At 73.7% G+C, this 453,371-nt stretch carries 424 protein-coding genes, 2 tRNA genes, 3 rRNA genes and 4 pseudogenes (2 of these 433 only partly in view); 221 read left to right on the top strand and 212 right to left on the bottom strand.

Translation table 11 applies throughout. The annotated features are described in order from the left end of the window. The 4 genes from ACWIX6_RS13545 to ACWIX6_RS13530 form a co-directional block, all read left to right on the top strand. Positions 1-100, top strand: partial view of a YybH family protein gene (locus tag ACWIX6_RS13545; protein ID WP_448612952.1) — the 3' portion only. 287 nt of this gene lie to the left of the window's left edge; 100 of the gene's 387 nt are visible here — the last part of the coding sequence; the start codon falls outside the window, past its left edge; it ends in the stop codon at positions 98-100. A 43-nt stretch (positions 101-143) separates the two neighbouring features. Next, entirely contained in the window at positions 144-674 is a 531-nt protein-coding gene (locus tag ACWIX6_RS13540; RefSeq protein WP_448612951.1) for a pyridoxamine 5'-phosphate oxidase family protein, read from the top strand. A gap of 91 nt (positions 675-765) precedes the next feature. Then, positions 766-1,809, top strand: coding sequence for a TIGR03885 family FMN-dependent LLM class oxidoreductase (locus ACWIX6_RS13535; protein ID WP_448612950.1), 1,044 nt, complete (start codon positions 766-768; stop codon positions 1,807-1,809). After that, the gene (locus ACWIX6_RS13530; protein ID WP_448612949.1) at positions 1,806-3,485 is read left to right on the top strand and encodes an alpha-amylase family protein; all 1,680 of its coding nucleotides are present in this window, start codon (positions 1,806-1,808) and stop codon (positions 3,483-3,485) included. The genes ACWIX6_RS13535 and ACWIX6_RS13530 overlap by 4 nt, the downstream gene beginning before the upstream one ends. Positions 3,486-3,560: 75 nt before the next feature. Here ACWIX6_RS13530 and ACWIX6_RS13525 read toward each other — a convergent pair whose 3' ends face one another. Beyond that, positions 3,561-3,929 (bottom strand): nuclear transport factor 2 family protein, encoded by a 369-nt coding sequence (locus ACWIX6_RS13525; protein ID WP_448612948.1) that lies wholly within the window; start codon positions 3,927-3,929, stop codon positions 3,561-3,563. Between the two features lie 145 nt (positions 3,930-4,074). Between ACWIX6_RS13525 and ACWIX6_RS13520 the strand changes: the two genes are divergently transcribed. Continuing rightward, on the top strand, positions 4,075-4,935 hold the full coding sequence (locus tag ACWIX6_RS13520; RefSeq protein ID WP_448612947.1) for a helix-turn-helix domain-containing protein: 861 nt from the start codon (positions 4,075-4,077) through the stop codon (positions 4,933-4,935). A 111-nt stretch (positions 4,936-5,046) separates the two neighbouring features. Continuing rightward, entirely contained in the window at positions 5,047-5,811 is a 765-nt protein-coding gene (locus tag ACWIX6_RS13515; protein ID WP_448612946.1) for a hypothetical protein, read from the top strand. A gap of 119 nt (positions 5,812-5,930) precedes the next feature. Here the strand turns inward: ACWIX6_RS13515 and ACWIX6_RS13510 are convergent, their stop codons facing one another. Beyond that, on the bottom strand, positions 5,931-6,227 hold the full coding sequence (locus ACWIX6_RS13510) for a hypothetical protein (RefSeq protein WP_448612945.1): 297 nt from the start codon (positions 6,225-6,227) through the stop codon (positions 5,931-5,933). Positions 6,228-6,286: 59 nt separating this feature from the next. On the opposite strand from ACWIX6_RS13510, the gene ACWIX6_RS13505 reads away from it, so the two are divergent. Genes ACWIX6_RS13505 through ACWIX6_RS13495 form a run of 3 tightly spaced genes read left to right on the top strand, consistent with a single transcriptional unit; the run spans position 6,287 to position 8,478 of the window. Further along, positions 6,287-6,946, top strand: coding sequence for a TetR/AcrR family transcriptional regulator (locus tag ACWIX6_RS13505; protein ID WP_448612944.1), 660 nt, complete (start codon positions 6,287-6,289; stop codon positions 6,944-6,946). After that, a complete protein-coding gene (locus tag ACWIX6_RS13500) occupies positions 6,910-7,110 on the top strand; it encodes a hypothetical protein (protein WP_448612943.1) in 201 nt (66 codons plus the stop codon). The genes ACWIX6_RS13505 and ACWIX6_RS13500 overlap by 37 nt, the downstream gene beginning before the upstream one ends. Before the next feature lie 9 nt (positions 7,111-7,119). Further along, positions 7,120-8,478, top strand: a complete 1,359-nt coding sequence (locus tag ACWIX6_RS13495; RefSeq protein ID WP_448612942.1) for a hypothetical protein — start codon at positions 7,120-7,122, stop codon at positions 8,476-8,478. Positions 8,479-8,583: 105 nt separating this feature from the next. Here ACWIX6_RS13495 and ACWIX6_RS13490 read toward each other — a convergent pair whose 3' ends face one another. The 4 genes from ACWIX6_RS13490 to ACWIX6_RS13475 all read right to left on the bottom strand — a co-directional run bounded on the left by ACWIX6_RS13490 (position 8,584) and on the right by ACWIX6_RS13475 (position 13,552). Further along, positions 8,584-9,357 (bottom strand): sulfite exporter TauE/SafE family protein, encoded by a 774-nt coding sequence (locus ACWIX6_RS13490; RefSeq protein ID WP_448612941.1) that lies wholly within the window; start codon positions 9,355-9,357, stop codon positions 8,584-8,586. Next, positions 9,354-10,145 carry a sulfite exporter TauE/SafE family protein gene (locus tag ACWIX6_RS13485; RefSeq protein WP_448612940.1) on the bottom strand — a complete coding sequence of 264 codons (792 nt, stop codon included), beginning with the start codon at positions 10,143-10,145 and terminating at the stop codon, positions 9,354-9,356. The genes ACWIX6_RS13490 and ACWIX6_RS13485 overlap by 4 nt, the downstream gene beginning before the upstream one ends. Positions 10,146-10,243: 98 nt before the next feature. Further along, entirely contained in the window at positions 10,244-10,897 is a 654-nt protein-coding gene (locus ACWIX6_RS13480) for a YdeI/OmpD-associated family protein (RefSeq protein WP_448612939.1), read from the bottom strand. 51 nt (positions 10,898-10,948) lie between these two features. Then, a complete protein-coding gene (locus ACWIX6_RS13475) occupies positions 10,949-13,552 on the bottom strand; it encodes a DEAD/DEAH box helicase (protein ID WP_448612938.1) in 2,604 nt (867 codons plus the stop codon). Positions 13,553-13,734: 182 nt separating this feature from the next. Between ACWIX6_RS13475 and ACWIX6_RS13470 the strand changes: the two genes are divergently transcribed. Further along, complete coding sequence (locus ACWIX6_RS13470; RefSeq protein WP_448612937.1) at positions 13,735-14,592, top strand: SDR family oxidoreductase; 858 nt, start codon at positions 13,735-13,737, stop codon at positions 14,590-14,592. 100 nt (positions 14,593-14,692) lie between these two features. On the opposite strand, the gene ACWIX6_RS13465 is transcribed toward ACWIX6_RS13470, so the two are convergent. The 3 genes from ACWIX6_RS13465 to ACWIX6_RS13455 form a co-directional block, all read right to left on the bottom strand. Next, a complete protein-coding gene (locus ACWIX6_RS13465; protein WP_448612936.1) occupies positions 14,693-19,486 on the bottom strand; it encodes a peroxidase family protein in 4,794 nt (1,597 codons plus the stop codon). Positions 19,487-19,623: 137 nt separating this feature from the next. Continuing rightward, on the bottom strand, positions 19,624-20,532 hold the full coding sequence (gene mmuM / locus ACWIX6_RS13460) for a homocysteine S-methyltransferase (RefSeq protein ID WP_448612935.1): 909 nt from the start codon (positions 20,530-20,532) through the stop codon (positions 19,624-19,626). Positions 20,533-20,566: 34 nt separating this feature from the next. Beyond that, complete coding sequence (locus ACWIX6_RS13455; RefSeq protein ID WP_448612934.1) at positions 20,567-21,268, bottom strand: hypothetical protein; 702 nt, start codon at positions 21,266-21,268, stop codon at positions 20,567-20,569. A 218-nt stretch (positions 21,269-21,486) separates the two neighbouring features. Here ACWIX6_RS13455 and yidD point away from each other — a divergent pair, with 218 nt between their 5' ends. Next, complete coding sequence (gene yidD / locus ACWIX6_RS13450; protein WP_448612933.1) at positions 21,487-22,005, top strand: membrane protein insertion efficiency factor YidD; 519 nt, start codon at positions 21,487-21,489, stop codon at positions 22,003-22,005. On the opposite strand, the gene ACWIX6_RS13445 is transcribed toward yidD, so the two are convergent. Next, positions 21,986-22,591 carry a hypothetical protein gene (locus ACWIX6_RS13445; RefSeq protein WP_448612932.1) on the bottom strand — a complete coding sequence of 202 codons (606 nt, stop codon included), beginning with the start codon at positions 22,589-22,591 and terminating at the stop codon, positions 21,986-21,988. The two genes, yidD and ACWIX6_RS13445, sit on opposite strands and share 20 nt — an antisense overlap. Before the next feature lie 54 nt (positions 22,592-22,645). Continuing rightward, complete coding sequence (locus tag ACWIX6_RS13440) at positions 22,646-23,266, bottom strand: hypothetical protein (RefSeq protein WP_448612931.1); 621 nt, start codon at positions 23,264-23,266, stop codon at positions 22,646-22,648. Between the two features lie 76 nt (positions 23,267-23,342). Here ACWIX6_RS13440 and arfB point away from each other — a divergent pair, with 76 nt between their 5' ends. Next, complete coding sequence (gene arfB, locus ACWIX6_RS13435; protein WP_448612930.1) at positions 23,343-23,780, top strand: alternative ribosome rescue aminoacyl-tRNA hydrolase ArfB; 438 nt, start codon at positions 23,343-23,345, stop codon at positions 23,778-23,780. A gap of 90 nt (positions 23,781-23,870) precedes the next feature. On the opposite strand, the gene ACWIX6_RS13430 is transcribed toward arfB, so the two are convergent. Both ACWIX6_RS13430 and ACWIX6_RS13425 read right to left on the bottom strand, forming a co-directional pair. Beyond that, the gene (locus ACWIX6_RS13430) at positions 23,871-25,004 is read right to left on the bottom strand and encodes an MFS transporter (protein WP_448612929.1); all 1,134 of its coding nucleotides are present in this window, start codon (positions 25,002-25,004) and stop codon (positions 23,871-23,873) included. A 23-nt stretch (positions 25,005-25,027) separates the two neighbouring features. Beyond that, positions 25,028-25,522: a GNAT family N-acetyltransferase gene (locus ACWIX6_RS13425; protein WP_448612928.1), complete on the bottom strand. Its 495-nt coding sequence runs from the start codon at positions 25,520-25,522 to the stop codon at positions 25,028-25,030. A 69-nt stretch (positions 25,523-25,591) separates the two neighbouring features. Here ACWIX6_RS13425 and ACWIX6_RS13420 point away from each other — a divergent pair, with 69 nt between their 5' ends. The 3 genes from ACWIX6_RS13420 (at position 25,592) to ACWIX6_RS13410 (ending at position 28,069) form a co-directional block, all read left to right on the top strand. Further along, complete coding sequence (locus ACWIX6_RS13420) at positions 25,592-26,197, top strand: TetR family transcriptional regulator (RefSeq protein ID WP_448612927.1); 606 nt, start codon at positions 25,592-25,594, stop codon at positions 26,195-26,197. Between the two features lie 9 nt (positions 26,198-26,206). Further along, positions 26,207-26,584, top strand: coding sequence for a VOC family protein (locus ACWIX6_RS13415; protein ID WP_448612926.1), 378 nt, complete (start codon positions 26,207-26,209; stop codon positions 26,582-26,584). A gap of 252 nt (positions 26,585-26,836) precedes the next feature. Beyond that, positions 26,837-28,069 carry an IS110 family transposase gene (locus ACWIX6_RS13410; protein WP_448612925.1) on the top strand — a complete coding sequence of 411 codons (1,233 nt, stop codon included), beginning with the start codon at positions 26,837-26,839 and terminating at the stop codon, positions 28,067-28,069. A gap of 10 nt (positions 28,070-28,079) precedes the next feature. Here the strand turns inward: ACWIX6_RS13410 and ACWIX6_RS13405 are convergent, their stop codons facing one another. Next, on the bottom strand, positions 28,080-28,229 hold the full coding sequence (locus tag ACWIX6_RS13405; RefSeq protein ID WP_448612924.1) for a hypothetical protein: 150 nt from the start codon (positions 28,227-28,229) through the stop codon (positions 28,080-28,082). A gap of 182 nt (positions 28,230-28,411) precedes the next feature. On the opposite strand from ACWIX6_RS13405, the gene ACWIX6_RS13400 reads away from it, so the two are divergent. Continuing rightward, positions 28,412-28,750, top strand: coding sequence for an MmcQ/YjbR family DNA-binding protein (locus ACWIX6_RS13400; protein ID WP_448612923.1), 339 nt, complete (start codon positions 28,412-28,414; stop codon positions 28,748-28,750). Positions 28,751-28,790: 40 nt separating this feature from the next. On the opposite strand, the gene ACWIX6_RS13395 is transcribed toward ACWIX6_RS13400, so the two are convergent. The 5 genes from ACWIX6_RS13395 to ACWIX6_RS13375 all read right to left on the bottom strand — a co-directional run bounded on the left by ACWIX6_RS13395 (position 28,791) and on the right by ACWIX6_RS13375 (position 33,897). After that, positions 28,791-29,768: a methyltransferase gene (locus tag ACWIX6_RS13395; RefSeq protein ID WP_448612922.1), complete on the bottom strand. Its 978-nt coding sequence runs from the start codon at positions 29,766-29,768 to the stop codon at positions 28,791-28,793. Positions 29,769-29,824: 56 nt separating this feature from the next. After that, positions 29,825-30,628: a hypothetical protein gene (locus tag ACWIX6_RS13390; protein WP_448612921.1), complete on the bottom strand. Its 804-nt coding sequence runs from the start codon at positions 30,626-30,628 to the stop codon at positions 29,825-29,827. Positions 30,629-30,725: 97 nt separating this feature from the next. Beyond that, positions 30,726-31,583 carry an alpha/beta fold hydrolase gene (locus ACWIX6_RS13385; protein WP_448612920.1) on the bottom strand — a complete coding sequence of 286 codons (858 nt, stop codon included), beginning with the start codon at positions 31,581-31,583 and terminating at the stop codon, positions 30,726-30,728. 53 nt (positions 31,584-31,636) lie between these two features. Then, entirely contained in the window at positions 31,637-32,794 is a 1,158-nt protein-coding gene (locus ACWIX6_RS13380; protein WP_448612919.1) for a uroporphyrinogen-III synthase, read from the bottom strand. Between the two features lie 56 nt (positions 32,795-32,850). Beyond that, positions 32,851-33,897, bottom strand: coding sequence for an MBL fold metallo-hydrolase (locus ACWIX6_RS13375; RefSeq protein ID WP_448612918.1), 1,047 nt, complete (start codon positions 33,895-33,897; stop codon positions 32,851-32,853). A 60-nt stretch (positions 33,898-33,957) separates the two neighbouring features. Between ACWIX6_RS13375 and ACWIX6_RS13370 the strand changes: the two genes are divergently transcribed. The 5 genes from ACWIX6_RS13370 (at position 33,958) to ACWIX6_RS13350 (ending at position 37,074) form a co-directional block, all read left to right on the top strand. Next, complete coding sequence (locus ACWIX6_RS13370; RefSeq protein WP_448612917.1) at positions 33,958-34,452, top strand: PH domain-containing protein; 495 nt, start codon at positions 33,958-33,960, stop codon at positions 34,450-34,452. Positions 34,453-34,723: 271 nt separating this feature from the next. Then, positions 34,724-35,383, top strand: a complete 660-nt coding sequence (gene infC / locus ACWIX6_RS13365; protein ID WP_448616999.1) for a translation initiation factor IF-3 — start codon at positions 34,724-34,726, stop codon at positions 35,381-35,383. A 127-nt stretch (positions 35,384-35,510) separates the two neighbouring features. Next, positions 35,511-35,705 (top strand): 50S ribosomal protein L35, encoded by a 195-nt coding sequence (gene rpmI / locus ACWIX6_RS13360; RefSeq protein ID WP_448612916.1) that lies wholly within the window; start codon positions 35,511-35,513, stop codon positions 35,703-35,705. 35 nt (positions 35,706-35,740) lie between these two features. Then, entirely contained in the window at positions 35,741-36,130 is a 390-nt protein-coding gene (gene rplT, locus ACWIX6_RS13355) for a 50S ribosomal protein L20 (RefSeq protein ID WP_448612915.1), read from the top strand. 137 nt (positions 36,131-36,267) lie between these two features. Beyond that, a complete protein-coding gene (locus tag ACWIX6_RS13350) occupies positions 36,268-37,074 on the top strand; it encodes a TrmH family RNA methyltransferase (RefSeq protein WP_448612914.1) in 807 nt (268 codons plus the stop codon). A gap of 23 nt (positions 37,075-37,097) precedes the next feature. Here the strand turns inward: ACWIX6_RS13350 and ACWIX6_RS13345 are convergent, their stop codons facing one another. The 4 genes from ACWIX6_RS13345 to ACWIX6_RS13330 form a co-directional block, all read right to left on the bottom strand. Next, on the bottom strand, positions 37,098-37,526 hold the full coding sequence (locus ACWIX6_RS13345) for an ester cyclase (RefSeq protein ID WP_448612913.1): 429 nt from the start codon (positions 37,524-37,526) through the stop codon (positions 37,098-37,100). Positions 37,527-37,623: 97 nt separating this feature from the next. Further along, positions 37,624-38,184, bottom strand: a complete 561-nt coding sequence (locus tag ACWIX6_RS13340) for a dihydrofolate reductase family protein (protein WP_448612912.1) — start codon at positions 38,182-38,184, stop codon at positions 37,624-37,626. Beyond that, positions 38,172-38,582 (bottom strand): MmcQ/YjbR family DNA-binding protein, encoded by a 411-nt coding sequence (locus ACWIX6_RS13335; protein ID WP_448612911.1) that lies wholly within the window; start codon positions 38,580-38,582, stop codon positions 38,172-38,174. Before ACWIX6_RS13335 ends, ACWIX6_RS13340 begins: the two co-directional genes overlap by 13 nt. Before the next feature lie 56 nt (positions 38,583-38,638). Continuing rightward, a complete protein-coding gene (locus ACWIX6_RS13330; RefSeq protein ID WP_448612910.1) occupies positions 38,639-39,481 on the bottom strand; it encodes an EamA family transporter in 843 nt (280 codons plus the stop codon). A gap of 151 nt (positions 39,482-39,632) precedes the next feature. Here ACWIX6_RS13330 and pheS point away from each other — a divergent pair, with 151 nt between their 5' ends. The 3 genes from pheS to ACWIX6_RS13315 are packed head-to-tail and all read left to right on the top strand — an operon-like array spanning position 39,633 to position 44,009. Further along, complete coding sequence (pheS, locus tag ACWIX6_RS13325) at positions 39,633-40,700, top strand: phenylalanine--tRNA ligase subunit alpha (protein ID WP_448612909.1); 1,068 nt, start codon at positions 39,633-39,635, stop codon at positions 40,698-40,700. Next, complete coding sequence (gene pheT / locus ACWIX6_RS13320) at positions 40,697-43,201, top strand: phenylalanine--tRNA ligase subunit beta (RefSeq protein WP_448612908.1); 2,505 nt, start codon at positions 40,697-40,699, stop codon at positions 43,199-43,201. Before pheS ends, pheT begins: the two co-directional genes overlap by 4 nt. After that, on the top strand, positions 43,194-44,009 hold the full coding sequence (locus ACWIX6_RS13315) for an SDR family NAD(P)-dependent oxidoreductase (protein ID WP_448612907.1): 816 nt from the start codon (positions 43,194-43,196) through the stop codon (positions 44,007-44,009). The genes pheT and ACWIX6_RS13315 overlap by 8 nt, the downstream gene beginning before the upstream one ends. Positions 44,010-44,072: 63 nt before the next feature. Here the strand turns inward: ACWIX6_RS13315 and ACWIX6_RS13310 are convergent, their stop codons facing one another. Continuing rightward, entirely contained in the window at positions 44,073-44,954 is an 882-nt protein-coding gene (locus tag ACWIX6_RS13310; protein ID WP_448612906.1) for a diacylglycerol/lipid kinase family protein, read from the bottom strand. A gap of 151 nt (positions 44,955-45,105) precedes the next feature. Here ACWIX6_RS13310 and argC point away from each other — a divergent pair, with 151 nt between their 5' ends. From argC to ACWIX6_RS13235, 15 genes are all read left to right on the top strand, one after another. After that, positions 45,106-46,146 (top strand): N-acetyl-gamma-glutamyl-phosphate reductase, encoded by a 1,041-nt coding sequence (gene argC / locus ACWIX6_RS13305; protein WP_448612905.1) that lies wholly within the window; start codon positions 45,106-45,108, stop codon positions 46,144-46,146. Then, positions 46,143-47,294 (top strand): bifunctional glutamate N-acetyltransferase/amino-acid acetyltransferase ArgJ, encoded by a 1,152-nt coding sequence (gene argJ, locus ACWIX6_RS13300; protein WP_448612904.1) that lies wholly within the window; start codon positions 46,143-46,145, stop codon positions 47,292-47,294. The genes argC and argJ overlap by 4 nt, the downstream gene beginning before the upstream one ends. Continuing rightward, entirely contained in the window at positions 47,291-48,292 is a 1,002-nt protein-coding gene (gene argB / locus ACWIX6_RS13295) for an acetylglutamate kinase (RefSeq protein WP_448612903.1), read from the top strand. The genes argJ and argB overlap by 4 nt, the downstream gene beginning before the upstream one ends. Further along, positions 48,289-49,476: an acetylornithine transaminase gene (locus tag ACWIX6_RS13290; protein ID WP_448612902.1), complete on the top strand. Its 1,188-nt coding sequence runs from the start codon at positions 48,289-48,291 to the stop codon at positions 49,474-49,476. Before argB ends, ACWIX6_RS13290 begins: the two co-directional genes overlap by 4 nt. Further along, positions 49,473-50,420 carry an ornithine carbamoyltransferase gene (gene argF, locus ACWIX6_RS13285; protein WP_448612901.1) on the top strand — a complete coding sequence of 316 codons (948 nt, stop codon included), beginning with the start codon at positions 49,473-49,475 and terminating at the stop codon, positions 50,418-50,420. The genes ACWIX6_RS13290 and argF overlap by 4 nt, the downstream gene beginning before the upstream one ends. 10 nt (positions 50,421-50,430) lie before the next feature. Further along, entirely contained in the window at positions 50,431-50,958 is a 528-nt protein-coding gene (locus ACWIX6_RS13280; protein ID WP_448612900.1) for an arginine repressor, read from the top strand. Next, positions 50,955-52,166: an argininosuccinate synthase gene (locus ACWIX6_RS13275; RefSeq protein WP_448612899.1), complete on the top strand. Its 1,212-nt coding sequence runs from the start codon at positions 50,955-50,957 to the stop codon at positions 52,164-52,166. Before ACWIX6_RS13280 ends, ACWIX6_RS13275 begins: the two co-directional genes overlap by 4 nt. Continuing rightward, on the top strand, positions 52,163-53,605 hold the full coding sequence (gene argH, locus ACWIX6_RS13270) for an argininosuccinate lyase (protein WP_448612898.1): 1,443 nt from the start codon (positions 52,163-52,165) through the stop codon (positions 53,603-53,605). The genes ACWIX6_RS13275 and argH overlap by 4 nt, the downstream gene beginning before the upstream one ends. A gap of 2 nt (positions 53,606-53,607) precedes the next feature. Then, the gene (locus tag ACWIX6_RS13265) at positions 53,608-54,279 is read left to right on the top strand and encodes a DNA-3-methyladenine glycosylase (protein ID WP_448612897.1); all 672 of its coding nucleotides are present in this window, start codon (positions 53,608-53,610) and stop codon (positions 54,277-54,279) included. Continuing rightward, entirely contained in the window at positions 54,276-55,613 is a 1,338-nt protein-coding gene (gene tyrS, locus ACWIX6_RS13260) for a tyrosine--tRNA ligase (RefSeq protein WP_448612896.1), read from the top strand. Before ACWIX6_RS13265 ends, tyrS begins: the two co-directional genes overlap by 4 nt. 368 nt (positions 55,614-55,981) lie before the next feature. Next, positions 55,982-57,505: ribosomal RNA gene (locus ACWIX6_RS13255) — 16S ribosomal RNA — on the top strand. Between the two features lie 422 nt (positions 57,506-57,927). Then, positions 57,928-61,057 (top strand): 23S ribosomal RNA (locus tag ACWIX6_RS13250). A 142-nt stretch (positions 61,058-61,199) separates the two neighbouring features. After that, positions 61,200-61,316 (top strand): 5S ribosomal RNA (gene rrf / locus ACWIX6_RS13245). The 16S, 23S and 5S rRNA genes sit together here, the layout of an rRNA operon. 1,344 nt (positions 61,317-62,660) lie before the next feature. Beyond that, positions 62,661-63,506 carry a tetratricopeptide repeat protein gene (locus tag ACWIX6_RS13240; RefSeq protein WP_448612895.1) on the top strand — a complete coding sequence of 282 codons (846 nt, stop codon included), beginning with the start codon at positions 62,661-62,663 and terminating at the stop codon, positions 63,504-63,506. An 84-nt stretch (positions 63,507-63,590) separates the two neighbouring features. Beyond that, a complete protein-coding gene (locus tag ACWIX6_RS13235) occupies positions 63,591-63,947 on the top strand; it encodes a single-stranded DNA-binding protein (RefSeq protein ID WP_448612894.1) in 357 nt (118 codons plus the stop codon). Positions 63,948-63,964: 17 nt separating this feature from the next. Here ACWIX6_RS13235 and ACWIX6_RS13230 read toward each other — a convergent pair whose 3' ends face one another. Then, complete coding sequence (locus ACWIX6_RS13230; RefSeq protein WP_448612893.1) at positions 63,965-65,275, bottom strand: DUF1015 domain-containing protein; 1,311 nt, start codon at positions 65,273-65,275, stop codon at positions 63,965-63,967. Between the two features lie 126 nt (positions 65,276-65,401). Here ACWIX6_RS13230 and ACWIX6_RS13225 point away from each other — a divergent pair, with 126 nt between their 5' ends. Further along, positions 65,402-66,502 carry an HAD-IIA family hydrolase gene (locus ACWIX6_RS13225; RefSeq protein WP_448612892.1) on the top strand — a complete coding sequence of 367 codons (1,101 nt, stop codon included), beginning with the start codon at positions 65,402-65,404 and terminating at the stop codon, positions 66,500-66,502. 77 nt (positions 66,503-66,579) lie between these two features. Here ACWIX6_RS13225 and ACWIX6_RS13220 read toward each other — a convergent pair whose 3' ends face one another. Then, positions 66,580-66,918, bottom strand: coding sequence for a sterol-binding protein (locus ACWIX6_RS13220; protein ID WP_448612891.1), 339 nt, complete (start codon positions 66,916-66,918; stop codon positions 66,580-66,582). Between the two features lie 268 nt (positions 66,919-67,186). Between ACWIX6_RS13220 and ACWIX6_RS13215 the strand changes: the two genes are divergently transcribed. The 4 genes from ACWIX6_RS13215 (at position 67,187) to recN (ending at position 71,228) form a co-directional block, all read left to right on the top strand. Continuing rightward, the gene (locus ACWIX6_RS13215; RefSeq protein WP_448612890.1) at positions 67,187-67,369 is read left to right on the top strand and encodes a hypothetical protein; all 183 of its coding nucleotides are present in this window, start codon (positions 67,187-67,189) and stop codon (positions 67,367-67,369) included. After that, on the top strand, positions 67,369-68,166 hold the full coding sequence (locus ACWIX6_RS13210) for a TlyA family RNA methyltransferase (RefSeq protein WP_448612889.1): 798 nt from the start codon (positions 67,369-67,371) through the stop codon (positions 68,164-68,166). The genes ACWIX6_RS13215 and ACWIX6_RS13210 overlap by 1 nt, the downstream gene beginning before the upstream one ends. Before the next feature lie 70 nt (positions 68,167-68,236). Next, complete coding sequence (locus tag ACWIX6_RS13205) at positions 68,237-69,328, top strand: NAD kinase (protein WP_448612888.1); 1,092 nt, start codon at positions 68,237-68,239, stop codon at positions 69,326-69,328. After that, positions 69,306-71,228, top strand: coding sequence for a DNA repair protein RecN (gene recN / locus ACWIX6_RS13200; protein ID WP_448612887.1), 1,923 nt, complete (start codon positions 69,306-69,308; stop codon positions 71,226-71,228). Before ACWIX6_RS13205 ends, recN begins: the two co-directional genes overlap by 23 nt. Before the next feature lie 169 nt (positions 71,229-71,397). On the opposite strand, the gene ACWIX6_RS13195 is transcribed toward recN, so the two are convergent. Beyond that, positions 71,398-72,438, bottom strand: coding sequence for a TetR/AcrR family transcriptional regulator (locus ACWIX6_RS13195; protein ID WP_448612886.1), 1,041 nt, complete (start codon positions 72,436-72,438; stop codon positions 71,398-71,400). Between the two features lie 257 nt (positions 72,439-72,695). Between ACWIX6_RS13195 and steA the strand changes: the two genes are divergently transcribed. From steA to ACWIX6_RS13155, 8 genes are read left to right on the top strand one after another with little or no spacing between them, the layout of a single operon-like run. Next, complete coding sequence (gene steA / locus ACWIX6_RS13190) at positions 72,696-73,829, top strand: putative cytokinetic ring protein SteA (RefSeq protein ID WP_448612885.1); 1,134 nt, start codon at positions 72,696-72,698, stop codon at positions 73,827-73,829. Then, positions 73,826-74,767, top strand: coding sequence for a copper transporter (locus ACWIX6_RS13185; RefSeq protein WP_448612884.1), 942 nt, complete (start codon positions 73,826-73,828; stop codon positions 74,765-74,767). Before steA ends, ACWIX6_RS13185 begins: the two co-directional genes overlap by 4 nt. Next, positions 74,764-75,597 carry a hypothetical protein gene (locus ACWIX6_RS13180; RefSeq protein ID WP_448612883.1) on the top strand — a complete coding sequence of 278 codons (834 nt, stop codon included), beginning with the start codon at positions 74,764-74,766 and terminating at the stop codon, positions 75,595-75,597. Before ACWIX6_RS13185 ends, ACWIX6_RS13180 begins: the two co-directional genes overlap by 4 nt. Further along, positions 75,594-77,288: a murein biosynthesis integral membrane protein MurJ gene (gene murJ, locus ACWIX6_RS13175; protein WP_448612882.1), complete on the top strand. Its 1,695-nt coding sequence runs from the start codon at positions 75,594-75,596 to the stop codon at positions 77,286-77,288. Before ACWIX6_RS13180 ends, murJ begins: the two co-directional genes overlap by 4 nt. After that, positions 77,281-78,459: a glycosyltransferase family 4 protein gene (locus ACWIX6_RS13170; protein ID WP_448612881.1), complete on the top strand. Its 1,179-nt coding sequence runs from the start codon at positions 77,281-77,283 to the stop codon at positions 78,457-78,459. Before murJ ends, ACWIX6_RS13170 begins: the two co-directional genes overlap by 8 nt. Further along, positions 78,456-80,879 (top strand): hypothetical protein, encoded by a 2,424-nt coding sequence (locus tag ACWIX6_RS13165; protein ID WP_448612880.1) that lies wholly within the window; start codon positions 78,456-78,458, stop codon positions 80,877-80,879. Before ACWIX6_RS13170 ends, ACWIX6_RS13165 begins: the two co-directional genes overlap by 4 nt. Continuing rightward, positions 80,863-82,587 (top strand): CTP synthase, encoded by a 1,725-nt coding sequence (locus ACWIX6_RS13160; RefSeq protein ID WP_448612879.1) that lies wholly within the window; start codon positions 80,863-80,865, stop codon positions 82,585-82,587. The genes ACWIX6_RS13165 and ACWIX6_RS13160 overlap by 17 nt, the downstream gene beginning before the upstream one ends. After that, a complete protein-coding gene (locus ACWIX6_RS13155; RefSeq protein WP_448612878.1) occupies positions 82,587-83,177 on the top strand; it encodes an NUDIX domain-containing protein in 591 nt (196 codons plus the stop codon). Before ACWIX6_RS13160 ends, ACWIX6_RS13155 begins: the two co-directional genes overlap by 1 nt. 4 nt (positions 83,178-83,181) lie before the next feature. On the opposite strand, the gene ACWIX6_RS13150 is transcribed toward ACWIX6_RS13155, so the two are convergent. Continuing rightward, positions 83,182-83,808 (bottom strand): TIGR03086 family metal-binding protein, encoded by a 627-nt coding sequence (locus ACWIX6_RS13150; protein WP_448612877.1) that lies wholly within the window; start codon positions 83,806-83,808, stop codon positions 83,182-83,184. A gap of 104 nt (positions 83,809-83,912) precedes the next feature. On the opposite strand from ACWIX6_RS13150, the gene ACWIX6_RS13145 reads away from it, so the two are divergent. Beyond that, a complete protein-coding gene (locus ACWIX6_RS13145) occupies positions 83,913-84,332 on the top strand; it encodes a GlcG/HbpS family heme-binding protein (protein WP_448612876.1) in 420 nt (139 codons plus the stop codon). On the opposite strand, the gene ACWIX6_RS13140 is transcribed toward ACWIX6_RS13145, so the two are convergent. The 3 genes from ACWIX6_RS13140 to ACWIX6_RS13130 form a co-directional block, all read right to left on the bottom strand. Next, positions 84,319-85,008, bottom strand: coding sequence for a hypothetical protein (locus ACWIX6_RS13140; protein ID WP_448612875.1), 690 nt, complete (start codon positions 85,006-85,008; stop codon positions 84,319-84,321). The genes ACWIX6_RS13145 and ACWIX6_RS13140 overlap by 14 nt on opposite strands. A gap of 111 nt (positions 85,009-85,119) precedes the next feature. Then, entirely contained in the window at positions 85,120-86,700 is a 1,581-nt protein-coding gene (locus ACWIX6_RS13135; protein WP_448612874.1) for an ABC transporter permease, read from the bottom strand. Then, on the bottom strand, positions 86,697-87,605 hold the full coding sequence (locus tag ACWIX6_RS13130; protein WP_448612873.1) for an ABC transporter ATP-binding protein: 909 nt from the start codon (positions 87,603-87,605) through the stop codon (positions 86,697-86,699). Before ACWIX6_RS13130 ends, ACWIX6_RS13135 begins: the two co-directional genes overlap by 4 nt. A 104-nt stretch (positions 87,606-87,709) precedes the next feature. Here ACWIX6_RS13130 and ACWIX6_RS13125 point away from each other — a divergent pair, with 104 nt between their 5' ends. The 3 genes from ACWIX6_RS13125 (at position 87,710) to xerD (ending at position 90,391) form a co-directional block, all read left to right on the top strand. Continuing rightward, positions 87,710-88,195, top strand: coding sequence for a GbsR/MarR family transcriptional regulator (locus ACWIX6_RS13125; RefSeq protein ID WP_448612872.1), 486 nt, complete (start codon positions 87,710-87,712; stop codon positions 88,193-88,195). 139 nt (positions 88,196-88,334) lie between these two features. Next, complete coding sequence (gene ald / locus ACWIX6_RS13120; RefSeq protein WP_448612871.1) at positions 88,335-89,450, top strand: alanine dehydrogenase; 1,116 nt, start codon at positions 88,335-88,337, stop codon at positions 89,448-89,450. A gap of 29 nt (positions 89,451-89,479) precedes the next feature. After that, positions 89,480-90,391 carry a site-specific tyrosine recombinase XerD gene (gene xerD, locus ACWIX6_RS13115; RefSeq protein ID WP_448612870.1) on the top strand — a complete coding sequence of 304 codons (912 nt, stop codon included), beginning with the start codon at positions 89,480-89,482 and terminating at the stop codon, positions 90,389-90,391. A 7-nt stretch (positions 90,392-90,398) separates the two neighbouring features. On the opposite strand, the gene ACWIX6_RS13110 is transcribed toward xerD, so the two are convergent. Continuing rightward, positions 90,399-90,950 (bottom strand): AAA family ATPase, encoded by a 552-nt coding sequence (locus tag ACWIX6_RS13110; RefSeq protein ID WP_448612869.1) that lies wholly within the window; start codon positions 90,948-90,950, stop codon positions 90,399-90,401. A gap of 198 nt (positions 90,951-91,148) precedes the next feature. Here ACWIX6_RS13110 and ACWIX6_RS13105 point away from each other — a divergent pair, with 198 nt between their 5' ends. Continuing rightward, entirely contained in the window at positions 91,149-92,066 is a 918-nt protein-coding gene (locus ACWIX6_RS13105) for a ParA family protein (protein ID WP_448612868.1), read from the top strand. Continuing rightward, positions 92,063-92,590, top strand: coding sequence for a hypothetical protein (locus tag ACWIX6_RS13100; RefSeq protein ID WP_448612867.1), 528 nt, complete (start codon positions 92,063-92,065; stop codon positions 92,588-92,590). Before ACWIX6_RS13105 ends, ACWIX6_RS13100 begins: the two co-directional genes overlap by 4 nt. Before the next feature lie 33 nt (positions 92,591-92,623). Here the strand turns inward: ACWIX6_RS13100 and ACWIX6_RS13095 are convergent, their stop codons facing one another. Further along, complete coding sequence (locus tag ACWIX6_RS13095) at positions 92,624-93,136, bottom strand: DUF4396 domain-containing protein (protein WP_448612866.1); 513 nt, start codon at positions 93,134-93,136, stop codon at positions 92,624-92,626. A gap of 120 nt (positions 93,137-93,256) precedes the next feature. On the opposite strand from ACWIX6_RS13095, the gene ACWIX6_RS13090 reads away from it, so the two are divergent. Genes ACWIX6_RS13090 through ACWIX6_RS13080 form a run of 3 tightly spaced genes read left to right on the top strand, consistent with a single transcriptional unit; the run spans position 93,257 to position 95,799 of the window. Further along, the gene (locus tag ACWIX6_RS13090) at positions 93,257-94,141 is read left to right on the top strand and encodes a segregation and condensation protein A (protein WP_448612865.1); all 885 of its coding nucleotides are present in this window, start codon (positions 93,257-93,259) and stop codon (positions 94,139-94,141) included. After that, a complete protein-coding gene (gene scpB, locus ACWIX6_RS13085; protein ID WP_448612864.1) occupies positions 94,138-95,193 on the top strand; it encodes an SMC-Scp complex subunit ScpB in 1,056 nt (351 codons plus the stop codon). Before ACWIX6_RS13090 ends, scpB begins: the two co-directional genes overlap by 4 nt. A 54-nt stretch (positions 95,194-95,247) precedes the next feature. Beyond that, the gene (locus tag ACWIX6_RS13080; protein WP_448612863.1) at positions 95,248-95,799 is read left to right on the top strand and encodes a hypothetical protein; all 552 of its coding nucleotides are present in this window, start codon (positions 95,248-95,250) and stop codon (positions 95,797-95,799) included. A gap of 107 nt (positions 95,800-95,906) precedes the next feature. Here ACWIX6_RS13080 and ACWIX6_RS13075 read toward each other — a convergent pair whose 3' ends face one another. After that, positions 95,907-97,106, bottom strand: coding sequence for a DUF222 domain-containing protein (locus tag ACWIX6_RS13075; RefSeq protein WP_448612862.1), 1,200 nt, complete (start codon positions 97,104-97,106; stop codon positions 95,907-95,909). Positions 97,107-97,266: 160 nt separating this feature from the next. Here ACWIX6_RS13075 and ACWIX6_RS13070 point away from each other — a divergent pair, with 160 nt between their 5' ends. Then, the gene (locus ACWIX6_RS13070; protein ID WP_448612861.1) at positions 97,267-98,109 is read left to right on the top strand and encodes a pseudouridine synthase; all 843 of its coding nucleotides are present in this window, start codon (positions 97,267-97,269) and stop codon (positions 98,107-98,109) included. Positions 98,110-98,115: 6 nt separating this feature from the next. Here ACWIX6_RS13070 and ACWIX6_RS13065 read toward each other — a convergent pair whose 3' ends face one another. Then, positions 98,116-99,315: an ROK family protein gene (locus ACWIX6_RS13065; protein WP_448612860.1), complete on the bottom strand. Its 1,200-nt coding sequence runs from the start codon at positions 99,313-99,315 to the stop codon at positions 98,116-98,118. A gap of 74 nt (positions 99,316-99,389) precedes the next feature. Between ACWIX6_RS13065 and xylA the strand changes: the two genes are divergently transcribed. The 6 genes from xylA to ACWIX6_RS13035 all read left to right on the top strand — a co-directional run bounded on the left by xylA (position 99,390) and on the right by ACWIX6_RS13035 (position 104,707). Further along, positions 99,390-100,580 carry a xylose isomerase gene (gene xylA, locus ACWIX6_RS13060; RefSeq protein ID WP_448612859.1) on the top strand — a complete coding sequence of 397 codons (1,191 nt, stop codon included), beginning with the start codon at positions 99,390-99,392 and terminating at the stop codon, positions 100,578-100,580. A 1-nt stretch (position 100,581) separates the two neighbouring features. Then, the gene (xylB, locus tag ACWIX6_RS13055; protein ID WP_448612858.1) at positions 100,582-101,994 is read left to right on the top strand and encodes a xylulokinase; all 1,413 of its coding nucleotides are present in this window, start codon (positions 100,582-100,584) and stop codon (positions 101,992-101,994) included. 89 nt (positions 101,995-102,083) lie between these two features. Continuing rightward, entirely contained in the window at positions 102,084-102,446 is a 363-nt protein-coding gene (gene aroH, locus ACWIX6_RS13050; protein ID WP_448612857.1) for a chorismate mutase, read from the top strand. Beyond that, complete coding sequence (gene cmk, locus ACWIX6_RS13045; protein ID WP_448612856.1) at positions 102,443-103,207, top strand: (d)CMP kinase; 765 nt, start codon at positions 102,443-102,445, stop codon at positions 103,205-103,207. The genes aroH and cmk overlap by 4 nt, the downstream gene beginning before the upstream one ends. Continuing rightward, positions 103,204-104,547: a ribosome biogenesis GTPase Der gene (der, locus tag ACWIX6_RS13040; protein ID WP_448612855.1), complete on the top strand. Its 1,344-nt coding sequence runs from the start codon at positions 103,204-103,206 to the stop codon at positions 104,545-104,547. The genes cmk and der overlap by 4 nt, the downstream gene beginning before the upstream one ends. A gap of 86 nt (positions 104,548-104,633) precedes the next feature. Continuing rightward, a tRNA-Pro gene (locus ACWIX6_RS13035) sits at positions 104,634-104,707 on the top strand. A gap of 103 nt (positions 104,708-104,810) precedes the next feature. On the opposite strand, the gene ACWIX6_RS13030 is transcribed toward ACWIX6_RS13035, so the two are convergent. Both ACWIX6_RS13030 and ACWIX6_RS13025 read right to left on the bottom strand, forming a co-directional pair. After that, complete coding sequence (locus ACWIX6_RS13030) at positions 104,811-105,659, bottom strand: tyrosine-type recombinase/integrase (RefSeq protein ID WP_448612854.1); 849 nt, start codon at positions 105,657-105,659, stop codon at positions 104,811-104,813. Further along, the gene (locus ACWIX6_RS13025) at positions 105,656-106,774 is read right to left on the bottom strand and encodes a hypothetical protein (protein ID WP_448612853.1); all 1,119 of its coding nucleotides are present in this window, start codon (positions 106,772-106,774) and stop codon (positions 105,656-105,658) included. The genes ACWIX6_RS13030 and ACWIX6_RS13025 overlap by 4 nt, the downstream gene beginning before the upstream one ends. 594 nt (positions 106,775-107,368) lie before the next feature. On the opposite strand from ACWIX6_RS13025, the gene ACWIX6_RS13020 reads away from it, so the two are divergent. Both ACWIX6_RS13020 and ACWIX6_RS13015 read left to right on the top strand, forming a co-directional pair. Further along, a complete protein-coding gene (locus ACWIX6_RS13020; protein WP_448612852.1) occupies positions 107,369-107,905 on the top strand; it encodes a hypothetical protein in 537 nt (178 codons plus the stop codon). Positions 107,906-108,392: 487 nt separating this feature from the next. Further along, positions 108,393-109,496, top strand: a complete 1,104-nt coding sequence (locus ACWIX6_RS13015) for a diacylglycerol/lipid kinase family protein (protein ID WP_448612851.1) — start codon at positions 108,393-108,395, stop codon at positions 109,494-109,496. 735 nt (positions 109,497-110,231) lie between these two features. On the opposite strand, the gene ygiD is transcribed toward ACWIX6_RS13015, so the two are convergent. The 9 genes from ygiD to ACWIX6_RS12970 form a co-directional block, all read right to left on the bottom strand. Further along, complete coding sequence (gene ygiD / locus ACWIX6_RS13010) at positions 110,232-111,110, bottom strand: 4,5-DOPA-extradiol-dioxygenase (protein ID WP_448612850.1); 879 nt, start codon at positions 111,108-111,110, stop codon at positions 110,232-110,234. A 696-nt stretch (positions 111,111-111,806) separates the two neighbouring features. Continuing rightward, the gene (locus ACWIX6_RS13005; protein ID WP_448612849.1) at positions 111,807-112,721 is read right to left on the bottom strand and encodes a tyrosine-type recombinase/integrase; all 915 of its coding nucleotides are present in this window, start codon (positions 112,719-112,721) and stop codon (positions 111,807-111,809) included. A 1,305-nt stretch (positions 112,722-114,026) separates the two neighbouring features. Then, positions 114,027-115,319: an NAD(P)/FAD-dependent oxidoreductase gene (locus ACWIX6_RS13000; protein ID WP_448612848.1), complete on the bottom strand. Its 1,293-nt coding sequence runs from the start codon at positions 115,317-115,319 to the stop codon at positions 114,027-114,029. Between the two features lie 90 nt (positions 115,320-115,409). Continuing rightward, positions 115,410-116,252, bottom strand: a complete 843-nt coding sequence (locus ACWIX6_RS12995; protein ID WP_448612847.1) for an ABC transporter substrate-binding protein — start codon at positions 116,250-116,252, stop codon at positions 115,410-115,412. 93 nt (positions 116,253-116,345) lie between these two features. After that, positions 116,346-117,008 (bottom strand): amino acid ABC transporter permease, encoded by a 663-nt coding sequence (locus ACWIX6_RS12990; RefSeq protein WP_448612846.1) that lies wholly within the window; start codon positions 117,006-117,008, stop codon positions 116,346-116,348. Continuing rightward, positions 117,005-117,643, bottom strand: coding sequence for an amino acid ABC transporter permease (locus tag ACWIX6_RS12985; protein WP_448612845.1), 639 nt, complete (start codon positions 117,641-117,643; stop codon positions 117,005-117,007). The genes ACWIX6_RS12990 and ACWIX6_RS12985 overlap by 4 nt, the downstream gene beginning before the upstream one ends. Beyond that, positions 117,643-118,386 carry an amino acid ABC transporter ATP-binding protein gene (locus ACWIX6_RS12980; protein WP_448612844.1) on the bottom strand — a complete coding sequence of 248 codons (744 nt, stop codon included), beginning with the start codon at positions 118,384-118,386 and terminating at the stop codon, positions 117,643-117,645. Before ACWIX6_RS12980 ends, ACWIX6_RS12985 begins: the two co-directional genes overlap by 1 nt. Positions 118,387-118,424: 38 nt before the next feature. Beyond that, positions 118,425-120,428, bottom strand: a complete 2,004-nt coding sequence (locus tag ACWIX6_RS12975; protein ID WP_448612843.1) for an oxidoreductase — start codon at positions 120,426-120,428, stop codon at positions 118,425-118,427. A 9-nt stretch (positions 120,429-120,437) separates the two neighbouring features. Then, entirely contained in the window at positions 120,438-121,376 is a 939-nt protein-coding gene (locus ACWIX6_RS12970; RefSeq protein ID WP_448612842.1) for an ornithine cyclodeaminase family protein, read from the bottom strand. A gap of 62 nt (positions 121,377-121,438) precedes the next feature. On the opposite strand from ACWIX6_RS12970, the gene ACWIX6_RS12965 reads away from it, so the two are divergent. Continuing rightward, positions 121,439-122,176: a GntR family transcriptional regulator gene (locus ACWIX6_RS12965; protein ID WP_448612841.1), complete on the top strand. Its 738-nt coding sequence runs from the start codon at positions 121,439-121,441 to the stop codon at positions 122,174-122,176. A 95-nt stretch (positions 122,177-122,271) separates the two neighbouring features. On the opposite strand, the gene ACWIX6_RS12960 is transcribed toward ACWIX6_RS12965, so the two are convergent. The 3 genes from ACWIX6_RS12960 to ACWIX6_RS12950 form a co-directional block, all read right to left on the bottom strand. After that, a complete protein-coding gene (locus ACWIX6_RS12960) occupies positions 122,272-123,054 on the bottom strand; it encodes an SDR family NAD(P)-dependent oxidoreductase (RefSeq protein WP_448612840.1) in 783 nt (260 codons plus the stop codon). A gap of 369 nt (positions 123,055-123,423) precedes the next feature. After that, the gene (locus ACWIX6_RS12955) at positions 123,424-124,530 is read right to left on the bottom strand and encodes an alcohol dehydrogenase catalytic domain-containing protein (protein WP_448612839.1); all 1,107 of its coding nucleotides are present in this window, start codon (positions 124,528-124,530) and stop codon (positions 123,424-123,426) included. A 208-nt stretch (positions 124,531-124,738) separates the two neighbouring features. Then, positions 124,739-124,948 carry a hypothetical protein gene (locus ACWIX6_RS12950; protein ID WP_448612838.1) on the bottom strand — a complete coding sequence of 70 codons (210 nt, stop codon included), beginning with the start codon at positions 124,946-124,948 and terminating at the stop codon, positions 124,739-124,741. A 153-nt stretch (positions 124,949-125,101) separates the two neighbouring features. Here ACWIX6_RS12950 and ACWIX6_RS12945 point away from each other — a divergent pair, with 153 nt between their 5' ends. The 7 genes from ACWIX6_RS12945 (at position 125,102) to ACWIX6_RS12915 (ending at position 130,029) form a co-directional block, all read left to right on the top strand. Continuing rightward, on the top strand, positions 125,102-125,857 hold the full coding sequence (locus tag ACWIX6_RS12945) for a GtrA family protein (RefSeq protein ID WP_448612837.1): 756 nt from the start codon (positions 125,102-125,104) through the stop codon (positions 125,855-125,857). 19 nt (positions 125,858-125,876) lie between these two features. Further along, positions 125,877-126,251, top strand: a complete 375-nt coding sequence (locus tag ACWIX6_RS12940; RefSeq protein ID WP_448612836.1) for a DoxX family protein — start codon at positions 125,877-125,879, stop codon at positions 126,249-126,251. Between the two features lie 116 nt (positions 126,252-126,367). Further along, complete coding sequence (locus ACWIX6_RS12935; RefSeq protein WP_448612835.1) at positions 126,368-127,318, top strand: NADP-dependent oxidoreductase; 951 nt, start codon at positions 126,368-126,370, stop codon at positions 127,316-127,318. Between the two features lie 441 nt (positions 127,319-127,759). Continuing rightward, a complete protein-coding gene (locus tag ACWIX6_RS12930; protein ID WP_448612834.1) occupies positions 127,760-128,155 on the top strand; it encodes a nuclear transport factor 2 family protein in 396 nt (131 codons plus the stop codon). Positions 128,156-128,331: 176 nt separating this feature from the next. Continuing rightward, positions 128,332-129,210: a DODA-type extradiol aromatic ring-opening family dioxygenase gene (locus ACWIX6_RS12925; protein WP_448612833.1), complete on the top strand. Its 879-nt coding sequence runs from the start codon at positions 128,332-128,334 to the stop codon at positions 129,208-129,210. 40 nt (positions 129,211-129,250) lie between these two features. Further along, complete coding sequence (locus tag ACWIX6_RS12920) at positions 129,251-129,550, top strand: DUF2218 domain-containing protein (protein WP_448612832.1); 300 nt, start codon at positions 129,251-129,253, stop codon at positions 129,548-129,550. 98 nt (positions 129,551-129,648) lie between these two features. After that, on the top strand, positions 129,649-130,029 hold the full coding sequence (locus tag ACWIX6_RS12915; protein WP_448612831.1) for a VOC family protein: 381 nt from the start codon (positions 129,649-129,651) through the stop codon (positions 130,027-130,029). A 68-nt stretch (positions 130,030-130,097) separates the two neighbouring features. Here ACWIX6_RS12915 and ACWIX6_RS12910 read toward each other — a convergent pair whose 3' ends face one another. Then, the gene (locus ACWIX6_RS12910; RefSeq protein ID WP_448612830.1) at positions 130,098-131,936 is read right to left on the bottom strand and encodes a glycoside hydrolase family 15 protein; all 1,839 of its coding nucleotides are present in this window, start codon (positions 131,934-131,936) and stop codon (positions 130,098-130,100) included. Between the two features lie 208 nt (positions 131,937-132,144). Here ACWIX6_RS12910 and ACWIX6_RS12905 point away from each other — a divergent pair, with 208 nt between their 5' ends. From ACWIX6_RS12905 to ACWIX6_RS12875, 7 genes are all read left to right on the top strand, one after another. Next, complete coding sequence (locus ACWIX6_RS12905) at positions 132,145-133,047, top strand: dioxygenase family protein (RefSeq protein ID WP_448612829.1); 903 nt, start codon at positions 132,145-132,147, stop codon at positions 133,045-133,047. 96 nt (positions 133,048-133,143) lie between these two features. Continuing rightward, positions 133,144-133,992, top strand: coding sequence for an SDR family oxidoreductase (locus tag ACWIX6_RS12900; RefSeq protein WP_448612828.1), 849 nt, complete (start codon positions 133,144-133,146; stop codon positions 133,990-133,992). A 371-nt stretch (positions 133,993-134,363) separates the two neighbouring features. Beyond that, the gene (locus ACWIX6_RS12895; protein ID WP_448612827.1) at positions 134,364-135,545 is read left to right on the top strand and encodes a sensor histidine kinase; all 1,182 of its coding nucleotides are present in this window, start codon (positions 134,364-134,366) and stop codon (positions 135,543-135,545) included. Beyond that, positions 135,542-136,225 (top strand): response regulator, encoded by a 684-nt coding sequence (locus ACWIX6_RS12890; protein WP_448612826.1) that lies wholly within the window; start codon positions 135,542-135,544, stop codon positions 136,223-136,225. Before ACWIX6_RS12895 ends, ACWIX6_RS12890 begins: the two co-directional genes overlap by 4 nt. A 127-nt stretch (positions 136,226-136,352) precedes the next feature. Next, on the top strand, positions 136,353-137,294 hold the full coding sequence (locus ACWIX6_RS12885) for an ABC transporter ATP-binding protein (protein ID WP_448612825.1): 942 nt from the start codon (positions 136,353-136,355) through the stop codon (positions 137,292-137,294). Then, complete coding sequence (locus tag ACWIX6_RS12880) at positions 137,291-138,217, top strand: hypothetical protein (RefSeq protein ID WP_448612824.1); 927 nt, start codon at positions 137,291-137,293, stop codon at positions 138,215-138,217. The genes ACWIX6_RS12885 and ACWIX6_RS12880 overlap by 4 nt, the downstream gene beginning before the upstream one ends. Before the next feature lie 225 nt (positions 138,218-138,442). Continuing rightward, positions 138,443-138,877 (top strand): DUF6069 family protein, encoded by a 435-nt coding sequence (locus ACWIX6_RS12875; protein ID WP_448612823.1) that lies wholly within the window; start codon positions 138,443-138,445, stop codon positions 138,875-138,877. 123 nt (positions 138,878-139,000) lie between these two features. Here the strand turns inward: ACWIX6_RS12875 and ACWIX6_RS12870 are convergent, their stop codons facing one another. Beyond that, the gene (locus tag ACWIX6_RS12870; protein WP_448612822.1) at positions 139,001-139,513 is read right to left on the bottom strand and encodes a Dabb family protein; all 513 of its coding nucleotides are present in this window, start codon (positions 139,511-139,513) and stop codon (positions 139,001-139,003) included. Positions 139,514-139,662: 149 nt separating this feature from the next. Beyond that, the gene (locus ACWIX6_RS12865; RefSeq protein ID WP_448612821.1) at positions 139,663-140,172 is read right to left on the bottom strand and encodes a MarR family winged helix-turn-helix transcriptional regulator; all 510 of its coding nucleotides are present in this window, start codon (positions 140,170-140,172) and stop codon (positions 139,663-139,665) included. Between the two features lie 120 nt (positions 140,173-140,292). Between ACWIX6_RS12865 and ACWIX6_RS12860 the strand changes: the two genes are divergently transcribed. Beyond that, positions 140,293-140,667 carry a DoxX family protein gene (locus ACWIX6_RS12860; RefSeq protein ID WP_448612820.1) on the top strand — a complete coding sequence of 125 codons (375 nt, stop codon included), beginning with the start codon at positions 140,293-140,295 and terminating at the stop codon, positions 140,665-140,667. Between the two features lie 113 nt (positions 140,668-140,780). Further along, positions 140,781-141,731: an NADP-dependent oxidoreductase gene (locus ACWIX6_RS12855; RefSeq protein ID WP_448612819.1), complete on the top strand. Its 951-nt coding sequence runs from the start codon at positions 140,781-140,783 to the stop codon at positions 141,729-141,731. Between the two features lie 686 nt (positions 141,732-142,417). Here ACWIX6_RS12855 and ACWIX6_RS12850 read toward each other — a convergent pair. The 5 genes from ACWIX6_RS12850 to leuC are packed head-to-tail and all read right to left on the bottom strand — an operon-like array spanning position 142,418 to position 150,162. After that, the gene (locus ACWIX6_RS12850; protein WP_448612818.1) at positions 142,418-143,794 is read right to left on the bottom strand and encodes an acyl-CoA dehydrogenase family protein; all 1,377 of its coding nucleotides are present in this window, start codon (positions 143,792-143,794) and stop codon (positions 142,418-142,420) included. Positions 143,795-143,812: 18 nt separating this feature from the next. Then, a complete protein-coding gene (locus tag ACWIX6_RS12845; protein WP_448612817.1) occupies positions 143,813-147,343 on the bottom strand; it encodes an indolepyruvate ferredoxin oxidoreductase family protein in 3,531 nt (1,176 codons plus the stop codon). Between the two features lie 34 nt (positions 147,344-147,377). After that, positions 147,378-148,160: an RraA family protein gene (locus ACWIX6_RS12840; protein WP_448612816.1), complete on the bottom strand. Its 783-nt coding sequence runs from the start codon at positions 148,158-148,160 to the stop codon at positions 147,378-147,380. Then, positions 148,153-148,752 (bottom strand): 3-isopropylmalate dehydratase small subunit, encoded by a 600-nt coding sequence (leuD, locus tag ACWIX6_RS12835; RefSeq protein WP_448612815.1) that lies wholly within the window; start codon positions 148,750-148,752, stop codon positions 148,153-148,155. Before leuD ends, ACWIX6_RS12840 begins: the two co-directional genes overlap by 8 nt. Positions 148,753-148,755: 3 nt before the next feature. After that, positions 148,756-150,162, bottom strand: a complete 1,407-nt coding sequence (gene leuC, locus ACWIX6_RS12830; protein ID WP_448612814.1) for a 3-isopropylmalate dehydratase large subunit — start codon at positions 150,160-150,162, stop codon at positions 148,756-148,758. A gap of 395 nt (positions 150,163-150,557) precedes the next feature. Between leuC and ACWIX6_RS12825 the strand changes: the two genes are divergently transcribed. From ACWIX6_RS12825 to ACWIX6_RS12815, 3 genes are all read left to right on the top strand, one after another. Beyond that, positions 150,558-151,949, top strand: coding sequence for an SLC13 family permease (locus ACWIX6_RS12825; RefSeq protein ID WP_448612813.1), 1,392 nt, complete (start codon positions 150,558-150,560; stop codon positions 151,947-151,949). Between the two features lie 115 nt (positions 151,950-152,064). Next, on the top strand, positions 152,065-152,694 hold the full coding sequence (locus ACWIX6_RS12820) for an IclR family transcriptional regulator (protein ID WP_448612812.1): 630 nt from the start codon (positions 152,065-152,067) through the stop codon (positions 152,692-152,694). Positions 152,695-152,914: 220 nt separating this feature from the next. Further along, positions 152,915-153,889: a dioxygenase family protein gene (locus ACWIX6_RS12815; protein WP_448612811.1), complete on the top strand. Its 975-nt coding sequence runs from the start codon at positions 152,915-152,917 to the stop codon at positions 153,887-153,889. Positions 153,890-154,462: 573 nt separating this feature from the next. Here the strand turns inward: ACWIX6_RS12815 and ACWIX6_RS12810 are convergent. Continuing rightward, on the bottom strand, positions 154,463-155,353 hold the full coding sequence (locus ACWIX6_RS12810) for a PaaX family transcriptional regulator (protein WP_448612810.1): 891 nt from the start codon (positions 155,351-155,353) through the stop codon (positions 154,463-154,465). Between the two features lie 543 nt (positions 155,354-155,896). Between ACWIX6_RS12810 and ACWIX6_RS12805 the strand changes: the two genes are divergently transcribed. The 4 genes from ACWIX6_RS12805 to ACWIX6_RS12790 are packed head-to-tail and all read left to right on the top strand — an operon-like array spanning position 155,897 to position 159,688. Beyond that, positions 155,897-156,805 carry an SDR family NAD(P)-dependent oxidoreductase gene (locus tag ACWIX6_RS12805; RefSeq protein WP_448612809.1) on the top strand — a complete coding sequence of 303 codons (909 nt, stop codon included), beginning with the start codon at positions 155,897-155,899 and terminating at the stop codon, positions 156,803-156,805. Between the two features lie 23 nt (positions 156,806-156,828). Further along, positions 156,829-157,692: an amidohydrolase family protein gene (locus ACWIX6_RS12800; RefSeq protein WP_448616998.1), complete on the top strand. Its 864-nt coding sequence runs from the start codon at positions 156,829-156,831 to the stop codon at positions 157,690-157,692. Beyond that, entirely contained in the window at positions 157,689-159,233 is a 1,545-nt protein-coding gene (locus tag ACWIX6_RS12795; RefSeq protein ID WP_448612808.1) for an acyl-CoA synthetase, read from the top strand. The genes ACWIX6_RS12800 and ACWIX6_RS12795 overlap by 4 nt, the downstream gene beginning before the upstream one ends. Next, positions 159,230-159,688: a MaoC family dehydratase gene (locus ACWIX6_RS12790; protein WP_448612807.1), complete on the top strand. Its 459-nt coding sequence runs from the start codon at positions 159,230-159,232 to the stop codon at positions 159,686-159,688. Before ACWIX6_RS12795 ends, ACWIX6_RS12790 begins: the two co-directional genes overlap by 4 nt. Positions 159,689-159,774: 86 nt before the next feature. Here the strand turns inward: ACWIX6_RS12790 and ACWIX6_RS12785 are convergent, their stop codons facing one another. Beyond that, on the bottom strand, positions 159,775-160,101 hold the full coding sequence (locus ACWIX6_RS12785) for a hypothetical protein (protein WP_448612806.1): 327 nt from the start codon (positions 160,099-160,101) through the stop codon (positions 159,775-159,777). A 314-nt stretch (positions 160,102-160,415) separates the two neighbouring features. Between ACWIX6_RS12785 and ACWIX6_RS12780 the strand changes: the two genes are divergently transcribed. The 4 genes and pseudogenes from ACWIX6_RS12780 to ACWIX6_RS12765 all read left to right on the top strand — a co-directional run bounded on the left by ACWIX6_RS12780 (position 160,416) and on the right by ACWIX6_RS12765 (position 163,558). Further along, entirely contained in the window at positions 160,416-161,489 is a 1,074-nt protein-coding gene (locus ACWIX6_RS12780) for a Rieske 2Fe-2S domain-containing protein (protein ID WP_448612805.1), read from the top strand. Between the two features lie 11 nt (positions 161,490-161,500). After that, positions 161,501-161,782, top strand: coding sequence for a hypothetical protein (locus ACWIX6_RS12775; protein ID WP_448612804.1), 282 nt, complete (start codon positions 161,501-161,503; stop codon positions 161,780-161,782). Between the two features lie 133 nt (positions 161,783-161,915). Continuing rightward, positions 161,916-162,818, top strand: a pseudogene (locus ACWIX6_RS12770) (PDR/VanB family oxidoreductase); the annotation flags it as partial. A 38-nt stretch (positions 162,819-162,856) separates the two neighbouring features. Further along, positions 162,857-163,558 carry an IclR family transcriptional regulator gene (locus ACWIX6_RS12765; RefSeq protein WP_448612803.1) on the top strand — a complete coding sequence of 234 codons (702 nt, stop codon included), beginning with the start codon at positions 162,857-162,859 and terminating at the stop codon, positions 163,556-163,558. 8 nt (positions 163,559-163,566) lie between these two features. Here ACWIX6_RS12765 and ACWIX6_RS12760 read toward each other — a convergent pair whose 3' ends face one another. After that, positions 163,567-164,331 (bottom strand): IclR family transcriptional regulator, encoded by a 765-nt coding sequence (locus ACWIX6_RS12760; protein WP_448612802.1) that lies wholly within the window; start codon positions 164,329-164,331, stop codon positions 163,567-163,569. A 161-nt stretch (positions 164,332-164,492) separates the two neighbouring features. On the opposite strand from ACWIX6_RS12760, the pseudogene ACWIX6_RS12755 reads away from it, so the two are divergent. From ACWIX6_RS12755 to ACWIX6_RS12745, 3 genes and pseudogenes are all read left to right on the top strand, one after another. Further along, a pseudogene (locus tag ACWIX6_RS12755) lies at positions 164,493-165,413 on the top strand (PDR/VanB family oxidoreductase); the annotation flags it as partial. A gap of 31 nt (positions 165,414-165,444) precedes the next feature. Then, the gene (locus ACWIX6_RS12750; protein WP_448612801.1) at positions 165,445-166,659 is read left to right on the top strand and encodes a cytochrome P450; all 1,215 of its coding nucleotides are present in this window, start codon (positions 165,445-165,447) and stop codon (positions 166,657-166,659) included. 413 nt (positions 166,660-167,072) lie between these two features. Then, positions 167,073-167,504 (top strand): DUF6069 family protein, encoded by a 432-nt coding sequence (locus ACWIX6_RS12745; protein WP_448612800.1) that lies wholly within the window; start codon positions 167,073-167,075, stop codon positions 167,502-167,504. 367 nt (positions 167,505-167,871) lie between these two features. Here the strand turns inward: ACWIX6_RS12745 and ACWIX6_RS12740 are convergent, their stop codons facing one another. The 11 genes from ACWIX6_RS12740 to ACWIX6_RS12690 form a co-directional block, all read right to left on the bottom strand. After that, positions 167,872-168,120, bottom strand: coding sequence for a hypothetical protein (locus ACWIX6_RS12740; protein WP_448612799.1), 249 nt, complete (start codon positions 168,118-168,120; stop codon positions 167,872-167,874). A 209-nt stretch (positions 168,121-168,329) separates the two neighbouring features. Beyond that, positions 168,330-169,277 (bottom strand): alpha/beta hydrolase, encoded by a 948-nt coding sequence (locus ACWIX6_RS12735; RefSeq protein WP_448612798.1) that lies wholly within the window; start codon positions 169,275-169,277, stop codon positions 168,330-168,332. Beyond that, complete coding sequence (locus ACWIX6_RS12730) at positions 169,274-169,444, bottom strand: FAD-dependent monooxygenase (RefSeq protein WP_448612797.1); 171 nt, start codon at positions 169,442-169,444, stop codon at positions 169,274-169,276. The genes ACWIX6_RS12735 and ACWIX6_RS12730 overlap by 4 nt, the downstream gene beginning before the upstream one ends. Before the next feature lie 37 nt (positions 169,445-169,481). After that, a complete protein-coding gene (locus ACWIX6_RS12725) occupies positions 169,482-169,874 on the bottom strand; it encodes a VOC family protein (RefSeq protein ID WP_448616997.1) in 393 nt (130 codons plus the stop codon). A 2-nt stretch (positions 169,875-169,876) separates the two neighbouring features. Next, on the bottom strand, positions 169,877-171,055 hold the full coding sequence (locus ACWIX6_RS12720) for an alpha/beta hydrolase family protein (protein WP_448612796.1): 1,179 nt from the start codon (positions 171,053-171,055) through the stop codon (positions 169,877-169,879). Positions 171,056-171,078: 23 nt separating this feature from the next. Further along, entirely contained in the window at positions 171,079-171,423 is a 345-nt protein-coding gene (locus tag ACWIX6_RS12715) for an SDR family NAD(P)-dependent oxidoreductase (RefSeq protein WP_448612795.1), read from the bottom strand. Further along, complete coding sequence (locus ACWIX6_RS12710; RefSeq protein ID WP_448612794.1) at positions 171,420-172,178, bottom strand: SDR family NAD(P)-dependent oxidoreductase; 759 nt, start codon at positions 172,176-172,178, stop codon at positions 171,420-171,422. Before ACWIX6_RS12710 ends, ACWIX6_RS12715 begins: the two co-directional genes overlap by 4 nt. After that, positions 172,175-173,143 carry a fumarylacetoacetate hydrolase family protein gene (locus ACWIX6_RS12705; RefSeq protein ID WP_448612793.1) on the bottom strand — a complete coding sequence of 323 codons (969 nt, stop codon included), beginning with the start codon at positions 173,141-173,143 and terminating at the stop codon, positions 172,175-172,177. The genes ACWIX6_RS12710 and ACWIX6_RS12705 overlap by 4 nt, the downstream gene beginning before the upstream one ends. After that, entirely contained in the window at positions 173,143-174,081 is a 939-nt protein-coding gene (locus ACWIX6_RS12700; RefSeq protein ID WP_448612792.1) for a VOC family protein, read from the bottom strand. The genes ACWIX6_RS12705 and ACWIX6_RS12700 overlap by 1 nt, the downstream gene beginning before the upstream one ends. A 79-nt stretch (positions 174,082-174,160) precedes the next feature. Next, positions 174,161-175,294, bottom strand: a complete 1,134-nt coding sequence (locus ACWIX6_RS12695; protein WP_448612791.1) for an FAD-dependent oxidoreductase — start codon at positions 175,292-175,294, stop codon at positions 174,161-174,163. Between the two features lie 21 nt (positions 175,295-175,315). Beyond that, the gene (locus ACWIX6_RS12690) at positions 175,316-176,311 is read right to left on the bottom strand and encodes a cyclase family protein (RefSeq protein ID WP_448612790.1); all 996 of its coding nucleotides are present in this window, start codon (positions 176,309-176,311) and stop codon (positions 175,316-175,318) included. Positions 176,312-176,395: 84 nt separating this feature from the next. On the opposite strand from ACWIX6_RS12690, the gene ACWIX6_RS12685 reads away from it, so the two are divergent. The 5 genes from ACWIX6_RS12685 (at position 176,396) to ACWIX6_RS12665 (ending at position 181,826) form a co-directional block, all read left to right on the top strand. After that, positions 176,396-177,358 carry a LysR family transcriptional regulator gene (locus tag ACWIX6_RS12685; protein ID WP_448612789.1) on the top strand — a complete coding sequence of 321 codons (963 nt, stop codon included), beginning with the start codon at positions 176,396-176,398 and terminating at the stop codon, positions 177,356-177,358. Positions 177,359-177,436: 78 nt separating this feature from the next. After that, the gene (locus ACWIX6_RS12680) at positions 177,437-178,699 is read left to right on the top strand and encodes an MFS transporter (RefSeq protein WP_448612788.1); all 1,263 of its coding nucleotides are present in this window, start codon (positions 177,437-177,439) and stop codon (positions 178,697-178,699) included. Between the two features lie 204 nt (positions 178,700-178,903). Further along, positions 178,904-179,818, top strand: coding sequence for a LysR substrate-binding domain-containing protein (locus tag ACWIX6_RS12675; RefSeq protein ID WP_448612787.1), 915 nt, complete (start codon positions 178,904-178,906; stop codon positions 179,816-179,818). A gap of 60 nt (positions 179,819-179,878) precedes the next feature. Beyond that, positions 179,879-180,877, top strand: a complete 999-nt coding sequence (locus ACWIX6_RS12670) for a cyclase family protein (protein WP_448612786.1) — start codon at positions 179,879-179,881, stop codon at positions 180,875-180,877. Position 180,878: 1 nt separating this feature from the next. Then, a complete protein-coding gene (locus ACWIX6_RS12665; protein ID WP_448612785.1) occupies positions 180,879-181,826 on the top strand; it encodes a fumarylacetoacetate hydrolase family protein in 948 nt (315 codons plus the stop codon). 386 nt (positions 181,827-182,212) lie between these two features. Here ACWIX6_RS12665 and ACWIX6_RS12660 read toward each other — a convergent pair whose 3' ends face one another. From ACWIX6_RS12660 to ACWIX6_RS12640, 5 genes are all read right to left on the bottom strand, one after another. Then, a complete protein-coding gene (locus tag ACWIX6_RS12660) occupies positions 182,213-182,977 on the bottom strand; it encodes an enoyl-CoA hydratase/isomerase family protein (protein ID WP_448612784.1) in 765 nt (254 codons plus the stop codon). Continuing rightward, positions 182,974-183,492, bottom strand: a complete 519-nt coding sequence (locus tag ACWIX6_RS12655) for a nuclear transport factor 2 family protein (protein ID WP_448612783.1) — start codon at positions 183,490-183,492, stop codon at positions 182,974-182,976. The genes ACWIX6_RS12660 and ACWIX6_RS12655 overlap by 4 nt, the downstream gene beginning before the upstream one ends. 11 nt (positions 183,493-183,503) lie before the next feature. Next, positions 183,504-183,926 carry a 3-hydroxyacyl-CoA dehydrogenase family protein gene (locus ACWIX6_RS12650; RefSeq protein ID WP_448612782.1) on the bottom strand — a complete coding sequence of 141 codons (423 nt, stop codon included), beginning with the start codon at positions 183,924-183,926 and terminating at the stop codon, positions 183,504-183,506. A 130-nt stretch (positions 183,927-184,056) separates the two neighbouring features. Further along, positions 184,057-184,350, bottom strand: coding sequence for a putative quinol monooxygenase (locus ACWIX6_RS12645; RefSeq protein WP_448612781.1), 294 nt, complete (start codon positions 184,348-184,350; stop codon positions 184,057-184,059). A gap of 3 nt (positions 184,351-184,353) precedes the next feature. Next, entirely contained in the window at positions 184,354-185,559 is a 1,206-nt protein-coding gene (locus ACWIX6_RS12640; protein WP_448612780.1) for an FAD-dependent oxidoreductase, read from the bottom strand. 109 nt (positions 185,560-185,668) lie between these two features. On the opposite strand from ACWIX6_RS12640, the gene ACWIX6_RS12635 reads away from it, so the two are divergent. Further along, positions 185,669-186,316 (top strand): TetR/AcrR family transcriptional regulator, encoded by a 648-nt coding sequence (locus tag ACWIX6_RS12635; RefSeq protein WP_448612779.1) that lies wholly within the window; start codon positions 185,669-185,671, stop codon positions 186,314-186,316. 120 nt (positions 186,317-186,436) lie between these two features. Here the strand turns inward: ACWIX6_RS12635 and ACWIX6_RS12630 are convergent, their stop codons facing one another. Together ACWIX6_RS12630 and ACWIX6_RS12625 are read right to left on the bottom strand one after the other, a co-directional pair. Next, positions 186,437-186,712, bottom strand: a complete 276-nt coding sequence (locus tag ACWIX6_RS12630; protein WP_448612778.1) for a hypothetical protein — start codon at positions 186,710-186,712, stop codon at positions 186,437-186,439. A 214-nt stretch (positions 186,713-186,926) separates the two neighbouring features. Continuing rightward, the gene (locus tag ACWIX6_RS12625; RefSeq protein WP_448612777.1) at positions 186,927-187,241 is read right to left on the bottom strand and encodes a tyrosine-type recombinase/integrase; all 315 of its coding nucleotides are present in this window, start codon (positions 187,239-187,241) and stop codon (positions 186,927-186,929) included. A gap of 24 nt (positions 187,242-187,265) precedes the next feature. Between ACWIX6_RS12625 and ACWIX6_RS12620 the strand changes: the two genes are divergently transcribed. Both ACWIX6_RS12620 and ACWIX6_RS12615 read left to right on the top strand, forming a co-directional pair. Next, positions 187,266-187,670, top strand: a complete 405-nt coding sequence (locus ACWIX6_RS12620; protein WP_448616996.1) for a VOC family protein — start codon at positions 187,266-187,268, stop codon at positions 187,668-187,670. Next, a complete protein-coding gene (locus ACWIX6_RS12615; protein WP_448612776.1) occupies positions 187,667-187,948 on the top strand; it encodes a winged helix-turn-helix transcriptional regulator in 282 nt (93 codons plus the stop codon). Before ACWIX6_RS12620 ends, ACWIX6_RS12615 begins: the two co-directional genes overlap by 4 nt. Before the next feature lie 147 nt (positions 187,949-188,095). Here ACWIX6_RS12615 and ACWIX6_RS12610 read toward each other — a convergent pair whose 3' ends face one another. Both ACWIX6_RS12610 and ACWIX6_RS12605 read right to left on the bottom strand, forming a co-directional pair. Continuing rightward, a complete protein-coding gene (locus ACWIX6_RS12610; RefSeq protein WP_448612775.1) occupies positions 188,096-188,824 on the bottom strand; it encodes an alpha/beta fold hydrolase in 729 nt (242 codons plus the stop codon). Positions 188,825-189,349: 525 nt separating this feature from the next. Further along, positions 189,350-190,021: a hypothetical protein gene (locus ACWIX6_RS12605; protein WP_448612774.1), complete on the bottom strand. Its 672-nt coding sequence runs from the start codon at positions 190,019-190,021 to the stop codon at positions 189,350-189,352. Between the two features lie 219 nt (positions 190,022-190,240). Between ACWIX6_RS12605 and ACWIX6_RS12600 the strand changes: the two genes are divergently transcribed. The 5 genes from ACWIX6_RS12600 to fahA all read left to right on the top strand — a co-directional run bounded on the left by ACWIX6_RS12600 (position 190,241) and on the right by fahA (position 196,957). Further along, on the top strand, positions 190,241-191,191 hold the full coding sequence (locus ACWIX6_RS12600) for a LysR substrate-binding domain-containing protein (RefSeq protein ID WP_448612773.1): 951 nt from the start codon (positions 190,241-190,243) through the stop codon (positions 191,189-191,191). 101 nt (positions 191,192-191,292) lie between these two features. Next, entirely contained in the window at positions 191,293-192,645 is a 1,353-nt protein-coding gene (locus ACWIX6_RS12595; RefSeq protein ID WP_448612772.1) for an MFS transporter, read from the top strand. A gap of 1 nt (position 192,646) precedes the next feature. Beyond that, positions 192,647-194,530 (top strand): FAD-dependent monooxygenase, encoded by a 1,884-nt coding sequence (locus tag ACWIX6_RS12590; RefSeq protein WP_448612771.1) that lies wholly within the window; start codon positions 192,647-192,649, stop codon positions 194,528-194,530. A gap of 16 nt (positions 194,531-194,546) precedes the next feature. Beyond that, positions 194,547-195,773, top strand: coding sequence for a cupin domain-containing protein (locus tag ACWIX6_RS12585; protein ID WP_448612770.1), 1,227 nt, complete (start codon positions 194,547-194,549; stop codon positions 195,771-195,773). After that, positions 195,773-196,957 (top strand): fumarylacetoacetase, encoded by a 1,185-nt coding sequence (gene fahA, locus ACWIX6_RS12580; RefSeq protein WP_448612769.1) that lies wholly within the window; start codon positions 195,773-195,775, stop codon positions 196,955-196,957. The genes ACWIX6_RS12585 and fahA overlap by 1 nt, the downstream gene beginning before the upstream one ends. An 87-nt stretch (positions 196,958-197,044) precedes the next feature. On the opposite strand, the gene ACWIX6_RS12575 is transcribed toward fahA, so the two are convergent. The 8 genes from ACWIX6_RS12575 to ACWIX6_RS12540 form a co-directional block, all read right to left on the bottom strand. Further along, the gene (locus tag ACWIX6_RS12575; protein ID WP_448616995.1) at positions 197,045-197,602 is read right to left on the bottom strand and encodes a nitroreductase family protein; all 558 of its coding nucleotides are present in this window, start codon (positions 197,600-197,602) and stop codon (positions 197,045-197,047) included. A 107-nt stretch (positions 197,603-197,709) separates the two neighbouring features. Continuing rightward, a complete protein-coding gene (locus ACWIX6_RS12570) occupies positions 197,710-198,183 on the bottom strand; it encodes an SRPBCC family protein (protein ID WP_448612768.1) in 474 nt (157 codons plus the stop codon). Positions 198,184-198,369: 186 nt separating this feature from the next. Next, complete coding sequence (locus ACWIX6_RS12565) at positions 198,370-198,975, bottom strand: dihydrofolate reductase family protein (RefSeq protein WP_448612767.1); 606 nt, start codon at positions 198,973-198,975, stop codon at positions 198,370-198,372. A gap of 325 nt (positions 198,976-199,300) precedes the next feature. After that, on the bottom strand, positions 199,301-201,256 hold the full coding sequence (locus ACWIX6_RS12560) for a peroxidase family protein (protein WP_448612766.1): 1,956 nt from the start codon (positions 201,254-201,256) through the stop codon (positions 199,301-199,303). Positions 201,257-201,425: 169 nt separating this feature from the next. After that, on the bottom strand, positions 201,426-202,247 hold the full coding sequence (locus ACWIX6_RS12555; protein WP_448612765.1) for an ABC transporter permease: 822 nt from the start codon (positions 202,245-202,247) through the stop codon (positions 201,426-201,428). Next, complete coding sequence (locus tag ACWIX6_RS12550) at positions 202,244-203,176, bottom strand: ABC transporter ATP-binding protein (protein WP_448612764.1); 933 nt, start codon at positions 203,174-203,176, stop codon at positions 202,244-202,246. Before ACWIX6_RS12550 ends, ACWIX6_RS12555 begins: the two co-directional genes overlap by 4 nt. Positions 203,177-203,415: 239 nt before the next feature. Next, positions 203,416-203,871, bottom strand: coding sequence for a MaoC/PaaZ C-terminal domain-containing protein (locus ACWIX6_RS12545; protein WP_448612763.1), 456 nt, complete (start codon positions 203,869-203,871; stop codon positions 203,416-203,418). After that, a complete protein-coding gene (locus ACWIX6_RS12540) occupies positions 203,868-204,848 on the bottom strand; it encodes an NADPH:quinone oxidoreductase family protein (RefSeq protein ID WP_448612762.1) in 981 nt (326 codons plus the stop codon). The genes ACWIX6_RS12545 and ACWIX6_RS12540 overlap by 4 nt, the downstream gene beginning before the upstream one ends. A gap of 271 nt (positions 204,849-205,119) precedes the next feature. Here ACWIX6_RS12540 and nthB point away from each other — a divergent pair, with 271 nt between their 5' ends. The 3 genes from nthB to ACWIX6_RS12525 are packed head-to-tail and all read left to right on the top strand — an operon-like array spanning position 205,120 to position 206,909. Then, positions 205,120-205,806, top strand: coding sequence for a nitrile hydratase subunit beta (nthB, locus tag ACWIX6_RS12535; RefSeq protein ID WP_448612761.1), 687 nt, complete (start codon positions 205,120-205,122; stop codon positions 205,804-205,806). A gap of 48 nt (positions 205,807-205,854) precedes the next feature. Beyond that, positions 205,855-206,484, top strand: coding sequence for a nitrile hydratase subunit alpha (gene nthA / locus ACWIX6_RS12530; protein WP_448612760.1), 630 nt, complete (start codon positions 205,855-205,857; stop codon positions 206,482-206,484). An 11-nt stretch (positions 206,485-206,495) separates the two neighbouring features. Next, on the top strand, positions 206,496-206,909 hold the full coding sequence (locus tag ACWIX6_RS12525) for a nitrile hydratase accessory protein (protein ID WP_448612759.1): 414 nt from the start codon (positions 206,496-206,498) through the stop codon (positions 206,907-206,909). A 57-nt stretch (positions 206,910-206,966) separates the two neighbouring features. On the opposite strand, the gene ACWIX6_RS12520 is transcribed toward ACWIX6_RS12525, so the two are convergent. The 3 genes from ACWIX6_RS12520 to ACWIX6_RS12510 form a co-directional block, all read right to left on the bottom strand. Continuing rightward, positions 206,967-207,323 (bottom strand): hypothetical protein, encoded by a 357-nt coding sequence (locus ACWIX6_RS12520; protein WP_448612758.1) that lies wholly within the window; start codon positions 207,321-207,323, stop codon positions 206,967-206,969. A gap of 96 nt (positions 207,324-207,419) precedes the next feature. Further along, positions 207,420-207,809 carry a VOC family protein gene (locus ACWIX6_RS12515; protein ID WP_448612757.1) on the bottom strand — a complete coding sequence of 130 codons (390 nt, stop codon included), beginning with the start codon at positions 207,807-207,809 and terminating at the stop codon, positions 207,420-207,422. After that, the gene (locus tag ACWIX6_RS12510) at positions 207,806-208,102 is read right to left on the bottom strand and encodes an ArsR/SmtB family transcription factor (protein ID WP_448612756.1); all 297 of its coding nucleotides are present in this window, start codon (positions 208,100-208,102) and stop codon (positions 207,806-207,808) included. The genes ACWIX6_RS12515 and ACWIX6_RS12510 overlap by 4 nt, the downstream gene beginning before the upstream one ends. Positions 208,103-208,192: 90 nt before the next feature. Between ACWIX6_RS12510 and ACWIX6_RS12505 the strand changes: the two genes are divergently transcribed. Next, positions 208,193-209,635, top strand: a complete 1,443-nt coding sequence (locus ACWIX6_RS12505; RefSeq protein ID WP_448612755.1) for an FAD-binding oxidoreductase — start codon at positions 208,193-208,195, stop codon at positions 209,633-209,635. Positions 209,636-209,759: 124 nt separating this feature from the next. Then, positions 209,760-211,538 carry an AMP-binding protein gene (locus ACWIX6_RS12500; RefSeq protein ID WP_448612754.1) on the top strand — a complete coding sequence of 593 codons (1,779 nt, stop codon included), beginning with the start codon at positions 209,760-209,762 and terminating at the stop codon, positions 211,536-211,538. A 38-nt stretch (positions 211,539-211,576) separates the two neighbouring features. Here ACWIX6_RS12500 and ACWIX6_RS12495 read toward each other — a convergent pair whose 3' ends face one another. Beyond that, positions 211,577-213,148: a thiamine pyrophosphate-binding protein gene (locus ACWIX6_RS12495; protein ID WP_448612753.1), complete on the bottom strand. Its 1,572-nt coding sequence runs from the start codon at positions 213,146-213,148 to the stop codon at positions 211,577-211,579. A 164-nt stretch (positions 213,149-213,312) separates the two neighbouring features. On the opposite strand from ACWIX6_RS12495, the gene ACWIX6_RS12490 reads away from it, so the two are divergent. The 4 genes from ACWIX6_RS12490 (at position 213,313) to ppsA (ending at position 218,538) form a co-directional block, all read left to right on the top strand. Continuing rightward, entirely contained in the window at positions 213,313-213,831 is a 519-nt protein-coding gene (locus ACWIX6_RS12490) for a pyridoxamine 5'-phosphate oxidase family protein (protein ID WP_448612752.1), read from the top strand. A 43-nt stretch (positions 213,832-213,874) separates the two neighbouring features. Further along, positions 213,875-215,050, top strand: a complete 1,176-nt coding sequence (locus ACWIX6_RS12485; RefSeq protein WP_448612751.1) for an FAD binding domain-containing protein — start codon at positions 213,875-213,877, stop codon at positions 215,048-215,050. 180 nt (positions 215,051-215,230) lie between these two features. Then, positions 215,231-216,130 (top strand): pyruvate, water dikinase regulatory protein, encoded by a 900-nt coding sequence (locus ACWIX6_RS12480; protein WP_448612750.1) that lies wholly within the window; start codon positions 215,231-215,233, stop codon positions 216,128-216,130. After that, entirely contained in the window at positions 216,127-218,538 is a 2,412-nt protein-coding gene (ppsA, locus tag ACWIX6_RS12475; protein ID WP_448612749.1) for a phosphoenolpyruvate synthase, read from the top strand. The genes ACWIX6_RS12480 and ppsA overlap by 4 nt, the downstream gene beginning before the upstream one ends. Before the next feature lie 2 nt (positions 218,539-218,540). Here the strand turns inward: ppsA and ACWIX6_RS12470 are convergent, their stop codons facing one another. Then, positions 218,541-218,972, bottom strand: a complete 432-nt coding sequence (locus ACWIX6_RS12470) for a hypothetical protein (RefSeq protein WP_448612748.1) — start codon at positions 218,970-218,972, stop codon at positions 218,541-218,543. A 222-nt stretch (positions 218,973-219,194) separates the two neighbouring features. Between ACWIX6_RS12470 and ACWIX6_RS12465 the strand changes: the two genes are divergently transcribed. From ACWIX6_RS12465 to ACWIX6_RS12455, 3 genes are all read left to right on the top strand, one after another. Next, the gene (locus ACWIX6_RS12465; protein ID WP_448612747.1) at positions 219,195-219,917 is read left to right on the top strand and encodes a hypothetical protein; all 723 of its coding nucleotides are present in this window, start codon (positions 219,195-219,197) and stop codon (positions 219,915-219,917) included. 110 nt (positions 219,918-220,027) lie between these two features. After that, positions 220,028-220,216, top strand: a complete 189-nt coding sequence (locus ACWIX6_RS12460; protein WP_448612746.1) for a hypothetical protein — start codon at positions 220,028-220,030, stop codon at positions 220,214-220,216. 172 nt (positions 220,217-220,388) lie between these two features. Continuing rightward, positions 220,389-222,050, top strand: coding sequence for a long-chain-fatty-acid--CoA ligase (locus ACWIX6_RS12455; protein ID WP_448612745.1), 1,662 nt, complete (start codon positions 220,389-220,391; stop codon positions 222,048-222,050). Positions 222,051-222,057: 7 nt separating this feature from the next. On the opposite strand, the gene ACWIX6_RS12450 is transcribed toward ACWIX6_RS12455, so the two are convergent. The 3 genes from ACWIX6_RS12450 to ACWIX6_RS12440 all read right to left on the bottom strand — a co-directional run bounded on the left by ACWIX6_RS12450 (position 222,058) and on the right by ACWIX6_RS12440 (position 224,122). Continuing rightward, positions 222,058-222,234 carry a hypothetical protein gene (locus ACWIX6_RS12450; protein ID WP_448612744.1) on the bottom strand — a complete coding sequence of 59 codons (177 nt, stop codon included), beginning with the start codon at positions 222,232-222,234 and terminating at the stop codon, positions 222,058-222,060. A gap of 65 nt (positions 222,235-222,299) precedes the next feature. Then, positions 222,300-223,145: an ABC transporter permease gene (locus ACWIX6_RS12445; protein ID WP_448612743.1), complete on the bottom strand. Its 846-nt coding sequence runs from the start codon at positions 223,143-223,145 to the stop codon at positions 222,300-222,302. Further along, positions 223,142-224,122 (bottom strand): ATP-binding cassette domain-containing protein, encoded by a 981-nt coding sequence (locus tag ACWIX6_RS12440; protein ID WP_448612742.1) that lies wholly within the window; start codon positions 224,120-224,122, stop codon positions 223,142-223,144. Before ACWIX6_RS12440 ends, ACWIX6_RS12445 begins: the two co-directional genes overlap by 4 nt. Before the next feature lie 191 nt (positions 224,123-224,313). Between ACWIX6_RS12440 and ACWIX6_RS12435 the strand changes: the two genes are divergently transcribed. Then, positions 224,314-225,636: an ATP-dependent 6-phosphofructokinase gene (locus ACWIX6_RS12435; RefSeq protein ID WP_448612741.1), complete on the top strand. Its 1,323-nt coding sequence runs from the start codon at positions 224,314-224,316 to the stop codon at positions 225,634-225,636. 27 nt (positions 225,637-225,663) lie between these two features. Here ACWIX6_RS12435 and ACWIX6_RS12430 read toward each other — a convergent pair whose 3' ends face one another. After that, a complete protein-coding gene (locus ACWIX6_RS12430) occupies positions 225,664-226,197 on the bottom strand; it encodes a DUF1360 domain-containing protein (protein ID WP_448612740.1) in 534 nt (177 codons plus the stop codon). Positions 226,198-226,341: 144 nt separating this feature from the next. On the opposite strand from ACWIX6_RS12430, the gene ACWIX6_RS12425 reads away from it, so the two are divergent. After that, positions 226,342-226,872: a hypothetical protein gene (locus ACWIX6_RS12425; RefSeq protein ID WP_448612739.1), complete on the top strand. Its 531-nt coding sequence runs from the start codon at positions 226,342-226,344 to the stop codon at positions 226,870-226,872. A gap of 35 nt (positions 226,873-226,907) precedes the next feature. Here ACWIX6_RS12425 and ACWIX6_RS12420 read toward each other — a convergent pair whose 3' ends face one another. Next, positions 226,908-227,804, bottom strand: a complete 897-nt coding sequence (locus ACWIX6_RS12420) for an alpha/beta hydrolase fold domain-containing protein (RefSeq protein ID WP_448612738.1) — start codon at positions 227,802-227,804, stop codon at positions 226,908-226,910. A gap of 437 nt (positions 227,805-228,241) precedes the next feature. Between ACWIX6_RS12420 and ACWIX6_RS12415 the strand changes: the two genes are divergently transcribed. The 10 genes from ACWIX6_RS12415 to gcvP all read left to right on the top strand — a co-directional run bounded on the left by ACWIX6_RS12415 (position 228,242) and on the right by gcvP (position 237,585). Continuing rightward, a complete protein-coding gene (locus ACWIX6_RS12415; RefSeq protein WP_448612737.1) occupies positions 228,242-228,820 on the top strand; it encodes a CDP-alcohol phosphatidyltransferase family protein in 579 nt (192 codons plus the stop codon). Next, the gene (locus ACWIX6_RS12410; protein ID WP_448612736.1) at positions 228,817-229,746 is read left to right on the top strand and encodes a DUF881 domain-containing protein; all 930 of its coding nucleotides are present in this window, start codon (positions 228,817-228,819) and stop codon (positions 229,744-229,746) included. The genes ACWIX6_RS12415 and ACWIX6_RS12410 overlap by 4 nt, the downstream gene beginning before the upstream one ends. A gap of 3 nt (positions 229,747-229,749) precedes the next feature. Then, positions 229,750-230,082 (top strand): small basic family protein, encoded by a 333-nt coding sequence (locus tag ACWIX6_RS12405; RefSeq protein ID WP_448612735.1) that lies wholly within the window; start codon positions 229,750-229,752, stop codon positions 230,080-230,082. After that, positions 230,079-230,924 (top strand): DUF881 domain-containing protein, encoded by an 846-nt coding sequence (locus tag ACWIX6_RS12400; protein WP_448612734.1) that lies wholly within the window; start codon positions 230,079-230,081, stop codon positions 230,922-230,924. The genes ACWIX6_RS12405 and ACWIX6_RS12400 overlap by 4 nt, the downstream gene beginning before the upstream one ends. Positions 230,925-231,020: 96 nt before the next feature. Beyond that, entirely contained in the window at positions 231,021-231,425 is a 405-nt protein-coding gene (gene gcvH, locus ACWIX6_RS12395; protein WP_448612733.1) for a glycine cleavage system protein GcvH, read from the top strand. Positions 231,426-231,685: 260 nt separating this feature from the next. After that, on the top strand, positions 231,686-232,207 hold the full coding sequence (odhI, locus tag ACWIX6_RS12390) for an oxoglutarate dehydrogenase inhibitor Odhl (protein ID WP_448612732.1): 522 nt from the start codon (positions 231,686-231,688) through the stop codon (positions 232,205-232,207). 61 nt (positions 232,208-232,268) lie between these two features. Further along, positions 232,269-233,027 (top strand): transcriptional regulator FtsR, encoded by a 759-nt coding sequence (gene ftsR / locus ACWIX6_RS12385; RefSeq protein WP_448612731.1) that lies wholly within the window; start codon positions 232,269-232,271, stop codon positions 233,025-233,027. A gap of 132 nt (positions 233,028-233,159) precedes the next feature. Further along, positions 233,160-233,651, top strand: a complete 492-nt coding sequence (locus tag ACWIX6_RS12380; RefSeq protein WP_448612730.1) for a bifunctional nuclease family protein — start codon at positions 233,160-233,162, stop codon at positions 233,649-233,651. A 223-nt stretch (positions 233,652-233,874) separates the two neighbouring features. Next, on the top strand, positions 233,875-234,444 hold the full coding sequence (locus ACWIX6_RS12375) for a MerR family transcriptional regulator (RefSeq protein ID WP_448612729.1): 570 nt from the start codon (positions 233,875-233,877) through the stop codon (positions 234,442-234,444). A 117-nt stretch (positions 234,445-234,561) separates the two neighbouring features. Next, entirely contained in the window at positions 234,562-237,585 is a 3,024-nt protein-coding gene (gene gcvP / locus ACWIX6_RS12370) for an aminomethyl-transferring glycine dehydrogenase (RefSeq protein ID WP_448612728.1), read from the top strand. A 64-nt stretch (positions 237,586-237,649) separates the two neighbouring features. Here gcvP and ACWIX6_RS12365 read toward each other — a convergent pair whose 3' ends face one another. The 3 genes from ACWIX6_RS12365 to coaA form a co-directional block, all read right to left on the bottom strand. After that, complete coding sequence (locus ACWIX6_RS12365) at positions 237,650-238,792, bottom strand: serine hydrolase (protein WP_448612727.1); 1,143 nt, start codon at positions 238,790-238,792, stop codon at positions 237,650-237,652. An 87-nt stretch (positions 238,793-238,879) separates the two neighbouring features. After that, on the bottom strand, positions 238,880-239,071 hold the full coding sequence (locus ACWIX6_RS12360) for a DUF5999 family protein (protein WP_448612726.1): 192 nt from the start codon (positions 239,069-239,071) through the stop codon (positions 238,880-238,882). A gap of 215 nt (positions 239,072-239,286) precedes the next feature. Continuing rightward, positions 239,287-240,249, bottom strand: coding sequence for a type I pantothenate kinase (coaA, locus tag ACWIX6_RS12355; RefSeq protein WP_448612725.1), 963 nt, complete (start codon positions 240,247-240,249; stop codon positions 239,287-239,289). 103 nt (positions 240,250-240,352) lie between these two features. On the opposite strand from coaA, the gene ACWIX6_RS12350 reads away from it, so the two are divergent. After that, the gene (locus ACWIX6_RS12350) at positions 240,353-241,177 is read left to right on the top strand and encodes a GNAT family N-acetyltransferase (protein WP_448612724.1); all 825 of its coding nucleotides are present in this window, start codon (positions 240,353-240,355) and stop codon (positions 241,175-241,177) included. 75 nt (positions 241,178-241,252) lie between these two features. Here the strand turns inward: ACWIX6_RS12350 and ACWIX6_RS12345 are convergent, their stop codons facing one another. Continuing rightward, the gene (locus ACWIX6_RS12345) at positions 241,253-241,789 is read right to left on the bottom strand and encodes a YbhB/YbcL family Raf kinase inhibitor-like protein (protein WP_448612723.1); all 537 of its coding nucleotides are present in this window, start codon (positions 241,787-241,789) and stop codon (positions 241,253-241,255) included. Between the two features lie 265 nt (positions 241,790-242,054). Between ACWIX6_RS12345 and ACWIX6_RS12340 the strand changes: the two genes are divergently transcribed. Beyond that, positions 242,055-242,786 (top strand): HAD family hydrolase, encoded by a 732-nt coding sequence (locus tag ACWIX6_RS12340; RefSeq protein ID WP_448612722.1) that lies wholly within the window; start codon positions 242,055-242,057, stop codon positions 242,784-242,786. Then, on the top strand, positions 242,783-245,152 hold the full coding sequence (locus ACWIX6_RS12335; protein WP_448612721.1) for a glycoside hydrolase family 65 protein: 2,370 nt from the start codon (positions 242,783-242,785) through the stop codon (positions 245,150-245,152). Before ACWIX6_RS12340 ends, ACWIX6_RS12335 begins: the two co-directional genes overlap by 4 nt. Positions 245,153-245,427: 275 nt before the next feature. Here the strand turns inward: ACWIX6_RS12335 and ACWIX6_RS12330 are convergent, their stop codons facing one another. Further along, a complete protein-coding gene (locus tag ACWIX6_RS12330; protein WP_448612720.1) occupies positions 245,428-246,135 on the bottom strand; it encodes a M50 family metallopeptidase in 708 nt (235 codons plus the stop codon). 127 nt (positions 246,136-246,262) lie between these two features. Here ACWIX6_RS12330 and ACWIX6_RS12325 point away from each other — a divergent pair, with 127 nt between their 5' ends. Then, positions 246,263-247,699, top strand: coding sequence for an alkaline phosphatase PhoX (locus ACWIX6_RS12325; RefSeq protein ID WP_448612719.1), 1,437 nt, complete (start codon positions 246,263-246,265; stop codon positions 247,697-247,699). Between the two features lie 4 nt (positions 247,700-247,703). On the opposite strand, the gene ACWIX6_RS12320 is transcribed toward ACWIX6_RS12325, so the two are convergent. Further along, positions 247,704-248,408: a response regulator gene (locus ACWIX6_RS12320; protein ID WP_448612718.1), complete on the bottom strand. Its 705-nt coding sequence runs from the start codon at positions 248,406-248,408 to the stop codon at positions 247,704-247,706. Beyond that, complete coding sequence (locus tag ACWIX6_RS12315) at positions 248,405-249,688, bottom strand: histidine kinase (RefSeq protein ID WP_448612717.1); 1,284 nt, start codon at positions 249,686-249,688, stop codon at positions 248,405-248,407. Before ACWIX6_RS12315 ends, ACWIX6_RS12320 begins: the two co-directional genes overlap by 4 nt. 140 nt (positions 249,689-249,828) lie before the next feature. Between ACWIX6_RS12315 and ACWIX6_RS12310 the strand changes: the two genes are divergently transcribed. From ACWIX6_RS12310 to ACWIX6_RS12295, 4 genes are all read left to right on the top strand, one after another. Continuing rightward, positions 249,829-250,764, top strand: a complete 936-nt coding sequence (locus ACWIX6_RS12310) for an ABC transporter ATP-binding protein (RefSeq protein WP_448612716.1) — start codon at positions 249,829-249,831, stop codon at positions 250,762-250,764. Continuing rightward, on the top strand, positions 250,761-251,561 hold the full coding sequence (locus tag ACWIX6_RS12305; RefSeq protein ID WP_448612715.1) for a hypothetical protein: 801 nt from the start codon (positions 250,761-250,763) through the stop codon (positions 251,559-251,561). Before ACWIX6_RS12310 ends, ACWIX6_RS12305 begins: the two co-directional genes overlap by 4 nt. A gap of 142 nt (positions 251,562-251,703) precedes the next feature. After that, the gene (locus ACWIX6_RS12300) at positions 251,704-252,621 is read left to right on the top strand and encodes a DMT family transporter (protein ID WP_448612714.1); all 918 of its coding nucleotides are present in this window, start codon (positions 251,704-251,706) and stop codon (positions 252,619-252,621) included. Between the two features lie 567 nt (positions 252,622-253,188). Continuing rightward, positions 253,189-253,446, top strand: coding sequence for a hypothetical protein (locus ACWIX6_RS12295; protein WP_448612713.1), 258 nt, complete (start codon positions 253,189-253,191; stop codon positions 253,444-253,446). A gap of 93 nt (positions 253,447-253,539) precedes the next feature. Here ACWIX6_RS12295 and ACWIX6_RS12290 read toward each other — a convergent pair whose 3' ends face one another. After that, positions 253,540-253,848 (bottom strand): hypothetical protein, encoded by a 309-nt coding sequence (locus tag ACWIX6_RS12290; protein ID WP_448612712.1) that lies wholly within the window; start codon positions 253,846-253,848, stop codon positions 253,540-253,542. A gap of 217 nt (positions 253,849-254,065) precedes the next feature. Between ACWIX6_RS12290 and ACWIX6_RS12285 the strand changes: the two genes are divergently transcribed. From ACWIX6_RS12285 to ACWIX6_RS12270, 4 genes are all read left to right on the top strand, one after another. After that, on the top strand, positions 254,066-254,860 hold the full coding sequence (locus tag ACWIX6_RS12285) for a glycerophosphodiester phosphodiesterase (RefSeq protein WP_448612711.1): 795 nt from the start codon (positions 254,066-254,068) through the stop codon (positions 254,858-254,860). 46 nt (positions 254,861-254,906) lie between these two features. Beyond that, positions 254,907-256,280, top strand: a complete 1,374-nt coding sequence (locus ACWIX6_RS12280; protein WP_448612710.1) for an MFS transporter — start codon at positions 254,907-254,909, stop codon at positions 256,278-256,280. Next, positions 256,277-257,062 carry a thymidine kinase gene (locus ACWIX6_RS12275; protein ID WP_448612709.1) on the top strand — a complete coding sequence of 262 codons (786 nt, stop codon included), beginning with the start codon at positions 256,277-256,279 and terminating at the stop codon, positions 257,060-257,062. The genes ACWIX6_RS12280 and ACWIX6_RS12275 overlap by 4 nt, the downstream gene beginning before the upstream one ends. 206 nt (positions 257,063-257,268) lie before the next feature. Then, the gene (locus ACWIX6_RS12270; RefSeq protein WP_222047965.1) at positions 257,269-257,613 is read left to right on the top strand and encodes an RNA polymerase-binding protein RbpA; all 345 of its coding nucleotides are present in this window, start codon (positions 257,269-257,271) and stop codon (positions 257,611-257,613) included. 176 nt (positions 257,614-257,789) lie between these two features. Here the strand turns inward: ACWIX6_RS12270 and ACWIX6_RS12265 are convergent, their stop codons facing one another. The 8 genes from ACWIX6_RS12265 to kdd form a co-directional block, all read right to left on the bottom strand. Then, positions 257,790-258,329 (bottom strand): FxsA family protein, encoded by a 540-nt coding sequence (locus ACWIX6_RS12265; RefSeq protein ID WP_448612708.1) that lies wholly within the window; start codon positions 258,327-258,329, stop codon positions 257,790-257,792. A 56-nt stretch (positions 258,330-258,385) separates the two neighbouring features. Next, positions 258,386-259,174: a polyprenol monophosphomannose synthase gene (locus ACWIX6_RS12260; protein ID WP_448612707.1), complete on the bottom strand. Its 789-nt coding sequence runs from the start codon at positions 259,172-259,174 to the stop codon at positions 258,386-258,388. Then, positions 259,171-260,823, bottom strand: a complete 1,653-nt coding sequence (gene lnt / locus ACWIX6_RS12255) for an apolipoprotein N-acyltransferase (protein WP_448612706.1) — start codon at positions 260,821-260,823, stop codon at positions 259,171-259,173. The genes ACWIX6_RS12260 and lnt overlap by 4 nt, the downstream gene beginning before the upstream one ends. A 385-nt stretch (positions 260,824-261,208) precedes the next feature. Beyond that, entirely contained in the window at positions 261,209-261,640 is a 432-nt protein-coding gene (gene kal, locus ACWIX6_RS12250; RefSeq protein WP_448612705.1) for a 3-aminobutyryl-CoA ammonia lyase, read from the bottom strand. Continuing rightward, positions 261,637-262,416 (bottom strand): lysine 5,6-aminomutase subunit beta, encoded by a 780-nt coding sequence (gene kamE / locus ACWIX6_RS12245; RefSeq protein WP_448612704.1) that lies wholly within the window; start codon positions 262,414-262,416, stop codon positions 261,637-261,639. Before kamE ends, kal begins: the two co-directional genes overlap by 4 nt. Further along, positions 262,409-263,992, bottom strand: a complete 1,584-nt coding sequence (kamD, locus tag ACWIX6_RS12240) for a lysine 5,6-aminomutase subunit alpha (protein WP_448612703.1) — start codon at positions 263,990-263,992, stop codon at positions 262,409-262,411. Before kamD ends, kamE begins: the two co-directional genes overlap by 8 nt. 67 nt (positions 263,993-264,059) lie before the next feature. After that, positions 264,060-265,586 carry an amidohydrolase gene (locus ACWIX6_RS12235; protein WP_448612702.1) on the bottom strand — a complete coding sequence of 509 codons (1,527 nt, stop codon included), beginning with the start codon at positions 265,584-265,586 and terminating at the stop codon, positions 264,060-264,062. Continuing rightward, on the bottom strand, positions 265,583-266,641 hold the full coding sequence (gene kdd / locus ACWIX6_RS12230; RefSeq protein ID WP_448612701.1) for an L-erythro-3,5-diaminohexanoate dehydrogenase: 1,059 nt from the start codon (positions 266,639-266,641) through the stop codon (positions 265,583-265,585). Before kdd ends, ACWIX6_RS12235 begins: the two co-directional genes overlap by 4 nt. Positions 266,642-266,730: 89 nt before the next feature. Here kdd and ACWIX6_RS12225 point away from each other — a divergent pair, with 89 nt between their 5' ends. The 3 genes from ACWIX6_RS12225 to ACWIX6_RS12215 all read left to right on the top strand — a co-directional run bounded on the left by ACWIX6_RS12225 (position 266,731) and on the right by ACWIX6_RS12215 (position 270,242). Beyond that, positions 266,731-268,149, top strand: a complete 1,419-nt coding sequence (locus ACWIX6_RS12225) for a KamA family radical SAM protein (protein WP_448612700.1) — start codon at positions 266,731-266,733, stop codon at positions 268,147-268,149. A gap of 133 nt (positions 268,150-268,282) precedes the next feature. Next, positions 268,283-268,792: a GNAT family N-acetyltransferase gene (locus ACWIX6_RS12220; RefSeq protein ID WP_448612699.1), complete on the top strand. Its 510-nt coding sequence runs from the start codon at positions 268,283-268,285 to the stop codon at positions 268,790-268,792. A 13-nt stretch (positions 268,793-268,805) separates the two neighbouring features. Continuing rightward, a complete protein-coding gene (locus ACWIX6_RS12215; RefSeq protein WP_448612698.1) occupies positions 268,806-270,242 on the top strand; it encodes a lipase maturation factor family protein in 1,437 nt (478 codons plus the stop codon). Here the strand turns inward: ACWIX6_RS12215 and ACWIX6_RS12210 are convergent. Then, entirely contained in the window at positions 270,220-271,089 is an 870-nt protein-coding gene (locus ACWIX6_RS12210) for a lysophospholipid acyltransferase family protein (RefSeq protein ID WP_448612697.1), read from the bottom strand. The two genes, ACWIX6_RS12215 and ACWIX6_RS12210, sit on opposite strands and share 23 nt — an antisense overlap. A gap of 44 nt (positions 271,090-271,133) precedes the next feature. Beyond that, positions 271,134-272,294, bottom strand: a complete 1,161-nt coding sequence (locus ACWIX6_RS12205; protein ID WP_448612696.1) for a glutamate--cysteine ligase 2 — start codon at positions 272,292-272,294, stop codon at positions 271,134-271,136. Between the two features lie 144 nt (positions 272,295-272,438). Here ACWIX6_RS12205 and ACWIX6_RS12200 point away from each other — a divergent pair, with 144 nt between their 5' ends. Continuing rightward, positions 272,439-273,278: a hypothetical protein gene (locus ACWIX6_RS12200; RefSeq protein WP_448612695.1), complete on the top strand. Its 840-nt coding sequence runs from the start codon at positions 272,439-272,441 to the stop codon at positions 273,276-273,278. Positions 273,279-273,286: 8 nt separating this feature from the next. Here the strand turns inward: ACWIX6_RS12200 and ACWIX6_RS12195 are convergent, their stop codons facing one another. The 3 genes from ACWIX6_RS12195 to ACWIX6_RS12185 all read right to left on the bottom strand — a co-directional run bounded on the left by ACWIX6_RS12195 (position 273,287) and on the right by ACWIX6_RS12185 (position 277,130). Continuing rightward, complete coding sequence (locus ACWIX6_RS12195; RefSeq protein ID WP_448612694.1) at positions 273,287-275,446, bottom strand: intein-containing Rv2578c family radical SAM protein; 2,160 nt, start codon at positions 275,444-275,446, stop codon at positions 273,287-273,289. Between the two features lie 72 nt (positions 275,447-275,518). Beyond that, on the bottom strand, positions 275,519-276,007 hold the full coding sequence (locus tag ACWIX6_RS12190) for an Lrp/AsnC family transcriptional regulator (RefSeq protein ID WP_448612693.1): 489 nt from the start codon (positions 276,005-276,007) through the stop codon (positions 275,519-275,521). Beyond that, the gene (locus tag ACWIX6_RS12185) at positions 275,982-277,130 is read right to left on the bottom strand and encodes a M24 family metallopeptidase (RefSeq protein WP_448612692.1); all 1,149 of its coding nucleotides are present in this window, start codon (positions 277,128-277,130) and stop codon (positions 275,982-275,984) included. Before ACWIX6_RS12185 ends, ACWIX6_RS12190 begins: the two co-directional genes overlap by 26 nt. A 166-nt stretch (positions 277,131-277,296) precedes the next feature. On the opposite strand from ACWIX6_RS12185, the gene ACWIX6_RS12180 reads away from it, so the two are divergent. After that, positions 277,297-278,226 carry a 5'-3' exonuclease gene (locus ACWIX6_RS12180; RefSeq protein WP_448616994.1) on the top strand — a complete coding sequence of 310 codons (930 nt, stop codon included), beginning with the start codon at positions 277,297-277,299 and terminating at the stop codon, positions 278,224-278,226. Between the two features lie 6 nt (positions 278,227-278,232). Here ACWIX6_RS12180 and ACWIX6_RS12175 read toward each other — a convergent pair whose 3' ends face one another. From ACWIX6_RS12175 to ACWIX6_RS12145, 7 genes are all read right to left on the bottom strand, one after another. Beyond that, positions 278,233-278,937 carry a DUF4333 domain-containing protein gene (locus tag ACWIX6_RS12175; protein ID WP_448612691.1) on the bottom strand — a complete coding sequence of 235 codons (705 nt, stop codon included), beginning with the start codon at positions 278,935-278,937 and terminating at the stop codon, positions 278,233-278,235. A gap of 112 nt (positions 278,938-279,049) precedes the next feature. Next, entirely contained in the window at positions 279,050-281,890 is a 2,841-nt protein-coding gene (locus ACWIX6_RS12170) for a DEAD/DEAH box helicase (protein ID WP_448612690.1), read from the bottom strand. Positions 281,891-281,957: 67 nt separating this feature from the next. Then, positions 281,958-282,881 carry a twin-arginine translocase subunit TatC gene (gene tatC / locus ACWIX6_RS12165; RefSeq protein WP_448612689.1) on the bottom strand — a complete coding sequence of 308 codons (924 nt, stop codon included), beginning with the start codon at positions 282,879-282,881 and terminating at the stop codon, positions 281,958-281,960. A 20-nt stretch (positions 282,882-282,901) separates the two neighbouring features. Then, a complete protein-coding gene (tatA, locus tag ACWIX6_RS12160; protein WP_448612688.1) occupies positions 282,902-283,234 on the bottom strand; it encodes a Sec-independent protein translocase subunit TatA in 333 nt (110 codons plus the stop codon). Between the two features lie 96 nt (positions 283,235-283,330). Beyond that, positions 283,331-283,537 carry a hypothetical protein gene (locus ACWIX6_RS12155; protein ID WP_448612687.1) on the bottom strand — a complete coding sequence of 69 codons (207 nt, stop codon included), beginning with the start codon at positions 283,535-283,537 and terminating at the stop codon, positions 283,331-283,333. A gap of 29 nt (positions 283,538-283,566) precedes the next feature. After that, positions 283,567-284,532 carry a helix-turn-helix transcriptional regulator gene (locus ACWIX6_RS12150; RefSeq protein ID WP_448612686.1) on the bottom strand — a complete coding sequence of 322 codons (966 nt, stop codon included), beginning with the start codon at positions 284,530-284,532 and terminating at the stop codon, positions 283,567-283,569. Then, positions 284,529-285,506 (bottom strand): helix-turn-helix transcriptional regulator, encoded by a 978-nt coding sequence (locus ACWIX6_RS12145; RefSeq protein ID WP_448612685.1) that lies wholly within the window; start codon positions 285,504-285,506, stop codon positions 284,529-284,531. Before ACWIX6_RS12145 ends, ACWIX6_RS12150 begins: the two co-directional genes overlap by 4 nt. 105 nt (positions 285,507-285,611) lie before the next feature. Between ACWIX6_RS12145 and ACWIX6_RS12140 the strand changes: the two genes are divergently transcribed. Beyond that, positions 285,612-286,742, top strand: coding sequence for a DUF3866 family protein (locus ACWIX6_RS12140; RefSeq protein ID WP_448612684.1), 1,131 nt, complete (start codon positions 285,612-285,614; stop codon positions 286,740-286,742). A gap of 144 nt (positions 286,743-286,886) precedes the next feature. Here ACWIX6_RS12140 and ACWIX6_RS12135 read toward each other — a convergent pair whose 3' ends face one another. The 10 genes from ACWIX6_RS12135 to ACWIX6_RS12090 all read right to left on the bottom strand — a co-directional run bounded on the left by ACWIX6_RS12135 (position 286,887) and on the right by ACWIX6_RS12090 (position 297,705). Next, positions 286,887-287,639, bottom strand: coding sequence for an SDR family oxidoreductase (locus ACWIX6_RS12135; protein WP_448612683.1), 753 nt, complete (start codon positions 287,637-287,639; stop codon positions 286,887-286,889). A 48-nt stretch (positions 287,640-287,687) separates the two neighbouring features. Continuing rightward, positions 287,688-288,800: a hypothetical protein gene (locus ACWIX6_RS12130; RefSeq protein WP_448612682.1), complete on the bottom strand. Its 1,113-nt coding sequence runs from the start codon at positions 288,798-288,800 to the stop codon at positions 287,688-287,690. A gap of 143 nt (positions 288,801-288,943) precedes the next feature. Continuing rightward, positions 288,944-290,302, bottom strand: a complete 1,359-nt coding sequence (gene pafA, locus ACWIX6_RS12125; RefSeq protein WP_448612681.1) for a Pup--protein ligase — start codon at positions 290,300-290,302, stop codon at positions 288,944-288,946. A gap of 59 nt (positions 290,303-290,361) precedes the next feature. Next, positions 290,362-291,291, bottom strand: coding sequence for a proteasome subunit alpha (prcA, locus tag ACWIX6_RS12120; protein ID WP_448612680.1), 930 nt, complete (start codon positions 291,289-291,291; stop codon positions 290,362-290,364). 3 nt (positions 291,292-291,294) lie between these two features. Beyond that, positions 291,295-292,149, bottom strand: a complete 855-nt coding sequence (gene prcB / locus ACWIX6_RS12115) for a proteasome subunit beta (protein ID WP_448612679.1) — start codon at positions 292,147-292,149, stop codon at positions 291,295-291,297. Continuing rightward, positions 292,146-292,754: an endonuclease VII domain-containing protein gene (locus ACWIX6_RS12110; protein WP_448612678.1), complete on the bottom strand. Its 609-nt coding sequence runs from the start codon at positions 292,752-292,754 to the stop codon at positions 292,146-292,148. The genes prcB and ACWIX6_RS12110 overlap by 4 nt, the downstream gene beginning before the upstream one ends. 175 nt (positions 292,755-292,929) lie before the next feature. After that, entirely contained in the window at positions 292,930-293,142 is a 213-nt protein-coding gene (locus ACWIX6_RS12105; RefSeq protein ID WP_448612677.1) for a ubiquitin-like protein Pup, read from the bottom strand. Positions 293,143-293,219: 77 nt separating this feature from the next. Further along, positions 293,220-294,725 (bottom strand): depupylase/deamidase Dop, encoded by a 1,506-nt coding sequence (gene dop / locus ACWIX6_RS12100; RefSeq protein ID WP_448612676.1) that lies wholly within the window; start codon positions 294,723-294,725, stop codon positions 293,220-293,222. A 183-nt stretch (positions 294,726-294,908) separates the two neighbouring features. Then, complete coding sequence (gene arc / locus ACWIX6_RS12095; protein WP_448612675.1) at positions 294,909-296,687, bottom strand: proteasome ATPase; 1,779 nt, start codon at positions 296,685-296,687, stop codon at positions 294,909-294,911. Positions 296,688-296,829: 142 nt separating this feature from the next. Then, complete coding sequence (locus ACWIX6_RS12090) at positions 296,830-297,705, bottom strand: tRNA (adenine-N1)-methyltransferase (protein ID WP_448612674.1); 876 nt, start codon at positions 297,703-297,705, stop codon at positions 296,830-296,832. Positions 297,706-297,790: 85 nt separating this feature from the next. Between ACWIX6_RS12090 and ACWIX6_RS12085 the strand changes: the two genes are divergently transcribed. Next, positions 297,791-298,774: a RecB family exonuclease gene (locus ACWIX6_RS12085; protein ID WP_448612673.1), complete on the top strand. Its 984-nt coding sequence runs from the start codon at positions 297,791-297,793 to the stop codon at positions 298,772-298,774. Continuing rightward, positions 298,771-299,736, top strand: a complete 966-nt coding sequence (locus ACWIX6_RS12080) for an aldo/keto reductase (protein ID WP_448612672.1) — start codon at positions 298,771-298,773, stop codon at positions 299,734-299,736. Before ACWIX6_RS12085 ends, ACWIX6_RS12080 begins: the two co-directional genes overlap by 4 nt. A 27-nt stretch (positions 299,737-299,763) precedes the next feature. Here ACWIX6_RS12080 and ACWIX6_RS12075 read toward each other — a convergent pair whose 3' ends face one another. The 8 genes from ACWIX6_RS12075 to ACWIX6_RS12040 form a co-directional block, all read right to left on the bottom strand. After that, a complete protein-coding gene (locus tag ACWIX6_RS12075) occupies positions 299,764-300,474 on the bottom strand; it encodes an HAD family hydrolase (RefSeq protein WP_448612671.1) in 711 nt (236 codons plus the stop codon). A gap of 101 nt (positions 300,475-300,575) precedes the next feature. Further along, positions 300,576-300,899: a DMT family transporter gene (locus tag ACWIX6_RS12070; RefSeq protein WP_448612670.1), complete on the bottom strand. Its 324-nt coding sequence runs from the start codon at positions 300,897-300,899 to the stop codon at positions 300,576-300,578. A 198-nt stretch (positions 300,900-301,097) separates the two neighbouring features. Beyond that, positions 301,098-302,084 (bottom strand): ABC transporter substrate-binding protein, encoded by a 987-nt coding sequence (locus ACWIX6_RS12065; RefSeq protein ID WP_448612669.1) that lies wholly within the window; start codon positions 302,082-302,084, stop codon positions 301,098-301,100. 5 nt (positions 302,085-302,089) lie between these two features. After that, positions 302,090-304,192: an ABC transporter permease gene (locus tag ACWIX6_RS12060; protein ID WP_448612668.1), complete on the bottom strand. Its 2,103-nt coding sequence runs from the start codon at positions 304,190-304,192 to the stop codon at positions 302,090-302,092. 2 nt (positions 304,193-304,194) lie between these two features. Continuing rightward, positions 304,195-305,280: a quaternary amine ABC transporter ATP-binding protein gene (locus ACWIX6_RS12055; protein ID WP_448612667.1), complete on the bottom strand. Its 1,086-nt coding sequence runs from the start codon at positions 305,278-305,280 to the stop codon at positions 304,195-304,197. Positions 305,281-305,972: 692 nt separating this feature from the next. After that, a complete protein-coding gene (locus ACWIX6_RS12050) occupies positions 305,973-306,794 on the bottom strand; it encodes a VOC family protein (protein ID WP_448612666.1) in 822 nt (273 codons plus the stop codon). Then, positions 306,794-306,952 (bottom strand): hypothetical protein, encoded by a 159-nt coding sequence (locus tag ACWIX6_RS12045; RefSeq protein ID WP_448612665.1) that lies wholly within the window; start codon positions 306,950-306,952, stop codon positions 306,794-306,796. Before ACWIX6_RS12045 ends, ACWIX6_RS12050 begins: the two co-directional genes overlap by 1 nt. 101 nt (positions 306,953-307,053) lie before the next feature. Beyond that, entirely contained in the window at positions 307,054-308,175 is a 1,122-nt protein-coding gene (locus tag ACWIX6_RS12040) for an aromatic ring-hydroxylating oxygenase subunit alpha (protein ID WP_448612664.1), read from the bottom strand. A 327-nt stretch (positions 308,176-308,502) separates the two neighbouring features. Between ACWIX6_RS12040 and ACWIX6_RS12035 the strand changes: the two genes are divergently transcribed. The 4 genes from ACWIX6_RS12035 to ACWIX6_RS12020 all read left to right on the top strand — a co-directional run bounded on the left by ACWIX6_RS12035 (position 308,503) and on the right by ACWIX6_RS12020 (position 313,348). After that, positions 308,503-308,901: a bifunctional 3-phenylpropionate/cinnamic acid dioxygenase ferredoxin subunit gene (locus tag ACWIX6_RS12035; protein WP_448612663.1), complete on the top strand. Its 399-nt coding sequence runs from the start codon at positions 308,503-308,505 to the stop codon at positions 308,899-308,901. After that, positions 308,898-310,067 (top strand): NAD(P)/FAD-dependent oxidoreductase, encoded by a 1,170-nt coding sequence (locus ACWIX6_RS12030; protein WP_448612662.1) that lies wholly within the window; start codon positions 308,898-308,900, stop codon positions 310,065-310,067. Before ACWIX6_RS12035 ends, ACWIX6_RS12030 begins: the two co-directional genes overlap by 4 nt. 126 nt (positions 310,068-310,193) lie before the next feature. Beyond that, complete coding sequence (gene betA, locus ACWIX6_RS12025; protein ID WP_448612661.1) at positions 310,194-311,888, top strand: choline dehydrogenase; 1,695 nt, start codon at positions 310,194-310,196, stop codon at positions 311,886-311,888. Positions 311,889-311,974: 86 nt separating this feature from the next. Continuing rightward, positions 311,975-313,348, top strand: a complete 1,374-nt coding sequence (locus ACWIX6_RS12020) for an amidase (RefSeq protein WP_448612660.1) — start codon at positions 311,975-311,977, stop codon at positions 313,346-313,348. An 86-nt stretch (positions 313,349-313,434) separates the two neighbouring features. On the opposite strand, the gene ACWIX6_RS12015 is transcribed toward ACWIX6_RS12020, so the two are convergent. The 3 genes from ACWIX6_RS12015 to ACWIX6_RS12005 form a co-directional block, all read right to left on the bottom strand. Beyond that, positions 313,435-314,898, bottom strand: coding sequence for an aldehyde dehydrogenase family protein (locus ACWIX6_RS12015; protein WP_448612659.1), 1,464 nt, complete (start codon positions 314,896-314,898; stop codon positions 313,435-313,437). 185 nt (positions 314,899-315,083) lie between these two features. Continuing rightward, a complete protein-coding gene (purU, locus tag ACWIX6_RS12010; RefSeq protein WP_448612658.1) occupies positions 315,084-315,932 on the bottom strand; it encodes a formyltetrahydrofolate deformylase in 849 nt (282 codons plus the stop codon). Positions 315,933-315,942: 10 nt separating this feature from the next. Continuing rightward, the gene (locus tag ACWIX6_RS12005; RefSeq protein ID WP_448612657.1) at positions 315,943-317,316 is read right to left on the bottom strand and encodes an L-serine ammonia-lyase; all 1,374 of its coding nucleotides are present in this window, start codon (positions 317,314-317,316) and stop codon (positions 315,943-315,945) included. A 139-nt stretch (positions 317,317-317,455) separates the two neighbouring features. On the opposite strand from ACWIX6_RS12005, the gene ACWIX6_RS12000 reads away from it, so the two are divergent. After that, positions 317,456-318,118: a GntR family transcriptional regulator gene (locus ACWIX6_RS12000; RefSeq protein WP_448612656.1), complete on the top strand. Its 663-nt coding sequence runs from the start codon at positions 317,456-317,458 to the stop codon at positions 318,116-318,118. A 57-nt stretch (positions 318,119-318,175) separates the two neighbouring features. On the opposite strand, the gene folP is transcribed toward ACWIX6_RS12000, so the two are convergent. The 10 genes from folP to metH form a co-directional block, all read right to left on the bottom strand. Further along, the gene (gene folP, locus ACWIX6_RS11995) at positions 318,176-319,051 is read right to left on the bottom strand and encodes a dihydropteroate synthase (RefSeq protein WP_448612655.1); all 876 of its coding nucleotides are present in this window, start codon (positions 319,049-319,051) and stop codon (positions 318,176-318,178) included. Beyond that, positions 319,032-319,898: a bifunctional 5,10-methylenetetrahydrofolate dehydrogenase/5,10-methenyltetrahydrofolate cyclohydrolase gene (locus ACWIX6_RS11990; RefSeq protein WP_448612654.1), complete on the bottom strand. Its 867-nt coding sequence runs from the start codon at positions 319,896-319,898 to the stop codon at positions 319,032-319,034. Before ACWIX6_RS11990 ends, folP begins: the two co-directional genes overlap by 20 nt. Then, positions 319,895-320,515: a cyclodeaminase/cyclohydrolase family protein gene (locus ACWIX6_RS11985; RefSeq protein ID WP_448612653.1), complete on the bottom strand. Its 621-nt coding sequence runs from the start codon at positions 320,513-320,515 to the stop codon at positions 319,895-319,897. Before ACWIX6_RS11985 ends, ACWIX6_RS11990 begins: the two co-directional genes overlap by 4 nt. Before the next feature lie 164 nt (positions 320,516-320,679). Then, the gene (locus ACWIX6_RS11980) at positions 320,680-323,142 is read right to left on the bottom strand and encodes a GcvT family protein (RefSeq protein WP_448612652.1); all 2,463 of its coding nucleotides are present in this window, start codon (positions 323,140-323,142) and stop codon (positions 320,680-320,682) included. A gap of 43 nt (positions 323,143-323,185) precedes the next feature. Then, positions 323,186-323,764 carry a sarcosine oxidase subunit gamma gene (locus tag ACWIX6_RS11975; protein ID WP_448612651.1) on the bottom strand — a complete coding sequence of 193 codons (579 nt, stop codon included), beginning with the start codon at positions 323,762-323,764 and terminating at the stop codon, positions 323,186-323,188. Next, complete coding sequence (locus tag ACWIX6_RS11970) at positions 323,757-326,621, bottom strand: 2Fe-2S iron-sulfur cluster-binding protein (RefSeq protein WP_448612650.1); 2,865 nt, start codon at positions 326,619-326,621, stop codon at positions 323,757-323,759. The genes ACWIX6_RS11975 and ACWIX6_RS11970 overlap by 8 nt, the downstream gene beginning before the upstream one ends. Further along, on the bottom strand, positions 326,618-326,896 hold the full coding sequence (locus ACWIX6_RS11965) for a sarcosine oxidase subunit delta (protein ID WP_448612649.1): 279 nt from the start codon (positions 326,894-326,896) through the stop codon (positions 326,618-326,620). Before ACWIX6_RS11965 ends, ACWIX6_RS11970 begins: the two co-directional genes overlap by 4 nt. Before the next feature lie 15 nt (positions 326,897-326,911). Next, the gene (locus tag ACWIX6_RS11960) at positions 326,912-328,144 is read right to left on the bottom strand and encodes a sarcosine oxidase subunit beta family protein (protein ID WP_448612648.1); all 1,233 of its coding nucleotides are present in this window, start codon (positions 328,142-328,144) and stop codon (positions 326,912-326,914) included. Further along, entirely contained in the window at positions 328,141-329,469 is a 1,329-nt protein-coding gene (glyA, locus tag ACWIX6_RS11955; RefSeq protein ID WP_448612647.1) for a serine hydroxymethyltransferase, read from the bottom strand. Before glyA ends, ACWIX6_RS11960 begins: the two co-directional genes overlap by 4 nt. Before the next feature lie 125 nt (positions 329,470-329,594). After that, the gene (metH, locus tag ACWIX6_RS11950) at positions 329,595-333,395 is read right to left on the bottom strand and encodes a methionine synthase (protein WP_448612646.1); all 3,801 of its coding nucleotides are present in this window, start codon (positions 333,393-333,395) and stop codon (positions 329,595-329,597) included. A 223-nt stretch (positions 333,396-333,618) separates the two neighbouring features. On the opposite strand from metH, the gene ACWIX6_RS11945 reads away from it, so the two are divergent. Next, positions 333,619-334,476 (top strand): PAC2 family protein, encoded by an 858-nt coding sequence (locus ACWIX6_RS11945; RefSeq protein ID WP_448612645.1) that lies wholly within the window; start codon positions 333,619-333,621, stop codon positions 334,474-334,476. 156 nt (positions 334,477-334,632) lie between these two features. On the opposite strand, the gene ACWIX6_RS11940 is transcribed toward ACWIX6_RS11945, so the two are convergent. The 7 genes from ACWIX6_RS11940 to ACWIX6_RS11910 form a co-directional block, all read right to left on the bottom strand. Continuing rightward, the gene (locus ACWIX6_RS11940; RefSeq protein ID WP_448612644.1) at positions 334,633-335,712 is read right to left on the bottom strand and encodes an HD domain-containing protein; all 1,080 of its coding nucleotides are present in this window, start codon (positions 335,710-335,712) and stop codon (positions 334,633-334,635) included. A 4-nt stretch (positions 335,713-335,716) separates the two neighbouring features. Next, positions 335,717-336,985, bottom strand: a complete 1,269-nt coding sequence (mshC, locus tag ACWIX6_RS11935; RefSeq protein ID WP_448612643.1) for a cysteine--1-D-myo-inosityl 2-amino-2-deoxy-alpha-D-glucopyranoside ligase — start codon at positions 336,983-336,985, stop codon at positions 335,717-335,719. An 83-nt stretch (positions 336,986-337,068) separates the two neighbouring features. Then, a complete protein-coding gene (locus ACWIX6_RS11930) occupies positions 337,069-337,452 on the bottom strand; it encodes a VOC family protein (protein ID WP_448612642.1) in 384 nt (127 codons plus the stop codon). A 185-nt stretch (positions 337,453-337,637) separates the two neighbouring features. Next, positions 337,638-338,480, bottom strand: a complete 843-nt coding sequence (locus tag ACWIX6_RS11925; RefSeq protein ID WP_448612641.1) for an SCO1664 family protein — start codon at positions 338,478-338,480, stop codon at positions 337,638-337,640. A gap of 19 nt (positions 338,481-338,499) precedes the next feature. Further along, on the bottom strand, positions 338,500-339,051 hold the full coding sequence (locus tag ACWIX6_RS11920) for a DUF3090 family protein (RefSeq protein WP_448612640.1): 552 nt from the start codon (positions 339,049-339,051) through the stop codon (positions 338,500-338,502). Between the two features lie 73 nt (positions 339,052-339,124). Further along, positions 339,125-339,826: a histidine phosphatase family protein gene (locus tag ACWIX6_RS11915; protein WP_448612639.1), complete on the bottom strand. Its 702-nt coding sequence runs from the start codon at positions 339,824-339,826 to the stop codon at positions 339,125-339,127. A 92-nt stretch (positions 339,827-339,918) separates the two neighbouring features. After that, entirely contained in the window at positions 339,919-340,740 is an 822-nt protein-coding gene (locus ACWIX6_RS11910) for an undecaprenyl-diphosphate phosphatase (protein WP_448612638.1), read from the bottom strand. A 160-nt stretch (positions 340,741-340,900) separates the two neighbouring features. On the opposite strand from ACWIX6_RS11910, the gene ACWIX6_RS11905 reads away from it, so the two are divergent. The 3 genes from ACWIX6_RS11905 to ACWIX6_RS11895 are packed head-to-tail and all read left to right on the top strand — an operon-like array spanning position 340,901 to position 344,207. Further along, a complete protein-coding gene (locus ACWIX6_RS11905; RefSeq protein ID WP_448612637.1) occupies positions 340,901-341,896 on the top strand; it encodes an aldo/keto reductase in 996 nt (331 codons plus the stop codon). Then, on the top strand, positions 341,893-343,881 hold the full coding sequence (locus tag ACWIX6_RS11900) for an AAA family ATPase (RefSeq protein WP_448612636.1): 1,989 nt from the start codon (positions 341,893-341,895) through the stop codon (positions 343,879-343,881). The genes ACWIX6_RS11905 and ACWIX6_RS11900 overlap by 4 nt, the downstream gene beginning before the upstream one ends. A gap of 56 nt (positions 343,882-343,937) precedes the next feature. After that, positions 343,938-344,207 carry a GlsB/YeaQ/YmgE family stress response membrane protein gene (locus tag ACWIX6_RS11895; protein ID WP_448612635.1) on the top strand — a complete coding sequence of 90 codons (270 nt, stop codon included), beginning with the start codon at positions 343,938-343,940 and terminating at the stop codon, positions 344,205-344,207. Between the two features lie 39 nt (positions 344,208-344,246). On the opposite strand, the gene ACWIX6_RS11890 is transcribed toward ACWIX6_RS11895, so the two are convergent. Then, on the bottom strand, positions 344,247-345,044 hold the full coding sequence (locus ACWIX6_RS11890; protein WP_448612634.1) for a DUF2470 domain-containing protein: 798 nt from the start codon (positions 345,042-345,044) through the stop codon (positions 344,247-344,249). Between the two features lie 232 nt (positions 345,045-345,276). Next, the gene (locus tag ACWIX6_RS11885) at positions 345,277-345,534 is read right to left on the bottom strand and encodes a hypothetical protein (protein ID WP_448612633.1); all 258 of its coding nucleotides are present in this window, start codon (positions 345,532-345,534) and stop codon (positions 345,277-345,279) included. 148 nt (positions 345,535-345,682) lie between these two features. Between ACWIX6_RS11885 and ACWIX6_RS11880 the strand changes: the two genes are divergently transcribed. From ACWIX6_RS11880 to ACWIX6_RS11870, 3 genes are all read left to right on the top strand, one after another. Continuing rightward, on the top strand, positions 345,683-345,886 hold the full coding sequence (locus ACWIX6_RS11880) for a DUF5703 family protein (RefSeq protein ID WP_448612632.1): 204 nt from the start codon (positions 345,683-345,685) through the stop codon (positions 345,884-345,886). A gap of 80 nt (positions 345,887-345,966) precedes the next feature. Next, entirely contained in the window at positions 345,967-346,566 is a 600-nt protein-coding gene (locus ACWIX6_RS11875; protein WP_448612631.1) for a TetR/AcrR family transcriptional regulator, read from the top strand. 11 nt (positions 346,567-346,577) lie between these two features. Then, a complete protein-coding gene (locus ACWIX6_RS11870; protein ID WP_448612630.1) occupies positions 346,578-347,834 on the top strand; it encodes a nucleotide disphospho-sugar-binding domain-containing protein in 1,257 nt (418 codons plus the stop codon). A gap of 120 nt (positions 347,835-347,954) precedes the next feature. Here the strand turns inward: ACWIX6_RS11870 and ACWIX6_RS11865 are convergent, their stop codons facing one another. Further along, positions 347,955-348,911 carry an NADPH:quinone oxidoreductase family protein gene (locus ACWIX6_RS11865; RefSeq protein WP_448612629.1) on the bottom strand — a complete coding sequence of 319 codons (957 nt, stop codon included), beginning with the start codon at positions 348,909-348,911 and terminating at the stop codon, positions 347,955-347,957. A gap of 139 nt (positions 348,912-349,050) precedes the next feature. Between ACWIX6_RS11865 and ACWIX6_RS11860 the strand changes: the two genes are divergently transcribed. Beyond that, entirely contained in the window at positions 349,051-350,127 is a 1,077-nt protein-coding gene (locus tag ACWIX6_RS11860; RefSeq protein ID WP_448612628.1) for a PP2C family protein-serine/threonine phosphatase, read from the top strand. Between the two features lie 7 nt (positions 350,128-350,134). Here the strand turns inward: ACWIX6_RS11860 and ACWIX6_RS11855 are convergent, their stop codons facing one another. Beyond that, positions 350,135-350,935 carry an SDR family oxidoreductase gene (locus tag ACWIX6_RS11855; RefSeq protein ID WP_448612627.1) on the bottom strand — a complete coding sequence of 267 codons (801 nt, stop codon included), beginning with the start codon at positions 350,933-350,935 and terminating at the stop codon, positions 350,135-350,137. 4 nt (positions 350,936-350,939) lie between these two features. Then, a complete protein-coding gene (locus ACWIX6_RS11850) occupies positions 350,940-352,268 on the bottom strand; it encodes a M20/M25/M40 family metallo-hydrolase (protein ID WP_448612626.1) in 1,329 nt (442 codons plus the stop codon). 88 nt (positions 352,269-352,356) lie between these two features. Between ACWIX6_RS11850 and ACWIX6_RS11845 the strand changes: the two genes are divergently transcribed. Then, a tRNA-Leu gene (locus ACWIX6_RS11845) sits at positions 352,357-352,441 on the top strand. A 98-nt stretch (positions 352,442-352,539) separates the two neighbouring features. Here ACWIX6_RS11845 and ACWIX6_RS11840 read toward each other — a convergent pair. Continuing rightward, positions 352,540-353,046, bottom strand: a pseudogene (locus ACWIX6_RS11840) (site-specific integrase); the annotation flags it as partial. 332 nt (positions 353,047-353,378) lie between these two features. After that, a pseudogene (locus ACWIX6_RS11835) lies at positions 353,379-353,741 on the bottom strand (tyrosine-type recombinase/integrase); the annotation flags it as partial. A 1,057-nt stretch (positions 353,742-354,798) separates the two neighbouring features. Between ACWIX6_RS11835 and ACWIX6_RS11830 the strand changes: the two are divergent. The 3 genes from ACWIX6_RS11830 (at position 354,799) to ACWIX6_RS11820 (ending at position 357,127) form a co-directional block, all read left to right on the top strand. After that, the gene (locus tag ACWIX6_RS11830) at positions 354,799-355,575 is read left to right on the top strand and encodes a hypothetical protein (RefSeq protein ID WP_448612625.1); all 777 of its coding nucleotides are present in this window, start codon (positions 354,799-354,801) and stop codon (positions 355,573-355,575) included. 881 nt (positions 355,576-356,456) lie between these two features. Next, complete coding sequence (locus ACWIX6_RS11825) at positions 356,457-356,678, top strand: DUF2283 domain-containing protein (RefSeq protein WP_448612624.1); 222 nt, start codon at positions 356,457-356,459, stop codon at positions 356,676-356,678. A 125-nt stretch (positions 356,679-356,803) separates the two neighbouring features. Beyond that, positions 356,804-357,127, top strand: coding sequence for a hypothetical protein (locus ACWIX6_RS11820; protein WP_448612623.1), 324 nt, complete (start codon positions 356,804-356,806; stop codon positions 357,125-357,127). 532 nt (positions 357,128-357,659) lie between these two features. Here the strand turns inward: ACWIX6_RS11820 and ACWIX6_RS11815 are convergent. Further along, positions 357,660-358,160 (bottom strand): hypothetical protein, encoded by a 501-nt coding sequence (locus ACWIX6_RS11815; protein ID WP_448612622.1) that lies wholly within the window; start codon positions 358,158-358,160, stop codon positions 357,660-357,662. Between the two features lie 560 nt (positions 358,161-358,720). Between ACWIX6_RS11815 and ACWIX6_RS11810 the strand changes: the two genes are divergently transcribed. From ACWIX6_RS11810 to ACWIX6_RS11790, 5 genes are all read left to right on the top strand, one after another. Beyond that, positions 358,721-359,029: a hypothetical protein gene (locus ACWIX6_RS11810; protein WP_448612621.1), complete on the top strand. Its 309-nt coding sequence runs from the start codon at positions 358,721-358,723 to the stop codon at positions 359,027-359,029. Next, positions 359,002-359,922, top strand: a complete 921-nt coding sequence (locus ACWIX6_RS11805; protein ID WP_448612620.1) for a hypothetical protein — start codon at positions 359,002-359,004, stop codon at positions 359,920-359,922. Before ACWIX6_RS11810 ends, ACWIX6_RS11805 begins: the two co-directional genes overlap by 28 nt. A gap of 3,457 nt (positions 359,923-363,379) precedes the next feature. After that, a complete protein-coding gene (locus ACWIX6_RS11800; RefSeq protein WP_448612619.1) occupies positions 363,380-364,501 on the top strand; it encodes a cyanobactin maturation protease PatG family protein in 1,122 nt (373 codons plus the stop codon). A gap of 322 nt (positions 364,502-364,823) precedes the next feature. After that, positions 364,824-366,623, top strand: a complete 1,800-nt coding sequence (locus tag ACWIX6_RS11795; protein ID WP_448612618.1) for an IPT/TIG domain-containing protein — start codon at positions 364,824-364,826, stop codon at positions 366,621-366,623. 2,667 nt (positions 366,624-369,290) lie between these two features. Next, a complete protein-coding gene (locus ACWIX6_RS11790; protein WP_448612617.1) occupies positions 369,291-369,695 on the top strand; it encodes a hypothetical protein in 405 nt (134 codons plus the stop codon). A 338-nt stretch (positions 369,696-370,033) separates the two neighbouring features. On the opposite strand, the gene ACWIX6_RS11785 is transcribed toward ACWIX6_RS11790, so the two are convergent. Beyond that, entirely contained in the window at positions 370,034-370,696 is a 663-nt protein-coding gene (locus ACWIX6_RS11785) for an IS110 family transposase (protein ID WP_448612616.1), read from the bottom strand. Positions 370,697-371,072: 376 nt separating this feature from the next. Here ACWIX6_RS11785 and ACWIX6_RS11780 point away from each other — a divergent pair, with 376 nt between their 5' ends. The 3 genes from ACWIX6_RS11780 to ACWIX6_RS11770 all read left to right on the top strand — a co-directional run bounded on the left by ACWIX6_RS11780 (position 371,073) and on the right by ACWIX6_RS11770 (position 373,532). Next, positions 371,073-372,116, top strand: a complete 1,044-nt coding sequence (locus tag ACWIX6_RS11780) for an IS110 family transposase (RefSeq protein ID WP_448612615.1) — start codon at positions 371,073-371,075, stop codon at positions 372,114-372,116. A 238-nt stretch (positions 372,117-372,354) separates the two neighbouring features. Further along, entirely contained in the window at positions 372,355-373,080 is a 726-nt protein-coding gene (locus ACWIX6_RS11775; RefSeq protein ID WP_448612614.1) for a hypothetical protein, read from the top strand. 224 nt (positions 373,081-373,304) lie between these two features. Then, entirely contained in the window at positions 373,305-373,532 is a 228-nt protein-coding gene (locus tag ACWIX6_RS11770; RefSeq protein WP_448612613.1) for an excisionase family DNA-binding protein, read from the top strand. Positions 373,533-374,120: 588 nt separating this feature from the next. On the opposite strand, the gene ACWIX6_RS11765 is transcribed toward ACWIX6_RS11770, so the two are convergent. The 3 genes from ACWIX6_RS11765 to ACWIX6_RS11755 all read right to left on the bottom strand — a co-directional run bounded on the left by ACWIX6_RS11765 (position 374,121) and on the right by ACWIX6_RS11755 (position 377,201). Continuing rightward, positions 374,121-374,702 carry a DUF6529 family protein gene (locus ACWIX6_RS11765; protein WP_448612612.1) on the bottom strand — a complete coding sequence of 194 codons (582 nt, stop codon included), beginning with the start codon at positions 374,700-374,702 and terminating at the stop codon, positions 374,121-374,123. Between the two features lie 62 nt (positions 374,703-374,764). Then, complete coding sequence (locus ACWIX6_RS11760) at positions 374,765-376,408, bottom strand: sulfatase-like hydrolase/transferase (protein WP_448612611.1); 1,644 nt, start codon at positions 376,406-376,408, stop codon at positions 374,765-374,767. Between the two features lie 40 nt (positions 376,409-376,448). Continuing rightward, a complete protein-coding gene (locus ACWIX6_RS11755) occupies positions 376,449-377,201 on the bottom strand; it encodes a CDP-alcohol phosphatidyltransferase family protein (RefSeq protein ID WP_448612610.1) in 753 nt (250 codons plus the stop codon). Positions 377,202-377,368: 167 nt separating this feature from the next. On the opposite strand from ACWIX6_RS11755, the gene ACWIX6_RS11750 reads away from it, so the two are divergent. Together ACWIX6_RS11750 and ACWIX6_RS11745 are read left to right on the top strand one after the other, a co-directional pair. Further along, a complete protein-coding gene (locus ACWIX6_RS11750) occupies positions 377,369-378,391 on the top strand; it encodes a glycosyltransferase family 4 protein (protein ID WP_448612609.1) in 1,023 nt (340 codons plus the stop codon). Then, the gene (locus ACWIX6_RS11745; RefSeq protein WP_448612608.1) at positions 378,388-379,368 is read left to right on the top strand and encodes a lysylphosphatidylglycerol synthase transmembrane domain-containing protein; all 981 of its coding nucleotides are present in this window, start codon (positions 378,388-378,390) and stop codon (positions 379,366-379,368) included. The genes ACWIX6_RS11750 and ACWIX6_RS11745 overlap by 4 nt, the downstream gene beginning before the upstream one ends. Here the strand turns inward: ACWIX6_RS11745 and ribA are convergent. Continuing rightward, entirely contained in the window at positions 379,337-380,719 is a 1,383-nt protein-coding gene (gene ribA, locus ACWIX6_RS11740; protein WP_448612607.1) for a GTP cyclohydrolase II, read from the bottom strand. The genes ACWIX6_RS11745 and ribA overlap by 32 nt on opposite strands. A 93-nt stretch (positions 380,720-380,812) precedes the next feature. Here ribA and ACWIX6_RS11735 point away from each other — a divergent pair, with 93 nt between their 5' ends. The 3 genes from ACWIX6_RS11735 to ACWIX6_RS11725 all read left to right on the top strand — a co-directional run bounded on the left by ACWIX6_RS11735 (position 380,813) and on the right by ACWIX6_RS11725 (position 383,113). Next, a complete protein-coding gene (locus ACWIX6_RS11735; RefSeq protein ID WP_448612606.1) occupies positions 380,813-381,796 on the top strand; it encodes a zinc-binding dehydrogenase in 984 nt (327 codons plus the stop codon). 4 nt (positions 381,797-381,800) lie between these two features. Next, positions 381,801-382,169, top strand: a complete 369-nt coding sequence (locus ACWIX6_RS11730; RefSeq protein ID WP_448612605.1) for a 6-pyruvoyl trahydropterin synthase family protein — start codon at positions 381,801-381,803, stop codon at positions 382,167-382,169. Positions 382,170-382,333: 164 nt separating this feature from the next. Next, on the top strand, positions 382,334-383,113 hold the full coding sequence (locus tag ACWIX6_RS11725) for an FkbM family methyltransferase (RefSeq protein WP_448612604.1): 780 nt from the start codon (positions 382,334-382,336) through the stop codon (positions 383,111-383,113). Positions 383,114-383,296: 183 nt separating this feature from the next. Here the strand turns inward: ACWIX6_RS11725 and ACWIX6_RS11720 are convergent, their stop codons facing one another. After that, the gene (locus ACWIX6_RS11720) at positions 383,297-384,238 is read right to left on the bottom strand and encodes a sigma-70 family RNA polymerase sigma factor (protein ID WP_448612603.1); all 942 of its coding nucleotides are present in this window, start codon (positions 384,236-384,238) and stop codon (positions 383,297-383,299) included. 164 nt (positions 384,239-384,402) lie between these two features. Between ACWIX6_RS11720 and ACWIX6_RS11715 the strand changes: the two genes are divergently transcribed. Continuing rightward, positions 384,403-384,756, top strand: a complete 354-nt coding sequence (locus ACWIX6_RS11715) for a VOC family protein (protein WP_448612602.1) — start codon at positions 384,403-384,405, stop codon at positions 384,754-384,756. Between the two features lie 1,030 nt (positions 384,757-385,786). On the opposite strand, the gene ACWIX6_RS11710 is transcribed toward ACWIX6_RS11715, so the two are convergent. After that, positions 385,787-386,671, bottom strand: coding sequence for an AfsR/SARP family transcriptional regulator (locus ACWIX6_RS11710; protein ID WP_448612601.1), 885 nt, complete (start codon positions 386,669-386,671; stop codon positions 385,787-385,789). A gap of 167 nt (positions 386,672-386,838) precedes the next feature. On the opposite strand from ACWIX6_RS11710, the gene ACWIX6_RS11705 reads away from it, so the two are divergent. Continuing rightward, entirely contained in the window at positions 386,839-387,327 is a 489-nt protein-coding gene (locus ACWIX6_RS11705) for a hypothetical protein (protein ID WP_448612600.1), read from the top strand. A 438-nt stretch (positions 387,328-387,765) separates the two neighbouring features. Here ACWIX6_RS11705 and ACWIX6_RS11700 read toward each other — a convergent pair whose 3' ends face one another. Beyond that, positions 387,766-388,788 carry a zinc-dependent alcohol dehydrogenase family protein gene (locus ACWIX6_RS11700; protein ID WP_448612599.1) on the bottom strand — a complete coding sequence of 341 codons (1,023 nt, stop codon included), beginning with the start codon at positions 388,786-388,788 and terminating at the stop codon, positions 387,766-387,768. Positions 388,789-388,920: 132 nt separating this feature from the next. Between ACWIX6_RS11700 and ACWIX6_RS11695 the strand changes: the two genes are divergently transcribed. Then, positions 388,921-389,817: a helix-turn-helix transcriptional regulator gene (locus ACWIX6_RS11695; RefSeq protein WP_448612598.1), complete on the top strand. Its 897-nt coding sequence runs from the start codon at positions 388,921-388,923 to the stop codon at positions 389,815-389,817. Between the two features lie 79 nt (positions 389,818-389,896). On the opposite strand, the gene ACWIX6_RS11690 is transcribed toward ACWIX6_RS11695, so the two are convergent. Beyond that, positions 389,897-390,064 (bottom strand): hypothetical protein, encoded by a 168-nt coding sequence (locus tag ACWIX6_RS11690; RefSeq protein WP_448612597.1) that lies wholly within the window; start codon positions 390,062-390,064, stop codon positions 389,897-389,899. A 327-nt stretch (positions 390,065-390,391) separates the two neighbouring features. Here ACWIX6_RS11690 and ACWIX6_RS11685 point away from each other — a divergent pair, with 327 nt between their 5' ends. From ACWIX6_RS11685 to ACWIX6_RS11675, 3 genes are all read left to right on the top strand, one after another. Continuing rightward, positions 390,392-390,802, top strand: a complete 411-nt coding sequence (locus tag ACWIX6_RS11685) for a (R)-mandelonitrile lyase (RefSeq protein WP_448612596.1) — start codon at positions 390,392-390,394, stop codon at positions 390,800-390,802. 173 nt (positions 390,803-390,975) lie between these two features. Then, positions 390,976-392,133, top strand: a complete 1,158-nt coding sequence (locus tag ACWIX6_RS11680; protein ID WP_448612595.1) for an MFS transporter — start codon at positions 390,976-390,978, stop codon at positions 392,131-392,133. A 162-nt stretch (positions 392,134-392,295) separates the two neighbouring features. Beyond that, entirely contained in the window at positions 392,296-393,402 is a 1,107-nt protein-coding gene (locus ACWIX6_RS11675; protein ID WP_448612594.1) for a class I SAM-dependent methyltransferase, read from the top strand. A 158-nt stretch (positions 393,403-393,560) separates the two neighbouring features. On the opposite strand, the gene ACWIX6_RS11670 is transcribed toward ACWIX6_RS11675, so the two are convergent. Further along, a complete protein-coding gene (locus tag ACWIX6_RS11670; protein WP_448612593.1) occupies positions 393,561-394,034 on the bottom strand; it encodes an anthrone oxygenase family protein in 474 nt (157 codons plus the stop codon). A 278-nt stretch (positions 394,035-394,312) separates the two neighbouring features. Between ACWIX6_RS11670 and ACWIX6_RS11665 the strand changes: the two genes are divergently transcribed. The 6 genes from ACWIX6_RS11665 (at position 394,313) to ACWIX6_RS11640 (ending at position 401,306) form a co-directional block, all read left to right on the top strand. Beyond that, positions 394,313-395,680, top strand: a complete 1,368-nt coding sequence (locus ACWIX6_RS11665) for a threonine/serine ThrE exporter family protein (RefSeq protein WP_448612592.1) — start codon at positions 394,313-394,315, stop codon at positions 395,678-395,680. A 718-nt stretch (positions 395,681-396,398) separates the two neighbouring features. Then, a complete protein-coding gene (locus ACWIX6_RS11660; RefSeq protein WP_448612591.1) occupies positions 396,399-397,853 on the top strand; it encodes an amino acid permease in 1,455 nt (484 codons plus the stop codon). A gap of 214 nt (positions 397,854-398,067) precedes the next feature. Next, on the top strand, positions 398,068-399,483 hold the full coding sequence (locus ACWIX6_RS11655) for a pyridoxal phosphate-dependent decarboxylase family protein (RefSeq protein ID WP_448612590.1): 1,416 nt from the start codon (positions 398,068-398,070) through the stop codon (positions 399,481-399,483). A 307-nt stretch (positions 399,484-399,790) separates the two neighbouring features. After that, on the top strand, positions 399,791-400,357 hold the full coding sequence (locus tag ACWIX6_RS11650) for a hemerythrin domain-containing protein (protein ID WP_448612589.1): 567 nt from the start codon (positions 399,791-399,793) through the stop codon (positions 400,355-400,357). Between the two features lie 63 nt (positions 400,358-400,420). Beyond that, the gene (locus ACWIX6_RS11645) at positions 400,421-400,780 is read left to right on the top strand and encodes a carboxymuconolactone decarboxylase family protein (RefSeq protein ID WP_448612588.1); all 360 of its coding nucleotides are present in this window, start codon (positions 400,421-400,423) and stop codon (positions 400,778-400,780) included. Between the two features lie 64 nt (positions 400,781-400,844). Then, entirely contained in the window at positions 400,845-401,306 is a 462-nt protein-coding gene (locus ACWIX6_RS11640; protein WP_448612587.1) for a TspO/MBR family protein, read from the top strand. 45 nt (positions 401,307-401,351) lie between these two features. Here the strand turns inward: ACWIX6_RS11640 and ACWIX6_RS11635 are convergent, their stop codons facing one another. Beyond that, positions 401,352-401,714, bottom strand: a complete 363-nt coding sequence (locus ACWIX6_RS11635; protein ID WP_448612586.1) for a cupin domain-containing protein — start codon at positions 401,712-401,714, stop codon at positions 401,352-401,354. 227 nt (positions 401,715-401,941) lie between these two features. Between ACWIX6_RS11635 and ACWIX6_RS11630 the strand changes: the two genes are divergently transcribed. Then, positions 401,942-402,454: an N-acetyltransferase family protein gene (locus ACWIX6_RS11630; protein ID WP_448612585.1), complete on the top strand. Its 513-nt coding sequence runs from the start codon at positions 401,942-401,944 to the stop codon at positions 402,452-402,454. Here the strand turns inward: ACWIX6_RS11630 and ACWIX6_RS11625 are convergent. Next, a complete protein-coding gene (locus ACWIX6_RS11625) occupies positions 402,451-403,419 on the bottom strand; it encodes a GlxA family transcriptional regulator (protein WP_448612584.1) in 969 nt (322 codons plus the stop codon). The genes ACWIX6_RS11630 and ACWIX6_RS11625 overlap by 4 nt on opposite strands. A gap of 82 nt (positions 403,420-403,501) precedes the next feature. Here ACWIX6_RS11625 and ACWIX6_RS11620 point away from each other — a divergent pair, with 82 nt between their 5' ends. The 3 genes from ACWIX6_RS11620 to ACWIX6_RS11610 all read left to right on the top strand — a co-directional run bounded on the left by ACWIX6_RS11620 (position 403,502) and on the right by ACWIX6_RS11610 (position 406,925). Beyond that, on the top strand, positions 403,502-404,893 hold the full coding sequence (locus ACWIX6_RS11620) for an alpha/beta hydrolase (protein ID WP_448612583.1): 1,392 nt from the start codon (positions 403,502-403,504) through the stop codon (positions 404,891-404,893). Between the two features lie 135 nt (positions 404,894-405,028). Next, a complete protein-coding gene (locus ACWIX6_RS11615; RefSeq protein WP_448612582.1) occupies positions 405,029-406,456 on the top strand; it encodes an APC family permease in 1,428 nt (475 codons plus the stop codon). A 1-nt stretch (position 406,457) separates the two neighbouring features. Beyond that, positions 406,458-406,925, top strand: a complete 468-nt coding sequence (locus tag ACWIX6_RS11610; RefSeq protein WP_448612581.1) for a universal stress protein — start codon at positions 406,458-406,460, stop codon at positions 406,923-406,925. Between the two features lie 162 nt (positions 406,926-407,087). Here ACWIX6_RS11610 and ACWIX6_RS11605 read toward each other — a convergent pair whose 3' ends face one another. Beyond that, positions 407,088-408,320: a response regulator transcription factor gene (locus ACWIX6_RS11605; RefSeq protein ID WP_448612580.1), complete on the bottom strand. Its 1,233-nt coding sequence runs from the start codon at positions 408,318-408,320 to the stop codon at positions 407,088-407,090. A gap of 54 nt (positions 408,321-408,374) precedes the next feature. Next, a complete protein-coding gene (locus ACWIX6_RS11600) occupies positions 408,375-409,199 on the bottom strand; it encodes a class I SAM-dependent methyltransferase (RefSeq protein WP_448612579.1) in 825 nt (274 codons plus the stop codon). A 178-nt stretch (positions 409,200-409,377) separates the two neighbouring features. On the opposite strand from ACWIX6_RS11600, the gene ACWIX6_RS11595 reads away from it, so the two are divergent. Beyond that, a complete protein-coding gene (locus tag ACWIX6_RS11595) occupies positions 409,378-410,826 on the top strand; it encodes a selenium-binding family protein (protein WP_448612578.1) in 1,449 nt (482 codons plus the stop codon). Between the two features lie 49 nt (positions 410,827-410,875). Here the strand turns inward: ACWIX6_RS11595 and ACWIX6_RS11590 are convergent, their stop codons facing one another. From ACWIX6_RS11590 to ACWIX6_RS11575, 4 genes are all read right to left on the bottom strand, one after another. After that, on the bottom strand, positions 410,876-411,709 hold the full coding sequence (locus ACWIX6_RS11590) for an MEDS domain-containing protein (RefSeq protein WP_448612577.1): 834 nt from the start codon (positions 411,707-411,709) through the stop codon (positions 410,876-410,878). An 85-nt stretch (positions 411,710-411,794) separates the two neighbouring features. Then, on the bottom strand, positions 411,795-412,754 hold the full coding sequence (locus ACWIX6_RS11585) for an anti-sigma factor RsbA family regulatory protein (protein WP_448612576.1): 960 nt from the start codon (positions 412,752-412,754) through the stop codon (positions 411,795-411,797). Positions 412,755-412,935: 181 nt separating this feature from the next. Further along, entirely contained in the window at positions 412,936-413,661 is a 726-nt protein-coding gene (locus ACWIX6_RS11580) for a GAF and ANTAR domain-containing protein (protein WP_448612575.1), read from the bottom strand. A 224-nt stretch (positions 413,662-413,885) separates the two neighbouring features. Beyond that, positions 413,886-416,219, bottom strand: a complete 2,334-nt coding sequence (locus tag ACWIX6_RS11575; RefSeq protein ID WP_448612574.1) for a glycoside hydrolase family 65 protein — start codon at positions 416,217-416,219, stop codon at positions 413,886-413,888. Positions 416,220-416,370: 151 nt separating this feature from the next. Here ACWIX6_RS11575 and ACWIX6_RS11570 point away from each other — a divergent pair, with 151 nt between their 5' ends. Then, positions 416,371-417,102 (top strand): enoyl-CoA hydratase/isomerase family protein, encoded by a 732-nt coding sequence (locus ACWIX6_RS11570; protein WP_448612573.1) that lies wholly within the window; start codon positions 416,371-416,373, stop codon positions 417,100-417,102. 66 nt (positions 417,103-417,168) lie between these two features. Beyond that, positions 417,169-417,975, top strand: coding sequence for an alpha/beta fold hydrolase (locus ACWIX6_RS11565; protein WP_448612572.1), 807 nt, complete (start codon positions 417,169-417,171; stop codon positions 417,973-417,975). A 35-nt stretch (positions 417,976-418,010) separates the two neighbouring features. On the opposite strand, the gene ACWIX6_RS11560 is transcribed toward ACWIX6_RS11565, so the two are convergent. After that, positions 418,011-419,027, bottom strand: a complete 1,017-nt coding sequence (locus tag ACWIX6_RS11560; RefSeq protein WP_448612571.1) for an SDR family oxidoreductase — start codon at positions 419,025-419,027, stop codon at positions 418,011-418,013. A gap of 158 nt (positions 419,028-419,185) precedes the next feature. Between ACWIX6_RS11560 and ACWIX6_RS11555 the strand changes: the two genes are divergently transcribed. Next, positions 419,186-419,986 carry a methyltransferase domain-containing protein gene (locus tag ACWIX6_RS11555; protein WP_448612570.1) on the top strand — a complete coding sequence of 267 codons (801 nt, stop codon included), beginning with the start codon at positions 419,186-419,188 and terminating at the stop codon, positions 419,984-419,986. A 39-nt stretch (positions 419,987-420,025) separates the two neighbouring features. On the opposite strand, the gene ACWIX6_RS11550 is transcribed toward ACWIX6_RS11555, so the two are convergent. Continuing rightward, complete coding sequence (locus ACWIX6_RS11550) at positions 420,026-420,430, bottom strand: hypothetical protein (protein WP_448612569.1); 405 nt, start codon at positions 420,428-420,430, stop codon at positions 420,026-420,028. Positions 420,431-420,534: 104 nt separating this feature from the next. Between ACWIX6_RS11550 and ACWIX6_RS11545 the strand changes: the two genes are divergently transcribed. Continuing rightward, positions 420,535-421,491: an EamA family transporter gene (locus tag ACWIX6_RS11545; RefSeq protein ID WP_448612568.1), complete on the top strand. Its 957-nt coding sequence runs from the start codon at positions 420,535-420,537 to the stop codon at positions 421,489-421,491. Between the two features lie 6 nt (positions 421,492-421,497). On the opposite strand, the gene ACWIX6_RS11540 is transcribed toward ACWIX6_RS11545, so the two are convergent. From ACWIX6_RS11540 to ACWIX6_RS11530, 3 genes are all read right to left on the bottom strand, one after another. Next, a complete protein-coding gene (locus tag ACWIX6_RS11540) occupies positions 421,498-422,328 on the bottom strand; it encodes a hypothetical protein (RefSeq protein ID WP_448612567.1) in 831 nt (276 codons plus the stop codon). 166 nt (positions 422,329-422,494) lie between these two features. Beyond that, positions 422,495-422,902: a YkvA family protein gene (locus ACWIX6_RS11535; RefSeq protein WP_448612566.1), complete on the bottom strand. Its 408-nt coding sequence runs from the start codon at positions 422,900-422,902 to the stop codon at positions 422,495-422,497. A gap of 122 nt (positions 422,903-423,024) precedes the next feature. After that, complete coding sequence (locus ACWIX6_RS11530; RefSeq protein ID WP_448612565.1) at positions 423,025-423,195, bottom strand: hypothetical protein; 171 nt, start codon at positions 423,193-423,195, stop codon at positions 423,025-423,027. Positions 423,196-423,413: 218 nt separating this feature from the next. Here ACWIX6_RS11530 and ACWIX6_RS11525 point away from each other — a divergent pair, with 218 nt between their 5' ends. The 4 genes from ACWIX6_RS11525 to ACWIX6_RS11510 are packed head-to-tail and all read left to right on the top strand — an operon-like array spanning position 423,414 to position 427,057. Next, positions 423,414-423,668, top strand: a complete 255-nt coding sequence (locus ACWIX6_RS11525) for a hypothetical protein (RefSeq protein WP_448612564.1) — start codon at positions 423,414-423,416, stop codon at positions 423,666-423,668. Then, positions 423,665-424,495 carry a hypothetical protein gene (locus tag ACWIX6_RS11520; protein ID WP_448612563.1) on the top strand — a complete coding sequence of 277 codons (831 nt, stop codon included), beginning with the start codon at positions 423,665-423,667 and terminating at the stop codon, positions 424,493-424,495. Before ACWIX6_RS11525 ends, ACWIX6_RS11520 begins: the two co-directional genes overlap by 4 nt. Before the next feature lie 13 nt (positions 424,496-424,508). After that, positions 424,509-426,305, top strand: coding sequence for a fumarate reductase/succinate dehydrogenase flavoprotein subunit (locus tag ACWIX6_RS11515; protein ID WP_448612562.1), 1,797 nt, complete (start codon positions 424,509-424,511; stop codon positions 426,303-426,305). Further along, positions 426,302-427,057 carry a succinate dehydrogenase/fumarate reductase iron-sulfur subunit gene (locus ACWIX6_RS11510; protein ID WP_448612561.1) on the top strand — a complete coding sequence of 252 codons (756 nt, stop codon included), beginning with the start codon at positions 426,302-426,304 and terminating at the stop codon, positions 427,055-427,057. The genes ACWIX6_RS11515 and ACWIX6_RS11510 overlap by 4 nt, the downstream gene beginning before the upstream one ends. 117 nt (positions 427,058-427,174) lie before the next feature. Here the strand turns inward: ACWIX6_RS11510 and ACWIX6_RS11505 are convergent, their stop codons facing one another. Then, on the bottom strand, positions 427,175-427,558 hold the full coding sequence (locus tag ACWIX6_RS11505) for a cupin domain-containing protein (RefSeq protein WP_448612560.1): 384 nt from the start codon (positions 427,556-427,558) through the stop codon (positions 427,175-427,177). An 85-nt stretch (positions 427,559-427,643) separates the two neighbouring features. After that, positions 427,644-428,249 carry a TetR/AcrR family transcriptional regulator gene (locus tag ACWIX6_RS11500; protein ID WP_448612559.1) on the bottom strand — a complete coding sequence of 202 codons (606 nt, stop codon included), beginning with the start codon at positions 428,247-428,249 and terminating at the stop codon, positions 427,644-427,646. A 142-nt stretch (positions 428,250-428,391) separates the two neighbouring features. Between ACWIX6_RS11500 and ACWIX6_RS11495 the strand changes: the two genes are divergently transcribed. Continuing rightward, positions 428,392-429,369: an alpha/beta fold hydrolase gene (locus tag ACWIX6_RS11495; protein WP_448612558.1), complete on the top strand. Its 978-nt coding sequence runs from the start codon at positions 428,392-428,394 to the stop codon at positions 429,367-429,369. Between the two features lie 113 nt (positions 429,370-429,482). Further along, positions 429,483-430,223, top strand: a complete 741-nt coding sequence (locus ACWIX6_RS11490) for an alpha/beta fold hydrolase (protein ID WP_448612557.1) — start codon at positions 429,483-429,485, stop codon at positions 430,221-430,223. An 84-nt stretch (positions 430,224-430,307) separates the two neighbouring features. Here the strand turns inward: ACWIX6_RS11490 and ACWIX6_RS11485 are convergent, their stop codons facing one another. The 3 genes from ACWIX6_RS11485 to ACWIX6_RS11475 are packed head-to-tail and all read right to left on the bottom strand — an operon-like array spanning position 430,308 to position 431,320. Beyond that, complete coding sequence (locus tag ACWIX6_RS11485; protein ID WP_448612556.1) at positions 430,308-430,604, bottom strand: DUF6510 family protein; 297 nt, start codon at positions 430,602-430,604, stop codon at positions 430,308-430,310. A 37-nt stretch (positions 430,605-430,641) separates the two neighbouring features. Next, positions 430,642-431,112 carry a DUF5709 domain-containing protein gene (locus ACWIX6_RS11480; RefSeq protein ID WP_448612555.1) on the bottom strand — a complete coding sequence of 157 codons (471 nt, stop codon included), beginning with the start codon at positions 431,110-431,112 and terminating at the stop codon, positions 430,642-430,644. Positions 431,113-431,119: 7 nt separating this feature from the next. Continuing rightward, a complete protein-coding gene (locus tag ACWIX6_RS11475) occupies positions 431,120-431,320 on the bottom strand; it encodes a hypothetical protein (protein ID WP_448612554.1) in 201 nt (66 codons plus the stop codon). A 264-nt stretch (positions 431,321-431,584) separates the two neighbouring features. Here ACWIX6_RS11475 and ACWIX6_RS11470 point away from each other — a divergent pair, with 264 nt between their 5' ends. The 4 genes from ACWIX6_RS11470 to ACWIX6_RS11455 all read left to right on the top strand — a co-directional run bounded on the left by ACWIX6_RS11470 (position 431,585) and on the right by ACWIX6_RS11455 (position 436,996). Then, positions 431,585-434,383 carry a helix-turn-helix transcriptional regulator gene (locus tag ACWIX6_RS11470; RefSeq protein WP_448612553.1) on the top strand — a complete coding sequence of 933 codons (2,799 nt, stop codon included), beginning with the start codon at positions 431,585-431,587 and terminating at the stop codon, positions 434,381-434,383. 67 nt (positions 434,384-434,450) lie between these two features. Next, a complete protein-coding gene (locus tag ACWIX6_RS11465; protein ID WP_448612552.1) occupies positions 434,451-435,053 on the top strand; it encodes a molybdopterin-dependent oxidoreductase in 603 nt (200 codons plus the stop codon). Beyond that, the gene (locus tag ACWIX6_RS11460; protein ID WP_448612551.1) at positions 435,023-435,778 is read left to right on the top strand and encodes an FAD-binding oxidoreductase; all 756 of its coding nucleotides are present in this window, start codon (positions 435,023-435,025) and stop codon (positions 435,776-435,778) included. Before ACWIX6_RS11465 ends, ACWIX6_RS11460 begins: the two co-directional genes overlap by 31 nt. A 102-nt stretch (positions 435,779-435,880) precedes the next feature. Then, positions 435,881-436,996, top strand: coding sequence for a transglycosylase domain-containing protein (locus tag ACWIX6_RS11455; protein ID WP_448612550.1), 1,116 nt, complete (start codon positions 435,881-435,883; stop codon positions 436,994-436,996). 15 nt (positions 436,997-437,011) lie between these two features. Here ACWIX6_RS11455 and ACWIX6_RS11450 read toward each other — a convergent pair whose 3' ends face one another. Continuing rightward, positions 437,012-439,201 (bottom strand): DEAD/DEAH box helicase, encoded by a 2,190-nt coding sequence (locus tag ACWIX6_RS11450; RefSeq protein WP_448612549.1) that lies wholly within the window; start codon positions 439,199-439,201, stop codon positions 437,012-437,014. A 407-nt stretch (positions 439,202-439,608) separates the two neighbouring features. Between ACWIX6_RS11450 and ACWIX6_RS11445 the strand changes: the two genes are divergently transcribed. Then, positions 439,609-440,004, top strand: a complete 396-nt coding sequence (locus tag ACWIX6_RS11445) for a cupin domain-containing protein (RefSeq protein ID WP_448612548.1) — start codon at positions 439,609-439,611, stop codon at positions 440,002-440,004. 107 nt (positions 440,005-440,111) lie between these two features. Then, positions 440,112-443,027: an AAA family ATPase gene (locus ACWIX6_RS11440; protein ID WP_448612547.1), complete on the top strand. Its 2,916-nt coding sequence runs from the start codon at positions 440,112-440,114 to the stop codon at positions 443,025-443,027. A gap of 31 nt (positions 443,028-443,058) precedes the next feature. Here ACWIX6_RS11440 and ACWIX6_RS11435 read toward each other — a convergent pair whose 3' ends face one another. From ACWIX6_RS11435 to ACWIX6_RS11385, 11 genes are all read right to left on the bottom strand, one after another. Then, a complete protein-coding gene (locus ACWIX6_RS11435) occupies positions 443,059-443,601 on the bottom strand; it encodes a phage tail protein (RefSeq protein ID WP_448612546.1) in 543 nt (180 codons plus the stop codon). Then, positions 443,598-445,550 (bottom strand): putative baseplate assembly protein, encoded by a 1,953-nt coding sequence (locus tag ACWIX6_RS11430; protein WP_448612545.1) that lies wholly within the window; start codon positions 445,548-445,550, stop codon positions 443,598-443,600. Before ACWIX6_RS11430 ends, ACWIX6_RS11435 begins: the two co-directional genes overlap by 4 nt. Positions 445,551-445,555: 5 nt before the next feature. Beyond that, positions 445,556-446,008: a GPW/gp25 family protein gene (locus ACWIX6_RS11425; RefSeq protein WP_448612544.1), complete on the bottom strand. Its 453-nt coding sequence runs from the start codon at positions 446,006-446,008 to the stop codon at positions 445,556-445,558. Between the two features lie 2 nt (positions 446,009-446,010). Beyond that, entirely contained in the window at positions 446,011-446,292 is a 282-nt protein-coding gene (locus ACWIX6_RS11420; protein WP_448612543.1) for a PAAR domain-containing protein, read from the bottom strand. Positions 446,293-446,309: 17 nt separating this feature from the next. Next, complete coding sequence (locus ACWIX6_RS11415) at positions 446,310-448,133, bottom strand: VgrG-related protein (RefSeq protein ID WP_448612542.1); 1,824 nt, start codon at positions 448,131-448,133, stop codon at positions 446,310-446,312. Further along, complete coding sequence (locus tag ACWIX6_RS11410) at positions 448,130-448,885, bottom strand: CIS tube protein (protein ID WP_448612541.1); 756 nt, start codon at positions 448,883-448,885, stop codon at positions 448,130-448,132. Before ACWIX6_RS11410 ends, ACWIX6_RS11415 begins: the two co-directional genes overlap by 4 nt. Next, positions 448,885-449,337, bottom strand: coding sequence for a phage tail protein (locus ACWIX6_RS11405; RefSeq protein ID WP_448612540.1), 453 nt, complete (start codon positions 449,335-449,337; stop codon positions 448,885-448,887). Before ACWIX6_RS11405 ends, ACWIX6_RS11410 begins: the two co-directional genes overlap by 1 nt. A 25-nt stretch (positions 449,338-449,362) precedes the next feature. Further along, complete coding sequence (locus tag ACWIX6_RS11400) at positions 449,363-451,600, bottom strand: hypothetical protein (protein WP_448612539.1); 2,238 nt, start codon at positions 451,598-451,600, stop codon at positions 449,363-449,365. Between the two features lie 762 nt (positions 451,601-452,362). After that, the gene (locus ACWIX6_RS11395) at positions 452,363-452,581 is read right to left on the bottom strand and encodes a DUF6760 family protein (protein WP_448612538.1); all 219 of its coding nucleotides are present in this window, start codon (positions 452,579-452,581) and stop codon (positions 452,363-452,365) included. After that, positions 452,521-452,976, bottom strand: a complete 456-nt coding sequence (locus tag ACWIX6_RS11390) for a hypothetical protein (protein WP_448612537.1) — start codon at positions 452,974-452,976, stop codon at positions 452,521-452,523. Before ACWIX6_RS11390 ends, ACWIX6_RS11395 begins: the two co-directional genes overlap by 61 nt. Continuing rightward, positions 452,976-453,371 carry the 3' portion of a phage tail protein gene (locus ACWIX6_RS11385; RefSeq protein ID WP_448612536.1) on the bottom strand. Its footprint extends 51 nt past the window's final position, so 396 of the gene's 447 nt are visible here — the last part of the coding sequence; its start codon lies off the right edge, out of view; it ends in the stop codon at positions 452,976-452,978. Before ACWIX6_RS11385 ends, ACWIX6_RS11390 begins: the two co-directional genes overlap by 1 nt.

Raw genomic sequence — 453,371 nt, 5'->3', positions numbered from 1 at the left:
GGTGCTGCGGTTCGCGGCGGACGGCCGGGTGGAGGACTTCGAGGAGTGGGCGTACTGGCCCGGCAGGCCGTACTCCGCGGACGGCGACACCACACGGTGAGGACCGTCCGATGAGTCCTGGTGCCGTCCGCCGTCCTCACCGCATGGAACCCGTGCCCGAGCAGGACGTCCGCTTCGGTGACCCCGATTCGCCTCCCACGCCCTGGGCGGAGGCCCTCGGGGTGCTCGAGGCCGCCGAGCTCTTCTGGATCTCCACCGTCCGCGGGGACGGCCGGCCGCACGTGACGCCGCTGCCGGCGGTCTGGCACGACGGCCGGCTGCACTTCTGCACCGGCCTCGGCGAGCAGAAGGCGGTCAACCTCGCCGGGAACCCGCACGTCGTCCTCACCACCGGCACCAACCGGTGGAAGGAGGGGCTGGACCTGGTGGTGGAGGGCGACGCGGTGCGGGTCATCGACGACGCCACGCTGCGGACCCTCGCCGACCTCTGGCGCAGCAAGTACGACGGCGACTGGGACTTCGCCGTCGAGGACGGGGCGTTCCACCATGCCGACGGCGGGTCCGCGGCTGTCTTCGCGGTCGCGCCCCGGAAGGTGCTCGCCTTCGCCAAGGGCCGGTTCGCGCAGACCCGGTTCCGCTTCCCGTCCGCGGGCGTCCCCGCGGGGACGTCGTGAGCCGCAACCCGTGACCGCGCTCCCGCGGGAACGCCCAGCGTCGGGCGCGCCTCGCCCTGCGCGTTCCGGTGATCTTCGGTAGGCATGCCGGATGACGGTGATCGGCTTCCACAACTCGCACGAGCAGGTCCACCCCGCCGACCTGCTGACCGCGGTGCAGCACGCCGAGCAGGTGGGGTTCACCGCGGCGATGTGCTCCGACCACCTGGTGCCGTGGAACCCCCGGCAGGCCCACTCCGGCTTCGCCTGGTCGTGGCTGGGCGCCGCGCTGGCCACCACCGGGCTGCCGTTCGGCGCGGTCAACGCCCCCGGCCAGCGCTACCACCCGGTGATCATCGCCCAGGCCATCGCCACCCTGGGAGCGATGTTCCCCGGGCGGTTCTGGGTGGCGCTGGGCAGCGGCGAGGCGATGAACGAGCACGTCACCGGCGACACGTGGCCCCGCAAGGAGGTGCGCGACGCCCGGCTCCGGGAGTGCGTCGACGTCATCCGCGCGCTGCTGGCCGGCGAGGAGGTCAGCCACGACGGGCTGGTCACCGTCGACCGGGCCAAGGTCTACACACTGCCCGAGCAGCAGCCCGCGCTGATCTGCCCGGCCGTCAGCGTGGCCACCGCCCGCAACGGCGCCGACTGGGCCGACGGGCTGGTCACGATCAACCAGCCGCACGACAAGCTCCGCGACATGGTCGCCGCCTACCGGGAGGCCGGTGGCCGGGGCAAGCTCGCCCTGCAGGTCCACGTGTCCTGGGACCCCGACCCCGACCGGGCGCTGGCCCTCGCCCACGACCAGTGGCGCAGCAACGTCTTCCCGCCCCCGCTGTGCTGGGACCTCGACAGCGCCGAGGCCTTCGAGCAGGCCAGCGCGCAGGTCCGTCCCGAGGACATGCACGACGCCGTCCGGATCTCGGCCGACCTCGGCCAGCACGCCGCCTGGCTGGCCGAGTACGCCGAGCTGGGCTTCGAGGAGATCTACCTGCACCACGTCGGCAAGGAGCAGCGCCCGTTCCTGGACGCCTTCGGCGAGCACGTGCTGCCGCAGCTGGGCGTCACCGCGCCGGCCGCGGCGGTGGCGATCGACCCGCCCGGCCCGGCCGAGAACCTGCGCCCGTCCCGGGAGACGGTGCCCTCGCCGTGAGGATCACCGACACCGCCGACCTGTGGTGGAAGAACGCCGTCGTCTACTGCCTGGACGTCGAGACCTTCATGGACTGGGACGGCGACGGCTGCGGCGACTTCGCCGGCCTGGCCCAGCGGCTGGACCACCTGGCCGACCTGGGCGTCACCTGCATCTGGCTGATGCCCTTCTACCCGACGGCCGAGCGCGACGACGGGTACGACATCACCGACTTCTACGGCGTCGACCCCCGGCTGGGCACCCACGGCGACCTGGTCGAGGTGATCCGGACGGCGAAGGACCGCGGCATGCGGGTGATCGCCGACCTGGTGGTCAACCACACCTCGGTCAAGCACCCGTGGTTCCGCTCGGCCCGGGCGTCCAAGGACTCCCCGTTCCGGGACTTCTACGTCTGGCGCTCCGACCCGCCGCCGGACACCTCGGCGCAGGTCGTCTTCCCCGACCAGGAGGACAGCATCTGGCAGCTGGAGGAGAAGACGGGGGAGTGGTACCTCCACAAGTTCTACAAGGAGCAGCCCGACCTCAACGTCGCCAACCCGCTGGTCCGCGACGAGATCGCCAAGGTCATCGGCTTCTGGCTGCAGCTGGGCCTGGACGGCTTCCGGGTGGACGCCGTCCCCTTCCTGCTGGAGACCTCCGGCATCGACGAGGAGCAGGTCGAGGACTTCCAGGACCCGCACCAGTACCTGCGGGCGCTGCGCTCCCTGCTCAACCGGCGGGCCGAGGCCGCCGTCCTGCTCGGTGAGGTCAACCTGCCGCACGAGCAGCAGGCGGAGTTCTTCGGCGGCGTGGACGGCGACGAGCTGACCATGCAGTTCGACTTCATCGCCATGCAGGCGATGTACCTGTCGCTGGCCCGGTGCGACACCGCGCCGCTGGTCGACGCGCTGACCTCCCGGCCGCAGGTCTCCCCGGACAACCAGTGGGGGATGTTCGTCCGCAACCACGACGAGCTGACCCTGGACAAGCTCAGCGAGGACGAGCGGGCCGAGGTGTTCGCCGCGTTCGGGCCCGAGGAGCGGATGCAGGTCTACGGCCGGGGCCTGACCCGGCGGCTGCCGCCGATGCTGGGCGGCGACCCGCGCCGGGTGCGGATGGTCTACAGCCTGATGTTCTCCCTGCCCGGCACGCCGGTGCTGTTCTACGGCGAGGAGATCGGCATGGGGGAGAGCCTGGCGGCCGAGGGCCGGCTCGCCGTCCGGACGCCGATGCAGTGGACCTCCGGACGCAACGGCGGCTTCTCCTCCGCTGCTCCGGGCAAGCTGCCCGGTCCGGTGGTAGAAGGCGGCTTCTCGCCGGAGTTCGTCAACGTCGCCGACCAGCGCCGGGACCCCGACTCGCTGCTGGCCTTCATGCGGCTGCTCATCCGCCGCTACCGGGAGTCCCCGGAGCTCGGCTGGGGGACCTTCGAGGTGCTCGGCCAGCCACATCCCCAGGTGCTGGCGCACCTGTCCAGCTGGGACGACGGCGCCCTGGTGGCGCTGCACAACCTGGGCTCCGAGCCCCGCGTCGTCCCGCTGGTGCTGCCCGAGTGCGGCAGCACGCACCGGCTGGAGGACCTGCTGACCGTGGGCAGCACCCCGCTGGCCGAGGACGGCTCGGTGGAGCTGACCCTGGACGGCTACGGCTACCGGTGGCTGCGGATCGTGGCCGAGGACAGCCGCCGGCTGCTCTGACCCGACGCCCGGCCGGGCGCCGCCCGGCCGGGGCGGGGAACCGGCGCCCAGGAGACGTGGGCGCCGGTTCCCGGGTCAGTGCGCCGGGACGCGGTCCAGGAAGCCCAGCACCGTGCGCAGCCGGTCCCCGCCGTCGGTGACCGCGACGTCGAACCCGGCGATCGGCGCCTCCTGCTCCCCGGCCGGGCCGAGCTCCCACGCGAACCGGCCCTGGTCGTGGTGCGCGTCGACCGGCCCGGCCAGCCGGAACACGAAGCCGGGGAACTGCGCCTGGACCGCGCCGATCGTGGCGGCGATCGCGTCCCGGCCCTCGGCCACGCCCAGCGGGTCCACGTACCGGGCGTCGTCGGTGTAGAGCTCCTCGACCGCGGCACGCCGCGCCGCCGGATCGGTCTCGTTCCACACGGTGATGTAGCGCTGCGCCAGCTCCTGGAAGGTGGTCATCTGCTGCTGCTCCCTGTCTCGGATGGGGACTGCGGGCCCGGCCGGGGTGCGGCCGGCGAGGACGAGCCTGGACGCGGGCGGGTGGGTGCGTCGATTACCTGTCGGGTAGTCGTGCGGGGCGCGCGGCTGTCCTACCGTCCTGGCCGTGACGTCCGCAGCCACGCCGGTCCGTGGCCCCCGACCGGGTCGCCGGGGGGCCTCCGCCGGCGAGCTGCTGCGCGGGTGGCGGCAGCTGCGTCGGCGCAGCCAGCTCGACCTCGCGCTGGAGACCGGGGTGTCCGCCCGCCACCTGAGCTTCGTGGAGACGGGGCGGGCCGCTGCGAGCCCGGGCCTGCTGCTGGCGCTGGCCGAGCAGCTGGACGTGCCCCTGCGCGAGCGGAACGCGCTCATGCTGGCTGCCGGTTACGCCCCTGCCTTCACCGAGGTGGACCTGGACGGGGAAGAGGCCAGACCCGCCCGGGACTCCCTCGCGCAGCTGCTCGCCGGGCACGAGCCGTGTCCTGCCGTGGTGCTGGACCGCTGGGGCGACGTGGCGCTGGCCAACCGGTCGGTGGGCCTGCTGCTGCACGGGGTGGCGCCCGCTCTCGTGCGGGCGCCGCTCAACGTCTACCGGCTGGGCCTGCACCCGGACGGGCTGGCGTCCCGGGTCCGCGACCGGGAGGCCTGGGTCGCGCACCTCGGACACCGGCTGGCCCGGCTGACCCGGCTCACCGGGGACCCGCGGCTGGCCGACCTGCTCGCCGAGGTCCGCGGCTACCCCGGCGTGGCGGCGGCGCTGGACCAGCGGCACGAACCGGCCTCCCGGGAGCTGCTGATGACCGTGCACCTGGACTCGCCGGCCGGCGAACTGCGCTTCCACACCACGGTCACCAGCTTCGGCAGCCCCCGGGACGTCACCCTGTCCGAGCTCGCGGTGGAGTCCTTCTTCCCGGCCGACCAGGCCACCCGGGACGTCCTGCACCGGCAGGCCGTTGACGCAGGGACGGGAGCGACGCACGCAGGGTGACCGCATGCCGGTGGCGGGGCGGTCGGACGCGCCGACATGGCCGAACCACCGGCGGAGGTCCCCGGCGCCGTCGGACCGGCGACCTAGCGTCGTCGGCGAGGTGATCGACAGATGAGCGACGAACGAGACGGCACGACCGGCTTCGTGGACCGGGACGCCCCGTCGACCGGCCCGTCGACCGGACCCGAGCAGGCAGGGGCGACGGCGGTCCCCGACCCCCGGACCGAGGGACGTCCGGCCACCCCGCCGGCCGGCCAGGACGCGGCTGCCCCCAACCCGGCCGACCCGGGTCCGGCCGGGCGGCTGTCCGGCCCGCAGACGTCGGTGCTGCCGGCGCCGCCCGCCCGGGCGGCGGCCCCGGCCGACGGGCCGGTCCAGCAGGGCTCGCCACCTCTGGCGCCGCCGTCGACCGCTGCCGGCCCCGAGGGCGTTCCCGCGGCCACGTCCGGCGAGCCGGGCACCGACGCCGCGCCCGGTGGGCACCCGACGGTGCCGGTGCGGGTCCGTCCCCGGCCGCGGGTGCCCAGCCGGGAGCAGATGATCCGGATGGGCCCCTGGGCGCCGGTCGCCGGCGCGGCCGTCGGCCTGCTGCTCGGGATCGTGGTGGTCGTCCTGCTGGCCCCGGCGGTGTCCGACTTCGCCGAGCGGCTGTCGCTGGTGTTCGTCGTGCTGGGGATGACCCTGCTGGGGGCCGGCGGCACGCTGCTGGCCGACGAGGTACGGCTGCTGCGCCGGGGCACCGCGGCGGCGGAGGCCCGGTCCTCCAGCGCCGGGGTGATCGCCGGGCTGCTCAACGGGCTCACCCCGGCCCGGCTGCTGATCACGGCCAGCGCCTTCGTGCTGCTGCTCAGCGCGTACGTGACCACGCGGGGCTGACCCCGGGCACCGCCGCCCGGCGGCGGCGTACCGCCTCCGGGCGGCGGGGCGCCGGCCGGGTCGGCGGGGTCCGGCCACCCGGCCCCCACGCCGCCGCGGCGCCGTCCACCGATCGCTGGTCAGCGGTACTCGGCGGCTTCGACCATCTCGATGACGCGTGCCGAGGGCGCTCCGATCTTCGCCGGGGACTTGTCCGGCGAGGGCCACACCTCCTCGCGCAGCACCGTGAGGAAGCGTTCGGCCTCCGGAACGGTGGAGAAGTCGATCTCCAGGCTCACCCGGTGCTCGTCGTCCGCGGCCCGGTAGATGCGGTGCCGCCGGGCGCCATGGCGCTCACGGCCGCCTGCGTCCTTGCCGAAGGCCGTGCGCCACAGGTCGTAGTCCTTCACCTCGAGGTCGATCCGCAAGGTCGCCATGAGGTCCCACCCCTTTGGGTACTCGACGGGTGTAGTCAATACCTCGCTACTGTAGCCATATGGGGTCCCCGGTCAAGAGCCGTCGATACGTCTCACCGCGTCGCGAGGCGCAGGCGGCGGAGACCAGACGGGCCGTCCTCGACGCCGCCCGTCGGCTGTTCGAGGACGGCGGCTACGCCGGGACGGCGGTGCCCTCCGTCGCCGCGGCCGCCGGCGTCGCGGTCAAGACGGTGTACCTCGCGTTCGAGACGAAAGCGGGCCTGTTGCGGGCCGTCTGGGAGGCCCGTCTCGGGGGCGAGGAGGAAGCGACCCCCGTCCTCGAGCGCAGGTGGATGCGGGAGCTCACCGACCAGGCCGACCCGGCGGGCAAGCTGCAGCTGCTCGCCGCGCAGTCCCGCCGGGTGAAGACGGCCACCGGTCCGCTGCTCGAGGTCATCCGTACCGCCGCGGCCACCGACGCCGAGATCGCCACGCTCTGGCAGGACATCGAGGCCAAGCTGCTGCGGGTCCAGCGCGCGGTGGTCGACCAGCTCGCCGCTGCAGGCGCGCTGCGGCCGCCCCTCCAGCGGGAGGAGGCGGCGGACGTCCTCTGGACACTCAACCACCCCAGCGTCTGGCACCTCCTCGTGCGGGGACGACGGTGGTCGGACGCCCGCTACGAGCGATGGCTCTACGAGGCCGCGTGCCTGCAACTGCTCGGGACCTCGCCGCCTCGATGACGGCCGCCGGCGGGCTCAGCTGGGTCGGCCGGCTCCAGCCGACCCCGCTCGGCGTGCAGTACCCGTGCCTGAGCTCCGCGGTGCCCGGGTTCCTCGGCCGGCCGGCGATGACGCTCGGGGAGGTGCTGCGTCCGCAGGCGTGTTCAGGTGCCGGCCGCGGGTAGACGACGCCCGTGCGCCTGCCCGGTCCCTCGGACCTCCTCGACCTGCCCTGGACGCTCGCCGACTCCGTCCGCACCCTCGGCGCGGCCCTGCCGCGCGCCGAGAAGCTGCTGCCGCTGGCCGACGACGTCCTCCGTCGCACCCGAGCCCTGCTAGACGGCGCCGGACCCGCGGTGACCCGGGCGGCCGCCGCCGCGCCCGAGGTCGTCGAGACGGCGACCGGGGTGCTGCAGCGTGCCGCCGCCGTCCTGACCCCCGAGCGGGTCGCCACCGTGGGGGCGCTGGTCGACCGGCTCGGTGCCGCACTGGCTCCGGACCGGGTCGAGGCGGTGACCCGCGCGGTGGACACGCTGCGGTCGCGGGCCGACGTCGTCCCGCGGGCCCTCGACGCGCTCGACGGGCTGCTGTCCTCGGGCCGGCTGGAAGCGCTGGGTCACGGGGTCGACCGGCTGCTGTCGGCCGACCTGCTGTCCCGGCTGGACCGGGCGCTGGACCTGGTGACCGACGAGCGCGCGCAGCGGGCGCTGGACCTCCTGGCGGACGAGCGCGCGGAACGGGCCCTCGACCTGGCCGCGGACGACCGGGTCGGGCAGGCCCTCCACCTGGCCGCCGACCCGCGGGTCGGCCGGCTCCTGGACCTGGTCTCGGACGACCGGATCGGGCAGGCGCTCGACGTGGTGACCGACGACCGGGTCGACCGGACCCTGGGGATCCTCACCGGCGACCGGGTGCAACAGGCTCTCGACCTGGCGGCCGACCAGCGGGTCCGCGCGCTGCTCGAGCTGGCGGCCGACGAGCGGACCGGCCGGTTGCTCGGCCGGCTGGACGCCCTGCTCGCCGACGACCGCGTCCCGCGCGTCGTGGACCGCGCCGAGGAGCTGCTCGGCCGCGCGGAGGTGGCAGCGGCCCTGGACGTGCTCGCCCGGCTCGACCGCGAGCTGACCGACGACGCGGCCCGCGCCCTGGCCACGCTGCTCGACCGCCTGCCCGCGCTGCTCAGCGAGGACCGGACCGCCGCCCTGGCCGCCCTCGCCGACCAGATCCCGCGACTGCTCCGCGGGCTGGAGGCCGGGCACCTGCCGAACACCGCCGACCTGGGACGGGTGCCCGCGGACCTGCACGCGATCCTCGAACTGATCGACGACCTGCACCGGGTGGCGTCCGGGGTCCCCGGAGCGGAGCGGGCGCGCGACCGCGGAGAGGACCCGCACCCGCAGGTGGAGGACCCGCAGCCGGAGATGGAGGACCCGCGGCCGGAGATGGAGGACCCGCGGCCGGAGGTCGAGGACCCGCGGCCGGAGGTGGAGGACCCGCGGCCGGAGGTGGAGGACCCGCGGCCGGAGGTGGAGGACCCGCGGCCGGTGGCCTGAGCCGCCGTCCCTGGCTTCTCCGTCCGGTCGGTCGCGGCGGAGGCGTCAGCGGGGACGATCCCGACGTCCTGATCACGACCGGCCGGGGCACGGTCGCCGGCGAGGTCAGCGGAAGGCGTCGATGCCCAGGTGCAGGGCGAGTCCGAGGCCGGCGACGGCGATCGCCCGGCGCAGCGCCGTCTGCGGCACCCGGCGCACCACCGTCGGCCCGATCCGGCCGCCGACGAAGAAGCCCAGCGCGAGCGGCAGCACCGCCACCCAGGCCACGTCGGCGAACACCGCGAACCCCAGCGCGGCCACCGCGTTCGCCACCCCCAGCACCACGTTCTTCAGCGCGTTGCCGCGCGGCATGCCCTCACCGGTGACCAGCAGGAACATGGCGAGCATCAGCACGCCGGCCGCGGCACCGAAGTAGCCGCCGTAGATGGACACCGCGCAGGTGCCCAGCAGCAGCCACCGGGAGTCGCCGTGCGGGTGGACCGCCTGCTCGGCCGCGCCCTCGGCGGCCGGCTCGCAGGGCGGTCGCTGCACCAGGATCGCCGCGGACGCCGCGGCGATCAGGAACGGCACCAGCCGCTCGAAGGCGGCCGACGGGGTGAGCATCAGCAGCACCGCGCCCATCACGCCTCCGACGAGCCCGGCCACGGACAGCCGCACCAGCCGGCGGCGCTGACCGGCCAGTTCCGGCCGCGAGGCGGTGACCGACCCGACGCCGTTGAGCACCAGCGCGACGGTGTTCGTGACGTTCGCGGTCAGCGGCGGCATCCCGGTGGCCAGCAGCGCCGGGTAGCTGATCAACGAGGCGAGGCCGGCGACGCTGCCGATCAGTCCGCCGCCCATCCCGGCCACCACCAGGAGCGCGAAGTCCAGCACGCTCATCGGCTCAGCAGCACCCCGATGGCCACCAGCCCGAGGACCACGATCGCCCCCCGCAGCAGCGGTGCGGGCAGCCGCCGTCCCAGGGTGGAACCCAGGAACCCGCCCACCACGGAGCCCGCGGCCACCAGCCCGGCGGCCCGCCAGTCGATCCGGTCCGTGGCCACCACCACGTAGGTCAGCCCGGCCACGGCGTTCACGCCGAAGGTGAGCACGTTCTTGATGGCGTTGAGCCGCTGCAGCGACTCACGCAGCAGCAGCCCGAAGACGCCGATCTGCAGCACGCCCTGGCTGGCGGCGAAGTAGCCGCCGTAGGTGCCGGTGACGTACGCCCCGGCGAACAGTGCGGCGAGCCGGCCGGGGCCGATGTGCTGCTCGGCCGGTTCGGCCACGCCGTTGCGGGCCCGGCGGCGGGCCAGCGCCCGCTGCAGCAGCGGCTGGGTGGCGACCAGGACGACGGCCAGCGCGACCAGCGCCGGCACGATCGCCTCGAACGCCGCGGCGGGCAGGTGGAGCAGCAGGAACGCCCCGGTCAGCGCGCCGAGCACCGAGGCGGGGAAGAGCCGGACCAGCAGCGCTCGCTGGCCGCGCAGCTCCCGTCGGTACCCGATGGCGCTGGTCAGGCTGCCCGGCACCAGCCCCAGGGAGTTGGTGACCGTCGCGGTGACCGGCGGCAGCCCGACGGCCAGCAGCACCGGGAAGGTGACCAGCGTGCCGGAGCCGACGACGGCGTTGATGGAGCCGGCCGCGAGCCCGGCGGCGGCGACCGCGAGCATCTCCCAGACCGTCATGCGCGCATCGCGGCGAGGGTGCCACAGGCACCGACCGTGACCTGCGCCGTGTCGGAGGAACCCGTCGGGGGCGTCCTGGAGCGCGGGCGGTCACGGCGTCATCGGCCCGGACGGCCGGCCCTCGTCGCGTCGGAGCTCCCCGGCGGTCGATCAGCGACCGGTCCACGTCTCTGCGGATGGATGGTCTCGCCCCGGGCCAGCATCGCCACGTACTGCTCGATGCGGCGGGACCGTGTCTCGGCGCGCACCGCGGTGGTGACCCGGTGCAGCACCGCGAACCGGTTCTGACTGGTCAGGGCGTCGAACATGGCGCGCGCCGCCGGCTCGGCCGCCAGCGCCGCCGCCAGGTCGTCGGGGACCTCGATGGTGGCCGGGCCGGCGTAGGCGGCGTCCCAGCGGCCGTCGCGGCGTGCCCGGTCCACCTCGGCCAGGCCCGCCGGGGCCATGCGTCCCTCGTCGGTCAGGCGGGCCACGATGCCCACGTTGCGCTCGGACCAGAGGCTGCGGGCCCGGCGGGGAGTGAAGCGCTGCAGGAACGTGGCCTCGTCGCGACGGCGGAGCGAACCGTCGATCCAGCCGAAGCACAGTGCCTCGTCGAGCGCCTGGTCGTAGGTCAGGCTGGTCGGCTCCGTGGTGCCCTTCTTGGCCAGGACCAGCCAGACAGCCGCTCCGTCGTCGTCATGGTGGTCCTCCAGCCATGTTCGCCACGCGACGGCGTCCACGACGATGAGCTCCGGCAACTCGGTTCCCATGGCCGGGCAGGCTGCCACACCCGGACGCCGGCCAACGCGCTCCCGCCTCGTTCAGTCCCGTCGGCCGGCGTCCACCATGCGCAGCACGACGGTGCCCTCCTCGTCGGAGGCCTCCAGGTCGACCTCGACGTCGAAGCCCCAGTCGTGGTCGCCGGCCGGGTCGTCCAGGATCTGCCGCACCCGCCAGACGCCGGGCTGCCTGTCGACGATGAGCAGGGCCGGACCGCGGGCGTCGGCGCCGGTGCCCACCTCGTCGTGCTCGGCGAAGTAGGCCTGCACCACCTCGCCCCAGCGGTCGGCGTCCCAGCCCGCGGCGGAGTCCAGCTCACCCAGGTCGTACCAGCGGCGCCGCGCCCACAGCTCCACCCGGCGGAACAGCGCGTTGCGCACCATCGCGGTGAACGCCCGCTCGTTGCCGGTCAGCGGCCGCGGCCGGGCCGGCACGGACACCGGCGCGTCCAGTGGCTGGTCCGGGCTGGTCAGCTGCTCCCACTCGTCGAGCAGGCTGGAGTCGACCTGGCGGACCAGCTCGCCGAGCCACTCGACGATGTCGGTGACCTCCTCGGTCCGCGCGTCCGCCGGCACACCGGACCGCAGCGCCTTGAACGCGTCGGAGAGGTAGCGCAGCACCGCGCCCTCCGACCGGGTCAGCGAGTAGGTGTTGACCAGCTCCCGGAAGGTCATCGCCCGCTCCCACATGTCCCGGACGACGGACTTGGGGGAGAGCTCGGCGTCGGCGACCCACGGGTTGGAGGCGCGGTAGGTGTCGTAGGCGTACCCCAGCAGCTCGGCCAGCGGCTTGGGGTAGGTGATCTCCTCGAGCAGCTCCATCCGCTCGTCGTACTCGATGCCCTCGGCCTTCATCTGCGCCACGGCCTCGCCCTTGGCCTTGTTCAACTGGGCGGCCAGGATCTGCCGCGGGTCGTCCAGGGTCGCCTCGATCACCGACACCACGTCCAGGGCGTAGGTGTCCGAGTCGGGGTCCAGCAGGCCGATCGCGGCCAGCGCGAACGTCGACAGCGGCTGGTTGAGCGCGAAGTCCGGCGGCAGGTCGACGGTCAGCCGGTAGCGCCGTCCGTCCGCCGCCGGCTCGGGGAGCCGCTCGATGACGCCGGCCTGGAGGAGTCCGCGGGCGATGCCGATCGCCTCCCGGATGTGCCGGCGCTGCCGGGCCCGCGGCTCGTGGTTGTCGGTGAGCAGCCGGCGCATCGCGGGGAACGGGTCGCCGGGGCGGGCCAGGACGTTGAGCAGCATGCCGGTGGACACCCGGAAGTGGCTGGACAGCGGCTCGGGGTCGGCGTTGATCAGCCGCTGCTGGGTGGACTCGCTCCACGGCACCATGCCCTCGGGTGCCTTGCGGCGGACCAGCTTGCGGCGCTTCTTCGGGTCGTCGGCGACCTTGGCGAACTGCTTGAGGTTCTCCACCTCGTGCTCGGGGGCCTGCACGACCACGGTGCCGGCGGTGTCGTAGCCGGCCCGCCCGGCGCGGCCGGCGATCTGGTGGAACTCGCGGGCGTTGAGCAGCCGGGTGCGGGTGCCGTCGTACTTGGACAGCGCGGAGAACACCACCGTGCGGATCGGCACGTTGATCCCGACGCCGAGCGTGTCGGTGCCGCAGATGACCTTGAGCAGCCCGGCCTGGGCCAGCTGCTCGACCAGCCGCCGGTACTTGGGCAGCATCCCGGCGTGGTGCACGCCGATGCCGTGCCGGACCAGCCGGGACAGCGTCGTCCCGAAGGCGGAGGAGAACCGGAACCCGCCGATCAGATCGGCGATCGCGGCCTTCTCCTCCTTGGTGCTCACGTTCACGCTCATCAGCGCCTGCGCCCGCTCCAGCGCCGAGGCCTGGGTGAAGTGGACGACGTAGACCGGCGCCTGCCGGGTGTCCAGCAGCTCCTGGATGGTCTCGTGCATCGGCGTCGTCGCGTAGTAGTGGTGCAGCGGCACCGGCCGCTCGGCGTTGGCGACCAGCGCGGTGGGCCGGCCGGTGCGCCGGGTGAGGTCCTCCCGCAGCGCGGTCGTGTCGCCGAGGGTGGCGCTCATCAGCAGGAACTGGGACTTGGGCAGCTCCAGCAACGGCACCTGCCAGGCCCAGCCGCGGTCCGGGTCGCCGTAGAAGTGGAACTCGTCCATGACGACCAGGCCGATGTCGGCGTCCGGGCCCTCGCGCAGCGCGATGTTGGCCAGCACCTCAGCGGTACAGGCGATGATCGGGGCGTCGGCGTTGACGCTCGCGTCGCCGGTGAGCATGCCGACGTTGGCCGCGCCGAACACCCCGCACAGGGCGAAGAACTTCTCGCTGACCAGCGCCTTGATCGGCGCGGTGTAGAAGCTGACCCGGTCCGCGGCCAGCGCGGCGTACTGCGCGCCGGTCGCCACCAGGGACTTCCCCGAGCCGGTGGGCGTCGCGAGGACGACGTTGGCCCCGCTGACCAGCTCGATCAGCGCCTCCTCCTGCGCCGGGTACAGCACCGTCCCGGCGTCCTCCGCCCACCGGGCGAAGCGGGCGAAGACCGCGTCCGGGTCGTCGCCCAGGGCGAAGACGGCGGACAGGTCGTCGGGGTCCTCGATCAGCGGGGGGACGCCGCCGGCGGGCAGCGCGGTGGCGGGGGAGTCGGCCGGGGTCGCGTCGGTGCCGGCGGGGGAGAGCGTCATCGTGGGTGACAGCGTGCCCGATGCCGTGGACGTTCCCGCGCCACCGGTCGGGTTGACCCGCTCCGCGCCGGGTAGCGGGATCCCGACACGGCACCGCCCCGGACGACCCGGGTGCCCGGCCGACGGCGTGAGCAGAGCGCCGGCGGCGTGCCGCGCTCCACTCACCACCGCAGGAGGACCCCATGGCCGAACCCCGTCCCGAGTCGCAGCCCGCCCAGTCCCAGGACGTCCCCGGCACCCTCGGGCAAATGGACCCCAAGCCCGACCACGGTGAGGAGAGCTACCGGGGGTCGGGCCGGCTGGAGGGCAAGAAGGCCGTCATCACCGGCGGCGACAGCGGCATCGGCCGCGCGGTCGCGATCGCCTTCGCCCGCGAGGGTGCCGACGTCCTCATCTCCTACCTCAACGAGCACGAGGACGCCCAGGACACCGCGAAGTACGTCGAGCAGGCCGGCCGGAAGTGCGTGCTGGTGGCCGGGGACCTCTCCGACCGGGCGCACGCCAAGACGATCATCCCGAAGGCCGTCGAGGAGTTCGGCCGGGTCGACGTCCTGGTCAACAACGCTGCGTTCCAGATGACCCACGAGACGCTGGCCGAGGTCTCCGACGAGGAGTGGGACCACACCGTGGCGACCAACCTCACCGCGATGTTCGTGCTCTGCAAGGACGCGATCCCGCACATGCCGCCGGGCGGGTCGATCATCAACTCCTCGTCGGTGAACTCCGACATGCCCAGCCCGCAGCTGGCGCCCTACGCGATGACCAAGGCCGGGATCGCCAACTTCAGCGCGAGCCTGGCGCAGATGTACGCCGACAAGGGCATCCGGGCCAACAGCGTCGCGCCCGGCCCGGTCTGGACGCCGCTGATCCCGGCGACCATGCCGGAGGAGAAGGTGGAGAGCTTCGGCTCGCAGGTGCCGATGAACCGGGCGGGGCAGCCGGCCGAGCTTGCGCCGGTGTACGTGCTGCTGGCCAGCGACGAGGCCAGCTACGTCTCCGGTGCCCGGGTGGCGGTCACCGGCGGCAACCCGATCCTCTGAAGGACCCCCCTGCCCCCCGCCACTCGCAGGCTCGTGGCGGGCCCCTGCAGGGGGGCCGAGCCCCGGGGCGCGGCGACGCGCCCCGGGGCCCTGCGCGGTGCTACCGGGCGGTCACCTGATTGGACCGCCGGGACTCCGGCCCGGCGCCGACCGGGCTGACGGCCTGCACGGTGAACCGGTGGTTCCCGGCGGGCAGCGTCATCGTCAGCCCCCGCGCGCCGGCCGGCTGGACGGCCGAGGTCGTCGTCCCGACCACCACGCCGCGGCCGTCCAGGCGCAGCGCCCGCACCACGTAGCCGCTGATCGGCGACCCGTTGCCGTCAGCCGCGGTCCAGGCGACCCGGGCCGTCGTCGGTCCGCCCGGGGTGCCGGACAGGGCGACGACGGTGGCCGGGGCACCCGGCAGGCGGCGGGTGGTCACCACGGCCGACGCCGCCGAGTACGGCGAGGCACCCGCGACGTTCACCGCCCGGACGCGGAACGTGTAGCTCGTCCCGTCGGCCAGACCCGGGACCACGACGCTCCGCAGGCCCGGGGCGATGCCGCCGACCTGCGTCACCTCGGCGCCGTTCCTCAGCACCTGGACCCGGTACTCGGTGACCGGCGACCCGCCGGTGCTGGCCGGCGCCGACCACCGGACGGTGGCCGACCGGATGCCCGCGGCCACGGCGCCGATGCCCGGTGCCGACGGCGCGACCACGGGGACCGCCGGTGTCACCGGGGCCGAGGGCGCCGACCACTCGCCCCAGCCGACGGCGTTGACCGCCTGCACCCGGAACGTGTAGCTCTCGCCGTTGGTCAGCCCACGGACGACGACGCTGGTCGCACTCGGGTCGAGGGCGAGCATCCCGTCCACCTGGCCGCCGGCGAGGACCTCCACGAGGTAGCCGGTGACCGGCGAGCCGCCGTCCTCGGCAGGCGGGGTGAACGCCACCGTCGCCTGCCCGTTGCCGGCGACCACCGAGGTGATCCCCGGGGCGCCGGGCGCGGTCACCAGGAACGTCGCCGCCGCCACGTCGCCGTCCGCGAAGCGCAGCTGCTCGACGTTGCGGACCGTGTCGACGCCGTCCACGCCCGTGCCGCCCAGGTGGGCCACGGTGAGGACGCCGTCCGCGGCGCTGATGTCGTACTCGAACAGCGACCCGGTGAACACCGCCGTGTCGACCGACGCCCCGCCGTCCGGGACCTCGATGGTCCGCCGGACGGTGATGGTGCCCGGGTCCAGCCGGCCCGCGAACACGTCGGCCCGCAGCTGGGCCAGCCCGTCGACCGGGGCCCGGCCCGGGGCCTCCAGCCGGACGTCGAGCCACGCGTCGCCGTCGATGACGTCGTCGCCGCCGCGGCCCTCGATCAGGTCGCTGCCCTGCCCGCCGAGCAGGATGTTGCCGGCGGTGAAGGACGTCGCCCCGGCCGGGAGCAGCGCCGCCAGCCCGCCGATGCGGGCGATGCCGGCCGCGTCCAGCCCGTTGCCGTCGGCCAGGTCCGCGGCGACCGCGTCGTCCCCGCGCAGGACGTCGTCCAGCCGCCAGCCGGACAGCCCCTCCACCAGGTCGTACCGGTCGCGCAGCCCGTCGACGGCTGGGGGCACCAGGCCGGTGAGGTCCAGGTCGGCGTCGGCCCGCTGCGGGTCGTTCTTGTGGGTCACCCAGTCGAAGCCGAGCATGCCCTCGTTCCGCTCGACGCCGGGCCCGGCGACCATGACGTCGTCGCCGCCCTCGGCGTCGAAGTCGTCGGCGCCGCCGTTGCCGATGAGCACGTCGTGCCCGGGGGTGTTCGGGTCGTCCTGGAAGGGCGCGCCGTTGTCGCCCTGCAGCAGGTCGGCCTGGCCGCCGCCCTCCAGCCAGTCGTCGCCGTCGTCACCGAAGACGGTGTCGCTGGAGTCGCCGGCGAAGACGATGTCGTTCCCCGGCCCGCCGAAGGTCTCGGTGGGGTCCGAACCGCCGACGATGACGTCGTTGCCCAGCCCGCCCTGGTTCAGGTCGAACCCGGGACCGGAGGCCAGAGCGTCGTTGCCGGGCCCGCCCTTGAGGACGTCGTCCCCGAAGGCGTCGGTCAGCACGTCCTGGCCCGAGCCGCCGACGAACTGGTCGTTGCCGGCACCGCCCTCCAGCCGGTCGTCGAGCTCGTTGCCGCGCAGCGTGTCGTCGCCCTCGCCGGCCCGCACCCGGTCGGCCCGGGGGGTGCCGACGAACAGCACGTGCAGCTCCCCGCTGTACCGGATCGTCCCGTCGGTCATCCGGGTCAGCAGGGTCCGCTCGTCGTAGGCCGTGGCCGGGTCGTCGACGACCGGGCCGGTGGCCGGCTGCGCGGACAGGTCGAACGTCAGGTCGGGCCGGGAGAAGACGTCGGCCGGCAGGTTCGCGGCGTCGGTGGTGCGGGAGATCATCTCGGCGAAGGAGTTGCCCTCCAGCTGCACCAGCAGGTTCAGCCCGGCCGTGCGGGCCAGGTAGTAGAACCGGTCGCCGTCCTGCAGGTCCTCCATCTCGGTCTCGAAGACGAAGTTGAAGGTGGAGCCCAGCAGCCCGCCGAATGGTGCCTGCCGCTCGGCGAGGCCACCCAGCCACAGGTCGACGTCGTCCAGGCCGGTGGTGGTCCGCCCGGCGGCGTCGGCGTACGCGCCGGTGCCGTTCAGGAAGTCGACGGCGTCGGCCGGGGTGGCCGGGTCGAGCGGGTCGCCGGCGACCAGCAGCGCGGCGGCCGCCCGCTTGGCGGCCACGGTGGTCGCCGCGGTGACCGTCGGGTGGGTGCCGTAGGCGGCGACGAAGTTGACCAGCGACTCGGGGTGCCGCAGGCCCAGGCCGAAGTCGATCCAGTTCGCGTACGGGGCCAGCGCCGGGTTGCCGTTGGTCTGCGCGGAGAACTGCCGGCGGGCCTCGTTGAGCGGGGGAACGCCGGTCTCCCGGGCCCGGGCGATGTTCAGCGTGGCCAGGTCCAGCGGCAGGCCGAGCAGGTTGCTGCGCAGCGCCTCGGTGACGAACTCGTCGATCTCGTTGCCGACCTGGTCGGTCATGCCGCGGACGATGTCGCCGCTGGCCTGCTCGGGGGTGCGGCCGCCGGCGGCGTAGGCCGGCGGGTTGAGGAAGGCGTCCAGCAGCGGGATGTCCCGGTTCTCCCCGGTCGGGGTCCGCCGGGCGACGGTCTCGTTGAGCATCGAGTGCCCGAACCGGTAGACGGCGTGGGCGAACTCGGCGGAGATGGCCGGGTCGATGCTGGTGTCGTAGCCGGAGAAGACGTTGACCATCGGCTGCACCTTGCGGGCGAACTCCTCGAACGCCAGGTGCTGGTACTCCATCTCGGCGACGAAGCGGGCCGCCTGGAAGAGCCGCTCGCCGTGGCTCCAGTCGTCGGCCTCCGGGGCGGCCGGGTCCCACAGCGCCCGCAGGGCGGGGTCGGCGGCGATCATCGCGTCGATGTCCACCGCGAGGCGGTTGTGCTCGGCGTGGAACACCTGGTGGATCGCGGAGAGCCCGATGTTCTCGTTGATCCGTCCGTCACCGGCGACGAAGTGGGCGTCGAGCATCTCGTCGTCGTAGGTGGCCGGGGACCGGTCGTCGGTGGTGCCGGCGTCGGCGTCGGGGGTCAGCAGCCGGTTCGGGGTGGCCGGGTTGCGGTCGTGGTCGCCGAGCGGCCCGGCGTGGTGCGCGATGTCGTCCAGGAAGGCGTGCCCGGTGCGCAGGGCCCCGGTGGTCGGCACCGGCGCGGCCGGGTCGCCCTCGACCAGGCGCCGGCCGTTCGGCGCGGCCGGGTCGGCCACCACGAGCTGCGGGTGGCCGTTGGGGCCGGGGACGAACCGGCCGTAGGGGTCGGCGGCCAGCAGCGGGACGTCGACGACGTCGGCGTCGGTCAGCGCGATGCCCAGCAGGGTCCGCGACTGCTCCTTGGTGGCCGCCCAGGTGGCCAGCCCGTCACCGGGGCCGGTGAGCATCCGGCCGGTGGGCCCGGGGACGTCGGCACCGGTGGTGGCGTACTCCCGCAGGAACACCTGGTGGGAGGGGTGCGAGGTGTAGGTCTGGCTCTGGTCGACGAACGGCGTGGTCTGGTTGGTGGCGTCGTGCACGTCGTCCGCGGTGCCCAGGACGCCGTCGGGACCGGGGGAGTTGGTGGCGCGGGTGAGCACCATGAAGTTCGAGCGGCCGCCCGGCACGTACAGCGGGTCGTCGGCCTGCAGCGGCACGAACACGGTGCCCCCGCTCTTGGTGGTCAGGTCCAGGCCGTGGTCGAAGAACTGCCCGAAGAGCGTGAACAGCGAGTTGTAGGGGGCGGACAGGCCCACGTCGGGGGCGGTGTTGGGGATCGGCAGGCTGCCCGACACCGGGTCGGCCACAGCGCCCTCCCCGGCGGCCGCCACGGCGGCCGGGTTGTCCGCGGTCTGGTCGACGACGAGGTTGCTGGCGATCCGCGGGCCGGAGTCGTAGACGAAGCCGCTGGTCTGCGCGTAGCTGGACGACCGGGCCGGCGGGAAGCCGACCGGGGCGCCCTGCGCGGTCCGGAACTCGGCGTCCGCCCGCCGCGGGAAGACCCCGTCGGCAGCGCCGAACGCGGCGTTGCCCGGCGTGAGGTTGTTGCACGTGCCGTCCACGGTCCGCAGACCCCACGGCAGCTCGGCGCCCTGCGGCCCCTGGTCCGGGATCTGGTGCGGCCCGGTGCCCAAGAGGGTCCCGCACGGGTCCTCGGGGGTGAGGGTGGTGACGTGCGCCTCGGCGATCTGGATCTGCTCGAGGATGAACCGGAGGTCCGAGCTGTTCAGCGTGAAGCCCTGCCCGTCGGCGGCGGCGGCCGGCGAGGCGAGGGTGGCCGGCAGCACGCCGGCGAGGAGCAGGCCGGCGACGGCTCCGGCGACCGGCCGACGGCCTCCGGACGAGCGGCGTGCGGGACGTGCTGACGATCGGGACATGGCGTCTTCCCCCTCGGCGCCGCGCCTCGGATGGCCGGCTCGCCCTAGGAGGTGTAAGGCCAGTCGTCACGCACTGTCAGGCCCCGAGCGCAGAGTTCACCCGGGAGGGCACGGGTTCCGGGCCCTCGCGCACCCCATCAGGTGACGGACACACGCTCGGTGATCGACCTCACGTCCGCAGGGGTGACCCGGCAGCAGCCGCCGACCAGCCGGGCCCCGGCGGCGAGCCAGCCGCCGACGTCGCCGACGCCCGGCGACCCGGTCCACCGCCGGCCGGCGGCGTCCCAGACCTCACCGCTGTTGGGGTAGGCGGCCACCGGCGAGCCGGTGGCCGCGGCCGCCCGCACCGCGGGGACGACGGAGGCCGGGTCGGTGCAGTTGACCCCCACGGCGACGACGGCGGCCACGTCCGTGGTCATCGCCAGCACGTCGGACAGCGGCTCGCCGCGGCGGGTGCGCGGGACCCCGTCGGGCCCGGTGACCGCGGTCAGCGACAGCCAGGCGGGCACGCCGAGCCGCGCCACCTCGGCCAGCAGCGCCTCCACCTCGGCGGCCGCGGGCAACGTCTCGCAGGCCAGCACGTCGGCGCCGGCCTCGGCCAGCAGCTCCAGGCGGGGCCGGTGGAACTCCCGCAGCTCGGCGACCGACACCGCCGTCACGTAGTCGCCGCGGTACTCCGAGCCGTCGGCCAGGAACGCCCCGTACGGGCCGACGGAACCGGCGACCCAGCCGGTCACCCCGGCGGTGGCCAGCCCGTCGCGGGCCAGCTGCACCGAGCGCCGGAGGAGGGCGCGGGCCTCCGCGGCGCCGATGCCGGCGGCGGCGAAGCCCGGGAGGGTGGCCTGGTAGCTGGCGGTGGTGGCCACCCGGGCGCCGGCGGACGCGAAGGCGGCGTGCGCGGCGACGACCGCCTGCGGGTCGTCGCGCAGCAGCCGGGCCGACCACAGCGCCGACGTCACGTCGTGCCCGCGGGACTCCAGCTCGGTGGACAGCCCGCCGTCCAGGACGACGACGCCGTCGGCCAGCGCAGCGGCGAGGGAGGTCACCAGGAAATGGTCCCCCGGTCGGGCGCCGGCCGGGTCAGGGGGCGAGCCGGCCCCGGCGGTCGGCGGCCACGAACGCCACGGCCAGCGCGACGGGGACCACCCCGGTCACCCCGGTCACCGCCAGGACGTCAGCGGTCCCGGCCGCCACCCGGGCGGGGGAGGCGGCGAGGGCCCAGCCGAGCGCGCCGAGGGGCACGGTGACCAGCCCGGTGCCCAGGGCGGCGCGCACCCGCGCGGCACGCCCGGCGTCGGAGGCGAGCAGCCCGGCCAGGACGGCGGGCACCAGCGGCACGAGGCAGCGGACGACGAGGTCCCCGGGCGGCCGGCCGCTGCCGGCGGATGCCGCCATGGACAGGCCGGCCGCCACCGACACGACGGCCGCCCCGGCCACCAGCCCCCACCACATCCGGACGGCGCCGGGCGAGCGCAGCGTCTCCGCCGGCCCGACCGTGCGGCCGGCCGCCCACACGCAGGCGCCGGCGCACAGCAGCAGGAAGGTCAGCAGCGACTGCGGGACGTCGGAGACCCCGCCGTCGCGGACCGGCAGCGGCCACTGCTGTCCGCCGAGCAACGCCAGGGCGACGGTCAGGCCGGCCCCGACGGCGACCAGCACGGCGGGGCGGCGTCCGGGGGAGTCGGCCGGCGCCGGGTCGTCGGCCGATGCCGGCGGGACCTCGGCGGGGACGGCGTCGTCCGCGGTCACGAGGTGGAGGCGGGCCGGGGCGTCCTGCGTCACCCGCCGAGCGTCACACCCGGTGACCGGGACGGCGACCCCGGCGGCACCGCGTCACCGGACCGGGTGACGCGCCCGGCGGCCGGCCCGCACCGGACCGGCCGGGGTGCACCCGGACGGGTGTCGGTCCCTCGCCGCGGAGGACGCCTCCGGCGCCGGCTCGCGCTGCGCCCCGGGGAGGGCACCCGCATGATCGGCAACGACACGAGGGAAGGACGTACATGGTCTTCGTCTGGGGATGGGGCGGCGGTGGACCGCGGCGGCGCCGCGGCTGGGGCGGCCGCGGGCACGGCGGCGGCTACGGCGGCTACGGGCCCGGATGGGGCCGGGGCTACGGCCCACCGCCCGGCTACGGCCACCGGCGCGACGACTCCTGCCTGCGGGACCTGCTCCTCCTCAACACCGGGTGCTGCCTGGCCAACGCGATCGGCTGCAGCGCCGACCTGCTGCTGGTCGCCCCGAGCACCGCCCGGCAGGTCCGCGCGGCGGGCTCCGGGAGCGGGCGGCTGCGGGACCGGATGGTGGCGGCGGTGCGGGTGTACCAGCGGGAGGTCAGCCCGCGCCGGCGGCCGTGCTGCAGGTTCACGCCGACCTGCTCGGAGTACGCCGTGCAGGCGCTGGAGGGACACGGCGCGCGGCGGGGGAGCCGGCTGACGCTGCGGCGGCTGCTGCGCTGCCGACCCGGTGCCGTCGGCGGCGAGGACCTGGTCCCCGCTCCGCTCAGCGGCGGGCGCGGGTGAGCGCGACCGCGGCCACCAGGGGCAGCACCCCGAAGAAGGCGGCGGTGTAGAGGCTGCCCGTCAGGGCCCTGGCGACGGTGTCCGCCTGCGCCGCCAGCGCCCAGCCCAGGCCGAGCATCGGCAGCGTGACCACGGCGATGCCCAGGGTGGCGCGCAGGTGCACCGCGACGCCGGAGCGCCGGGTGACCAGGCCGACGACCAGGGCAGGGACGAAGGTGAACAGCCAGAGGAACACCGGGATGATGCCGCCGGTCGAGGCCAGCGACGCGAGGTAGAGGCCGTTCCACACCTGAGCGGCCACTGAGGCGGCCGCCAGGACCCACCACGTCAGCGTGGCGGCGCGCGACCCGAGCGACCGGGGCGTCACCAGCAGCGCGGCGACGGCGAGGCAGCCGAGCCCGGTGGTGACGACCAGGGCCAGCAGGGACGGCGGGACGTCGGCGACCTGCCAGCCCGACGGGATCCGCCGCGGCACCGGCCAGGTCAGCGAGCCGAGCAGGGCCGCCAGCACGGTGAGCGCGACGGCGACACCCCCGAGCAGGGCGGGCGGCTGCTCCGCGGTGGAGGGCCGGTCCAGCGTCGTCATGCGGCGCAGCGTGCCACCCGGCGACGGGGCGCGGGGGCAGGCCGCACCCGACGCTCAGGTGCGTCGACCCGGCGGCCGGGTTCCGACGAAGACCAGCACGGCGGCCACCGGCACCGCACCGAGCAGGACGGCGGACCACAGTCCGCCGCCGAGCGCCGCCCCGAAGCCCTCCCCGGCCCGGGCCACCGCCCAGCCGAGGCCGAGCACCGGCACGCTGAGCACCGCGGTGCCCAGCACGGCACGCAGCTGGGTCGCCCGGCCGCGCCGTCGTACGAGCCGCGCGGCGAGCACGGCGGGGGCCGCCGGCAGCAGCCAGTCCAGCACCGGGATGAACGCCCCGTCGGCGTCCCGGGCCAGCGCGGCCAGGGTGAGGTCGTACCAGGCCCCGGCGACGGCCGAGCCGAGCAGCACCGCCCACCACGACAGCACGGTGGGCAACCCGCCCAGGCCGGCCGGCCGGACGAGCGCGGCCGCGGCCGCGGCGCAGACCAGCGCCGTCCCGGTCACCAGGGCGAGCAGGTCCGGTGCGACGCCGGTCGGCTGCCATCCCTCGCCCCGCGGCAGCGGCCAGCCGAGGGCGCCGGCCAGGCAGGCGAGGACCGTGAGCGCGGCGGCGGCGCCGGCGAGCACCGCGGGACCGGGCGGGCGGTGCTCGCCGCGGGCGGCCTCGGACATGGCGCGCAGCGTGCCAGCCGGGCACGCCGGAGCGCGGAACGCCGCGCGCGGGGGACCGTCGGCCAGACTGGACGGCGTGCCCGGGGACGACGCTTTCGGCGACCTGCCGGTCACCGCTGCCCTCGTCGTGCCGGCCGGGGCGCTGTCCTGGCGGTTCTCCCGCTCGTCGGGCCCGGGCGGGCAGGGCGTCAACACCGCGGACTCGCGGGTCGAGCTGTCGGTGTCGCCGCTGGAGGTCCCCGGGCTCAGCGACGCCCAGCGGGACCGGCTGGCGCAGCGGCTGGGCGACCGGCTGGTGGACGGCGTGCTGACCGTCGCGGCCAGCGAGCACCGTGCCCAGCTGCGGAACCGGGAGGCGGCGCGCGCCCGGCTGGCCGCCGTCCTGCGTGCGGCCCTGGCGCCTCCGGCCCCGCCGCGGCGGAAGACCAAGCCCACCCGCGGCTCCCAGGAGCGCCGGATCCAGGCCAAGAAGCAGCGCAGCCAGCTCAAGAAGCAGCGCGGCAGCTGGGACTGAGCCGGGCTCTTGCGGTGGTGTCGCCGCGCTCGCGGCGTTGCAGCGCCGCAGGAGCGGGCGCAGCACCGCAGGAGCGGCGTGCCGGCCGGTTCAGGCCGCCGCGGGACCTCCGGCGGTGACGACCCGCGGCAGCCCGACGGCCACGCCCAGGCACACCAACGCGGCCAGCAGAGCGCAGCCGGCGACGGCCGGGACGACGCCGGTCACCCCGGCCAGCACCCCGACGGCGAGCACCGGCGCCGTCCCCCCGGTGTAGGTGATCGCGAAGAACCGGCCGGTGGTGGCGCTGTCCGCGCGGTCGGTGGTGGCCAGCCGCAGCGCGCCGAGGAAGGCGAGCCCGTGCCCGGCGCCCAGCACGACCAGGGACCCGAGCAGCAGGGCGGCCGTGGGCACCCGGGCCAGGGCGGCGAAGAGCGGCAGCCCGAGCGCCAGGACGAGACAACCCAGCCGGATCGAGGTCAGTGGCGCGAGCCGGGCGGCGCCGAGCTGGGTGAGCGCGGAGACCAGCAGCAGGAACCCGGCCGGCGCCCCGATCACCAGCGGGTGCGCCGCGCCCAGCACCGCGGTGGCGAAGGAGGGGGCGATGGCCAGCACGGTGTACCCGACCGCCCAGCCGAGCAGGCTGACCCCGGCGCCGGCCCAGAACCGCGTCCCGGGCGGCACCCGCTCCCCGGCTCCCCGCCGCACGGCCGGCCCGGCCGGAGGCAGCAGCAGGGCGGCGCCCAGGGTAGCGAGGGCCAGCGCGCCGATCGTCGTCCCGAAGACGGCGTCCAGCGCGGAGCCGTCGCGCCCGGCGAGTGCTCCGGCGACCACCGGACCGCAGCCGGCCCCCGCCGTCAGCAGCGCGGTGCTCGCCAGCGCCGCCCGGCGGTTCCCGGCCCGGGACCCCAGCAGCACGGCGGTCAGGGGCCCGCCGGCGACGCCCACGCCCAGCCCCTGCAGCACCCGGCCGACGGCCAGCACCTCCGCCGACCCCGCCTGCCACAGCAGCGCGCACGCCCCCGCGGTCAGGGCCAGGCAGCCGACCGCCAGCCGGCGTGGCCCCGCCCGGCCGAGCACCCGGGACGAGACCAGCGCGGCCGGCACCAGGGCCAGCACGTAGAGCGCGAACACCAGCGTGGTCACCGACGGGCCGTGGCCGAGCCGCTGCTCGTACCCGGGCCACAGCGGCGTGGTCACCGTGGAGGAGGCCGACAGCGCGACCAGGGCGGCCCCGGCGGCCACCGAACGCCGGCGGCCCGGCACCGTCAGCCGGCCGGGGACGGGGACCGGAGGTCGAGCTCGTACACCTGGCCGACCAGCTCGGCGCCGAAGCTGGTGTGCGGCTCCTCCTCGACCAGCCGGAACCCCTCCGCCAGGTAGATGCCACGGGCCGCCACCAGGACGTCGTTGGTCCACAGCCGGACCCGCGCGTAGCCGGCCGCGCGGGCGAACGCCACGCACTCGCGGGTGAGCCGGCTGCCCAGCCGGTGCCCCCGGGCGTCGGGGTGCACCAGCAGGATCCGCAGCTGCGCCGTCGTGTCGTCGGCGGCCACGCAGAAGACCGACCCCACCCGCCGGCCGTCCAGCTCGGCGATCCAGGCGGCCTCGCGCGCCGGGTCGGAGTCGGCGGCGTGGTCGGCCACGATCCGGGCCACCAGCGCCTCGAAGGTGGTGTCCCAGCCGAACTCGGCGGCGTACACCTCGCCGTGCGCCATCACGATCCAGCCCAGGTCGCCGGGCTGCCCGAGCGGCCGGATCACCACCCGGTCCTGATCCACCATCCCGGGCCCCATCTACTGAAACGACTGTTTCACTGCCAAGCTAGCCCGGTGACCGGCGTCCCGACAAGCCCGGCGGACCCGCCGCCCTCCGCTCGCCGGCAGGAGCTGCTGGAGGCGGCCTACCGCTACGTGCTGCGGCACGGGCTGTCCGACCTGTCCCTGCGGCCGCTGGCGGCGGCCATCGGGTCCAGCCCGCGGGTGCTGCTGCTGCTCTTCGGCAGCAAGGACGGCATGGTCCGCGCCCTGCTCGCCCGCGCCCGGGACGACGAGCTGTCGGTGCTGGCCGACGTCCGGCGCACCCGCGGGGACGGCGGGCTGCCGGCGGCGGCCGGGGTGGTGTGGTCGTGGCTGTCCGCCCCCGAGCACCGCGGCCTGCTCGTGCTGTGGCTGGAGGGCTACACCCGCTCCCTCGTCGACCCGCAGGGACCGTGGGCCGGGTTCGCCGCGCGCACCGTCGCCGACTGGCTCGCCGTTCTCACCGAGGCCGACGACGCGACGGACGCCGACGTCGTCGACCGGACCCTGCTGCTCGGCGTGCTCCGCGGGGCGCTGCTGGACCTGCTGGCCACCGGCGACCTGGAGCGGACGACCGCGGCGGTGCAGCGGCACGTCCGTGCCCTGGCCGGTCGGGCACGGCCGGGCGAGGGGGAGTAGGACGGCGGCATGCGGATCGACCGGCTGGACCACCTGGTGCTCACCGTCGCCGACGTCGAGGCGACGGTCGACTTCTACACCCGGGTGCTGGGCCTGCGCGCGGAGACGTTCGGGGAGGGACGGCGGGCGCTGGTGTTCGGCGGCCAGAAGGTCAACCTGCACCAGGCCGGCCGGGAGTTCGAGCCCCGGGCCGCGCACGCCACCCCGGGCAGCGCCGACTTCTGCCTGGTCACCGACACGCCCCTGGACCAGGTGCAGCGGGAACTGGCCGGGCACGGCGTGCCCGTCGAGGTGGGCCCGGTGCCGAAGGTCGGCGCGCTCGGGCCGATGACCAGCGTCTACGTCCGCGACCCGGACGCCAACCTGGTGGAGATCGCCGTCTACTGACCGCTCTCACTGGTCGACCCTGGTCGTGCGGCTCGGTTGGTGACAGCCTGCCGTCGCATCCCGGTGCCGCCGGTGCATCGCCAGGCTGACGGAGCTCTTCGAGGGCCTGCCTGAGATGTCGCGGGCCCGGCGGCCCGGGGCGTGCCGACTGGCGACAGGGCTGCGCGCCTCGAGCGCCGATCAGTGAGCGACCGGCTGCACGTCCCGGACCGCGGGTGCTGACCCCACTGGTGCAACAGCGGAGGCAGCAACATGAACGGTAAGGACGTCTCAGCGGACCGGGAAGCCCGCTTCGGCGGGGTGGACTGGTCCTGGGAGCGCCATGCGGTCTGCATCGTGGATGCGGCCGGGGCGGTGATCGAGCGGTTCGAGGCGGAGCACCTGGCCGCCGGGCTGCAGGCGATGGTGCGCCGTCTGCACCGGGCTGCGGTGGCGCGGGTGGCGATCGAGCGCGGCGACGGACCAGTGGTCGACGCGCTGCTGGCCGGTGGTCTGGAGGTGGTGGTGGTCTCCAGCCGGCAGGTGCGGGCGCTGCGGCTGCGCTACGGCACCGCGGGCAACAAGGACGACCGGTTCGACGCGTTCGTGCTGGCCGACGTGCTGCGCAGTGACGGGCACCGGCTGGCCTCGCTCACCCCGGACAGTTCGGCGACCATCGGCCTGCGGGCGCTGGTGCGGGCCCGCAAGGACCTGGTCAAGCACCGGATCGCGCTGGGCAACCAGCTGCGGGCCAACCTGCTGGCCGCCTTTCCCGGAGCGGTGGGAATGTTCGCCGAGATCGACTCGCCGATCAGCCTGACCTTCCTCACCCGGTTCCCCTCGGCCGAGCGGGCTGCCTGGCTCTCGGAGAAGCGGCTGGCCGCCTGGCTGGCCGCCGTGGGCTACTGCGGCCGCCAGACGCCCGAGCAACTGATCGCGCATCTGCGCGCCGCCCCGACCGGGTTGACCGGTCCCGCCGGCGCCGCCTGCGCCACCGTCACCGAACAGCTCGTCGCGACGCTGACCGAGCTACGGGTGCGCATCGACGCCCTGGACGAGGCCATCGCCGAGACCCTCGCGCTGCACCACGACGCCGCCGTCTTCACCAGCCTGCCCCGGGCCGGAACCAACCGCGCCGCGCTGCTGCTGGCCGAGATCGGCGACTGCCGCGCCCGCTTCCCCGACGACACCGCGCTGGCCGCCGGCGCCGGAGTCGCGCCCTCCACCCGGGCCAGCGGCAAACGCCACCACGTCGCCTTCCGGCACTCCTGCGACAAGAAGCTGCGCGAAGCACTGATCGACTTCGCCGCCGACAGCCGCCAGGCCAGCCCCTGGGCGGCTGACATTTACCAGCGAGCCCGCGACCGCGGCGCCCGCCATCCGCACGCCGTTCGCATCCTCGCCAGAGCCTGGTGCCGAATCATCTGGCGCTGCTGGACCGACAACACCGCCTACGACCCAGCCCGCCACGGCGGCCTACAACAGCTCCTGGCCGCCCAGGGTTGACACAGGGCTCTCAGGCCCGGCGGCGCAGCCGGCTGCCGACGAGGACGCCCGCCAGCGCCCAGAACGCGCCGACCCCCACGCCGGCCAGCACCACCCAGAACGGGACCCGCATCTCGTCGGTCGCGGCGTGCACCAGCTGCTGCTCCACGGTCTGCTCCATGCCGCCACCCTGGCGGGCCGCGCGGGTGCGGGCAACGGCGCGGACGAGGGCAGACCCGTCGGTGGCCGGGCCTAGGGTCCCCCGCACCTGACCACGACGGGAGGCGCCGCGATGCTGCGAGGTCCCACCACGGTCACCTCCTCGTACGACCCGCACGACCGCGAGGTCCTGGCAGGCCGGCCGTGACCGTGGCGCCGGACGAGGCGGTGGCGGTCCTGCTGGCGCTGCCGGGGGTCACCGAGGCCGACCACCACGGCCGCCGCTCCTTCCGGGTCGGCGGCGGCAAGGTCGTCGCGACCGTCCCGGACGACGGCGTCCTCAACGTGATGGTGGGCGAGGACCTCGCCCGCGCCGTCACCTCCGGCGGGGCCGCGGGCGTCGAGCTGCTCTGGTGGGGGCGGAAGCCGTCCGGCGTCCGGGTGCGGCTGGCCGAGGTCGACCCCGGGCTGCTGGACGAGCTGGTCGAGGACGCCTGGTCGCGGCGGGCGCCCGCGGCGCTCCGGGAGCAACGCCGGCGCTGACCGCACCGCGCCCGGCAGGTGCTCGACGTGGCGCTGCGGGTCACGCCCCGGGACGGGCCTCGAGGACGTGCACCCCGGCGTCGGTCGGGACGTCGGCGGTGAGCCGCAGACCTGCGGCGTCGAAGAGCCCGGCGTACTCCTCCGCGGTGCGCTCGCGTCCGTGCAGCAGCAGGAGCACGTGCAGGTCCATCCGCACCGCCGCCGGGTCGTCGACGGCGCGCTCGGGCAGCACCGCCTCGACGACGGCGAGCACCGAGTCCGGCCGCATGGCGCTCCGGCAGCTGCGCAGCACGCGCAAGGCGCCGTCGTCGTCCCAGTCGTGCAGGACGCGGGAGAGCAGGTAGGCGTCGGCGCCGCCGGGCACGCCGGCGAAGAAGTCCCCGCCCACCGACGGGAGGTCCGAGCGCGCGACGACCTCGGGCCGGTCGAAGAGGACGACGTCGGCCGACGGGGCCCGCTCCCGGACCGCGCGCAACAGCGTCCCGGTGCCGCCGCCGACGTCGACGACGGAGCCCCAACCCGACACGTCGTACGCGGCGACCACCGCGCCGGCCTCGCGGGCCGAGCGGTCGGCCATCGAAGCCTGGAAGGCGGCCAGCCGCTCCGGCGCCGCGGCCACGTGGTCGAAGAACGGCTGCCCGTGCACCAGCTCGAAGGGCGTGCCACCGGAGCGGACGGCGTCGGGCAGACCCGCCACGGCGGCGTGGTACAGCTCGGCGCGGGCGCTCACCGCCCCGCGCAGCGAGCCGGGCACGTCGGCGCGCAGCAGCTGCCCGGTGGCCGTCAGGGCGAACCGGGCGTCGGGGAGCTCGTCGAGCACCTCCTCGGCGGCGAGGCCCCGCAGCACCCGGTGCAGCGGGCCCGGCCGGACACCCAGCTCCGCGGCCAGCTCCGCCGAGCTGCGCGGGCCGCCGGCGAGCGCCTCGGGGACCCCGAGCGTCGCCGCGACGTGCAGCAGGTGCGTCACCAGGTAGCCGTCGGCCAGGCGGGCCAGCCGGGCGGCAGCGGATCCGGACACGGGACGATGCTGGCACCGCGCGAGGGGCCGCGACAACGAGCGCAGCCGGCGGCAGGTCAGGACGGCGGGAGGACGCCCAGATCGGCGAGCGCGGCCCGGACGTCGTCGTCCCGGACGAAGTCCAGCGCCAGCAGCCGGTGGGCGAGCACGCCGCGCCGGGTCAGCCGCAGGTCGGCGGGGCGCAGCCGCGGCAGCGCCGACCCCCCGGGTCGGGGGACGGCGGGCGGCGGGTCGAGCAGGCCGCTGCGCTGCAGGTCGGCGACGTCCTCCCGGGCACCCCACGCCGTCCACTCGCGGGGCTCGTCGGCCAGCGGCGCGAGCGGCAGCGGCGCCCGGTCCCGGCGGCCCACGGCGGCCAGCAGGGCCAGCTGCCGCCAGCTGCACACCTCGGCCAGCCGCAGCGCCCGGGCGGCCAGCGGCGCGTCGATGTCGGGGGAGACGGCCACTTCTGCGAACAGGTAGCCCAGGTGGCGGATCCGGCGCTCCTCGGCCGACCGCCGCGCCGCGGACACCACCCCGTCCAGCACCTCCCGGGCGGCGACCCGCCCGCCGGCCCGCTCGGTGAAGAAGCCGTCGGTGCGGACCCGGCGCTCGCTGCGGGTCAGCAGCACGCTGTGCTCCACGGCGAAGGCGAGCGCGGCGCCGGCGCGGGCCCGCTCGCGCCCCGGGAGCCGGCCGCCGGCCAGGTCGTCGGCCGCGGCACGCAGCGCACCGGCGACCCGGTCGTCCACGGCCACGGCCGCCTGGCCGGGAGCGAAGACGACGCCCGCCGCCGCCCGGGTCATCGACCCGGCGATCGTCGCGCCGGCCTCCACCAGGTCCCGCCCCGGTGCGGCGTCCTCCCGTGCTGCGCTGTCCACGCCGGTGATCATCGCTGCTCCGCCCGGGGGCTGCACCCGGCCGCCGGCGTCCCTCCCCACAGCGGGGCACGGCCGCCGAGGACGACCGTCCAGCGGGTCAGCCGGCGCGGCGGGCGTTCGCGACGACGGCGTCCAGCAGCACCGGCCAGGCACCGCGCGGCAGGTCGTGGCCCAGGCCCGGGACGAGCACCAGGCGCGCCCCGGGGACGGCCGCCGCGGTCGCCCGCCCGCCGGAGGGGGCGCACATCCGGTCGGCGGTGCCGTGCACCACGACGGTGGGCACCTGGATCCGGCGCAGGCTCGCGGTGCGGTCACCGGCGGTCCGGACCGCGCGGAGCTGACGGCGCGCGCCGGCACGGCTGTCGGGGTCCCGCTGGAACGCCAGCGCCGTGGTCCGCCGCAGCTCGTCGACGTCCTGCGGGAAGCCGGTCGACCCGACGGTCGCGAAGGCCCGCACCCGCCGCTCCACCGCCTCCTCCGTCGTCCGGGGCCGCCGGCCCAGGGCGTGCCGGTAGACCCGCAGCGACGTCCGGCCGACCCCGCGGGCGCCGGTCGTGGACATCAGCGACGCCAGCGACCGGACCCGGCCGGGGTGCTCCACGGCCATCGTCTGGGCGACCATCCCGCCCAGCGAGGCACCCACCACGTGGGCGGCCGCGATCCCGTGGGCGTCCAGCAGCCGGACGGCGTCCCCGGCCATGTCCTCCAGCCGGTACCGGCGGCCGGGCAGGTGGGTCGAGCGGCCGGCGTCGCGGTTGTCGAAGCGGACCACCCGGAGACCCTCGGCGGCCAGCCGGCGGCAGAACTCCTCCGGCCAGTGGACGAGCTGAAAGCCCATCCCCATCACCAGCAGCACCGACGGGTCCGCCGGGTCGCCGAAGGCGTCGGAGCACAGCTCGACGTCCCCGGCGGCGCTGAGCTGCTCGGGGTCGTACCGCACGGCGTCCGGGCGCATGCCAGCACGGTCGGTCCCACCGCCGGCAGCGGTCAACCGGGTTTCCGTGGGCGTCAGACCGCCAGGCGGTACCCCCGCTTGACCACGGTCTCCACCACCGGGGCACCGAGGGCGGCCCGCAGCCGGGTCACCGCCATCTCCACCGCGTGCGCGTCGCCGCCGCCGGACAGCTCGGCCAGCAGGTCGGGGCGGGACACCACGCTCCCGGGACGGCGGGCCAGCGCCCGCAGCACCGCCATCGGACCCGGGGCGAGCTCCACCAGCCGCCCGTCGAGCACCGCCGCGTACCCCCGGACCTGCAGCGTGTGCCGACCGACGGGGACGACCGGGTCCCGTTCGGGCAGCCGGGCGACCACCTCACGGGCCAGCGCCCCCAGCCGGGCCCGCTCGGGCTGCACGGTCGCGACGCCGGCGGCCTCCAGCGGCGCGGCGGTCACCGGCCCGACGCACACCGCCAGCACCGTGTCGGCGAAGGCGCCGAGCACGCCGGCGCGCACCCCCTCCTCCTCGGCGACCTGCAGCAGGCTCGCCGCGGCCGGCGCACTGGTGAAGGTGACCGCGTCCACCCCGCGGGCGGCGACGACGGTGACCAGCCGGCGCAGCGGCCCGGTGTCCTCCGGCGGGACCCAGCGGTAGACCGGCACCTGCAGCACCTCGGCGCCGGCCGCCCGCAGCCCGCTGACCAGGTCCGGCAGCGGATCGCCGTGCAGCTGGACGGCGATCCGCCGGCCCGCCATCGGGCCCTCCGCGCCGGAGAGCAGGTGGTCGAGCACCTCCGCGGAGCTCTCCGAGGCCGGCGACCAGGCGTCGACCAGCCCGGCGCCGCGGATGGCACCGCGGGCCTTGGGGCCCCGGGCCAGCACCCGCGCAGAGCGCAGGTGCTCCCGCACCGGCAGGTCCCACGCCTCGGCCGCCTCCAGCCAGCCGCGGAAGCCCACGCCGGTGGTGGCGACCACCAGGTCGACCGGCGCGGCCAGGACCTCGCGGGTCGCCGACACCAGGTCGGCGTCGTCGGCCAGCGGCACGATCCGGATCGCAGGTGCGTGCACCACCCGGGCGCCGCGGCGGTCCAGCAGCGCGCCCAGCTCCTCGCGCCGGCGGGCCGCCGTCACCGCCACCGTGTAGCCGGCCAGCGGCAGCACCTCCGCGGCCGGCGCGGCACCGCCGTCGGCGGCGTCCACGGCGGCGGTCTCCAGCGGGGTCTCGGTCACCCCGCCATGGTGCGCGGTCGGTGTTCCGACGGTGTGACGCGGTGTCCTCCCGGCCCTCAGCGGACCGCGGCGGTCCAGGTCCGCACCGGCTCCGACGACCCGACGACCAGCCTCCGCGCCGCCAGCAGCTGCAGGTGCGCGTCGGTCTCGGTGACCGCGAAGATCCGCATCCGCCGCGCGTAGGACGACCACGGCCGCGACCAGGTCAGGAAGGCCGCCAGCTCCCAGGGGGTGCTGTGCGGGTGCCTCCGGACGGCGGTCAGCAGCTCGGCGAGCCGCTGCTCGTGGTGCTCGGTCAGCTGGTCGACCCGGTCGGCCAGCCCGCGGAACCGCCACTCGTGGGCGGGCAGCACCTCGGCGGGCCCGCGGTCCCGGACGGCGGCCAGGGAGGAGAGGTAGGAGCCCAGCGGATCGGCCTCGCCGTCCCGGCTGGTGGAGATGTTCGGGCTGATCCGCGGCAGCACGTGGTCACCGGAGAAGAACAGCCCGGTCCGCTCCTCGTCGAAGCACAGGTGCCCGGGCGTGTGGCCCGGGGTGTGCACCGCCCGCAGCGACCACCCCGGGAAGTCGGCGAGGTCGCCGTCGGCGAGCAGCCGGTCCGGCGCGGCCATCCGGGTGACCGCCTCCAGACCCTCCGGCCCGCCGACGTCGGCCACCGCCTCCTCCCGGTCGGCGCCCAGCCCGACCAGGTACTCGACCTCCCGGGAGACGGCGGCGGCCCCGTCCCGGCCGTTCCAGCCGCGGACGAGCTCGGCGTCGGCCGGGTGCATCGCGATCCAGGCGCCGGAGGCCTCCCGGACGTGCCGGGCCAGCCCCAGGTGGTCGAAGTGCAGGTGGGTCACGACGACGCCGCGGACGTCGGCCACCGACGCGCCGATGCCGGCCAGCCCGCTGGTCAGCGCCGTCCAGCCCGCGTCGCTCTCCCAGCCGGTGTCGATGAGGCCCACCCCGCCGGGGACGGCGAGGGCGTACACCGAGACGTAGCGCAGCGGGTTGTGCGGGATCGGCACCGGGATCGACCACAGGCCCTCACGCAGCTGCTCCACCGGGGGCAGCTGCTTGCTCTGCCACGCCTCGTGCTGCGCCGTCCCGGTGATGTCCACGCCCGGCACTCTGCCAGCCGCCCGCCGCACCTCCTGGCGCCGGCGGTGCAGGATGGGGGCGTGACCGACCGAGCTGAGCCGCGCCCGGTGACGGCGGTTCCCCGCCGCCTGCGGGTCATCTGTGTCCTGGCCGCCGTCGTCCTGGTCGCGGTGATGAGCGTGGTGGCGCTGCTGCTCAAGGACTCCAGCACCGGCGTCGTCGCCTTCGGGACCGCCGACCAGGTGGCCATGGTCGTCCTGGGCCTGTCGATGGCCGCGGGGGTGCTGTGGCTCGCGCGGCCGCGGGTGGACGCCGACGCCGCGGGCATCCGGGTGCGCAACGTGCTCGGGGACCACCGGCTGCCCTGGTCGGTGGTGCGTGCCGTGCGGTTCGACCGGCACTCGCCGTGGGCGACGCTGCTGCTCAGCAACGGCGACGAGCTCGCCGTGCTGGCCGTGCAGGCCGCCGACAAGGAGCGCGCCGCGGTCGCGGTGGAGGGCCTGCGGGCGCTGCACGCGGCCAGCGCCGCGGCGGACGGCGGCCCCGCCGACCGGACGCCGCTGCTGTACGACTGACGGCCCCGCCGACCCGGGAATGACGGCACCGGTCCCGGCGCTGTAACATGGCAGCGCCTCCCCCCGCTACATCGAGGCGCACCACCCACGGTGACCCCGCCCCGGGTCACCGACCAAGAGGAGCCCGCTCCCACCTGGCGCCGTCTAGGCGTCCAGGTCCCCGGATCGCAGAGACCGGCCCCGGCCGGTCGCTGTGCCGCACCGTCCCTGGTGACGTGTGCGCGCGACCGGCGAGTGGGCCCCGTGAGCTCCGGCTCACGGGGCCTCGTCGCTGTGTGGACCCGGGACGGGCCGCAGACTCCTCACCGCAGGCAGCAGAGGAGAGGCCATCACCGAGCCCCGCATCAACGACCGCATCCGTGTCCCCGAGGTCCGCCTGGTCGGACCGGAGGGCGAGCAGGTCGGCATCGTGCCGATCGGCGAAGCGCTGCGGCTGGCCCAGGACTCCGAGCTCGACCTGGTCGAGGTCGCCCCCATGGCCCGGCCGCCCGTCGTCAAGCTCATGGACTACGGCAAGTTCAAGTACGAAGCCGCCCAGAAGGCCCGCGAGGCCCGGCGGAACCAGGCGCTCACCGTCATCAAGGAGATGCGGCTGCGCCTGAAGATCGACCCGCACGACTACGAGACCAAGAAGGGCCACGTCGAGCGCTTCCTCAAGGGCGGCGACAAGGTCAAGATCACCGTGATGTTCCGCGGTCGCGAGCAGTCCCGCCCCGAGATGGGCTACCGGCTGCTGCAGCGGCTGGCCGGGGACGTCTCCGAGCTGGGGGTGGTGGAGTCCAACCCCAAGCAGGACGGCCGGAACATGGTCATGGTGATCGCCCCGCACCGGAACCAGGCCGCGTCGGACGCCGTCCGCCGCAGCGCGAAGGCCGAGAAGCACGCGGCCGCCGAGCAGGCCCAGGCCCCGGAGCAGGCGCCCCCCGCCTAGATCGAGGACCCTCCTGCCACCCCACCGCTCGCGGTGAGGCGCTGGAGGAGGGCCGAGCCACCACGACGGTCCGGGCCGCAGGCGATGCCCTGCGGCCGGGGCCACCCAGACGAACGAGGACGAGGACATGCCGAAGAACAAGACCCACAAGGGCACGGCCAAGCGGGTCCGTGTCACGGGCAGCGGGAAGCTGGTTCGTGAGCACACGAACAACCAGCACAAGTTCGAGGTCAAGTCCTCGGGCCGGAAGCGCCGGGTCTCCGGCATCGGGGTGCTGTCCCCGGCCGACACCAGCCGGATGAAGAAGCTCCTCGGTCTCTGACCGCCCACCCGTAACCAGCAGACAGGAGCTTCCACGTGGCACGCGTGAAGCGGGCGGTCAACGCCCAGAAGAAGCGTCGTACGACCCTCGAGGCCGCCAGCGGCTACCGCGGGCAGCGTTCGCGGCTGTACCGCAAGGCCAAGGAGCAGATCCTCCACTCCGCGACCTACAACTACCGCGACCGCAAGGTCCGCAAGGGCGACTTCCGCAAGCTGTGGATCACCCGGATCAACGCCGCGGCCCGGCAGAACGACATGACCTACAACCGGTTCATGCAGGGCCTCAAGCTGGCCGGCATCGAGCTGGACCGCCGCGTCCTGGCCGAGCTCGCCGTCAGCGAGCCCGCCGCCTTCGCCGCGCTGGTGGAGTCCGCCCGGGCCGCGCTCGCCGCGAACCCCGAGGCGACCGGCGCCGCTGCCGCCTGAGAAAGGACCCTCCTGCCCCCCGCCCCTCGCAAGCTCGCGGCGGGCCCCTGCAGGAGGGCCGACCCACGACGCCGTCGCAGGGAGCCTGGCTCTCCGCGACGGCGTCGTCGTCTGTCCACGATCGAGAGGAGCGCGCCGTGCCCGACCTGCTGACCGAGCGCTCCGGGCGGGTGGCCGCGGCCCGGAAGCTGACCCGGCGCAGCGGCCGGGACGGCGCCGGCGCGTTCCTCGCCGAGGGGCGGCAGGCGGTCAGCGAGGCCCTGGCCGAGGCCGAGCGGGACCCCGCCGCCGTCCGTGAGGTGTTCGTCACCGAGGCCGCGGCCGCCGCGCACCGCGACCTGCTGGCCGGCACCGTCGTCCCGGTCCGGCTGGTCACGGAGCGGGCCGCCGCGTCGCTGTCGGAGACGGTGACCCCGCAGGGCCTGGTCGCGGTCTGCGCCCTCCGGGACGTCCCGGCCGACGCGCTGACCGCCGACCCGCCGCGGTTGGCGGTGGCGCTGGCCGAGCTCAACGACCCGGGCAACGCCGGCACCGTGCTGCGCACTGCGGACGCCTGCGGTGCCGGTGCGGTGGTCTTCGGCACGGGCTCCGCCGACCCGTACAACGGCAAGGTGGTGCGCAGCAGCGCCGGCAGCCTCTTCCACGTGGACGTCGTCCGCAGTGCGCCGCTGGCCGAGCTGGTGCCGGCGGTGCAGGCCGCCGGCGTCACCGTGCTCGCGGCGGACGGCGGGGGAGAGGTCCCGCTGGACCGGGCCGCCGGCGAGGGGCTGCTGGCCGCGCCGGTGCTGTGGCTGTTCGGCAACGAGGCGCGCGGTCTGGACCCGGGCCTCGCCGCGGCGGCCGACGCCCGGGTCAGCATCCCGATGCGCGGCCGGGCGGAGAGCCTGAACCTGTCCGCCGCCGCCGCGATCTGCCTCTACGCCACCCAGCTCGCCCAGGGCTGAGCGGTCCTGGGAGCCGGCCGGGCTCAGCCGGCCGGGGTAGGGACGGCGCCGAACTGCACGAGCAGCCCGAGGAAGTCGGCGCTCGACCAGCGCTCGACGATCTGTTCCCCCCGGAACCGCATGATCGTGATGCCCGGCAGCTGGTAGGGCCTCCCGGTTGCCGGCACGCCGAGGAAGTCGCCGCGGTGCTCACCGGTCATGGTGAACCGGCAGGAGAAGGGGTCCCCGTCCACGAGGACCTCGTGGAACTCCAGCCGGGGGTTGGGTCGTCCCGGAGCGCCGAGCGCCGACCAGATCGTCGCGTAGAAGCCGGCGATCTGCTCCTTGCCCATCGGTTCGGGCGACGCGCCGTACAGCCGGACCTGGTCGGAGTAGAGGGTGAGGTAGCCGGCGAGGTCCCCGGCGTTCCACCGCTGGCGGGCACGCTCGACGAGATCTGCGGACGCGGGCATGGCCCCTCCTGGACTGCACGGCTGCGGTCCCCGCGGAGCGGATCCTGGGGACGCTCCGGCCCGGAGCCGCCAGAGCCCTTCGGCACCGGCCGCGACCTCACCAGCGGGTGCGGTACCTCAGCAGGACGACGCCGCCGGCGAACCGGCGCTCCTCGGTCAGCTCCAGGTCCAGCCGCAGCCCCGCGGGCAGCCAGGGCGTCCCGCCGCCCACCACGACCGGGACGACGAACACCGAGCACTCGTCGACCAGACCGGCGTGCAGTGCCGCGGCCGCCAGGGTCGCGCCGCCCACCCCGACGTCGCGGTCGGCCCCGTCCACCAGCCGGCGCACCGCCGCGGGGTCGAAGGTGCGTTCCAGCCGGGTCCGCGGGGTGGACACCGACGGCAGGGTCGTGGAGTAGACGACCTTGTCCGCTGCCCGCCAGATCCGCGCGTAGTCGTGCATCAGCGGCGGCTCGTCGGCCAGCCAGTCGTCGTCCTCCCAGACGGCCATCGTCTCGTAGAGCCGCCGCCCGTAGAGGTAGGTGCCGACGTCCTCCTCCTGCTCGTTGACGAACCGGTGCACCTCCTCGTCCGGCTCGGCCCAGCTGAAGTCGCCGTCCGCGTCGGCGATGTAGCCGTCCAGCGAGGCGATCGAGGCGTAGGTCAGCCGCGCCACGACGCCTCGCCTCCCGGAGCCGCGAGCTGGGCGACCAGCCGCTTCGGCGCGGTCATCGCCCATGCCTGCTCGACCAGCGCCGACACCTCGTCCCAGTCCGCGCCGGCCGCGGGAGCCAGGTCGACGCCGACCCAGCCGCGGCTGCCCAGGTAGGCCGGGACGAACCAGCAGCCGCCACGACCGACGAGGGCCTCCTGCTCCCCGGCCGGCGCCTTGACGCACAGCGCCAGCCGTCCGTCGTCCTGGTGGTCGACCAGCAGCCAGGCGAACCGCTTCCCGCGCACCGAGAAGCCGGTGTGGCCGTTGGACTCGTCGATCTCGACGCCTGGCAGCGCGGCGGCGGCGCGGACCCGTTCCCGCACCGTGTCGCGGTCCTCGGCGGTCCAGCTGGCGGTCACGGGCCGATCCTGCCGCTGCGCGACCCCGGCGTCATCCCCGGCCGCCGCGGGCTGCCTCAGTCGGGCAGCGTGATCAGCACGACCGCCGCCACCGCGGTCCCGAGGCCCGTGACCTGGGCGCCGGCCAGCCGCTCGCGCAGCAGCACCTGGGCCAGGACGACGGTGCTGACCGGGTACAGCGAGGCCAGCACCCCGGTGACGGCCAGCTGACCGTCCTGCTGGGTGGCCAGGAGGAACAGCGCGTTCGCCGTCATGTCGCCGATCCCGGACAGCGCCACCAGCGGGAGCGCCGGCCGGCCGACCCGCAGCGAGTGCCCCGCGAGGACGGCGACGGCGACCACGAGGCACACCGACGCCAGCCGTCCGGTGACCAGCGGCGTCACCCCGGAGCCCGCCGACGTGCGGTCGAGGAACACGAAGAAGACGCCGAATGCCGCTCCGGCCGCCAGCGCGGGACCCAGGCCGGCCGGCCGGGCCGCCCGCAGGCCCGCCAGGCCGTCCTCGGCGGACACCAGCACCACGGCGCCCAGCGCCAGGACGATGCCGGCCGCGGCCAGCGCGCCGATGCGCTCCCCGCCGGCCAGCCCGACGAGGACCGGGACCGCGGCCGCCGTCACCGCCGTCACCGGGGCGATCACGCTCATCACCCCGGAGGCCAGGGCGCGGAAGAAGACGACCAGCCCCGCGGACCCGGCCAGGCCGGCGGCCGCACCCCAGGCCAGGTCGGCCGGGCCGACCCGGCCACCGAGCCAGGGCAGCACCGCCAGCAGCACGACCAGGCCGACGGCCTGCGACAGCGCGACCACGCCGAACGCCGAGGCCCGCCGGCTGGACAGCCCGCCGAGGAAGTCCGCCGCGCCGTAGACGACGGCCGACGCCAGCGCCAGGACCACCGCCACGCCGCCCCCTCCTTCCGGTGCGCACCAGCGGCGCGCACCGCAGTCGTTGTAGCACCCGGCGGCGCGCCCCCCGGCCGGGCACGGGGCCGCGCGGGACCGCCCGCGGAACCCGGGCGCGCGGCAGGCCGGCCCCCGGGCAGAATGGCCTCCCGTGTCTGGCGCCAACGACCCCTACGACCCCAAGCAGGTCGCTGCGCTGTCCCCGGAGGCCCTCGACGCCGCCGTGCGCGCCGCGACCGACGCCTTCGCCGCCGCCGCGGACCTCGACGCGCTCGCCGCGGTCCGCCCGGCGCACCTGGGTGACCGCGCCCCGGTGCTGCTGGCCCGCCGCGAGCTCGGTGCGCTGCCCCCGGCCGCCCGCGCCGAGGCCGGCAAGCGCGTCAACGCCGCCCGGGTGGCCGTCACCGAGGCCCACACGGCGCGGCTGGCGGAGTTGGAGGCCGAGCGGGACGCCCGGGTGCTGGCCGAGGAGCGGGTCGACGTGACGCTGCCCTGGGACCGCACACCCCTGGGCGCCCGGCACCCGATCACCACGGTCACCGAGCGCATCGCCGACGTCTTCATCGGGATGGGCTACGAGATCGCCGAGGGGCCCGAGCTCGAGGCCGAGTGGCTGAACTTCGACGCGCTCAACACCGGCCCGGACCACCCGGCCCGGTCGCTGGCCGACACCTTCTTCGTGGCCCCGGAGGACTCCGGCCTGGTGCTGCGCACGCACACCAGCCCGGTGCAGGCCCGCACGATGCTGGAGCGCCGGCCGCCGATCTACGTCGTGGCCCCCGGCCGGGTGTACCGGACCGACGAGCTGGACGCGACGCACACCCCGGTCTTTCACCAGGTCGAGGGCCTGGCCGTGGACCGCGGGCTGACCATGGCGCACCTGCGCGGCACGCTGGACCACCTGGCCCGCGCGCTGTTCGGCGCGGACGCGCGCACGCGCTGGCGGCCGCACTTCTTCCCCTTCACCGAGCCGTCGGCGGAGTTCGACGTCTGGTTCCCCGAGCACCGCGACGGCCCGCAGTGGGTGGAGTGGGGCGGCTGCGGGATGGTGAACCCCCGGGTGCTGACCGCCTGCGGCGTCGACCCGGAGGAGTACACCGGCTTCGCGTTCGGCATGGGCATCGAGCGCGCCCTGCAGTTCCGCTCCGGCGTGGGGGACATGCGGGACATCGTCGAGGGCGACGTCCGGTTCACCGCGGCCTTCGGGGTGCAGGCGTGAGGGTCCCGGTCAGCTGGCTGGCCGAGCTCGTCGACCTCCCCGCGGGGACCACGGTCGAGGACCTGGACGCCGCGTTCGTCCGGCTCGGCCTCACCGTCGAGGACGTGCACCGCCCGCCGACCACCACCGGGCCGCTGGTGGTCGGCCGGGTGCTGGGGATCGAGGAGCTGACCGGCTTCAAGAAGCCGATCCGCTACACCCAGGTGGACGTCGGGGAGAGCGCTCCCCGGGGCATCGTCTGCGGCGCCCGGAACTTCGTCGTCGACGACCTGGTCGCCGTCGCGCTGCCCGGCGCGGTGCTGCCCGGCGACTTCGCCATCGCCGCCCGGAGCACCTACGACCACGTCTCCGACGGGATGATCTGCTCCTCCCGCGAGCTCGGCGTGGGCGAGGACCACAGCGGGATCCTGGTCCTCGGGCACGGGGACGGCGACGCGGCCACCCTGGTGCCCGGTACCCCCGCCGGCCCGCTGGTGGGGCTGGACGACGTCGTGCTGGACCTGGAGGTCACCCCCGACCGCGGCTATGCCATGTCCATGCGCGGCATCGCCCGCGACCTCGCCGGCGCGCTGGGCGTCCCCTGGCGCGACCCGGCGGACCTGACCCTGCCCGCCTGGTCCGGCGACCCCGGCTGGGCGGTCACGGTCGCCGACCCGGCCCGCTGCGACCGGTTCGTCATGGTGGCGATGGAGGGCCTCGACCCGGCCGCACCCAGCCCGTGGGAGCTGCGACGCCGGCTGGCCCAGTGCGGCGTCCGCAGCATCTCGCTGGCCGTCGACGTCACCAACTACGTGATGCTCGAGCTCGGGCAGCCGATGCACGCCTTCGACCGGGACACCGTCGACGGCCCGATCACCGTCCGGCGGGCGGCCGCCGGCGAGCGGCTCACCACCCTGGACGGCGCCGCCCGCCCGCTGACCGACGACGACCTGCTGATCACCGACGGCTCGGGCCCGATCGGCCTGGCCGGCGTGATGGGCGGCGCGAGCACCGAGATCGGCGACGGGACCACCGCGGTGCTGCTGGAGGCCGCCCACTGGGAGCCCACCGGCATCTCCCGCGCCCTCCGCCGACACAAGCTGCCCAGCGAGGCGGCCAAGCGCTTCGAGCGCGGCACCGACCCCGACGTCCCGCTGGTCGCGCTGGCCCGGGCGGCGGCGCTGCTGGCCGAGCACGGCGGGGCCCGGGTGGCCGGCGGTCCGGTCGACGTGGACGCGCGCGGCCCGCGGCCGGTCATCCAGCTCGACGCCGGGTTGCCCGGCCGGATCGCCGGGGTCGACTACCCGCGCGAGCAGGTCCTCGGCGCGCTGGCGACGATCGGCGCCACGGTCGAGGCCGACGGCGACCGGCTGGCGGTCACCCCGCCGTCCTGGCGCGGCGACCTCACGGACCCGGCCGACCTGGTCGAGGAGGTCGTCCGGCTGGCCGGGCTGGACGGCATCCCGTCGGAGCTGCCGACCGCGCCGACCGGCCGGGGCCTCACCGAGCGCCAGCGCCGCCGGCGCAGCATCGGCCGGGCACTCGCCGACGCCGGCTACGTCGAGGCGCCGTCCTACCCGTTCGTGGGCGTGCCGGCGCTGGACGCCCTGGCCCTGCCCGAGGACGACGACCGGCGGGCGCTGACCCTGCTGCGCAACCCGCTGTCGGAGGAGGCCCCGGCGATGCGCACCACCCTGCTGCCCGGCCTGCTCGCCACCCTCGCCCGCAACCTGGCCCGCGGGCAGCGCGACCTGGCGGTGTTCGAGCACGGTGCGGTCTTCCCCGGCGGCGTCCGCGGCCGGGCGCCGGTGCCCGGGGTCGACCGCCGCCCCGACGACGACGTCCTGGCCGCGCTGCTGAGCGCGGTCCCGGAGCAGCCCTGGCACGTGGGCGTGGTGCTGGCCGGCCACCGGGAGCCGCGCGGCTGGTGGGGCCCCGGCCGGCCGGCCAGGTGGGCCGACGCGGTCCAGGCCGCCCGGGTGGTGGCCGCCGCGGCCGGCGTCGAGCTGACCGTCCGGGCGGGGGAGCGGGCGCCCTGGCACCCGGGCCGCTGCGCGGAGCTGGTGGTGACCGCCGGCGGCGCCGAGCAGGTCGTCGGGTACGCCGGCGAGCTGCACCCGCGGGTGTGCGCCGCGCTGGAGCTGCCGGCCCGCACCTGCGCGATGGAGCTGGACGCCGACGCCCTGCCGCCGGCCCCGGTGCCGGTGGGCCCGCACGTGTCCACGTTCCCGCCGGTGCACACGGACCTGGCGGTGAGCGTGCAGACGACGACGCCTGCGATCGCCGTCGAGGCAGCGCTGCGCCGCGGCGCCGGTGACCTGCTCGAACGGATCCAGCTCTTCGACGTGTACACCGGCGAGCAGCTCGGCGAGGGGCAGAAGTCACTGGCCTACGCGCTCACGTTCCGAGCGCCGGACCGCACCCTGAACCGGGGGGAGGTGGCCGAGGCCGTGGCACGCGCGCTGGACCAGGCCGGCGAGCTGGGGGCGGTCCTGAGAGGTGAGGTGGGCAGTCATGGCTGAGCAGCTGTTGACCGGTCAGGTCGCGCTGGTCACCGGCGCGTCGGCGGGGATCGGCCGGCACCTGGCCGAGGGCCTGGCCGCCCAGGGCGCGACCGTCGTCGGCATGGCCCGGACGCCGGACCGCATCCAGGCCGCCATGCGGGAGGTCGAGCAGGCCACCGGCGCCCGCACGGTCTCCGTCGCCGCCGACGTCACCGACCCGGCGGCGGTGGACGGGATGATGGCCACCCTGCGCGAGGGCGGGTTGGGCCGGATCGACCTGCTGGTGAACAACGCCGGGGCGATCGACGCCGCGGAGGTGCCGCTGTGGGCGGCCGACCCCGACCAGTGGTGGCAGGTGGTGGAGAGCCAGGTCCGCGGGCCGTTCCTGCTCGCCCGCGCCGTGGTCCCGGGCATGGTCGCCGCGGGCGGCGGCCGGGTGATCGGCCTGGGCAGCGGCCTGGGCACCCGGGGCAGCGACGTCTACAGCGCCTACTCGGCCGGCAAGTCCGCGCAGATGCGGATCACCGAGGCGATCGACCTCGCCGGTTCCGCGCACGGCGTGCGGGCCTTCGACCTGGCGCCCGGGGTCATCGACACCGCGATGACCCGGGCGATGCCGATGCACGCCGGGCACACCGAGTGGACCCGGCCGGAGGACGTGGTGGCCCTCGCCGTGGCGATCGCCGCCGGGCAGCTGGACCAGTGGTCCGGCCGGTTCCTCCGGGCCGGCGCCGACGACCTGGACACGCTCCGGACGACGACGCCCGGCGGGGACGCCCGCCGGCTGCGGCTGCGGCCCTACGGGGACGACGACCCGATCGGCTGAGGAAGGACCCTCCTGCATCCGCCACTCGCAGGCTCGCGGCGGGGTCTGGCAGGAGGGCCGGGTTCAGAAGACGGTGGCCAGCGCCCGCGGGGCGATGTCCACGGCGACCGGCGTGCCCTGCTCCAGTTCGACCAGCTCGCCGTCGAGCTGGAGCGGCATCGGCGCCAGGGTGGTGAAGGCGTAGTGGGTGGCGCTGGGCTGCGGGCCCAGCCCCCGGGTCGCGGCCCGGACCGCGGTGGCCAGCACCCGCAGCTTGCCGGTGCGCCGCTGGGTGATCACCTCGAACCGGCCGTCGTCGGGACGGCCGCCGTCGCTCAGCGTCGCGTACTTGGCCATCCCGGTGATGTTGGCGAACAGCAGGCTGTCGATGGTGCGCCGCCGCCCGTCCTCCAGCCGGATGGGGAAGGGGCGGAACCGGGAGAAGCCGCGGACCACCGACAGGATCTCCCGCCAAGAGCCCTTGCCGCCCTTCTCCAGGTCGACGGCGATGACGGGGGTCAGCCCGACGCCGATGTAGGAGTGCGCGTACCGGGTCTGCGCCTCCGGTCCGCTGCCCAGCGTCAGCCGCAGCAGGTCGATCCGCCGGACGTCGCCGGCCACGATGGCGTCGGCCAGCGGGCGCTGCCGGGTCGTCCGGCGGTGGTCGTTGGCGTTCCCGGCGGCCCGCACCGCGCACACGGCCCGGTCGGTCCCGGCCTGCATGACGCCGTCGACGACCTCGTTGTAGCCGCCGTCCCCACTGACCGAGACCAGCAGCGGACGCCCGGTGCCGGCCGCCTCGCGGGCCAGCTCGCGGGCGTGCCCGGCGTACTGCGTGGGGCACATCTCCAGCGGGACGCCGGGCAGCCGCCGCGCCAGCTCGGCCCGGAGCTCCTCCGCCGAGTGCGGCGCGTCGCCCGTGCTGTGCGGGTTGAAGATGATCAGGATGCGGTCGAACGGGCTCACGGGGCGGGCTCCTCGGGACGGTCCGGACTCGTCGTGCTCGGTGGAGCGGGAGGCGGGCGGACCGGCACCATTCTCTGCCCTGAGCGGGGCCTGGGTACGCACCGGCACCCCGCTTTGCACGTTGATCCGGCATGGTGCATAGTCATGCAGCGTGAGCAACGGGCAGACGTGGACGGTCGGGGTCACCGGCGCCACCGGGTACGCGGGCGGTGAGGTGTGCCGGCTGCTGGCCGGGCACCCGGCGTTCCGCCTCACCGGGGTGCACGCAGCGTCGAGCGCCGGCCGACGCCTCGGTGAGTCCCAGCCGCATCTGCTGCCGTACGCGGACATGACCGTGCAGCCCAGCGACCCGGCGTCGCTGGCCGGCTACGACGTCGTCGTGCTGGCCCTGCCGCACGGGGAGTCCGCGGCCATCGCCGCGCAGCTGCCCGCCGACACCCTGGTCATCGACTGCGGCGCCGACCACCGGCTCAACGACCCGGCGGCCTGGGCCCGCTGGTACGGCGGCGAGCACCCCGGCACCTGGCCGTACGGCCTGCCGGAGCTCCCCGGCCTGCGCGAGCAGCTGCGCGGCGCCACCCGGATCGCCGTCCCCGGCTGCTACCCGACCTCGGTCACCCTGGCCCTCGCCCCGGCGCTGGCCGCGGGCCTCGTCCTCCCTGACGTCGTCGTGGTCGCCGCCAGCGGCACCTCCGGCGCCGGCCGCTCGGCCAAGCCGCACCTGCTCGGCAGCGAGGTCATGGGCTCGGCCAGCGCCTACGGCGTCGGCGGGGTCCACCGGCACACCCCGGAGATGGTGCAGAACCTGTCCCGGGCCGCGGGCGGCCCGGTCACGGTGAGCTTCACGCCCACCCTGGTGCCGATGAGCCGGGGGATCCTGGCCACCTGCTCCGCGCCGCTGGCCCCGGGCGTGGACGCCGCCGCGGCCCGGGCGGCCTACGAGAAGGCCTACGCCGACGAGCCGTTCGTCCACCTGCTCCCCGAGGGGCAGTGGCCCACCACGGCCGCGGTGCTGGGCGCCAACACCGTGGCGCTGCAGGTCGCCGTCGACCCCGACGCCGGCCGGCTGGTCGTCGTCGCCGCGGTGGACAACCTGACCAAGGGCACCGGCGGGGCCGCGCTGCAGTGCGCCAACCTGGCCCTCGGCCTGCCGGAGACCACCGGCCTGCCCGTGGTGGGAGTCGCACCGTGACCACCACCCATCCCCAGGGGTTCCGGGCGGCCGGGGTCGCGGCCGGGCTCAAGTCCACCGGCGCCCAGGACGTCGCCCTGGTCGTCAACGACGGCCCGGACGACGCCGCGGCCGCGGTCTTCACCACCAACCGCTTCCCGGCCGCCCCGGTGCTGTGGAGCCGCCAGGTGCTGGAGGCCGGCCGGGTCCGAGCCGTGGTGCTCAACTCCGGCGGCGCCAACGCCTGCACCGGCCCCGGCGGGTTCCAGGACACCCACGCCACCGCCGAGCACGTCGCGGCCGCCCTGGGCATCGGCGCGATCGACGTCGCCGTCGCCTCCACCGGGCTGATCGGCACCCGGCTGCCGATGGACCGGCTGCTCGCCGGCGTCACCGCGGCGGTCGGCGGGCTGTCCGCCGACGGCGGGGCGGACGCCGCCCGGGCGATCATGACCACCGACTCGGTGCCCAAGACGACCGTGCAGCAGCGGGCGGGCTGGAGCGTCGGCGGGATGGCCAAGGGCGCGGGCATGCTCGCGCCGTCGCTGGCCACGATGCTCGTCGTCCTCACCACCGACGCCGTCGTCCCCGCCGAGCTGCTCGGCCCCGCGCTCAAGGGCGCCACGTCGCGATCGTTCGAGCGGGTCGACTCCGACGGCTGCCTGTCCACCAACGACACGGTGCTGGTGATGGCCAACGGCGCCAGCGGGGTCACGCCCGGCCCGGAGGAGTTCGCCGAGGCGCTGGACGCCGCCGCCCTGGACCTGGCCATGCAGCTGCTGGCCGACGCCGAGGGGTCGACCAAGGACATCGCGATCACCGTCCGGAACGCCGCCAGCGTGACCGACGCGCTGACCGCCGGCCGGGCCTGTGCGCGGAACAACCTGCTCAAGACGGCGCTGTTCGGCAACGACCCCAACTGGGGCCGGGTGCTCGCCGCGATCGGCACCACCGACGCCGCGTTCGCCCCTGATCAGGTCGACGTGACCATCAACGGGGTCACCGTCTGCCGGGGCGGCGCCATCGGCGACCCGCGGGAGGGCGTCGACCTCACCGGCCGGGCGATCACCATCGACGTCGACCTGCGGGCCGGCGCCGAGGAGGCCACCATCTGGACCAACGACCTGTCCCTGGCCTACGTGCACGAGAACTCGGCGTACTCGACATGAGCACCGCACAGGACCCCACCCCGCCCGACGTGGCCCCGGACCTGGCGTCCCCGCTACGGCGGAAGATCGGCACCACCCGGGTCATGCGCACCGACGACCCCGAGGGCGACCGCGCGAAGGTCGCCGTCCTCACCGGCGCGCTGCCCTGGCTCAAGGAGTTCCACGGCCACGTCGTGGTGGTGAAGTACGGCGGGCACGCCATGGTCGACGAGGAGTGCCGGGTCGCCTTCGCCGAGGACATGGTCTTCCTGCGCACCTGCGGCATCCACCCGGTGGTGGTGCACGGCGGCGGCCCGCAGATCAGCAGCATGCTGGACCGCCTGGGCATCGCCAGCGAGTTCCGCGGCGGGCTGCGGGTCACCACCGAGGAGTCCATCGAGGTCGTCCGGATGGTGCTCACCGGCCAGGTCGGCCCGGAGGTGGTCGGGCTGATCAACCAGCACGGCCCGCTGGCCGTCGGGCTGTCCGGTGAGGACGGCGGGCTGTTCACCGCCGCCCGCACGCACGCGATCGTCGACGGCGAGCCGGTGGACGTCGGCCTGGTCGGGGACGTCGTCGCGGTCGACCCGGCCCCGGTCACCGCGCTCATCGAGGCCGGCCACATCCCGGTGGTGGCCACCGTCGCCCCGGACGCCACCGGGCAGGTGCACAACGTGAACGCCGACACCGCCGCCGCGGCGCTGGCCGTGGCACTGGGGGCGGTGAAGCTCGTCGTCCTCACCGACGTCGAGGGGCTCTACGCCGACTGGCCCGACCGCGACTCGCTGGTCGAGCAGATCGACGCCGCCGAGCTGGCCGAGATCCTGCCCGACCTGGACGCCGGGATGATCCCGAAGATGGCCGCCTGCCTGCGGGCCGTGGAGGGCGGGGTGGCCCGCGCCACCGTCGTCGACGGCCGGCTGCCGCACGCGCTGCTGCTGGAGATGTTCACCACCGAGGGGACCGGGACGATGGTCGTCCCGGCCGCACCGACACAGGAGGAGGGGACGGCGCCATGACGCACACCGAGGAGCTGGCCTCCCGCTGGTCGGCGGTCATGATGGGCAACTACAAGACCCCGCCGGTGGCCCTGGCGCGCGGCGCCGGGGCGACCGTGTGGGACGTCGACGGCCGCGAGTACACCGACCTGCTCGGCGGCATCGCCACCACGATCCTGGGCCACGCCCACCCCAAGGTGGTCGAGGCGATCACCGCCCAGGCGCAGACGCTGGGGCACGTGTCCAACCTGGCCATGCACGAGCCAGGGGTGCGGCTGGCCGAGCGGCTGCTGGAGCTGGCCGGCCGGCCGGGGCGGGTCTTCTTCTGCAACTCCGGCGCCGAGGCCAACGAGGCCGCGTTCAAGATCAGCCGGCTGACCGGCCGGCCCGAGGTGGTCACCGCGGTCGGCTCCTTCCACGGCCGCACCATGGGCGCGCTCGCGCTCACCGGGCAGCCGGGCAAGGCCGACGCGTTCGCGCCGCTGCCCGGCGGCGTCCGCTTCGTGCCCTACGGCGACACCGAGGCGCTGCGCGCCACGGTGGGGGAGCAGACCGCGATGGTGCTGCTCGAGCCGATGCTCGGCGAGGGCGGCGTGCTGCCCGCCCCGGCCGGCTACCTGGCCGCCGCCGAGTCCGCCGCGCACGCGGCCGGCGCGCTGTCCGCCGTCGACGAGGTGCAGACCGGCACCGGCCGCACCGGGCACTGGTTCGCCCACCAGGCCGACGGGCTGCGCCCCGACGTCGTCACCCTGGCCAAGGCCCTCGGCGGCGGGCTGCCGCTGGGCGCCACCCTGGCCTTCGGCGAGGCCGCCGAGCTGATGACCGCCGGCGCGCACGGCTCCACCTTCGGCGGCAACCCGATCGCCGCCGCCGCCGCGCTCGCCGTCCTGGACACCATCCGCGACGAGGGGCTGCTGGAGCGGGCCAAGGAGATCGAGCACCGCTTCACCAGCGGCATCGAGGGACTCGGCCACGCCGGCGTCGAGCAGGTCCGCGGTCGCGGCGCGCTGCTCGGCGTCGTGCTCACCGCGCCGGTCGCCGCCGCGGTGGAGGCGCAGCTGCGCGAGGCCGGGTTCCTGGCCAACGCCGTGGCGCCCAACGTCGTCCGGCTGGCGCCGTCCCTGGTGCTCACCGACGCGCAGATCGACGCCTTCGTGACGGCGCTGCCGGCCGCGCTCGAGGTCGCCCTGGCGGACCAGCCGTGACCCGGCACTTCACCCGGGACGACGACCTCACCCCGGACGAGCAGGCCGAGGTCCTCGCGCTGGCCGCGTCGCTCAAGGCGAGCCGGCACACCGCCGCGGCCCCCACGCCGCTGCGCGCCCCCAACGGCGCGCCGCGCACCGTGGCGGTGCTGTTCGACAAGCCCTCCACCCGCACCCGGGTGTCCTTCTCCGTCGGCGTCACCGAGCTCGGCGGCGCGCCGCTGGTCATCGACGCCGGCACCAGCCAGCTCGGCCGCGGGGAGCCGGTCGAGGACACCACCCGGGTGCTGGACCGGCAGGTCGCCGCCATCGTGTGGCGGACCTTCGGCCAGGACCGGCTCGAGGCGATGGCCGCGGTCAGCCGGGTGCCGGTGGTCAACGCGCTCACCGACGCCTACCACCCGTGCCAGATCCTGGCCGACCTGCAGACCGTCGCCGAGCGGCGCGGCCGGCTGGCCGGGCTGACCTTCAGCTACCTGGGGGACGGCGCCAACAACATGGCGCACTCCTACCTGCTGGGCGGCGCGCTGGCCGGGATGCACGTGCGGATCGGCTCGCCGGAGACCTTCCAGCCCGACCCCGCCGTCCTCAAGCGGGCCGGGGAGATCGCCTCGGACACCGGCGGGTCGGTGCAGTGGACGGTCGACCCCGCCGCGGCCGCCGACGGCGCCGACGTGCTGGTCACCGACACCTGGGTGTCGATGGGGCAGGAGGACGAGCACTCCGCCCGCACCGCGCCGTTCCTGCCCTACGCCGTCGACGAGGCCGCGCTGGCCCGGGCCGCTGGCGACGCCGTCGTGCTGCACTGCCTGCCCGCCTACCGCGGCAAGGAGATCGCCGCCGCGGTCATCGACGGGCCGCAGAGCGCCGTCTGGGACGAGGCGGAGAACCGGCTGCACGCGCAGAAGGCCCTCCTGCTGTGGCTGCTGGAGCGGTCGTCGTGAGGCGACGACGATGACCGCGGCGCTCACCCGGTCGGCCCGGCACGCCCGGATCGCCGAGCTGATCGCCGCCGTCCCGGTCACCTCGCAGACCCAGCTGGGCCGGCTGCTGGCCGAGTCCGGCGTCGAGGTCACCCAGGCGACGCTGTCCCGGGACCTGGAAGAGCTCGGCGCGGTCAAGCTGCGCGGCTCCGACGGGGCGCCGGCCAGCTACGTGCTGCCGCCGGAGAACGCCCCGCTGCGCCCGGCGCAGGGGGCACCGGCCCGGCTCACCCGGATGCTCGGCGACCTGCTCACCGCCGCGGAGGGCAGCGCCAACCTCGCCGTGCTGCGCACCCCGCCGGGGGCGGCGCAGTTCCTCGCCTCGGCCCTGGACAAGGTCGGCCTCCCCGACGTCCTGGGCACCATCGCGGGGGACGACACTCTGCTGGTCGTCTCACGCGACCCGGCCGGGGGCCAGGCCCTCGCCGACCACCTGCTGGCCCTCGCCGCCGGCACACCGCCCGAGAACGACCCACTCCTGAAGGAGAACGCACCGTGACCGATCGTGTCGTCCTGGCCTACTCCGGTGGCCTGGACACGTCCGTGGCCATCGGCTGGATCGCCGAGGAGACCGGCGCCGAGGTGATCGCCGTCGCCGGCGACGTCGGCCAGGGCGGCGAGGACATGGACGTCATCCGCCAGCGCGCCCTGGACTGCGGCGCGGTGGAGTCCGTCGTCGCCGACATGCGCGACGAGTTCGCCGACGAGTTCTGCCTCCCGGCCCTGCAGGCCAACGCCCTCTACATGGACCGCTACCCGCTGGTCTCCGCGCTGTCCCGGCCGCTGATCGTCAAGCACCTGGTCGCCGCGGCGAAGTACCACGGCGCCTCGATGGTCGCCCACGGCTGCACCGGCAAGGGCAACGACCAGGTGCGCTTCGAGGTGGGCATCGGCGCCCTCGGCCCGGACCTGCAGGTGCTGGCCCCGGTCCGGGACTCCGGCATGACCCGGGACAAGGCCATCGGGTTCGCCGAGGAGCGCGGGCTGCCCATCTCCACGACGAAGAAGTCGCCGTACTCCATCGACCAGAACGTCTGGGGCCGCGCGGTGGAGACCGGCTTCCTCGAGGACATCTGGAACGGCCCGATCGAGGACCTCTACGAGTACACCGCCGACCCCGCGGTCGCCCGCGAGGCCGACGAGGTGGTGGTCGGCTTCACCGCCGGGGTGCCGACGACGATCGACGGCCGCCCGGTCACCGTCCTGCAGGCCATCGAGGAGCTGAACACCCGCGCGGGCGCGCAGGGCGTCGGCCGGCTGGACATGGTCGAGGACCGGCTGGTCGGCATCAAGAGCCGCGAGGTCTACGAGGCCCCGGGCGCGATGGCCCTGATCACCGCCCACCAGGAGCTCGAGGCGGTCACCGTCGAGCGCGACCTGGCCCGGTTCAAGCGGACCGTCGGGCAGCGCTGGGCCGAGCTGGTCTACGACGGCCTCTGGTTCTCCCCGCTGAAGCGGGCGCTGGACGCCTTCATCGCCGAGTCCCAGCAGCAGGTCTCCGGGGAGATCCGGATGACCCTGCACGGCGGCCGCGCGGTCGTCACCGGACGGCGCAGCGACGCCTCGCTGTACGACTTCAACCTGGCCACCTACGACACCGGCGACACCTTCGACCAGCGGCTGGCCAAGGGCTTCGTCCAGCTGTGGGGCATGCCGTCCAAGCTGGCGACCGCGCGTGACCAGCGGGTCGGCGGTACGTCGGCGTGACCTCGTCCGCGGGGGAGGGGTCCACCCGGCTCTGGGGCGGCCGCTTCGGCGGCGGCCCCAGCGCCGCGATGGCCGCCCTGTCGAAGTCCACCGACGTCGACTGGCGGCTCGCGCCCTACGACCTGGCCGGCTCCCGGGCGCACGCCCGGGTGCTGCACCGGGCGGGGCTGCTCGACGACGGCGAGCTGTCCGCCATGGTGGGTGCGCTGACCGAGCTGTCCGCGGAGGTCGCGGCCGGTACGTTCACCGCGGTCGAGGCCGACGAGGACGTGCACGAGGCGCTGGAGCGCGGCCTGCTGGGCAAGCTGGGCGCGCTCGGCGGCAAGCTGCGCGCCGGCCGCAGCCGCAACGACCAGGTCGCCACCGACCTGCGGCTGTACCTGCGGCACAACGTGCGGGCACTGGTCGCGGAGCTGGCGCACCTGGAGAACGCGCTCATCGCGCTGGCCATGCGCTACCGCGACGTCCCGGCGCCGGGCATGACCCACCTCCAGCACGCCCAGCCGGTGCTCATCGCCCACCAGCTGCTCGCCCACGCGCACGCCTTCGCCCGTGACGTGGACCGGCTGCGGGACTGGGACCGGCGGGCCGCGGTCAGCCCGCTGGGGGCCGGCGCGCTGGCCGGCTCCTCGCTGCCGCTGGACCCCGACGCCGTCGCCGCCGAGCTGGGCTTCGACCGGGCCGCGGACAACAGCATCGACGCGGTCAGCGACCGCGACTTCGCCGCCGAGTTCTGCTTCGCGGCAGCGCTGCTGGGGGTGCACCTGTCCCGGCTGGGGGAGGAGGTGGTGCTCTGGACGTCGACCGAGTTCGGCTGGGCCCGGCTGGACGACGCCTGGGCCACCGGTTCCTCGATCATGCCGCAGAAGAAGAACCCGGACATCGCCGAGCTCGCCCGCGGCAAGGCCGGCCGGTTCGTCGGCAACCTCACCGGCCTGCTCACCATGCTCAAGGGGCTGCCGCTGGCCTACGACCGGGACCTGCAGGAGGACAAGGAGCCGGTCTTCGACTCCGTCGAGCAGCTCCTGCTGCTGCTCCCCGCGGTCACCGGGATGACCGCCACGCTCACCCTGCGCCCGGAGGTGATCGAGGCCGCCGCCCCGCAGGGCTTTGCGCTGGCCACCGACGTCGCCGAGTGGCTGGTGTCCTCCGGGGTGCCCTTCCGCTCGGCCCACGAGATCAGTGGGGCCATGGTCGCCCACTGCGAGGAGGCCGGGCTGGAGCTCCACGAGCTGGACGACGCCCAGCTGGCCTCGATCGACGAGCGGCTGACCCCGGACGTGCGCTCGGTGCTCACCGTCGCCGGCGCGCTGGCCGCCCGCAGCACCCGCGGGGGGACGGCGCCCGGCCGGGTCGCCGAGCAGCTGACGTCGCTGGCCGAGCTGGCCCGGCAGCACGCGGACTGGGCGTCGTCCTCACCGGTGGCCGCCGTCCTCTGACCGTGGACCCCGCCGCACCCCTCGACCGGCCCGGGCCGGGTCCCCTCCTCACCGAGGCGGACCTGCTCGGGCCGGTGGACGTGGTCGCTCCCGCGCTGCTGGGCTGCTGGGTGGTCACCGACCGCCCGGAGGGCCGGGTGGCGCTGCGGCTGACCGAGGTGGAGGCCTACTCGGGCGCCGGGGAGGACCCCGCCTCGCACGCCCACCGCGGGCCCACCCCCCGGGCGGCGATCATGTTCGGTCCGCCCGGCCGGCTGTACGTGTACTTCAGCTACGGCGTGCACTGGTGCGCCAACGTCGTCGTCGGGCCGGCGGGCCGGGGTTCGGCGGTGCTGATGCGGGCCGGCGAGGTCGTGCTGGGGGAGTCCCTGGCCCGGGCCCGCCGTCCGGCCGCCCGTCCGGCGCGCGACCTGGCCCGCGGCCCGGCCCGGCTCACCCAGGCGCTGGCCATCGGCCCGGACGACCGCGGTGCGGACCTGCTGTCGGCCGACTCCACCGTCCGGCTGCACCGGGGGACGGCGCCGGGCTCCGTCTCCGCCGGACCCCGGGTGGGGATCAGCCAGGCCACCGACCTGCCGTGGCGGTTCTGGGCTCCCGGTGAGCCCTCGGTCAGCGTCTTCCGGGCGGGTGGCAAGCCGCGACGGGGGAGCGCCGGGCAGGATGGACGCCCGTGACCGTCTCCACCAGCCCTGCCTCATCCGCCGGCGCGTCCCCCTCCGCCGGGGTCGTCGACGAGCTGCACCGCCGGGGGCTCATCGCCCAGAGCACCGACGAGGAGGCGCTGCGCGCGCACCTGGCGGAGGGACCGGTCACCTACTACTGCGGCTTCGACCCGACCGCGGCGTCGCTGCACGTCGGGCACCTCGTGCAGTTCATGGTGCTGCGGGCCCTGCAGCGGGCCGGGCACCAGCCGATCGTGCTGGTCGGCGGTGCGACCGGGCTCATCGGTGACCCCCGGCCCTCAGCGGAGCGCCAGCTCAACGACCGGGAGACCGTCGCCGGGTGGGTGCAGCGCATCCGCGACCGGGTGGCGCCCTTCCTGGACCTACCGGCCGAGCGGGAGGGGCTGCGGGCACCGATCTACGTGGACAACCTCGACTGGACGGCGCCGCTGTCGGCCATCGACCTCCTGCGTGACCTCGGCAAGCACTTCCGGGTCAACCGGATGCTGGCCAAGGAGGCCGTGTCCGCCCGGCTGAACTCCGAGGCCGGGATCAGCTACACCGAGTTCAGCTACCAGATCCTGCAGGCCAACGACTACCGCGAGCTGCACGAGCGCTACGGCTGCACGCTGCAGAGCGGCGGGTCCGACCAGTGGGGGAACATCACCGCCGGCAGCGACCTGGTGCGCCGGACGACGGGGGCGTCGGTGCACGCGCTCGGGACCCCGCTGATCACCACGTCCGACGGCGCGAAGATCGGCAAGACCGAGGGCGCCACGGTGTGGCTGGACCCCGAGCTGACGAGCCCCTACGCATTCTTCCAGTACTGGCTCACCATCGACGACGTCGACGCCCGCGCCTGGCTGCCGCTGTTCAGCGAGCGCCCCGCCGAGGAGATCGAGGCGCTGCTCGCCGAGTCGCTGGAGCGGCCCGCCGCCCGGGCCCCGCAGCGGGCGCTGGCCGAGGAGCTCACCCTCCTGGTGCATGGTCCCGACGAGCTGCGCCAGGCCGAGGCGGCCGGGCGGGCGCTGTTCGGCCGGGCGGAGCTCACCGAGCTCGACCCGGCCACCCTGGCGGCCGCCCTCACCGAGGCCGGCGCCGTGGAGGTCGCGGACCCCGACGTCCCGCTGTCCTCGCTGCTGCAGACGGCGGGGCTGGCGTCGTCGCTGAGCGAGGCGCGCCGGACGGTCAAGGAGGGCGGTGCCTACCTGAACAACGCGCGGGTCAGCGACGCCGACGCCCGCCCGGCACCGGAGGACTGGTTGCCGGGCGGCTGGCTGGTGCTCCGCAAGGGCCGCCGCACCGTGGTCGGCGTGCGCCGCCTCGACGGGGGAGGACCCGCCTGACCCGGTCCCCGGGGGCCGCCGATGGGGCCGGGCGCCGTGTGAACGGCGTGTGTCCGGGGCGTTCCGGGCAGGTGGCGCGCGTCACCGCTGACGCGGTTTGACACGGTGCTCCCAGCCACGTAACTTTCTCTCTGCGCCGGGGACGACCGCGAGGCCGGACCCGGGCGCCGAAGCGAGACAACACAAGCCACGGACGAAGCCCGCGAGGGTCGGCTTCCGTGCGCGTCCGCTCCTTGAGAACTCAACAGCGTGCCGAAAGTCAGTGCCAAGTAACAAGTCCCTGTCCGGGCCCTTTTTGGGGGTCTGGTGGGTTCCTTTGGTTGATTGACGAGAGTGCCAACTCTTGGTCTCAGCCGTGATCAAGTTCATCTACGGAGAGTTTGATCCTGGCTCAGGACGAACGCTGGCGGCGTGCTTAACACATGCAAGTCGAGCGAGGCCCGCTCTTCGGGGTGGTGCCCTAGCGGCGAACGGGTGAGTAACACGTGGGCAACCTGCCCTCAGCTCTGGGATAACTCCAAGAAATTGGTGCTAATACCGGATGTGACCGCTGACCGCATGGTCTGGTGGTGGAAAGATTCATCGGCTGAGGATGGGCCCGCGGCCTATCAGCTTGTTGGTGGGGTGATGGCCTACCAAGGCGACGACGGGTAGCCGGCCTGAGAGGGTGACCGGCCACACTGGGACTGAGACACGGCCCAGACTCCTACGGGAGGCAGCAGTGGGGAATATTGCGCAATGGGCGAAAGCCTGACGCAGCGACGCCGCGTGGGGGATGACGGCCTTCGGGTTGTAAACCTCTTTCAGTAGGGACGAAGCGGAAGTGACGGTACCTACAGAAGAAGCACCGGCCAACTACGTGCCAGCAGCCGCGGTAATACGTAGGGTGCAAGCGTTGTCCGGAATTATTGGGCGTAAAGAGCTCGTAGGCGGTCTGTCGCGTCGGCTGTGAAAACCCGAGGCTCAACCTCGGGCCTGCAGTCGATACGGGCAAACTAGAGTGTTGCAGGGGAGACTGGAATTCCTGGTGTAGCGGTGAAATGCGCAGATATCAGGAGGAACACCGGTGGCGAAGGCGGGTCTCTGGGCAACAACTGACGCTGAGGAGCGAAAGCGTGGGGAGCGAACAGGATTAGATACCCTGGTAGTCCACGCCGTAAACGTTGGGCGCTAGGTGTGGGGGCCATTCCACGGTCTCCGTGCCGCAGCTAACGCATTAAGCGCCCCGCCTGGGGAGTACGGCCGCAAGGCTAAAACTCAAAGGAATTGACGGGGGCCCGCACAAGCGGCGGAGCATGTTGCTTAATTCGATGCAACGCGAAGAACCTTACCTAGGCTTGACATGCACGGAAATCTGTCAGAGATGGCAGGTCCTTTTAGGGTCGTGCACAGGTGGTGCATGGTTGTCGTCAGCTCGTGTCGTGAGATGTTGGGTTAAGTCCCGCAACGAGCGCAACCCTCGTTCTATGTTGCCAGCACGTGATGGTGGGGACTCATAGGAGACTGCCGGGGTCAACTCGGAGGAAGGTGGGGATGACGTCAAATCATCATGCCCCTTATGTCTAGGGCTGCAAACATGCTACAATGGCCGGTACAAAGGGCTGCGATACCGTGAGGTGGAGCGAATCCCAAAAAGCCGGTCTCAGTTCGGATTGGGGTCTGCAACTCGACCCCATGAAGTTGGAGTCGCTAGTAATCGCAGATCAGCAACGCTGCGGTGAATACGTTCCCGGGCCTTGTACACACCGCCCGTCACGTCACGAAAGTCGGTAACGCCCGAAGCCGGTGGCCCAACCCCTTGTGGGAGGGAGCCGTCGAAGGCGGGATCGGCGATTGGGACGAAGTCGTAACAAGGTAGCCGTACCGGAAGGTGCGGCTGGATCACCTCCTTTCTAAGGAGCACTGGCCGCCACACTGTGTGTGGTGGTCCAGAGCCACGCCCAGGCCGGGAAGGTCCCCACAGTGGTGGGGGCCTCGGGTGTCTGGGGTGGAGCTCGAGGGTGGAACGCTGACCAGTTCGGCCGCCGGCTCATGTCTGGTGCCTAGTACGGCTGCCCTCTCGGGGGTGGCGGGGAACGGGATCGGGGTGGGGTGGTGGTGGTAGGCACGCTGTTGGGTCCTGAGGGAACGGGCCGGCCCCGAGGTTGGGGTCGGGTTGTTGGCCTCGTGGAGGGTCTCATGCTCGTCGTACCGCCCGGTGTCCTGTTGTGGGGTCCGGGGCTGGCGGTGGGGGTTGTGGGGCGACTTCCCGTTCTTTGAGAACTGCACAGTGGACGCGAGCATCTTGTTAGCAATTTTGTAGGCGTGTTTGTGTGGCCAAGTTTTTAAGGGCGCACGGTGGATGCCTTGGCACCAGGAGCCGATGAAGGACGTAGGAGGCTGCGATAAGCCTCGGGGAGCTGTCAACCGAGCGTTGATCCGAGGATTTCCGAATGGGGGAACCCCGCACCAGTCATGTGGTGTGACCCGCGCTTGAACACATAGGGCGTGTGGAGGGAACGTGGGGAAGTGAAACATCTCAGTACCCACAGGAAGAGAAAACAACCGTGATTCCGTGAGTAGTGGCGAGCGAAAGCGGATGAGGCTAAACCGATCGCATGTCAAGCCGGCAGGCGTTGTGTGGTCGGGGTCGTGGGACGATCCAGATGGTTCTGCCGAACTGTCGGGGAGTCAGAAAAGACGCGTGTTAGTGGAAGGCCTCTGGAAGGGGTCGCCGTAGAGGGTGAGAGCCCCGTACACGAAAACCGTGTCTCTCCCGGGTTGTATCCCAAGTAGCACCGAGCCCGTGAAATTCGGTGTGAATCTGGCGGGACCACCCGCTAAGCCTAAATACTCCCTGGTGACCGATAGCGGACAAGTACCGTGAGGGAAAGGTGAAAAGTACCCCGGGAGGGGAGTGAAATAGTACCTGAAACCGTGTGCCTACAAGCCGTGAGAGCCTTATGCGCACTTTGTGCGTGGGGGTGATTGCGTGCCTTTTGAAGAATGAGCCTGCGAGTTAGTGGTACGTGGCGAGGTTAACCCGTGTGGGGTAGCCGTAGCGAAAGCGAGTCCGAACAGGGCGCCTGAGTCGCGTGCTCTAGACCCGAAGCCGAGTGATCTACCCATGGCCAGGTTGAAGCGCGGGTAAGACCGCGTGGAGGACCGAACCCACCAGGGTTGAAAACCTGGGGGATGAGCTGTGGGTAGGGGTGAAAGGCCAATCAAACTCGGTGATAGCTGGTTCTCCCCGAAATGCATTTAGGTGCAGCGTCACGTGTTTCTTGCCGGAGGTAGAGCACTGGATGGCCGAGGGGCCCCACAAGGTTACTGACGTCAACCAAACTCCGAATGCCGGTAAGTGAGAGCGTGGCAGTGAGACTGCGGGCGATAAGGTTCGTAGTCGAGAGGGAAACAGCCCAGATCATCAGCTAAGGCCCCTAAGCGTGTGCTAAGTGGAAAAGGATGTGGAGTCGCAGAGACAACCAGGAGGTTGGCTTAGAAGCAGCCATCCTTGAAAGAGTGCGTAATAGCTCACTGGTCAAGTGATTCCGCGCCGACAATGTAGCGGGGCTCAAGCACACCGCCGAAGCTATGGCACTCCCACATGTCCTGTCCGGAACCTTTCGGGTTCTGGGCCAGGGGTGGGGGTGGGTAGGGGAGCGTCGTGTGGCGGTGGAAGCGGCGGAGTGATCCAGCCGTGGACGCCACACGAGTGAGAATGCAGGCATGAGTAGCGAAAGGGGAGTGAGAAACTCCCCCGCCGGATGACCAAGGGTTCCTGGGCCAGGCTAATCCGCCCAGGGTGAGTCGGGACCTAAGGCGAGGCCGACAGGCGTAGTCGATGGACAACGGGTTGATATTCCCGTACCCGCGAAAGAACGCCCATGCTGGACCCAGCGATACTAACCATCCGATGCTCCGTGATGTCCTTCGGGATGATCGGGGTTGAGCGTGGGACCTGGACTGGTAGTAGGCAAGCGATGGGGTGACGCAGGAAGGTAGTCCTACCGGTGAGTGGTAGTACCGGTGCAAGGGTGTGGCCCGTGAGGTAGGTAAATCCGCCTTGCATGTGGGTGAGGCCTGACGCATAGCCGATTGAGGCGAATTGGATGATCCTATGCTGCCGAGAAAAGCCTCTAGCGAGTTCTTAGCGGCCCGTACCCCAAACCAACTCAGGTGGTCAGGTAGAGAATACCGAGGCGATCGAGCGAACTGTGGTTAAGGAACTCGGCAAAATGCCCCCGTAACTTCGGGAGAAGGGGGGCCATCTGCTGTGACCGCACGTGCTGCGGGTAGCGGTGGGTGGCCGCAGAGACCAGTGAGAAGCGACTGTTTACTAAAAACACAGGTCCGTGCGAAGTCGAAAGACGATGTATACGGACTGACGCCTGCCCGGTGCTGGAACGTTAAGGGGACGGGTTAGCTGCTTACGCGGCGAAGCTCAGAACTCAAGCGCCAGTAAACGGCGGTGGTAACTATAACCATCCTAAGGTAGCGAAATTCCTTGTCGGGTAAGTTCCGACCTGCACGAATGGCGTAACGACTTCTCAGCTGTCTCAACCACAGGCTCGGCGAAATTGCACTACGAGTAAAGATGCTCGTTACGCGCGGCAGGACGGAAAGACCCCGGGACCTTCACTACAGCTTGATATTGGTGTTCGGTTCGGCTTGTGTAGGATAGGTGGGAGACTGTGAAGCGGGCACGCCAGTGTCGGTGGAGTCGTCGTTGAAATACCACTCTGGTCGAATTGGATGTCTAACTTGGGTCCGTGATCCGGATCAGGGACAGTGTCAGGTGGGTAGTTTAACTGGGGCGGTTGCCTCCTAAAATGTAACGGAGGCGCCCAAAGGTTCCCTCAGCCTGGTTGGCAATCAGGTGTTGAGTGCAAGTGCACAAGGGAGCTTGACTGCGAGACCGACGGGTCGAGCAGGAGCGAAAGCTGGGACTAGTGACCCGGCACCGGCATGTGGAAGCGGTGTCGCTCAACGGATAAAAGGTACCCCGGGGATAACAGGCTGATCTTCCCCAAGAGTCCATATCGACGGGATGGTTTGGCACCTCGATGTCGGCTCGTCGCATCCTGGGGCTGGAGTAGGTCCCAAGGGTTGGGCTGTTCGCCCATTAAAGCGGTACGCGAGCTGGGTTTAGAACGTCGTGAGACAGTTCGGTCCCTATCCGCCGCGCGCGTAAGAGACTTGAGAAGGGCTGTCCCTAGTACGAGAGGACCGGGACGGACGAACCTCTGGTGTGCCAGTTGTTCCGCCAGGAGCACTGCTGGTTGGCTACGTTCGGCAGGGATAACCGCTGAAAGCATCTAAGCGGGAAGCCTGCTTCAAGATGAGGTCTCTCACCCACTTGATGGGGTAAGGCCCCCGCCCAGACCAGCGGGTTGATAGGCCGGAAGTGGAAGCGTAGTGATACGTGGAGCTGACCGGTACTAATAGGCCGAGGGCTTGACCACACACCCAACATGTCCTGCGAAGTGTGTTCACCAAGATTTGTCGCGTCCACTGTGCGGTTCTGAAGGTACGGGACCAGCTGTCCCGACCCGCCCCTCAGGTACTTCGGTGCCCTCGGGGGTGGGGTTGACATCTTCACAGTGTTACGGCGGTCATGGCGAAAGGGAAACGCCCGGTCTCATTCCGAACCCGGAAGCTAAGCCTTTCAGCGCCGATGGTACTGCCCGGGGGACCGGGTGGGAGAGTAGGACGCCGCCGGACATCCTTTCGAAACGGGGGTCGGAGCCATGTGCTCCGGCCCCCGTTTTCGTCGTTTGTCCAGGACGTCGACCGACCGGTGTGCCTCATTCGTGCGCGCCTCGGGGGCCGACACCGCTCAGGTGCTCCCGGTGGGTGCATGCCGATGACCAGTGAGGTACAGAAGACATGACCACTCCGCGACGCGGTACAGGCGGACCCGACCGGGGCCGGGGTTCCAGCGGGGCGCCGCGCGGCGGGCCCGGTGGACCTCGTCAGGGCGGGGCCGGCCGACCGGCCCGGCCGGCGGGGCACCGCGGTTCCAGGCCGACCCCTGAGGGCTGGGGCGGGTCCCATTCGTCACGTGACGACCGGTCGCCCCGAGCCGATGGACCGCGCGGGGGAGGCCAGGACCGCCGCCCGTCCGACGGTCGGGCCCAGGGGGGCCGTCCGCAGGGTGACCGGCCGGCGTGGCAGGACCGCCGCCCGTCCGGCGACCGTCCGCAGCGCCCGCAGGGCGACCGTCCGGCGCGTCCGCAGGGCGACCGTCCGGGCTGGCAGGACCGCCGCCCGTCCGACGATCGGGCCCAAGGGGGACGTCCGCAGGGTGACCGGCCGGCGTGGCAGGACCGCCGCCCGTCCGGTGACCGTCCGCAGCGCCCGCAGGGCGGCGGTCCGGCGCGTCCGCAGGGCGACCGCCCGAGCTGGCAGGACCGTCGCCCGTCCGGTGACCGGCCGCAGCGTCCGCAGGGGGATCGTCCGGCGCGTCCGCAGGGCGACCGCCCGAGCTGGCAGGACCGCCGCCCCACCGGTGACCGTCCGCAGGGCGGGCGCTCCTCGGGTGACCGGCCCGCCTGGCAGGACCGTCGCCCGTCCGGTGACCGGCCGCAGCGCCCGCAGGGGGATCGCCCGGCGCGTCCGCAGGGTGACCGTCCGGGCTGGCAGGACCGCCGCCCGTCCGGTGACCGGCCGCAGCGCCCGCAGGGTGACCGTCCGGCGTGGCAGGACCGCCGTCCCTCGGGCGACCGCCCGCAGCGTCCGCAGGGTGACCGTCCGGCGTGGCAGGACCGCCGCCCCTCCGGCGACCGCCCCCAGCGTCCGCAGGGTGACCGTCCGAGTTGGCAGGACCGCCGCCCCACCGGCGACCGCCCCCAGCGTCCGCAGGGTGACCGTCCGGCGTGGCAGGACCGCCGTCCCGGCGGCGGGCGTCCCACCGACTCCGTCGCGGACCGGCGACCCAGCGGACCGGAGCTGCCGGAGTGGGCAGACGGACGCGAGCTGGACCCCGCGGTCCGCACTGCGCTGCGTGGGCTGGACTCACGGAACGCCGACATCGTCGGCCGGCACCTCGTCGCGGCCGGCGGACTCGTGGACGAGGACCCGGAGCTCGCCCTCCAGCACGCCCGGGCCGCTCGCGACCGGGCCTCCCGCATCGCCGTCGTCCGGGAGGCCGTCGGCGTGGCCGCCTACCACGCCGGCGACTACGCCGAGGCCGGACGGGAACTGCGCGCCTACCGCCGGATGAGCGGGGACGAGAGCTACCGCGCGGTCCTCGCCGACTGCGAGCGCGCCCTCGGACGTCCCGCCAGCGCCCTGCGACTGGTGCAGGAGGCACTGGCCGCGAACCCGGACACCGACGAGACGGTGGAACTGCGCCTGGTGGAGGCCGGTGCCCGGCAGGACCTGGGGGAGCTGCCGGCCGCTCTGCTCGTCCTCGAGGCAGCCCTCGGCGGGCGTCCCACCCCAGGCGGTCTCAGCGGTGCCGACCTCGGGCAGCTCCGGCTGGCCACCGCCTACGCCGACCTCCTCGAGGAGCAGGGCAGGGGCGAGCAGGCCGCCGAGTGGTTCGGGGCCATCGCCGCGGCGGACCCCGACGACCTCACCGGCATCTCGAGCCGCTTCGAGGACGACGAGGACGACGAGGACGCGGACGACCAGGTGGTCGGCGAGCAGGACACCGGGGACGTCGACGCGGCCACCGTCGCGGACACCGGCGACGAGGAGTCGGTCGACCACGAGCCGTCGGACGATCCCGCCGCCCTGGGCGAGGAGGCCGACCCCGACGACATCGAGGCCGAGGTGGCCGAACTGCTCGGCGAGGCGCCCCCCTCCAGGGCCGCGCTCGAGTTCGACCACAGCCGCCTCTTCCAGGAGGCCCCCGGGCCGACGGCGGACGGGTCCGAGCCGGACGAGCACCAGCCACCGACAGTCTGACCGGCCCTCTCCACATCGGCCGGCGCCGTCCACAGATGCCGGACGGCGCTGGCCGGGCCCCCGGGCCCGGGCGACGCTGCTCCCATGAGCCTGGCAGTCATCGACCGGAACGACGTCGTCCTGCGCGGACGGCTGTCGGCGTCCCCCGAGCTCCGGACGCTGCCCAGCGGCGACACCTTCCTGGTGTTCAAGCTGGTCGTGCGTCGGGAGAGCCCGCGCCCGCGCGGGCCCAAGAGCGACGTCATCACCTGCGTCAGCCTGCTGCCCGCCGTGCAGCGGTACGCAGCGGCCTGGGCGGCCGACGACGTGGTCGAGGTCGAGGGAGCGCTGCAGCGCCGCTTCTGGCGCACACCCAGCGGCACCGCTGTCGCCTACGAGGTCAACTGCCGGCGCGGCCGCAAGGTCGGCCGTCCGGGCCAGCGCTCACCGCGGTCGGCGTGACCGCACCAGGTGGCCGGTCAGCCCTCGTGCGGGCGCAGGACGAGACCGGTCCGGGGCTTGGGGACGAACAGCGTGGACTTGCGGGGCATCCGGGCGCCGGCCCGGGCGACCGCCGCCACGTCCGTGGGCGAGGGCGACCGCAGCAGGACGGCGACCCCCGCGCGCTCCCGGGCCAGCCGCAGCGCCTCCTCGACGTCGTGGGCGATGAGCACCGAGTCGGGGTCGTCGCGGCGCCCCCACAGCCGGTCGAACAGGCCGTGATGGGCCAGTACGACGTCCAGCCCCCGCCAGGCCGCCGGCGCCTCCGCGGGGACGGCCTCGCGCACCGCGGCCGAGGGCCCGGACAGCTCCACCAGCCGGGAGCCGTCGGTCACCAGGAAGCTGCCGCGACCGCCGGCCGCCGCCCAGGCGTGGACCAGGCCGCGGGGGTCGCCGCCGGGCACGTCCAGGTTCCGCACGACGAAGCCGGCCCGCGACCGCTCCACCGCGGTGTCGAGCGTGAGGTCCGGGACGACCCGGTGGATCGCCTGCAGCCGGAGCCCTCCCGGTCCCATCGGCGTGAGCAGGGCCAGCACCGCCCCGGCGTCCGGCGAGCCGTCGCGCTGGTGCTCCCGTGCCGCGGCGAAACGGTGGTGCCCGTCGGCGATGACGGCGCGGGTGCCGGCGAAGGCCGCGCCGAGCCCTGCCAGCAGTTCCGGGTCGGTGACCCGCCAGAGCCGGTGCCGGACGCCGTCGGGGTCGGCCACCTCCAGGGTCGGTGCGCCGGTGACCGCCGTCCGGGTCAGCACGGCGATCCCGTCGTCGGGGTCGTGTGCCAGCACGATCGGCTCCAGGTCCGTGCCGGTGGCGGCGAGCAGCGCCCGCCGCCCCTCGACCGCCGGGGCGAACGTGTCCTCGTGCGGCAGCACCGCCGTCGACCCCGGGCGGGGGAGGGCGACCGCGCCCAGCCAGCCGGTCGTCGGCTCCCCGTCGGGCGGTGCCATCTCGTAGCGCCACAGCGCCGGCGCCGGCTCACGCACCAGCACCCCCTCGGCGAGCCACTCCCGCAGGGTCGCCGAGGCCAGCTCCGCCGACCGCCGGCCGCGGGCGGCCCGGTCACCGGGCGGCCCGTCGGCGAGGTCCACGTGCGGCAGGATCAGGCGGACGACGTTGTGCGGATCGGTCCCGGCCAGCCGCTCCCGGCCGGCCGCGCTGACCAGGTCGTAGGCCGGGGAGCTGACCCGGGCGAGCCGCTCCGCGTCGTGCGCGGCATAGGTCAGTGCCCGGAACGGCCGGACGTCCAGCCCGGTCGACCGCGGGAGCGGGGCATCCACCGGCGACTCGGGCACGGTGCCGATGGTAGGTGGGGGGCCGGGAGGCGGTCGTCGGCGGACGGGCGGCGCGCGGGTCCGGCACCCGCCGTGGTGCGATCGCCCGGTGACCTCCTCCTCCGCGACCCGCGCCGGCTCCCCCGGATGACCGCCGATCGTCCGCTGCCCCTCGCCACCGGTACGGCGCGACCGCCGACCGAGGCGTTCGACGTCGCCCTGCTGGACCTCGACGGGGTCGTGTACGTCGGGCCGGCCGCGGTCCCCGGTGTGCCCGAGGCGCTGGCGGCCGCCCGCCGGGACGGCATGCGTCTGGGGTTCGTGACCAACAACGCGTCGCGCACGCCGGAGGAGGTCGCCGGCCACCTGACCGAGCTGGCGGTGCCGGCCGGGCCCGAGGACGTCATCACCAGCTCCCAGGCCGCTGCCTCGGTGGTCGCCGGCCTGCTCGGCATCGGTGCCCGGGTGCTCGCCGTCGGGGGCCCCGGCGTCGCCGCGGCGCTCACCGCGGCCGGGCTGACCGTGGTCGACCGGGCCGAGGACGAGCCGGCCGCCGTCGTCCAGGGGTACGGGCCGTCGGTCGGCTGGGCCCAGCTGGCCGAGGCCGTCGTCGCCGTCCGCCGGGGCGCCCGGCACGTGGCCACCAACACCGACGCGACCATCCCCTCGCCGCGGGGGGTCCTGCCGGGCAACGGCGCCATGGTCGGGGTGGTCAGCACCGTGACCGGGCAGGCGCCGCTGGTGACCGGCAAGCCGGACCCGGCGATGCACGCCGAGTGCGTCCGCCGCACCGGGGCCCGGCGTCCCCTCGTGGTCGGCGACCGGCTGGACACCGACATCGAGGGCGCCCGGCGTGCCGGCGCGGCCAGCCTGCTGGTGCTGTCCGGCGTCGCCGGCCCCGCCGATCTGCTCGCCGCCGGCCCGGACCACCGTCCCGACCTGCTCGCCGCCACCGCCGCCGGCCTGCTGACCGCGCACCCAGCGGTCCTGCCGGACGGCCCGGCATGGCGGTGCGGGTCGTGGGCGGCGCACGCCGACGGGAACGGGACGATCGGCCTCACCCACCCCGGCCCGGCCGGCGGGGTGGACGGCGGCGCAGACGACGGCGGGGACGGGCTGGACGGGCTGCGGGCACTGGCCGTCGCGCACTGGTCGCACACCGGGGACCAGGCGCGGCCGGCGAGGGTCCGGGCCGGGGACGACCCCGCCGGGCAGGTCCTCGCCGGCTGGGGGCTCACCCCACGATGACCGGCGCCGGCGTCCCCGGGCGGCAGCGGCCCGTCCCCGGGGTCGCGCCCGCGGGCCGCCGGTCGGCCGGCGTCGGGTCAGAGCATCGAGCGCAGCCGGAGCATGTCGCGCAGGCCGGCCTCCAGCTTGACCCGCCCGCTGGCCCACGCCGGCGCGAACGACAGCGAGCCCGCCGTCAGGGCGAGCAGGTCGTCGCTGCTCATGGTCAGCCGGATGTCGGCCTTGGGCGCCGCCGGCTCGTCGGGCACGGCGGTCAGGCCGTGCACCGACCCGCTGGCCAGCCGGCCGTGGACCAGCTGTCCCAGGTCGGTCAGCCGGCAGGAGACGGTGCGGTCCAATCCCCGCGCGCCGTCCGACGCGGCCAGCCGGCCGACGAAGCCCTCCAGGGCGGTCATGCACTGCTCGAGCGTCGCCACGTGCGGGTGCCTCCTCCGGCGGACCGGTCGCGGACAGGGCGTCCGCGAGGTCGGACCGGGACGCTACCGCCCGGCCCGGCCGCCCCGTCACGCGGCGACGGCCGGCACGTGCCCGCCGTCGCCCGGTGCCCGGCGTCCGCCCGGAGCGGGGCGGCTCGGGCGGCGCCGGCCCGGCCCCGGCGCGACCGTGCGGTGTCGGCTGCGGCCGGTAGCCTCGGAGGAGCCGCACCCCGGCGCTGTCCAGCCCACGAACCCCGGAGGAGGACCCGTGACCGCACCCCGGCCGACCCCTCCGGTGCCCGGCCCTCCCACGGCCGCGGTGCCGGCCGGAGCAGCCCAGGCGGACCCCTTCGCCGGGCTGACCGACCGACCGGTGGCCGAGCACGTGGCCGTCTTCGAGGCCGAGCACGACCGGCTGCAGCGCGAGCTGTCGACCGTCGACCAGCTCTGATGGCCCGACGCAGCCGGCTCGACGCCGAGCTCGTGCGCCGTGGCCTGGCCCGGTCGCGGGAGGACGCCGTCAGCCTCATCGCCGAGGGCCGGGTGCTGGTGTCCGGCCGGGAGGCCACCAAGCCCGCCACCGGGGTGGAGGCCGGCACGCCGGTGCTCGTCCGCAGCGACCCGGACCAGCCCCGCTGGGTCAGCCGCGGGGCCCACAAGCTGCTCGGCGCCCTGGAGGCCTTCCCGGTCACGGTGGACGGCCGGCGCGCCCTGGACGCGGGCGCCTCCACCGGCGGGTTCACCGAGGTGCTGCTCCGCCGCGGAGCCCGCGAGGTCGTCGCCGTCGACGTCGGCTACGGGGAGCTCGCCTGGTCCCTGCGCACCGACGACCGGGTCGCCGTCCACGAGCGCACCAACGTCCGCGACCTCCGCCCGGAGGCGATCGGCGGGCCGGTGGACCTGGTGGTGGCCGACCTGTCCTTCATCTCCCTGCGCCTGGTGCTGCCCGCGCTCGCCGCCTGCGCCACGCCGGACTCGGACCTGCTGCCGATGGTCAAGCCGCAGTTCGAGGTCGGCCGCGACCGGCTCGGCGCCGGGGGGGTCGTCCGCGACCCGGCGCTGCGCGCGGACGCCGTCCTCACCGTCGCGCGGGCCGCTGCCGGCTCCGGCTGGGGGACCGCCGGCGTGGTGGCCAGCCCGCTGCCCGGGCCGGCGGGCAACGTGGAGTTCTTCCTGTGGCTGCGGCGCGACGCGCCGGGCCCGGAGCCCGCCGACGTCGAGCGGGCGGTCCAGGAGGGTCCGCGGTGACCGCGGACCCGCGGTCGTCCGGCACAGCCGCGTCGGGCACCGGCCCGACGGGCGCCAGCGAGGAGGACACGTGAGCGAGTGCAGCTCGTCGCCGTCGGAGCAGACGACCCGCCGGGTGCTGCTGGCCGTGCACACCGGCCGGGCCGACATCGTCGACCTGGCCCGGGCCGCCGCGGCCCGGCTCGGCAAGGCCAACATCCTGGTGCGGGTGCTGGAGGACGAGGCGGCCGCCCTCGCCATCCCCGACGCCGAGGTGTGCGAGTTCGGTCCCCGGGCGGCGCTGGACGTCGAGATCGTGCTGGTCCTCGGCGGCGACGGGACCTTCCTGCGGGCCGCCGAGCTGGCCCGGCCGACCGACGCCGCGCTGGTCGGGGTCAACCTCGGGCGGGTCGGCTTCCTGGCCGAGACCGAGCCGGAGACGGTCGAGGACATGCTCAGCGCCGTCGAGCACTGCCGCTACGAGGTGGAGGAGCGGCTGACCATCGAGGCCGCGGTCCTCGACGGCGACGGCCGGCGGGTGGGCGGCACCTGGGCCCTCAACGAGGTGTCGGTGGAGAAGGCCGAGCGCTCCCGGGTGCTCGACGTCGTGCTGGCGATCGACGACCACCCGCTGACCAGCTTCGGCTGCGACGGGGTGCTGTGTGCCACCCCCACCGGCTCCACCGCCTACGCGTTCTCCGCCGGTGGCCCGGTGGTCTGGCCCGACGTCGACGCGCTGCTGGTCGTCCCCACCAACGCCCACGCCCTCTTCGCCCGGCCGCTGGTGACCTCGCCGTCCTCGGTGCTGACCGTCGCCGTGCCGCCGGACGGCAACCGGGCGCGGATCTCCGCCGACGGCCGCCGCACGCTCGACGTCCCCGACGGCGGACGGGTGGAGGTCCGCCGGTCCGACCGGCCGGTCCGCATCGCCCGGGTCAACCCCACGTCCTTCGGTGACCGGCTGGTGGCCAAGTTCGGCCTCCCGGTCCGGGGCTTCCGGGACGCCCGCACGCACGGCCCCGGACACGAGGCACCCCCCGGGTGGCGGAACGTGCTGGAACGGCACATCGCCACCGCCGACGGCATCACGTCCTCCTGGGCCATGGCGGGGGACCGCACCGGGCACCCGCAGGACCAGCAGCGCAGGCAGGAGGGGACCGATGGCGACCCGGACGGCGCGTGACCCCTCGGCGGCGCCCCGGCGACCGGGACGGTCCCGTCCGGCGGCCGGCGAGCCCGCCCCGGCGGGCGGCCGGGCCGCGCAGGACGATCCTGGGGACGACGCCGCGCCGGATCCCGGAGCTGCTGCGGACAGCCCGTCGGGTGCCGGGACCCCCGACGCGCCGCGCAACGGTGCCCTCGCCGAGCTGCACATCCGCGGGCTCGGCGCGATCGACGACGTCACGCTGGAGCTCGGCCGCGGCCTGACCGTGGTGACCGGGGAGACCGGTGCCGGCAAGACCATGGTCGTGACCGGGCTGAGCCTGCTGTTCGGCGGGCGGGCCGACCCCGGCCGGGTCCGCGCGGGCGGGCGGGCCGGCGTGGAGGGGCGGCTGGTGCTCCCCCCGGACTCCCCGGTGTGGGCCCGGGCGGCCGACGCAGGGGCGGAGCCCGACGAGGACGGCACGCTCATCCTCGCCCGCACGGTGAGCTCCGAGGGGCGCTCGCGGGCGCACCTGGGCGGGCGCAGCGTCCCGGTCGGCGTGGTCGCCGAGCTCGCCGAGGACCTGCTGGCCGTGCACGGCCAGACCGACCAGCTGCGCCTCACCCGGCCGGCCGAGCAGCGGCGGGCCCTGGACCGCTACGCCGGTGCCGAGCACCTGGCCCTGCTCGAGGAGCACCGTGCCGCGTACGCGCACTGGCGGCAGCTGGCCGACGACCTGGACCGGCGGCGCAGCCAGGCGCGTGAGCTCGCGCAGACCGCCGACGTGCTGCGGCACGGCCTGGAGGAGATCGCCGCGGTGGCGCCGGAACCGGGAGAGGACGAGGCGCTCGACGCCCAGGCGACCCGGCTCGGGGACGCCGACGCGCTGCGGGCGGCCGCCGACGAGGCCCGGCTGGCGCTCGTCGGTGACGTGACCGGCGAGCTGGGTGGTGGGGGCGAGCCGCCGCAGGACGCCACCACCTCCCTGGCCGTCGCCGAGCGGGCACTGGCTGCCTCGAACGACCCGGCCCTGGTGCTGCTGGCCCGCGACCTCGCCGACGCCGTCGCCGTGGTGTCCGACGTGGCCGGCCAGCTGGCCGGCTACGTCGCCGACCTGGACGCCGACCCGGCCCGGCTCGCCGAGGTGCTGGACCGGCGCGCGGCGCTGACCGCGCTGACCCGGAAGTACGCCGATGCCGGTGCCGGGCTGGCCGGCGTGCTGGCCTGGGCGGCGGACGCCGAGGAACGGCTCGCCCGGCTGGACGTGTCCGACGAGGCGCTGGAGGCGCTGACCGCGGCCCGCGACGCCGCCCGCGCCGAGCTGGCCGAGCTCTCCGCCCGGGTCACCGCCGGCCGGACGGCGGCCGCCGAGGGCTTCGCCGCCGCGGTCGGCGCGGAGCTGGCCGGCCTGGCGATGAAGAACGCGCGGGTGTCCTTCCGGATCGACAGCGACCCGGGGCAGCCCGGACCCGAGGGGGTCGACGAGGTCGCGTTGCTGCTGTCACCGCACCCGGGCGCTCCCGCGCGGCCGGTGCACCGGGGCGCCTCAGGGGGCGAGCTGTCCCGGGTGATGCTCGCCATCGAGGTGGTCTTCGCCGGCGCCGACCCGGTGCCGGTGATGGTCTTCGACGAGGTGGACGCCGGGGTCGGTGGTCAGGCGGCGGGGGAGATCGGCCGGCGGCTCGCCCGGCTGGCCGGCGAGCACCAGGTCGTCGTGGTCACCCACCTGGCGCAGGTCGCCGCGTTCGCCGACACGCACCTGGTCGTCGACAAGGCGCCGGACACCGCCCAGGGCGTCACGGCCACCGACATCCGTGCCGTGGACGGGGAGGACCGGGTCCGGGAGCTCGCCCGGATGCTGTCCGGCCTCGCCGACAGCGACACCGGCCAGGCCCACGCCCGCGAGCTCCTCGCCGTCGCCGCCGACCGGCAGGCCTGAGCCGCCGGTCAGGCCCTCCGCAGCGTCCCGCGGAGGCCCCCGCGCAAGGGCGGGGGGAGTGCCCCTCCGCAGGGTCCCCCGGAAGCCCCGCGCAGGGGTCCGAGGACAGTGGCCCTCCGCAGGGTCCCGCGCCGAGCGTGCGAGGCGTGGGGGGCGGAGGGGTCCTTCCTCAGCGGCGCTTGGCGTACCCGGCCAGGCCGAACTGCAGCAGCGCCAGGCCCCGGCGACCCTGGGCGCGCAGGTCGGCCACCAGGTCCTCACCCGAGGCCCCGGCCAGGACCCGGTCGCGGGCCAGCTCCATCAGCGCGGCGTAGAGGCCCAGCACGGCGTGCGCGGCCAGCCAGGGCTCCAGCGCCCCGGCCGGAGCCCGGGTCTCCAGCGCGATCTCCTCGGCCAGCACGTCGGTCAGGCTGCCCAGGATCTCCCGCTCGCGCACCTGCAGCGTGCGGCTGCCCCGGATCACCCGGGCCATCTCCGCGACCCCCTCCGCGGCGGCCGGCGACCCCAGCTGGCTGACCGCGGCGACCACGAAGCTGCCCGCGGCCGCGGCGGCGGACTCCCCGGCCGGCCGGCGCCGGACCGCGGTCACCAGCGCCGCCCCGATCGGCGGGTCGGCCTCGAAGACCAGGCCCTCCTTGACCGGGAAGTGGTTGAACACCGTCTTCTCCACGACCCCGGCGCGGTGCGCGATCTCCAGCACGCTGACCGAGTCGAACCCCCGCTCGGCGAACAGCTCCGTCGCCGCGTCGACGATGGCCTCGCGGGTCTGTTGCCGGCGCACCTCACGCTTGTTGGGGCCGCCGCGCGACCGGCGCCGGCGGGGCGTCCGGGGCTCCTCGACCACGACGGCGTCCGCCACCACCGCGGCCGGCGGGCTGACCTCGGGCGACAGCTCTCCAGCGGGCCCGTCCGCGGCCGGCGGCTCCGCGGCCCCCGGCTCGGCGACCCCCGGCTCGGCGACCCCAGGCTCGGCGGCCCCCGGCTCCGGGGACCCGGCCGGCGGGAGGAGGTCGACCAGCTCGTCGGCGTCCACCGCCGCGGCCGGACCGGTCCGCACCGCGAACTCGACCACCTGGGCGGTCGTGTCCGCGTCGGGCGCGGGACCGGCACCGCCGTCGTCGGTCCGGGCAGGGACGGCGGCGCCACGAGCGTCCGCCGGCACCACGTCGTCCGGGAACCCGGCCGGCACGTCGGCCACCACGTTCCCCACGACAGTCGCTGTACGCCGCTGTGCAGCTGCCCCTCCGGTCACGCCAGTCACGCTAGTGACGGACCGATCTCTCCCCGGGTGAGCGCGCCGGACGCCGCGCCCGGCGTGTCGCGAGGTCAGTGGTGTCGCTCACTGTCCGTGTGTGACCCGTCGCCGGTGCGCGTCGGTGGACTGGGCCCCCCTGGCCCCATGGGAGCATCGCGCCCATGCGCATCGGCACCACGCGGCGCGGCAGAGCGTCCGAGACCGCCCCCGGGGTGACCGGAACCGTTCGTCTCGACCGCCGGACCAAGAACCTCACCAAGCGGCTGCGGCCCGGCGACATCGCGGTGATCGACCACGTCGACGTCGACCGGGTGAGCGCCGACTCGCTGGTGGCCTGCCGGGTCGGCGCGGTGGTCAACGCCGCTCCCAGCATCTCCGGGCGCTATCCCAACCTCGGCCCCGGCATCCTCGTCGAGGCGGGCATCCCGCTGGTCGACGGCGTGGGCAAGGAGGTCTTCGGCCGCCTCAAGGAGGGGGCCTCGGGCCGGGTCGAGGGCAACCAGCTCTTCCTCGGCGACGAGGTGGTCGCCGAGGGCGTGCGGCAGGACGCGGACACCGTGGCCGCCGCGATGGCCGAGGCCCGGACCGGGCTGTCCGCGCAGCTGGAGGCCTTCGCGGCCAACACGATGGAGTACATGAAGCGCGAGCGCGCGCTCCTGCTCGACGGCGTCGGCGTCCCCGACGTGGCCACCACCATCGAGGGCCGGCACGTCCTGGTCGTCGTCCGCGGGTACGACTACAAGGAGGACCTGCAGGCGCTGCGCCCCTACATCCGGGACTACCGGCCGGTGCTGATCGGCGTCGACGGCGGCGCCGACGCACTCAAGGAGGCCGGCTACCAGCCGGACATGATCATCGGCGACATGGACTCGGTCAGCGACTCGGTGCTGCGCTGCGGCGCCGAGGTGGTCGTGCACGCCTACCCCGACGGCCGCGCCCCGGGCCTCAAGCGGGTGCAGGACCTCGGCGTCGACGCCATCACCTTCCCGGCGGCGGCCACCAGCGAGGACATCGCCATGCTGCTGGCCGACGAGAAGGGCGCCTCGCTGATCGTCGCGGTCGGCACGCACGCCACGCTGGTGGAGTTCCTGGACAAGGGCCGCGGCGGGATGGCCTCGACCTTCCTCACCCGGCTGCGGCTGGGCGGCAAGCTGGTCGACGCCAAGGGCGTCAGCCGCCTGTACAAGAGCCGCATCTCCACCGTCACGCTGGTCCTCCTGGTGCTGGCGGCGTTCCTGGCGATCGGCTCCACCCTGGCGGTGTCCACCGCCGGCCGGGTCTACCTGGACCTGCTCATCGACCAATGGGACAGCTTCGTGTTCTGGCTGGAGAACCTCTTCACGTGATCGACTTCCGCTACCACCTGGTCTCGTTGATCGCGGTCTTCCTGGCCGTGGCCCTGGGCATCATCATCGGGACGACGCAGCTCAACGGCCCGGTGCTGTCCAACCTCGAGGCCCAGGTCAGCGCGCTGCAGGAGGACAAGCGGACGCTGGAGGACGAGACCCAGCAGCTGCAGGCCCGCCTGGACGACGTCGGCGCCTTCGAGGAGGCCGTGGCGCCCACCCTGGTGCAGGACTCCCTCAGCGGCCGCAGCGTGCTGCTGGTCGTCGGCAGCGGCGACGTGCCCACCGACGCCGTCGAGGGGCTCACCGCGCTGCTGGGCACCGCCGGCGCCACGGTCACCGGCACCATCCGGCTGACCGCGGCGTACAGCGACCCGGCGAGCGCCGAGACCCTGGAGACCTACCTCACCGGCCCGGGCCTGCCCCCGGGCGTGGTGCTGCCCGACACCGACGACGCCGGGGCCCGGGTCGGCGCCCTGCTCGCCGACGTGCTCATGGTGCCCAGCGGGGGGACGCCGCCGGACTCCGCGGCCACCTCCACGGTGCTGGCCGGGCTCGAGGAGCTCGACCTGCTCAGCCGGGACACCACCTCGGTGACCCCCGCCGACTTCGCCGTCCTGCTCACCACCGGCGGCTTCACCGAGGGTGAGGAGGCCGCCGAGCGCAACGCCACGCTGCTGGAGCTGGTGGCGGCGCTGGACGGCGGCGGCTCCGGCGCGGTCGTCGCGGGTGACGCGGCGTCGGCGATGGAGGGCGGCCTGGTCGCCGCGCTGCGGGCCGACCCGACGGTGAGCACGTCCGTCTCCACCGTCGACTCCGTGGACACCGTGGCCGGCCGGGTCACCACCGTCCTGGCCCTCGCCGCGGAGGGGCGCGGCACGACCGGGCGGTACGGCACCGGTGAGGACACCCTGCCCGTCCCCGCGCCGGCACCGTGACCGCCCGGCGGCTGGCGCTGGCGGCCGGTGGCGCGTTGGCCGCCGGCGCCGGGACGGCCGGGGCCGGGGCCCTCGCCTCCCGTCCGGCCGGTGTCCGGTGGCAGCGCACCAACTACGCCCGGCGTCCGGTGACCCTGCTCGGCGGGCCGGTGCTCGCCGCCTCGGCCACCGGCTCCGCGGTGCTGGGCGCGCCGCCCGGGCAGCGCGCCGCGGCCGCCGTCGTCGGCACGGTCGCCGGGCTGGTGGGCGGGTACGACGACCTGGCCGGCGCCCGCCCGGAGCAGGCCGGGGACAAGGGGCTGGCCGGGCACCTGGCCGCCCTGCGCGCCGGCCGGGTCTCCGCCGGCGCGGTGAAGGTCGCCGGGATCGGGGCGGCGGCTGCGGCTGCCGCCGTCCTCACCCGGCGCGGCAGCGGGGCGTCCGCCTTCGTCGACGGCGTGCTCACCACCGGCCTGGTCGCCGGCACGGCGAACCTGCTCAACCTGCTGGACCTGCGCCCCGGCCGGGCCGGCAAGGCCGCCGTCGCCCTCGCCGCCACCGGCCTCGGCGGGCCCGCCGGCGGCCTGGCCGCCGGGCCGCTGGGGGCGACGCTGGGCGTGCTGCCCGCCGACCTCGGCGAGCGGGTGATGCTGGGGGACTGCGGCGCCAACGCCGTCGGCGCCCTGCTCGGCCTGCGGCTGGCCGCCGTCCCCGGCCGGCCGGCCCGGGCGCTGCTGCTGGGCGTGGTCACCGCGCTCACCCTGGCGAGCGAGAAGGTCAGCTTCACCCGGGTGATCGAGTCCACGCCGGTGCTGCGGGAGCTCGACCGGCTCGGCCGCCGCCCGGCGTGAGCGCGCAGGTGAGCCCGCCGGCCGCGGGCGACCCGCCGCGCAGCGCGGACCGGCGGGTGCTCCGCGGCGTGGCCGCGGCGGCGCTGCTCATCTCGGTGCTCACCCTGCTGGCCCGGATGGCCGGCTTCGGCCGCACGCTGGTGTTCACCAACACCGTCGGGGCCGGCAGCACCGGGGACACCTACGTGGTCGCCAACACGGTGCCCAACATCGTCTTCGAGGTGGTGGCCGGCGGCGCGCTGGCCGGTCTCGTCGTCCCGATGCTGGCCGGGGGCATCGCCACCGGGGACCGGGAGCAGGTCCGCCGCACCGCCTCGGCGCTGCTGGGCTGGACGCTGCTGCTGCTGGCGCCGCTGGCGGTGCTGCTGGCGCTCCTGGCCCGGCCGGTCGCCGCGCTGCTGCTCGGCGCCGACGCCGCCGACCCGGCCCAGGTCGACCTGGCCGCCCGGTTCCTGGTGGTGTTCGCCCCGCAGGTGCTGCTCTACGGGATCGGGATCGTGCTGACCGGGGTGCTGCAGGCGCACCGCCGGTTCGCCGGGCCGGCGATCGCGCCGCTGCTGTCCTCGCTGGTGGTGGCCGGGTCCTACCTGCTGTTCGCCGGCATCGGCGGCAGCGGCTCGGTGCGCACGCTGAGCACCCCGGCCGAGCTCGTCCTCGCGGTCGGGACGACGCTCGGCGTCGCCGCGCTGAGCTTCTCCCTGCTGGTGCCGCTGCGCGGTCTGCGGCTGGGCCTGCGCCCGGCGCTGCGGTTCCCGGTCGGCGCCGCCCCCCGGGTGCGCCGGCTGGCCCTGGCCGGGGTGCTGACCCTGGCCGGTCAGCAGCTGGTCGCCGTGGTGGCGATCCGGCTGGCCAACGACGGTGCCCCGGACGGCACCCAGGTGGTCTACGTCGCCGCGATGACGGTGTTCCTGCTGCCCTGGGCGGCCCTCGCCGTGCCGCTGGCCACCTCGGCCTACCCGGGGCTGAGCGAGCGCGCCGAGCTCGGCGACGAGCCCGGGTACCGGCGGGCGCTGGCCCCGGTGCTGGTGCTCACCGTCGTCGCGTCGGCGGTCGCGGCGGCCGGCCTGGTCGCCGTCTCCGGCCCGCTGGCCCGGGTCTTCTTCGCCGCCGCAGCCGACGGCGGGTCCGCGGCGGCGCTGCAGCCCACCATCGTCGCCTTCGCGCCGGGGCTGCTCGGCTACGGCCTGGTGGCGCTGCTGTCCCGGGCGCTGTACGCCCGCGGCCAGTGGCGCGCCCCCACGGTCTGCGTGGCCGGCGGCTGGCTGGTCGCCGCGGTCGCCGACGTGGTGCTGGCCCGGGCGCTGCCCCCGGCCGACCGGGCGGTGGCGCTGGCCGCCGGGCACAGCATCGGGGTCACCGTGGCCGGGCTCGCGCTGCTGGCCGTGGTCGCCCGGGTCGCCGGGACCGGCGCGCTGGCCGGGCTCGCCCGGACCGGTCTGCCCGCGCTGCTCGCCGCCGGGCTCGGCGCCGGAGCCGGGGTGCTCGTCGGGCGGGCGACCGGTGCGGACCCGGTGCCCGACGACGGCGTCCTCGCCGCGGTCGCGGTGGGCGCCCTCGCGGGCGGGACCGTGCTGGTCGTGGCCGCGGCGGTCATGATGGGAACCGCCCGGCGGCCGCTCACGGCCGCGGTGCGCGGGCTGCGTGCCCCGGCGGCCCCCGGGCGGACGGACAGGGAGGTGGCAGGTGGCTGAGCGCGACGAGCGGGACCCCGGCGACCGGCCGCTGTCCGGGCGGCGGGTCGCCCAGGTGCTGGCCACCAGCACCGGCGGGGTGGGCACCCACCTGCGGTCGGTGCTGCCCGCGGTGCTGCGGGCCGGCGCCGCCGTCCGGGTCTGCGGCCCCCGGGCGACCGAGGAGCTCTTCGGCTTCACCGCCACCGGCGCGGCCTTCCGCCCGGTCGGCATCTCCGCTGGGCTGGCGCCGCTGGCCGACCTGCGCGCGGTCCTGGCGCTGCGCCGGGCGACCACCGGCGCCGACCTGGTGCACGCCCACGGCCTGCGGGCCGGGCTGGTCGCCACGGCGGCGCGGCGGCTCGCGGGGGAGCGGACCCGGCCCCTGGTGCTGACGCTGCACAACGCCCTGCCCGGCGGCGGGGGACTGCGCCGCCGGGTGCTCGCCGCGGCCGAGCGGGCCACCATCCGCGGCGCCGACCTGGTGCTGGCCGCGTCGTCGGACCTGGCCGCCAACGCCCGGCGGCTCGGCGCCCGCGACGTCCGGGTCGCCCCGGTCGCCGCCCCGGCGCTGGCGCCGGCCCGCCGTGGCCGGGCCGAGGTGCGGCGCGAGCTCGGCCTGGACGACGACCTCCGGCCGCTGGTGGTGGCCGTCGGCCGGCTGCACCCGCAGAAGGGCTACGACGTCCTGCTGGACGCCGCGCAGCGGTGGACCGCCGACTCGCGCCTGAGTGCCGCGCCCCCGCGGGTGGTCATCGCCGGGGACGGCCCGCTGCAGCAGCAGCTGGCCGGGCAGATCCGGGACCTGCGGCTGCCGGTCACCCTGCTGGGACGGCGTACCGACGTCGCCGACCTGCTGGGCGCGGCCGACGTGTGCGTGCTGCCCTCGGTGTGGGAGGCCCGGTCGCTGACCGCCCAGGAGGCGCTGCGGGCCGGTGTGCCGCTGGTCGCCACCCGGGTGGGCGGCATCCCTGAGCTCGTGGGCGCCGCGGCCGACCTGGTGCCGGCCGGGGACGCCGCCGCGCTGGCCGACGCGGTCACCGCCGTGCTCACCGACCCCGAGCGGACCGCGCGGCTCTCGGCCGCCGGTCCGCGCCAGGCGGCCACCTGGCCCGACGAGGCCGCCACCGCCCGCTCGCTCGTGGCGGTGTACCGCGAGCTGCTGGGGCCACCGGGCGGACCGGGCCGATGAGCCGGACCGCGCGGGTGGCCGGGGTGCTGCTCGTCCTCGCGGTGCTGCTCGGCCTGGCCGCCCCGGCCGCCGGCGCGGCGGACACCGGCATCGACGCGCGGGCCGACCGGGTGCTGGTCGTCGGCGTCCCCGGGCTCGTCTTCACCGACCTGGACCCCGCGCTCACCCCGCAGCTGTGGGAGCTGGCGGACGGGTCGGCGGTCGGGGCGATGTCGGTGCGGGCCGCGCGGTCGACGACCTGCCTGCTGGACGGCTGGGCGACCCTCGGCGCCGGGAACCGGGCGCGGTACCCGGGGCCGGCCGCGCCGATCCCACCGGTCCCGGTGGAGGGCCCGGACGGAGGCGCCGCGGGCGCGACGGCCGGGAGCACCGGCGCCCCGGCCGGGGAGGCCCCGGTGCCGGTCGTGGACACCTCGCTGTCGTTCTGCGGCCTGGAGGAGCAGACCGCGTCCCTGGGGCTGCACGAGCCGCAGGCGACCCTGGAACGGATCGCCGAGGACCCGGCCACCGCCCGGTTCGGCGCCGAGCCCGGCGCGCTGGGGGACGCGGTCGGCTGCGCGACCGCGGTGGGCCGGGCCGCGGCGCTGGCGGTGGCCGGCCCACGGACGGCGCTCACCGTGCAGGACGCGCTGCCGGACTCGGTGCCGGGGACCGCCGCGCTGCTCAGTGCCTGCCCGCTGACGGTGGTGTCCCTGGACCAGCTCACCGACGCTGGCCGGCCGAGCGGCGACGAGACCGACACCGGCACGCTCCCCGACGCGCGGGCGCAGGCGCTGGCCGGGCTGGACGCGCAGGTCGGCCTGCTGCGCGCGGCGGTGGCCGGCCTGCCCGGGGACACCCTGCTGCTGCTCCAGGGGATCTCCGAGGTCAACGACGGCCGGGCGCAGCTGCACCTGGCCGTCGCCGCCGGACCCGGCACCGCCCCGGGGTGGCTGAGCTCGGCCAGTACCGGCCGCGCGCCGTTCGTGCAGCTGATCGACGTGGCCCCCACCGCGCTGCGGGCCCTGGGGCTGGAGCAGCCGGCCTCGATGAACGGCCAGCCGATGACCGCGGCCGGCCCGCGACCGTCCCTGGCGGAGGCCCTGGCGCAGCTCACCGAGGCCAACGTCCGGGCCACCGCGCACCTGCGCAGCACCGGGACCTTCTTCTGGGCGCTCGTCGCCGTCGACGCCGCGGTGCTCGCCGCCGGGCTGCTGGTGCTGGGCGGCTGGGGCCTCCCCGGCGGGCGGGGCCGGCCGGCGCGGTGGCAGCGGCCGCCCGCCGACCCGCGCTGGCGCCGTCCGCTGCGGGCCGGCTGCCTGGTCGCCGCGGCGCTGCCGGTGGCCACCTACCTGGCCAACCTGCTGCCCTGGGAGGGGGCCGGGACGCCGCGCTGGGCGCTGGCCGGCGCGGTGCTCGCCGGCACTCTGCTGGTCGCCGCGGTCGCCGGCCTCGGCCCCTGGCGGCGGACCCGGACCGGCCCGGCGGTCGCCGTCCTCGCGGTCACGCTGGCCACCCTCGTCGGCGACGTGCTGACCGGCTCCTCCCTCGAGCTGGACGGGCTGCTGGGCTACGACGCCATCGTCGCCGGACGGTTCGTCGGCTACGGCAACCTGACCTTCGGGCTGTTCTCGGTCAGCGTGCTGCTGCTCACCGCGGCGGCCGCCGCCGTCCTGGCCTGGCGCGGCCGCCCCGCCGCCGGCCGGGACGCGCCTCCGGCCGACGGCGGTCCGGCCCGGCTGCGCTGGCTGCTGCCGGTGGCCGGCTGCGGGGCGGCCGCCGTCGTCCTGGTCGGCGCGCCGGCGCTGGGCCGGGACTTCGGCGGCGTGCTCGCCGTGGTGCCCGGCTTCGTCGTCCTGGGCATGCTGCTGGCCCGGATCCGGGTGACCGTGGCCCGGCTGGGGGCCGTGCTGGCCGCCGCGGTGCTCGTCGTCGGCTCGGTGGCGGTGCTGGACTGGCTGCGGCCGGCCGCCGAGCGCAGCCACCTGGGCCGGTTCGTCGCCCAGGTCGTCGAGGGCCAGGCGTGGACGGTGGTGCTGCGCAAGGGGCAGGCCAACCTGGGCATCCTGGTGGGCAGCCCGCTGGCCTGGCTGCTGCCGGTGGCGCTGGTCGCCGCGCTGTGGCTGCTGCGGCCCGGCGGGCTGCTGCGCAGCAGCCCCGGGCGCGGTCCCGCCGGGCTGCCGGCCGGGCCGGCCCGGGTGCTGCGCGCCGGGCTGACCGCCGTCGCCCTCAGCCTGGCCGTCGCGGCCGCGGTGAACGACTCCGGCGTCGCGGTGCCCGCCACGGCGGCCGCGCTGCTGCTGCCGCTGCTGGTGTGGCTGGCCGCGGGGGCGCCACCGGAGGCCGCTGCGGGCGCCGACGTGGCCGAGCGCACCCCGGGTTCCACCCCGGACGGCGGCTCCTCCCGTGTTAGCGTGATCGCCCGTGGGTCGACTGGCTGAAGCTCGTGATCGCGGATCTCTCTCCAACTCCCAGCCGACGAAGTTCGTCTTCGTCACCGGTGGCGTCGTGTCGTCACTGGGCAAGGGCCTGACCGCCAGTTCGCTGGGCGCGCTGCTGTCCAGCCGCGGGCTGCGGGTGACCATGCAGAAGCTGGACCCGTACCTCAACGTGGACCCCGGGACGATGAACCCGTTCCAGCACGGCGAGGTCTTCGTCACCGAGGACGGCGCCGAGACCGACCTGGACATCGGCCACTACGAGCGGTTCCTGGACACCGACCTGACCGGCCGGGCCAACGTGACCACCGGCCAGGTGTACTCCGACGTGATCGCCCAGGAGCGGCGCGGGGAGTTCCTCGGCGACACCGTGCAGGTGATCCCGCACATCACCAACGAGATCAAGGCCCGCATCATGGCGGTCACCACCGACGAGGACGCCGAGCGGGTCGACGTGGTGATCACCGAGATCGGCGGCACGGTCGGCGACATCGAGTCGCTGCCCTTCCTCGAGGCCGCCCGCCAGGTCCGGCACGAGATCGGCCGGGACAACTGCTTCTTCCTGCACATCTCCCTGGTGCCCTACATCGCCCCCTCCGGCGAGCTGAAGACCAAGCCGACCCAGCACTCGGTCGCGGCGCTGCGCAGCATCGGCATCCAGCCCGACGCGCTGGTCTGCCGCTCGGACCGGGACATCAGCGACGGGCTCAAGCGCAAGATCAGCCTGATGTGCGACGTGGACGCCGACGGGGTCATCTCCTGCCCGGACGCCCCGTCGATCTACGACATCCCCAAGGTGCTGCACCGGGAGGGCCTGGACGCCTACGTCGTCCGCCGGCTGGGCCTGCCGTTCCGGGACGTCGACTGGACGGTGTGGGGCGACCTGCTGGACCGGGTGCACGAGCCGAGGCAGACGGTCACCGTCGCCCTGGTGGGCAAGTACATCGACCTGCCCGACGCCTACCTCTCGGTCACCGAGGCGCTGCGGGCCGGCGGGTTCGCGCACCGCTCCCGGGTGTCCATCCGCTGGGTGCCCGCCGACGAGTGCGAGACCCCGGAGGGTGCCAAGGCCGCGCTGGCCGGCGTCGACGGGGTGTGCGTCCCCGGCGGGTTCGGGGTGCGCGGCATCGAGGGCAAGCTGGGCGCCATCCGGCACGCCCGGGTCAACGGCGTCCCGCTGCTGGGCCTGTGCCTGGGTCTGCAGTGCATGGTCATCGAGGCCGCACGCGACCTGGCCGGCCTGGAGGACGCCAACTCCTCGGAGTTCGAGCCCGAGGCGCCGCACAAGGTGATCGCCACGATGGCCGACCAGGTCGACGTCGTCGCCGGGGAGCGGGACATGGGCGGCACCATGCGGCTGGGCAGCTGGCCGGCGACCCTGCAGAAGGGCTCGGTGGTGGCCCGGGCGTACGGGGCCACCGAGATCACCGAGCGGCACCGGCACCGCTACGAGGTCGCCAACGCCTACCGCGACCAGCTGTCCGCCGCGGGCCTGGTGTTCTCCGGCACCTCGCCGGACGGCACCCTGGTCGAGTTCGTCGAGCTGCCCGCCGACGTCCACCCGTTCTTCGTCGGCACTCAGGCCCACCCCGAGCTCAAGAGCCGGCCGACCCGGCCGCACCCGCTGTTCTCCGCGTTCGTGCAGGCCGCGATCGCCTACCAGGACGCCGCCCGGCTGCCGGTGCCCGAGGACGTCGAGGTCGGCATCTGATGAGCGGGCCGCACGAGTACGAGCTGCTGGCCAGCGAGGAGGTGTACTCGGGCCGGGTGATCTCGCTGCGCCGGGACACCGTGGCGATGCCCGGCGGCGGGGACAGCGTCCGCGAGGTGGTGCACCACCCCGGCGCGGTCGGCGTCGTCGCGCTGGACGACCAGGACCGGGTGGTGATGCTGTGCCAGTACCGGCACCCGGTCGGCCAGCGGATGGCGGAGCTGCCCGCCGGCCTGCGCGACGCCGACGGCGAGCCGCCGCTGGCGACCGCCCGCCGCGAGCTGGCCGAGGAGGTGGGGCTGGCCGCCGAGCGGTGGTCGCTGCTGAGCACCTACCACCCCTCGCCGGGCTTCTGCGACGAGCAGATCCACCTCTACCTCGCCGAGGGCCTCACCGACGTGGGGAAGCCGGCCGACTTCGTGGTCGAGCACGAGGAGGCGGACATGACCGTGGAGCGGGTGCCGCTGGCCGACGCCGTCCAGCAGGTGTTCGACGGCCGGATCAGCAACGCCCTCGCCGTCATCGGGGTGCTGGCCGCCGCCCAGGTCCGCGCGGGCGGGCCCCGGCTGCGCCCGGCCGACGCCGGCTGAGCCGTCAGCGCCGCCCCGGCGTCCAGCCGGGGTCCCGGCCGAGCAGCCCCAGCGCGCGGTCCTGCAGCGGCGCGTCCGCCGGCACCTCCACCACCGGGCCGAAGACGGTGACCCCCGGGCCGAACGCCCCGGGGACGCGCATGACGTCGGGGATCTGCTGCAGCGCGGGCCACATCCGCTGCAGCTCGGCGGGGTCGATGGTGTCGTCCTGCCCGGTGGCCCGGGCCAGGTCCCAGCGGTGCAGCACCAGGTCGTCGCTGACCACCCCGTCCACCATCACCGCCCCGGGCATCCGGCCGGCCGGGCTCTCGGTCGGCTGCGCGGCGAGCACCGGGTCCTCGACGATGGCCGCCACCTCCGCCCGGGCCGCCCGGAAGGCGGCCAGCGGGTCCTCGTCGACGCTCGGCGACGGGGCCAGCCGGCGTCCGTAGGGATGGAGCATGACCCCGTGCATGTCCACGATGTGCCGCACCACGTCGCGGGCGTCCCACTCGGCGCAGGGTGACGGCCGCGACCAGTCCCCGGCCGGGACCGCGCGGACGGTGGCCTCGAACGCGTCGGCGCGGCGCCGGTAGCGGGCGGCCACCTCCGCCAGCTGGGCGGGTGACGGCGCTGCCGGGGCGTCGGTCATCGGGAGGCTCCTTGTCCGAGGTGGTCGTGGAGGGAGGACTGTCGCAGGCGGTGCGGCTCATCGGTCGGCTTGCCCATCCCGCGCCGTCCGACGAAGGTGTCCCGGTGCTCACACATGACCAGGCCCTGTCCCTGCTCGCCGCCGCCCGCAGCGAGTCCGAGCAGCTGGGCATCCCGATGTCCTTCGCCGTGATGGACCCCTACGGCCACCTGGTGGCCCTGGTCCGGATGGACGGCGCGCCCTGGATCTCCGCCGAGGTCGCCCAGGGCAAGGCGTGGACGGCGGCCGCCTACGGCATGCCCAGCGCCGGCCAGAAGACCAAGATGGACCCGCTGCCCAACTTCGCCGGCGCGCTCACCGAGATGACCCACGGCAGGTTCACCCCGCAGCCGGGCGCCGTCCCGGTGTTCGACGGGGGCCGGCTGATCGGCGCCGTGGGGGCCAGCGGCGGCACCGGTCAGCAGGACGAGGACGTCTGCGCGGCCGCCGTCGCCGCCTCCGGCTGGTCGGTCACCGCGGGCTGACCTGCCGGCCGACCTCCGGGAGGGCCAGGCCCAGTCGGCGCAGCTCCAGGCCGGCCAGCGCGCGCACCGCGGCCGGGTCGCCGGCCCACCAGCCGGCGCCCGTCCCCGCCGGCAGGGCGGCGAGCTCCGGCAGCGGCGCGGTGGCCAGCGCGCGGGCGGCCAGCAGCTCGAGGTCCGGTCCGCGGGCGCCGGCCGGGGTCGCCCCGGTGTCGGCGGGCCCCGGGCGGCGCGGCGCGCCGGCGCCGGAGGTCAGCCGGTCGGCGGCGGTGGCGTCCCGCCACCAGCGCAGCCGCCACGGGGCCCAGCGCAGCAGCAGCCAGCCCACCGGCAGGACGACGACCAGCAGGGCGAGCACCGTGGCCAGCGTCGCGACGGCGTCCTCGGCGCCCTGCCCGGCGCTCGCCACCGAGCCGCCGGCGTCGCCGAGGGCGGCGAACGGGTCGGCCAGCTCGTCCCCGACCACCGGCACGTCCCCGGCCGCCCCGGCGGCCGAGCCCATCGTCCGGGAGATCGACCCGCCCAGGTCCGCCAGCGCCCGGCCGGGCTCGGCAAGCACGAGCACCGCCCGGTGCACGGCCCGCGCGACCAGCACCCAGGCGACCGTCCAGGCCAGCAGGCCCAGGTCGGCGGCCAGCTGCCGGGTGCGGACGTCGGGGCGGTCGGCGTACAGGCGCATCGGGCTCCCTCCGGGCAGGGCGCGGGCCGCTCCTGCCCGGCCATCGTCGGCCACCGGCGGGTGCCCGGCAGTGTGGCGAGGTGACCTGTCCCGGTGGGGCCCGGGGCGGCCTCAGCCGATGTCGCGGCGCCGCAGCCCAGCCAGCCCGACCGCCACCAGCCCGGCTGCCACCGCGGCCATGACCGCCAGGGGCCCGGCGCTCAGCGCCTCGGCCGGCACCTGGGGGACGTGCTCGAACGGCGAGGACTCGATCACCCAGCCGGGCAGTTGCACCGTGCGGCCGAGCAGCAGCAGGAACGACGCGGCGGCGAGCAGCGCCCAGCCGAGCGTGGCGGCCCGGGGGAGCAGCCCGAACAGCGCCGCTGCGGCGCCCACCAGGGTCCACACGGCCGGCGCGTAGACGACCGTGGCAGCGGTCAGCCTGCCGACCTGGGCGGCGTCGGCGGTGAGGACGGCGTGCACCAGGCCCATGCCGGCCCCGGCCAGGGCCAGCAGCAGCGTGCTCCCGACGACGGCCACGGCCAGGTGGCCGATGGCCCAGTGCGGCCGGGAGACCGAGCTCGCCAACAGGGCCTCGACCCGTCCGGCGGTCTCCTCGCTGCGCATCCGCAGCGTCACCTGGAGCGCGAACCCGGTGACCAGCAGGGCCAGCATCGAGGCAGCGACGGCGAAGAAGGTGTCGGTGATGTCGGTGCCCGACCCGGCGAGGAACTCCGACAGCGCCTCGTTCTGGGAGACGAGGTCCTGGACCGACTGGCCCACCGACCCGTACGCCGCACCGAGCAGCGAGATCCCCACCGCCCAGCCCAGCAGGCCGGCCCGGTGCTGCCGCACCGCGAGGCCGACCGTGCCCGACAGCGCACGGGAGGCTGACGCCCGGCCCGGCCGGGCGGCCACCAGCCCGGCGCCGACGTCCCGGCGCTCGAGCAGGGCGAAGGCGGTGGCAGTGAGCACGACCGCCGCGGCGAGGGGGAGCAGGAGCACTGCCCACCGCTCGCTCCCGAAGGGCCGGACCGCCAGTGCCCACCCCATCGGGGAGGCCCAGGACAGCGTCCCGTCCCCGACGTCGCCGGCCGCCCGGAGCACGAAGAAGGCGGCCAGCGCGGCGCAGCCCGCGCCGGCGGCCCCCCGCGAGTGCTCGGTGAGCTGGGCGGCGACCAGGCCGACCGCCGTCATTACCAGGCCGAAGGCGACGAAGGACACGGCCAGGGCCACCGATCCCCGGACCGGCAGGCCGGTGCCGACCATCCCTGCGCCGATGCCCAGCGCGACCAGGACGTTCGCCAGGGCCACCACGGCCACCGCGGCGGCCGGACCGGCGCGCCGGCCGAGCACGGCCGACCGGATCAGCTCCGTGCGGCCGGCCTCCTCCTCGGCGCGGGTGTGCCGGACCACCAGCAGGACGCTCATCAGGCCGACGGCGATGTAGCCGATGACGGCGACCTCGAACACCACGATGCCGCCGAGCGAGGGGAGACCGGCGCCGGGGCCGCCCATCATCACCGCCACCGGGTTGTCCCCGACCGCTGCCGTGTAGGCCTCGCGCTCGGCTGCCGTCCCGTACACCGACGGGAGGGTGGCCACGCTGCTCATCAGCAGCCCGAGGACGCCGAGCACCCAGACCGGCAGCCGCACCCGGTCCCGCCGCAGGGCCAGCCGGACCAGCGCGCCCGAACCGGTGAGGGCGTTCACCGGACCGGCTCCGGCTCCGGCACGGCCTCGCCGTAGTGCCGCAGGAAGAGCTCCTCCAGCGTGGGCGGGGTGCTGGTCAGGGCGCGGACGCCGGCGCCGGACAGCTGCCGGACCACGTCGTCCAGGGCGGTGCTGTCCACGTCGAACCGGACCCGGCCGTCCTGCCGGACCAGGTCGTGCACGCCCGGCAGCGCCGCCAGCCCGTCGAGGGGCCGGACGGCCTCCACCGACATGGAGGTCCGGGTCAGGTGGCGCAGCTCGGCCAGGGTGCCGCTCTGCACGGTGCGGCCCAGCCGGATGATGCTGACCCGGTCGCACAGCGACTCGACCTCGGCCAGGATGTGGCTGGACAGCAGCACGGTGCGGCCCTCGGCCTTGGCAGCCAGGATGCACGCCTGGAAGACCGCCTCCATGAGCGGGTCCAGCCCCGAGGTGGGCTCGTCGAGCAGCAGCAGCTCGGCGTCGGCGGACAGCGCGGCCACCAGGGCCACCTTCTGCCGGTTGCCCTTGGAGTAGCTGCGGCTCTTCTTCCGCGGGTCGAGGTCGAAGCGGTCGAGCAGCTCGTCCCGGCGGCGGCGGTCCAGGCCGCCCCGCAACCGGCCCAGCAGGTCGATGGCCTCCCCGCCGGTGAGGTTCGGCCACAGCGTGACGTCGCCGGGGACGTAGGCCAGCCGGCGGTGCAGGGCCACCGCGTCCCGCCACGGGTCACCGCCGAGCAGGCTCGCGGAGCCGCCGTCGGCGCGCAGCAGCCCGAGGAGGACGCGGATGGTCGTGGACTTGCCGGACCCGTTCGGCCCGAGGAAGCCGTGCACCTCCCCGGAGCGGACCTCGAGGTCGAGGCCGTCGAGGGCACGGGTGGGACCGAAGGACTTGCGGAGGCCGCTGACCTCGACGGGAAGGACCATGCACCGACGCTACTCAGGTTTCACACTTGTGTGAAGACCGTGTAATAGGCTGCCGCACGTCGGTCGGGGTCGTTCCGGCGACGAGGAGGAGAGGGGGTCCGCCGGTGTCCACACCGCACGCGGACGACGCCGACGCCGCGCTGCTGTCCTACGTCGAGCGCTTCGCCCTGGTCCTCGCCGACTCGGGGCTGCCACGGATGGCGGCACGGGTCTTCGCCTTCGTCCTCGCCGACGACGCCGAGCGCTACACCGCGGGGGAGCTGGCGGCCGGCCTGCGGGTCAGCCCGGCCGCCATCTCGGGGGCCGTCCGGTTCCTGGTCCGCGCGGGGCTGCTCGGCAGGGAGCGCGACCCTGGTGCGCGCAGCGACGTCTACCGGATCTACGACGACGACGTCTGGTCCACCATCTACGCCCAGCAGATCGGTGTCCTCGCCACCTACGAGGCGGCCGCGGCCGACGGCGTGGCGACGCTGGGCCTGGAGCGCCCCGGTGGGCGGCGGATGGCCGAGACGCAGGAGTTCTTCGCGTTCCTGCGGAGCGAGCTGCCGGAGATGCTCGACCGCTGGCAGGCGCACCGCCGCAGTCTGTGACCGCCCGGTCGCGTCCCGGCCCGCTGGAGGCCGCCGGCTGCCTACACTCCGCCCCGAGGTCGGCCCCGACCGGGCCGGCACACGACGCGGGGGGCTCCCGGCACGACCGGGGGCGCCACCGAGACCAGGAGACAGCACGATGCAGGTCGGGGTCCCTCGAGAGGTCAAGAACCGGGAGTACCGGGTGGCGCTCACCCCTGCCGGGGTGAACGAGCTGGTGCGGTCCGGGCACGAGGTGCTGGTGGAGCAGGGAGCCGGTGAGGGGTCGTCGATCCCCGATGCCGACTTCGTCGCCGCCGGCGCGCAGATCGCGGCCACCGCGGACGACGTCTGGGACGCCGCGGACCTGCTGCTGAAGGTCAAGGAGCCCGTCGCCGAGGAGCACGGGCGGCTGCGCGCCGGGCAGACGCTGTTCACCTACCTGCACCTCGCGGCGTCCAAGGAGTGCACCGACGCCCTGGTCGAGTCCGGGACGACGGCGATCGCCTACGAGACGGTGCAGACCGCCAGCGGGGCGCTGCCGCTGCTGGCGCCGATGTCGGAGGTCGCCGGCCGGATGGCGCCCCAGGTGGGGGCGCACTGCCTGGAGCGCGCGCACGGCGGCCGCGGGGTGCTGCTGGGCGGGGTCTCGGGCGTGTACGCCGGCAAGGTCGTGGTGATCGGCGCCGGGGTGTCCGGGATGAACGCCGCGGCGATCGCACTGGGCATGCAGGCCGAGGTGATCGTGCTGGACCGCGACGTGGACAAGCTCCGCGCGGCCGACCGGATCTACCAGGGCCACCTGCAGACCGTGGCGTCCAACGCCTACGAGGTGGAGCGCGCCGTCCTGGACGCCGACCTGGTCATCGGCGCGGTGCTGGTGCCCGGCGCCAAGGCCCCCACCCTGATCAGCAACGACCTGGTCAGCCGGATGAAGCCCGGCTCGGTGCTGGTGGACATCGCCGTCGACCAGGGCGGCTGCTTCGAGGACACCCGGCCGACCACGCACGACGACCCCACCTTCCGGGTACACGAGTCGGTCTTCTACTGCGTGGCCAACATGCCCGGCGCCGTCCCGAACACCTCGACGCACGCCCTGACCAACGTGACGCTGCCCTACGTGATGGCGCTGGCCAACGAGGGGACGGCAGCCGCGGTGCGCAACGACCCGGCGCTCGCGCACGGGGTGAACGTGGTCGCCGGGCAGGTGGTGCTCCCCGAGGTGGCCGAGGCCCACGGCATGGCGGCCGTGCCGCTCGCCGAGGTGCTGTCCTGACCCTGGTCACCGGGGCCGCCGTCGACCGGGTGGTCACCGGGTACCTCGACCACCTGCTGGTGGAGCGCGGGCTGGCGGCCAACACCATCTCCTCCTACCGGCGGGACCTGCGCCGGTACGCCGCGTTCCTGGAGGCCGCGGGGGTCCGGGGGCTGGACGAGGTGGGGGAGAGCGACGTGGCGGGCTTCCTCACCGCACTGCGCCAGGGGGACGCCGACCACCCGCCGCTGTCGGCCACCTCGGCGGCGCGCGCGGTGGTCGCCGTCCGCGGGCTGCACCGCTTCGCCCTGCTGGACGGGCTGGTGACCGACGACGTCGCCGCGGAGGTGCGCCCGCCGACGCCGGCCCGCCGGCTGCCCAAGGCGATACCGGTGGAGCAGGTCGAGGCGCTGATCGCCGCCGCCGGCTCGGTGGAGGGGCCACGGGGGCTGCGCGACCGGGCGCTGCTGGAGCTGCTCTACGGCACCGGGGCGCGCATCTCCGAGGCGGTCGGGCTGGCCGTGGACGACGTCGACGCGCGCAGCGCGGCGGTCCGGCTGGCCGGCAAGGGCGGCAAGGAACGCGTCGTCCCGGTCGGCAGCTACGCCGTCCGGGCGGTGGAGGACTACCTGGTGCGGGCCCGGCCGGCGCTGGCGGCCGCCTCCCGGCGGGGGGTGCGCGGCGCGCTGTTTCTCAACAGCCGCGGGGGCGCGCTGACCCGGCAGAGCGCCTGGACGATCCTGCGCAGCTGCGCGGAGCGGGCCGGGCTGACCGTGGAGATCTCCCCGCACACGCTGCGGCACTCCTTCGCCACCCACCTGCTGGACGGCGGCGCCGACGTGCGCGTCGTCCAGGAGCTGCTCGGCCACGCCTCGGTGACCACGACGCAGGTGTACACGCTGGTCACCGTGGAGCGGCTGCGCGAGGTCTACGCGACCAGCCACCCCCGCGCGCTGCGCTGAGCCCGGCTCAGCCGGGCGGGTAGGCGTCCGGGAGCGACGGCCAGCGGGTCGCTGCCCAGGAGCTCCAGGAGGCGTGGCCGGCGGGCAGCGGTGTCGGCACCGCGCCGGTGAGCTCGTCGTCCGTCGGCGGCTGGAACCGCTCGCGCCAGGAGCGGAGCTCCGCCGGGGTCAGGGCGACCTCCGTCCCGGGCCCCGCGGCGTACCGGTCGCGGACCCGCTGGAGCTGGGTGTCGGGGTCCACCGGCAGGTACGTCGTCGTGCAGTCGGCGCCCACCGCGGCGGCCAGCCAGCGCAGCGCGGCCCGCTCCTGCCGGCTCCACAGCCCGAAGTCCAGGACGACGTCGGTGCCGAGCTCGACGGCGCGCAGGGCGACCCAGATCAGCCGGCCCTCCAGTACGTCCCGCCGGTCGCCGGCCTCGGCGGCCCCGAACAGCGGCAGCATCCACTCGTCCGGGGTGAGCCGCAGCGCACCGCGGGTCCGCTCGAGCTCGCGCGCCCTCGTCGTCTTGCCCGAGCCGGGCAGGCCGACCAGCAGGACGAGCGTGGCGGGGGAGGGCACCCGCCGATCGTCCCAGTGCCCTGCGGTCGGTTCGCGTGGCTCTCGACCGGAGCCCCGTTCCGCCCGGGTGGTCACGGTCGGGTGCCGGCCTGCCGAGAGGGGAGGCGGAGCGACCGCTCGGTCCCGGGCCAGCCCGGTCTGCCGCGGTGCGCCTCCACCCGATCCCAGCCGAGCCGCACCTACCGGAAGGTCCAGACGATGTCGACACGAGCCCAGGCGGCGGCCGCCGTCGCGCTCCCGTCCGACGGGGCGCTCGCCGGCAGCGGCGAGATGGGTGGCCCGATGAGCCGGGTCGACCCCGCCCGGGCGCGGCAGCGCAAGCTGGCCGAGCCCAAGCGGATCACCGAGCACGGCCCGGCGCGGGTCATCGCGATGTGCAACCAGAAGGGCGGCGTCGGCAAGACGACGTCCACCATCAACCTGGGTGCCGCGCTGGTCGAGCAGGGCCGCCGGGTGCTGCTGGTCGACCTGGACCCGCAGGGTGCGCTGTCGGTGGGCCTCGGTGTGCCGGCGCAGCAGCTGGACCGGACCATCTACAACGCGCTGATGGAGCCGAGGACCACGCTCGCCGACGTCCGGCTGCCCACCCGGGTGCCCGGCCTGGACCTGGTGCCCAGCAACATCGACCTGTCCGCCGCCGAGGTGCAGCTGGTCAGCGAGGTCGCCCGCGAGCAGACCCTGATGCGGGTGCTCGGGCCGGTGAGCGCCGAGTACGACTACGTGCTCATCGACTGCCAGCCCTCGCTGGGCCTGCTGACGGTGAACGCGCTGACCGCCGCGCACGGCGTGATCATCCCGCTGGAGTGCGAGTACTTCTCGCTGCGCGGCGTGGCGCTGCTGGTCGACACGATCGACAAGGTCAAGGAGCGGCTCAACCCGGCGCTGGAGATCGACGGGATCCTGGCCACCATGTACGACTCGCGGACGGTGCACTGCCGCGAGGTGTTCAGCCGGGTGGTCGAGGCGTTCGGCGACACGGTGTTCCAGACCGTCATCACCCGCACCGTCCGCTTCCCGGAGACCACGGTGGCCGGCCAGCCGATCACCACCTGGGCGCCCACGTCCTCCGGTGCCGCCGCCTACCGGGACCTCGCGAAGGAGATGCTGGTCCAGTGACCCGCCGTCCCGTCCTGCCGGGCGCCGACGAGCTGTTCCGCCGTACCGACGCCGCGGCGCCGGAGCCCGCGCCGGTGACCGAGCTGGCCACCCTGGCCGCGGCCCAGTCCTCGCCGGCGCTGCGGTCGGGCACGCCCTCGGGACGGCGCTCCCCCGCGGCAGCCGACGCGGAGGAGCTCGCCGGTGCCGAGCCGCCGGCCGGCCAGCCGCTGTCGCTGGTGCCGGCCGTCCCCGCGGACGGCGCCGAGCAGCTCTCCGCGGTGCGCCGTCCTACGCTGCCGGTGACCCCGCCGCGCCGCCGGGGCCAGTCCGAGCACGGCCGGACCCGGCACGACGAGAAGATCACCGTCTACTGCTCCGCCGAGGAGCTGCTCGCCCTGGAGAGCGCCCGGCTGACCCTGCGCGGCCAGTACGGCGTCGTGGCCGACCGCGGGCGGCTGGTCCGCGAGGCGGTCGCCGTCCTGCTGGCCGACCTCGAGCAGCGCGGCGAGGACTCGGTGCTGGTCCGCCGGCTGCGCGGCTGAGCCGGGAGAGGGTCCCCGGCCCAGCCGGCACGGTCAGTGGTGGGCGTGCACGACGGCGTGGCCCTTGCCCCGGCTCATCATCGCGCGGTTGATCGGCAGGGTGACCACGAAGGCCACGGCGAGGGCGACGGCCAGCGCCGTCCAGAAGAGCACCGACGAGATGCCGGCCTCCATGGCCCCCGGGACGGACAGCACGACCGCGTTGTCGACGACCTCCATGACGGCGATCGACACGGTGTCCGCGGCGAGGGCCACCTTCAGTGCGGCCCGGAACGGCAGGCCGGCGCGGAGCACGCCGCGCATGGTCAGCGCGTAGCCGAAGACGAAGGCCAGGGCGACCGCGAGCGCCACCGTCGCCGCGTTGGACAGGCCGAGCGAGGTCCCGATCACCATGCCGAGGACCTCACCGATGGCACAGCCGGTCAGGCAGTGCAGCGTGGCCTGGGCCGCCATCGCCCAGCTGACGCCGCCGCCGGGCAGGTGGCCGCTGGAGTGACCGTGCTCGGTGGCCGGGCCGGCCGGCGTGGAGTGCTGAGAGCCGTTCATGACGCACCTTCCTCGGGAGGAGTGGACGTCGTCAGGTATACCCCCAGGGGGTATCGAGTGCAAGGGGTGCGGGCGCCGGCGTCGACCGGTCCGGTCAGAGGGCGGTCCTAGGCTGTGGTGGTGCGGACGGCGGAGGCGGAGGGGCGGTTCACCGTCCGCCTGACGAACTTCGAGGGTCCGTTCGACCTGCTGCTGCAGCTGATCGGGCGGCACAAGCTCGACGTCACCGAGATCGCGCTGTCCGCGGTCACCGACGAGTTCATCGCCCACCTGCAGGCGATGGGCGACGAGCTGGACCTGGACCAGGCCAGCGAGTTCCTCGTCGTGGCCGCCACCCTGCTGGACATCAAGGCCGCCCGGCTGCTGCCGGCCGCCGAGGTGGAGGACGAGGAGGACCTCGCGGCGCTGGAGGCGCGCGACCTGCTGTTCGCCCGGTTGCTGCAGTACAAGGCCTACAAGCAGGTCGCCGACTTCCTCCGCGGGCGGGAGGCGGTGGCCGCGCGCCGGTTCCCCCGGTCGGTCGCGCCGGAGCCGCGCTTCGCCGAGCTGCTCCCCGAGGTGCTGCTCGGCGTCACCCCGGAGCAGTTCGCGGCGCTGGCCACCCGCGCGCTGACCCCGACGCCGCCGCCGACGGTCAGCGTCGCGCACCTGCACGCCCCGGCGGTGAGCGTGACCGAGCAGCTGCTGCTGGTCCGCGACCGGCTCGCCGCCGCGGGGACGACGACGTTCCGGGCGCTGGCCGGCGACTGCGGGCACACGCTGGAGGTGGTGACCCGCTTCCTGGCGCTGCTGGAGCTGTTCCGCCAGCAGCTGGTGACGTTCGAGCAGCTGACGCCGCTGGGGGAGCTGCACGTGCGCTGGACCGGCGGACAGCCGGTCGACGGCCGGCTGCCGGGCGCCGACGACGTCTGGGCGCAGCTGCCCGCCGGCGAGCCGGTCACCGGCGGCGAGCCGGTCACCGGCGGCGAGCCGGTCACCGGCGGCGAGCCGGGGGACGACGCGTGAGCGGGTCGATCGAGGGTCGCGAGCCGATCTCCTGGGAGGCGCTGGCGGCCGAGCTGGCCGCCGAGCTGACCGGCCGGGAGGGCGCGCCGGACGACCGGCCCGCGGACGACTGGGACGCCGTGGCCGCCGAGCTGGCCGCCGCGCTGCGTGGGCCCGGGGCGGACCCCGCCGCCGTCCCGGAGCCGCGGTCGGGGGCCGAGCCGGAGCCGGAGGTTGCGCGGGGGCCGGGGTCGGAGGCTGGGCCGGGGTCGGAGGCTGGGCCGGGGCCAGAGGCTGGGCCTTGGCCGCTGGCGGCGTCCGATCCCGCGGCGGCGGAGGAGGAGGCGACCGTCGAGGAGGCGCCGCACCCGGACCCGCCGGCTGCCGCTGCTCCCGCGCTACCGCCGTTGAGCCGGGCGCCGGTCACGTCGGTGGAGCTGGAGGTGGTCGACCAGCCGGATCCGGTGGTGGAGGAGCCGGTCCCCGGGACGGGCGCGGACGAGCCGGCCGACGTGGCTGCCGTGGACCCGGCGGAGCTGCGGGCGGGGCTGGAGGCGCTGCTGTTCGTGGTGGACTCCCCGGTCGACGAGGAGACGCTGGCCGCGGCGCTGCGGTGCCCGGTCCTCCAGGTGCGGCAGGAGCTCGCCGGGCTGGCCGACGACTACGAGCGGCGCCGGGCGGGGGTGACGCTGCGCCGGGTGGGGGATGGCTGGCGGGTCTACACCCGCGAGGAGCACGCCGCCGTGGTGGAGCGGTACCTGCTGGAGGGGCAGCGCAGCCGGCTCACCCAGGCGGCGCTGGAGACCCTGGCGGTGATCGCCTACCGGCAGCCGGTCACCCGCGCCCGGGTGTCGGCGATCCGGGGGGTGGCCGTGGACGCCGTGGTCCGGACGCTGGTCAACCGTGGCCTGGTGTACGAGTGCGGCAGTGACCCGGACACCGGCGGCGGGCTGTACGCCACCACGCCGCTGTTCCTCGAGCGGCTGGGCCTGAGCGACCTCGCCGAGCTGCCCCCGCTGGCGCCGCTGGTCCCGGAGACCTCCACCATGCTCGCCGAGCACCCCGACGACTGACCGGCTACACGGACGGATCAGTCGTCATGGAGGAACTCGCGCAAGGGCGCCCGGGTGTCCCTCGACGAGGAAGTGCAGTGGGTCCCCTGCACGAGGGACCCGTTTGACGGTCTTCCCTACTTGCCGCAGTACAGCGTGACCGCCAGCTGGGGTGCGGTCGTGGACATCTCCGCACGGGAGCCGTCTCCACCGCTGGAGCTGGTCGCGTCCTTGGACGGCGGGGCGAGTGGTGAGCCGGCGTTCGGCCAGTACCTGGCCTGCTACACGTTCGAGACCTCGCAGTGGGTGCTCAGCGTCGGTGGCCCCGATGACGACCTCTTCGAGCTCCAGGTGGAGGAAGGCGTCCTGCCCTCCGACTGGCGTGGTCTCATCCGAGATGCTGCTGATCCTCCGACCGGGTACGGGTTCTTCTCGCGGCGACCGGACGAACTCGGCTGGTCGCTTCCTCCGGTGCCCCCGGGTGCGACCGTGACCACACATGCCGCGGTCGCCTGGACGCCTCAGGGCGACGAGTCGGACGTCGCCACGTGGTACGCCGTGCCGACATCCGCTGAGCAGCTCCGCCACGCAAGTCAGACGCCCTTGCAGGCTCGACCGACGTCCTGAGTCCTGACGAGACCGCGGGGGTGCGACCCGGCGCAACGGTCCTTGACGACCGTCGACCGGTACATGTCTGGGCTGCCGCAGCAGCAGGGCAGCTTCCGGCCACTGGGTCAGACGCGTGGGCCGATGAGGATCTCGGTGCCGTCGGGGCGGTAGGTGCGCCATCGGCCGTCGGGTGGTCGTTCGACCCGGAAGCCGTGGTGGACCTTGGTGTGGTGGCGTTCGCAGAGCAGGGCTGAGTTCTCGAGGTTGGTCTCGCCGCCGTGGACCCAGTGCACGAGGTGGTGGACGTCGGCCCACCAGTGCGGGGCGCCGCATCCGGCGAACACGCAGGTCTTGTCCCGGGCGACGACCGCTCGGCGCAGTCCGGGGGTGACCACCCGGTGGGTGCGCCCCAGGTCCAGCGGTACTCCGCCGGGTCCCATCACCACCCGGGAGATGGCCGCGTCACACGCCAGCCAGCGGGCCCGTTCGCCGGAGATCCGCGCGCCGAACCCGGTCTGGGCCGCACCGGCGCCGGTGGCCGGGTCGGCGAAGTCCTCGACGTCGAGGGTGACGACCACGTGCGGCTTCACCGTCCGCAGCGTCGGCAGCTGACCGGAGGCGAGCTGGTTGTCGCACAGCTGCACCAGCGCGTCGGCCAGCTGCTGGGACCGGGTGCGCAAGTCGCCGTCGGGGCGGTTGGCCTGTACGAGCGACTCGAGCGCGGCCTCGAACTTCTCCCCACCCACCGCATCCAGGTCACCGCGGAAGGACCGCGAACCGTCGGCGTGCCGGGCGATGCCCAGCCGGCGTCCTTCGGTGGGGTCCGGTTCGGGCCCGTCGGGGTCTAGTGCGGCGACATACCGGTGGACGGTCTCGACGACCTTCTCGTGCAGGTGCACCGCGGCCAGCTGGGCCAGGTCGGCATCGATCGCGGCCAGGTCCACGCCCTGCTCCGCAGCGGCGGCCAGCTTGTCCGGGGTGGTGATCGCCGCGATCGCGTCGACCTTGGCTGCGGTGATCTCCCCGGCGGCGAACCCGGCCGCGACCGCGGGCAGGTGCTCCAACGCCCGCCCGACCCGGACAACCCGTCCGGCCTCGGTCGCCGACAGCAGCCCATGCCCGATCAGCCAGGACCGGGGGCTCTTCAGTCCGTCGTGTTCCACGGCCTGGGTGACCTCGGCGTGCCGCACCGTGCGGGACAGCTCCGCGGAGGCGGCGTTGACCACATGCACCAGCGCGTCGATCCGGTCGAGCACCAGCCCGTCGGTCAACTCGTGCAGGTCCTCGGCGGCGAAGGCGTCCAGAGCCGACCGCACCTCGCTCATGGACACCTCCCGGACCGCTCGAACGCTTGTTCGAATGTTACCGACGTCAGGCGGCTCGCGCAAGGTGAAAGCGCAGCTCAGAAGCCCAATCTGCCAGATCCGCAGTCGTCCGGAACGCACCCGGCCGGGCTGCGCGCGCCGGGGTGGGAGACTGGCAGGGATGAGCACCGAGAGCCCTGGGGGCCCGCCGCAGGACGACGAGCACGGCGTGTGGTCCGAGGACATGGAACTGGCGCCGGTGCACCCGGGCGACCGTGAGCCGGAGGGTTCCGGTGACCGGCAGGGCGAGCGGCTGCAGAAGGTGCTCGCCCGCGCCGGTGTCGGGTCCCGCCGGGTCTGCGAGGACATGATCGCCGAGGGCCGGATCAGCGTGAACGGCCGGCAGGTCACCGAGCAGGGGCTCCGGGTCGACCCGCAGAACGACCAGATCGCGGTCGACGGCGCGCGGATCGACGTCCGCAACGACCGGGTCACCTACGCGATGAACAAGCCCTACGGCGTGGTCACCACCATGAAGGACGAGCGCGGCCGCCCCTCGGTGGGCGAGATGGTCGGCGACCTCGCCACCGGGCTGGTGCACGTCGGCCGGCTGGACCAGGACACCGAGGGCCTGCTGCTGCTCACCACCGACGGCGAGCTGGCCCACCGGCTGGCCCACCCCTCCTACGAGGTCCGCAAGACCTACCTCGCGCAGGTCTCCGGCTCGGTGCCGCGCGACCTGGGCAAGCGGCTGCGCAAGGGAGTGGAACTGGACGACGGCCCGGTCGCCGTCGACTCGTTCACCCTCAAGGACACCCACGCCGGCCAGTCGGTGGTGGAGGTCGTGCTGCACGAGGGGCGTAAGCACATCGTCCGCCGCCTGCTGGCCGAGGTCGGGCTGCCGGTCTCCCGGCTCACCCGGACGGCGATCGGCCCGATCGAGCTGGCCCGGATGCGCAGCGGCGCCATCCGCCGGCTCACCCGCACCGAGGTCGGCGCACTGCACGAGCTCGTCGGACTGTGAGGGAGCTCAGGGCTGGGTGAGCCAGCGCGCCGGGTCGGCGAGGACGGCGTCCAGGGCGCGCAGCGCCGCGCCGGTCGCCCCGGCACCCGGTGCGGCGGGCGCCACGGCGATGGCCGGCCGTCGCCAGCGGGCCGAGAGCACGCGCCGGGCCAGGTGTCCCTCCACCCTCGGGCACAGCAGGTCCCCGAGCTCGGCGAGGTGGCCACCCAGCACGACCGAGGGGATGTCGAGCACGTTGAGGACCCCGGCGAGGGCCACCCCCAGCGCCCAGCCGGCCGTGTCGAGGGCCCGCAGCGCATCGGGGTCGCCCTCGGCGGCCCGCGCGGCCAGGACGCCGGAGGCCGAGCCGCGGGGCAGGCCAGCGGCGGCCAGCAGGGCGTCCCGGCCCGCGTACTGCTCCAGGCAGCCGGTGGAGCCGCACCGGCAGGGCGGGCCGGCGGGGTCGACGCAGACGTGGCCGACCTCCCCGGCCCAGCCGGAGCTGCCGGTCATCACCTGCCCGGCGAGCACGGCCGCCCCGCCGATGCCGATCTGGCCGGACAGGTAGAGGAAGTCGCGGTACGGCCCGGCCCGGCCGGGAGCGGTCTCCGCGACGGTCCGGGCGGCCAGGTCCGCCTCGTTGCCCAGCAGCGGCACCAGGTCCTCGGGCAGGGCCCGGGCCAGCACGTCGGCCGGGCGCTGGTCGGACCAGCCCAGGTTGGGCGCCCGCAACAGGACGCCGTCCGCGACGTCGACGATGCCGGGCAGGGCCAGCCCCGCACCCACCAGCCGCAGCTGTGGGAGCAGTCGGTCGACCAGCTCGAGCGCCAGCCCGCTCAGGCGCTCCAGGGTGGGCACCGGGTCGCTGCCGACGAAGTCGCCGTCCTCCACCTGCTCGGCGACCACGTGGCCGCGCAGGTCCAGGACCCGCGCGGCGAGCAGCCCGGCATCGACCTGCAACCCGAGGGCGGCGAACCGGCACCCGGGCGCCAGCGGCGTCGCCGGGCGGCCCCGGCGGGCCGTCGGGGCGCGTTCCACCTCGTCGAGCAGCCCGGCGGCGACCAGTTCGTCGGCCAGCCGGGCCGCCGTCGCCCGGGTCATGCCTGTGACGCCGGCGACGTCGGCCCGCGACGGGGGCTCCGCTGCGGCGCACACGGTGCGCAGCACGAGCGCCAGGTTGCCGGCCCGCAGGGACGAAGGCCGGGCTCCGGCGGTCTCTGGCCTCACGGGTTCAGTTTAGGTGTGACGTCAGTTATTGTTCTAGTGCAAAACAAATCGCTGACCCTTCCGGAGGACCCATCGTGACCAGCCTGCAGCCGACCCCCGAGGACAAGTTCACCTTCGGCCTGTGGACGGTCGGCTGGCCGGCCCGCGACCCGTTCGGCGACGCCACCCGCGCCGACGTGGACGTCGTCGAGTCGGTGCACCGGCTGGCCGAGATGGGCGCCTACGGCGTCACGTTCCACGACGACGACGTCGTCCCGTTCGGCAGCGACACCGCGGCCCGGGACGCCCACCTCAAGCGCTTCCGCGCCGCGCTCGACGAGACCGGCCTCGTGGTGCCGATGGTCACCACCAACCTGTTCACCCACCCGGTGTTCAAGGAGGGCGGCCTGACCGCCAACGACCGGGACGTCCGCCGGTTCGCCCTGCGCAAGGTCATGCGGAACATGGACCTGGCCGCCGAGCTCGGCGCGCAGACCTACGTGCTGTGGGGCGGCCGCGAGGGCACCGAGGTCGACACCGCCAAGGACCTGATCGCCGCCCTCGACCGCTACGCCGAGGCGATCGACACCCTCGCCGCCTACTCCGAGGCCCGCGGTCACGGCCTGCGCTTCGCCCTGGAGCCCAAGCCCAACGAGCCCCGCGGCGACATCTTCCTGCCCACCGTCGGGCACGCGATCGCCTTCATCTCCAAGCTCGAGCACGCCCACCTGGTCGGGATCAACCCCGAGGTCGGCCACGAGCAGATGTCCAACCTGAACTTCACGCACGGCATCGCCGAGGCGATCTGGCTGGGCAAGCTCTTCCACATCGACCTCAACGGCCAGCACGGGCCCAAGTTCGACCAGGACCTGGTCTTCGGCCACGGCGACCTGCTGCAGGCCTTCTCGACCGTGGACCTGCTGGAGAACGGCGGCCCCCAGGGCGGCCCGGCCTACGACGGTCCCCGGCACTTCGACTACAAGCCGATGCGCACCGAGGACATGGACGGCGTCTGGCGGTCGGCCGCGGCGAACATGCGCACCTACCTGCTGCTCAAGGAGCGGGCGGCCGCCTTCCGGGCCGACCCCGAGGTGCAGGAGGCGCTGGCCGCCGCGCGGGTCCCCGAGCTGCGCACCCCGACTCTCAGCGAGGGCGAGAGCTTCGAGGACCTGCTGGCCGACCGGTCGGCGTTCGAGGACTTCGACGCCGCGACCGTCGCCCAGCGCGGTGCCGGCGTCGTCCGGATCGACCAGCTGATGATCGAGCACCTGCTCGGCGCCCGCTGACATGACCCTCGTCGCGGGGGTCGACTCGTCGACCCAGTCGTGCAAGGTCGTCGTCCGGGACGCCGACAGCGGCGCGCTGGTCCGGGAGGGCCGCGCGCCGCATCCGGACGGCACCGAGGTCGACCCGGCGGCCTGGGGCGCCGCCCTGCAGCAGGCGATCGGTGCCGCCGGCGGCCTGGACGACGTCGCGGCGGTGGCCGTCGGCGGCCAGCAGCACGGCATGGTCTGCCTGGACGACGACGGTCTTGTCGTGCGCCCGGCGCTGCTGTGGAACGACACCCGCTCGGCGCAGGCCGCCACCGACCTGATCGCCGAGCTCGGCGGCGGCGAGGCCGGCCGGCAGGCGTGGGCGGAGGCGGTCGGCCTGGTGCCGGTCGCGTCGTTCACCGTCACGAAGCTCCGCTGGCTGGCCGAGCACGAGCCGGACAACGCCCGGCGGACGGCGGCGGTCTGCCTGCCGCACGACTGGCTGAACTGGCGGCTGGCCGGCTCGCCCGCGCTGGACGCGCTGGTCACCGACCGCGGCGACGCCAGCGGCACCGGCTACTGGTCCACGCCGCAGGGTGAGTACCGGACCGACCTGCTGGAGCGTGCCCTCGGCTCCACCCCCGTGCTGCCGCGGGTGCTCGGCCCCGCGGAGCAGGCCGGCGTCCTGGCGGACGGCGGGGCGCTGCTCGGGCCCGGCACCGGGGACAACGCCGCGGCCGCGCTGGGCATCAACGCCGAGCCGGGCGACGTCGTCCTGTCGATCGGCACCTCGGGGGTGGTGTCCACCGTCTCGACCACGCCGACCGCCGACCCGTCGGGCACCGTCGCCGGGTTCGCCGACGCGACCGGGAACTTCCTGCCGCTGGTGGTCACGCTGAACGCCGCCCGGGTGCTGGACGCGACGGCGCGGCTGCTCGGCGTCGACCACGCGGAGCTGTCCCGGCTGGCGCTCACCGCGCCCGCCGGGTCGGGCGGGCTCGTCCTCGTGCCGTACCTGGAGGGCGAGCGGACGCCGGACCGCCCGCACGCCACCGGGGCGGTGCACGGCCTGACGCTGTCCACCGCCGACCCGGCGCACCTGGCCCGGGCCGCGGTGGAGGGCCTGCTGTGCGGCCTGGCGGACGGGCTGGAGGCGATCGCGGCGCAGGGCAACCCGGTCCGCCGGGTGCTGCTCGTCGGCGGCGGTGCGCGCTCGGAGGCGGTCCGCCGGCTGGCGCCCGCGGTGCTCGGCGTCCCGGTGCTCGTCCCGCCGCCCGGTGAGTACGTGGCCGACGGCGCGGCCCGGCAGGCCGCCTGGGTGCTGGCCGGTGGGGACACCCCGCCGGTGTGGCCGGCCACCAGCACCGAGACCTACCAGGCCGACCCGACGCCGTCCGTCCGGGAGCGCTACGCCGAGGTCCGCGACCTCACCGCGTCCCGGGTCTGACGAGCGCCCGGAGCCGGGTGGCGGGGGCTCCCTAGACTCGACCGAGGTGCGCGGCGATCCGCGCACCGGCATCGATGTCAGGAGAGTGCATGGCCGTCCGAGCCATCCGGGGTGCGACACAGGTGGCCGCCGACGACCGCGACGAGGTCCTGTCGGCGACCCGTGAGCTGGTGTCGACCGTCCTCGAGCGCAACGAACTGTCCTCCGAGGACCTGATCAGCATCCTGTTCACCGCGACCCCGGACCTGGTGTCGGAGTTCCCGGCGCTGGCCGCCCGGGAGTTGGGGCTCGGTGACGTGCCGCTGATGTGCGCCACCGAGATCGCCGTCCCGCACGCCCTGCCGCGGGTGCTGCGGCTGATGGCGCACGTGGACACCCCGCGGACGCGGGCCGAGGTGCAGCACGTGTACCTGCGGGGCGCGGTCGCCCTGCGCCGGGACATCGCGCAGTGAGCGAGCATCGCAGCGAGCGCCAGCGGGCGAGGAGCGGAACGGACCTCGCTGCGCAGGAGCAGGGCACGGCGAGCGGGCGTCCCTTCCGGGGACAGGTCACGCTGGACGGTCCGTCCGGCACCGGGAAGTCCAGCGTCGCCCGCGCCGTCGCCACCCAGCTGGGCGCGGCGTACCTGGACACCGGCGCGATGTACCGCGCCGCGACCGTCGCCGTCCTGGACGCCGGGGTGGACCTGACCGACGCCGAGGCGGTGACCCGGGCGGTGTCCGAGGCCGACATCGAGGTGGGGACGGCGGCCGACACCGAGGTCGTGCTGGTCGACGGGGTGGACGTGGCCGTGCGCATCCGCGGGGCCGAGGTCACGCGGACCGTGTCGCCGGTGTCCGCCGTCCCGGCCGTGCGCCGGTTGCTGGTGGACCGCCAGCGGTCCCTGGTGGCCGCCGCGGACGCCGTGGTGGTCGAGGGCCGCGACATCGGCACGGTGGTGCTGCCCGACGCGACGCTCAAGGTGTACCTGACCGCGGCACCGGAGGCCCGGGCCGAGCGGCGGGCCGGCCAGCTGGGGGTCACCGACCCGCGACGGGTCGCCGAGATCGCCGCCGACCTGCGCCGCCGGGACGAGTACGACAGCAGCCGGGCGGACAGCCCGCTGCGCCCGGCCGCCGACGCGGTCGTCGTGGACAGCACCGGCCTGGACCGGGACGCCGTCGTGGCGCGCGTCCTGGAGCTGGCCCGCAGCGCGGTGGGGGAGCCGGCATGAGCGAGCAGCAGGGGCCGCTGCCGGTGGTGGCCATCGTCGGCCGGCCCAACGTGGGCAAGTCGACGCTGGTCAACCGTTTCCTGGGCCGCCGCGCCGCGGTGGTGCAGGACGTCCCCGGCGTCACCCGCGACCGGATCGCCTACGAGGCGCTGTGGAACGGCAAGTCGTTCACCGTCGTGGACACCGGCGGCTGGGAGCCCAAGGCGACCGGCATGGCCGCCGCCATCGCCCGGCAGGCCGAGTACGCGATGAAGACGGCCGACGTCATCGTGCTGGTGGTCGACGCGTCGGTCGGTGCGACCGAGACCGACCTGGCCGCCGCGCGGGTGCTCCGCCGCAGCGACCGGCCGGTGATCCTGGTCGCCAACAAGGTGGACGACGAGCGCGGGGAGGCCAACGCGGCCGAGCTGTGGTCGCTGGGGCTGGGGGAGCCGTACACGGTCAGCGCCCTGCACGGCCGGGGCAGCGGCGACCTGCTGGACCTCGTGCTCGACGCGATGCCCGAGGCGCCGCGGGAGGCCGAGCCCGAGGGCGGCCCGCGCCGGGTCGCGCTGGTCGGCCGGCCCAACGTGGGCAAGTCCAGCCTGATCAACCGGCTGTCCAAGGAGGAGCGCTCGGTCGTCGACTCGGTCGCCGGGACGACGGTGGACCCGGTGGACTCCCTGGTCACGCTGGGCGGCGAGCAGTGGCGCTTCGTGGACACCGCCGGGCTGCGGCGGAAGGTGAACACCGCCAGCGGGACCGAGTACTACGCCAGCCTGCGCACCGAGGCGGCGATCGAGGCCGCCGAGGTCGCGGTGGTGCTGCTGGCCGCGGACGAGGTGATCAGCGAGCAGGACCAGCGGGTGATCACCCAGGTGATCGAGGCCGGGCGTGCCCTGGTAATCGCGTTCAACAAGTGGGACGCCATCGACGAGGACCGGCACGCCCAGCTCGAGCGCGAGGTCGACCGGGAGCTCGCCCGGGTGAAGTGGGCCAGCCGGGTCAACATCTCGGCGACCACCGGCCGCGGGGTGAACAAGCTCGCCGAGCACCTGCGGTCGGCGCTGGCGTCCTGGGAGACCCGGGTGCCGACCGCGGAGCTGAACGCCTACGTCCGCGCGCTGGTGCAGGAGACGCCGCCGCCGGCCCGCGGCGGCCGCGCCCCCAAGATCAAGTACGTGACGCAGGCGGACATCCGGCCGCCGCGGTTCGTGGTGTTCTCCACCGGCTTCCTGGAGGCGGGGTACCGGCGGTTCCTGGAGCGCAAGCTGCGCGAGCAGTTCGGCTTCCAGGGCACGCCCATCGACGTGTCGATCAAGGTCCGCGAGGGCCGGGGGAGCGACAAGAAGAAGGGGTGACCGCCCGCCGGGCGGCTCCGGCGCGTGCGGTAACCTGCTCCAGCAGCGATCGAGCGCGTCCGGCCCAGCCGGCAGCACTCGGAGCTCGGGCTGTAGCGCAGCTTGGTAGCGCACTTGACTGGGGGTCAAGGGGTCGCAGGTTCAAATCCTGTCAGCCCGACAGTGAAGCCGCAGGTCAGAGGCGGGTCACCCGACGAGGGTGGCCCGCCTCTCGCGTGAGTACAGCAACGGGTACAGCAGCGCGGCCCGCCGGACAGCAACGGTCACCAGCGGAGCGCCTCGTCGAGCCGATCGGCCGCCTCGCGCTGCTGCGCCGGACCGACATGGCTGTAGATGTCCGCCGTGATGGCGTACGACGAGTGACCCAGGTGCTCCTGGACGACCTTGGTGTGGGTTCCGGCTGCCAGCAGGAAGCTGGCCGCGGAGTGCCGCAGGGTGTGCAGGGTGACTCCGCGGAGGCCGGCTCGCTCCGCGAGCATCTCGAAGCGCCGCAGCACGTTGCGGGGCTCGAGCGGTGTGCCGATCTCGGTGGTGAAGACCAGCCCGTGCTCCTGCCAGGCTCCGGCGGCTGTGCGCTGTTCCTCCAGTTGCCGGGTCCGGTGGGCCCGGAGTGTCTCGATGGCCGAGCGGGGGAGGGGCACGGTCCTGCGGGACTTGTCGGTCTTGGGCTCGTCGAGCTGCAGCCCTCTGGATGTCCGGGCGAGTGTCCAGCGGATCCTCAGCAGCCCGGCGTCGAGGTCGACGTCGGACCAGTGCAGCCCCAGTGCTTCGCCACGGCGGAGTCCGGTAGCCAGCATTACTCGGAACAGGCCTTCCAGCCGGTCGCCCCTGACCGCTTCCAGCAGCGCCTGCGCCTGCTCCGCGGTCAGGTGCGGCGCGTCCTTGCGCTCGACGCCGGGCCGTCTCACTGTTGCCGCGGGGTTGCCGCGGATCAGTCCGTCGCGGGAGGCGATGTCGAGTGCTGACCGGAGGACCGTGTAGGTCGTCGGATCGTCGACCCTGACAGGCCGGCTGTCCGCTTGGTGACGATGAGCGCTTCGACGTCGGAAGGACGTAAGCGTCCGAGGGGGCGCCAAACCCCACCCGGCGGAGGTCGGCGAGGTGCAGATCACGTGACGGGAGCAGCACCTCGGCCCGCTTGCCCGACTGGGGCCTCACCGATCCGCTTGGCGCGCTCTCCGCGGATGGTGCTGTACCGGTCGTAAAGCGTGATCAGGAGCGTGAGCAGCAGACTGAAGAACAGGCTGCTGCCGAGTTCGAACGTGGCGCCGCTGCTGCCCGGCAAGAGGCGCAGCGCGACGATGATGGCGGCGTTCAGCGCAGCCATCGCGACGAACTGCGCGAGCGTAGTCCGCCAGGTCGCGCCGCGACGGGCGAGCAGCTGGCTGCACACGGCGTTGACGACGATCAACGTGAGGGTCGACAGCACGATCTGCGTCGGGGTGGCCCGCAGGTCCGGCAGCACCTGCGCGAAGATGATGACGACGAGCGAGACGAGCAGGATCTTCTCCCCGACCATCAACAGGAACGCCCGGCTCAGCAACGGGAGGGTCCGCGCCGCGCCGACGCTCAGCGCGGGCGGCAGGTGCGTATCGACTCGCGTGGTGAGAGCCCAGTCGCGAGGCGGCGGACGCATCCGCACCCATGCCACGAGACCGGCCGCGACCAGCGCCGCCACGATGATCAGTACCGGGACCAGTTGCGGCTGCGCGGCGAGGATGTCGGTGACGTCGAGCTGGGCGATGTGGATCCACCACTCCTGGGGCAACTTGATCAGTACCCAGATGCCGCCCGCGAGCGCCAGCACCTGACGGTCGGTCAGTCGCCGCGGGTCGCATCGGGTCCTGGCCAGCTCGTACGCCAGGAAGAAGTACTCGAAGGTGTTCGGGAACAGGAGCAGGAGCGGCCGGGCTCCCGTCAGCTCGAACGCCGCCACCCCGACGAGGCGGTAGTACCAGAGGAACCGCGCGGCCCGAAAGGCCAGGCCGGGAGGCCAGTTGCGCAGGGTCGAGGCATACGCGACAGCGAGGTAGTAGACGTCGAGGGCCTTGTCGTAGCCCTGGTAGCCGTCGAAGTCGGCCCCGACCGCCTGGAAGATCGTCTGGTCGACGGCGTCGAGGACCAGCGCTGCCAGCAGCGCAGGGACCGGCCGGCGCGGGATGGCCAGCGGTACGAGGAACCGCGCGGCGACCACGAGGGCGACCACCGCTACTGCCAGCGGGGTCATGGCGTGTCGTTGGCGAGCAGGACGAGCGCCTGGCCCGGTGACGGGAGCGCAAGCCACACATCGGGTGCCGGAGCAGCCGCGGCCTGCCTGCCGGGTCGTGCATCGAGCATGCGGTACCTCTCGCGGCAGGGGGTGGGACAGCCAGGGGCTGCGTGGAACGGGCCGACCCGACCTGCGACATCGTCCCCGGTCGGCTCGCAGCATGACATCTGCGCGGCGTCCGTCGGCACGCCAGTGACCACGATGCCGGAGCGCGTGACCGCCGGAGCTCGACCCGTGCGGCCGCCCGCGGTGCGGGGCATTGGCCTCGACGGCGCCAGGAGGACTCGCCTGGTGGCCGATGGCGGCGGTCCTTGAGTTCAAGGAGTCGTCGCAACACCGGCCAGCAAGTCGTCGGAGAGCAGCCGGAGGAGTTCCTCGGCTGGGGCTTTGAACCCGAGGGTCGTGCGTGGCCGGGCGTCGAGTGGGGCAGGAGGAACCGACCAGCGACGCTTGCGTCGGTCGGTAGGGCAGCCACCGCGAGGGGAGGACGGTCGGAGATGCAGGTTCGTCGGTCGGGGCCCGGAGCGGGCCCGGCAGCCACAGGCCGGTGACGTGAGCGGACTCAGGACGAGGCTGGCCGGTCTGCGCCGCACGCCCGGGGAGGTGCCGCGCGAGGACGTCGCGAGCCGGGTGTCGGCCTACGTCTACGGGAACGTCCTGGTCTTGGCCGCGCTGATCGCCCTGCAGCCCGACGAGCTGGGCGGACCCAAGGGCGTGTTGTACCTGCTCGGGGTAGGAACCTCGACCTACGTCGCCCACACGGTGGGGGAAGCGGTCGGACTGCGGGTCCGTGAGGGCCGGTCGCTGGATTCCGCCGTCGTGCGGCGCGAGTTGTGGGGCGCACTGCCGATCGCGACGGCGGCCGGCGCGCCCGCTGCGTTGTTGGTGCTGGCGTGGGCCGACCTCCTGGCCGGCGAGACGGTGCTCGTCCTCGCGCTGGTCCTGGTCGACCTCCGGTTGGCGCTCCTCGGTTCGGTGGTCGCCCGGGTGTCAGGGGAGCGCAGTTCGTCCCGGGTGTTCCTCGCCGGCTTCGTCCTGGCGATCGTCGGCGCTGCGGCGGCCCTGCTCAAGTGGCAGTTGACCCATTGAGCGGCGGTGGCACCGGCCCCCGCGGCCGGGGGAGAGGACGGGCGGTTCGGCTGGCAGAGTCGACCGTCCGGCACCAGGCAGAGACCAACAGGTCATCCGGTGAGCCTCTGGCGCCGGCCCGTCCGCCATCCGACCGCGGCCGGGGAGCGGCCCCGAGCGCACAGAAGCGGACGCAGCAGCGATGAGACGAGCGAGAACGAGGGTTCGGACGGCGGGGCGACAGGCTCGCGCGGCAGCTCTGGCCGGTCGCCTCGAACCTTCGGCTCCGTGGCTGCTGGTCGCGGCCTTGGTGGCGGCCGGCGGTCGGCGGCGGGGCCGTCGGGCGGCGCTGCGCGGGGTGGCCTCGCTAGTGGCCACGGACGCGCTGCTCCGGCGGTCGGTCGGCACCGGTGCCGGGCAACGGCCACGCCGCATCCCGACGACACCGCTCGGTCCGGCGAACCACGCCGGTTCCCCGTCCCTGCATGCAGCCGCAGCTGCGGCCTTCGTGGTCGCCGTCGGGACGACCGAGCCGGCGCTCGGCCTGCCCATGACGGGTCTGGCGGTGCCCCTCGTGCGGCGCCGTCTGGGCAACGGCGACGTGGGGGAGCTGCTGACGGGTGCCGCTCTGGGCGGCGCGGTCGCCATGACCGGCAGCCGGCTGATTCCTTCGCGCACACCCAGCGCCGTCCGCGCCGTCCCGCCCCGCCCGGTGCCGCAGCCGCCCCGCGCGGACGGCGCCGGTGTCGTCATCCTGGTGAACCCGCGCTCCGGCAGCGGCCGGGGCGGCCGACTGGCCAGGTCCGTGCGCAACGAGCTGCCCGCCGCCGAGATCGTGACGCTGGAACCCGGTGCGGACGTGTCCGGCGAGTTCCGTGCGGCCGCCCGGCGGGCCCAGGTGCTCGGGGTCTGCGGCGGGGACGGCACCGTGGGTACCGCGGCACAGGTCGCCATCGAGGCGGCGCTGCCGCTCCTCGTGCTGCCGGGCGGCACGTTCAACCACTTCGCCGCCGACCTCGGGATCGACCGGCCGGCCGACGCCCTGACGGCACTGCGCCGCGGCACGGCGGTCCGGATCGACGTCGCGCTGGCCGGTGAGCGGCTGTTCCTCAACACCGCCAGCCTGGGCAGTTATCCGGCGTTCGTCGATCTCCGGGAGCGCTGGCAGGGCCGGGTCGGGAAGCCGGCGGCCGCGGCGATCGCACTGGTGCTGGCCGTTCGGCAGCAGCGACCGCTCCGGCTGGTGGTCGACGGGCTTGAGCACGACGTGGCGATGATGTTCATCGGCAACGGCCGTTACCAGCCGCAGGGGTTCGCCCCGAGCTGGCGGCCCCGACTCGACGACGGGCGACTGGACCTTCGCATGGTCACCGTGGCAGGCCGCGCGCCGCTGCTGCGCCTGGCCGTGTCCATCCTCACCGGCCGGCTCGGCCGGAGCCGCCTCTACGTCGAGGACGACCCGGTCGACGTGCACATCACGCGGCCCGACGGCCCCGGACTGCTGGCGAGGGACGGCGAGATCGCCCCCGGGCCGGCCGAGTTCGACGTCAGGAAACTGCCCCGGAGCCTGGTCGTCTACCGCCCGTCGCTGGGGCCGCCCTTCGAGCGCTGAGCGGCCGCGGGCGAGGGCCGGCGAGCCGACCAGGCCACCGACCGGTACGACCGGCGGAACACCCACCCCCGGTTCCGCGGCCTCGGCGGTGCGGAGCCCGTGAGTCCGGCGAGCGGGGTTGACGACTGCACCGACGAGCGAGGAGGAACAGGAGCGGGTTCGTCAACACGGTGATGCCCGGCGCCGCCGAGGCGGTCGCCGACATCCCGGCCGGCGCGGTCCTGGCCGTGGGCGGCTTCGTCTGAGCGGGGTGCCCTTCGCCCTGATAGCGCCCTGCCTGCCCGCGTCCGTGGCCGGCATGTCCGCGGACATCGACGGTCCGTGGCCGCCGGGGCCCTCCACGTCGACAGCGGCGACCTGGAGGAGCTCATCGGCCGGGCACCGACCCCGCTCCGCGACGTCATCGCCGCAGCCGCCGGGCGTGTCCAGGGCTGACGACGCCCGGGTGATACCAGAGCCTGCCGACGGGCACCCACGACGGGCCGCTCACCTCCAGGCGAGGTGAGCAGCCCGTCCGTCCGGCCGGGACAGAACCGCCACGCCGGGCAGGGCCGCGTCAGACGCCAGGAGACAGACCATCGCCCGCCAGCCGGCGACCGGCGAGATGTCAGTGCCTGACGCGTCACCGTCGGTCGACGGTTCGGTGAGCCTGCTTGCCGGGAGCTAGCCGGCCAGCTCCCCTCGTGGCGCTGGCGCCCACACCCAGCCGACTCCAGCAGGCGCTCCGCCGGCGCCCTAGATGTTCGAGCCGTCCGCGGGGACCCCGGGTGGCAACTGCGGTGCTCCACCGGCCTCGACGGCCTGCTCGCAGTCCAGCCCGAGCGTGTAGGTGGTCATCGACAGTGATCCGTAGGCGCAGCCGTCCACCAGGATCCCCGCCTCCTGTTCTCCGGCTGCGCCGGCCAGACCTGCCAGGTAGAGGGCAGGGATGAAGTGGTCGGGCGTCGGCACGGCGTTCCGGTAGTCGCGATGAGCGTCCAGCGTCGCGAACTCGGCGGGCGCGGTGAGCATCCGCTCCTTGGCGTCCTCGTCGAAGCGCTGGGCCCAGTCGAAGCCCTCGTCCTTGAGGTTCCTGTCGGCTCCACCCAGATTGTGGACCACGTTGCCGCTGCCCATGACCAACACCCCACGCTCACGCAACGGCGCGAGCTTCGCCCCGAGGTCGAGGTGGTACTGCAGGGGTTTGTCGGCGTTGATGCTCAACTGGACGACCGGGATGGACGCGTCCGGAAAGGCGTGCACCAGCACCGACCAGGTGCCGTGGTCGATGCCCCAGCTGTCCACGTCCGCGCCCAGCCAGGTCGGCTCGACGATGTCGGCGACCTCCTCGTGCAGCTCCGGCAGGCCGGGAGCGGGGTACTCGACGTCGAACAGGTCCTGGGGGAAACCGTAGAAGTCGTGGATCGTCCGAGGCCGCGCCATCGTGGTGACGGCGGTCGCGTTGATGTACCAGTGCGCGCTGATCACCAGGATGGCCCGGGGCCGCGGCACTGCTCGACCGAACGCCCGCCACGCCGAGGTGTACCGGTTCACCTCCAACGCGTTCATCGGACTGCCATGCCCGAAGAACGCTGCCGGCATCAGCCCTGGTGCTGAGGCGCCGTCCAGGCTCACGATGACTCCTTCGTCGCAGGTGCCGGACCCGGACCGTACGAACTGTGACCTGCTCCGGCAACACGTGCGGCGCCGTCCGCGCGTCCCGCTCACTGCGCTGACGACAGCGGGCGTCTCGGCAGCAGCGGGGACCCGCGGGAGTCCCTCGGAGCCTCGGTGACGGCGGCGATCGACTCCAGGACGAGATCCGGCCGATCCGAGCCGCCGCAGTGCGCGCGTGTGGATTCGTTCCGGGGAGGGGTTGCCGCGTCTCCTGCGGTGGCGGCACGGTCCCGGACGAGGGGAGCGGCGCTCGACCGGTTCGATGCCCTGGCCCCGGCAGCCGCGCGGCGGCGCACCTGGTCGTCGCCCGGTCACCGGAGCGGTCGCCATGATCCGCTCGGTCGCACTCCACTGGGCGGCGGAACTCCGGCCTCCGTGCAGACCGTGCTCGGCGCATGGCCGGCGCCTCGGCATACTGCGAGTCGGTCAGCGCCCGGGTGACAGCCAGACCGACTCCGGCGGCGAGGTCGGCTGGGCCATCGAAGCTCGCTTGCTGGACCCCGAGGTGATCAGCGACTGATGGCGCAGCATCCGCAACCAAGCCGCACCGGCGATGGTCCTGGCGGACGCGGACGGGATCGGCGCCGCACGATGTCTTGCAACCGCAGCGCGGCCATGCGCACGAGCCGAGCCCCTCGGGACAGCGGAAGGTGATCAGAGGCGATCGCCCAGGCTCAGGCGCCGGTGGGCCTCGTGGGCCCGCTCGACGGCGGTGGAGGCGGCGTAGCGGGACAGCATGTCGCCGCTGCGCCAGCCGGCCAGGATCATCCGGTCCTGCACCTGTCCTCCTCCGGCCAGCCACCGGTGGGCGAAGGTGTGCCGGAGACGGTGCGGGTGGACGTCGGTGACGCCGGCCTGTGTTGCGCGGGTGTGCAGCACGTCGCGGGCGCCGTCCGGGGTCGAGGGCCCACGCTGGCCCAGCAGCAGCCTCGTCGACCGGGCGTACGGATGCAGCGCCCGTATGCGGAGGTAGCGGTCCAGGCCGGGGCGGTCTTCGCACCGAACGGGACTACCCGGGGGACGGAAGCCCTTGCCGGTGACGTAGGCGAGTTCCCGGTCGAGGTCCACGTCGTCGAGCGCCAGCACACACGGCTCCGACACCCGCACACCGGTGTCGAGCAGCAGTCGCAGCACCACCTCATCGCGGCGGCCGAGGAAGACGGCCCGGTCGACGGTGCCGGGCCGGCCACGACCGACCGCGCACGCCTTCAGTAGCGCGGCGATCTCGGGATCGGTGAGGATCGGGACGGGCTCGTCGGGTGGGCTGAGGATCTCGATGCCGTCGGTCGGCGCCTTCTCCAGTTCTCCTTCAGTGACCAGCCAGCGGCAGAACCGGCGCCTTCCGCGCAGCCGGGTGCCCACCGTGGAGGGCTCGCACGTCTCGGCCAGCCAGGCGCTGATCGCGTGCCGGGTCACCTCCTCCAGCGTCGCCGGCCGGCCCCGGTCGGCCAGCCAGCGGCCGAAGTACCGCACGGACTGGCTGTACAGCTCGATCGTCCGCGGCGCCTTCGCCGCGGCCCGCAGGTGCCGCCGGAAGGACGCCAGCAGGTCCTGCAACCGGAGCGCCACGGCGGCAGGTCATCGGGCGAGTCAGCGCTGTGCTAGGCCTTCGAGGACCTCAGGGCTGCGCATCTGCGCTGATAGGACACCTGGCGCGGCTCGGCTGGACCCGCATCGGCTCGCCCGGCATCTTCCAGGTGGCTGAGCGATGCGACGTGACGCCTACCGACGTCAGGGACGCGACGGGTCGGGATGTGGCTCGGGTCGGAGGTGCGGCGCACTAGGCGCACATCGACGACACGACCAACTCACGACCAACGAACCCCCATCAGCGCCCGACGTCCACCAGCGTTGGCCAGACGCTTCGATGGGCGCTGAGCTGCGCCCTCGTCCCCTGTCAACTGCTGCCATCACCCTAGAAGTCAACTCGCAGGCTTACAGCGCAACGTCGGTGGCCTTTGCGTACGGCATGAGGCGGGGGAGTAATCAGGGGGCGCTTCCGCATCGCATCCGCGCCTGACACGGGCGGGAGACAGCGGAGGACAGGGGGACCCGGCAGGGCGCAGAGGCCCGGCGACCTGCCGCATGACCTTCCGAGACGCCGTCACGCTCGGCGACGATGGCCTCCGGATGGCTCGGGCCGCCTTCGCTGGCCGGGACTCCGAGACTCGACCACCGTTCTGACCAGCATTGGGGCCCGTGAGGTGCCGTCCGTATCCGTTCGCTGTCGTTCCGTATGCCGATCGACCTGCGCAGACGAACTCAGGCGGACGCGCGCGAACCCGCGGCCGACGGCTGGGGGTCAAGGGTTCGCAGGTTCACATCCTGTCAGCCCGACAGTGAGACCGCAGGTCACAGGCGGGTCGGCCGATCGGGCCGGCCCGCCTCTTGCATGACTACAGCAACGCGGTCGGCGTACAGCAACGGTCACCACCGGAGCGCCTCGTCGAGCCGATCTGCCGCCTCACGCCGTTGTACGGGACCGACGTAGCTGTAGATGTCCGCCGTGGACGAGCGGGTCAACTCCAGAACCGGAGCAGGCCGCCAAGACCGCGCTGCGCGTCCTGGCCCACCGGCACGCCGCTCCGACCGAGGAGATCGACGACCTTGACGACCTCTCGGCCCGCTGGTCGCCGAGATCCACACCCAGCTTCGCGCCTGCAACGGCGTCGGCGCCGACGTCGCCGGCCAGCTGCTGGTCGATGCCCGTCGACCCGCAGTCGGAGCGCTGGTCGCCAGCAGTGCGCCGGGACTGCTCGCTGCAGGTCGGGTCCCAGGGGCTGGCCAGGGCGCTCGAGGGCCCGACGGCGCGAGCACCGAGCTGGTGGCCCGTGCTGCGCCGTCCGGTGGTCGACGTGCTGGCTGGTGCGCGGACTACTGCTGCATGGCCGTGCTGCGACTGACGCCCCGCGGCGAGCGGCGGAAGCGCCTGGGGTCGAGCGCCGCTGCATCGGGTGACTCCGACCCAGCCAGCAGGTCTGAGACCTGCTTGCCGGTCAGTGGGGCCAGGGTGAGCCCCAGCATGGCGTGGCCCGTGGCCAGCAGGACCCGGCCGGGGTCGAGCCACCCGACGTACGGCAGGCCGTCGGGGCTGCACGGTCGCAGCCCGGCCCACATCGAGACGGTCGGGGCATCGGCCCACCCGGGGAGCATCCGACGACCGGCGGAGCGCACCCCCTCCAGTCGACGCCGGTCGATCCGCTCGTCCAGACCGGCGAACTGCATCGTCCCGCCCAGCCGGAGCCGACCGTCCAGCGGTGTGATCGCGACACGTGCCTCCGGCAGCATCAGCGGTCGGTGCAGCGGCTCCCTCCCGTCCGCGGCCAGGTCGACGGTGTGTCCCTTGCCCGCCTCGAGCGGGACGGGCCGCCCCAGCACGTCGGCGAGCCGGCCGGACCAGGCACCGGCGGCCACGACCACCGTGTCGGCGTGGACGGCGCCCACCGTGGTGGTCAGCTCGACACCGGTCGCGGTGGGTGCCAGGTCGAGGACCTCCGCTCCGGTCAACAGGCGTGCGCCGCGGGCCTCGGCCGCCGTGGCGACGCCGCGAACGTACTGGAGCGGGTCGAGGTGGGCCTCGTCCTCGAACAGCACGCCGCCGACCGCCGATTCGGCCAGTGCGGGCTCTGCGTCCCGCACCTGGGCGGCGTCCAGCACCCGCAGGGACAGCCCGCTCGCGCGGTGCACGTCCGCAGCGGCGTGGCCGCGCTCGAGTCCCTCGGGTGTCTCGTAGACGTCAAGCAGGCCGGCCCGCCGGAAACCGGTGTCGATGCCGTCGGCCACCAGCTGCCGGTGCATCTCCAGGCTGCGGAGGCACATGTCCCGCGAGACCTCGAGGACCCGCCGGGCGCGCGCGGGTCGGCCCTCACTGAGCAGCCGGGTGAGGAAGGGGACGAGCTGGGGGAGCGGACGGATGCCCAGGGGGCTGTCGGGCCGCAGCAGCCACTTCATGGCCGAGCCGACGTCGGCCCACGTGGCATAGGGGCCGGCATGGCTCGGACACACCAGGCCGGCGTTGCCCCAGGAGCAGCCGGCGGCCCACTCGGCGTCCCGTTCCAGCACGAGGACGTCGACACCTCCACGGCTGAGCTCGAGCGCGCACGCGGCGCCGATGGCGCCGGCGCCGATCACGGCGACCTGCGTCCGGTGGCGGGGGACTGCAGACATGTGGACCTCTCCTGGGGTGATCGGCCGGAACGGGAACTCGCCCCCGTGCCGCCGCCGCTGCCGGGCGGGGCACGGGGCGAGTCGACGGGGTCAGGAGATCAAGCGGGGTTCACCCACGTCTGCCGCGGACGCCGGCAGCCCGTAGGACTCGAGGATCTCCGCGATCCGGCCGGACTCGTGGAGGTCGGCGAGGACGGCGTTCAGCGCCTCGAGCAGTTCCTCGTTGTCCGGCGAGACGGGGATGCCCGCCTGCGCCGGTTCCTCGGAGGCGGCGACACGCGGGTCCGGCTTCGCGACCTCGACCTTGAGGCCGGTGTCCTTCTGGGTCTGCAGGGCCGAGCCGTAGCTGTCGACGCCGACCTGGACGCGCCCGGATGCCAGGTCCTGGTTCAGGTTCACCGAGGACGGATAGAGGACCAGGTCGTCCCCGAGGACCTCCTGCAGGTCCTGCACCCACAGGTACCCGTCGACCGTGCCGACCTTCCGGCCCTCGAGCTCGGAGATCTCCGAGATCCCGTCCTCCGAGAGGATGCCCATGTCGTCGAGGTAGAGCGGATCGCTGAGGTTGACGACCTCCTCCCGTGCGGCGGTGCGGTACCAGTCGGCGATGGCCAGGTCCATGCGGCCCTGCTGCACCGAGGGGATCAGTGCCGCCGCGTCGCCGGGCTGAGGAGTGACCGTCAGGCACTCCCGCTCGGCGAACTCCTTGACGATGTCGGCGTCGACACCGCTCATCCCGTCCTCCCCCGTGGTCATGGCGTAGGGAGGGAGGTCGACGAGGCCGACCGTCAGGGTCCCCTCCGTCACGGTCTCGAACTCGTGCTCGGGGGTGCAGTCGGCGTTGGCGGCGGTGGTGCCGCCGTCGCCGCCGCAGGCGGCCAGGACCAGGATGGCGCCGACGCTGATCGCGATTCCGATTCGGGAGCGTGACATGACAGTTCTTCCTCTCGTGCGGATCGGGCGGATGGAAGTTCGGTGGGACGTGCGTGAGGGGAGGGGTCGGATGGCTCGCGCCGCCCGTGCGCGCTAGGTCAGATGGCGGCTCATCCTCTTCTCGGTCCAGCTGACCAGCCAACCCGCGGGGATCGCGACCAGGAGGTACAGCAGCCCGGCGAGCAGCAGCACGTCCAGGTAGCGGAACGTGCTCGAGCCGATCGAATAGGCCCTGCTGAGCAGTTCGGGGAGCGCGATGGTGAAGGCCAGGGAGGTCCCCTGGAAGATGAGGATGGAGAAGCCCATCAATGCCGGGATGGCGATGCGCACCCCCTGGGGGATGATGATGAACCGCAACGTGTCGCGGTGGCTCATCGCGAGTGCCCCGGCGGCCTCGATCTCGCCGTGCGGCACGGCCTGCAGGCCGGCGCGGAGGATCTCGCTGGTGTAGGCGCCGGTGGTGAGTGCCAGTGCGAGGACCGCCGCCGTGAAGGAGCTGAGGGTCATCCCGGTCGAGGGCAGGCCGTAGTAGACGATGGCCAGGGTCACCAGAGCCGGGGTCCCCCGCCCGATCTCGACCAGGATGATCGCCGTCGTCCGTACGGCCTTGTGTCCGGCGGACACCAGGAGGGCCAGTGCCAGACCCAGCGGGATCCCCAGGAGCAGGCTGGCCGCGGCCACCTGCACGCTGAGGAGGAGGCCGTCCAGCAGCCGGGGCAGCCACTCCAGCCAGGCCTGCAGGAGACTGTCGTTCATCGGGCCACCCGCCCTCGCATGCGTGCGTCCGCCACCCGGGACAGGTAGGCCAACGGGGTCCCCAGGACGATGTAGACGGCCGCCGCCACCAGGAACGGCTCGAGCCCCGCACCGGAGGAGCGGGACGCCGCAGTCGCCCGGAAGACGATCTCCGTGGCACCGATGGTCGCCGCGACGGACGAGTCCTTGAGCAGGCCGACCGCGTAGGTGGTCACCCCGGGGAGCGACACCCGGAACGCCTGCGGGCCGATGATCCGGACCATCGAGTCGCGCCACGACATGCCGAGTGCGGCAGCCGACTCGAACTGGCCGCGGTGCACCGCCAGCAGGCCACCCCGGTAGATCTCCGCCATGTAGCCGGCAGCGATGAGCCCGAGTCCGAGGACGGCGGCCTCGAGGGAGCTGAGCCGCACGACATCGGTGCCGATGCCGAAGAAGACGATGAACAGCCACACGATCGGTGGGATGCCACGCAGCACGTCGATCACCAGGCGCGACACCCAGCGCAGGGGGGCCAGCGTGGAGCGGCGTCCCAGCGCCAGCGGGATGCCGAGGACCGCGCCGATGAGGAAGGCGAGCGCCGTGATCAACAGCGTCATCGGCACGCCGAGAAGGACGACCTCCAGGAACTGCATCAGCGGTCCGTCACGGCTCGGAGGAAGCGCTGGGTGCGCTCGTTCGCCGGTGCCGTGAGCACCTGGTCCGGCGGGCCGACCTCGATCACCCGTCCGTCTGCCATGACGACCACACGGTCGGAGACATCCTTCGCGAAGTGGATCTCGTGCGTGACGACGATCATGGTCATGCCCTCGGCGGCGAGTTCGCGCATGACCTGGAGGACCTCGAGACCGAGCTCCGGGTCGAGCGCGGACGTCGGCTCGTCGAAGAGCATCACCTTGGGCTCCATGGCCAGAGCCCGCGCGATCGCGATGCGCTGTTGCTGGCCGCCGGAGGAACGGGTGGGGTAGGTGTCGGCCTTCTGAGCCAGTCCGACGCGGTCCAGCAGCTCCCGGGCGCGGGCCTCGGCCTCCTTGCGGTCCCGTCCGAGCGCGCGCTCCTGCGCGATGGACACGTTCCGCAGCACGGTCAGGTGCGGGAACAGGTTGAAGGACTGGAAGACCATCCCGGCGGTCCGCCGCAGCCGGCCGAGTTCCTTGTTCGTGACCCCCGACCCCGGGTGGATGGTGAGGTCTCCGACTGTGATCTCGCCGGAGGTCGGGCGCTCCAGCATGTTGATGCAGCGCAGCAGCGTGCTCTTCCCGGCGCCGCTCGGTCCGATGATGGAGACCACCTCGCCGGGCGCGACGTCCAGGGAGACGTCGTCGACGACCACCAGGTCCCCGAACTTCTTGGTCACGTTGCGCAGGGAGACGCCCACGGAGCCGTCTCCGAGGTGGTGTTCCCTTGAACTGGTGGTCATCGTGCGCCCACCCGGATCCCGAAGAGACCGGCGTCGATCGCCGTCCGCTCGCACCGTGCGCCCTCACGGACGGCATCGGTCGCCCGGCGGGGGCGCAGCGCGTCCCCGATCACGAGCGGGGCGACTCCCCGGGCCGCGAGCTGGTCGGCCAGCGACGTGTCCGACGTGCCGCCGACCCAGGTGACCAGGGTGTCGGCCGGGATGGGCTCGCGCGCCTCACCGAACACGCCGTCCAGCGTGACCACCCCGCCGCTGACCGCCGTCGGGACCGCCCGTTCCACCACATCGACGCCGAGCTCGGCGAGCCGGCGGATCATGGGGAAGAGCGTGGTGATGCCGTTGCCCTCCCCGACGTGCACCCGCCCCGTCACGAGGGTGACGTGCTCGGCGCCACCCTCGGCCGCCCGCTCGGCGAGTAGGGCGCCGTCGAGGTCGCCGACACCGTCGTAGACCACGACACGGCCGCTCCAGTCCGCCGCGTCGAGCGGGTCGGCGAGCCGGACCGACCCGTCCGTGGGGAGACCGGGCAGCCCGGCGGGGCGGGCACCAGTGGCGAGCACCGTCAGGCCGGGGGCGGCGGACGCGATCAGCTCGGCATCAGCCTGGACGCCGAGCCGGACGTCCACTCCCAGTCCCAGGAGCTGCCGCAGCTGCCAGTCCAGGAAGAGGCGGACTTCGTGGCGGCTGGTGGAGCCCGTCCAGGACAGCACCTGCCCGCCGACGGCATCGGCGCGCTCGAGCAGGGAGACGGCGTAGCCCCGTTCGGCGAGGCGGCGGGCGGCCTCCATGCCGGCCGGGCCGGCACCGACCACGACGGCGCTCGCTCCCGCGACGTCGTGGGAGAGCGGGGGCTCCGACTCGTACCCGACGTCCGGGTTGACCAGGCAGGCGAGGGGTTCCTCGTCGAGGAGCCGGTTGACGCACACGTTCGCGCCCACGCATGGCCGCACGTCCTCCGCGCGGCCGGCACGGGACTTCACCAGCAGCTCGGGGTCGGCGATGTGGGCGCGCACCATCCCGACGAGGTCGGTGTCGCCCGCGACGACCATGTCGTTGGCCAGCGCGGCGGTGGTGATCCGGCCGACCGCGCAGACCGGCACGGTCAGCGCCTGCTTGATGGTCCGCGCGACGGAGCGGAACAGTCCGAAGGGTGCGGGGGTCGGCGGCCAGTGCCGGACACGTGCCTCGAGCCGGTTGTTGTTCCCGACCATCACGCTGACGTAGTCGACCCGGCTCTCCAGCGCCGCCGCGACCGCGGCGGCGTCGTCCGGCCGCAGTCCGCCTTCGACCAGGTCGTCGACACCGAGGCGGATGCCGACGGCCAGGTCGGGCCCGGCCGCGTCACGGACGGCGTCGAGGACCTCCATCGGCAGGCGCAGTCGTCGCTCGAAGGAGCCGCCGTACTCGTCGTCCCGGTGGTTGTGCAGGGGGGTGATGAAGGCGGCGAGCAGCAGCCCGTGCGCCATGCTGATCTCCACGCCGTCCAGCCCGCCCCGCCGACAGCGGTCGGCGGCCTCGGCGTACTGCTGGACGATGGTCGCCAGCTGGCTCCTGGTGGCCGGGCGGACGACCTGGCGGCTCACCTCGGAGAAGTCGCGCGAGGGACCCAGGACGTCGGGCCCGACGAGTTCGGCCGGCCCGGGATGCGCCAGTTGGGCCAGGATGCGCCCGCCCTCCTCGTGCACGGCGTCGGCCAGCCGCTGGTAGCCGGGCACGATCGAGTCGTCGACGTTCCACAGGCAGATGTCGTTCCAGACGCGGGACGGTGCAACGGGTGTGGCCCCGGTGACCTGCATGGCGACGCCGGCGCGCGCGCGGGCTCGCTGGTAGGCGAGGTAGCGCTCACCAGGGTGGCCGTGCTCGGCCAGCCCTGGCTGGTGGGCGGGCACGTACACGCGGCCGCGCAGCCGCATCGGGCCCACCTGGATCGGTTCGTCCAGGCGCCACTGTCCTCCGTTCCCGTTCAGCGTCGCGACCGGACCTGCGGGTGGTGCGCTCATCGGAACCTCTCAGGCTCGGTGGGTGAGGAGAACGCGGTCGGCGACGGCCCCGGCCGTGGCCAGGTCCTGCCAGGGCATGCCAGTGCCCTTGAAGAGACGCGGCCGGTCCAGCCGCGGGGTCACGGAGCCGCGAACGACGTCGGCGAGGGGGATCAGGTCCGTGGCGGCCAGGGCGCCCTCGGCGATCGGGATCACCACGTCGCCGGCCTCCCGCAGGGCGCTGCCCAGCGACTCGACCACCACCGACGAGCGACGCACCAGCGCGGTGTCGACCTCCCGTTCCGCCGGATCGTGACTGCCGATCGCCACGGTGAGGGCGTGGTCCTGGACCAGCGTCCCGTCGAAGAGCGGCTCGGGTGCGGCGGTGGCGCAGACGACCACGTCTGCGGCGGCCACCGCGGCCGGGCCCGCGACCGAGGCGTCGAGGCCCATCCCGCGGATGCGCTCGACCAGCCGCTGCGCCGCCGCGGGCGTCCGGCCGACGACGTCGACGTGCTCGAGGTCGAGCACAGCCGCCATTGCCGCTACGTGCCCCCAGGCCTGGACGCCGGTACCGAACACCGCGAGCCGGGAGGACGCGGGTGCGGTCAGGTGACGGGCCGCCACGCCGGAGACGGCAGGGGTGCGCAAGCTGGTGAGAGCGGCGCCGTCCAGCGTGGCCACCGGGGACAGCCCCACGCCGTCGAAGAGGACGTAGACGCCTTGGATCACCGGGCGCTCGGTGCCCTGGTTCGCTGGGCAGACGGTCACCAGCTTGGTGCCGACGAAGCGCTCGCTGGCGGACGGCATCTGCAGCAGCTGTCCCCCCGGCGCCGTCAGCCGGGTGCGCTCGCCGTCCTGCTCGGGGTCGAAGCCCGAGAGCAGGGTCTCCTCGAGCACGTCGATGGCGGCGCGCATCGACAGGCTCCGTTCCACCGCCTCAGCGCCGATCCAGGTCGGTTCGGGCATCCTCGACATGGTGCGCACCGTTGCCTGCATGGGTCGCCTGCCGCTCATGTGGTTGGTAATCGATGACCGATTACCGGCAGAATGTGCCGAGCGCCTGCCCTGCTGTCAAGGCTCTGGAGGGAATTGCAATGGACCAGCTGCAACTCAGGCGGCCCAGCCTGCGGGACCAGGCACTCGCCGTCATCCGCCAGCAGTTGGTGGCCGGGGAGATCCGCCCCGGCGAGATCTACTCGGCGTCTGCCATGGCGGGCCGGCTGGGCACCTCGAACGCGCCGGTGCGGGAGGCCATGCTGACCCTGGTCAACCAGGGGGTCATGGAGGTGGTCCCGAACCGCGGCTTCCGGGTCACGCCGCTCACGGACGCCGATCTCGACGAGGTCTACCAGCTACGGCTGATGTTGGAGGTCCCGGCTCTGGAGGAGCTCGCCCGCCGGGGCGACAGCGCCGTGGTGGAGCCACTGCGCGTGCACGCGGAGGCCTGCACGCGGGCCGCGGAGGACGGCGACCTGACGAAGTTCCTCGAGACCGACCGGGACTTCCACCTGGGGCTGCTGGAGCTGCTCGGCAACCGGCGACTGGTGGGACTCGTGGAGCTGCTGCGCGACCAGACCCGTCTCTACGGATTGCAGAAGCTGAGCGCGGAAGGGCGCCTGGTGTCCGCGTCGCACGAGCACTTCGGTCTGCTTGACGCCCTCCTGGCCGGTGACCCGGAACGCACCGGTCAGCTGATGGCCAGGCACCTGCAGCACGTCCGCGCTGACTGGGCCGGCGTCGACGCCACGCCAGGCGAACCGTGCTAGTCCCGACCGCGGCCTCCGGCGGACCGCTCGGTCGGGACACTGCGCCTGCGTGCGGGCGTGCAGGGCTCGCCGGGCCGGCGAGGGGCAGGGGGCGGTCAGCCCATGGTCGGCTTCAGGTAGAGGTCGGCGATCGTGCCGCCGTCGACGACGACGTCGGCGCCGGTGATGCCCGAGGCCTTGTCGCCGGCCAGGAAGGCGACTGCGGAGGCCACCTCGGCCGTCGTCACCAGTCGGCGTAGGGGGACGCGGGGCCAGCCCGCCTCCATCGCCTCCAGCTGCGCAGCCGTCCGAGCCTGCTCGACCATGGGCGTCCGCGTGTACCCGGGGCTGACGGAGTTGCACCTCACGCCGTGCTGTCCTAGCTCGACAGCGGTCTGGCGGGTGAGGTGCAGGAGCGCGGCCTTCGAGACGTTGTAGGCAACGCAGGAGCCGTCGACGCCATGGCCGGCGGCGGAAGCCATGTTGACGATCGACCCGCTGCCGCGCGTCACCATGGCGCGGGCCACGTGCTGAGTGAGGAGGAACGGGGCGGTCACGTTGACTGCCATCACCCACTCCCAGGTCTCCTGTGGCAGCGTCAGGAGGGAGGCGTCGTCGAAGACGCCGGCGTTGTTGACCAGGACGTCGATGCGTCCCCACGCCTCCAGGGCGGTGCTCGCGATGCGTTCCAGGTCCTCCGGGCGCGCGACGTCGGCGCCCAGCGCCCGGACGCTGCCGGCTGTGGCGTCCGCGGACAGGTCGGTGACGGCTTCCTGCAGGAGGTCCTCACGCCGTCCGACGATGAGGACGTCGTGCCCGTCGTCCATCAGGTGGCGGGCGACAGCGCGGCCGATGCCGAGGCTCCCGCCGGTCACGATCGCGCTGCGCTGCTCCTGCACGTAGGACTCCAGTCATTCGCTGATGGCCGGTTCTGCATGTCGCCGGTCGTCCGGCTCCGTCGCGTCGGCCTTGCAGACCAGCGGGGCCGCGTTGCACCGTAGTGGTGAGGGGCTCGCCCACGGGAGATCCTGTCAGCCCATGCCGAGGCCCCGGGATGCCTGGTCAGCAGGCGACGGCACTGACGAAGGCACGCGAGCGGCGACGAGCGATGGGCCGTGCCGTACCGCCCCGGCGGCAGGTGCAGCCGCCGCCGGAGTCGGCGGGCACAAGACCTCGGAGCTGCCGGTGTGTGTGGGCAGATTCGGGAGCCATCGCCGACCGCAGCGGATGGCTCCGACTCGCGCTCGGGCCTGAGAGTGCATGCACCCTCAGAAGCGGATCACCCCGCAGATGTTCTTTCCAGCCACCATGTCGGCGTACGCCTCGTTGATCTGATCGAGCGAGTACTCGGCGGTGATCAGCTCCTCGACCTGGATCAGGCCGGCCCGGTACATGTCCAGCAGCATCGGGGCCAGTTCGAACGGGCTGGCTCCGCCGTAGCAGGTCCCAGCGATGCTCTTCTGGAACAGCGTCATCTCCCAGGCGTTCAGGTCCACGCTCTTCTGGTGGATCGGGGCGACCCCGACCCACGTCGCCTTGCCACCCACTCGCAGCGCCTCGACAGTCGCGGACTGGACCGAACCCAGGCCGATGCAGTCGAACGAGTAGTCCACCCCGTCGCCGACGATCGCCCGGACCTGCTCGAGCAGGTCACCGTTCGCGACGTTGATGAAGTGAGTGGCTCCGAACTTCATCGCCGCTTCGGCCTTGTCCACGATGTCGGCCGCGATGATCCGGGTCGCCCCGGCCGAACGTAGGCCCTGGACCGCGCTCATCCCCACTCCACCGAGTCCCACGACAAGCGCATCTGCACCGGCCGGGACCTGGGCGGTGCGGTTGACGGCGCCCCACCCCGTCGGCAGCCGGCACCCGACCAGGGGCAGCTTCTCCAGCGGGAGGTCCTGGGGGACGACGATGCACCCGTCCTCAGGCACGACGACGTACTCGGAGAAGGCCCCGAGGAACGCGAACTGCTTGATCGGCTCACCCGTGGAGGTGTGCACTCGCGAGGAACCGTCGTCGCGCGAACCGTCCAGGAGTTTCGCCCCGCGCTCACAGAGCTGCCCCAGACCGCGCACGCAGTTCTTGCAGTGCCCACACGCAGGCATCCACGACAGGACGATCCGGTCGCCCGGCTTCACTCGCGTGACGTTGTCGCCCACAGCCTCCACGACGCCGACGCCCTCGTGGCCGGTCACCATCGGGAACTCGACCGGGTAGTCACCGGTGTTGCAATGCCAGTCGGAGTGGCAGACACCGCAGGCCATGATCCGCACGCCGACCTCGTCAGGGCGGGGATCGTCCCATTCCACCGTTTCGATGGTGAAGGGCTCGTTGTACGCGTGCAGGACTGCCGCCTGGGCCTTCGTGGTCATGGTCTCCTCCTGACATCGGAAGCGCGAGGAACCCTCGTGGAGACCGCCGGAGTTACGGACGGATCCATGACGAAATGCTAGTGCGAGTGGCTGGGTCCGCATGTCGATCATGTGGTGCAGCTGTGCTCGTCGTGGCTGGCCCGGCTCGTCGTCCGCGGCACGCGCTCGGCGCTCACCTACGACCGGCTGCGGCAGAGCGACCTGCAGGTCAGGGCTGTTCGGCAGCGGGAGGAGGGAGCCACCCGGCTGGTCGGGCGACCTGCCGGATCTGCTCGGCCATCTCGTGCAGCTGCTGCACCCGGGTCTTGGTCAGCGGGTCGAGGACCAGTCGACGCACCTCGGCGACGTGAGCGGGGGCGGTGCTGGCGACCTCGTCCCAGCCGGCGTCGGTGAGGACCTGCTCCTCGACCGCCTTCACAGCGCTTCCTCCTCGTGCCGCTTGGATCACAGGACAGAAGTTCAGTTGACGCAGCAACTGACCGTGGTACGGTTAGTTGCATGCTCAAGTAAATAAGCGGCAGGGCAGAACGTGACCGCGCTGTCCCGCCATCCCAATCGAGGTGCACAGACGATGATCGCCCAGCTGCTGGACCGGCTCCGCCGGGATGACGGCCGGGCGCAGTTCGTCCGCTTCGTGGCTGTCGGCGCGATCGCCAACCTCCTGTATGCGGCGCTGTTCGTCCTGCTTGCCGATGTCGGCAGTCAGGCCGGGAACGTTGCCGGCTCGATCGCCTCGTCAGCGCTGGCCAACGAGCTCCACCGCCGGCTCACCTTCCGTGCCGGTGGGCGGGTTTCCTGGCTGCAGGCGCAGTGGGAAGGAGGCGGGCTGGCGCTCGCGGGGACGGCGGCGACCACTGCGGCCTTGGGGTGGTTCGGCGCCCTGGTGCCGGGGAGTGGTGCGGCGGCCCAGCTGGTCGTGGTCGCCGTCGTCACCGGCGCGGTCGGGTTGATCCGCTTCGTCGTCCTGCGCTGGATGTTCGGCGGGGCGGCCGCGCAGGCGCGCCCGTCGTCCCACCACCCTGCCGCGGTCGACATCGGGACGGTGTCAGGGGCCCGAGCCACTGCCTCGTCGCCTTCCCCGCGCTCCGGTGACCTGGTCGCGCTTGCCCAGTCGGTCGACGGTGCGGGCGATCGGGCAGGGGGGTCGCCAGCCGGCATCGCCACCTCGCTCGCCCGCCCGGTCGGCTCCTCGTGCACGGCCGGCCGCCGACGGTCGGCGACTGCTGCACGGCGCTCGCCGTCACGTCCTCCGCGTGAGGGGAACCCAGCCGGTCGACACTTGACGCGGCAAGCAATTACCCCTACAGTCACTTGCAACGTCAAGTAATCGTCAGAGGAGCAAGAACGTGGACGTCGTCCTGTGGATCGTCGCCGGAGTGCTGGCCGTCGCCTTCCTCGGCGCGGGGCTGATGAAGCTCGCGCAGCCGAAGGAGAAGCTGGTCGAGTCCGGCATGGGCTGGGCGGGTGACTTCAGCCCGGGCGTGGTGAAGGCGATCGGTGTCCTCGAGGTACTCGGTGCCCTGGGCCTCATCCTCCCCGCGCTCTTCGGCACCGCTCCGGTACTGGTGCCACTGGCCGCCGCCGGTCTGGCCCTGCTCATGGTCGGCGCCATCGTGGTGCACGCCCGCCGCAAGGAGACGCCGATGATCGTGATCAACGTCGTGCTGCTCGCTCTGGCCGTCTTCGTGGCCTGGGGCCGGTTCGGCCAGTACGCCTTCTAGCCGGTCGGCGACCGCCTGCCTGCCCGGCGGCCGCCGGGCGCCCCCACTGTTCCGGCGGTCCACGCCGGAGTGCACCTCCATCCCAACCACCAGCTCGACCACCAGGAGTCCCCGTCATGCGCGCACTGCACGTTCCCGCCGCCGGTGAGCAGCCTCAGCTCGGCGAGGTGCCCACCCCCCAGCCCGCCGAGGGCACCGTCCTCATCCGGGTGAAGGCCGCCGGTCTCAACCCGATCGACAACGGCATCGCCGCCGGCTTCCTGGCCCAGATGGGCCTGCCGCACGAGTACCCGCTCGTGCTCGGCCGTGACGCCGCCGGCGTCGTGGAGGCCGTCGGGGCCGGTGTCGACCACGTCTCCGTGGGCGATGAGGTCCTCGGCCACGTGCTGCTGGCCCCGCCGATCTCGGCCGGCACGCTGGCCGAGTACGCCGTCCTGCCGGCCGCCACGGTCACGCCCAAGCCCGCCGGGCTGGACTTCACCACCGCCGCGGCCCTGCCCCTGGCCGGTGCCGCCGCCGTCCAGTCCGTCGACGCCATCGACCCGCAGCCGGGTCAGACCGTGCTGGTCAACGGCGCGTCCGGCGGCGTCGGCTCCTTCGCCGTGCAGCTGCTGGCCGCCCGCGGCGTCACCGTCGTGGCCACCGGCACCAGTGCCGACGCCGACCGGCTGACCGCCCTCGGCGCCGCCCGGGTGATCGACCACACCGCCGGCCCGGTGGACGACCAGGTCCGCGCCGCCTACCCCGACGGGGTCGACGCGCTGCTCAGCCTCTACGGGATGGACCCCTCCGGCACCCCGATCGGCGCCGTCCGCTCCGGTGGGAAGGTGGCCGGCGTCGCGGCGGTGCCCGACGAGGCCACCCTGGCCGCCGCCGGTCTGACCGGCAGCTCGGTGATGGCCGCCCCGACCCGCGACGTCGTCGGCCCGCTGGCCGAGCGCGCCGCGGCCGGGGACCTGCAGGTCGCCGTCGCCGACGTGCTGCCCCTCGAGCGGGCCGCCGAGGGCCTGGGCCGGCTGGCCACCGGCGGTGCCGGCGGCAAGCTCGTCGTCACCCTCGAGGGCTGAGCGTCTCCGTCGCCGGGCGGGATCGACGCGCAACGCGCCGACCCCGCCCGGCGACGGGCACTCCGGCCCCGGCGGCCGGCCGCTGGTCGCCCTTCCACCGACGGGCCGCTGCTGGCGCTGTCCGACCGCCACCGCGCGCATCGTCGCGACGTCTCTCGACAGCGCCCTGCTGCACCAGCACGTCGACCGAGGTCTGGACCTCGGCGCCTTCACCCCACTGCCGGTGTCTGCCGCCGACCTCCCCGTCGACCAGGGCAGCATGCCGAGATCGCAGCTCCGCCGTCTGACTCCGCCCGAGTCGACGGCACCGGCGGCCTTCGACGAGCGGGTCGCCGACGCCATGCGGATGCCGCCCAGCTCATGCCCTGCTCCCGACGGTGGGGGCCCGCGTCGGCGAGCGGTGCAGTGACCACCTGTGCCCCACACCCGAGAGGACCTCAGATGAGCACCGACCAGCCGAACCACGCCGACGCCAAGCGCGTCGTCCTCGACTTCTTCGACCTCGCCTTCGTCAGGCGCGAGCCCGCCCAGGCCGCCGAGCGGTACCTGGGTGCGGGGTACACCCAGCACAACCCGACCGCCCCGGACGGTGCGGCCGTCTTCCCCGATCTCATCGGTGGCCTGTTCACGCAGGCTCCGGATGCGTCGTTCCACCTGAAGCGGGCCGTCGCCGAGGACGACCTGGTCGTCCTGCACTACAACCTGAAGTTCTTCCCCGACGACCTGGGGCAGGCCGTCGTCGACATCTTCCGCGTCGAGGACGGGCAGATCGTCGAGCACTGGGACGTGGTGCAACCGGTCCCCGCCGAGTCCGCGAACAGCAACGGGATGTTCTGACCTCGGCCACGTCACCTGTCCGGAGGTGGCGTGACCCAGAGCACACAGAGCACGGAATGCTTGCCCAAGCAACTAAGTTCTACCGGGTGCACTCGAACGACGACCACCCAGGACGGCGACCGGTCCACACACCCGCGACCAGCCGCTCACCCACTGCGAGAGAGCAGGGCCCCACGATGAACCAGCAGCTGCGCGACGTCCTGAACCCGGCGGTCCCCGCCGGCGCGTACGACGACCTCCTTGCACGGGCGCTGCCCCAGGCGCGGGCCCAGCGGGCCTGGAGGCCCGACGACGGCCCGTTGCCGGCGCTGTTCGTCAGCCATGGCGCGCCGCCCACCCTGGACGACCCGCAGTGGCTGGACTCGCTGTTCACCTGGTCGCAGTCCCTGCCCAAGCCCCGGGCGATCGTCGTGGTCTCCGCGCACTGGGAGAACGCGCCGCTGGCGATCTCGGGCGCCGCTGCCGGCACGCCGCTCTACTACGACTTCGGCGGCTTCCACCCGCGCTACTACACGATGAAGTACGAGACCCCCGACGCCACCGCGCTGGCCTCCCGGATCGCCGGGACCCTGGGGGACACGACGCCGCTGCACCACCACGTCGACCGGGGCCTGGACCACGGCGCCTTCATCCCGCTCATGGCCATGTACCCGGCCGCCGACGTGCCGGTCGTCCAGGTGAGCATGCCGGGACTGGACCCCGCCGCCCTGCTGGCGCTGGGGGAGCGGCTCCGCTCGCTGCGCGAGGAGGGCATCCTCGTCATGGGCTCCGGCTTCATGACCCACAGCTTCGCGGTCTTCCGCCGGCCCGAACTCCAGGGCCACACCGAGGCCTTCGACCAGTGGGCCACCGACGCCATCGCGCGCAGCGACGTCGACGCCCTGCTCGACTACCGCACCAAGGGTCCGGGCGCGGAGATCGCCCACCCGACCGCCGACCACTTCGTGCCCCTGCTGCTCACCCTCGGTGCCAGCAGCACGCCCGGGCAGTCGGTGACCACCGCCTTCGACGGCATGTGGATGGGCAACTCGATCCGCTCCGTCCAAGCGGCCTGACCGGAGACCCGGACCCGCCCCGACACGACCAGGAGACACCATGACCACCCTGACCTCCCACGCCGACGTGCGCACCGACGCCCCGGCCCGCTACGCCAAGCAGCTGGTCTCGCACCTGGGCCGCAAGGCCCCGTTCACCGAGGACCCCGCCGGCACCTGGACGATCACCGTCGGGGAGGCCCGCGGCCGCATCGCCGTCGGCGACGACGTGCTCACGCTGCACGTCGAGGCGTCCGACGTCGAGACGCTCGACCGCCTCGAGCACGCCCTGGGCAGCCACCTCGAGCGCTTCGGCGCGCGGGTGGGCCTGACGGTCGCCTGGCGACGCGACGCCGGCTGACCACGACCGTCGCACCAGGGGCTCCCACAGAGCCAGGCGCGTCCACGGGACGCGTCAGGACGCACCGCACCACCCACACCGAGAAGAGGACATCACCCATGAACGTCCAGGCCATCACCTGGCACTCGATCACCGTCGAGCCCGAGCAGCTCGAGGCCCAGCAGAAGTTCATCACCGAGACCCTCGGCCTCACCCTGGCCATGGAGATGTACGGCGTCTTCGTCTACGCGCTCCCGGACGGGGGCATGCTGGAGCTCTACACGCCGCAGACCGCACCGGACTTCGGCTACAACGGCTCCATCGCCTTCGGCTTCCGAGTCGACGACGTCGAGGCGGCCAGCGCCGAGATCGCCGCCGCCGGCGGGGAGCTCCTGGGCGAGATCAACCGCGTCCCGGACCTGGACTACGCCTACCGCCACTTCCGCGGCGTCGACGGCCGCGTCTACGGCCTGAACGAGAGCAAGCCGCAGCCCCGCTGACGCTGTGTCCTGCCGCTCCGCCGACCTGCGGCGGGCGGCAGGGCCGGCGGGCGGCTCGGAGGTCGCTGTCAGCCCAGGGCCCGGTCGAGGTTCACGGCGGCGCTGATGAGCGCCAGGTGGGTGAACGCCTGAGGGAAGTTGCCCTGCTGCTCGCCGGCGCGGCCGATCTGCTCGGCGTAGAGCCCGAGGTGGTTGGCGTAGGTCAGCATCTTCTCGAACGCCATCCGGGCATCATCGAGCCGTCCCGCGCGGGTCAGTGCCTCGACGTACCAGAACGAGCAGATCGAAAAGGTGCCCTCCTCGCCGGTCAGGCCGTCCGGGCTGGCCCCGGGGTCGTACCGGTAGACCAGCGAGTCCGACACCAGCTCCTCGCCGAGGGCATCCAGGGTGGCGAGCCACTTGGGATCGGTGGGCGCGATGAACTTCGCCAGCGGCATCATCAGGACGGCGGCGTCCAGGACGTCGTCGTCCTCGTGCTGCACGAACGCCTGCCGGCGTGCCGACCAGCCCCGCTGCATGATCCGCCGGTAGATGTCGTCACGGGTGCGCTCCCACCTGACCCGATCGGCGGGCAGGCCGCGACGGTTGGCCATGCGGATGGCGCGCTCGACGGCCACCCAGCACATCAGCCGCGAGTAGAGGAAGTTCTTGCGCCCGCCGCGGGTCTCCCAGATGCCCTCGTCGGGCTGGTCCCAGTGGTCGCAGACCCAGTCGACCAGACCGCAGAGGCCCTCCCACGCATCGCTGGAGATGGGCTCCGCCCACTTGTCGTAGAGGTAGACGGAGTCGATCAGCTCCCCGTAGATGTCGAGCTGGAGCTGCTCGGCCGCGCCGTTGCCGATCCGGACCGGGGACGCGCCCTCGTACCCCTCGAGGTGTGACAACTCCTCCTCGGCGAGGTCGGTGCGGCCGTCGATCCCGTACATGATCTGCAGGGGGCCGAGGGGCTGGTCGCCCGGCGGCGGGATGTGCTGCTCGAGGAACCGCATGAAGGCGGCGGCCTCGCTGGTGAAGCCCAGCCGCAGGAGCGCGTAGACGCAGAAGGCGGCGTCGCGGATCCAGACGAAGCGGTAGTCCCAGTTCCGCTCACCGCCGGGCTGCTCAGGCAGGCTGGTCGTGGGCGCGGCGACGATGGCGCCCGTCGGTGCGTAGGTCAGCAGCTTCAGTGTCAACGCCGATCGGTGCACCATCTCGCGCCACCGGCCGCGGTAGCGAGACGCCGACAGCCAGCGACGCCAGTAGGTGACCGTGGCGACGTAGAGCTCGTCCGCTTCGGTGCCGGAGCAACCACGGGGCTCGGCATCGCCGGCGATGCGCTCGAGGACGAACACCGCCGAGTCGCCCTCGTCCAGGGTGAACTCCGCCTCGACGTCCTGCCCGTCCCAGCGGAGGGGAACCGTGGCGGTCAGCGACAACGACAGGTCCGTCGAGCGGAAGAGGACACCGCCGCCGCGCTCGTCGACGGTGTGCGTCTGACGGCCGTAGTCGAAGCGGGGGGAGATCCGCGCCCGGAACGTCATCGATCCGCGGACGCAGAGCACCCGCCGGACCAGCCGGTGCTCAGCGTTCTCCGCGGGCACCCCGACGGGCATGAAGTCCTGCACTTCGCCCACGGCGTCGCCGGTGTAGGAGCGGGTGAGCAGGACGTTGGTGTCCGGGACGTAGAACTGCCGGGTCCGCGCCGGCGGGGCGGCGGCCAGCTCGAAGGAGCCTCCGCGGTCGGCGTCGAGGATCGACCCGAACACGCTCGGGGAGTCGAAGGACGGGCAGCAGTACCAGTCGATGGTGCCGTCGGTGCCGACCAGCGCCACGGTGTGCAGGTCGCCGATCAACCCGTGCTCGGCGACGGGGAGGTACCGCGGCCGGGGACCGGCCTCCGCTCGATCGCCCTCAGCCGGGTCCGTCATGACGAGTGCCCTCCGTGTCGGTCCGGCCGGTGTGCTCCGCGAGCTGACCTGAGGCGACCACCATCCCAGGGTCGCGCCCGACCGGCCCGTCGACGGGCCTCGGCGACGAACCCGGGTGGGCGCGCTCACATCCATGCTGAAATACTTGCATTGGCAAGCAAGTTGGGGCAGAGTGTCAGTTGCTTCGACAACCAACCGGGAGCCCACCATGACCACGCTCGGTCCTGCCTCGACTGCCGCTGCGGATGCCCGCATCCCGGCCGACCACCTCTTCGCCCAGCACCTGCGCCGGGTCGCCGCGCTGGAGCCGCACCGGTCCTGGACGCCGGAGGACGGGGCGCTGCCCAGCCTGTACCTGTCCCACGGTGGTGGGCCGATGCCGTTCTGGCGGCCGGACTGGCTGAACCCGCTCCACGACTGGGCCCGCGCGCTGCCCAAGCCGAAGGCGATCCTGGTGGTGTCGGCGCACTGGGAGTCCGCGCCGTTGTCGGTGAGCGCTGTCCGGCCCACCGAGCTGGTCTACGACTTCGGTGGGTTCGACCCGCTGTACCACACGTTCCGCTACGACACCCCTGACGCCAGTGAGCTGGCGCGGGACGTGGTCGGGCTGATGCCCGACACCGAGCACGTGCACCAGCACGCCTCCCGCGGTCTGGACCACGGCTCCTGGGTGCCGCTGAAGATCATGTACCCGGAGGCCGACGTCCCGGTGCTGCAGCTGTCGCTGCCCACCGAGGACCCCGACCGGCTGCTGGCCATCGGCGAGCGGCTGCGTCCGCTGCGCGAGGAGGGCGTGCTGGTGGTCGGCTCGGGTCACATGACCCACGGCCTGCCGTTCATCACCCGCGGGATGATGGAGGGCACCGAGGTGCCCGGCTGGTCCTCGGACTTTGACGGCTGGGCCGCCGACGCCCTGGCCCGCGGCGACGTCGCCGAGCTGTCCCGCTACCGCTCGAAGGCCCCGGGCCTGCCCTACGCCCACCCCACGGTGGAGCACTTCACCCCGCTGTTCGTCGCCCTGGGGGCGGCCACCGACCCCACCGCACCGGTGGTCACCACCCTGGAGGGCTACAGCTTCGGCCTGTCCAAGCGCTCCTTCCAGGCCGCCTGACCGGTCGTCCCCCGCACCCGCCGGCTCTCAGCCGCTCCGCCACGTCACCGACCTCCTCGACTCCCTCGTCGAGGTGCAACGAAGGGAACCACCCGCATGTCCATCGTCGTCACCGGCGCCACCGGCCACCTCGGCCGCCTGGCCGTGAAGGCCCTTCTGGAGCGCGGCGTGCCCGCCGAGCAGATCGTCGCCACCGGCCGGCGCGTCGAGGCGCTCGCGGACCTGCAGGACCGCGGCGTCACCGTCCGCCGCGCCGACTACACCGACCCCGAGTCCCTCCGGGCCGCGTTCGCCGGCGCGGAGAAGGTGCTGCTGGTCTCCAGCAGCGAGGTCGGCCAGCGGTTGGAGCAGCACCGCAACGTCATAGCCGCGGCCAAGGAAGCCGGCGTGCGTCTGATCGCGTACACCAGCTTCCCCCACGCCGACACCTCGACCCTGCCGCTGGCGGCCGAGCACCTCGCCACCGAGCGCGCTCTGGCCGAGTCGGGGGTGCCGCACGTGATCCTGCGCAACGGCTGGTACATCGAGAACTACACCGGCCAGCTCGCCACCTACCTGGAGCACGGCATCGTCGGCTCGGCGGGCAGCGGCAAGGTCAGCGCCGCGACGCGGGCCGACTTCGCCGAGGCAGCGGCTGCCGTCCTGACCCAGGACGGTCACGAGGGCGCGGTCTACGAGCTCGGCGGCGAGGCGTTCACGATGCCTGAGCTCGCCGCTGCTGTCTCCACGGCCACGGGCAGGGACGTCGCCTACACCGACGTGCCCGTCGAGCAGTACGCGCAGATCCTGGTCGCCGCAGGGCTGCCCGAGCCGGCCGCGGCACTGTTCGCGGACTTCGACCGGGCCGTGGCCGACGGGGAGCACCACGTCGGCAACGACCTGGAGAAGCTCATCGGACGTACACCGACCCCGCTGACAGAGGCCATCGCGGCAGCCGCTCGCTGACGCCGGCGCCGGCCCCTCGCTTCCCTCAGGCCAGGAGTCGTCAGTCGCACGGGCGTCTGGCGCTCGGGGCGTCCTGCTCGGTCGGCACATCGGATCCCACGGAGGCTCCTCCACTTGCTGTCGAGACCGGGAACGCGACGACGGGCGCTCGTGGACGGGGCCGGCGCTCGGGACGTCGGTGCACGGGTGCCGGGGACCATCTACCCGGGAGACGCTGTCGCGGCGGCTCCCGGGTCGGGGCCCCGGCCGGGCACGGACGGTGTCGCCGGCGCCGCATGCCCGTCCCGGTCCCGAGCAGAGGGCACGTCGCGGCCGGCGGGTGCCCTGGAGTCGCCGCCGGTGGGGGACTGCGACCGGCGAGGACACCCAGCATGACCGCGGGAGGAGCCCTGGCAGGAAGACGGCAGTGGCTCGCGCAGCACCCGCGGCTCGCGGACGCGGGCCTCGCGGCGCTGCTCGCCCTGCTCGTCCTCCCGACCCTCGTCGTCCGGAGTCCGGAGTTCCCGGGGGAGCCGGACGGCTGGACCGTCCTCCTGTTGGCCCTCAGCGCGGCCGCCCTCGTCGTTCGGCGGGAACGGCCGCTGCGGGTCTGGGCCATCGGGTTGGCCGCCGGGGTCGCCGGTGTGCTGCAGAGCGACGGCAGCATCGCCCTGGCGGCCGCCACCTGCGTCGCCCTGTACACGATCGGCAGCCGGCTGCCGCTGCGCACCGCGGTCCTCGCCAGCCTGCTCTCCGGAGCTTGCTACACGCTCGCCGCGGTCGTGGCCGAGGGGGACTGGCTCGACGATCGCGGCGTCCCGGGGGTGCAGACCGTCGCGTGGTCGGCCGCTGCCGCGGCGATCGGGGTCGCGGTGCGCAGTTCCCGGGCGGCGCTGGGAGCGGCGGAGGCCCGGGCTCTGCAGGCCGAGCTCACGCGTGAGGAGGAGGCCGAGCGCCGGGTCAGCGACGAGCGGCTGCGCATCGCCCGCGAGCTGCACGACGTCCTGGCCCACCACATCTCCGTGGTCAACGTCCAGGCCGGGGTGGCGCGCCACCTCCTGGACGCCGACCCCCAGCAAGCCCGAGCGGCACTCGACCTCGTGCGCGAGGCCAGCAGGACCGTGCTGTCGGAGATGTCCACGGTCGTGGGACTGCTCCGTACCTCGGACGAGGGCGCCCCGACCGAGCCGACACCGGGCATGGCGCGGGTCGGCGAGCTCGTGGACTCGATCCGCCGGGCCGGGCTGGACGTGACCTGGTCGGTCAGCGGCGAGCTGGACGGGCTCGCCGCGATCGAGGACCTGACCGCGTACCGGGTGGTCCAGGAGGCCTTGACCAACGCCCTGAGGTACGGGACCGGCGCGGCCACGATGGTCCTGGACAGCCGACCGGAGGGTGTGGGCATCGAGGTGCGCAACCCGGTGGGGCGGGACGACGGACACCGGTCCGGCGGCGGGCACGGGCTGATCGGCATGCGGGAACGCGTCGACGCCGTCGGCGGCAGGCTCGTCACCGGGCCGGGACCGGGTGGTTCCTACCGCGTCTCGGCCTTCATCCCGCGGAGCCCGGCATGACGATCCGCGTTCTGCTCGCCGACGACCAGGTGCTCATCCGGTCCGGCTTCGCCGCCCTCATCAACAGCGCCGACGACCTCGAGGTGGTCGGCGAGGCGGGCGACGGCGCCGAGGCCGTGCGCCAGGCCGGCGCGCTGCTGCCGGACGTCGTCCTCATGGACATCCGCATGCCGGGCGTGGACGGGCTGACGGCGGCCCGGCAGATCACCGCCGCCCCCGGCCTCTCCGAGGTCCGGGTCATCGTGCTGACCACGTTCGAGGCCGACGAGTACGTCCTCGAGGCGCTGCGGTCGGGGGCGAGCGGGTTCCTGGGCAAGAGCGTCGAGCCGGAGGACCTGCTCGATGCCATCCGGGTGGTCGCGGCCGGCGAGGCGCTGCTGTCCCCCCGGGCCACCCGCGGCCTCATCGCCCGCTTCCTGGCCGAGCCCAGCCACGACGGGCCGGACGCCGACGACGGCGCACTCGACGTCCTGACCGACCGGGAGCGCGAGATGGTCACGCTGGTCGCGTACGGCCTGACCAACGAGGACATCGCCGCGCGCCTGCACCTGTCGCCGCTGACGGTCAAGACCCACGTCAACCGGGCCATGAGCAAGCTGGGCGTACGCGACCGGGCCCAGCTGGTCGTCCTCGCCTACCAGACCGGCCTCGTCCGGGCGGGCACCGCCGACCCGAGCTGACGGCGCGTCCGGCGCCTACTGCGAGCGCAGTAGGCGCAAGCCGTGGGAGAGCCTGCGTACGGATGACGACTGAACCCCCTCGCCCGCTGGATACTTGCCGTATCAACCAACGTCCGGGGAGCGACCAATGCTCGAACTGCACAACCTCACCAAGCGCTACGGCGACGTCGTCGCTGTGGACGACCTGACCTTCGACGTCCGACCCGGGATCGTGACCGGGTTCCTGGGGCCCAACGGGGCCGGGAAGTCGACCACGATGCGGATGGTCCTGGGGCTGGACCGGCCGACGTCGGGATCGGTGGCCGTCAACGGGCGGGACTACCGGACGTCGAGGGCGCCGCTGCACGAGATCGGCGCACTGCTGGACGGCAAGGCCGTCGACAAGGGGCGCTCGGCCCGCAACCACCTGCTGGCCCTGGGGGCCACGGTGGGCGTCGGGGCGCGCCGGGTGGACGAGCTGCTGGACACCGTCGGCCTGACCGAGGTCGCGCACAAGCCGGCGGGTTCGTTCTCCCTGGGCATGGGTCAGCGGCTGGGCATCGCCTCGGCGCTGCTGGCCGACCCGTCCATCGTGATGCTCGACGAGCCGGTGAACGGCCTGGATCCCGATGGCATCCTGTGGGTGCGCAGCTTCCTGCGGTCCCTGGCCGCCGAGGGGCGCACGGTGTTCCTGTCCTCGCACCTGATGAGCGAGATGGAGCTGACCGCCGACCACCTGATCGTCGTCGGCCGGGGCCGGCTGATCCGGGACGTGTCGATGGCGGAGTTCATCGCCTCGGCGTGGAGCGACAAGGTCCGGGTCGTCTCCCCGGAGGCCACCGCGCTGGCCGGCCTGGTGGCGGCGCCCGGGGTGACCGTGACGTCGTCCTCACCGACCGAGCTGGAGATCGAGGGCGTGCCGGCCGCCGACATCGGTGACCTCGCTGCCCGCCACGGCCTGCCGCTGCACGCCCTGATCCCGCTGCACCCCTCCCTGGAGGAGGCCTTCATGGAGCTGACGAAGGAGTCGGTGCAGTACCACGGCCGCACCGACGGCGCGCTCCTCACCACCGCGGCGGCGGCCCGATGACCGCCACCGTGCCCGACTCCGTCCCGACCACGACGACCCGCGACAAGGCGGCGCTCACCATGACCACCTCCCTCGACACGACCACCACCTCCCCGGCGTCCGCGCCTCACCGGCACCGTGCCGGCGCGTCGGCCGGGTACCGCATCACCCTGGCGCGGGTGATCAGGGCCGAGTGGATCAAGCTGCGCACGCTGCGCTCGACGTGGACCATGCTGGCCGCGGTGCTGGCGACCATCGTCGGGATCGGGGCCATCGCCGCAGGCAGCGCGACCGGCGCCGTCGAGGGGCCTGCCGACGGCGGCGGGCCGGGTGGGGGTGATGCGCTCTCCACCGTGCTCGCCGGCTCAGGGCTCGCCGTCGTCCTCGTCGGCGTCCTCGGTGTCCTGATCGGCGCCCGGGAGTACTCCTCCGGCGTCATCCGGAGCTACCTGGCGGCGGTGCCCGCGCGCCTGCCGGTGCTCTGGGCCAAGGTGGTCGCGCTGCTGCTGGCCGTGGTCCCGGTCGTCCTGGCCGGTGTCTTCGCGGCCTTCGCGGTGGGCACGGCCGTGCTGGAGGCCGGCGGCGTCCCCAGCGTGTCGTGGAGCGATCCCGGGACCCCGCGGGTCGTGCTGGGCACCGCCGGCTACCTCGCCGGCATCGCCCTGATCGGTCTGGTTCTCGGCGTGCTCCTGCGGAGCACTGCGGGCGCCATCAGCGCCCTGCTCGCGGGTGTCCTCGTCCTGCCGACCCTCGCCGGCGCGCTCCTGCCCGACGCCTGGGACGGCGTGCTGAAGTACCTGCCGTCCAATGCCGCCTCGGCCTTCACGTCCGCCGTGCCACCGGAGTCGATGCTCAGCGCGGGGACAGGGGCTGCGGTCTTCGTCGCCTGGATCGTGGTGGGTCTCGCCGGAGCAGCCGTCGCCCTCGCGCGTCGCGACGCCTGATCGGTGCCCGGTCGGGTGCCGCCCGTGGGCAGCGGGCGGCCCCGACGTTCGCCGGCCGGCGCGCCGACGTCCTACGACGCTTGACGGCACAACCATCTATCGGCTAGCCTCACTTGCGTCATCAAGTGAATGCCGCGTCCGCGAGGCACAGGCCGACGTCGCCGTCGCCCTCACCCGCCAGGACCGACCGGCACGCGACCCACCCCCTGGACCTGGAGAACCGCCATGACCACCACCCTGACCAACGGCACCCGCACGGTGTCCTGGAAGAACACCGCCGTCGCTGCGGCCATCGGCGCCGTCGGGGCGCTCGTGATCAACAGCGTGATCGCCCTGCTCGCGAAGGCGGTCTTCGACATCCCCGACGAGTTCCAGCCGCTCACCCTGCCGGTGTACGGCTTCCTGACCGTCGTGGGCGCGATCATCGGCGCCGTCGTCTGGCACCTGATCGTCGCGCGCAGCCGCAACGCCTCGGGCCTGCTCGCCGTGCTCGTCCCCACGGTGGTCGTGCTCTCGCTCATCCCGGACGTCATGCTCCTCGTCAGCGAGTCCCAGCCGGGGACCACGACCGCCGGCGTCCTCGCGCTGATGCTCATGCACGTCGGAACCGCTGTCGCGGCCGTGCCGGCCTACCGCCGGTTCATCCCGCCGCAGTCCTGACCCACTCTTCCGCCCGGGCCCGCCGTCGGCGGCCCGAGCACACCGGCGCCCCGGACCCGCATCGAGCGGGGCCGGGGCGTCCGTCGTCCCGGAGGCGGTGGCGACCGGACCCGCCACCCCCGCTCACCGCGGAGCGGAACGGTCCCCGGTAGACGGGTCCTGGTCGTCGTAGTCGGCCGCGACACGGCCGACGACCATGCCGACCGCGTTCCGCCCCGCCGCCTCGTGCAGCGGGTGGCGGAGGTAGGCGGCCAGAGCGGCGGCGTCGCTGAACTCAGCCTCCATGACGAGGTCCCAGGCCTGCTCCCTGTCGATCGTCGGGTGCACGTGGAGCGAGTGCAGGCCCTCGATGCGGCCGACCAGAGCCGTGAGGCTGTCGCGGATGACGCCCACTTGTCGATCCCGTTCGGCAGGGGTCGTTGCGGACAGCCTCCAGAAGACGACGTGTCGAACGCTCATCTCATGCCTCGTCCCCATCCGTCTCTTGCCGAGGGATCGGACCGCCCATGGAGGTGCCGGCCGGCAGGACGTCGTCATGCTCTCGGACGTGCTGGGCGTCTCGATGCCGGTGGCGATGATCGACCACCGCACCGGTGACACCTCGACCGAGTCGGCGGTGCTCGGTCCGTTCCACATGGTCCGGTCCCCGAGTCGGGAGCTCGGTGACGACATCGACCTCGACGGCAAGGGCACCCCGTGCCTGGTGTCGGGGCAGGTCAGCGGCCCGGACGCTCTGCTCCCGCCGTCCTGGAGGTGGCCGTCGGCGACGCCGGTGACGCGGCCGATCAGTCGGCGTCGGGCGTCGGCAGGGTCGGCGGGCCCCCGGCGGGCTGGGCGACCTCGCTGATCCGGGTGGCGATCTCCTGCAGCTGGCGCACCTGGGTCCTGGTCAGCGGGTCGAAGACCAGCCGACGCACCTCGGCGACGTGACCGGGGGCGGTGGCGACGAGCTTCTCCCAGCCGGCGTCGGTGAGCACGGCAAGGGTGGAGCGGCCGTCCTCGGGATCGGGTCGGCGGGTCACCCACCCGTGTCGGTCCAGCCGGTCGACGGTCCGGGACAGCCGGGTCAGTGAGCCGTTGGCGAGGGCGGCCACCTCCTTCATCCGCCGGGTGTGCTGCGAGGACATGGAGAGCATCGCCATCACCTGGTACTCGAAGTGGCTGAGGCCGGCGTCGCGCTGCAGTTGGGCGTCGATCGCATCGGGCAGCCAGGTGACCATCGCGTGGACGGCCAGCCAGGTCTGCTGCTCCTCCGCGGTCAGCCACCGCGGCTCCTCCACTGGTCCAGTCCCCACGGGTTCCTCCTCGCCTTGGCGGCGTCCCCAGGAAACGCCGGTGAATTGACTTGACGTAGCAAGTATCAGACCACTATCGTCGCTTGCAGTTGCAAGTAAACCAGATGAGGGAGTCCGAACGTGAACGTCGTCTTGTGGATCATCGCCGGGCTGCTGGCCGTGGCCTTCCTGGGCGCGGGGCTGATGAAGCTCAGCCAGGAGCGGAAGAAGATCGTCGACTCCGGCATGGGCTGGGCCGAGGACGTCAGCGATGGCGGGGTCAAGGCGATCGGCGCGCTGGAGGTCCTGGGCGCGCTGGGCCTGATCTTGCCGGCGCTGTTCGACACCGCGACGGTGCTGGTGCCGATCGCCGCGACCGGTCTGGCGCTGCTCATGCTGGGCGCCGCGGTCACCCACGCCCGCCGCAAGGAGCCACAGATGATCGTGGTCAACGTGGTGCTGTTCGCCCTGGCCGTGTTCGTGGCCTGGGGCCGGTTCGGGGAGTGGTCCTTCTGAGCCGCGCCGGGTTCCTGAGTCGTCTCTTCCGCAAGTCGAGCAAGACCAGCACGACCAGCGCGACCAGCACCGCCACCAGCCCCACCACACCCGGATCCCCGAGGAGTTCTGTCATGCGCGCTCTGCACGTCCCCGCCGCCGGTGCCCAGCCCCAGCTCGGCGAGGTCCCCACCCCCCAGCCCACCGAGGGCACGGTCCTGGTCCGGGTGAAGGCCGCCGGCCTGAACCCGATCGACAACGCGATCGCGGCCGGTTTCCTGACCCAGATGGGCCTGCCGCACGAGTACCCGGTCGTGATCGGCCGCGACGCCGCCGGCGTGGTGACCGCCGTGGGCACCGGGGTGGACCATGTCGCCGTCGGTGACGAGGTCCTCGGCCACGTGCTGCTGGCTCCGCCGATCTCGGCCGGCACGCTGGCCGAGTATGCGGTCCTGCCGGCCGCCGCGGTCACCCGCAAGCCGGCCGGGCTGGACTTCACCACCGCCGCGGCCCTGCCGCTGGCCGGTGCCGCCGCGGTCCAGTCGATCGAGGCGATCGACCCGCAGCCGGGTCAGACGGTGCTGGTCAACGGCGCCTCCGGCGGTGTGGGCTCCTTCGCGGTGCAGCTGCTGGCCGCCCGTGGGGTCACCGTGGTCGCGACCGGCAAGCCCGAGGACGCCGACCGGCTCACCGCCCTGGGCGCTGCCCGGGTGATCGACCACACCGCCGGTCCGGTCGCCGACCAGGTCCGCGCCGCCTACCCCGACGGGGTCGACGCGCTGATCAGCCTGTACGGGATGGACCCCTCCGGCACCCCGATCGGCGCCGTCCGTTCCGGCGGGAAGGTCGCCGGTGTCGCGGCGGTGCCGGACGAGGCCACCCTCGCCGCCGCCGGGCTGACCGGCTCGTCCGTGATGGCCATGCCGACCCGCGAGGTGCTGGCTCCGCTGGCCGAGCAGGCCGCGGCCGGGGACCTGACGGTGGCCGTCTCTGACGTGCTGTCCCTCGAGCAGGCCCCCGAGGGCCTGGGCCGGCTTGCCACCGGCGGCGCCGGCGGCAAGCTCGTCGTCACCGTCGAGGACTGACGCCACCGTCGCCGGGCGGGGTCGGCGCGGCCTCGTGGCCGCCGACCTCGCCCGGCGACAGCAGTTGCCCCTCGGCCGGCCGTCCAGGACGGCGCGCGTGCATCCGGGCCCTCGCTGTCCGCGCCGAGGACGCCGGTGTGGCGTCGGCCGCGGTGGACACCGTCCAGCAGATCGGTGGCTCGATCGCGACCGCGGCTGAGTGCGATCGCTGCGTCCGCCGCCGCGGACGCGTTGACCGGGGCCGACCCCTCGGAGCCGGCGGCGCTGGTCGCGGCCTGGGTCCGCAGCTCCACCGGGGAGTCCGCCCGGTCGGCCACCAGTCGGGTGGCGACTGTCGAGAGCACCCGGGCCAGGAGGGCGTCGGTGACGTCGGTCAGGACAGGACTCACGGGAGCGTGCCTCTCGTCGGGGGCTTCTCATCGGGGCGACACGGGACCTCCGCCGTGCCGGGGCACCGGGACGGCGTCGACGGCCGGCCTCCCCGGTCGGCGCGACTGGCGCCATCAGGGAGGTCGGCGTAGGTCCCCTCAGGCTGAGGGGGGCAGGCGCCGACTGCGGTCGGACGCCGTCCCGGCCGGGGGACCGCGCGCGGACGTGCTGGACGGCGACCCGCGGCTCTCGGCCACCATGCGGCGGCGTCGTAGCGGGTGATCCGGGCGGACGGGCTCGAGCGGGGGAGCCGCTCGTCAGTGATCGCTTGCCAGGCGTCGCCAGGTCGAACCGGTGACGGCCCTCCCGATGATCTCCTTCATGATCTCCGTGGTGCCTCCGTAGAGGGTGGCCTGCCGTGAGTCGAGGAGGTCCCGCGCGGCCGGGTTGTCGCGCAGGTAGCCGTAGCCGCCGTACAGCTGCAGGCAGCGGGCCACCACCCGTTGCTGCAGCTCGGTGACCCACCACTTCAGCATGGCGGCGTCGACATCGGTCAGGGTCCCGGCGACGGCCTCACGAAGAGCCTTGTCGACGAAGACCTGAGCCACCTCGATCTCCGTGGCGAGTTCGGCGAGGGTGAACTTGGCGGTCTGCAGTGCCGCCAGCGGCCGACCGAACACCTCGCGCTGGAGGACGTGCTCGCGGGTGTGCGCGAAGGTGTGCTGCATGCCGGCCACTGCCATGATCGCGACGCTGAGCCGCTCCTGGGGCAGGTTGTGCGTCAGGTAGGCGAACCCGCAGTCCTCTTCGCCCAGGAGGTTCGCTCGAGGGACGCGAACCGCGTCGAAGAACAGCTCCGCCGTGTCCTGAGCACCCAGCCCGATCTTGTCCAGCTTCCGCCGCTCGAACCCGGACATGTCCCCCTCGACGACGAACAGGCCGAGCGCGTCGCGTCTCACCGGCGAGCCGACCTTGGCCGCGACGATGATCAGATCGGCGTTCAAGCCGTTGCCGATGAAGATCTTCGATCCGGTCAGCACGTAGTCGTCCCCGTCGCGGACGGCTGTGGTCTGGATGCCCCTCAGATCACTGCCGGCGACGCGTTCGGTCATCGCGATGGCGCTCACCAGCCGACCGCTGCACAGCCCCGGCAACCACCGCTGCTTCTGCTCCGGGGTGCACAGCGTGCCGAGATACGGCGCGACGAGGTCGTTGAGGCCGCCCAGGTTGATCACGAGGGACGGGGCGCCGACCCGGCACAGCTCCTCGACCACCACCGCGTTGTAGCGGAAGTCGCGCAGCCCCCGGCCGCCGTACTGCTCCTCGAGTCCCAGCCCGAGCAGCCCCGCGGCACCGGCGCGCTCGTAGAAGGACCGCTCGACGACGCCGGCGGCCTCCCACTGCGCCAGGTGGGGGACCACCTCCGTCGCCACGAACCGGGCCACGTCGCCACGGAACACGTCGTGCTCGGCCTCGAACACGTCTCGTCTCATCGGATCCTCACTCCTGTTGCTGCCTCTGCGATGTGGCGCCCGGCCCAGCAGTCCTGCGGGATCGGACGATCGAGTCCTCCTCGAGGCGCCGCCTCGCCGCGCACGTCGCACCCGCCGGCGCGGCAGTCCGGCAGGGTCGTGGCACCGCTCGGGGGTCACTGCGGTCTGGGCGGCGTCGACGTCGCCGAGCACCGGGGCCACGGGCGCCGTGCGTGCCCGTCAGGGGAGGCGCGACTGCAGTTCGGCCAGGCGCCGGTGGTACTCCTCGACTCCGGCGAGCTTGACGTGCTCGTAACCGCGTACGAGATCCGGCAGTTCGGCGATCTCCACCGCGAGCGGCAGGGACGTTCCGTCGAGGCGCCGCACGATGCCGTCGATGACGCTGCGGTACTCCTTCACGAGCCCGCGCTCGACCCGGCGCACCTCGGCGTGACCGAACGGGTCCAGACGCGTGCCGCGGACGTGGCGCATGCGGTAGAGCGCCGCGAAGGCAGGCTTGAACCACGGACCGAGCTCGATCTTGTCCTTCATGCCCAGGGCGCGCAGGACCGGCGGGTGCAGCCGGTACGACGCCCGGCTGCCGGGACCGAACTGAGCGGCGAGCCGCTCGTCCATGGCGGAGTCGAGTGCCAGGCGAGCGACCTCGTACTCGTCCTTGTAGGCCATGAGCTTGTACAGGTTCCGGGCGACAGCGTCGGTCAGCTGCGTCGACCCGGGGACGGCCTCGTCCTCTCCCTGCCGCACCTTCTCGACGAAGTCGGCGTAGGCACGGGCGTAGCGGGCGCTCTGGTAGGCCACCAGCTCGGGGATCCGCCGGTCCAGGACGGCCCCGACCTGGCCGTCGGTCCGGACGCGTGACCGCACGCGGTCCACAGCGGCCGGGTCGACGACGCCGGGCACGGTGGCGTGCTCGGCCGGCGCCTCGGGGGCGGAGGCGGTCCCGACGATGACTTGTCGGCCGCGACGGAACGCCGCCAGGTTGTTGTCCACCTTGGTGCCGTTGAGCCGGATCGCCTGCTCGAGGGAGTCAGCGCTGATGGGCAGTGCGCCGGCCTGGTACGCGGCGCCCACCATCACCATGTTCGAGTACTGCTCGTCCCCGAAGCTCTCCTGGGCGACCGCGGCTGCGTCGAGGTAATGAGCGGCGGCGAAGCGGCCGCTGAGTTGCTCCCGGATGCTGCCCTGATCAGGGAACTCGATGCCGGTGTCGACGACCATCTGCCCGGTCGGCACCTCGGCGGTCGAGACGACGGCGACCGTCCGCTCCGGGTGCGCGACCTTGAGGTTCGTCGGGTCCGCGGCGACGAGGCTGTCGCACCCCAGGTAGAGGTCGCACTCGCCGGCGGCGAGCTTGGCGGCACGGTCGGAGGTCTGGACGCTGACCTTGACGTCGGAGACGACGGCGCCACCCTTCTGCGCGACGCCGGTCTGGTCCAGTGCGCGGACGTCGAGCCCGTCGAGGAAGGCCGCCGTGGCGAGCACCTGCCCGACGGTGACGACGCCAGTGCCGCCGACCCCGGTGATGCGCAGGGCGAACTCGTCGGTCCGGACCTTCATCTCGGGCTCGGGCAGCACGGTGTCGTCCGAGGGCAGCGGAGGCCGCTTCGGCCCCACCTTCCCAGGCACCACGGTCATGAACGACGGGCAGTCGCCCTTGAGGCACGAGTAGTCGAGGTTGCATGACGACTGGTGGATCTGGGTCTTGCGTCCGAACTCGGTGTCGACGGGGTGCACCGACATGCAGTTGGACTTCTCGCCGCAGTCGCCGCAGCCCTCGCAGATCCGCTCGTTGATCACCACCCGCTGGACCGGGGTGGGCGTCTGGCCGCGCTTGCGCTTGCGCCGCAGCTCGGCGGCGCACTCCTGGTCGTGCACCACGACCGTGACACCGGGGACGGCGGCGAGCTCGCGCTGGACCTCGAGCAGGTCGTCGCGGTGGCGCACCGAGACGCCCGGCCGGGACAGGACGCCGGCCCTCCGCAGCAGCTTGGTGACCCGCTCAGGCTGCTCCGTGGTGACGACGACGCGGCTGGCGCCCTCGACGACCAGCAACTCGGTGACCCGCTCGACGGTCATGCCCCCGACTGCGTCCTGGCCGCCGGTCATGGCCACGGTGGAGTTGAGCAGCAGCTTGTAGGTCATGTCGGCGCCTGATGCGACGGCCGCACGCACGGCCAGGCTGCCCGAGTGGGCGAATGTGCCGTCGCCGACGTTCTGCACCCAGTGGGGCACGTCGACGAACGGCGACATGCCGATGAAGTGCGCGCCCTCGCCGCCCATCTGGGTCATGCCGACGACCTCGCCGACCTGTTTGTCCGCCATCCCCATGACCATGCCGTGGCAGCCGATGCCGCCGCCGACGACCATGCCGTCGGGCACCTTGGTCGAGGAGTTGTGCGGGCAGCCGGAGCAGAAGTACGGCGTGCGCGGCACGAGGGAGAGCGACAGTCGCGTGCGGGGCCGGTTGACCTCCCACGCGCGGACGGACTCGATGCCGGCCGGCTGCAGGCGGCGGGCGAGCCCCGCGGCGACCAGGTCAGGGTCGAGCTCGTTGGAGGCGCTGAAGAGCCAGGCGCCGGTGTGGTCCCGCTTGCCCACGACGCGCGGGGCGTCCGCGACGCCGTACAGGATCTCCTTGACGGCGGTCTCGAGGTAGGCGCGCTTGTCCTCGACGACCACGATCTCGTCGAGGCCGTCGGCGAACTCGCGGACGATAGTCGGCTCGACCGGGTACACCGCGCCGAGCTTGAGCAGTCGGATGCCGTGACGCTCCAGCTCGTCCGCGCCGAGCCCGAGCTGGTCCAGGGCCTGGCGCAGGTCGAGCCAGGTCTTGCCCGCGGCCACCATGCCGATGCGGGCGCCTGCGCCGGCCCCGCTGATGATGTTGAGACCGCTGCGGCGCAGGTACTCCAACACGATCGGCAGCCGCTTCTCGTGCAGGCTCTGCTCGAGCCCCGCCAGGGCCACGCCCAGCATCCGCGCGTGCGGCTGGTGGGCGTACGCCACCAGCCCGCCGGGCAGGTCGCTCAGGTCCGGCGGCGTCCAGGAGGACGGCACCACTGCCGTGGACGCGCCGTCGGCGACGTTGGTGCCGATCTTCAGGGCGCTCCAGAGGCCACTGGCACGGGAGAGCTCCACCGCGTGCAGCCCGTACAGCAGGATGTCGTGCGAATCGGCGGGGTAGAGGGTCGGCACCTGGAGGTCGGCCAGGCTGTGCTCGGACGAGCACGGGAAGGTCGACGACTTGGCCGACGGGTCGTCGCCGACGAGCGCCACCACGCCGCCGTGCGGAGAGGTGCCGGACATGTTCGCGTGCCGGATCGCATCGGACGCGCGGTCGAGACCCGGCGCCTTGCCGTACCAGATGCCCGTGATGCCCTGGACGTCGGCGTCCCGGAAGGGCACGGTCTGGCCGGCCAGCTGCGTGCCGGCGACCGCAGTGGCCGCCAGCTCCTCGTTGAGGCCGGGCTGGTGGACGACTCCGTTCGGTTCGAGGAGGGTCATCCGCCGCCCGACCTCGAGGTCGTAGCCGGCCAGCGGCGACCCCTCGTAGCCCGAGACGTACAGCGCCGGCTTCTGGCCCCGGACCGCGTCGACCTTCGCGCGGTCGAGCAGCATCCGGACCAGCGCCTGGACACCGGTCAGGTAGATCCGGCCGGAGTCGGCCAGGTACCGGTCCTCCAGGCCGAAGGAGTCGCGTCGGTGCGCCGGGCGCCCGGGGACGCCGACCTGGCTGAGGGTTGCGGTCATCGTTCCTTCTCCTCGGTGCTCACCGGGTGCGTGCTCACAGGACGGCGCTGCCGCGGACGCGGGCGACCAGATCGGACAGGGAGGTGGCCTCGGCCAGCGCCCGGCTCATCTGCGCTTCACCACTCACGAGGCGACGGCATTCGGCGACGACGGCAGGCGCCTCGGCCAGGGGCACGACGCACACGCCGTTGCCGTCGGCGACCACCACGTCGCCGGGGTGCACGCGCGCGCCGGCCAGGTTGACCGGGCCGTTCAGCTCGGCGGTCGCCCACCGGTAGCGGCCGGCCATCGGAGAGGTGCCCCGCGCCCAGACCGGGACCGGCCGGCCGCGCAGCGTCTCCACGTCGCGCACCGCGGCGTCGACGATGACGCCACCGACCCCTGCCACCTCGGCGAAGCCGAGCGAGATGTCGCCCAGGACCGCCGCGTCGACCTGCCCGGCCGCGCTGATGACGGCGACGTCGCCGGGCTCGGCGAGCGCGTAGAGGTCGCGGTCGCCGGCGAGCGCCGGGCTGCCCAGCCGGCGGTGGGTGGCCGGGACGCCGCCGTACGGCTCGTACCGGAGGGTCACCGCCTGGCCGCACACGCGCTGGCCGGCCGCGATCGGCGGGAGCTGCGTGCCGGGGACGACCGACCCGACACCCAGGGCGTCGAGCGCGTCGGCGACCAGACAGGTCACATCCGTCTGATCGCGCAGGAAGTCGAGATCGGCCGGGTCCAGCCGAGGGAAGCCCACCTGCGTGATCAGGGTCTCAGGCACTCCGCCGAAGAGCCGGGGACGCAACTCCTCCAGTCCCGGCACGGCCGACTCAGCCACGGGTGGTCTGTGGGAAGCCGGGGTGACGCCGAGCCTCGAAGTCGTCGACGGCGTCGAGGTAGCGCTCCGTGACGGCGATGTCGTCGAGACCGTTGAGCAACCGGAAGCGGGTGTCGTCGTCGATCTCGAAGGCCACCGAGATCCCCGGCGCCGTGACGCGGCGCTCGACGAGGTCGACGGTGACGAGCGTGCTCGGGTCGTCCTCGGCCATGGTCCACAGCTGCTCGATCACAGCCTGGTCGAGCACCACCGGGAGCAGCCCCCGCTTGGGCGCGTTGCCGCGGAAGATGTCACCGAAGCGGGGCGACAGCACGGCCTTGAAGCCGTAGTCCTGCAGCGCCCAGACCGCGTACTCCCGGGACGAGCCGGTGGCGAAGTCCGCGCCGACCACCAGGATGTCCGCGCCCTGGTAGGCCGGTTGGTTCAGCACGAAGTCCGGTTCCTGGTCGCGCCAGTTGCCGAACAGGGCTCGGGCGTACCCGGTGCGCGACGTGGCGTTCCGCCCGAAGCGGCCGGGAAAGATCTGGTCGGTGTCGACGTCGGAGCGGCGCAGTGGGACGACGCGGCCGGTGTGGACGGTGAAGGCATCCATGGCTCAGTTCTCCAGATCGGCGGGGCTGGCCAGGCGACCGGCGACCGCACTGGCCGCGGCGACCTCGGGCGAGACGACGTGCGTGCGGGCACCAGGACCCTGGCGGCCCTCGAAGTTGCGGTTGCTGGTCGACGCCGACCGCTGGCCCGGCTGGAGCATGTCCTCGTTGAGGGCGCAGCACATCGAGCAGCCGGCACCCGGTTGCAGCTTCACGCCGGCCTCGTTGAAGACCTGCTCGAGCCCCTCGTCGACGGCCTGTGCGCGGACCGTGGCGGAGCCGGGGACGAGCAGCACGTCGACGCCGTCGGCGACCTTGCGGCCGCGGAGGACCGTGGCGGCCGCACGCAGGTCCTCGATCCGGCCGTTGGTGCACGACCCGATGAAGACGGCGTCGATGGGGATGTCGCGCATGGCGGTACCGGGCGTGAGGTCCATGTACTCGTGTGCGCGGGCGGCCGCGCGGCGGCTCTTGTCATCGGTGAAGTCGTCCACCGAGGGCACCCGACCGCCCAGGGGGACGCTCTGGGCGGGGTTGATGCCCCAGGTGACGAACGGGGTGAGCGCGGAGCCGTCGATCACCACGCTCTTGTCGAAGACCGCGTCCGGGTCCGTGCGCATCTCCCGCCAGCGCGCGAGTTCGGAGTCCCACTGGTCCCCTGCGGGTGCGTGGGGACGCCCCTTCAGGTAGGCGTACGTGGTCTCGTCAGGGGCGACCAGGCCGGCCCGGGAGCCGGCCTCGACCGCCATGTTGCACACGGTCATCCGGCCCTCCATCGACATGTCCTCGATGACCTGACCGCGGAACTCCATGACGTGGCCGACCCCACCGCCGGTGCCGACCTCGTTGATCAGCGCCAGGACGACGTCCTTCGGGGTCACCCCGGGCGCCAGCTGCCCGGTGATGGTGACGCTCATGTTCTTCATCGGCTGCATGCTCAGGGTCTGGGTCGCCAGCACGTGCTCCACCTGGCTGGTCCCGATGCCGAAGGCCAGCGTGCCGAAGGCGCCGTGGGTGGTGGTGTGGGAGTCGCAGCAGACGATGGTCATGCCCGGCTGGGCCAGGCCCAGCTCCGGACCGATGACGTGGACGATGCCCTGTCGGGCATGGCCCAGCGGGTACATCGGGATGCCGAACTCCTCGCAGTTGGAGCGCATCACCTCCATCTGGCGGCGGCGGTGCAGCTCGTTGAGAGAGACCCGATCGACCGAGGTCGGCGTCGCGTGGTCCTCGGTCCCCAGCGTGAGGTCGGGTCGTCGAACGCGGCGGCCGGCCTCGCGCAGCCCCTCGAAGGCCGGCGGGGTGTTGACCTCGTGGAGCAGGTGCAGATCGATGTAGAGCAGGTCCGGTTCGCCCTCGGCGCGGCGGACCACGTGCTCGTGCCAGATCTTGTCGGCGAGCGTCTGAGCCATGGAGAGTCCCTGGTGTCGAGGAGTCAGCGGGTGCCAAAATATAGGAAGTTGTTCCCAAGTGTCGGGAACACGGTAAGCCCATCGTGAGCCCGGGCACAAGACGCTGATCGTCCCCGCAGGTCAGTGCTGGGTCCGGCCGCACGTGATCGCGCGACCGGCGTCGACCCGCTCAGCCGGCGACCGAGGCTGTGGCGGCCCCGGTTCCTCGCATGTCTCGCTCGTGGCCGAGATCGGCCTGGGTCCCACCCTTGTGGAGGGTCTCGACGGCCGCTATGGTCCCGATCACATCCCACATTCTGGCGGGCCGCTCCCAAACCTTGGGAAGCCGCAGACGTGACAACACGGACCCGCAGCGCGGTCACGAGCGTCGGCCCCATCCTCGAGGAGGACCTGTCTTGGTTTACCTGATCTCGATCGCGGCGCTGGTGGCGGTCTTCGCCATCGCGACCGTGCGGCCCATCAACATGGGCATCCTCGCGTTCCTCGCGGCCTTCGGCGTCGGGGGCCTGGTGTCGGGCCTCTCGATGGAGGAGATCCAGGACTCCTTCCCCGGCGACTTCTTCTTCGTCGCGTTCGGCATCACGCTGCTTTTCGGCCTGGCCCGCGCCAACGGCTCCCTCGACGTGATCATGCAGAAGTGTCTGAAGCTCGTCCGGGGCAGGCGCTGGGCGATCGTCTGGATGATGTTCCTGCTCGCGGCCGCCCTCATGGCGCTCGGCTCCGTCCTGGCCGTGGCGATGCTCGCTCCCATCGCCATGCCCATCGCGAAGCGCTACGACATCAAACCGCTGCTCATGGGGATGATGCTCAGCCACGGCATGCTGGGAACGGCCTTCTCGCCGATCACCGTCTACTCCGTGGGCATCCAGGAACTGCTCGACGGGGCGGGGATCACCGTCTCACCGGTGGCCCTCTTCTTCGTGCCGTTCCTGCTCAACCTGTTCCTCGCTGCGATCGCCTTCACGTTCCTCGGTGGACGTGACCTGTTCCGCAAGCAGACCGTCGTCGAGGACGACCTGGAGCTCGCGGCGGTCGGTGCCGGCGGCATCACCAGGCCGTCCACGGGCGACGCCGGCACCAGCGGCAGCGCGGCCGCCGGCGGTCACGGGATCGCCGAGGTGGCCGGCCGCCCGCGTGGCACCGGCCCCGCCTCGGTGGCGCCGGAGTCCATGCTGCTGGCGCAGCACACGGTCGTGACCTACGAGCACTGGATCACCTTCGCCGCGATCGCCGGACTGCTGGCGGCCGCCCTGTTCGGCATCGACGTGGGCGTCTCCGCCACCTGCATCGGCGCCGTGCTGCTGCTCGCCTTCCCGCGCCACGTCGAGGCCACCATGAAGGCCGTCTCCTGGCAGGCCGTGCTCCTCGTCTGCGGCGTCGTCACCTACATGAGCGTGCTCAGCGCCAACGGCACCATCGACTGGCTCGGCGAGAAGGTCACCGATCTGCCCTGGCCGGTGCTGACGGCGCTCGTGCTGTTCCTCATCGTCGGCGCGATCTCCGCCGTCGGGTCGTCCTTCGGCATCATCCTGATCGCCCTGCCGTTGGCGATGCCTCTGCTCGAGGCCGGCCACTTCTCGGTCGCGGCCTTCATCATCGCCCTGGCTTTCAGCGCCACCGTCGTCGACGTCAGCCCCTTCTCCACCAACGGCGTCATCGTGCTGGCCTCCGCGCAGGTGGAGGACAAGCAGCGTTTCCAGAAGCAGATGCTGACGTACTGCGGGTACATCGTCGTGGTCGGTCCACTGCTCGCCTGGCTCCTGCTGGTCGTCCCGACCAGCTTCTGACAGGAGCCGCCGACGGTCTCGGACCCCGGCCGCGCGTCGCCCCTCCCGGGCGCGCGGCCGGGGTCTGTCGCCTCGGTCCACCTGCCCGCTGCGGACGGGCGGATAGGTTCGTGTCATGAGCCCTGTCCACAGCACAGGCGTCGGAGTGCTCGACAAGAGCATGGCGATCGTCGACCTGTGCGAGCGCCAGCCGGCCTCCGCCAGCGACATCGCGCATCAGCTCGACCTGACCGTGTCGACGGCGCACCGCCTCGCTGCGGCCCTCACGGCTCACGGCCTGCTGCAGCGGGACGCCTCGGGTCTCTATCGCCTCGGCCCACGGTTCCTCACCTCGCGGGTCGTCGAGATCGCTCAACCGGTGCTCGACCGGCTGACGCGGGACACCCATGAGAGCAGCCAACTGTGGGTGCTCCGCGGAAAGGACCGCCTGTGCGTGGCGAGCGTGATAACAGAGGCCGAACTACGCGTGGTGATGGACCCGGGGGCCCGGCTACCGCTCGCCGACGGCGGCTCCGCCGCGTTGGCGTTGCAAGGCCGCGTGGGGCCGGAGGGTTGGGCGGAGACCCATTCGACCCGGACGCCGGGACTCGGATCGGTCAGTGCGCCCGTCGTCCTGCGGGGGGAACCGGTCGCGGCGGTGAGCGTGATCGCGCCGCTCCTGCGCATGACGAAGTCGCCGGGCGAGAGCTTCGGCAAGCAGGTCCTCGTCGCGGCGACCGACATCATGCAGCGCCTCGAGGAGTGAGCGGCTCTCCGCCGGCGAGCAGATCGATCCATGGTGAGGAGGTCCTCCGCGGGACGCAGGAGGACCTTGCGGCAGGTCGGCCGAGCCGCAGCTGACCTGTAGCCGAGTCGTCGATACCGGGCCCGACCGTCACGTGCGCCGCCCCGGTCGACAGCCGCACCCCCCGCCGCCGTCCGCCGTCTCCTGAGGCAGACACCAGCACCCGAGAGGAACGACGACCGTGAGCGCCGCCGAAGGGGACGAGGTCCTTGCCCGCAGGTCCTGTGCGGGCGACAGCACTGACGCGCACGCCATGGTCGACACCGACATCTCGCCAGAGGCCGTCGACCCCGCCATGACGACGACGTACGAGGGCAGGTCGCTTGCCCGACCCGGGGAGGAGCTGACCGACCAGGGCCTGACTTTCGACGTGGCCACGCTGGTCAGCCGTCGGCAGGTCCTACGGGTGCTGGGCCTGGGGACCGCCGTCCTCGGCCTCGCGGCCTGCGGCAGCGACTCCTCGTCCACCTCGGCGTCGGGGGAGATCCCCGAGGAGACCGAAGGTCCCTACCCGGGCGATGGGTCCAACGGCCCGGACGTTCTCGAGCAGACCGGCGTGGTCCGGAGCGACATCCGGTCGAGCTTCGGGGGAGCCACAGGCACCGCCGAGGGGGTCCCCATGACCCTGGAGATGGAGATCAAGGACCTCGCCAAGGGCGGGGCGCCGTTCGCTGGTGCCGCTGTGTACGTCTGGCACTGCAGTCGCGAGGGCGGGTACTCCCTGTACTCCGAGGGGATCACCGACGAGAACTACCTGCGCGGGGTCCAGATCGCCGACGCCGAGGGCAAGGTCTCCTTCACGAGCATCTACCCCGCCTGCTACAGCGGGCGCTGGCCACACGTCCACTTCGAGGTCTACAGGGACCAGGCCAGCATCGTCGACGACTCGAAGATCATCGCGACGTCGCAGCTGGCCCTGCCGCAGGACGCGTCGGAGGCCGTCTACGCCGAGACGGGCTACGAGCAATCGGTGGAGAACATGAGCGAGGTGTCCCTCGAGGATGACAACGAGTTCAGCGACGACGGCGGCGTCAGCCAGCTCGCGACGGCGACCGGCGACGTCCGTACGGGCTACACGGTCTCTCTCACGGTGGGCGTCGACACCTCGACCGAGCCTTCCGGGGGCAGGTGGGCCGACCTGTGGGGTCGAGGCTGACGCCTGAGCTCCGCGCGCCCGAGGGCCCGGCGAGACGTCCACGCCGTGCACAGCAGGTCGTTCGGGTCCATGACGCGGCGGCTGCGCGGCCGGCGGCGCCTGGTCGGCACGCAGCAGCGTGACGTCGAAGGTCGACGTCCGAAAGGGGTTGGCCAGCCCTGCTCCGGCCGCGCGGCGGAGAGCGCCTCCCCGTCCTGTCACTGCCGGGACTCGCAGCCGATGTCGAGCGGGACCGCCCGCCGCGGGAAGCGGTCCAGCACCCCGAGCCGCCGCAGCAGCCGGGCGGCGTTGTGGGCGACCACCAGGCCGGTGCTGACCTCCCAACTCGGGGGCCTGCTCGTACACCGTGCTGGGCAGCCGCGCGATGCAGGAAGCCGGCCGCGGCGAGGCCGCCGATGCCGCCACCGACGACGGCGATCCGTGGACGTGTCGTGGAGGGTGGCATCTGCGGCTCCGCCCCGGTGGACGGGGACCCGACCGAGGGCGACGCCGGCCGTGGCCAGGTCGGGGGTGGGGAGGGCGGATCGACATGGCGGGCTCAGCAGTCCGCCGGCCGGCGTCCGCGGTGCACCGCTACCCCTCCACGGGCCGGGTGCCGAGTTCGAGGGCCAGGGCGCGGGCGGCCGGGGGGTGCAGCTCGTCGAAGCAACGGCGGTAGGTGGCGGCGCTCTGCTGCGCGGGCCAGCCCTGCGGCAGGTGGGCGGCGGGCAGCCCCGGGTCGATCCGCAGCACCTCCAGCCAGTCGGCGCCGAGGCGGGTGATCCGGGCCAGTGGGTCCTCGGTGCCCGAGGCCGTCCCCCAGGCGGCGAGGAAGGCCTCGTGCTGCTCGCGGATGCGGTCCAGCGGCCAGGCCCGGCGGACGAAGGCCTCGACGCTGGTCCCCGGCAGCGGGGAGGCCGCGAACCACTCGGCCAGGTCGGTGACCTCGGCGAGGTCGGCGTCGGCGAAGACGCGGGCGACGTCGACGATGCCGGGCGCGATCCACACGCCGTCGCGCAGCCCTCCGAAGCCGGCCCAGGTGAGCGTCGCCCGCAGCCGGTGCCGCAGGTCGCGCCGGCTCTCCGGCATGGAGTAGCTCAGCAGCGTCCACTCCCCATCGGGCTGGCTGAAGGGGGCCGGCGACCACACCCGGCTGGCGCCCTGCCGGAGCAGGTCCTCCGCGGACGGGGTCAGGGAGTACCGCGCCGTGCGCCCGGCCTGCTCGCGGGCGAGCAGGCCGTTACGGGTCATCCGGCCCAGGGTGGCCCGGGCCGCGGCCTCGGCCACCCCGAGGTCGCCGAGCAGGCGCAAGAACACCGCCGCGGGGATCGGCGGCAGGCCGCCGTCGAGGACCAGTGCGCCGAAGAAGCTGAACAGCAGCGCCTGAGGGCGGTGGTTGCCGGCCCGCGCCGGCTCGTCCGCGCCGTCGGCGAGGACGTCGTCCTCCTCCGGACCGGCGCCGCCGGCGAGCACGGTCTGGCTCACGCACGCCTCCTCGGGTCGGGCCACGCTGCCACGCCCGGGTGGTCGCGACCTTCTTCTACAGATCCTTGACGGCCGTCAGCCTAGTCTCTAGCTTCACTGGGGACCAGCCCACCTCCGGGTCGGTTCCCCCCTCGCTCGACGAGACCGCCCACACCTGCTCAGGGAAGGCCCGCGTGCCCGAACCGCTGCGCACTGTCTCGGACCTCGTCGTCCGCACCCGCTCCTCCACGTCCGCGCGGCACCGCCTGCCGGGCCCCGCGGAGGAGTTCCGCGTCGAGCTCACCGACCTGGACGGTGGGTTCCAGTCTCAGGGCCCCGGACGCTGGACGGCGGGGCCCGGCGCTGGACTCCCGCCTGCGGGTGACCCATCGCCGGCACCCGGCCGACCTGGCCCTGACCGCAGTGGGCCCCGAGGCCGACCGCCGGCTCGACGCCGCCCCGGCCGTCGCCGGCCCGCCGGGCGCCCACCCGTCGGCTGACCCGAACCGCACGACCTGGCCCCATCCGGGGCCGACCCCCGACAGCAGCAGCAGAGGAGACAACGTGGACCTGTCCGGCAAGGTGGCGATCGTGACCGGCAGCGGCCGGGGTCTGGGCCTGGCCTACGCCCAGGAGCTGGCGCGCTGCGGTGCGGCCGTCGTCGTCAACGACGTGGACGCCGCGGTGGCCGAGGAGGCGGTGGGCTCGATCACCGGCGCCGGCGGTACCGCGGTGGCCGAGGTGGTGCCGGTGGGCAGCAGCGAGGCCGCGCAGGCGCTGGTCGACCGGGCCGTCGCCGAGTTCGGCCGGCTCGACGTGCTGGTGAACAACGCCGGCATCCTGCGTGACACCACGTTGTGGAAGATGACCGACGACCAGTTCGACGCGGTGGTCACCACCCATCTGCGGGGCACGTTCACCTGCACCCGGGCCGCGGCGATCCGGATGCGGGAGCAGGGCGAGGGCGGTCGGGTCATCTGTGTGGGCTCGCCCACCGGGCAGCTCGGGAACTTCGGGCAGACCAACTACGCCGCGGCCAAGGCCGGCATCGTGGGCATGGTGCGCACCTGGGCGCTGGAGTTGGCCCGCGCGGAGATCACCGTCAACGCGATCGTGCCGGTGGCGGCCACCGGGATGACCGAGACGGTGCCGTTCCTGCAGCCCTACATCGAGGCGCTCAAGGCCGGGGAGCCGCTGCCGGCCTTCGCCCGCCAGCAGTTGGGCTTCGGCACCCCGCAGGACGCCGCCGGGCTGGTGGCCTTCCTGGCCTCGGACGCCGCCGCCGGGATCAGTGGCCAGGCGATCGGGATCGGCGGGGACCGGCTGGCGCTGTGGAGCCACCCGGCCGAGGTGGTGGTGGAGTTCGCCGACGGCACCGGCTGGGCACCCGAGGCCATCGCCGCCGTCTGGCCGGAGAAATTCGCCGACGCGCAGCAGACCGTCGGTCAGCAGTTCCCGGAGCCCCCGAAGTGACCACTCCGCGCAGCACCGGCCGGCTGGACCTCGACGCCCTGGTCGCCATCGACGTGCACGTCCACGTGCACGCCGACCAGCACGGGCACCTGGCCCTCGACGACGAGCTGAACGCCGCCGCCGCGGCGTACTTCAAGGGCGACCCCTACGACCCGACGGTCCCCGACATCGCCGCGGACTACCGGGACAAGAAGATGGCCGCGGTCATCTTCACCGTCGACGCCGAAGCCGCCACCGGCCAGATGGCGCTGTCCAACGAGGAGATCGCCGACCTGGCCGCCGAGCACCCTGACGTGCTCATCCCGTTCGGCTCGATCGACCCTGCCCGGGGCAAGGCCGGCATCCGGGCGGCCCGCCGGCTGGTCACCGAGCACGGGGTGCGCGGGTTCAAGTTCCACCCGAGCTTCCAGGACTTCGAGCCCAACGACCGGCGGCACTACCCGCTGTACGAGGAGCTGGAGTCCCTCGGGGTCCCGGCGCTGTTCCACACCGGCCAGACCGGCATCGGCGCGGGCCTGCCCGGCGGGCGCGGGATCAAGCTGCGCTACTCCGACCCGATGCTGCTCGACGACGTCGCCGCCGACTTCCCCGGCCTGACGATCATCATGGCCCACCCCTCGGTGCCCTGGCAGGACGCCGCGATCTCGGTCGCCACGCACAAGGCCAACGTCTACATCGACCTGTCCGGATGGTCCCCGAAGTACTTCCCACCCCAGCTGGTCCGGGCGGCCAACACGCTGCTGAGGACCAAGGTGCTCTTCGGCTCGGACTACCCGCTGCTGCGTCCGGAACGATGGGTCCGCGACTTCGAGCAGCTGGAGATCAAGCCCGAGGTCAGACCACTGATCATGAAGGAGAACGCGATCCGGGCCCTGGGGCTGCGTTGAGGAACGCCGGGCTGGGCTCCTGGCCGGAGCGGCACCTGCGGAGCTCCCCGCACAAGCCGGCACTGTGGTTCGAGGGGACCACGACGACGCACGGCGAGTTCGCCCTCCGGGTCCGGCGGGCCGCCGAGGCGCTGGCCGGACTGGGGGTGCAGCGCGGTGACCGGGTCGCCTGGTACGGCGCCAACCACCCCACCGGGCTGGAGACCCTGTACGCGTGCGGGCAGCTCGGCGCCATCTGGGTGCCGGTCAACGCCCGGCTCACCCCACCCGAGGCGCAGTACGTGCTCGAGCACTCCGGTGCGTCGCTGGTGGTGCACGGCCGGGACCAGGGTGGGACGGCGGACGCCTTGCGCGCCGCGCTGCCCGGCGTCCGGCACTGGGCGGCTGCCGAGCCGCCGCTGTCCGGCGGTGCCGACTCGCTGGACTGGGCGGCGCTGACCGAGCAGGCGGAGCCGGTGCAGCGGGACGAGCAGGTGGGCCTCGACGACGTCTGCCTGATCATGTACACCTCGGGCACCACCGGCCGCCCCAAGGGCGCGGTGCTCACGCACGGGAACATGACCTGGTCGTGCCTCAGCCAGGTGCTCGGCTTCGACTTCACCCCGGACGAGCGGACCCTCGGGCTGGCGCCGCTGTTCCACATCGGCGGGCTGAACGGGACGCTGAACCCGACCCTGCTGCGCGGCGGCTGCGTGGTGCTGGTCCGGGGTTTCGACCCGCCGGCGACTCTCGCGGTGGTCGCCGAGCAGCGGGTGACGTCGTTCTTCGCCGTCCCCACGATGCTCGACGCGCTGAGCCGCCAGCCCGGCTTCCAGACCCTGGACCTCTCGGCGCTGCGCACCGTCGGCGCCGCCGGGGCGCCGCTCCCGCTGCCGTTGCTGCGCACCTGGCTGGACCGCGGCGTCACCGTGCAGCAGGCGTACGGGATGACCGAGTCGGCGCCGGCCGGTACGTCACTGGACAGCGCGGACGCGGTGACCCACGTCGGGTCGGCCGGCAAGCCGCAGTTCTTCACCGACGTGCGGGTCGTCCGGCCTGACGGGACGCAGTGCCCGCCGGGTGAGGTCGGCGAGATCGTCCTGTCCGGGCCGAACATCATGGCCGGGTACTGGAACGCCCCCGAGGCCACCGCGGCCGCGATCGTCGACGGCTGGTACCACTCCGGGGACGCCGGCTCGACCGACGAGGACGGCTACCTGTACATCCGGGACCGGTACAAGGACATGATCATCTCGGGTGGGGAGAACGTCTACCCGGCCGAGGTCGAGTCCGTGATGCTCGAGCTGCCCGAGGTGCAGGAGGTCGCGGTCATCGGGAAGCCGGACGCGCACTGGGGCGAGGTCGGCCTGGCCGTCGTCGTCCCCGCTCCCGGCGCACCCCGCGACGGGGACGCCCTCCGCGCCACGCTCCGCGATCGCCTCGCCGGGTTCAAGGTGCCCAAGGAGGTCCGCTACGTGGACGAGCTGCCCAAGACGGCGACCGGCAAGATCCGCAAGCCCGATCTGCGACGTACGTACGTGCCCAACGAGGAGGACGCATGACCACCACCACGACCATCGCCGAGCTGCCGTCGCTGAAGGGCGAGGAGCTCGGCACCAGCGACTGGATCGAGGTCACCCAGGAGCGGGTGAACACCTTCGCCGACGCCACCGACGACCACCAGTGGATCCATGTCGATGTCGACCGCGCCAAGGCCGAGAGCCCGTTCGGCGGCCCGATCGGCCACGGCTACCTGACCCTGTCGCTGCTCATCCCGATGTGGTCGCAGGTGCTCACGGTCAGCGACGCGACGATGGCGGTGAACTACGGGTTGAACAAGGTGCGGTTCCCGTCCCCGGTGCCGGTGGGCTCGAAGATCCGGCTGACCGCCTCGCTCAAGGACGTCGAGGAGGTCTCTGGCGGCCTGCAGCTGACGGCCACTGCGGTCATCGAGGCAGAAGGCGCCACCAAGCCGGTCTGCATCGCCGAGCCCGTGTTCCGCGTCTACGGCGGCTGAGCGGGCCACCCGGTACGGGCCGCCGCGCGCGTCCCGGGCAGCCACCCGGCCGGTTCCGCGCCGCCCCGCCGACGAGGACGTCCCGGTCACGCCGGGGTGGACTGCTGGACCTGGGGGACCGTCGTGAGGATCTGCATGACCGCGGTCGTCTCGGTGGCTGAGCGCAGGACAAGGGGCACGTCGCCGGCGGAGCGCACGAAGTCGCCGGCGACGAGGGTGCGCAGGTCCTCCATCGGGCCGGCGAGCAGGCGGCCGGTGAGGACGTGGGCGTGGTGGAGCGCGCCGGGTGGCAGGGCTGTCCGGACCACACGGTTGCCGTCGAGCTCGACGATCGCGGTGCTGACCTGACCGGTGCCGTGGATCTGGTTCAGTGTCCGCCGCCGGCCGACGACGTCGTCGGCTCCACTTGGCATCGGCGCCCCGCTGGAGCAGGACGGGGCTGCCCCACTCCGCCACCAGCAGGCTGATGCCGATGCCCAGCGCCCGCGCGACGGCCGACAGCGTCTGCACCGTGGGGTTGCCGTGCCGCCCTCGAGGTCGGCCGACGTCTGCTCGGCCAACCCGGCCTGGCGGGCGAGCGCGCTGAGGTGCTGAAGCGCCCGCTGCGGGACACCGCCCGCGGGGCGCCCGATCGGGTCGGCCTTCCATCCGACGGAAGGTCCGTTCCGCCGGCGTCGTGACCCCGGTCATGGTGAGCGGGACACGGCGAGCCAGCAGGAGGACAGCAATGACGTCGATGGTGCGCAACCAGTGGTACGTGGCCGCTTACGGCCGCGAGGTCGGGCGGGAGCTGTTCAGCCGCACCGTCTGCGGGGAGTCGGTCCTGTTCTGGCGTTCCGAGGCCGGCGCGGTCACCGCGATGAGCGACCGCTGCGTGCACCGCCGGTTCCCGCTCTCGCAGCAGCCCAGCCACCTGGCCGGCGACACCGTCGTCTGCGGCTACCACGGCTTCACCTACGGTGCGGACGGCGGCTGCGTCGCCGTCCCCGGGCAGGCGCGGGTGCCGCGCACGGCCCGGCTGAAGAGCTACCCGGTCGTGGAGCAGGACAGCTTCGTGTGGGTGTGGATCGGCGACCCGGCGCTGGCCGACGCCACCCGCATCCCGCGCGCGCCCTGGCTGGCGATGGAGGGCTGGACGACGGTCAGCGGGATGGAGCCGCTCGCCGCGCGGGCCAGCCTGCTGATCGACAACTTGATGGACCTCTCGCACGAGACCTACCTGCACGGCGGCTACATCGGGACGCCGGAGGTCGCCGACACCCCGATCACCACCGAGGTGGACGACGCGGCCGGGATCGTCTACGTCAGCCGGCACATGGCCGACGCCGAGTGCCCGCCCTTCTACGCCAAGAGCACCGGCATCACCGGCCGGATCACCCGCTGGCAGGACATCGAGTTCACTCCGCCCTGCCTGTACAAGCTGCACAGCCGGATCGCGCCGGTCGGCGTCCTGCCGAACTCCGACGGCACCGACCCCGACGCCTTCCACGTCGAGGTCGTCTACGCCATCACGCCGGAGACCGAGTCCAGCACGCACGACTTCTGGGCGGTCGCCCGCGACTTCGCCCTCGACGACGCCGGGGTGTCGGAGTTCCTGCGGGAGAGCAACCGCACCGTCGTCCTGCAGGACGTCGAGGCGCTCGACGTGCTCGAGCAGGTGCTCACCGGCGAGCCCGACGGCTACCAGGAACTGTCGATCAACATCGACACCGGCGGCCTCGCGGCCCGGCGGATCATCGCCCGGCTGGCGGCCGAGGGCGCCGGGGACGCCGTCCTGCAGCCGGCGGCGGCCGCCCGGTGATCGAGCGCGACATGACGCTGCCGGCCCCGCGCCAGGTGCTGGGCGGGGAGAGGGTGCTGCGGGTCAACTGGCTGCCGGGCTCGGACCGGCTGCGCGGGCTCTGCCACTGCGGCGCCGAGGCCGAGGCGAGCGACCCGGTGGAGATGTGGGAGTGGCTGCTGGCCCACCCCGACCACCCGGCCGGCGGACCGATCGCGCCGCCGGCCGGCGGACCGCTCCCCGCGCCGCCGGCGCACCTGGTCACCGACCCGCAGGTGATCATCCGCCGCGTCCCCGCCCCCGTCCCCGCCTGAGAGAGGACCCCGCTGCCCCCACCGCTCGCAGGCTCGCGGCGGGCCCCTGCAGCGGGGACCGAGAAGGAGAACCGTGCACAGCACCCATGACGAGGTGGACCTGCGGTTGCGGGTGGCCCAGCGGACCGCCGGCGCCGAGGGCGTCGTCGTCCTGGAGCTGCGCGACCCGACCGGGGCCGATCTGCCGGCCTGGACGCCGGGCGCGCACGTCGACCTGCAGCTGCCGGGCGGGCTGGTCCGGCAGTACTCGCTGTGCAGCGACCCGGCCGACCGGACGATGTGGCAGCTCGGCGTCCTGCGCGAGCCCGCCGGCCGGGGCGGGTCGGCCTGGGTGCACGACGAGCTGCTCGAGGGCATGGACGTCGACGTCCGGGGTCCGCGCAACCACTTCGCGCTGGTGCCCAGCCCCCGCTACGTCTTCCTCGCCGGGGGCATCGGGATCACCCCGATCATGCCGATGGCGGCCGCGGCCGAGCGGGCCGGCGCGGAGTGGGAGTTCCACTACGGCGGGCGCAGCCGCACCTCGATGGCGTTCGTCGAGACACTGGAGGCCGCGCACGGGCCGCGGGTCGCCCTGCACCCGCAGGACGAGGTCGGCCTCATCGACCTCGACCGCATCCTCGGCACCCCGCTGCCGGACACGCTGGTCTACTGCTGCGGGCCCGAGCCGCTGCTGCGCGCGGTCGAGCAGCGCTGCGCGGCCTGGCCGGCCGGCGCCCTGCACGTGGAACGATTCGCGCCCAAGGACGTCGGTGAGCCGGTGCTGACCGGGGCGTTCGAGGTCGAGCTGGCCAACAGCGGCCTCACGTTGACCGTCCCGCCGGACCGGTCGATCCTGCAGGTGGTCGAGGAGGCGGGGATCGCCGTGCTCTCCTCGTGTCAGGAGGGGACGTGCGGCACGTGCGAGACCGGGGTGCTGGAGGGGACGGTCGACCACCGGGACTCCCTGCTGACCCCGGAGGAGCAGGGGGCCAACGACACGATGTTCATCTGCGTCTCCCGGGCGGCATGCCCGAAGCTCGTGCTGGAGCTCTGAGCCCGGCCAAGCGGACGGCGGGGTCCAAGCTGCTCGCGGTGCTGGACTCCTTCACCCGCGAGCGCCGGGCACTGACGCTGTCGGAGGTCGCCCGGGCGACCGGCGTCCCGCTGTCGACCGCGCACCGGCTCATCGCCGAGCTCTGCGCCTGGGGCGGCCTGGAGCGCGACGACGACGGCCGCTACCGGGTGGGGCTGCGGCTGTGGGAGCTGGGCGCGCTGGCCCCGCGGGGGCTGGGGCTCCGGGAGGCGGCGCTGCCGTTCATGGAGGACCTCTACGAGGTCACCCACGAGAACGTGCAGCTGGCCGTGCGGGACGGCGTCGATGTCGTGTTCGTCGAGCGTTTCGCGTCGCGCGACGCGGTCACGGTGCTCACCGAGGTCGGCGGCCGGTTCGCACTGCCGCCGACCGGCGTGGGGCTGGTGCTGCTCGCGCACGCCCCGGTCGCGGTGCAGGAGCAGGTGCTCGCCGCTCCGCTGCACCGGTACACCCCGCACACGATCACCGATCCGCTGCAGCTCCGGCGGGTGCTGGCCGAGGTGCGCCGCAGTGGGGTGGCCGTCAGCGACCGCCAGGTCACCGAGGACGCAGTCTCGGTGGCCGCCCCGATCTCGGCCCGCGGGACGGTCGTCGCCGCGCTGTCGATCGTCGTCCGCGGCGACTCCCCGGCCGCCGTCCGGGCGATGGCCCCGGGCGTCCGCGCCGCGGCCCGCGCGATCAGCCGGAGTCTGCCGGGCTGAGCGTCGCCTCAGGCAGACGACGGGGGCCGACTCCTCAGCGCGCGCGAGATGCCCAGCGCCGCGGCGAGCAACAAGGGCACCAGGCCCGGCCCGCGACCGTCGTTCGGGACGATCACCGACAGCGCGGCGACCACGGTGCCGCGCTCGTCGCGGACCGGGACGGCCACCCCGGTCGCGTCGGGGTGCTGGTGTCCGGCCAGCACTGCGGAGTGGGTCCTGCGCACCCCGGCCAGCGCCGTCCGCAGCTCCGCCGGCGTGTGCAGCCCGGCGGGGGTGACCGGGCGCAGCGGTCCGGCCAGCACCCGCTCCTGCACCTCGAAGGGCGCATGCGCCAGCAGCACCAGCCCGGACGACGAGGTGTACAGCGGAAGCCGGCCGGCGATCCGCGTGTAGTTGATGACGGCGTCGCGGGCACTGAGCCGCTCGAGGAAGAGCACGTCGTCGCCGTCGAGCACGCCCAGTTGCGCGTGGTGGCCGACGACCGCGTGCACGTCTTCCAGGAACGGCATCGCGGCGTCCCGCAGCGACACCGTGGGGGAGGCCCGGGCGCCGAGCTCCCACAGCCGGACGCCGACCCGGACCTCCCGCCCCGGACCCCGCTCCAGCAGCCCGGAGGCGACCAGTTCGGCGACCAGCCGGGATGCGGTGGCCACGTGCAGGCCGCTGCGCCGGGCCACCTCGCCGACCGAGAGCACCGGCTCGTCGGCGGTGAAGGCGTCCAGTACCCGCACGGCACGGGCCAGCACCGATTCGCCGGTCGGGGTCCGCGCCATGGGGGCGAGTGTGGCACCGATCTCTCGTCCATTGAGAAAGGCCTACAGGGGGCGGTGACCCGGGTCGCACGCTGGCGGACGACGACGAGGAGGTCGGAGTGCTGGCAGTGGAGCAGTCGGGCAAGGCCCGCCGCGGCGGGGTGGACCGCACGATGGTGACTGTGGCGGAGAAGACGCGCGTCGCCGACGGAGTCGTCACGGTGACCCTGACCGCGCCGGACGGCGGCCGGCTGCCGGACTGGACGCCGGGCGCTCATGTCGACCTGACCCTGGACAACGGTCTGACCCGCCAGTACTCGCTGTGCGGCGACCGCTGGGACGCGTCCTCCTACCGGGTCGGCGTGCTGCTGGAGCCTGCCGGTCGCGGCGGGTCCAGCTACGTGCACGAGCAGCTCGCCCCCGGGCACCTGGTCGGCCTGGGCGGGCCGCGGAACAACTTCCCCCTCGTGCCGGCCGAGTCCTATCTGTTCGTGGCCGGCGGCATCGGCATCACGCCCATCCTGCCCATGGTCGAGCAGGCCGAGATGCTGGGTGCGGACTGGCGGCTGCTCTACGGCGGGCGGCAGCGCAGCTCGATGGCCTTCCTGGACGTGCTGTCGGCCTACGGCGAGCGGGTGCAGGTCCGGCCGCAGGACGAGTTCGGCCTGCTGGACCTCCCCGGCTTCCTGGGCGAGCCGCGGCCGGGCACGCCGGTCTACAGCTGCGGCCCGGCTCCGCTGCTGGCCGCGATGGAGGCCGCCTGCGCCGGCTGGCCGGCGCGGTCGCTGCACACCGAGCGGTTCGTCGCCGAGGAGCGGGGGGCTCCGGTGCGGACCACGTCCTTCGAGGTGGAGCTGCGCCGTTCCGGGCGCACGGTCACGGTGACCCCGGACGTCTCCGTGCTGGAGGCGGTGGCCGCTGCCGGGGTCGATCTGCTGTCCTCCTGCCGGCAGGGGACGTGCGGCACCTGCGAGACCACTGTGCTCGCCGGTCAGCCCGACCACCGCGACTCACTGCTGGACGACGTTGAGCGGGCCGCCGGCGACTGCATGTACCCGTGTGTCTCCCGCTCGTGCAGCGACCGCCTCGTGCTGGACCTCTGACACCTGACCTCTGACCCCGCTGGAGCCCGCCATGACCCTCGCCCCGAGTCCGGGCGTCGCCGACCTGCCGGTCAGCGACGCCGACCCCTTCAGCCACGAGGTCCTCGAGGACCCGTTGCCGTTCCACCAGCAGCTGCGCGAGTCCGGTCCGGTGGTGTACCTGAGCCGCTACGACGTGCACGCCCTCGGTCGGTACGAGGAGGTGCACGCCGCCCTGGTGGACTGGCAGCAGTTCCAGTCCGCCGCCGGGGTGGGGCTGTCCAACTTCCGCACCGAGAAGCCCTGGCGGCCGCCCAGCCTGCTGCTGGAGGCCGACCCGCCGCGGCACGACGCCCCCCGCCGTGTGCTCACCAAGGTGCTCGGCCCGCGGGCGCTGCGCCGGCTCCGCGACCGCTGGGCCGCCGACGCCGAACAGCTCGTCGACCAGGTCCTCGCCGCGGGCACCGAGTTCGACGCCGTCCCGGCTCTGGCCGAGGCGTTCCCGCTGCGGGTCTTCCCCGACGCCGTCGGTCTGGGCCCGGACGGCCGGGAACACCTGCTGCCGTATGGGGACCACGCGTTCAACGCCTTCGGCCCGAGCAACGACCTGGTGGCCAAGGGCGCGCCCCGGGTCGCCGAGCTGTCGGCGTGGGTGGGCGCGCAGTGCGCCCGCGAGGCGCTGAGCGAGGACGGTTTCGGCGCCGCCATCTGGGCCGCCGCCGACCGGGGTGACATCACGCCGCAGCAGGCGCCGCTCGTCGTCCGCTCGCTGCTCACCGCGGGGGTCGACACGACGGTGCACGGGCTGTCCGCCGTCCTGTACGCCTTCGCGACCAACCCGGGCCAGTGGGCGCGGCTGATCGCCGACCCCTCGCTGGTCCGGGTCGCGTTCGACGAGGCCGTCCGGTGGGAGTCCCCGGTGCAGACGTTCTTCCGGACGACGACGGCCGACGTCCGCATCGGTGACGCGGTGGTGCCGGAAGGGCGCAAGGTGCTGATGTTCCTGGCCGCCGCCAACCGTGACCCGCGCCGGTGGGTCGACCCGGACGTCTTCGACCTGAGCCGCGACCCGTCCGGTCACGTCGGCTTCGGCATGGGGCTGCACCAGTGCGTGGGCCAGCACGTCGCCCGGCTGGAGGCCGAGTCCGTCCTCACCGCACTGGCCCGCCGGGTGCGCACGATCGAGCTGGCCGGCCCGACCAAGCGACACCACAACAACACCCTCCGTGCCTGGGAGAGCATCCCGGTCCGGCTCACCGTCACCTGACCCGGCGCGCGGCTGGAGCGAGTGCAGCAACCGGTACACCAGATCGATCTCGTGTCGGACCGGCCGACGTCGGGATCGGTGGCTGTCAACGGGGGGACCACCGGACGTCGAGAGCGCCGCTGCACGAGCTGCTGGAGACCGTCGGCCTGATCGAGGTCGCGCACGAACCGGCCTGCTCGTTCTCCTGGGCATGGGGTCAGCGGCGGGGCATCGCCTCGGCGCGGAGCACGGGTGCGTCGCCCGCCGGCCCGCCGATTTGTCAGGACGCTTGCCAGCACAACCATCTATCGGCTAGTCTCACTTGCGTCATCAAGTGAATGCCGCGTCCGCGAGGCACGGGCCGACCTCGCCGTCGCCCTCACCCGCCGGGACCGACCGGCACGCGACCCACCCCCTGGACCTGGAGAACCGCCATGACCACCACCCTGACCAACGGCACCCGCGTTTCCTGGAAGAACACCGCCGTCGCTGCGGCCATCGGCGCCGTCGGCGCGCTCGTGATCAACAGCGTGATCGCCCTGCTCGCGAAGGCGGTCTTCGACATCCCCGACGAGTTCCAGCCGCTCACCCTGCCGGTGTACGGCTTCCTGACCGTCGTGGGCGCGATCATCGGCGCCGTCGTCTGGCACCTGATCGTCGCGCGCAGCCGCAACGCCTCGGGCCTGCTGCGCGTGCTCGTCCCCACGGTGGTCGTGCTCTCACTCATCCCGGACGTCATGCTCCTCGTCAGCGAGTCCCAGCCGGGGACCACGACCGCCGGGGTCCTCGCGCTGATGCTCATGCACGTCGGAACCGCTGTCGCGGCCGTGCCGGCCTACCGCCGGTTCATCCCGCCGCAGTCCTGACCGCTGCCGGCCAGAGGCGTCCTTCCAGCCCGGCTTAACCCACTGGTGCCCCGGTCCCGCGTCTCGCGGGGCCGGGGCGTCCGTCGTCCCCGCGGCGCCTCCATGCCGACCGGCGGGCCTCTGGGAGGCGCTCCCCGTGCGCGGCCGCCGAGGTGTCGGCGGGGGCGCCGGCCTGATCCCTGACGATCGGCCGGCGCGGCAACGCGTAGCGGCGTCGGTCAGGCGGGGGAGTCGGCCGTCCCGGCGTGCTGCCCTGCGGCTGAGGGCATCCGCCACCCGGTCCTCGACGAGGCCAGTGCCGGGTCGGGAGCGGGCGCCGGCCCAGCATCTGCCGGCCCAGCTTTCGGAGCAGCCGGCCAGCGCAGCCTCAGTCGGCCAGGCCCTGCGACGAGAGCCAAGCCTCGATGACCGAAGCGACCTCGCCGTTGTTGCGTTCCACCATCATCATGTGCCCGTTGCCGTGCACGCCGTGCTCGCCCAGGCGCAGGTGCTCCGCCCCCACACGGAGCTCGCTCGGGATCCAGTACTCCACATACGTCTGTCCGCGGACGGCGGCGCCGGTCTCGGTCGGAACCGACTCCATCCCCGTCCAGAAGTGGCCCCGCCGGGCCAGCACGAGCGGCTCGCCCGCGCGGGCGTTGAGCTCCCTGGGGCTGAAGCCTGTGCTCCCGTGCTTTTCCTCCGCGTCAGATCGATCGTTCCGGGTCGAAGCTGCGGGCACCCCGGTGGTCGCGCCGCGCCCCGCAGCGCCTCCATCGGGGGCCGGCTCGAGGAGCGAGCGTTGCTCCGCGTTCGCGCTCCCACCGTCCAGGGAGTCCTGAACCGTCAGGCGAGGTGCTCCGTCAGGTGAGCCCGCACGAGTTCCGCCAGTTCCCTGATGGCGGGCTCGTCCTGCTTCTTCGAGCTCTGCGGGAATCCGTGGTCGACGCCGGCGGCGCAGTGGTAGGTCACGGGCACGCCGTTGCCCCGGGCCTTCTCCACGAAGCGTTCGTCCTGCCTGCGGATCGAGTCCCGCTCCGCGGTGACCACGAGCAGCGGCGGGAGGGCTGCGAACTCCTCGCTGCCTCCCAGACCCGGGGAGGCGAGGGGCTCCGCGCGCCGGGAGGCATCGGCGAAGTAGAACCCCTGCACGAGGCGCACCAGGCTGGGGCTCACGAACGGGGGGGTGGCCGCGGCCGACGGGAGCGGGGACGTGTACTGCTCCGGCGGGATCGTCTGGTCGACGCTCGGCACGATCAGGACGGCCGCACGCGGTGCCGGATCACCGGCGCGCCGGGCCAGCTCCAGGGCGCCGAGGGCGAGGTTCCCGCCGGCGCTGATGCCGCTGATGGAGACGCGTGTGCTGTCCCAGCCCATGGCGTCCCCGGAGCTCCGGACCCACCGCAGGACGTCGTAGCACTCCTCGTGGGCCCGCGGGTAGCGCCCCTGCGGCCAGGTCGAGTAGTCGACGTTGACCACCGTGGCGCCCACCTCGCCGGCGATGCCGCGGATCAGGTGCTCGTCCTGCCGTGGCGCCCCGACCAGGAACGCACCTCCGTGGAGGTGGATGTGTACTGGCGGGGGCGCGGTTCCGGCGGCCAGCGGCGCCCCGGCTGCCGCGCGGGTGACGAAGCACCGCACCTCCCCGTGCCGCGTCGGGACCAGGACGGCCTCCGGCTCGGCGACGTCCCGGTCGGTCAGCGAGATGGCCGGAGGCTTGACCATGCGGGTCGCCACCGAGGAGAGGAACCGTGCCTTCAGGTGGTCGGCGACCTTCGTCGCAGCGGAACTCACGCTGGTGCGCCTTTCGTCGGAGGGTCGTCCGAATGGTCTTCGTGCGTGCAGTTGTCCACCACGACGTCGTCGATCCCGGCCCCGGCGAGCAGGTGCGAGAGCATCAGCCGGGCCGGTCCGCCGCCGACGATGCCGACGCGGGTCTCGATCACGTCGGGGCCGGGCATGCGCTGCTCCTCGGAGGCGGGGACGTCGGTGAGGCGGTCAGTTGATGACGTGCAGCTGCTCGAGCCAGGTGACCTGCCAGACGTTGCCGTCGGGGTCGGCGAAGCTGCCGGTGTAGGTGTTCCTGTCCTCCCGGGCCGGCACCCCGGGGCGTCCACCCGAGCTCAGCGCTCGGCCCACCAAGTCGTCGACCTGCTCCCGCAGCTGCACCGACAGGCACGGGACGGCGGTGGGCCGCACCGGGTCACCGGGCTCGCCGGTCAAGAGCTCGGAGAAGCGGTCCTGGGTCAGCAGCGTCACGACGAAGTCGTCGTCCACCACGACCGCGGCCGTGTGCTCGTCCGAGGAGTGCTCGTTGATGCGGAAGCCGAGCGCCTCGTAGAAGGCCCGTGCGGTGGCCAGGTCCCGGACGGCGAGCTTGAGGAAGAGCATGCTCACGACCGGCCCCCGATCTCGGCGAAGGTGTCGGCGACCCAGTCGGCGACGAACGTGCTCACGTAGGGCAGGTGGTCCAGACCGATGTGCTCGGTCGCACCCTCCTCGGGGGTGAAGACCCGGAGTTCGCGCTTGGGCGAGTTGACCGCCTGCTCGTAGGAGCGGTGCGCGTACTCCAGCGGGATCTGCCGGTCGTTCTGGCCGTGTGCGATCAGGAACGGGACGGTGATCTTCTCGACGACACCGTCGAGGTGGATGTCGTCGGCGAAGTCGAGGAACTCGTCGAGGTGTTTCTCGTCGCCGTCCTTGCCCCAGACCCACAGGACGTGCTCCCAGTAGTGGGGGACCGGCCGCTCGCCTTCGCGCTCCTTGCGGCGGCGCTGGACCGCGCCCCAGTCGTGGTTGGCGCCCCACGCCACGCAGAGCGCGAACCGCTTCTCGAACGCGGCGGCCCGGGGGGAGTAGTACCCACCCAGCGACCAGCCGACGATGCCGATGCGGGAGGCGTCGACGTCCGGGCGGGTCTCCAGCCAGTCCACGGCCGCGCCGGCCCACGCCTCGGTGTCGATCCGGGCGGTCAGGCCCTGCAGGCGCAGCGCCTCGCCGGTACCGGGCTGGTCGAGCATCAGGCAGGAGATGCCACGCGCGGCGAGCTCGGCCCAGTGGCCCGAGGAGTACATGTGCTCCTTGGCCGAGTCCAGCCCGTTGACCAGGACGATCACCGGTGCGGGCCCCTCCTCGGTGGCCGGGGCGGCGCTGAAGTAGGCCGGCAGGGTGGTGCCCTCGTAGGGGATCTCGACCCGCGTGACCCGCGGGTCCCTCAGGTCGAAGGACTTCTGCGCCAGCTCCAGGACCCGCCGGTACGTCGGTACCCGGTCCGGGTCGGACTTCGACAGCATGCGCTCGGCCTGGCACAGGTAGTTGGTGGCGCGGTGGTACAGCTGGCCCGCGGTGCTGAGGTGACCGGCCTTCTCGGCGGCCTCCGCCTGCTCGACGAGCTGGTCGGTGAGCTTGCGCCACGCGCGCAGGAAGTCCTTCGTCCCGGCGTCCTCGCCCTGCTGCGCCGCCTCCTTGATGGGGCGGCAGGCCCGATCGACCTCGTCGATCAGCCCGCCGCTGTTGAGCGCCGCGACGACGCCGAGGTTCCAGACGTAGTTGCCCGGGAAGTACTCGAACACGGTGGGTTCCTCTCAGGTGGGGTTCAGCAGGCGCCGGGGAGGACGGCGGACCAGCCGCCATCGACCACGAGATCGGCGCCGGTGACGTAGGACGCCTCGTTCGAGGCGAGGAAGAGGGCGCACCGGGCGACCTCCTCGGGCGCACCGATCCGCCCGAGCGGGACGGACCGGGCGATCGAACGCATGGGGGAGCCGGGGGCCAGCAGGTCCCCCTCGGTGGCGGGCGTGTGGGTCGTGCCGGGGCTGACGCACGTGGCCCGGATGCCGTGGGCTGCGCCCTCGGCGGCGAGGAGCAGCGCGGCGGCGCGGCCCTGGCCACCGGCGGTGCCGGTGATCAGGGCGCCCTCGGCCTCGAGCCGGCCGGTCACGGCGCCGCCGCCCGGACCGCGTCGCTGATCGACTTCACGCCGCCGTGCGCGGTCATCCCGCCGTCGACGGGGATCTCGGCGCCGGTGATGAACGACGCCTCGTCGCTCAGGAGGAAGAGCACCAGCGGTGCGACCTCGTCGACGGTGCCGGTGCGGCCCAGCGGCGTCTCCGCCAGGTTGGCGTCGCGGAAGGCGGGTGAGGCCGACGCCGTCATGGGGGTCTCGATGTAGCCGGGGTGCACCGTGTTCACCCGGATGCCGCGCGGGCCGAGCTCCAGGCAGGCGGCCTTGGCCAGCCCGCGCAGCGCCCACTTGCTCGCGGTGTAGGCCACGGGGAAGTGCCCGGTCAACGCCGCCACGGAGCCGACCACGACGACCGACCCCCCGGAGGTCATCAGCGGGCTCACCGCCTGGATGCCGAGCAGCGTGCCGGTCACGTTGACCTCGGAGACCCGCGCCAGGTCGGCCGGGTCGAGGTCGGCGAGGCGGGCCCGCCAGGTGACGCCGGCGTTGGCCACGAGCCCGTCCACCCGGCCGTGCCGGTCGGCCAGGTCGGCCGCCAGGGAGGCCCAGCCGGCCGCATCGGTGACGTCGAGCTGCTGGTAGTCCACCCCCGACAGGTCCTCGGCCGCCTCGGGCCGGACATCGGTCGCCACGACCGTCGCACCCTCGGCCGCCAGCAGCCGCGCCTCGGCGGCGCCCTGGCCCTGCGCCGCTCCGGTGACCACGACGACCTTGCCCTCGAGCCGGCTCACCGGCGACGCTCCCGGATGCGCGGTCGCGCGCGGGCGGGGGCCACCGGCGGCAGGTCCAGGCCGGGGACGACGCGGTTGCGGACGGTGCCGATGCCTTCGACGGTCATCTCGACGACGTCGCCGGGCTGCAGCGGGGGAGGGGCGTCCGCGCCACGGCGCCCCCACAGCTCGGCCAGGCAGCCGCCGTTGCCGCAGGTGCCCGACCCCAGCACGTCACCGGCGCGCACCTCGGTGCCGCGAGAGGCGTAGGAGACGAGCTCCTCGAACGGCCAGCCCATGTTGGAGAGCAGGTCCTGGCCGATCCCGGTGCCGTTGACCGACACTCGCATGTCCAGCGCGAGGAACCCCTCGTCGTCCCGGTAGGGCTCGAGCTCGTCCGCGGTGACCAGCCACGGCCCGAGCGTCGTCGCCGAGTCCTTGCCCTTGGCCGGCCCGAGGCTCACCTTCATCTCGCGGGCCTGCAGGTCCCGCGCCGACCAGTCGTTGAACAGCGTGTAGCCGAAGACGTGCCCGCGGGCCTGCTCGGGCGTCAGCGAGGCGCCGTCCTTCCCGATGACGGCGGCCACCTCCAGCTCGAAGTCGAAGCGCTGCGACCCCGGCGGCACCGCGACGTCGTCGTGCGCGCCGACCACGGCGTAGGGGTTGGTGAAGTAGAAGGTGGGCGCCTGGTACCACTCCGGGACGACGCCGCCCACCCCGTCGATGGCCTTGCGCACGCCCTCGACGTGCTCCTCGAAGGCGACGAAGTCGCGGATCGTCGGCGGCTGCAGCGGCGGCAGCAGGCGCACCGAGTCGAGCGGCACCGCCGGGCCGGCGAGCGCGGCCTCCCCGGCCTCCAGCGCGGCCGGCAGCCCGGCGCGGACGAGGTCGAGGACGGAACGGCCGTCGGGAAGGGCGTGCAGGCCGGCGGCTCCCGCCACACCGGCCTGCACGCGGCCCCCGGACTCCCAGGTCGCGAACCGCATCAGACCGGAGGAGCGACGAACAGGCCCTTGTCGGGGTCGTTGAACGACTTCTGGGCCACGAACTCGTTCATCTGGTTCGCCGTGCCCCACTGGTCGGCCGTCATCGGGTCGGTGATGTCGAGGACGTGCGGGTGCCAGGTGTCCTCGTCGACGGTCTCGAGCTCGGTCGTGTACTCGACGGTGTTCCCGTGCGGGTCGAGGAAGTAGCTGAAGGTGTTGTTGCCGGCCTTGTGCCGGCCGGGGCCCCACACCTTCTCGACGCCGGCGCGCATCAGCCGGCCGGTACCGCGCATGTACTCGTCGATGCCGCGCATCTCGAAGGAGGCGTGGTGCAGGGACGGGTGCGGACCGCGGGCGATCGCCATGCTGTGGTGCCAGGCGTTGATCCGCATGAACCACATCATCTCGCCCATGCGCGGGTGCATCAGGGTGTCCGAGAGCGCGAACGCGAGGTGCTTCTCGTAGAACGCGCGGGTGCTCGCGGGGTCGGCGGAGTTGATGACCACGTGGGAGAGGCGGACGGGGATGTCCTCGCCCTCCTCGATCTTCCGGTGCTGCCGGACGGCGACGTCGGAGCTGATCTCGACAGTGCGGCCCTCGTTGTCGAAGAACCGGAAGCCGTAGCCGCCGCCGGGGGTCTGCAGCGCCCCTGGCTCGGACACCAGCTGCACGCCGTCGGCGGCCACCTGCGCGGCGAGCGTGTCGACGTCGGCGGCGTTCGCGGCACCGAAGGAGATCAGGTCGATCCGTTTGTCGCCCGACTGGCGCAGCCGGACGACGTACTGCTCGGGCGAGCCCTCGGCGGCGAGGAAGGCCAGCCCGGAGTCGCTGTGCTCGGCGGTCAGGCCCCAGGTGTTCGTGTAGAAGTCGAGCTGCTTGCCGAAGTCGGGCACGGCGAGGTCGACGTGCCGCAGGTGGGTGATCAGACGCTGGGTCATGTGGCTCTCTCCGTGGGGGTCTGGCCCCCTCCCGGGTCCCATCCTGAGCTTGCGGAGGACGGGAGGAGGGGGTCCTTCGTCAGGCGGGCTGGCTGGTGAGGGCGGCGATCCGCCCCATGAGCGCGGGGACGTCGCCCTGCTCGTGCGCGAGCTGCCACCGGGCGATCTGCATCGAGGCGTCGACGACCTCCTTCACGCGGTCGTAGCGGCGGGCGGCGAAGGTCGCGAGCAGGTCGTCGTCGAAGGCCTCGGCCGAGGTGAGGACGTCGGCGAGGACCGACGCGTCCTCCAGGCCCAGCGCACCGCCCTGGGCGATGGTGGGCGGGCAGGTGTGCACGGCGTCGCCGATCAGGACGACACGGCCGCGGTGCCACGGTGCGTCGAGGAGGTGCTCCTCGAACCAGGTGTAGTGGATCTTCTCCGGGTCGCTGATCGACTCGCGGATCTCGTCCCAGGGTCCGTGGTAGGACTCCGACAGGCCCCGGACGATCGCGACCTTCTCCTCGGGCGTCAGCGTCGTGCGGTCCTGGGCGTCCTCGACGAGGACGGCGTACAGCGAGTCCTCCCCGGTCGGGGTGTAGCCGGCGATGTAGCAGGGCCCGCCGTAGTAGAACTCGGAGTTCTCCACCTCGGCGGGACGGGGAGCGAAGACCCGCCAGATCCCCATGCCGACCGACTTGGTCTCGAGCGGGACCTGCAGCATGCGCCGCGTCCACGAGCGGACGCCGTCGGCGCCCACCACGAGGTCGTAGCGGCCGGTGGAGCCGTCGGTGAACCGGACGTCGACGCCGGTGCCGTCCTGCTCCAGTTCCTGGACGGTGGTCGAGAAACGGGTCTTGACGCCTGCCTGCTCGGCCCTGCTCATCAGGATGCGCGCGAGATCGGGGCGGTACATGCCCATGCTCGCCGGCAGGTCGGGCCCACCGGACCGGTGGTTCGGCATGCGGGCGACCACGGTGGCGTCCGGTGCGAACGGTGCCCTCAGGACCAGACCCTCCGACGTCCATCCCCGTGCGACGCACTCGTCGAGCAAGCCCAGTTCCCGCAGCACGCGCAGGGCGTTTCCCTGGAGGGTGATGCCGGAGCCCAGGGCGGTCACGTCCGGCTTGATCTCGGCGAGCTCGACGCTGACGCCGGAGTCGGCCAGCAGGATCGCGGTGGCGGCGCCGGAGAGGCCTCCACCGACCACCAGGACGTCGTTGACGGCAGGCATGTCAGGACTCCTTCGTCCGGATCACTTGACGGCGATGGGGTTGACCGGCGCGCCGACGGCGCCGGTCACGGGCAGGGGTGCGGCGGTCAGCCAGAAGTCGTGGCGGCCGTCGGCGGCGCAGTCGGCGGCCAGCGCGTCGAGGTCCCACATCTCTCCGATGAACAGCCCGATGTGCGGGATCGCCACCTGGTGCAGGGGCTGGAAGGCGACGTCGAACTCGTTGGGTCGCACCTCGAAGCCCCAGGTGTCGGTGGCGATGCCGGCGATCTCGCTGTCGTGCAGCCAGTCGGCGGTGGTGAACGACAGGCCGGGAGCGGGACCGCCGGCGTAGTCGCCCCAGCCGCGACCCTCGGCGATGTCGCGGCGGGCACGGGTGAGGCGGCCGGTCCGTACGAGCACCAGGTCACCGCGGCCGACCCGCGAGGTCTCGCCCTGCGCGGCGATGGTGGCCTCGAGGTGCTCGGCGGTGATGGCGAAGCCGTCGGGCAGTTCCCCGTCGGTGCCGATCGCCCGGCCGACGTCCAGCAGCACGCCGCGGCCGGCGATCAGCGCGGCGACGGTCTCGATGCCGGTCAGCCGGTCGCCCTCGCTCGTGACCACGTCGCCGGCGCGACGCCCGTTGTACGCGGTGCCGTGGTCGAAGATGTGGCCGAGGCCGTCCCACTGGGTGGAGGCCTGCAGCGGCATGAAGACCACGTCGTCGGCGCCGCCGAGGCCGTGCGGGAAGTCCTGGCCGCGCTCGGCGTCCAGGCCGGTGTCCAGCATGGTGTGCACCGGGTTGGTGCGGCGGCGCCAGCCCTTCTGCGGGCCGTCGGCGTCGAACCGCTGCGACAGCGAGAAGGACGCACCGCGACGGATCAGCGCCGCGCCCTCCCGGCGCTTCTCCTCGTCGAGGAAGTTCATGCTGCCGAGCACGTCGTCCGCACCCCACCGGCCCGCGTTGGACACGCGCTTCGCGGCTGCGGCGATGGCGCCCGCAGGATCACTGCGGTCGAGGTCCGGTGTGGTCTGCGGCACGCCTACACCGTGGGGCAGCCCACAGGGGTGAGGGAAGACGAGATGCCTGATGACGGGCATCCACGGCGTGGATAGCGTGACCGCGTGAACCTGGCGAGCCTCGATCTGAACCTGCTCGTGGCTCTCGACGCGTTGCTCCAGCAGCGCAGCGTCACCCGCGCCGCCGCCCAGATGGGACTGAGCCAGCCGGCGCTGTCAGCGTCTCTCGCCCGGCTCCGGCGGCACTTCGGCGACGAGCTGCTGAGCCGGGTGGGCAACGACTACCGGCTGACGCCGATGGCAGTGCAGCTGCGTGAGCTCGTCCGCCTCGCGCTGACCGGCGTGGAGAAGGTCTTCTCCGCCCAGCTCGCCTTCGACCCGGCGTCCTCCACCCGTGAGTTCTCGCTGCTGATCAGCGACTACGGCATCGCCGTCCTCGGGGACACCGTCGCGACCCTGATGGCGGAGGAGGCGCCGCACGCCCGGCTGCGCCTGACGATCAACACGCCGGACCACGTCGACCGCGCACACCAGGTGCTGCTGAGCACCGATCTACTGCTCCTCCCGCACGGGTTCGTCTCCGACCTCTCGCACTGCGACCTCTACCGCGACGAGTGGGTCTGCGTCGTGTCCCGACAGAACGGCGAGGTGGGCGACGAAGTGACCGTCGACCACCTGCGGGAGCTGCCGTGGGTCCTCTCCTACAACGGCCCGACGGCGTCCACCCCGGCCGTGCGCCGGATGCGGATGCTGGGGATCGAGCCGCGGGTGGCCGTGGTCACGGAGAACTTCCTGACCGTGCCGGCTCTGATCGCGGGCAGCAGCCGGATCGCCGTCCTGCAGCGGCGCCTGGTGGACCTGCTGCCCCTCGACGTCGGCGTCCGGGCGCTGGCGTGCCCGTTCGACGCCGGCCCGCTGGTGGAGGCCATCTGGTGGCACCCCGCGTTCGACGACGACCCGGAGCACGGCTGGTTCCGCGACCTCGTCGCCCGGGCGGCCGGGCAGGCGGTCGAGGGCGGCGTCCGCAAGGACATAGACGTGGTGGATGAGCAGTCTCAGGAGAAGTGATTTCCGCTCGGCCGGCTCCGTCCTGACACTTCTCGGCCAGTGACGCCGATCACGAGAGTCGGCGCCCGTCCTCCGGAGATGCCCGTGTCGGAAGCCACCCGCACCACCCTCGCCGTCGAGGAGCCCCTCGACGGCGAGGTCGCCGTCAACCCGGCGACCGGTCGCCCCGCCGGGCTCCCGCAGGCCCTGGTCCTGCTGCTCTCGAGCTGCCTGGCCGTCCTCGGCGCCGTCCTCCTGGCGCCTGTGCTGCCCAGCATCCAGCGCGCCTTCGCGGACACGCCCGGGGTCGAGGCGCTCACCCCGATCGTGCTGACCGCGCCGGCGCTCGTCATCGGCCTGACCGCCCTGATCGCCGGGCGCATCGTCGACCGGGTCGGTCGCAAGCGGCTGCTGGTCGGCGCGCTCGTGGTCTACGCGTTCGTCGGCACGGCGCCGCTGTGGCTGCCGTCGCTGCAGCTCATCGTGGCCAGCCGGGTCCTCCTCGGGCTCACCGAGGCCGCGATCATGACCTGCTGCACGACCCTGCTCGCGGACTACTTCCACGGCTCGAAGCGCGAGCGCTACTTCGGCCTCCAGGTCGTCTACACGACCGTTGCGGCCACGATCTTCTTCGGTGTCGGCGGCGCCCTCGGTGCGGCCGACTGGCGGACGCCGTTCTGGCTCTACGTCGTCAGCCTGCCGCTCGCCGTCGCCGCCGCTCTGGTCATCTGGCAGCCGGCTCCGCGGGCCCAGGCTGCTGCCCGCACGCACGAGCTGGTCCCGCTGCCGTGGGAGCTGCTCCGCGCCCCCGTCGCCGTGACGGTGCTCGGGGGTCTGGTCTTCTACGTCCTCATCGTCGAGCTGTCCTTCACGCTCGACAGCATCGGCGTGGAGTCGACCGCCACCATCGGCGCGGCCAGCGCGATCGCCTCGCTGGGCACCGCCGTCGGCGCCTTCCTGTTCGGTCGCCTCGCCAAGCTCGGCCCCGCGGTGACCGTCCCCCTCGCCTTCGGGCTGTCAGGTCTCGGCATCCTGGGCCTCGGACTGGCGTCGTCCGTCCCGCTCGTGATCGTCTCGGCCGTCGTGACCGGGTTCGGCAACGGGCTGCTGCTGCCGTCGATGCTGACCTGGGCGCTGGGCTCGCTCGCCTTCGAGCAGCGCGGCCGCGGTACGGGCGTCTGGACGTCGGCGGTGTTCATCGGCCAGTTCTTCTGCCCGCTGGTCGTCCTCGCACTCACCGGCGCCAGCGGCAGCCTCGGATCGGCCCTGGTCGTGCTGGGGGCCGTCGCCCTCGCTGCGGCGGTCACCGTGCGCGCTCTCCGGCCGGCGCGGTCCTTCGTCCCGGCTGTCGCCGCCCACTGACCGACCGTCGACGGCCCTGGGTTACCGCTGTCCCCGGGGCCGTCGTGCGTCCGCACGATGTAGCACCCACCGTGGCGGTGCGCGGCGGCCTGAGCCGGGTGGGTCGTCGGTCGCGTGCTGCGCTGACTGTTCGTCGTCATCGACCTGGTGAACGGGTTCGCGTGAACATCCGTCGACCGACGGGGAGGAGGGGCTGCCTTGGACATGGCCGGCGTGGACCTCAACCTGCTCGTCTCGCTGCGGGCGCTGCTCCAGGAGCGCAACGTCACGCGGGCGGCGCAGACGGTGGGGCTGAGCCAGCCGGCGATGAGCAACGCGCTCGCCCGCCTGCGCCGGCAGTTCGGCGACGAGCTGCTCGTCCGTGAGGGGCGCGGGCTGGCGCTGACCCCGGTCGCCCGCGAGCTGCAGCACGCCGTGGAGCCTGCACTCGGCATGGTCGAGCGGGTGTTGCGCATCCAGGCGTCGTTCGACCCGTCGACCGCGGCGCAGGTCTTCCGGATCGCGGCGAGCGACTACGGCATGACCCTGATCGCCGACCGGCTCCGGGATCTGGAGCGTCTCGCGCCCCGGGTGGTCGTGGACCTGGTGCAGATCGACTCCGGTTTCGTCCGGGACAGCGAGGCGGTGATGCGCCGGGTCGACCTCCTGCTGGCACCTCGCGCCTTCCTGAGCGGTCATCCGAGCCGGCCGCTGTCCAGCGAGCCGTGGGTCGCGGTCGTCGACGCGGCGCACGAGGGGGACCGACTGGAGGAGGTGGCGCTGCAGGGGCGGTCACTGGTGGGCCTCTTCCACGACCTGGGGTCGGGGGCGCACATCGAACGGCTGCTGACGGTCCGAGGCATCACCGCCACCGGCTCGGTCAACGCCGAGTCGTTCTCCGCCGTGCCGGCCCTGGTCGAGGGGACCGACCGGATCGGCTTCCTGCCCGCGGGTCTCGCCGCGCGGTTGGCGCCGGGTCACCAGGTGCGGGTCATCGACGCGCCCTTCCTCGGCGAGCCGCTCGTCGAGTGCCTGTACTGGCACCGGTCGGCGCAGCGGGATCCCGCGCACCAGTGGCTGCGCCGTCTCGTGCTCGGAGACGACGCGACGTCGGACCAGTCGAGCGCATCAGCACCGTGAATGGCCGGGCATACCGAATGAGCGTTTCCGCCGGCGACCTCCACCCCTGATGCTGGAGCGGTGAACGGTCACGACATCACCGTCGACTTCGGCTCCGATCCCGCGGCGGCCATCGCCGGCTCGGCGAAGCGGTTCAGCAACTGGGGTCGTTGGGGAGCCGACGACGGGATCGGCACGGTCAACTTCATCGACGCAGGCCTCCGCGCCACGGCAGCCTCGTTGATCCGGCGTGGGGACTCCTTCAGCCTGTCGCTGCCCTTCGATGCGAACGGCCCCCAGTTCGGTTGGAAGCGGCGAGTGAACCCGGTGCACACGATGATGTCCACCGGCATGGACACTCCCGAGCAGATGGGGCTGCCGCACGGTCTGTCGGTGGCCGACGACGCGGTCTTCATGCCCCTGCAGTGCAGCACCCAGTGGGACGGGCTCGGCCACGTCTTCGACCACGGGGTGGCCTGGAACGGCCGGATCGGCCGGGAGATCGTGACCAGCGAGGGCGACTCGGCGACCGGCATCGAGCGGATCGCGGCGCCGGTGGTCGGCCGCGGCGTCCTGCTGGACGTCGGGCGGGCGCTGGGGCAGGACGGCGAGCTGCCCGACGGCTGCCCGATCACCAGCGCCGACCTCGACGAGACGATCCGCCGCCAGGGGGACTCCTCCCGGGTCGGCCGCGGTGACATCGTGCTGGTGCGCACCGGTCAGCTCTCGCGGGCCCGCCGCGCGGTCGCCGACGGCACCGGCTGGGGCGCCTACGCCGGCGGCCCGGCGCCCGGCCTGTCGTTCGAGACCGCGGGCTGGCTGCACGCCACCGAGATCGCCGCGGTCGCCACCGACACCTGGGGCGTCGAGGTCCGGCCCAACGAGTGGCCGGACGCCATGCAGCCGCTGCACCAGGTCGCGCTGCCGCACATCGGCCTGCTGCTGGGGGAGATGTGGGACCTCGACGGCCTGGCAGCCGACTGCGCCGAGGACGGCGTGCACGAGTTCTTCCTCGCCGCCCAGCCGCTGCCCTTCACGGGTGCGGTGGGCTCACCGGTGAACCCCGTGGCGGTGAAGTGACGTGCGGCTGACCACGCTGCTCACCCCTCGGGGCCCGCGGGTCGGGGTCCTCGACGGCACCATGGACGACGGCGTGGTCCGGCTGCTCCATCCTGGGCCGACACTGCGCGACGTCATCGAGGGCGGGCAGGAGGCCCTCGCGGACGTCGCCCGGCAGTCCGGCTCAGGCGATGCCGTCCCGGTGTCCGCGGCGTCGTTCGGCCCGCTGCTCGACCCGCCGAGCGTGCGGGACTTCCTCACCTACGAGGCGCACCTGGCCGAACTGGCGGGGTCGGTGCCGGACGCGTGGTACGAGAAGCCGCTCTTCTACTTCTCGAACCCGGCCTCCATCGTGGCGCCGTACGCCGAGGTGCGGATGCCCCCGTCGGCCACCCAGTACGACTACGAGCTCGAGGTCGCCGCCGTGGTGGGCCTGGCCGGCTCGGACCTCACCCCGGAGCAGGCCGCCGACCACATCCTGGGCTACACGATCATGAACGACTGGTCAGCCCGCGACCTGCAGGTCTTCGAGTTCCAGTTCCCCATGGGGCCGTCGAAGTCCAAGGACGGCGCCATCACGCTGGGGCCGTGGCTGGTGACCGCCGACGAGGTGGCCGACCGCGTCGAGGACGGCCGGCTGGCCCTGCGGACCGAGGTCCGGCTCAACGGCGAACGCACCGGCGGCGACGTCACGTCCAACATGGCGTGGTCGTTCGCCGACCTGGTCGCGCATGCCTCCCGCGGCACCGTGGTGCGCCCGGGCGACGTCCTGGGCTCCGGCACCTGCGGTACCGGTTGCCTGGCCGAGATCAAGCGCACGCTGGGCGGTGCCGCTCCGGACTGGCTGCAGCCGGGCGACGTCGTCCGGATCGAGGTCGAGCAGCTGGGCGTCATCGAGAACCGGCTCGTCCCCGGTCCCGATCCGGTGGAGATCCCGCGCGGTCGGCGGCGCATCGGAGCGGAGGCCTGACCGTGGACCCGAGGAACGCGTTGGTCGTGTCCACGGGAGCGGGGAGTGGTACCGGTGACCGCGCTGGCCCGGCGGGCCGCCGCCGAGGGCGCCGCCGCGGTGGTGGTGATCGACCGGGACGGCGAGTCGGCGTGACGTAGACCAGCTCGCGTAGGAGCGGGCGCTCCCGGCGGCGGTGATCACCGCTCCGCCGCACGAGTGCCCGACCAGCACCGCAGGCCGGGCGAAGGCGGTGAGCGCGTCCCGCGTCGCCCGCACGTCGGCGGCCGGGTCGGTGAGCGGCAGCTCGACGGTGACCCTGTCGATCCCGCGCTCGGCCAGGGCGGCGCGGACGTCGTCCCGGCACCAGGCGCCGCGCCACAGGCCGTGCACGGCGCCTGGTGCCGTCATGCCCAGCGGGGGGAGCGCTTCTCGGCGAAGGCGGTGCGGCCCTCGACGTGGTCCGGGTGTCCGCCGGCGTCGCCCTGGTGGCGTGCCTCGATGGCCAGTGCCGCCTCGAAGGACACCTCGCTCACCGCGCGGAACTGGCGCTTGGTCAGTGCGAGGGCGTGCGCGGGGCCGGACGCCAGCAGCTCGGCCAGAGCGGAGGCCCGGCCGGACAGCTCCTCGGCGGGGACGACCTCGTTCAGCAGCCCGAGCTGGTGGGCCTCGGCGGCCGGTATCGACCGTCCGCTGGCGGCCAGCCAGAACGCGCGGGCGTAGCCCAGCTCGCGGACGAGGTACCAGGAGACGGCGGTGTCGGGCACCAGCCCGACCTTCCCGAACGCGCAGGCGAAGGAGGCGTTGTCGGCGGCCAGGCGCAGATCGCAGGCGAGTGCGAGCCCCATCCCGGCTCCGACCGCCAGGCCGTTGACCGCGGCGACGACGGGCTTGGGCATGTCGGCGATCGTCTGCGCGATCGGGTTGTAGGAGCCCGCGACGGTCTCGTCGGCGTGCTCGAGCTCCTCCACCGCGGCGAGGTCCTGGCCGACGCTGAAGGCCCGGCCGCTGCCGGTGAGCACGACGGCACGGACGGCGGCGTCGTCGGCGACCTCGCGGAGTGCGCCGATGAGCTCCCACCGGGTGGCCCGGTCGAGGGCGTTGAGCTTGTCCGCGCGGTTCAACGTGACGGTCGCGACCGCGCCGTCCCGGGTGACGTCCACGGCGCTCATGCGGCACCGCCCGGGCCGTAGGAGTCGGCGTCGGGATGGATGGTGCTGCGCTCGGCTCCGGGCACCGAGTAGCCGCGTTCCGTGTAGGGGAAGCCGTCGAGCTCGGTCGTGACCGGGCGCATCTGGTAGTAGGAGCGGATTTCGCGGATCAGCCCGTCGGCACAGCTGAACCACTCGGCCCCGCGGGTCGCGACGCGTTCCGAGGCGCCCTCGGGCAGCCACCACATGGTCCACTCGATGACCGCCTGCTCGGGCGTGGCGCAGATGCTGTCGACCACCCAGCGGGCCTGCAGCATCGAGGTCACCTTGCGCCAGTAGCGGGCCAGGTGCTCGGCCCCCTCGACCGCCTTCGACCCGGTGTTGGGCGCCAGGAACCAGTGCACGACGTCGGGGTGCAGTGTCTCCAGCATCCGGTCGACGTCGCCGGCGCTGCAGCCCTCGTAGTAGCGGCCGATCAGCGCCGTCCAGGCGGCGGCGGGATCGGCCGCCGTCCGCGGGTCGGCCAGGGCTGCCATGTGGGGTCCTCTCACGAGTCGGTGTGGAAGCCGGCGCCGGTCTTCCGGCCGAGGCGGCCGCCGGCAGCCAGGTCCTGGAGCGTCTGTGCCGGGTGCAGCCGTGGGTCGTCCTCGACGGCGGCCATCGACTCGAGGTCCGCCACCGTGACGTCGAGCCCGATCGGGTCGATCAGTGCCAGCGGCCCCATCGGGTGCCCGGCGCCCTTCCGCAGCAGGACGTCGACCTCGTCCACCGCACGCCGCTCTCGTGCAGGCGCACGGCGTCGTCGAGGGACGGGATGAGCAGCCGGTTCACGACGATGCGGGGTTCCGTCATCCGGGGCGGGCACGTCGTCGGAGAGGCCGATGGCCTGCCGCTCGGCCACCGTCAGGCCGGCGAGCACCGGCAGGACCGCCGGCGGCGGAGCTGCGAGCTCGTCGACCAGTTCGGGCACGGGTCCTCCATGGTCAGGGCGCGGCAGCGGACACCGGCGTCGTGGACCGATTCTGCGGAAGCGGGCCGGCGAGCGGAAATGGCTTCTGCTCATGAGCAGGTATCGGTCGGCGTGATGCGATGCGCTGCGGTCAGCCGGGGTGGGCCACCTCGTGGAACGACATGACCGGCTCGCCGGCCACCAGGCCCGGTGCGACCCGGAGGAACGCCCGGGTGTGCTCGTGCGCCATGTGCTCGTCGAGGGCCCCCTGGTCGGCCCAGATCTCGATGCTCAGGATGCGGTCCGGGTCCTCCAGGTCTGCGGCGAACGAGTAGGCCAGGCAGCCGAGGTCGCCGCGGGTGGCCGCAGCGACCGCCCGGGCCGCCGCCACGAGTTCGTCGCGGCGGCCGGGGGCGGCGGTGGCGTCACCGAGCACGATGAGCACGGCTCAGCCCTCGATCAGCGCGAGCTGCTGGTTGATCTCGCGCGGGTTGGTGTCGCCGGCGACCTTCTGCAGGAACGGCGTGTGGTCCAGGAGGAAGTCCCGGATCGGCCGCAGGGGCGCCGGGGCGTGGTGGAAGACCTTGCCGAGCACGTACGCCATCTGGACCTGCTTGGCGGTGTGCGGCTTGCGCGGCTCCTCGTAGGTCTGCAGGGCCTGTCGGACGGCGTCGAGGTCGGTGAGGTCGACGCCGCGGAGGGCTACGCCGAGGAAGTAGCCGTCCTCGATCGACATCCCCGCGCCGTAGGCGGCATAGGGGGACGTGGGATGGGCGGCGTCGCCGACCAGGGTGGCCCGCCCCTTCGACCACTGCTCGAGCGCAGGCCGGTCCCGCAACACCCAGCGCTGGACGTTCTCCGGCTCGGTGGCGGCGATCAAGCCGGGCAGTGGTGCCGGGAAGTCCGCGCCGAGGGCGGTGGCCGCGCCCTTGAAGTCCGCCGGAGCCGGCGCGTCGGGGTCTGTGGCGGTGAGCACCCACCACTGGTGACCGTCGCGACCCTTGTGCCGGATCGACGTCCAGCTGCCCTGCACGGTCCGGTTGTGGCCGACGATGCAGGTGTTGGGCTCGATGCCGGGCACGTCGGCGAAGGTGAACCCGCCGAATATGTGCAGCCGGTGCTCGCGCTTGGGGGCGTCGCCCCAGAGCGTCCGCCGGACCAGCGAGTCGATGCCGTCGGCGCCGACGAGGACGTCGTGCTCCGCGGTGCTGCCGTCGGCGAAGTGCAGGGTGACCGCCCGGTCGTCCTGCTCGATGCGCTCCACCTGCTGGTCGAAGCGGATCACGCCGGGCGGGATCGCCGCGAGCATCCGCTCGTACAGCTCGGGACGGAGCAGGCCGATGAAACCACCGCCGTACGCCTGCTCCACGTCCTCGTCGAGCTTGACGTCGGCGCGGACCTTGCCGCGGACGTTGCGGAACTGCGAGTGGGTCGGCGCGCCGAGGTCGTGGGTGTCGACGCCGAGGGCGCTCAGTGCCTTCAGCGGCGGCGGCCAGAGGTTGAGGATGTTGCCGGCCGGACGAGCCTCGCGGTAGCGCTCGTAGACGACGACGTCGTGCCCGCCCTTGATCGCGCCGAGAGCGGCCGCCATGCCGGCCGGGCCGGCACCGAGGACGGCGACGCGGCCTCGCGTGGGAGTGGTGGGAGCGGTCATGAGACACCTCGTGAGGGCGAGTCGCCAAACAGTAGCGAGCACTACAGTTAGCGCTGGACTGTAGCGCCCGTCACTGTCCTGTCAAGGGTGTGCGGAGGAGGATGCGCCCGTGGATGCCGATCTCGAAGTGCGCCCGCCCAAGCAGCAGCGCAGCCGGGAGGCATGGAACCGTGTGCTCGACGCCGGCGTCGCGATCCTCGAAGACGGCGGGTACGAGTCGTTCACCATCGCTGCGGTGTGCGACCGGGCGGACGTGGCGCCGCCGTCGATCTACGCGCGCACGACGAGCAAGGAGGCGCTGTTCCTCGCCGTCTACGAGCACGGGGTCGCCCGGCTGCGGGCCGGCCAAGAGGTCTTCGCCGACGACGCGCGGTGGACCGGGCTCGGTCCGGCGGAGCTGGTCCGGGCGGCGGTCGCGGAGATGGTCGGCCTCTCGCTGCGCCACCAGCGGTTCCTCGGGGCCGTCGTCCTGATCTCCGGTGGGCACCCGGAGGTGCGGCGTAGGGGGTCCCGCTACGCCGGGGAGCTCGGCGACGGGTTCACCCGCGTCGTCCTGCGAGCCGGGTCGGCGATCACGCATCCTGACCGCGAGGGCGCTGTCCGGGGCTCCTTCGGGACGGTCTTCGCGGCGGTGATGTTCCGGATGGCCTACGGCGGGGACTTCGCGTCGTCGTCCCCGGTGGACGACGACGCGTTCGTCAGGAGCCTCGGCGACATGGCCGTCCGCTACCTCCTGGGCGCGGTCCCCGAGGAGTGATCGCGGCTACCGCGCGTCGACCAGGATGCCGGCGGAGAAGTCGGTGAGCCCCTGCCGGGCGTCCAACGAGAGCACAGCCGCGACCTACTGGTCCGAGCGGACGACCGCCACGCCCCCGGCCTACGGGTCGGCGCAATGTACGTCGGTGACGCCAGCCGCCGCAGCCCGGGTGTGCAGCTCGTCGCGGGCGCCGTCGGGTGTCATCGGGCCGCGCCTGGCCAGCTGGGCCACCTCGCCCGCGCAGCGGGCTGCCGCCTTGGAGGCGACGAAGGACGACCACACGACCTGACCCACCGGCGCTGGACGTAACCGCTCAGTGGACAGATCCCTGTAGCTGACGACACCCCAGGCTGGCAGCGCGCACGACCGGTGTGGCCGCGCCAGGTCGACCACCATTTCGACCACCGTTGTTTGGCGAACGCGCTGCGCACGCCTGGGGGTCAAGGGGTCGCAGGTTCAGATCCTGTCAGCCCGACAGAGTGATCGCAGGTCAGAGGCGGGTCGCCCGAATGGGTCGGCCCGCCTCTCGCATGACCACAGCAACGCGGCCCGTGGGACAGCAACGGTCACCAGCGGAGCGCTGGTCCGAGCGGGTCCGCCTCCTCACGCGCTACTGCGCCGGACGGACGTGGCTGTAGATGTCCGCCGTGATGGCGTACGACGAGTGACCGAGGTGCTCCTGGACGACCTTGGTGTGCGTGCCGGCTGCCAGCAGGAGGCTGGCCGCGGAGTGCCGGAGGGTGTGCAGGGTGACGCCGCGGAGGCCGGCTCGTTCCGCGAGGACCTCGAAGCGCCGCAGCATGTTGCGGGGCTCGAACGGCGTACCGATCTCGGTGGTGGAGACCAGTCCGTGCTCCTGCCAGGCTCCGGCGGCTGCAGCGCGTCGAGGCGGCGGGCGATGCGGCCTCAGGCCTTGACGCCGCACTTGTATTTTGCAAGTGTGAGCCGCATGAGCCTCTTCATCACCTGCCCCGTCGAGAGCGTCGAGCGCGCGACCGCCTTCTACACAGCCCTCGGCTGGACCCTCAACGCCGAGATGTCCGATCACAACGTGTCGTGCTTCGCGATCGCGCCCGAGCAGTACGTCATGCTCGGCAGCCGCGAGATGTACGCGAGCGTCGGCGGCGTCGAGGAGCTGGTCGGTGGACCCCACACGCCCTCGAAGGTCACGGTCTCGTTCGACCTCGGCAGCCGCGAGGCGGTCGACGAGCTCGCCGAGCGCGCCGGCGCCGCCGGAGGGCGGATCGGTGAGACCGACGACTACCCCTTCATGTACCAGCGCCAGTTCGACGACCCCGACGGCTACCACTACTCGCCGTTCTGGATGAAGCCGGACGCCGATCCGACCGCATGAGCGACCTCGCCGCGGCCCTCGACGTCGTCGGAGCACGGTGGGCCCTGCTCGTCGTGGAGCGGCTGCTCGACGGGCCGCAGCGCTACGGCGATCTGCAGCGCGACCTCGGAGTGCCGACGAACATGCTCGCGACCCGCCTGCGCGAGCTGGAAGCGGCCGGCGTACTGACCCGTCTGCCGCTCCGGCACAACACCCGGGCCTACGCGCTGACCGATCGCGGCCTTGCCCTGCGCGAGGCGATCGTCGCGCTCGGACGCTGGGGCGCCGAGCAGACCTGAACCTCGCGCGCAATCACGGGTCGCCCCGACTGGACGAGCCCGGCTTGCACCGACGTCCGCGCTCAGGCAAGGCGACGACTGTCCCACAGGCCGCCCTGTGTCCCAAAGTCGCTGCGGCAGGGATGCCAGAGCGGGACGGCCGCCCGATCACCTGCCGCCGACCCTGCGTTGGCTCGTTGTCAGCGCTCGCGAGTGGCCCGCGGTCTCGAGGACCTGGGCGAGTCGCTCCGGCATGGACAGCATCGGATTGTGAGACGACGGCAGCCGCTCGACACGATCGCTTCGTGCGGACATGGCTTGCTGGGCTGCGACCGGAACAGCCTGATCCTCCTCGCAGATGACATAGGTGGTCTCGTGGCCGGGAGCGGGCGCAGAGGCGGGGGCCGCCATGACCGCCAACGACGAGGGGACGAAGCGCGGGAAGACCTCGCGCACGAAGCGGTCCTCGTCGACGTCAGCGCAGAGGGCTTGCCGGACGACGGAGGGGCTGTCGCTGACCCGGACCACACCCTCCTGCGGGCTGAGCACCAGCCACTCCGGGATCTGACCCAGCATGTCCGCGATGGACTGGCCGCGCTCAGGGTGGAGGGCGGCCACGTACACGCTGTGCTGGATGGCGGGGTGGTCGGCCAATTCGGTGAGGACGAACCCGTAGGCGGAATGGCCGACGAGGACAACTCCCGGTCCTGATGCGTCGAGGACGCGCCGCACGGTGTCCACGTCGTTCTGCAGCCCACCCGAGGCTGCAGGGTTCCGACCACAACTGGGCAGGTCGACGGCCTCGACACGGTGGCCTCGAGCCATCAGGGCCTTGGCGGTGTCGTCCCAGATCCAGCTGCGGCAGAAGCCACCGTGCACCAACACGAAGGTGGTCATGAGGGGAGTGTCGCCGTGCCTATCCACATGGACCAGAGACCTCCGGTCCTGGCGCCGGGTCGGACGGTGACCACCGCACCGTCGAACACGCCCGCCGAGGCTCAGAGGCGCTGCCTCTGTGTCCCTGAGGCCGCCTTCAGGGAGACCGGGGCCGCCCCCAGGGATCGCGATGCATCCCAGTCCGGGTCGTGTCAGTTCGCGGACGCGCCCGAGGGCGGGGGAGGACTACAGCAACGCGGTGCGCACGACGCTGTACGGGGCCACACGGCTGCGGACGCCGCAGCCGCTGGACCTGCGCAGACGGCGCATCGGTGGACGGCCACGAAGCCGTCGAATGCGACTGGGGTCAAGGGGGCGCAGGTTCGAATCCTGTCAGCCCGACAGTGTGAAGACGCAGGTCAGGGGCGGGTCACCCGACGAGGGTGGCCCCCCTCTCGCCTGAGTACAGCAACGCGGCCGACGGGACAGCGGCGGTCACCGGCGCAGCGCTGGTGACTTCGCCTGGCTTCGTGAGGGACACGGCCTTCAGGCGACAGCCGGCTCGAGGACGGCATCTCGACGTCGGGCCGGCCGACGTATCGCCTCCACGAGCACGCACATCCCGGCTCCGCACGTCAGCAGGCCGGAGATCGCCTCCCACCACGGCTGTGCGTCGAAGGGGCCGACCGCGTAGAAGACGGCGACCAGTGGTGACGCCAGGATCAGCAGCACCGCCGCCGCACGGCCCGCCCAGCCGCGGGACAGCACCGCGAGACACCCGAACAGGACCGGGGGTGCCAGGAACCAGAGCCAGATGGTGATGTCCGGGGCCACCGGGCTGACGACTGCGCCGTCGAGCCCCGAGCGCAGGGCCGCCTGTCCGACGTTGGTCATGACCAGCACGACCGCGAGGCAAGCCCCGGCGGCGGTGAGCCCCGGCTTCCGTCCGGTCAAGGCCCAGGGCAGGGAGAGGACGGCGACTGCGAGGACGAGCAGCGACGCACCCGCCAGCTGTGCGGCCGCCCCCGCGGGCATCCACGGCTCTGCGGGCGGGAGGAAGTCGTAGAGGTGGTCCATCCGGATCTCGCACTCCCGGGTCTCCTGGTCCCCGCCCCACGGGCATGCACCGGCCCAGCGCTGCCAGGACGCGGCGAACAAGAGGCCTCCGGACGCCATCAGCGTCGTCGCCACCCACGACCTCACGAACCTGAGCACCATGGCTCCTCCTCACCGCGCACAGTGTGTTGCATCGGCAGGCCGCACGGCTGCGCCGACATCACCAGGAGCGCCGTCTCGTGGTCGCGGCCACCGGCGACCTCGGAGGACATCGGCGGACGGCGAAGACCGCAGCTCGGGGGCCGCTCCAGAGTCCCCGAGCGGCCCCGATCGCTTCGTGGAGGCCACCGACCGCCGAGTCGCCGCAGTAGCGTCCCGGCTGTGTCCAGGGCCGAGGGCGCACCCGCCTTCACGATGAACCAGCTGGCCGCCTTCATCGCCGTCGCGGAGGCGGGGACGATCAGCGCCGCCGCGGAGCGGCTGCACGTCTCCCCGTCCGCCCTGTCCGCGGCGGTCACCGAGCTCGAGCGCTCGCTCCGGGTCGAGCTGCTCCGCCGGCGCAAGGCGAAGGGGGTCAGCCTCACCCCGACCGGCGAGGTCGTCCTCCCGCGGGCGCGGTTCCTGCTGCACCAGGCCTCCGAGCTGGAGGCCGATGCCAGAGGGGAGGCGCGCGGGGTGAGCGGGCTGGTCCGGATCGGCTGCTACCCGTCGCTCGCCCCGACCGCGCTGCCCGCCCTCATCAGCGAGTTCACGAAGGCGCACCCCGACGCGCGGCTGGAGGTCCACGAGAACACCCAGGACCAGCTGAGCAAGGGCCTGGAGAGCGGGGAGCTGGACCTCGCGATCATGTACGACCTCGACCTCGACCCCACCTGGCGTTCGGCCACTCTGGCCCGCCTGCCACCGCGCGTGGTGCTCCCGGCCGGTCACCGGCTCGCGGACGGCACGGCGCCCCTCGACCTCGCCCAGCTGAGGGACGACCCCATGGTGCTGCTGGACGCACCGCCCAGCTCCGGCCACGCGTTCGCCTGCTGCGCCCAGGCCGGGTTCACGCCGACCGTGGTGTACCGGGCCCGCACGTACGAGACGGCCCGTTCCTTCGTGGGCCGCGGCTTCGGCTGGACCCTCCTGCTGCAGCGGCCCAGCGCCAACGTCACCTACGAGGGCATGCCGGTGGTCGTCAAGGACGTCGCCGCCCCGGTGCTGCGCGCCGTGGCCGTCGACGTGGTGTGGCACCCGGACTCCCTGCCCAGCAAGGCGAGCCGGACGTTCACCGCGCTGGCCGTCCGGATGGCGCAGTCCGGCTCCCTGGGGTTTCCACAGCAAAGCTGAGGAAGCAGCCCCGAAAGCCCTGCTTTTCAGCCGACGTGACGGCACCCACTCTGGACGTGCGGCCGGAGAGCCGCCCCCCACGAGCAGAGCGAGGTCCACCCATGGCCACAGCGGTCACCGACGACCGACGTCCGGCGCAGAGTCAGGTGCGCCGGGCGGTCACCGGCAGCTTCATCGGCACAGCGATCGAGTGGTACGACTTCTTCATCTACGGCACCGCCGCGGCGCTCGTGCTGGGCCCGCAGTTCTTCCCGGGCGGCTCCGACCTCGCCGGCACGCTCGCCGCCTTCGCCACCCTGGCGGTCGGTTTCGTCGCCCGGCCGTTCGGCGGCATCGTCATGGGCCACTTCGGCGACCGGACCGGACGCAAGTCGATGCTCGTGGTCTCCATGCTCCTGATGGGGCTGGCGACGGTCGGCATCGGACTGCTGCCCACCTACGACGCCATCGGCGTCTGGGCCCCGGTCCTGCTCGTCGTCCTGCGCTTCGTCCAGGGCGTCGGGGTCGGCGGGGAGTGGGGTGGCGCCGTCCTCATGGCCACCGAGCACGCCCCCCGCCACCGGCGCGGCCTGTACGGCGCCGCACCACAGATGGGCGTCCCGGCGGGCGTCGTCCTGGCCAACGTGGTCTTCCTGCTGTGCACCCAGCTGACCACCGAGCAGCAGTTCCTCACCTGGGGCTGGCGGGTGCCCTTCCTGCTGAGCATCGTCCTGGTGGCGGTCGCGTTATGGATCCGCCTCGGCGTCCTGGAGACCCCCGCCTTCCGGGCGGTCACCCAGGAGAGCCGGGTCACTCGGCTCCCGGTCCTCGAGGTGCTCACCACCAGCTGGCGGACCGTCCTGCTGGCCGGCGGCACCTTCATCGCCACCAACGGCATCGCCTACGTCTTCATGGTCTTCGTGCTGAGCTACGGCACGACGGAGCTCGGCTTCTCCCGCGGCACGATGCTGGCGCTGCTGATCGCCTCCTGCCCGGTCTGGATGGTCGGCATGGGCCTGTCCGCCCACCTCTCCGACACCCTGGGTCGCCGCCGGGTCTACGTTCCCTCGACCGTGGCGCTGCTGGTCGTGTCCGCGGTGTTCTTCACCCTGCTGGACACCGCGTCGGTCCCGGTCATGCTCGTCGCCATGCTGGCCCTGGCCTTCGTGCTCGGCTGCACCGTCGGTCCGCAGTCGGCCCTGTTCGCCGAGCTCTTCCCCGCCCACGTCCGCTACAGCGGCGCGTCGCTGGGCTACCAGGTCGGCGCGATCCTGGGCGGCGGCATCGCCCCGCTCCTGGCCACCTGGCTCTACGCCGAGTTCGGCACCACGATGGCCATCTCGGCCTACTTCGTCGCGGTGAGCGTGGTCAGCCTCGCCTGCACCTCCGTCCTGCTGCGGCGGCCGCACGAGGCCGAGGACCCGATCCCGGGTGCGCTCGCGCAGCCGGCCGAGCTGACCACGGCGGTGCGCTGACATGACGAGCTCCCCCTACTACCGGCCTCGCACCTACCCGGCCTCGGAGTTCCGCTCGATGACGGCGGCGGACCCGGCGCTGCCCGTCGTCGTGGTCGGCGCCGGCCCGGTCGGCATGGCCGTCGCCCTGGGTCTGGCCCAGCGGGGCGTCGCCGTCACGGTCCTCGAGGCCGCCACCCAGGTCTCCTTCGGCAGCCGGGCGATCTGCATCTCCCGGCACAGCCTCGAGGTCGCCGACCGGCTCGGCTTCGGCGAGCAGCTGTCCGAGCTCGCGCTGCCCTGGCACGGCGGCCGCAGCTTCCACCGCGACGTGGAGGTGCTGCGCTTCCGGATGCCGCACGAGGCGCACGCCGTCCGGGGGCCGATGGTCAACGTCTCGCAGTCCGAGCTCGAGCAGATCATGGTCGACGCGCTCCTCGCCCATCCGCTCGTCACGCTGCACTGGGGCGCGAGCACCACCGGCTGCACGCCCGCCGGCGACGAGGTCGACCTCGCCGTCGACACCCCCGGCGGCCGCCGGACCCTGCGGGCCCGCTGGGTGGTCGCCGCGGACGGCGGTCGCAGCCGGATGCGCGAGCTCACCGGTCAGCGGCTGCAGGGCGCCAGCTACGAGGGGCGCTACGTCATCGCCGACATCCACTGGGAGTCCGACCTGCCGACCGAGCGGCTGGTCTGGTTCGACCCGCCGAGCAACCCCGGCTCCACGGTGATCATGCACCGCCAGCCGCGGGACATCTGGCGGATCGACTACCAGCTCGACCCGGGGGAGGACGCCGAGGTCGAGACCCAGGAGGACCGGATCCGGGCCCGCATCGCCAGCCACCTCGCCTGGCTGCAGAACGAGCGGCCCTGGACGCTGGAGTGGCACGGCTTCTACAAGGCGCACGCCCTGGCGCTGGACAGCTTCGTCCACGACCGCGTGCTGTTCGCCGGCGACGCCGCGCACCTCGTGCCGATCTTCGGCGTCCGCGGGCTGAACTCCGGCATGGAGGACGCCGAGACGCTGGCCTGGATGCTGGCCGCCGTGGTCGGCGGGTCCGCGGACCGCGGCCTGCTGGACACCTGGTCCGCCGAGCGGCACCACGCGTGGGAGCAGAACGTCGCCAAGGCCGGCAAGTCGACCCTGATCATGACGCCCGGGAGCCACGGCCACCGCACCACCCGGGACGCCCTGCTGGCGCTGTCGACGCTGCGGCCGGAGTTCAGCCACCTCATCGACCCCCGGCAGAGCAGCGCCACCCACGCCCGGCTCTCCCCGCTCACGGTGCCGGCCGCCCCTGGCACACCCGGACTGCTGCCCGGCGACCCGGTGGAGGACCGCCGGGTCCGGCTCGCCGACGGCAAGGAGACCTCCCTCAACGAGGTGCGGGGCGCCGGCGTCGCCGTCGTCGGGATCGGCCTGGACGCCGCGGCGGTCGAGGCCGCCGCCCTCTTGCGCGACGACCTGGCCGGCGCCCTGCCGCGCGAGGACGTCGTCCTGGCCCTGGTGGGCGGCGACGCGGTCGAGACGCCGTTCGTCCCCGTCGTGGACACCGGGGACCTGGTGGCCGCGTGGGGCGCGACCCCGGGCGAGGTCTTCGTCGTCCGCCCGGACGGGCTGCTGCTCGCCCGCGGCCCGGTCCAGGACCTCACCCGGTTGCCCGAGCACCTGCGCTCCGGGGCCGGCGCGGCACCCGTCGTCCCCGCGGCCGACCCGGCAGCCGCCGCACTGCCCCCCGAGCAGGCGCGGCGCGAGGCGGCCTGGCTCTCGCTCTCCGCCGCCCTGGACACCGTGGCCCCCGACGACCGCGAGGGCTTCCTGACCCGGCTGGCCCTGCTGCTCGCCGACCGGACCGACACCGACACCCTGCTGGACGCCGTCGCCACCGCGACCGCGGCCCGCTGACCCGAGAGGAACCGTCATGGCCTACTACCGGTCCACCGGCAGCATCCCGCGCAAGCGGCACACCCAGCACCGTCGCCCTGATGGTGGGTTGTACTTCGAGGAGCTGGTCGGGGAGGAGGGCTTCTCCTCGGACTCTTCACTGCTGTATCACTCCGGGGTGCCGTCGGCGATCGTCGATGCGCGGGTGTGGGAGCTGCCGGACCAGACGCTGACGCCGAACGCGCCGCTGGTGCCCCGGCACCTGAAGCTGCACGACCTGTTCCCCGACCAGGAGCACAAGGCCACCGACCCGGTGACCGGGCGGCGGCTGGTGCTGGGCAACGCCGACGTGCGGATCTCCTACGCCGTGTCCTCCCTGACGTCGCCGTACTACCGCAACGCCACCGGGGACGAGTGCGTGTACGTCGAGCGCGGCACCGCCACGGTGGAGACCGTGTTCGGTGTCCTGGAGGTGGGGCAGGGTGACTACGTGGTGCTGCCGCGGACCACCACCCACCGCTGGGTCCCGACCGGGGACGAGCCGCTGCGCACCTACGCGATCGAGGCCAACTCCCACATCGCGCCCCCGAAGCGGTACCTGTCGCGGTACGGGCAGTTCCTGGAGCACGCCCCCTACTGCGAGCGGGACCTGCGCGCCCCGGCCGAGCCGCTGCTGGGCGAGGGCACCGATGTGGAGGTGTACGTCAAGCACCGCGGCACCGGCCCCGGCGGCCTGGCGGGCACGATCCACGTCACGCCGGAGCACCCCTTCGACGTGGTCGGGTGGGACGGGCACCTGTACCCCTACGCCTTCAACATCGCCGACTTCGAGCCGATCACCGGGCGGGTGCACCAGCCCCCGCCGGTGCACCAGGTGTTCGAGGGCACCAACTTCGTGATCTGCAACTTCGTCCCGCGCAAGGTCGACTACCACCCCCTGGCGGTGCCGGTCCCGTACTACCACTCCAACGTCGACTCCGACGAGATCATGTTCTACGTCGACGGGGACTACGAGGCCCGCAAGGGCTCGGGCATCGGCAAGGGCTCCATCTCGGTGCACCCCGGCGGGCACTCCCACGGCCCCCAGCCCGGCGCCGTCGAGCGCTCCCTCGGCGTGGAGTACTTCGACGAGACCGCCGTCATGGTCGACACCTTCCGCCCCCTCGACCTCGGCGAGGCGGCGCTGGCCACCGACGACGGGAAGTACGCCTGGACCTGGTCCGGCCGCGGACCCGGGGGCGCCGCCGGCGCGGGGGCTCGCTGATGGCCACCGTGGCCGTGCCCGACGAATCGCTGTTCGGGGTGCACAACCTGCCCTACGGCGTCTTCTCGGTGGGGGAGTCCGCCCCGCGGGTCGGCACCCGGCTGGGCGACACCGTCCTCGACCTCGCCGTCCTGCTCGGGGACGAGGTGTTCGCCCAGCCGAGCCTGAACGCCTTCATGGCGCAGGGCCATGACCGGTGGGTCGCCGTCCGGGCCGAGATCACCGAACGGGTGGCGGGGGAGGTCCCCGACGAGGCGGTGCACGCGGTGGACGACGTGACGCTGCACCTGCCGGTCGAGGTCGCCGACTACGTGGACTTCTACGCCTCCGAGCACCACGCCGCGAACCTCGGCCGGCTCTTCCGCCCCGAGAGCCCGGACCCGCTGACGCCCAACTGGAAGCACCTGCCGATCGGCTACCACGGCCGGGCCGGCTCGATCGTCGTCTCGGGCACCGACATCGTGCGGCCGTGCGGCCAGCGGAAGGGCAAGGACGACCCCGCGCCGGTGTTCGGGCCGTCGGTGCGGCTGGACATCGAGGCGGAGCTGGGCTTCGTCGTCGGGACGGGGTCGGCGATGGGCGACACCGTCCCGGTGCAGGAGGCCGAGCGGCACATCTTCGGGGTGGTGCTGTTCAACGACTGGTCGGCGCGGGACATCCAGGCCTGGGAGTACGTCCCGCTCGGCCCCAACCTCGGCAAGTCGTTCGCCTCGACGATCTCCCCGTGGGTGGTGCCGCTGCTGGCGCTGGAGCCGGCCCGGGTCGCCACCCCCGTCCAGGACCCCCGGCCGCTGCCCTATCTGGCCATGGACCCGCCGTGGGGGCTGGACGTGGACCTCTCGGTCCGCTGGAACGGGCACGAGGTGAGCCGCCCGCCCTACCGGGAGATGTACTGGTCGCCGGCGCAGATGCTGGCGCACCTGACCGTCAACGGCGCGCCGTCGCGGACCGGGGACCTGTTCGCCTCCGGCACGATCTCCGGCCCGGCCAAGGAGACCCGCGGGGCGTTCATCGAGCTCACCTGGGGCGGAGCCGAGCCGGTGTCGGTGGGCGGGCAGCCGCGCACCTTCCTCGAGGACGGCGACGAGGTCGTGCTCACCGCGTCCGCACCCGGGCCCGACGGCACCCGGCTGGGGTTCGGCGAGGCCCGCGGCCGGATCGTGCCCTCGACCCGGACTCCCTGAGCGCCGGACCGTCCTGGCCGGCTCACTCGCGTTCGACAGGCCGAACGACCAGCGCGACGGGGGTTCCCCGCTGCCGCCGTCGTCAGGTCAGGGGCCAGACGATCTCATCAAGGGTCCGGCGCTCCCGACCGACCGGACCGCCGGTGGCCTCGGTGGTCTGCTGGACTGCCGGGGGTGGTACCCGGCGATGGCCGACATCGTGGACACCTCCCAGTGCCCGGGGACGTCGAACTCGGCGGCCAGACCAGCCCGGTCGAAGGCCCGGAACTGCCGGACGGCCAGCCCGAGCTCCTGCGCCTGCAAGGTCATGTGGGCGACAGCCTGGCCGAGGTCGTACATGGAGAACTCCGAGTACTCCCAGTCGCTGTCCTCGACGTAGCGGTGGGACAGGTTCGCGACCAGCACGCCGGCCGTGGGTGCCCACCTCGTCGAGCTGCCGGCGAGGTGACTCACCAGCCGCTGGTGGACGGAGCTGCCTCGGCGGCCGACGATGAACGCCCAGGGCTGCGAGTTGCCTGCGGACGGGGCCCAGCGTGCCGCCTCCAACAGCAGCGCGACGTCAGACGCCTCGACGTCGTGCAGCGGATCGAATGTCGTCGGGCTCCACCGGGTTGCCAGGAGAGGATGCAACCCGGGCAACGTCACGTCCCCCTGCACCCGCTCACCCTGACACAGGGTGCCCGGCGGTCCCGACCGCCGGAGGACCACGGGATGGCTGTGCAGTTGACGGCAGCAGGACCAGCGCCGAGGTCCTACGCCGTCACGAGCGCCGCGAGGTAGTGCAGCGAGTTCTCGAGGTGGTCGACACCGAAGGGCGGGAAGTGCAGGACCGTGCGGGCCTCGGGGGTTGCGCCCGACCAGTCGTAGGTGAGGCGGACCGCAGTGCCACCGTCCGCTGCCGGTGCGAGGTCGTAGCGCCAGATCCAGCCGCCGAAGCTCAGCCGCCCCTCGGCGTCCCCTGTCCCTGTCGCCCAGGAGACGGCACGAGGCGGATCGATCTCCCGCACCTGATTGGCTGTCTCGTATCGGCCATCCGGGTGACCGGGGTGGTACATGCCCATGCGGAACACCTGCCCGCTCCGCGTGAGTCGCTCGGCGGACACCGGCTCGCACACCCAGCCTGTGCCGTCGATCGACGCGTGGTTGGCGGGGTCGGCGAGCACCGAGAACACGGCGTCCGCCGACGCAGGAACGATGGTCGTGACGGACAGAGTCTCAGCAGCCATGGATCGTCCTTCGGATCGGTGTACGGGCCGGGCCAGCTGTGCGGAACCTGAGGCCGGCGTAGCCAGACTGCAGCGGACGTGGATGGCGGACGACTCGCTGAGTCCGGCGTCGCCGGAACCGACGTGAGCGCCACTGAGCACCCCGGTGGTCGGTCCGCCGTCCCCCAGGAAGTGACCGACCTGGTGTCACGTGTCCCAGTTGGGGCGGTACTCCGGACGGCTCCTCGGCCGGAAGACCTGCACGGTCGCGCCCTTCGCGTCCGCCCTCGCCTCGACGAGGTCCAGCTCGGTGTCGAGTCCGTCCTCAGGGAACAGCCGCGAGCCTTGGCCCAGGATCACCGGAACTGTGAGGAGCGTGAGCTCGTCGACCAGATCGTGCGCGAGCAGCCACTGGACCAGGGTCCCGCTGCCGTGCACCTGCAGTTCGCCACCAGGCACCTCCTTCAGCCCTCGGACGGCTCCCTCGAGGTCCCCGGTGAGGATGTGGGTGTTCGCCCACCTCGCTGCCGTGAGGGTGGTCGTCGCGACGTACTTCGGGGCCGAGTCGAGCGCCACCCCGATGGGGTACCCGCGCATGTCGTCATGTGTTCCCCAGGTGTCGGCGAACATCTCGTAGGTGCGACGGCCGAAGAGGAACGCGTCGGCTCGTTGGTAGGTCTCGGTGATGAGCTCTACGGTCGTCTCGCCGAACCGCCCCATCGCCCAACCCGCCCGGTGAAACCCACCGGCACGTTCCTCGGCCGAGGCGTGCCCGTTCCCCTGCATCACCCCGTCCACGGTGACCTGGGTCATGGTCGTCAGTCTCATGGCCGAGGCCCTGCCGGCCGCGGGGCACAGTCATGGTCGAGGACGCAGGTGGAGGCGCCGGGGTCCAACTCCGCAGGTGCAGCGGTGGAGATGTCGCCGTCCTCGTTCAGTGTCATGCCGACTCGGACCTCCGCCGCCGACGAGACTCATCGGTGGTCGGGGGAGAAGCGGCCCATCGGACCAGCCCGCTCCACCCCGCGCGGATCCGCGCCGTCGCCGCTACGCCGTCGTCGACGCGGGCACTGAGCATCTTGGCGCTGCCAACGTGCCGCTCATCGCGGCGGTCCATCGACCTGTCCGGGCCGTACAGCTAGCTGGGCAGGACGAGCACCGTGTCGGGGACGATCAGGTCCGGGTTGGTGATGACCGAGCTGTTGAGCGCGAAGATCTCCGGCCAGCGGGAGGCGTCGCCGAGTTGCCGTCGGGCGATCCCGGACAGCGTGTCTCCTCTGCGGATGACGTAGATCCGGGGTCGCGGTTGCATCGGGGGTCCGCTCGGCAGGGTGAGCACCTGTCCGGCGAAGATCCGGTCCGGGTGCCGGATGAGGGCGCGGTTGAGCAGGAAGACCTCCGGCCAGCGGGCGCGGTCACCGAGCCGGTCCTTGGCGATGCTCGCCAGGGTGTCGCCGGCCCTGACGACGTAGGTGGTGCTGGAGCTCGGCTCGCCCATCACGCCGGCGAACCGGAAGAGGTCCGCCAGCTCGAACGTGCCCGGGGTGGCGCCGGGCAGGGAGGGGACCCAGTTCGGCACACCGAGGATCGAGTCCTCGCTGCGGCGGACCAGGCCGATCAGCACCTCGGCGACCAGGACGCTGCCCACCGGGCCGAGACGCGCCCCGCCGTGGTGCTTCGCCTCGGCCAGCACGTAGAACCACAGCGGGGTGCGGTCGCGGAACCCGCCGGCGGCGAGGGCGTCGACCTGGGCCTGGCTCCCCGCGGCGGCGTCGATCTCCGCCGGCGTCAGCACCGGGAGGCCCAGGTGACCGGCCACGGCCTGGCCGGTGGGGATCCTCAGCCGGTAGCCCCGCAGGAGGTTCCGGACGGCGAGCCGTGCAGCGTCGGGCGGGGTGGCCACCTGGCCGGTCAGGGTGGTGAGCGCGAACAACGCCCGGCCTCCTGTCGCGGCGAGCCTGGTGTCGATGCGACGGGCCTTGCCGACGTCCGGGCCTCCGAGGATGTTCTCCCACTCGATGATCCAGTTCTCCGGGAGCGTGTCGGTGTCGGTCGGCGCCGCGCCGATCTGTCCGCTGAGCGCGGTGAAGGTGAACAGCAGGTCGAGGCTGGCGGGGATGCCGGCGAGGTTGAAGTTGACGTTGAAGTCGTAGGCCTGCCGGACCATGGAGTGCCCGAACCGGTAGGCGGCGACCGCGAACTCGAGGGGCATGAAGAACGGTTCGGACAGGGCGTTGAACCACCGGTTGCCGTTCGTCACGACGTCGTCGACGACAGCCGGGTCGGCGACCCGCTTCAGGAAGTCGTGGACGACGATGTGCTGGTAGTGCTGGCGCAGCACCCGCCGGGCCTCCTCGAAGGTCCGTCCCTCGTCGACCAGCGCGTTGTGGGCCTTGAGGAAGGCGACGTGCATCTGCGCGACGATCGTGTTCTCGTCGTTCCGGGGATCGCCGATGAGCGCCGCCCGGTCGTGCAGCGGCTCGTCGACCGCTCGCGGTTCACGGGGGAGGTCGTTGTCGTCGGACTTGCCCGGCGGCCGGAGGAACGGCTCCGACGTCTCGTTGAGCTCCGTCACCAGCCCGATCCGCATCTTGTTGCCGTCGGCCGGGTCCCGTGGAGCGGGCAGTCCGTACAGGCTGTCCAGGTCGAGAGTCGCGGACCGGAAGTTGCGCAACGCGTTGCGGATCTCCGCCAGCGGCATCGGGACCAGCGCCGGGTCGAGCAGCGCAGTGATGCCACCGGAGACCGGGGGAGGGAAGTCCTGGACCTCGAGCGTGATGTCGTGGTCGACGAACTGGCCGAAGTAGGTGTAGGCGGCGGGGATGGGGGCGTCGTTGTCGCCCCCCTGCACGTCCGGGTCCTCCATCGTCCGGCCGAGCGCCTTCAGCTTCTGCGGCGTGTCCGGTGCCTGGGGCAGGAGGTTGGCACTGTCGGCCTGCAGCGACGGGAACAGGAAGTCGAAGTCGTGGACGTCGACCGGCGGCGGAGCGAGGGCGAAGGCGAGCGAGACCTGCGAGCTGCGTTCGACGAGGAGCTCACGAGCCTTCTCGACGTCCCCGGTGGTGGGAACTGCTCCATGTGTGAGTCGAGGCATGACTTCCCCGTTCCGAAGCGGGTGTGACCAGCCCGGCGCCGCCGACGGCAAGGCGGGCGCCCGGCCGGTGAGGACCAGCCGGCGAGCGGCTCCCACCAGCGGCCCCCAGGGTGCTGACCAGGCGTCACCACCGCGTCACGGGCGTCGCTCGCCGTGGAGGATGCGCGGGTCAGGCGTCGCGGCGCTGCAGCAGGACGACGCCGACGAGCAGCGGCAGGACCCACCAGGCGGTGAAGGCGAGGTAGCCGCTCCACGGCCCGACCGATCCCGGCGGCCCCTGCACGAAGACGAGCTGCTGCCCGGCGTTGCTGGTGAACCAGCGGCTGACCGCGTCGCCCCACGCGCCGGGGAGCAGCTGCACGAGCCCCGGCACGACCAGCAGTCCTGCCACGGCGGCGACGATGCCGCCGGGGGTGTGGCGCAGCAGAGTGCCGAGGGCGAAGCCGAACATCCCGCTGCCCAGCAGGTAGAGACCGCCGCCGAGGACGGCCCGCAGGACGCCGGGTTCGCTGAGCGACGTGTCCAGCTCGGTGGAGGCGAGGAAGGCCTGGCCGGTGAAGAAGGACAGGAAGGAGGTCGCCGTGCCGACGACGAGCGCGACGACGGCGAACACGACGGCCTTGCCGACCACCAGCCGCCAGCGGCGCGGCACGGCCACCAGGCTGGTGCGGATCCCGCCGGTGGAGTACTCCGCGGAGATCACCATGACCCCGAGGACCGCGAGCGCGAGCTGACCCAGGGAGATCCCACTGAGGGCGGTGCCGGTCGAGTCGAAGGCGGCGCGCTGGGCCTCCGGAGCCTGGTCGAACGTGGTCGCCGTCCCCCAGCAGATCAGCGCGGAGAAGCCCACGGTCGCGACGACGAGCGCGAGCAGGGACCAGGCGGTGGAGCGGACCGAGCGCAGCTTGGTCCACTCCGAGGCGATGACCTGCGCCAGGCCAGGGGACCCGGCCGACGGGGCCGACGGGCGGGTCGGGACGGCGGTGCTCACGGCTGACCTCCGGTCAGGGCGAGGTCGTCGGCCTCGGCGTGGTACTCGACGCTGTCGCGGGTCATCTCCATGAAGGCCGACTCGAGGGACGCCCGCTGCTCCACGAGCTCGTGCAGGGCCAGGCCGTGCCTGGCCGCCAGGTCCCCGACCTCGGCACAGCCGAGCCCGGTGACGTGCAGGGCCCCGTCGGACTCCTCGACGCCGGCTCCCTGCTCGCTCAGCAGCCGGGCCAGCTCCTGCAGGCGCGGCGAGCGCACCCGCACGGTCCCGGTGGAGCCCCGGGCGATGAAGTCCTGGGTCGAGACGTCGGCCAGCAGCCGGCCCTTGCCGACGACCAGCAGGTGGTCGGCGGTGACCGCCATCTCGGTCATCAGGTGGCTGGAGACCAGCACCGTGCGGCCCTCGGTGGCCAGGGCCCGCATGACGGTGCGGATCCAGACGATGCCCTCGGGGTCCAGCCCGTTGACCGGCTCGTCGAACATCAGCACCGGCGGGTCGCCCAGCAGGGCGGCGGCGATGCCCAGCCGCTGGGACATGCCGAGCGAGAAGCCCCCGATCCGCTTGTCGGCGACGGCGGCCAGCCCGACCAGCTCGAGGACCTCGCCGATGCGGCGGCGGTCGATGCCGCCCGCCTGCGCGAGGGCGAGCAGGTGGTTGCGGGCGCTGCGGCCGCCGTGCACGTCGCGGGCGTCGATCAGCGCGCCGACCTCCCGCAGCGGCGCTGGGCTCTGGACGTAGGGCCGGCCGTTCACCAGCGCGACGCCGGACGTCGGGCGGTCCAGGCCCAGGATCATCCGCATCGTCGTCGACTTCCCCGCGCCGTTCGGGCCCAGGAACCCGGTCACCACGCCGGGGCGGACGGTGAACGACAGGTCGTCGACGGCGAGCACGTCGCCGAACCTCTTGGTGAGGCCTCGCGCCTCGATCACAGGGACTCCTTCGACGAGACGGCGGCGGGCGGGGGCACGAGGCTCGTGCCCTCCCACCCTGGCACGTCCGCCACCCCCACCGGGCGACCAGCCGGCGCGGGCGAGTCGGCACCGGGTGGAACGAGCAGGAAGCGCGTCGGGAGCCGCGGGGGGCCGGCTCCCGACGCCTCCACCGCCGCACCAGGACCGCTCGGGGAGGACGGCGTGGACGGGTCCAGCCCGCCACCCCTGAGCGGCGGTCAGCCGCCCGGGCGGAGGCTGACCAGCAGGGGGACCTCGCCGTCCTGGACGACCCGCTCCTCCTGGTCGAGCAGGGTGAAGCGGCGCTGCAGGACGCCCGCGTCACCCCTGCTGGTCAGCCTGGTCCCCAGGATTTCCACCCGGCAGCGGACCGTGTCGCCGATCCGCAGCGGACGCCGGAACCGCCAGTCGTCGATGCCCAGCAGCGCGACCGAGCAGGACTCGAACACCCCGATCCGCGAGGCAAGACCCATCGCGACGGACAGCCCGAGGAGCCCGTGCGCGATCCGTTCGCCGAACCGCCCGTGCCGGGCCAGCTCCGCGTCGGTGTGCACGGGGTTGGTGTCCCAGCTCCAGCCGGCGAAGGTGACGACGTCGGTCTCGGTGATGGTGCGCGCCTGGCTCAGGAACACCTGCCCGGCCTCGAAGTCCTCGAAGGAGTGGCCCGCGCTCACCGGGACGCCGCCGTCCCGCGGACCCGGACGAGCACCCGGCCCGCCGCCCGGCGCCCGTCGATCTCGCGGAGCGCCGCGGCCGTCTCCTCGAGCTCGAACACCGAGCCGATCGGCGGGTCGAGGGCTCCGGACCGCATCAGCGGCACCAGGTCGCGCCACTGCCGGCCGACGTGCCCCGGGTGCTTCCGCCAGAACTCGGCCGAGCCCGCGCCCATGACCGTGGTGTTGGTCAGCAGCAGCCGGTTGACCTTGACCGTGGGGATGTCCCGGCCGGTGAACCCGAGGACCACCACCCGGCCCTCGGGGGCCAGGGAGCGCAGCGAGTCCGTGAAGCGGTCGCCGCCGACCGGGTCGACGACGACGTCGACGCCCCGGCCGCCGGTCAGCCGGCGGGCCTCGTCGCGGAAGCCGTCGACCGGCACGACCTCGTGCGCCCCGGCGGCCCGGGCGACCTCGCCCTTCTCCGGGGTGGACACCACGGCGATGACCTGCCCGCCGTAGGCAGCCGCCAGCTGGCAGGCCGCGGTGCCGACGCCGCCGGCGGCGCCGTGGACCAGCACGGTCTCACCGTCCTCCAGCCGCGCGCGGCGGAGCAGCGCGAAGTGCATGGTGAGGTAGTTCAGCGGCAGCGCCGCACCGGCGTCGAAGGGCACCTCGTCCGGGAGCGGGAAGACCATCTCCGGGTCGACGGCGACGGTCTCGGCCAGACCGCCGGTGACCGGCATAGCCGCCACCCGGTCGCCGGTGGTGAAGCCGCCGGCGTCCTCGCGCACCACCCCGGAGACCTCCCAGCCGGGGGTGAACGGCAGCTCGGGACGCAGCTGGTACTCCCCACGGGTCTGCAGCACGTCGGGGAAGACGACGCCGGCGGACTCCACGTCGACGAGCACCTGACCCGGCTGCGGCACGGGCTCGGGGACGTCGCGGACCTCGACGGCGTCCGGACCGGTCAGGGCGGTGATCAGCGCTGCGCGCACGGATCTCTCCTCGTGGTGTCGCAGGGGCACGACGTCGGTCCCGCGGGCCGGGTCGCCGGTGGCACGGTCAGTCAACTAGCTCCGGTCGCGGTCTGTCCCGTGGCCGCACACGGCGATCCCCATGTGGTCCCGGGCCGGCAGCACCGCACCGGGGCGGCGATGGGGGCCGGGACGGTGGACGGCGCCCGCGCGGTTCCGTCGATGGGCATCGACACGTGCGGCGGGGCGCCGCTACCGTTCTCGCAGCGGTGACCGAGGAAGGTGCGCAGCCATGGTGGACGGCATGCACGACCTGGGCGGGCGGCACGGCATGGGCGCGATCAACCCCGAGCCCGACGAGCCGGTCTTCCACTCCGACTGGGAACGCTCCGTGCTGACGATGTTCCCGGCGATGGCCATGGCGGGGGCGTTCAACCTCGACCAGTTCCGCTACGGCATGGAGCAGATCCCGGCTCCGGAGTACCTGACCTCCCGCTACTACGAGCACTGGCTCCATGCGATGGTCCACTACGGGGTGCAGGCGGGGATCTTCGATCCCGACGAGCTCGAGCAGCGGACCCGGCACTACCTCGAGCACCCGGGCGAGGGTGCCCCGAAGGCCACCAAGCCCGAGATGGTCGAGGCCCTCCGCGGCCTCATCGCGCAGGGCGACGACTACCACCGCGAGACCGACCAGCCGGCGAAGTACGCGGTGGGGGACAGGGTGCGTGTCCGTCCGGAGGCCTCCACCACCCACACCCGGCGCAACGCCTTCGTCCGCGGGCACGTGGGCGACGTGGTGGCCGCGCACGGTGCCTACGTCTACCCGGACACCAATGCGCTGGGCCAGGGGGAGTGTCCCCAGCACCTGTACACGGTGAGGTTCACGGCGGTCGAGCTGTGGGGGAGCGAGGAGCCCGGCGCCGCCAACTCGGTCGTGCACGTCGACCTGTGGGAGCCCTACCTCACCGATCCCTGACCGGACCCCCGCGTCCACTGCACGTCCATCGAGAAGGCAGGTCCGAGCATGTCCGCGGAAGCCACCATCAACCCCGTCGCCGGCCAGGGACAGCGAACCGACGAGGAGATCGCCGCCCGGGTCAAGGCGATGGAGGCCATCCTGGTCGAGAAGGGTCTCATCGGGACCGACGCGATCGACTACATGTCGTCGGTCTACGAGAAGGAGGTCGGCCCGCAGCACGGCGCCCGCATCGTCGCCCGCGCCTGGGTCGACCCGGAGTTCAAGGCACGGCTGCTCGCCGACGCCACGGCCGCGTGCAAGGAGCTGGGCGTCGGCGGCCTGCAGGGCGAGGAGATGATCGTCAAGGAGAACACCGAGACGGTCCACAACATCGTCGTCTGCACCCTCTGCTCCTGCTACCCCTGGCCGGTGCTCGGCCTGCCGCCCAACTGGTACAAGTACCCGGCCTACCGTTCCCGCACGGTGCGCGACCCCCGCGGCGTGATGGCGGAGTTCGGGCTCGAGCTGCCCCAGGACGTCGAGGTCCGCGTCTGGGACTCCAGCGCCGAGCTGCGCTACTTCGTCCTGCCGATGCGGCCGGCCGGCACGGACGACCTCACCGAGGAGCAGCTGGCCCGCCTGGTCACGCGCGACTCGCTCATCGGCGTCACGCAGGCCCTGTCCCCGGAGTCCTGACCGTGGAGGGCATGAACGCGCGGCCCTCGCCGGACACGAGGGAGCAGGTCGACTCGCTCCTGGACGTGCTGCCGTTCGGCGACCGCATCCCCCGGAGGTCGGAGGACCTGGCCTTCGACCAGGCGTGGGAGATCCGGGCCTTCAGCATGACGGTCGCTCTCCACCGGGAGCTCGGTTTCCCGTGGGCGGAGTTCCAGCAGCAGCTCGTCGAGGCGATCCGCTCGTGGGAGGCCGCGCACGACGACCTGGGCCAGTGGAGCTACTACGAGCGGTGGATGGCCGCCCTGGAGGAACTCGCGAGCCGCAAGGGCTGGGTGTCCCAGGCCGAACTGGACGCGCGCAGCCGGGACGTCCTGGCCCAGCCGGCCAACAAGGACCACCAGCACGCCGCGCGGGAGCCCGTCGCGGTGGTGGCCTCGGCGTAGGCGGCTCGACCGCCGACGGTCCCGTTCCGGCGTCGCCGTCCTGGCGCTCCGCCGGGGTCACTGCCCGGCGGCGTCAGCCCCGTCCGGGCCCCGTCCCTCGTCCCCTGCGTCCCCGGGTCGTGGTCGGGGGGCGCCGGGGTCGGTGCGCTCGAGGCGCTGACGGATGGCCGCGACGTTGAGCGCCAGGTCCTCGAGGGCCTCCACGGCGCGCGTCGCGAGCGCGAAGGTGAGGTTCTCGCGCTGCCGCTCGGGGGTGGGCTCGAGGTCGCCCGTCGGGCTCCCGGCGCCCGTGCGTGGACGACGCGTCGCCTCCGCCCACGGGTCGTCCCCGCCGCGCTGCTCGCCGAACATCTGGCGCAGCATCCGCTGGGCCATCTCGAGGAACTCGCCCGGGTCGGGCTGGTTGCTCGCCATCGGTCCACCCTCAGCTCGTGTCGGGCGCGTCCCGGGGCCCGGGATGGCCGGTGCGCCCAGCGTACGACCGGCGAGCCGCCGCCGGGGGGCGGCGGCCTACTTCAGGGTGGCGAGCTGGATGAGGTTGCCGCAGGTGTCGTCCAGGACGGCGGTGACCACGGGCCCCAGGTCGGTCGCGTCCTGGGTGAACTGGACGCCCAGCCCCTTGAGCCGCTCGACCTCGGCGTACACGTCGTCGACGGCGAACGAGGTGAACGGGATCCCGTCGGCGACCAGCGCCTGCTTGAACGGCCCCGCCGCCGGGTGGCCGTCCGGCTCCAGCAGCAGCTCGACGCCGTCCGGGTCGGCGGGGGACACCACGGTGAGCCAGCGGTGCTCGCCGGCGGGCACGTCGGTCTTCGCGGTGAACCCCAGCTTCTCGGTGTAGAAGGCGAGCGCCTTGGCCTGGTCGTCGACGAGCACGCTGGTGATGTTGATCCGGATCACGGGGGGTCTCCCTCTCGGTCGATGGGCCACCGCTCGACGATCGAGCGCAGCGGCCTGGTGTCGATGTGGTGGAACTTGTACCGGCCCTGCCGCCGGGTGCGCACCAGGCCGGCCTGCTCGAGCACCGCGAGGTGCTGGGAGACGGCCTGGCGTGAGGAGGCCAGGCCGTGCTTCATGGTCAGCCGGCCGCAGATCTCGAACAGCGTCTGGCCGTCCCTGTCGGTCAGCTCGTCCAGGATGGTGCGTCGTGTCGCGTCGGCGATCGCCCGGAACAGGTCGGGCTCCGCGTCCACGGGACAGGTATAGGCAAGCTGTCACTTGCCTGTCAAGTAGCGGCAGCCGTCCCGTTGAGCAGGACCCGGCCGGCACCTAGCGTCGTCCCGGTGACGACGACCTCCGCCGCGGCCGAAGCGGTCCGGCACTCGACGGCGACGACCGGGGCTGCCGAGCTGGTCCCGGCCCTGACGGCGGTGCTGCCGGCCGGCCGGGTGGTGACCGACCCCGACGTGCTGGCCTCCTACACCCACGACGAGGCCGAGTGGGCCGACTCCGCGCTCCCCGCCGCCGCGGTCCGGCCGCGCACCGCGGAGGAGGTCCAGGCCGTCGTCCGGGCGTGCATCGAGCACCGCGTCCCCGTCGTCCCGCGCGGCGCCGGGACCGGGCTGTCCGGTGGGGCCAACGCCACGGCCGGCTGCGTCGTCCTGTCGCTGGAGGCGATGGACGCCGTGCTGGAGGTCGACGAGCTGGAGCGGTTCGCCGTCGTGCAGCCCGGGGTGGTCAACGACGACCTGCGCGCCTCCGTCGCCGCGCACGGGCTCTGGTACCCGCCGGACCCGGCCAGCTCGCCCTGGTCGACCATCGGCGGGAACGTGGCGACCAACGCCGGTGGGGTGTGCTGCGTGAAGTACGGCGTCACCCGCGACTACGTGATGGGTCTGCAGGTGGTCACCGGCACCGGCGAGCTGGTCCGGCTGGGCCGCCGCACGGCCAAGGGCGTCGCCGGCTACGACCTCACCGGCCTGATGGTGGGCAGCGAGGGCACGCTGGGGATCGTGACCGAGGTCACCGTCCGGCTGCGCCCGCTGCGGGACCCGGAGCGCACGGTCGCCGGCCACTTCGACTCGGTGGTCGCCGCCGGGGAGGCCGTCACCGCGGTCGCCGCCGCCGGGCTGACCCCGTCGGCCCTGGAGCTGGTGGACCGGCACTGCCTGGCGGCCGTGGACGCCTGGAAGAACATGGGCCTGTCCGCCGACGCCGAGGTCGTGCTGCTGGGCCGGGTGGACACCCCGGGAGCCGCCGGGGACGTCGAGGCCGAGCAGATGCTGGCCGCCTTCCAGGGCGCCGGTGCGAGCTGGGCCGCGGTGAGCACCGACGCCGAGGAGGCCGACGCGCTCTTCGCCGCCCGCCGGCTGGCCTACCCGGCGCTGGAGCGGCTGGGTCCGGTGCTCACCGAGGACGTGTGCGTGCCCAAGGCCGCCGTCCCGGCGATGCTCGCCCGGATCGAGCGGATCGGCGCGGCCCACGACGTCGTCATCGCCAACATCGCCCACGCCGGGGACGGCAACCTGCACCCGCTGCTGCTCACCCCGCCCGGCGACGACGCCGCCCGCGACCGCGCCCAGCTCGCGTTCGCCGAGATCATCACCGCCGCCCTCGAGCTCGGCGGCACGGTGACCGGGGAGCACGGGGTGGGGTTGCTCAAGCGCGACGGCCTGGCCGCCGAGGTCTCGCCGGCCGTGCTGGCCCTGCACCGCGCGGTCAAGGCGGCACTCGACCCGCACGGCATCCTCAACCCGGGCAAGGTCTTCGCAGCCACCCCGGGGTGACCGCGGAGCAGCCTGCCGGCGTGCGGACCGGCTGCCTTGACGAACCGCGGGGATGCGCAGAGCATCCGGGCCGACCGGTGCGGCAGCCCGGACAGCCCCCGCCCGTCCTGGAGGTCACCGACCGATGACCGCCACCTTCGCCTCCCCTCGCATCGAGGCCGAGCAGCGGCCCGACGGCCGGCTGCTGCTGCGGTCGGCGGAGGCGCTGGCGCCACATCCGGTCAGCGTCGTCCACTCCTTCCGCGCCGGCAGCGAGGCCCATCCCGACCGGCTGCTCGTCGCCGAGCGGGTGGGGGACCAGTGGGCACGGCTGACCTGGGGCGAGGCGCGCGCGCAGGCCGACGCGCTCGCGCAGGGCCTGCTCGACCGCGGCCTGGCCGACCGGCCGGTGATGGTGCTGTCCGGCAACAGCCGGCTGCACCTGGTGGTCGCGCTGGCCGCCCTGACCGCCGGGGCGCCGCTGGTGCCGACCAGCGTGGCCTACTCCCTGCAGAGCACCGACCACGGCAAGCTGAAGGCGATGGCCGACCTGGTCCAGCCGGGGCTCGTGGTCGCCGAGGACGCCTCCTTCGCCCCGGCGGTCGCGGCCGTCGCCGCAGGCCGGACGGTGCTCAGCCCGGACCCCGCGCTGACCGGCGCGCTGCACCCCGGCGACCTGGCGGTCCCGCCGACCGGGGAGGTCGACCGGCGCAGCGCGGCGCTGCGCCGGGAGGACGTCGCCAAGGTCCTGTTCACCTCGGGGTCGACCGGCGCGCCGAAGGGCGTGCTCAACACCCACGGCATGCTGTCGGCCAACCAGCAGCAGGTGCGCCAGGCCTGGCCGTTCCTCGTCGAGGAGCCCCCGGTGCTGCTCGACTGGCTCCCGTGGAGCCACACCTTCGGCGGCAACCACGACACCAACCTGGTGCTCACCAACGGCGGCACGCTGTGGATCGACGACGGCCGGCCGGTGCCGGGCCTGGTCGAGCGGACGGTGCGGAACCTGGCGGACGCCCGCCCGACGGTCTACCTCAACGTGCCGGCCGGGTACGCCGCGCTGCTGCCGCACCTGGAACGCGACCCGGCGGCGGCGCGCGCCTTCCTGTCCCGGCTCCGGCTCGGCTTCTTCGCCGCCGCCGCGCTGCCCCAGCAGCTGTGGGACCGGCTGCAGGCGCTGTCGGCCGCGCACGGCGGCGCCATGCAGATGACCACCGCCTGGGGCCTGACCGAGACCGCGCCGGCCGCGACGTCGGCCCACTACCCGATCACCCGCAGCGACGTCCTCGGTGTGCCGCTGCCCGGGGTGGAACTGGCCCTGGTCCCGCACGGGGACAAGACGGAGGTCCGGGTCAAGGGCGCCAACGTCACCCCCGGCTACCTTGGCCGGCCGGACCTCGACGCGGCGGCCTTCGACGACGAGGGGTTCTTCCGCACCGGCGACGCCGTCGCCCTCGCCGACCCCGACGACGTCGCAGCCGGGCTGCTGTTCCGCGGCCGGATCGCCGAGGACTTCAAGCTGTCGACCGGCACCTTCGTCAGCGTCGGGACGCTCCGGCCGGAGCTGCTGTCCGCCGCCCGGGGCCTGCTCACCGACGCCGTCATCTGCGGGGAGAACGGCCCCGAGGTCACCGCGCTGGTCTGGCTGCACCCGGACGCCGCGGCGCGCTGCGACGACGACGGCGTCCCGGACGGCGGTCTGCGCACCGAGCTCGTCGCCGCCCTGGACCGCCTCGCGGCGGCTGGGGGTGGGTCGTCCCAGCGGGTCGAGCGGCTGCTCGTGCTGCGCGAGCCGCCCGCCCTGGACGCCGGGGAGATCACCGACAAGGGCTACGTGAACCAGCGCGCGGTCCGGGAGCGGCGGGCCGCGGAGGTCGCCCTGCTCGGTGCCGACCCCGCCCCGGCACGGGTCGTCGTGCGGGCCTGAGGCGTGCCGGCCCGGTCCCGCCCGGGCGACCGGGCCGGTCAGCCGCGGATCGTCGCGATCACGTGCGGGTACGCGGCCGGGTCGATCCGGGCGTCCACCAGGCACGGCCCGGCACCGGGCCGGGACAGCGCGGCCGCCAACCCGGCGGCGTCGGTCACGACCGTGCCGGGCACGCCCATGCCGGTGGCCACCGCGGCGAAGTCGACGGGCCGGTAGCCGACGGCGCCCGCGCCGCCCTGGCCCTCGCCCTGCTTGAGCTTGATCAGCGTCAGGGTGGCGTCGTCGAAGACCACGACGGTGACGTCCAGCCGGAACCGGGCGAGGGTCTCCAGCTCCGCGAGGACCATCCCGAGTCCGCCGTCGCCGACGAAGCACGCGATCCGCCGCCCGGGCCGGGCGAAAGATGCGCCAATCGCGGCCGGAAGCGAGAACCCCATGGTGGCCAGGCCGTTGGAGATCAGCACCGAGCCGGCCTCCTCGGTCTGCCACAGCGGCATCGCCACCAGCATGTGCGCCCCGGCGTCGACGGTCAGCGGCACGTCCCCGAGCACGTCCCGCGCGGTGCGCACCACGTCGTGCGGCGTCAGCCGGTCCGAGGTCCACTCCAGTCGCTCCAGGTCGCGACGCCGGGTCCCGGCGCCGGTCCCGGGCGCCCACTCCGGACGGCCGGAGGGCAGCAGGTCCGCCAGCAGCCGGCCCGGGTCGCCGGTCACCAGCACCGGCTCGCCGAAGTACGCGGTCCCGACGGGATGGGAGTGCAGGAGGACGACCGGGGCGGCGTACGACCAGGTCCCCGGGAGCGGCTCCACCGGGTCCAGCCCGACGCCGAGGACCAGGTCGGCCCGCTCCAGCAGTGCCCGCTCGATCGCCGCGCCGGTGAACAGGCCGGCGTAGCCGGACCAGGACTCCGGCACCGTGCCCTTGGCCTGGTAGGTGGTGAGCACCGGGACGTCGGAGGACCGCAGCGCCGCCCGGACCGCACCGGCCTGCGGCACCGCGTCGACGCCGAGGACGACGACCGGACGGCGCGCGCCGGCCACCAGCTCGCGGGCCCGGGCCAGGGCGGCGGGGTCGGTCGGGGCCGGACGCGCCGGCACCTCGGGGGCGGGGTCGCCGGGCGTGGTCGGGTCGAAGGCCAGGTGGACGGCGCCGGCCGGTGCGGTGAGCGCCAGCCGGGCGGCCGCCGCGGCGACCCCGGCCGGGTCCCGGGTCCCGAGCGTGCCGCTCCACTTGGTCAGCGGCTCCGCGACGGCGACCTGGTCCAGGCGCTGGTGGGCGGTCCGCGGTGCGGAGGCGCGGGAGACGGTGTCGCTGACCAGGACCAGCGGGGCGCGGTCCAGCGTCGCCGAGGCCAGGCCGTTGGCCGCGCTGGTGAGCCCCGGACCGCGGGTCACCACCGCGACGCCCGGCGTCCCGGTCAGCCGGCCGTAGCCGGCGGCCGCGATGCAGGCGGCGGTCTCGCCGTGCACCAGGACGAAGTCGATGCCCAGGTCGGCGGCCGCGCCGATCATGTCCAGGTTGGGGCCGCCCCCCGGCACTCCGAAGAACTTCTGCACGCCTGCGGCGCAGAGGCCCTCGGCGAGCGAGCGGGCCAGCTCTCGTGCAGTCACGCCCGGTCTCCTCCTGTGGCGGGGCACGGCGCTCCTCCGGGCCGTGCGTCACCGTAGCGGTGACCTCCGTCACGTCCCGTCCTGGACGGCGTGCGGGCGGCTGGCTACAGTCCGCCGGATCCGCCGGCAGCGGCGCCGGCGGGAGCCGTGAGCAGGGAGCGCGCATGACCATCAAGGTGGCCAAGTTCAAGGACGTCGCCGACGGGACCCAGCCCGGTCAGTTCACCGTCGGGGACCACGACGCGGTGCAGACCCTGGACGACCTCGACCCGGTCTACAAGCAGCTCCTCGACGAGCCGGTCACGGCCGTCGTCGCCGTCATCGGGGACACCGGCCGGGCCAACCTGACCCCGGTCTGGTTCGACTACGAGGGCAACACCGTGCTGCTCAACCTGGCCACCCACCGCAAGAAGGTCGACTGGCTGCGCAGGCACCCGCAGGCCACCTTCCTGCTGATGAACCCGCAGAACGCCTACCACTGGCTCAGCATCAAGGCCACGGTCGTCCGGGAGGTCTCCGAGGACGACCCGCAGGAGGGGCCGCGGGTCACCGCGCAGCTCAACCGGATCTTCAAGAAGTACACCGGCGGGGACACCTACGCGCTGCGCGACCCGTCCTTCGAGGAGCGCCGCGTGCTGTTCGAGCTCGAGGTCGACTCCGTCGCCACCTTCGGCCGCCCCTGACCGGGGACGCCGGGCGGGGCGGGTACGGCAGTCCGTGGCGGCGATGCCGTCGGTGGCCGTGGTGGGTGGCTCGCTCGGCGGGCTCACCGCCGCGCTGGTGCTGCGGGACGTCGGCTGCGACGTGACGGTGTACGAGCGCTCCTCGTCCACGTTGGAGGCCCGCGGCGCCGGCATCGTGGTGCTCGAGCAGACGCTGCGCCACCCGGTCGAGCGCCGGGGCGTCCCTCCGGAGCGGATCAGCTCGAGCACCGACTGGATCCGCTTCCTGGAGGCCGACGGGACGGTGCGTCACGAGCAGCGGCACCGGTACCGCTTCTCGGCCTGGCACACCATGTACCGGACCCTGCTCGCCGGCCTCGACCCGGACCGCTACCTGCTGGGCCGGGAGATGACCTCGTTCGCCAGCGACCCCGACGGGGTGTCGGTCCGCTTCGCCGACGGGTCCGAGGTCCGCGCCGACCTGCTGGTCTGCGCGGACGGCATCAACTCGCCGTCCCGCCGGGCGTTGCTGCCCGACGTGGCCCCCCGCTACGCCGGCTACGTCGGCTGGCGGGGTGTCGTCCCGGAGGCGGAGCTGACCCCGGACACGCACGCGGTGCTCCAGGACGCGCTGACCTACCAGCTGCTGCCCAACAGCCACCTGCTCGTCTACCCGATCCCGGGGCTGTCCGGGGAGGTGCAGCCGGGACACCGGCTGATCAACCTGGTCTGGTACCGCAACGTCCCCGCCGACGAGCTGCCGGCCTTCCTCACCGACCGGACAGGACAGCAGCGGACGGTCTCCCTGCCGCCGGGGGCGGTCCGGGACGACCTCGTCGAGGAGCTGCGGGACGTCGCCGCCGCCTCCCTGGCCCCGCCCCTCGCCGAGGTGGTCACGTCCGTACCGGAGCCGTTCGTGCAGGCGGTGATGGACGTCGAGGTCCCGCGGATGGTCGGCGGCCGCGCCTGCCTGATCGGGGACGCCGCCTTCGCCGTCCGCCCGCACGCCGCGGCCGGCACGGCCAAGGCCGCCGAGGACGGCTGGGTGCTGGCCGAGGAGCTGGTGCGGGCCGGCGGCGACGTGCCGGCGGCACTCGCGACGTGGGAGGAGCGGCAGCTGGCCCTGGGCTCCGCGCTGCTGGCCCGTACCCGGGAGATCGGCGACAGCTCCCAGTTCACCGGCAGCTTCCGGCCCGGTGACCCCCGCCTGGTCTTCGGTCTGTACGGCCCCGGTCGCTGAGCCGGGTGAGGCAGGGGCAGCCGGGGGCGTGGGCCGGCGGCCGGCAGGTGATACTCACCACCGAGCCAGCCGGCTGCCCGTCCATGCAACGGCGCGTGACGTCCGAGGTGCTGAGATGACCGTCGACCCGACCCCCGACCCCGATAGCGGGGCCGCGTCCCCGCCCGGCCGGGCGCCCCGTTGAGCCTGCCGCACCCGGACCCCGGCGAGAGGTCCGTCATCCCAGTCTTCTTCCTGTCCGACAGCACCGGGATCAGCGCCGAGACGATGGGCAATGCCCTGCTCATCCAGTTCCCCGACCTGTACTTCGAGCGGACGCTGATCCCGTTCATCTCCACCGTCGAGATGGCCCGCGAGGTCGTGGCGCAGCTCGACGAGGCGATGGACGGCCCGGTGACCCCCCTCGTGTTCTCCACCGCGGCGGTGGACGAGGTACGCGAGGAGCTACTGAAGACCAAGGCCCCGATCATCGACTTCTTCGGCATCCACATGAGCCGGGTCGAGGAGCACCTGGGGGCGCGCGGGCTGCACGAGGCCCGCCGGCTGCACGGGGTCGGTGACGTCCGGCGGTACAACGACCGGATGGCGGCGATCGAGTTCGCCATCGAGCACGACGACGGCCTGAGCCCCCGCGGGCTGGACCGGTCCGACGTGGTGCTGCTGGCGCCCTCCCGGTGTGGCAAGACCCCCACCGCCATGTACCTGGCCCTGCAGCACGGGCTGTTCGTGGCGAACTACCCGCTGGTCGACGAGGACCTGGAGACCACCGACCTGCCCGAGCCCGTGGCGGAGCTCCGGGACCGCTGCTTCGGGCTGACGACGACGGTGTCCCGGCTCAGCCGCGTCCGGCAGGAGCGGCGCCCGAACTCCCGGTACGCCTCGGAGGAGCAGTGCCGCTTCGAGCTGCGCCGCGCCACCGAGATGTACCGGACCCACGACCTGCCCACGGTCGACACCTCGGCGGCCTCCGTCGAGGAGATCGCGGCCGTGGTCATCCAGACACTGGCCCGCAGACGCCGCCGCGGCGACCGTCAGCTCCCCGGCCGCGACCCCCGGCGAGGAAGGACCCCCCGTCCATGAGCACCGACACCCCATCCAGGACCGACGGCGACAACGTGCGCTGGTTCGCCGACCTCGGCCTCGGCGACCTCGAGGTCGTCGGCGGCAAGAACGCCTCGCTCGGCGAGATGATCTCCCACCTCGCGGAGGCCGGGGTGAGCGTGCCCGACGGCTTCGCCACCACGGCGGCCGCCTACCAGCGCTTCCTCGGCGACACCGGGCTGGCGCAGCGGATCGGCGAGCAGCTGCGGACGCTGGACACCGACGACGTCCGGGCGCTCGCCGCTGCCGGGCAGGAGATCCGCCGGTCGGTGGTGGAGCAGCCGTTCCCGCCGGAGCTCGAGGCCGACATCCGCGCGGCCTACGAGCGGCTGGCCGGGGATGACGACGAGGTCTCCTTCGCGGTGCGCTCCAGCGCCACCGCCGAGGACCTGCCCGACGCCTCGTTCGCCGGGCAGCAGGAGACCTTCCTCAACGTGCGCGGGATCGACGCCGTGCTGCAGGCGGTGCGGGAGGTCTACGCCTCGCTCTACAACGACCGGGCCATCGCCTACCGGGTGCACCACGGGTTCGACCACGAGGCGGTGTCGCTGTCGGCCGGTGTGCAGCGGATGGTGCGCTCGGACGTCGGCGCCTCCGGCGTCATGTTCACCATGGACACCGAGTCCGGGTTCGACGACGCCGTCTTCGTGACCTCGGCCTACGGGCTGGGCGAGGGGGTCGTGCAGGGCGCGGTCAACCCCGACGAGTTCTACGTCTACAAGCCCGCGCTGCGGGCCGGGCGCCCCGCGGTCCTCAAGCGCGGGGTGGGGGAGAAGGCCACCAAGATGGTCTACACCTCCGACACCGCCGTCGGCCGGACGACGGAGTTCGTCGACGTGGACCCCGCCGACCGGCGCCGGCTGTCCCTGACCGACGACGAGGTCACCGAGCTCGCCCGCCAGGCCCTGCAGATCGAGCAGCACTACGGCCGCCCGATGGACATCGAGTGGGGCAAGGACGGCGTGGACGGGAAGATCTACGTCCTGCAGGCCCGGCCCGAGACGGTGCAGTCCCGCTCGGGCACCACCACCGAGCGGTACCGGCTGACCGGCAGCGGGACCACGGTCGTGGAGGGCCGGGCGATCGGGCAGAAGATCGGCGCCGGAGCGGTCAAGGTGCTCACCGACATCGACCAGATGGCCGAGTTCCGTGCCGGCGACGTGCTGGTCGCGGACATGACCGATCCCGACTGGGAGCCGATCATGAAGCGCGCGTCGGCGATCGTGACCAACCGCGGCGGCCGGACCTGCCACGCGGCCATCATCGCCCGCGAGCTGGGCATCCCGGCCGTCGTCGGCACCGGGACGGCGACCCGCGCGCTGCGCGACGGGGCCGACGTCACCGTGTCCTGCGCCGAGGGCGACACCGGGCTGGTCTACGAGGGCCTGGTCGGCTTCGAGGTGGAGGAGACCCAGCGGGACGCGATGCCGGAGATCCCCACGAAGATCATGATGAACGTCGGCACCCCGGAGCAGGCATTCGCCTTCTCCCGGCTGCCGCACGCCGGCGTCGGCCTGGCCCGGCTGGAGTTCATCATCAACCGGCAGATCGGCATCCACCCGCGGGCCCTGCTGGAGCTGGACTCGCTGGACGACTCCCTGCGAGCCGAGGTGCAGGAGAAGATCGCCGCCTACCCCTCGCCGCGGGACTTCTTCGTGCAGCGGGTCGCCGAGGGCGTGTCGATGATCGCCGCGGCCTTCGCCCCCGAGCCGGTGATCGTGCGGATGAGCGACTTCAAGTCCAACGAGTACGCCAACCTGCTGGGCGGGGAGGCCTACGAGCCGCACGAGGAGAACCCGATGCTGGGCTACCGCGGCGCGTCCCGGTACCTGTCGGCCGACTTCGCCGAGTGCTTCGCGATGGAGTGCGAGGCGCTGCGGTACGTGCGTGACGAGATGGGCCTGACCAACGTCAAGATCATGATCCCGTTCGTCCGGACCGTCGCCGAGATCGAGGGCGTGGTGGCGCTGCTGGGCGAGCACGGGCTGCGCCGCGGGCAGAACGACCTGCAGGTGGTCATGATGTGCGAGCTGCCCTCCAACGCGCTGCTCGCCGGGGAGTTCCTCGAGCACGTGGACGGCTTCTCGATCGGCTCCAACGACATGACCCAGCTCGTGCTCGGCCTGGACCGGGACTCCAGCCTGGTCGCCGGCAGCTTCGACGAGCGCAACCCCGCGGTGCTCGCCGTCCTGGAGATGGCCATCCGGGCCTGCCGGGAACGCGGCAAGTACGTCGGGATCTGCGGGCAGGGCCCCAGCGACCACCCCGACCTCGCCCAGTGGCTGGTCGACCAGGGCATCGAGTCGATGTCGCTGAACCCGGACACCGTCGTCGACACCTGGCTGCACCTGGCCAAGGGACGGGAGCAGGCGCAGCCGGCCGGCTGAGCTCAGGCGGAGCCGCTCCGGGGGGGCCTGGGGCGGCCCCGCAGCATCCCGGTGACCGACCCGACCCGGGCCTGGGCCTGGCGCAGCCCGGCGATGAGCGGCATCAGGTCGTCGTGAATCCGGCGCAGCGTCTCGGGCACGGTGTCCACCGCCGGGTCGTCGAGCACCCGGCCCACCCGCTCGAGCCCGGGCTTGAGCGCCTGGACCGGCTGCTGCAGCTCGTCGACCACGTGCTCCAGGCGCTCGGTGATCCGCTGGGCGGACTCGATGGTCTCCCGGGCCAGCCGGGTGGCCTCGGTCAGCTCGCGGATGGTCCCGTTGAGGTCGGTCAGCGTGCGGGGCAGCTGGGTGAGCGCCTCGGTCTGCTTCTGCAGCAGGGTCAGCACGTCACCGAGCCCCGGGATGCTCGGCATCCCCAGCCGGAAGGGGTCCACGACGGCAACCGTCCGGGACCGCGGCCCGCCGCGCAAGCCGGTGCCGGGCCGGTGACCGAACGGGAGGGGGCCGGCACGCAGGGGGACGACAGGTCGGGCCGTACGCACATGCTGCCGACGGCGGACGGCGGACTTCGTCGGCTCCTCGGACGGCGGACCCCTGGTGGCCGACCGGCGTGTCTGCGGATCCTCGGTGCCCTCACCCACCCGAGGAGGTCCGGGATGTACCGACCCGCGCTGGTGTCCCCGCTGTTGGGCACCGTGCTGGCGACCGTGCTGCTGACCGGCTGCAGCGCCGAGACGCCCGTCCAGGTCACCGCCGGCTCCGGTGCGCCGGTGGAGTCGCCGGCCGGGCCCTCGTCGGCCGGGACGACGGCGGCCGACCCGAGCGCGGCCCCGACGACCCCGGCGCCGACGGGGCACCCGGACGAGGACGACGGCGGGTCCGCCGGCACGAGCCCGGCCGGGACGAGGACGGCGCCGGTCACCAGGGCGCCGGCGAGCGCGGCGCCGCCCACCACGACGCCGCCCGGCGCGCCGCCGGCGACCGAGGGGCCGGTCGTGGGTGCGCCGGGTACCGGGACGTCGGCCGAGGACCCGTCGACCGACGGGGGCGCGGGGGCGGTCGTGTGGCCGGCGGAGGCCTCGCCGGTGCACGGCGGGCAGGTGTGGGCCGTCTACCTGGCCGTGGGCTCGCCGGACTCGGACTGGGACGGGCACATGCTGGGGGAGGCGGAGGGCTACCTGGTCGGCCACGGGTACACCGGCTCCGGCATCGGGGAGGTCGGGTGTGACCAGGGGGCCGCCGAGCAGCTGGGGTTCGACCCCGCCGACCACCGGCTGGCCGTGTACTTCGACAGCGCCGCGCGGGCGCAGGAGTTCGTGGGCGTCTACGACCGGCAGGACCTGGGGTCGGCGCGGGTGACCACCTACTGCCTGGACTGAGTCTGCTGACCAGGGGCGTCGGTCGGGGCGGACCCCGTCCCAGCGGCGCGGCCTGGCAGCCGGGCCGTACGCCCCTTTCCGGCGGGACCGGCGACTCCTAGCGTCGGCCCATGACTCGGAAGCCACTGCGGTGCCGGTTCGGGTTGCACTCCTACGTCCAGCGACACCCCGACGGCGAGCGGCCCTCGGGTCCGGACGACAAGGTCTGCCGGTCGTGCGGGAAGCGCACGGGCACCCCGTTCGGGAACGTGCCGGGCGCCGTCATCGGCGGCGGTGGGGGCGGCGTCGGCGGCTCCTGACCCGACCCTCCGGAGCCGTCGCGTGGGGTCCTCGACCCGGCGACGTCCGGCCGGCTGGTCCCGCTCCACGACGGACCCGGCCGCGCACCCCTGCCCGACCCCTGGCACCGTGCGCCAGCATGACCCCGGCGGCCCGCGACGCCGGTGCGGCCGGAGCCGGAGGAGGCCGCTGATGAGCACCTACGACGACCGACCGTGGCTGGCGCTGTACGAGCCCGGCCAGCCGACGGAGCTCGAGGTGGAGCACGACACCGCGCTGGAGATGTTCCGGGCCGCGGTCCGGAGCACCCCGGACGGCGACGCCCTCCGCTACTTCGACGGCCGGATCTCGTACCGCGAGCTCGACGAGCTCTCCGACGCGCTCGCCGCCGGCCTGCTCGACTCCGGCTTCGAAGCAGGTGAGCGGCTCGCCCTCTACCTGCAGAACGACCCGCAGTTCGTCACCGCGCTGCTGGGCACCTGGAAGGCCGGTGGCATCGCCGTCCCGGTGAACCCGATGAACCGGCACCGGGAGCTGGAGCTGCTGCTCACCGACTCCGGCGCGACCGTGCTGGTCTGCCTGCAGGGCCTGCACCGCGACGTGGCGGCCGCGGTGCTGCCCGGCACGGACGTCCGGACCGTGGTGACCACGTCGGAACTCGACTTCCAGACCAGGGACGACCCCCGGGTCCTCGCCGGCGCGCAACGCATCCCGTGCCCCGGAACGGCCGACCTGGTCGAGCTGCTCGACCGGTTCCGCGGGCGGACCGTGCCCCCGGTGTCCCTCACCGCCGACGACGTCGCCGTCCTCACCTACACCTCCGGCACGACCGGCCCGCCCAAGGGCGCGATGAACACCCACCGCAACGTCGTCGTCAACGCCCAGACCTACCGGCACTGGTGCCACCTCGACGGGGACGATGTCGTCCTCGGTGTCGCCCCGCTGTTCCACATCACCGGGCTCGTCGCGCACGTCGCGACCGCGCTGCTGCTCGGGGCGCCGCTGGTCCTCTTCCACCGGTTCGAGCCGTCGCTGGCGGTCGACACGATCCGGGAGCAGCGGCCGACGTTCACCGTCGGCGCCATCCCGGTCTTCCTCGCGCTGATGGACTCCCCGGGCGCCGACCGGGACGCGCTGGCGTCGCTGACCAAGATCTGGTCCGGCGGCGCGCCCATCCCGCCGTCGACCGTCCGGGCGTTCTCCGATGCCTTCGGCCAGTACGTGCACAACGTCTACGGGCTGACCGAGACCACGTCGCCGTCGCACGCCGTGCCGTCCGGCGCGCAGGCACCGGTCGACGAGGCCTCGGGAGCGCTCTCGGTCGGGGTGCCGGTGTACGGCACGGTCGTCCGGATCGTCGGGGACGACGGCGCGGACCTGCCGCCCGGCGAGGTCGGCGAGATCGTCACCGCCGGCCCGCAGGTCGTCCCCGGGTACTGGGGGAAGCCGGAGGAGACCGCCCGGGCGCTGCCCGGCGGGAGGCTGCACACCGGCGACGTCGGCTACATGGACGAGCAGGGCTGGTTCTACGTCGTGGACCGCAAGAAGGACCAGATCAACGCCGGGGGCTACAAGGTGTGGCCGCGCGAGGTCGAGGACGTGCTGTACGAGCACCCCGCCGTCCGCGAGGCCGCGGTCGTCGGCGTCCCCGACGGGTACCGCGGCGAGACCGTCAAGGCCTTCGTCAGCCTGCGGCCGGGCGAGTCGGTCACCGCCGCGGAGCTCGTCGCGTTCTGCCGGGACCGGATGGCCGCCTACAAGTACCCGCGGCAGGTCGAGTTCCTCGACGAGGTCCCCAAGACGGTCACCGGCAAGCTGCTGCGCCGCGAGCTGCGCGGCCGCTCCGGGGACTGACCGGCCGTCAGTCGCCGGGTGGGGGCACCGGCTCCTCGATCCGGTCCCAGCTGGAGTGGCCGTAGACGGTCTTGTTGCCCCGGGCGTCGTACACGACGAGGTGGCCCGTGGCCGTGAAGGTGAAGCGGGCGCCGTCGTCGTAGCGGACGACGTCGCCGTCGGTACGGTGCAGGTCGAAGGCCATGCCCGGAGCCTGGCACGACCGCCCGGTGCGCACCCCGTGGAGCCGGGGTCCGCACCGGGCGGGGGTCAGTCCCGGGAGCGGCGGCCGAACGCGGCCACCGCGAGCGGTGCGAACACGGCCGTGAGCAGCAGCGACCAGGCGACCGACACCAGCACCGGGTGCTGCAGCGGCCAGGCGGCGTCCGGCGCGGCCGGCAGGCCGTTGCCCCACAGCTCCCGGCAGGCCTGGGTGAGCGCCGACACCGGGTTCCACTCGGCCACGGCGCGCAGCCACGGCGGCATGCTCTCCGGCGGCGCGAACGTGTTGGCCACGAAGGTCAGCGGGAACATCACCGTGAACATGAAGCCCTGCACCGCCTCCACGGTCCGCATCAGCGAGCCGACCCAGATGCCCAGCCAGATCACCGCGAAGCCGAACAGCAGCAGCAGCGCGAAGGCCAGGACGGCGTCGAGGACGCCGTTGCGGATCCGCCAGCCGATCAGCAGGCCGGTCACCGCCATGACCGCGACGCCGATGCTGGAGTGGATCAGGCTGGAGATGCTCCGCCCGACCAGCACCGACGAGCGCGGGATGGGCAGGGACCGGAACCGGTCGACGATGCCCTTCTGCAGGTCGCTGGTCAGCCCCATCGCCACGATGGCGGAGGAGAAGACCATCGTCTGCACCATGATCCCGGGGAGCAGGAACTCCCGGTAGTTCGAGCCGGCCACCGCGATCGCCCCGCCGAACACGTAGGCGAACAGCAGCACGAACATCACCGACTGCACGGTGACGTCGAGCAGCATCTCGGGCATCCGCCGGATGTGCAGCAGGTTGCGCCACACGATCGTCGCCGACGCGCGCAGCAGCGACGGCGGGGCGATCGGTGGGCGGGCGGCCCGGGCCGTGGGCCCGGACTGGACGGTGGTCACGGCGTGGCTCCCTCGGTGGTCAGGTCGGTCGTCGCCGGGTCGGCCCGGTGCCCGGTCAGGTGCAGGAAGACGTCGTCCAGGCTCGGCCGGGCCAGCCCGAGGTCGTCGAGCTCGATGCCGCTGCGCTCGAAGACGGCGGCGATCCGGGTCATGTCGCCCAGCCCGCCGGCCTGGGCGGTCAGCCGTCGGCTGTTCGGCTCCACGTGCACCTCCGGGGACTGGGAGCGCATCAGCGCCGCGGCCCGGTCGAGGTCGGCGGCCCGGGTCAGGGTCACCACCACGCTGGCCTGCCCGGCCTGGTCCTTGAGCTGCGTCGGCGTGCCGGCCGCGATGACCCGGCCCTTGTCCACCACCACGATCTCGTCGGCCAGCTGGTCGGCCTCCTCCAGGTACTGCGTCGTCAGCACCAGCGTGGTGCCGGCGCCCACCAGCTCCCGGAGCACCTCCCACAGCCCCGACCGGCTCTGCGGGTCCAGCCCGGTGGTGGGCTCGTCGAGGAACAGGATCGGCGGCGCGGCCAGCAGGCTCACCGCAAGGTCCAGTCGGCGGCGCATGCCGCCGGAGTAGGTCTTCGCCATCCGGTCGGCGGCGGCGGTGAGGTCGAACCGGTCGAAGAGCCGCTCGGTCGCCTCGCGGACGTACCTCTTCGGCAGCCCGTACAGGCCGCCGATCAGCCTCAGGTTCTCCCGGCCGGTGAGGATCTCGTCCACCGTCGCGGCCTGGCCGGTGAGCCCCATGCTGCGGCGCACCTCGTTGGGCTGCTCCCGGACGTCGAAGCCGGCGACCCGGCCGGTCCCGCTCGTGGGCACGCTCAGCGTGGTCAGCATCCGCACCAGGGTGGTCTTGCCGGCCCCGTTGGGCCCGAGCAGGCCGAGGACGGTGCCGGCCGGGACGACGAAGCTGACGCCGTCCACGGCGCGGTTGTCCCCGAAGTGCTTGCTGAGGTCGATGGCCTCGACCGCCGGGTCGACGCTCATGCCGTCCTCCCGGCGCCCGGTGTCGGCGCGGTCTCCGCTGGCGTGGTCATGGAGCCAGGGTGCTACCTCCAGTGGACTTCACGACAAGCTCTTTTCGCCGACGGCCCGGCGCGGCGTCCGGGGACGGCCCATCGGAGCGTCGCGCGGGGGGTGTCGCCCGTGCCGGCGGGGGATGTGGCACCGTTCCGGGCATGGTCGGACACGAGGACCTCGCTGTCCGCACGCTCGGTCCCTGCCGGATCGACTCGCCGCTCGCGCCGCGGCTGGCGGAGCGGGAGACGACGCAGCACTCCGTGGTGGAGGAGGACCGGATCCTCTTCGACGACACCATCTCCATGGCCGGGGCCCGCAGCGTGCCGGTGGAGGGCCTGCCCAGCCTCGAGCCGGGCGGCCCCAGGAAGAAGATCTACTTCGACCCGGCCAAGACCCGGGTCGGAATAGTCACCTGTGGCGGCCTCTGTCCCGGCCTGAACGACGTGATCCGCGGTCTGGTGCTCGAGCTCTCCCGGCACTACGGCGTCCGGCGCATCGTCGGGTTCCGGAACGGCTACCGCGGGTTCATCCCGCGCTACGGCGAGGACGTCGTCGACCTCACCCCGGAGGTCGTCATGCACATCGACGACGAGGGCGGCACGATCCTCGGCACCTCCCGGGGCCAGCAGGACCCGGAGGAGATCGTCGACGCCCTCGAGCGCCTCAACATCAACATCCTCTTCGTCATCGGCGGCGACGGGACCATCCGCGGCGCCATGGACATCGTCCGGGTGGTGGGGGAGCGGGGTCTCAAGGTCGCCGTGGTCGGGATCCCGAAGACCATCGACAACGACATCCCCTACATCGACCAGAGCTTCGGCTTCCAGACCGCCATGGCGGAGTCGACGAAGTCCATCCACGCGGCGAGCGTCGAGGCCCGCTCCGCCCCCGGTGGGATCGGCCTGGTCAAGCTGATGGGCCGGCACTCCGGCTTCATCGCCTGCTACGCGACCCTGGCCAAGGACGACGCCGACTACGTCCTGATCCCCGAGGTCCCCTTCGCCCTGGACGGCGAGCGGGGGTTCCTGGAGCACCTGCGCCATCGCGTGCAGGACCGCGGGCACGCCGTGGTGGTGGTGGCCGAGGGCGCCGGGCAGGAGTTCATCGAGGAGGAGGAGCCGGGCCGGGACGCCTCGGGCAACGTCCGCTTCGGCGACATCGGCCGCCTGCTGCGCAAGCGGATCGTCGAGCACTTCGACACGCACGGCATGGAGAACAACGTGCGCTACTTCGACCCCAGCTACGCGATCCGCAGCGTGCCGGCCAACCCGTTCGACAGCGCCTACTGCCTCCGGCTGGCCCACGCCGCCGTGCACGCCGCGATGGCCGGGCGCACGGAGGTCATCGTGGCCCGCCGGCGCCGCCGGTTCGTGCACATCCCCATGCCGCTGGCGGTCAGCCGCCGCAACCACGTCGACCCGCTGGGCGACCTGTGGCTGTCGGTGCTCGAGGCAACCGGGCAGCCCGTCCGCTTCGGGTGACCGCTCCGGCGGCCGATCGGTGGCCGCTCAGGTGGCCCAGGACTGGGCCCTCGCGTAGGCCAGCTGCAGCACGTCCGCGCCGGTGAGCGCGGTGAAGACCGACGCGGCCAGCCGGGTGGGCCGGGGGGCGAGCACCAGGCCGAACACGAACCCGGTGGCGACCCACTGGCCCAGGCAGAACGGGCAGGTGACCAGTTCGCCGACCGCCTTGCGCGGACCCGTGCCGCGCACCTCCTTGGCGAGCTCGGCCTCCCCGCTGGTGCCGGCGAAGGTGGTGAACGGCGCCCGCAGCGGACTGGTGACGGGGTCCTTGGCGACCAGCCGTGCGAGCTTGTGGGTGGCCACCGTGACCAGGGCCAGGTCGCTCCCGGACAGCCGCTCGGGCAGCGGGCGCCCGCTCAGCCGGACCGCGGCGGACAGCGCGGCGACGGCCGCCCCGTAGGCGCCCATCAGCGCGATGAAGGAGCCGAGCGGGCGTTCCTCGCCCTGGGTGTAGGCGTGCTTCTCGCGGTGCACGACCGCGGCCGGGTCCGGGGCGCTGCTGCCCGTGTCGTCCTGCATCACCCGATGTTCGCACCGGTCCGCGGGGTCCGCCGTGCGCGATGTGCTCGTGCACGGCCGGGCACCCCTGCCACCCGCGGCGAGTTGTCCCGTGAGGGCGACCCCGACCACTCCGGCGAGGGGCGCCGAGACCGAGGAGGACGCGTGCGAGGGAACGACCGCAGGACGGCGGCGCTGGGCAGCCTGCTGGTGGGGGTCTCGGTGGCCCTGAGCGGCTGTGGAGCGGCGGAGGAGGAGCCAGGCGCCGGCGGCCCCGGCATCAGCGCGTCGGTGGGCGACATGGAGCTGCGCAACGTCCGGCTGGACAACCCCCCGGACGGCATCTACGAGATCGGGACGGCGGCGCTGCTGGGTGTGGCGATGGTCAACCAGGGCCGCGAGGACGACCAGCTGATCGGGCTCTCCGGCCCCGACTTCACCGGGGTCGTGGTGGACGAGGAGCCGGCCAGCAGCGACCCGGCGGTGACCGTCCCGGCCGGGGAGACGGTGTACACCGACGGGGTGGAGGGACCGGTGCTGGTGCTCGCCGGGGTGGACGAGTCGCTGCGCAGCTCCGAGTCGCTGTCGGTGACCTTCACCTTCGAGCAGGCGGGCGAGGTGACCGTGGACGCCCCGGTCAGCGCGCCGCTGCGGCTCACCCTCGACCGGTACCTGCGGGAGCAGGCCGCCGGCTGACCACCGGCGGGGCGCCGGGCGGTGCCCGCGGGAGGTCAGTCGCAGAGCGCCGCGACGATGGCCCGGCGCGCCCGCCGCCCCTCCGGGACGGGCAGCAGCGGGTAGACGTGCACCAGGTCCGGCTCCTCGTGCAGCTCGACCTCGACGCCGGCCTCCCGGGCCCGCCTCACCAGCAGGTGGGTGTCCGGGCTGGTGATGTCCCGGGTGCCGTTGAACAGCTGGAGCGGCCCCAGGCCGGTCAGGTCCCCCGACAGGGGGCTCACCAGCGGGGAATCGATCGGGAGCTCGGCCCGCCACAGCTCGATGGCGACCCGGGTGCCCGGCCGGGCCAGCCACGGGTCCAGTGGCTCGACCAGGTCGATCCCGGGGTTGCTCAGCGACAGGTCCAGCGCGGGGGAGATGAGCACCGTGCGGCGCAGCGGCGGCACCCCGCGGTCGCGCAGCAGCAGCGCGGCGGACAGCGCGATCTGGCCGCCGGCCGAGTCGCCCATCGCGGTGACGTGCCCGGCGCCGTGCCGCTCCACGAGCCCGGCGAGCAGGTCGGCGACCGCCGGCACGACGGTGCCCGCGGTGCCCAGCGGCGCCAGGGGGTAGATCGGGACGGTGAAGCTCGCGCCGCTGGCCGCGGCGAGCCCGGCGACGACCCGCCAGTGCACCGGGGTGATCTCGCCGAACCAGGCGCCGCCGTGCGCGTACAGCACGTGTCCGGTGGGCCGCCCGCGGCGGGGGCTCACCTCGTAGACCGGCCAGCCGGTGTCGTGCCGGACGTCGACCCGCACGTCGCGGCGGAGCAGCCGGGGTGGGGCGAAGGAGGCGGGGCGGACCAGCAGGCCGTCGATCCGCGCCCGCGTCGCCGCCGGGCTCTCGAACAGCCGCTTGAACCGCAGCAGCCGGAGCAGTGGGGGGAGCAGGCGTCCGGCGGGGCTGGGCATGCGGTCTCCTCGGCGGGTGGGGCCGGCCGAGCCCGGGCGGCACGGCCACGGTAGGCGGGGCCGGCCGAGCACCCGGGAGGGGCCGTCGGCGCGCCGTCTCCATTCGACCGTTATCCCCAACACTGCGCCGCGACAGCGGCCGGTGGGTGCGCAACGACTGACCGCGCGCGCCCTCCGGGCGCGGTCAGCAACCGCCCGAGGGGAGTACCCGGTCGGGCCCGGCCGGGGGAGCGGGCCCCGGGGAGGACGGCGGCGACCCGGGAGCGCGGGGCTGACACGAGGCCGAGGGCAGGGCAGGGCGGCGTCCGACGTCGGCCCCGGGCACTAGCCTGACCTGTGGTGGACGGCGAGGCGGAGGACCGGTGACGGCGACGGACGGTCGGGCGGGGGCGACCGTGCCCGGCAGCGGACCCGGAGGGCGCGGACCGGTGGGACCGGTGTCCCGCGACGACCTCGGGAACCGGGTGCTCACGCTGCCCAACGCCCTGTCGGTGCTGCGGCTGCTGGGCGTGCCGCTCTTCCTCTGGCTGCTGCTGGGCCCCCAGGCCGACGGCTGGGCGGTCGTCGTGCTGATGGTGTCCGGGTTCACCGACTGGGCCGACGGCAAGCTGGCCCGCAGCCTCGGGCAGGCCAGCCGGCTGGGCGCGCTGCTGGACCCGGCCGCTGACCGGCTCTACATCGTCGCCACGCTGATCGCCTTCGTGCTGCGCGATGTCGTCCCGCTGTGGGTGGTCGCCGCCCTGGTGGGCCGCGAGCTGGTGCTGGGGGTCACCCTGCTGCTGCTGCGCCGGGCCGGCTGGCCGCCGCTGCAGGTGCACTACCTGGGCAAGGCGGCCACCTTCCTCCTGCTGTACGCCTTCCCGCTGCTGCTGCTCGCCGACGGCGACGGGCCGCTGGCCGGCCTGGCCCGGCCCTTCGCCTACGCGCTGACCATCTGGGGCGGTGCGCTGTACCTGCTGGGCGGGTGCCTCTACGTGGCCCAGGCGGCGCGCCTGCTCCGGGGCGGCACCGCGTGACCGCCCCGGTGCCGGGGCGGCAGCGGTCCCTGGGTGCCTCGCTGCTGGACCAGGTCCTGGCCGAGACCCTCGACCCGGCCTACGTCCGGGCGGCCGCCGACCGCCGGGCAGCGGGGTCGACCGGGGCCGCGCTGCGCAGCAGGCGGCAGGACCAGCTGCTCGTCGCCCTCACCCTGGTCGTCGCCGGTCTGCTGGCCGCGGTGGCCTACCGCGAGGCGGCGCTGGGCGCCCAGGGCAGGGAGCAGGTCCGGGAGGCCCTCGTGGAGGACATCGAGGTGCAGTCGGCGACCACCGACGACCTGGCCCAGCAGCTCGACGAGCTGGTGCTGCAGGTCGCCGGCACCCGCGAGGCCGCCCTGGAGGCCAGCGCCGTCGGTCAGCGGGCGCTGGAGCGGCTGGCGACCGCCGAGCAGGGCGCGGGCGTCGTGGCGGTGACCGGCCCGGGCCTGCAGGTCACCGTCGGGAACGCGGCCGCGGATGCGGACTCCGACCCGGTCGGCGGGTCGCCGGAGGTCGCGCTGGCCGGGCTCGTGCAGGACAGCGACCTGCAGCTGGTGGTCAACGCGCTTTGGGCGGCCGGTGCGGAGGCGATCAGCGTCAACGAGCAGCGGCTGGGCGCCACCTCGGCGATCCGGCAGGCCGGGGGCGCCATCCTGGTGGACTTCCGGCCGGTGACCAGCCCCTACGTGGTGTCCGCCGTCGGCGACCCGGACGGCCTGACCAACGGCTTCCTCAGCTCGCCCGAGGCGAGCTACGTGGCCGGGCTGGAGAGGGACTACGGTTTGACGTTCGAGTTCGCCCGGGCCGACGAGCTGTCGCTGCCCGCCGGCCGCAGTGCCGAGGTGCGCGCCGCCCGCCTGCTGGTCCCGGACAGCGCGCCGGACGGTGCCGCCGGTGCCGACCAGACACCCACCGACGGAGGCTGACGCGTGATCCCCATCATCGGCCTCGCGATCGGCGTCGTCCTCGGCCTCCTGCTGGACCCGACGGTGCCGCTGTGGCTGCAGCCCTACCTGCCGATCGCCGTGGTGGCCGCGCTGGACGCCGTCTTCGGTGGGGTGCGGGCCCGGTTCGACGGGATCTTCGACGCAAAGGTCTTCGTCGTGTCCTTCGTCTCCAACGTGGTGGTCGCGGCGCTGATCGTCTTCCTCGGCGACCAGCTGGGGGTGGGCGCCCAGCTGTCCACCGCGGTGGTGGTGGTGCTGGGCATCCGCATCTTCGGCAACGCCGCGGCCATCCGACGGCACCTGTTCCGGGCATGAACGCGACCCCGGACCGACCGCGGGGACCGGCGGACGGCGGGCCGGCCGCCGGTCCGCAGCCGGCCGAGCCCGACGCCCCCGAGGTCGTCCAGGACGACCCCGCGGAGGCGGGCGGGACCGGGCCGGGCGGGACCGGGCCGGACGGCCCCCGCCGCCGCCGGCGGGACCCGCTGGCCGCCACCCTGATCGGCGTGCTGACCCTGCTGCTGGGCTTCGCGTTCGCCGTCCAGGTGCGCACCACCGACGAGGGGACGGCGCTGGCCGGGGCCCGCGAGGAGGACCTGGTCCGCATCCTCGACGACCTCACCGGCCGCGAGGACCGGCTGCGCCAGCAGATCGCCGAGCAGCGCGACCTGCTGGACCAGCTGAGCAGCTCGGACAGCCAGTCGGCGGCGGCGCTGGAGGAGGCCCGCGAGCGCGCGGAGGCCCTCGGCATCCTCAACGGCACGCTGCCGGCCCAGGGTCCCGGCATCGAGATGACCATCCGGGACCCGGCCGGGCGGGTGCCCGCCGCCGTCCTGCTGGACGCCGTGCAGGAGCTGCGCGGTGCCGGTGCGGAGACCATGCAGGTCGACGACGTCCGGGTGGCGGTGAGCACCGCGGTGACCGGCGACCCCGGCGACCTGGCGGTGGACGGCCGGTCGGTGCAGCCGCCCTACGTGTTCGAGGTCATCGGCTCGCCGCAGGACATGGCCACGGCGATGGAGATCCCCAACGGCGTGGTCGACAAGGTCCGGCTGCGCGAGGGCGAGGTCGAGATCGTCGAGCGCGAGCAGGTCGTCGTGGACGCGTTGCGGCCGCTGGACACGCCTCAATACGCTGAGCCCGCCGCCGGCGACTGAGGAAGGACCTCGGTGCCCCAGCCCTCGCCCCGCTCGGGCCGGGCCCCTGCACCGAGGCCGTCCCACGTCGTGACCCGCCTCACCTGGAGATGCCGCATGGCCACGCCCGACGACCGCCGCTACACCGAGCAGCACGAGTGGGCGCAGGTCCAGGGCCCTGGGGACGGGGGGACCGTCGTCCGGATGGGCATCACCGACCACGCGCAGGACGCCCTGGGCGACATCGTCTTCGTCCAACTGCCCGAGGTGGGGGAGGAGGTCACCGTCGGGAACCCGATCGGCGAGGTGGAGTCCACCAAGTCGGTCTCGGACGTCTACAGCCCGGTGGCCGGCGTCGTGACCGCCCGCAACGAGGCCCTGGAGGCCACCCCGGAGCTGCTGAACTCCGACCCCTACGGCGAGGGCTGGCTGGTCGAGATCAGCGTCCCCGGCGACGGGGACGACCCCACCGCCGACCTGCTCGACGCGGCCGGATACCAGGCGGTCGCCGACGCGTCCTGACCCACCTCCTCCGTCGGGGGCCAGGGGGACGGTCACTATGATCGCCACGACGGACAGGAGCCGCCCCGCGCAGCGGAGCACCCCGTCCGCCAGCCCGGACCGCCGGTTGACCCTCGGGCCGACCGACTGGTTGCATGACCCCGGCCCGCCGCGACCCGCGGTGGCCGACCCACGACGGGCCGACCGGTCCGCCGTCCGCCGGCCGACCGCGGCCGCAGCACAGGCTCGCGGCGGTGCCGCCTGCACCGGAGGAGACAGACGTGCACTGCACTCGATGTGGACACCAGAACCCCGAGGGCAGTCGCTTCTGCGCGCAGTGCGGTTCGGCGCTGAGCCCCGAGCGCGTCGGTGAGTCCACCAGCGTCATCCCCAAGGTGGGCGGTGGCGAGGACACCGGTGAGGTCGCCGAGGCCGCCGAGTCGGCCGCGGACGCGCACGCCGGCGCCGTCGAGTCGCTGCCCGCGGGCTCGGCCCTGCTGGTGGTCAAGCGCGGCCCCAACGCGGGCAGCCGGTTCCTGCTCGACCAGGACGTGACCACCGCCGGCCGGCACCCCGACAGCGACATCTTCCTCGACGACGTCACCGTCAGCCGCCGGCACGTGGAGTTCCACCGCGAGGGCGGCGGCTTCACCGTGCACGACGTCGGCAGCCTCAACGGCACCTACGTCAACCGGGAGCCGGTCGACGTCGCCTCCCTGGCCGGTGGCGACGAGGTGCAGATCGGCAAGTTCCGCCTGGTGTACCTGACCGGCCCGCGCACCGGCGAGTCCGTCGGGGCATGACGCCCCCGGTCCGACGCGGGGATCGCCCCGCCCGCGGGGCTGATCGGCGGGGGAGCGGTCGGTGAGCCCGGTGCCCCAGCCCAGCGGCAGCGCTGACCGGGACACCACCCACGGCACCGCACCCCGGCTGACCATCGGCGAGGTGCTCGGCGCGCTGCGCGGCGAGTTCCCCGACGTGACGATCAGCAAGATCAGGTACCTGGAGTCCGAGGACCTGGTCCATCCCCAGCGGACGCCGTCGGGCTACCGCAAGTTCAGCGACGCCGACGTCGCCCGGCTGCGGTACGTGCTCAGCGCCCAGCGCGACCAGTACCTGCCGCTGCGGGTCATCAAGGAGCACCTCGACGCGCTGGACCGGGGCGAGCCGCTGCCCGGCACCGCGGCGGCCGACGGGAACCCGGAGGGGCTCACGGTGACGCTGGCCGGGTCGCTGGCCGGCCGGCCGTCGGACGCCCGGCTCTCGCCCGAGGAGTTCGCCCGTGCGGCCGGCCTGGACGACGTCCAGCTCGCCGACTGCGTGCAGTTCGGGCTGGTCGGCCGGGACGAGGGCGGCCGGCACCCGGCCGGCGACCTGCCGGTGGCGCGCGCCGCGGCGGGGCTGGCCCGGCACGGCATCGAACCCCGGCACCTGCGGGTATACCGGACCGCCGCCGAGCGCGAGGCCGACCTGCTCGAGCAGCTGGTGGCCCCGCTGCTGCGGGCCCGGTCGGAGGAGGCCCGGGCCCGGGCGACCGAGCAGCTGCAGGACCTCGCCGGGCTGTCGGTCCAGCTGCACACCGCGCTCCTGGAGGCCCGCCTGCGGGACGTCCTAGGACCCTGACCCTGGCGTAACCTCGTGCAGGGACCGGGGCAGGGGGACGACCAGTCCTCCGCGCGCCGGTCTCGACCAGCCGAGACCGAGCTGCACGGTCTGTTCCACCACAGACGTGCCACTCAGCGGAGGGAGCCAGCCGTGCAGGAGCTCAGAGTCGTCGGTGTCAGGGTCGAGCTGCCCGGCAACCAGCCCATCCTGCTGCTCAAGGAGACGCAGGGGGAGCGCTACCTGCCCATCTGGATCGGCGCGACCGAGGCCGCGGCCATCGCCTTCGAGCAGCAGGGGGTGCGGCCGGCCCGGCCGATGACCCACGACCTGCTGCGCGAGGTGGTGCACGCCCTGGGCGCCAGCCTCCAGGCGGTCAACATCACCGAGATGCGCGACGGCATCTACATCGCCGAGCTCGTCTTCGGCGACGAGCGGACCGTGAGCGCCCGCCCGTCGGACGCCGTCGCCCTCGCCGTCCGCACCGGTGCCCCGATCTTCGGGGCCGAGGCGCTGCTCGACGAGGTGGGGATCGAGATCCCCGACGAGCAGGAGGACGAGGTCGAGAAGTTCCGGGAGTTCCTGGACAACATCAGCCCCGAGGACTTCGGCGCCGGGTCCGGTCAGGGCGGCGGCCCCTCCTGAATAAGGACCCCGCTGCCCCCCACCACTCGCACGCTCGTGGCGGGCCCCTGCAGCGGGGCCACCCTCTAGGGGTGATGCACTGCTGGACACGGCGCGCCTCGGTTGACCGGTCTCCCGGCCCGGCCTACGGTCAGGCGAATCACCGCCGTGGAACTCGAGGGTTCCGCGACCGTGGTGCGTCCCCGGACTCGGGTGGCGCGGTGGGACACGAGGAGGCGCTGACGTGCACGAGCAGGGCGAGGGCGCGCAGGGTCAGCTGTTCTCGGACAAGGCCGTGGGCGCACCCGCCTACGACGAGGTCGACAACGACGCCGTCGGCTACCGGGGCCCCACCGCCTGCTCCGCCGCGGGGATCACCTACCGGCAGCTGGACTACTGGGCCCGCACCGGCCTGGTCGCCCCGTCCGTCCGCACCGCCACCGGCTCGGGCACCCAGCGGCTGTACTCCTTCCGCGACATCCTGGTGCTCAAGGTGGTCAAGCGGCTGCTGGACACCGGCGTCTCGCTGCAGAACATCCGCAAGGCCGTGGACCACCTGCGCCAGCGCGGCGTCCGCGAGCTGGCCAACGTGACCCTGCTCTCCGACGGCGCCACCGTCTACGAGTGCACCTCGGCCGAGGAGGTCGTGGACCTGCTCGCCGGGGGACAGGGCGTCTTCGGCATCGCCGTCTCCGGCGCCCTGCGGGAGCTGTCCGGCGAGCTCGCCGAGCTGCCCGCCGAGCGGCTGGACGGCAGCGGCCAGCAGGTGGACGACGAGCTCACCGCCCGCCGCCGCCGCCGCGCCGCCGGCTGAAAGAGGACCCCCTTTCCCCCCACCGCTCGCAGGCTCGCGGCGGGTCCCTGAAAGGGGGCCGCACAGTGGGGCCGTACCCGGGTCGACGGGTGGCGGGGCGCTGGTAGCGTCGCAGCAATGGTCGACCACTCGCCGGGGACGGACGGGGCGGCGATCCCGCCCCTGACCGGCCCGTTGCCGTCACTGTCCGCGCTCGCCACCGGGGGCTCCTTCGCCACCCGGCACATCGGCCCCCGGCTGGACGACACCGCGGCCATGCTCGCCGCCGTCGGCCACGACTCGCTGGCCTCCCTCGCCGACGCCTGCGTGCCCGAGGGCGTGCGGGACCGCACCGCCCTGGACCTGCCGGCCGCCCGCGACGAGGCCGCGGTGCTCCGCGACCTGCAGGAGCGCGCCGCGGCCAACGACGTCTTCACGTCGATGATCGGCCTGGGGTACTCGGGCACCGTCACCCCCGCGGTCATCCAGCGCAACATCCTGGAGAACCCGGCCTGGTACACCGCCTACACGCCGTACCAGCCCGAGATCAGCCAGGGCCGGCTCGAGGCGCTGATCAACTTCCAGACGGTGGTCGCCGACCTCACCGGCCTGCCGGTGGCCGGCGCCTCGATGCTGGACGAGGCCACCGCCGCCGCCGAGGCGATGACCCTGGTCCGCCGCGCCGGCCGGGCCAAGGCGGATGCGGTCTTCGTCGTCGACGCCGACACGCTGCCGCAGACCCTGGCCGTGCTGCGCACCCGGGCCGAGCCGCTGGGCATCGGGCTGCACGTCGCCGACCTGTCCGCCGGCTGGCCCACCGACCTGCCCGTGGCCGGGGCGTTCGGCGTGCTGCTGTCCTTCCCCGGCGCCAGCGGCGCGGTCCGCGACCACCGGGCGCTGGCCGCCGCCGCCCACGACGCCGGGGCCGCGGTGGTCGTCGCCGCCGACCTGCTGGCGCTGACCCTGCTGGAGGCACCGGGGGAGTGGGGCGCCGACGTCGCCTGCGGCACCACCCAGCGCTTCGGCGTCCCGATGGGCTTCGGCGGCCCGCACGCCGGCTACCTGTCGGTCCGCGAGGGCCTGGCCCGCCAGCTCCCCGGCCGGCTGGTCGGGGTGTCGGTCGACGCCGACGGCGACGTCGCCTACCGGCTGGCGCTGCAGACCCGCGAGCAGCACATCCGCCGGGAGAAGGCGACCAGCAACATCTGCACCGCGCAGGTGCTGCTCGCCGTGATGGCCGGCGCCTACGCCGTCTACCACGGCCCCGAGGGGCTCGCGGCCATCGCCGCCCGGGTGCACCGCAGCGCCGTCACCCTGGCGACCTGGCTGCGCGCCGGCGGGGTGGACGTCGTGCACGGGGACTTCTTCGACACCGTGCTCGCCGCCGTCCCCGGACGGGCGGACGACGTGGTCGCGGCGGCCGCCGCCCGGCGGGTCAACCTGCGCCGGGTGGACGGCGACACCGTCGCGGTCGCCTGCGACGAGACGACGTCGGTGGAGACCCTGCGGCTGGTCGCCGAGGCGTTCGGCGTCCCTGCCGACCCCAGCGCGCTGGACGACGGCGGCGCGGACGCGCTGCCGGCCGCGCTGCGCCGGGCCACGCCCTACCTGACCCACCCGGTCTTCTCCACGCACCGCTCGGAGACCGCGATGCTGCGCTACCTGCGCAGGCTGTCGGACAAGGACCTGGCCCTGGACCGCACGATGATCCCGCTGGGCTCGTGCACCATGAAGCTCAACGCCGCCGTCGAGATGGCCGCCGTCACCTGGCCGGAGTTCTCCGACGTGCACCCCTTCGCCCCCGCCGAGCAGACCCGGGGCTACACCCGGCTGATCGGCGAGCTCTGCGAGGGCCTGGCCGAGATCACCGGCTACGCCGCGGTCAGCGTCCAGCCCAACGCCGGCTCCCAGGGTGAGTTCGCCGGGCTGATGGCGATCCGCGGCTACCACCGCTCCCGCGGGGACTCCCAGCGCGACGTCTGCCTCATCCCGTCGTCGGCGCACGGCACCAACGCCGCCAGCGCCGTCATGGCCGGGATGCGGGTCGTCGTCGTGGCCTGCGACGAGGCCGGCAACGTCGACCTCGCCGACCTGCGCGCCAAGGCCGACCAGCACGCCGACCGGCTGGCCGCGATCATGATCACCTACCCGTCGACGCACGGTGTGTTCGAGACCGAGGTGCGCGAGATCTGCGCCGCGGTGCACGACGCCGGCGGGCAGGTCTACGTGGACGGGGCGAACCTCAACGCGCTGGTCGGGCTGGCCCGGCCGGGGCGGTTCGGCTCCGACGTCAGCCACCTCAACCTGCACAAGACCTTCTGCATCCCGCACGGTGGCGGTGGTCCCGGCGTCGGGCCGATCGGCGTCCGGGAGCACCTGGTGCCGTTCCTCCCCGGCCACCCGCTGGTCGACACCGGCGGGCAGGGCCCGGCCATCTCGGCCGCCCCCTACGGGTCGGCGGGCATCCTGCCGATCTCCTGGGCCTACCTGCGGCTGATGGGCCCCGACGGCCTGCTGGCCGCCACCGAGCACGCCATCCTCGCCGCCAACTACGTCGCCGCCCGGCTGCGCGAGCACTACCCGGTGCTCTACACCGGCGCCGACGGGCTCGTCGCGCACGAGTGCATCCTGGACATCCGGCCGCTGACCAAGGCGACCGGTGTCACCAACGACGACATCGCCAAGCGGCTCATCGACCTGGGGTTCCACGCCCCGACGATGAGTTTCCCGGTGGCCGGCACGCTCATGGTCGAGCCGACCGAGAGCGAGGACAAGGCCGAGCTCGACCGGTTCGTCGAGGCGATGGTGCACATCCGCGGCGAGATCGAGAAGGTCGCCACCGGCGAGTACGACCGCACCGACAACCCGCTGCGCAACGCCCCGCACACGCTGGCCATGGTGGCGGGGGAGTGGTCCCGGCCCTATCCCCGGGAGGCGGCGGTGTACCCGGTGCCCGGCCTGGTCGGCCGCGGCTACCTGGCGCCGGTCCGCCGGATCGACGGCGCCTACGGCGACCGGAACCTGGTGTGCTCCTGCCCGCCGCCGGAGGCGTTCGAGGAGCCGCACGCGGCGCAGCCGCCGGTGGCCACGGTGCCCGACCGCGCGACCGGCGCACCGGACGACCTCGGGACGACGGCCGACGTGGTGGCCGCCCAGGCCTGAGCGGAAGGACCCCTCCGCCCCCCACCACTCGCACGCTCGCGGTGGGCCCCTGTGGAGGGGCCGGTCAGGTGCCGGTGACGACCGCCAGGGCGGCGGCGTCCAGCGCGCCGTGGGCGGCCGCCCAGCCGGCGGAGGAGGGGAAGTCGCCGAGCAGCACGACCACCCGGCCGTCGTCCAGCCAGCCGGCCGAGTGCAGCTGGCGCCGGCCGCCCACACAGCACATCCAGCCCTGCTTGGCCGCCACCGGTCCGCCGGCCCGCACGGCGTCGGACAGCAGCCCGAAGGTCTGGTCGAAGCCGTCGGCGGCCGTGGGGGTGGCCGACCGCAGCCACCCGGTGACCGACGCGAACGCCGCGGGGTCCAGGGCGTCCTCCAACCCGTGCAGGAAGCGGGCGTAGTCCCGGGCGGTGGTCGTCGCCTCGCCCCACTGGGACGGGTCGGCGGGGGCGCCGGTGCCGGTCAGGCCGTAGTCGGCGGACGCCTCACCGAGCAGCGCCGGGCCGTCGAACCGGGTCCACAGCGTGTTCATCGCCGAGTCGTCGGAGGAGGTGAGCGCCCGCTCCACCAGCCGCAGGTCCTCGGGAGCGGGGACGGGCCCGCCGTCGCGGTCCAGCAGCTGGGAGACCAGCAGTGTCTTGGACAGCGACGCCGTCCACCGGGTGTCGCCGGCTCCCGGGCTGGCCAGCAGCTCCCCGCCGTCCGGACCCAGGACGACGGCCTCCACGGTGCCGGACGCCCGGCTGCCGGCCTCGGCCAGCGCCGCCAGGACGGCCGGGGTGTCCACGGCCGGCGGCGCCGCCGGAGTCGGGCCGGGCGCGGACTCCTCGCCCCCGGACCGGCCAGGACGGGCCGCCTCCTCGGGCAGGGAGCCGGACGGTGCCGGCCCCGCCGGAGGCGAGTCCGAGGGCACCGTGGGGGAGGTCCCCCCGCCGTCACCCCCTGCGGTGTCCCGGCCGTCGTCAGGGTCGTCCGCCGGGTCGTCCGCCGGGTCGGTCGGGCCGGTGGAGGGCTCCGGGGCGTCCGCGGACGCCGGCGGTGCGGCCGCTCCCGGCACGGACCCGCTGTGCGCACCGGCCTCGGCGGTGTCGGTCGGGCCGGCGTCGACCGTCGCCCGGACGATCGCCCCGGCGACGATCACCAACGCCACCAGGGCGGCCGCGAGCAGCGGGCGCAGTCCTGCCGCGGAGCGCGGACCGGGCCGGATCACCACCCCAGGATGCACCCTCTGGCTGTGTGCGACCGACCGGTCGGCGTCCGGGGGGTCGGGAGCAGCGGATCTGCCCCGTCCGGGTGATCAGGCGGTGGCCAGCTGCCACCGCCGGGTGAGGACGACGCGGCCGTCGGGGAGCAGCTCGCCGTCGTCGTCGAACAGGACGACGCCGTTGCACAGCAGCGTCCAGCCCTGCTCGGGGTGCCGGCTCACCGGGGTGGCCAGCACCCGGTCGTCGGCGGCGGCGTCGGGGCAGCGGTTCGGGTGGGAGCACATGGGGGTCTCTCCTCGTCAGCCCCGGGGCGGACCCGGAGCACGGACGGGCCGCATCCGTGCGGTCCGGTCCGAGTGTGCGCCGGGTCCGGGAGGGTGGTCCCGGGCGGGAGTGCACCAGGTCGTGACCCAGCTCTCGGCAAGTCCTGCCAAGAGCGCAGGTGCGGGCTGGGCGGCTGTCGACGCCGACCGGACGCCGCCGGCCCAGGATCCGCCCGTCAGAGCTTCCGCAGCAGCACCCGGCGGACCGAGTGGTCGGCCGCCTTCTGCAGCACCAGCCGGGCGCGGGAGCGGGTGGGGGCGATGTTGCGCCGCAGGTTGGGTCCGTTCACGGTCGCCCAGATGTCCCGGGCCACCGCGGTGGCCTCCTCGTCGGTGAGGGCGGCGAAACGGTGGAAGTAGGCGGCGGCGTCCTGGAAGGCGGTGCGGCGCAGCGCCAGGAACCGCTCGACGTACCACTGCTCGATGTCGTGCTCGCCGGCGTCGACGTAGACGGAGAAGTCGAAGAAGTCCGACAGGAAGACCTCCGGCACCCGGGCACCGGCCGCGCCGCCGGCCTGCAGCACGTTGAGGCCCTCGAGCACCAGGACGTCGGGGGAGTCGACCACCTGCCGCTCGCCGGGCAGCACGTCGTAGGCCTGGTGGGAGTACAGCGGGGCGGTGACCTCGGACCGGCCGGACTTGACGTCGGCCAGGAAGCGGATCAGCGCCCGCCGGTCGTAGGTCTCGGGGAAGCCCTTGCGCTGCAGCAGGCCCCGCGACTCCAGCACGGCGTTGGGCAGCAGGAAGCCGTCGGTGGTGACCAGGTCGACCCGCGGGGTGCCCGGCCCGGCGGCCAGCAGCGCCTGCAGCAGCCGGGCGGTGGTGCTCTTGCCGACCGCCACGCTGCCGGCGACGCCGATCACGAACGGCACCTTCTCCGTGCGCGCCCCGAGGAACTCCGTCTGGGCGGCCCACAGCCGGCGGCTGGCGCCGACGTGCAGGTCCAGCAGCCGGGCGAGGGGGAGGTAGACGGTGGCCACCTCGTCGAGGTCGATCCGGTCGCCCAGGGTGGCCAGCCGGCCCACGTCGGCGGCGTCCAGCGGGAGCGTCGAGCCCGCCGCCAGCGCGCGCCACGAAGCCCGGTCGAACGCGGCGAAGGGCGAGACCTGCGCTCGCGTCCCGACGGTCACGGCGCCCATCGTGCCGCCTGTGCCTGCGCCGGCCTCGGCCGCCCCACCCGGCGGGGTGGGCACGGGCCGCGGAGGGGCTCCAGGCCCGCGACCGGCGTCTAGGGTCTGATCCGTGCCGTCCCGCCCCGGGCTGCTCGACCAGATCGAGCGCTACTTCACCCTGGCCCCGCTGCCGGATGCGCGCGTGCACCGGGTCGGGCCCCTGGACGTGCCCATCGGCTCGCCCGAGTGGCCGTACCCGGCGCGGCCGCGGCACGGCCTCGAGGGCGAGGTCACGGTGGACGACGTCCGGGCCGCCGTGGAGCTGCAGGAGGGCGCCGGGCTGCCGGCGTCGGTGGAGTGGCTGGGCGAGCGCTGCCGCGGCCTGGCCGGGGTGGCGCGCAGTGCCGGCCTGGCGGTCGACGAGCTGCCGCTGCTGGTGTCGGTGGACCCGGTCGAGGTGCTGCTGCCCGCCGAGGTCCGCCTCTACCTGGTCGGCGGGGACGACCCCTCGCTGGCCGAGTACCAGCTGCTCACCCAGCTGGCGTTCGCGACCCCGGGTGCCGGCGCCGCCGTCCGCGCCGGAACCGCCCCCGCCCCGGCCGGCGGACCGGCCGCACCGCCGCCGCCGACCGGCGTCCTGCGCGAGCGGGTCACCTCCGGCCGGACGGTGATGATGGTCGCCGTGGACGACGGCGAGCCGGTGGCCGTCGGCTCCCACCAGCCCGTCGACGTCGACGGCCGGGAGGTCAGCGAGATCGTCGGGGTGGCCACCATGCCGCGCTTCCGTGGGCGGGGCCTGGGCGCAGGCCTCACCTCGGCGCTGGTCGAGCACGCCCGGCAGACCGCCGAGCTGGTGTTCCTCTCCGCGGGCGACGACGACGTCGCCCGGGTCTACGAGCGGATCGGCTTCGCCCGGGTCGGCACCTCGTGCCTGGCCGAGCGCCCGTCCCCCTGAGGCCGTCCCCACGACGCCGTCCTCCCGGGCCTGACCGGTCGGCACCGCGGGCCGCGGTGCCGACCGGTCGGCGGGTCAGCGCACCTCGTACGTGCCGACCAGGGTGGCCCGGGCCAGCGTGTGCCCGAACAGGTTGAAGCCCAGGTACGCGGGCGTCGCGTCGGCCGGCACGCCCAGGTCGTCGGTGTCCAGGGCGTGCACCACCACGAAGTACCGGTGCGGCCCGTGGCCGGCCGGGGGCGCGGCGCCGACGAAGCCGGCGAAACCGGCGTCGTTGCGCAGCTGGACCGCCCCCTCGGGCAGACCCCCGTCGGCCGCGCCGCTGGGCAGCTCGGTCACCGAGGCGGGGATGCCGCTGACCGCCCAGTGCCAGAACCCGCTCCCGGTGGGCGCGTCCGGGTCGTAGACGGTCACCGCGAAGCCCCGGGTCTCCTCGGGGAAGCCCGACCAGGACAGCTGGGGGGAGCGGTCCTGGCCGTCCAGCCCCATCTTGCCGCTGACCAGGGGCTGGTCGAGCGGCTCGCCGTCGCGGAGGTCGGTGCTGGTGAGGGTGAAGCCCGGGACCTGCGGCAGGAACTCGTACGGATCGGGTGGGACGGGGCGTCCGGCCATGCCGGGTCCTCCTCGGGGACGTTCGGGCCGGCCTGGGCCGGGGCGGCGGCGCCGCTATGCCCGCCGACCCTAGGCACGCCGGCGGGCAGCCGCCCGGTCGACCTCGTCCGAACCCACTTCCGCCGTTATCCCCAACATTGCACAAGGACTGTCGGCTGGGCACGACCGCTGTACAGCGGCGCGCCCTTCGGGCGCAGGTCACCAACGCGCATCGGCACGCCCGCTCGACAGGTCAGCGGCATCCCGGCGACGTAGCGTCACCGGCGTGCTGGGACTCCCCGACTCCGTCCGCGCGTGTCTGTTCGACCTCGACGGAGTGCTCACCCAGACGGCCAAGGTGCACCAGGCCGCCTGGAAGCGCACCTTCGACGAGTTCCTGCGCGCGCACCACCCGGGGGAGCGGGAGTTCAGCCTCGCCGACTACAACCAGCACGTCGACGGCAAACCCAGGATGGACGGCGTCCGGGACTTCCTGACCAGCCGCGGGATCACCCTGCCCGAGGGGACAGCCGGGGACCCGCCGGACGCGCTGACCGTGCACGGCCTGGCCGCCCGCAAGAACGAGCAGGTGCTGCGCGAGTTGGACGAGCACGGCGTCGAGGTCTACGAGGGCTCCATGCGGTACCTCCGGGCAGCCCGGGACGCGGGCCTCGCCACCGCGGTGGTGACCGCCTCCGCCAACGGGCAGCACGTCATCGAGGTGGCGGGCTTCGCCGACCTGATCGACGTGCGGGTCGACGGCCTGGTGGCGGCCCGGGAGGGGCTGCGCGGCAAGCCGGCCCCGGACACCTTCCTCGCCGGAGCGCGGGCGGTGGGCGTGCCGCCGGCGCAGGCGGCGGTCTTCGAGGACGCCCTGTCCGGGGTGGCAGCCGGCCGGGCGGGGGACTTCGGCTACGTGGTGGGGGTGGACCGGGTCGGCCAGGCCGCCGCGCTGGCCGAGCGCGGCGCCGACGTCGTCGTGCAGGACCTCGACGAGCTGCTGGGGGAGGGGCGGTGACCGAGGGCCGCACGCACTTCCCGGTCGAGCGGTGGGCCCTGACCGAGATCGGCCTCGACATGTCGTCGCTGGCCGTCAACGAGTCGGTGTTCGCGCTGGCCAACGGGCACATCGGGATGCGGGGCACGCTCGAGGAGGGCGAGCCGGTCGTGGTGGCCGGGACCTACCTCAACGGCTTCTTCGAGGAGCGTCCGTTGCCCTACGCCGAGGCGGGCTACGGGTTCCCGGAGCAGGGGCAGACCGTCGTCAACGTGACCGACGGCAAGCTGATCCGGCTGCTGGTCGGGGACACCCCGCTGGACCTGGCCTACGGCGAGATCATCGACCACCGGCGCACCCTCGACCTGCGGGCCGGGGTGCTCCGGCGGACCACGGAGTGGCGCTCGCCCAACGGCCGCACCGTGAAGGTCACCAGCACCCGGCTGGTCTCGCTGACCCGCCGGTCGATCGCGGCCATCGAGTACTCGGTGGAGTGCACCGACAACGGCGGTGACCTGTACATCGCCCTGCAGTCGGACCTGCTGGCCAACCAGCTGGTCGAGGGCTCGGGCTCGGACGACGACCCCCGGGCGTCCGCGGCGCTGGCCAAGCCGCTGCTGTCGGAGATGGCCGTGTGCCGCGGCCGGCACGCGGTGCTGGTGCACCGCACCAAGCGCAGCAGGCTGCGGATGGCGGCCGGGATGGACCACCAGGTCGAGATCCCCGACTCGTCGACCGAGGACGTCGAGGCCTCCGGCGACCTGGCCCGGTACACGCTGGCCGCGCGGTTGCCTGCTGGGAAGAGCCTGCGGCTGGTCAAGTACCTGGCGTACGGGTGGTCCTCCCGCCGCTCGACCGAGGCGCTGCGCGACCAGGTCGAGGGTGGGCTGGCCACCGCGAAGCTGGCCGGCTGGGACCGGCTGGTGCGGGAACAGCGGGAACTGCTGGACGCGCACTGGGCGCAGTCCGACGTGCAGATCGACGGGGACGACGAGCTGCAGCAGGCCGTGCGGGTCGGCATCTTCCACGTGCTGCAGGCCGGTCTGCGCGCCGAACGCCAGCCGATCCCGGCCAAGGGCCTCACCGGGCCGGGCTACGACGGGCACACCTTCTGGGACACCGAGACCTACGTCCTGCCGGTCCTCGTCTACACCGCGCCGGACGCCGCCCGGGACGCGCTGCGCTGGCGGCACTCCACCCTGGACCTGGCCCGGGAGCGCGCCAGGGTGCTCGGGCACCCCGGGGCGGCGTTCCCGTGGCGGACCATCCGCGGGGAGGAGACCTCCGGCTACTGGCCGGCCGGGACCGCTGCCTTCCACATCAACGCCGACATCGCCGATGCGGTCACCCGCTACTACAACGCGACCCTCGACGAGGCGTTCGACCGGGACTACGGCACCGAGCTGCTGGTCGAGACCGCACGGCTGTTTGCCGACCTGGGCCACTTCGACACCGAGCACGGCTTCCGGATCGACGGGGTGACCGGGCCGGACGAGTACACCGCGGTGGTGGACAACAACGTCTACACCAACCTCATGGCGCAGCGGAACCTGAGCGAGGCGGCCGCGGCCGTCGCCCGCCAGCCCGACGTCGCCGGGCGGCTCGGCGTCACCGACCAGGAGGTCGAGACCTGGCTGCGCGCGGCCGCGCTGATGGCGGTGCCGTACGACACCCAGCGGGGCGTGCACATGCAGTCCGACGGCTTCACCCACCACGAGGAGTGGGACTTCGCCGGCACGCCGCCGGAGAACTACCCGCTCCTGCTGCACTACCCCTACTTCGAGATCTACCGGAAGCAGGTCATCAAGCAGGCCGACCTGGTGATGGCGCTGCACCTGCGCGGGGACGCGTTCACCCTCGAGGAGAAGATCGCCGACTTCGCCTACTACGAGGCCCGCACCGTCCGGGACTCCTCGCTGTCGGCGGCCCAGCAGGCGGTCGTCGCCGCGGAGACCGGCCACTTGCAGCTGGCCTACGACTACTGGGCCGAGGCGGCGCTGACCGACCTGCAGAACCTGCACCAGAACTCCGGGCACGGGCTGCACATCGCCTCGCTGGCCGGCGGCTGGACCGCGGCGGTGGCCGGGTTCGGCGGGATGCGCGACCACGGCACCCTGAGCTTCGCCCCGCGGCTGCCCGAGAGACTCACCCGGCTGGCCTTCCGGGTGGTCTACCAGGGCCGGCGCCTCAACGTCACGGTCACCGGGGAGAAGGCCACCTACCAGCTGCTGGACGGCGAGCCGCTCGACATCCACCACCACGGCCGCCAGGTCACCATCGGCGACGTCGACCTGGTGCTGGACATCCCGCCCGCCCCGGCGGTCGACCCGGTGGAGCAGCCGCCGCACGCGCAGCCACGCCGCCGCAGCCGCCCGGACAGCGACTGAGGAAGGACCCCCCTGCCCCCCAACCGCTCGCAAGCTCGCGGTCGGGCCCCTGCAGGGGGGCCACCCCGCAGGCTCGGGCCGAGCCTCGGGACGGGGCCTGACCCTGCCCCCCAACCGCTCGCAAGCTCGCGGTCGGGCCCCTGCAGGGGGGCCACCCCGCTCGAAGTGGGATCTCACTTGTCCGTTATCCCCAACAGACGACGCGAGATCACTGGAAGGCAGCGCCCTTCGGGCGCTGGGGCAGCAGCGGCGAGGTCCCGCAGCAGGGTCCTCGCTCAGCCGAGCAGCCAGCGGGTGCCCTGGACGAGGGCGGCGACGTCCACGAGCAGGAACAGCCCGACCCAGACCAGCCCGGGCAGGCCGGTCAGCCGGGCGAGCTGGTCGGCGTCGGAGTCCGGCGCGCCGCCGGGACGCCGGCGCTTGGACTGCAGCTCCAGCACGGTGCGGGGTGCGGCCAGCAGCAGGAACCAGGTGACGACGTGGGCGAACACCGCCTGCCCCTGGACCGGCAGCCACCAGGTGGCGGCGAGCACGAGGGTGCCGGTGACCAGCACCGACCACAGGCCGTACCAGTTGCGGATCTGCACCAGCAGCAGCGTCAGCAGGCCGAGCAGCGCCCACAGCAGACCGGCGGCGTACCCGGCGCCCAGCAGCGCCGCCGCGCCCAGCCCGAACAGGCCGGGACCGGTGTAGCCCGCCGCGCTGGTCAGCACCATCCCGGGGCCGGTGGGCCGGCCGGCGGACACGGTCAGCCCCGAGGTGTCCGAGTGCAGCCGGATCCCGGCCAGCCGCCGGCCGGTGAGCAGCGCGGCCAGTCCGTGGGCGCCCTCGTGGGCGATCGTCACCGCGTGCCGGGTGCGCCGCCAGGCGACCGGGGACAGCACCAGGACGGCGGCCGCCAGCGCGCACAGGAGCAGCCATCCCGCCGGCAGTGGGGGAGCGGTGGCGCCGACCCGCTCCAGCAACCGGGAAGAGGACTCCACCGTGCGGGCCTCCTCGTTAGACTGGGTCAGGATGACCTGAGTCAACCCCACGGGCACCGACGGGCCCGGGAGGCGCAGACGCCGGGCCCGGTTGCGTGGCCCCGACGAGCGCCAGCGAGGAGTGTTCGTGAGTCAGATCCAGCCGCCGTCGGCACCCCAGCCGACCGCTACCCCCGACGCCGCAGCCGAGGAGGAGTCCGCCGGTCGCCGGCCGTTGTCCCGCCGGGCGTTCATCGGCGCGGCCGCGGCCACCGGCGTGGGCGTCGCCCTGGCCGGCACCATGACCGCGCTCTTCGGCGGCAGCGAGCGGACCGTCGGCTACGGGCCGCTGGTCAAGGACCCCGACGGCGTGCTGTCCCTGCCCAAGGGCTTCAGCTACCGGATCGTGGCCGAGGAGGGCGTCACCCTGATGGACGACGGGGAGGTCTCGCCGTCCGACCCCGACGGCGCGGCGGCCTTCGCCCGGCCCGGTGGGGGCACGGTGCTGATCTGCAACCACGAGGTCGGCGGCGACGAGGCCTACCCCGTCCCGCACCCCGACGGGCTCGTCTACGACCGCAGGGCCAACGGGGGCACCACCACCATCGTGATCGACGCCGAGGGCAACCGGGTCAGCCAGTACGTCAGCCTGGCCGGAACCAGCACCAACTGCGCGGGCGGCCGCACGCCGTGGGACACCTGGCTCAGCTGCGAGGAGACCGAGGAGGTCCTGGGCGAGCCGCACGGCTATGTCTTCGAGGTCGACCCGTTCGACCAGGAGGCCAACCTCGACCCCCAGCCGATCAAGGCGCTGGGCCGCTTCCCGCACGAGGCCGTCGTCGTCGACCCGGAGGAGCAGCGGCTCTACCAGACCGAGGACGCCGGCGGGCCGCACGGCCTCGTCTACCGCTACACGCCGCCGCCGGAGGCCCTCCCGCTGGGGAAGGGCAGCCTGCGCCGTCTCGGCCCGGAGGACGGCGAGCTGGAGGCGATGCGCGCCACCACAGAGGACGGCGAGCACGTGCCCCACCTGGCGGCCGCCACCGAGGTCGGCACCACCTACCGGGTGGAGTGGGTGCCCGTCCCGGACCGGGACGCCGAGGACAAGTCCACCCGCGAGCAGTTCGAGGACGACGAGGTGACCCGCGGGCGCAAGCTCGAGGGCATGTGGTGGGCCGACGACGGCGCCTACGTGGTGTCCTCCTACGCCCGACCGGAGGACGACGGCAGCCCCGAGGAGCACGACGGACAGGTGTGGTTCCTCGACCCGCGGGAGGGCACGATCACCCTGCAGATCCTGTTCGCCGCGACCGAGGACCAGGACACCGACCCCGACGGCCCGGACAACATCACCGTGTCCCCGTTCGGCGGCGTGATCATCGCCGAGAACGGCGACGGCCGGCAGCACCTGCTGGGTGCGTCGCCGGAGGGGGAGACCTTCTTCCTGGCCCGCAGCGAGGACGAGGACCCCGACGTCGAGTTCTGCGGCCCGGTGTTCTCCGCGGACAACCGGACCCTCTTCGCCAACCTGCAGGGACCGGGGTACGTCTTCGCGATCCAGGGGCCGTTCCGCGAGGTGGTGTGAGGCCTCAGGTCAGCTCGGCGTCGTGGGTCAGCAGCGCGATCTGCACCCGGTTGGCCACCTCCAGCTTGGTGAGCAGCCGGGACACGTGGGCCTTGACCGTCGCCACGCTCAGGTACAGCTCGGCGCCGATCTGGGCGTTGGACAGCCCCCGGCCCACCGCCAGGGCGACGTCGCGCTCCCGCTCGCTGAGCTCGTCCAGCCGCCGCCTCGCCCGGCTCCGGCGGCCCTCGTCCGGAGCGCCGGCGGGGTCGAGCCGGGCGACGTGCGCCATCAGCTGACGGGTGACGGCGGGGGAGAGCATCGGCTCGCCCTCGGCGACCCGCCGGACAGCGGCCACGATGTCGGCCGGCGGGGTGTCCTTGAGCAGGAACCCGCTGGCGCCGGCCCGCAGCGCCCGCAGCACCGCCGCGTCGGCGTCGAAGGTGGTGAGCACGATGACCAGTGGTCCGCCCGGGCGGGCGGCCAGCCGTTCGGTGGCGGTGAGGCCGTCGACGCGGGGCATCCGGACGTCCATCAGGACGACGTCGGGGGAGCACCGCTGCACCGCGGCCGGCACCTCGTCGCCGTCCGCGGCCTCGCCGGCGAGAAACAGCCCGTCGGCACCACCGAGCACCATGGCCAGCGCGGCCCGGACCAGCGGGTCGTCGTCGACGACCAGCACGCGCACCGGAGCGGCGGGGGAGTCCTCGGCCGCAGGGGAGCGGGTCACGCCCCGGCCGGCCAGGGCAGCCAGGCCCGCAGCCGGAACCCGCCCGACGGCGTCCAGCCGTGCTCCAGGCTCCCGCCGGCCAGGCTCACCCGCTCGAGGAGGCCCACCAGCCCGGTGCCGCCGCTGGGCAGTGCGGGGTGGTCGCCGCCCACCGGTGGCGGGTTGCCCACCTGGACGGTGAGCCCGTCCCCGGGGCCACCGGAGACCTCGACGCTGGCCACCGTGCCGCCGGCGTGCTTGCGGACGTTGGTCAGCCCCTCCTGGACCACGCGGTAGGCGGTCCGGCCGGTCACCGCCGGCGCGGAGCCGAGGTCGGCCACCCGGTACTCGGCGTTCACCCGCACCCCGGCCGCACGGGACTCCTCGACCAGGGCCGGCAGGTCGCCCAGCGTGGGCTGGGGCCGGGTGCTGGCGGCGCCGTCCGGCTGGTCGCGGAGCACGCCGATCACCTCCCGGAGGTCCTCCAGCGCCTGCCGGGCGCTCGCCCGGACCACCCCGGCAGCGCGCGCCACCTCCTCCGGTGGCGCGTCCGGGCGGAACTCCAGAGCGCCGGCGTGCATGCTCAGCAGCGAGATCCGGTGCGCCAGCACGTCATGCATCTCCCGGGCGATGCGGGTGCGCTCCAGGTGCCGGGCCTGGTCGACGCGCAGCCGCTGCTCGCCCTCCGCCCGCACGACCCGGTCCTGCAGCGACCGGACCAGCTGGCGGCGGGCCCGGACGAACATGCCCCAGGCGACCACCGCGGCGGTCAGGGCCACACCGAGGGTGAAGAACACCGGTGCCGGCATGCCCTCGACCGGCCGGAGGGCGACGTAGGCGGCGAAGCTGGCCACGCTGGCCGTGGCGACCGCCAGCAGCGCCGGCCAGCGCCGGTGCACCGCGACCGTGAACAGCGAGACGAGCACCGCGCCACCGGACATGTCGGAGAACGTGCCCACCAGCACCAGCGCGACGGCCACTCCGACCGGCCAGCGCCGCCGCAGCCAGAGGGCGAGGCAGCCGAGGGTGCCGAACAGGACGTCGGCGGCCACCAGCGGGTCCGGGGGAGGAGTGGGCTCGGACAGCGCCACACCGACCGCGACGGCACCGAACAGCAGGGCCGCCAGGAAGACGGTGACGTCGACCACCCAGTCGCGCACCGACCGGCGGACCCGCCGCCGCGGCGACCCGGCACCGCCGGCCGGGTCGGGACAGTCGGCCTCCAGGTCGGCCAGCAGCTGCGCCGGGACCAGGGAGGGGTGCTCGACGCCGGGGGGGCGGGGACGGATGGCGGCACGCACAGCTGGAGGCTAGGAGAGGGGAGGGGCCGATCGGTACCGACCAAGGTCTACCGCTGACCGTGTCGGGGGAGACCTTCGGCTCGCAGCAGCAGCCCGTCGGCCGATGCGGACGGCCGGCCGGCCCCAGCAGGCTCATCGGCATGATCGCCATCGAGCACCTCACCAAGCGGTACGGCACCCAGCTCGCCGTCTCCGACGTGACCTTCGGCTGCGCGCCGGGCACGGTCACCGGCTTCCTCGGTCCCAACGGTGCCGGGAAGTCCACCACGCTGCGGTCCCTGTGCGGCCTGGCCACCCCGACCAGCGGCACCGCCACGGTCGGCGGCCGCGCCTACCGGGAGCTGCCCAACGCCGGGCGGCAGGTCGGCGTCCTGCTCGACGCCGGGGCGCAGCACGCCGGCCGGACCGGACGCGAGACGCTGCTGCTGTCCGCGATGCTGCTCGGCGTCGACCGGCGCCGGGTGGACGAGGTGCTGGAGCTGGTCGGCCTGGCCGGCCGCCCGGCGGGCAAGCGGGTGGGCCAGTACTCGCTGGGGATGCGCCAGCGACTGGGCCTGGCGACCGCGCTGCTGGGCGACCCCGAGGTGCTGGTCCTGGACGAGCCGGCCAACGGGCTGGACCCGGAGGGCATCTTCTGGATGCGCGGCCTGCTGCGGGGCTTCGCCGACCGAGGGGGCACCGTGCTGCTGTCCTCCCACCTCCTGCACGAGGTGGAGGCGGTCGCCGACCAGCTGGTGGTGATCGTGGGCGGCCGGATCGTGGCCCAGGGGAGCAAGGCGGAGCTCCTCAGCGCCTCCGGCACGGTGGTCCGCGCGCAGGACCCGGCGGCCCTGGACTCCGCGCTGGCCCGGGCCGGGATCCCCAGCGCCCCGGGAGCCGGCGGAGCGCTGGTCGCCGAGGCCGATCCGCAGGCGGTCGGGCGGGCAGCCGCCGCGGCCGGCGTCGTGCTGCTCGAGCTCCGTCCGGCCGACGGCGGCGGCCTCGAGCAGCTCTTCCGGTCCCTGACCGGAGCGTCGGACACCGTCCCGGCCGGGACGGTCCCGGCCGCCCAGCAGGTCCAGGAGGCCCGGGCATGAGCACCGCGACCGTCGTCCCGTCCGCAGTCGGCGCCCGGCCGGGTACCGGTCCAGCGCCCGGAGCGCCCTGGCTGCTGCAGCTGCTCCGGGTGGAGCTGCGCAAGTCCGCGGACACCCGCGCCGGTTACTGGCTGCTGGTCGTCATCGTGCTGGGGACGATGCTCGTCGCCGGACTGCAACTGGTCTTCGACGATGGTGTCGACGGCAGCTTCGGCTACTTCTTCGGCTTCAGCCAGCTCCCTGTGGGCCTGCTGCTGCCGGTGCTGGGGATCCTGCTGGTCACCAGCGAGTGGTCCCAGCGCACCGCGCTGACCACCTTCGCCCTGGTGCCGGACCGCTCCCGGGTGCTGACCGCCAAGGTGCTGGCCGGGGTCGTGCTCGGCCTGCTGGGGGTGGCCGTCGGTGCGGTGGCCTCCGCGTTGGCGACGGCGTTCGTCCCGGCCGTCACCGGGCTGGACGCGGCCTGGGAGCTCAGCGCCGCGCAGCTGGGCCAGGTGCTGCTCGTCCAGGTGCTGACCGTGCTGGTCGGGGTGGCGTTCGGGATGCTCCTGCTCAGCTCGCCGCTGGCCATCGTCCTGTACTTCGTCCTGCCCACGGTGTTCACCATCCTGGTCAACACCGTGGCCGCGCTGGACTGGGTGCGCGACTGGCTGGACCTGTCGACGACGACGCTGCCGATGTACGAGGGCCGGCTCAGCGGTCAGGGCTGGGCCCAGGTGGGCACCTCGGTCGCGCTGTGGCTGCTGCTGCCGCTCGTGCTCGGTTGGCTGCGGATCCGGCGCACCGAGATCACCTGACCGCCGAGGTCCGCGGACGCCCACCGGGGCCCCGATCGGGGCCCCGGTGGGTGCGCCCGGGCCGGGTGTGTTGATATCACTCGGTGAGCAGTTCACGACCGGGGCGCTGCCGTGTCCGGCCGGCCACCGACGGGGTGCGCCGGTGCTGACAGCGGTCGTCCTGGCGTTGCTGTCGGCCTGCATGTTCGCCGTCTCCACCGTGGTCCAGCACCGGGCCGCCACGTCGGCGGGGCAGAAGGTCGGTACGGGGAAGGTCTTCCGGCTGATCGGTGCGCTGATCAGCCACCGCGGCTGGCTGGCGGGTCAGGCGGCTGCTCTCACCGGGTTCCTGCTGCACGCCTCGGCCCTGCGGCACGGTGCGGTGGTGATCGTCCAGCCGTTGCTGTCCAGCGGCCTGGTCATGTCCCTGGCCCTCGGTGCGCTCGTGGACCGCCGGCACCCCGGGCGCCCGCTGCCGGACCGGGGGCAGTGGGTCGCCGCGGCCGCCGTCGTGGTGGCGCTCGTCGTCTTCGTGCTCTCGGCCGCGCCGCGGCACGTGCCCGGCTTCGCCCGCGCCGACGCGCTCACCGCGTGCCTCGCCGGCTTCGTGGTGATCGCCACGGCGGCCACGCTGTGGGCGCGGCGGCCCGGAGCCGCGCACCGGGCACTGGCCCTCGCCGTCACCGCAGGCCTGGGGTTCGGGATCACCGGCCTGCTGGTCAAGGACGTGGTGGCCCGGTCGCCAGGGGAGTGGCTGTTCTCCTGGACGACGTACGTGCTGCTGGCCACCGGGGCCACGTCGATCGTCTTCGCCCAGTGGGCCTACCAGTCCGGGGCGCTGATCGAGTCGCTGCCGGTGATGGCCGTGCTGGAGCCCTTGGTCGCCGTCGGGCTGGCCGGCCCGGTGTACGGCGAGGAGCTGGCGCCCGGGCTGCTCATGCACATCGGTCAGGCCGTCGGCGTCATCGGCCTGACGGTGGGAGTGCTGGTGCTGGCCCGGCGCAGCGCCGTCATCGAGGTCAAGCGCGCCGAGGTCGACCACGTGCCGGTGCACGGCGCCATCCCACCGATCGCCGGGTGAGCCGACCCGGAGGGGCCCTCCGCTCCGCTACTTGACATAATGTCGATTATCGGCGCACGATCCACCGGCCGGAGAAGGGGTGGACGACCGGCCGATCCGCGGACGATCCGCGGTCGGAAGTCACCACGCGGCGTGCTCGGGGTCCGGACGCGTCCAGGTGGTGCAGCGTCCGCCTCGGTCGACCACCGACGGCCATCCACGTCCGGCTGTCGTCGGCATCGTGCCGCCGCCGCAGCGAGCTGACGTGACCAGCATGTCCGGCGTCCGCGCCGCGCACCCGACCGCCGGCCGGCGCCGTTCCCGGGTCGCTGTCGCTGCGCCGGCGCCGTTCCCGGGTCCCTGAGCCGCCGACCCGCCGGCTCGCCGTCCGGCGGTCTCCCCACCTCCCACGACCCGGCCGGTCGACCTCCGCAACCGGGTGGACGACCCCGTCCGTCAGCTCCCGGCCGCCACGACCCCTCTCGCCCGGACCCACCGACACCTCCGTGATTACGTCACTGTGACGCAAGCGGCCTGGTCGGGGTGGCTCGACGGGCGACGACGGCGGACCGTTCGTAGGCTGGGCCCATGAGGATCCGACGTCCGGTGGTTGCCCTGTTCACCGCTCTCGCACTGTTCGGCGGGCCGGCCACGCTGACCGCCTGCGGATCCCCGAGCGGCCTGGACCGCAACGACGGTGACAGCAGCGACGACGCGCAGAACACCTCGGGCGCCGTCGACACCGACCCCTCTCAGGGCAACCTGCCCGACAACAGCGACAACGCGCCGGACGACAACAGCAACAGCGAGCGCGACGAGGGCGAGAGCGACGGCGGCAACCGGTAGTCGCCGGCCGAGCGGTCGGCACCCCTCCCCCACGAGACCACGTCCACCCGCCTGGTTCCGTCACACTGACGGAACCAGGCGGGTGGACGTACGTCAGCCGGCGGACCGGCCGGACAGCCACAGCCGGTCGAGCCGGCCGGTGGACCGCACGAGGTCGGCGAGCGAGCGCTCCAGCTCCGCCTTGGTCGGCTTCTCGTTGAGCAGCGTCTGCACGTCCTCGATGGCGCAGCGCAACTGGTAGAGCCGGTCCTGCAGGCCGTCGAGCTCCGCGCGGGTGACCAGCACGACGTCGTCGGAGAGCCCGGCCTTCGCCGTCGCCGTGCGCTGCTCGTAGGCGCGCTGCCGGCAGGCCTGGCCGCAGTACAGCCGTGGCCGGCCGACCGTCTCCTGGGGCGGCAGCACGCTGCGGCACCATCCGCACCGTCTGTCCTCGGCGTCGGCCCGCCGCGTCCGGGAGGCGGTACGGGGCGGCGCGCCGGTCTCTGCAGCCACGTCCGCGACGGTAGACGGAGACCCCGACAGGTCCGGTCGGACACGCCCAACACGACGGCCCGACCCGGGTCCGGGCACGTCGGGGTCCCCGCGAGGCCGCCCAGCGACCGGCACTAGCGTGACGCGGGTGCCGGGCCCGCGCTACGCCTTCCTCGACAGCCCGACACCGGTGGCGATGGCGCACCGCGGTGGCGCGATCGAGCACGTGGAGAACACCCTCCCCGCCTTCGAGGCGTGCCTGGCGCTGGGCTACCGGTACCTGGAGACCGACGTCCGGGTGACCGCCGACGGCGTCCTGGTCGCCTTCCACGACCCGACGCTGGACCGGGTGACCGACCGGACCGGGAGGGTCGAGCAGCTGCCCTGGCGGGAGGTGCGGAGCGCGCTGATCGGCGGGCGCGAGCCGGTCGTCGGGCTGGAGGAGCTGCTCGGGAGCTGGCCGGAGGTCCGCTTCAACCTCGACATCAAGGCCGCCGGGGTGCTGGCGCCGCTGGTGCGCACGGTCCGCCGGCTGCGGGCGGAGGACCGGATCTGCCTGGGTTCGTTCTCCGACGCCCGGCTGGCCGCCGCCCGCCGGCTCTTCGGCCCGGGGGTCTGCACCTCGCTGGGGCCCCGCGGGGTGGCCGCCCTGCGGCTGTCGTCGTACTCGCCGCGGGCCGCCGGGCTGGTCCGCATCCAGGCCGGCTGCGCCCAGGTGCCGCTGCAGCTCGGAGGGCGACCGCTGGTGGACGAGCGCTTCATCGCCACCGCCCACGCCCGGGGCCTGCAGGTGCACGTGTGGACCGTCGACGACCCGGCCGAGGCCGAGGAGCTGCTGGACCTCGGCGTGGACGGCGTGATGACCGACCGGCCGGCGATGCTGCGCGACGTGCTGAGGGCCCGGGGTCAGTGGACCGGGACGGAACCGGCGGACCAGCCGTGACCGGGGCGTGCTGGACCGGGCACCCCGTGCCTGCCACCCTGCGCCGGTGAGCGACCTCGCGACCCCGGCGCGCGCCTCGGGACCGGTGGACCGGGCACTGCGCCGGGAACGCCGCGGCTGGTACTCCTACGACTGGGCGATGTCGGTCTTCAACACCTCGGTGACGACGGTCTTCCTGGCCCCCTACCTCACCTCGATCGCCGAGGCGGCGGCCGGCGCGGACGGCCGGGTCCACCCGCTGGGGATCAGCGTCCCGCCGGGCAGCTTCTTCGGCTACGTGCTGTCGCTGTCGGTGGTGCTGCAGGTCCTCGTGCTGCCGCTCACCGGGGCGATCGCCGACCGCAGCGGCCGCAAGCGACAGATGCTGGCCGGGTTCGCCTTCCTGGGCTCGCTGTGCACCATGGCGCTGTTCTTCGTCGCCGGCGAGCGCTACCTGCTCGGGGCCGGGCTGTTCGTCCTCGCCAACCTGTGCTTCGGCGCGGCCACCGTCGTCTACTACTCCTGGCTGCCCGACCTGGCCGGGCCGGACGAGCGGGACGCGGTGTCCAGCCGGGGCTGGGCGTTCGGCTACCTCGGCGGCGCGCTGCTGCTGGCCGGCAACCTGGTGCTGTTCACCCGGTACGAGGCGCTGGGGCTCACCGAGGGCGAGGCAGTGCGGATCTGCCTGGCTTCGGCCGGGATGTGGTGGGCGGGGTTCACCGTGGTCAGCGTGGCGCTGCTGCGCAACCGCCGGCCCCGGGAGGCCGACCTGGTCGCCGCCCCGGGCAGCGGCGCCCTGTCCGGCGGTTTCCGCCAGCTCGGCGCCACGCTGCGCGACCTGCGCCGTTACCGGCTCACCCTGTGGTTCCTGGCCGCCTACCTGCTGTTCAACGACGGCGTGCAGACCATCATCGGCGTCTCGGCGCAGTACGGCGCCGAGGAGCTCGGGCTGTCCCAGACCACGCTGGTGTCCACCATCCTGCTCGTCCAGGTCGTCGCGTTCTTCGGCGCGGTGGCCCTGGGCCGGGTGGCCGCGGCCGTCGGCGCCAAGCGGACCGTGCTGGGCGCGCTGGTGGTGTGGACCGGCGTGCTGGTGGCCGCCTACTTCCTCCAGGCCGGGGCGGCCGGGCAGTTCTACGCGCTGGCGGTGGTGATCGGTTTCGTGCTGGGCGGCACCCAGGCGCTGTCCCGCTCGCTGTTCAGCCAGCTGATCCCGCCCGGGCGGGAGGCCGAGTACTTCGGCTTCTACGAGATCAGCGACCGCGGCACCAGCTGGCTGGGCCCGTTCCTGTTCGCGCTGACCTACCAGCTCACCGAGTCCTACCGTTACGCCATCTTCAGCCTGGTCTTCTTCTTCGTCGCCGGTGGCCTGCTGCTGGCCACCCTGGACATGCGGCGGGCGATCGTGGCTGCCGGCAACGTCCCACCGGAGCGCCTGTGACCTCCCTCCCCCTCTCCGCGCCGGACGGCTCGGGTGCCGGGTCGGCTGTGCCGCTGGGCCCCGACGCCGTCCCGGTGGCCGGTGACCGGCGGCGGCACCCGGCGCCGGCGCACCTGGTGTTCTTCCACGGCCCGATGGACTGCGGGAAGTCCACGCTGGCCCTGCAGGTGGACCACAACCAGAGCCGGCAGGGCCGGCACGGGGTGCTGCTGACCCAGGGCGACCGGTCGGGGGCGCCGCAGATCAGCTCCCGGGTGGGCCTGCGCCGCGAGGCCGTCGAGCTGGGCCCGGACACCGACGTCCGGCTGCTGGTCCGGGACCGCTGGGCCGCCGGGCACCGGGTGGACTACCTCATCGTCGACGAGGCGCAGTTCCTCACCGGCGCGCAGGTGGAGCAGCTCGCCGAGCTGGTGGACGAGTCGCACGTCGACGTCTACGCCTTCGGCCTGACCACCGACTTCCGCACCCGGCTGTTCGAGGGCACCGCCCGGCTCTTCGAGCTCGCCGACGACGTCCAGCGGGTCCAGGTCGAGGTGCTGTGCTGGTGCGGCCTGCCCGGGCTGCTCAACGCCCGGGTGGTGGACGGGGCGCTGGTGCGGGAGGGGGCGACCGTCGTCGTCGCCGACACCGGTCCCGCCGATCCCGGCGGCGACCTCCCGGGCGGCGGCCCGGTACCGGACGGCGACCCGGCGGTGCGCTACCAGGTGCTCTGCCGGCGGCACCACGCCCGCGGCCAGCTGGGGCCGACCCCCACCGGACCCGGCCAGCTGGCCCTCCGCTGACCTCACCCGGAGGGGTCCCCCAGGCCCCCCGCAGGGGGTGGCCATCGGCCCCATTACCACTCCATGCGATGATGGGGAACTGAGAACGCGGAACACCGTCGCGTGTTCTGCCGTTACCCCCCATGACTTCCCCCGGCCGTGTGGCATGAGCACGCGGCTGCCCGGGTAGCCGAGACCACCGACGAAGCACGAGAGGACGGTGTGCCATGGGCGAGCGATCCCTGCGGGGCAGCCGACTGGGCAGCGTGAGCTACGAGACCGAGCGCAACACCGCGCCCATCGAGCGGCAGTACGCCGAGTACCGGTGCCCTCAGGGGCACCTGGTCACGGTGCCCTTCGCCGATGACGCCGAGCTCCCCGACACCTGGGAGTGCAAGTACGACGGGTCGGCCGCCAAGCTCGTGGGCGGCACGGAGCCGGCGCCCAAGAAGGTGAAGCCGCCGCGGACCCACTGGGACATGCTGCTCGAGCGCCGGTCGGTCGACGACCTCGAAGAGGTCCTGGCCGAGCGCCTCGAGGTGCTCCGCGGCCGGCGTACCCGCGCCAGTTGAAGGACCCGCCTCCTCCCCACCGCTCGCAAGCTCGCGGCGGGCCCCTGGAGGCGGGCCGTTCAGTACGTCACGACAAGGCCCCTGCGGGATCTTCCGCAGGGGCCTTGTCATGTCTCGGCCCCTCTGCAGGGGCCCACGCCGAGCGTGCGAGGCGTGGGGGGCAGAGGGGTCCTTTCTCACGAACGGGGGCTCGGGTCGACCTCTCCCTCGATCACCCGGGTCGCCGGGGCGGCGCGGAACGGCTCGTCCGGGCCGGTGACCAGCACGGTGCGCACCGCCCGGACCCGCACGGGGCCCCGGAGCCGGTCGGGCAGTCGCCGCAGCAGGACGCGGGCCAGCAGCGCCCGGGGCAGCGCGCGGGTGAACGGCAGCAGGCACAGCAGCCCGAGCAGGTCGCCGAGGAAGCCGGGCAGCACCATCAACAGCCCGCCCACGGCCACCAGGCCGGCGTCACCGAGTGCACGGGCCGGGTCCTGTCGGGTGCGGGCGCGCTCGCGCAGGTCGGCCAGCGCCCGGGTGCCCTGGCGCGCCAGCAGCGCGGCGCCCAGGGCCGAGGTGGCCAGGGTCAGCAGGATCGTCCAGCCCAGCCCCAGCTGGGACGCCACGACCGCGAAGACGGCGAGCTCGGCCAGCGCCCCGAGCCCGAGGGCCGTGCGCAGCCGCCGCGACGACGGGCGCCGCGCCGGGTACCCGGTCGGCGGGAACGCTGTGGCCATGTGTCCTCCTCGACTCGTCGAGCCGGCCGGCCGGCGCTCCTCCTGCCGGAGCGCCCTCAGCTGCCGTTCGGCCCGACCCGTCCCGGCACCAGCCGGGGTACCCGCCCGGGCAGCCAGTCGGCCAGCCGGTCGCGCACGCCCCACCAGGTGACGCGGGCCAGTGCCTCTGTAACGATCGAGCGGCTCATCTTGCTCCGGCCCACGGCGCGCTCGGTGAAGGTGATCGGCACCTCGACCACCCGGGCCCCCGCCCGGACCGCCCGCCAGGCCCAGTCGACCTGGAAGCAGTAGCCCTGGCTGGCGACCTCGTCGAAGGGCAGCCGGGCCAGCAGGTCGGCCCGCGCCACCCGGTAGCCCCCGGTCGCGTCGGCCAGCGGCAGCCGCAGCAGCCGACGGGTGTACAGGTTGCCGAACCGGGACAGCGCCAGGCGGTGCCCCGGCCAGTCCTGCACCCGGCCGCCGGGGACGTAGCGGGAGCCCAGCACCAGGTCGGCGTCGGTCAGGGCCGCCAGCAGGGCCGGCAGCCGCTCCGGGGGGTGCGAGCCGTCGGCGTCCATCTCCACCACCACGCCGTAGCCGTGCTCGGCGGCCCAGCCGAACCCGGCGACGTAGGCCGACCCGAGCCCGGCCTTCCCCGTCCGGTGCAGCACGTGGACCCGCTCGTCCGCCGCGGCGCGGGCGTCCGCCAGGTCCCCGGTGCCGTCGGGCGACGCGTCGTCCACGACCAGCACGTGCGCCGCCGGGACGGCGGCGTGCAGTCGGTCCAGGACCGCGCCCAGGCTCCCGATCTCGTCGTAGGTGGGGATGACCACCAGCACCGGGCCCGGGAGCGCGGGCGTGCTCACCCGCCGGTCCGGGTGCCGGCGCGGCGGCGGGCGAGCGCGGGGAGCACGACGGCGAGCACCGCGCCCAGGCCCAGCGCGCTCAACACCCACTCCGGCGCGGTGCCCAGCCGGGTCGCGAGCGTGCGCTCGCCGCGCTGGGCGACGTCCTCGACGAAGACGTCGGGGGTGAACAGCTCCGAGCGGCGGACCACCGACCCGTCGGGGGCGACGACGGCGCTGATCCCGCTGGTCGCGGCCACCACCACGGTGCGGCCGTGCTCGACCGCGCGGAGCCGGCTCATCGCCAGCTGCTGGGCGCTCTCGTCGGTGTACCCGAAGGTGGCGTTGTTGGTCTGCACGACCAGCATGCCGGCGCCGTCCCGGACGGTGTCGGTGACCAGCGGGTCGTAGGCCACCTCGAAGCAGATGACGTCGCCGATCACGGCGCCGCCCAGCTCGAGGGTGCCGATCTCCTCCCCTGCGGCGAAGTCGCGCCGCACCAGGTCGACCTTCTCGCTGAAGAACCGGAAGAACGACCGGGCGGGCACGTACTCGGCCAGCGGGACCGGGTGCCGCTTCACGTAGGTGTCCCCCGGCCCGGTCATCGGGTCCCAGACGATCCCGGTGTTGGAGATGCGCTCCCCCGGCCCGTCGACGACCGCGCCCACGAGGATCGGCGCGTCGATGGCCGTCGCGGCCCGGCTGATCGCCGCCGCGGCGTCGGCGTTGCGGTAGGGGTCGATGTCGGAGCTGTTCTCCGGCCAGACGACCAGGTCCGGCGCGGCGGCGTCCCCGGCCCGGACGGCGGCGGCCAGCTCGACGGTGCGGGTGACGTGGTTGTCCAGCACCGCCCGCCGCTGCGCGTTGAAGTCCAGCCCGGCCCGCGGCACGTCGCCCTGGATCACCGCGACCGTGCGGGTGGGCCCCCCGGCGGTCAGCGAGCCGCCGGCCAGCGGCAGCCCGGCGGCCAGCCCGACCAGCGGCACAACAGCCGCGCCGGCGAGGGCCAGGGCGGCCGCCCGGACGGCGGGGCGCCGGCTCGGCCCGCCGGCGGCGCGGAGGGCTCGGGCCAGGCCGACGACCGCGGCGGCCAGCAGCGTGCCGGTGAGGGCGGCGGCGAACCCGACCAGCGCCACCCCGCCGTAGGCGGCCAGCGCGGTGAACGGCCCGTCGGCCTGGCTGAAGCCGATCCGGCCCCACGGGAAGCCGCCCAGCGGGAAGCGTCCGCGCACCGCCTCCGCGGCCACCCAGAGCGCCGCCCCCCACAGCGGCCAGCCCGGCAGCCGGGAGGTCAGCGCCAGCGCCCCGCCCAGCAGCGCCAGGCTCAGCGCTTGGCTGACGGCCAGCGCCAGCCACGGGAAGGCGCCGACGTAGATGCCGCTCCAGGACAGCAGCGGGACGAAGAACGCCAGGCCGAGCACCAACCCGAGCCACAGGCCGCTGCGCACCCGCTGGCCCCGGGTGGCCAGGACGAGGGCCGCGGGGCCGAGAACGGCCAGGTAGGCCAGGTCGTGGCCGGGGAAGGCCAGGTACAGCGCGAGGCCACCGGCGGCGGCCAGCGCGGTGCGCCACGGGAGGTACGGCCGGGAGCGGGCGTCCCCGACCGGGGGCCGGAGGTCACCGCGCGGTGCCTCGTGCCCGACCGTCCCGGTCGCGACCACTGCCGGCACGCCCCACCTCCTGCCGCCGGGGACCCCCGGTCCGCCATCTGCCCCGGACCGGTCGGACGGGGCGGGGTCGTCGCGGAGCTCGCGGCGACCCCGCCCAGCATCCCATCCCGCGCGGGCGCACCGGCGGGCCGACGGAGGCGTCCGTCGGCCCACGTCCGGGCGCCGCGCGGCCGAACCCACCCGCGGGGCACCCCGCGCCTTCGGGCCGGGAGGACGGTCGCTGGCTGCGGCCGGCCTCCCGTTGTCTGGTGGCGCGGGGCCCCGCGGGTGGCCGTACCGACCAGGCACCACAGGGAGGACTTCGGGTGGAACGCGGACGACCATAGAGAGCCCGGGTCGGCGCGCCAAGCACCGGAGGCCGTCGATGCAGGACGTGACCGGATCGTTACAGGCCCGGGCCTTGACGGGTCGGGTCGGACGTGGGTGCAGGAACGACCAGCGTCGCGCGGGCCTCCGCGACGCGCAGCGGCGGGTCGAGGACCTGCGCCGCCGACGGGCTCCGCTCCGGGTCCGCCCGGGCGACGACGTCCGCCCAGCAGCGCAGCTCCCGGCTGCGCCGGCCGACCGCGACGACCTCGCAGGAGGCCTCCAGCACGTCCCCTGCCCGGACGGCGGCCAGGAAGCGGACCTCGGAGTACCCGGCCAGCAGCCCCTCGTCCCCGTCGGCGCGGATGGCGACCTCGGTGGCCACGTCCCCGAACAGACCGAGGGTGTAGGCGCCGTCGAGCAGCGCGCCCCCGTAGTGGGCGTGCGCGTGCGGGACGTAGCGGCGGTGGGTGACGGTGAGCCCCAGCCGCGGGTCGGGTCCGCCGGTCACGACAGCACCTCCGCGGGCTCGGCGGCCAGCGCGTGCACCAAGTAGCTGGCCACCTCGCCGGGCGTCGTCCCCCGGCCGAAGACCTTGTCCACGCCCAGCTCCCTGGCCATCGCCGGGTCGAAGCGCGGCCCGCCGACCACCAGCAGCGGACGCCGGTCGCCCATCGCCTCGCGGAAGGCGTCGGCCAGCTCCCGGGTGTTGTGCAGGTGCGCGTCGCGCTGGGTGACCACCTGGGAGACCAGCACCGCGTCGGCCCGGGCGTCCTGCGCGGCGCGCACCAGGTCCGGCACGCTGACCTGGGCGCCGAGGTTGGTCACCTGCATCTCCCGGTGGTACTCCAGCCCCTTCTCCCCCGCGAAGCCCTTGAGGTTGAGGATCGCGTCGATGCCCACGGTGTGCGCGTCGGTGCCGATGCAGGCGCCCAGCACGACGAGGCTGCGGCGCAGCCGGGTCTTGATGGCCGCGTTCACCTCGCTCGGGGACAGCAGCGGGTAGGCGCGCTCCTCCACGTGCACGGCGCCGAGGTCCACCAGGTGCCGGACCTTGCCGTAGACGACGAAGAAGGTGAACGCCGCCTCGTCGCCCGCCGGCCCGCCCCCGCCGCCGATGCCGGTGCTGTGCACCACCATCGCCGGCTCGATGCCCATCTTGGCGGCCAGCTGGAGCGCGGCGCCGTCCGCGCGGGGTCCCGGCGGGACCGGCAGGGTGAAGGAGGTCTGCACCATGCCGTCGCCGGTCGCGTCGCCGTAGGGCCGGACCACCTGGGACTCAGACACGGGCGGGCTCCCCGGCGAGCAGCTCCGAGGCGGGGTCGTAGTGGTCGGGCGCCTTGCGGGCGACGCCGTCCAGTCCCCGGCCGCGGTCCGGTGGCCGCTTGGTGATGCCGAAGGTGCCCTCCCCGATGGCCTGCAGCAGCCCACCGGGGGTCTCCGCGATGCGCTCGAGCAGCTGCACGGCCTCGGTGAGCACGGTGTGCGCGCGGGTGTCGATGAACCCGCCGGGCTGGGGCGCGAAGTCCTCGTGCAGGTTCCCGGCGGCCTCGATCACGTACCGGACGTTGCGCAGCGCCAGGTCCCGGTCGGACAGCCACGGGGTGACGACGGCCTCGGTCATCATCCCGACGAGCAGGATGCCCTGCCCGGTCAGCGCCCCGGCCAGGTTGAAGAACCCGTCGAGCAGGTAGCCGCGGAACACGTCGCCGGTCATGTGCTTGGTCGGTGGCATCCACTTCAGCGGGGCGTCGGGGAACAGCCCGCGGGCCAGCAGAGCGTGCGCAAGTTCCAGCCGGAAGGACTCCGGCCGGTCGGGGTCGATCTCGAAGGCGTGCCCGAGCCCGAGCTGCCAGTCCTCCAGCCCGGCCTCGTGCGCGAGCCGTTCGTTGAGCAGCTGGCTGACCGTGACGGTGTGCGCCTCGTCGACGGCGTCGGCGGTGGTGAGGTAGTTGTCCTCGCCGGTGTTGATGATGATCCCGGCGCGGGCGTGCACCATCCGGCTGAACCGCTGGTCGACGAAGGTGCGCTGGGGGTTGATGTCGCGGAAGAGGATCCCGTACATGGCGTCGTTGAGCATCATGTCCAGCCGCTCCAGCCCGGCCAGGACGGCGATCTCGGGCATGCACAGCCCGGACGCGTAGTTGGTCAGCCGGACGTAGCGGCCGAGCTCCGCGCCGACGTCGTCCAGCGCGGCGCGCATCAGCCGGAAGTTCTCCTGGGTGGCGTACGTGCCGGCGTAACCGGTGCGGGTCGCGCCCTCGGGCACGTAGTCCAGCAGCGACTGCCCGGTGGAGCGGATCACCGCGATGACGTCGGCCCCGGCCCGGGCGGCGGCCTGGGCCTGCGGGATGTCCTCGTGGATGTCGCCGGTGGCCACGATCAGGTAGATCCACGGCCGGCGCGGCGGGTCGCCGAGGGTGGCCACCAGCTCCTCGCGGCGGGCCCGGTTGGCGTCGATCCGGTCGATGCCGGTGGCGACGGCGGCCCGGGCGGCCTCCCGCGCGCGGTCGGCCGCGTACCCGGTGGGCACGGTGAACCGGGCGGTGCCCGCGCCGACCTGGGCGGCCAGGGTGGCCAGGTCCGGGGCGGCGCCGCTGTTCAGCGCGTGCCAGACCGGCAGCGCGACGCCGTGCTCGAGGCCCACCTGCTCGCGGACGGCGTCCACCACGCGGTTCACCCAGGGCACCTCGCCGTCCCCCAGCGCCGGGTCGGTGCCGGTCAGGCCGGCCAGCCGCAGCAGCGACCGCTCGACCGACACCGTGGTGTGCGTCCTCGCCAGGTCGACCACCGGCGCCGCGGCCCGGGCGGCCAGCTCGCGCGCCCGGCCCACCAGTGCCGGGTCCAGGATCAGCCCGCTCACCGCTCGTCCCGGGCTTTCGGTACCAGAAGCTCGGGTGCTCTCGGTACCGAAAGCACGCTTTGTGGAGTCATGGGACCTCTCTGATCGGTCGGCCGGCGACGACCAGCTGCCGGCAGGTGGGTCGGGCGCGGGCGTCGAGGACGGCGGACAGCGGCTGCCCGGTCGCCCACAGCGCCAGCGTGGCCGGGGCGCCGACCGCGAGGGGCCCGTCCGGGTGCTCGGCGCGGGCGGCGTGCCAGCCGCCGTGGGTGGCCGCGTCGAAGGCGTCGAACGGGCGCAGCCCCGACCCGGGCGTGCGGTGGTCGACCGCGGCGTACACCCCGCCCCAGGGGTCCAGCGGCGTCACCGGGGCGTCGCTGCCCAGCGCCACCGGCACCCCGGCGTCCAGCAGGTCGGCGAAGGGGTTGCAGTCGGCCGCCCGGTCGGGGCCCAGCCGCTCGGCGTACATGCCGGCGTCCCCGCCCCAGGCCGCGTCGAAGGCCGGCTGGACGCTGGCCACCATCCCCCACCGCCGCAGCCGGTCGATCGCGGCACCGTCGGCCAGCTCCACGTGCTCCAGCCGGTGCCGGCAGGCGCGGACGGCGTCCGCGCCCAGCTCCTCGACGACGGCACCGACCGCGGTGAGCACCTGGTCGACCGCGGCGTCGCCGATGCAGTGGAACCCGGCCTGCACGCCGGCGGCGGTGCAGGCGCGCAGGTGCTCGACCAGCGAGGCGGTCTCGAAGCGCAGCGCCCCGGCGGTGCCCGGCCGGTCGGTGTAGGGACTGCTGAGCGCGGCGGTGTGCGAGCCGAAGGCGCCGTCGCAGAACAGGTCGCCGCCGGCCCCGGCGAGGCCGAGCTCCCGGACGACGTCCAGCCCGCCGCGCTCGGACAGCTCGCCCCAGTATCCGACGACCGAGGGTCCGGCTTCGCCGGCGGCCAGCTCGAGCAGGGCGGCGAGGTCCTCGGCGGAGGACACCTCCGGGCCGGCCATCTCGTGAAGGCTGCCGATGCCCAGCTCCGCGGCCGCCCGCAGGGTGGCGCGCTGGGCGGCGGTGCGCTGCGCCGGGTCGACCGAGCCGTAGGCGGCCTGGCGGACGGCGTGGTGGGCGTCGAGCCGGAGCCGGCCGTCCGGGGAGAACCCGGGCAACGCGGCGATGCCGGGCACCCGGTCCAGCAGGGCGGTGGAGACGGTGGCCGAGTGGACGTCGACCCGGGCCAGGTAGGCGGGACGGTCCCCCACCACCGCGTCCAGGTCCTCCCGGGTCAGCCCGCGCCCCTCGGGCCAGCCGGTCTCGTCCCAGCCGGTGCCGAGGACGGTCCCGGTCGGGGTGGCGGCCGCGTGCGCGGCGACCCGGTCGACCGCGGCGCGCAGGCTGTCGGCGCCGTGCAGGTCCAGCCCGGTGAGCGCCAGGCCGGTGGCGGTGGCGTGCACGTGGGCGTCCACGAACGCCGGAGTGAGGAGGGCGCCCTCGCCGGCCAGCACCCGGGCGGCGGTCGGCGCCTGGTCTGCCGGGCCGGTCCAGGCGATCCGGCCACCGGTCAGGTGGACGGCACGGCCCGGGGTGTCCCCCACCGTGACGTCGGTGACCAGCAGGTCCCCGTCCCGGCTCACGCGGGGACCCGCCGTCCGCCGGAGGCGTGCACCCGCGGGTCGATCAGCGCCCGGACGCCGGGGGTGCGCCGGTACAGGTCGAGGGCCAGGGCGGCGTGTCCGGGGGTGTATCCGTTGCCGACCAGCATCGTGACGTCCGCGGCCATCCCCTCCGCGCCCAGCGCGGCGGCGGAGAAGGAGGTGGCCATGGAGAAGAAGACCACCGTGCCGCCGTCGGCGGTGGCCAGCACCGCGCCGTGCTCGGCGCCGGGGACGTCGACGCAGACGACGGTGACGTCCACCGGCCGGCCGACGGCCGCGGCCACCGCCAGCGGGTCGGTGGCGTCGGCGACGACGACGTCGTCCGCCAGGCCCGCCCCGCGCAGCGCGGCGGCCTCGCGCTCGTCGCGGACCACACCCACGACCCGGCCGGCGCGCGCGTCCCGGGCAGCGGCCAGGCTCAGGCAGCCGGACTTGCCGGCGGCCCCGAGCACGGCGACGGAGGGTCGGTGACCGGCGCGCCGGACCACCCGCTCGGTGGTGGCCGGTGCCCCGCACACGTCCAGGACGGCGAGGGACACCTCCTCGGGCAGGTCGTCGGGCAGCACCGCGGCGATCGACCGGGCGAACAGGATCGCCGTCCCCGCCGTGGGCACCTGCTCGCTGCGGCCGTCCCACCGGGCCAGGCCGTCGGTGACCCGCAGCGGGGTCAGGGTGAGCGACACCAGGGTGGCCACCCGCTCACCCGGCCGCAGGCCCAGCGGAGAGCCGGCGCCCACCTCGTCGACGACGCCGATCAGCATGCCGCCGGAGCCGGTCACCGGGTTGTGCACCTTGCCGCGCCGCTCGAGGATCCCGAGCACCTCGGCGCGCACCCGGTCCCCGTCGCCGGCGGCGGCCTCGGACAGCTGCCGGAAGGACGCCGCGTCCAGGTTCAGCCGGTGCACCGCGATCCGCACCTCGTCGGGTCCGACGGCCGGGTCGGGGTCCAGCCGGACCGCGGCCTGGGGCAGCACCCCGGCCGGCTCGAGGACCCGGTGAACGCCGAGGCTGCGCTGCAACGCGCTGTACTCCATCGTCGTTTCCTCCGCTCTCGGCTCACCGTTGCCGGAGAACCTATCGTGTTCATGGCCGAAAACCGACAGATCTCCCGTAGGGTCACCCGGTGTCGCGACGGACGTCCGCCGTCGCCGGCCACCACCTGCAGGAGGGTCCGGTGCTGGAACAGCCCTACGAGTACACCGCCCGCGAGCTCGTCGAGCCCGACTGGCAGCGGCTGCCCGGGTTCGCCGGCGTGTCCGAGCAGGAGTGGCGCAGCGCCCAGTGGCAGCGCGCCCACTGCGTGAAGAACGTCCGCCAGCTCCGCGGCGTCTACGGCGACCTGCTCGACGAGTCCTTCTACGCCGACGTCGAGGCCGACCAGGCCGGCCGCGCGACCATGTCGCTGCTGGTGCCGCCGCAGATGCTCAACACCATGGTGCCCGGCGAGGTGCCCGGCACCGCGGCGATGCTCGCCGACCCGGTGCGGCGCTACATGCTGCCCGTCGCCTCCGACCGCCTCCCCGGCGACGCGGGCAGCCACCCCTACGCCGCCCGGGACTCGCTGCACGAGCACGAGATGTGGGCCGTCGAGGGGCTGACCCACCGCTACCCGACCAAGGTGCTGGCCGAGCTGCTGTCCACCTGCCCCCAGTACTGCGGTCACTGCACCCGGATGGACCTGGTGGGGAACTCGACGCCCGCCGTCCCGAAGCTGAGGTTCGAGCTGAAGCCGGTCGACCGGCAGGGCGCGATGCTGCAGTACCTGCGGGACACCCCCGGCGTCCGGGACGTCGTCGTCTCCGGTGGGGACGTGGCCAACCTGCCGTTCAAGAACCTGGCCGCCTTCGTCGAGGGGCTGCTGGAGATCGACTCCGTCCGGGACGTCCGGCTGGCGACCAAGGCGCTGATGGGGCTGCCCCAGCACTGGCTCCAGCCGGAGGTGGTCGACGGGATGGGCGCGCTGGCGGCCACCGCGCGTGCCCGCGGGGTGTCCCTGGCCGTGCACACCCACGTGGACGCCGCCCAGTCGGTGACCCCGCTGGTCGCCGAGGCCGCCCGCGGGCTGCTCGCCGCCGGCGTGCGGGACGTGCGCAACCAGGGCGTGCTGCTCGCCGGGGTGAACGCCACCGCCGGGCAGCTGCTGGACCTCTGCTTCGCGCTCCTCGACGGCGCCGGGATCACGCCCTACTACTTCTACATGTGCGACATGATCCCCAGCGCCGAGCACTGGCGGGTCCCGCTGGCCACCGCCCAGACCCTGCAGCACGACCTGATGGGCTACCTGCCCGGCTTCGCCACCCCGCGGATCGTGTGCGACGTGCCCTACGTCGGCAAGCGGTGGGTGCACCAGGTGGCGGAGTACGACCGCGAGCGCGGCATCAGCTGGTGGACGAAGAACTACCGCACCGGCATCGAGCGCACCGACAGCGGCGCGCTGGACCGGCGCTACGCCTACTACGACCCGATCCACTCGCTGCCGCCGTCCGGCCAGGCCTGGTGGGCCGAGCACCGCGCAACCGCCCCGGCGTTCCAGCCCGCTTGACGGCCCCGTCCGGAGGGTGGCCCCGAGCGTCGGACGGCCCCGTTCGGAGGCTCACCCTGAGCTTTGCGAGGGGTGAGGGGAACGGGGTCCTTCGAGGGTTTCCCCGGGTGCGGACGGCGGTAGCTCCGTCCGGGTGGAGGAGCTGTGCACCGCGCGGCTGCGGCTGCGGGCATGGACGACGGAGCCCGGCGACCTGGCCCGGCTCACGGACCTCTACGGCCGGGACGAGGTCACCCGCTGGCTGGGCGGCCCGCCGACGGTCAGCCCCGGGGAGCTGGTCGAGCGCTGGCGTCGGGTGCACGAGCTGGACCGGCTGCACGGCTGCTGGGCGATCGACCCGCTGGCCGGCGGCTGCCCGGCCGGGACGGTGCTGCTCAAGCCGCTGCCCAACGGCGTCGGCGAGGTCGAGGTCGGCTGGCACCTGCACCCGGACAGCTGGGGCCGCGGCTACGCCACCGAGGCCGCCCGCGCGGTGGTCGACCGCGGGTTCGACGGCGGGCTGCCGGAGGTCTACGCCGTCGTCCGGCCGGGCAACGACCCGTCGCTGGCGGTCTGCCGGCGGCTGGGCATGACGCCGCTGGGCCGGATGCGCCGGTGGTACGACGTCGAGCTGGAGGCCTTCCGGCTGACCGCGCCGGAGTGAGCAGGGGGCGGGGATGGACTGGGCAGCCGATCCTGGGGCCTGGCTGAGCCGGCTCGTGTTCACCCGCGGCCTGGCGCTGGTCTACCTGGTCGCCTTCGTCGCCGCGCTGCGCCAGTTCCGCCCGCTGATCGGCTCCGGTGGGCTCACCCCGGTCCCCCGGCTGCTGGCCCGGACCAGCTTCTGGCAGACCCCGAGCGTGTTCCACCTGCGCTGGTCCGACGGCTTCTTCGCCGCCTGCTGCTGGGTCGGCATCGCGCTGTCCGCCGCGGCGCTCGTCGGCCTGGCCGACCGGCTGCCGCTGCCGGGCTGGATGGCGCTGTGGCTGGTGCTGTGGGCGCTCTACCTGTCGATCGTGAACGTGGGCCAGGTCTGGTACGGCTTCGGCTGGGAGTCGCTGCTGGTCGAGGCCGGCTTCCTGGCGGTGTTCCTCGGCCCGGCGCACGTCGCGCCGCCGGTCCTGGTGCTGTGGCTGCTGCGCTGGCTGCTGTTCCGGCTGGAGTTCGGCGCCGGGCTGATCAAGATGCGCGGCGACCGCTGCTGGCGGCAGCTGACCTGCCTGGTCTACCACCACGAGACCCAGCCGCTGCCCAACCCGGCCAGCTGGTGGTTCCACCGGCTCAGCCCCGGGCTGCACCGGGTGGAGGCGCTGGCCAACCACGCCACCCAGCTGGTGGTGGTCTTCGGACTGCTCGCTCCGCAGCCGGTGGCGAGCATCGCCGCGCTGGTCATGGTGGTCACCCAGGGCTACCTGGTCCTGAGCGGCAACTTCGCCTGGCTGAACCTGCTGACGCTGGTGATCGCGCTGTCGGTGGTCGACGGCAGCTGGTACGCGGCCGTCCTGCCCGTCGACCCGCCGGCGGATCTGTCCTCCCCCACCTGGTTCACCGTGGCGACCGTCGTCCTCGCCGTCGCAGTGGCCGGGCTCAGCGTGCAGCCGGTGGCCAACCTGCTGTCCCGCCGGCAGCGGATGAACGCCAGCCACGACCCGCTGCGGCTGGTCAACAGCTACGGCGCCTTCGGCTCGGTCACCCGGGTCCGGCACGAGGTCGTCCTGCAGGCCACCGACGACCCCTCCCCCGGCCCGGACACGGTCTGGCGGGACTACGAGTTCCGCGGCAAGCCCGGCGACCCGCACCGCCGCCCACCGCAGGTGGCGCCCTACCACCTGCGGCTGGACTGGCTGATGTGGTTCGTCGGCATCGACCCCGGCTACGGGCGCGGCTGGCTGGTCCCGCTGCTGCGCAGGCTGCTCGCCGCCGACCCGGCCACGCTGCGGCTGCTCCGCTCCGCGCCGTTCGGGACGACGCCGCCGGCCGCCGTCCGCGCGGTGGTGTACCGCTACCGCTTCACCACCCGCGCCGAGCGGCGGGCGACCGGCGCCTGGTGGCACCGGGAGTTCGAGTACGAGCTGGCCGGGCCGCTGTCGCTCAGCGGCCGCGGCGTCGGGTGACCAGCGCCGCGACCCGCTTGACCGGGTGCGGCTTGCGCACCGGCACGCGGTGCCCCGCAGCGTTCTGCACGTCGCGCATGGCGGCCTCCTCCGGCGTCGGCGCCGTCCCGCCGAGGTGCGCGGGCAGCCACCAGCGGTCGTCGTCGCCGGCCGGGGTGTCCGGGTAGGTCCGCTGCGCCTCGACGAGCAGCTCCTCCATGGCCGCCCGGGTCCGCCGCAGCAGCGCCTGCACCTTCTCCCCGGGCTCGGGCAGGATCGGCTCGCCGACGAGCACGGTGACCGGCACGTCCCGGCGGAGGACGACGTCGTGGAACTTGGTGAAGATGCGCTGACCGCCCCAGACCGCGGCCGGCAGGATCGGCACGCCGGCGTCCACGGCCATCCGCGCCGCGCCGGCCTTGAGGTCCTTCACGGTGAACGAGGTGCTGATCGTCGCCTCCGGGAAGACCCCGATCACCTGCCCGTCCTTGAGCGCCCGCACCGCCGCCTCGAACGCCGCCGACCCGGCCTTCCGGTCCACCGGGATGTGCTGCATGGCGCGCATGAACGGCCCGGAGACCCGGTGCCGGAACACCGACTCCTTGGCCATGAACCGGACCAGCCGGTGCTGGGGCAGCGCGGCCAGCCCCAGGAAGGTGAAGTCCAGGTAGCTGACGTGGTTGCTGCAGAGGACGGCGCCGCCGCTGGTCGGCACGTGCTCGGACCCGCGCACCTCGAACCGGAAGCGGAACAGCCGGAAGACGACGAGCACGAACCGGATGACCAGGCGGTACGGGCGGTCCCGGGGGTCCGGGCTCGGCCCGAACAGGTCACGGCGGACGACGTCGCGCCAGCTGGCGGTGTACATGACCGGGACCATAACGGGCAGCTCCGCCGCGGGCTCCCCGGTCGTCAGCCGGCGTGGGTGGCGGTGACCCCGGCCCGGACGACGGCGGCCAGGTCGTGCGTCCGCTCGTACACCGCCCGCTGCTGCTGTGCGCCGTTCCCCCGCCGCAGCAGCTGGGCCACGCCGTCGTCGACCGTCGGCTCGTCGCCGTGCGCGGCCAGCGCGGGCCGGACGTGCTCGACCAGGTCGGCGAGGACGGCGGCCGCCGGCGCCGGACGGCCGGTGCGCGGGTGCACCAGGTCCCCGGTCAGCCCGGACCGGGCGGCCCGCCAGCCGGCCACACGGAGCAGCTCGGTGCGCACGCCGGGCGCCGGGACCCCGGCCCGCCACTCCCCCGCAGCGGTCTCCACCAGGCCGCGGACCAGCCCGGCGAGCACGACGGCGTCCTCGGCCTGCAGGGCGACGTCGGCGACCCGCACCTCGACGGTCGGCCAGCTGGCCGACAGCCGGGCGTCGAAGTAGAGCATCGCCTCGTCCAGCACGGTGTCGGTCGCGAGCAGGTCGTCGACCAGCCGCCGGTAGGCCGCGACACTGCCGTGCACCCCGGTGGGACCGGCCGACGGCCAGCGCCCCCACGACTGCGAGCGGTAGCTGGCATAGCCGGTGTCCTGCCCCAGCCAGAACGGCGAGTTGGCGGTCAGCGCGGTCAGCACCGGCAACCACACCCGGATCCGGTCCAGGACGGCGACCCCCTCCTCCTCGTCCTCCACGGACACGTGCACGTGGCACCCGCAGGTGAGCTGCTCGGCGGCCACCGGCCCGAAGACGTCGACCATCCGCTGGTAGCGCTCTCCGTCGGTGGCCCGCGGCTCGACCGGGACGGGTGCGCCGGCCAGCGCGGCCACCCGCGCGCCGACCGACCGCGCGGCGGCGTCCGCCCGCTCCCGCCAGTGCCGGAGCTCAGCCGCCACCTCGGCCAGCGAGGCGCACACGGAGGTGCCCAGCTCGATCTGCTGCTCCTTGAGCTCGGGCACCAGCTTCGGCTCCGGTGCCCCACCGGCCTCCCCCGCCGTCCCGGCGTCCGGCTGCTCGGCACGTTCGTGGTCCCGGACCGTCTCGCCCTCCCCCCGGCGGGACGCGACCTGCAGTGCCGCCGGGCCGAGCGGCACCGGGGTGCCCGACGGGTCGACGACCAGCAGCTCTTCCTCGACCCCGACCGTGCGCATGCCGGACATGGTCGCCGGCGGTGCGCCGGCGCGGATGGTCGGGGTTGCCGCGGCGGTGCCCGGAGGGCACCGCGCCTTTGGCTCGACGAGCGCGCCCAGCCGACAAAGCTGTCCTATTGTTAGGGATAACGGTAGTATGGCGACATGGCGCAGAGGTGGCAGCGACCGTTGCCCGACATGCCGGCCCCACCGCCGGCCCGGGCGTGGCACCGGCTGGGCGCTCCCGAGGGGTACGAGGTGCAGTGGCGCCGGCTGATGGAGGCCGCCCTGGAGCTGGACCTGGGCCCCGACCAGCTCGCCGAGACCGGCCTGGACCCGATCGCCGAGGCCCGCGACTGGAAGCCGGCGACGGTCACGCTGTACAGCAAGGTCGCCCGCTACGGCGGCCTCGCCCTGCCGCTGCCCCACACTCCGGAACCGGACCCGCCCCGGCTGGACCTGCGGCCGCTCACCCAGGTCCGCGGCGGGGACGCCGAGCACCTGCGGGCCGTCTGCTGGTGCGCCATCGCGCTGAGCTGGCCGGCACCGATCGCCTCCTTCCGCGCGCTGCGCCGCGACCAGGTCACCGCCGGCACCCGGCGGCTGGTGGTCACGACCGACGACGGGCGCTGGCCGGTGCCCGGTGCGCTCATCGCGTGGCACGCGTGGGAGTCGCTGCGCAACCAGTTCCCGACGCTGGCCGCGAGCCCGTGGGTGCTGCCCGCCCTCCGCCGCGGCCCCGGCTTCCAGTCCCGGGTCGGGGGGCAGCTCTCCAGCCAGGCGCTGCAGGTGACCTTCACCAAGCACGCGGTCCGGACGGCGCTGCACCTGCAGGCCACCGCGCCCGCGCGCCGGCAGGACGCGGTGGCCGCACTGGCGGAGAAGTACCTGACGCTGTCCTACGACTCCTACCGCCGGCTGGCGCTGGCCGGCGGTGCCGCCCCGGTGGCGGCCCGGGGGGCGGTCCGGGCCGAGCGGGTCACCCGCACCCAGCCGGAGGCCTGACCGGCGGCTCAGCAGAGGGTGAGCTGGTCGGCCTCCCCGCCGACGGCGGCCGGACCGGCCGGGCGCGGGGCCGGCAGGCTCCCCGCCGGGAAGCCCACCGACTCGTCGCCCGGCAGCCCGGTGTCCGGGGGTGCCGCGCCGGTGCCGCGCGCGCTGCCGCCGCTCTGCCGGTCCAGGCCGTGCCGGGCCAGGATCGGGGCGACCCGGCGGGCCAGCCAGCTGCGGTACTCGGCCGGCACGTACGCGCCCCGCCCGTAGAGGGCCTTGTAGCGGCCGACGAGTGCCGGGTGCTCCCGCACCAGCCAGGCGGTGAACCACTCGCGTGCACCGGGCCGCAGGTGCAGCGGCACCACCGTCAGCCCGGTCGCGCCGGCGTCGGCGACGGCGGCGATGGCGGTGTCCAGGTGGGCCAGCGAGTCGGTGAGCCCCGGCAGCACCGGGGCGAGGAAGACCCCGCAGGGCAGGCCGGCGTCGGTGATCGCCCGGACCAGTTCCAGCCGCGCCCGCGGGCTGGGGGCGCCGGGCTCCAGGGCGGTGTGCAGGTCGTCGTCCCAGATCGCCAGCGAGACCCCCAGGCCGATGGGCACGTCCCGCGCGGCCGCGGCCAGCAGCGGCAGGTCGCGGCGGGCCAGCGTGCCCTTGGTGAGGACGGAGAACGGTGTGCCGGACCGGGCGAGGGCGTCGATGACCCCGGGCATTAGCCGGTAGCGGCCCTCTGCGCGCTGGTAGGGGTCGGTGTTGGTGCCCAGCGCGACGTGCTCGCGCTTCCAGGTCGGCCGGGCCAGCTCCCGGCGCAGCACCTCGACCAGGTTGGTCTTGACCACGATCTGCTGGTCGAAGTCCCTGCCGCTGTCCAGCTCCAGCCACTCGTGCGTGCTCCGGGCATAGCAGTTGTGGCTGACGACGCCGTTCGCGATGAAGTCACCGGTCCCGGTGGTGATGTCGAACATCGGCATCTCCCGCCCGAGGTCCTCGATCTCCAGCACGCGGAGGTCTGCTGAGGACTTGATGGCGGTGCCCTGAAGACCGCACTTCCGCCGGATGGCCGGATCGACGAGGTGGATGAACCGCAGGTGCTCGGGCAGCCCACCACGCAGCCGGACCGTCGCGAGGCCGTTCGGTCTCCGCCGGTCCTCGAGCACGGTGTCGAAGCCGAAGGCGGCGAACGCCGCCCGGGTGCGAGCGAGGATCTCCGGATCGGTGTTCGTGATGCGGAGGACGTGCTGACTGCGGCTGCCCTCGGCATCGAAGATGCCGGCCAGGAACCCACGGCTCCACGCTGCTGAGGGGTCGTCAGGCCAGGTGATCAAGCGGGAGATCGATGCGACCGAGCCGGCCGCCGACGTACGGATGGCGGTCATGGCGCGCCGCTCTGCGGTGGCCGGGGCGAAGGCGAACCTGTCGGTACGGATCCCGGCCCGGGCCAGGTAGTCCTGTGCCCTGTCCAGTCCGTCGTCGTCCGCGAGGGCCAGGCGGAAACGATGCAGGTCCCCATGGACGCGACCCGCTCGCTGGTAGCGGTAGACCTTCAGGTGGCCGTCACCCCTGACCATGCCGGTCAGGTACCCCCGTCGGTAGTCGGCGCAGGCCTCGGCGGTCCCGGCCGAGCGGCCGAAGCCGAGCAGCTCGTCGTTGATCGTCAGGTGTGGGCGTTGCCCCGTGCCGCTGCCCGTGCCGGTCACGTGCTTCCAGCCGCGCCGGGTCAGGAACCGGTGGTCACCGCTGGCGATGAGCTCGGTGCTGTCGGCCAGGGTCACCCGGTGAGCCGGCTTCACGGTCGACCAGTGCGCGAGCACCTCGGTCTCGACGTAGAACCGGTAGTCGCCGCGCTTCTCCGTCCCGATGATCCGGTCGCCGACGACGAGATCCGCTATCCGCTTCTGCCGACCGTCGGCCATGAGGATGCTGGTGTCCGCTTCCAGGCAGTACACACAGGCATGTGAGCAACCACGGAAGGTGTTGATCGTGTAGCCGAACGGCATCGCCGAGCCCTTGGGCACGGCGTTGAGCGCGCTCTTGCAGCGCACCTCGTGCAGCGTCAGGCCCGGGAACTCCGGCACCTGCAGGCTGCGAAGCAGCCCGCGGACGTCGGGGAGCCCAGGCAGCGTCGTCGGCTCGTCGAGGTCCAGCCGCTGGGCGTCCCACCGCATGCCCACATCCGAACACATGTTCGAGACCGTGTCCAGCGGCCCCTCGGCAGGGTCCCGACCCGAGTTCGTGGTGGGCGAGGGGGTCCTCCCTCAGACGGGCGGGCGGTCCTCGTAGAAGGTGGACAGCACCACCGTCGTCCGGGTGGTCACGTTGGCGACCCGGCGGATCTCGGCCAGCAGCGCCTCGAGCGCGTCCGGCGACGCCGTCCGGACCTTGAGGACGTAGCTGTCCACCCCGGCCACCGAGTGGCAGGCCTCGATGGCCGTCAGGTGCGCCAGCCGGGCCGGCGCGTCGTCGGCCTGGGAGACGTCGATCGGGGTGATGTTCACGAACGCGGTCAGCGGCAGGCCGACGGCCTTGGCGTCGACCTTCGCCGCGTACCCGGTGATCAGCCCCCGCTGCTCCAGCCGGCGCACCCGCTGGTGCACCGCGGACACCGACAGCCCCACCCGCTCGGCGAGGTCGGTGTAGCTGGCGCGACCGTCCCGCGCCAGGGCGGTGAGCAGCGCCCGGTCCACGTCGGCGGGCGCCCCTCCCCCACCGGCGGCCGGGTCAGCCGCCGAGTTCGACGAGCTCACGGGGACCCTCGTTCAGGACACGGACCCCGTCGTCGGTGCAGACGACGATGTCCTCGATCCGGGCGCCGCACCGGCCGGCCAGGTAGATCCCGGGCTCCACGGAGAACGCCATCCCCGGCTCCAACGGCAGGTCGTTGCCCGCGACGACGTAGGGCGCCTCGTGGGTGTCCAGGCCGATGCCGTGCCCGGTCCGGTGGATGAAGTGCTCGCCCCAGCCGGCGTCGGTGATCAGGTCGCGGGCCACGGCATCCACCTGCTCGCAGGTCACCCCCGGCCGCACCGCCGCCGTCGCGGCCTCCTGGGCCTGCTGGAGCACCTCGTACCACTCGGCGACCTCGGACTCGACGGCTCCGCCGACGACGTAGGTGCGGGTGCAGTCCGACCGGTACCCGGTGGCGGTCTCCCCGCCGATGTCGACGACGACGAGGTCGCCGGCCTGCACCACCCGGTCGGACAGCTCGTGGTGCGGGCTGGCGCCGTTGGGCCCGGAGCCCACGATGGTGAAGTCCACGCCGACGTGGCCCTCGGCCAGGATCGCCGCGGCGATGTCCGCGCCCACCTCGGCCTCGGTCCGGCCCACCCGCAGCCACTCCCCCATCGCCGCGTGCACCCGGTCGATCGCCGCGCCGGCCCGCGCGAGCTCCTCGACCTCGGTCGGCGTCTTCACCATCCGCAGCCGGTCGAGGACCGGCCCGGCCAGCTCGAGCGAGGCACCGGGCACGGCCCGCTGGACGCCGAGGGCGTGCTCGGCCCAGGTGCGGGCGCCCACCGCCACGCGGGCGGGGGCGGCACCGAGCCGGGCGGTGGCCACCGCGGCGAGCCGGGCGAACGGGTCGTCGGTCTCGTCCCAGGCCAGCACCTCCAGGCCCAGCCCGCCCGCCGGCGAGGCGTCGACCATCGGGGCCTCCAGCCGCGGGACGACGAGGAACGGCTCCCCCTCGCGCGGGACGGCCAGCGCCGTCAGCCGCTCCATCGCGTGGGCGGAGTACCCGCAGAGGTAGCGCAGGTCGGAGCCGGGGGTCACCACCAGCAGGTCGACACCGAGCTCCGCGGCGACCGCCCGGGCGGCGTGCACCCGGTCCACGGTGACCAGCGGGGACGAGGGAGTTGCGGGAGCGACCACGTCGGCAGACTATCCACGGCCGTCGGTCGGACGGAGGTCCGTTCCCGACTCGTGATCCGATCACCCCGTTACCGTCTCGGGCGTGATCGAGCTCGCGAGATCACGTGGAGACGCAGCACGTTCGGCACGGGGCCGACGAGCGCAGCGAGGAGGGCACGTGACGACGATGCTGCTGGACGCGGCGAGCCTGTACTTCCGCGCCTTCTACGGGGTGCCCACCAGCGTCACCTCCCCCGACGGCCGCCCGGTCAACGCCGTCCGCGGCTTCCTGGACATGACCGCCCGGCTGGTCGGCGCCCACTCCCCCCACCGGCTGGTCGCCTGCTGGGACGACGACTGGCGGCCGGCCTTCCGGGTGGACGCGCTGCCGTCCTACAAGGCGCACCGGGTCGCGGTCGAGGGCGGCGAGGAGACGCCCGACGAGCTCGGGCCGCAGGTGCCGGTGCTGGTCGACGTGCTGGTCGACGTGCTGGCCGCGGTCGGGATGGCCCGGGTCGGCGCGCCCGGCTACGAGGCCGACGACGTCATCGGCACCCTGGCCACCCGCGCCCGCGGACCGGTCGACGTGGTGACCGGGGACCGGGACCTGTTCCAGCTGGTGGACGACGACCGCGGCGTCCGGGTGCTGTACACCGCGCGCGGGATCACCGACCTGGAGTACGTCGACGAGGCCGCGGTGTCCGCCAAGTACGGCATCCCCGGCCGCTCCTACGCCGACTTCGCGGTGCTGCGCGGGGACCCCAGCGACGGCCTGCCGGGCGTGGCCGGGGTGGGCGCCAAGACCGCCGCGGCGCTGATCAACTCCTTCGGCTCGCTGGCCGGGATCCAGCAGGCCGCGGCGACGACGGTGGTGCCCCGGCCCCCGCTCACCGCGGCCGTGCTCAAGAAGCTGCACGCCGCCGCCGACTACCTGGCCGCCGCACCCCGCGTGGTCGCCGTCGTCACCGACATCGACATGCCAGCGGTGGACGGCGCCCTGCCGACGGCGCCCGCCGACCCCGAGGCCCTGGCCGCGCTGGCCGCCCAGCACGGGCTCGAGAGCTCGGTGCGCCGGCTGGGCGCGGCGCTGGGCTGGCCCGCCGACGTCCTCGGCTGACCGGCCTCAGCCCCTGGACCAGGTGTAGTTGGCGTCCTCGTCGGTGACCGTGATGGTGATCCTGACCGGTTCGCCGTCGGCCGTGAGGCCCGCGCAGTCGTAGCTCCGGCCTGCCTCCACGGTCATGTCGCCGTCGCAGGACAGCTCCAACGCGACGCCCTCCCGCTCCTCGAACTGCTCGGCGACGTCCCGCTGCACGGACTCCGGGTCCAGTGCCGTCGAGCCGCCGAGTCCGGGGAGGAAGGGGACGACGAGCAGGACCGCCGCGAGGACCAGCAGCGCGATCAGGTTCTGCTTCCGCCGGGACCGCCGCGCCGGCGCGGGCGGCTGTCCCCACCCGGGCGGCCCGTACTGCGGCTGCCCGTACTGCGGCTGCCCGTACTGGGGCTGCGGGTACTGCGACTGCCCGTACTGGGGCTGCCCGTAGGGGCCCTGCCCGTACTGGGGCTGTCCGTAGGGGCCCTGCCCGTACTGGGGCTGCCCGTACTCGGGCTGCGGGTACTGCGGCTGCCCGTAGGGACCCTGCCCGTACTGGGGCTGCCCGTACTGGGGCTGCCCGTACTGCGGGGACGCAGCCGGCTGCCCGGCCTGCCGGGGCGGCCCGAACGGCGGTTCGGCCGCGTGCCTGCCCGGCGCCGGGTCCTCCCCCGCCCGCGTGCCGTCGCCTGGCCACCGGTCCCGCTCGTCGTCCCCGTACGGCGGGTGGGTCATCGTCGCTCCCTGGTCCTGCGCTGCTCCGGTCCGGCCGCCGGCTCGCCGCCGCGACCGGAAACCGATTCTGTCCTACCCCGCGGTCCGCGGCCGGGAGCCGCCGTCCACCCGCTCACCCGCTGACCGCGACCGCCACGACGCCCCGACGGAACCGCCCCACCGCCGCCCGGGCCACGCCGGCCACCGGCTCGTCGGCGACCTTGGCCAGCTGGTCGAGCAGGTCGATGAGCTGCCGCGCCCAGCGCACGAAGTCACCGCCGGACAGCTCCGTGCCGGCCTGCTCGGCCCCCGCGAGGACGCGGTCCAGGGTCTGGCCGTCCGCCCAGCGGAACGCCGCCCACACGAAGCCGAGGTCCAGGTCGCGGGTCATCGGCACCTGGTGCTCGACCTCCACGTCGACCAGCCGGACCCGCACCTGCCGCATCTCCGCGATCGCCCGGGCGACCGTCCCCGCCGGCACCGACGGCTGCCCCGGGGAGTCCCGGCGTGCCTCGAAGACCAGCGTGGACACGCACGCGGCCAGCTCGGCCGGGGTCAGGCCCCGGAACGCACCGGACCGCAGGCACTCCGCGGTGAGCAGGTCGGTCTCCGACCAGATCCGCCCGAGCCGCCGGCCGGCGTCGGTGACCAGCGGCTCGGGCTGCGCCGCCGGGTCGGCGGGGACGTCGGCCGGCGCGTCGGCCGCCGGCAGCAGGTAGCCCAGCTCCTCCAGGACGTCGCACGTGCGGTCGAACTGCCGGGTCAGCGACCCGGTGCGCTCGTCCATCCGGCGGCGCAGCGACTCGGCCTCCCGCAGCTCCCGCAGCCAGCGCTCGGCGGACCGGACCCGGTCCTCCCGGTCGGGCAGCTGGTGCACCGGGTGGGCGCGCAGGGCGTGCCGCAGGTCGGCGAGCACCGGGTCGTCGGCGGCCGCCGACCGGCCGCGCGTGCGGCGCGCGCCCAGGTCGTTCTCCACCCGGGCGCTGCGCAGGGTGGAGGCCAGGTCGCGGCGGGCGTGCGGGCTGCGGTGGTTGAAGTTCTTCGGGACCCGCACCCGGGTCAGCGGCGTCACCGGGGACGGGAAGTCCACCGCGGCGAGGCGGCCGGCCCACTTGTCCTCGGTGAGCACCAGCGGCCGGGGTTCGGTGAGCTCGGTGATGCCCGGGTCCAGCACGACGGCCAGTCCCTGGCGGCGACCGCTGGGGACCCGGATGACGTCACCGACCCGCAGCGCCTCCAGCGACTCGCTGGCCTCCAGCCGGCGCCGGGCCTGGCTGTCACGGGACAGCGCCTTCTCCCGCTCGGAGATCTCCGCCCGCAGCCGCGCGTACCCGGCGACGTCGCCGGCGTCGGAGTGCATGTCCGCGGCCAGCCGCTGGGCCTCGGTCTCGTGCCGGATCGCCGACCGGGCCAGCCCGACCACCGACCGGTCGGCCTGGAACTGCGCGAACGAGGCCGCCAGCAGCTCCCGCGCCCGGTCCCGGCCGAAGGCCCCGACCAGGTTGACCGCCATGTTGTAGCTGGGCCGGAACGACGAGCGCAGCGGGTAGGTGCGGGTGCTGGCCAGCCCGGCGACCGCGGCCGGGTCGACACCCGGTGCCCAGACGACGACCGCGTGACCCTCGACGTCGATCCCGCGGCGCCCGGCCCGCCCGGTCAGCTGGGTGTACTCCCCCGGCGTGACGTCGACGTGCGCCTCGCCGTTCCACTTCACCAGCCGCTCGAGGACCACGGTGCGCGCGGGCATGTTGATGCCCAGGGCCAGGGTCTCGGTGGCGAAGACCGCCTTGACCAGCCCCCGGACGAAGCACTCCTCGACGGCCTCCTTGAAGGCGGGGACCAGCCCGGCGTGGTGGGCGGCCAGACCGGCCAGCAGGCCCTCCCGCCACTCCCAGAAGCCCAGGACGTGCAGGTCCTCCTCCGGCAGCGCGCCGGTGCGCCGGTCGATCACCTCGGCGATCGCCGACCGCTCGGCCTCGTCGGTCAGCCGCAGCCCGGCCGCCAGGCACTGGTGCACGGCGGCGTCGCAGCCGTTGCGGCTGAACACGAACGTGATCGCCGGCAGCAGGCCCGCCCGGTCCAGCCGCTCGACGACCTCGGGGCGGGACGGCGGCCGGTAGCGCGGCTTGTGGCTGAACCCGCCGCGCGTCCCGCCGGACGCCGTCCTGGACAGGGAGTCGTGGCGACGCTCCTGCTCGTGCACGTAGCGGACCAGCTCCGGGTCGACGACCGCCCGCCCCCGCTCGCGGGTCGACTGGCCGCGCGGGGACTGCTCCCACTCCCCCGCGTGCGCCGCGGGCCGCAGCGCGAACAGGTCGAACACCCGGGAGCCGACCAGCATGTGCTGCCACAGCGGGATCGGCCGGATCTCGCTGACCACCACCTTGGTGTCCCCGCGGACGGTGACCAGCCAGTCGGCGAACTCCTCGGCGTTGCTGACCGTGGCCGACAGCGACACCAGGGTGACGTGCTCGGGCAGGTGGATGATCACCTCCTCCCAGACCGCACCGCGGAACCGGTCGGCGAGGTAGTGCACCTCGTCCATGACCACGTAGCCGAGGTCGGTCAGCGCCGGGGAGTCGACGTAGAGCATGTTGCGCAGCACCTCGGTGGTCATCACGACCACCGGTGCGTCGCCGTTGATGGCGTTGTCCCCGGTCAGCAGACCGACCGTGGCCGGGCCGTACCGCTCGACCAGGTCGTTGTACTTCTGGTTCGACAGCGCCTTGATCGGCGTGGTGTAGAACGCCTTGCGCCCCTCCCGGAGGGCCTTGTGGACGGCGAACTCCCCCACCACGGTCTTGCCGGCGCCGGTCGGGGCGCACACCAGCACCCCGGCTCCCTGCTCCACCGCCTCGCAGGCCTCCACCTGGAAGGGGTCCAGGGAGAAGCCCAGCTCACCGGTGAAGTCCGACAACGTGGGATGGGCGGTGCGCCGCCGGGCAGCTGCGTACCGCTCGGCCGGGCTCGACATGCCCCCACGGTATGCGCCGGGTCCGACCCCCGCGGATCGACCCGCGACGGTCAGCGGGGCGCGAGGGTCAGCGCGGAGCGCTCGTCGGCTCGTCCAGCGGGCTGGCGTCCTCCAGCGCGGACGGGCCGGCCACGACGGGCGAGGCCTCGTCGTCGTCCAGGCCGGTCAGGCCGAGCGCGGCCTCCCGCTTGGCCCGCCGCCTGTCCACGAACCGGGCGATCTGGATGGCCAGCTCGAACAGCAAGATCATCGGCCCGGCCATCGCCAGCATGGTGAACGGGTCCTGGGTGGGGGTGATGAAGGCGGCGAAGACGATGGTGAGGAAGAAGATCCACCGCCGTCCCTTGCTCAGCACGTCGTAGCTGAGCACGCCGACCAGGTTCAGCGCGACGGCCAGCAGGGGCAGCTCGAAGCTCACCCCGAAGGCGACCAGCAGGGAGAGCACGAAGCCGATGTAGTTCTCCGCGGTCAGCGCGACCGCGGTGCCCGAGCCGGCCAGGCCGAGCAGCAGCTCCAGCCCCGCCGACAGCGAGAAGTAGGCGAGCGTGGCGCCCAGCGCGAACAGCAGCGAGGAGATCGCCACGAAGCCCACCCCGTAGCGCTTCTCGTTCCGCTTGAGGCCTGGGGTGATGAACGCCCACAGCTGGTAGAGCCAGAACGGGGCGGACAGCACCACCCCGGCCAGCAGGCTGACCTTGAGCCGGATGAACACACCACCGAAGACGTCGGTGATCAGCAGCTCGCACCTCTGGTCGCCGTTCCCGTCGAAGCGCAGGTCGGGCGGCAGGCCGCAGTACGGCGCGCGGAGGAAGTCACCGAGCCCGTGCTCGTACCACCAGAACGACACGGCCATGCCGAGCAGCACGAACAGCAGCGCGACGGCCACCCGGTTGCGCAGCTCGCGCAGGTGGCCGACGAGGGTCATCGTCGCCGCGTCGTCCCGCGGGGGACGGCGCGGACGACGGTCGCGCAGGCGCCCAGGCGTGCTCACGAGCCGTCAGGACGGAGAGGTCAGCGGGTGCCGTCGGCCGCGGCCGACCGGGACCGCTCGGCCTGCGCGCGCAGCTCCGCGGCCCGCAGCTCCGCCGCCTCGGCCTCGGCCTCCAGGTCCACCGGCGCCTTCGCGGCCGGGGCCGGGGCCGGGACGATCTCGCCGACGACCGGCGTGGTGGCCGCCGGCTCCTTGCCGCGGACGTCGTCGTCCTTCATGCCCTTCATCTCGCTCTTGAAGATGCGCAGCGAGCGGCCCATCGACCGGGAGGCGTCGGGAAGCTTCTTGTAACCGAAGAGCAGCAGGACGGCCAGGATGATCAGGCCGATCTCCAGCGGGCCGAGGTTCGGCATCGGGTCCTCCGAGTCGTGGGCGTGCTGTGGATGCTACGCGGAGAGCGCCACCGGGTCGCCCCTCCAATGGAGGGGGCCGCCGGTGTCACCTGGGGTTCAGGCCGGGGTGGCCCGCCGGTCCCCGCCCCGTTGGACGGCGGCCCGCTCCGCCGTCCGCTGCACCTCCGCGCGTACCGGCGCGAGCGCGGCGTCGGTCGCCCGGAGCTCCGCGACCAGCCGCTGCAGGGCCCCGAGCACGCCGAACGCGATGGTGCCGAGCACCAGCACGGCCAGGACGACGACGGCGATCCACACCCAGAGCACGGGCCGACCCTAGCCGCCGGGCCGCGAGGTCAGTCCGCGTACCGCGCCAGCGCCGCCCGGGCGTCGGCCGCGACCTGCTCGCCCAGCTCCGCCGGCTCGTCGACCAGCGCGGCGCCGCCGAGGGAGGCCACCAGCCGCCGGGCCCAGGACAGGTCCGCGGTGCGCACCGCCACCGCCAGCCCGCCGGGCGGGTCCTCGACCGGGGCGACGTCCTCCACCGGGTAGTAGTCGGCCACCCAGCGGGCGGTCCGGGCCAGCCGCAGCCGGACCAGCGGGGCCTCGTCCCCGGGCTGGTAGAGGCCGGAGTCGACGTCCCGCTCGTGCGCCTGCGGCGGCGGCGCGGCCGGCTCGTCGAGGACCGCGACGTCGTCCACCCGGTCCAGCCGGAACAGCCGCACCCCCTCGGCGCCCCGGCACCAGGCCTCCAGGTACCAGTGGCCGTCGACCAGCAGCAGCCGCATCGGGTCGACGGTCCGCTCGGTGCGCTCGTCCCGGCTGGGCACGTAGTAGTGCAGGTGCAGAGCCCGGCGCCGCTCGAGGGCGTCCCGGACGACGGCGAGCGCCTGCTCCCGGGCGTCCACGCTGACCGCCACCGGTGCGGCCTGCTCGGCGGCGTGCCCGGCGGCCGCGGACACCTTGGCCAGCGCCCGGCTCACCGCCTCCCCCTCGGCCAGCCCGGGAAGCTCCAGCAGCGTGCGCAGCGCGACGGTCAGCGCCACGGCCTCGTCGGTGGTCAGCCGCAGCGGGCGCACCATCCCGGCGGTGAAGGTGACCCGCACCCGGTCGCCCTCGAAGGACAGGTCGATCAGGTCGCCGGGCCCGTGCCCGGGCAGCCCGCAGACCCACAGCAGGTCCAGGTCGCGGCGCAGCTGGGCCTCGGTCACGCCGAAGTCGGCGGCGGCGTCGGCCAGCCGGACGCCCTCGGGACGGGCCTGCAGGTAGGGCACCAGGGTCAGCAGCCGGGTCATCCGGTCCGCGGTGCTCGGGCTGGTCATGCCCGCTCCCCCAGCGCGGCGAGCCGGGTCAGCCGCTCGACGACCGCCTCGCGCATCCGCTGCGGGGCCTCGACCAGCACGTCCGGGCCGTAGGCGGCCAGCTCGTCGGCCAGCGCCCACGGCTCGGTGGTGCGCAGCTGCAGCCGGTCCTCGCCGTCCTCCGCGGCGCCGAGCGGGGTGCCGGTGCGGCGCAGCCCGTTGGCGGCGCCGGCCCGCACGCGCACGACCACCAGCTGCTCCTCGCGGCGCTCCTGGCCGGCCACCACGGCGGCCAGGTCCAGGTCCGCCGGCGGCTCGAACGCGCCGGCCGGGCCCACCGTCCGCGGCGTGCCGGTCACCCGGGACAGCCGGAAGACCCGCGGGGCCTGCCGGTCCCGGTCGTGGCCCACCAGGTACCAGTGGCCGTGCCAGGCGACGACGCCCCAGGGCTGCACGTGCCGGCGGACCGGGGTGTCCTCGTCGGGACGGCGGTAGTCGAAGACCAGCTCGCGCCGGTCGCGGGCGGCGGCGTAGCAGGGCTCGAAGGCCGGTTCGCCGGCGTCCAGCCGGGGCTGCAGCGGGATGCTGCGGCTCTGGTCGACCTCGACGCCGGCGGCCCGCAGCTTCACCAGTGCGCTCTGCGCCGCGCCGGCCAGCTGCGCGGACTGCCACAGCCGCAGGGCCAGCCCGACGGCCGCTGCCTCCTCGCCGGTGAGGGTGACCTCGGGGAGTTCGTAGTCGCTGCGGGCGATCCGGTAGCCGTCCTCGGTGTCGAAGAAGCTGTTCCGGCCGGTCTCCAGCGGGACGCCGATCTCCCGCAGCTCGGCCTTGTCCCGCTCGAACATCCGCTTGAACGCCTCGTCGGCGCGCTCGGTGCCGTCCTCGGGCTCGTACCCGGGGACGGTGGACCGGATCCGCGCGGCCGAGACGTACTGCCGGGTGCCGAGCAGCGCGATCACCAGGTTCACCAGTCGCTCCGCGCGCTTGGCTGCCACGGACCCAGGCTAGTCAGCCGGGTCACCGGTGGCCCCGCGCAGGGCCCCGCTCCCCAACCCTGCGGCCAGTGGGGAGGAAGGGGGTCCTTCCCTTAGCCTGCCCCGGTGACGTCCCCGGGCACCCCGCCCTCCTCCAGGTCTCCCGAACCCGGCCCGCGGATCCGCTGGCGACGCGGTCGGGTCACCGCGCTGGGCCGGACGTGGCGGGACGCCTGCGAGCTGACCGTCGAGGTCCCCGGGGACGGCACGCTCCGGGCGCTGGCCCACCCCTCCGTCGTCGGCAGCCCGCAGGTGGACGACGACGTGCTGCTCAACACCACGGCCTGGGCGCAGCGGCTGGGCACCGGCGGCTACGCGCTGGTGGTCGCCGTCCCCGACCGGCTGCCGCCGGACCCGACCGGCCCCGGGCACCTGGTCAAGGGCCGCTACACCGCGCTGCAGGTGACCGTGCAGGGCGTGGACGAGCAGGACACCGAACACCACCAGGTGATCGCCGACGCCGAGGACGTCGGCGGCATGCCGGTCGTCGTCGCCGACCTGCACTCCGCCCTCCCCGCCGTGCTCGCCGGGGTGCAGGCCACCGATCCGGCGCTGCGGGTGGCGTACGTGATGACCGACGGCGGCGCGCTGCCCGCCGCCTTCTCCCGCACCCTGGACGCGCTCGCCGGGTCGCTGGCCGGGGTGGTCACCGTCGGCCAGTCCTTCGGCGGGGACCTCGAGGCGGTCACCGTGCACACCGGCCTGCTCGCCGCCCGGCACGTGCTGCGCGCCGACGTCACCGTGGTGACCCAGGGTCCGGGCAACCTGGGCACCGGCACCCCCTGGGGCTTCTCCGGCGTCGCCGCCGGGGAGGCGTGCAACGCCGTCGCGGTGCTCGGCGGCCGGGCGGTCGGGGCGCTGCGGATCTCCGACGCGGACCCGCGGCCGCGGCACACCGGCGTCTCCCACCACTCGCTGACCGCGTTCGGCCGGGTGGCGCTTGCCGGGGTGACGCTGGTCGTCCCCGCGGGTCTCCCGGTGGAGCTGGCCGACCAGGTCGCCGAGGACCTGGCCGGGCAGCCGGACCGCAACCCCGTGGTCACCGTGTCCACCGACGGGCTGGACGACGCGCTGGCCGCCCTGCCGGTCCGGCTGTCGACCATGGGCCGTGGCCTGGCCGAGGACACCGCCTACTTCCTGGCTGCCGCGGCGGCCGGGCGGCACGCCGCGGAGCTGGTCGCCGTCTCCCCCGGCTGACCCGGCCAGGGGTCCTGCCGTTGTCGATCCGCCCGGAGGGCGGCCGGGTGGTGCTGACCGCCGGTCGGCGACTTGCAGTCGCGGGGCGATGTTGGGGATAACGGTTGATTCACGGGCGGGCGGCAGCCCGGCCGAGGGCGGACGTCAGACGCGCCGGCGGCGGAAGCCGCCCTCGGCGTCGATGGTCTGGCCGGTGACCGTGCCGGCGTCCGGGCCGGTGAGCCAGGCGACGACCCGGGCGGCGTCGTCCGGACCGTTCCACCGGCTCCCAGGCATCGCCCCCGCCACGGCCGCGGCGGTGTCCGCGTCGGCCCAGCCGGTGTCGGTCGGGCCGGGGTTGAGGCAGTTCACCGTGATCCCCCGGTCGGCCAGCTCGTCGGCCAGGGTGGGCGTGATCGCCTGGATCGCTCCCTTGCTCAGCGCGTAGGGCAGCTCGCCGGGCATCGGGCCGCGGTGCTGACCGGAGGTGAAGAGCACGACCCGCCCAGGGCCGGCCGCCGGCTCGTACTGGGCGGCGAAGGCCTGGGTGAGCAGGACGCTGCCCCGGGCGTTGACGGCGAAGCAGCGGTCCAGCTCCTCGGCGGTGACCTCGGCGACCCGGCCCTCTGCGCTGCGGGCGTGGTTGGCGACCAGCACGGTCAGCGTTCCGACGGCGGCCCGGGCCGCGGCGACGAGGGCGGCGGGCGCACGTGGGTCCCCCAGGTCGGCGCTCAGGTGCGGCGGGTCGCCCAGCTCGGCGAGGACGGCGGTCAGGTCGTCGCTCCCCCAGGGCTGGTCCGCGTCGTGCGGCGTCCAGGAGTGGACGACGACCCGGTCACCCTGGGCCAGCAGCCGGCGTGCGACGGCGAACCCGATGCCGGCCCGGCGGCTGACCCCGGTGACGAGTGCGGTGCCCACGCGGCGCAGTGTGGCCGGGGCGGCCTCGGTCGGGCGACCGGTTTCCGCTCAGCCGGCCGGTTCCCAGCTCGGCGACTGGTCCTCCCGGCGCCGCCAGTCGGTGGGCTCGCCGAACCCGATCAGCCCGTCGGTGAGCCACCAGGTGGCGTCGGGGTCCCAGCCGGCCAGCAGCGTGCGGACCGGCCGGGTCCCGGGCAGGGCGACCGCAAGCGCCCGACCGGCGGTGGACAGGTAGCCGTCGACGGTGAGGTGGACCGCGTCGTGGTCGGCCGCGACGGCGGCCCAGTCCGGGATGGCCCAGGCGCCGTCCCAGCCGGTGACCCGCCACCAGTCGTGCCGCCGGGACGCGGTGACGTCGAGCGGGTGCCGCTCGACCAGCGCCACCCATGCGTCGGGGCCGGTCACCTCGTACACGCGGGCGCCGGGGGACGGTCGTGCCGGCCAGGTGCGGGCGGACGGCCAGTCGAACCCGTCCTCGACCAGCACGAGGCCCGCCGGGACCGCGAGCGGCGTGCGGGTGCCCGATCCGCCGGCGGGGGCCTCGGGGACCGACCGGCGGGTGACGGTGAGCCCGGAGGAGACGGGCGCCGACCACCAGGACCCCGACCAGGGAGCCCGGGGGTCGGCCGGCCGTTCCCGCGCGGACCGCCGCTCGTCGGCCAGGATCTCCTCGCGCCAGCGGTGCAGCGCGCCGGCCGCGCCGGTGGTCAGCGGGACGCGGAACCGGGGCGGGTCACCCTCCGGCCAGGCGACGGCGTGCTGGTCGTCGCCGGCCAGCGGCGTCGCCCACCAGGCCGCGGCGGGCGCGGAGACCACTGCCTGGGCGACCGGGGCGAGCTCCGCGGCGAGGGCGGGGTCGGTGAGCAGCTGGTCGGCGTCGTCCGCCTCCTGCCAGTACCGCGCCCAGTCGACGGCTTCCACCAGCGCCGGCAGCAGGTCGGCAGGGTCCCCCGCGCGCCCGAGGGCGGCAACGTCGCGGTCGCGTACGAGGGCCCGCAGCGACCGGCGGAGGTCCCGCGGCTGGACGTCGTCCCGCAGCGAGCCGGAGGGCAGGGCCCGCCACCGGGACGGAGGCCAGTGGCCGGCGCCACCGAGCGCCAGGGCCAGGCACAGCCGTCGCCCGCGTGGACCGGCCAGCAGGGCATCGCCGCGCTCGGTCACCGGCGCAGTCTCCCCCGCCAGGTCCCGTCGCGACCCCGGGACCCGCCTCCGGGAGCCGACGCTCCTCGCCCCCCGCCGCACCCATCGGCCCCTCTCCAGGGGCCCGTGCCGAGCTCGCGAGGCGTGGGGGGCAGAGGGGTCCGTCACATGCTGGCGATGAGCTTCTCCACGCGCTCGTCGACGGCCTTGAACGGGTCCTTGCACAGCACGGTGCGCTGGGCCTGGTCGTTGAGCTTGAGGTGCACCCAGTCGACGGTGAAGTCGCGGCGCTTCTCCTGGGCCCGGCGGATGAACTCCCCGCGGAGCTTGGCGCGGGTGGTCTGCGGCGGGACGTTCTTGGCCTCGAACACGCGCGGTTCGTGGGCGACGCGCTCCACCTGGCCGGCGCGCTCGAGCAGGTAGTACAGCCCCCGGTCGCGGCGGATGTCGTGGTAGGCGAGGTCCATCTGGGCGACCCGGGAGCTGGACAGCGGCAGGTCGCGCTTGGCCCGGTACCGCTCGATGAGCTGGTACTTCGTGGCCCAGTCGATCTCGCGCTCGATCAGCGACAGGTCGCCGGAGTCGACGGCCTTGAGGGTGCGGCCCCACAGTTCGAGCATCTGCCGGTGCACCGGCCCGTAGCCCTCGCGGTCGACGAACTCGGCAGCGCGGTCGTGGTACTCGGTCTGGATCTCCAGCGCGGACATCTCCCGGCCGTTGGCCAGCCGGACCTTGCGCCGTCCGGTCATGTCGTGGCTGATCTCCCGGATGGCCCGGATCGGGTTCTCCAGGGTCATGTCCCGCATGACGACACCCTGCTCGATCATCCGCAGCACCAGGTCGGTGATGGTGACCTTGAGCAGCGTCGTCGTCTCGTTCATGTTCGAGTCGCCGACGATGACGTGCAGCCGGCGGTACTTCTCCGCGTCGGCGTGCGGCTCGTCGCGGGTGTTGATGATCGGCCGGGACCGGGTGGTGGCGCTGGAGACGCCCTCCCAGATGTGCTCGGCGCGCTGGCTGACGCAGTAGACGGCGCCGCGGGGGGTCTGCAGCACCTTGCCGGCGCCGACGACCATCTGTCGGCTGACCAGGAACGGGATCAGCACGTCGGCCAGCCGGCTGAACTCGCCGTGCCGGCCGACGAGGTAGTTCTCGTGGCAGCCGTAGCTGTTGCCGGCGGAGTCGGTGTTGTTCTTGAACAGGTAGATGTCGCCGGTGACGCCCTCCTCGTTGAGGCGCTGCTCGGCGTCGACCATCAGGCCCTCGAGGATCCGCTCCCCGGCCTTGTCGTGGACGACGAGCTCGGAGACGTCGTCGCACTCGGCGGTGGCGTACTCGGGGTGGCTGCCGACGTCGAGGTAGAGCCGTGAGCCGTTGCGGAGGAAGACGTTGGAGCTGCGGCCCCAGGACACCACCCGGCGGAACAGGTAGCGGGCCACCTCGTCAGGGGAGAGCCGGCGCTGGCCCTTGAAGGTGCACGTGACGCCGTACTCGGTCTCGATGCCGAAGATCCGTCGTTCCACCTCACCGAGCCTAGGCGTCCGCGGCGCGCTCGGCTCGTGTCCCGAGCGCGCCGCGCCGCTCACTGCTGCTCTGGGGTGTCGTGCCCGGTGCCGCCGTCGGTGCCGCCGCCTTCGCCCTCCTGCGGGCTGGGCGGGACGGCGGTGTGCTCGGTCCCGCCGACGGTGTCGACCGCCTCGGGGTCGCCGAGACCCGGCGGCGTGCCGGGGGCGGGCGCGCTCGGGGCGTGGACGTGGGCAGCCTCGACGGCGGGCTGGGTGACGTCGACGGACTCGGCCGGCTGGTCGCTGAGCAGCGTGCGCAGGGCGGCGCCGACGACCCGGCGGAAGGCCCGCTTGGGACGGCGCCGGTCCAGCACCGCGACCTCGAGCTGCTCGGCGGGCAGCTGGGTGTGGCCGCCGCCGTTGGCCGCGGTCGCCGGGCTGACCGCCGACAGCGCCCGGACGCCGACCCGCAGCGCGTCGGCGAGCCCCATGCCGGGGGTGAAGTGCTCGCGCAGGTTGCCGGTCACCGCGTCGGCCTGCCCGCCCATGACCACGAAGTCGGGCTCGTCGACCACCGACCCGTCGAAGGTGAGCCGGTAGAGCTGGTCGCTGTCCGGGGTCTCCCCCACCTCGGCGACGCACAACTCGACCTCGTAGGGCTTCATCTGCTCGGTGAAGATCGCGCCGAGGGTCTGCGCGTAGGCGTTGGCGATGACCCGGCCGGTGACGTCGCGGCGGTTGTAGGAGTACCCGCGGACGTCGGCCAGCCGGACGCCGGCCACCCGGAGGCTCTCGAACTCCGAGTAGCGGCCGACCGCGGCGAAGCCGATGCGGTCGTACAGCTCGCCGACCTTGTGCAGCGTCGAACTGGGGTTCTCGGCGATGAACAGGACGCCGTCGGAGTAGGTCAGGACGGCGACGCTGCGGCCGCGGGAGATGCCCTTGCGGGCGTACTCCGAGCGGTCGCGCATGACCTGCTCTGCGGAGGCGTAGTAGGGCATGGTCATGGCTCAGGCCCCCTGTCCGAGCTCGGCCTCGGCGCTGGCCCGGTCGGCGACGATCGACTCGGCGACCGCGGCGACCTCGGCGTCGGACAGCCGGACCGCGCCTTCGGCGTCGACGCGGTAGACGATCGGGTAGAGCCGCCGCACCGGGTCGGGTCCACCGGTGGCCGAGTCGTCGTCGGCGGCGTCGTAGAGGGACTCGACGAGGGTCCGGGTGGCCGCGTCGGCGGCCAGGGCCGGGCGCCAGGTCTTCTTCAGCGAGTTCTTGGCGAACAGCGAGCCGGAGCCGACCGAGGCGTAGCCGCGCTCCTCGTAGTTCCCGCCGGTGACGTCGTAGCTGAAGATCCGGCCCGGGCTGACGCCCTCTGCGGCGTCGAGGTCGTAGCCGGCGAACAGCGGCACCACGGCCAGGCCCTGCATGGCGGCGCCGAGGTTGCCCCGGATCATCGCGGCGAGGCGGTTGGCCTTGCCGTCGAGGGACATCGTCATCCCCTCGATCTTCTCGTAGTGCTCCAGCTCCACCTGGTAGAGCCGGACCATCTCGATCGCGATGCCCGCGGCGCCGGCGATGCCGATCACCGACCAGGAGTCGGCGGCATAGACCTTCTCGATGTCCCGGGAGGAGATGAGGTTGCCCATCGTCGCCCGGCGGTCGCCGCCCATGAGGACGCCGTCGGCGTAGGTGACCGCGACGATGGTGGTGGCGTGCGGACCGACCTCACCCATCGGCACCGCCGGCAGCGGACGCCGGCCCGGCAGCAGGTCAGGGGCGGTCCGGCCCAGGAAGTCGGTGAACGACGAGCCCACCCGGTCCAGGTACGCGGGCGGGAACCCGCTCCGGCCCGTCGTCGACTCGCTCACGCATCCGCCTCTCCTGCCGCCTGCTGACGGCTGTCCGTGCTGGTGTGTGCGCCGCCGCGGACGATGCCCGAGCGGCTGTTGCGGCGCCGCGCCGACCCTACCGGCGGTGTGCCGGGACGACCCGAGGTGGCAGGTCGGTGGCCGGTGCTCCGCTCGCTCGCTGCAGCCTGCCCGGCGCGGTGCCGCTCCACGTAGTTCGCGGCGGCGCGGAGGACCGCCGGGTCGTCGCGGAACTGACCGAGCCCGCCGTTGCAGTTGAAGCACAGCAGCTCGCGGACGGCGCCGGTCGCGTGATCGTGGTCGACGTGCGCCGCCGGTGCCGCCCGGCACACCGCGCACAGGCCGCCCTGCGCCGCCAGCATCACGTCGGCTTCTTCTGCCGTGATCCCGTAGCGACGTCTCAAATGGTAGCCGCGACTGCCGCCGCGCTTCTCGAGGTTCTGTCTTCCGCGCTCGTTGTGACAGGGAAGACAATATGCGCCGCGCCCCGTCGCGGCGGCCTTCGACCGCGGGGATCTCGCGATTGACTTGACAAGACCGCAGTCCGGGCACCATTTGCTGCCATCCGGCACCACGACGGCACGGGGACGGCTGCGGTATCGCACGGGTTCCGTCCGACGCGCCGTCCTGCTTCGAGCTGACCGCTCTGCCAAGTGATCGCGACAGTAGAACGCCAATCCGTCGCGCTCTGCGATTGGCCGAGAAGTCAGCGACGGGACGTCGTGCGCCACAATCGCGACAGAACTTGGTGTCCATTCGCGTAACGCAGGATGATCTTGTTCACTCCCCCCCTTTCTGTACATACGACCTCACGAACTCTTCCGCGTTCTCCTCGAGGACCCCGTCGATCTCGTCAAGGATCGAGTCGACGTCCTCGGTCATCTCCTTGTGGCGCTCGGCGACGTCGCTGTCGACCGACGCCTCGATCTCGTCGGTCTCCTCGCGCGTGCGCGTGGCCTTCTGCTGCCCGCCGCCGGTGTCCCTCGTGGCCATCTCACCCTCCGGTGTCTGGTGTGGGTCCTGCTGATCAGCAAGCTACCCGCGGGGGGTGACAGGAACCGGCGTCCGCGTCACGCCCCGGTGATGGTGTCGACCAGCTCGACCGCGGTCGACGTCGAGTCGAACAGCGCCCCGACGTGCTCCCGGGTCCCCCGCAGCGGCTCCATGGTCGGGATGCGGACCAGGTTCTCGCGGCCGATGTCGAAGACCACCGAGTCCCACGACGCGGCGGCCACCTGGGCCGGGAAGCGGCGCAGGCACTCGCCCCGGAAGTAGGCGCGGGTGTCGGTCGGCGGGGTGGTCATCGCCCGGGTGACCTCCTCGTCGGTGAGCAGCCGCTGCATCGCCCCCCGGGCCACCAGCCGGTGGTAGAGGCCCTTCTCCGGGCGCACGTCGGAGTACTGAAGGTCCACCAGCTGCAGCCGGGAGTCCCCCCAGGACAGCCCGTCGCGGTTGCGGTAGCCCTCCAGCAGCCGGAGCTTGGCCGGCCAGTCCAGCCGGTCCGCGCAGCGCATCGGGTCGACGGCCAGGTCGTCGAGGACCTCCGACCAGCGGCGCAGCACGTCCGCGGTCTGCTCGTCGTCGTCCCCGATGTCGGCCACGTACTTCCGCGCCTGGGTGAGGTACTCCTGCTGCACCTCCAGCGCGGTCAGTTTCCGCCCGTCGCGCATCCGCACCCGGTGGGTCAGCGTGGGGTCGTGGCTGATGGCCTGCAGCTCGGCCACCGGCTCCTCGATGGTCAGGTCCGGGCCGAGCGCGCGGGCCTCGATCATGGCCAGCACGAGCGACGTCGTCCCGACCTTGAGGTACGTCGAGAGCTCCGCGAGGTTCGCGTCCCCGATGATCACGTGCAGCCGCCGGTACTTGTCCGGGTCGGCGTGCGGCTCGTCGCGGGTGTTGATGATCGGCCGCTTGAGCGTCGTCTCCAGGCCCACCTCGACCTCGAAGAAGTCCGCGCGCTGGGAGAGCTGGAACCCCTGCCGCCGGCCCTCCGGGCCGATCCCCACCCGGCCTGCGCCGGCGAACACCTGGCGGGTGACGAAGAAGGGGACGAGCCCGCGGATGATGTCGAGGAACGGGGTCCGGCGGTCCATCAGGTAGTTCTCGTGCGCCCCGTACGAGGCGCCCTTGCCGTCGGTGTTGTTCTTGTACAGCTGGATCGGGCTGGTGCCCGGGATCTGCGCGGCCCGGCGGGAGGCCTCGGCCATCACCTTCTCCCCCGCCTTGTCCCACAGCACCACGTCGCGCGGGTTGGTCACCTCCGGCGTCGAGTACTCCGGGTGGGCGTGGTCGACGTAGAGCCGGGCGCCGTTGGTGAGGATGACGTTGGCCATCCCGGCGTCCTCGTCGGCGTCGTTGTGGTCCAGCGCGGTGGCCGGCGAGAGGTCGAACCCGCGTGCGTCGCGCAGCGGCGACTCTTCCTCGAAGTCCCACCGCGGCCGGCGTCGGGTGGGCGCCTCCGGCACCGACCAGGCGTTCACCACCAGGCTCGACAGCGTCGTCGGGTTCGCCCCCGGTTGGCCCGGCACCGAGATCCCGTACTCGAGCTCCGTGCCCATCACCCGTCGCACGCTCATGGTCGCCAGGTTAGGCGGCGACCTCCCTGCCGCGGCGGCCCCGTCTGCGGGCCCGCCGGACGGGGCCGCCAGGACAGCCGGGTCGTGACAGCCGACCGGCCCCTGCCGCGCGGGGCGGCAGGGGCCGGTCGCTGGCCCCGCGGCGAGTCAGCGAGTCGTGGGGAGCAGCGGGGGTCCTTCTCGTTACAGGTACTGGCCGGTGTTGGTCGCGGTGTCGATCGCCCGGCCGCTCTCGTTGCCCTTGCCCGAGATGAGCGTGCGGATGTAGACGATCCGCTCGCCCTTCTTGCCCGAGATCCGCGCCCAGTCGTCGGGGTTGGTGGTGTTCGGGAGGTCCTCGTTCTCCTTGAACTCGTCCACGCACGCCGCGTTCAGGTGCCCGACCCGCAGGCCCCCGACGCCGGTCTCGAGGCGGTCCTTGATCGCCATCTTCTTGGCCCGGTCGACGATGTTCTGCAGCATCGCGCCGGAGTTGAAGTCCTTGAAGTACAGGACCTCCTTGTCACCGTTGGCGTAGGTCACCTCAAGGAAGCGGTTCTCCTCGGTCTCGGTGTACATCCGCTCCACGGTGCTCTGGATCATCCCGGCGATCGTGGCCTCACGGCTGCCGCCGTGCTCGGCCAGGTCGTCGGCGTGGATCGGCAGCGTCGTGGTCAGGTACTTGCTGAAGATGTCCCGCGCGGCCTCGGCGTCCGGACGCTCGATCTTGATCTTCACGTCGAGGCGGCCGGGCCGCAGGATCGCCGGGTCGATCATGTCCTCCCGGTTGGAGGCGCCGATGACGATGACGTTCTCCAGGCCCTCCACGCCGTCGATCTCGCTGAGCAGCTGCGGGACGATCGTGCTCTCCACGTCCGAGGACACCCCGGACCCGCGGGTCCGGAAGATCGAGTCCATCTCGTCGAAGAACACGATGACCGGCGTGCCCTCGCTGGCCTTCTCCCGGGCGCGCTGGAACACCAGCCGGATGTGCCGCTCGGTCTCGCCCACGTACTTGTTGAGCAGCTCGGGGCCCTTGATGTTGAGGAAGAAGGACTTCCCCTGGCTCCGGTCGGAGTCCCCGTTGAGCGCCGCGACCTTCTTGGCCAGCGAGTTGGCCACCGCCTTGGCGATCAGCGTCTTGCCGCAGCCGGGAGGGCCGTACAACAGGATGCCCTTGGGCGGGCGCAGCTCGTACTCACGGAACAGGTCCGCGTGCAGGAACGGCAGCTCGACCGCGTCCCGGATCTGCTCGATCTGCCGGGACAGGCCACCGATGTCGGTGTAGTCGATGTCGGGGACCTCTTCGAGGATCAGCTCCTCGACCTCGCTCTTGGGGATCCGCTCGTAGACGTAGCCCGATCGGGTCTCCAACAGCAGCGAGTCGCCGACCCGGACGGGCTGGTCGGCGAGGGAGTCGGCGAGGTAGACCACCCGCTCCTCGTCGGTGTGCCCGATGACCAGGGCCCGGCGCGGGATGCCCTCGACCGGCTCCAGCAGCTCCTTGAGCATGACCACGTCGCCGGCCCGCTCGAAGCCGCGGGCCTCCACGACGTTCATCGCCTCGTTGAGCATGACCTCCTGGCCGTGCCGGAGGTCGTCGAGCTCCACGGCCGGGGACACCGACACCCGCAGCTTCCGGCCGCCGGTGAAGACGTCGACGGTGCCGTCGTCGAACCTGCCGAGGAAGACGCCGTAGCCCGACGGTGGCTGACCGAGCCGCTCGACCTCCTCCTTCAGCGTGACCAGCTGGTCGCGCGCCTCGCGCAGCGTGCCGGCCAGCTTGTCGTTCCGCTCGGACAGGAAGGCCGCCCGGCCCTCCGCCTCGGCGAGCCGCTCCTCCAGCGCGCGCACCTGGCGCGGACTGTCGGCGACCTTGCGTCGCAGCAGGCCGATCTCCTCCTCGAGGTAGGAGATCTGACTCACCAGTGAGGCGACGTCACGTTCACGCCGCGCACGGAACTCGTCGGGACCCAGGGTCATCGCGCACCTCCACACACACTCCGGGGGGAGCCAGGAGGCCAATCTATACACGCGGGAACCGACCGTGCCGCCGCCGCGCGACCCCGGCGCCGGGAGGGTCGGCCGGTCGTCCGCGGGACACGCGGACGACGCCCGGCCACCGTCAGCCGGCGTTCTTGCGCCGCTGACGGACCGGCGCGACCGTGCCGTCGGCCAGCCGCCGGGCGGTGACCAGGAAGGCGGTGTGCGCCACCATCCGGTGCTCGGGCCGGACCGCCAGCCCCACGGCGTGCCAGGGCCGGAGCAGTGACTCCCAGGCGTGCGGCTCGGTCCACAGCCCCTGCGCGCGCAGCGCCTCGACGTAGGTGGACAGCTGGGTGACCGTGGCCACGTAGCCGACCAGCACCCCGCCGGGCCGCAGCGCCGCGGCCACGGTGGGCAGCACCGCCCACGGCTCCAGCATGTCCAGCACCACCCGGTCCACGACCTCCTCGGCCGGGTGGTCGGCCAGGTCGCCCAGCCGCAGCGACCAGTTGGCCGGCACCTCGCCGAAGAACGCGCCCACGTTGCCGCGGGCGACGTCGGCGAAGTCCTCCCGCCGCTCGTAGCTGGTGACGCTCCCCCCGCTGCCCACGGCGCGCAGCAGCGAGCAGGTCAGCGCGCCCGACCCGGCGCCGGCCTCGAGCACGCGCATGCCCGGTCCCACGTCCCCGAATCCGACGATCTGCGCAGCGTCCTTGGGGTAGATGACCTGCGCACCGCGCGGCATGGACAGCACGAAGTCGGCGAGCAGCGGACGCAGCGCCAGGTAGCCGGTGTTCGCCGTCGAGTGCACCACCGAGCCCTCCGGCGCGCCGATGAGGTGGTCGTGCTCGATGGCGCCCCGGTGGGTGTGGAACTGCTTGCCGGCCTCGAGGACGACGGTGTGCAGCCGCCCTTTTGGGTCGGTGAGCTGCACCCGGTCCCCCACCCGGAAGGCGCCGGGCACCGCCGGCGCGTCGGAGGGGTCGGCGGCCGGGTGCTCCTGCTGTTCGCTCACGTGCGACGAGGGTACGGGCGGCTCGTCCCCGGGTCCCCGGCGCGGACACTCGGAACTGTCGGAGCGGCCACCTAGCCTCGTGCCCATGACGGCGACGCTGGAGACGGACCAGTCCGTGGACACCCCCGCTACCGACCGCACGACCGCCGGGGACACCGTCCCCCGCCGCCCCTCCCTGTCGCCGTCCCGGGCCGCGGACTTCAAGTCCTGCCCCCTGCTGTACCGCTTCCGCACCATCGACCGGCTGCCGGAGCGCAGGTCCCGCGCCGCCGTCCGGGGCACCCTGGTGCACGCCGTGCTGGAGCGGCTCTACGACCTGCCGCAGGCCCAGCGCACCGTCGAGGCCGCCCGGGACCTGATCGGCCCGGCCTGGGCCGAGCTCCGCGAGGAACCCGGCGTCGCCGAGCTGTTCACCGCCCCGGAGACGCCCGAGGGGGCACAGCCCGCCGCCGACGTCCTGCCGCCGGCGGAGGAGGCCGGCACCGGGGGCAGCGACGGGATGGACGCCTGGCTGGCCTCGGCCGGTGCCCTGGTGGAGACCTACTTCCGGCTCGAGGACCCGACCCGCATCCAGCCGCACGGGCGTGAGGAGCTGGTCGAGGTCACCCTCCCCGACGGACTGCTGCTGCGCGGGTACGTCGACCGGCTCGACGTCGCCCCCAGCGGGGCCCTGCGGGTCGTGGACTACAAGACCGGCGCCGTGCCGCGGGAGGCCTTCGAGGCCAAGGCGCTGTTCCAGATGAAGTTCTACGCCCTGGTGCTGTGGCGCACCCGCGGCGTGGTCGCCGCCCAGCTCAAGCTGCTGTACCTGGGGGACGGCGACGCGCTCACCTACGCCCCCGACGAGGCGGAGCTGCTGCGCTTCGAGCGCACGCTGCAGGCGATCTGGACCGCGATCGAACGGGCGGTGGCCACCGGCGACTTCCGGGCCAACAAGAGCAGGTTGTGCGGCTGGTGCGACCACCAGTCGCTGTGCCCGGCCTTCGGCGGCACTCCCCCGCCCTTCCCGGCCGACGCGGCGGCAGCCGCCGGCTGGCGCACGACGCTGCCGCTGGCCGCGGCCGAGTGACGGCCGGGCAGAGCGGGACCGCCGTGCTCGGTCTGGGCCTGGCGGCCGTCGGCCGCCCGGCGTACATCACCACCGGCCGGCAGGCCGACCTGCCTGCCGACCGGTCCATCGCAGCGCTGCAGGCCCGCACGCACGAGCTGCTCGACGCAGCCGCCGGCCTGGGCATCCGGTACGTCGACGCCGCGCGCTCGTACGGCAGGGCCGAGGAGTTCCTCGCGTCCTGGTTGCGCCGGTCCGGCGGACGCCCCTTCGTGGCCAGCAAGTGGGGCTACCGGTACACGGGCGGCTGGCGCACCGATGCCACCGCGCACGAGGTCAAGGACCACAGCCGCGAGGCCCTGGTCGAGCAGTGGGAGGAGTCGAGCCGGCTGCTGGGGCCGTGGCTGCGGCTGTACCAGGTGCACTCGCTGACCCTGGAGAGCCCGTTGTGGCAGGACGCGGGCGTGCTGCGGCAGCTGGCCGGGCTGCGCGACCAGGGGGTCGACGTCGGCTTCTCCACCTCCGGCCCGGAGCAGGCCGGAGCCGTCCGTCGCGGGCTGGAGCTCGCGGTGGACGGACGACCGCTGTTCACCAGTGTGCAGAGCACCTGGAACCTGCTGGAGCGGTCGGCGGGCGGCGCGCTCGCCGAGGCACACGACCGTGGCCTGCGGGTGGTCGTCAAGGAGGCGCTGGCCAACGGGCGGCTGGCCGCGGGCCGGCCTGCGGCCACTCCGCAGCTGGCCCGTGCGGCCCGGGACCGGGGCGTGGGCGTGGACGCGGTGGCCATCGGCGCGGCCATGGCCAAGCCGTGGTGCGACGTCGTGCTCAGTGGTGCGGTGACGGTCGGGCAGCTCGAGTCCAACGCAGCCGCCGTGGACCTGGTCCGGGCGGACGGGGCTCTGGCGCTCGGGGCCACCGAGCTCGTCGATGCCGTGCCGGCGGTCGAGTACTGGGCGGAGCGGAGCCGGCGGGCCTGGGCGTGACGGGCGGCCGCGGCGTCCCCCGGTGGGTCAGGTGGTTGCACCCACGGCACGGAACGCGGCCAGCACATCGGTCAGACCGGTCACCCCGACGCCGGCCAGGGTGTCCCGCAGGGTCAACCCGGGCTGCGGTTCCAGTGGCTGTAACGACGGGACACCGAGCACGGCTGCCCCGGCGGCCAGCCCGGCGGTGACGCCCACCAGGGAGTCCTCGACGACCACGCAGTACGCGGGGTCGACGTCGAGGCCGGCCATCGCCTGCCGGTAGGGGGCGGGGTCGGGCTTGCGGGCCGGCACCTCGTCCCCGCACACCGTCACGTCGAACGGGGAGCCGCCCAGGTCGGCGGTGATCCGGTCGAGCACCAGCGAGGCCACCCGCCGGGGCGTCGTCGTGACCAGCGCGGTGGCCAGGCCGGCCGCCCGCACCTCGGTCAGCAGGTCCCGGGCCCCCGCACGCCAGGGCATCCCGTGGCTCACCATCAGCGTCGCCGTGCGGTCCTCGACCCAGGCGGCGTCCTCCTGCCGCTGCTGCTCGGTGCGCCGCACGCCGAGGTCGGCGTACAGCACGCCCATCGCCACGCGCATCGACGTCCCGACCGTCTGCTGCCTGCCCTCGGCCGAGAACGTCCCGCCCAGCCGGGAGGCGAGCGCCGACATGGCCTCGCCCCAGAGCTCCTCGGTCTCCACCAGCGTGCCGTCCATGTCGAACAGCACCGCCGTCACTGCAGCAGGCAGGTCCACCACACCTTCGTCGCTCGTCCCGGCCGGCTGGACGCCGGTGCACCCCTGGTGGGCCCGGGCCGCGGCGGCGCTCCGTCGGGGAGGCCGCCACCGGTCCCACCTCAGTGTGCCTGGCCGCCCAGGTTCACCAGGACGACGCCCGCCACGATGAGCAGGATCCCGCCCAGCTGCCAGGTGGACACGGGCTGCCCGAGGAACGTCGCGCCGACCGCCACCACGGTGAGCGTCCCGACCCCGGCCCATATCGCGTAGGCCACGCCGACCGGCATGGACCGCACCACGAGCGCGAGCAGGAAGGCGGCGAGCGTGTACCCCGCGACCGCCACGACGCTGGGCACCAGCAGGGTGAAGCCCTGGGTCCTGGGGAGGCTGGACGTGGCCACGACCTCCGCGGCGATCGCCGCGACGAGCAGCACGTAGACCATGGGCTCACCTCCTGGACGGGCCGGCGCGGCCGGCGGCGCACTCCGGCGGCGTGCCCGGCGCGGGGCGCCGCGGCGGCCGGAGGTGGACAGCGACGCGGCCCGCACCCCGACGCCGGAGAACCGGTCGTCGGGGGCGGACCGCGTCAGGTGCAGCCGCCGGGGCGCTCAGGCCACGGCGGTCGAGCGGGAGCCCTCAGGTCACGGCAGCCAGGCCTCGACCTTGTCCGGGTTCTCCTCGACCCACTTCTTCGCGGCGTCCTCGGACGACATCCCGTCCTCGGCGATGTACTTCGCCACGATGTTCTGGTCGTCGTTGGTCCAGGTGAAGTTCTCGACGAGCTGGAACGCCGGCCCGTTCTCCTCGGCGAACGACGCGCTCACGATCTTGTCCAGCTCGTAATCCGGGTAGTCGCAGGCGACCTTCTCCGGGTCGGCGTCGCAGCCCTCGGTGTACTCGGGCAGCGAGACCTTCTGCAGGTCGACCTCGGACAGGAACCACTGCGGCGAGTAGAAGTAGCCCAGCAACGGGGTCCGGTTCTGCTCGGCCTGCCGAAAGGCGGTGATGAGCGCGGCCTCGGAACCGGCGTACACGACCTGGTAGTTCAGGTCGAGGTTCTCCACCAGCGCCGCGTCGTTGGTGACGAAGGACGGGTCGCCGTCCAGCAGCTGGCCCTTGTCGCCGGACTCGGAGGTCTTGAACATCTCGGCGTACTTGTTCAGGTTCTGCCAGTCGGTGATGTCGGGGTACTCCTCGACCATCCACGGCGGCACCCACCAGCCGATCTGGCCGATGTTGCCGGTGAGCCCGGCCTCGACCGCGGTCTTCTGGTCGGTGATGTACTTCTGCTTGAGGTCGTCGTGGCCCCAGTTCTCCACGATCGCGTCGACCTCGCCGGTGCCGAAGCCCTGCCAGGCGACCTCCTCCTTGAGGTTCTTCAACTCGACCGAGCAGCCGAGCTCGGACTCGGCCACCTCGGCGATGACAGCCGCGTTGGCCTCGTAGCCGACCCACGGGTTCACCGCGATGCTCACGTCACCGCAGTCGCCGCTCCCCCCGGACGACGACGCGGACGAGTCCTCCTCGATGGTCGCGCCGCCACAGCCGGCGACCGCGAGGGAGACGGTGGCGGCGACGGCGGCGGCCCGGAGGGCGCCGCGTCGACGCGCGTTGGCAGACAGGTGCACGGAGTTCACCTTTCGGTCGCGGCCGCGAACGTGCGCTCAGGGGCGCTCTCCTCGGCCGGGGACGGGGTCGCAGGGGGGGACTGGACGGGTGCAGCGGTGGAGCGACGCGCTGGGGCGCGCTTGGTACCGACCTGTGGCCCGGTGGTCCGCTGGGCGGCGGCCTGGGCGACGCGGTCGAGCATGATGCCGAGCAGGACGATGGCCATGCCGGCGGCCAGGCCCTTGCCGTAGAGCTGTGCCTGGCTGAAGCCGGCCACCACGTCGTAGCCGAGCGCGCCGGCACCGACCAGGCCGCCGACGACGACCATGGCCAGCACGTAGATCAGGCCCTGGTTGGTGGCCAGTGCGATGGCGTGCCGGCTCATCGGCAGCTGCACCTTGCGGATGAGCTGCCAGCGGGTGGACCCGGCCGCGGTGGCAGCCTCCACGGTGGTCCCCGGCACCGCCCGGATGCCGTCGGCGATGATCTTGGTCGCCACGGGCACCGCGTAGACCACCGCGGCGATGATCGCGGTGAAGCGGCTGGCTGCGAACAGCGCCAGGAACGGCACGAGGTACACGAACGACGGCATGGTCTGCGCGGCGTCCAGCACCGGCCGCACCGAGGCGTCCACCCGGGGGCTGCGGCCCATCGCGACCCCGATGACCACGGCGACGACCATGGTCAGCGCCGTGGCGATCAGCGTCGACGCCAGTGTGGTCATGGCGTCGCTCCACAGGCCCAGGCCGATGATCAGCGCCAGGCAGACCACCACGGCCGCCACGGCCCGCCACCCGCCGAGGACGGCGGCCACGGCGGCGAGCGCGGCGAACACCACCCACCAGGGGCTGTCGGTCAGCAGCGACTGCAGCGGGTTGAGGACGATGCCGGTCACGCCGTCCTTGAGGCCGAGGGTGACCGTGGACAGGTTGGTCTGCACGAAGTCGCTCACACCGGCGGCGGTGCGGACGATCGCCGGGCCCACCGGGGAGCCGCCGGGGAACTCCGCGGCCCACAGGTAGGTCCGGGACAGGTAGACCGCCACCGCGGCGAGCACCAGGCCGACGGCCACGCCGGCGCGGCGCAGCGTGGGGTGGACGGGGGCCCGGTGCCCCTGGGTGACGTCGGTGCGGACGCTCACCGCCGTGGTCACCCGGTCCAGCACGATGGCCAGCACCACGATGGCCAGGCCGGCGTTGAAGGCCACGCCGACGTTGAGCGTCTCCAGCGCCTGCAGCACGGTCTGGCCGAGGCCGGGCGCGTTGATCAGCGCGGCCACGGTGGCCATCGACAGCGCGGCCATCATCGTCTGGTTGATGCCGGTGACGATCATCCGGCGCGCGAGCGGCAGCCGGACGGTCCGGAGGGTCTGCCAGCGGTCCGCGCCGAGCGAGGTCGCCGCCTCCACCACGCCGGCCGGCGCGCTGCGGACGGCGTGCGCGGTGAGCCGGATGACCGGCGGCGCGGCGTAGATCGTGGTGGCGATGGTGGCCGAGGCGGGGCCGATCAGGAAGAACAGCGTCAGCGGCACCAGGTAGACGAACGAGGGCATCGTCTGCATGAAGTCCAGCACCGGGGTGACGAGCCGGTTCACCCGGGGCGACATCCCGGCCCAGATGCCCAGCGGGATGCCGAACAGCAGCGAGATGACCACCGAGGCCAGGGTCAGCGCCAGGGTGTCCATGGCCTCGACCCACAGCCCCTGCAGGCCGATGAAGACCAGACCGGTGGCGGTCAGGACGGCGACCCGCACCGACCCGGCCACCGCCGCGAACAGGGTCAGCAGCGCGACCACGCCCAGCCAGCCGATCACCGGCACCGGGCGGCCGAAGGACGGCAGCACGATCAGCTCGCGGATGAGGGTGACGAAGGCGTCGATCGCCACCCGGATCTCGTTGAAGCCGTAGAGGAACAGCGGGTTGCTGTTGCGGCCGGCGCTCACCGAGTCGGAGAACGCGGTGATGTCCCGGTGCAGCGGGGTCAGGTCCGCCGGCGCGAGGGCCAGGGTGTGCTGTCCGCGCAGCAGGCAGTACAGCCCCACCCAGGCCAGCAGGACCCCGGCGATGACCCAGCCGCGGCCCGGCCGCCGGACCTCGGCGGCCTGCGGCGTCCGTGCGAGGACCGCCATGGTCAGTGCTCCCCGTCCGGACCTGCGACGACGGCGAGGATCTCCGCGTCGTCGACGATGCCGAGCAGCTGGCCGTCGCGGACGACCTTCACCGGACGGTCGGTGGACAGCACGGCGCGGATGGCCTCGCGCACCACGACGTCGGGCCCCAGCTCGGGGCCGTCGAGGCGGTCGTCGGGCCGCGCGTCGCGCATGATCCAGCGGAGCGTGAGCACGTGGGAGCGCGGCACCTCCTTGACGAAGTCGCGCACGTAGTCGTCCACCGGGGCGCCGACGAGCTCGTCGCCCGTGCCGCACTGCACCGGCTTCCCGTCCCGCATGATCAGGATGCGGTCGCCCAGCTTGAGCGCCTCGGACAGGTCGTGGGTGATGAAGACCATCGTCTTCCCGACCTCGCGGTGCAGCCGGATGATTTCCTCCTGCATGTCCCGCCGGATCAGCGGGTCGAGGGCGGAGAACGGCTCGTCGAAGAAGAGGACGTCGGGGTCGCCGGCGAGGGCGCGGGCCAGGCCGACGCGCTGCTGCATGCCGCCGGAGAGCTGGTCGGGGCGGTGGTCCTCGTACCCGGACAGGCCGACCAGCTCGGTGACCTCACCGGCCCGGCGGCGGCGCTCGGCGCGGGAGGCGCCGGCGATCTCCAGCCCGTAGGAGACGTTGTCCACGACGCTGCGGTGCGGCAGCAGCCCGAAGTGCTGGAACACCATGGAGAACTTGCGGCGTCGCAGTTCGCGCAGCCGCTTGTCGTCGGCGGCGAGGATGTCCTCGCCCTCGAAGAGCACCTGACCGGCGGTCGGCTCGACCAGCCGGGTGAGGCACCGGACAAGGGTGGACTTGCCCGAGCCGGACAGGCCCATGACGACGAAGACCTCACCGGGGGCCACGTCGAAGTCGACGTCCCGGACGGCGGCCGTGCAGCCCGTCTGGCGGACCAGTTCCTGGCGCGAGAGCGCACTCAGCTGCGGGTTCTTGGGCACGCTCGCGGCCTTGGGGCCGAAGACCTTCCACAGTTCGCGGACGGAGATCACCGGGTCGGCCGACGCGCCGGCGGCGGCCGTGGCCTCCGGAGCGGCCACCACGCCGGCGCTCACGCCGGGCCCCCGGCGCACCGGGAGCCGTGCTGGAGGGAGCCGGTGCGGCGTCCGGTCGCCCGGCGACCGCTGCCTTCTCGTTGCTGGGCCATGTCGTCCCCTTGGGTGGTGGCGGGCCGGGACGGCCCACGACTGTCGGATGCCCTCACCAGCGCCGTTGCGCTATCCGCACAAGTTGCGCAGAAAGATACGGGCGCCTCCCTGACTCGGGAAGACCCGAGACTGGGAAATCGAGATCTCGTTCGTGTCACTGCAGCGTTGCGCGAACTGCCCGGTCACCCCCGCGCGAGGCCGGCCGGGACGGTCCGCGCCGACCCCCTGCGGGAAGAGCCGACCACCTCTCTGCGCACGGCCCCCGGAGGTCGACACGGCGGAGGGGACGGCGGCGCTGCCGACCATGGTGACAGCCCGGTCGCACTCCGACCCCTCCCTTGTCCGCCCTGGCCGGACGAGGCTCCGGCGCGCTGCCAGTCCTCTGGTATATCAGCGGCGTTCGGACGATATGTCATCCCCTCGGTGGGGGCAAGGGTCTGCTGGCCCGGTGCCTCCTGCCTCCCCGCGTCCGGTCCGAGTGCTCCACCGCGGCCGCGTGAGGTGGCGCGGGGAACCGGCGTCGTCCCCGGGCTGGTCGACGGGTGCCGAGGGCGGGAGCGGCCTCATCGGGGCGGCGCCACCCCGATCCCGCGTCACCCCTACCGAGGAGATCGCCCCGGCGTCGCGGTGCCGCCCGGCTCCGACCCGAACCCCGGGCCGCCCAGGCGGGCTCCGCCCAGGGCGATGCCCTCCGGTCCCCCACCGCGCAGGTCCATGCCCAGGACGCCGGGTCGGTCCGCCGCGTGCACCCGCACCGACCCGCTGGGCCAGTGGAACTCCACGGAGTGCTCCGCTGCCCGCACCTCGCCGCCGAGCACGCCGGCGAACAGGAGCCGGGACGCCGACAGGTCCGTGGACGCGAGGTGGGTCGCGCCCAGGACCGCCGTCCCGGCGGGATCGGTGTCCCACACCGGGGTCCACCACAGCGGCTGCACCGCACCGCGGGTGCTCGGAGCACGCCCCGGATCCCGTTCCCGGGTGGCCACCAGCTCCGCGGGAGCCGGGTAGGCACGGTCGGACTGGGCCAGCTGGACCACCACGCCGTGCGTGCCGTCGGGCGGGATGAAGGCCTCCTGCCACGGGGCGTGCCCGTAGCTCTCCCCCACCACCGTCAGGCCCAGCGACCGCACCCGCGCGACCGCGGCAGGCAGGTCCGGCACGGTGAACGTCACGTGGTGCGGCCCCTCTCCCCGCCTGGCCAGATGGCGGGTGAGGAAGCCGGGACCCGCCGGGTCCAGCAGCTCCAGGCGGGCTCCCTCGTCGGCCGTGCCCACGTGCAGCAGGAAGTAGCGGAACTCCGGCAGGACCTCCCCGCCGATCGGGACCGCCCCCAGCTCGCGGCGCAGCCGGCGCGCCTCCCTGAGCGCGTCGTGGACGGCGAAGGAGGTGTGGTCCAGGTCGACGCCCCGGGAGCCGGCCATCAGAACGGCGCCGGGTGGACCGGGGACGCGGCCGTCCGGCCGCCGTCGACGGCGGAGCACCCGGCCGGCTCGCCGGAGCGGCCGACGGGATGGCGGGCCAGGGCGTCCCGGTGGGCGGACCCGGGGCGGCGGGCGAGCGCGGAGGCGTCGTGGGACATCCCGGTCATCATCCAGCCCGGTGGGACGCGTCGCCCAGGGCCGTCGACCACACGCCGGGGCCCCCCACCGCGCGCGGTGGAGGGCCCTGGGGAGCGGTGGCTCAGTCGGCCAGGCGCTGGGTCAGCCAGTCGTGGAACTCGCCGATGTGGTGCTCGGCGGGCACCAGCACGCCGCCGTTCACGTACGCACGGGAGGACATGGCCGGCTGGGTCCGCTCGCAGGCCTCGAAGTCCTGCTCGTTGACCCGGTGGAACAGCTCGACGGAGCGGGACACGTCCTTGCCGGAGGCCACGACCTCCTTCGAGTACAGCCAGTCGCACTCCACGATCGTGCGGTTCTCCGAGACGGGGAACATCCGGTGGAAGATGACGTGGTCGGGCACCAGGTTGATGAACACCGTGGGCTTGACGGTGATCGCGTAGTACCGGCGGTCCTGGTCCTCGGCGACACCGGGCAGCCTCTCGAAGCCGTCGCTGCCGTCGACGGTGAAGCCGGAGACGTCCTCGCCGAACTCGGCGCCGTGCCCCACGAAGTACTGCGCGGCGTAGCCGTCGGCGAACTCCGGCAGCACCTCGGTGAGCTCCGGGTGGATCGTCGCGCAGTGGTAGCACTCCATGAAGTTCTCGACGATCAGCTTCCAGTTGGACTTCACGTCGTAGACGATCCGCTTGCCGACCTCGAGGGTGTCCAGGTCGTACCGGTCGATCGACTCCAGGTCGCCCAGCCGCTCCACGATGGCGCCCATCACGTCCTCCTCGAAGGACGGCGGCTCCTTGGCCAGGCACAACCAGGCGTAGCCCAGCCACTCGCGCAGGTGGACCGGCACCAGCCCGTACTCGACCCGGTCGATGTCGGGCATCTTGGTCAGGTTCGGGGCGGCGATGAGCTTGCCCTCGAAGTCGTAGGTCCAGGCGTGGTACGGACACTGCAGGGAGCGCTTGGCCTGGCCGGAGTCCTCGGTGCAGATCTTGGCTCCGCGGTGCCGGCAGATGTTGAGGAACGCCCGCAGCCCCCCGTCGCGGCCGCGGACCACGAGCACGCTCTCCCGGCCGATCTGGACCTGCTTGAAGGACCCGGGGGTCGGCAGCTCGGCCGACCGGACGGCGCAGAACCACATCTGCTCGAAGATCTTGGACTGCTCCAGCCCGAACACGGCTGGATCGGTGTAGTACTGGCCGGACAGCGTGGGGATGAGGCTGGCGGGCAGGTCGGTGGTCGTCATACGGACACCTCGCGGGACGGGGCGCTGCGTGCAGACACGCCAGTGGTCGGACGGTGCTGGAGTCGGCCGGCTTCGGGAGGCGGTCGGCGCTTCCGAACGGTGAGTTGCACAATACGACTCGCGTTGCGCTGTGCACAACGACCTGACGCCGAAAAATGTGAGCTTCAGGAAGGGAGTGACCCGGCCGCCGCCGACCCGGACACCGCGCCGCAGGGGCGGACCGCCTGTCGTCCATTGACTCCGCCCTTCCGAGGCCTCACGCTGTTGCGCTAACAGGACGTGGTTGCGCGCTGCGCAACCCTTGGCCCCGTGTGGACGGAGTGCTCCATGATCCCGGTCTGCTCCACCGCCGAGCTCCCGCCCGGCGAGGCGACGACGGTGACGGCCGACGTGGCCATCGCGGTGTTCAACGTCGACGGCGAGTTCTTCGCCATCGACGACACGTGCACCCACCAGGACGCCTCCCTGGCCGACGGGTGGCTCGACGGGTGCGCCATCGAGTGCCCGCTGCACGCCTCCTGCTTCGACCTGCGCACCGGCAAGCCCTCGGGGCCGCCGGCGAAGACCCCGGTGCGCACCCACCGGGTGAGCGTGGAGGACGGGATGGTCTACGTGCACCCGACCGCCTCCGCGGAGGGTGCACCGGTGACCGAGCTCGCGAGGTCACCCGAGGACGCAGCACCGTCGGCCACGACGCTGACGCGCGCCGGCGAGGAGGCGTCGTGACCGGCACCGTGGCCGTCGTCGGCGCCTCGCTGGCCGGCCTGTCCGCCGCACGCGCGCTGCGCGCCCAGGGCTTCGACGGCCGGGTCGTGCTCATCGGCGACGAGGTGCACGCGCCCTACGACCGCCCCCCGCTGTCCAAGGACTTCCTGGCCGGCACGTCCACGCGGGCCGACATCGACCTCGAGTCCCCGGACGACGCCGCGCTGGACCTGGACTGGCGGCTGGGCAGCTCCGCGGTGGCCCTGGACCCGCGCAACCGGGCCGTGCGGCTGGCCGACGGCACCGAGGTGCACGCCGACGGGGTCGTCCTGGCCACCGGGGCCCGTGCCCGCCGGCTGCCCGGCACCGACGGCCTGGCCGGGGTGCACGTCCTGCGCACCCTCGACGATGCGCTCGCCCTGGGCGCCGAGCTGCGTCCCGGCGCCCACCTGGTCGTCATCGGCGCGGGCTTCATCGGCGCGGAGGTGGCCTCCACCGCCCGGACCCTCGGGCTGGAGGTGACCGTCATCGAGGGCCTGCCGGTCCCCCTGTCCGGGCCGCTGGGCGCGCAGATGGGCGCGGTCTGCGCCGAGCTGCACGCCGACCACGGCACCCGGCTGCTGACCGGCGTCGGCGTGGCCCGCCTGGTCGGCACCGGGCGGGTCGAGGCCGTGGAGCTGGCCGACGGCCGGCGCCTGCCCGCCGACGTCGTGCTGGTCGGCATCGGCGCCCAGCCCAACGTCGAGTGGCTGGCGGGCTCGGGCCTGGAGGTGGCCGGAGGCGTGCTCACCGACCCCTCCGGCGCCACCGCCGTCCCCGAGGTCGTGGCGGTCGGCGACTGCGCCGCCGCCTGGTCGCCCGCCACCGGCGGGCACCGGCGGGTCGAGCACTGGACGCACGCGCTCGAGGTGCCGACCGCCGCGGTCGCCACGCTGCTGGGAACGGTGGCTCCCCCGCCGCCGGTGCCCTACTTCTGGTCCGACCAGTACGGCGCCCGGATCCAGTTCGCCGGTTCGCGCCGCGACGGGGACGAGGTGCGGGTCGTCGAGGGCAGCCCGGCCGACCGCAGCTTCCTGGCCGTGTACGAGCGGGCCGGTGAGCCCGTCGCCGTGCTGGGGATGAACCAGCCCCGGCTGTTCACCCGCTGGCGGCGGCAGCTGCGCGCGGCCGCCCCCGCCGCGCCCTGACCCCGGCGTCCCCCGGTCCCGGTGGGGCCGACCTGCACACGATCCAACCGCCCGACTCTCGGGCACCTCGTCCCGACCGGCGCCAGTCCGGACGCGGACGCCCAACCGAACTCGAAGGAGCAGCTCATGGGTGAGCAGTACGACTACGTGGTCGTCGGCGGGGGGTCGGCCGGCAGCGCGGTGGCCAACCGGCTCAGCGCCGACCCGGGGAACCGGGTGCTGGTCCTGGAGGCCGGGCGCATGGACTCCAAGTGGGACGTGTTCGTCCACATGCCCGCCGCGCTGACCATCCCGATCGGCAACCGGTTCTACGACTGGAAGTACGAGACCGAGCCCGAGCCGTGGATGGGCGGCCGGAAGGTCTACCACGCGCGGGGCAAGATCCTCGGTGGCTCCAGCAGCATCAACGGGATGATCTTCCAGCGCGGCAACCCGCTGGACTACGAGCGCTGGGCCGCCGACGAGGGCATGCACTCCTGGGACTTCGCTCACTGCCTGCCCTACTTCAAGCGCCTGGAGAACTGCCTGGCGGCCGACCCCGACGACCCGTACCGCGGTCACGACGGCCCGCTGGTCCTCGAGCGCGGTCCGGGCACCAACCCGCTGTTCCAGGCCTTCCTGGCCGCCGCCGAGCAGGCCGGCTACCCCCGGACCGACGACCTCAACGGCTACCGGCAGGAGGGCTTCGGGCTCTTCGACCGCACGCTGCACCGCGGCCGCCGGCTCAGCGCCGCCCGCGCGTACCTGCACCCCGCGATGTCCCGCAAGAACCTCACCGTGGAGACCCGGGCGTTCGTCACGAAGATCCTCTTCGAGGGCAAGCGGGCCGTCGGGGTGGAGTACCGCCGGGGCCGCGGACAGGTGCGCACGGTGCGCGCCGGGGAGGTCGTGCTCACCGGTGGCGCCATCAACACCCCGCAGCTGCTGCAGCTGTCCGGGGTGGGCAACGGCTCGGAGCTGCGCGCCCTGGGCATCGACGTGGTGGCCGACCTCCCGGGCGTGGGCGAGAACCTGCAGGACCACCTGGAGACCTACATCCAGCACGCCTGCAAGCAGCCGGTCTCCATCGCCCCGGGCATGAAGTGGTGGCGCAAGCCGGGCATCGGCGCGCAGTGGCTGTTCCAGCGCAAGGGTCTGGGCGCCACCAACCACTTCGAGGCCGGTGGCTTCACCCGCAGCAACGACGACGTCGTCTACCCGAACCTGATGTTCCACTTCCTGCCCATCGCCGTCCGCTACGACGGCTCCATGCCGGCCGGCGACCACGGCTACCAGGTGCACATCGGCCCGATGTACTCCGACGCCCGCGGCACGTTGAAGATCAAGTCCACCGACCCGCGGGTGCACCCGGCCATGCGGTTCAACTACCTGTCCACCGAGCAGGACCGCCGCGAGTGGGTCGAGGCCGTGCAGGTGGCGCGGGAGATCTTCGCCCAGCCCGCGTTCGCCGAGTACAGCAGCGGCGAGATCTCCCCCGGACCGGAGATCGAGACCCCGGAGCAAATCCTCGCCTGGGTCGCCAAGGACGCCGAGACGGCGCTGCACCCGTCCTGCACGGCCAAGATGGGCACCGACCCGCTGTCGGTGGTCGACCCGACCACCATGGGCGTGCACGGGCTGGAGGGTCTGCGGGTCGCCGACGCCTCGGCGATGCCCTACGTGACCAACGGCAACATCTACGCCCCGGTCATGATGCTGGCGGAGAAGGCCGCGGACCTGATCCTGGGCGTCCAGCCGCTGCCGGCCGAGTACGTCGACTACTACCGGCACCAGCCGGCCACGGAGCCGGCGACCGAGCCGAGGACCGCCTCGATGCACTGACCGCACCCACACCGCACGGACCTCCGGCCGTCGTCCTCCCCGGGACGGCGGCCGGTGGCCTGTCCGGCACACGACCAGGAGGGGCCATGCTTGTGGAGTGGCACAGCGCGGGCGTGCTGCGGGAGGCGATCGTCCGGCGGCAGGTGTCGCCGGTGGAGGTGGTGGGCCGGTACCTGGCGGCCATCGACGCGGCGGACGACCGGCTCAACGCCTTCCTCGCGGTTGACGCCGAGGGCGCGCTGGCCGCCGCGCGCCGGGCCGAGGACGCCGTGGGCGGCGGGACCGGGCTCGGGCCGCTGCACGGGGTGCCCGTCGGGGTGAAGGACGTGGAGGACACCGCCGGCCTGCAGACCACCTACGGCTCACGCCGGTTCCTGCGACACCGGCCCGACACGGACTCACCGGCGGTCGCGGCGCTGCGGGCGGCCGGGGCGGTCGTGGTGGGCAAGACCAACACGCCGGCGTTCGCCCTGCTCGGCGAGACCCACAACGAGCTGCGCGACGACTGCCGCAACCCCTGGGACGTGCGCCGCACCAGCGGCGGCTCCAGCGGGGGCTCGGCGTCGGCGGTGGCCGCCGGGCTGGTGCCGATCGCCACGGGGACCGACTACGGCGGCTCGATCGCCGCACCGGCCGGCCTGTGCGGCGTCGTGGGCTACAAGCCGACCCACGAGCGGGTCGCCGCGCTGTGCCCGGGTACCGGCGCGGGACTGCTGGACGCCGTCGGCTCGCTCGCCACCACCGTGGGCGACGCCGCGCTGCTGGTCGCGGCGATGGCCCCGCAGTGGTCCTCCCCCGCGCCCGCCGCCGCAACCGGCGCCGCCACCGGCCCGGTCTACGTGGCCTGGGCCGGCGACCTGGGGCGCTACCCGGTCGACCCGGAGGTCCTCGACGTCGCGGCGCGGGCGGTGGCGGTGCTCGAGGACCTCGGCTGCCGGGTGTCCGCGGAGGTGCCCCGGCTGCCCGACCCGTGGGAGGTGTTCGCCCCGCTGTCGGCCACCGACCTGCGCCTGCTGCTCGGCCCGGGCCCGTACAGCAAGGAGGACGGGGTCACCGCCGAGACGGTGTGGGAGCTGGCCGCGGTGCCGGAGCTGACCCGGGACGACCACGTCGCCGCGGTGCGCCGGCTGCGGGACTTCCGGGCGGTCGCGGCCGCCTTCCTGCACCGCTTCCCGGTCGTGGCGACCCCCACCACGGCGGTCGCCGCCTTCCCGGTCCGCCGGCCGCCCACCCGGATCGCCGGGCGGGACGTGCCGGCGGGCTGGCATTCGTTCATGCCCTTCCAGGTGCCCTGGAACCTCACCGGCGGCCCGGTCGTCACCGTGCCGGCCGGCCGCACCGCCGAGGGCCTGCCGGTCGGCCTGCAGCTGGCCGCGGCACCGCACGCCGACGCACTGCTGCTGGCGCTGGCCGCCCGCTACGAGGCCGCCTGCCCCTGGGGCCCGCCACCCGGAGGGTGACGGGCCCCAGGTTCAGCCCCGGCCCCGTCGGCCCCGCTGCAGGGCCCCGCTGCGAGCTTGCGAGCAGCGGGGGGCAGCGGGGTCCTTCATTTGAACCAGCCGGCCGGCTGGGGGGCGGTGTTGTTCCAGATGTGCTTGGCCTCGCGGTACTCGGCCAGGCCCGAGGGCCCGAGCTCCCGCCCGTTGCCCGACCGGCCGAAGCCGCCCCACTCCGCCTGCGGCAGGTAGGGGTGGTAGTCGTTGATCCACACGGTCCCGTGCCGCAGGGCGCGCGCGACCCGCTCGGCCCGCGCCGGGTCGGCGGTCCAGACCGCACCGGCCAGGCCGTACTCGGTGTCGTTGCCCAGCGCGATGGCCTCCTCCTCGGTGCTGAACCGCTCGACGGTGAGCACCGGGCCGAAGGACTCGTGCTGGACGACGTGCATGCCGCTGCGGCAGTCGGCCAGCACGGTGGGCCGGTAGAAGAAGCCCCCGGCGAGCTCGGGGTCCTCGGGCCGTCGGCCGCCGGCCACCAGCCGGGCGCCCTCCTCGAGGCCGGTGGCGACGTACCGCTCCACCGACTCGCGGTGCTGCGCGGAGATCATCGGGCCGCTCTCGGTGCCCTCGTCGAAGCCGTTGCCCAGCCGGATGCGGTCGGCCCGCTCGGCCACCGCGGCCACGAACCGGTCGTGGATCTCGTCCTGCACGATCAGCCGGGCCCCGGCCGAGCAGACCTGGCCGGCGTGCAGGAAGACGGCGGTCAGCGCGTTGTCGACGGCGGTGTCGAAGTCGACGTCGGCGAACACGATGTTGGGGTTCTTGCCGCCGAGCTCGACGGTCACCTTCTTCACCGTGTCCGCGGCGGTGCGCAGGATCCACTGCCCGGTGGCCACACCGCCGGTGAAGGAGACCATGTCCACCCGGGGGTCCTCGACCATGGCCGCGCCGGCCACCCGGTCCCCGAGCACCAGGTTGACCACGCCGTCGGGGGCACCGGCCTCGGCCAGCAGCTCCACCAGCTTGATCGTGGTCAGCGGGGTGACCTCGCTGGGCTTGACCACGATGGTGTTGCCGGCGGCCAGCGCGGGAGCGACCTTCCAGCACACCTGCAGCAGCGGGTAGTTCCACGGCGTGATGAGGGAGCAGACGCCCACCGGCTCGTACACGACGCGGCTGACCACGTCGGTGCGCCCGGCGTCGACCAGCCGGCCGGGGTCCTTGTCGGCGAGGTCGGCGTAGTAGCGGAACACCGACACGACGTCGTCGACGTCCACCCGGCTCTCCACCACCGTCTTGCCGGTGTCGCGGGTCTCCAGCGCGGCGATGTCCTCCTTGTCGCGCAGCAGCAGGTCCGCGACCCGGTCGAGCAGGGCGCCGCGCTCGGCGGCGGGTGTGCGCGGCCAGTCGCCGGCGTCGAACGCGGCACGGGCGGCAGCGACGGCGGCGGCGACGTCCTCGGCCGTGGCCTCGTCCACCTTCGCCACGACGCTCTGGTCGAAGGGGTTGACGACCTCGCGCTGGGCGCCGGAGGACCCGGCGCGCCAGCTGCCGCCGATGAACAGGTTGGCCATGTCACTCCTCGAGTCGTTGGTAGGGCCGGACGTACGCGGACGCGGCCGCTCGGAGCACTGCTGCCGGGACGGCGGCCACCTGCCGCGGTCCGCTCCCGGCGGCGGCGTCGGTCCGGCGTCCGGTCCGCCGCGTGCCGCCGGCCGACGGGGTCACCGGGCGGACGGACTGCCCGGTGGGACGGTGCTCACTTGAAGACGACGGTACTCGACCCGTTGAGCAGCACCCGGCTCTCGCAGTGCCAGCGCACGGCCCGGGACAGCGCCAGGGCCTCGGCGTCCCGGCCGACCGTGGCCAGCGCCCGCGGGTCGTGCGCGTGGTCGATCCGGATCACCTCCTGCTCGATGATCGGGCCCTCGTCCAGGTCCGGGGTCACGTAGTGCGCCGTGGCCCCGACCAGCTTGACGCCGCGGTCGAAGGCCTGGTGGTAGGGCTTGGCGCCCTTGAAGCCCGGCAGGAACGAGTGGTGGATGTTGATCGCCCGCCCGTGCAGCGCCCGGCAGGCCTCGTCGGAGAGCACCTGCATGTAGCGGGCCAGGACGACCAGGTCGGCCTCGGTCTCCTCGACCAGCTCCAGCAGCCGCGCCTCGGCGTCGGCCTTGGTGGCCGGGGTGACGGGCACGTGGTGGAAGGGCAGGCCGGCCGCCTCGGCCATCGGCCGCAGGTCCTCGTGGTTGGACACGACGGCCACCAGCTCGCCGCCCAGGCTGCCCGCGCGCCAGCGGAAGATCAGGTCGTTGAGGCAGTGGCCGAGCTTGGAGACCATGACCAGGATCCGCGGCGGCTGGTCCCCGGCCAGCGAGTAGCTCATCCCGAACTCCTCGGCCACCGGGGCGAAGGCCGCGGTCAGCTGCTCGACGTCGGCCTCCTCCGAGCAGACGAAGGCGGTGCGCAGGAACAGCTGACCGCGGACGGCGTCGTCGAACTGCTGGTGCTCGACGATGTCGCAGGCGTGCTCGAACAGGAACCTGCTGACCGCGTGCACGATGCCGGGCCGCTCGGAGCAGCTCAGCGTGAGGGTGTAGGGGTGTGACACGGGTGCCTCCTCAGCACTCGACGATGTTGAGGGCCAGCCCGCCGCGGGCGGTCTCCTTGTACTTGTCCTTCATGTCCGCGCCGGTCTCCCGCATGGTCTTGATCGCCTTGTCCAGCGACACGTGGTGCGTGCCGTCGCCGCGGACGGCCATCCGGGCGGCGGTGATGGCCTTGACCGAGCCGACCGCGTTGCGCTCGATGCAGGGGATCTGGACCAGGCCGCCGACCGGGTCGCAGGTGAGGCCCAGGTTGTGCTCGATGCCGATCTCCGCGGCGTTCTCCACCTGCTCGGGCGTGCCGCCGAGGACCTCGGCCAGGCCGCCGGCGGCCATCGAGCAGGCGGAGCCCACCTCGCCCTGGCAGCCGACCTCGGCTCCGGAGATCGAGGCGTTCTCCTTGAACAGCAGACCGATCGCGCCGGCGGTCAGCAGCAGCCGGACGACGCCGTCCTCGGAGAACGAGGGGACGAAGTCGCGGTAGTAGTGCAGGACGGCGGGGACGATGCCGGCGGCGCCGTTGGTCGGGGCGGTGACCACCCGGCCGCCGGCGGCGTTCTCCTCGTTGACCGCCAGCGCGTACAGGGTCACCCACTCCATGGCGCGCAGCGGGTCGGTGTCGTCCCGGGTGGCCTCCAGCTGGGTGCGCAGGGCCTCGGCGCGCCGGCGCACCTTGAGGCCGCCGGGCAGCACCCCGGGGGTGTGCGTGCCGCGTTCGACGCACTCCTGCATCACCGCCCACACGTGCAGCAGGCCGGCCCGCACCTCCGCCTCGCTGCGCCAGGACAGCTCGTTGGCCAGCATGACGTCGCTGATCGACAGCCCGGTCGCGCGGGTGTGCGCGAGCAGCTCCCCGCCGGTGCGGAAGGGGTACCGGACCGGGGTCGGGTCCTCCACCAGCGCCGGCCGGCCGGCCTCGTCCTCGTCCAGCACGAAGCCGCCGCCCACCGAGTAGTACTCGCGGCGGGTCAGCTCGGCGCCGTCGGCGTCCAGCGCCCGGAACAGCATGCCGTTGCTGTGGAAGGGCAGCCGCTTGCGCCGGTGCAGGACGACGTCCTCGTCGACGTCGAAGGCGATCGGCTGCTCGCCGGCGAGCAGCAGCTTGCCCTCGGTGCGGACGGCGGCGACCCGGGGCTCGGCGGCGACCGGGTCGACCCGGTCGGGCTGCTCGCCCTCCAGGCCCAGGACGACGGCCTTCACGCTGCCGTGCCCGTGCCCGGTGGCGCCGAGGGAGCCGAAGAGCTCGCAGCGCACCCCGGCGGTCCGGGGCAGCAGGCCCTCCTCGCGGAGCCGGCCGGCGAACGTAGCGGCGGCGCGCATCGGGCCGACCGTGTGCGAGCTCGAGGGCCCGATGCCCACCTTGAAGAGGTCGAAGACGCTGATGGTCATGCCCGGCCTCCCTCCCTGTGCAGCGTTGGACCTGGCCAGCTCTGAGAGCCAGTTGGTATATCAGCCGATGCAGAACGATATGTCGTTCATCCTCGCGAGGCAAGGATTCTGGTGCTCCAGCCCTTACGATGCCTTCGTGATGACCGCAGCACCGGACGTCGAGCTGCCGGGGGCCTCGCTGGCCGACCGGGCGTACGTGGCGATCCGCGACCAGCTGATCATGCTCGAGATCCGCCCCAACGAGCCGATCGACGACGACGCGCTCGCCCGCTCGCTGGGTGTGGGCCGCACGCCGGTGCGCGAGGCGCTCAAGCGGCTGGAGGTCGACCGGCTGGTCGTCTCCTTCCCCCGGCGCGGCACGTTCGCCACCGGGATGGACATCACCGACCTGGCGCACATCTCCGAGATCCGGGTGCAGCTGGAGCCCCTCGCCGCCCGGCGTGCCGCCGAGCGGGCGGTGCGCGAGACGCGCCTCGAGCTGGCCGACATGGCCGCCGAGATCGCCGCCCTGGACGTGGGTGCGCTGGACCGGACCGAGCTGATGCGCCGGGACCTCGCCGTCCACCGGGCGATCTACCGGGCAGCGGCCAACCCGCACCTGGACGACGTCCTGGTGCGCTACGACAACCTCGCGACCCGGATCTTCTGCCTCTTCCTGGACCGGCTGCCCACGGTGGACGCCCACGTCGGGGAGCACGTGGAGCTGCTGCGTGCCATCGCCGACGGCGACGCCGACCGGGCCGAGGAGCTCGCGCGCGAGCACGTGATCGGCTTCGAGCGGGCCATCCGCGCCGTCATCTAGTCCCGGCAGGCCGGCGCCGCCGGCCGCTCCGCCTGCCGGACTCCGAGGTGGTCCGGGTCAGTCCCCGTCGACGGCGCTCAGCACGGCGAGGGCGTCGCGGGTGGCGGCGACGTCGTGCACCCGGAGCACGCGAGCGCCGTGCTGCGCGGCCAGCAGGGCCGCCGCGAGCGAGCCGGCGAGCCGGTCGGGCACGGCCCGGCCGGTCAGCTCGCCCAGCATCGACTTCCGCGAGACGCCGACCATGACCGGGACGCCGAGCGCGCGCAGCCCGCCCAGCCCGCTGAGCAGGGCGAGGTTGTGCGGCAGGGTCTTGCCGAACCCGAAGCCCGGGTCGACCACCAGGTGCTCGTCCGGCACGCCGGCCCGGCGGCAGGCCCGCAACCGCTCGGCCAGGAAGCCGCGGACGTCGGCAACCACGTCGGCGTAGCGGGGGTCGCGCTGCATGCTCACCGGCGACCCCTGCATGTGCATCAGGCACACCGGCACGCCGAGTTCGGCGACCGCCGCTAGGGCGCCGGGCCGCCGCAGCGCCCGGACGTCGTTCACCATGCCCGCGCCGGCCGCCACGGCCGCGCGCATCACCTCCGGCCGCGAGGTGTCCACCGACAGCGGCACCGACACCCGCCGGGCCAGCGCCGCCACGACCGGCACCACCCGGTCGAGCTCCTCCTCCACCGTCGGCTGACGCGCTCCGGGGCGGGTGGACTCCCCGCCCACGTCGATGAGGTCGGCGCCCCCGGCGGCCAGTCGCAGCCCCTGCTCCAGCGCCCGGTCGCCGGCCAGGAACCGGCCGCCGTCGGAGAAGGAGTCCGGCGTGACGTTCAGGATGCCGCTGACCAGCGGGCGCCCCGAGCGCAGCAGCCGGGCCACCGGGTGCACCGGCGCCCGGGACACCCGGCCGGGCGCCGGCAGCTCAGCGGTGCTGGTGACCACGGTCGGCGACCCGGGCCGCGGCCTGCACGGTGTGCTGCAGCAGCAGCGCGGTGGTGACCGGACCGACGCCGCCGGGCACCGGGCTCAGCGCGGCCGCCCGGCCGGTCACCGACGCGGCGTCGACGTCGCCGGCCAGCCCGCCGTCCGCGGTGGGCGTGGTGCCCACGTCGACGACCACCGCTCCCTCGGCCACGTGCTCGGCGGTGATCAGGCCGGGCAGGCCGACCGCGACGACGAGGACGTCGGCCGTGCGGGTGGACTCGGCCAGCTCCTTGGTGTGCCGGTGGCAGATGGTCACCGTGGCGTCGCGCTGCAGCAGCAGGTGCGCCAGCGGCTTGCCCACCACGTTGGACCGGCCGACGACCGCCGCGCGGGTGCCGGTCAGCGGGACGCCGTACACGTCGAGCAGCGTGACGACGGCCTCGGCGGTGGCCGGGGCGAAGGCCGGCAGCCCGGCGGCGAGCCGGCCGAGGCTCAGCGGGTTGGCGCCGTCCACGTCCTTGGCCGGGTCGATCGCGACCGTGAGGTCGTCCAGGTCCGCGTCGGGCGGCAGCGGGGTCTGCAGGATGATCCCGTGCACGCCCGGGTCCGCGCTCAGCCCGGTCAGCGCGGCGCGGATCTCCTCGTGCGGAGCCGTGGGCCCCAGGTCGACGACGGAGCAGGCGATCCCGGTCTTCTCCGCCGCCTTCGCGATGGACCGCACGTACCAGGCGCTGCCCCCGTCGTCGGTCGCCACCACGACGGCGAGGCGGGGCGGGGTCCCGGCGGCGGCCAGTCGGGCCGCCTCGGCGGCCACCCGGGAGCGGATGTCGGTGGCCGGCCGGCGGCCGTCCAGCTCCGCGGTCATCGGGCCAGCTCCGCCCGGACCGCCGCGGTCACCCGGTCGGCGCGCGCGACGACGTCGTCCACCGTGTCGACGGCTCCGGTCAGCTCGGCGCGTACCGCCTCGTCGCGGATGCCGGCCAGATTGATCTCCACGTTGACCCGCGCGGTGGTCGCCGCGGCGCGGGCGGCCTCGGCGGCCGCCGCCACGTCGCTGATCACGTTGCGGTTGCCGATGGGCAGCAGCTGCTCGGCCAGGCCGAGGGTGCGGTCGGCGACCGCGACGACGTCGGCCGGCACGCGGGCCGCCGCGACCAGCGCCGTGGCGATGGCCGCCGAGCGGGCCGCGGCCTCCTCCTCGGTGGCCTTGGGCAGCGCGTAGGCGCGGGCGACCTCCCCGAACACCGCGGCGTCCTCCTCGGCCAGCGCCAGGGCCCGGGCGGCCAGCTCGTCGGCCGCGGCGGTGACCGCGCTGATCGTGTCGGCGTGCTCGGCGTACCTCGGGGCGTCGCTGTAGCGGGCGACCATCGCGACGAGCGCGGCGGCCTGCGCGGCGTGCAGGCCGGCGGTGGCTCCTCCGCCCGGGGCGGGGACGCGGGCGGCGAGCCGGCCGAGGAACGCCGACAGGGTGTCGGTGCGCATGCGGGGTCCTCCAGGGGTGCGGGTCGGGTCGACGGACAGCGGGCGGCCTCGTTCGGCGGCCACGCCTGGAACGGGCGGACAGCGGGCAGGACGGCAGCCCCGCCCCCGCCGCGAGGGTGCGGCGAGGGCAGGGCTGCGTCCTGCAGGCGGGTCCTTGCTGGCCGCTATCCGCGGATGCGGGTCATCTCCGGGTCGACGAGGGGCTCGGCGGTGACGGTGGCGGCGATCCGGCGGTCGAAGTACCCGATCTCCACCGCCGTCCCGACCCCGGCGCCGGCCGGCAGCCAGGCGTAGGCGATCGGCTTGCCGACGGTGTGCCCGAAGGCGGCGCTGGTGACGTAGCCGGCCGGGACGCCGTCGACGTACACCGGCTCGTGGCCGAGCACGACGCTGGTCCCGTCGTCCACGGTCAGGCAGGACAGCCGCCGGGTGACGGTGTCGTCGCTCCTGTCCGCGACGGCGTCGCTGCCGACGAAGTCGCCCTTCTGCTTGCGGACGGCGAAGCCCAGACCCGCCTCGTAGGGGTCGTGCTCGGTGGTCATGTCCGAGCCCCAGGACCGGTAGCCCTTCTCCAGCCGCAGGCTGTTGAACGCGGCGCGCCCGGCGGCGACCACGCCCAGCTCCTCGCCGGCCGCCCAGAGCACGTCCCACAGCTTCTGGCCGAGCTCCGCGCTGGTGTAGATCTCCCAGCCGAGCTCACCGACGTAGGACAGCCGCATCGCGGTGACCGGGACGCCGCCGAGGGTCGCCTTCTTGGCGCGGAAGTACTTCAGCCCCTCGTTGGTGAAGTCGTCGCCGGTGACCTTCTGCACCAGGTCGCGGGCCCGCGGGCCCCACAGGCCGATGCAGCAGGTGCCGCCGGTGACGTCGCGGACCTGCACGCTGCCGTCGGCCGGCGCCTCGCGGCGGAACAGGTCCAGGTCCAGGTTGCCGTTGGCGCCGACCTGGAACAGCTGCTCCCCCAGCCGCGCGACGGTCAGGTCGCTGCGGACCCCGCCGGCGGCGTCCAGCGCGAGGGTGTAGGTGACCGAGCCGACGGACTTGTCCATCTGGCCGGTGGTCAGCCGCTGCAGCAGGTCCAGCGCGCCGGGGCCGCTGACCTCCAGCCGCTTGAGCGGGGTCATGTCGTACATCGCGACCGCGGTGCGGGTCTTCCACGCCTCGGCGGCCGCGATCGGCGACCAGAACTGCGCCGACCACTCGTCCCGCGCCGGGGGCACCCACTCGGCGGGCAGCTGGTCGACCAGGCCGGCGTTGGCCTCGTACCAGTGCGGCCGCTCCCAGCCGGTGGCCTCCAGGAACACCGCGCCCAGTTCCTTCTGCCGGGCGTGGAAGGGGCTGACCCGCAGGTCGCGCGGCGAGGTCTTGGGCTGCAGCGGGTGCAGGATGTCGTAGACCTCGACGAAGTTCTGCTGGGAGGTCTCCCGCACGTAGGCGTCGGTGAGCTGCACCTCCTCGAAGCGGGCCACGTCGCAGCTGTGCAGGTCCACCTCGCTGCGGCCGTCGACGAGCAGCTGGGCAACCGCCCGGGCCACGCCCGCGGAGTGGGTGACCCACACCGCCTCGGCGATCCAGAAGCCGGCGACGTCCGGGGACTCCCCGACCAGCGGCCCGCCGTCGGGGGTGAAGGAGAAGATCCCGTTGAACCCGGAGTCGATCTTGGCGGCGCGCAGCGAGGGCAGCAGCTCCTGGCTCTGCTCCCACTGCTCGGCGAAGTCCTCCTCGGTGAAGGGCAGCATCGAGGGCATCGCGGCGTCGGTGACCTCGCCCTCGGGGAGGTCGGTCAGCTCGACCGGCATCGGCCGGTGCGCGTAGGAGCCGATGCCCAGGCGGTCGCCGCGCTCGCGGTAGTAGAGGTCCCGGTCCTGGTGGCGCAGGATCGGCATGCCGGCCTCGGTGAGCTCGTCGTTGCGGCCGACGAGGTCGGCGACCTGGCCGGTCCACACGAACTGGTGGGCCAGCGGCAGCAGCGGGACCTTCATGCCGACCATCGCGCCGACCGCCGGGCCCCAGAAGCCGGCGCAGGACACCACGACGTCGGCGGGGATGACGCCGCCGTCCGTGCGGACGCCGGTCACCCGGCCGCCGGACTGCTCGATGCCGGTGACCCGGGTGGAGCCCTGGAAGACCGCGCCGCGCGCCTCGGCGCGGCGGGCCAGCGCGACGACGGCGCGGGAGGCCTTGGCCAGCCCGTCGCTGGGCACGTGCAGGCCGCCGACGATCTGGTCGCGGTCGACCAGCGGGTGCAGCCGCACGCACTCCTCCGGGCTCAGCACCTCGCCCTGGATGCCCCAGGAGGTGGCCCAGCCCTGCCGGCGGTGCAGCTCGGCCAGCCGCTCCGGGGTGGTCGCCACCTCCAGGCCGCCGACCTGGTTGAAGCACCACGCGCCGTCGACGTCCAGGTCCAGGAACTTCTCCACCGTGTACCGGGCGAACTCGGTCATGGTCCTGGAGCCGTTGGTCTGGAACACCAGCCCCGGCGCGTGCGAGGTCGACCCGCCGGTCAGCGGCAGCGGGCCCTGGTCGACCACGGTCACGCGGTCCCAACCGCGGGCGGTCAGCTCGTCGGCCAGGTTCGCGCCGACGATGCCCGCTCCGATGATCACCACACGAGGAGTGGTGGACATGACTGCTCTCCCTACTGCCGGACGATCGTGGGGGTGGGGGTGCTCAACCGAGCGGGGCGTACTCGAGGCTCGCGTCGAGCAGCCAGGTGGCGAGGTAGCCGGCGAACGACGAGCGCACCAGGACGGCGAAGTCGTCGCCGTCGCCGAGGGCCAGCAGCACGACGCCGGCCTGGCCGAGGGTGGTCTGGGCGCTGTGCCCCTGCCGGAACACCCGGGGGTGCAGGTCGATCGAGCAGCCCTTGGCCAGCACGTCCCGCGCCCGGGAGCCGCTGACCCGCAGCCAGATCCGCTGGGCCGACACGTCGACCGCGGTGCCGCCGAGCGGTCGCAGCTGCTCGCGCAGCTCCTTCTCGAGCGCCTCGGGTGCGGTGCCGGTGCTGGTGAGCAGCCACTCGTCGGGGCCCAGCCAGACCAGTCGCCCGTCCGCCGTCGGCGTCCAGGTGTTGGGCTCGGTGGGCAGGGGCGTGCCGCGGACGGCGACCCCACCGGGGCCGGCCGGGGCCACCCGGACGTCGGCCATCGCGACGAACGGCTCGGGGGTGATCCGCACCGCGTCGGGCAGCGCGTCGAAGGCGGCGGTCCACGCCTCGAGCGGGTAGGTGCGCAGCAGCTGGTCAGCCATCGCGGCGGGCTCCTTCCGGGTCGACCAGCACCGAGCCGGTCACCTCGGCGGTCACGAGGGTCCCGTTCACCGGGACGGAGACGGTGTCGCCGATCCGTGCCCGGCCGCCCTTGACCAGGGCGAGGGCGAACGGCCGGCCCAGCTCGGCACTGCGGTAGCTGGAGGTGACGTGGCCGAGCATCGGCACCGGGGGCGGCGGGAGCTGGCCGTCGGCCGGGGACTCGACGATCTGCGAGCCCTCCGGCAGCACGGTGTCCCGGTCGACCGGGAGCAGGCCGACGAGCTGCTTGCGCATCGGGTCGGCGTTCGCCGGCCGGGCGAAGGAGCGCTTGCCGACGAAGTCGGGCTTCTTCTTCGACACCGCCCAGGCCATGCCGAGGTCCTGCGGGGTGACCGTGCCGTCGGTGTCCTGCCCGATGATCGGGTAGCCCTTCTCGGCGCGGAGCACGTGCATCGTCTCGGTGCCGTACGGGGTGATCCCGTACGGGCGGCCGGCCTCGACGAGCCGCTCCCAGACCGCGCGGGCGTGCCAGGAGCTGACGTAGACCTCGTAGGCCAGCTCACCGGAGAAGCTGATCCGGGCCAGCCGCACCGGCACGCCGCCGAGGGTGGTGTCCCGCCAGGTCATGAACGGGAACGCCTCGTTGGTCACGTCGACGTCGGGGAACAGCGCGCCGATGACGTCGCGGGAGCGCGGGCCGACGACCGGGAAGGTGGACCACTGCTCGGTGACCGAGGTGAGGTGCACCCGCAGCCCGGGCCACTCGGTCTGCAGCCACTCCTCCATCCAGTCCATGATCTTCGCCGCGCCGCCGGTGGTGGTGAGCACCAGGAAACGGTCCTCGGCCAGCCGGAGCACCGTGCCGTCGTCGATGACCATGCCGTCGACGCCGCACATGACGCCGTAGCGGACCGCGCCGACCTTGAGGCTGCTCATCATGTTGGTGTAGAGCCGGTCGAGCAGCACCGGGGCGTCCGGGCCGGAGACGTCGATCTTGCCCAGCGTGGAGCCGTCGAGGATGCCCACTCCCCCGCGGGTGGCGGCGCACTCGCGCAGGACGGCGGCCTCCATGTCCTCCCCGGGCCGTGGGTAGTAGCGCGGCCGCTTCCACTGGCCGACGTCCTCGAAGACCGCGCCCTCGGCGACGTGCCAGTCGTGCACCGCGGTGGTCCGCTCCGGGTCGAACAGCGCCCCGCGGTCCCGCCCGGCGAGCGCGGCGAAGGCCACCGGCGTGTACGGCGGGCGGAAGGTCGTCGTCCCGGTGACCTGCACCGGCAGGCCCAGCAGCTCGGCGGTGATGCCGGAGGCCAGGACGCCGGAGGTCTTGCCCTGGTCGTGCGCCGTCCCGATGGTGGTGAAGCGCTTGACGTGCTCCATCGAGCGCAGGCCGGCGCCGGCGGCGCGGGCCAGGTCGGCGACGGTGGCGTCGCGCTGCAGGTCCACGAAGGAGGTGGTCCCGGCGGCGGGCGAGGTGTCCGGGACCCGCCACAGCGTCATCGGCGGGGTCGGCCCGGCCGGCGCCTCGGCCGCGGGCAGCGGCACCTCGGCGGCGGTCAGCGACAGCCCGGACAGCGCGGTGTCCGCCGCCCGCCGTCCCTCGCGCAGGCAGCCGGCCAGGTCCAGCACGCCGCCGGCGGCGCCGGCGACGCCGACCCCGGCCAGCTCCTCGGCGGGCAGAAACGCGCCGAGCGCCTCGTCGAAGCGCAGCCGGCCGCGGGCCTGGCTGAACAGGTGGACGGCGGGGTTCCAGCCGCCGCTGACCAGCAGCAGGTCGCAGCCGATCCGCTCGGCCTCGCCCGGGACCCCGTCGGTCAGGGGCGCCACCAGCGCGGCGCTGACCCGGTCGGTGCCCTCGGTGCCGGTGACCACCGCGCCGGTGCGCACCGGGATCCCCCGCTGGGCGCAGGCCGCCGCCCAGTGCGCGGGCGCGGCCGGCCGGGCCTCGACGACCGCGGCGATCCGCACGCCGGCGTCGGCCAGGTCGACCGCCGCGGCGTAGGCGCTGTCGTTGGTGGTGAAGACGACGGCCTCGCGGCCGGCCAGCACGCCGTAGCGGTGCAGGAAGGTGCGCGCACCCCCGGCGAGCATGATCCCGGGCCGGTCGTTGTCGGCGAAGACGACGGGGCGCTCGTGGGCGCCGGTCGCCACCACGACCGAGCGGGCACGGATCCGCCAGACCCGCTGCCGGGACACGTGCCGCGGCGCGGCGGTGCCCAGGTGGTCGGTGCGCCGCTCCAGGGCGAGCACGAACCCGTCGTCGTAGAGCCCGAAGGCCGTCGTCCGCTGCAGGTGCAGGACGTCGGGGTGTGCGGCCAGCTCGGCCACCGCGCCGGCGACCCAGTCCAGCGCCGGGGCGCCGTCGAGGCGGTCGTCGCTGCCCAGCAGGGCGCCGCCGGCCTCGGCCTGCTCGTCGACCAGGGCGACCCGGGCACCGGCGCGGGCGGCGGTCAGCGCGGCGACCAGCCCGGCCGGGCCGGCGCCGACGACCAGCACGTCGACGTGGCCGTGCACGGCGTCGTAGCGGGCGGAGTCCGGCACCTCGGCCAGCCGGCCCTGGCCGGGCAGCCCTTGGGCGACCAGGCCGTCGTAGAGCTCGACGGTGGTGGCCAGCAGCATCGGCTCGGGGAACGGCTCCTCGATCTGCACCAGGCTGCTGGGGTCCTCGGCCCAGGCGGCGGCGACCCCGCGGGGGCGGCCGAGCTTCACGCTGGTGGCGATCGAGTGCCGGCCGTTGGCCAGCAGCGCCGAGGCCAGGGTGTCACCGGGGTGCCCGGTGTAGGACTGCCCGTCGAAGGTGAAGGCGACGGAGGCCGTCCGGTCGACGCGCCCGCCGTCCGGGGTGCGGGAGGAGGTCACGAGGTCACCGGCTTCGGCTCGTCGGGGCGGTAGACCGCCTCGAAGCGGTAGGTGGCGGTGTCGCGCACCGCGTTGAACCAGCGGCGGCAGCCGGCGCTGTGCGACCAGCGCTCGGCGAACCGGCCCTTGGTGTTGTCGCGGAAGAACACGTAGTGCGCCCACTGCTCGTCGTCGAGGGCGGCGGGGTCCTCGGGGTAGGGGACGTGGGCCTGGCCGCCGTAGTGGAACTCGACCTCCTCGCGGGGGCCGCACCACGGGCATTCGATGAGTTGCACGCTGATCTCCCGGGGTCAGTGGGCCACGGCGGCGGCGCCGTGCTCGTCGACGAGGGCACCGGTGACGAAGCGGTCGAGGCTGAACGGCGCCACGTAGGGGTGCGGCTCGTCGTTGGCGATGGTGTCGGCCAGGCACCAGCCGATGCCCGGCGTGGCCTTGAAGCCGCCGGTCCCCCATCCGCAGTTGAGGTAGACGTTGTCGTACGGGGTGCGCCCGATGATCGGCGAGGCGTCGGGGCTGGTGTCGACGATGCCGCCCCAGGTGCGCAGCAGGTGCGCCCGCGCGAAGACGGGGAACAGCTCGACGGCGGCGGCCATCTGGCGCTCGATGACGTGGAACGCGCCGCGCTGGCCGTACCCGTTGTAGGAGTCGACGCCGGCGCCCATCACCAGCTCGCCCTTGTGCGCCTGGGAGACGTAGACGTGCACGGCGTTGGACATCACGACCGTGGGGTGCACCGGCTCCAGCAGCTCGGAGACCAGGGCCTGCAGCGGGTGGCTCTGCACCGGCACCCGGAAGCCGAGCATGTCGGTGAGCGTCGTGGTGTGCCCGGCGGCGCACAGCGCCACCCGGCCCGCGGCGATGGTGCCCAGGTTGGTCTCGACGCCGGTCACCCGGTCGCCGTCGGTGGTGAAGCCGGTGACCTCGCAACCCTGGATCAGGTCGATCCCGGCCTCGTCGGCGCGGCGGGCGAAGCCCCACGCCACGTAGTCGTGCTTGGCGATGCCGGCGCGCGGCTGGTAGGTGGCGCCCAGCACCGGGTAGCGGATGTCGGCGGAGGTGTTGACGATCGGGCAGATCTTGCGGACCTCGTCGGTCTCCAGCCACTCGGCGTCCACGCCGTTGAGCTTGTTGGCCTCCACCCGCCGGACGCTGTCCCGGACGTCCTGCAGGGTGTGCGCCAGGTTGAGCACGCCGCGCTGGCTGAACAGGATGGGGTAGCCGAGGTCCTCCTCGAGCCCCTCCCACAGCTTGAGGGAGTGCTCGTAGATGGCCGCGCTCTCGTCCCACAGGTAGTTGGAGCGGATCAGCGTGGTGTTGCGGGCCATGTTGCCGCCGGCCAGCCAGCCCTTCTCCAGCACCGCGACGTTGGTGATGCCGTGGTTCTTGGCCAGGTAGTGCGCGGTGGCCAGGCCGTGCCCGCCGCCGCCGATCACGATGACGTCGTAGGACTTCTTCGGCTCCGGGTTCCGCCAGAGGAAGTCCGGGTGCTCGGGCAGGTCGGCGCCCGGCGTGCGCGGGGTCATCGGGTGCCCCCGGTCAGGCCGGCGTAGAGCGGGTGGCGGTCGGCCAGGGCGGTGACCCGCTGGCGCAGCCGGGCCAGCCGGTCGTCGGCCACGGTGGGCCGCAGGGCGGTGGCGATGACGTCGGCGACCTCGGTGAAGTCCTCGGCGTCGAAGCCGCGGGCGGCCAGCGCCGGGGTGCCGATGCGCACCCCGGAGCTGACCATCGGGGGCCGCGGGTCGAAGGGCACCGCGTTCCGGTTCACCGTGATGCCGATGGCGTGCAGCCGGTCCTCGGCCTGCTGGCCGTCCAGCGGCGACTCGCGCAGGTCGACCAGGACCAGGTGCACGTCGGTGCCGCCGCTGACCACGCTGACCCCGGCCTCCCGGCAGTCGGACGCCAGCAGCCGGTCGGCGAGGATCCGGGCGCCGGCCAGCGTGCGCTCCTGCCGCTCGCGGAAGGCCGGCTCGGCGGCCAGCTTGAAGGCCACCGCCTTGGCCGCGATCACGTGCTCCAGCGGGCCGCCCTGCTGGCCGGGGAAGACCGAGGAGTTGAACTTCTTGGCCAGGTCCGCGGTGGCCAGGATGACCCCGCCGCGGGGCCCGCCCAGGGTCTTGTGCGTGGTGGAGGTGACCACGTGCGCGTGCGGCACCGGCGAGGGGTGCAGGCCGGCGGCGACCAGGCCGGCGAAGTGCGCCATGTCCACCATCAGGTAGGCGCCGACCTCGTCGGCGATCCGGCGGAACGCGGCGAAGTCCAGCTGGCGGGGGTAGGCCGACCAGCCGGCGACGATCAGCTTGGGACGCCGCTCGCGGGCCAGCCGCTCGACCTCGGCCATGTCGACCCGATGGTCCTGGCGGCCGACGTGGTAGGCGGCGACGTCGTAGAGCTTGCCGGAGAAGTTGAGCTTCATCCCGTGGGTCAGGTGACCGCCGTGGGCCAGGTCCAGGCCCAGGATGGTGTCGCCGGGCTGCAGCAGCGCGGCCATGGCCGCGGCGTTGGCCTGCGCGCCCGAGTGCGGCTGCACGTTGGCGTACTCGGCGCCGAACAGCGCCTTCAGCCGGTCGATCGCCAGCTGCTCGACGACGTCGACGTGCTCGCATCCGCCGTAGTACCGCCGGCCCGGGTACCCCTCGGCGTACTTGTTGGTGAGCACCGAGCCCTGCGCCTGCATGACCGCCAGCGGCGCGAAGTTCTCGCTGGCGATCATCTCCAGCGTGCTCTGCTGCCGGCCCAGCTCGGCGGAGATGGCCGCGGCGACCTCGGGGTCGGTCTCGGCGAGGGTGCGGGTGAGCACCGGGTCGCCGACCACCGGCGCGTCGAGCTCTCGATCGGCGAGCACGGACATGTGGTTTCCCTCCTGCCAGACCACCAGTTCAGGACTGGTATATCAGTTCCCTGAACAGTAGGTGGCGCACCGCGGGCGGTCAAGGGACTCCTGCCGATTGACCGCCCCGGGCGGCGGCGCGTCGGCTACTCCTCCTGGGTGCGGTAGCCGAGGTTCGGCGAGAGCCACCGCTCGGCCTCGGTGAGGGTCCAGCCCTTCCGGCGGGCGTAGTCCTCGACCTGGTCCCGGCCGATCCGGCCGAGCACGAAGTACCGCGACTCCGGGTGCGAGAAGTACAGCCCGCTCACCGAGGCGCCCGGCCACATCGCCATGCTCTCGGTCAGCTCGATGCCGGTGCTGCCGGCCACGTCGAGCAGCTCCCAGATCGTCTGCTTCTCGGTGTGCTCCGGGCAGGCGGGGTAGCCCGGCGCGGGCCGGATGCCGGCGTAGCGCTCGGCGAGCAGTCCGTCCGGGTCCAGCGCCTCGTCGGGGGCGTAGGCCCACAGCTCCTTGCGGACCCGCTCGTGCAGCCGCTCGGCGAAGGCCTCGGCGAGCCGGTCGGCGAGGGACTCGAGCAGGATCGCGCTGTAGTCGTCGTTCTCCTTCTTGAACTGCGCCACCCGCTCCGCCGCGCCGAGGCCCGCGGTGACGGCGAAGGCCCCGACGTGGTCGCGCAGCCCGGTGTCCTTCGGCGCGACGAAGTCGGCCAGCGACATGCGGGCCGAGCCGTCGCGGCCCTCGGTCTGCTGGCGCAGCTGGTGCAGGGTGGCCCGGACCTCGCGGCGGGTCTCGTCGGTGTAGACCTCGATGTCGTCGCCGTCCACCGAGCTCGCCGGGAAGAGCCCGACCACGCCGCTGGCCCGCAGCCACTTCTCGCCGACGATCCGGTCGAGCATCTCCTGGGCGTCCTGGTACAGCCGGCGGGCCGCCTCGCCGGTGGACGGGTTGTTCAGGATGTCGGGGAACCGGCCGCGCATCTCCCAGGCGTTGAAGAACGGCTGCCAGTCGATGTAGCGGCGCAGCTCCTCCAGCGGGTAGTCGGCGTAGGTCCGGACGAACTGGGTCGCCGTCCCGTGCGCGTGGTCGCAGTCCGGTCCGGCGCACACGTCGCGGGTCTGCTGCAGCAGCATCCGCGGCCGCGGCGGGTGGTAGCCGCTCCAGTCGAGCGCGGGGGCCTGGGCGCGGGCGGTGGCCAGCGGCAGCAGCGCGCGGGTGTCGGTGCGGGCGGCGTGCCGCTCGCGCAGCGCCGCGTACTCCGCCTCCACCTCGGCGAGCAGCGCCGGCCGCTGCTCGTCCGACAGCAGGGCGGCGACCACCGGCACCGACCGGGAGGCGTCCTTCACCCAGATCACCGGGCCGTGGTAGCGCTGGTCGACCTTGACCGCGGTGTGCGCCCGCGAGGTGGTCGCACCGCCGACGAGCAGCGGGACCTCGAAGCCCTGCCGCTCCATCTCCGCGGCCAGGTTCACCATCTCGTCCAGGGAGGGGGTGATCAGCCCGGAGAGCCCGATGACGTCGGCGCCCTCGGCCTTGGCGGCGTCCAGGATCTTCTGGGCGGGCACCATCACGCCGAGGTCGACGACGTCGTAGTTGTTGCACTGCAGGACGACGCCGACGATGTTCTTGCCGATGTCGTGCACATCGCCCTTGACCGTGGCCATGACGACCTTGCCGTTGCTCCGCTCCGCGTCCCCGGGCTGCTTCTCCGCCTCGATGAACGGGATGAGGTGCGCGACGGCCTTCTTCATCACCCGGGCGGACTTGACCACCTGCGGGAGGAACATCTTGCCCGCCCCGAAGAGGTCGCCGACGACGTTCATGCCGTCCATCAGCGGGCCCTCGATCACCTCGATCGGCCGCCCGCCGCGCGCGCTGATCTCCTGCCGCAGCTCCTCGGTGTCGTCCTCGACGAAGGCGTCGATGCCCTTGACCAGCGCGTGCGTGATCCGCTCGCCGACCGGCAGCGCCCGCCACTCCTCGGTGGCGACCTCCGCGACGGCGCCGTCCCCGGCGTAGTCGCCGGCGATCTCCAGCAGCCGCTCGGTGCTGTCCGGGCGGCGGGCGAGGACGACGTCCTCGATGCGCTCGCGCAGCTGCGCGGGGACCTCGTCGTAGACCTCCAGCGCACCGGCGTTGACGATGCCCATGTCCATGCCGGCCGCGATCGCGTGGAACAGGAAGACGGCGTGGATCGCCTCGCGGACGCGGTTGTTGCCGCGGAAGGAGAACGAGACGTTGGAGACCCCGCCGGAGACCAGCGCGCCGGGCAGGTTCTGCTTGATCCAGCGGGTGGCCTCGATGAAGTCCAGCCCGTAGCGGGCGTGCTCCTCGATGCCGGTGGCCACGGCGAACACGTTGGGGTCGAAGATGACGTCCTCGGCCGGGAAGCCGACGTCGCGGGTGAGCACGTCGTAGGCGCGCCGGCAGATCTGCCGGCGGCGCTCGAGCGTGTCTGCCTGGCCGTCCTCGTCGAAGGCCATGACGACCACCGCGGCGCCGTACTTGCGGCACAGCCGCGCCTGGCGGACGAACTCCTCCTCACCGGCCTTCAGCGAGATCGAGTTGACGATCGACTTGCCCTGGACGCACTTGAGCCCGGCCTCGATGACCTCCCACTTCGAGGAGTCGATCATCATCGGCACCCGGGAGATGTCCGGCTCCGCGGCGACCAGCTTGGTGAAGCGGTCCATCGCCGCGACGCCGTCGATCATCCCCTCGTCCATGTTGACGTCGATGACCTGCGCGCCGGCCTCGACCTGCTGGCGGGCGACGGCCAGCGCGGCCGGGTAGTCCCCGGCCTTGATCAGGTTGCGGAAGCGCGCCGACCCCGTGATGTTGGTCCGCTCGCCGACGTTGACGAACAGCGAGTCGTCGTCCACGGTGACCGGCTCCAGGCCGGACAGCCGGAGCGCCGGGCGCGCCGGGGGCGGCGTCCGGGGGGTCCGGCCCGCCACGGCGGCGGCGATGGCGGCGATGTGCGCGGGGGTGGTGCCGCAGCAGCCGCCGACCAGGTTGACGAAGCCGGCTCCCGCGAACTCCTCGAGGACGGCGGCGGTCTCCTCCGGCGACTCGTCGTACTCGCCGAAGGCGTTGGGCAGGCCGGCGTTGGGGTAGCAGGAGACGAAGGTGTCCGCGACCCGGGCGATCTCGGCGACGTAGGGCCGCATCTCCCGCGCGCCGAGGGCGCAGTTCAGCCCCACCAGCAGCGGGCGGGCGTGCCGCACGGAGTACCAGAACGCCTCGGTGACCTGACCGGACAGCGTGCGGCCGGAGGCGTCGGTGATGGTGCCGGAGACCATCACCGGCCAGCGGCGGCCGCGCTGCTCGAACAGCGTCTCCAGCGCGAAGACCGCCGCCTTGGCGTTGAGCGTGTCGAACACCGTCTCGATCAGCAGCACGTCGGAGCCGCCGTCGACCAGCCCGTCCGCCTGGGTCAGGTAGGCCGCGACCAGCTCGTCGAAGGTGACGTTGCGGGCGCCGGGGTCGTTCACGTCGGGCGAGATGGACGCCGTCCGGCTGGTCGGCCCGATCGCCCCGACGACGTAGCGCGGCCGGTCCGGGGTCCGCTCGGTCATCGCGTCGCACTCCGCGCGGGCCAGCCGGGCGGCGGCGACGTTGAGCTCGTAGGCGAGGTCGGACATGCCGTAGTCGGCCAGCGAGATCGCGGTGGCGTTGAAGGTGTTGGTCTCGATCAGGTCCGCGCCGGCCTCGAGGTACTCGCGGTGGATCCCGGCGACGACCTCCGGAGCGGTGATGCTGAGCAGGTCGTTGTTGCCCTGCACGTCGGTGGGCCAGTCGGCGAACCGCTCCCCCCGGTACCCCGCCTCGTCCGGCCGGTCCCGCTGGATGGCCGTGCCCATCGCGCCGTCGAGCACCATGATCCGGCTCCGGAGCTGCGCGGTGAGGGCTGCGGTCGCGTCGGGACGCAGCTGCGGGGAATCGGGCACGGGCAGTCCTCGGCGTCGATCGGGCACGGTCACGGAGGCGTCCGGCGCCAGGGCCCTGGCAACTCCGACGGGCGGTCCGGTGCCTCGTCGTCCTCGAACAGCACGGCCATCGTCTCACTTCCGGCCCCCACCGGTCGCGCACGTCGGCACACCGGGCACCCGGGCAGCCCCAGGAGCCCCTGTTCACCGCGGCCGGGGACCCCGCTGGACGTAGGCTCGAAGGGTGAGCGATCCGACCGCAGCAGACGACCTGCCCCAGCTGGACGATCCCGTGGTGGTGGTCGCGTTCGAGGGCTGGAACGACGCCGGGGACGCCGCCACCGGGGCGCTGGAGCACCTCGAGCTGATCTGGGACGCCACGCCGCTGGCCGCGCTGGACCCCGAGGACTACTACGACTTCCAGGTCAACCGGCCCACGGTCTCCCTCGTCGACGGGATCAGCCGCCGGCTGGAGTGGCCGACCACCCGCATCTCGGTCGCCCGCCCGCCGGACGGCGACCGGCACGTGGTGCTGATCCGCGGCATCGAGCCCAACATGCGCTGGCGCAGCTTCTGCGCCGAGCTGATCACGATCTGCCAGGAGCTCGGCGCGCAGACCGTCGTGGCCCTCGGTGCCCTGCTGGCCGACACGCCGCACACCCGGCCGACGCCGGTCACCGGCTCGGCCTACGACGACGAGTCCGCGCGTCGGTGGGGGCTGGAGACCTCCCGGTACGAGGGCCCGACCGGCATCCTCGGCGTCTTCCAGGACGCCTGCGTGCAGGCCGGGCTGCCCGCGGTGAGCTTCTGGGCCGCCGTGCCGCACTACGTGTCCCAGCCGCCGTCCCCGCGGGCGACCATGGCCCTGCTGCAGCGGGTCGAGGAGGTGCTGGAGGTCGCCGTGCCCCTCGGCGCCCTGCCGCAGCAGGCCGAGGACTGGGTCACCACGGTCGACGAGATGGCCCAGGAGGACGAGGAGGTCGTCGAGTACGTCCGCTCCCTGGAGGAGCGGGCGACCGCCACCGACCTGTCCCAGACCAGCGGCGACTCCATCGCCCGCGAGTTCGAGAGGTACCTGCGCCGCCGCGGCGGCACCGGCTGATTCCCGGCCCCGTCGCAGGGCCCCGCTGCGAGCCCGCGAGCAGCGGGGGGCGACGGGGTCCTTCCGCTGCGCCGCCGCGGCGGCACCGGCTGAGGAAGGACCCCCGTGCCCCCACCGCTCGCGAGCTCGCGGCGGGCCCCTGCACGGGGGCCACCCTCAGTGCGGACCGCTCAGCAGCGGGCGCATCCGGGTGGCGGCGGTGTCGTCGAAGAGACGGTCGTGGGTGGCCAGCGCGAAGCGGTCGGTCATCCCCGTCACGTAGTCGACGACCTGGGTGACCGGGTCCGCCGCGGTGTCCCGGTAGCTGGCCGGCAGCAGCTCGGGATGGGCCAGGTGGTGGTCGACCAGCCGGCGGATGACGTCGATGGCGATGTGCTTCTGGCCGGCGGCGGTGTCGGACTCGTAGACCCGGGCGAACATGAACGTCCGCAGCTCGTGCATCGCCTCCAGCGCGTCGGGGCGCATCACCACCGCGCCGGCCGCGTTGTCCGGTGCCAGGCTGCCCTCCACGACGGCCTCGATCATCGCGCCGACCATCTCGGTGCCCGGGTCGCCGAACATCGAGCGGGCGCCGGCGGGCAGGTCACCGGGGCGCAGCACGCCGGCCCGGACGGCGTCCAGCGCGTCGTGGGACAGGTAGCCGATCCGGTCGGCGTAGCGCACGCACTCGCCCTCGCGGGTGGACGGCGGCGGGCTGATCTTCCAGCTGTGCGCCCGGACGCCGTCCCGGACCTCCCAGGTCAGGTTGAGGTCCTCCAGCACCTCGACGATGCGCACGCCCTGGGCGGCGTGGTGCCAGCCGCCCTCGACGTAGGGGTCCAGCGCCTCCTCGCCGATGTGACCGAACGGCGAGTGTCCGACGTCGTGGGCCAGCGCGATGGCCTCGGCCAGGGTCTCGTTGAGGCTGAGCGCCGAGGCCAGCGCCCGGGCCACCTGGGTGACCTGCAGGGTGTGGGTGAGCCGGGTGACGAAGTGGTCGCCGTCCGGGTGCAGAAAGACCTGCGTCTTGTGCTTGAGCCTGCGGAACGCCTTGGCGTGCAGGATCCGGTCCCGGTCGCGCTCGTAGGCGGTGCGCAGCGGGTCCTCCGGCTCGGGCCGGGCCCGGCCGCGGGTCAGCGCCGCGCGGGCGGCCGCCGGGGCCAGCGCCTCCTCGGCGCGCTCGCGGGAGCTCCGGTCGGCCAGCCGGAACGGCGGCGTGCGGCCGCCGTCCCCTGGGTCGCCCTGCTGCCCGCCCACCGGACTAGAGCGCGATGCCGAGCAGGGCGTCCACCAGGTCGCAGACGACCTGGGGCGCCTCGTCCTCGGTGTCGGCGTCCGGGCCGCCCGGGCCGCCGGGGACGGCGGCGGCCAGGCTGGCGGCGGCCCAGGCGTCGACGGCGGCCAGCGCGCCCGGGGTGTCCAGGTCGTCGGCGAGCCGTTCGCGCACCGCGGCGAGCACCGGGGCGGCGGGGGCGCCGGCCGGCAGGGCGACCGCGCGGCGCCAGGTGGCCAGCCGCTGCTCCGCGGCGGTCAGCAGGTCGGGGGTCCACGGGCGGTCGGTGCGGTAGTGCCCGGACAGCAGGGCCAGCCGCACCGCCATCGAGTCGACGCCGTCCCCGCGCAGCCGGGAGACGAAGACCAGGTTGCCCCGGCTCTTGCTCATCTTCTCGCCGTCCAGGCCGATCATCGCCGCGTGCACGTAGGCCTGCGCGAAGGGCTTGGTGCCGGTGAGTCCCTCGGCGTGCACGGCGGAGTACTCGTGGTGCGGGAAGACCAGGTCGGTGCCACCGCCCTGCACGTCGAAGCCCATGCCCACGGTGTCCAGCGCGATCGAGGCGCACTCCACGTGCCAGCCGGGCCGGCCGGCCACGCCGCGGGGCCCGGGCCAGGAGGGCTCGCCCTCGCGGGCGCCGCGCCAGAGCAGCGGGTCCAGCGGGGACCGCTTGCCCGGCCGCTCGGGGTCGCCGCCCCGCTCGGCGGACAGCCGCAGCATGGTGGCCTGGTCGTAGCCGGACTCGCTGCCGAACCCGGGGGCCTGCGCGACGTCGTGGTACAGGTCGCCGGTGCCGTCGTCGAGCTGGTACGCCAGGCCGGCGTCCCAGAGGGTCTCGACGTGCCCGACGATCCGCGGGATGGCCTCGACGGCGCCGACGTAGTCCTCCGGCGGCAGCACCCGCAGCGCCGTCATGTCCTCCCGGAACAGCGCGGTCTCCCGCATGCCGAGCACGATCCAGTCCTCGCCGTCCCGGTCGGCGCGCTCGAACAGCGGGTCGTCGACGTCGGTGACGTTCTGCACGTAGTGGACGGCGTGCCCGGCGTCCCGCCAGATGCGGTTGACCAGGTCGAAGGCCAGGTAGGTGGCCGCGTGCCCGAGGTGCGTGGCGTCGTAGGGGGTGATGCCGCAGACGTACATCCGGGCGATCCGGCCGGGCCGGGTCTCCACGACCTCCTGCCGGGCGGTGTCGAACAACCGCAGGGCGGGGCCGGCTCCCGGGAGGGTGGGGACGAGGGGGGCGGGCCAGCTGAGCACGGGTGGAGCCTAGATCGGCCGGCTGACAGCGGTGTGCGGCAGTGCCCCGGACGAGGCAGTCCCGGCGGAGGCCGCAGACGCGGTCAGGGCCAGGTGGTGGCGTACCGGTCGAACTCCTCGCCGGTCTGCACGCCGACCACGCAGAAGAGCAGGCCGGCCGGGTCCTTCATCTGCCAGAACCCGCCCATGTCGGCGAAGCGCACGGCCCCCAGCGCCTCCAGCCGGGCGACCTCGGCGTGCACGTCGTCGGTCTCCACGTCGACGTGCCAGCGGGGAGCCGTGCCGGCGCCGGTGCGCTGGACCTCCAGGTGGAAGCCGTCGGCGAAGGCGCCCAGCGAGGACCAGTCCTCGTCGGGGTCGGGCTCGACGCGGTGCCCGGTGGCGGCGGCCCAGAAGCGCCGGCCGCGGTCGTGCAGCTCCGGGGGGAGGTCGATCAGCAGGATCGCCAGGCGGCTGCGGTGCGGCACCCGGTCACCGTGGCAGAGATCGACCGCGACGTCACGGATCGAGCAGCGGGACCACGGCGCCGCGTCAGCGGCTCGGCCGATCGAGCGGGGGCCGGAGGCCTCCAGCGAAGGGCGGCCGGCAACGCCCGGCCCCGTCCAGAGGCTCGTCCCGAGCTTGCGAGGGATGAGGAGGACGGGGTCCTTCCTCAGAACGGCGGCCAGGGCAGGGCGGGCCAGTCGCCGCTGGGCTGGGGGTGCAGCTGGGTGCGCAGCAGCTCGGCGACCCGCTGCTCGGTGCGCCGCACCTCGCGCCGGGTGAGGTGCTCGTGCAGCTGCTCCCCGAGGTCGCCTCGCAGGTCCTCGGCGAGCCGCTCCAGCACGGCGAGTGCTTCCACCGGCAGCGGCTTGCCGGCCCAGCGCCACAGCAGGGTGCGCAGCTTCGGGTCGGCGGAGAAGCAGATGCCGTGGTCGACGCCGTACACGTGGCCGTCGACCATCGGGATGATGTGGCCGCCCTTGCGGTCGGCGTTGTTGACCACCGCGTCGAACACCGCCATGCGGCGCAGCGCGGGCAGGTCGCGGCGGACGAACGCGGCCAGGTCGACCGAGGGGTCGGCGTCCATCCACAGCTGGACCATGCCGGTGCCGAAGGGCCCGTCGCGGAGCAGGGTGGGCGGCACGATGCGCCAGCCGGTGGCCTCGGAGACCAGGTAGGCGCTGATCTCCCGGCCGGCCAGGGTGCCGTCGGGGAAGTCCCACAGCGGCCGCTCCCCCGCGACCGGCTTGTAGACGCACTCCCCGGCCAGCGTGTCGGTGCGGATGGCGCCGATCAGGGTGACGTTGCTGGCGTCCATCAGCCGGCCCTCGAGGTCGAGGACGCCGTCGGTCAGCAGGGTCCGCACCTCCGCCGGGGTGGCCGGCGGGCGGCGGTCGCCGTGGTCGAAGACGCCGAGGTCCAGTTCCACGACCTCACCCTCCTCGCCGGCCTCACCGTCGTCGAACCGGTCGTCGAACTCGTCCTCGAGCTCGGCGTCGGGGCGCTCGCTCACCGTCCGCTCCCCCCGCGGTTCAGCGGCGGTACCCGTTCTGCCGGGGGCACACGTGGCCCGCCGGGTCCAGCGGCAGCGAGCAGAGCGGGCAGGCCGGCCGGCCGGCGGCCACGACCCGGCGCGCGCGGGCGACGAACGCGCGGGCGGCGGCGGGGGTGATGACCACCCGCAGCGCGTCCGGGCCCTCCTCGCTGTCGGAGAGGATGACGTCCTCCTCGACCGGCTCCTCCCCGGCGGCGACGGCCTCGACGACCACGGCGTCGGCGTCGCCGTCCCAGGCCAACCCCATGGCGGCGACGCGGAACTCCTCGTCGACCGGCGCGGTGAGCGGCTCGAGGTCGTCGACGTCGGCCTCCGGGGGGACGACGACGGTCGCCCGGCCGGCGATCTCGTCGAGCAGCTCGTCCATCCGCTCGGCGAGCACCTGGACCTGCGACTTCTCCAGCGCCACGCTCACCGTCCGGCCGGCCTCGTCGGAGGCCTGCAGGTAGAAGGTGCGGTCGCCGGGCTGGCCCACCGTCCCGGCGACGAACCGGGTGGGACGGTCGAAGTGGAAGACCTGACGGGGCACGCGATCAGGTTACGCGGCCCGGGCCGTCGTCCCGCGTCCGAAGAGCGGGATCAGGACCGTGGCGCCGGTCGCGTCAGGCCGGGGTGCCGGCGCCGCCGCCGACGACGGCGTCGGAGCTGGCGGCCCGCCGCCCGCGCCGCTTCTTCCTCGGCGGGATGAGCGCGGAGACGTCCCCGCCGGTGTCGTTGACCCGGACGACGAACGGCCGTGTGTCGGTGTAGCTGACCACCGAGAGCGACGCCGGGTCGACGACGATCCGCTGGAACTGGTCCAGGTGCACCCCGAGCGCGTCGGCGAGCACGGCCTTGATCACGTCGCCGTGGCTGCAGGCCAGCCACACGGCGTCCGGCCCGAGCTCGGCGTTCCACTGCCGGACGGCGGCCACGGCCCGCGCCTGGGTCTGCGCCAGGCCCTCCCCCTCGGCGCCGGGGAACACCGCGGCGGAGGGGTGCTGCTGCACGACCTTCCACATCGGGTCCTTGACCAGGTCCTTGATCGGCCGGCCGGTCCAGTCGCCGTAGCGGGCCTCGCCCAGCCGGTCGTCGGTGCGCACCTCGAGCTGGCGCCCCTCGGCGACGGCGCCGGCGGTCTGCTGGCAGCGCTCCAGCGGGCTGCTGACGACCGCGGCCAGCGGGACGGCGGCCAGCCGCTGGGCGACCGCCCGCACCTGCGCGGCACCGGTCTCGTCGAGCTGCACCCCGGGGGTCCAGCCGGCCAGCACCCCGGCGGTGTTGGCCGTCGTCCGGCCGTGCCGCAGCAGAACGACCGTTGTCATCGGGCTTGCCTCCTGGATCGGCCCTCGAGCGGGGGCCCGACGCGAGCGTGCGAGCGGCGGGGGGCTCGGGGGTCCTTCCGCACGCCCGGAGCCTATGTGGGGGCGAGCACCCCGGTGCCGATGAGCACCAGCAGCAGCAGGCCGAGGACCACCCGGTAGACCACGAACGGGGTGAAGCTGCCGTGGTCGAGGTAGCGGAGCAGCCAGGAGATCACGGCCAGGCCGACGCCGAAGGCGATGACGGTGGCCAGGGCGGTCGGGCCCCAGCTGACGCCGCCGGCGCCGACGGACTCCGCGACCTGGAAGAAGCCGGAGCCCAGCACGGCGGGGACCGCCAGCAGGAAGGAGTAGCGGGCGGCGGCGGCCCGGGAGTAGCCCATGAACCGGCCGGCGGTGATCGTGCCACCGGAGCGGGACACCCCGGGGACCAGCGCCATGGCCTGGGCCAGGCCGTAGACCAGGCCGTGCCGGACGGTGAGGTCCTCGATCTCCCGCGTGCCGGTGCCGACCCGGTCGGCCCAGTAGAGGACCAGCGAGAAGGCCACCAGGGCGATGGCGATGATCCGCAGGTCGCGGAAGGTGGTCTCGATGGACTCCTGGAACAGCAGGCCCAGCACCACGATCGGGATGCTGCCGACGATGATCAGCCAGCCCATCCGGGCGTCCGCGGTGCCGCGCAGGCTGCGGTCCCGCAGCGAGCGGGCCCAGGCCACCACGATCCGGCCGATGTCCTTGCGGAAGTACAGCAGGACGGCGGCCTCGGTCCCGATCTGGGTGATCGCGGTGAACGCCGCGCCCGGGTCGTCCCAGCCGAAGGCCTCGCCCACCACACGCAGGTGCGCGCTGGAGGAGATGGGCAGGAACTCCGTCAGGCCCTGCACCAGGCCCATGACGACCGCCTCGATCCAGCCCACGGGTCAGGCGCTCCTGAGGGAACAGGCGGCGGACCGGCGGGCGGCGGGAAGACGGGGCACGGGAGGGCAGCCTAGGACCGCGACCTGTGCGCGCCGGGGAGGTGCCCGGGCCCGCCGCGTTGACCGGGCCCGGCGCTGGGCGGCGGTAGGTTGACCCGTCGTGGAACAGCGGGCGCTCGGACGCAGCGGCCTGGTCGTCTCCCGGCTGGGGCTGGGCACCATGACCTGGGGCCGGGACACCGACGAGGACGAGGCCGCGATGCAGCTCACCGCCTTCGTCGACGCCGGCGGGACGCTGGTCGACACCGCCGACGTGTACGTGGACGGCGAGAGCGAGCGCACCCTGGGCCGGCTGCTGGCCGACGTCGTCCCCCGGTCGGACGTGCTGGTCGCGACCAAGGCCGGAGGGCGGACGGCGGCCGGGCCGATGGGCCGCGGGGCGTCCCGCGGGCACCTGCTGGCGGCGCTGGACGCCTCGCTGGCCCGGCTGGGCACCGACCACGTGGACCTGTGGCAGCTGCACGCCTGGGACGACGCCACCCCGCTGGAGGAGACCCTCGCCGCCTGCGACGCCGCGGTGGCCTCCGGACGCGCCCGCTACGTGGGGGTGAGCAACTTCACCGGCTGGCAGACCGCGCAGGCCGCGACCTGGCAGCGCGCCTGGCCCGGCCGCACCCCGCTGGTGAGCGCCCAGATGGAGTACTCGCTGCTGCAGCGCGGCATCGAGCGCGAGGTCGTGCCGGCCGCCGAGGCGCTGGGCATCGGCGTGCTGCCCTGGTCGCCGCTGGGCCGCGGGCTGCTCACCGGCAAGTACCGGCACGGCACGCCCGAGGACTCCCGCGGCGCCTCCCTCTCCTGGGGCGGGTTCATCGACGAGCTGCGCTCCCCCACCGCCGAGCGGGTGGTCGAGGCGGTCTGCACCGCCGCCGACGGGCTGGGCACCACCCCGGTCGCGGTCGCGCTGGCCTGGGTGCGCGACCGGCCCGGCGTGGTGGCGCCGGTCGTCGGCGCCCGGACGGCGCAGCAGCTGCAGGCAGCCCTCGACGCCGAGGACGTCCGGCTGCCGCTGGCCATCTGCACGGCCCTGGACGACGTGTCCCAGCCCCCGGCCGGCTATCCCGAGCACCGGCCCGACCACCGGGACGGCCGGTCGTGACCTCCTCTCCCCTGCCCGCCGGCGACCCGGTCTTCGCCGCCTTCGTCGGCGCCGGACTGTGGCCGGGGCTGGGCAAGCGGACCGGCGCCGACCTGCCCGCCGCCGGCATCACCGGCCCGGACGACGTCACCGCCGACCGGCTGCTGAAGCTGCCGCGGGTGGGGCGGCAGCGCGCCGAGCGGCTGTTCTCCTCGTTCCTGGCCGCGGCCCCGACCTACGAGGTCGTCGAGCTGCTGGTCGGCGCGGGGCTCAACGCACGGCTGGCCGCGCACGCCGCCGACGCGCTGGGGCCCGACGCCGCGCGCCGGCTGCGCGACGACCCCTGGGCGCTGCTGTCGCTGCCGGCGGTGACCCTGGCCGACGCCGACCGGCTGGCCATCGCGGTGCTGGCCGGCGCCGACCGGCAGGACACCCGCCGGGGCCGGGCGATCGTCGCGCTCACCCTGCGCACCGCCACCCGGGACGGGCACACGGTGCTGCCCGCCGACCTGGTGGTCGCCGCCCTGCGCGCCGAGGGCATCGCCGACCCGGCGGCCGCGGTCATCGCCGCGGTGGAGTCCGGTGAGGTCCTCGAGCACCAGCCTCCGTTCGATCCGGAGTCGGACGAAGAGCAGGAACCAGGACATGGCCCCGGTCCGGGTTCCCTCGCGAGCTCGCGAGCGGAGGGGAGACCGGGGTCCTTCTCGTTGTCGCTGGCCCGGTACGGGATGGCCGAGGAGGCCGTGTCGGAGAACGTGCAGCGGCTGATCGCCACCGGCGAGCGGATCGCCGACCCGGCGTCGGTCCGGTCGGTGGCCAAGGGCCTGGACCCGGCCCAGCAGGCGGCGGTGGCCCAGGTGCTCGGCGCCGGGGTGTCGCTGCTGACCGGCGGGCCCGGCACCGGCAAGAGCCGCACCGTCGCCTCCCTGGTGCAGCTGCTGCAGGCCAAGGGCACCGAGGTGGCGCTGGCCGCGCCGACCGGCCGGGCGGCCAAGCGGCTCGAGGAGCTCACCGACCACCCGGCGGTCACGGTGCACCGGCTGCTCGGCGCCCAGGGCACCACCGGGGGGTTCGCGCGCAACGAGGAGTGGCCGCTGGACGCCGACGTCGTGGTCGTCGACGAGGCGTCGATGCTGGACGTCGAGCTGACCGCCGCGCTGCTGGAGGCCTGCGCCGACGGGACCCACCTGCTGCTCGTCGGCGACCCGGCGCAGCTGCCCTCGATCGGCCCGGGCCACGTGCTGGGCGACCTGATCGACTCCGGGGCGGTGCCGGTCACCGAACTGACCACGCTGCACCGGCAGGCCGCCGGTGGGGCCATCGCCCGGCTGGCCACCGGCGTGCGGGCCGGCGAGCTGCCGAAGGTCGACTCACCCGACCGGGAGGTGGTCATCGTGCCGGCGACCGGCAGCGGCGAGGCCGCACGGCGGGTCGTCCAGCTGGTCACCGACTCGATCCCCCGCGCGCTGGGCATCGACCCCGCCTCGGTACAGGTGGTCACCCCGGTGCACCGCGGGCCGGCCGGGACGATCGAGCTGAACAAGGCGCTCAAGGCGCAGCTCAACCCCGGCGACGGCACCGTCTTCGGGTTCGACGTCGGCGACCGGGTGGTGGCCACGGCCAACCACCTCGACCTGGAGCCGACCGGCTTCGCCAACGGTGAGGTCGGGGTGGTCACCGGCACCGGGGAGGGGTCGCTGGACGTCTCCTTCGCCTCCGGACCGGTCACGGTGCCCCCGGGCGCACTGTCGGACCTCCGGCACGGCTGGGCGATCACCGTGCACCGGGCGCAGGGGTCGGAGTGGCCCGGCGTCGTGGTCGTCCTGCCGCCGGAGGCCGGCGGGATGCTGTCCCGGCCGCTGGTCTACACCGCGCTGACCCGGGCCCGGGAGCACCTGTCGATCGTGCACGCGAGCGGCGCGGCGCTGGCCCGGGCGGTGCGGGAGGTCGACGTCCGACCACGGCGTACACGACTGGCCACCCTGCTGACAGAACACGCCGAGTGACCGATCCGGTTCCGGAGGGTGTTTAGATCGATGATCAAACTGGGCACACTGGTGCCATGGGCATCATCGGATTCCTCGTGTTCGGGTTGATCGTCGGTGCGCTGGCGCGCCTCATCAAGCCCGGTAAGCAGAACCTCAGCATCCTGGCCACCCTGGCGCTCGGCGTGGTCGGCGCCCTCATCGGTGGGGCCGTGGCGACCCTCCTGGGCACCGGCAACTTCGGTGAGTTGAACATCATCGGTGCCATCGTGGCGATCATCGCCGCGGTGCTGCTGATCGGTGTCGCCGAGGGCGTGAGCGGCGGACGTCGCCGTTCCGTCCACTGACCCCAGACGCACCTCGCTGCCCGGGGCGCTGACGCCGAGTCAGCGCTCCGGGCAGTCGCGTCTGCGCGCCGCGCACAGCAGCCGGTGCAGCGCCGGCCCCAGCGCCTCCGGGCTGGTCACCGGTGCACCGAAGGGGACCCGCAGGTCCCGGCTCCCGCGCCGGAGCTCGATGCGCAGCCGGAACCCCAGCCGGTCCAGCCCCAGCGGGTGCACCACGGCGTCCTCGGTCTGCCAGCACGCCGGCACCCAGGACCGCAGCAGGGCGAGCTCCCCCGGGTGCGCCTGCACCAGGTGCTGCAGCGCGGCGGCCTCGATGCCGGCCAGCGGGTCCGGTTCGGCCGCCAGGTAGTCCGAAGGCGCCACCTCGGCCACCGCGCCCCCCTCGCGCAGCACCACCTCGGCGAGGTCGAGACGCAGCAGTGTGTTCCCCCGCCCGACGTCCAGCAGGGCACCGACCGGCGCCACGTCGGCGAAGGCCAGCGTCGCGGCCCGCAGGTCGGCCGGGCGCACCGCGGTCAGCCAGCCCGACAGCCACACCTGGGCCCGGACGGGGTCGCGCAGAGGCACCGGGGCGTGGTCGGTGACGAGCACCAGGGCGGCCAGGTCGCCGTCCGGCGCGCCGGCGACCGCGTCGGCCACCGCACCGTCCCCGGGCACCACCAGCAGCACCTGACCGCAGGCCGTGGTGGCGTGCGCCAGCACGCGGCTGCCGTCCACCCCAGCCGCCCGCACCGCGGCCCCGGGTCGGCCGGCGACGGTGCGGGCCCGCTCCGCCGGGGTGGGGCGCAGCTCGTCGGGCACCGGCCCGTGGACGCCGGGACGGTTCGGTCGGGTCATGCGTGCCTCCAGCGCCGGCCGACGCGTCGTCGGGTTAGGGCAGCCTAACCGAACCAGCTGTCGCCAGGCGAACCCGCCCGCCCGGGGTGCCGGGGCTCGCGTGGCCTGCCCCCGGGACTCCAGCGGTGTCCTGCCCGCTCCTGCGGTCGGGCACCAGCGCGAGAGCGTGCGGAACGACGCAAGAGCGGAGGCATCCGCCACGGCTCGGACCGGCCCGACCCCTGGCCGGCGCTCAGTCGCGGAGGTCGTCCTCGTCCTCGGGCACCGCCGCCTGCTGCTCCAGGACGTCGGCCTCGTCGGCCTCCGGACCGGCGCCCCGCAGGGCACCGGTCCCTGCACCCGGCGCGGCGGTGAGCTGCTGCTCGATGGCGTCGGCCTCGGGCACGTCGTCGGCGGGAGGGGCCACCTCGTCGGCCAGCTCCGGGCCGCCCCCGGTCACGGCCGCGGCCTGCTCCTGGCGGTCGGCGTCGTTGGCTTCCGGGTCGGTCATCGGGGATCTCCTCGCCCGTCGGGAGCCCGGCCCGCCGCCGGCGCTCGTCGTCCCAGCCTGCCCGAGGCGCGCGGCGGCGACACACGCCGGGCGGCCCGGCGACCGGGAGCACATGACCAGCGGACGCCGGACAGGCACAATCGTCGCCGTGTCCTCAGCCGGCGAGTACGAGTACGCACCGCTGCGCATCCCGCCCGGCACCTCCCGGTCGGCCGCCGCGCAGCTGATGAGCATGCAGGCCGACACCGGCGGCTGGGAGCTGGCCCGCCTCCAGCTGCACGCCGACGGCAGCCGCAAGGTGGTCATGCGCCGCCGGATGCGGCTGTCCTACCTGCCCGGCCTGGTCACCTGAGCGACCCTCGCCTCCACTCTGTTTGAGTCGGACTCAAATTTCCGCTTGACCCGGACCCAAACGGGGTCCACGCTCGCGGTGTGACCGACACCACCCGGAGCTACCGGATGCAGGCCCGCGCCGAAGGTGTCGGGCGCACCCGCGAGCGGGTGCTCGCCGCCGCCCGCCGCCGCTTCTTCGAGCAGCCCTACGACGAGGTGCGGCTCGCCGACGTGGCCGGCGAGGCCGGCGTGACCCAGCAGACGCTGCTCAACCACTTCTCCTCCAAGGAGGGCCTGCTACTGGCCCTGGTGGAGGTGCTGGCCCCGGAGATCGAGGCCATGCGCGGACCGGTGACCGACGGCGACGTGACCGGTGCCGTCCGCGGCCTGATGCGCCAGTACGAGTCCCTCGGTGACGCCAACGTCCGGCTCGCCGCCGTCGCCGAGCGCATCCCGGCGCTGGGCCGGGGCCTGGAGCAGGCCCGGGCGCACCACTTCGCCTGGCTCGAGCAGACCTTCGGCGGGCAGCTGCCCGCCGACCCGCGGGACCGGCGCCGCACGCTCGCCGCGCTCTACGCGGCCACCGACGTCGGCACCTGGAAGCTCCTGCGCCGCGACCTCGGCCACTCCCGGGCCGAGACCACCGCCGTCCTGCAGTCCCTGCTCCGGGCCGCCCTCGCGACGGCCCCCACCCCCTGAGGAGGCACGCCGTGCACTGTCTGGTCACCCTGTGGGACGGCGGTGGCACCGTCCCCGCCGAGATGGGCGCCGTCCGCCGGCTCGTCGCCCGCGGGCACACCGTCACCGTCCTCGGCGACCCGACGCTCGCCGCGGAGGCGGCGTCCGCCGGTGCGGCGTTCCGCAGCTGGGTCCGGGCTCCGCACCGGCGGTCGACCGCGCTGGAGGACGACGTCTTCCGGGACTGGGAGTGCCGGACGCCGGTCGCGCTGCTGAACAGGCTGGCCGACCGCATGATCACCGGGCCCGCCGCGCGGTACGCCGCCGACGTCCGGGAGGCCCTCGCCGACCGGCCGGCCGACGTGGTGGTCAGCAGCGGTCCCCTGCTCGGCGCGCTGGTGGGCGCCGAGTCGATGGGGGTGCCGGCCGTCGTCCTGGTGTCCAACGTCTACTCGCGGCCGGCGCCGGGCCTGCCGCCGTTCGGCAGCGGGCTGTCCCCGGCCCGCGGTCCGCTGGGCCGGGCCCGGGACCGGGCGTTCGGGGCACTGGCCGCCGCGCTGTGGAACCGCAACCTGCCGCCGCTCAACGCCGCACGCACCGCGCTGGGGCTGGACCCGCTCGACGACGTCTGGGGGCAGTGGGACCGTGCCGCCCGGGTGCTGGTGCTCACCTCCCCGGCCCTCGACCTGCCCGCCGTCCTGCCGGGCAACGTGCGGTACGTCGGCCCGGTCCTCGACGACCCGGCGTGGACCGAGCCGTACCCGCTGCCCGAGGGCGACGAGCCGCTGGTCGTGGTCGGCCTGTCCAGCACGTACATGCAGCAGGCCGACGCGCTCCGCCGGATCGTCGCGGCCCTGGACACCCTGCCGGTGCGCGGCGTGGTGACGACCGGCCCGGCCCTGGACCCGGCGGAGGTCCCGGGGACGGCGCACGTCGACGTCGTCCGGTCGGCTCCGCACGGACAGCTGTTCCCGGCCGCGTCCGTCGTCGTCACCCACGCCGGGCACGGCACCCTGGTCAAGGCGCTGGCCGCCGGGGTGCCCGCGCTGTGCCTGCCGATGGGCCGGGACCAGGCCGACAACGTGGTCCGGGCAGCGCGGCACGGCGCGGTCATCGGGCTGAAGCCGTCGGCGTCGGTCCAGCAGATCGCGGCCGCGGTGCGCCGGCTGCTGGAGGACCCGTCCTACCGGCGCGCCGCCGAGGAGCTGGGTGCCCGGCTGCGCGCGGACGCGGCCAGCTCAGCCCTGGTGGACGAAGTCGAGTCCGTCCGTCGTCTCACCAGCGCCTGAGACGCACGGCTCTCCTGTCCGCCGGCCGCTCCGTCGAGCCGTCAACGCTGAGTTGGGGATAACGGTCGACTGGGGGCCGCGTGGTGCCGTCCCGGGTCGTCCCGGGACGGCGCTCCGGCGTCAGGGGGTGAGGACGACCTTGCCGACCGTGCCGCGGTCGGCGATGGCGGCCATCGCCCGGGGGGCGTCGGACAGCGGCAGCACCTGGCCGACGAGCGGGGAGATGGCGCCGTCGGCGAACAGCCGGCACAGCTCCTCGTGGACCATGCCGATCCGGGCCGGGTCGTGCGTGCGGTACAGGCCCCAGTGCAGCCCGACGACGCTGTAGTTCTTCACCAGCACGTGGTTGGCCGGAGCGGAGGGGATGCGGCCGCTGGTGAAGCCGACGACGACCAGCCGGCCCTCGAAGGCGATGCACTTGCGGGAGGCGTCGAAGACGTCGCCACCGACCGGGTCGTAGACGACGTCGGCGCCGTGCCCGCCGGTGAGCTCCTTGACGACCGGCACGAAGTCCTCGGTCGTGTAGTCGATGACGTGGTCGGCGCCCAGGTCGGTGCAGACCTGCGTCTTGTGCGCACCGCCCGCGGTGGCGATGACCTTCGCACCGGCGGCCTTGCCCAGCTGGATGGCCGCCGTTCCGACGCCCCCGGCGCCGGCGTGCACCAGCAGCCACTCCCCCGCCTGCAGGGCCGCCCGGCGGTGCAGGCCGACGTAGCCGGTCTGGTAGGTCAGGTACAGCGACGCCGCCTGCTCGTCGGACATGCCGTCGGGGACCGGCCAGGCCGCGGCGGCGTCCATCAGCGCGTACTCGGCGAACGCGCCCGGGCCGCCGGCGGGGGCCCCGAGGACCCGCTGCCCGGTGCCGACGACCTCCCCGCACAGCTCGAAGCCCGGCGTGAAGGGCAGTGGCGGGCGCTCCTGGTACTGCCCCTTGGCCATCAGCACGTCGGGGAAGTTCAGCCCCGCGGCCAGCACCTTCACCAGCACCTGCCCCTCCCCCGGGGTCGGCTGGTCGACCTCGTCGAGGGACATGACCTCGGCCGGGTCACCGAGGCTGTGGACTCGCCATGCGCGCATGCGCCCGACCCTGCCAGAGCCACCGGGACGGCGGTACACGGGCTCCACGGGCATCGGTGGGCCCGTCCGCCCCAAGGGTCACAGCAGGCTGGCGGTCGCGCCGGGTTCGCGGGACGGTGGGCAGGATGCGAGGTGCCCCGTGACCCGGAGGGTGAGCAGGCGGCACCTGCTCCCGATCGGCGTCCTGGCGTTCTGCGCCGCGCTCGACCTGGTCAGCGGCCCGCGGCAGCCGGTCATCGGGCTGCTGGCGATGGCCCCGCTGGTGGCGGCGACCGTGCTGGGACGGCGCGTCACGGCGGCGTACGCGCTGGTCGCCCTGGGAGCGGCCGCCGTGCTGGGCCTCCACGGCGACCAGTACCGGCCCGAGGCGCTGCTCGCCCAGACGCTGCGGCTGTTCGGCATCACGGTGGCCGGCGCGCTGGCGCTGGTCGCCTGCACCCTGCGGTTGCGGCGCGAGGCCGTGCTGGCCCGCCTCAGCGCCGGGGCGGCGACCTCGCGCGCTGCGGTGCAGCTGGCGGCCGACCTGCAGCGCAGCCTGCTCACCCCGCCCCCGGCGGTGCCCGGCCTGGAGATGACCGCGCGGTACGTCCCCGCCGTCCGGCACGCCCGGGTAGGCGGTGACTGGTACGACGCCTTCAGCCTCCCGGACGGCTCCACCGTGCTGGTGATCGGGGACGTCGCCGGGCACGACGTGACCGCGGCGGCGACCATGGCCCAGGCGCACGGCGTGCTGCGGGGCATCGCGCACACCGTGCCGGAGTCCCCCGCGGAGGTGCTCGACCGGCTGGACGGCACGTTGCAGCACCTGGGCGTCGACACCCTGATCACCGTGGTGGTGGCCACCCTCCGCCCCGAGCCCACCGGCGGAGCCCGGCTCCGGTGGTCCGACGCCGGGCACCCGCCCCCGGTGCTGCTGCACGCCGACGGGCGCGTCACGGTGCTGGACCGCCCGGTCAACCGGCTGCTCGGCGTGCCCGGCCCGGCGGTCCGCACGGAGCACGAGGTGGCCCTCGGGCCCGGGGATACCGTCGTCCTCTACACCGACGGCCTGGTGGAGCGGCGCGGCGACTGCCTGGACGAGGGCACCGGCTGGCTGGTGCGGGCGCTGGGGGACCTCGCCGGCAAGCCGCTGGACGACCTGTGCGACGCCCTGCTGGCCGACGTGACCGGCCGGCGGGACGACGACGTCGCCGTCCTGGCCGTCCGGGTCTGCTGAGCCGGGCTCAGCGCATGGACGGCGGCCGCAGCGCCTCCGGGACGACGGCGGTCTCCCCCGTCGCCGTCCGGGCCGCCGGGACGCCCTTGAACCGGTACGGGATCGCGCCGACCCCGGGCTGCACGACGTAGGCCGCGCCCGGCTCGGCGCCCGCCCAGGCCGCGAGCATCGCCTCGGCCACCTCGCCGGCGGTGAGCACCGGGAAGCCGGCGGAGTCGAACTCCTCGCGGAGCGGGTCGATGATCGCGGTGTCGGCGAAGCCGGGGCAGATGGCCGAGATGGTGATGCCCTGGGCCGCCAGCCGCGGGGCCATCGACCGGACGAAGGCCACCGCGCCGCCCTTGGCCACGCTGTACCCGGGGTCGGTGGCCATCGGGGAGAGCCCGGCCAGCGACGCGGTCACCACGAGGGAGCCGCCGCCGGCCCGGCGCAGCGCCGGCAGGGCCGCCTCGGTGCCGTAGACGACGCCGAACAGGTCGACGTCGACGACCCGGAGGAACTCGTCGACGTCCAGGGTGTCGCGCGAGTGCCCGGCGATGCCGGCGTTGAGGAAGGCGGCGTCCAGCCGGCTGTGCTCGGCCTCCACCTGCGCCACGACCGCGGCGTTGGCCGCCCGGTCGGTGACGTCCAGGGCGGCGAAGTGCGCGCCGAGGTCAGCTGCGGTCTGCCGGGCGGGCTCGCTGTCGAGGTCGGCGAGGACGACGGTGACCTCGCGCTCGCGCAGCAGCCCGGCCAGGGCCCGGCCGAAGCCGCCGGCGCCGCCGGTGACGAGGGCGACGCTGCCCGGGGCGGGGGTGCTGTCGGTCATCTCGTCACACCTTCCGCAGGAACCGGTCGAGGACCCGGATGCCGAAGTGCAGGGAGTCCACGGAGATCCGCTCGTCGATGCCGTGGAACAGCGAGGCGAAGTCCAGGTCGGCGGGCAGCTTCAGCGGGGAGAAGCCGAAGCAGCGCATCCCCAGGGTCTCGAAGCTCTTGGCGTCGGTGCCGCCGCTCATGGTGAAGGGCACCGGGCGGGCGCCCTCGTCCTCGGCCTTCAGCGCCTCGACCATGAGGTCGACGGTGGGCCCGTCGAACGTCGTCTCCACCGCCTGGTCGTGGACCAGCCACTCGCGCTGGACGCCCTCGCCGATCAACTCGTCGAGCTGCTTCTCGAAGACCTCCTCCTGCCCGAACAGGAAGCGGCCGTCGACAGTGGCGCTGGCGGTGCCGGGGATGACGTTGGCCTTGTAGCCGGCGTCGAGCATCGTGGGGTTGGCGGTGTTGCGGAGCGCCGCGCCGATCATGCGGCTGATGCTGCCGAGGCGGGCGAGGGCCTCCTCGGGTGAGTCCGGGTCGATGTCGATGCCGTAGGCGTCGCCGACCGCGTCGAGGAACTCGCGCATCGGCGGGGTGAGCACGGTCGGCAGCCGGGTGGAGCCGATCCGGGAGACCGCGTCGGCCAGCCGGGTGACGGCGTTGTCGTCGTGGACGAAGGAGCCGTGCCCGGGTCGGCCCTGGGCGGTGAGCTTCATCCAGGCCAGGCCCTTCTCGGCGGTCTGCACGAGGTAGAGGCGCAGGTCGTCGCGGACGGTGATGCTGAAGCCGCCGACCTCGCTGATCGCCTCGGTGCAGCCCTCGAAGAGGTCGGCATGGTGGTCGACCATGTAGTGGGCGCCCTTGCGGCCGCCGGCCTCCTCGTCGGCCACGAAGGCGAGCACGATGTCGCGGTCGGGCCGGACGCCGGTGCGGGCCCAGTCGCGGACCAGCGCGAGGGTCATCGCGTCCATGTCCTTCATGTCGACCGCGCCGCGGCCCCAGACGTAGCCGTCGCGCTCCTCGCCGCTGAACGGGTGGACGCTCCACTCGGTGGGGTCGGCGGGGACGACGTCGAGGTGGCCGTGCACCAGCAGGGCGGGCCGGTCGCGGTTCGTGCCCTCGATCCGGGCCACCAGGCTGGCCCGGCCGGGCTCGGACTCGTGGATGGTGCTCGCGATGCCGACCTCGTCGAGCTTGCCGGCGACCCACTCGGCCGCGGCCCGCTCCCCGGCGCTGGTGGCGGTGTCACCGGTGTTGGTGGTGTCGATCCGGATGAGGTCGGAGAGCAGCTCGGCGACCTCCTGCTGGGCGCCGGCGAGGGGGGTGGTCGAGGGCTGCGACATGCCGCCGATCCTGCCACCGGGGGCCGTACCGGGCCGCCGGGAGGCTCCGTTATGCTCGTCCACGGCGCTCCTCGCGGGACGCCCACCTGTCCGGGTGGCGGAATGGCAGACGCGCTAGCTTGAGGTGCTAGTGCCCTTTATCGGGCGTGGGGGTTCAAGTCCCCCCTCGGACACCGCATCGCCCCGGGTCTCTGCAGGTCAGAGGCCTGGGGCGCTTTGGTTTCAAGGTCAACAGGGCCTCGTGATACCGGCGTGATACTTCGCGGCTGGATCAGCCGTCGAGCAGCGCGGCGAAGCGGTCCGCCGCCTGGCGACCCATGCCTGGGTGGACGTGCTGGTAGACGGTGAGCGTGATCGTGGCGCTGGCGTGCCCCAGACGCTCCGAGACCACCTTCAGCGGCACGCCATCGGCGAGCAGCAGGGTCGCGTGGGTGTGCCGGAGGTCGTGCAGCCTGATCTTCGGCAGCTGGTCCTCCCCCAGCGCCTTCCGGGCTCGCGCGACCTGGCCGGCGAAGTGGCCGGAGAACCGTTCCGGGTGCCGGTGGGTGCCCTCGAGGTCGCTGAGGACGAGCGCCGGGTCGCGCACGAGCTCCAAGGCGAGCGATCCGCGGGCGGCCCGGTAGGCGCGCAGCGCGGCCACGGTGCCCGCGTCGAGGTCGACGACACGCGACTGGCGGGTCTTCGTCGGGCCTTCGACCAGTTGCTCGCCGGCGCCCTTGTTCTTGACCACCCCGACGCTGCGCCGGACCGCGACCCTGCTGGCATCCAGATCGACGTCGCGCCAGCGGAGGGCAGTGCCTCACCGCGACGCATCCCGGTGGCCGCTAGCAGCCGCCAGGCCATGGCGAGGTCCCGGTCGTAGGCGTCGGCCCAGTGGAGGAACCGGCCAAGCTCCGGCGCGGTCCACGCTTGCATTTCTGGGGGCCGGGCCTCCGACAGGCTCGGTGGCGTGGACCGGTCGGTCGGGTTCCTCGCCAGCCGTCCCTGTTTCACCGCGTCGCCCAGCGCCGCGCGCAGGATCGTGAAGACGTACCTCGTGGTGCGTGCGGACAGGCCGCCCTGGCCGTCCGCCCGGCCGGACACCTCGAGTTGCCGCATCCAGGCGTCCACTGCGGCCCCGGTGAGCCGGGCGACCGGTTGGGCACCGAGGTAGGGGCCGATGTGCAGGCGGATGTTCTTCCGGTAGGACGACAGCGTGGCCGGGATCAACCGCTGGGTCTTGATCCACTCGGCCAGGTAAGCGTCGAGGCGCTGCTTCGACGGGTCGACCCACTCCCCCGGCTCGACCTTGTGAACCTGCGCGCGCAGAGCCGCAGCGGCCTCCTTCCGCGTCGTGAAGCCCCGCTTCAGCACGACACGTTGAGTGCCGTCCTCCCGTAGGGCGGTGTACTTGATCAGAAAGCGCGGTCCGGCCTTGGTCTGGTACTCACTGATGCCGCCCTCCCCCGCCTGTCGCCGCCGTGGTCTCCCCATCCCGGACCTCCTCGGGACGTCTGCCGCCGCGTGTGCCGACGTGGGACGTCGCGCGATAGTAGGTCTGATCCGGACCTACAGGTATGAAGCGGCGCCTTGGGGCGGGGTCGGCAGTCTGTGGACGCATCGGCACCCTGTGAACCAGGCCGCCGCGCGCACGACACCCGGAGCATCGCTGCGGATCTCCGGATCTTCTCTAGTGGTCCTTGGGTGATTCTTCGGTGCAGATTGCGCCGTCGGCCTATCGGGTCCGCGGCGGCATCGAGGTGGCCCAGCGCTGGGCCACCCGCCGCGATGGCTCCCCGCCGCGCTTGGTGGTCGTGCGCCCGCGCCCCCCGTCAGCGTGTGCCCTGGATGCTGAAGGATTCACGGCGGCGGCGACGCCGTCGCCACCCCCGAGGCGGGCATCGCCACGGCCAAGCGCCTGGTTACCGCGAGCAACGCAATCGTCCGCCAGCCCGAAGCCCGCCTGTCGGTCGAGGCGCCCTACCCGCGGGGCGCTCGACGACTGCTGCGACGCGCTCCTGTCGGCTGCGCGGCCAGGCCGGTGAACTGGTGCGTCGCCGACGACCGGCTCGTCGTGGGCGCGAAGGCGCCGGCGGCGCCCTACCACCGCGGTCACCCTTCTCGCCCGAGACCGCGGCGAGGTCGCCGACGCTTCCAGATGCCGACAGAACGCCCCCGTCCCGTATCCGGTTGATCGCTCTGGCGCGGGCATTCACGATGCGCGGGTGAGACGGGATGCCCAGGTGCTGCACGACAAGGCCATCAGCTCGATGACGGTGGCAACGAGGGCGTTCAACGACGTGTCCAACGTAGGCCGGGAGACCCAGGTACTCCTCGGTCTCCCGGCACGCCTTCGAGATGCTCCTCAAGTCGGCGCTCGTCCAGCACCGCGTCAAGGTCTTCGAGAAGAAGTCCGGGCGCTCCATCACCTTCGGCGCGTGCATCAACCAGGCGCAGAACCACTCGGTCATCAAGCTCTCGGCGGACGACGCAGGGACGCTCCGCGCAATCGAGGCTTTTGCGCGACAGCGAGCAGCACTGGTTCAACGAGGTGAGCGAGCAGCTCCTGTACCGCTACGCCCGAGCCAGCATCACGATCTTCGATGAGCTCCTGGACCAAGTGTTCAACGAGCGCCTGGCCAGCTTCCTACCGAACCGGGTCTTGCCCATCTCCACCGACCCGCCGAAGGAGCTCGCACTGCTCCTGGACGACGAGTTCACGCAGATCGCGGCACTGCTCAAGCCGGGCCGCCGGGCGAGCGACCAGGCCCGTGCTCGCATCCGAACGCTGCTGGCGATGGAGGCGCACCAGGAACCCGATGCCCGCGTGTCCGACACCGACGTCCGGCGCGTGGAGAAGGGCATCCGCGCGGGCAAGAAGCGAGCGGACGTCTTCCCCAAGCTGGAGGGACTGGCCGCCGACGTCGAGGGCACCGGCCTCAACGTCTCCGTGCACTTCGACAAGAAGGGTGAAGGCGCGCCGGTCACCTTCGTCCCGGATGACGGCTCGCAGGACGCCGCCGCCATCCGCGAGGTCGACCTCCACGCCCGGTACTCGCGGTCCAAGACCGACCTGGCTCGGGACCTGGGCATCACCCCGAACGCGGCCACCGCCCTGCGCGATCACCTGGCGATCGACAAGGACCCGAAGTGCTTCAAGGAGTTCGAGTACGGCAAGACGAAACACCGGGCCTACTCGGACATGGCGTTCACTAAGATGCGCGAGATCGTCAAGAACGGCAATCCGGAGGCCGTCCGTAAGGCCCACAACCCGAACCGGAATCTGCGTCACAAGCGGTGCTCGATCGAGGGCTGCCAGGCCGGTTGACCCCCGGCGCGTCCCCGGGACCTCCTCTTCAGTCACAGCCCAGACATCCGCCGGCGACCCTCCTGACCCCCAGTCACATTCGATGGGTTCATCCCCGTCCACCGATGTCACGTTTACGCAGGTCAGGCCGCTGCGGCATTCGCTGCCGTTCCGTCCGGTACAGCATCGTTCGAACCGCGTTGCTGTACTTCTCTCCCGCGCTCGGGCGTGTCCCCGACGGCGACGCCATCCGAGGCAGGTGCATCGCGACCCAGGGGGCAGCCGATGCTCGGTGTCCCAGAAGGCGGCCTCAGGGACACATTCCTCGGCGGTCCTTCAGCATGCATGGCGGTCTGTGCAAGCCCTCCTCTGAGGGTCGGCCGACCCGGATCAGAAGTCGTCAAGGGTTACCCCAAGCGCCGCCCAACGGTCTTCGCTCTCTTCCTGGGGGAGCACTCCGCTGCGTACTCGCCGCTACGAGGTTCGCGACCTGGCCAGACGAAGTTGCCGTCCCAAATTTCCCGGACGAGCGACCACGGCGGGTAGTCCTCGACCGCCAACTCCTTCGCTCCATCGGCCCAAACGACGACCAGCCAGCCGGACTGCTGCATGGTGAGCGGTCGCCCTGGGGACCAGAACTCGGACAACGTCGTTGCGACGTGCCCGGCGGTCTCTCCATCGCGACGAAGAATCAGAGATCCGCGGTCGAAGGCGTCCAGTCGCGCGTCAAGCTCTCGCGTCAGCACCCCGACATCGTGTCAGAGCCGCAACGCCGCCGAGCCAACCCACGAGTGTCCGTAAATTGGGCCGCTATGGGGCAGCAGCAGGTCGCCGGTTGAGTCATTGGGTCAGCGCGAGATCATGCGGCCATGACAGATCTGTAGGGTCACCGCGACGAGCCAGTGACGCTGCGGTTGACCTGGGACGGCGAGACCGATGCTGGCTACCTGTATCTGGCGGACATCGCGCCGGGAGCGGCCGTCAACCAGCGGGTCGTCGGGAACCCGGTTCAGGGCATCGGCGACGTCGTCTTGGACTTCGACCCCGAAGGCCGGCTACTCGGGGTCGAGTTCCTAGATTCCCGACTGCTGCCTCAACGTCTCCGGGCCGATCGCACGAGGTGACCGTTAATGGGCCGCTCTGAGACAAAGCTGCGACCAGAAGGCGCGACGCGAAGCTAGCGGCTGGCTCTTCCATGCGCCGTGGGCGACCCCCATGCGAGCGCGCTCCGCGGAGCTAGCCTGCTGGAGTGGACGGACCGGAGGACTCTCCCCACGCGGCCTGGCCGGAGCAGGGCGGCGAGATCGTCCCGAAGGCGCCCGGCGGGGAGCCGTTGACGCACGGCCGTCGGCTGACGCTCCGGGATGCTCGGAGCTGGGCGAAACGGAAAGACGTCCTACTGGGGCGATGGCCGTGCGGTCCGACGGTTGAGTGGGCCGCCGACCATGAGCGGGCGGCCTTCGCTGCCTTGATGCGTGACGGCGAAGGCAAAGACTGCAACGTCGCCGGTGACGTCCTGCTCTACCGCCTCACGGACGGCCGTCCCGTGCTTGTCATCGTGGAGCCCTTCTAGGGCTCATCGGGTGTCCCATCGTGGGCCGCTCAAGGACACGAGCGCCGGTTCGCCAGGAGGGCAACTTCAGCGACAGCCACCGCGCCAAGATCATCGGCGCGGTCACACCGTCAAGGGCTTATGGGAACCAAGGCGCAACTCCGCAAGGATGGTGTAACCCCGCAAGGGGCGAGCCGGTTCGAGTCCGGCATTCGGTGTGACCGCGCTTCTGTATCCGGCGCGGGCGCACCTTCCCCGCGTGAGCCGCCAAGACGCAGGGCGGCCGCCGGCACAGGCTGCGACTCATCGACGCGCAGAGCCGGCGATGGCCGATAGGGACTGCCCAGGGTTCGGTTGACCCGGTCGGGTGAGTGGATCTAGGCAGCGCGGGTTGGCCGGCGCTCAGCACGCTGACCGTGGCCGCGTCCGATGTCGTTCACGGCGGGAACTCACCCGGGGGACGTCAGACGACGACGGCTGACCGCCCGTCGGACCAACACCCCGAGAGCGACCCAGGCCAGCCCGACCAGCGCCTGGTCGGCCAGCTATACGCTCAGCGTGATGCCGACCGCGGGCCAGGCGAGCGTGGCGATCCCGGCGACGGCGCGGCCGCGGCGGCCCCGCGCTGTCCCCCGCGAGCGAGAGCGGCGGCGAGCACGAGCGCGGCCACCGCGGTGACGAGCTGGCCCAGCACGTAGACCGTCCATCCGGCGACGGCAATGTTCTCGGGCCCGCCCTGCAAGCCGCCGCCCACGACGAACTCGACCGCGACCCCCGTCCCGGCGAGAGCGAAGCCGGTGGCCAGGACGGCCCAGGCGATCCTAGTGCGGCGTCTCGTGGTGACACGAGCGGCCGCGACAGCCCCCGACGTCAACAGGAGCAGGGGGACCAGCATGAGCCGGTTCCAGCCGCCGTAGTCGAGCCCAAGCCAGGGGCCCTCCCAGGTCGTCATGACCCCGTAGCGGGCGGGAACCCATGCCAGCCCGCCAAGGCGGAGGAGGAGGGCCGGCGCCAGGGGCGCTCTCGTGACGACCTGGCGGTCGAGCACGCTCATGGCGGACATCTTGTCACTCGGCGCGCCCATCTCGGGGAGTTAGCGACGCGGACAGGTGTCGGTGACAGGCGGCGGCGTTCGTGGGACAGGTGCACCGGAGGACCCTCTGGCAGGTCGTTTCAAGACCCCTGAGGACCCGTGTTTTCCGCTCCATTGGTCGTGAATTGGTCACGCCCGGGCGGCTCCATTCGCCTGGTAGAGGTCCATGTTCGCCCACGCCCCAAGACCACAACGGGTCACGCGGCGAGTTCGACGCCGCGCCGAGCGGCGACCGCCGGCCGGCCGGGACGTACAAGCAGTCGCATACGACCGGGTGGACGCTCAGCAGGAGAGCCGCGTCAATGGGCATGGCCGGCGGATTGCCCCACAGCTGGGCGACCCGCCGGTTCTCGAACCAGATCAACGCAGCCGTGAAGGTGGCAACCAGAAAAGGCCGCGACCGGTGGGGTACGAGGAGGAGCACACGGCGGCGGCAAGCCGCAAGCGGTGCTAGGCGCCTAGGGCCATCGCGGAGGGTCACGCTCCGAAAAGCTGTCGGCACCCAGTGCGACCCTAAGGGAGTGACCTCTGCCGTCCCGCTGACGCAGTCACGGTTGGTGTCGGAGCTTCGGCAGGTAAGTCCCCGGCTGCGCGGAGATCTGCGCCTGCCGGCCCCGCTGCTGACGTTCTGGGACGCCGTCGTGATGACATGCGTCGTCATGACGGACGACAACGACAAGCGGCCCTGGAGCGACAGACTCGGTGACGTCCTAAACCAGATCTTGGGAAACCCTGAGTCGTTCGATCACATCGACCCGGAGTTCCTCGAGGCTTTGAACTACTTCGCGGGAACAAGGACGGTGTGGTCGAGTACTGGACCAAGCATCTGAAGCAGACGACGGCCCAGGATTTCCTGCAACGTCTGTTGGGCGCAGCGGTCTACTTTCGGCTCAAGCGGGCCCTGCAATCGGACCTCCGAGTCCTCGCCTTGGCAATGCGCCGGCTCAACCACGCGCTCTTGCCGTATGCCGTGGCCATCGAGGACGCAGCGAACGTTCTAAGCCCGGATCAGCTGTCGGCCCTGTCCGTCGAGAACTTCGGTCCCGGTCGAGCACTCAACATGTTGGTGTCGCTCGACGACTGGTTGCAGCAGGCGTTCCAGTTCGATCTGACTGAAGAGCTTCTGACTGTCCCCGAGGACGAGGGGCCGCTCACGCTGAAGGTGATCGAGGAGTCCATTGACAACCTTCGCCAGGTCGTCGCTGGCAAGTCCAAGGCAGTCCTTGCCGAGCTGAGCGATGTATGCGTCCGGAAGATGTCTGGCGCGCGGACGGTGCTCGAGGTCTCCGAGGACGGTGCCTCACAGGCTGCGAACTCGCTGATCGAGCTGATCGACCGCCTCATGCGGATGGCCTTTACGAAGGCTGAGGGTCTCGCCTGGGTCAAGGCCAACCTTTCCGACATGCCGTCCCTGACGTACGTCAGGGACGGGACAGAGATGCCGACTAAGCGCGGCGAGGCGATGTGCTTCGTGCACGCGGGCCGCCCGGTTGAGCAGCGCTCGCCATTCACCCTGTTGACCGGCACGGCCATCTCGGTGATTCGGACGGAGTTGCAGCACATCAAGCACGCCGACACAGGCACCCCTGAGGAGGTGCTCGCGACGCGGTCTTTGATGAGCGCTCTGGAGGGATGCTTCACGCTCGCCTTCAGCCTCGGTTGGGCTGGTGTCGAGGCTGCGGAGGTGGTCAAGCTGAAGCTGCGAATCGAGGAGACCTCGTAAGCAGCCGCTTCCCAACCGCGACGCCGGGCGGTCCACAGTTGCTTGAGGAGGCCAAGACCGTTCAGGTGCTTCCGATCGTTACGCTACCGCCCACACTGCCAGGGCGGCTGGTAGGGGTCCGCGCAGGTCCGCGGACGTTCATCTTCGCAGGTCAATTGAGGGTGCGGTCGTCAGCGAACCTCTGCGGATGAGCCTGTACGCCGCGCTCTGGCCACCGTCGTGGCATCACGCGGAGACCGCTTAACCGACGCGCAGCGCGCCGGATCCGTGTCCTCAGCAGGTATGAACGTGAGAGGTCTCCCCCGCCCCCGGAACCGCAATTGCCATGGGCACCTCATCGCCGGCTACCCCCGCCACCGACGGCCGCGCCGTCGGGCTGCGCCGCTGGTCCACGCCGGGTGGGCGGGGCGGTCGGCATGGTTCTCGGCGGCATCTCTCGGTGCACTTCGGGGGCCCTGGCCGCGACGATGTTCGACCGGGCCGGCCGCGGCCCGTTCCAAGCTCATCAGCACACCGAACACCCGGCCTACCCCCCGGTGCCGCGGTCACCGGGGTGTATCCGACCCGTGGTCTGGCCGGCGATGAGGTCACCGTGCTCGTCCGCGGGTTCACCGGTGCCACTGACGTGAGTTTCGGATGGCAACGCGTCAACCCGAACGGACTCCGACGCGTTCGTCTTGGATTGGTGCCTCTGGTGGACGGGTGCCGAGCGTGCCGGTGGTGCAGCACGTGACGCCGCTGCAAGGGGTGCCGGGGGACCGGATCCTCGTCACGGGTACAGGCAACGGCGGCGTCACCGATGTGCGGTTAGGCGGGGCGAGCGGAACGCTCACTTTCGCCACATCGAACGTCGAGTCTTTGGGACCCGCACCGAAGTCGTCGAATACGTAGTCGACGGACATGCCTGGGACGGGCAGTGCCCCGTTGTGCACCACGCAGGCGTCCGCAGTGATCCTGAACGCCGTGTCACCATGTTTGGATTGGCAATTTCGAAAGTGCATCACTCGGCCGCCACTGTCCAGAGGGCTGCAAGCGGTCATGACGGCGAGCTTCCGCTCATTCTCGACGAGGTAAGTACGAACAGTTCGCGCCGCAACAATGTGCTAGTAGCAACGAGAAGGGTCAGAGATGCAGACTCCATAGCAGCAGTAGGGATAATCGGCGGGGCACGGCGTTCCGCAACCTCCACAGTTCCGCGAGTCAAAGTGCGTGTCTACGCATACCCCGCTACCGGTGGCCTGATTCCAGCAGTTTGTTCCATAGACGCACTGGGCACAGAACCCCGGTATTGCTGGCCCGTATCCGCTACTCGTCTCGCAGCGCGCCGCCGACGCCGCCGACAACCCCTTGCTGGTCGCGTTGTTGCATCTGCCCTGCTGCCAAAAGGACTGAAGATTAGGGTCCACCACCTGCTGGACAGTGCCTGCTCCGCCATACTTTCCTCTGACATAAGCAATCGCCTCGGCTTCGCTGGAATGTTTGACCAGCATCGTGTCAGCGCATCCTGTAGAGGTGGTGTATGCGACGACCGAGTCGGTGAGGGGTGCGCAATCAGTAGTGCCGGGGGTGCACCTGCCGGGCGTGCGCGTTGAAACCCAGCCCAACGGGGAGAGGTACACTGGTTCGGGGCACTCCTTGCAGAGGCCACCGCAGTTTATTTGCCCGGACGGACAGGCGCACACTCCGGACTGGCAGGTCATACCACCACGGCACACGGTCGTGCAGTTGCCGCAATGCGCGGGATCGGTCATTCCGTTGTAGCAGGGACTGTTTGGGCCGGGCGGGCATTCTTGCTGCGGCGGTGGGCACTTGCATTCACCGTCGATGCATTGCCGGTCGGCGGGGGCATCGCCTTCCGCAAGTCTTGCAGTTGTTCTCATCTGTTTGCAGGTCGACGCAGACGCCGTTGCACTCGTGCAATGGGCAGACACAGTTCCCGTCGCGGCAGACCCGTCCGCCGGTGCACCGGGTGCCGCATGGCTCGGGTCCGCCGCAGTGCTCGGCGTCGCTAAGTCGGTCGACGCACGCACCGTTGCAGTTGGACATGGGGTCAGGGCACATGCAGGCACCGTCTTGACACCCGGTCATCTTCGGGTCACTGCAGGCTAGCCTGCACTTACCACAATTTTTTGTCGGTCTGAAGGTCGGCACAGTAATTGCCACAGTCGGTGTACGGGGAATCGCAGAGGCACTGTCAGTTTTCGCAGTGGCGGCGCTCCGCGCACGCGGTAAAGCAGTCCCCGCAATGGCGGCGGTCGTCGGCCAGGTTGATGCACTCACCCCCGCAGCAGCGCGGGGAGCCGGGCGGGCATTCGCGCCCGCAGCCACCACAGTGCCGGGAGTCAGACAGTGGTCGAACACAGACTCCGTCGCAGCATATTTCTTTGGGCCCGTCGCAGCACGACACCATCACGTTCTTGGTGGTGCAGTCGCCTTCTTCTACGCAACACACCTGCGTACACATCCTGCGGCAGGTATTGTCGCAGTCATTACAATAAATGTACTCACATGTTCTGCGTTCCGCCGGGGGGGGGGGGGGGGGGGGGGCCACGCGGCAGACGCAGCAGGCGACGGGCCGCCCGTCGGCCGGTTCACGGTGACGACGCGGACGAAGTCGGCTTCGCGCAACACAACGGTTTCGTTCAGTAGCCGGGGAAGCGTGAGCATCTCGGGCGACCTCCGTTCCCGACTGCAGGCCGAATCCGATCAGTCGTAACTGCCGGTCAACGGCGCGGCCTTGAAGCAGAACAGATTGGTGGTACCCACCAGCGCGTGGTACCGCTCGAACATCTGCGTCTGTCGGTCAGGTACGGTGAATCGGACGGCGACCACCCGGTGGCCGCTCCGAATCGAGTCGCCAGGAACTATAACCCACCGGCGATCGGATCGTAGAGCGGTGAGGCAAGCTCACGACAGGGCCCTTATGCCCCCTCCATGTGGCGCGCGGTCGTTCGACCTGTCCAGATGCTGTCCATAGAGCCCGGGCGACCACCACCAGACTACCTCACCAGGGTCGTGCGCATTCCATGCCTGGGTGGCGACAACGCTGGCGGACGCGCTGAAAACGGTGGCCCGGCTCCTCGCCAGCGGCACGGCGCTGGCGCTGCATGAGGCATCATCGGCAGCGCCGGGTCGACGACCTTTCCGATGTGGGACTTACGCATATCGCACTTCGTCGCTACTGTGCGGCGGCATGAACCGTCAGGGGGCCGACGACCGGGAGCACCGCAAGGCAAGGTCGAACGCACGTCACCGAGCTCGGCTGCCCCGCTTCGTGGTCGACCAGCCTGTGGGCCTGGGTGATGTGGTGAAGCGGGTCACGACGGCGGTGGGGGTGAGGCCGTGCGGCGAGTGCGAGCGGCGGGCCGCACGCCTAAATGCGTTCATGCAGTTCACGCCACGCTCCTAAGGGCGCGTGCAAGGACATCATCGTCGTCGCGCGCGGCAGGAGGACCAAATGTCTGACCCGACGGTGGCTGGTTCGACCGGCGCGGCCGCAGAACTGACCCCGCTCCCCTTGATCATGTCCCAACCGACGAGCGGACCGCCCGGTGCCGGGCTTCCGGGAGCTCCGGCTCCCCACGTGCACCCGGCTTCCGCACCCGCAGTCACCGGTAGCCCCGGAGTCGCGTGCGCCACCTGCGGGCAGCCAACTGGAATTCAGGGCACGACTGCTGCACAGGCCCAGGGACTCGGCACGGACTGGCCCGCCGCGAGCGGCCCGCTACTTGCCGTCGGTCGCCTGCGCGCGCACTTTCCCACCCTGGGGTTGCAACGCGAGTATGCCGAGGCCGCCGGAGTGGACCCCGACGCGATCGTCACGAGCCGGGACCTTCGGGACGTCCTCGCCGATTCCGACAACCGGTATCTCGCGCGGCAGGTGTGCTGGACGTTCGCTGTCCAGTCCGTCGACGTCTGCCAGGTGCTGCCACGCCACGACGCCGAGCTCGACGAGTTGATCGACGCGCTCGGCCCGGACAATGAGGGCACCGTGCAGGTCCTCATCGGCGAGGCAGCGTCCCGAAACACTTTCGCTGGCTGCTGGCTTCCCGACCTTCCCGGCGTGGCCACGATCCAAATCCTCTCGTTCGGCCTGAACGAGTTGGTGACCAGCCTCGGAGAGCAGCACGACCAGCGCAGTCAGACCACCTTGGACCATGTCGAGGAAGATCCGACTGGTGACGTCCCCCCTTTGAGCGACACTGCTTCCGGCGCCGGCGCCGGCGCCGCGGCCAGGACCGGGGACGACCCCCGCTGGCAGAGCGTCATCCGGGAGACCTTCCTCCGGCTAACCCAGCGTAGCGGTGCGACCGGCTTCCGCGACGAGGACCGCGCCCGCAACTACGTTGCCCTCAAAGACCCCGCCATCTACTCGCTCATTTGGACCGCCCTTCAGGACGGCAAGAGCCTCGTCGAGGTCAGCGCTCGCCGCCTGACGCGCGCTGGACGCCGCATGGTCGCCGTTCGCCTGGCATTCCGGCACCGGCAAACTCAGGTGATCGAGCGGTACGAGCGTCTTGTGGACACGCAAGACACATTCTGCTTCGCTGTCGGAGCCCTTAACCCCGTCTACGAGTGAGCGGTTCCGCCGGAGGTCTCCCGGGGGAGGAACTCCGCGCCATTGTAGTGCCACGACTCTTGACGATAGCGGCTACTCGAGGGCGGGATGCGGTTCGTCTTGTGCCAACCTCGACGGCCGCCCTCTCCGTCGGCGGGAATGAGCTAGCGCGAGATCTCCTAGCACGTGCGCCTCAACTCCCTCAGTCATATGGCCGCTGCAATCGGCTGCCCCGACTGAAAGGCTCGGCTCCGGAAGAATTTGGCTAACCTAGCAAGCCGCAACAGCCCCGCGTCAGCCGCTCGGCGGACCTCGCTCAGTAGGGAACCGAAGGGAATCGCAAATGTCGTGCGATCCAATCGACGGCCAGGGCCGCAAGTATTTGGCCGAGGGTATTTGGAATGCCGACACCACGCTCCAGGTCCGCGGCGGGCAGGGCATGCACTTCGAGATCACGAACGCCAACGTTGTCGGCACCACGGTGAAAGTCCGCGCAGACACCGGGGAGGAGAAGTCAGCACTGCTTCCGCTGCCCGGCATATCGGTCGACTTCGTGTTCGCCCAATTCGGCACCGAGCCGAAGACGTGGACATTCAGCATCTCCACACAGTCGGACGCGTTTTTCGTTAGCTGGTGCCTGTGGTCCACGTGGGTTCCGACGGTTCCGGTGGTGAACGGTGTGTCCCCGAACAGCGGGCTAGCGGGCACCACCGTCACCATCACGGGCATGGGGCTGGGCGGAGTCAGCACCGTGCGGTTCGGCGGCACGTCGGCCGCAGTCACCTACTACACGGACACTGAGATCGACGTGGTGGTGCCCGCCGGGATGGGCACCGTGGACGTGACCGTGAGCACCCCCGCGGGCACGTCGGCCATCACCTCGTCGGGCCAGTTTTCCTACATTCCGGTTCCCCAGGTGACCGCAGTCGTCCCCACCCAGGGCCTCGCCGGAGACACGCTCGGCGTCATCGGCGGCGGTTTCCTCGGTGCGACCGACGTTAGTGTCGGGCCCCAGAGTGTCAACCCCGACGTCCTCAGCGACACGGAATTGAAGCTGATTGTGCCGCCTGGAGCCGGCACCGTCGACGTGACCGTGGCAAACCCGGCAGGCATTTCGCCGGTCACCGCGACCAGCCACTTTACCTATCTGGAGGTTCCGCAGGTCATGAGCATCAGCCCGGCGGAAGGGCTTCAGGGAGACGTGGTGACCGCGACAGGCACAGGGTTCAACGGCCTCGTCAACGTCAGTTTCGGCCCGATGAGCGTTTCCCCGTTCAACGTCACCGACACGGATTTCCAAGTGAACGCGCCTAGCGGCTTCGGCGGTACCGTGAATGTTACCGTCACAAACCGCGCGGGCACATCCCCGCTCACACCGGCGGGCGAATTCACCTACCTAGTCGCCCCGACTGTCACCGGCGTCAGTCCTAGTCAGGGTGTGGCTGGCAATCCTGTCGCCGTAACCGGATCCGGATTTACCGAGCCGCTCAGCGTGAATTTCGGCTCGGTCAACGCCATGGCACTCTCCGTTACTCCCACTCAAATCCAGGCAAACGCGCCTGACGGTTTCGTAGGTACTGTCGACGTCACGGTGACGACACGCGCGGGCACGTCCCCGATTACTCCCGCGGACGAGTTCACGTACCTTGCCGCGCCCGTCATCACCGGCGTCTACCCGAATCGGGGGACGCCCGGCACTCTCGTTACGATCTACGGCACGGGCTTCTCCGGCCTGGTCAACCTTAGTTTTGGCTGGCAAAGCGTCAACCCAGTCGGTGTCGCCGACACTGAAATCCAGGTGTACGCGCCCAGCGGGTCCGGGACCGTCGACATCACCGCGACCACCGCCGTCGGCACGTCCCCCATCACCCCAGGGGACGAGTTCACCTACCTGAGCCCACCCGTGATCAGCGGCGTATATCCGAACCAGGGCAGCGCCGGAACCCTCGTCACCGTCTATGGCAGCGGCTTCACCCCGCTGGTCAACATCAGTTTCGGCTGGCAAAGCGCCAACCCGGCCGGCGTCGCCGACACTGAAATCCAGGTGTACGCGCCCAGCGGCTTTGGCACCGTCGACATCACCGTCACCACCGCCGTTGGGTCCTCCCCTATCACGGTCGCCGACGAGTTCACCTACGTGTAAACCCATCGGACCTCAGCGGCGATGCGCACCGCCGGCGCCTGTTGACCCCACTGCGGTCGCACGGCGCCTCGCGCCGCTTGACCCGGAAGGCTGCCATGACGCTAAGCCTGCCGCGGCGACTCACCGAGTTCCCGCCCGTGGCAGGGACCTGGGACAGCGGTTTGGCGCCACGTATGCCGTCATCATCTCCACTTCGGAGACGGATGTAAGGTGGTCGTACGACCCAGCTCCGGTACGGTTGACATCCCCGTTAGCACCCCGACAGGCACGGCGGCGCTAACCCTGGCTGACCAATTCACCTACATCCCCATTCCACAGGTGAATGCGGTGATTCGGAGTCAGGGCCTTGCCGGGGACGCGCTGACCATCACGGGCACCGGGTTCACTAGCGCCACGCATCGTGGCGTCGGGACGCAGATGCCCAAGAACACGAGGATTAGCAATACGCAGATCGGGTACGCCGTGTCAGCAGGGGGTGGAACAGTGGACCTTACCACCACTATCCCGGCCCGCACTTCCGCGCCTACTGGGGCTGGCCAGTTCGCCTACCTTAAGGTCCACGGTCATCAGCGGGGTGAGCCCCGTGCAAGGGCTGGCTGGGGATTTCGCGGTCGCGACCGGCACTGGATTCGCTGGCTCGTCGACTTTAGTTTTGGGCCGGTCAGTGAGTCTTTCGTTGCCGTTATCGGCGCGCGAATACAGCTACATGCACCCAACGGAGTCGTCGTCGGCACCGTGGATGTCACGGCCACGAGCCCAGCCGGAACGTCTCCAGTCAGCGACGCAGAAGGGTTCACCTACCTGTCTTCGTCGGTCATTCAGACCGTATACCCAAACCAGGGCATGCCCGGGGCACTTGTCACCGTCTTCGGGCCAGCGTTCACCCCACTGGGGGCCCTCGACTTCGGCTGGTCCAGCGTGACGCCGGTCGCTGTCGCCGCCACCGAGGTCCAGCTGTATGCGCTCAGCGGCTTCGGCATGGTGAACATCACGGTCACCACCTCAGCGGGCAAGTTTCAGGGCACTGCGGCCAACCCATTCACGTACTCTGCCTCCGCTAATCACTTGGGGCGTATAGCCAAACCGGCGGATGCCCGACACACTGGTCACCGTGTACGGGTCAGCGTTCACCACGCTCGTGGACCTCAGGTTCGGTTGGCAGAGCGTGACGCCAGTCGCTGTAGACGACACCGACACCACGGTGTTCGCGCCCACCGGCTTCGGCATCGTCGACCGCACCGTCACCACCGCCTTCGAAGACTCCCCGGTTCCCCCTGCTGATGAGTTTTCTATGGCCAACGTCAGCAAAGCCCCCGCGGGCGGCTTGATTCCGCTCATCGCGACGGAGTGCTCCGGCTCGACTGGGCAACCCGCGTGCATCGGTCTCCCATCAAGTCTCAGGAAACGGCCACGATGTTAGCGCCACCGCGACTACTCACGGACCTGCCTCAGCAAAGGGCTGACCGGGTGACCGTCGTCGCCACAGCGCCCCGTCTGGCCACCGCGTTTGAAGGCTATGGGGCCGACGTCCTCCGCGCAGGCCCCGTGGAGCACCCTTATGAGCCATCGTACCGTAGGGAACGATGCTGGCAAAAATGCGATCCCGAGTGCAACAATTGTCGCAAATCGTGCATTCGTCACTGCTGCAGACCCGAAGGTGACTCCGAGTACTGCACCAGTGAGCCCTTTTCCATGGCTTGCTGCTGGCACCACGATTCGCCTGATTGTTGCGGCAACAAGTGCGTCAACTTTCGGTCTGATGCTTTGCATTGCGGATCGTGCGGCAATGCCTGTCCTCTCGGCTGGCCATGCTGCGACAGGCAGTGTAAGGACGTGGCTAACGACCCTGCGAACTGCGGCGGCTGCGGCACCATTTGTCCCCCCGGAAAGCTCTGCGAGGGAGGCAGCTGCGTCTGCCCTCAAGGGCTCACCGACTGCGGCGGAACTTGCGTTGATCTGTTTACCGATGCTGGCAACTGCGGCTTGTGCGGAACCGTCTGCACAGGCGGCTCGTCCTGCCAGGGCGGGATCTGCGTCTGCCCGCCCGGCTTGCTCTACTGCCGTGGGGACTGTGTTGACCCCCTCGCGGACGATCAAAACTGCGGCTCGTGTGGCACCGCCTGCACCGGCGGCAAGACATGCCAAGGTGGTGTCTGCGTCTGCCCCGCGGACGAGCCGACGGACTGCAACGGCAAGTGCGTCGACCTGCAGACCAACAAGCGTAATTGCGGGAATTGTGGCATCGCCTGCACCGGCGGACGAGTATGCCAACGAGGAATGTGCGTATGCCCACCGGACCGGCCTACAGTTTGCGGCGATATCTGCGTCAATCTCGCCTCCGACTCAATCAACTGCGGCGCCTGCGGCCGGGCCTGCACCGGCGGGAAGACCTGCCAAAACGGGACGTGCCTCTGTCCCCCCATACCGGGCCAGATGGACTGCGCCGGAGAGTGCAGGAACGTCCGCGAGGATCCCGTCAACTGCGGGACGTGCGGCAATGTATGTCCCGCGGATCGTCTCTGCCTCAACGGCTCCTGCCAGTGCCGTCAGCCGCTGATCGACTGCCAAGGCACCTGCCGGGACCGGCTCGGCGACCCCAGCAACTGCGGATCCTGCGGGAACTCCTGCCCGCCCGGCTGGGCCTGCTGCAACGGCGTCTGCAAGGACATGACCAGTGACGCGATGAACTGCGGCGCCTGCAACAACGCCTGCCCCACGGACTGCGCGGGACAGCGCCGCTGCTCAGTCGGCCAATGCACTCAGCCCCAGGAATTCGTGATCTTCGTCGGCACGGTCACCGGCTGCGCCGTCGGCAGTCGGGTGTACGCCGCTCACGATGCCGCCTCCGCGATGACCTGCGCCAGCAAGGACTACCCCGCCGGCGGAGGCTGGCGGCTCAGCACCGTCCCGCCTGGCAACTGGCCGTTCTGCGTGCGCTGCCCCGGCCGCCCGCCGCTCGGCGACTACGTTTTCACCGGTTATCAGCCCGCCTTCTCCGCGCAAGAAGCTCAATCGTGCGTACAGATGCGGAACGGCGGATGCGCGGTGTCCATCGGAACGTTCAACTGCTGACCGATCACGGCTCATCAGGCCGATCTTCGCCGAAGCGCAATAGGGAGGTCCAAGGCCATGGCGTGCGCACCTGTGGACAGCCGAGGCTGCTGTGTCCCGCGTACTGTGGCCCGCCGATCACGCTCTCCAGCGATCATCGCGCCGAGCATCGCCCGCGCCGACGCCGTGTTCAGGCTGGAGAGGCCACCGACCTGAGTTGATGCTGGCGTCCTCGAGCATCAACTCCGGTCGGGTGATCTCCCGAGTGCGGTCGGCCGGTCAGCTGAACCGGCTGCGCGTGCTGGGCGGTGAAGTGCCCCGTCAGCGCCTCCATCAGCTGCGGGATCTTGATCCCGCAGCTAGCCCTTCGCCAGCTGCGCGAGGACCTGCGGATCGCGTTCGCCGGCGATCATCGCGGTCAGCATCGCCCGCGCCGAGACGCTGGTCAGGCTGGCCGGCACCGACGACAGCTTGATGCTGGCGTCCTCCAGCATCAGCTCCAGCCGGATGACCTCCCGGGTCCGGTCGCCCATCAACTGCACCCGATAGCGGGTCAGCATCCGCAGCCGGCGAATGTCCGAAGGCGGCACGAACGACGGGCGGATCAGCCCGTGCTCCAGCAACTGGGCGATCCACTCCGCGTCCCGGACGTCGGTCTTGGGCCGGTGCACCGCCTTGATGTGCGCGGCGTTGCACAACCAGACCTCCAACACCTCCTCCAGGCAGTAGAACGCCGGCTTCCAATACGTCGAGGTCGACTCCATCGCCGCGATCGTCACCCCACGCTCCAGCAGCCAGTCCCGCATCATTTCCAGCGCCCGGGTGGTCGTGGGGAACGTCCGCGTCTCGCTGCGCCGGCCCCGCGGGCCCGGCGTGCGCACGCAGACCGTCAGCGTCGCCTTGCCGATCTCCAGCCCGGCGACCCGCTCATGCATGACCTCCATCAGATCCCTTCCCTGCATCGCCACCGACCAGGTGTCGTCCGGAGGGCCCTCTGCCAGGACACAGACCCACGCGCTCACGGCAGCAATCAGACGCACCCGAGGACCCCGCGCCATACACATCTACGGGCTCACCCGCACCACTGTGAAACGACGTCGCCGGACGACAGGAGCATTCTCATCCGCAAGGGCAGCGATCAAGATCGCAACCGTTACACCTCTTGCACCTCAGGTTTGATGGGTCTCGCCCCGGCATTGACGGGGTCCGCGCCGCCGTCGGGAAGGCTCTACCTTTTGCTGCCCGACTCTCGGGTCGAGGCTCTGTTGAGTGGGTGCCTCCCGGCGGCGGTTCCAGTCCGGGCAGCTGACGCTCGATAGAGGCGTGGGGACGCCAGCGTGGTCCCTTGAGGTGCTCGCGCTCTGCCCGGCCGCGGTCGACGCAGAAGCGGAGGCTCGGGTGTTTGCAGGGATTGACAGCCACAAGGACACGCTCGCGGTCGCGGTGATCGACGCCGCCAGGCGGGTCGTCACCGTCCGGCAGGTGGCCAACGAGCCCGACGGCTTCACCGTCCTGGCCGACCTGGTTGCCGAGCATGCCGTCGTGCGGGTCGGGATCGAGGGGTCGACCAACTTCGGTTGGGCCGCCGCGATGCACCTGCTCGCCGCCGGCGCGGCGGTGGTGGAGGTGCCGCCGCTGATGACCTCCCGGGAACGGCAGTCCCGCCCCGGGCAGGGCAAGACCGATCCGGTCGACGCGGTGGCCATCGCCCGGATCACCGCCCGCGAGACGTTCCTGCCGCCGGTGCGACCGATGGACGGGCTGCCCGCCGAGCTGCGGGTGCTGATGGACTACCGCGAGCAGCTCATCGACGAGCGGACCGCGCTGGCCAACCGGATCCACGCAGACCTGGGCTGGCTGCGCCCGGGCTACCAGCGCCGACTGCCCCGGCTCACCCAGCCGGCGCACCTGCAGGCAGGGCTGGCGCTACTGCAGAACGACCAGAGCATCCGGGCCTCGGTCACCCGCCGCCGGCTGCACCGGATGATAAAGATCAACGCCGAGCTGGCCGGCCTGCGCACCCAGATTGCCGCGCTCGTGCAGCCGTCCGGCACCACGTTGACCGGCATCTACGGCGTCGGCGTGTTCGTCGCCGCCCGGATCCTGGCCGAGGTCGTCGACATCGGCCGCTACCGGACCCGGCACACCTTCGCCGCGGCCAACGGCTCCGCGCCGATCCCGGCCTCCTCCGGGCGCACCGTGCGCCACCGGCTCAACCGCGGTGGCAACCGGCAACTGAACCGGGCGCTGCACACGATCGCCATCACCGAGATCCGCGCCGAGACCGAGGGCCGGGTCTACTACGAGCGCAAACGCGCCGCGGGCAAGACCAGCCGCGAGGCGCTGCGCTGCCTCAAACGCCGGCTCTCCGACGTCGTCTACCGCACGCTGCGCGCCGACCAGGCAGCCAGCAAACCCCTCCCCCTGGCCATCGCCGCCTGAGCGCGGTGGACGTGAGGTCGGCAACGGGACACGACTGACGGCCGGAGCCAGCTGCGTGACAGGACTTCCAGTCCCGATCCTGCTCTTCGCTCAAGCCAGACACCACGCCCACCGCGGGATCAACCTAGGCCCGGCGCCGGGCTGGACATAGAGGCCCACCAGCGGTCTCGCCAACTCGTTGTGACGAGTAGACGAGGGCTGAGTGCGGATGTCATGCGGCGCGCGGGACGATCCCGCCATGCCGAAGCCACAACGCGAGGACCCGGACGTCCTGCACCGCAAGGCACAGACCGCAATGCTGTCCGGCCTCGTCGGCGGCAACGATGATGCCTTCGAGCTCATGCTCTCGGTCCGGCCGTTCGACGTCCGAGGCCTCTTCACGCCGGACGTCGCCCTGCTCGAGGTGGCGGCGGCGGCGCTCGGACTGGCCTGTCCGCCCGGACGTCAGCGGCTGGAGTACGAGGGACTGACGGACCGCTACCTGTCCGACCTGATGCTCGACGGCCGCACCGTGCGCCGCCGCACGCAGTACGCCATCTACGCGGCCGCCTGCATGCGCGCAGGGCTGCATCCCGATCTGCTGATGGAGGCCGGCGGCTGGGAGCCGAGGCTGTGGACGTACGCCGTCTCGGCCGTCGTCCTGTACAGCCGCGCCGCCGCGGACCGCCTGAGGGTGACCGTCCCGCAGATCGCGACACGCCTCGCTGACGAGCTCGGCCTCGAAGTGAACGCACCCGGCAGCCGGCCGACTGATCTGGACTGCGGCGCCACGGCCGCCGCGTGTTCCGGCGGCTCCACCGAGGGAATGGCCGGACGGACGGACACGACAGGAGTCTCGCGCAGGAACTCTGCGGCGCTTGCCCGGGCGGGATCCGCCGGTCGGCAGACATTCCGAGTTGCCCCAGTAGCGACCTTCGACCCCGTTACGCGAGATGCGACAGCTGTCGTCGGAGCTGGAGACTGACCGAAGGCTCCTCCCCCACCCTGGTTGAAGCGCACAGCGCTGACGCCCTTGACCCCTACCGGGGCCGGCCGTCAACGTCGGGCAAGAGCGGAGCGTCGAGGAGGCGCCGACATGGGTGACCAGGCGCCACCGAGACACGACCTGACCCACGTGACCAACGTTCCCGGTGGTGACGCGGCCCAGCCAAACGACGGGCAGCACCACGCTCGGGCGCGAGCGTTGCGGTGAACCTCGACGACCTCAGGGCAAGCCGCTCCGCCGTTGTCACAGTCGCCGAAGCGGCCTCGGTGTTCGGCGTTGACGTACGCACAGTGACTCGCGCTATCGAGAACGGCGAGCTGGCCGCTCTGCGGCTCGGTCGACGAGTACTCATCCCCCGCCTGCCCCTGCTCGCTGCGTTGGGCGTTAACACCGCGGAGACTCTCGAGGCAGGACCGAACGACGGACTCTGACAGTCGGTGACCATGAGGCTCGCCGGGACCGATCAAGGCGTCCATCCGTGCGCCGCTTTCGCGGCGCAGCAGTATCAGGACGACTCGAACGGTCGACGAAGTCCCCCCTCGGTTGGCCCATGATCGCGCACGAGGCAGTCCCCGCCGATGTCCCCCTCAGTTCGGCACCGAGCTCGTGATACTCCGCGTGATACTGCCGCCCGCGAATTTGAGGGCATCTGGATGCGGATTCCGCTCCGAGCACGTCACCGACGAGAGACGAAGGTACAGGTAAGGGCCTTGTGAGGCATACAGATGCTCAGCCATCTACAGGAGTTCAAGTCCCCCCTCGGACACCGAGTTGGACCCCCACGGCTCCGAGCCGTGGGGGTTTCGTCGTCGGAGAGGTCACCGGGGTGGTGACGTCGATGCTCGAGCGGATGCCGCCTTCAGTCCCGTGGCGGACGTTCGAGCGGACGCCGTCAGCGGTGGCCTGGTGGACGAGGGGCGCGTGCGAAGAGGGCCCTGGCCGATGCGGTGTGGGCGGGGGTGCTGTCGGACGACGCGAACGTCTTCAGCAGCACCTGCTCCCTGCCCACGATCCGCCCCTCACCCGCCTGGGCTGGGCCAGCCCTTTGCGCCGATGTACCAGACGGCCGACGTCAGGACGGCGAGGACGAGCAGGGAGAACAGCAGACCACCGGCCACCGGCAGGAACCACCCGGGTGCCCGCCTCGACCGGACGGCGACGATCTTGACCACGACGGCGCCGAGGACCGCGCAGCCGAGGAGGCCGTGCACGAAGGTCCGCGTGCTCACCGGCTCGCCGTCAGGCAGGTGCCCGACCTCGAGGCCCAGCGACCAGAGGCAGTGGTAGGCGACGAACAGGATCAGCACCAGGGTGGTGGCGCCGGTGGCGCGATGCGCCGTACCGAGCCAGGAGGGCGCCCGGATCCCGAGCCTGCCGAAGATCCACAACGCGGTGACCAGCTGGACGACCACGAGCACCGCGACACCGGTCGTGGCCACGGTCTTCATGGCGAGGACCGTCGGGTAGCCGAGGGTGGTCGTGCCCTGCAGGGTCGGGTCGTGCAACCGGCCGAAGACGCCGACGAGGAGGGCGACCACCGCTCCGGACGCGAACGCCGTCAGGGGGATCGCCATGCTCTTCCGTGCGGTGGTGTCCGCCACCGGGCCAGGATGCCCTCGGCACGGTGGGTTGTGAATGCCGCGGGGGCTGGCGGTGGCGGGACTCAGCGCGGCGCGACGGCTGCGGAGGCATCACCCGGCGACGGCCCGAACGCACTCAGGAAACGGTCGCGCAACGCGTCCATGCGCCATACGGGCGCATCGGGGCCCGGCAGCATCCCCTCATCCCAGGCCCAGTCCGACGTCTGTGCCATGACCGCCGGATCCCCGGTGATGATCGTGATCGGTACGTCGTGCGTGGCCTCCGGGCCGGTGACGACCTCGGCAGGCTGGTGGTCGCCGACCAGGACGAGCACGAAGTCGTCGTCCTGGTCGTGGAACGCCGTCACGTAGGAGACGAGCGAGCTGAGCGCGTACTCGATCGACCGTGCGTACGCCTCCCGAACCCGTCCCGTGTCCCCGAGGAGCTCACTGGGTGCCGGCCCGTCAGCGGGCATGCGGTCGAAGACCGAGCCGTCCCCGAGTGCGTCCCAGTCGAGCAGGCGGGGCAGCGGCGTCCACGGCTCGTGCGAGGACACCAGGTCGATCTCCGCCATGACGGGCGCGTGGCCCGGAGCCATCTCCAGGCGTTCGAAGGCCGCCAGGGTGTACTGGTCGGGCATCGCCGCGAAGCTGAACGTCGGGCCCTGGTAGCCGACGTCGTGCCGGTCGTAGTCGGTGTCGAAGCCGTAGAAGGCCCGCCCCTCCGGCCAGGGGTCCCGGTTCGACGGCACGTCGACCACCGTCCGCCACCCCGCTCGCGCGAACGCCGCCGGCAACGTGAACCGGTCGCTGGTGAGCAGCTGGTCGTGGCGCTGCTGGCTGTCGACCCACAGTCCCGAGTGGAACGTCGCGTGGGCCAGCCAGCTGATGCCGGCGAAGGTCGGCGAGGTCAGGAACGCGCTCCGTGAGGAGAACCCCGCGGCCTGCAGCGTCGTCGTCCCGTCGTCGAGGAGCTCCCTGATCTCGGGCGAGAACGGCGATCCCTCCACCGCGACCCGGCCGTAGCTCTCGACGAACGCCACGACGACGTCCTTGCCGCGCAGGTCGGTGAGCAGGTCCTGTCCCGGCACCTCCTCCCAGGGATCGTCGGCCGCCAGCTGGGCGCGGAACTCCGACAGGTCCCCGACGTTGCGCACGGCGGCCCGCGCCTGGTCGGCAGCCAGGTGAGCCGCCCCGCGGGACGCGAACGGGACACCGGGCGCCACCTGGGTGCCGAGGAGCACAGCCACCAGCCAGAGGACGGCGAGCGAGCCGCCCATCCGCGCGGCTGCCGTCCGGCGGTACGCCGCCGTCCGGCAGATCCGCATCACCGACAGGGTCACGACGACGGGCAGTGCGACGACGAGGACAGCGGCACCGACGACTGCGGCATCGGCCCGGCCCTCCCCCAGCGACTCGCGCAGCGTGTCGACTCCAGGCCCGAGCAGCTTCCAGTCGGCCACCGGGTTGAACGGGCGGTGCAGCGCCTGGCGGAAGCCGAGGTCGAGCAGCCGGACGACCGCGAGCAGCCCGAGCAGCACGCCGACGACCGCCGCGACGGTCCTCAGCCGATGTGGCGGCAGCAGGAGGGCGAGGCCGACGAGGACGAGGACCTCGACCGGGATGCGCAGGAAGGTCGTGGGAGTGAGGTGGACGAGCCGCTCCGGCAGCACCAGCACGGCCCAGACGAGCAGGACGGCGAGCGCCGTCACGGACCCCCGCAGCACTCTGCGCCGCAGTCCCGCGGTCGGGTGCCTCGGCGCGTCCTCACCCATGGCCACCTCCGGGGATGCTCGGTCGGGGCCGGCCGGCGTCCGCGACGCGGGAGGCGCGCCACAGCTCCCACACCTCTCGTCCGAACGACTCGACGAGCAGCACCCCGACCAGGACCAGGCACAGGAGGGCGGCGGGGCGCGGGAGGAGGCCGGCCGCGACCGTGGTCAGCACGACGCCCTCGATCACCGCCACCACCTTGCACCAGAACCGCGGCGCCACCTCGCCGCGCAGCCAGGTCACCCACCGGCGGGCGACGGCGAGCACGTAGGGCGCGGTCCCGATGGCGAGGACCCACGGGCCGAGCGAGCGGGCGACGTACACGGCGAGGAGGAGCACCAGGGCCGAGTCGACCTCCATGTCGAACCGCGCCCCGACAGCGGACACCGTGCCGGTGCGCCGGGCGACCCGGCCGTCCACCCCGTCGAGCGCGAGGGCCACGACGGCGAGCGTCGTGAGCGCGCCGACCGGCGCAGGGCCGGCGGAGGAATCGGCGGCGAAGGAATCGGCGACCAGGGCGGCGACACCTCCGACGAGCACGGCCCGCAGCAGGGTCACCAGATCGGCCGGGCCGAGCACCATGGCGCCGGAGCGGACCAGTGCCCGCGCCAGCAGTCCCGCCGCCCCGACGCCGCAGACCAGACCGACGGACCACCCGGTTGCGCGGACGCCGACCGTGCCGGCGAGCACCGCGAGGACCGCAGCCTGGGCGACGAGTCCGGCGAGCACGCCCTGGTGGACCTTCAACCCGCCACCTCCGTGCAGATGGGGCCGCCACGGAGCACGTGGCGCGGGACGATGCGGTTCGACTCACGCCTCAGGGGGTGCCGATCGTGACAGCTGGTGCACGTGCATCCTCGCCGTCGGGACGGGTTTCCGGCGGGATCCCGGTCCCCGTCCCGACCGTCCACGTCGTGGTCCCCGACGGCATCGACGACGCCGCCCGGCCCAGCGGTGGCAACCGGTACGACCGGCGGATCTGCGAGGAGCTCGCCGCGACGGGCTGGGACGTCCCGGAGCTCGTCGTGCCCGGCCCCTGGCCCCGGCCGGATGCAGCCGCCCTGTCCCGGCTGGCTCGGACGCTCGCGTCCCTGCCGGACGACGGGCTCGTCCTGCTCGACGGGTTGGTCGCGTCCGCGGCCGCCGCCGTCCTGCTGCCGGAGTCGGCCCGGCTGCGGCTGGTCGTCCTGGTGCACATGCCCTTCGGCGGCGTCGCCGTCGCAGAGGGGGCCGAACGTGCCGTGCTCACCCATGCGCGCGCCGTGGTGACCACCAGTGCCTGGACCCGGCAACGGTTGCTCGACCGCTACCGGCTCCCGCCTGGGCGGGTGCAGGTCGCCCGTCCCGGGGCAGACCTGGACGAGCAGGCACGCGGCACACCCGGCGGCGGCCGGCTGCTCTGCGTCGCCACCGTGGTCCAGCAGAAGGGACACGACCTCCTGCTCGACGCGCTCGGCCGCAACCGGCAGCCGTCCTGGACCTGCACCTTCGTGGGGGCGCTGGACCGGGACCCGGCGTTCGTCGAGCACCTCCGCCGGCGGGCCGCGGCCGTCGGCATCCTCGACCGGATCCGTCTCGCCGGACCCCGGGTGGGCGAGGAGCTCCGGCGCGAGTACCAGGCCGCCGATCTGCTGGTGCTCGCTACCCGGCTCGAGGCGTACGGCATGGTCGTCACCGAGGCGCTCGCGGTCGGTCTGCCGGTGATCGCGACGGCCGTGGGCGGCGTGCCCGAGGCTCTGGGCTGCTCGCCGGAAGGCCCACCTGGGTTGCTCGTTCCCCCCGAGGACGCGACGTCGCTCGAGGAGGCGCTCCGCGCCTGGTTGGAGGACGCGGATCTCCGGGCCCGCTTGCGCCGGGCGGCCCGCGTCCGGAGGACGACGCTGACCGGCTGGGAAGCGACAGCGCGAGACCTGACCGTGGCGCTGGCACGGGCATGAGCAACGCGACGCGCCGTCGATGGGCATGGGCACGGCCCCTCGGAGGTGCCGCGATCCTCGCCGTCCTCGTCTGGCGCCTGGGCAGCGGCCCGTTCCTGGACGGGCTGCGTCAGGTGAGCGGTCGGTCGCTGCTGGCCGCCATGTCCATCACCGTCCTGACCACCGTCTGCTCGGCCTGGCGCTGGCAGACCGTCGCGCGCGGACTGGGCGTCGGCCTGCCCCTGAGGACGGCGGTCGCCGCCTGCTACCGCTCCCAGTTCCTGAACAGTGCGCTGCCCGGCGGCGTCGTCGGAGACGTGCACCGGGGCGTGCGGCACGGCCTCGACGCTGGCGACCTCGGGCGCGGGCTGCGCGCCGTGGCGTGGGAGCGGGCGGCCGGCCAGTCCGTGTTCGTCGTGCTGGCCCTCATCGCGCTTCTCGTCCTGGAGTCCCCTCTGCACGCGATCATGGGATGGGTCGTGGCAGCTCTGGGCGTCGGCGCGCTCCTCGCAGCCCTCGCGCTGCGGACTCTCCCGGCCGACAGCCCCTCCCGGTGGGCCGTCGTCGTCCGCGCGGGCCGCGCCGACGTCCGCGACGGCCTGCTCGGCCGGCGCGCCTGGCCCGTCGTCCTGCTGACCTCCGTGGTCGTCGCCGCGGGCCACGTCAGCATCTTCCTGATCGCCTCGCGGACCACCGGTTCGACCGCCTCACCGGCACAGCTGTGGCCGCTGGCGAGTCTCGTCCTGGTCGCGATGACCATCCCGCTCAACGTCGGCGGTTGGGGTCCGCGCGAGGGCGTGGCCGCGTGGGCCTTCGCAGCAGCCGGCCTGGGCGCCGCGCAGGGCGTCGCCACGGCGACCGCCTACGGGGTCATGGCACTCGTGGCGACGCTGCCCGGAGCAGCGGTGCTGGCCGCCGATCGGATCCACCGCCGCGGCACGCGCCGATCCGTGCCGGACACCGACGTCAGAGCAGCGGCGGAGCTCCCGTCGCGGTGACCGGAGGAGCCACGCCGGCCACGTCGAAACCCATCAGGACGTCGTCGCCGGCCAGGAACACCGACCGGTTGACCAGCCGGACGCCGTCCGCGACCCGGTCGACCCCGAGCGACCCCACCGCCTCGACGCCCGCACCGATGATGGTGGGCGACAGCGACACGACGACCCGGTCGGCCGCCGCCGCGCACAGCATCGAGGTGATGACCCGGCCGCCTCCCTCGACCAGCAGGGACGCGACCCCGAGGGCGCGCAGCAGGCGCAGCACGTCGCCCATCCGCAGGCCCTCGGGCCCGGGAGGGACGTCCCGGACCGTCGCGCCCGCAGACACCAACTGCCGCCGCCGCGCGGGGTCGGCGTCGGGGCGGCACAGGATCACCGTGGCCGCGTCGTCGGACAGCACCTTGGCGCCGAGCGGCGTGCGCAAGGTCGAGTCCAGGACCACGCGCAGGGGCGACGCTCCCGGGACCATCCGCACGGTGAGCTGCGGATCGTCCTGCAGCAGCGTGCCCGCCCCGACGAGCACCGCGTCGCAGCCGGCGCGCATGGCGTGCGAGACCTGCCGCTCCGCCTCGCCGCTGATCCACTTCGCGTCGCCGCTCCGGGTGGCGATCCGCCCGTCGAGCGTCTGCGCGTACTTCAGGACGACGTAGGGCCTGTCGGTGCGCGGCTGCAGGGAACCGAGCAACCCCGCGACGTCGACCGGCGCGGCGGGGAGCTGGACCGGACGGGACCCTGTCGACCGGAGGTGGCCCATCCGCGCCTGCTTGGTCTCCAGGTACCAGCGATTGTGGCGGTTCGCGGCCGTGCCCAGCGGGTGCAGCGACTCGACCGCGACCCCGTGCCGCCGGAGGCCCGCCGCCTTCGCCGGGTTGTTGGACAGCAACCGGATCGACCTGGCCCCCAGTGCGCTCAGGACGGCGGCCGCGTCGCCGTAGTCACGCAGGTCGGCCGGCAGGCCCAGCCGCAGGTTGGCGTCGACGGTGTCGGCTCCCGCGTCCTGCTCGACATAGGCGCGGAGCTTGTCCACGAGCCCGATCCCGCGGCCCTCATGGCCATCGAGGTACAGCACGACGCCCCTGCCCTCGGCGGCCACGTGCCTCAGTGCCGACCGGAGCTGGACCCCGCAGTCGCACCGGAGCGAGCCGAGCACGTCCCCGGTCAGGCACTCCGAGTGGACCCGGGTCAGCAGGGACTCCCCGTCGCCGATCTCGCCGCACACGAGCGCGAGGTGCACGTGCCCGGACGGGCTCTCGAACGCCCGTGCCCGGAACTCGCCGTACGGCGTCGGGATCGAGGCCGACGCCGCCTCGCGCAGTTCCGGCCGGCTGGTCGTCGGCGCTGGAGCATCCATCCGTCCGCTCCTCACTCCCCGTCAACGGGGTCCACGGACGCTACCGTCGCGCCGGTTGGATGAGCAGGGATCGAATCGTGGGGAGAAGGCGACGTGCGAGCCGTCCGACTGCTGTTCGTCGCGCCGGAACAGGTGGCACCGGAGGCTGTGGAGGTGCCGCCACCGGGTCCGGGGCAGCTGCTCGTGCGGACCCGCTACTCGGGCATCAGCACCGGCACGGAGTTGCTCGCCTACCGGGGACTCCTCGATCCCGACCTCCCGACCGACGAGAGCATCGGGTCCCTCACAGGCACGTTCCGCTTTCCCTTCCCGTACGGCTACAGCTGCGTGGGCGAGGTGGAGCAGCCGGCCGGCGCGGTTGCCCAGGGGGCGCTCGTCTTCGCTTTCCATCCACATCAGGACCGGTTCGTCGTCGGTGTGGACGACGTCGTCGCCCTGCCCCCTGGCACCGACCCCCGCGTGGCCACGCTGCTCCCCTACGTGGAGACCGGTCTCCAGCTGAGCCTCGATGCCGGCCATGCGGCACACGAGGCCGTCGTCGTCCTCGGTATGGGCGTGGTCGGCGTGGTCACCGCCCTCCTGCTCCAGCGTGCCGGGGCCTCGGTGGTGGCGGCCGAACCGTCGGCGGAGCGCCGGGCGCTGGCCGCCTCTGTCGGCATCGAGGCCGTCGAGCCGGAGGATCTGCAGGCGCGCCTGCCTTCGCACGGCGTGCCACTGGTCCTCGAGCTCTCCGGCTCTCCTGCGGCGCTCGCCGGTGCGCTGGACCTGCTGGCCCACGAGGGCACCGCACTCGTGGGCTCCTGGTACGGCCGCCAGCAGGTCGGGCTGCCCCTCGGCGGCGCGTTCCACCGGAGGCGGCTGACGATCCGCAGCAGTCAGGTGTCCACGATCCCCGCTGCCCTGTCGAACCGCTGGGACGTCGGCCGTCGCCGCCGGGCCGCCGTCGACCTGCTCGCGGAACTGCCGCTGGGTGCACTGGCCACGACCGAGTTCGCGTTCACCGAGGCGGCTTCGGCCTACCGGGCGCTGGACAGCCGGGAACCGGGTGTCTTCCACGTCGCGTTGCGCTATCAATGACGCCGTGTACGAGGCCGGCACGGCGCTGCAGGTGCGCGCCGTCCACGTCATGCCGGGGATGCCGCCCCCCGAGGGCGAGCGGCACTCGCACGACTACAGGCTCGAGGTCGTCGTCGGCCGCGACGAACTCGACGAGCGGGGCATGGTGGTGGACCTCGACCTGCTGGACCAGGCGCTGCGGGGTGCCGCCGCGCAGATCGACGGCGTGGACCTGGAGGAGGTGGTCGATGCCGAGGCGGTGACCGTCGAGGTGTTCGCGCGGTGGCTGCACGACGAGGTCTCGGGCGTGCTCGGCAGGCCGCCCGGCGTCACGCTGGCCGTCCGGGTCTGGGAGTCGTCCCTCGCCTTCGGCGGCTACTCGACGACGTGGTGACTCCGGCCGGACGACGGCTGCTCAAGGCCGTCGTCGGGCAGTTGCCCGTGCCGCTCGCGGACGGGCTTCGGAAGATGCTGTCGCCCAGCGCAGCGACCTCGCCGATGGCACGCGCGCGGCGGGCGGTGCTGCGCCGTCTGTACCGGGGCGGGATACCTCGCGCAGTGTGCAGCTTCAGACTCGTCGACAACCCGGATCTCGAGTTCGTCGCGGTCGACTCGCAGGTGCTCGAGCAGCTCTACTGGGCCGGCGAGCAGGGCTGGGAGCCCGAGCTGCTGCCCTGGTGGAGGGCCTGCTGCCGGGATGCGCGGTCGGTCCTCGAGCTCGGCACGAACGTCGGCTACTTCGCGGTGCAGGGCGCTCGGGCCGCTCCGGGCGTCCGGTACGTCGCCGTGGAGCCGCACCCCGTCTCCGCCGGGATCTGCCGCACCCACCTCGCCCTGAACGGGGTGACCTCCGTGGAAGTCGTCGAGGCCGCAGCCGTGGCGGACCCGGCCGTGACGGTCACGAGCCTGCTCGTCCCGGCCGACCAAGCGGCCACGCCCACCGTCGCGTTTCTGTCCTCGGACACCGAGCTCCCCGCGGACATGACGCGAGACGTCGTTGCCGCCCACGACGTGGCAGCCGTCGACATCGGACGCCTGCTCGACGGCGTGGACCTGATCAAGATGGACGTCGAGGGACAGGAGCACGTCCTCCTCGGCGCCATGCGGGACCATCTCCGGGAACGACGACCGACACTGTTCGTCGAGGTCCTGCCCGGGACCGTGCGACTGCGCGCACTGCTGGCCGAACTCTGCGCGGGGCACGGCTACCGGTGCTACGGGTTGAGCCGGCAGGGGCTCGTCGAGCTCACGGGTGATCGGCTGGCCACCGTGCGGTTGATGGAGGAGTTCGGCTGCCAGGACGTCATGCTCTGCACCGGTGAACCGCCGTTGCGCTGAGGTGTGCCGCCTCCGGAGTGGGCACCAGCGAGTGCGCTGCTGAGCACGGACCCGTCGGTGAGCTCCCCACCCAGGACCCGCAGCCCCCGGCGCGATCACCGATTCCATGGGAGTCCCCATCCTGTCGGCGCCGGTGGTGCAGCATGCGGTCTCGTCCGCGCCGAACCGGCGTGGACGGCTCGATCACACCGTCCGCGCATCCGGCCGTGTCGCGGTCTCCCCTGGACGGTCGAGGCGACCCCTCTCGAGGAGCACGACGCCGAGTGCCTCGAGGACGACCGGGTCGGAGACGACGTCGATGGCGGTGATCCGGCCGTCCGGGACGACGAACTCCAGCGCCCCACGCAGCCGGCCGTCCGACATGAACACGGCGCCGGCGGCTCCGTCCAGCAGTGCGGCCCGCGCGGCCTGTGCCTTGCCGAGGAATGCGCGGGCGACCGCCTGATCGCCGCTGAGGGACCGGAGTCCGCCGAGCGCGGGAACGGCCGCGTCCGCGCGGAGCGCGACGTGCGGGTCCAGCACGGCCAGCAGTCCCGCGAAGTCACCTCCACGCGCGGCCGAGAGGAACGCCTGCACCACCTCCTGGCGGCGCCGGGCGTCCGTTGGGTTCGCGGCGTCAGGAGCCGCACCGCCCTGCACCCGGCGTCGGGCACGACTGGCCAGCTGTCGCGCCACTGCCGGGCTGCGGTCGAGGATCGCCGCGACGTCGCCGAAGGGGACGGCGAAGAGGTCGTGCAGTACGAAGGCGAGCCGCTCCGGTGGCGTCAGCGTGTCCAGCACGACGAGGAGCGTGACGCCGACGGAGTCGGCGAGCACGGCCTCGTTTTCCGGCTCGGGCCCTCCTGCGGGTTCCGACAGCTGCAGCTCGAGTGGCTCCTCGCGGCGCGCGCCCCGGCGGCGCAGCACGTCGAGGCAGACACGGCCGACGACCGTGGTCAGCCAGCCGCCGAGGTTGTCCACGCCGGTGGACCCGTTGCGTTGCAGGCGCAGCCACGCTTCCTGGACGGCGTCGTCCGCCTCGTCCGCGGAGCCGAGCAACCGCAGCGCGACCGCCCGTAAGTGGGGGCGGCACGCCTCGAACTGCTCCACCAGCAACAACTCCGCTGATGCCGCATCGTCGCTCACCTGTCACATCCTCCCGTCGCGATCCGTCAGTGCATTGACGGCGCAGACCGAGGCGCTGTGACAGGGAGCAGAGGCGTCTTCGTCGGCCTGCTCGGCATCGCATTTCAAGTGGAGGACCAGCCATGCCTGACAACGATTCCGCTGACTTGGTCAGCGTCCGCTACATGGTCGACGACGTCGCGACCGCGATCGACTTCTACACCGCCCACCTCGACTTCACTCTCCGAACGAGCGCCGCACCGGCGTTCGCCGACGTCGTCCGCGGCAACCTTCGACTCTTGCTCAGCGGGCCGAAGAGCTCGGCGGGTCGCCCCATGCCCGACGGCACCCAGCCAGCGCCCGGGGGATGGAATCGCATCCATCTCGTGGTCTCCGACATCGATGACGAGGTGAACCGGCTGGGCTCCGCCAGCGTGACCTTCCGCAACGCCATCGTCACCGGTCCGGGTGGTCGACAGATCCTGCTGGAGGATCCCTCCGGCAACGTCGTGGAGCTGTTCCAGCCGGCGGGCCGATGAACACAGAACCGGTGCTCACCGGAGCGGCACCACTGGTGGGCGGCGGTCGCTGCGGTCTCGTCCTTGTCCCCTGCGACCACGACAGACGTCCACCGCATGCTCCACGAGTCACTCCTGGGGTTCGTTCGATCATCGATCTGGCGCGAACCGTGTGCGTATGTAGCGTGTCGCCCCTCGGACACAGCATCGCCTCGGTGTTCCTGCAGGTCAGGATCCCGGGGCGCTTCCATGTCTGGGTATTGAAGGTGCTCCTGATACCACTTTGACACTTCGCGGCTCGATCAGCTCTCGAGAAGGGCGGCGAAGCGGTCCGCTGTCTGGCGGCCCATGCCGGGGTGCACGTGCTGGTGGACGGTGAGCGTGATGGTGGCGCTGGCGTGCCCCAGGCGCTCCGAGACCACCTTCCCGGCACGCCGTCGGCGAGCAGCAGGGTGGCGTGGGTGTGCCGGAGGTCGTCCAGCCGGATCACCGGCACCTGCTCCTCCCCCAGTGCCTTGCGGGCCTGGGCCACCTGGGCGGCGAAGCGGCGAGAGAACCGCTCCGGGTGCCGGTGAGTGCCGTCGAGATCGCTGAGGACGACCGCCGAATCGCGCAGGAGCCAAGGCGAGCAGTCCTCGGGCTGCCCGGTAGGCGCGCAGCGCGGCCACCGTGCCGGCGTCGAGGTCGACCACCCGGGACTGGCCCGTCTTGGTCGGGCTCTCGACCAATCGTTCGCCAGCGCCCTTGTTCTTCACCACGCACTGCACAACGCCCTGGCGCTACGCGGCACCGGCGGTGCGATCGTCCATTTCGACCGCGGCAGCCAATCTCGCTCCCACGCCTACGTCCGAGCGGTCCGCGACGCGCAGCTGCGCGGCTCGATGGGACGGGTCGGTGCCTGCGCGGCCTCACGCGGCCTCTACCGAACCGAGTCAACCGAAGTCTGGGGAGTCCCGCCTGTCGGGCTGCCGGGCTGTGGTGAAGGCCAGGAGGCGGGGGCGCCACCCGGTCCCGGTAGCAGTCGCGCACACGATGTTCGCGGGACACCGGGTCAGCTGGTGACGACCGGCCCCGACGCGGGCGTGCAAGGGCCGGCTCCAGGCTGCCGCCGCGTGACGAGGCGACGATCAACGTCTGTACGGCGCCGGTCCCACCCCGGGTCGCCGGCCGTACCACCTTCCAAGCGTGCGCCGCGGTAAGCCGCGGACAAGCGTGAGCCAGGTTCAACCCCTAGGCCCTGACTGAGCGCCACCCGCGCCTGGCCGAAGACCACGAGCGCCTCGGCGCGTCGCCCGCACCTGGTCAACGAAAGTACGAGCTGCTCCCAGAGGCGCTCCTGCAAGGGGTACTCGACGACGAGCGCGGCCAATCGGGGGACATGGCGCTCGTAATCATCACCCCGCAACAAGCCTTCATCTTCCAGTTGCAGTGCTGTCAATCGAACCTCCTGGAGCCAGGCCGTCAGCGCTGCTCCACGCGAGGAGCCTGCGATGTCGATGAACGGCGCACCGCGCCACTCTGCGAGGCCCCGGTGCAAGACGAGTGCAGCCGACCGGACGTCTCCCCCATGCAGCAGCGCTCGGCCCTCCTCCACGTCGGCGACAAGCCGGCACCAATCAAGCTGACGGTCCTCCACTTGGAGCAGGTACCCACCGCCCCCGGTGACCACCACGTCGGTGACCGCGAGCCCGTCAAGATGCGGAGCGAGGACGCGCCGCAGCCGCGCGACGTAGCTGCGCACCGTCGTAGCCGCGCCTGAGGGGGCGTCGACGCCCCAGACGTCCGCGATGATCTCGTCGGCCGACACCGCTTGCCTGGGCTGCGCGGCCAGGCTCGTCAGGACGGCTCGGACCCGCTGCTGCGGTATCACCCCATAGCCACCGCTGCCGCGCACCCGGACCGGCCCAAGAACCGAGACTTCTACGAGCATGTTCATGCCCTTCCGGCGCGGCGGGGCCGGAACGCCCGGCGACCACCTCGCGCCGCTTGGGACGAACCTCTCGACGGATGCCGCCGCCACCGTGCTGCCACATTCCCGCCACCGACGCGCACAGGTCAAGGGGGATCGTCCCCCTCGCACACCACCCCGTCTCGGAGGTCACCATGCGTCGCCACTTGATCCGCTTCCCGTTCCTCTTCGCCTTCATCGCCGTAGCCGCCCTACTGTTCGCCGCCCCCGCGCAGGCGGTAGCCGCGAAGTTCCATAGCGTCAGCTCTTCCGTCACGAGTACAGGTGCACTCAACGTGTCCTTCGATGAGCGCGGACTCGGCAACGGCAACATCGACTACACGTTGACGGCCGACGCCTCTGCGGTCTACGCCTGCATCAACGGCGGCGGCAAGAACCCCAGCGCAGCCAACAAGCAGACCGTGAACGGCGACGTCAGTGCGGCGGGGTCGTTCGAGTCGAAGAACGGTCGGGTCTCTGCAAGCCTGACCGCTGGTCCCATCGGAGCCGGTGGCTTCGCCTGCCCCTCCGGTCAGCGGCTCGTCCTGGCGTCCGTCTCGTACACGAACATCGTTCTCACCGACATGACGAACGGAACGGTGGCCAAGGTGGCAGACACCAGTCGGACCTTCTTCGCGGTCTGATCCGCAACGAGGGCGGCCGGGGCCCGCGGGCCCCGGCCGTCTCGCGTGTGTCGACCATGCCCAGATCCCGTGTCCACGTGATCGGACGGGCGGTAGCGGCCGCGCTGGTAGAGGCTGCAACGTTCGTGGTCGTGGACTGTCGGGGCGATCAGGACCCTTGTGGGACCAGCATCCGCCTGGGCCCCGGGTGACGGCCTGGCCCTGGCCGACGGCGAGGGGTGGCTCGGGGCAAAGTCGGCTTGGATGCGGTGGCCGGACGGCAGCTGGCGAGCCACGGTGCGGTTCTCGACCGGCCCGGAAGTCCCGCAGCTGCCCGACGTTGACGTGCCCCATCGGGCGCGCGTGCCCGTCGGGGACGGGCGTCGGAGTGGTGAGGGCGGGTGGCCCAGGTGTCGTCCGCCCCGGTGACGTGGCGTGCCGGGGCGGACGGCGGTCGGCTCAGAGGGTGAGCAGCACCTTCGTGGCGCGGCGCTCGTCCATGGCCTGGTAGCCCGCGGCGGCCTGGTCCAGGGGCAGGGTGAGGTCGAAGACCTTGCCCGGATCGATCTTGCGGTCCCAGATCAGCCGGATGAGGTCGGGCAGGAACCGACGCACCGGGGCCGGACCGCCGAGGGTGTGGATGCCGGCGAAGAACAGCCCCATCCCCGGGATCTGCACCTCGCCGGGCACGCCGACGTAGCTGAGGTGGCCGCCGCCGCGGGTGGAGCCGATGGCCTGCAGGAACGACTCCTGGGTGCCGACGGCCTCGACCACCGAGTGCGCGCCGAGCCCGCCGGTGAGCTCCTTGAGAGCGGCGACCCCCTCATCGCCGCGGGACTCGATGATGTCGGTGGCGCCGTAGAACCGGGCCAGCTCCTGGCGGTCGGCGTGGCGGCTGAAGGAGATGATCCGCTCAGCGCCGAGCTGCTCGGCGGCCAGGACCGCCATCAGGCCGACGGCGCCGTCACCGACGACGGCCACGGTCTTGCCCGGGCCGGCCTCGGCGGCGACCGCGCCGAACCAGCCGGTGCCCAGCACGTCGGAGGCGGCCAGCAGTGAGGGGATCAGGTCGGGGTCGGGCTGTCCGGGGGTGGCCACCAGGGTGCCGTCGGCGAGGGGGATGCGGGCCCGCTCGGCCTGGGTGCCGATGGTGCCGTCGACGAACTGGGCGTGCACGCACTTGGACTGGAAGCCGGCCTGGCAGATCTCGCAGGTGTTGTCGGAGATGACGAAGGACCCGACGACGAAGTCACCCACCTCGACGGTGCTGACCTCCGATCCGACCTCCTCGACGACGCCGACGTACTCGTGCCCCATCAGCTGGTGGTCGACGGGGGCGACCCCGCGGTAGGGCCACAGGTCCGAGCCGCAGATGCAGCTGGCGGTCAGCCGGATGATCGCGTCCGTGGGGTCGACGATCGTCGGGTCCTCGCGGTCCTCGACCCGGACGTCGCCGGCCTGGTGCATCACTACTCCGCGCATGACGGGCTCCCTCTTCTGTGGATGGGCGGTGGACTCCACGGAACGCCTCCGCACGCGGGCGTGGGAGGGCGAGCTTGTGGGGGGTAGGAGCTCGACCTCCCTGGTACGGCGCATGGCCCTACCGTCGAGGAGGTGGACAACCGATCCGACATCCGCGAGTTCCTCGCCACCCGGCGCGCCCGGATCACTCCCGAGCAGGCCGGCCTGCTGCCCGGCGGTGGCCGGCGCCGGGTGCCCGGGCTGCGCCGGGAGGAGGTCGCCGTCCTCGCCGGGGTGAGCACCGACTGGTACACCCGGCTGGAGAAGGGCCACATCGCCGGCATCTCCGATGACGTACTCGAGGCCGTCGCCCGCGCCCTACGACTCGACGAGGCCGAGCGCACCCACCTGTTCAACCTCGCCCGCGCGGCCGCCCGGCCAGCACGCGCGCCGCAGCGCCGCTCCCGTACGCGCATCGCGCCGCGGGTGCAGTGGATGCTCGACTCGATGACGGGCTCGGCCGCCTTCGTCGCCGACGGCCGCCTGGACATCCTGGCGACCAACGGCCTCGGCTGGGCGCTGCACGCCCCGATGTTCGACACCCCGCGCGGGCAGGCCAACTTCGCGCGGTTCCAGTTCCTCGACCCGCGGGCCCGCGACTTCTACACCGACTGGGCGGGCGCGGCCAACACCACCGTGGCGCTGCTGCGCGGAGAGGCCGGGCGCCGCCCGCACGACGCGCACCTGCGCGAGCTCGTCGGAGAGCTGTCCACGGTGAGCGAGGAGTTCCGCGTCCGCTGGGCCGCGCACGACGTGCGCATCCACCACAACGGCGCCAAGACGTTCCGCCACCCCGTGGTCGGCACGCTCGACCTGACCTATCACACGTTCGACCTGCCCGCCGCGGATGCCGCGGACCTGCGCATGACGGTCTACACCGCCGAGCCCGGCACCCCGTCCGCGGACGCGCTCACGCTGCTGGCGAGCTGGGCGGCGACCCACGTGACCGCCGCGCCCGACCCGGCTTCCTCCCGAGCCGACACCATCTGACCGGGCACCCGGGACGGTCGGGCTGCGGATCGGAGGAGGCCCCGTCGCCTCACCCGCGACGGCGGGCGGCGCCGGCCCGTCAGGCTGTGCAGAGCTCCGCTCGTCGGCCGCGACGTACCGGTGGGGGGTCGCTGACGCGGACCAGGTACCTGCCGCGGGCCCCGTCGATGTGGACGACCGTGCCGACGTTGCCGGTCATCGTCGTGCCGGTCACCGGCACGGTGTCTCCGACGGTGAAGTCCGCCATGTCGTCCCCCCTCGCCCGCCGTCGAACTCCGGCGGGCGGAGAAGCGCCCCGCAACCGCCGCACCCCGACCACATCGGGCGTCTCCGCCCGTTCTGGTGACCCGCCGGCCTGTCCCGCCGGATCGACGGGACGGCGACCGACCGGCGAGGGGGTGGAGCTTCTACCCCCCATGAACCCGCCCTCCCACGCCCGCGCTCGGAAGGGTTCGCTGGAGTCCAGCGCCACTCCGCTCCGCTCATGAGCAGCCCCCTGCCCGCGCCCCACAGCTGTCGCACCGGGGCCGGGCCGCTGTCCCACCGAATCGCACGATGACCGAGGAGACCGACCGTGCAGATCACCCGCAGCTCCATCGACACCGTCCAGGGCCCGGCCGACTGGTTCACCGGCGACGTCTACATCGACGCCGTCGCCGCCGCCCCGGCGCCCTCCCGGGTCACCGCCAACCTGGTGCACTTCATGCCCCGCGCGCGCACCCACTGGCACCGACACCCGCTCAGCCAGACCGTCTTCGTCACCGAGGGCGTCGGCCTGTGCCAGCGCCGCGGCGGCCCGGTCGAGGTCATCCGCCCCGGGGACCGCGTGCTGTTCGAGGCCGACGAGGAGCACTGGCACGGCGCCGCCCCCAACCGGCTGATGGTCCACCTGGCGCTCAACGAGGCCGACGACGAGCACGCCGTCGTGCACTGGCTGACGCCGGTGACCGACGAGGAGTACCGCGCCGCCCCCGCCGTCGACTGACATCCGCCTCAGCCGGACCAGCACCGAACACGGAGTTCCCCATGCGCGTCAACGCCCCCGCCACCGGCCGCGAGTCCGTGGTGCCCGCAGACCACCTGACCCGACCGGTCGGGTCGAACGCGGCACCCGCTGGCCCGGCCCTCGACGGACGGCCAGCGACGCGGCTTCCGTTCGTGGTGTACGTGCTGGCCGTCGGCACGTTCCTGATGCTCACCACCGAGTTCGTCGTCGCCGGGCTGCTGCCCGAGATCGCCGGCGACCTGCGGGTGAGCGTCGGCCAGGCCGGGCTGCTCATCACGGTGTTCGCCGTCGGGATGATCGTCGGCGCGCCGGCGATGGCGCTGCTGACCCGACGGATGCCGCGACGGACGACGCTGCTGCTCGCCCTGGCGGTGTTCGCGGTCGGACACGTCGTCGTCGCGCTCGGCTCCGACTTCACGCTGCTGCTGGCCGCCCGGTTCGTCACCGCGTGGGCGACCGGCGCGTTCTGGTCGGTGGCCTCGGTGGTCGCGACCCGCGCCGCAGGTCCGGGCGCCCGCGCCCGAGCGCTGGGACTGGTCGGCGCCGGCGGCATGCTCGCCAACGTCGTCGGCGTGCCGATCGGCGCGTTCGCCGGCCAGCTGTCGGGTTGGCGCGGGCCGTTCTGGGCGCTGGCCGTCCTGGCCCTGGTCGCCGTGCCGCTGATCGCCCGGCACGTCCCCCGCGAGCACGGCGACCGGTTGTCGGTGTCCCTGCGGTCGGAGCTGAGCGCCCTGCGGTCGGGCCGGCTGTGGCTGGTACTGGCCGCCTGCGCGACCACCACCGGCGGCGTGCTGTCGACCTACAGCTACATCTCCCCGCTGCTGACCGACCGGGCCGGCATCGCCACCGGGCTGGTGCCCGTGGTCCTCGTCGGCTTCGGCGTCGGCTCCCTCATCGGGACCGTGCTCGGCGGCCGCCTCGGCGACGTCCACCCGCATGCGACGACCATCGCGGTCGCCGGGTCGACCACGGCCGTGCTGCTGGCGATCTGCCTGCTGGCCACCCACCCGGTGCCCACGGTGCTGCTGGTGGTCCTGCTCGGGCTGCTCGGGCTCAGCGCGAACCCGGTGCTGTCCTCGCTGGCGGTCCGCTTCGCCGGCGTGGCACCCACGCTGGGCGTGGCGATGTCGGTCGCCGCCTACAACGCCGGCACCGCGGTCGGGTCCGGCCTCGCCGGCCGGGCCCTCGACTCCGGCCTCGGCGCGACCGGCCCCGCCGTCGTGGGGACCGGGATCGCGGTGCTCACCCTGCTCCCCGCGATCGCCATCGCGGTGCTGCAGCGCCGCTCCGTCACCGGAGACTCGTCATGACCACCCTCGCCCCTCCATCTGGTCCTCCCGAACGACGTCCGCGAACGAAGGCATGCCGCCGTCCTGCGTCGCTCGCTACGGTGCGGATGCAGCGGCCCATCGGTCGCGGGGGACCAGACAGCGGGCCGCCGTCGAGGAAGACGACGGAGGGAGCACCCGGCAATGACCGCAACCGTCCCCGCGAGCGCCCAGGCCGACCGGCGCGACGCACTGGTGGAACAGCTCTTCCGGTCGGCGATCGGCGCACTGGAGCTGATGCACGTGTACCTGGGCGATCGGCTCGGCCTCTACGACGCCCTGGCTTCCGTGGACGACGTCTCCGCCGCCGAACTGGCGCACCGCACCGGGATCTCCGAGCGGTACGCCCGTGAGTGGCTGGAGCAGCAGGCGGTCTCCGGGCTCCTCGATGTCGCGCACGACGGCGCGGACCCCGCCCGCCGCCGGTACCGGCTGCCCGACGGTGCGGCCGACGTGCTGTGCGCTCCGGAGAGCCCCTACCTGCTCGCCCCGCTCGGGGCCATGGTCGCCGGCATCGGGCAGGCGCTGCCCCAGGTCGTCGAGGCGTTCCGCACCGGCGGCGGGGTGCCCTACGCCGCGTACGGTGCCGAGATCCGCGAGGGCATCGCCCGGCTGAACCGGCCGATGTTCGCCACCCAGTTGGCCACGGAGTGGATCCCGCTCATGCCGGACATCGAGGCCCGGCTGCGACGCGAGGACCCGCCCGGCCGGGTCGCCGATCTCGGCTGCGGCTCCGGCTGGTCGACGATCGCCCTCGCGCGGGCCTACCCCGCGGCGCGCGTGCACGGGATCGACTCCGACGAGGCGTCGGTACGGGACGCGCGGCGCCACGCGACCGACGCCGGGGTCGCCGACCGGGCCACGTTCGCGCTCCTCGACGCGGCGGAAGCCGGGGCGGCCGAGCGGTACGACCTCGTGACCCTGTTCGAGACCCTGCACGACATGGCCCACCCGGTCGCGGCGCTGCGCGCGGCGCGGTCGCTCCTGGCTCCCGGCGGCGCCGTCCTGGTGGCCGACGAGCGGGTCGCCGAGGCCTTCACCGCGCCGGGCGACGAGCTCGAGCGGTTCAACTACGGGTGGAGCGCGGTGCACTGCCTGGCCGTCGCGCTCGTCGAAGACGACTCCGCCGCTACCGGAACGGTGATCCGGCCGGACACGGTCCGCCGCTATGCCTCGGAGGCCGGGTTCCGCGAGACCACCGTCCTGCCGATCGAGCACGACTTCTGGCGGTTCTACCGTCTGGACGCCTGACGAGGTCGGCCCGAGGCACGGTCCGGGACGGCGCCGCGCCGATCAGGCCGGCACTGCGACGGGCACGCGGTCGGCGACCAGGTGGACCTGCCGAGCCAGCGCCGTCAGCGCGACAGCGCCCGCGAGCGGCCGTCCCTCCTCAACTGGGCAGGGATCCGTCAACTCGACGACTCCCTGTCCATCAGTGCCGACGCCGCCCCGACCGTCGCCAGGACACCGAGCGCCACGCGGAGGTGATGCCACCGTGCCCACCTCCCGAGCAGGCTCGCGGTCTCGGCGTCCGTCAGTGGCCCGTCCGTGAACCGATGGTTCATCGGCTCGTTGACGGTGACGGTGATCGCGACGACGCCTGCTGCCGCCGCCGCCGCCACTGAGGCCGCCCCGGCTCGAGGGCCCTTCGCCGTCTGGACGACGGCCGACGCGACGTTCAGGGCAGCTGCGCCTGCGCCGAGGGGGATCATCACAGCTCGGATCCGCCCGGAGTGTTCCGCGAACCAGGCCCGGAACTGTTCTGGCGGGACACCGCGCCAGAACGGGAGCAGCACGACGTCGATCAGGATCATGCTGCCCGCCAAGAGCCCGGCCAGGACCGCTGAGACGAGAGCGAGGAAGCGCGAGACCACCTCGGGCACTATCCGCTCCCTGTCGCCTCGGCAACAGACGGTTCTCTGCGGTGACGGTGCCCGGCGGCCGGAACCCGTGTGCGCATGTGGCGTGTCACCCTCGGACACCCACGTCTGTCCCGGTGTCCCTCACGGCGTGCTCCCTGGCCCGAGCAGCCTCGTCGCCCGACCACGGCGGCTCGGTGCCGCGGTGCTGCTCACCGGGCCCCGGCCGGCCAGTCCCCCGCGTCCCGCCGATCTACCCTGGCAGGGTGCCCCGCCGGTCCCGATACAGCCGCAGGACCTCCGTGCGCATCCCGGACCGCGCATGGCGCGCCATCGGTGGGAGCTCCCCGCCGACCGAGCCGATCGGGGTCCGTGCTCAGCCCAACCTCATGGACGACCTCGTCGCGCACGCCGCGCTGGGCCTGGCCCTGCGCATCGGGGAGTCGATGCTCGCCATCGGAGCCTCCGCGGCCGACGTGACCGCAACGGTGCTCCGGGTGGCGGCCGCGTACGGACTGACCAGCTGCCAGGTCGACGTCACGTTCACGTCACTGCTGGTCAGCTACACCCGTGAGAACGCGGTCCCCCTCACCGCGATGCGCACCGTACGTCCCCGCGGCATGGACTACACCCGCCTGCAGGGGATGACGGACCTGGCCCGCGCCGTCGAAGCCGGCGGCCTCGACATCGAGGAGGCGCACCGCCGGCTGGACCGAGTGGTGTCGGCACCACACACGTACCGCCGCGCCGTCCACGCGCTGGGCTGGTCCGGCGTGGCCGGGTCCATGGGGATCCTGCTGGGCGGCGGCTGGCTGGTCGCCCTCATCGCCGCGCTGACCACTGCCACGATCGAGCAGTCGATGCGGGTCCTCGATCGCAGGGGACTGCCCCTCTTCTACCAGCAGGTGGTGGGTGCCTCGATCGCGACAGGCGTAGCCGTCCTGCTCGTCGTCTGGGACGTCGACGTCCGCAGTTCGCTGGTCGTCGCCGCGGGCATCGTCGTCCTGCTCGCCGGGCTGTCGCTGGTCGGCGCGGCGGAGGACGCGATCAGCGGGTTCCCGGTGACCGCAGCCGCACGGGCGTTCGAGGTGGTGACGCTGACCGCCGGCATCGTCGTGGGCATCGCCGGCGTGCTGGACCTCGTCCAGCGAGCACAGGTCCCGCTGGACGTCGTCCCCGAGTCGCCCTCGGCCGCCCCGTTCGTCGTGGGGTTGTTGGCGTCGGCCGGGATTGCCGGGTTCTGGGCGCTGGCCTCCGAGGCCCGTCCGCGCGCCACCGGTCTCGCCGCGCTGGCCGGGGCACTGGCCTGGACGACGTTCTGGGCGGCCAGTTGGCTGGGCAGCGGCCCCGCGGTCGCCAGCGGGATCGCAGCTGTCGCCATCGGCTTCTGCGGAGAGCTGCTGACCGAGCGGCTCCGGATCCCGCCGATGCTCGTCGCGGTGTGCGGCATCGTCCCGCTCCTGCCGGGGCTGACGATCTACCAGGGCCTCTTCGCGATCGTCGTCGACGCCGACATCCAGGGCGGGCTCTCGGCCCTCGTCGGAGCCGGTGCGATCGGCCTCGCGCTCGCCGCCGGCGTCACGCTGGGCGAGTACCTCGGCAGACCGGTCAGGGGCGGACGCGACCACTTCGACCGGCGTGCGCGGCGTCGGGCCACGACCGCCGAGTGAGCCACGCCAGGACCCCGGTGGACGCCGGTCCGGATCGCCTCCACACCTGCGACCGTCCTCGGAATGTGAGCCACGTCACTCTTCAGTAGGGTCGGCCTGTCGAGCCCATCGGAACGCCAGCCACCCAGAACCGGAGGCGTGATGGTCAACCGCGTACTGGTGTGCGCTGCCGCGAGTCCCGAGCTCCAGCGACAGGTCACCGGGGATCCGATCGCCCGCAGGGCGGCACACGGCTTCGTCGCGGGGGAACGGCCTCCGCGCCCGGCCCGAGGGCATCGACGTCGATCGCGGGACCGACCGCTCCGCGCCGGCGATCCGCCCGTCGGCCGACCGGGTGCCCGACATGCTGCTCCACGCTGTCCGAGCGGTACGGCTCCGCCCGCCTCCTGACCGAGGCTCGGCGTCGCCCCGAGAGGACCCTGGGCGACCCTGGCTCGTGAGCCCCACCGGACGACCTCTACGCCGTGCCGCGTCGGTTCACCAGCGCGGTGCCCGGCGCCCGTGCGACCGGAACGGGACGCCCGTTCCGCCCTGGCGGCACGGGAGAGCGGTCATGCACCAGCCACTCCCGGCGCTCGCCAGACCCTCATGGGACTCCACGAAGCCGGCCGCGCTGTTCCGGCCGCGCTCGCCGTGGCGCTGCGGACCCTGAGGACCGCCGCCGTTGACGGGCGACCTGCGCGTCATCGTGACACCGCCTGACGATGGGGAGAGAGGCATGAACACTCCGACGAAGCAGTCGATCTTCCGGCGCATGCCGGTCGACCAGATGGACGAGATAGAGAAGGAGAGCGGGACCGGCGCGCTCGCGAAGAGCCTCGGGCTCTGGCAGCTGACCGCGATCGGGGTGGGCGGCATCATCGGCGTCGGCATCTTCTCCCTCGCGGGGCTGGTGGCGCACGGCGACGCGGACAATCCCGGCGTCGGACCGGCCGTGCTCTTCGCCTTCCTCATCGCCGGCCTGGCCTCCGCGGCCGCGGCCGTGTCCTACGCCGAGTTCGCGGGGATGATCCCGAGGGCCGGCTCCGCCTACACCTACGGCTACGTGGCGCTCGGCGAGATCATCGGGTGGTTCATCGGCTGGGACCTGCTGCTGGAGTACATCGCGATCGTCGCCGTCGTCGCGATCGGCATCTCCGGCTACCTCGAGGCATTCCTCGACGGCTTCGGAGTCACCCTGCCGACGTCGGTCACCGCGTCCGCCGAGGAGGGCGGTGTCGTCAACGTCCCGGCGATCCTGATCTGCCTGCTCGTCACCTTCATCCTGAGCCGCGGGACCAAGGCGTTCGGCCGGTTCGAGCTCGTGGCGGTGGCCATCAAGATCGTGTTGATCCTCTTCATCATCGGGCTGGGCATCTTCTACATCGACGCCCAGAACTACGACCCGTTCATGCCGGCCGGCTTCGGTCCGGTGCTCACCGGCGCGGCCACGGTGTTCTTCGCGGTCTTCGGCTACGACGCCATGAGCACCGCCGCCGAGGAGGCCGAGGACGGCAAGGAGCACATGCCCAAGGCGATCATCCTGTCGCTGATCATCGCGATGACGCTCTACGTGGCCGCCACCCTGGTGCTCACCGGGATGCAGAACTACCGGGACATCGACCCGACCGCCGGCTTCGCCTCGGCGTTCCAGGGCGTGGGTCTCCCGGTGATCGCCTCCATCATCTCGGTCTTCGCCGTGCTGTCGATCCTGACCGTGATGCTGACCTTCCTCCTCGGCGTCACCCGGGTGTGGTTCTCCATGAGCCGCGACGGGCTGCTGCCGACGTGGTTCGCCAAGGTGGACCGCGGCGGGACCCCGCAGCGCGTGACCTGGATCGCCGGCATCGCGTCGGCCCTCCTCGCCGGCGTCTTCCCGATCCGCGCCGTGGCGGACCTGACGAACATCGGCATCCTCTCGGCGTTCGTCGTCGTGTGCGCCGCGGTCATCCTGTTCCGCTACACCCGACCCGACACACCCCGCAGCTTCCGCCTGCCCTTCATGCCCTTCGTGCCCGCGTTCGGAGTCCTGGCGTCGTTGTTCCTCATGTTCCAGCTGCACTGGGAGACCTGGCTGCGCTTCGTGATCTGGCTGCTCATCGGGCTCGTCATCTACTTCGCCTACGGCCGGAAGCACTCGCTGCTGAACCCAGACAGCCCGCTCCACGAGCGGCGACCGACCGCGAGCCCCTGACGGACGAGTCGACCGACACGAGCACTGGTGGGTAGCACGAAGAGGACCTGATCAGGCGGTACCCGGTCCGGCGGGCACGCCCACCGCGCGCGTCCGGTCCGGGGCGGGTGCTGCGATCCCGTGGCCTCCGTCCCGGGTGCTCGCGTGCGGAAGGCGCCCGTGCCCGGGGCGCCGATCGTGACAGCATGGCGCTCGCCGACGACGGGAGAGCCGGATGCAGCGTTCGGACTGGCGAGGTGTCCTGCGCGTGGTCGCTCCGGCGGCGCTGGAGTACCTGGAGTCGCTCCCCACCCGGCGGGTCCACCCCTCAGCTGACCATGCGGAGGTCAGGGCAGCTCTGGACCATCCGCTCACGGACGACGGCGTCGACCCTGTGCAGGTCGTGTCCGAGCTCGCGCGTGACCTGACCCCTCACGTCACCGCGCATGCCAGCGGCCGGTTCTTCGGGTTCGTCATCGGAGGGCTGCACCCGGCATCGTGGGGCGCCGAGCTCCTGGTCTCGACCTGGGACCAGAACGCCGGGCTGTTCCCCCCGACGCCGGGCGTCGCCGTCGCGGAGGAGCTGGCGGCACAGTGGCTGGTCGACCTGCTGCACCTTCCGGCGGAGAGCTCGGTCGGCTTCGTCACCGGCGGGCAGATGGCGAACTTCACCTGCCTGGCGGCAGCCCGCGACGAGGTGCTCCGCGAGGCCGGTTGGGACGTCGAGGCCGACGGTCTGACCGGTTCGCCGGAGGTCACGGTCGTGCTGAAGGAAGGCGTGCACTCCACCGTGCCGCGGGCTCTGCGCTTCCTCGGACTCGGCGAGCGGTCGGCTGTGCTGGTGCCCTGCGACGACCAGGACAGAGTGCTTCCCGAGGCGCTCGAGCGCACGCTGGACGCGACGTCGGGGCCCACGATCATCGCGGTGGAGTGCGGGAACGTGAACACCGGCGCGTTCGACGACTTCGACGCCGTCGCCGATCTGGCGGACCGACATCGGGCGGCCGGCAATCCGACGTGGGTCCACGTCGACGGTGCCGTCATGCTGCTCGCGGCCGCGGCGCCCAGCATGTCCCGGCACGTGAGGGGTCTCGACCGGATGGACTCCTGGTCCACGGACGGCCACAAGCTGCTCAACGTGGCGTACGACTGCGGGGTGGCGATCTGCCGGAACCCCGCTGCGCACCGGGCGGCGATGAGCGTGCAGGCCAGCTACCTCGAGCAGGGCACCGGCGCCCGCGACCCGATGGACTGGAACCCCGAGTTCTCCCGCCGCGCCCGCGCTGTCGGCGTCTACGCCACGCTGCGTTCCCTGGGTCGATCGGGGGTCGCCGCGCTCGTCGAGCGCAGCGTCGCCCACGCCCAGCGGTTCGCACAGGCCCTGGAGGCCAGCGGCCGCGCGCAGATCGTCAACGACGTCGTGTCGAACCAGGTGCTCGTTCGCTGGCCGGCTCCGGACGGCGATCACGGGCGGCGAGCCGACGCCGTGATGGCGGGCATCCGTGCCGAGGGACTCGCCTTCTTCAGCGGGACCACCTACCGCGGCGAACGCCTCATGCGCATCTCCGTGTCGGACTGGGCCACGGACACGGACGACGTCGACCGCGTCGTCGAGGCGCTGCTCCGCCACGCCGAGCCGCGGGACACCTGACTCGCCGTCGCGGTCCTCGTCCTCCGGCTGACGTGCCGTCACGGGGCGACGTCGAGCTCGGCGACGAGATCGCCGTCCAGTTCGAAGCGGTGGCGGAGCTCGACGAGGACACCCGGAAGTCGCCCTCCAGGCGGTCCGGTGCCGGCCCAGTGCGTGTCGTCGAGGCGCTCAGCCCGGACGAGCTCGGTGGGAGGGTCGACCGCCAGACTCTCTCCCCGGGACCGGAGGGAATGCGTCGACCCGCGTCCGGGTAGGAGGGGCAGACCCGACAGGGCGAACCGGACGAGGCAGGCCGAAGGGGGCGAAGGTGACCACCAGCACCGGCGACCAGGACGTCGTCGACATCCTCACCACCGATCACCACGAGGTGCTGTCACTGATCGGCCAGATCCCCGGTGCGGACCCGGGTGAGCGACGGGACATGGCCGACACCATCATCGCCGAGCTGATGCGCCACTCGATCGCCGAGGAGATGCACGTCTACCCGGCCATGCGCGACCACCTGCCCGACGGCGCGAGCCGGGTAGAGCACGACCTGGAGGAGCACCAGGAACTCGTGGAGGTCATGAAGGAGCTCGAGGGCCTCGACGCGTCCGAGCCCCGGTTCCTCGAGACCCTCGGCCGCATGGAACGGATCCTGCGCGACCACATCTCCGACGAGGAGAGCGACCAGTTCCCGCTGCTGCGGGCGCACCTGTCCCACGAGCGCCTCGTCGAGATCGGGGCGAAGGTCGAGGCCGCGAAGAAGGCAGCACCGACCCGGCCGCACCCCAGCGCCCCGCACAGCGAGCTGTTCCACAAGACCCTCGGACCTGGCGTCGGGCTCGTCGACCGGCTGCGCGACAAGCTGACCGGCCGGCCGAACCGGACCTGATCCCGAGGAGCACCTGCCGGCCCTGCGCACGCCCGGGGGTCCGGCGGCTGGCACCATCACGTCATGAGCCACGGGCACGCCGTCCAGGAGGAGCTCCGCGAACCGTCCCGCGCGCTGCGTCGCGCGATCCCCGAGGTCTACGACGGATACCGCCAGCTGCACGCCGCCGCCTACGCCGCCGGCGCGCTGGACCAGAAGACCAAGGAGCTGATCGCACTCGCCATCGCGGTCAGCAAGGAGTGCGACGGGTGCATCGCCTCGCACGCCCGTGGCGCCGCCCGGACCGGCGCGACCGAGTCGGAGGTCGCCGAGGCCCTCGGCGTCGCCATCGCGATGAACGGCGGACCGGGCACGGTCTACGGCCCACGCGCGTTCGCGGCCTTCCGGGAGTTCACGGAGGACCCGGGCCCCCGGCCCGGCTGACCCCTGGTGTCGGCGCGGCCGACAGCGGGTGCCACCGACCCGGTCAGGGCGCAGGATCGGGGACATGTCCTCGCGCGCACGCCTGCTGGCCGCCGCCGGTCCCGCGGCCGCCGCCGTGATCGGCGGCCTGGCCACCGACCCGACCAGCCGGTGGTTCCGGTCGCTGGACAAGCCGTCGTGGTACCCCCCGCCGCAGACCTTCGGCATCGTCTGGACCGCCCTCTACGCGGGCACGGCGTGGGCCGCCGGCGAGGTGCTCAGCCGGGCCGACCCCGGCCGGCAGCGGTCGTTCGCCCGCGCCTACGCGGTCAACCTGGTGCTCAACACCGGGTGGACCCCGCTGTTCTTCCGGGCGCACCGACCGTGGCCGGCCGCGGCCGAGTGCGCGGTGCTCACCGTCTCCACGGGTGACCTGGTGCGCCGGGCCGCCGCGGTCAGCGGCCCGGCAGCTGTCGTGCTGACCCCGTACGCGGGGTGGACGGCGTTCGCGACGGCGCTCACCGCGGCGATCGCCCGCCGCAACTGACGCGCCACCCACCGATCCTTGGTCGACGGGGTGTCCTGGCGGCGGTCAGCCCTTGGCGTACGTCGCGGCGGTCTTGCTCTCGAACTCGAGTGCCACGAACGGCTCGTCGCCTAGCACCCAGGCGTCGTGCCCGGGCTCGAGCCGGTACGCCTCACCCGGCCCGAGGTCGGCCTCCGCGCCGTCGTTGGCGGTGACGTGCAGCCTGCCGGACACGACGTACCCCAGGTGCGCCGCTTCGCAGGTGGCGGTGCCGACGACCGGCTTGATGCACTCCGACCACCTCCAGCCCGGTTCGGCGGTGAGGCGGGCGACGCTGGCGCCACCCAGGTGGACGACGCTCACCTTCGTCTTCTCCGGGGACCGCGACTCGTCGGGGCGGTCCATGTCCCGGGTCTCGATGCTGGTCATCGCGTGCTCCTCCGTCCTGCCGGACGCGTGGGGCACCGTCTGCTGACCGGTCCGTCCACGTGCGGAGCGACGGCCGGTCGGCGCCCCTGTTCGGACGACGCATCCGGCTCCGTCCACGGTGCTCCCGTGGTGCCGGCAGTGCAATCCCCTCGCACCTGCCCTGTCACCTGTCACGGACGCGCCGGCGACGTGGTGGTCCCGGCGGGCCACCGCACTACCGTCGAACAGTGGGTTCACCGCCGGTGGTCCGCCCTGCCCGGGCCGAGGACGCCGCGCCGATGGCGCGCGTCAACGTCCGGTGCTGGCAGGAGACCTACCGGGGGCTCATGCCGGACGCCGTCCTCGACGACCCGGGCCTGCCGGCCGCGCGGGAGCGGTTCTGGACCGCCGCGCTGACCGACCAGCGCTTCCGCGAGAACCGGGTGGCCGTCGCCGAGCGGGACGGCGAGCTGGTCGGGATCGCCATGTCCGGCCCGCCGCTGGACGCTGACGCGACCTGGGCGAGGCAGTTGTACGTGCTCTACGTGCACGCGGCCGACCACGGCACGGGTGCCGGGCCGGCACTGCTGGCGGCGGTCGTCGACCCCGGTGAGCCGGCAGCTCTGTGGGTCGCCGACCCCAACCCCCGCGCCCAGGCGTTCTACCGCAGGCACGGCTTCGTGGCCGACGGGACGTCGCAGGTCGAGGACGGGGTGCGGGAGATCCGCATGGTCCGCGGCACCCGCCACGGTCCCACCTAGTGCACTGCGAGCTGGCCGAAGTGCCGCCGGTGGTCCCCCGGGGTGGTGTCCAGCCGGCGACGGAACGCGCGGTTCATCGTCTCCGGCGTCCCGAACCCGCAGATCCGCGCGATGTGGTCGACGGCGGAGCCGGTGGTCTCGAGCAGTCGGCAGGCCGCCTCGATCCGCACCCTCTCCACGTGCTCGCTCGGGGTCATGTCGACCTCGGCCTTGAACACCCGGCTGAACTGCCGTTCGGACAGGTGCACGCGCCGGGCCAGGGCGGGCACCGACAGGTCCGCGGCGAGGTGGTCGGGCAGCCACGCCAGCAGCTCGCGCACCGGTTCGCTCTCCGCCGCCTGCGCTGCGAGCAGCGGGGAGAACTGCGCCTGCCCACCGGACCGCCGCAGGTAGACCACCAGCTGCCGGGCGACCGCCGCCGCAGCCCGGGCGCCGTGGTCGTCCGCGACCAGCGCGAGCGCCAGGTCGATGCCGGCCGTCACGCCGGCGGAGGTCCAGACGTCGCCGTCCCGCACGTAGATCGCGTCCCCGTCGACCGACACCGCCGGGTGCGCGGCCGCCAGCGACCGGCACTCCGCCCAGTGGGTGGTGGCCCGCCGCCCGTCCAGCAACCCGGCGGCCGCCAGGACGAAGGCACCGGAGCAGACGGAGGTGACCCGCCGGGCGCTGCCGGCCAGCCGCCGGACGGAGGCCAGCAGCTCCTCGTCCGCGCACGCCGGCTCCATGTCCCGGCCGCCGGCGACCACCAGCGTGTCGACCGGCTCGACGACGTCGGCCAGCCGGGTGGTGGTGAACTCCAGCCCGGAGCTGGCCAGCACCGGGCCGCCCGCGGTGCTGACCACCTCCGTGCGGTAGGTGGCCCCCGGCAGCAGCCGGGTGGCGCTGGAGAAGACCTCCAGCGGGCCGGTCACGTCCAGGATCTGCGCCGACGGGAAGGTCACCACCGCGACGCCGAGGGCACCCATGCCGTCACCGTAGGGGCGGCATGGCCGAGAACGTCAACCACGCGTCCTGGTGCGGGAGACGCGGCCCGCCCAGGCTCGGACCATGTCCACGACTGCTTCCGCACCCCCGCTGACGGGCTCCTCCGACCCCGGGACCCCCCGGGGAGGCCGCGCCCGCACGTCGTCGCGTCGCCTGGCCCGGGTCGTCGCCGGCTCGGTCGTCGTCGGCCCGCTCGCCGCCCTGGCGCTCGCCGTCGGCGTCGTCGGCGGCGCGCCCGAGCACGTGCTCACCGGGGCCGGGCTGCTGGGCCTGGCGCTCGGGTGGGCCGTCCTGGCCGCCGGGTCGTCGGCGCTGACCGACCGGCCGCAGCGCTGGGCGGCGGTACCGGCGGCCACGCTGGCTGCCGCGGGAACGGCGCTGCTCGTCCTCGCCCCCGGCGACGCGGCCCTGACCGCGGCCGGCTGGGTCTGGCCGCCGCTGCTCCTCGCGCTCGCCGGCTGGACCGCCGCCCGGGCCGTGCGGTCGATGGGCGTCCGGGCCGCCTTCTGGCTGCTCTCCCCCGCGCTGGTGCTGCTCGTGCTCGCCGCCGTGGGCGGCGGTGCGGCGACCCTGCGGACGGCCCTCGCGGCCGACCCGCCGCCCGCGCCCGGGCAGCTGTACGACGTGGGGGACCACCGGCTGCACCTGTCCTGCACCGGCTCCGGCGGCCCGACCGTCGTCCTGCTGGGTGGGATGGGCGAGACCTCCGCCGCCTGGGGACTCGTGCAGCCGGCGGTCGCCGGGACGACGCGGGTGTGCTCCTACGACCGGGCGGGACAGGCCTGGAGTGACAGCGCACGCGGACCCCAGGACGGCGTGCGGGTGGCGGCCGACATGCACGCCCTGCTCCGCCGGGCAGGCGAGCCGGGCCCGTACGTCCTCGCCGGGCACTCCGTGGGCGGCACGTACGCGATGGTCTACGCCGCGGAGCACCCCGACGACGTCGCCGGCCTGGTCCTGCTGGACTCCGCGAGCCCGCACCAGTCCACCGCGCTGCCCGACTACCCCGGCGCCTACGCGCTGATCCGGCGGTCCACGGCCCTGCTCCCCGTCCTGGAGCGCCTCGGTGCCGGCCCGCTGCTGAGCTCCGACCCCCCGGCGGACCTCCCGCCCGCGGCCCGGGAGCAGACGGAGGCCTTCGCCTGGGACACGCGGCAGCTGCGCGCCGAGCGGGACGAGGTGGCGGCCTACCCCGCGGTCTTCGAGCAGGCGCAGGCCCTGACCGGGATCGGCAGCACACCGCTCGTCGTGGTCACGGCGACCCTGGACCAGCAGGACGGTTGGCCGGCCGCCCAGGACGCCCTCGCGGAGCTCTCCCCCACCGGCAGCCACCGGCTCGTGCCGGCGACGCACGCCTCCCTGCTCGTCGACGCCGCGGACTCCGCGGTCAGCGTCGCCGCCATCGACGACGTGGTGCGGGCAGCGAGGACGGGCACCGCGGTGCCCGAAGGCTGACCGGACCGGGACGGGACGTCGGGGTCCTGGTCCGGCGGCCCACCGACGCCGGCGGGACCGGCCCGAATTGACGCAGGTCCCGGATGGCGCTTCCGTGGCCTCGTCATCAGCTCGCCCTCGACGAACGGGGACCTCGTGGCCGGGACCAGCACCAGCACAGTCGACGAGGACAACGGTCTGCGGCGGTCCATCACCGGGAAGCAGCTGTTCTTCTACACCCTGGGCGACGTCCTGGGCTCGGGCATCTACGTCCTCATCGGCCTGGTCGCAGCGGCCGTCGGCGGGGCCTTCTGGATCGCGTTCGCCCTCGGCGTCACCGTCGCCGCCATCACCGGGGCCGCCTACGCCGAGCTGGTCACCAAGTACCCGCAGGCCGCCGGCGCCTCGCTCTACGTCCAGAAGGCCTTCGGCAACAAGGCGCTGACGTTCCTGGTCACCGTGTCGTTCCTGTCGGCCAGCTTCGCCGCGACCGGATCGCTGGCGACCGGGTTCGCCTCCTACTTCGCCACGCTGTGGGAGGGGCCGCCGGCGCTGCTGGTGTCGCTGGTGTTCCTGCTCTTCCTGCTGGTGGTCAACTTCATCGGCATCACCGAGTCCGTGGTGATGAACATGCTGATGACCTTCGTCGAGGTCGCCGGCCTGCTGATCGTGATGGTCATCGGCATCTGGTACATCGCCCAGGGCAACGCCGACTTCGGCGTGCTCGCCGACATCAGCGTCTCCGGCAACCCGGCGCTCGCGGTGCTCGCGGGCATCGCCTTCTCGTTCTTCGCGATGACCGGGTTCGAGAACACGGCCAACGTCGCGGAGGAGACGATCGACCCGCACCGGGCCTTCCCGCGGTCGCTCGTCGGCGGCATGGTCGTCGCCGGGACGGTCTACGTCCTGGTCTCCATGGCCGCGGCCCTCACCGTGCCCGTCGACCAGCTCGCGGAGTCCGACGCGGCCCTGCTCGAGGTCGTGAAGCAGGGCATCCTGCCCTTCTCGACCGACGTCATGACCACGCTCTTCTCGGTCATCGCCCTGGTCGCGATCACCAACACCACGCTGGTCACGGTCGTCACCCAGCCGCGGATCCTCTACGGCATGGCCAAGGAGGACGTCGTCCCCGGCGTCTTCGCCCGGGTCCACGCCACCCGCCGCAGCCCGTGGGTGGGGCTGCTCTTCAGCGGCGTGGTCGTCGCGGCCCTGCTGGTCACCGGCACCGTCCTGCTCGAGGCCGGTGGCGGCCTCGACCTGGTCAACCGGCTGGCGCTGGTGACCGTGGTCCTCCTCCTGGCCATCTACGCACTCGTGATCGTCACCTGCCTGAAGCTGCGCGGACGGGACGAGGACGAGCGCACGTTCCGGGCCAACACCCCCCTGCTGGTCGTCGGGCTGGTCGGCAACCTGGCCATCCTCGGGTTCTCCGTCTACGACGACCCCGCGTCGCTGCTCTGGTGCGCCGCGCTGATCGCCGTCGGTGTGGTGCTGTTCCTGGTCGAGTACGCCGCGGGCTCGCGGAACCGTCCCCCGGGCAGCAGGCGCGGCGATGCCGAGGTCACCTCCGGGACGGGCGCCTGAGATGCACGTCGTCATCGCCACCGACGGGTCGCCGCAGTCGCTGGCCGCGGCCCGCCACCTGAGGTCCTTCGCCGACCCGCAGAAGATCACCGCGATCTCGGTGGTGGCGGTCATCCGGCCGCTGGCCTCGGTCGCCTTCGCCGACGAGATCTCCGAGGCCGCACCGCCCAGCCCGGGCGAGGGGGCGGGGAGCTTCCGCCAGGCGGCACAGAGCGCGGTCGACGCGGTGGCGGCCGTCTTCGACGACTGGGGGCCGAGGATCGACAGGCAGATCCGCAGCGGGTCGCCCGCCGCCGAGATCATCAGGGTGGCCGAGGAGCACGACGCCGGCCTGGTCGTGGTGGCAGCCGGCGGGCGCGGGATCAGCGACGCGATCCTCGTCGGCAGCACCGCCCAGCGGGTGCAGCACTACGCGCCGTGCCCGGTCCTGGTGGTCCGGCCGGCCAGGTCCGCGCGACGGGAGGCGTGACCCGGCGCCGTCCCCGCCCGGCCCCCGGTCGGTGATGCCGAGGTCCACCGACGAGTGGGCGCGCAAGGCCGCCCTCCTACGCGTCGCCCTCCCCGTCGGGTTCCCGCCGGCGATGCGCCGACACCGGCGGCCGGCCACCCCCCGGCGGCCGTCCGCGACGACCTACGAGCTCCTCCCGCGAGGCCGGCCGCGGGCCCCGGAGGACGCCGACGCCCGGAGGCGGTCGTCGCGGCCGTGCAACCCCCGGCCCTGGCGCGCTGCGCCGTCCTGCCGGCCCGCGCTGACCGGGCTCCGCGCGATCTGGCCGTCGGTCCGTCGTGAGGACCAGGGGTGCACCGCGTACGCCGCGGCCTCCGTCCGGTTCCGCACACCGAGCTTGGCCAGGATGCGGCTGACGTGGTGACCGGCGGTCTTCTCGCTGATGACCAGCGTGCGGGCGATCTCCGCGTTCGACATCCCGAGCGCGACGAGTCCGAGCACCTCCTCCTCGCGCGCCGTCAGCCCACCGGCGCTCCCCCGGCCGCGGTGACGGGGTCCACCCAGCTCGCGCAGGACGACCCGGGCGGCGTCCATCGCCCGCGCGGCCCCCAGCTCGCACCAGGCGGCCAGCGCGGTGCGCGCCTCGTCGCGGACCGTCTCCGGCTCCTCCCGGCCTCGGCCGGAGCGGAGCGCTCCGACGGTCACCTCACCCGGCGCGGTCCGGTGGCCCGGAGTCGAGGAGCCGGCGACCTCGCCCCACTCGCCGGCGCGCTCCCAGTCGCCCACGCTGCTGCAGGCCAGGACGAGGTTGCAGCAGGCCTCGGCGAGCGTGTGCACGTTCCGCACCCGGCCGGCCGTCGCGGCCGCCATGGCCTCCTCCAGCAGCCGCAGGCCCTCCTCCCACCGGCCGGCGTCCACCGTGGCCCGCCCCAGCAGGCTGACCGCGAGCACCTCCAGGTCACCGTGGCCCGTGGTCCGTCCGACCTCCAGGGCCCGGGTGGCGTGCGCCATCCGCTCGTGCGCGGACGGCGCCTGGCGGGCGCGCTCGGCCGCCACCCAGCCGTGGCCGGCGCACGTCGGCACCCCGTCCAGTGCGCGCTCCGAGCGGGCCAGCCAGCTCCGCGCGGCCGAGGGGCGTCCGGCGACCATGTGCTGGTGCGACACCCAGACCGCCGCTCGCACCGCGTCGCCGCGGCGGCCGAGGCGCACGTAGTCCTCGAACGCGCGCTCGCGCAGGGCGACGGCCGCCGCGACGTCGCCGAGGTACCACAACGCCATGGCCAGGCCGTCCCGGGCCTCCGCCGAGCCCTCGTCCGCGGGGACAGCCGTGGACGCGGAGCGGGCGGCGGTCCCGTCGGCCCGCTCCGGCGCGGCTCGGCCGGCGGAGAGCTCCTCGGCCCGGAGCGGCCTCGGCATGGCGCCAGGGTCCCACGCCGGCCGCGGTCCCGGGAGCCCGTCAGCCGCCCCGACTCACCTCCGGGTGCCCACGGCGACCAGGTACTCCATCTCGAAGCGGGCCCGGTCCGGGCTGCCGCGGTCCCACTCTTCGCAGAAGCGGTAGAGCGCGTCGTCGAACTCCGCCTCCCGGCCCTCGCGGGCGGCGTTCGCCCGCGTGGTGATGGTCGGTCCGTAGAACGACGTGAAGTGCCGTGCGTAGTCGTGCGGGGCCGCGAAGGCGGTGATCTCCAGGGTCTCCCGCCGCAGGGTGGTGAAGTCGACCCGGTCGCCGAACAGCGCCGCCAGGTGGTCCTCGCTCCCCCACAGCGGCGGGGGCTGCGCGCCGGGCGGAGGAGGCGGCGCGAACGGCTTCATGGTGCGGAACAGCGCGCCGAGCATCCCCTCCGGCGTCCAGGACAGCAGCCCGATCCTGCCGTCCGGCCGGCACACGCGGACCAGCTCGTCCGCGGCCGCCTGGTGGTGCGGCGCGAACATGACCCCGATCGCGGACATGACGAGGTCGAAGGAGGCGTCGTCGAACGGCAGGTGCTCCGCATCGGCCTCTGCCCACTCCAGCTGCAGCCCCTGGGCCTCCGCGCGGCGGCGTCCCTCGGCCAGCAGCTCCGGTGTCAGGTCGCTGGCGGTCACCCGTGCCCCTCGCCGTGCGGCCGGCAGCGAGGCGTTCCCGGTGCCGGCCGCGACGTCGAGCACGCGGGCACCGGCGGCGATGTCGCACGCCTCGGCCAGGCGCTCCCCGATCGGCTCCAGGAAGGTCTCGACCATCCTGGGGTAGTCCCCCGACGCCCACATCGCACGGTGTCGCGCCTTCAGGTCCGCGTCGGCCGCCACTGCGGTCATGGTGTCCCTCCTCGTGGTCGAGCAGATGACTGACGAGGGTGGCGGTCGGCGCGAGCCGGTACATCGGGAGATCTCCCCATGCCGCGCCGCGGGGCCGGGACGGCCCTTCCCCTCGCGGGGTCGCTGCGGGACGCTTGTGCGACCCGGTGTCCCCCGCACTCCCCAGGGGTGGATGACGATGAGCGACAGTGGCCTACCCGCGTCCGCCGGCACGACGGACCCCACCTTCTACCGCAGCCCGTCCGAGGCCATCGCCGCGCCGGCCGAGGAGCTCGCCTACGTGGTGGCCTTCGACCGCTCCGGCCGGCGTCCGGACGCACTGACCGTGGTCGACGTGGACGAGGAGTCCGACACCTACGGCCGGTTCGTGGGATGGACGGACCTCCCGACGACGGGCGACGAGCTGCACCACTTCGGCTGGAACGCCTGCTCCAGCGCCCTGCGGCACGAGGGCCACGACATGGGTCCCGACGGCCTGCAGCGTCGCTACCTCCTGCTGCCCGGCCTGAGGAGCTCGCGGATCCACGTCTACGACACCCAGCCCGACCCCCGCTCACCTCGGCTGCACAAGACGATCGAGCCCGAGGAGCTGGCGACCAGGGCGGGGTACTCGCGGCCGCACACGCTGCACTGCGGCCCGGACGGGATCTTCCTCACCTGCCTGGGCAGCGGCGACGGCGCCTCCCGGGACGGCGACGGCCCGGGTGGGATCGCGCTGCTGGACCACGGCACCTTCGACGTCCTCCGCGCCTGGGAGACCGACCGGGGTGACCAGTACCTCGCCTACGACGCCTGGTGGCACCTCAACCAGAACACGCTCGTGTCCAGCGAGTGGGGCACGCCGTCCATGGTCGAGGACGGGCTGGTGCCCGACCTCCTGCTCGGCGGTCGGTACGGCCACCGGATCCACTTCTGGGACCTCGCCGAGGGCCGGAACCTGCAGACCGTCGACCTCGGCACCGAGCACCAGATGGTCCTGGAGCTGCGGCCCTCGCACGACCCCGAGGCGACCTGGGGCTTCGTCGGCGTCGTGGTCTCCACGGCAGACCTCTCCGCCTCGATCTGGCGGTGGCACCGCGACGGCGGCCAGTGGACGGCGGACCAGGTCATCACCATCCCCGCCGAGCCGGCCGACCCCGCCGACCTGCCTCCGGCGCTGCAGCCCTTCGGCGCGGTGCCGCCCCTGGTCACCGACATCGACCTCTCGGTGGACGACCGGATGCTCTACGTCTCCTGCTGGGGCACCGGTGAGCTCAAGCAGTACGACGTCTCGGACCCGGCGCACCCGCGCGAGGTGGGCTCGGTCCGGCTCGGCGGCATCGTCCGCCGGACGGCGCACCCGGCCGCCCCCGGGGAGGCACTGGCCGGCGGCCCGCAGATGGTCGAGGTCAGCCGGGACGGACGGCGGATCTACGTCACCAACTCCCTCTACGGCGCATGGGACGACCAGTTCTTCCCCGAGGGGGTCGGCTCCTGGATGGCCAAGGTCGACGCCGATCCGGTCTCGGGCGGGATGGCCGTCGACGGGCGGTTCCTCCTCGCCGGGGACGACTGGCAGGGTCTGCGCCCGCACCAGACCCGGCTGCAGGGCGGCGACGCCTCGTCGGACTCCTACTGCTACCGCTGACCCACGCAGGTCGACCACGAGGTGACGCCCGGTCGGCAACGCACCGAGGTCATCCGGGGACCGCCGGTCCGCCGGACAGGTCGAACAACTCGAGGCAGCGGCCGGCGAGCCGGCGCGCCCCGATGATGCGCAGGTCCACCCCGACGTCGGCGAGCATGCGCACTGCGTTCGCCAGCATGCGGGCGCCGGCCACGTCGAGGAAGTCGAGGTCGGCGAGATCCAGGACGACGTCACCGGGCGCATCGCGGGCCACGTCGACGAGGGCGCGCAAGACGTCGTCGGCCAGTCCGGCATCCAGCTCCCCGCGCAGGGACAGCCACGGGCCGCGGCCGGAGAGACAACCCAGCGGCTCCCTCGTCCCGTGGCGCTGATCCGGGTGCAGGACGGCGATCGGCCCGAGGACGTCGTCGTCGAGGGAGGCGTCGAACAGGCACATGGTCGTCAGGGCGACGGTCGCCGCCATGGCGTCCGCCAGCCGCTCGTAGACGTGCAGTCGCCGGCGCTCCTCGAGACCTCGTCGAGCCAGCGGGGTGGCGTCCGTCGCCATCCGCAGGCCGGTGCGACCGTGCTCCAGCGCGGCCTCCACCTCACTCCGGACCGACTCCAGCCTCTCCACGGGGTCCAGCTCGACGACCTCGGCCGAGGACCGCACCTCGAGCTGCCCGCTGGCCAGCATCTCGTCGCGCTGGGGCAGTGCACCGAGTGCATCGAGCACGTCGGACCGGGGCACCCCGACGAGGAGCAGCTGCTCGCCGAGCCGGCGTCCCTCGTCGAGGAAGGGCAGGACCGCGGCGCACAGGTCCGAGAGGCCGGTGAAGGTCCAGAAGAGGTGATCGCCGGACCTGAGGCCGCTCGGCGTTTCCAGCTGCCGGAGAGCTGTCACGACGGCGACGCTACCGCTCGGGGTCCTCGGGGGTCGCCGGTCGAAGGGCCCCGGGACGTCCCGGCCGGCACGGCCCAGCGGTCCGTCAGCGGAGGTACGTCGTCAGTCGCACGGTGACACCCTCCCCGTCATGGGTGATGTCGAGGTGGTCGCACAGCTGGCGTGCGAGCCAGAGGCCCATGCCACCGCTGGACAGGTCGCCACCGTCCGCGGGCCCGTAGCCGGCGAACGGGTCGTTCCACCCCCGCCCACCGTCGCTGACGGTGCCGACCAGCCTGTCGGTCGACGTCCACAGCGCGACGTCGATCGGCGGGTGACCGTGCCGGACCGCGTTGGAGGTCACCTCGTGCAGCGCGAGCAGGAAGTCCTCGGACACTGCGCGGGGAGCATCCGCGGTCGCGAGTTCGGCCGCGACGGCGTGCCGGAGCCCGACGACGTCGGAGACGTCCCGTGCGGCCATCCGCGGTCGGGTGTCCTGGAGCGGCTCGCCCGGCACGGGGAGCGCCCGCAGGTAACGCACCGGGTCACCGAAGAGCGGATTCGATCCGCGACGCTCCGGCGTGACGAGGTTGGGGTGGGTGCGCAGCGTGGACGTGAGCACCTGCTCGGGCAGTCGCCGGGTGTCGAAGACGCACAGGCCCCAGAGCGGCCAGGCGGCGAGCGCGACGTTGATGACCGCCTCGTACCGCTGCCACTCCAGCCAGTCCCGCTCGGTGGGGCCGAAGTCGACCTCGCCGACCACGCGGACACGGCCGATGCCATCCGCCGAGCAGCGTTCCGCCAGCCGGCGGAAGGCCGTGATCGCCGCGGGCGTCCGCGTCCGGTAGACGTCGGACCGCTCGAGCACGTGGAGTCGGGGGTCGTCGTCGAGGGCCTCGGTCAGGACGCCCGCCGTCCGGGGGCCGGCGGCGATGACGGCGGCATCACCGGCGGCGAGGCCGTCCCGGAGGAACGGCGCCGCGGCGCGTGTCAGGTCGTCGACCGAGTCGTAGAGCAGGGCGTCGTGGACGTAGCCACCGACCGACCCGCGCGCGGGCTCGCCCATGCTTCCTCCGCTCAAGGGCTCCCTGGGTCGAGGTCATGAGGCGCATGCCGGGTCTCCTCCACCCGACAGGCGCTGGGATGGTCTGCTCGAGCCTCCGACCACCTCCCGGGAGGTCGTACGTGAGCTGCCCGACGACCCCGGGAGGGCCGGCGGTCGCACGGGCTCCCGTCCCGGCGGTGCCCTACGACGGGCGGAGCTCACCGGTGCGGACGAGGCGTTGGGCGAGGTACCGCACCTTGACGTCGGTGCGGACCGACACCCGGGCGAGGATGCGGAAGGCCCCGGCGGCGGTCACCTTGTGGCGCTCCATGAGGATCCCCTTGGCCTGTTCGACGACCGCGCGCGACGCCATCGCCGCCTCCAGGTCGGCCGCCCGCTTCACCGCTCGTCGGTACAGGACCACGTTGCCGGCGGCGACCGCGGCGTAGAGCGCGACCCGGGTGGCCAGCGACCGGCTGTCCTGGTCGAAGGCGTTCGGGCGCCGGGCGTAGATGTTCAGCGCCCCGGACGCCAGCGGGTCGTCGATGACCAGCGGCACCGACAGGGAGCAGAGGTTGCCGTGCTCAGCGGCGCGGCGTGCATGATCCGGCCAGCGCCGCTCGCTCCAGGTGTCGGGGATCTCGGCGATCTCCCCGGTCTCGGCCGCGTGGAGGCAGGGGCCGGCACGGTGCTCGTACTGGCCCTGATCCAGGTCCTCGGCGAGCTGCCCGCTGGCCACGACGGTGGACGGGTCCTGTCCGACCAGCAGCGTGACCGATGCCTCGCAGTCGCCCGGCATCACCGTCTTGACCAGGTCGGTGACCCGTTGCAGCGGGCCGACCATCGGCTGCCCGGGCAGCGACGACCGGGCCAGGTACTCCAGGACGTCACCGGCGCTGGATCCCTGTGGGGTCTGTTCGTGGGACATCGGCGTCCATCTCCGACCCGCCGGACGAGAGGGTGGACCCGACCCCGGATCCCGCACCGGGGTCCTCCGCACGTCGGGGGTCCGCCCTGCCGCGCCGGGTGCGGCAGGCCGCCCGGCGCGCGTTCCACGCTACTCCGCCGACGCGCACGCCGGGAGCCCGGGCCGCCGGGACCCGAGCCTGGCCTGTCCTCCGACCACGGACGCCGACGGTCCATCGCCACCGCTCACGTGCGCGGTTCACGACCGCACGGCTGCCTCGGCTCGTCGAGCACCGGGGCCGGAGCCCGGAGCGGTGCGGAGACGGGCGCCCCGGCCGTGACGGACGACGGCGTGCCGTCCACGACGACGGTCACCGGCCCCTCCCCGCGCACCAGGGTGACCGTGGTGCCCTCCCGCGTCGTCTCCACGCGGAGCAACCTGCCGCGCCAGGTGAGCGACCAGGCGGTTCGGGTCAGCGACGCCGGCAGCAGCGGGGCGATCTCCAGCTCCTCGCGGTCCTCCCGCAGCCCGCCCAGACCGGCGACCACCGCCAGCCACGCCCCGCCCACCGCAGCCAGGTGCAGGCCCTTGGCGGTGTCCCCCTGCAGGTCGCGCAGGTCCACCAGGGCGCACTCCCGCAGGTAGCGCAGGGCCAGGTCGGGGTGCTCCGCCTGGGCGCACACGACCGCCTGGACGGCGGCCGAGAGCGAGGAGTCCCGCACGGTGCGCGCCTCGTAGTAGTCCAGGTCGCGCGCCACCTCCTCGGGCGTGAAGTCCTCGCGGCACCACCACAGCGCCAGCACCAGGTCGGCCTGCTTGAGCACCTGACGCCGGTAGAACGTGGCGTAGTGGTGGTGCTCCTGGACCGGGTAGGCGTCGCGCTCGGTCTCGAACGGCCACTCCTGGTAGGCCGTGAAGTTGGCGTTCATCGGGTGCACGCGCAGGTCCGCGTCCCAGGGGACGTGGACGGCGTCGGCCGCGGCGCGCCAGGCCGCGGTCTCGTCGTCGTCCACGCCCAGCGCCGCCGCCCCCTCCGGCGACCGCTCGCACGCCTCGGCAGCCCGCCGGAGGTTGCGCCGGGCCATCAGGTTGGTGAAGACGTTGTCGTCGACGACGCCGGTGTACTCGTCGGGGCCGGTCATCCCGAAGAAGTGCACCGCACCCGCCGCGTCCCGGTGGCCGATGGACGTCCACAGCCGGGCCGTCTCCACGAGCACCGGCAGGCCCCCGACGGAGTCGAGGTCCTTCCCGGTGACGTTCGCGTACAGCCAGAAGGCGCGGGCGACGTCGGCGTTGACGTGCATCGCCGCCGTGCTCGCCGGCCAGTACGCGGAGACCTCGGCCCCGTTGATCGTGCGCCACGGGAAGCAGGCCCCCTCCTGCGCCAGCGTCCGGGCCCGGTCCCGGGCCAGGTCGAGCGTGCCCGAGCGCCACTGCAGCAGACGGGCCGCCGCGTCCGGGCGCAGCAGGGTCAGGGCGGGGACGACGAACCCCTCGACGTCCCAGAAGGTGTGGCCGCTGTACCCGACGCCGGTCAGGCCCTTCGCGCCGACGGGGGCACCCGAGATGCAGGCTGCGGAGCAGGACAGCTGGAACACGGCGTAGCGCAGTGCCTGCTGCAGCTCGGCGTCGCCGTCCACCTCGACGTCCGCCGTGGCCCACAGCTCGTCCAGCGCGGCGCGCTGACCGGCGAGCAGCCCCTCCCACCCGAGGTCCCGTGCGGAGCTCACCGCCGCTGACGCCTCCGCCAGGACGGAGTCGGACCCGGCGGCGTGCGACCAGCTGTACCCGACGACCTTCACGATCGTGAGGCTCTGCCCAGGGTGCAGGTCGGCGGCGACCGTGGTGACGACGTGCTGCTCGTCCACGTCGGTGCTCACCCGCCCGCCGTCGACCTCGTGGGCGACGGTGGCCGCGACCGTGATGCCCGACCGGCGCGTCCGTTCCACCAGGGAGCCACCGTCGGCGGTGCCGATCTGGGCGTGCGGCTCGAACGCCCGGTCCAGCTGCTCCGCGACGCGCGGGTCGTCGTTGTCCACGCCCGTCGGCGTCACCTCGCCGGCGGCCAGCTCGGAGCGGACGAGCACGTGCGCGGGCCGGTCCAGCACGCGCACCTCGTAGCGCACCGCGCAGACCGACCGCTCCACGAGGGAGACGAGCCGCCGCGAGGTCACCTCCACCGTCGCACCCGACTGCGCCGTCCAGCGCACCCGGCGGTCCAGCGTGCCGGCGCGCAGGTCCAGCGTGCGCTCGTGGACGGAGGGGCGGACCTCACGGACGTCGAGCACGATGCCGTCGACGAGCAGGCGCAGCGGCGTGCCGTCGGCGACGGTGAGCAGGGCCTGCCCCTCCTCGGGCTGCCCGTAGCCCCCCTCGGGATAGGACAGCGGGTGGACCCCGTAGACCCCGGACAGGTAGGTGCCGCGCATGCCGCAGGGTTCGACCTCGTCCAGCGTGCCGCGGATCCCGACGTAGCCGTTGGAGAGGCTGAAGACCGACTCGGCGACCCCGAGCGTCCCGGCGTCCACGCACGGCTCGCGGACGAGCCAGGGGTCGGTGTCCAGGTCGGGTGCGCTCACCTGCGGTCCTCGCCTCGTCGGGTGGGGGGATCGCGCCCTCGGCGTCCCGGTGATCGTCCTACCGGTCGGCACGCCCGGGCGCGATCCGGGACCGGACGCCGCCGCGGGGCCGCGCCGTCCGGCACGGGACGGAGTGCGTGATGATGGCCCGATGCTGGTCACCGAGGAACGGGACGACGTCGCCGTCCTGCGCATCGAGCACGGCCGGGTCGGCGCCCTGGACGTCGAGCTGCTGGACGCGCTCACCGAGGCCGTGACCGGGTCCGACCGGGCGCTGGTCGTCACCGGCAGCGGCTCGGCGTTCTCCGCCGGGGTGGACCTGCGGCGGGTCGTGGACGGCGGCCGGCCGTACACCGGGGAGCTGCTGGCCGCGCTGTCCCGCACGTTCCGCGCCGTCTTCGACCATCCGCGGCCGACGGTCGCGGCGGTCAACGGGCACGCCATCGCCGGTGGCTGCGTCCTGGCCCTGGCCTGCGACCTCCGGCTGATGTCGGGTGGACGGATCGGGCTGGCCGAGCTGACCGTCGGCGTCCCCTTCCCGGTGGCCGCCCTGGAGGTCGTCCGGCATGCGCTCGGCCCCCGGACCGGCCAGGTGCTGCTGGGCGCGGACAGCGTGGACGGGAATCGCGCGCTGGCCCTGGGGATGGTCGACGAGCTGACCGACCCCGGTGACCTGCTCCCGCGGGCGGTCGCCCGGGCCACCGAGCTGGCCGCGCGGTCGCCGGAGGCCTACCGGCTGGCCAAGGTCGCGCTGCACCGTCCCGCGAACGCGGCGATCGAGGCGACCGCAGGCGACGACGCGGCCGTCCTCGCCGGCTGGACGTCCGAGGACACCCGGTCGCGGATCGAGGCCGCGCTCGCGGCCCTCACCCGGCGCCGGTAGCCCGGCCGGGTCGCCGCCCGGGTGCCTCGACCGGCGCGGGGCCGGCGGTCGGGGTTGGATCGGCTGGTGGACGGGGCGAGCGGACATCCGGGCCTGCACGTGCACCGACAGGGCAGCGGTCCTCCGCTGCTGCTGCTGCCCGGGCTGGGGAGCACCGTCGCGGAGTTCCGCGCCGTCGTACCGCGGCTGGCCGAGCGCTACGAGGTGCTGGTGGTCGACCTGCCCGGGCAGGGAGGGTCCCGCGCGCTGGCGCCGGTGCCCGGTGTCCCGGCGCTCACCGACGCCCTGGAACGCGAGCTCGACCGGCAGCAGGTCGGCGCGACGCACGTCCTGGGCGTCTCGCTCGGCGGCCGTCTCGGCCTCGAGCTGGCCCGCCGGCAGCGGGCCCGGTCGGTGGTCGCCATCGCCCCGACCGGACCGCTGGGCCCGCCGGGACGGGCCTACCAGGCGGCCGCCCTCGCGGCGGCCCGGATCGCCTTCGACACGCTCGCCCCGGCCGCGGACCGGCTGATGCGCCCCGCCGTCGTCCGCACGGCCACGCTGGGTCTGCTGCGCGCGCGGGGCTGGCGCACGCCCCCCGGGGAGGCAGCGGCCCTGGTCCGCGGGTTCGCGGAGGCGGAGGACTTCTGGCGGCTGCTCCGCCACGCCGTCCTGCCCGAGGCCACGGTCGACTACCGGTCGGTCGACTGCCCGGTCCTCGTGGCCCAGGGCACCCACGACGTGCTGGCGCTCAGCCAGGCCGCCTGGGTGGCGCTGCTGGTCCCCGGCGCCCGCTTCCGGGTGCTGCCCCTCGCCGGCCACAGCCCGGTCGCCGACGTCCCGTCGCGCGTCGTCCGGCTGGTCGACGAGGCCGTGGCCGCCGCCGGCGCCTGACCCGCGGGCTCCCGGCACCCGGCCGGTGCCGCCGCCTACCGCGCCAGCGGCTTCAGGACGAGCCCCACCACGGCGAGGGCCTCGGACGCCAGCGGGACGCGGCGGACCACCGGGTGCCGCTGCAGCGCCGTGTACAGGCTGTGCGGCCAGGCGGTCGCGTCGAACCCGCCCCGGGCGGTGTCGTGCCCGTCCAGCGGCGCGAAGAGGTTGTCCGGCGCGTCGGCCGACTTCGGCTCCCCGGTGTCGTGCGCCTCGAACCCGAAGCGGACCAGGAGTGCGTCCACCAGGCCGGGGGCCAGCTTCTCACCGAGGATGAGCGCCTTCGCCGACCCGCCGACGACCAGGTCCCGCACCGGGTGCTCCGCGGCGTACAGGACGGCGTCCACCACGACGTCGGGCTGGTAGATGGGCGGCGGCGCGACCGGCTTGACGCCGATCTTGGTCCGCGCCTGGTCGAACAGGGGCGTGTTGATGGTCGCCGGCATGACGTTGGTGACGCTGACCGGCAGCCCCTCGCGCCGGACCTCCATCCGGAGCGTCTCGACGAACCCGTCGATGCCGTGCTTGGAGGCGCAGTAGGCGGTCTGGAGGGGCACGCCCCGCTTGGCCCCCATGGAGGAGATGTGGATGAGCGCTCCCCCGTGCTGCTTGAGGTGCGGCAGGGCGGCCATGGCCCCGTGCACCTGGCCCAGCAGGTTCACGTCGAGGACCCGGCGGAACTCCTCCGGCGTCGTCTCCTCGAACGGCGCGACCAGCAGCACCGCGGCGGCGTGCACCCAGGTGTCCAGCCGGCCGTACTCGGCCACCGCGCGCGAGGCCACCCGCCGCATGTCGGCGGGGTCGGTGACGTCCGCGACCTCGGCGCACGCCTCCCCTCCCGCCGCCCGGATCTCCTCGACCAGCGACCGGAGGCCGGCCTCGCCCCGGGCGGCGACGACGACCTTCGCCCCCTCCGCGGCGAGCCGGGCCGCGGTCGCGCGGCCGATGCCGCTCGACGCGCCCATCACGACGACGACCTGGTCACGCACTGGCTTCAACTGGAGCTGCGGCATGCCCGTCCCCTACCCGGTCGGCAGCGGGGCAAGGGGGCACCGGACCGATGTGCTGCAGTCCACAGCCGGCGCACCCTGGGCACCGGCTGCGCCCGGCGGAGGGCTGGACGGCTCCCCCGGCCGGCGGGACCATGCCTGCGGACCCAGGGGGGACCGTCATGACGGAGTACGCACTCGAGGTCACCGAGGACGAGGTCCGGCGGTACCGGATGATGGCCGACCGGGCCCGGACCGACGAGGCCGACTCCTGGCGATCCGCCGGCATCGTGCCCGGCGCCACGGTCGCGGACGTCGGGTGCGGTCCCGCCGCGGTCGCCGTGGTGGTCGCCGAGGTCGTCGGCCCGACGGGCCGGGTGATCGGTGTGGAACCCGACCGCTCCGCGCGGGCCGCCGCCCGGCGGCTGGTCGCCGACAGCGGGGCCGGCAACGTCGAGGTGCGAGAGGGCACCGGCACCGACAGCGGGGTGGCGCCGGGATCGGTGGACGTCGCGCTGATGCGGCACGTCCTCGCGCACAACGGCGGCCGGGAGCAGGCGATCGTCGACCACCTCGCCGGCCTGGTCCGGCCGGGCGGGTCCGTGTACCTCGTGGACGCCGACGGGACGGCGCTACGGACCCTGGACACCGACCCCGAGCTCGCCGACCTGCACGAGCGGTACGTCGAGCTGCACCGCCGGAAGGGCAACGACCTGCGTACCGGGCTGAGGCTGCGGCAGCTGCTCGAGCGGGCCGGCCTCGACGTGGAGCGGCACGAGGGCCACTACACGATCGCCGCCATGCCCCCGGGCATGCGCCCACCGTCGTGGGCCGCCCGGGACGCCCTGCTCGAGGCGGGGCTCGCCGTCCAGGACGACGTCCACCGCTGGACGGCGGCCTTCGACCGGATGGACGCCGCACCGGTCCGCCCCACCGTGTTCGCGCCCGTCTTCGTCGGCGTCGGGCGGCGTCGGGTGACCTGAGCGGTGCCGGGGCCGCCGCCTGACCGCTCCGGGGCACGGTCAGCGGCGGGCGAGGACGGCCATCGCCAGCGCGCCGCCCCACACCCCCGCGACGATCGGGGTCTCGAGCGGGTCGAACCCGGCCGGGCCCAGCCGGGCGCGCATCATCCGCTCGCTCGCACAGCCCAGCGTCAGGCCGGTGCCCAGCCACCCCAGCACCCGGCGCGCGGAGTCGTCCGGTCCGCGGACCAGCCGGACGACGGCCCAGGCCTGGGGCCCGAGAAGGTAGGGCGGGGCGCTGTACGCCGTCCCGAACCACAGCCAGTCCCGGACGAGGTGCTCGCGGCTGCCCGTTCTGAACGGGACGTCGAAGTGCCGGCGCCGCCGCAGCGCGACGACGTGTCCGGCCAGCTGGGCGGCCAGTTGCGCGGAGGCGACCGCCAGGAGCGTCGATCGGTGCACCATGCCGCCGCACCGTAGGACGCCCGCACCCACCGCGGCTCCAGGACGGGCCGGTGTCTAGCGTCGAGGGCGCCCACCTCCCCTGACCGCCCCGGGACCGCACCCGCATGAGCACCCCACCACCGGCCACCGTCCCGACCTCCGGTCGCGCCTCCGGGCTGCGCCGCTGGAGCACGCCCGGGACGGGCGGAGCGGTCGGCATGGTGCTCGGCGGCATCCTGTCGGTGCAGTTCGGCGGCGCGCTGGCCGCGACGATGTTCGACCGGGCCGGACCGGCCGGCATGGTCACCGTGCGGTTGTGCGGCGCCGCGCTGGTGCTGGTGCTGCTGGTCCGGCCGCGCTGGCGGGGTCGCTCGCGCGCCGACTGGGCCGTGGTCGCGGCCTTCGGGCTCTCGCTGGCCGCCATGAACGGGTTGTTCTACGAGGCGCTGGCGCGGCTGCCGATCGGCGCGGCGGTCACCGTGGAGTTCCTCGGGCCGCTGGGCCTGGCCGCGGTGCTGTCACGCCGGCTGCAGCACCTGGGCTGGGTGCTGATGGCGGCCGCGGGCGTGCTCCTGCTCGGGCACGGCTCGTTGACGGGGCTGGACCCCGCCGGCGTGGTCTTCGCCCTCGGCGCGGGCGTGTGCTGGGCCGGCTACATCCTGCTGTCCGCCGAGACCGGACGCCGCTCCGCGGGCCTGGACGGGCTCGCCCTCGCCAGCGCGGCCGCCGCGCTCATGGTGCTGCCCCTCGGGGTCGCCTCGGCCGGCCCGGCGCTGCTGGCGCCCGACGTGCTGCTGGCCGGGCTGGCTGTCGCCCTGCTGTCCTCGGTGGTGCCGTACGCCCTCGAGATCACCGCGCTCCGCACCCTGGCCAGCAGGGTGTTCGGTGTGCTGATGAGCCTGGAACCGGCCGCCGCGGCGCTGGCCGGGCTGCTCGTGCTCGGCCAGGTGCTCACCCCGGTGCAGCTGCTGGCGGTGGGGCTGGTGGTCGGAGCCAGCATCGGTGCCGCCCGCTCGCCCGCCGCGGCTCCCCTGCCCACCGACGGGACCGGCCGGGGACGGCGCCGGCGCGGGCCGCGCTGAGCCGGGTCAGGGGGCGATGCGGGCCGGTATGCGCCGGGCTTCCAGGAGCAGGCAGACGTGCTGCAGCCCGGCGATCGTGGCGGCCTGCAGCAGCGGCAACCGCACCAGCATCGCGCCGACCGGACCCAGGAAGGACGCGAGCAGCCACATCGAGGTCCCCAGGCAGAGCAGACGTCGTCCCCAGTCGCCGGCGTCGGGTCCCCGCCGCGCCAGGGGGAGCACGCCCAGGCCGAAGGCCACGCCCAGCACCGCCCAGAGCACCGCGGCCCTGTGGTCTCCCCCCAGCCACTCGGCCGGGAGCACGCCGATGAGGGCCGCCCCGACGGCGACCGACCACCACAGCCGCCCGGCAGGACGGCTGCTCCCCCACCCGGCCGGCTCGTAGCAGTCCAGTGACGTCAGCGGGTGCTCGGCCAGCATCCGCGGACGGTCCCGGTGGACCTCCACCGACGGGTGCTCCCGGACGACCTGCTCCACCAGGTCCGGCGGCACGGCGGCCGACAGCCACAGCGCCTCCACCCGGCTGTGCTCCGCCCGCAGCCCACGGGTCCCCGCGACGACCCGGCCCCAGCAGGCGACCACCGCGAGGACGTGCCGGCTGATCGGCTGGTCCCCGACCCACTGCTCCGAGCCGTAGGCGTAGAAGCCGCACGTGCAGTCCGGGTCCGGGCTGCGGTGCGGCGGCCTGTCCTCCCGCGAGCACTGCGCGGTGTTGGGGCCGTCCTGCCACCGCCGGCTCGAGAACAGCGGGTACAGGCCGCCGTCCGGACCGATCCGGAAGGTGCGCAGCGCCCTGACCTGGCCCACCTGCGGCTCGAAGCCGCCGTAGGCGTCCATCGTGGCTACCGCGCCGGAGCCGGTTCCCGGTGCGGCTCGGGTCGCTCCGGAGCGGCCGGCCGGGGCGCCGGCTCGGGGACGGGGAGGACCTCGATGCGGCGGACTTCCTTGCCGATGTTGCCCATGCGGAGAGCGTAGGCACCCGGGGTCGGGAACGGGGGGTCCCCTACTCCGGGAGCCGGCTCGCGCGGCGCAGCGCGGCCAGACCGTCCGGGGTGCCGGGCCAGTGCCGGTCGATCGCTGCCGGGCCGGCGCGGCGGGCCACCGAGCGCAGCACGAGGGCGACCACGATCGCGTCGTCCGCGTGGCCGAGCACGGGCACGAAGTCGGGCACCAGGTCCAGCGGCGTCGCCAGGTAGCCGAGCAGGAACCACAGCCGGACCCGGACAGCACGCGGCAGGGTGCCGTCGCCGGCCAGCCGGTGCACCAGCCGCACCACGTCGGGCAGCAACCGCAGCAGGTCCCGCAGCCGCAGCTCGTCCGGACGCGTGGCCCACAACACCGCCATCAGCACCACCCAGCACAGCAGCAGGCCCCCCAGCACCCCGACCAGCGTCCACCCCCAGCCCGGCATCGCCCACCCCCCTCCCGCCTGTGACGTCCTCGACCGGGCCGGTCGGCCCGGTCGGCCCGGTCGGCCCCCTTGCAGGGCCCCGCCGCGAGCCTGCGAGTGGCGGGGGGCAAGGGGGTCCTTGATCAGTCCAGGGCCACCGGCGCTCCGCCGAACGCGATCAGGCTGACGACCCAGTACGCGAGGTAGAGCGCCAGCAGGGTGCAACCCTGCCACCGCGCCAGCCGGCCGGTGGACAGGGAGCAGGCGGCGAGGGCGGTGAGGATGACGAGCGTGGGCAGGTGCCAGGTGAGCACGTCCGAGCCCTCGAGGACCTCGACCGCACCTGACCGACCTCCCGGGGCCTTCCCCGGACCACGGTGCCCGAGCCACTCCGCGGCCCCGTGCGGACAGCCGCCGGACCTCGACGGACCGCGCCGAAGTGGCGCGGCCGAGCCCCTTTCCCCCGGCCGCCGTCCGTGGTCGACTTCCGTCCTCGCCGCCTCGCGGCGGCAGCAGCGATCTGGAGGCAGCGATGTCCCTGGAACAGGACGTGGCAGCGGCCCGCACGGCGGTCGACACCCTGGAGCAGGCCTGCGCCACGGTCACCAGACACTTCGGTGACACCGTCGACGCCAGACGGCTCAGGGTCGACGTGGCACGGCTCCGCGACGACCTCAACCTGCTGTGCGGTGCACAGGCACGCGGTCGGGCGCACGAGCCGTTCGCGGCCGTCTACGGCGACGGGGACGACGACGGCATCGGCGGGTCGGGCCGCATGGGGCGGTGACCACCACCGCTCCGCGGGGGGCCGGGGCGGTCGTCCCCGGCGGCGGGAACGGGATGGCCGCGCCGCGCCGGGCGGCGATCGCGGCGAGGACGCTCCGCACCGACCGCTGGTGGCTCCAGCCACTGCTCACGGTGGTCGCACTGGTGGCGTTCATCGTCTACTCGTCGTTCCGCGCGTTCCAGAACGCGCACTACTTCGCCGAGCCCTACATCTCGCCGTTCTACTCGCCGTGCATCACCACGGCGTGCGAGGGCGACACGTTCCCGGAGTTCTTCACCGGGCCGGCCTGGATCTCCCCGGCGATCTACATCCTCGTCGTGCCGCTGGGCTTCCGGCTGACCTGCTACTACTACCGGAAGGCCTACTACCGGTCGTTCTGGCTCTCGCCGCCCGCCTGCGCGGTCGCCGAGCCGCACAGGCGCTACACCGGTGAGACGCGGCTGCCGCTGCTGGGCCAGAACGTGCACCGCTACTTCTTCTACCTGGGCCTGCTGTTCAACCTCGTCCTCACCTACGACGCCGTCCTCGCCTTCCGCGACGAGACCGGCGCATGGGGGCACATGGGGCTGGGCACGCTCGTCCTGCTGGCGAACGCCGCCCTGCTGTGGCTGTACTCGCTGTCCTGTCACTCCTGCCGGCACATCGTCGGCGGCCGGCTCAACTCCTTCTCCCGGCATCCGCTGCGATACCGGTTCTGGACCGCGGTCTCCCGGCTGAACGCCGATCACATGAGGTACGCGTGGGTCTCGCTGTTCAGCGTCGCCTTCGCCGACTTCTACGTCCTGCTGCTCGCCACCGGCACGATCTCCGATCTCCGGTTCTTCTGATGACGGGGGCCTGATGGAACTGGAGCGGCACGAGTACGACGTCGTCGTGGTGGGGGCCGGCGGTGCCGGTCTGCGGGCCGCGATCGAGGCCCACGAGCAGGGCGCGCGGACGGCGGTGGTGTGCAAGTCCCTGCTCGGCAAGGCGCACACGGTGATGGCCGAGGGCGGGATCGCCGCCGCCATGGGCAACACCTGGGCCGACGACAACTGGCGGGTGCACTTCCGCGACACCATGCGCGGCGGGAAGATGCTCAACCACTGGCGGATGGCGCAGCTGCACGCTCAGGAGGCGCCGGACCGGGTCCGCGAGCTCGAGGACTGGGGCGCCCTGTTCGACCGCACACCCGACGGTCTGATCAGCCAACGCGACTTCGGCGGGCACCGGTACGCCCGCCTGGCGCACGTCGGCGACCGCACCGGGCTGGAACTGATCCGCACCCTGCAGCAGCGCACCGTCGCCCTCGGCATCGACGTCTACATGGAGTGCACGGTCACCCGGCTGCTCACCGACGAGGACGGGATCACCGGCGCCTTCGGGTACTGGCGGGAGTCCGGGCGCTTCGTCGCCTGGCAGGCGCCGTCGGTCGTGCTGGCGACCGGCGGGATCGGGAAGTCCTACAAGGTCACCTCGAACTCCTGGGAGTACACCGGCGACGGCCACTCCCTGGCCCTCCAGGCCGGCGCCACCCTGGTGAACATGGAGTTCGTGCAGTTCCACCCCACCGGGATGGTCTGGCCGCCGTCCGTGCGCGGCATCCTGGTCACCGAGAGCGTGCGCGGGGACGGCGGCGTCCTGAAGAACTCCGCGGGCAACCGCTTCATGTTCGACTACATCCCCGACTTCTTCCGCAAGGAGACGGCGGAGACCGAGGACGAGGCCGACCGCTGGTACGAGGACAAGAAGAACAACCGGCGTCCGCCTGAGCTGCTCCCCCGCGACGAGGTCGCCCGCGCGATCAACAGCGAGGTCAAGGCCGGGCGCGGCACCCCGCACGGGGGTGTGTTCCTCGACATCGCCTCCCGGCGCCCCGCGGAGTACATCCGCAAGCGGCTCCCGTCGATGTACCACCAGTTCAAGGAGCTCGCCGAGGTGGACATCACCGCCGAGGCGATGGAGGTCGGGCCGACCTGTCACTACGTGATGGGCGGGGTGGAGGTCGACCCGGACACGGAGGCGGCGCGCGTGCCGGGGCTGTTCGCGGCCGGCGAGGTGGCCGGCGGGATGCACGGGTCCAACCGGCTCGGCGGCAACTCCCTGTCCGACCTGCTGGTGTTCGGACGGCGGGCCGGGCGGGCCGCCGCGGAACACGCGGAGAAGCGCACCGGCGTCGTCGCGCTGGCCGAGGAGGCACTCGCCGACGCGGCACGGGCGGCGCTCCTGCCGTTCGAGCGGGAGGGCGGGGAGAACCCGTACACCGTGCAGCACGACCTGCAGCAGACGATGCACGACCTGGTCGGCATCATCCGCACCGCACCGGAGATGGAGCAGGCGCTGGAGCGGATCGCCGCGCTCAAGGAGCGGGTGGCGAACCTGTCCGTCGAGGGCCACCGCCAGTACAACCCCGGCTGGCACCTGGCGCTGGACCTGCCGCACATGCTGCTGGTCAGCGAGTGCATCGCCCGGGCGGCCCTCGCCCGCGAGGAGAGCCGGGGCGGGCACACCCGCGACGACTTCCCCGCCACGGACTCCGAGTGGGCCCGGACGAACCTGATCTGCGCCCGCGCCGCCGACGGATCGGTCGGGCTCACCCGGCAGCCTCTGCCGCAGATGCCCCCGGAGCTGGCCGAGATCTTCGAGGAACAGGCATGAGCTACGACGCCACGTTCCGGGTCTGGCGCGGCGACGCCGCCGGCGGCGACCTGCAGACCTTCACCGTCGCCGTCAACGAGGGCGAGGTGGTGCTCGACGTCATCCACCGGCTGCAGGCCACCCAGGCCGGCGACCTCGCCGTCCGCTGGAACTGCAAGGCCGGCAAGTGCGGGTCCTGCAGCGCCGAGATCAACGGGCGCCCGCGGCTGATGTGCATGACGCGGATGAGCACGTTCGGGGAGGACGAAGCGGTCACCGTCACCCCGATGCGGACGTTCCCCGTCATCCGCGACCTGGTCACCGACGTGTCCTACAACTACGCGAAGGCCGCGCAGATCCCGGCGTTCGCGCCCCGTCCTCGGGACCCCGACGGCAACCACCGGATGCAGCAGGTCGACGTCGAACGCTCGCAGGAGTTCCGCAAGTGCATCGAGTGCTACCTGTGCCAGGACACCTGCCACGTCATCCGGGACCACGAGGAGAACAAGAGGGTGTTCGCCGGCCCCCGGTTCCTGATCCGGCTGGCCGAGCTGGACATGCACCCGCTGGACGTGACCGACCGCCGCAACGCGGCCCAGGACGAGTTCGGGCTGGGCTACTGCAACATCACCAAGTGCTGCACCGAGGTCTGCCCGGAGGGGATCCACCTCACCGACAACGGCATCATCCCGCTGAAGGAGCGGGTGGTGGACCGCCGCTACGACCCGCTCACCTGGCTGGGGTCGAAGATCGGCCGGCGGCCGCGGGACTGACGGTCAGCGGCGGGCGGAGGCGGCCGTCGCCACCGCGCCGCTGCACACCCGCCTGACGACCGGCGTCCCCAGCGTGTCCGGCCCGCGGAGCAGCCGGACGACGTCCCTTGCCTGCGGTCATCCGGCTGGACCGCTGAGCAGTGCCACCAGCGGCTGCCCGGCCTCGACCAGGTACGTGGACAGCATCCGGCCCGTCCCCGGACCGACGTCACGGGCGTTGTGCGGCGTGCCCGGGGGGATGAGGAACCCCTCTCCGGCACGCAGTGTCCGTGGGGGCCGGCCCTGGACCAGCATCTCGACCGTGCCGTCGACGATGTAGCCCACCTCCTCCCCGGGGTGCGTGTGCCAGCCGGACTGCACGCCGACCGGGATCTCCGTCAGCACCTGGACGATCTCCCGTCCGGGGACGGAGAACCGTCCGCGTTGGACCTCGGTGCGCTGCAGCGCGCCGGCGAACGCGTCCCGGGGCGGGAGGGAGCCGGGGGTCGGGTCGACGGCCATGGGGCGCACCTCTCGGCAGGCGGTGGGGACCGTCCCCATCCTGCGGATCCGGCGCAGGGGTCCGCATCGGGCGAGCGACTGCGCCTCACGGCGGTCCCTCCACCGCCGCGTCGCGGGCCAGGTGCCGAAGGCGGACGAGGGCATGGTGTGCGGCGTCCGGCAGCGACCGCTCCTGGCCCGCGCGCCAGGTCCGGACCCCCACCCGCAGCGCCAGGAGCGCCATCCCGGCCTCGAGCAGCGCGGTCGCGTCCGGCTCGTCCAGGTCGCGCAGCCGCGCGAGACCGAGGGCCAGCACGCCCTCCACCTCGCGTTGCAGGGACAGCGTCCGCTGCATGAGGCTGCGGTGTCCCAGGACGATCTGGTCCCGCAGGGCGAGCAGGTCCTGCTGGGACTCGAGGAAGGTGGCGAACTCGAGCAGGACCACCCGCAGGCGGTCGCGCTCCGGCACCTGCGCACCAGCACCGAGCGCCGCACCCATCGCGGCCTTGAAGGCGTCGCCGTAGGCGAAGACGACCTCCTCCTTGGTGCCGAAGTGCCGGTAGAAGGTCGCCGGGGCCACCCCTGCCACGGCGCAGACGTCCTCGACCGTGACCTGGTCGAACCCCCGGGCACGGAACAGTTCCAGAGCCGTGTGCTCGATCCGGAGCCGCCGCTCCTCGCGCGAGCCGCCGGCCGGGCTCGTCGGACCCACGCCGCACCCCCGAAGTCGACTGCTGTCAGCTCATCGTGCACCGCGAGCACGGTGGCAGTCGTCCGACTCATGCGCCGACGTCCCCGTCCCGAGCAGACTCCGCTGTCGCCCTCGCACCGGCCGAGCGACCGAGGAGGCACCGATGTCCGTGGACCCCGGGACCGCAGACGGGCAACCGTTCCCCGATGGCTTCGACGACCTCCGGCTGTCCCGCGTGCGGGTCGGGGACGTCACCCTGCGGGTCCGCGACGGCGGATCGGGGCCCCCTCTGCTCCTGCTGCACGGCTACCCGGAGACCCACCTGGCGTGGGCGCTCGTCGCGGGCGGGCTCGCCCGCCACTTCCACGTGGTGGCTCCGGACCTGCGCGGCTACGGGGAGAGCTCCAAGCCGGCCGCCGTCCCCGGCCACGAGAGCTACGGCAAGCGCGCGATGGCCGAGGACTGCGTCGGGCTGATGGACCGGCTGGGCTTCCACACCTTCGACGTCGTCGGCCACGACCGCGGCGGCCGGGTGGGCTACCGCATGGCCCTGGACCACCCCGAGGCCGTGCGGCGGCTGACGGTCATGGACGTCGTCCCCACCGGCGAGGTGTGGGCCCGCGCCGACGACCGCTTCGCCCTCGGCTACTGGCACTGGGCCTTCCTCGCCCAGCCGCACCCGGTCCCCGAACGGCTCATCGCACAGGACCCTGACTTCTTCTTCTTCGACGCGGAGTTCGGTGGCGCGATCCGCGGCTTCCCCCCGCGAGCGGTCACCGAGTACCTGCGCTGCGCCCGCGACCCGGCGGCGATCGAGGCGATGTGCGAGGACTACCGGGCCGGGGCGACGTGCGACCGCCGCTGGGACGACGAGGACCGCGCCGCCGGGCGGCGGATCGGCTGCCCCGTGCAGGTCCTGTGGGCCGGCCGGGGGGCCCTGGGGGCCTGGTACGACACCCTGGCCGTCTGGCGGGCGTGGGCGGACGACGTCCGCGGACGGGCGCTGGACTGCGGGCACTTCATGATGGAGGAACGGCCGGACGAGGTGCGCACCGCCATCCACGACTTCCATGCCCACGGGCGCGCGCCCCAGCCGGTCGTGCCGCCCTCCTCGCCGACGCGGGAGCCGATGGTCGGTTGACCGATGCGGCGGGCCACCGGCCCGGAGCAGCCTCGCTGCCTGCGTCAGGTCGTCCCGGATCCGGGCCGCCGGGCGCAGCCGTCCGTCCCGCCGTCCCCGACCAGGAGTCCACCATGACCCGAACGACCGCAGCCGGCGACCGTGCACCGACCGTCGCGCTGATCCACGGCGCCTTCGCCGACAGCTCCGGCTGGAACGACGTCGTCGCCCAGCTGCTGGCCGCAGGCGTACGGGTGCGCGCCGTCTCCAACCCGCTGCGCGGCATCGCCGTCGACGCCGCCTACGTGGCCAGTGCCCTGTCCCAGCTCCCGGGGCCGGTGCTGGCGGTCGGCCACTCCTACGGCGGTGCTGTCATCACCAACGCGGCACTGCCCGCCGGCAACGTGGTCGGACTCGTCTACGTCGCGGGCTTCGCACCCGACGAGGGAGAGGCCCTCCAGGACGTCGAGGCCGACTCCAAGGACAGCGTGCTCAACAGCGCGCTGGTCGAATGGCGCTACCCCACCGGAGCGGACGGATCGGGCACGGAGTTCGCGATCGACCCCGACCAGTTCCACGACGCCTTCGCCGCCGACGTGTCCCAGGAGCAGGCCCGCATCATGGCAGCGACGCAACGGCCGATCTCGTCCCTCGGCTTCAGCGAGCCGACCGGGGTCCCGGCGTGGAGGAGCCTGCCGTCGTGGGCCGTCATCCCGACCGGTGACCGAGCGGCCGGCACCGACGTCCTGCGCACCATGGCCGCACGAGCCGGTGCGACGGTGACGGAGGTGGACGCATCCCACGTGGTCATGGTGACCCAGCCGAAGGCGGTCACCGAGGTGGTCCAGCACGCCCTGCAGGCGGTCTCGGTCTAGGGCCGGCCGGTCCGGTCGCCGTGGCCGCTCCCCCGTCCCGGCGGCCGGACCCAGGCCCGCCTCCTCGACCTCGGCAGCCGTCGCTCAGCTGGGGCGTCGGGACACCGAGGGGACCGCCAGCAGGCGGACGCCACTCATCTCCAGGCGCAGCCCCGACTCGTCGGAGGCGCAGCGGAGCACGACCTGCATGCAGCCGGGGCAGCGCAGCACCAGGGCCGGCGCGTCGGCGTAGAGCAGGTGCTCACCGAGAGCCGACGGCAGCCCGCAGGAGGCGCACGTCGAGACGGCCGTGGTGGCCTCGACGGCGAGGACCTCAGCAAGGAGACCGCCGGCCGCGTTGCCGTCCAGACGTCGGTCGCCGGATGGGGGCAACTCGGTCACGGTCCACTCCTCCCGGGCCGCCGCAGCAGCCGGCCTCTCATCGTCCTGCCCAGCCGGACGACCCCTCGTCGTCCTGCGGGACGAGGTGGACGGCCGCCTCCTCGGCGGACGCCGCACCGGAGTCGATGCCCGCGTCCACGGCGTACAGCTCCGGTTCGACGTCCCCGCACGTCTCGACCGTCCCCACCAGTCTCCCGGCGCGGAGCGCACCGACCTCGTCGTCGACGAGCTCCCCGTCGGTGTCCGAGGCGTCGCCCAGTCCGTCCCACTCGTCGGCCTGCTCGTCGGGCAGCTCACGCGCGAGCCGGCCCGCGAGCCGCTCCCCGGTCGCCTCCTCGACGTCGGTGGTCCCCCAGTCGGTGGCCGCCCACGGACGCTCCGCCGGCGACCACCCGGTGTCGAGCACGTCGCGGATCCCGCCGGGGTCGACCAGGGTGTCCTCGGGCTCGAGGACACCGGTGTCCTCCTCGGGGTCCGTCCCGTCCGAGCCGAACACGAAGGGGTCCATCGCAGACCTACCGCGTGCCCTCGGGGACCTCGCCGGGCGGGGCCGGGAGGCGTTCGAGGGACTGCACGTGCGCGTCCTGCACCCGGAGGATCGCGTCGCCGCCACGGAACAGCACCGTCCAGCCGTCCTCCCGCTCGACCTCGACGTCGGAGTAGGTCTCCTGCACGACCTGCTCGTCGTCGCCGTAGACCATCCGGTACGTCGCCATCCCGGGCTCCCTCGGTCACCAGTCATCGCGTCGGACGCTCGTCCGCCGGCGGCCGCGGACGCCGCCTGCCCGAGCGACGATGGCCGCGCGGACCTCTCCGGCGCATCGGTCATCCGACTGCCGAGCGGGCAGATGTGCCCCAGCTGCTGGTGGCCCACCCTCGGGATGAGAGACACTCTCACCGACACGTGCACCACCGGCCGAGGGTCACCAACACCTGGCCGCCCTGCCGGGGAACGCACGGGAGAGGCTCCGTTGCCCGGTGTGCCGCCTTCCGTCCTCGCCGGCGATGCGGGCCTGATCGGCCGCTCGGCGGAGTCCACCGCGCTCGCCTCCTTCCTCGAGCGCGCGCTCGCCGACGGGGCGGCCCTGCTGGTGACGGGGGAACCGGGCGTCGGCAAGACCGCCCTGCTCGGGGAGGTGGCCGCGCGGGCGGAGGACTCGGCCGCCACGGTCCTCCGCGCGGCCGGCGTGGAGTTCGAGGCCGAGGTCGGCTTCGCCGGCCTCCACCAGCTCCTGCTCCCGCTCGTCGGCGACCTGGCGGCACTCCCCGAGCCGCACCGGGAGGCGCTGTGCGTCGCCCTTGCACTGGGTTCGGGGCCCACGCCCCACCGGCTGCTGGTCTCGGCCGGCGTCCTCGAGCTCCTCACCCGGGCGTCGACGTCCCGACCCGTGCTGCTCGTCGTCGACGACGCGCCCTGGCTGGACCGGCCGACGCTCGGCGTCCTCGGGTTCGTCGCCCGCCGCCTGCACGGGCGACGGATCGGCCTGCTCGTCGCCGCCCGGACGGACCGGGAAGGCGTCCTGCTGCAGGCCGGTCTCCCCCAGCTCGAGGTCCCACCGCTGGACGACGACGCGGCGGCCCGGCTCCTGCGGGCACGGTTCCCCGACCTCGGTGAGCGGGTCCACCGGCGGGTCCTGGCGACCTCGCAGGGCAACCCGCTGGCCCTGCTGGAGCTCCCGGCGGTCATGACCGGGCCGCAGCGCGCGGGGTCGGAACCGCTGCCGGCCGCGCTGCCGCTGAGCAGCCACCTGCAGAAGGTCGTCGCGCAGCAGCTGGTCGACCTGCCCGCCAGGACGCGGAGGCTGCTCCTCCTCGTCGCGCTCGACGGCACGGGCGACCTCCGGACCCTGCGCGCGGCGGCGGCCGGCGACGGCTGGCTCGACGACCTGGGGCCGGCCGAGCGGGCGCGGCTCGTCCGCGTCGACGTGGGCACCGAGCGGGTGACCCTGCGGCACCCCCTGATCGGGTCCGCGGTGGTGGCACTGTCGACCAGCGGTGAGCTCCGGCGGGCACACGGCGCCCTGGCCGACGTGCTGGTCGACCGGCCCGAGGAGTGCGCCTGGCACCTCGCCGAGTCGGTCGTCGGCCCCGACGCCCGGGCCGCCGACCTCCTCGAGGTCGCGGCGCAGCGGGCACGGCGCAAGGGGGACGTCGTCCGGGCCGTCACCGCTCTGCTCCAGGCCGCGGACCTGACTCCGGCCGGTCCGGACCGGGCGCGCCGGCTCGCCGCCGCCGCGTTCGTGGGCGCCGACTCCACGGGGAGCCTGCGCAGCGTCCCCCAGCTGCTGTCGGCGGCGCACAGCGCCGACCCGGCGGCGCCGGGGTCCCTCGAGGTCGCGGTGGCCGCGGCCCACCACCTGGTCAACGGGGAGGGCGACGTCGCGACCGCACACCTCCTGCTGGTGCGGGCAGTCCAGCAGGCGCTCGACTCCGGATCGGGTGCCGCTGCGGTGGAGGACGCGCTGCACAGCCTCCTGCTCGTCTGCCACTTCGGGGGGCGGGACGAGCTCTGGCGGCCCTTCGAGCGGGCCCTCGCGACGCTGGGAGAGGACGCCCCGGCGCTGCTGTCGGTGTCGAGCACGGTCTTCGCCGACCCCGTCCGGTCCACCGCAGCGGCGCTCGACCGGCTGGACGGCCTGGTCGCCGCGGTGGACGCCGCCGTCGACCCCAGCCAGGTCGTCCGCGTCGGCATCGCCGCGTTCTACGCCGGGCGCCTCCCCGGCTGTCGTCGGGCGCTCGGCACGGTGGTCGCGGACGGGAAGGCGGGCGGTGCCGCCGCCTCGGCCGTCAACGCGCTGATGATGCTCTGCCACGATGCCTTCGACGGCGGACGGTGGGACGAGGCCGAGCGCCTGGCGGGCGAGGGGATCGCCTGGGGCGAGGAACTCGGCTACCGCCTCGTCACCCAGCCCGGCGTCTACTGCCGGGGGCTGCTGGCAGCGGCCCGGGGCGAGGACGGCGCGGCGCAGTCCCTGGCGGACGAACTGGTCGCGTGGTCGGCGCCGAGCGGCGTCCGCCTCGTCGGGGACTTCGCCCGCCGGGTCCGCGGACTGGCCGCGCTGGGGCGCGGCGAGTTCGAGGACGCCTACCAGCAGCTGAGCGTGATCAGCACGGCCGGTGGCTTCGCGCCGTACGCGCCGGTCGCGCCCGTCGTCGCCCTGGACCTGGTCGAGGCCGCTGTCCGCACCGGGCGTCGTGCCGAGGCGGCCGCGCACGTGGCGGCCATGCAGGACGTCCCGCTCTTCACCGGCTCTCCGCAGCTCGCCCTGGTCAGGGAGGCGACCGGGGCTCTCGTCGCCTCCGGCGCGGACGCGTCCCGCCGGTTCGAGCGGGCGCTGACCGTGCCCGCGGCGGACCGGCATCCGTTCGCCCACGCGCGCACCCGGCTGGCGTACGGGGAGCACCTGCGGCGCACCCGGGCGACGAGCGCCGCGCGGGCGCAGCTCGCGGCAGCCCTCGAGACGTTCCGCGACCTCGGGGCACGGCCGTGGGCCGCGCGGGCGGAACACGAGCTCCGGGCGACCTCACCGACCCACCGGGCCCAGCACGCCGGGCAGCGCAGGACCGCGCTGACCGCGCAGGAGCACCAGATCGCGATGCTCGCCGCCTCGGGCCTGTCCAACAAGCAGATCGGCAGCCGGCTGTACCTGTCGCCGCGGACGGTCGGTGCCCACCTGTACCGGATCTTCCCGAAGCTGGGGGTCACCGCCCGCGCCGCCCTGCGGGACGCCCTCAACGACGACGCCGGTGCGGCGGAACGGTCAGCTGCGGTCCTTTGACCGATGTCCCCGACCCGCCGCGGCGGCGACAGTTGCACCGCCGGGGGGACGTCCGGGAGGAGCCGCCATGTCCGTCGTGTCGCCAGGGTTCGGTCGCGGCGCCCCGCGCAGCGACGGGCGGCTGCCGCCCGGCCAGTACGACGCCGGCGACCGCTTCCCGGTGCTGTCGGCCGGCCCGACGCCACGGACGCCGCTGGGCGAGTGGGACCTCACCGTCCAGGGTGAGGTGGACGGGGTGCGGCGCTGGACCTGGGAGGAGTTCCGCGCCCTGCCGCGCGAGGCGATCTCGGTCGACGTCCACTGCGTGACCAAGTGGTCGAAGCTCGACACCCGCTGGGAGGGCGTGTCGGTGGACACCCTGCTGGCCGACGTCCGGAGCGAGGCCGGCTACGTCGTGGCCTTCAGCGACGGCGGATACACGACCAACCTGCCGCTCGCCGACGTGACGGGCGGCAGGGCCTGGGTGGTCGACACCTACGACCAGCAGCCGCTGGCTCCCGAGCACGGTGGTCCGGTCCGGCTGCTGGTCCCCCACCTGTACCTCTGGAAGAGCGCCAAGTGGGTCCGCGGGTTCGCCCTGACCCGCCTGGACGAGCCCGGCTTCTGGGAGACCTTCGGCTACCACGATCGCGGGGACCCATGGCTCGAGCAGCGGTACAGCGGCGACTGAGCTGGCTGCGCGCCGCCGTCCTCGACAACCGCCCGGAGACCGCGCGCGTCCATCGGCTGGTGCTCGACGTGCCCGGCTGGCCCGGCCACCTCCCCGGCCAGCACGTCGACCTGCGGCTGACCGCCGAGGACGGCTACACCGCGCAGCGCAGCTACTCGCTGGCCTCTCCTCCGGAGGACCCCCGGCTGCACCTGCTGGTCGAGCGGTTCGACGGTGGCGAGGTGTCGCCGTACCTCACGGACCAGCTGCGCCCTGCCGACCAGTTCGAGCTCCGAGGCCCCATCGGCGGGTACTTCGTCTGGTCCTCCGCCGTGGACCGGGACCGGGATGCGGCCGAGGGGCACCGTCCGGTCCAGCTGGTGGGGGGCGGCGCCGGCGTCTCGCCCTTCCTCGCCATGCTCGACCACCACCGGCGCACGGGCGGCCCCGCGCCCGTCCGGCTGCTCTACTCGGCCCGCACCGCGGACGACGTGCTGGGGCGCGACACCGTGGGGCCGCAGACGACGATCACCCTGACGCGGGAGGTCCCGCCGGACTGGCGGGGCCTGACCGGCCGCATCGACCGGACGATGCTGCAGGCGCAGACGTTCGCGGCCACGTCGCGGCCCCGGGTCTTCGTGTGCGGCCCCACGTCCTTCGTGGAGGACGTCGCCACGACGCTCGTCGACCTCGGTCACGCCCCGTCCGCGATCAGGCTCGAGCGCTTCGGGGACCCTGCGGGGTAGGTCCGGCTCTGGGCGGCGGGCAGCACGCCGAGGACCGGCCCACCGACGACCACCTCGGTACCCTGGGGCTCCGGTCCGTCGGTCCCAGGAGGACAGCACCGCATGCCCTTCCCGTCGCGCCGCCGCCGCTCGCCCGACGGCGTCCCGGCCGAGCAGCAGTGGACCGACCGGGTCCCGACCCGGCCCATGTCGCGGCCGGTCGCCGACGAGGACCGGCACGCGGAGTACGACTACCCCTGGGCGCAGCGTCCGCCGTCCGACCCGTGGGCCGCGCCGCCTCCGCCGTCCCGGCCGTGGCCGCCGGCACCGCCCTACGACCCCGGGCCACCGCCCCCCTCCCCGCGCCGCCGTCCGGACACCCGGCGGCGCCGGGACGACGTCCCGGTCCAGGACGAGCCCCGGCGCCGGCCGCGTCGCCGGCTGCGCCGCCGCGCGGCCCAGGTCCTGGTGGTCGCCTTCCTGCTGCACGCGCTGGTCCTGCTCTCACTGCGCTGGGTCGACCCGCCCACGACGGCGTTCATGCTGGCCAACGAGCAGGGCGCCGTGCAGCAGTCGGTGCCGGTCGAGCACGTGTCGCGCAACTTCCTCGCCGCCGTCATCGCGCACGAGGACCAGCCACTGCCCTACCGCGACGGTGCGTTCACCTGGGACGAGCTGTCCGGCCGCGCCACCGCGCACCTGCGCGGCGAGGAGGACCCGTCCGGGTCGACCATCCCGCAGCAGGTGGCCAAGAACCTGTTCCTCAACCAGGAGATGAGCGCCTGGCGCAAGGGCGTCGAGGCCGGCCTGTCGATGGAGCTGGCGCTGGTGCTCGACGACCGCCGCATGCTCGAGCTGTACGTCAACCACGCCCAGCTCGGCCCGCGGATCTACGGCATCTGCTCGGCCAGCTGGTACTACTTCGACACCCCGCCGTCCACGCTGTCGGTGGACCAGGCCGTGCAGCTGGTCGGGCTGCTGCCCTCCCCCGGACACGTCCAGCGGGCGCCCGGCGGCGGGCTGGACTTCGAAGTGGACGACGGTCTCGGCTGGCTGTCGCGCTCGCACGTCATCAACGCGCAGAACCGGGTCCCGCGGCACATCGAGCAGAAGGGCTTCCAGCCGGTCGAGGACGCCGGCGTCCCCGGGCTCGCCCAGGACCAGCCGGCCGCCGACGACGACTGCTCCCAGGTGCCCGAGGACGTCGCCGAGCTGATCGCCGCGGAGGGCAGCGGGTAGCCGCCCCCCGGACCCTCAGAGGCCGATCGGCGAGCCCGCGGACAGCTGCCGGGAGGCCGACAGCTCGTCGGTCAGCAACGAGACCAGCGCCTCGAGCTGCACGTCGGCGGACGAGGACACCTCCTCGTCGGACCCGTCCAGCGCCCGCGCGGCGAGCCCCGCCTTGCTGTCGATCAGCTCGGCGACCCGGGCGTCGATGGTCCGCGCGGCAATGATGCGCCACGCGGTGACGGGCTCGGTCTGGCCGATGCGGTGGCTGCGGTCGATGGCCTGGGTCTGCTCGGCGTGGGTCCAGGACAGCTCGGCGAGCACGATGTTGGACGCGACCTGCAGGTTCAGGCCCACACCGGCCGCGGTCAGGGAGCAGACCGCGACGGCGACGTCGGGGTCCTCCACGAACGCGTCGATGTTCTTCTGCCGCGACGAGGGCGTCTGGTCACCGCGGATGGAGGCGAACCGGACGCCCTGCCGGGCCAGGGTCTCCTCGGCGGTGTCCATGACGTCCACGTGCTTGGCGAAGAACACGACCTTGCCGGCGCTGCGGGCCAGCTGCGCCGCGTAGTCCGCGGCGAGGCCCGCCTTCGCCTGGCCGATGCGCCGCATCATGCCGAACACGTTCTCGCCGTCCTGCGCCGCGCTCGCGTCCTTCAGCTCCGACCGGGCCACCCGGCGCACCAGGTCCAGGTCGATCGCACCGTCGACGTCCTCGGGCACCGTGTCGGTGGAGCGGCTGGCGAGCGCGGTCTCGTACCGCGACACCAGCCGGCGGGCGAGGTCCCGCTCGGCGGCCCGGATCGACCGGCCGGCGGCGCCGTCGAGCTCGACGGGGAGGTCGGCGATGCGGCGCGCGGGGATGTCGGCGGCGACGTCGACCTTGCGGCGCCGGACGATGCCCAGGTCGATCACGCTCCGGCGGGCGGCGGGGTGGAAACCCGGGTCGGCGGGGGTCAGGCCGGTGTCCTCCAGCGCGTCGATCAGCTCGCCGAGGGGCTTGCTGTCGTCGATCCAGCCGAGGAACTGCCAGATGGCCAGGAAGTCCTCGATGTCGTTGGTCAGCGGCGTGCCGGTGAGGGCCATCAGCAGGGGCCGGGGGGTGCGCGCCCGGATGCGCTCGGCGAGCTCCAGGACGTGCTGCGAGCGTTGCGACGTCTTGTTCTTGATGAAGTGCGCCTCGTCGACCACCATCCCGCGGAAGCCGAAGTCGCCCAGCCAGCCCGCGTGGCGGTCGAGCACCTCGTAGTTGACGACGACGATGTCGGAGAAGCCGTCGACGGTGTCCCCGTCGCCCTGGACGACGGTGGCCGGACGGTGCGGCGTCCAGCGGCCGGCCTCGCGGGCCCAGTTCGTCTTGACCACGTTCGGGACGACCACGAGCAGCGGATGGGCGCCGGCCGCCTCCGCGGCCAGCAGCGCCTGGGCGGTCTTGCCCAGCCCCGGCTCGTCGGCCAGCAGGAAGGTCCGGTGCCCGGCTGCCGCGGCCGCGACGACCCCGGCCTGGTGCGGCATCAGCTCCAGCCCGGTCGGCACGGGCAGCGAGGACGGGACGGGCAGCGAGGACGGCGCGGGCAGGTCCATGCAGGCGGCGTCGCCGCCGCCGGCGCGCTCGAACGAGCTGAGCAGCGGGCCGAGCAGCTCCCAGCCGGCCAGTCGGCGCGGCCGGGGAGCGCGCTGCGGCACGGCCGAGAAGTCGGGGGCCAGGAACGGGTTGGCCAGCTGCCGGGAGATCACCGACTGCGGCACCACCCGGCGCTCGGGGGTGGGAGGAGCGGCCGTCGGCTCCGGCTGCGGGGCCTCCTCCTCCAGCGGCTCGACGCCGCCGGACCGCTGCATGTCCCGGACGAGCGCCCGCGCCGCGTCGGAGACCACGGCGTCCTCGGCCAGCAGCGCCAGCAGGCCGGCGTCGCGGACGGCGGTGGTGGCCAGGATGGTGGCGATGCCGTCCAGGCGCTTGAGCTGCTCGGCCCGGTGGTTGGCGCTGCCCGTCCCGTCTGCCCGGACGCGGGCGCGCTCCTCCCGGAGCAGCAGGGCGACGGCCTGGAACTTCGCGCGGACGGCGGGCGTCACCCGGCCGCGCTGGGCGGCTGCCTCGACCTCACGGACGGTGCGGGCGAGCATGGACACGACGTCGCCGCGGTGGCGGACGCGTCGCTCGTCCCGCGGGGCGGATCGGCGGGCGCCCGTCCGGCGCTGGCCTGGTCGGGCCACGTACTCCTCCTCCTGGATGCCGGGCGCGGTCGCCCCGGCGGCATGCGCACGGGCCCGCGCACGCGACGAGGGGCGTCGCGAGCACCGGGCGTGGTGCTCCGGACCCAGCCGGCCTGCGGAGCTCCGCAGATCAGCGCCGCGGGCCCAGGGCCGCCCACGAGGAGGGTCGGCCCCGCTCAGCTGGGCTGGGGGGACCACGTCACGGGCGAGCCGTCGTCGGAGACGATACCGGTCCCGTGCTCGGTGTCCGCTCAGGTCAACGCCCTCGGGGGCGCGCCATTCCCGCGCGACCCCCGATGAGCCGTTCACCGAGGGCTGAAGGGGACGAGCAGCCTCCTTGCGACTGCTCCGGGGGGCCTCGAGCCTGGTCCGCAGCACCACGAGAGCCGCGATCGTCAGGAGGCCCGATGTCCATCGCGGAGACCAAGGACCTACCCGCTGCTGCAGACGACCTCGCGCCGGACGGCTCCGAGGTCCGTCTCCTCCTGTCTTGTGCCCGCGGCAGTTCGGCGCACTTCACACTGCCCGCCGGACGGGTCTCCCGTGCGGTTCGGCACCGCACCGTCGACGAGCTCTGGTACGTGCTGAGCGGGTCCGGGCGGATGTGGCGTCGACCCAGCTCGGAGCCGGACGGGACGGTGGAGCTCCGGCCCGGGGTCTCGCTGTACATCCCGGCCGGGACCACGTTCCAGTTCCGGGCGGGAGAGGCGGAACCCCTCATGGCTGTTGCCACCACCATGCCGCCCTGGCCCGGCGACGACGAAGCCGAGCTCTGCGAGGGCAGATGGACCCCGACGGCCTGACGGCGGGCAGCGCTCGGGCGCGTGAGAGCTGAAAGAGCCTGACACCGAGTACGGAAGTCAGTAGCGTTTCGACATCCGAGGCGGGGCCCGGCCGGTGCGAGGTTGCCATGGCTAACGGAGCTGTCCTCAGCACGAAGGTGCGCTGCCCGCCGTCGACCGGGTTGGTGCGGGACCGGCTCCTGGGCCGGGTCCCGGGTCGGGACCCGGCGCGGCTCACCGTGGTCATCGCGCAGGCCGGCTGCGGGAAGACCACGCTGCTCGCGCGGCTCGCCTCGCTGGCCACCGGCCCGACCGGGTGGTACCGGGCCGAGCCCGGTGACGCCTCGGAGGCCGCCCTGGCCACCCACCTCGCCTCCGCACTGCCGGGGGTGTCCCGCGGGCACGGCGACCGGCCGGTGCAGACGGCCGACGACCTCCTCCGCCGGCTCGACGAGTGGTCCGGGGCCCCGGCGTTGCTGGTGGTCGACGACGTGCACCACCTCGCCGGGACGCCGGCCGAGCGGGCGCTGGGCCGGGTCGTCGACCTGGCCCCGCCGCAGCTGCGGGTCGCCCTCGGGTCGCGTCGCCGGCCCTCGTTCCAGCTGTCCCGCCTGCAGGTCTCCGGTCAGGTGCACGAGCTCGACGGTGAGGACCTCCGGTTCCGCGCCTGGGAGGTCGAGCGCCTCTTCCGCGACGTGTACGCCGAGCCCCTCCCGCCGGAGACGGTGGCGGTGCTCACCCGCCGGACCGGCGGCTGGGCGGCCGGGCTGCAGCTGTTCCACCTGGCCACCGGCGGGAAGACGACCGCGGAGCGCCGCGCCGCGGTCGACTCCCTCAGCGGCAGGACACGGTTGATCCGCTCCTACCTCGCCGAGAACGTGCTCGCCGAGCTCCGCCCCGGACTCCGCACCTTCCTCACCCGGACCAGCAGCCTGGGCCTGCTCAGCGGTCAGCTGTGTGACGCGCTGCTGGACACGAGCGGCAGCCAGGCCCTGCTCCAGGAGCTCGAGGGCAGGGCGGTGTTCACCTCGTCCCCCGACGGCGGGCTCACCTTCCGCTACCACCAGGTCCTCCAGGACCACCTCGAGGCGGCCCTGCTCGACGAGCTGGGCGGTGACGCGCCCGCGTGGTACCGGCACAGCGCCGGCGTCCTGCACCGGGCCGGTCACGTGCGGGAGGCCGTGCGCGCGTACGCCTGCGCCGAGGACTGGGGGGCGGTGGCGCAGGTGCTCACCCGGGCCGGCGGGCGGCTGGTGGAGGCGAGCGTGCCGGCGTGGGACGAGCTCCTGCCGGCGGCGGTGCGGAACGAGGACCCGTGGCTCACCGTGGTGGACGCCCGGCGCCTGCTCCGCAGCGGCGACCTCGCGGCGGCCGTCGAGGGCTTCCGTCGCGCCGAGACGCTGGCTGCCGACGCCGGCACCGCGGCCTGGTGCCGCTCGGTGAGGGCACTCGCGTCGGCCTGGCTCGCCGACCCGCTGACCGGGCGGACCCCGCCCACCGGTCAGTGGGTCGAGGCGCACTGGAGCCAGCGGCTGCGCGCGGCCACCCTCCGCATCCCACCGGCGCGACTGCCGGCGCCGGCCGGTGCTCCGGGTGACCACCTCGCGGAGGGACTCATCGGCCTGCTGTCCGGGGACCTGCAGGACGGCACCTGCCGGCTCCGCATGGTGGCCGACGCAGCCCCCGCCGACTCGTTCGAGCGGATCGTCGCGCTGACCGGGTGCGCGCTCGCCGAGCTCCTCACCGCCGACGGCGGTGCCGACCGGCTGGAGGAGGCGACCCTGGCGGCGGAGGTGGCGGGCTTCGGGTGGCTCGAACGCCTCGGTCGGAGCGCCCTGCTCGCCGTCCTCTCCTCCGACCCGGACCCGGGCGCCACCGGGTGGGCCGGGGTCGTGGAGCAGTGCCGGGCCGACGGGGACCGGTGGGGTGCCGCCCTCCTGCTCCTGCTGCACGGTGGCCGGGACGTGCTGGGTGGCGGACCCGACGCGGCGGACACCCTTCTCGAGGCCGCGGAGCTGTTCAGGGAGCTGCGCGCTCCGGTGCTGGGCGTGTGGGCGCAGGCGCTGCGCGCCCTGGCGCTGGACCACCGCGGGTCGGCGGAGGCGCCCGGGGCGGCGAGGGCGGTCGAGACGGCGGCCCGGACCCTCGGCGTGGGCGGCGCCCGGGGCCTGGCGCGCGCGGTCCTCGACCGGGCGGCGGGCTCGTCGGCGACACCGCTGGGACCGGTCGCCCCTGGTCCCTCGACGGACCGGACCGACGTGCGGCTCGGCCTGCTGGGCGGCTTCCGGCTCGAGGTGGCCGGCCGGCCGGTGCCGTGGCTGAACGTGCGGCCACGGGTGCTCACCCTGCTCCGGATGCTGTGCCTGTCCCTCGACGTCGACGTGCACCGGGAGGGCCTCATCGACGCGTTGTGGCCCGACGTCCCGGTGGAGGTGGGCACCCACCGGCTGCAGGTGGCCCTCTCGAGTCTGCGGCGGGCGCTGGACGAGGCGGGACTGCCCGGTGCGGCGCTGCTGGCCCGTCGCGGCGAGGCCTACCGGCTGTCCCTCCCGCCCGGCGCGGTGGTCGACGTCCGGGAGCTGGCGGAACGGTTGGCGGAGGCCGGTCGCGAACGGTCACGGGGGCGGTTCGAGTCCGCGGCACTCGCCGCGCGCCGCGGGCTCGACCTCTACCGCGGCGACCTGCTGCCCGGGGACGGGCCGGCCGAGTGGGTGGTCGGCGAACGCGACCGGCTGCGCGTGCAGGTGGCCGGCGCGGCCCGGGAGCTGGCCGAGGACTGCCTCGTCCTGGGCGACCTGCGGGCGGGCATCGAGGCGGCCCGGCGCTCGCTGGAGCTGGACGCGTTCCAGGACGCGGCCTGGCACCTGCTCGCCGACCTGCACCAACGGGCCGGTGACCGCGCGGCCGCGGCACACGCGCGGCGACAGCACAGCAGCACGCTGGCCGGGCTCGCCGGGCTGGTCCCCCCGGCCCGACCCGGCCGACCGGGCCGACCGGGCGGGACACCGCGGCCGTCGACGCCCGTCCTGGACGGCGTCCGCTGACCGGGTGCCCGTGCCGGCGGGGACGCGGCTCTCAGCTCTGCGCCACCACCTCCACCCGGGACGTGACATGGGCTGGCACCGCCTCGGCGACGACCGCCTCGAGCCGTCGGACGTCGACAGCGGAGGGATCGGGGACGCGCAGCAGCACGTGCAGGGTCGGGACCGGACCACCGGGCAAGGGGGCGCCGGCCACGGCCGACCAGTCGGCGCCTCCGGACTCGGTCAGCTCGGGCTGCACGCCGAACCAGGCGACGACCGCGGCCCGGACGCCGTCCGCGGTGCCCCGGCTGCGGTGCAGGTCCGCGGCCCGGCCCACCAGCCGGCGGCGGAGCCGGTCCTCGGCCCCCTCGGGGAGCGCCAGTCCCACCCATCCGGCGAGCCAGTCCAGCACGTCGGGCGGGGCGGTCGCCGGGTCCAGGTAGGCCGGCAGGCAGTCCAGGGTCGCCACGACCGGGGCGAGGACCTCGTCCAGGGCCGCGCACAGCTGCTGTGCCACCGCGTCGTCCTGCAACAGGCCGGGCAGCGTCTCGACGAGCGGGAACGGCGTGGTCAGGCCGGGCACGACCCCCCTCACGACCGCACCCGCACCTGGTGGTCGTAGGAGAGCACCAGCTCGTCGGGCGCGAGGTCCAGCCGCTCGACGAGCTGGTCCCGGCGGCCGGACTCCGGGTCGGCGGGGAACAGCTGCACGCTGACCTCCTGACCCAGGTCGACGCCCGGGAGCCCGGCGAGGACGCCGACCAGTTCGCGGGTGTGCAGCGCCCGGCCCAGCGGCCACCCGGTGCCGTCCGGGCCGCCGCGGACGGGGTCCAGGTGCGCGTACAGGGCGCGGAGGACCGCCGTCCTCAGGTGGCTGCCCGAGGTGCCGTCGCGGGCGGCGAGGCTGACCACCGCCGTCACGCCGCGGTAGCCGGCCCACTGGACCAGCAGCCGGGTGCCGACCAGCCGGCGCCGGTCGAGGTGCTCGGTGATGGTCTGCAGGACGGGGCTGTCGTCCGGGCGCAGGGCCGTCAGCGACACCCGGCCCAGCTCGTCGCTGCCGACGTGCGGGACGACGACGACCCGGACACCGTGGGCGTCCGCCGGCGCGCTCCCGGCCAGGCACTGCACGCGTGCGGCCTCGGGCGCGACGTCCCGGGCCAGGTACTCGAAGTCCTCCGCGGTGACGGCCCGGTCCCGTGTCCGCAGCAGGAGCGGCCCGCGCACCTTCGCGTCGTCGACCGTCTCGCCGGGCACCCCCCCGGCGGCGCCGCGCCGGTTCTCCACGCGGGTGACGTACGGGACGCTGGTCTTCAGGACCCGGACCTGCCCCGGCCCGACGTTGCCCCGTCGCCCGCCTCCGGCGCGGTAGACCGACAGCCGCAGCCGGGCGCCCTTGGGCGGCACCGCTCCGTACTGCCGCACCGTCCCGTCCGGTTGCCGCACGGCCGGCCCGAACTCGACCGCTCCTCCGCTGTGGTCCACCCGGAAGTGGCGGTCTTCCTCATCGGAGTCGGCGAAGTGCGCCACCGCGGTCCACACCTGGGGCCCGGTGGGGCCCGAGACGCGCAGCAGCCCGCCTGTGTCGCCGGCGATCACCGGCCGGCGCTGCAACGGGAAGCGCTGGCCCGGGGAGCCGTCGGACTCCCCCAGGTCCTCGTCCCGGACGACCGCGGCGTGCAGCATCGCGGCGGTGCCGCCGATGGTGAGGGCCGACAGCTGCCGGATCTGCGGCGACTCGGTGTAGGTGTGCCGGCCGGGCGGCGGCTCCACGAGCCGGCACCGCAGCCACCCGGCGCGCTGCCGGGCGATCACCGAGGCCTGGTGGCCGCGCGGCACGTGCAGCAGGACGTCGCCGGGCCGGTTGAGGCCGCCGGTCTCGTCCCGGTCCAGCTCGCAGGCCACCCACCCGCCGGGGGTCCAGGCCTCCCAGACCAGCGGCGGGTGCCGGGGGTCGATCCCGACCCCGTGCACGGAACAGTCCAGGCGCAGCACCACGGCGCAGGAGGGCACCGCGTTGCTCAGGCCCACGAGCAGCGCGTCCCCGGGCACCGGCTGGGCGGAGAAGCAGGCGAACCCGCCGCCGTACTCCAGTGCGGTGGTGTGGTCGGCCGGCTCCTGGCCGACCAGGGCGGACCCGGCCCGGGACAGCGAGCACGGGACGATCTCCAGGTCCTCGGTGGTGGAGAGGACGACGGCGTCCTCCAGGTCGGTGCGGGGGGTGGCGACCTCCGTCTCGGCCCGCACCAGCACCGTCTGGGGCTGGGCGGCCGACAGCCAGAAGGTGACCTCCCCGCGGGCCGCGGACGGGGCGCGGAGCTCCAGGCCGAGCAGTTCCAGGAATTTGACGTAGTGCCGGTCGGGGACCCGGTTGAGCCGGTAGACCAGCTGGTCGACCATCTGCGCGCAGGCCTCGATGAGCGTGATGCCCGGGTCGGAGACGTTGTGGTCGCTCCACTCGGGGCAGCGCCGGTGCACCAGCCGCCGGGCGTCGTCCACCAGGTCCTGGAAGCTGCGGTCGTCGAGGTGCGGCGCGGGTAGCACGGGGGTCACCTCTCCAGGGCGACGACGGCCGCGCCGTCGCCGGCAGCCGGCGACACCGGCTGGGGGTGGTCGGGGATCACGTAGAACGGGAAGACCAGGTTGCGCGGGTCGTTGACGCCCCGGACGGTGTAGCGCAGGTCCACGTAGACCGTGCCGACGTCGGCCCGGTCGAAGGCGACCCGCACGTCGGTGACCTCGATGCGCGGCTCCCACCGCTCCAGCGCCGACCGGACCTCGTAGGCGATCTGCCCGGCGGTCGTGGCGTTGGCCGGGCCGAACACCAGGTCGTGGATGCGGCAGCCGAACTCCGGGCGCATGGGCCGTTCGCCGGGCGCGGTACCGAGCACCAGCCGGATCGCCTCGTCGATCTCCCGCTCGGCGGTGACCAGCGCCATGCTGCCAGTGGGGTCGGTGCGGATGGGGAAGGCCCAGCCGGCGCCGATGAACTGCGCGGCCACGGTCAGCCTCCGATCAGCACGGTGAGGGCTCCGAACACGACCGGGGCACCGCAGCCGGCGAGGTCGCCGACCCGGGCGGCGGGCAGCCCGCCGATCAGCACGGTGGGGCAGCCGGGCGGCAGCAGCGCCGTCGGCGGGTGGACGGCCGGCGGCGGGAAGGAGCACACGTGCGGCGTGCCGACGGTGGCCGCGGGCTGCCCCGCGATGAGGACGGTCGGCACCCCCGGTGGGCCGATGACCCCCGGGTGGCCGGTCGGGTCGCCGACCCTGGCTGCAGGTGGCACGGAGCGCCTCCTCGGTCCTAGTTGATCCGGACGAGGGCGGCGCTGACCGAGCACAGCGCCCCGCCCTTGACCTCGGTCTGTGCGCTCCCGGCGAGCTTGGCCAGGGTGCCGCTGAGCGACAGTTCGCCGCCGGCGGTCACCTTCACGGCGCCGCCTCCGCCGTCCATCGTGATGCCGGTCTTCGCAGAGATCTTGATGTCACCGCCCCGGAGGTCGAGGGTCGAGGCCTTGGCATCGACGACGACGCCCCGGCTCCCCTCGACCAGCACCGTGCCGTCGCTGTGCACCGTGACCGCGGTGCCGGTGGCGTCCAGGACGAGCCGCAGGGCGTCGTCGGCGGAGGTGATGCTGATCCCCTCGGTCCGGCCGTCCTGGTCCAGCAGGTCCAGCCGGTGTCCCCGCCGGGAGACCAGGGACCGCCGGTTCACCGCCCCGGAGCCGCTGTCGATGAGCGCCACCCCGCCGGCCCTGGGGGTGTCGACCCCGTTGAACAGGCCGCCGAGCACGTAGGGCCGGCGGACGTCGCCCTGCTCGAAGGCGACCATCACCTCGTCGCCGACCTCGGGGACGACCATCGCGCCGCGGTCCTTGCCGGCGCCGGGCTGCACCGTCCGGGCCCAGTCGCTGACGTAGTCGTCGGACAGCCACGGGAAGGTCAGCTGCACCCGGCCCTGCTGCTGGGGGTCGTTGACGTCGCTGACCTGACCGACGACGACCCCGGAGGCGGCTGCTCCGGCGGCGCTGCCCGACGTGAGGGCGTGCAGGCTCCGCTCCTGCCGGCCGGTGACCGACAGCGCGGTCGTGTACCCGGTCAGCGCGTCGTACCGGTGCCGGGAGGAGGTGATCGTGTACTTCCCGTCGAAGGGCGCCCCGAGGGCGTCCACCGCGATCGCGGTCCCGGCACGCAGGTCCGGGTTGCCGCGGGCCAGCGCCTCCAGTCCGGCGAACGCGCTGGCGACCTGCTCGGCCAGGGCGGCTGCCGCCGCGTCGACCTCCGCCTGCGCGCGGTAGGGCACGTCGGTGGCGACGTAGACGGGGTCGCCGAACACGCCCGCCAGTCCGGCGGGTGTCACACCGGACAGCTCGGCGCTGGCCGTGCGGGCCGGGGCGTCGGCCACCAGGGCACGCTTCTGGGCGACGTCCCAGCCCCGCACCTGCACCTCGCTGACCTGGTCGGCCGCCGTCACGGTGGCGTGCAGCCGCAGCAGGTCGGTGCCCAGGGTGAGCACGAGCGGGTCGGTGGCCGGGCGGCTGCCGCGGTCGGGGGCGTCGGAGGCCGGCCGGGGCCGGCGGAAGGAGAAGGAGCCCTTGCGGACGGCGACCTCGTAGCCGATCTCCCGGGCCAGCCCGGACAGGAACCGCCAGTCGCTGACCCCGCCCTGGGTGACGTGGTCGAAGACCGTCGACGTCGCCTCCACCTCGCCGATCCTCAGACGGGCGCGCTCGGCGACCTTCCGGGCGATGTCCGAGGCCGTCATCTGGGTGTAGGTGGCGGTCCGCCGGCCCCGGAACAGCCGGTGGGCGTGGTCGAAGCCGCGGACGACGGTGAAGGTGCCGGTGCTGTCGAACTCGACCTCGACCGCGGTGACCTCGCCGGTGATCAACGGCGACGCCGGGCTCGCCGCGCCGGTGGCGACCTCGATCGTCACGGTGGCGCCGATCTCCAGGTGGCTCTTGGCGAGCACCGTGCGGTCGGGGTCGCGGAAGCGCAGCTCGAACAGGTCGGGCAGGTGCAGCGAGTCGTCGACGTAGGCGGAGGTCAGCAGCTGCTCGACGTCGGCGGGCAGCGCATCGGCGCCGACCAGGACGCGGAAGCCGTTGGTGATCTGCACGGCGCTCACGCCCTCCCGTTCGGGAGGTCCTCGGGGGCGGGCAGCAGCAGCTCGGTCTCCGGCGCGAGCCTCAGCGGGTCGTCGATGCCGTTGTACTCGGCCAGCGGCCGCCACATCTCCGGGTCGCCGTACTCGCGGTAGGCCAGCGAGGCCAGACTGTCGCCGGCGACGACCGTGTGGTGCCGTCGCGCGGACAGCGACCCCGACGTCGGGTTCTGGCCCTTGAGCTCGCCGGCCAGCTCCTCCAGGGTCACGCCGCAGGTGGCCCGCAGCGGGGTGCCGTCGGACGCGAAGAGCGAGTACTTGGCGCTGACCGAGGTGACGAACGCCGGGAAGCCGACGACCTGCCCCCACTGGAACACCACCAGCGGCGGGCAGGCCCGCTTCTGCCCGCGGGTCTCCACGGTCGGGATGCAGCACGACAGCAGCGTCTCCACCTGGCCCACCACGCCGCCGCGGTCCTTCTTGCCGGCCGCGTCGAAGAACATCTCCACCGTCAGCTTGGACGGGTCGGCGCCGCGGAACTCCGCCGGCCCGGCCGTGCCGGCGCTGCGGGCCGGCTTGCGCTCCCACTTCGCCGACTTGGCCAGCGAGAGCTCCTTGGGGTTGAACTGGAACGCGATCGTCGCCAGCTCGGCACCCAGCGCGTCCTTGCCGCTGGCCCCCGGCTTGGCCTCGTGCAGGACGAGCTTGGCGTGGTCGAGCTGCGGGCCCGGCGCGGGCCCGGACATCCCCGGGTGGAGCGCGACGACGGTCCCCATCACGACCCCTGCGGGCGGAAGCCGTGGTGGGCGATCTCGAGGGTCTCGGTGGCCACCTTCGGGGAGTCCACGGTGAGGCTGGGCCCGGTCCACCGCACCGGGATGACGTCGGTGAGCGACCAGGACGCGACGGGCTGGTCCTGGGCGTTGCGGGCGGTGATGGTCGCGCTGCACCGGGTGTAGCCGCCCACCATCGAGGCGAACCAGTCCGTGACCTTGCTGGTGTCCTTGCCCAGCGGCCGGGTGAGCTTGATGTTGGAGTACTTGATCCGGGTCGGCAGCTGCCAGACGAAGTCGTTGTTGCCGCCCTCCTCCCGCTGCTCGATGACCAGTTCGGCCCCCAGCCCCTCGCAGCTGATGAAGGTGCCCAGGCTCTTGGCCTCGATCTTCACGTCGAAGCAGACGCTGACGGCGGGATCGCTGTCAGCGGAGGCGTCGCTGGCGGTGGTCACGGGCCCCTCCTCGGTTCTCGGGTGGTCAGTGGCGGAGGTCGGCGGCGAGGCCGGCCCGCTCGCGGTCCAGGCGCAGCTCGGCGCGCAGCCGGGCCGAGAGCGGGTCGAACAGGCGCCGAGCGAGGTCGTCGAGGTCCGGGGTCCCCGCCGTGGCCGCCGGTGCAGGACCGGCCGGTGCGGCAGCGGCCGGTACGGGAGTCGGTGGGGGTCCGGCGGTGCCCGCCGGGTCCGGCCCGACCGGGGTGCCGGCCGGAGCCGGCCCGTCCGCTGCCGGCTGCGTCCCCAGCGGCTCGCCGGCGGGGTCCTCGTCGCGCTGGACCCGGGGCGGGACGAAGACGACCGACCCGTCGACGTCCCGGCGGGCCAGACCCAGGGCGAGGGCGGTGCTGCCGGGGTCGGGGGCGCGCTGGGCGACCGGGCCTGCGGGGAACGGGCGCGCGAGCTCCCCTGGGCCACCCCCGAACCGCGTGCCGCTGCCTTGGACCGCCGGTGCCGCGTCCGGTCCTGACGTGTCCCATCCGGGCACGGTCGGCGCCGCTCCTGGACCGGTCGGCGGCAGCGAGCGGGGCGCCGTCCCCGTCCACCCGGCGTGTGGCACGGCCCCGGGCCAGGGCAGCGACCCCGGCCCGGGAGGCGGCTGATCGGCCTCGGCGGTGGCCGCCGTCCCGGACGGGCGGGTGGACCGCTGGACCGTCCCGGCCGGCGCCGCCGCCCCGGACCCCGTCCGGTCCCTCTGCAGTGGGACGAGCCGGACCTGCGGGTCGGGGCCGACGGTGCCGTCTGTACCGCCGGTGCGTCCCGGCGCCGGCCGGGACGCCGTGCCGGCCGCCAGTGCGGCACCCGGCACGGTGCCGTCCGGCGACCGCTGGACCACGGGCGCGGCGGACCAGGCGGGCGCCGGCGCGCCGGACCCCAGGCCAGATCCCAGGCCGGGCCGCTCGCCGAGCAGCGGCGCGATCGCCTCGGGCAGCGGAGCGGCCTCCGGTTCGTCTTGCTGCGCGGCCGGGGCGGGCGGGGGGTCCTCCTCGTGCCCGGCCGGGGCGGGCGCGGGCTGCGGCGCTGTCGCAGCTGCCGGGACGAGGGTGTCTGTGCCGGACGCGGCCGGCTCGGGCGCCGGGGCGGTCGGTCCCTCGGGGTCGGCGGCGCGCTGCACGACCGGGGCGGCCGGTCCGGTCGCCACCGCCGAGTCGTGTCCGCTGGTCACCGGGTGGCCGCCCGGCACGGAGTGCGGAGCTGCCTGGGCCGCGGACTGCGGTGTGACCCGACCCGACGGGACCAAGGGCGCCGGGGGCAGGGGCGCCGGGGTCAGGGGCGCCGGGGTCGTCGGGGCACCCGCGGGCTCGTCCGTCCGCGGCTGCGCGACCGTCGGCAGATCGGGCACGCTCCGCTGGACGGCCGGCAGCACCCCAGGCCCGCCGTCCGGTGTGCCCGTCCGGCCGGGGAGGTGGAGCTCCTCCGGCGTCCCGGGCAGGGCCGGTGGACCCGGCTCCGGCAGCAGCGGGCGTCCAGCGGTCAGCGGGGCGACCACGACCGGAGCCTCCCGCTCCCCGGCCGATGCGGCCGCGGCTGCCGAGGCCGGGCCGAGCTCGTCGGGCCCGGTGGTCGGAGTCGACCCGGGGTCCAACGGGGACGGCGTCGGCGCGGCACCGTCCCCCGTCGTCGACGCGGTGGAGCGGTCGACGGCCGGCACGGGTGCCGGCCCGTCTCCCCGGGGACCCGCCGGCGGGGTGGGGGCGGCCGGAGGCGCGACGAGTGGCGCCGACCGCTGCAGCGGCAGCTCCGACCGCGGCCCGGCGGGCTGCGCGGGCGTCCGCTCTCCGTCGTCCGACTGCCCGCGGAACGGTCGGGTGCCCGGGGTGGCCTCGGGCAGGCCCGCGCCGAGCCGCTGGACGTCGACCGGACCGGTCAGCGGTTCGCCGATCCGGGACCGGCGCGGCCGGGACGGCCCGACCGGCGCCGAGGGCGCCGACGGGGGCGCCAGGGTGCCGTCGGCGCGGACCGCGGTCCCCGGGTCGACGGGGACCACCTGTCGCTGCACGTCCGGGCCGGAGCCGGCGGGCGCCGACGTTGCGGACGTCGGTGTCCAGTGCCGGCCCTGGCCCGCGGTCGCGGCCACCGGCAGGTCCACCCCCGTCCGCGGCCCGCCGTCCCGGCCCGCCGGAGCCGACGGCGCCTGGTGGGCGACCGGCTGCGGTCCGGTCGCCGCGCCCCCGTCCGCTGCCGGCCCGGAGTGCCCCGCGTCCGAACCCACCAGCGGGGACACCGGCTGACCTGCTTTCACCGGGTCCGGCCGGCCTGGGGCACCGCCCAGGGCGCTGGCCTCGTCGACCGGACGCTGGACCGGCTGGTCACTTCCATCGCGACCACTCGGCTCCGGCACCCGGGGACCGGTCGTGTCGGCGGTCCCCGGGAGCCGCTGGACGGCGACGGACGCCGCGGGCCGGCGGGGCAGGTCGACGTCCACCGGGCGGGCGGTGGTCAGGCCGGCCGTCGGGACCCCGGCGCTGACGACCGGCACCCGCCAGGTGTCCCCGGGGTCCGGCTCAGGAGCCGGTGTGCCGGGCATGGGCAGCACCGCCTCGTCGGTGGTGGCCGGGGCGTCGGCCTGGGTCGGGGCCTCGGGCTGGGCCGGGCGCGGCACCGCGGCCTCGGGGTCGGCCAGCCGCGAGACGTGCGGCGACGGCGCCCGACGGGCCGGTCCCGGCCGGAGCACCAGGTCCGACGGGGCGGCGTACGCACCGGACGGCCGCGGTGCGACCGGCTCGACCAGCCCGTGCACCCGGCCGCTGGGCCCGTCCGGGTCGACGACGTGCCCGAGTGGGGTGCCCGACCGCGGGTCGGCCCAGGTGGTCAGCGCATCGGTGAGGCGTTGCAGGGGGGCGGTGACGGGCATCGGCGGGATCGACCGCAGCGGGGGCAGGCTGCGCCAGCCCGGGGCCCGCGGTGGCGGCTCCGGGAGGTCCGGAACGGCCGGGACAGGCACCGCCTGGGTGGCCGTCCGTCGCCACGGCCACCGGAACACCGCTCACCTCCCGTTCTGCATGCGCGTGTTGATCCGGGCGATCTCGTCGGCCCACCGCCGGCGTTCGGGGTGCTCGAGGTCGAGCAGGTCGTCGAGGGACCAGTGGAAGTGGTAGGCGACGTACGCGATCTCCTCGTGCATCCGGTCGGTCGCGTACGTCGCTATTCCCCCAGGCGGCCCCCGGCGACGTCGACGGCGAACTCCGACCCGCAGGAGGGACACGTGACGGCGGCCCGGGTGTGGCCCTCGGTGTTGACCCGGCGGTAGAGGTCCTGCAGGAAGGCCAGGTCGGAGGCGAAGAGGTTCTCGATGACGCCGGAGTGGACGTCGTCGAGGGTGCCCAGGCGCGTGACCACCCGGCCGAGCAGGACGACGCTCAGGTACGCCGGGTTCTCGCGCACGCGGTCGTCCCGCAGCGGCACCAGCTCGTCGCGGGCCGTGGCGAGCCGCATGACGCCGTCCCGGTGCACCGTCCCACCGCCGTCGACGTACCCGCGAGGGAGCAGGAAAGGGAACTCCGTGCGCATCCGCTCCCGCGGCTGCTCCCCGTGATCCGGTCCCGGCTCGGACCCGACCCGGTCGTCCAGCGCGACGCCGCCGTTCAGCGTCCGGCGCATCAGCCGACCTCGAGCCGCTCGTAGGTCACGGTGAGCTTCTCGGTGAGCACGCTGGTGTCCCCGGCCTTGAGCGAGCCGATCTCGAGCGACTTGGCCCAGGCACCGGTGAGGTTGTACCGCTTGATCTCCGCGCCCTCGTAGTCGAAGACGATGATCGAGCCGCTCTTGCGCGAGTTGGCCATCTTCCCGAACTGGGAGTCCTTGATCCAGTCGTCGAAGCCCTTGTCGTCGGTGAGGCCGCGGGTCAGCGTGCACTCGCCGGCCTTCCACCGGCCCGGCAGCTTCTTGATCACGTACTTGCCGTCCGGGCCGTTCTGCTTGAGCTCGATGACGTCCTGCTCCATCTTCAGGCCGCTCACCTCGGTGATGGCCGCGATGGCGATGCCTTGCACCTC

The organism is Modestobacter sp. URMC 112, assembly GCF_053502575.1.
This window is presented reverse-complemented; position numbering and strand designations above follow the sequence as displayed.

Coding starts and splice junctions, on each gene's coding strand:
- ACWIX6_RS12955 (WP_448612839.1), bottom strand. CDS start 124,530: ATGACCACGAAGGCCCAGGCGGCAGTCCTGCACGCGTACAACGAGCCC.
- ACWIX6_RS11595 (WP_448612578.1), top strand. CDS start 409,378: ATGAGCGACAGTGGCCTACCCGCGTCCGCCGGCACGACGGACCCCACC.
- ACWIX6_RS13225 (WP_448612892.1), top strand. CDS start 65,402: ATGACCGCCGATCGTCCGCTGCCCCTCGCCACCGGTACGGCGCGACCG.
- recN (WP_448612887.1), top strand. CDS start 69,306: ATGGCGACCCGGACGGCGCGTGACCCCTCGGCGGCGCCCCGGCGACCG.
- ACWIX6_RS12105 (WP_448612677.1), bottom strand. CDS start 293,142: ATGGCCACGAGGGACACCGGCGGCGGGCAGCAGAAGGCCACGCGCACG.
- ACWIX6_RS11890 (WP_448612634.1), bottom strand. CDS start 345,044: ATGACCCGACCGAACCGTCCCGGCGTCCACGGGCCGGTGCCCGACGAG.
- ACWIX6_RS11655 (WP_448612590.1), top strand. CDS start 398,068: ATGCAGCGTTCGGACTGGCGAGGTGTCCTGCGCGTGGTCGCTCCGGCG.
- ACWIX6_RS12620 (WP_448616996.1), top strand. CDS start 187,266: ATGAGCCTCTTCATCACCTGCCCCGTCGAGAGCGTCGAGCGCGCGACC.
- ACWIX6_RS12085 (WP_448612673.1), top strand. CDS start 297,791: ATGACGGCGACGCTGGAGACGGACCAGTCCGTGGACACCCCCGCTACC.
- ACWIX6_RS11745 (WP_448612608.1), top strand. CDS start 378,388: ATGAGCAACGCGACGCGCCGTCGATGGGCATGGGCACGGCCCCTCGGA.
- ACWIX6_RS13000 (WP_448612848.1), bottom strand. CDS start 115,319: ATGTCTGCAGTCCCCCGCCACCGGACGCAGGTCGCCGTGATCGGCGCC.
- ACWIX6_RS12465 (WP_448612747.1), top strand. CDS start 219,195: ATGTACCGACCCGCGCTGGTGTCCCCGCTGTTGGGCACCGTGCTGGCG.
- ACWIX6_RS12875 (WP_448612823.1), top strand. CDS start 138,443: ATGACCACCACCCTGACCAACGGCACCCGCACGGTGTCCTGGAAGAAC.
- ACWIX6_RS12360 (WP_448612726.1), bottom strand. CDS start 239,071: ATGTGCTCCCACCCGAACCGCTGCCCCGACGCCGCCGCCGACGACCGG.
- ACWIX6_RS11515 (WP_448612562.1), top strand. CDS start 424,509: ATGGAACTGGAGCGGCACGAGTACGACGTCGTCGTGGTGGGGGCCGGC.
- ACWIX6_RS12015 (WP_448612659.1), bottom strand. CDS start 314,898: ATGGCCAACCTGTTCATCGGCGGCAGCTGGCGCGCCGGGTCCTCCGGC.
- ACWIX6_RS13070 (WP_448612861.1), top strand. CDS start 97,267: ATGAGCACCGAGAGCCCTGGGGGCCCGCCGCAGGACGACGAGCACGGC.
- ACWIX6_RS12295 (WP_448612713.1), top strand. CDS start 253,189: ATGAGGATCCGACGTCCGGTGGTTGCCCTGTTCACCGCTCTCGCACTG.
- ACWIX6_RS12570 (WP_448612768.1), bottom strand. CDS start 198,183: ATGGCTGCTGAGACTCTGTCCGTCACGACCATCGTTCCTGCGTCGGCG.
- ACWIX6_RS13405 (WP_448612924.1), bottom strand. CDS start 28,229: ATGGAGCAGACCGTGGAGCAGCAGCTGGTGCACGCCGCGACCGACGAG.
- ACWIX6_RS12975 (WP_448612843.1), bottom strand. CDS start 120,428: ATGAGCGCACCACCCGCAGGTCCGGTCGCGACGCTGAACGGGAACGGA.
- ACWIX6_RS11490 (WP_448612557.1), top strand. CDS start 429,483: ATGACCCGAACGACCGCAGCCGGCGACCGTGCACCGACCGTCGCGCTG.
- ACWIX6_RS12845 (WP_448612817.1), bottom strand. CDS start 147,343: ATGACCGCAACCCTCAGCCAGGTCGGCGTCCCCGGGCGCCCGGCGCAC.
- ACWIX6_RS13415 (WP_448612926.1), top strand. CDS start 26,207: ATGCGGATCGACCGGCTGGACCACCTGGTGCTCACCGTCGCCGACGTC.
- ald (WP_448612871.1), top strand. CDS start 88,335: ATGCAGGTCGGGGTCCCTCGAGAGGTCAAGAACCGGGAGTACCGGGTG.
- ACWIX6_RS12915 (WP_448612831.1), top strand. CDS start 129,649: ATGAACGTCCAGGCCATCACCTGGCACTCGATCACCGTCGAGCCCGAG.
- ACWIX6_RS11710 (WP_448612601.1), bottom strand. CDS start 386,671: ATGAACATGCTCGTAGAAGTCTCGGTTCTTGGGCCGGTCCGGGTGCGC.
- ACWIX6_RS12985 (WP_448612845.1), bottom strand. CDS start 117,643: ATGCAGTTCCTGGAGGTCGTCCTTCTCGGCGTGCCGATGACGCTGTTG.
- ACWIX6_RS11700 (WP_448612599.1), bottom strand. CDS start 388,788: ATGCGCGGAGTAGTGATGCACCAGGCCGGCGACGTCCGGGTCGAGGAC.
- ACWIX6_RS12730 (WP_448612797.1), bottom strand. CDS start 169,444: ATGCCCGGCCCCGACGTGATCGAGACCCGCGTCGGCATCGTCGGCGGC.
- ACWIX6_RS11480 (WP_448612555.1), bottom strand. CDS start 431,112: ATGGACCCCTTCGTGTTCGGCTCGGACGGGACGGACCCCGAGGAGGAC.
- ACWIX6_RS12435 (WP_448612741.1), top strand. CDS start 224,314: ATGGTCGGACACGAGGACCTCGCTGTCCGCACGCTCGGTCCCTGCCGG.
- glyA (WP_448612647.1), bottom strand. CDS start 329,469: ATGTCCGTGCTCGCCGATCGAGAGCTCGACGCGCCGGTGGTCGGCGAC.
- ACWIX6_RS13535 (WP_448612950.1), top strand. CDS start 766: ATGACGGTGATCGGCTTCCACAACTCGCACGAGCAGGTCCACCCCGCC.
- ACWIX6_RS11980 (WP_448612652.1), bottom strand. CDS start 323,142: ATGTCCACCACTCCTCGTGTGGTGATCATCGGAGCGGGCATCGTCGGC.
- ACWIX6_RS11885 (WP_448612633.1), bottom strand. CDS start 345,534: ATGACCGACCCGGAAGCCAACGACGCCGACCGCCAGGAGCAGGCCGCG.
- ACWIX6_RS11475 (WP_448612554.1), bottom strand. CDS start 431,320: ATGGCGACGTACCGGATGGTCTACGGCGACGACGAGCAGGTCGTGCAG.
- ACWIX6_RS13165 (WP_448612880.1), top strand. CDS start 78,456: ATGAGCCGGACCGCGCGGGTGGCCGGGGTGCTGCTCGTCCTCGCGGTG.
- ACWIX6_RS12930 (WP_448612834.1), top strand. CDS start 127,760: ATGAGCACCGACCAGCCGAACCACGCCGACGCCAAGCGCGTCGTCCTC.
- ACWIX6_RS13540 (WP_448612951.1), top strand. CDS start 144: ATGGAACCCGTGCCCGAGCAGGACGTCCGCTTCGGTGACCCCGATTCG.
- ACWIX6_RS12460 (WP_448612746.1), top strand. CDS start 220,028: ATGACTCGGAAGCCACTGCGGTGCCGGTTCGGGTTGCACTCCTACGTC.
- ACWIX6_RS12605 (WP_448612774.1), bottom strand. CDS start 190,021: ATGGTGCTCAGGTTCGTGAGGTCGTGGGTGGCGACGACGCTGATGGCG.
- ACWIX6_RS13130 (WP_448612873.1), bottom strand. CDS start 87,605: ATGGTCCTTCCCGTCGAGGTCAGCGGCCTCCGCAAGTCCTTCGGTCCC.
- ACWIX6_RS11635 (WP_448612586.1), bottom strand. CDS start 401,714: ATGACCAGCATCGAGACCCGGGACATGGACCGCCCCGACGAGTCGCGG.
- ACWIX6_RS13140 (WP_448612875.1), bottom strand. CDS start 85,008: ATGCGCCTGTACGCCGACCGCCCCGACGTCCGCACCCGGCAGCTGGCC.
- ACWIX6_RS12945 (WP_448612837.1), top strand. CDS start 125,102: ATGATCGCCCAGCTGCTGGACCGGCTCCGCCGGGATGACGGCCGGGCG.
- ACWIX6_RS11545 (WP_448612568.1), top strand. CDS start 420,535: ATGAGCACCCCACCACCGGCCACCGTCCCGACCTCCGGTCGCGCCTCC.
- ACWIX6_RS13470 (WP_448612937.1), top strand. CDS start 13,735: ATGGCCGAACCCCGTCCCGAGTCGCAGCCCGCCCAGTCCCAGGACGTC.
- ACWIX6_RS11645 (WP_448612588.1), top strand. CDS start 400,421: ATGAGCCACGGGCACGCCGTCCAGGAGGAGCTCCGCGAACCGTCCCGC.
- ACWIX6_RS12760 (WP_448612802.1), bottom strand. CDS start 164,331: ATGGCGCGGACCCCGACCGGCGAATCGGTGCTGGCCCGTGCCGTGCGG.
- ACWIX6_RS11525 (WP_448612564.1), top strand. CDS start 423,414: ATGTCCCTGGAACAGGACGTGGCAGCGGCCCGCACGGCGGTCGACACC.
- ACWIX6_RS11505 (WP_448612560.1), bottom strand. CDS start 427,558: ATGGCCGTCGACCCGACCCCCGGCTCCCTCCCGCCCCGGGACGCGTTC.
- ACWIX6_RS12640 (WP_448612780.1), bottom strand. CDS start 185,559: ATGACCGCTCCCACCACTCCCACGCGAGGCCGCGTCGCCGTCCTCGGT.
- ACWIX6_RS12920 (WP_448612832.1), top strand. CDS start 129,251: ATGACCACCCTGACCTCCCACGCCGACGTGCGCACCGACGCCCCGGCC.
- ACWIX6_RS12995 (WP_448612847.1), bottom strand. CDS start 116,252: ATGTCACGCTCCCGAATCGGAATCGCGATCAGCGTCGGCGCCATCCTG.
- ACWIX6_RS12305 (WP_448612715.1), top strand. CDS start 250,761: ATGAGCACCGCGACCGTCGTCCCGTCCGCAGTCGGCGCCCGGCCGGGT.
- ACWIX6_RS11960 (WP_448612648.1), bottom strand. CDS start 328,144: ATGACCCCGCGCACGCCGGGCGCCGACCTGCCCGAGCACCCGGACTTC.
- ACWIX6_RS11775 (WP_448612614.1), top strand. CDS start 372,355: ATGCCGAAGCCACAACGCGAGGACCCGGACGTCCTGCACCGCAAGGCA.
- ACWIX6_RS12310 (WP_448612716.1), top strand. CDS start 249,829: ATGATCGCCATCGAGCACCTCACCAAGCGGTACGGCACCCAGCTCGCC.
- ACWIX6_RS11795 (WP_448612618.1), top strand. CDS start 364,824: ATGTCGTGCGATCCAATCGACGGCCAGGGCCGCAAGTATTTGGCCGAG.
- ACWIX6_RS12630 (WP_448612778.1), bottom strand. CDS start 186,712: ATGGTGGTCGACCTGGCGCGGCCACACCGGTCGTGCGCGCTGCCAGCC.
- ACWIX6_RS12195 (WP_448612694.1), bottom strand. CDS start 275,446: ATGTGTTCGGATGTGGGCATGCGGTGGGACGCCCAGCGGCTGGACCTC.
- gcvH (WP_448612733.1), top strand. CDS start 231,021: ATGGCCACGCCCGACGACCGCCGCTACACCGAGCAGCACGAGTGGGCG.
- ACWIX6_RS11465 (WP_448612552.1), top strand. CDS start 434,451: ATGTCCGTCGTGTCGCCAGGGTTCGGTCGCGGCGCCCCGCGCAGCGAC.
- ACWIX6_RS12455 (WP_448612745.1), top strand. CDS start 220,389: ATGAGCACCTACGACGACCGACCGTGGCTGGCGCTGTACGAGCCCGGC.
- ACWIX6_RS12855 (WP_448612819.1), top strand. CDS start 140,781: ATGCGCGCTCTGCACGTCCCCGCCGCCGGTGCCCAGCCCCAGCTCGGC.
- ACWIX6_RS12870 (WP_448612822.1), bottom strand. CDS start 139,513: ATGTGGAACGGACCGAGCACCGCCGACTCGGTCGAGGTGTCACCGGTG.
- ACWIX6_RS11800 (WP_448612619.1), top strand. CDS start 363,380: ATGTCTGACCCGACGGTGGCTGGTTCGACCGGCGCGGCCGCAGAACTG.
- ACWIX6_RS12500 (WP_448612754.1), top strand. CDS start 209,760: ATGACCGCCACCTTCGCCTCCCCTCGCATCGAGGCCGAGCAGCGGCCC.
- ACWIX6_RS13440 (WP_448612931.1), bottom strand. CDS start 23,266: ATGTCCGAGGCCGCCCGCGGCGAGCACCGCCCGCCCGGTCCCGCGGTG.
- ACWIX6_RS12020 (WP_448612660.1), top strand. CDS start 311,975: ATGCTTGTGGAGTGGCACAGCGCGGGCGTGCTGCGGGAGGCGATCGTC.
- ACWIX6_RS13150 (WP_448612877.1), bottom strand. CDS start 83,808: ATGACCGACGCCCCGGCAGCGCCGTCACCCGCCCAGCTGGCGGAGGTG.
- ACWIX6_RS13155 (WP_448612878.1), top strand. CDS start 82,587: ATGAGCGGGCCGCACGAGTACGAGCTGCTGGCCAGCGAGGAGGTGTAC.
- ACWIX6_RS13490 (WP_448612941.1), bottom strand. CDS start 9,357: ATGAGCGTGCTGGACTTCGCGCTCCTGGTGGTGGCCGGGATGGGCGGC.
- ACWIX6_RS12700 (WP_448612792.1), bottom strand. CDS start 174,081: ATGACCCAGCGTCTGATCACCCACCTGCGGCACGTCGACCTCGCCGTG.
- ACWIX6_RS11620 (WP_448612583.1), top strand. CDS start 403,502: ATGTCCACGACTGCTTCCGCACCCCCGCTGACGGGCTCCTCCGACCCC.
- ACWIX6_RS12910 (WP_448612830.1), bottom strand. CDS start 131,936: ATGACGGACCCGGCTGAGGGCGATCGAGCGGAGGCCGGTCCCCGGCCG.
- ACWIX6_RS12905 (WP_448612829.1), top strand. CDS start 132,145: ATGACCACGCTCGGTCCTGCCTCGACTGCCGCTGCGGATGCCCGCATC.
- ACWIX6_RS13075 (WP_448612862.1), bottom strand. CDS start 97,106: ATGAGCGAGGTGCGGTCGGCTCTGGACGCCTTCGCCGCCGAGGACCTG.
- ACWIX6_RS12450 (WP_448612744.1), bottom strand. CDS start 222,234: ATGGCCTTCGACCTGCACCGTACCGACGGCGACGTCGTCCGCTACGAC.
- ACWIX6_RS11660 (WP_448612591.1), top strand. CDS start 396,399: ATGAACACTCCGACGAAGCAGTCGATCTTCCGGCGCATGCCGGTCGAC.
- ACWIX6_RS12205 (WP_448612696.1), bottom strand. CDS start 272,294: ATGCGCACGGTCGGGGTCGAGGAAGAGCTGCTGGTCGTCGACCCGTCG.
- ACWIX6_RS13235 (WP_448612894.1), top strand. CDS start 63,591: ATGAGCCTGGCAGTCATCGACCGGAACGACGTCGTCCTGCGCGGACGG.
- ACWIX6_RS13485 (WP_448612940.1), bottom strand. CDS start 10,145: ATGACGGTCTGGGAGATGCTCGCGGTCGCCGCCGCCGGGCTCGCGGCC.
- ACWIX6_RS12820 (WP_448612812.1), top strand. CDS start 152,065: ATGAGCCCTGTCCACAGCACAGGCGTCGGAGTGCTCGACAAGAGCATG.
- ACWIX6_RS12430 (WP_448612740.1), bottom strand. CDS start 226,197: ATGCAGGACGACACGGGCAGCAGCGCCCCGGACCCGGCCGCGGTCGTG.
- kdd (WP_448612701.1), bottom strand. CDS start 266,641: ATGGAGTACAGCGCGTTGCAGCGCAGCCTCGGCGTTCACCGGGTCCTC.
- ACWIX6_RS12180 (WP_448616994.1), top strand. CDS start 277,297: ATGCTGCTGGACGCGGCGAGCCTGTACTTCCGCGCCTTCTACGGGGTG.
- ACWIX6_RS11570 (WP_448612573.1), top strand. CDS start 416,371: ATGCTGGTCACCGAGGAACGGGACGACGTCGCCGTCCTGCGCATCGAG.
- ACWIX6_RS11690 (WP_448612597.1), bottom strand. CDS start 390,064: ATGGCGGACTTCACCGTCGGAGACACCGTGCCGGTGACCGGCACGACG.
- ACWIX6_RS11440 (WP_448612547.1), top strand. CDS start 440,112: ATGGCTAACGGAGCTGTCCTCAGCACGAAGGTGCGCTGCCCGCCGTCG.
- ACWIX6_RS12490 (WP_448612752.1), top strand. CDS start 213,313: ATGACCATCAAGGTGGCCAAGTTCAAGGACGTCGCCGACGGGACCCAG.
- ACWIX6_RS11555 (WP_448612570.1), top strand. CDS start 419,186: ATGACGGAGTACGCACTCGAGGTCACCGAGGACGAGGTCCGGCGGTAC.
- ACWIX6_RS13345 (WP_448612913.1), bottom strand. CDS start 37,526: ATGCCCGCGTCCGCAGATCTCGTCGAGCGTGCCCGCCAGCGGTGGAAC.
- ACWIX6_RS12705 (WP_448612793.1), bottom strand. CDS start 173,143: ATGCGGTTCGCGACCTGGGAGTCCGGGGGCCGCGTGCAGGCCGGTGTG.
- ACWIX6_RS12045 (WP_448612665.1), bottom strand. CDS start 306,952: ATGTCCCACGACGCCTCCGCGCTCGCCCGCCGCCCCGGGTCCGCCCAC.
- prcA (WP_448612680.1), bottom strand. CDS start 291,291: ATGACCATGCCCTACTACGCCTCCGCAGAGCAGGTCATGCGCGACCGC.
- ACWIX6_RS13510 (WP_448612945.1), bottom strand. CDS start 6,227: ATGGCGACCTTGCGGATCGACCTCGAGGTGAAGGACTACGACCTGTGG.
- fahA (WP_448612769.1), top strand. CDS start 195,773: ATGGCCACCGTGGCCGTGCCCGACGAATCGCTGTTCGGGGTGCACAAC.
- ACWIX6_RS11540 (WP_448612567.1), bottom strand. CDS start 422,328: ATGGACGCCTACGGCGGCTTCGAGCCGCAGGTGGGCCAGGTCAGGGCG.
- ACWIX6_RS12880 (WP_448612824.1), top strand. CDS start 137,291: ATGACCGCCACCGTGCCCGACTCCGTCCCGACCACGACGACCCGCGAC.
- argB (WP_448612903.1), top strand. CDS start 47,291: ATGAGCACCGCACAGGACCCCACCCCGCCCGACGTGGCCCCGGACCTG.
- ACWIX6_RS12035 (WP_448612663.1), top strand. CDS start 308,503: ATGATCCCGGTCTGCTCCACCGCCGAGCTCCCGCCCGGCGAGGCGACG.
- ACWIX6_RS12660 (WP_448612784.1), bottom strand. CDS start 182,977: ATGAGCGCCGTGGACGTCACCCGGGACGGCGCGGTCGCGACCGTCACG.
- ACWIX6_RS12215 (WP_448612698.1), top strand. CDS start 268,806: ATGGACTGGGCAGCCGATCCTGGGGCCTGGCTGAGCCGGCTCGTGTTC.
- ACWIX6_RS12345 (WP_448612723.1), bottom strand. CDS start 241,789: ATGGCCGGACGCCCCGTCCCACCCGATCCGTACGAGTTCCTGCCGCAG.
- ACWIX6_RS12900 (WP_448612828.1), top strand. CDS start 133,144: ATGTCCATCGTCGTCACCGGCGCCACCGGCCACCTCGGCCGCCTGGCC.
- ACWIX6_RS12895 (WP_448612827.1), top strand. CDS start 134,364: ATGACCGCGGGAGGAGCCCTGGCAGGAAGACGGCAGTGGCTCGCGCAG.
- ACWIX6_RS12925 (WP_448612833.1), top strand. CDS start 128,332: ATGAACCAGCAGCTGCGCGACGTCCTGAACCCGGCGGTCCCCGCCGGC.
- leuC (WP_448612814.1), bottom strand. CDS start 150,162: ATGGCTCAGACGCTCGCCGACAAGATCTGGCACGAGCACGTGGTCCGC.
- gcvP (WP_448612728.1), top strand. CDS start 234,562: ATGGTCGACCACTCGCCGGGGACGGACGGGGCGGCGATCCCGCCCCTG.
- ACWIX6_RS12970 (WP_448612842.1), bottom strand. CDS start 121,376: ATGCCCGAACCGACCTGGATCGGCGCTGAGGCGGTGGAACGGAGCCTG.
- ACWIX6_RS12780 (WP_448612805.1), top strand. CDS start 160,416: ATGACGTCGATGGTGCGCAACCAGTGGTACGTGGCCGCTTACGGCCGC.
- ACWIX6_RS11560 (WP_448612571.1), bottom strand. CDS start 419,027: ATGCCGCAGCTCCAGTTGAAGCCAGTGCGTGACCAGGTCGTCGTCGTG.
- ACWIX6_RS12565 (WP_448612767.1), bottom strand. CDS start 198,975: ATGACCCAGGTCACCGTGGACGGGGTGATGCAGGGGAACGGGCACGCC.
- ppsA (WP_448612749.1), top strand. CDS start 216,127: ATGAGCACCGACACCCCATCCAGGACCGACGGCGACAACGTGCGCTGG.
- ACWIX6_RS12210 (WP_448612697.1), bottom strand. CDS start 271,089: ATGTACACCGCCAGCTGGCGCGACGTCGTCCGCCGTGACCTGTTCGGG.
- ACWIX6_RS12175 (WP_448612691.1), bottom strand. CDS start 278,937: ATGACCCACCCGCCGTACGGGGACGACGAGCGGGACCGGTGGCCAGGC.
- ACWIX6_RS12560 (WP_448612766.1), bottom strand. CDS start 201,256: ATGCCTCGACTCACACATGGAGCAGTTCCCACCACCGGGGACGTCGAG.
- aroH (WP_448612857.1), top strand. CDS start 102,084: ATGGCCGTCCGAGCCATCCGGGGTGCGACACAGGTGGCCGCCGACGAC.
- ACWIX6_RS11915 (WP_448612639.1), bottom strand. CDS start 339,826: ATGACAACGGTCGTTCTGCTGCGGCACGGCCGGACGACGGCCAACACC.
- ACWIX6_RS11990 (WP_448612654.1), bottom strand. CDS start 319,898: ATGACCGCGGAGCTGGACGGCCGCCGGCCGGCCACCGACATCCGCTCC.
- ACWIX6_RS13445 (WP_448612932.1), bottom strand. CDS start 22,591: ATGACGACGCTGGACCGGCCCTCCACCGCGGAGCAGCCGCCCGCCCTG.
- ACWIX6_RS11410 (WP_448612541.1), bottom strand. CDS start 448,885: ATGGGGACCGTCGTCGCGCTCCACCCGGGGATGTCCGGGCCCGCGCCG.
- ACWIX6_RS12965 (WP_448612841.1), top strand. CDS start 121,439: ATGACCGATTACCGGCAGAATGTGCCGAGCGCCTGCCCTGCTGTCAAG.
- ACWIX6_RS11625 (WP_448612584.1), bottom strand. CDS start 403,419: ATGGGTGCCCTCGGCGTCGCGGTGGTGACCTTCCCGTCGGCGCAGATC.
- ACWIX6_RS12675 (WP_448612787.1), top strand. CDS start 178,904: ATGGCCGGCGTGGACCTCAACCTGCTCGTCTCGCTGCGGGCGCTGCTC.
- ACWIX6_RS12610 (WP_448612775.1), bottom strand. CDS start 188,824: ATGACCACCTTCGTGTTGGTGCACGGTGGCTTCTGCCGCAGCTGGATC.
- ACWIX6_RS11895 (WP_448612635.1), top strand. CDS start 343,938: ATGGGCATCATCGGATTCCTCGTGTTCGGGTTGATCGTCGGTGCGCTG.
- ACWIX6_RS13505 (WP_448612944.1), top strand. CDS start 6,287: ATGGGGTCCCCGGTCAAGAGCCGTCGATACGTCTCACCGCGTCGCGAG.
- ACWIX6_RS12170 (WP_448612690.1), bottom strand. CDS start 281,890: ATGTCGAGCCCGGCCGAGCGGTACGCAGCTGCCCGGCGGCGCACCGCC.
- ACWIX6_RS12890 (WP_448612826.1), top strand. CDS start 135,542: ATGACGATCCGCGTTCTGCTCGCCGACGACCAGGTGCTCATCCGGTCC.
- ACWIX6_RS12750 (WP_448612801.1), top strand. CDS start 165,445: ATGACCCTCGCCCCGAGTCCGGGCGTCGCCGACCTGCCGGTCAGCGAC.
- ACWIX6_RS11600 (WP_448612579.1), bottom strand. CDS start 409,199: ATGACCGCAGTGGCGGCCGACGCGGACCTGAAGGCGCGACACCGTGCG.
- ACWIX6_RS12725 (WP_448616997.1), bottom strand. CDS start 169,874: ATGCTCTTCCTCAAGCTCGCCGTCCGGGACCTGGCCACCGCACGGGCC.
- ACWIX6_RS12885 (WP_448612825.1), top strand. CDS start 136,353: ATGCTCGAACTGCACAACCTCACCAAGCGCTACGGCGACGTCGTCGCT.
- ACWIX6_RS11865 (WP_448612629.1), bottom strand. CDS start 348,911: ATGCGCGCATGGCGAGTCCACAGCCTCGGTGACCCGGCCGAGGTCATG.
- ACWIX6_RS12000 (WP_448612656.1), top strand. CDS start 317,456: ATGACCGCAGCACCGGACGTCGAGCTGCCGGGGGCCTCGCTGGCCGAC.
- ACWIX6_RS13025 (WP_448612853.1), bottom strand. CDS start 106,774: ATGACCCCGCTGGCAGTAGCGGTGGTCGCCCTCGTGGTCGCCGCGCGG.
- ACWIX6_RS12680 (WP_448612788.1), top strand. CDS start 177,437: ATGCCCGTGTCGGAAGCCACCCGCACCACCCTCGCCGTCGAGGAGCCC.
- ACWIX6_RS13290 (WP_448612902.1), top strand. CDS start 48,289: ATGACGCACACCGAGGAGCTGGCCTCCCGCTGGTCGGCGGTCATGATG.
- ACWIX6_RS11550 (WP_448612569.1), bottom strand. CDS start 420,430: ATGGTGCACCGATCGACGCTCCTGGCGGTCGCCTCCGCGCAACTGGCC.
- ACWIX6_RS11815 (WP_448612622.1), bottom strand. CDS start 358,160: ATGAGCGTGCTCGACCGCCAGGTCGTCACGAGAGCGCCCCTGGCGCCG.
- ACWIX6_RS13315 (WP_448612907.1), top strand. CDS start 43,194: ATGGCTGAGCAGCTGTTGACCGGTCAGGTCGCGCTGGTCACCGGCGCG.
- ACWIX6_RS11535 (WP_448612566.1), bottom strand. CDS start 422,902: ATGCCGGGCTGGGGGTGGACGCTGGTCGGGGTGCTGGGGGGCCTGCTG.
- arc (WP_448612675.1), bottom strand. CDS start 296,687: ATGACCCTGGGTCCCGACGAGTTCCGTGCGCGGCGTGAACGTGACGTC.
- ACWIX6_RS12585 (WP_448612770.1), top strand. CDS start 194,547: ATGGCCTACTACCGGTCCACCGGCAGCATCCCGCGCAAGCGGCACACC.
- ACWIX6_RS11675 (WP_448612594.1), top strand. CDS start 392,296: ATGACCGCAACCGTCCCCGCGAGCGCCCAGGCCGACCGGCGCGACGCA.
- ACWIX6_RS12440 (WP_448612742.1), bottom strand. CDS start 224,122: ATGAGCGTCGACCCGGCGGTCGAGGCCATCGACCTCAGCAAGCACTTC.
- ACWIX6_RS12935 (WP_448612835.1), top strand. CDS start 126,368: ATGCGCGCACTGCACGTTCCCGCCGCCGGTGAGCAGCCTCAGCTCGGC.
- ACWIX6_RS11705 (WP_448612600.1), top strand. CDS start 386,839: ATGCGTCGCCACTTGATCCGCTTCCCGTTCCTCTTCGCCTTCATCGCC.
- ACWIX6_RS12150 (WP_448612686.1), bottom strand. CDS start 284,532: ATGACCAGCCCGAGCACCGCGGACCGGATGACCCGGCTGCTGACCCTG.
- ACWIX6_RS13105 (WP_448612868.1), top strand. CDS start 91,149: ATGTCGACACGAGCCCAGGCGGCGGCCGCCGTCGCGCTCCCGTCCGAC.
- ACWIX6_RS12040 (WP_448612664.1), bottom strand. CDS start 308,175: ATGACGACCACCGACCTGCCCGCCAGCCTCATCCCCACGCTGTCCGGC.
- ACWIX6_RS13525 (WP_448612948.1), bottom strand. CDS start 3,929: ATGACCACCTTCCAGGAGCTGGCGCAGCGCTACATCACCGTGTGGAAC.
- betA (WP_448612661.1), top strand. CDS start 310,194: ATGGGTGAGCAGTACGACTACGTGGTCGTCGGCGGGGGGTCGGCCGGC.
- ACWIX6_RS12745 (WP_448612800.1), top strand. CDS start 167,073: ATGACCACCACCCTGACCAACGGCACCCGCGTTTCCTGGAAGAACACC.
- ACWIX6_RS12265 (WP_448612708.1), bottom strand. CDS start 258,329: ATGGCCACAGCGTTCCCGCCGACCGGGTACCCGGCGCGGCGCCCGTCG.
- yidD (WP_448612933.1), top strand. CDS start 21,487: ATGGTCTTCGTCTGGGGATGGGGCGGCGGTGGACCGCGGCGGCGCCGC.
- ACWIX6_RS12790 (WP_448612807.1), top strand. CDS start 159,230: ATGACCACCACCACGACCATCGCCGAGCTGCCGTCGCTGAAGGGCGAG.
- leuD (WP_448612815.1), bottom strand. CDS start 148,752: ATGGATGCCTTCACCGTCCACACCGGCCGCGTCGTCCCACTGCGCCGC.
- der (WP_448612855.1), top strand. CDS start 103,204: ATGAGCGAGCAGCAGGGGCCGCTGCCGGTGGTGGCCATCGTCGGCCGG.
- ACWIX6_RS11605 (WP_448612580.1), bottom strand. CDS start 408,320: ATGCCGAGGCCGCTCCGGGCCGAGGAGCTCTCCGCCGGCCGAGCCGCG.
- ACWIX6_RS11585 (WP_448612576.1), bottom strand. CDS start 412,754: ATGGGCGAGCCCGCGCGCGGGTCGGTCGGTGGCTACGTCCACGACGCC.
- tatA (WP_448612688.1), bottom strand. CDS start 283,234: ATGCCGAACCTCGGCCCGCTGGAGATCGGCCTGATCATCCTGGCCGTC.
- nthB (WP_448612761.1), top strand. CDS start 205,120: ATGGTGGACGGCATGCACGACCTGGGCGGGCGGCACGGCATGGGCGCG.
- ACWIX6_RS11790 (WP_448612617.1), top strand. CDS start 369,291: ATGACCAGTGACGCGATGAACTGCGGCGCCTGCAACAACGCCTGCCCC.
- ACWIX6_RS13210 (WP_448612889.1), top strand. CDS start 67,369: ATGGCCCGACGCAGCCGGCTCGACGCCGAGCTCGTGCGCCGTGGCCTG.
- ACWIX6_RS11975 (WP_448612651.1), bottom strand. CDS start 323,764: ATGGCTGACCAGCTGCTGCGCACCTACCCGCTCGAGGCGTGGACCGCC.
- ACWIX6_RS12695 (WP_448612791.1), bottom strand. CDS start 175,294: ATGCCTGCCGTCAACGACGTCCTGGTGGTCGGTGGAGGCCTCTCCGGC.
- ACWIX6_RS13515 (WP_448612946.1), top strand. CDS start 5,047: ATGAGCGACGAACGAGACGGCACGACCGGCTTCGTGGACCGGGACGCC.
- rpmI (WP_448612916.1), top strand. CDS start 35,511: ATGCCGAAGAACAAGACCCACAAGGGCACGGCCAAGCGGGTCCGTGTC.
- ACWIX6_RS11390 (WP_448612537.1), bottom strand. CDS start 452,976: ATGCGCCGGACGCTGAACGGCGGCGTCGCGCTGGACGACCGGGTCGGG.
- ACWIX6_RS12485 (WP_448612751.1), top strand. CDS start 213,875: ATGCCGTCGGTGGCCGTGGTGGGTGGCTCGCTCGGCGGGCTCACCGCC.
- ACWIX6_RS13095 (WP_448612866.1), bottom strand. CDS start 93,136: ATGAACGGCTCTCAGCACTCCACGCCGGCCGGCCCGGCCACCGAGCAC.
- ACWIX6_RS12420 (WP_448612738.1), bottom strand. CDS start 227,804: ATGCCCAGCCCCGCCGGACGCCTGCTCCCCCCACTGCTCCGGCTGCTG.
- xylB (WP_448612858.1), top strand. CDS start 100,582: ATGACCCTCGTCGCGGGGGTCGACTCGTCGACCCAGTCGTGCAAGGTC.
- ACWIX6_RS11985 (WP_448612653.1), bottom strand. CDS start 320,515: ATGCGCACCGACACCCTGTCGGCGTTCCTCGGCCGGCTCGCCGCCCGC.
- ACWIX6_RS11715 (WP_448612602.1), top strand. CDS start 384,403: ATGGTCGACGACGTCGCGACCGCGATCGACTTCTACACCGCCCACCTC.
- ACWIX6_RS12615 (WP_448612776.1), top strand. CDS start 187,667: ATGAGCGACCTCGCCGCGGCCCTCGACGTCGTCGGAGCACGGTGGGCC.
- ACWIX6_RS12595 (WP_448612772.1), top strand. CDS start 191,293: ATGGCCACAGCGGTCACCGACGACCGACGTCCGGCGCAGAGTCAGGTG.
- ACWIX6_RS11850 (WP_448612626.1), bottom strand. CDS start 352,268: ATGTCGCAGCCCTCGACCACCCCCCTCGCCGGCGCCCAGCAGGAGGTC.
- ACWIX6_RS12525 (WP_448612759.1), top strand. CDS start 206,496: ATGAACGCGCGGCCCTCGCCGGACACGAGGGAGCAGGTCGACTCGCTC.
- ACWIX6_RS11510 (WP_448612561.1), top strand. CDS start 426,302: ATGAGCTACGACGCCACGTTCCGGGTCTGGCGCGGCGACGCCGCCGGC.
- ACWIX6_RS11445 (WP_448612548.1), top strand. CDS start 439,609: ATGTCCATCGCGGAGACCAAGGACCTACCCGCTGCTGCAGACGACCTC.
- ACWIX6_RS12070 (WP_448612670.1), bottom strand. CDS start 300,899: ATGGTCTACGTGCTGCTCGTCGCGGCGATCGCCGCGGAGGTCGTGGCC.
- ACWIX6_RS13465 (WP_448612936.1), bottom strand. CDS start 19,486: ATGTCCCGATCGTCAGCACGTCCCGCACGCCGCTCGTCCGGAGGCCGT.
- coaA (WP_448612725.1), bottom strand. CDS start 240,249: ATGGGCGCCGTGACCGTCGGGACGCGAGCGCAGGTCTCGCCCTTCGCC.
- ACWIX6_RS12990 (WP_448612846.1), bottom strand. CDS start 117,008: ATGAACGACAGTCTCCTGCAGGCCTGGCTGGAGTGGCTGCCCCGGCTG.
- ACWIX6_RS13410 (WP_448612925.1), top strand. CDS start 26,837: ATGAACGGTAAGGACGTCTCAGCGGACCGGGAAGCCCGCTTCGGCGGG.
- ACWIX6_RS11495 (WP_448612558.1), top strand. CDS start 428,392: ATGTCCGTGGACCCCGGGACCGCAGACGGGCAACCGTTCCCCGATGGC.
- ACWIX6_RS11610 (WP_448612581.1), top strand. CDS start 406,458: ATGCACGTCGTCATCGCCACCGACGGGTCGCCGCAGTCGCTGGCCGCG.
- ACWIX6_RS12785 (WP_448612806.1), bottom strand. CDS start 160,101: ATGCCAAGTGGAGCCGACGACGTCGTCGGCCGGCGGCGGACACTGAAC.
- ACWIX6_RS12050 (WP_448612666.1), bottom strand. CDS start 306,794: ATGGCCGGCTCCCGGGGCGTCGACCTGGACCACACCTCCTTCGCCGTC.
- nthA (WP_448612760.1), top strand. CDS start 205,855: ATGTCCGCGGAAGCCACCATCAACCCCGTCGCCGGCCAGGGACAGCGA.
- ACWIX6_RS13475 (WP_448612938.1), bottom strand. CDS start 13,552: ATGACGCTCTCCCCCGCCGGCACCGACGCGACCCCGGCCGACTCCCCC.
- ACWIX6_RS13385 (WP_448612920.1), bottom strand. CDS start 31,583: ATGCGCCCGGACGCCGTGCGGTACGACCCCGAGCAGCTCAGCGCCGCC.
- ribA (WP_448612607.1), bottom strand. CDS start 380,719: ATGGATGCTCCAGCGCCGACGACCAGCCGGCCGGAACTGCGCGAGGCG.
- ACWIX6_RS12005 (WP_448612657.1), bottom strand. CDS start 317,316: ATGACCATCAGCGTCTTCGACCTCTTCAAGGTGGGCATCGGGCCCTCG.
- ACWIX6_RS11460 (WP_448612551.1), top strand. CDS start 435,023: ATGGCTCGAGCAGCGGTACAGCGGCGACTGAGCTGGCTGCGCGCCGCC.
- ACWIX6_RS11640 (WP_448612587.1), top strand. CDS start 400,845: ATGTCCTCGCGCGCACGCCTGCTGGCCGCCGCCGGTCCCGCGGCCGCC.
- ACWIX6_RS12775 (WP_448612804.1), top strand. CDS start 161,501: ATGACGCTGCCGGCCCCGCGCCAGGTGCTGGGCGGGGAGAGGGTGCTG.
- ACWIX6_RS12400 (WP_448612734.1), top strand. CDS start 230,079: ATGAACGCGACCCCGGACCGACCGCGGGGACCGGCGGACGGCGGGCCG.
- ACWIX6_RS11855 (WP_448612627.1), bottom strand. CDS start 350,935: ATGACCGACAGCACCCCCGCCCCGGGCAGCGTCGCCCTCGTCACCGGC.
- ACWIX6_RS12200 (WP_448612695.1), top strand. CDS start 272,439: ATGGCGCAGAGGTGGCAGCGACCGTTGCCCGACATGCCGGCCCCACCG.
- ACWIX6_RS12590 (WP_448612771.1), top strand. CDS start 192,647: ATGACGAGCTCCCCCTACTACCGGCCTCGCACCTACCCGGCCTCGGAG.
- ACWIX6_RS13280 (WP_448612900.1), top strand. CDS start 50,431: ATGACCGCGGCGCTCACCCGGTCGGCCCGGCACGCCCGGATCGCCGAG.
- ACWIX6_RS12520 (WP_448612758.1), bottom strand. CDS start 207,323: ATGGCGAGCAACCAGCCCGACCCGGGCGAGTTCCTCGAGATGGCCCAG.
- ACWIX6_RS12060 (WP_448612668.1), bottom strand. CDS start 304,192: ATGGCGGTCCTCGCACGGACGCCGCAGGCCGCCGAGGTCCGGCGGCCG.
- ACWIX6_RS13480 (WP_448612939.1), bottom strand. CDS start 10,897: ATGGGAACCGAGTTGCCGGAGCTCATCGTCGTGGACGCCGTCGCGTGG.
- ACWIX6_RS12270 (WP_222047965.1), top strand. CDS start 257,269: ATGGGCGAGCGATCCCTGCGGGGCAGCCGACTGGGCAGCGTGAGCTAC.
- dop (WP_448612676.1), bottom strand. CDS start 294,725: ATGAGCGTGCGACGGGTGATGGGCACGGAGCTCGAGTACGGGATCTCG.
- ACWIX6_RS11580 (WP_448612575.1), bottom strand. CDS start 413,661: ATGTCCCACGAACAGACCCCACAGGGATCCAGCGCCGGTGACGTCCTG.
- ACWIX6_RS11455 (WP_448612550.1), top strand. CDS start 435,881: ATGCCCTTCCCGTCGCGCCGCCGCCGCTCGCCCGACGGCGTCCCGGCC.
- ACWIX6_RS12655 (WP_448612783.1), bottom strand. CDS start 183,492: ATGGCAGCCCTGGCCGACCCGCGGACGGCGGCCGATCCCGCCGCCGCC.